The organism is Paracoccus sp. AK26, from assembly GCF_011801365.1.
Lineage (GTDB): Bacteria > Pseudomonadota > Alphaproteobacteria > Rhodobacterales > Rhodobacteraceae > Paracoccus > Paracoccus aerius.
This window is the reverse complement of sequence record NZ_CP041041.1, coordinates 979,399-1,423,498: the sequence shown is the minus strand read 5'-3', so window position 1 is coordinate 1,423,498 and position 444,100 is coordinate 979,399. Positions and strand designations below refer to the sequence as shown.

Sequence of the window (444,100 nt, the reverse complement as noted above, 5' to 3'; positions counted from 1 at the left end):
TGCAGCGGCGGTTCCTTGCACGCCCATCCTCCAGCGGATGCGCCTTGAAGACGAGGTGGTGATGCTGCGGCGCCGAACGGGCAAAGGCCTCGACGACCTGATCGACAAACTCGCGGTTCGACCGGAACGGCGAATGCCCCAGCATGTTCGAATCGTGTTCCAGTTGCATGGGCACAAGCACGTAGGGATCGCCGGACAACCGGAAATGGCGCCACTGGACAAGGCGGGTGGCTGAATGAATTGGCATCAGCAGCAGCCGGCGCAGGTTCAGGCGAAATTCGTCAAAGATAGGCAGGGCGCGGTGGCTGGCAAACTGGCGATAGCGGCGGTTCGCGACGAGCACCAGGAAATGATAGAAGGCCCCATAGGCCTTGTGCTGGCGCATGTCGCCCCAATGGGCAGGGGGGCGGCGGACCTCGACCAGGGTCTGGTGCAGTGTCGCCTGCATCTCGGCAAGGGAAATGTCCAGAAGGGCGGAATGCCCGTTCGATCCGCCACGTTCGTAGCTGATCCAGTAGGGGCGCAGGTAGCCTTCCTCGAAGACGTGCAGCCGCAGGCCGCGGTCTTGCGAAGCCCGGCGCGCAGCTGCATGGATCGGGCGGACGTCGCCGTAAAGGACGATGTCGGTCACCCGTTTGTCGGCGACGCTCCGGGCGAGGTGGGCGGGCCACTCGGCGCTGCTGCCGGTATGGCGCAGCAGGTGCGCCGGATCCGACCAGAAGAACTCGTCCCCCGCGTTGAACGCGCATCGCCAGACTTCCGCACCGGCCCGCCGCAGCAGCTTGCCCAGCCGGTCGAAGAAGGGTCCATGCGGCCCCTGCAACAGCAGAAAGACCCGCTTGTCCGGACCAGGCATGTCTGCCAGCGTGGAAGTCTTCCGATCCTGTAGCACCATACCATCCTGCTAACGGCGGGGCGTTTTCCTTTGGGTACTTGCTACAAGGGGGGAACAGACGGCATGACACCGTGCGATGCTTGCGCTGCACCACGCTATCGCCTAGGTCTGGGCCGAAGAAAAGGGGTTTTTGCGTGTTCACAGGCATCATCACCGATATCGGCACCGTCACAGCGGTCGAGTTGCGCGGCGACATGCGCGCCCGGATCGCCTGCGGCTATGACATGGCGACCGTGGACATGGGCGCCTCGATCGCCTGCGACGGCGTCTGCCTGACCGTGGTGGACAAGGCGCCGGGCTGGTTTGCCGTCGATATCTCGGCCGAAACACTGTCAAAGACCAATATCGGCACGGGCGGCTGGCAGGTCGGCCGCAGGCTGAACCTGGAACGGGCCTTGCGCGTGGGGGACGAACTGGGCGGCCATATCGTCAGCGGCCATGTCGATGGCGTGGCCCAGGTGGTCGAGATGCATGACGAAGGCGACAGCCTGCGCCTGACATTCGAGGCCCCGCCCGCGCTTGCGCGCTTCATCGCCCCCAAGGGATCTATCGCGCTGAACGGCACCTCGCTGACGGTGAACGAGGTGGCGGGCAACCGCTTTGGCATCAACCTGATCCCGCACACGCGTCATTTCACCACCTGGGGAACCGTCGCCCAGGGCGACTCCGTCAATCTGGAAGTCGATACGATGGCCCGCTATGTCGCGCGCCTGGCCGAGGCGATGGGCGCGCCCACGACTGCCGGGGCTTGACGCGGGCCGGCTTTCGCGACATTGCAGCCGGTCTCTTTGCAAGGGCTGATCCATGAACCCCAACGACGACAAGCCGAACGACAAGCGCGCCGATCGCCGCGCGCTCAGCAGCGGGGCGCGCCTTTATGCGGTTCAGGCCCTGTATCAGATGGAGGCCGCGGGCCAGTCGGCCGAGCGGGTCACGCGCGAGTTCGAGCTGTTTCGCCTGGGCGCCGATGACGAGGACGGCCAGTCGCTTCCTGCCGACGAGACGCTGTTCAACCGCGTCGTCGACGGGGCGGTGACCTGGCAGTCGCGGATCGACCAGGCCACGGATCGCGGATTGGTCGCGAAATGGCCCATCGACAGGATCGACCCGGTGCTGCGGGCGCTGTTCCGCGCCGCTGGCGCCGAACTGGTGACCCCGCAGACGCCGCCGAAGGTCGTCATCACCGAATATGTCCGCTTGGCCGAAGCCTTCTTCCCGGATGGGCGCGAGCCGAAATTCGTGAACGCCGTTCTCGACCATGTGGCGCGGGAGCTTCGTCCCGAGGCGTTCTGACGGCACGGGACCCGGCAGTGGACATGGGATCGCGGCGCTGTTGCGCCTTCTACTGCCGCAAGGCGATCAATTCGTGGCGGCGGCATCATGTTGGTGTCGCGAGCTTGGCGTTTTTCCTGGTCAGCGCCACCGCATCTGTTGGCCTTTCAGACAGATGTCTTGCACCTGCAACCAGTCTATGATTGCCGCGACGACTGCATGGGAACGCGAAGAAACGCGAGGTTCCGACGCGTCCGCTGAAGTCCGAACGCGCCACCACGGCACACCGCTCAAGAACGCAAATGCTGACGCAGGCTAAGATTGCCTTGGCAAGCGTGTCGAATGTGCAACATCTTCGGCTCCAAAGGCACAGGGCTGACCTGCCTATCAGTTGGGCAATCACGGACATGTTTCAGCGCTCGGATTCCTGTCCAGGGCAGAAAGATTAACATTTTTTAACGAATAGCATAATTACGCCAATTGCTTCCCTCCGGGCGAATTTGGTTCCACAGGAAAAGATCAAGACCCTATTTCAGCAGGTTTTCGCTCAATGCGCCCTGTTCATTGTTGGCTCACATTTTCGCGCATTCCTCACGTTTTTCGCGGCCCTATGAACCCGGGCGATGCGGGATTACTTCATCTTTCGCAGAGATGCTCTGGCGTCCTTTCAAGCGTCCAGAACAACGAAACTCAGCTCGTGAGGATGAGATGAAGAAAATTACGCTGCTGACCGGCTCCGCTGCGCTGATGGCCGCCCTTTCGGCACCGGCATTCGCCCAGACCGAGATCGCCGCTGGCGCCGATGCTACCGGGATTTCGGGCATCAACGACCGGATCATCGATGTCGAGGACGCTGTCCAGGACGACTTCGATCGTGACAACGACGCCGCGCGCTTTGGCAACCCGGACCGCCGCGAAGGCCTGTTCGGTTCGGTTGCGCTGACCTATGCCGGCAGCACCGGCAATGAGGAAAGCCAGGACTTCTCGCTGGCGGGCCGCGTGTCCAACAACGCAGGTCCCTGGCAGCAGTCGGTCGGGATGCTGATCGAATTCGGCGAAGACCAGCAGGGCAACAAGGACAAGGAAGAAGTGTCGACCATCTATGATGGCGCCTACTACTTCAACGACCGCTTCTACGCCTTCGTTCTGGGTCGCTTCAGCATCGACGGACTTGCCAACGGCGATCCGGACTATGATGGCCAACCCGACAGCGAGATTGCCGAAAAGCTGGGCGACTTCGCCCGTGACGGCTTCATCGGCGTGGGCCCGGGCTACCGCGTGATCAACACCGAGCAAACCGCGTGGCGCGTCCAGGCCGGTATCGGTTACCGCTACACCCAGACCGGTGCCCAGAAGTCGGGCTTTGACCTGGTGGATCCGGATGGCGACGGCGTCTTCGTTCGCGAAGAAGTCACGGACTCCTCGGACAGCGGCGTCGGCTACATCGTGTCGTCGCGCCTGTACCACCGCTTCAACGACATGGTGTTCATCACCAACGACACCGACTACCTGTCGTCGGAAGACTCGGACGACGTGATCACCAACCAGTTCGGCGTGAACTTCCAGATGTCGGATCAACTGGCGACCCGCGTCAGCTACACCACCGAATACCAGGAAAACCGTCCGATCCGCACGGACAACACCCTGGGCGTGTCGGTCGTCTACGGCTTCTAAGTCAAGCGACAGATCACCGAACGAAGGGCGGCCCGCAAGGCCGCCCTTTTCGCATGGAAAAACCGCCGCTGCGGTGCAGGGCGGTTGAAGGTGGCGGGAACCGCAGCAACCGCGGCAGCACGAGATTTCCCGAAAGCCTGGATTACCAGGTGGGCGCCGGGTAACGAGACCAGGGTCACGCCAGAGCCAGCCCCCTCGGAAAGATTATAGGCCAGTGGAAAAATGGCCGCTCGCGAGAAGAGCAGAAACCCGCCACAGCGCAAGATAGGGGCGGGGCAGGGGCAGTTCAAGCAGGTTGCGGGATGTTGCCTCTTCGTTCTATAAGCGCAGCATGACACAACTGGAACCGTCCCTTCCCGCCATGCCGGGCCAGCGCCTTGCCCGCGGCGTCGGGCGACTGTTGCGCAGCATGGACCATGCCGTCCTGACCGAGTTCACGCCCCACCGGGGCCTGCGTGTCGATGTGATCAGCCTGGGTCCGAAGGGCGAGTTCTGGATCGTCGAATGCAAAAGCTGCCGCGCCGATTTCATGCAGGACCGGAAGTGGCAGGGCTATGTCGAATGGTGCGATCGTTACTTCTGGGCAGTCGACTGCGACTTCCCGTCCGAGCTTCTGCCCGCTGATACCGGCCTGATCTGCGCCGATGCCTATGGCGGCGAGATCCAGCGGATGGCGCCGGAAACCCGGCTGGCGGGCGCCCGGCGCAGCAAGGTCATGCGCGATTTTGCCCGTGCCTCGGCCCTGCGGCTGCAGGGCTTGACCGATCCTGACGCCTTCAGCGCCGCGGCTTTTTAGGCTTGCCGCCGCCGGTGCCCATCTGACGGGCGGCTTCGACCGCGGCCATCAGTTCCTCGGCAATCTCGGTCGCTTCCTCGGGATCGAAGTCCAGGGGAAGGTCAATCCCCTCGGCCTCGACATAGATCCGGACCATGCCGCGGTCGGTCGGTCCGATCTGCAGGTTGGCCGCAATGTCGCTTTGGCTGTTAATGCTCATGCCCGTGATCCTTCTGTGACAGGTTTTCTGTATCTTGCATGGAAATTACCGGCAAGACGGGCTTGCAACCGAAAGGAACCGGCGTTAGAGAACGCATCCGTGCCGCCTTAGCTCAGTTGGTTAGAGCGCTAGATTGTGGATCTAGAGGTCCCCCGTTCAAGCCGGGGAGGCGGTACCATCCTCCTAAGCCACTCTTGTCACATTATTCTTTCGCTTTGCGGAACCAGCCCGTTTGCGCCGGGGTTTAGGCCGTGAAGGTGACAATCACACCGGAGGACATAAAGATGGCTGAACAGAATCCGACCCTGAACGACATGAAGAAAGACGCGACGGCTGCTGGCCAGCAGGCCAAGAACGACCTGCGCGACGGTGCCAAGAAGACCGGCGAGGATCTGCGCGACGCGGCCGGGAAGGCGTCCCAGAGCACCGGCGGGGACAACCTCAAGGATCGTGGCGCGGACATGGCGCAGAATGCGCGCGACACTGCCCAAGAATATGTCGAGCGTGCGCGCGAGGTCGGCGGCGAATATGCCGGCCGCGCCAAAGCCGAGGCCGAGCGCCTGTATCAGACAGGCCAGCAGAAGGCCACCGAAGTCGCCCATTATGCCGAAGAACGCTATGACGAAGTCTCGCAGATGGTGCGCCGCAACCCCGCCCAGGCCCTGGGTATTGCTGCTGGCATCGGCTTCCTTGTCGGCCTGATCCTGGCCCGTCGCTGAGGACGTTTCCCATGTTCGACTATGCGCAGCGTCTTCAACTGGCTCTCAAGGACACGGCGCGTAGGTCGGCCATGAAGGCGGTGGCCGGGCTTGTCCTGGCCGTCGCCGCGGGCTTTCTGATCGCGGCCCTCTGGTCGTTCCTGGCTCATAACCTTGACTGGGGTCCTGCCTTGGCCTCGCTCGCAATTGCGATCCTGTTCGTGGTGGTCGCGCTGATCCTTTTGGGGATGTCCAAGCGTACCCAGCACGAGATGCCGACCACGACGGACCTGAAGAACGAGGTCGAGGCAAGGGTGACCCTTGCAGCGGATGCCGCAGTCGAGAAGGCCCGGGCCGAAGCCGAACGCGTCATGGACATGGCGGGCAACAAGGTTTCGTCGTTGATGGACGAGGCCAGCCACCGCGCCACCAAGCTTGCCGACGATACCGAACGCCGCGTCTTCGGTGTGGCACGCAATGCCGCGCAGGCGGTGGGCTTCAGTTCGTCGAACATGGAGGCTGTGCGCTCAAGGGTCGAAGATGCGACCGACACGTTGTCGCGCGCTAACAGCAGCAATGCTGCAAGCATGGCCAAGTTGTTGGGCGCTTTTGCGATCGGGGTGACATTGGCAGCAAAGCTGCGCGAACAGCAGGACGATGACGACGGCTATGATTATCGCGACGATATCCTGTAAAAGAAGCGGGCCGCAGATGCGGCCCGTTTCTTGTCCAGCAAGGCTGGTAGATCAGGCGTTCGCTTCGCGGATCTTGTCGGCAGCCTCTTTGTCGTAAGCGACGCCTTTCTGGTCGAACAACTGGTCAAGTTCGCCCGACAACGTCATCTCAGTCACGATATCGCAGCCGCCAACAAACTCGCCCTTCACGTAGAGCTGCGGAATGGTCGGCCAGTCCGAAAAATCCTTAATGCCCTGGCGGATGTCATCATCACTAAGGACGTTCACGTCGCGATAATCGACGCCCATATAGTTCAGCACGCCGGCGACCCGGCTGGAAAATCCGCATTGCGGCATTTCCTTGGTGCCTTTCATGAACAGGACCACGGGGGCGGCGGCCACAATTTCCTGGATCTTGTCAGTAACTTCGGTCATGTCTTTCATCCTGTGTCTGATGGTCTGGCCAAGGGGCAGGGGCCTCAGTCAGGCGCTTTCGTGGTCAATGCCAAGGCGTGAAGCGCACCCGACTTGCCGGCCATCTTGTCCTGAAGGGCGGCATAGACGGCACGCTGCTGCTGGACACGGTTCTGGCCCCGGAAACTCTCGTCGATCACTTCGGCCGCATAGTGGTTTCCGTCGCCCGCAAGATCGGTGATCGTGATCCGAGCATGGGGAAATGCCACACGGATAAGGGCTTCAATCTCATGGGCTTCCATGGCCATGGGGCTGTCCTTCTGCCTTTGCCTCTCAGATGTAGGGGAAGCAGGAAGGGCCCGCAAGGCCAACAAGAAACGGCCGCGTGTTCCGCGGCCGTTCACAGTGACTTGAAGCTCATTTCAGTTTGCAGTGGCAGCGCCGACTGTTCCACCCACAATGGCGCCTGCAGGACCCGCAACAACCGCGCCGCCCAGTCCGCCCGTTGCTGCACGTTCCGTCGCATTGTCGCCGCAAGCTGCCAGGGCAATAAGAAGGCCGCCGCAGAAAGTTGCTGTGATCGCTCGCATATGATTGTCCTTTCTGGTTCCCGTTTACGTTACTGATTGGACAAGCAATTGCAGGCCCAAAAGTTCCGTGGAGGTGGGGAAGCAGCGATGCGTCGTGTTGCAACCAAGTTGAAATGTCCTTGGCTGCGCAAAGTAGGAATGTCTCACCGAGGGTGGGCAAGCATGGCCGGGCAGGGCGGAGACATCCGCCATCGCAGCCCTGACCGGCCATGCGGTCAGAGCCGCAGCTTTCGACGTTCCTTTGGCGAGTAGAAGGCGCGCACGCCCTTCGTTTCGACCCGCTTCTCGAAATCCCGCCAGGCAAGACCATCGACAAGATAGGGCGGGTTATCCGAAATCGTCAGGGTGCCGAACCTGTTCATGACCGACAGCACCCAGCCAGGGGAGATCGATGTCCGGTAGATCTCGACAGAGAACCGGTGGCCATCGATCAGCACGTCCTGTGTCAGATCCGAGAAGATGATCTCCGGCTCTGCGCTGTCTGCCATGTTCTTGCCCTGCGTGCTCGATCAAAGCACAGGGTATCACCGCAACTGGGCCAGGGAAGCGTCATTCCAGGGGTGGAGCGGCATGCGCCTTTGCCTTGCGGGCTGCCGAGGAGTTCCAGCCGTTGTTGCGGCGTCCCGTGGGCGTGTAGCGGGTCCGTTGCTTGCCGACCCGGTGCACCTTCGGCGGAGCCTTGTCCTGCTCGGCCTTGATGTATTCCAGGACCGCGCTCAGATGCTTGTTCTCGGTAATGGCCGCATGGGTCACCCGCTGATCCTTGTCGAACACGGAGTAGGGCAGCGAGACACCCTTCCAGCGGAACTCCAGCCGGCCGTCCGCGAACTCATAGCTGTCCACGTATTTGCCCGGCAGATCGCGGGTGATCTCGTTCTCGGCCAGGATGATCCGCAGCCGGTCGTAGGAAAAGGCCAGCTGGCTGCTGACATAGCGTTCGTCGCGATAGCACAGAATGTCACGCAGCCGATCCGGTTCGACATTCAGTGGCCGATGCAGGTTGTCCGCACGGCGTGGCACCTTGGCAAACTGCGCGTTGTAGCGCGCCATGAAGCCGGGAAGAAAGGCATTGGCAGTCTCCATGTCGGAGATGCCGGCCAGCCGCAGTTCCTTGACCAGACGGTCCTGCAGGGTGCGGTTGGCGCGCTCGACGCGACCTTTTGCTTGCGAGGAGTTGGCGCACAGGATCTCGATGTTCAGTTCGTTCAAGGCCCGGCCGAACTGGGTCATCCCATAGCCTGTCCTGGCACCTTGCTTTGGCACCCGGAACACTGTGTGCTTGTCGGAGTAAAAGGCAACGGGCCGGCCATGCAGCGTCAGATACCGCTCCAGGGCTCCAAAATAGCTGAAGGTGCTCTCGGAGCTGACGAATTCCAGGTGCATCAGGGTGCTGGTGGCGTCATCGATGAACACCAGCAAGGTGCAGGCCGGCCCGCGATCCTCGAACCAGCGATGATCCGAGCCGTCGATCTGGATCAGCTCGCCAAGGCACTCCCGGCGCAGGCGCGGCTGGTGGAATGTTCGGCGCTGCTTGCGCGACAGCCACAAACCCGCATCCTGCATCCACTTGCGCAAGGTCTCGCGCGACACTGTCAGCCCGTGACACTCCGCCAGCTTCTCGGCCGCCAAGGTCGGGCCAAAGTCGGCATAGCGGTCCCGAACGAGCGACATGGCAGCCTCCCGGATCGTCGGGTCGATCCGGTTGTTCGATGCCCGTCCACGTGCCTGGTGCCGGATCGCCGCCGCGCCGTCAGCCCCGAACCGCTTCAGCAGCCGGTGAACCTGTCTGCGGCTCAGGTCCAGAACATCGGCCGCGGTCACGGCTGACATCCCACCTTGCAGCACCTGGCTCAGAACCTTGACCCGGTTCAGTTCCCGTTCACTCATCATCACCCATCCCATGTCTCGGCTCCCAAGGATCGACACGATGCTCATCCAGGGGAGTGTGACATTCCTGAATTGCAGAGGTGAGACATTTTAACTTTGCGGTGTGAACTCACGCCGAAGCGCAAATCGTTGTTTTTCTTCTACTCCAGTCTGTTTCTGAGAGCCATCAGGTTGCTTTCAAAGACCTCTGCGGGTGTTCGGTAGCCCAGACACTTGCGCGGTGTGGAATTGAGGCTCTGACAAATCGACCTCAAGTATCGATTTGTCAGAGCCGTCGGTTCGGTCGAGCGGGGCAGGTGCTTTCTCAGTCTGCCATTCGTGTTCTCGACCGTTCCTTTTTGCCACGGCGCCTGTGGATCGCAGAACCAGCTCGCAGCGCCGATCCCGTCCTTCAGCCGTCGCCATGCCGAGAACTCGGTGCCACGATCAAAGGTGATTGACTGGCGTGCTTCGGCGGGCAAGGGGGCAAGCCCCGCGATCAGTGCTTCCATGATCGGCTCGGAGTGGCGATCCTCATTGCGCATGACAACCGTAAACCGGCTGACCCGCTCGACCAGGGAGGTGACATTCACCTTGCCGTTTTCCTTGCGGAACATCATCAGATCGCACTCCCAGTGGCCGAACTCCTGACGCTCGGCAACGGCCGAGGGCCGGTGACACAAGCTCTGGCTGTCCTGGATGTGACTACGCTGATGTCGTCGGTGGTTTCGCGGCCTGCGACGTCTGCGATGCTCGGGCAGATGACGATAGAAGGCTTCCGCGAGGCCAAGCTTTGAATAGGCGAAGCGGTAGATCGTTTCATGGCTGACGCAGATGCGGTGCTGCTCAAGCCGCATCCGGCCGGCGATCTGTTCCGGAGACCAGCCCGCCTTGAGCGCATCCTCGACCGCTGCCTTCACCTCCGGGTAGGCGACCAGCTTTCGATGAACCGCGCGGCGGCGCTCGTACTTGTCCTGGGCCGTCACCGCATAGTAGCCGCTATACTGCGGAAGCTCGGTGTCCAGAAACGTATTGCGCTTCAGCTCCCGATAGATTGTCGAGGCTGGGCGCGAGAGCCGATCTGCGATTTCCGGCACCGGCATCTTGCCTTCACGCCATTGGGCAATCTTCCGGCGTTCTTCAAAGCTCAGGTGCTGGTAGTGGGAAGCCATTCGTAAACCTCATGCAAATACCTGTATTATCTTGGCATTTGCACTTCGTTTGTGAATCCACCCGGCTATACGTCGTGTTGCAACCAAGTTGAAATGTCCTTGGCTGCGCAAAGTAGGAATGTCTCACCGAGGGTGGGCAAGCATGGCCGGGCAGGGCGGAGACATCCGCCATCGCAGCCCTGACCGGCCATGCGGTCAGAGCCGCAGCTTTCGACGTTCCTTTGGCGAGTAGAAGGCGCGCACGCCCTTCGTTTCGACCCGCTTCTCGAAATCCCGCCAGGCAAGACCATCGACAAGATAGGGCGGGTTATCCGAAATCGTCAGGGTGCCGAACCTGTTCATGACCGACAGCACCCAGCCAGGGGAGATCGATGTCCGGTAGATCTCGACAGAGAACCGGTGGCCATCGATCAGCACGTCCTGTGTCAGATCCGAGAAGATGATCTCCGGCTCTGCGCTGTCTGCCATGTTCTTGCCCTGCGTGCTCGATCAAAGCACAGGGTATCACCGCAACTGGGCCAGGGAAGCGTCATTCCAGGGGTGGAGCGGCATGCGCCTTTGCCTTGCGGGCTGCCGAGGAGTTCCAGCCGTTGTTGCGGCGTCCCGTGGGCGTGTAGCGGGTCCGTTGCTTGCCGACCCGGTGCACCTTCGGCGGAGCCTTGTCCTGCTCGGCCTTGATGTATTCCAGGACCGCGCTCAGATGCTTGTTCTCGGTAATGGCCGCATGGGTCACCCGCTGATCCTTGTCGAACACGGAGTAGGGCAGCGAGACACCCTTCCAGCGGAACTCCAGCCGGCCGTCCGCGAACTCATAGCTGTCCACGTATTTGCCCGGCAGATCGCGGGTGATCTCGTTCTCGGCCAGGATGATCCGCAGCCGGTCGTAGGAAAAGGCCAGCTGGCTGCTGACATAGCGTTCGTCGCGATAGCACAGAATGTCACGCAGCCGATCCGGTTCGACATTCAGTGGCCGATGCAGGTTGTCCGCACGGCGTGGCACCTTGGCAAACTGCGCGTTGTAGCGCGCCATGAAGCCGGGAAGAAAGGCATTGGCAGTCTCCATGTCGGAGATGCCGGCCAGCCGCAGTTCCTTGACCAGACGGTCCTGCAGGGTGCGGTTGGCGCGCTCGACGCGACCTTTTGCTTGCGAGGAGTTGGCGCACAGGATCTCGATGTTCAGTTCGTTCAAGGCCCGGCCGAACTGGGTCATCCCATAGCCTGTCCTGGCACCTTGCTTTGGCACCCGGAACACTGTGTGCTTGTCGGAGTAAAAGGCAACGGGCCGGCCATGCAGCGTCAGATACCGCTCCAGGGCTCCAAAATAGCTGAAGGTGCTCTCGGAGCTGACGAATTCCAGGTGCATCAGGGTGCTGGTGGCGTCATCGATGAACACCAGCAAGGTGCAGGCCGGCCCGCGATCCTCGAACCAGCGATGATCCGAGCCGTCGATCTGGATCAGCTCGCCAAGGCACTCCCGGCGCAGGCGCGGCTGGTGGAATGTTCGGCGCTGCTTGCGCGACAGCCACAAACCCGCATCCTGCATCCACTTGCGCAAGGTCTCGCGCGACACTGTCAGCCCGTGACACTCCGCCAGCTTCTCGGCCGCCAAGGTCGGGCCAAAGTCGGCATAGCGGTCCCGAACGAGCGACATGGCAGCCTCCCGGATCGTCGGGTCGATCCGGTTGTTCGATGCCCGTCCACGTGCCTGGTGCCGGATCGCCGCCGCGCCGTCAGCCCCGAACCGCTTCAGCAGCCGGTGAACCTGTCTGCGGCTCAGGTCCAGAACATCGGCCGCGGTCACGGCTGACATCCCACCTTGCAGCACCTGGCTCAGAACCTTGACCCGGTTCAGTTCCCGTTCACTCATCATCACCCATCCCATGTCTCGGCTCCCAAGGATCGACACGATGCTCATCCAGGGGAGTGTGACATTCCTGAATTGCAGAGGTGAGACATTTTAACTTTGCGGTGTGAACTCACGCCGAAGCGCAAATCGTTGTTTTTCTTCTACTCCAGTCTGTTTCTGAGAGCCATCAGGTTGCTTTCAAAGACCTCTGCGGGTGTTCGGTAGCCCAGACACTTGCGCGGTGTGGAATTGAGGCTCTGACAAATCGACCTCAAGTATCGATTTGTCAGAGCCGTCGGTTCGGTCGAGCGGGGCAGGTGCTTTCTCAGTCTGCCATTCGTGTTCTCGACCGTTCCTTTTTGCCACGGCGCCTGTGGATCGCAGAACCAGCTCGCAGCGCCGATCCCGTCCTTCAGCCGTCGCCATGCCGAGAACTCGGTGCCACGATCAAAGGTGATTGACTGGCGTGCTTCGGCGGGCAAGGGGGCAAGCCCCGCGATCAGTGCTTCCATGATCGGCTCGGAGTGGCGATCCTCATTGCGCATGACAACCGTAAACCGGCTGACCCGCTCGACCAGGGAGGTGACATTCACCTTGCCGTTTTCCTTGCGGAACATCATCAGATCGCACTCCCAGTGGCCGAACTCCTGACGCTCGGCAACGGCCGAGGGCCGGTGACACAAGCTCTGGCTGTCCTGGATGTGACTACGCTGATGTCGTCGGTGGTTTCGCGGCCTGCGACGTCTGCGATGCTCGGGCAGATGACGATAGAAGGCTTCCGCGAGGCCAAGCTTTGAATAGGCGAAGCGGTAGATCGTTTCATGGCTGACGCAGATGCGGTGCTGCTCAAGCCGCATCCGGCCGGCGATCTGTTCCGGAGACCAGCCCGCCTTGAGCGCATCCTCGACCGCTGCCTTCACCTCCGGGTAGGCGACCAGCTTTCGATGAACCGCGCGGCGGCGCTCGTACTTGTCCTGGGCCGTCACCGCATAGTAGCCGCTATACTGCGGAAGCTCGGTGTCCAGAAACGTATTGCGCTTCAGCTCCCGATAGATTGTCGAGGCTGGGCGCGAGAGCCGATCTGCGATTTCCGGCACCGGCATCTTGCCTTCACGCCATTGGGCAATCTTCCGGCGTTCTTCAAAGCTCAGGTGCTGGTAGTGGGAAGCCATTCGTAAACCTCATGCAAATACCTGTATTATCTTGGCATTTGCACTTCGTTTGTGAATCCACCCGGCTATACGTCGTATAGTGATAATCTGTATTATGGAACGGTAGCAGGTTTGACTGTTCCTCGGGTTGTCATTCCACCTCTGCTTTCACAACATCGCGTCACCATCAGGAGGCTGCAATGCCAGTCTCACCACCTGTGTGCGATGTTGGTGCGTCGCAGGATGATTTTGCGCTGCCGGGTGCCGAAGGCTGCAACTGTCGTCTGGCAGATGTTACTGCGCATTGGCGTCATGGCTTTACCTTTCCCTGTCTTTATGACGAGCCTCAGGCCGATGCGCTGGCACACGGACAGCAGGCCCAGCCGAGACACGGCACCAATTGCTGCAGATCGCCAGCACTGGACATGGCGCCAAAAACCGGCTTCATCAACGGGTTGTTCAATGAAATGGAAAACGGCATGAATGTCTGCATGGCGCCCTGGCCGGTTGTCTTTGACCTTGACGGCACCCTGATCGACAGCGCGCCGGACATCCATGCTTGCGTGAATAGCGTTCTGACGCAGCATGACTCGCCTCTGCTGACCCTGAATCAAGTCAGAAGCTTCATTGGTGGTGGCGTTGATGTCTTGTGGCAAAAGATCATGGCGGCACAGCAATTGCCCCAGGATCGCAAGGCCGACTATGTCGCGGCATTCATGATCTGCTATCAGGACGCGACGCAACTGACGCGCCTGTTCCCGAACGTGGTCCATGCACTTGGGGTCCTGGCGGATCGCGGGCATCCGCTGGGGATCTGCACGAACAAGCCCTTGGCCGTGACGCAGGCAATCCTTGCCCATCTGGACATTGCGCATCTCTTTGGCTGCGTGATCGGCGGGGATTCGGTGGCCCAACGCAAGCCGCATCCGGCGCCGCTGCAGGCCACCCTGGCCGGCCTCGGGGCAGATCCTGCGGACCCCCGGGCGATCTATGTGGGCGACAGCGAATTTGATGCCGCCTGTGCTGCGGCCGTCCCCGTGCCGTTCCTGATCTATTCGGGCGGCTATCGCCAGACCCCGATCGAGCAGCTGCCTCACCTTGCCCAGTTCGACGACTTCGCATCCCTCCCTGATTTGGTCGAGAGGCACGCCACCGCCTGACACTGTTGCACGCCCCTGCCCCTCTGCTTGACATTTCAGGCGCGGATGCGCCAATCCGTGTCTGTATCACTGAAAGGCCCCCAATGGATCTGCGTCAGCTTACCCCGAACCTCGCGGTTTCGCCGCAGATTGAACTGTCGGACGTGGCCTTGCTTGCCCGGTCGGGCTTCAAGACCCTGGTCAACAACCGCCCGGACGAGGAAGACGGGGCCATCGATCACGAGGTGATGGCCAAGGCCGCCGCCGATGCGGGGATGGAGTATCATTATCTGCCATTCCGACCCGGCCAGATCACGCCGGACCTGATCCAGGGGTTTTCGGCCGCGCTGGAGGGGCCAAAGCCCGCGATCGCCTTCTGCCGGTCTGGCAACCGCTCGACCGTTCTCTGGGCGCTTGGGCAGGCAGGCAAGATGTCCGAGGCCGAGGTGCTGAACACCGCGGCCGAGGCTGGCTATGACCTTTCCGGCGTCGTTCCCCTGATGCGTTCGCTGGCAGGCGCCAGCCGCTAGGGCCTAGGCGGGGACGCCCAAGGCGCGCTTGACGTTGGCGGTCCATCCCAACAGGCGCAGATCGTCTGCCATGATGGCTGGGCGCTTCATCACACTGGGCTTTGCGCCCATCATCGCTGCCGGATCGGCCGCGCGCTCGTTCTCGGACATGCCGCGCCAAGTCAGGCTGGCCCGGTTGACGATCTTGTCGCCGAACTCGCGCACGATCTGTGCGCGTTCCTCATCCGACAGCGGTTGCTGCTGAACATCGCGAAAATCGACGGACCAGCCATGCTGTTCAAGATCGGCCTGCGCCTTCTGGCAGGTCGAGCAATGGGCCAGGCCGTAAAGGGTCAGCTTCTTCATGAAACGCTCCGATCAGACAAAGGGGACCAGCGGGACTCCGCATGCGGACAGGACCAGAAGGGCGGCAAGGGCAATGAATGGCTTCACGATAGGCTCCGGCAGGACGGGTTCGGCATGGTTATTCCCCTGCCGCAGGCGGGCGGCAAGTTAGAAATCGCCCCCCGGGCCATGCTTGTGCAGACTGCGGCGGACCTGCCGCATGGCCCACCAGACGACCAGCACGGCGACCGGCGTCACGCCCGCGATCAGATAGGCCTTGTCGATCTTCAGCGCCGAAGCCAGCGGGTAAAGCGCATAGGACAACAGCCCGACGGCGTAATAGCTGATCGCCACCACCGACAGCCCCTCGACCGTGTGCTGCAGGCGCAGTTGCAGGTCGGCACGGCGGTCCATCCGTTCCAGCAAAGCCTGGTTCTGCGCAGACCGTTCGACATCCACGCGCGTCCGCAGCAGGTCGGCGGCGCGGCGGGTCCGTTCGACCATGGTGCGCAGCCTTTCCTCGGCCGAGGCGACGGTCCGCATCGCCGGACGATATCGGCGGCGCATGAACTCGTTCAGCATCTGCCGCCCCATGAAGCGGCTTTCGCGCAGTGCGGAAACCCGGTCCATCACGATCGCCTCATAGGCCTTGGTGGCGCCGAAGCGGAAGAAATGCTGAACCGCCTGCGCTTCCAGTTCTGCCGATACCTCGAGCAGTTCGTGCAGCACGACTTCGGCAGGCCGGGCGTTGTCATGCATCCCCTCGACGATGGCCGACAACCGCGGCTCCAGTTCGTTCAGGCGGCGCGACAGGCTGCGCGACCGGCCCAGGCCCAGCATGGACATCGCGCGATAGGTTTCCAGTTCCACCAGCCGGTGGACGATGCGGCCGATCCGCCCTTCCCCCACGTCGGGACCGACAAACACCGCAAAGCGCATCCAGCCGTCCGGGTCGATGCGGAAATCCCCCGCGATCATTGCGGCTTCCTCCAGCACCCAGACGGCGGTCAGGCTGTCGCGCGCGAACCAGGTGCTGATGCGGTCAAGAGCCTCGGCGGGATCGTCGGGCAGCCGGTCGATCTGGACCATCACGGCCGCCACCCGCCGCCCGGGTGCCTGGGCCTGCCAGTCGGTCGGAAAGATCGCGGCGGCGCTTGGATCGAAAGGCCGGATCGGCAAGCCCGGCGTTGTCGCCATGTAGGTCACGAACTCGGTGTGGCTTTCCCACTTGAGGTCGTGGCGCCCCAGCTTGCCCTGGTAATGGCTGTCCTCGGGGTCGGGCCGGGGCCCGCCGTGGCGCGAAGTCAGTGCGGCCAAATGGTCGAAATCTTTGCGCCGGTCGCGATTGGCCGCGTCGCGAGGTTCCTTGAAGGCCACGAAGGTGCATGTCGCAGGCGCGGACAGGCGGGGCGAGGGCCGGGCATGCAGTTCGTTGACAAGATCGTACCGCAGCGCATGTTCGATGTCCGGCCCCACGCCTGTTCCCTTCAATTCCTGCGCATGAACAGGATGTAAAACACCCCGCCCAGCACTGCCCCGATCAGCCAGCCGAAGCCCGCAAGGGCCTGCAGCGCCGGCAGCCATACCGTCCCGACCGAGAAGACGGCCGCGATTCCCACTGCCATGATCGCGCGCTGGTTCCAACCGCCCTGATAGTAGTAGCGTCCCGTGGGTTGGGCAGTGAACATCTGGTCGATATCCAACTGCCGCTTCTTGATGACGTAATAGTCGGCGATCAGAATCCCGTAGAGCGGCGCAAGGATCGCCCCAAGCGTATCGACAAAGCCAGCGATCCCGATGGCCGAGATCACCGATACCCACAAGGCGCCGATGATGAAGGCCAGGGCCGCCGTGATCAGCCCCCCGGTCCGCGCGCTGATGGTCGAAGGTGACAGGTTCGCGATGTCATAGGCGGCGGGCACGAAGTTCGCGACCAGGTTGATCCCGACCGTGGCCGCAAAGAAGGTGACGGCCGCGATCAGCGTCAGCGCCAGGCTGTCCACGCGCTCGACAATGGCGGTGGGGTCGGTCAGCCGTTCGCCGAACAGCACCACCGCGCCCGCGGTGATGAACAGCGCGATGAACGAAAAGAAGGCCATCGACACCGGCAGGCCCCAGAAGTTGCCGGTCCGCATCTGCCCCTCGGTCTTCACGAAGCGCGAGAAGTCGCCGAAGTTGATCACCACGGCCGCGAAATAGGCGACCATCGTGCCGACGACTGCGATGAAGCCGGATACTGTGCCGTATTCGCTGTCGCCGCCCTGGAAGATGACCCCGATCTCGGACCAGATGCCGTTGCCCGCCTGATACCAGATCATCAGCGCCAGCACGATCATCACCACGTAGACGAACGGCCCGGCCCAGTTGAGGAACTTGCCGACCCACTCCATGCCCATCAGGAACAATCCGATCTGGAAGCCCGCCACGATGATATAGGCGATCCAGTCCACGCCGTTCAGGCCCAGGAAGCCGCCGCCCGTGTCCTCGATCCCGAACAGGGCGTGGATCGCAAGCGCGACGGCGGTCGAGGCGAAGTAGGTCTGGACGCCATACCAGAAGATCGCGACCACGCCCCGGATCAGTGCCGGAAACCGCGCGCCCTTCACCCCCATCGAGGATCGCGCCATCACCGCATAGGGAATGCCATAGCGGACCGATGGGCGACCCGACAGGTTCACCAGCCACATCACGATCAGGCCGGACACGACGATCGCCGTGAAGGTCAGCCAGCCGTTGAGGCCGTAGGACAGGAACAGCGAGGCAGCCAGCGTATAGCCGAACAGGCTCTGGATGTCGTTGTTCCAGACGTTGAAGATCTCGAAGGCGCCCCAGTGGCGGCGCTCATGCGGGACCGGGGCGAGGTCCTCGTTGTACAACGATGGATCGCCGCCTGCGATGTGGATATAGTCCGGGTGGTTCATGATGCTGTCCCTGCGATTATGGTTGTTTCTGAACAGCATCACATCCGAAAGTTCACGCTGCGCCAAGCACGACGAGTCAAAGGCAAGCCTTGGATGCGTGAATTCAATGTTGCGGGAAAATGCATTTACAGATTGCCCGGTTCATGGGCGATCCACGGACGAATCAGAAAGGGGGAACAGCGACCTGTTCCCCCTTCCCTTTCACTCGATCATCGGCAGCAGCTTGTTCAGGCTGTCCTTGGCGTCGCCATAGAACATCCGGGTGTTCTCCTTGAAGAACAGCGGATTTTCGATACCGGAATAGCCGGTGCCCTGCCCCCGCTTGCTGACGAACACCTGCTTGGCCTTCCAGACCTCCAGCACCGGCATCCCGGCGATGGGGCTGTTGGGGTCGTCCTGCGCCGCCGGGTTCACGATGTCGTTCGAGCCGATGACGATCACCACGTCGGTCGAGGGGAAGTCTTCGTTGATCTCGTCCATCTCCAGCACGATGTCATATGGCACCTTGGCTTCGGCCAGCAGGACGTTCATGTGGCCGGGCAGACGGCCTGCGACGGGGTGGATGGCGAAACGCACCGTCTTGCCCGCCGCCCGCAGCTTGCGGGTCAGTTCGCTGACGGCGGCCTGGGCCTGCGCAACGGCCATGCCGTAGCCCGGCACGATGATGACGCTGTCGGCGTCGTTCAGCGCGGCGGCCACGCCTTCGGCGTCGATGGCGATCTGCTCGCCCTCGATCTCGGCCGCGGGGCCGGCCTCGCCGCCAAAGCCGCCCAGGATCACGCTGACGAAGTTGCGGTTCATGGCCTTGCACATGATGTAGGACAGGATCGCGCCGCTTGAGCCTACAAGCGCGCCCACCACGATCAGCAGGTCGTTGCCCAGCGTAAAGCCGATGGCGGCGGCGGCCCAGCCCGAATAGCTGTTCAGCATCGACACCACGACGGGCATGTCGGCCCCGCCGATGCCCATGATCAGGTGGTAGCCGATGAAGAACGCCAAAAGCGTGATCAGGATCAGCCAGAAGATCGCAGGCCCGACGCCCGTGAAATAAAGAATGCCCAGCAGCACCGACAGCGCAAGCGCGCCGGCATTCAGCATGTGTCCGCCCGGCAGCTTTTTCGGCTTGCCGTCCACGCGCCCCGCCAGCTTGCCAAAGGCCACAACCGACCCGGTGAAGGTGACGGCGCCGATGAAGATGCCCAGGAACACCTCGATCTTCAGCATGGCGATCTCGGCCGGGGTCTTGTCGGCCAGGACGGCCGCGAAACCTTGGAAGACATGAACCCCGCCCTCGGCCTTGGCGCGCAGCACGCGGGCCAGCTCGATCTGCGCGTTGAAGCCGACAAAGACCGCCGCAAGGCCCACCAGCGAATGCATGGCGGCGACAAGCTGGGGCATCTCGGTCATCTGGACGCGCTTGGCCACGACCCAGCCGACGGCGCCGCCGATCGCGATCATCACCAGCGACAACAGCCAGTTCCCCGCGCCCGGCCCAAACAGCGTCGCCAGCACGGCCAAGGCCATGCCCGCGATGCCGTACCAGATCGCGCGCTTGGCGCTTTCCTGTCCCGACAGGCCGCCCAAGGACAGGATGAACAGGACAGCGGCAATCACATAGGCCGCAGTGGTAAATCCGTATTCCATTCCTGCGATCCCTTACGACTTCTGGAACATGGCGAGCATGCGCCGGGTGACCATGAAGCCACCGAAAATGTTGACCCCCGCCATCAGCACCGCCAAGGCACCCAGCAGGACGACCCACCAGGACCCGGACCCGATCTGCATCAGCGCGCCCAGGATGATGATGGAACTGATCGCGTTGGTGATCGCCATCAACGGCGTGTGCAGCGAATGCGCGACGTTCCAGATCACCCGGAAGCCGATAAAGCAGGCCAGCACGAAGACGATGAAATGCTGCATGAAGCTGAAGGGCGCGAACAGCCCGATAAGCAAAAGGACCGCTGCCCCGACGACCAGCAGCGTGACCTGCGACCGGGTCTCGGCCTTGAAGGCCGCGACTTCGGCGGCGCGACGTTCCTCGACCGTCAGCTCGCGCTTTTTCTCCTTGGGCTTCTGTGCCGCGATGGCCGCGATCTTCGGCGGCGGCGGCGGCCATGTGATGTCGTGATCGCGCGTCACCGTGGCCCCGCGGATCACGTCATCCTCCATGTTGTGGAAGACGACGCCGTCCTTCTTGGGTGTCAGGTCGGCCACGAAGTGACGGACATTGTTGCCGTAAAGCTCGGACGCCTGGGCGCCCATGCGCGACGGGAAGTCGGTATAGCCGATGATCGTCACGCCGTTTTCTGTCACGTGCCGTTCGTCGGGGATGGTCAGCTCGCAGTTGCCGCCGCGTTCGGCCGCAAGGTCCACGATGACGCTGCCGGGCTTCATCGCCTCAACCATGTCGCGGGTCCACAGTTTCGGCGCATCGCGGCCGGGGATCAGCGCGGTGGTGATGACCACGTCCATCTGCGGCGCAAGCTCTCGGAACTTGGCAAGCTGCTTTTCGCGGAATTCGGGCGACGAGGGCGCGGCATATCCGCCGGTTGCGGCGCCGTCCTGCGCTTCCTCGAAATCGAGGTAGACGAACTCGGCGCCCATCGACTCGATCTGCTCGGCGACCTCGGGGCGAACGTCGAAAGCATAGACCTGCGCGCCCAAGCTGACGGCCGTGCCGATGGACGCCAGGCCCGCCACCCCTGCCCCCACGACCAATACCTTGGCCGGCGGCACCTTGCCGGCCGCAGTCACCTGGCCGGTGAAGAAGCGGCCGAAGTTGTTTGCAGCCTCGATCACAGCGCGATAGCCCGCGATATTGGCCATGGACGACAGCGCGTCCATCTTCTGCGCCCGGCTGATCCGCGGCACCATGTCCATGGCGATGGCGGTGATGCCCTGTTCCTTGGCCAGGGCCAGCATTTCGGCATTCTGGGACGGATAGAAGAACGAGATCAGCGTCTGGCCTTCCCGCATCTGGCCGATCTCGCCCTCGGACGGCTGGCGCACCTTTGCCACGACATCGACCGACGCGATCAGATCGGCGGCCGTCGGGACCACGGTGATTCCGACCGCGCGATAGCTGTCATCCGAGAACCCGGCCCGCGCCCCTGCGCCGCTTTCGACGAAGACCTGGTGCCCCAGCTTCATGAGATGCCCGGCAGAAGAGGGCGTGATCGCGACGCGCGCCTCTCCCTCGAAACTTTCCTTCAACGCGCCAATCTTCATGGCTGTGTTGTCCCCCGTTCGCTCGGTTCCCGTTTGGCTGACAGATAGCATCGCGAAAGAAAGTTTCACAAGTGCGTGTGTAGCCTTTGCAGGACGAAGGTCGAAGGAAGGCTTGCGCGACAAAAGAAAACGCCCGGGATCGATCGACCCCGGGCGGCATCTGGTGCTGGAAAGCGGCGATCAGTTCGCCGGAGCCGTCGTCGCAGGCGGAGTGGTCGTCGTAGCCGGCGCCGGGGTTGTGGTCGCGGGCGCAGGGGTCTCGTCAACGGTTACCGCGTCATCCACGGCCGCGCCGGCATCGCTGGCCGCATCAGCCGCGGTTTCCGCAGCGGCGTCGGCCGCGTCGGCGGCTGCACCGGCAGCGTTCTCCAGGGCAGTCCCGGTGGCCTCGGCAGCGTTGTCGGCAGCCGAAGCTGCGCTTTCGGCAGCATTCTCGGCGGCGGCAGCGGCATCCTCGGCTGCATCTTCGGTTCCGGCAGCGGCGCTTTCAGCGGCCGTTTCCGCTTCATCCGCTGCGGCCTCGGCATCGGCCGCAGCGCTGCTGGCGGCATCGCCGGCCTCGGGCGCTTCGGTCGTGGTGGTCACGGTGGTGGTATCGCCTTCCGTGACAACCGTGTCATCGCCGGTAAAGCGCTGAAGCACGAAATATGCCAAGGCCAGGGCCAGAAGAACGCCGATGATCAGCGGCAGGGGCGACGAGCGACGCTCGACCGGTTCGACATACGTCTCGTTCCGGATGGTCGGGTCGGCAGGACGGGCGGGATCAATAGGCCGGGTGCGGTTGGGGTCGTTCGGATCATGGGTCATTTCTGGCCTCCAGAGTTCTGTGTTGATACGCCGGTCTCAGCGTCGCCCCCGATCTGTTCCGCCCCCCCGGCGCCTGTCAATTCGACCGGGCCGGGCATGGGCGAGATCAGCCGACTTGCGACCCGGCTTTCATGCGACTAACACATTGGCCGTGAACAGGTTCCGCGAGCCGGAGCAGCTTTCTTCATGCCGAGGATGCGATGACCAAAACTCACGGGCAGAATGTGCATAAACTTGCCGATTACCGCCCCTATCCCTTTGTCCTGTCGGCGACGCGGATGCGGTTCCGGCTTTCGCCCGGAAACACGCGGGTCCACGCAGAACTGTCCCTGGCGCCACGCGATGCGCAACAGGCGGCCGACCTTGTCCTGGACGGCGGCAAGGCTGTTAGGCTGCTGGCCCTGACCATCGACGGCCAGCCCCTGGACCCCGCCCATGTGACGCGGCAGGAGGAGACGCTGACGATCACCGCAGGCGCCCTACCCCGCCACCCCTTCCTGCTGGAAACCGAGGTCGAGATCGACCCTTCGGCCAACACCGCCTGCGAGGGTCTATATATCTCGAACGGGATGTTCTGCACCCAGTGCGAGGCCGAGGGCTTTCGCCACATCACCTTCTATCCTGACCGGCCCGACGTGATGGCAACCTTCCACGTCACCATCGACAGCGACCTGCCGGTCCTGCTGTCGAACGGCAACCCGGTCGGCCAGTCGCAGGGCCGCGCCGAATGGCACGACCCCTGGCCCAAGCCGTCCTACCTGTTCGCACTTGTCGCGGGCGATCTGGTGGCCGTCAGCGACAGCTTCACCACACGGTCGGGCCGCAAGGTTGCGCTGAACGTGTGGGTCCGGCCGGGCGATCAGGACCGCGCGGGCTTTGCGATGGAATCCCTTATCAAGTCAATGAAATGGGACGAGGATGTCTATGGCCGCGAATACGACCTGGACGTCTTCAACATCGTGGCGGTCGACGACTTCAACATGGGGGCCATGGAAAACAAGGGGTTGAACATCTTCAACTCGAAACTGGTTCTGGCCAGCCCGGAAACCGCGACCGACACCGATTACGAGCGGATCGAGGCCGTTATCGCCCATGAATACTTCCACAACTGGACCGGCAACCGGATTACCTGCCGCGACTGGTTCCAGCTTTGCCTCAAGGAAGGGCTGACGGTCTTCCGCGACCAGCAGTTCACGTCCGACATGCGGTCGGCGGCTGTCAAGCGGATCGAGGATGTGCAGGCGCTGCGCGCCCGCCAGTTCCGCGAGGACCAAGGCCCGCTTGCCCATCCCCCGCGCCCGGACCGCTATGAAGAGATCAACAACTTCTACACAGCGACCGTCTATGAAAAGGGCGCCGAGGTGATCGGGATGCTGAAAAGGCTGGTCGGGGGCGACGGTTATCGCCGGGCGCTGGACCTGTATTTCGACCGTCACGACGGCGACGCCGCCACCATCGAGGATTGGCTGAAGGTCTTCGAAGATGCGACCGGCCGCGACCTGGCGCAGTTCAAGCGGTGGTATACGGACGCAGGTACCCCGCGCCTGACCATGATCGAGGATTGGCAGGATGGCACCCTTGCGCTGACCTTCACGCAAGAAACGCCTCCCACGCCGGGGCAGGCCCAGAAACTGCCACGCGTGATCCCCGTTGCCGTGGGCCTGATCGGTCCGAACGGCGACGAGGTGACGCCGACCCAGGTGCTGGAGGTGACCGAGGCCAGCCAGACCTTCACCTTTGCAGGTCTCGGCGCGCGTCCAGTGGTGTCTGCGCTGCGCGGCTTCTCGGCCCCGGTGATGCTGTCGCGCGACCTGGACGATGCCACGCGCGCCTTCCTGCTTGCCCACGACACCGACCCCTTCGCCCGATGGGAGGCAGGCCGGGAATTGGCCCTGTCCGCGCTGATCGCGGCCTCGCAGGGCAAGACCGTCACCGGCGACTATGTCGATGCGATCGGTCGCCTGATCGCCGACGATGCCGCCGATCCCGCCTTCCGCGCACTCTGCCTCAACCTGCCCGGAGAGGAGGAGATCGCCACCCGCCTGTCCAGTGAGGGCCTGACGCCCGATCCCGATGCCATCCACGCCGCGCGGGAGTTGCTGGCCCGCCAGATCGCTGAAACGCATCTGGATCTGCTGTCGCAGCTTTACGAGGATATGAAGGTCGAGGGCCCTTATATCCCCGACGCGGCGGGAACCGCCCAGCGGTCCCTTCGCAACGCTGTTCTCGCGCTGCTGACCCGCATCGACGGCGGCGAGCGGGCTGAGATCCTGTTCGGCATCGCCAGCAACATGACCGAACGCATGGCCGCCCTGACCTGCCTGCTGCGGCGCGGACGCGGGCAGGCGGAACTGGCGGCGCTGCAGGATCAGTTCGCCGGCAACCGGCTGGTGATGGACAAGTGGTTCGCCGTCCAGCCCATGGCGGCCCCGCCCCTGCAGGCGGCCGCCGTCGCGCGCGACCTGTCGCAGCGCAAGGACTTCGACTGGAAGAACCCCAACCGCTTCCGTGCCCTGCTGGGGGGGCTTGCGGCGAACCATGCGGGTTTCCATGCCGCCGACGGGTCGGGCTACGACTTCACGGCCGACTGGCTTTTGCGCATGGACGCGCTGAACCCGCAGATGGCAGCGCGCCTGTCCACGGCCTTCGAGACCTGGACCCGCTATGACCCCGGCCGCCGCGCCAAGGCCTTGGCGGCATTGGAACGAATCGCCGCGTCCGAGGGTTTGAGCAAGAATACCCGCGAGATGGTGTCGCGGATGATCGCCGCAGGTCGATGATCGCGGTTGCGGGCGCCCCGGCAGCGGGGCAGAAAGGCCGGGATGACTGACCGTTACGCCGATCCCAGGGCCGAGATGCAGGCCCGACTGGACCCGCTGATTGCAGAACGGGCGCCGTGGCTTTATTCGGGCAAGGCGCATCATCGCGTCGCGAGATGGGCGATGATGGGCCTGCTGCGCTATCCGACGACCATCCGCCTGGGATCCGAGTTCCGCGACCTGCCCACGGCCGAGATCATGCGCCGCATGACCGACCTGATCGTCCGCGATGTCCGGGTCGAGGGGATGGAGCATATTCCCGCCACCGGCCCCGCGCTGATTGTCGCGAACCATCCGACCGGCATCGCCGACGGCATCGTGGTCCATGCTCTGGTCTCGCATCTGCGCGACGACCTGTTCATCTATGCCAACCATGACATGATCCGCGTCTTGCCGCAGGTGGCCGACCTGATCGCGGGCGTGGAATGGCGCATCGAGAAACGCAGCCACGCCAAGACCAAGGCCACGATGGATTACACGCGCGAGGCTTTGTCGGCGGGCCGGATCGGGCTGATCTTTCCTTCGGGCCGGCTGGCGAAACGCCAAGGGCTGACGCTGCACGAACGTCCCTGGATGGCAAGCGCGGCCATGATCGCGCGCAAGTTCGGCGTGCCGATCATCCCCTTGAATATCCGGGCGCGCAATTCGGCGCTGTTCTACCTGCTGGACGCGATCCACCCGACGCTGCGCGACGTGACCTTGTTCAACGAGGTGCTGAACAAGCGCAGCCAGCCCTATCGCGTGACCGCAGGGGCGCCCATCGATCCCGCGACCCTGCCCAAGGGCGAGGATGCGATCAACGTCCTGCGCGACGCGGTGCTGTCCCTGCCCGCGCCCGGCCCCGACGCTGCGCGCCTGATGCAGGACCGGGGCGGGGCAAGGCTGGTGCGCGGGTCGGAAGGCCTGGCATGACGCGGCCCGCTCACCCGCTTCATCTTCTGTAAGGAAATATCCACGGGGTACCGGGGGCAGTCGGCCCCCGGCCTTCGCCTCCCCGCAAGGACAGGCAATCCAGTTCAGACCGCTGCCTTGCGGCTTTCCTCCAGATAAATCTCGCGCAGGCGGGTCGCGACGGGGCCCACCTGCCCCGTGCCCACGGCCGCGCCGTCGATTTCCACCACCGGCATCACGAAGGCGCTGGCCGAGGTGATGAAGGCCTCGTCCGCCGATTGGGCTTCGGCGATGGTGAAGCTGCGCTCCTCGACCTGCATCTGCGCTTCGGCGGCAAAGCGAAGAACGGCGGCGCGGGTGATGCCGTGCAGGATGTCGTTCGACAGTGCGCGGGTCACGATGGTTCCGTTCTTGACGATATAGGCGTTGTTGCTGGTGCCCTCGGTCACCATGCCGTCCTCGACCATCCAGGCGTCGTCCACGCCGCGGGCCTTGGCCTCCATCTTGGCCATCGACGGGAAAAGCAACTGCACCGTCTTGATGTCGCGGCGGGCCCAACGCGCATCCTCGATGCTGATGACCTTCCAGCCGGTTTTCGCTGCGGGTGCATCCGCTAGGCCAGGCTTTGACTGCGTGAACATCACGACCGTGGGCCGCGTGCCCGCCGGGGGATAGGCAAAATCGCGATCGCCCGGATTGCCCCGCGTGACCTGCAGATAGACCAGTCCGTCCGTGATGTCGTTCTTGTCAACCAGGGCGCGAAAAGCCGACAGGTATTCCTCATCCGAAAGCGGGTTGTCCATCGCAAGTTCGCCCAACGACCGCTTCAGACGGACCAGATGGCCTTCGAAATCAAGCAGTTTGCCGTCGAGGACGCTGACGACCTCGTAGACGCCGTCGGCCATCAGGAACCCCCGGTCGAAGATCGAGATGGTGGCCTGATCCTCGGGCAGGTAATCGCCGTTTACAAAGACCGTGCGCGTCATGATGTCCCCCTTGTCCGCATTTGTCGGCGTGGTCCTGCGCCCAAAGCGCCGCGTCGTCAAGACAAACCAAGGTCCGGGCTTGATGCTGCGGGTGCGAAACAATATTGCTCTATGGGACGCAAATCTTTACGGACCTGACCCATGAGCTTCCGCACCCAGCCCCTGCCCCCCGCCCGCCTGAACCGCTGCCAGCTTTTTGGCCCGGGTTCCCGCGAAAGCCTGTTCGAGAAGATGGCAAAGTCCGCCGCCGATGTGATCAACCTGGATCTGGAGGATTCGGTCGCCCCCGCCGACAAGGACCGGGCACGGGCCAACATCATCCAGGCCATCGGCGACATCGACTGGGGCGACAAGACGCTTTCTGTCAGGATCAACGGCCTGGACACGCCCTTCTGGTATCGCGACGTGGTGGACCTGCTGGAACAGGCGGGGGACAGGCTGGACCAGATCATGATCCCCAAGGCCGGGAACGCCAGCGACATCTATGCCGTGGACGCCTTGGTGACGGCCGTTGAGCGCGCCAAGGGCCGCAGCAAGCGCATCAATTTCGAGGTCATCATCGAAAGCGCGGCAGGTATCTGCCATGTTGAGGAGATCGCGGCCTCATCTCCCCGGATGCAGGCCATCAGTCTGGGCGCTGCGGATTTCGCGGCCTCGATGGGCATGGCCACGACCGGCATCGGCGGGACGCAGGAGAATTATTACATGATCCGCGAGGGGCAGAAATACTGGCCCGATCCCTGGCACTGGGCGCAGACCGCCATCGTTGCGGCCTGCCGCGCCCACGGGCTGCTGCCTGTGGACGGACCCTTCGGCGATTTCAGCGACCAGGACGGCTTTGTGGCGCAGGCGCGGCGGTCGGCGACGCTGGGCATGGTCGGCAAATGGGCGATCCACCCCAGCCAGATAGCCCTGGCGAACGAGGTATTCTCTCCCAGCGAAGCGGCCGTCGCCGAGGCGCGCGAGATCCTCGCCGCCATGGAAAAGGCCAAGGCCGAGGGCGCGGGCGCGACCGTCTACAAGGGCCGGCTGGTCGACATCGCCTCGATCAAGCAGGCCGAGGTGATCGTGCGCCAGGCCGAACTGATCGCTGGCTGAAACCCGAGGGGGCGGCCGACAGCCGCCCCTATCCACCGGCCTGCCAAGTCTTGACCGCCTCCAGGGGCCACAGCAGCATCAGCACGTTCAGGGCCAGGCCGTCGCGGATCAGCCAGATGGTCAGCGCCTCGAAGCCCAGGACGATCGCGACCGACAGCCAGACCGGCAGCCAGCGGGCCAGGTAAAAGCCCACGATCATCGCCCCGATGTCGGCGACAGAATTGACAACGCTGTCGCCATAGTAGTCCAGCGAGATGGTCACGCTGCGATAGCGTTCGATGATGGCGTCAGAGTTCTCGACAAGCTCCCACGCCGCCTCGACCAGGGTGGCGATCAGCAGGCGCCAGCCAAAGGGCAGCCGGCGCGCCACCAGCCAAAGCAGACCATAGAACAAGATCCCGTGCAGCAGATGCGAGGGGGTATACCAGTCCATCAGGTGCTGCGAGTTTTCGGAACTGTTCGTCTGGCCGTGCCACAGCTTCACGTAGCCGCATTCGCAGATGGGCACGCGGCCCGCCCACAGAAGGATGGCCGCCGCCACCAGCACCAGGGCAATGACGCCCCAATACGGGGTCCGGTTGCTGCGGGTCATCAGGGGGGATCCTTCGCTAGGGCCGTCGCAGTTTCTGGAACGCAGCAGAAGCGCCCCAGCCCGCCGCGACAGCGACAAGCAGCGACATCAGGCCGTACAGAAACGGCTGGTCGAAGGCCAGGCGGTAAAGCCAGCGTTCCAACCCCACCTTGCGGACATTGATCGGGGCGACGAAGACGTCGATCACCTGCCCGTCGCGCAACAGGAAGATCCGCGTCTTGTAGGCGCCCTCGACCAGGTTAGCGGGCAGGCTGACATCTGCGCGGAACAGGGTCTGGTCGATCAGCGACACGCTGCCCTCGTCCAGGCGATACAGCCCCTCGTCCTCGCGGATGCGGATCAGGGCCTCGGTGAACGGAACGGCGCTTTCCACGGCGACCTGACCCGCAAAGGCCCGCATCGCCAGGGGAAGCGAAATCCGGTAGCGGTTGTCCCATTCGGGCAGCAGGATGTCGTCCAGATCGGCCGTCGTTGCCACGGCATAGAAGCCGGGGGCCGCGCCGATCCTGACCGATTGGGCATTGACCCAGATCCCCGCCTTGCGTTCCTTGCGCCAAACGGTGACGCCGCTGGACGGGGCCTCGACGGTCACGATCACCTGCAGGGGCGGGCCTTCGGGAATGGGGCTTTCGCGCTTGATCGCGCCATAGATCAGGATGTCCGACCCGTCGAAGCTGGCCGTGATCGCCACGCTGTCGCTAGACAGGCCCGCGACCACGGATTCCGCGGGCGGCTGAAACTCGTCAGGTGGCGCGGCCTCGATCGGCAAGGCATCGGCATTGCCCGGCGGGACGGTGGATTGCGCGCTTGCCGTGCAGGACAGCGCCAGCAGCATCAAGGCGGCCGCCAGTTTCCGCATCAGCCGATCCCCGGCTGGATGGCATAGAAGTCGTCGGGCGTCAGGAACAGGTCAAGCGCCAGCTTTCCGCAAACCGCAAGCACCAGCAGCGCCAGCAGGATGCGCAACTGTTCGGCCCGCAGTTTTGCGCCCAGAGTGGTGCCGATCTGGGCACCGACCACGCCCCCCACGATCAGCAGCACCGCCAGCATGATGTCCACGGTATTGTAGCTAACGGCGTGCATCAGCGTGGTGAAGGCCGTGACAAAGGTGATCTGGAACAGAGAGGTTCCGACGACCACCCTTGTCGGCATCCCCAGCAGATAGATCATCGCGGGCACCATGATGAAGCCGCCGCCCACCCCCATGATCGCCGCCAGCACACCCACCGCGACGCCCACCAGCAGCGGGGGAATGACACTGATGTAAAGCCCGGATGCGCGGAACTTGACCTTTCCCGGCCAGCGATGGACCCAGTTGTGCTGGTGCAGCCGCTTGCGGTTCCCCGGCTTCCTTGACCGGCGCAGGGCGCGGATGCTTTCCTGCAGCATCATCATGCCGATCAGGCCAAGAAAGACGACATAGCAAAGCTGCACGACCAGATCGACCTGGCCCAGTTCCTGCAGCAGCGTGAAGACCCAGACACCCATCCAGGATCCTACAAGGCCCCCCGCCAACAGGACGCCCCCCATTCTGAAGTCCACGCTCTTGCGCTTGACATGTGCCAGGACGCCCGACACGGACGAGGCGACGACCTGGTTGGCGCCGGTGGCCACGGCGATGGCGGGCGGGATGCCGATGAAGAACAGCAGAGGGGTGATCAGGAAGCCTCCTCCCACGCCGAAAAGCCCGCTCATCACGCCGACAAGGCCGCCAAGCCCGATCAGCGTGAAGGCATTGACGGATACTTCTGCGATGGGAAGATAGATCTGCATGGTCCGCGCGCCGCTTGCGTCAGGGGCAAGGATGCAACGGCCCGGCAGGCAGGTCAAACCGCTTTCCTTGGCCCGGCCGCCCTCGGGATGCTGGCGCTTGAAGCGGGACCATCGCCCGGCTAAGCAGGAACGAAGACGTGAACAGGCGCTGTCTCAGGCGCCGCAGGACGGTGCGGGCCCAGGCAATGCGAATACTGATCACCAACGACGACGGCATCAACGCACCGGGGCTTGAAGTCCTGGCCGAGATCGCGGCGACGCTGGCAGGTCCGTCGGGTCAGGTCTGGACCGTCGCCCCAGCCTTCGAGCAGTCGGGCGTGGCCCATTGCATCAGCTATTCGCATCCGACGATGGTCGCGCGTCTGGACGAACGCCGCTACGCGACCGAGGGAAGTCCTGCGGACTGCGTCCTGGCCGCCATTTGCGACATCATGGCCGACGCGCCGCCCGACCTGGTGCTGTCGGGGGTCAACCGGGGCAACAACTCGGGTGAAAACGCCATGTATTCGGGCACCATCGGCGGCGCGATGGAGGCCGCCCTGCAGGGCCTGCCCGCCATCGCGCTGTCGCAGTATCTGGGACCGAAGACGGCGGGCCTCGCCGATCCCTTCGAAGGCGCCCGCCAGCACGGCGCGGCCGTGATCCGGCGGCTGCTGGATCATGGCGACTGGACCTCGGACGCGGATTTCCGGCTGTTCTACAACATCAACTTTCCGCCTGTCCCCGCGACCGCGGTCCGCGGCACCCGTATGGTCCCGCAGGGGCGTCGGCAGGGCACGAACTTCAGCGTCGTTCCCTATACCGCGCCGAACGGGCGCCGCTTCATGTGGGCGGCGGGCGGCGCGCAGAACGCCCCTGCCCGACCCGGCACCGATGTCGCGGTGAACATGGACGGCTTCATCTCGGTCACGCCGATGCGGGCGGACCTGACCTGCCACGCCTCGCTGCAGGACATGGCGGGGCTTTTCGACGACGACACCCCTAAGGCGGAGATTTCATGACCGTCGATCACCACGACGACGAGGAAGACCCGGCCGAGCGCAAGATGCGCTTTCTTTTCCAACTGCGCTCGCGCGGCGTGACCGATCCCCGCGTGCTGGCCGTGATGGAGCGGATCGACCGCGGCCTGTTCGTGCGGGGCCAGTTCGCGGACCGTGCATACGAGGATACGCCCCTGCCCATCCCCTGCGGCCAGACGATCAGCCAGCCCTCGGTCGTGGGGCTGATGACCCAGTCGCTGAACCCCGGCCCGCGCGACACCGTGCTGGAGATCGGCACCGGCTCGGGCTACCAGGCGGCAATCCTGTCGGGGCTGTGCCGCCGGGTCTATACGGTGGACCGGCACCGCCGCCTGGTGCAGGAAGCCGAGGCGATCTTCCGCCAGCTTGGCCTGCACAACATCACGGCGCAGGTGGCCGACGGATCGCGCGGTCTGCCCGACCAGGCACCCTTTGATCGCATCCTTGTCACCGCCGCGGCCGAGGATCCGCCGGGGTCACTGTTGGCACAGTTGAAGATCGGCGGTATCATGGTGGTGCCGGTGGGACAGTCCGATGCAGTCCAGACCCTGATCCGCGTGACCCGGACCGACGCCGGCTATGATTATGACGAATTGCGACAGGTGCGATTTGTGCCGCTGGTCGAAGGGTTGGGACCGACATGACCCGGATCTGCGGCAAGGCAGGTTAAGGACGACGGGAATGAGCAGGACAACGAAACGGCTTGCCAGCATGGGGGCCGCAGCCCTTCTTCTGGCGTCTTGCGGGGCGACGGGATTTGATCCGGACCTGCGGGGCTGGATGCCGGGGGCACTCAGCACGGCCGATGCGGCAGCCCGCGCCGCGCCGCGGCCGCAGCCCGACCGCCGGGGCGTCATCACCTTTCCGAACTATCAGGTCGCGGTGGCCCGCAGTGGCGACACGGTGGGCAGCGTCGCGGCCCGGCTGGGCATCGACGCGGCGCGGCTGGCCCAGCACAACGCCCTGCCGGCCAATGCCCCGCTGGCCGCAGGCCAGACGCTGGTCCTGTCGCAACGTGTCGCTGCCGGCACCGGCCTGCCCGGCTCCGCCACTTCCCCCGGTGCCGTGGTCGATCCCTTCGCGGGACAGGCCGGTCGCCCGGCGGCCCCTGCCCCTGCCCCCGCCGCGCCACAGGCCTCCGCTCCGGCGGCAAGTCCAGCCAACCCGGCGCAGCATGTCGTGGCCTCGGGAGAGACGGCCTGGTCGATTGCCCGCAAATATGACGTCACTGTTCAGGACCTGGCCGCCTGGAACGGCTTGCCCCAGTCCATGACGCTGCGGGTCGGCCAGCGGCTGATCGTGCCGGTCAAGGGCCAGGAGGCCCCCAGTGCCGTAGCCGTGACCACCGCCCCGGGCACCGGCAGCCCGACGCCACGCCCGCCATCAGCCGCCCAGCCCCTGCCGGCCGAGGATACGGCCCCCGCAGCAGAACCGGGCCCCGCAGCGCCGGCCACGGATCTGGGCGCGACGCGGACCGCGGCCTCGGCCGGGGGGCGGTTCCAGATGCCCGTGTCGGGGTCGATCATCCGCGTCTATGAAAAGGGCAAGAACGACGGCATCGACATCTCGGCCACGGCGGGAACGGCGGTCAAGGCTGCGGGCAGCGGCACGGTCGCGGCCGTCACCCAGGACACCGCCGGAACGCCCATCGTGGTGGTGCGCCATGACGGAAACCTGATGACAGTCTATACCGGGCTGGACGGCCTGGACGTGGCCAAGGGCGACCGGGTGTCGGGCGGCCAGTCCATCGGCACAGCCGGCCGCGGCGGCTTTGTCCATTTCGAGGTGCGCCAGGGCTTCGACAGCGTCGATCCGGAAAAATACATCAACTGACCCTGCGGAACGCGGCGCGATCCGGCACGTTGGTTTGCGATAGCAAGGCTAACGGAGGATAAGGCATGGATCATTCCGAACATCCCCGGCTTCTGCCGGACGAACTGACCGACGCGGTGTTGACGGGCGCGACCATCTATGGCCCCGGCGATGAAACCGTGGGAACCGTATCCCATGTCCATGGATCGGGAAGCAGCGCGCAGGTGGTGATCGATGTGGGCGGGTTTCTGGGCATCGGGTCCAAGCCGGTTCTGGTGCCTGCCTCGGACCTCGACCTGATGCGCGACGGCGACGGGGTCGTTCACGGCGTATCCCGCTGGTCGAAAGAGGACCTGAAGGCCCTGCCCGAACATCACGACTGACAGCAGAAGGCGGCGGCCGGTCCGCCGCCTTTCTGTGCAGACACACGTAAAACTACCATCGTGTTCAGCGTATACGCGGCTGCCTCTCTTCAGACGGCGGACGAAGTTGCCATTCGACACGCATAAAACTGCCATCGAAAGTTCAAGAAAAATGGCCGCCTGAGGCGGCCATTCCCGAATTTTTTCGGATCCTTGGCCAGTTATGAGGCCACGAGGCGAATGTTCTCGATGCTGATTCGCAACGAGTTGAACCCGAGTTCTCCTTGCGCGCGTCCGATCTGCCGAAGTTTACCCGAAAGGATCATCTGCAGCAGATCGCGCATCGGGATGCGCGCACGCTTCGAACACTGGTTCAGCGATACCCATTCCGCTGGCACATCCGACATCTCCGGCACCATGACATGGATCTGCTCCAAAGCTTGCTCTACTTCCAGGGCGTCGAAACCGCACTTGTCTCGGGTGTTCTCTCCCTGGCTTCGGGTCAGCGGCGTGAGGACGCCGAGGTCGATCAGGCAGCTGGCGATCGGTCGAGTTGCTCCTAGCAGCGCAGGCAGCTGCACGAACGGGACCGAACGGCTCAGCGAAGCCGCCGCTTGGCGACCTTCTTCTGCATCAACCAGCAGGATGGAGGCAGGCTTGTCTGCATTCTCCGCCCCGATCAATCGGCGCTCGACCAAGACTTTGCCGAGGGTCTGCGGATGCAAACCGGACTGCAGGGCAAGCGATTGCACCGAGTATTTCCGACGGCGTTCGATGCGTTCACCCAACAGATCGCGCCCAACGCAGACATCCATGTTCTGCACGATGTAGTTGCGCAACAACTGCTTGATCGGGCCATGATCCGGGCGATTTCCGGGCTCGAGCAGCCAACGATAGAGCTGGCCGAGCACGGTGAAGTAGTTCTGCCCGCCCTGCCCCCGCTCAAAGGCTGCAGCCTGGAGCTCTGCAAAGGCGGCGTGCAGGCCGTGCTCGCCTGCTGCCACCCATCTCCACCCCATGCGGCCCGCCAGGTCCCAGCCGTCTCGGTCGACAGACCCCAGGTTGATCGTGGTGCCAAAGGCCATGACGACACCGAGCATCTGTGTTGTCCTGACCGCCTGTTCGAGGGTTTGTCCATCCAGCCACTGAGGCCCTGACCGGCCTTCGAGGCGGCCCAGCACGTAGGTTTGTAGGGGTGATGGCTCACGACGCATCCCGTTTTCCGCCAAGGCGACAAGGGTGGCGCCCCGTTCCGGAACATGTTCGATCAGCTTGCGCTGCATCTTGTCCCGGTGATCCCGGCCCCTATAGATCAGGGCGATGCCGTGCTCCGGGCAAGTTGTCACGACACGAAGGCTCCAAGCCAACCGGTCACGTCGGCAGATCCCCGGATCGCCACCAAGAAGGTCGTCTTGATGCAGGCAAAGGGGGCAGAACCGCGTTTCCTCCCGCACCATCATGGACGCCGGAAAAGGTTCGGACCGGAGGGTGAAGTTCTGATTGCCCACGGACACAGCAGTGTTGTGCCAGACTGGCGCGGCGTCCTGCCCCGCAACCTCGCAGAGGCGATCAATGACGCTGCGGCGCCCGTGCAGAAAGTCCGGAGAAGCGATGCTCTGATCAGACAGGAACGTCCTGAGGGTCGAGCAGCCATGGAGCACCGAAAGGCGAGCGGCCCAGGATGCCGGCGTCTCGTCAGGCTGGAACGGCAGGTGCGGAAACAACTGCGGCATGATCAGTTCCTCCGTCCGCGCTGCCGAACCGTATGCTCATTGTCATCACCGTCAGGGTCGATGCTGCTCCAGTCATCAGCCAGGAAGACGTTGCGGCCAGGTGCACAGCCCTCCAGCATGGCCCAAGCCAGGGCGAAATGGTCGTTGGTCAGACTCGCGTCACCACGACCCAACGCCGCCTCAATGGCGTTCAGTGCTGTTTCGATGCTGCGGCCAAAGCGATGGCGCGATGCGTGGAACAGCCTTGCGACGAGATCAGCGGACAGGTGGGACTTCAGGTCTGCCTGAGCACAATAGGCCTCGATCAGATCGTGAAAGTCCTCCCCGTCGGTTGCGGCGCAGACCGGCCGCAACTGCATGGTGGAAAACCGCCGTTGGACCTGCGGATCGCTTCGGATGATCTCGTGCAGCTGCTCAGTGCCGGACAAGATCACGATCACCGCCTCATCGCCTTGCATCAGCGACTTGAGGGCCCGCAGGATCATGGCCCTGTCTTTGCAGAACAGGTCGTGGGCCTCGTCGATCCAGAGCACGCATACCCCGAGCATCTTCAGGCGCGACCTGATCTGATCCCAGATGCTCCATACCTCCCGCCTGTCCGAAAGGTTCGGATAGCCACTGTGCCGAAGGATCTCGCAGCCCATGCTCTTGAGCGTTGCCGGGCTGGGCACGCTTACCCGCAGCCAGGCTGGAGTCCCTTGAGACCCGACCTGCAAAGCCGGAAGGGTCGCAAGCTGATGGGCGACAGTTGTGGACTTCCCGCCGCCCGGGCCGTCCACCACGAGAATACCACGGGTTTCACCGGTGGCCGAATACCTGACCGCCTCAGCGGCCAGGTTTCCGGCGTCATCGCGACGCAGAAGGCGTTCGAGGTGGGACCGGAATTCGGCGTCCCGAGGCCCCGTGACATGGCGGGTGCGCAGCGACAGCATGATGCGCGCGTTCTTGGCGTGATCGATCATGCTCAGTCCTCCAGCTTGAACTTGCCGCTGCGCGCGGGCTTGGCCGTCGGAGCACTAGGTTTCTGCACCGGGATGCTTTCATCGGAAACGGCAGCGGTGTCGATGGACCGGCCGATGCCGCCATTACGGGGTGCGGAAGGCTTATTTGGGCCGACATCGAAGCCGATCATCAGCTTCTGCTCTTCGCGGCGCAGACGATCATCAGACCAGTCATCCACAATCAGACCGTTGGCCGCTTGCGCGTCTTCGGAGCGGCCCCGAATGTCGCGCAACGCTGCACGGATGACCGCGTCGTCATGGCGTTTCCGGTCGGGGTCTGTAGCCCTGACCTCGCGCACGGCCGACATCCAGAGCTGCGCACTGAGACCGTGCAGGTCCTCCAGGACAGCAGGCACGGTGATCCAGTCGTGATCGATACGAACCTCGATGGCGCCGATGTCGCTGGGCAGCCAGCGGATCTCGAGTTCGCGATTGCGCCGGCTCATGAAGTGGGCTGCCAACCCGGGAGAGTGATACTGGGCACCGAGAACCCTGATGCCGCTCTTGTCCAAGGTCCGGCGGATTTTCTGGCCAAAGATGAGGCGGCTGGTGCGGGTGTCGGGTGGTGGCGTCACGCCGAACTGAGCCGTCAGGCGCTCCCAGCATTGCGCAGGCGTTTCGCCACCAAGGCCCTCATGTTCGGTGTTGTGATAGATATCGACAACCCAGCGGACCAGCACGAAGGCCAGATCGTTTACTGTCAGACAAGCCCGATCCGACGGGTTGCTGTCGCCTTTCTCTGCGATGCCGGAGAAAGTGCGGCCAGCGAGTTCAGGAAGGAGATTGATGGACATCGTCCGGAACAGGCGCTCGACCCGGCCGCGCAGTTCCGGCACCCCGGCGACGGCCCGCGTAGCGGAGACACCCAGATCCGCACAGACTGTCTGAAACTCCTGAGAGCGAAACGCCGGCCCGCAATCGGTGACGAACTCTTCCGGCAACCCATGCATATACCACTGGCCATGAGCCTTGACTGCGGTGGACAGTGCCCCCTTGTCAGACAGCACCATCTTGACCGCCTGGATGGCTGCGCTGGCCTTCGCAGAGGGTGTCATGACCAAGGCGAGAATACACCTGGTTGTTGCACACATCGCCCCAGTCACCGTCCACCGGAAAGACTCACGATCCAACCCAAGTGCCATACGCTCATCTGACGTGAACCAGTCAAGCAACCCGGCTTCGGCCAGCTTTACGATGATATCGATGTTCCATTCGTCCATCTCGACACGTTGCAAGGGCCGGCTCAGCGACAGCCCCTTGCCGACCGGCGCAAACTTCTTGCGGGCGGCGGCTGCCCCCATCCGGCGGAGTTCGACATGATACGGATCGAGCCCACGAATGGCTCGGCGCACGGTTTCGCGACTCGGAGTGACGAGAACAGGTAAGCCTTGGGCAGCAAGTTCGGCATTCTTCTTCTCGAAAGCGCCCTGAACACGCTCGACGATCACTTGGATTGTAGGCCTATCGGGGTGCATGTATCCTCGCGCTTCGGACATCATAAGCCCGATAGCGCTGGGACATAATGAGGAACTGCGGTTTCCACGAAATCGCGCGCGATCAACAAGCCCTGCCAAGCCTTCGGCCTCATAGGCCTTCAGCCATTTCCGCAGCGTTCTTGAGCTCGGGCGCTTTCTGAACTGGAACCCGGCAGATGCATGGGAGGCACTCGGTCCTTTCAGATGTTCTGCATGATCAAGAGCAATACCTCTGAGTTCACCCATGTTGGTTTCGATCGAAAGATCCGTTCGACAGATTTTTCTCTTCCGTTCCAATTCAAAAAATGACTTCACCCAGATCTCGCGAGCAAAGACGTCATCTTGCTGCTTGTCGGTCAGCAGAGAGATCAACGTGTCCGTCTCGTCTGAGCGACGCTGCGCTGACTTAGCTGTGAAGTAGTTGCGCTCGGTCTGGATCCGACCGGATGCGCCTAGCTGGCTCAGCTCGGCGTGGGTGAACTGAACAGCGATGCCACCCTCCTCCGGACGCCTCATGACCCAGCCGACCTCGTTGCTGCTGACGGGGCGCCAGGCCTGATTGTCGATCATGACACGGTCATAGAAGCCAAACGCATAGTGGTGACGCTTCGTGTCGAACTGGATGTTCATGCCGGTTCTCCTACATGGAAGACTTCGGTGTCGTGGGTCAGTCGTTCATGACGAACGGAACGAAGGCGGCCTTTCCGAACCAACCGGATCAAGGCTCGATACCCCCTTGCCCCGAGGCCAATGCGGGCCGTCAGTTCGCCGAGCGAAGCGACCCCTGCGCTTACACCGAGAACATCGACGGCTGCCGCGTCGGCTTCCGCGTCCGGCTTGCGCATGCCGTAAGTCAGCCGGGCATTTGACAGCTCAGTCGGATCCAGATCGACATCCGTCAGCAGCCGCACATCATCGACAAACCCGGACATCTTGGCCTGTTGGGCAACCTGGGCGATTTCCCCCATGAACTTCGGGGTAAGGCGCGCCTTGGGCTTGACGGGATAGGCGATCCGTCGGCCATCGACCTGCTCCACCAGAAGGTCGAAGTAGTGCGTCCGGAATTTGCGCGGTGCTGCCTGCCATTCGAAAGCGACCTGTTCGCGGAGGACCTTCGTCATGGGATGGGCATCAAGGCAGTGGGCCCAGTTCTGCTCCAGCAGGCTTTCCGTGTAGAGCAACCGCCCGGGCCACTCGCCCACCATCAGGTGACCGGTGAAGTGACCCTTCGAGGCGGTGGCTGGACGGCGGTTGCCCAGGCTGGGCTCGTGCAGGACGGCGAAGCCGTTTTCATCAACAAGCATATCTGTCTCTCGACAATAGTTTCCCGTCCTCGCCCGGAAGTGGACGAGGAAAATGGCGTTGCCTTGCGCGGAGGGTGTCGAAGCTTGCCCCGCAACTGCGGGTTCGCTCGCCTCTGCACAGGGGCCTTCTGGTTTTCGAGAGGACAGTCCGAAGGCTTGCATTCCCGAGCGGGAAATGCTAAGCGGAAACCACATGACTGGCGGATTTCGGTCTGCCTCTAAAGACGCTCGATCTGTTGGCGCAGGTCGGGCGTCCTTGTTTTCAGGTCCTCATCATCGTGCCTCCCTGGGATGCTGTTCATTGGCAATGCATAGCACGTTTCAGGCCATCTTCACAGAAACTGTTCCAAATCAATCAGTTGAAGCGAAAATAAAGCACAGCGTCTATTTTTCAGGTGTCGTAACTCTGGCCCACACAATAGCGATGGTTCGCCAAGGCTGGCCAACCACAAATGCCTGTGCGGCCGCGTTTCGGCACCCGCCGTCAGACGAATGCGAAAGCAGCCGAGAAGATTATATTATCTGGGACTGAACTTCTTGCCGCACACGGATCGACAAAGCGATGCCGCCGGCAAAATGATGCTGACCGGCCATCTCTTTCGCGCTGATTCGGCGGCTCAGAGTTGGTTCACCACAAACACTGGCATCCGCTACAAGTGGGGCAGTGGTCAGATTGGTGGGCGAGGTCAGGTTCATGTATAGAGTATAGGAAGTTTGGTAAGCCGATGACAAGGCCGAAAATTCGCAGACAGTTCCGGCTTCGATCAACACTGCGGGGCCGTAGCTCCTGTCTGCGCCCCTGGAATAGGATTGGGCGTCACATGGACGCTCAGAGACTGCGAGCCAGCAGCCATGACGACGGATCCGCTGTTCGGGTCCATCACCCGGCGCAAATCTTCCGTGGGTGCTGACGCAACAAGTTTGGCGACGAGCTTCATGTCGGGTTCGGCGTTGGAGGGGAGTCTGGCAAGTTTCGTCAGACGCCGACGGAAACACCAGCACCGAAAGCGACAGCCAGAAGGGAAGCACCGCCTCAATGGTCGTCACCTTGATCTCCCTTCTTCAGCACGTTCCTGAGCTTTGTAAAATTTTCTGAGCTCCTTGGATGATTTCAATCAGCGAAGACCGTCACGCGCCAAGGCTTCCAGCCCTGTGACAATCAATCACAGACTTACTCCGTTTTTGGATAACTTGGAGTAACTTACTCCACTGCTGGATAAGATGGAGTAAGTGCGCGGCAACCAGACTAATCTTGCACGGCGATGTCTGCACCGGTGCAGTTGTTGGAAGCTCCTGCCGTTGAGAGTCGGCCTGCTGCCAATACAACGTCAGGCCGCTTCCAGCGATTATCCCGCGCACCACCCGCCGGTCATCGAGGGGTAGTTAGCGCTGACTATTGGAGAAGAAGGACCGCAAGCGATCCATCTGCGCGTTGGGGAGCCAGAAAGGTCCTCCTCATTCAACGTTCTTGCAAAGGAACTCATTACTTGCACTCGCCGACCCGAACTCACCCGAGTGTTTCTCGTGCTCGCCGGACCAGGCCCTTCAGATCGTCCAGGCTATATTTTCCAAAGGCACCCTCGTCGCCCGCGATGAAGGAGGGCGTGCCCATCAGACCTATGTGTTCCGCCAGGAGGAAGCTGTAGGTGATATGGCGCTCCACGCGTTCGGACTGGATGTCCTGCTCCAGGCGGGTCCAGTCAACGCCAGCCTTTGCGGCAGCCTGCCGGGCAGTATCGGCATTGGCCTTGCCCTTGATCGAGAACAGGGCCTTGTGCATCTGCCAGTAACGGCCTTGGGAAAGCGAGGCGAGGGACACCCGAGCAGCGTCCTCTGAGTCCGGCCCGAACACCGGCCATTCGCGGAAGACCACCCGCAGGTTCGGATCGGACAGGATCAGGCGATGGATCGGGTCGACCATCTCGCGGCAGAAGGGGCAGTTGTAGTCGAAGAACTCGGTCAGCGTCACGTCGCCGTTGGGATTGCCGAGGACGGGTGCCGTGGGATCACGCTCTAGCGCCTTTCGCAGCTCCTCCGGCATGGGATTGTTCCGTTGCGCAAGCGCGACGGTGGGCAAGACCAGCAAACCGGTGCTGGCGACGAGGAAGTTTCGACGGTGCATGCATCATCCTTGAACCAAACGGCGCCATGTGCTGCGCCACGTCATGGAAGGTTGATGGGTCACCAAGCTTAAGGGGAACTTAAGAACAGGACCTTTCGTCAAGATCCGACAGCGGGAGGGCGATCGACATCTGCTGCCCTCCTGTTCCTTCACCCACCTCCAGCCGTCCGCCCATGCGCTGAACGGCGGCGACAACGATGGCAAGTCCCAGGCCGCTGCCATGAACCTCGCGGCCCGGACCGCGCCAGAACCGGTCGGTGACGCGGTCGCGGTCCTCGGGCCGGATGCCGGCTCCTTGGTCGCGAACCTGGACGGTCACAGATGATCCGTTGCAGGTCGCGATCAGGCGGACGACCCCACCCGCGGGGGAATGCTGGATCGCGTTCTCGACCAGATTGCGCAGGGCGCTGTGAACCAGGATCCGCGGCGCATAAAGCGGGGGAAGATCGTCAGCCTCGATCAGCAGGCGCACCTGGCGGGCATCGGCCTGATCCTTGGCTTGATCGGCAACATCGGCAAGCAACTCCGCCACGTCCAGCCGGTTGACCGACGTCGCGTCCTGATCAATGGCCGTCAGGTCCAGAAGCTGGCGCACCATCCGGTCAGTTCGGTCGACCGAGGTGGCGATGGAAGCCAGGGCGCGGTCGCGCACCGCCGGATCGGCGGCCATTCGGGCAATTTGCGCATGAGTGCGCAACCCGGCCAAAGGGGTCTTCAGCTCATGGGCCGCAAAGGCGGTGAAGTCACGTTCAGAGCGCCGGACATCCTCAAGCCGCTGAAAGAGGCTGTTCAGCGCTTGGCGGACGGGGCGGATCTCGCGCGGGTCCCGGCTGTCCGGCAAGGGCTGCAAGTCGTCGGGCTTGCGTTGGCGCAGGGCGCTTTCCAGATGCACCAGGGGTGCAAGGCCACCCCCGACGCTGATCCAGATCAGCAGGGCGAGTGCGGGAAAGATCACCGCCAGCGGCCAGAGAAGGCCTTGCACCACGTCGCTTACCAGACGATCGCGCACCTCCATCCGGTCGCCAACCATGACGCGGACCCCGACATCTGGGTTGATGACGGTGAAGACGCGCCACGGTTCCCCGTCGATCTGCGTCGTCGCAAAGCCTTCGCTGTCCGACAGCTTTGCATCTGGCGCCCCCGACGACGCGCCCAGCAAGTCGCCTTGCAGCGACCAGATTTGGCAGGACAGCTGGCGCGAGTATCCGCTCTCGCTCGGCAGGGCGATCGTGGCCTGCGCGGCGGCGTCATTCAGCGCGATCCGGCGGTCGCCCATGAGCGAGCTGACCATGTTGGCCGCCTCGGACAGGCGGGCGTCCAGCACCCGCTCGACCTGAGCGCGGGTCGAGATGTTGATCCAGAGGACCGCCGACAGCCAGACCGCAGTGGTGGCCAGCGTCAGGATGAGAATGAGGCGAAGACGGATCGACATCAGCCCGCCGTCGCGCCGGACACAGGCATGCAATAGCCCAGGCCGCGCACCGTCTCGATCACCTCTCGACCCAGCTTGGCGCGCAGGTGGTGGATGTGGACCTCGACCGTGTTGCTCTCCACATCCTCCTGCCAGCCGTAAAGGCGTTCTTCGAGCTGCGTGCGAGACAGAATGCGCCCTGGGCGCTCTGCCAGGGCATGCAGGATGGCGAACTCGCGTCGCGACAGGCGCAGGAGCTGGCCATCTCGTGTCGCCGTCATCGCTGCTGGGTCCAGTTCCAGCCCGTTCCAGTTGAGGACGGGCGTGGCGCGGCCACCCTGCCGGCGCAGCATGGCGCGGATCCGTGCGGCCAGTTCATCGAGATCGAAGGGCTTGCCCAGGTAGTCGTCAGCACCCGTGTCCAACCCGGCGACTCGGTCGCGGACCTGGTCTCGCGCCGTCAGCAGCAACACCGGCAACGTGTTCCCGCCCGCCCGCATCTCGGCCAAGAGGTCGGTGCCTAGGCCATCGGGCAGCATGATGTCGAGCACCATGCCGCCGAACTCGCTATGGGCCAGGGCTTCCCGGGCATCGGCAAGTGTCGCGACAGCATCCACGGTAAAACCCGCCAGGCCGAGACCAACCACCAGGCCCTCGGACAGCACCGGGTCATCTTCCACGATCAAGAGCCGCATGGGCATCCTTTCCTGTTCCCCGAGGCCGGATGTGTCGGGCCAAGCTTAAGACTGGCTTAAGCTGACCTCCTTAGCCGCAACACCATGATGATACGAATCCTCTTGGCGGCACTCACCGCATGGACCATGGCGACAGGCATGGCGCTTGCGCAACCCGGCCCGCCGCTCGACCCCGCCGAAGCCTTTGTCCTCACGATCACGCCCGCTCCCTCGGGCGATCTGCAAGTCTCTTGGGACGTGCAGCCGGGCTATTATCTCTATCGCAGCAAGATCGAGGCACAGCGACCTGATGGTTCGTTCCTGCCTCTTACCCTGCCCGACGGGGAGGTCTACGACGATCCCTGGATGGGTCGTGACGAGATTTACCGGGCACTGGTTGCGATCACCATTGCCGATCCGCAGGGGCCAACGGTGTTGCACTGGCAGGGCTGCCAGCAGGACGGCATCTGCTATGCGCCCCAGCAAGCGGTGCTGGAAGCCGACGGCACGATCCGGCCAGAGGAGGCCGTTGAAGACGATCCTTTTGGCGCTTGGCAGGCCGATGTTGATGCTGTCCAAGCGTCCGGTTCGTCGGCTGATGACCCCAACACATCCCCGCATGCAGGACTTACCCTTGCGGAGGACCGTGGCCTTGTCGCGGATCTCGCAGGCCGCGGTGGCGTTCTGTTGGTCCTCGCAGGCTTCTTCGGCTTTGGCCTGCTGCTGTCGCTGACGCCCTGTGTGCTGCCGATGGTGCCGATTGTCGCCGGGATGCTGACCCGGCAGGGACAGGGGCTGACCGCAGGGCGCGGACTGGCCCTCACGGGTGCCTATGTCTTCGCAATGGCCACGGCCTTTGGCCTGTTGGGCATCGTGGCGGCCTGGTCGGGCGCAAACCTGCAGGCGGTGCTGCAATCGCCGGCGGCAATCGGCGTCATCGCGGCAATCTTCGTCATTCTGGCAATGTCGATGTTCGGTCTCTTCGAACTGCAGTTGCCCGCTGCCTGGCAGGCGCGGTTGTCACGGGGAACAGGCGCCACTGGATCACTGGGTGGAGCGGCGGTTCTGGGTTTCGGCTCGGCACTGATCATGGGACCGTGCGTGACCGCCCCACTGGCGGGAGCGCTCATCTATATTGCCCAGACAGGGGATGTCGCCCTGGGCGGGGCCGCGCTGTTCGCCCTGGGCCTGGGCCAAGGAGTGCCGCTGCTGGCCGTTGGCGCCTTCGGCCCGCAGATCCTGCCGCGCCGTGGCGCCTGGATGGAGCGGGTGAAGACGGCCTTCGGTGTCATCTTTCTGGCCATGGCGATCTGGCTGGCAGGGCGCATCCTGCCTGGACCGGTCATCCTGCTCCTCTGGTCGATGCTGCTCATTGGCTGCGGCGTGGCCATGGGTGGCCTGGACCGTCTGATGCCGGAAGCGCCGCCGACGGCGCGCGTCGCTGCGGGAACAGGCCTGCTTCTGGTCTTCGCCGGCCTGATCCAGGGCATCGGCGCCGCCTTGGGTGCCGATGATCCGACCCGTCCCTTGGCACCCCTGGCTGGACGCACGACCCAAGCACTCGCCGAACCCGTGCCGTTCCAGACCGTGACGAGCCGGACGACCCTGGCAACTGCTCTGAACGGAACACAGCCCGCCCTGATCTACGTCACCGCCGACTGGTGCGTGACCTGCCGCGCGATCGAGAGCGGGCCCATGTCGGACCGTGAGGTGGCAGCCGCGCTCAGCGATCTTGCCCGCATCAAGGTCGATGTGAGCGACTTCAATGCCGAGGCGCAGGCGCTGATGACGACCCTCGCCGCTGCTGGTCCCCCCACCATGATCTTCGTCGATGCAGGCGGGACCGAGCCGCAAGGCAGCCGCCTGATCGGCGATGTGGATACCTCGGATCTGCTGGCCTCCATCGCGCAGGTGACCCGATGAACGCGGTCTCCCTTGGACCTTTCGTTTTCGACGCCTCGCGCCTGGCGGCAGTCGCGGCTGTCCTGTTGTTCCTGACCGCGAGCAGGATCGCGGCCCGCACCAAGCGCCACGCTGGTCATGCCGGGGCTGTCGAGGCCTGGGCCGGCTGGGCCGTGCTGGCCTGGATCCTCGGCGCGCGCCTGGGCTTCGTTCTCGCGCATGCGGATAACTTCACGGCAGCGCCCTTGGATGCACTGAAGCTGTGGCAGGGCGGTTTTTCTGCTCGCGCCGGCTGGATTGCGGCGGGCGCGGCCTTGGGTGTTGCGGCCCTGAAAGGGCGTGGCGCGGTTCTTCGGCCCTTGCTGATCGCCGCCGCCATTACTGCCGTTGCTCATCAGACCATCACCGCGGCTCTGCCGCGCCCGCAGATGCGCCTGCCGGTGATGGAGCTTCTGGCTCTGGACGGCAGCCCTGTCCAGCTGGCGGGACAGGACCGGGTGACGGTGGTCAATCTCTGGGCGACATGGTGCCCGCCCTGCCGCCGCGAGATGCCGATGATGACAGCCCTGGCCGCCGAAATGCCTGAAGTGTCCTTCGTCTTCGCCAACCAGGGCGAAAGCGCGGGTCGCATCCTCGCTTTCCTAGCGGCCGAGGGCTTGCCTTCGGACGGGATGCTGCGCGACCCGCGCGGGCAACTGATGGGCCGGTTACGCGCGGTGGGCCTGCCCTCGACCCTCGTCTTAGATGCGACTGGTGACCTCGTCGCTGCACAAACCGGCGAAATCTCAGGCGCCGCGCTGCGCGACCTGATCGAGACCGCAAAGGAACAAGGATGACCCATCTGCTAAGGACACTTCTGGCCGGCTCTGCCCTGCTGGCACTTTCGGCTTGCGAGACCTCGCCACAGGCGGTGTCCGCGCCACCACCTGCGCCGGCGCTGGCCCCGGTCAGCGCGGAGACCGCAGCCCTTTATGCCGCCCGACCCGATGGGGAACTGACCGTCCCCGCCATCCCCGCGCATCTGCTGACCGAAGACAAGGCCCGGCAGATTGTGGATTACTGGACCGATGAGCCGGCCGGCACGATCATTGTCGATCCTCATGCCAAGCGGCTCTACCAGGTCCGGCCCGGCAACAGGGCCATGCGCTATACTGTGGGCGTGGGGGCGGCCGGCTACGGCTTTACCGGAGAGGCGCATATTCCCTATCAGCGCGACTGGCCCCGCTGGACCCCCACCGACAGCATGCTGGCCGAGAACCCCGAACACTACGGTCCCTCGAAAGATGGTGTGGATGGCGGGCTCGAAAACCCGATGGGTGCCCGCGCGCTCTACATCCACAACAGCGGCGGCGACACCTTCTACCGCATCCATGGCACGCCCGATCCCCAGTCAATCGGCACCGCCAGCTCGGCCGGCTGCATCCGCCTCTTCAACCAGGACATCATCCACCTGGCCGAGAACACCCACAGCATGACCAGGGTCGTGGTCCTGACCCAGGCACAGTCGGGACAGGGCACCACGCAGCCCCCGGTAGATAAGGCCAAACAGACCTCCAGAGACCCCGCATGATCCTTCACCGCAGAGCCCTTCTGGCCTCCGCCGGCCTCGGCGCCGTTCTGACAACCCTTGGCGGCCTGACCTGGACCCTGTTGCGCCAGCCAGCCGATGGCACCGAACTGACCCTCAATGACGTCCTTTACGATCCCGATCAGCCGGTGCTGGGCAATCCGGCAGGCGACGTGACCGTTGTCGAGTTCTTCGACTACCAGTGTCCCTTCTGCAAGCGCGGCCATGCCGACCTGATGGCCGAGGTGGAGGCCGACGGCAATCTCCGTTTGGTGATGAAGGATTGGCCGATCTTTGGCGGGGCTTCGGTCCTCGCCTCCCAGCTGGTTCTGGGCGCGGTGGAGGAAGGAGCCTACGCTGCGGCGCAGGCGGCCCTGATGGCCACGCCCGCGCGGTTTTCCGAAGACGAGGTCCGCGACACCCTGACAGCCGCGGGGCTGGATCCCGCAGGAATGCTGGCCGCCTACCGGCAGGACCGCGAGAGATGGGACGGGTTGATGGCCCGCAACGGCCGACAGGCCGCAGCAATCGGCCTGCAAGGCACGCCGGCCTTCATCATCGGCCAGAACCTTCTGCCCGGCGCTCTCGATCGCGACCGCCTGCGCGCAACCATTGCTGCAGCGCGCGGCAGAGCCTGATCCGCCGTTCACAACCAAGAAGGAGCAGACCATGACCACCATATCCCGCCGCACCCTCGGCCTGATCGCTCTCGGAGGGCTTGCCGCCCCCAGCTTGGCAAGGGCGCAAGCCGGGCCGGCCCGAAACATGAGCAGCTTCGCCATGCAGCACTGGCAGGATCACTTCGAGGAGCTGGGCCTGGGCGCCATCGTCGCCGACACCACATCGCGCGCGCTGCATTTCTGGTCGGGCGATGGACAGACCTACCGGACCTATCCGACCTCGGTGCCTATTTCCGAGGAACTGACCAAGCGCGGCTACACCGAGATCGTGCGCAAGAAGGAGGGACCGAGCTGGACCCCTACGGCCTCCATGATGGAACGCTTTCCCCATTATCGCCCGGTGGGCCCTGGTCCGGACAATCCTTTGGGCACGCACGCCATGTATCTGTCCTGGCCGGCCTACCTGATCCACGGCACCCATGACACACGCAAGATCGGGCGCCTGTCCTCGGACGGCTGCATTGGTCTTTACAACGAGAAGATCGAGGAACTCTTCGGCCTGTGTCCGGTCGGCACCCAGGTGCGGATCATCTGAACGCCCGACAGGCGGGGCCGAAAGGCCCAGACCGCATTACAGGTCCTTGCAGAAGGCCTCATAAAGAGCGGCCATCAGCACCTCCAGATCGGGATCGCTGATGCGGTAGAAGATGGTTTGGCTTTCGCGGCGAGTGTCGACCATCTCGGCCTCGCGCAGCTTGGCCAGGTGCTGGCTCAGCGCCGACTGGCTCAGGCCGACGGCCTCCTGGAGCGCACCGACCGAGCGTTCGCCCTTGGTCAGTTCGCACAGGATCAGCAGGCGCTTGGCATTGGCGACCAGGGCCAGCCGCCCGGCCACGTGATCGGCGCGCTCCTGCAGGGCACGGGTCGCTTTATGAAGATCCATTATATTAGCATTGACTGATTTAGACATGGATAATATATAAGCTATAACGGCGGCTGGGGCAAGCTGCTTTGAGGAAGGAGAACACCAATGGAGATTGGGATCGAAACCGCCTTCACGCCCTGGGCATCCTTGCTGGGCGGGATGCTGATCGGGATGAGCGCGGTGATGGTGATGGGGCTCTTCGGCCGCATCGCGGGGATCGCGGGCATCACCCAGGGCGCCTTGGCGCTGCCCGGCGCGGCGAAGGACCGTGACTGGCGATGGGCCTTTCTCGCGGGCCTGGTTCTGGCGCCGCTGGCGGTGATGGTTCTGAATGGGACTGTTGCGCAGACGGTGCCGGAGAACCTACCCGGCATGGCCGTGGCGGGGCTTCTGGTGGGCATGGGCACGGCACTTGGCTCGGGCTGCACCTCGGGGCACGGGGTCTGCGGGCTGGCGCGGCTGTGGGGTCGGTCCCTGGCGGCGGTCGTGACCTTCATGGCAGCGGGCTTTGCCACCGTCTTCGTGCTGCGCCATATTCTGGGGGGTGCGTGATGCGGGTGCTGTGGGGCTTTCTGTCGGGTCTGGTCTTCGGTCTGGGGCTGGTGATCTCGGGCATGGCCAACCCGGCCAAGGTGCTGAACTTCCTGGACCTGGCCGGGACCTGGGATCCCAGCCTGGCCTTCGTGATGGGCGGGGCCACCCTGACCGCCTTCGTGGGTTACCGTCTGGTCTGGCGGCGCAAGGCGCCGGTGCTTGACCGGACCTTCGACATCCCGAAGAACCGCGCCATCGACCGGCCGCTGCTGGTGGGGGCAACGCTGTTCGGCATCGGCTGGGGGATCGGCGGCTTCTGCCCCGGCCCGGCCTTCACCGCCCTGCCCCTGCTGGCGCCGGGCACGCTGATCTTTCTGCCCGCGATGCTGGCAGGCCTGTGGCTGGGCGCCCGGATCAAGGCAGGCAGTTCACCGCAAAGAAAAGGAGCGACGTCATGAGCAATTCCAAGCTGAAGGAACGGGTCGTCCGCCATTCGCCCTCCACCGGTGCGGGCAGCCCCGATGTCTGGGGCATCTACGAGCCCGACACCGGATCGATCCAGTATGTCTGCGCCGATCCTGCAACGAAGAAGGCCGCGCTGATCGATGTGGTCTGGAACCTCGATCCCAAGAACTATCGCTTCTCGACCGAGAGCATGGATCAGGTGCTGGAGTTGGTGCGGCAGAACGGACTGACGGTCGAATGGGTGCTGGACACGCATCCCCACGCCGACCACGTGATGGCTTCGGCGCATCTGAAGAAGCGCACCGGCGCCCCCGCCGCCATTGGCGACAAGATCCATGACATCGCCAGGCTCTGGGCCGAGCTCTACAACCTGCCAGGCGCCTTCGACCCCGCGCGGGACTTTGACCGCCTGTTCGCCCCTGGCGAGATCTTCCGCATCGGTGAGCTGGAGGCGCGGGTGATGCTGTCGCCCGGCCACACGCTGGGCTCGATCACCTATGTCTGCGGCGACGCGGCCTTCACTCATGACACGCTGATGCAGCCCGATGTCGGCACCTCGCGCGCGGACTTCCCCGGCGGCGATACCGAACAACTGTGGGACACGATACAGGCGATCCTGGCCCTGCCAAAGGACACGCGCCTGTTTGTCGGCCACGATTATGGCACTGATGACCGCGACGAGCCCGAATGGGAGGCGACTGTGGCCCTGCATCGTGCAGGCAACAAGCACGTCAAGGACGGCACCCGGCGCGAGGACTGGATCCGCACCCGCGACACCCGCGATGCCACCCTCGCCCTGCCTGACCGGATCCTGGCCGCGCTCCAGATCAACCTGCGCGGCGGCCGCCTGCCCGCCCCCGAGGATGATGGCAACAGCTACCTCAAGATCCCCGTGAACCGCTTTCCCGCACCGCAGAAGAAGGCCAAGACCATGAAGGATCTGGTTGCCGAGGCGAAAGGCCGCGTGGCAACTGTTTCGCCCGAGCATGCCGCCACGAGCGAGGGCTCAGCCACACTGGTCCTTGACGTGCGCGAGCCGGGTGAACTCGAGACCCATGGGCGGGTGCCGGACGCCCTGCATGTTCCGCGCGGTTTGGTGGAAAGCCGCGCGGACGCCACCGCGCAGACGGCGGAAGCGCGGCTGACCGACCTGCGCGAGACGGGCTGCGTCCATGTCCTGTGCGGCTCAGGCGCCCGAGCGGCCCTGGCGGCAGACACCCTGCGCGCCATGGGCTACCAAGCCAGCGTGATCGAGGGCGGGTTCGAGGCCTGGAAGGCCAAGGGCCTTCCGGTCGAGACCTGAGCCATGGACAAGCTGGGCCGCTTCTTGCCAGTCCTGCAATGGGGTCGAACCTATGACCGGCACGCCCTGACCAGCGACGCGGTGGCGGCGGTGATCGTGACGATCATGCTGATCCCGCAGTCGCTGGCCTATGCCATGCTGGCTGGCCTGCCGCCGGTGATAGGGCTTTACGCCTCCATCCTGCCGCTAATGGTCTATGCGCTGTTCGGCAGCAGCCGCACCCTGTCGGTTGGCCCGGTGGCGGTCGTATCGCTGCTGACCGCCGCCGCCGCGTCCGGCGTGGCGGTGCCCGGCAGCCCGGAATATGTCGCGGCAGCTCTGCTTCTGGCGCTGCTGTCGGGGTTGATCCTAGTCGGCATCGGCAGCTTCCGAATGGGCTTTGTGGCGAACCTGCTGTCGCACCCGGTCATCTCGGGCTTTATCACAGCCTCCAGCCTGCTGATCGCCACCGGACAGCTGAAGCACATTGCAGGCATCAAGGCCGAGGGCGCCACCCTGCCCGAGATGCTGGCCTCGCTATTCGAGAACCTGCCTGCAACCCATTGGCCCACGCTGGTGATCGGAGCTTTGGCGATAGCATTCCTGTTCTGGTCGCGCCGTTCTCTAAAGCCAATGCTGATCCGGCTGGGCGTGCCTCCGTCTGCGGCCGCCCTGCTTGCACGCACCGGGCCGATCCTAGTGGTTGCGGCCTCTATTGCCGCTGTCATCCTGCTGGAACCGGGGGTTGCCGTCGTGGGGCAAGTGCCACAGGGGCTGCCGCCCCTGTCGATGCCGGTGATCGATCCGGCGCTGTGGACCGCGCTGTTGCCCTCGGCTTTTCTGATTGCCCTGATCGGCTTCGTGGAGTCGGTATCGGTGGCGCAGACGCTGGCCGCGAAACGCCGCCAGTCGATCAACCCCGACCAGGAACTGATAGGCCTCGGCATGGCCAACCTCGCTGCGGCCTTTTCCTCAGGCTATCCCGTCACCGGTGGTTTTGCACGGTCGGTTGTAAATTTCGACGCGGGCGCACAGACCCCTGCCGCCGGGGCCTTCACCGCCATCGGCATCGCCCTTGCCTCGCTGTTCCTGACGCCGCTTCTTTATCACCTGCCCATCGCTGTCCTGGCAGCCACCATCATCGTGGCCGTGCTGAGCCTGGCGGACGTTGGTGCCTTGCGGCGAACCTGGAAATACTCCCGCTCGGACTTCTGGGCCCTTGCCGCCACGCTTGGGGTGACATTGCTGGACGGGGTCGAAACCGGGATCATGGCGGGGGTCGCCGTGTCGGTCCTTCTGCACCTGTGGGCCAGCTCTCGTCCTCATGTCGCTGTGATCGGCCAGGTGCCCGGAACGCAGCATTTCCGCAACGTGCTGCGCCACCGCGTGATCTGCACACCCGAGGTGCTTGGCCTGCGCATCGACGAAAGCCTGTTCTTCGCCAATGCCCGCGCCATCGAGACCATCATCCAGCAAGAGGTCGCCGCCCGCCCACAACTGCGCCACGTCGTCCTGAACTGTGCCGCCGTCAACAGCATCGACGCAAGCGCACTTGAAAGCCTGGAACTGGTGATGCACCGCCTGTCCGACGCAGGCATCGCGCTGCACCTGTCCGAAGTCAAGGTCCCGGTCATGGATCGTCTGGAACGCAGCGACTTCCTGCAACACCTGACAGGCCAGGTTCACCTGTGGCATTTTCATGCGGTCGAAACACTTGCCCCGCAGGATACCCAGAGGACGAACCAGACAAGCCTGCGGGACGCTTTGGGATAAACTCGCTTGCGGTCCATACCGGACGGTCGAGTTCTTCGCGTGCAGCACTGCAGCTTTTCCGAAGCAACCGTTCACAGCCGAAATCGAGCACATCCTTCCCGCAGAATTTGCTCACGGGGACCGTTATGGCGATCATCAAATGGCCTTCGTGTAGCGTTAATGCTGAAAGCCGCGCTGTTAGTGCCAATATGCGCCATGCGAACGGCCAGCACGGTGGAGCATCAAAAATTTTGCAACGGCAGCAGGAGGCTTAGCCTAGCGAGCGTCTTCGACCGGTGAGACAAGCTCTCGACAGAGCAATTGCCAAGAGGAAGTTGATCAGCGCCAGTGCTGCAATGATAACGAGCGTTCTTCCGGGTCCGAACACGCTTACGAGCGCTCCACCGAGCACCGGTGCCCCAGCCTGAGCCAGAAGCGCAGGACGCGCCAATCGACCCATCAAGGCCGGGTATCGCTCCGGGCCGAACAGCGCCAAGGGCAATGCCCCGCGCGCGATCGAGAAGACACCGTTGCCGGCACCGTAAAGCAGCATGGCCAATGCGGGCACCTGCAGGTCGAGCGCCAGCACGATCAGGCCAGCCGCCACGCTGCCGCAGGCAAAGAGCAGGGACCAGCTCGGGTGATGACGGCCCCGTCCCGCCATCTCGACCATGCGTGCCACAACCTGGGCCGGTCCGAACAACGACCCGATTGCCACAGCATCGGTGAGCGATAGCCCCTGCGCCTGCAGCAAGGTCAGCAGATGCACTGAAACCATAGTGACGGCCAGACCAGAGGTGACGAGAATGGCCGCCATGATCAGAAAGGCCGCTTGCTCGGAGCCTTTGAGTTGCATGCCGTCCTGGACCCCGCGACCTGCTTTGACAGGAGCCCGGGGCTCCTTGGGAACCAGGCACAGGATTAGCGGCAAGCTGATCAGCAGATGCAGAACCGCATAGGCTGCAACCGTTCCACGCCAGTCGAACTGCCCGAGCAGCCAGGTTGCAAGCGGCCAGCTGACGGTGCTGGCAAAGCCGCCCCACAGGGTCAGTGCGGTGATCGCGCTTCGGGTCTGTTCCTTGTAGAGTCGGCCGAGCGTTGCAAACGCGGGATCGTAAAGCCCGGCACTCATGCCGAGGCCGATGACGCACCAGCCCAGATAAAAGCCAGGAAGATGAGGGGCGGCGGCGCAGATCAGGAGACCAGCGGCCAGAAGCGCACAGCCTGCCGCCAGAACAGGACGTCCGCCATGGTCCGCGATCATGCGACCGACAAAGGGAGACACCATTCCCGCACAGGCAAGCGCTGCCGAGACGGCCCCCACCACCCAGGGCAAGGGCCAGCCGGTATCAGTGACAATCGGCTTCGCCAGCACCGCCATGAGATAATAGCTGCTGCCCCAGGCCAGGATCTGGACGATGCCGAGGCTTGAGACGACCGGCCAGCGGCGGGTGGCGCTCATCAGGTGGCGGCTTTCAAGCTCACTCGGGCTTCCAGCTTTGCCGCCGTTTCCTTCCGTTCGCTGTAGCGGTCGGTCAGGAAGCCTGAGAGGTCGCGGGTCAGCAGCGTGAACTTCACCAGCTCTTCCATCACATCGACAATGCGGTCGTAATAGCTCGACGGCCGCATCCGCCCGGCCTCGTCGAACTCGTCATAGGCCTTGGCGACTGAGGACTGGTTCGGGATCGTGACCATCCGCATCCAGCGGCCAAGGACGCGCATCTGGTTCACGGCGTTGAAGCTTTGCGAGCCGCCTGAGACCTGCATCAGCGCCAGGGTGCGGCCTTGGGTAGGCCGGATGGCTCCCATAGAGAGCGGGATCCAGTCGATCTGGGACTTCATCACGCCGGTCATGGCGCCGTGCCGCTCGGGGCTGGTCCAGACCTGGCCTTCGGACCAGAGGCACAGCTCGCGCAGCTCCTGCACCTTGGGATGGGATGCCTCGGCATCGTCCGGCAGCGGCAGGCCATTGGCATGGAAGACCCGGGTCTCGCAGCCGAAGTGACGCAAAAGGCGCTCGGCTTCCAGCGTGGCGAAGCGGCTGTAGGAGCGTTCGCGCAGTGAGCCATAGAGCAGCAGGATGCGCGGCGGGTGGCCCGTGCGCGGCACCAGGGGCAGGCTCGGCTGGCGGAGAGCGACGGCCGAGAGGTTCGGCAGGTCCGCGATCATGCGCGGGCCTCATTGTGCAGGGCAGTGTCAGAAAACCAGCGGCTGCCAAGCCGCAGGGCGACGTTGACCAGCAGGATCAGCACCGGCACCTCGACCAGCGGGCCGATCACGGCGGCGAAGGCCACGGGCGAGGCCAGGCCGTAGGCGGCAATGGCCACGGCAATCGCCAGCTCGAAGTTGTTGCCGGCCGCGGTGAAGGCGATGGCCGTGGTGCGCGGGTAGTCCCGGGCGATCATCCGGCCCATGGCGAAGCTCACCAGGAACTGGATGGCGAAATAGAGCACCAGCGGGATGGCGATCCGCACCACATCCAGCGGCAGGCGCAGCACGTCCCCGCCCTTGAGGCTGAACATCGCAACAATGGTAAAAAGCAGCGCGACTAGCGTGATCGGGCTGATCTTTGGCAGAAACACATTCTGATACCAGTCCGCCCCCTTCCGGGCGATCAGGGTGCGCCGGGTCAGGAAGCCCGAAACAAACGGCACGCCCAGATAGACCAGCACGGCCTCGGTGACGGTCCAGAAGCCCACGTCGATGACGCTGCCCTCAAGCCCGAAGAGAGGCGGCAGCACGGTCAGGAACAGCCAGGCGTAGGTGGAGAAGAACAGGATCTGGAAGATCGAGTTGAAGGCCACCAGACCGGCGACATACTGGTTGTCGCCGCGCGCAAGCTGGTTCCAGACCAGCACCATGGCGATGCAGCGGGCGAGGCCGATCAGGATCAGGCCGGTCATGTATTCCGGCTGGTCGCGCAGGAAGATGACGGCCAGGGCGAACATCAGCACCGGCCCGATGATCCAGTTCTGCACCAGCGACAGCACCAGAACCCGCTTGTCGGCAAAGACCTGGTGCAGCTCCTCGTAGCGCACTTTCGCCAGCGGCGGATACATCATCAGGATCAGGCCAATGGCGATCGGGATGTTGGTCGATCCGACCGACATGGCATTCAAGGCATCCGGCAGTCCGGTGAAGATCGTGCCAAGCACAATGCCAAGCGCCATGGCCGCGAAGATCCAGAGCGTCAGGTAGCGGTCGAGAAAGGAAAGCCGGCTCGCCGGACGCGGAAAGGTCATTGCAAATATCCTTTGCTCAGGCGGAGCGGGTGCGGTTGCCTTGGGCATCCACGAGCTGTTCACCGTCTTCCTTGCTGATGGCGATTTTCTGGGGGCGGCAGCAGATCAAGCACCTGCTCCGAAGGACGGCAGAGCCGCACCCCTTTGGGGCTGACCACAATGGGCCTGTTGATCAGGATGGAATGCGCCATCATTGCGTCGAGCAGCGCGGCATCGGACAGGGACGGATCGCCCAGGCCAAGTTCGCCGTAGGGCGTGCCCTTCTCTCGCAGCAGGTCGCGCGGCGCGATCCCCATGCGGGCGATCAACTGTTCCAGCATGGCGCGCGAGGGTGGGCACTTCAGATACTCGATGACATGCGGCTCTATGCCGGCGTTGCGGATCATCGCCAGCGTGTTGCGCGACGTTCCGCAGTCCGGGTTGTGGTAGATGACGACATCCATGGGTCATGCGCTTTCGGTCAGGTCAGGGTCGCAGCCGGAGGCACAGGTCAGTGCCTCGACAGCAGGGGCGCAGATCTCGGGATGGCCCTGACAGCAATCCTTCAAGAGAAAGCCGACCAGACCGGCCAAGGCGGAATAGACAGCACTGTAGATGATGTAGCGCCCGTCGCGACGGGACTGGATCAGCCCGGCATGTTCGAGATGGGTCAGGTGAAAGGACAGGCGCGAGGTCGTCGCGCCGCCAAGGGCCTCCCCGATTGCCCCCGCGGCCATGCCGTCCGGCCCCGCCTGCACCAGCAGCCGCACCACGCGCAGCCGGGTCTCCTGGGACAAGGCCGCAAAAGCCGCAAGAGCCTGATGCTCGTTCATCGAATCAACTCCTCAATGAATGATGAGATTTTGAGGCAAAACTTAGGGAGGGTCAATCAGCTTCCGGAGCATTCCTTCGTAGAGGCAGCGAGTGGCGGGCTCGTCCACATTTGTCCTGCTTGCGTTGCCGTTGCGCAGATGAACAGGCTGTCCGGCACCGATTGAGACCGCTATTTCGCCTTGGTGGAGATGCAGTCGACGCCATTGAGCGCCCTAGGGCGGAGAAGCCATGGGTGCTGGAGACGACACTGCTGCATTCCGCAGAAGATGGCTGGCCAGACATAACTCTCCAAGGATTGGAGCGACCCGAAGGAAATCTGGCCAGCCATGAACCACATGCGCGACGCCAAGCTTCAGCGTTGTCACCGCGGACGTTGATCCGCCATCTATGTTCCAGTCAAACAACAGCTTGGTTGGGGCTGATCATCAAAGCATCAGCACCGCCGCCCAAGCAAACAGCACCATGCCGAAGTTCGCATGGATGAAGGTCGGGATCACGCTGTCCTTGATGTGGTCGTGCTGGCCATCCGCGTTCAGGCCTGCCGTTGCGCCCAGCGTGATGGTGGACGCGGGCGATCCTGCATCGCCCAGAGCCGCCGCTGCACCGAGAAGGGCGACTGTCGCCAGCGGCGAGAAGCCAAGCGCGAGGGCCAGGGGCACATAGACAGGCGCGAGGATCGGGACGGAGGCGAAAGAGTCGCCGAAGCCGATCGTGATGAACAGGCCAACAAGCAACATGATCGCCGCGCCAAGAGCCTTGTTCTCGCCGATGAACGCTGCCGATGCAGCGACCAGCGGCTGAACTTCTCCGGTGGCGGAAAGCACACCCGCGAAACCCGAAGCAATAGTGATGATTACCGCGACTTGCGCCATCATCCGCAGGCCTTCGGTAAAGACGTCGTCCTGATCCCGCCAGCGGAAGATGCCCGCAAAGCTGAGGATAACGAAGCCGACCATGGCCCCGATCAGGAGCGAGTCGAACTTGATCTGGCACACCAAAGCCACCAGCAGCGCAGCGATCGTTGCCAGCAGCTGCGTGAGGTCAAGGGTGACAGGGACCTTGGCGGCAGCCGGTGCCTCATTCTCGATCGTGTGATAGTCGCGCGGCTTGCGGTAGGTGATGAAGACGGCGACGAACATCCCGGCCAGGATCCCCATCACCGGCAGAAACATTGCCTTAGGCGCCATATCGGCTGTAACAACCAGGCCAAGGTCTGCGCCAACATTGTTCAAGTTGGTCAGAAGGATGTCGTTCAGGAAGATTGCCCCGAAGCCTGTCGGCAAAAGCAGGTAGCTGGAACTGATCGCGCAGGCCAGCACGCAGGCGACGGCCCTGCGGTCCATGCGAAGCCGGTTCATGATGCCCAGGAGTGGCGGGATCAGCACCGGGATGAAGGCGATATGAACAGGGATGAGGTTCTGCGACATGACAGAGGCGGCGCAGAGGATCAGCAGCAAGGTCCACTTGATGCTCTTGCCAGTGGCGGCCTCACCCGTCCCCAGCCGTCCCGAGATCTTCGCGGCCAGCAGTTCCAGCAGGCCGCTGCGCGCCAGCGCTACGGCGAAGGCGCCGATCATGATGTAGGTCATGCCGACTTGTGAGCCGATGAGCAGGTTCTCGTTCAGCGCAGTGATCGTCTCGGTCATCGACAGGCCTGCTTGCAAGCCGCCCAGCACGGCCGCCGAGACCAAGGCGATGGCAACGGGCAGCCGCAGCAGGCAGAGCGTCATCATCACAGCGATCGACAGGACGACGGCGTTGATGTGTAGGCCCGCCGCGAGCGAGCCTCCGTAGATCGCTGCAGACAGGCCAAACACGGGGAGCACGCGCTTGCGAAGGAACTCTCCGTCGGAAGGAAAGCTCATGGGCAGATCAGTCATGGTCATTCTCTTGAAGGGTCCGGGCCCAAAGCCCGGCACGCACGGCGATACGTCGCACGGGGACAGAGATTCAACCGGATTGTCTGTGCTACCTCTTCGGATGGGTCTTGAAATCACTGTCGAGGTCAAGCGGTGTTACGACCCACCTCACGGCGGACACTTGCATGAAGTGAGCTTGGCGGGAGGCACTCACAGCCCCTGAAGGTAGATGACAGAGACCAGTCGCAGTTCGACCTACCTACCGCCAGTTCTTATAATAATCGTGGACCACATCGATTGCCGCATCCGCCAGCTCTGCCATTTCTTCGTCTAGGGCTGTCCGTGGCCGGCTCTGCCACTTTTTCAGACGATCCAGTTCAGCCTTGCGGTCGACGTTCACGAAGGTTCCATCGGCATAGACTGTGCGCCCTGCAACCATGACCTGAGCGACAGCCTCTGCTTTGGCACGCCGCACAAGCACGTCGGCAAAGCCGTTTCGTGAATCCTGCCATGGATAAGTCACCCGATCCCAATCGAGCACAACAAGATCCGCCGCCTGTCCTTTCGCAAGCCCACCAATCCGCTCGCGGAACGGCGTCGTGGCGGCCCCGTGGCGGGTGGCCATTTGTAGAACCTGTGCCGCCGTTGGTGCGGGTGAGTGATGTCCTGATGGACGGTGCAAGGTCAGAGCCATGCGCATCTCTTGCAGCATGTCACGGTCGTCGTTGATCCCCGCCTCATCAATCCCCAAGGCTATGGGAAGGCCGGTTGCCAAGAAGGCATTCAGGTCAGCCGTTCCGCTTTTCAGCCTCAGGTTTGAGGAGCAGTTGTGGCAGATGCAGACGCCGTTTTCCTTACACAAAGCTAGATCGTCCCGGCTAAGCCAGACCCCGTGGCCGATGGTCAGGTCAGGCCCCAGCAAGCCAAACCGTTGTATCTGCTCGACCGCGCTTCCTTGGCCGCGTCGGGCTGCATATTCTCGTTGGTAAGGTGTCTCTAGCAGGTGCATGTGCATCGGCGCCCCGGTTGCGTCATGCAGACGGGCAGCCATTTCCAGACCTGCGTTAGAGAGCCAGTGCAAGTTGGCAGGGGCGATCTGGATCGCGATCCGTTCTTTGCCGCTATGTTGATTGCGCAACTCGTAAAAGACTTGCGCTTGTTCGTCGAGGCTCAGCCCGAAGCCAGCGAGATAGCGTGCCGCGACTGGCCTCATCGCAGCTGGCAGAAGCTCCAAGAACACTTGGTCGTCGTCATAGAGGACCCGGTTCTGGTCGCGCATCGCAAAGGAGTAGCTGACCCGCATACCCAGTCGGTCATAGGCGCCGATGATGCGGTTGGCGCGATCCAGGACGGCAGTTACATCCCCTGGCGCTCGGCTGTGCAGATGCTGGACGGTTGTAACGCCGGAGGCAACCATCTCGAATGCCGAATAGAGCGTATCGAGGTCTGGCGGCACATCGCGCATGCGGAGGCGTTCGGCAAACCACAACTCCAACGGATGATCCTGTGCGCCCATCTGGAAGGGTGTGACCCCGACATGATGATGGGCATTGATCAGGCCTGGGATGACTGCCTTGCCTCGACCCCCCATGGCTTCAACCTCGGGATGTCTGCGCCGCATTGTGTCCGCAGTGCCTGCATCGGCGATCCGCCCGTCACGGATCAGCAATGCGGCCTGTTCTAGCAGGATCGGCGTCCCGTCCGGGTCGAAGCCGGTCAGGATGGTATCGGCGAAAATCAGCAGGGGCGCGCTCATGTGTGGAGGTCCTGGGTCGAAAGGCCAAGCTGCACAAGACGCAGCGCGGCAGGAATGGGCTGGACGATCGGCACCGGAACCTGAGCTGCCAAAGCTTTGGCGGCCTCTGCCAAGGGACCGCCGCCGATGATGACCGCCTCAATGGCAGGATCATCGGACAGAGCCGCGACGGTCGCATCATGCAAAGCTGCCAACAGGCGATCCGGATCAGTCGTCAGGGCAACCGGATCTCCTGGGGTGATCCATGTGCCTGCGAAGGCGGACCCGTGGCCAAGTTCGCTGGCACGCTGCGCTATTCGGGCAACCAGCCCGGGTGTCGTCGTGACAACGCAGAAGCGGGATGCGATGGCGGACGCCTCACTCATAGCCGCTTGGGCAATGCCCACCACCGGCATGCTTAAGGCTCTGGCAAGTGCTTCTTGCCCTGGATCTCCGAACGCAGAGACCACGACCGCTTGATAGCCCTCGAGCTGCGGCTGCAGGGCCAAGACCGCCTTTCCGGCCGTGTTCAGCGCATCTTCTGTGGTGATCAGAGCCGATCCGAAGCCGGCAGTCAGCCCGTCTATCTGGCCGGCAAAGTGAGGAGCGGCAATCCGGACCATACGCATAGTCGTGTCTGCGTTGGTGTTGGGATTGATCAAGGCGATCTTCACGCTGGCACCTGTTCGGCGAATGTCTTGGCAATCTGGGCTCGGGTGCCGATGAAGAGTTGATCGCGCCTGCGAGCCAACTCGTCCAGCACCCCGGTGAAAGCCGGAAAGCGCCCTGGGCGGCCGCAGATCCGCAGGTGGAAGCCGATGTTCAGTAGACGAGACCGACCAGCACGGCTCTCCGCTAATAACACATCCAGCGCATCGCCGACGTAATCCACCATGTCTTTGGCACGAACAAAGCCGTTGGGATGGAAGAACTTCATGTCGTTGCTGTCCAACGCATAAGGCACCACGATCAGGCCGCCAGGAGCCGCATCCCAATAGGGCAGATCGTCGTCGAAACCGTTGGAGGCATAGAGGTATCCTCTCTGCGTCAGCAGATCTCGCGTCCAGGGACTTTCAGCTCCACGACAGAAGAAACCCACGGGACGCTGCCCAGTGGCGGCATGGATGGCCTCCTCGGTGCGCACTAATGCAGCTTCTTCATCCTCGGGACTGTCAAAATCGGCATGAGGGCGCCAAAGCCAGCCGTGCGAGGCAATTTCGTGTCCGTCCTGGGCCAACCGCGCAAGACCGCGGGGCGCGCGCGCGGCAGCCCTGCCGCAGGCAAAGATGGTCGCTGGCATGGCATGATCACGCAGTGCCGCAGCCATCCGCCACAAACCCGCCCGCGGACCGTAGGCAAAGATTTGTTCCTGGCCGGGATCAGGGCGGCCCTTTGGAACAACACTCAGAACCTCGCCCATCGGCTCGGACCAGGGGTCGCCATCGCCGACTTGCATTTCCGCGCCCTCTTCATAGTTCAGCACAACCGACACCGCGCATCGGTGTCCCCCCGGCCACACGATGTCTGGCCAAATGCCGCCATACCCTTCAAGATCGCGGCTCATACCCTGGGTTTCCAATCCGCCAGTCCGTTCAGAGCACGCCAATGATGGGCAATCTGGTCGCGGCGCGCGAACCAGACGCCTTTCTTGGACAGCGCATGATCCAGAAACTGCTCAAGCCCGGCTATGCGCGCTGGGCGCCCGATGATACGCGTATGAAGTCCAATCGACAGCATGCGCGGGGCATGGGCTGATTCCGCCAGCAGACGGTCAAAGGCCGTGATGCAATAGTGGGAGAAATCCTCGGCGAAGACGAAGCCGCCCCGGTTGAAGAAGCGCATGTCGTTTGTGTCAAAGGCATAAGGCAGCACGACATGTTCGCCTTCCAGAAAGGGTATGTCGTCGTTGTAGGCATTGGAGTCATACAGGAACCCGCCCTGCTCCTGGAGAAGCGCGCGGGTGTGCGGCGAGGTGGCGGAACGGGTGTGCCAACCCACTGGCGGTGCTCCTGCAGCCTGCGTGATCGCGGTGACGGTCTTGGCAATGAGCGCCGCCTCGTCATCGCGGTTCATGCCGACGTGACGTTCCCAGCGCCAGCCATGTGCCGAGACCTCGTGACCATCTGCTATCGCCTCGGTGGCGATCCACGGGGTGCGCGCGATGGCGCGCCCGCAGGCATTCAGCGTCGCTGGCACATTGCGCTTGGCCAGCACTGAACGGATACGAGGCCAGCCTGCGCGCGGTCCGTATTCGAAATGGCTTTCCATGCAGAGGTCGACGGCGCCACGGACCTCTTCAACCGCTTCATAGATATACTCGTTCACCTCATCGCCGTCGCCCAGGCTTAGTTCAGCGCCCTCCTCAACGTTCACAACCACCGACACAGCCAGCCCGGCACCCCCGGGCCAGCGCCAGTCTGATGAATGGCCCGGGGGTGCGAAATCGCGTCGATTGATCATGCAGGCGCTCTTTCCCGAACGGTGTCCATCAGGCGGCCGACCAGATCGCGATCCCAACGCGCCGACAGTCCGCCTTGGCGGGACATCAGGGACGTCGAAACAATGGCCCCGTCGGCGGCGGCCAAGGCCTGCACGATGTTGTCCTGGTCTACGCTGCCGCCGATCAGGATCGGGCGTGTGACACCGGCTTGGCGTGCCGCGGCTACCCGGGCCAAGCTGTCCCCGAAGCTTGATCCGGTCAGCACCAGCGCGTCGGCACCATATTTCTGGGCAGCCACTGCAGCCTCGGCCGGGGGCACATCGATCATCGGGCGCGAAGTTCGATCGAACACGTCCGCCATGATCGCAATGTCTGCCGCACGCAGGTGATGGCGATAGGTAACAGCACGGACTGCAAGCGGGTCGCGCGCTCCCTCGAATGTCATTGCTGCACCGACAAAGACCTTCAGGCGCACAAAATCGGCACCCGCTGCCTGCGCTATGGCCAAAGGTGCCTCGGCATCATGCGCCTGGACGATGATGCCCAGCGACATCTGAGGAAAGGCGCGCTTGAGGCTGCGGCCTATGGCGGCGGTCAGGGCAATCGTTTCCGGCACGGCGGGCCCAAATTGTCGTGTCTGGTCCTGCAGCATGATGCGCCGCATGCCGCCTGCGAGGAATGCCTCGGCATTCGACAGTGCGAAATCCTCCAGCTGGGACAGGGTCAGGTCTCGGTTCACCGAGAGATCGGGCAAATGCAGGGCACCGACGATCAGCGGATCTTCTGCGGAATGGGCAAGGGTCGGATGGGTCATGAAGATCTCATTTTGGTCTGGGATGAAGAATGCCGCCCTACCAGTGCCATCAGGTTGGCCAGGCGGTCGTCGCGCTGCTCGCGTGGCGCAGCCAGTAGGCTGGAGGGGCCGAAGTTCTCGACAGCAAACGAGGCGGCCACGGTGCCCATGCAGGCTGCCGTGACCGGATCGCGGCCCAGCAGCAGGCCTGCAAGGAAACCCCCGCAAAAGCTGTCACCGGCTCCTGTGGGGTCTAGCGCAGAGACGGGAATGGCGGGAATTTCGGTCAGTAGTCCGTCTGGATGCCGCAGAAGGACGCCTTCGCTACCCCGCTTGACCAGTGCCAGTGGCGCGCCCCGCTGGTGAAGATGGAAAAGTCCGGCCTGAGGTGCCTGATCCGGGACCAACAGCTGTAGCTCCTTGAGACTCGGGATCACCGCCGTGACGGCAGCCAGCACCTTTGGTTGATCAGGATAGGCCGCCAGATCAGCCGCGCGCGCCCCCGGATCCAAGGTGATGGAAGCACCCCTGAATGTGGCTGCAAGATCCCGCGTTGCGACGGGATCATTGCCTGTCAGATGTATTCCCCTGATGTCCCGCCACACGACGGGAATGTCGTCAGGGCGGACGGGATGTGCTCGGCGAAATGCCGGGAAGTCCATCTCTGCATCCCCGTCTGCGGGCGAGGATATCTCATCCCGGCGCGACCCGTCCGGCGCATAATAGAACCACTCGGGTCCCCGCACCGAGACCCCTGACCGATGGATGCCATCGGTCAGGATGCCCGCGTTCTGCAGCTGGCATAGCAGGTCGTCGGGATAGTTGACGGGGATGTGGCCCACGATCCCGACCTGCCCTGCCCCCAACCACAGGCGAAGGCCAGCGGCGGAATAGACGGCATTGCCGCCCAAGGCCTTCTCATTCACACGGCCGCAGGCTGTCACCACACTGTCGATCAGGATGCCGCCGCAAGTGATGGCCTTCGGAGCAGTCATGAAACCGGCACCAGGTTGACGGGCGCACCCAGACCCAGCTCGGCGCGAATAACCGCGAGATGGTAGGCCAGCAGATGCAGAGGCGCGATCGCCACGAGTGCTTCGAACCCTGCTGGCACCTCAGGGATATGAAGAACCTCTGCACGGGCTTCGATTTGGGATGCCGGGCGCGACAATAGTGCGACGACCGGAGCCCCGGCATCCTCGGCTACCAGGACCGTGTCGAGCGCGCGTTCTTCTGCGATGGGATCCGTGGCGATCAGGACCACCGGATCGCCACGCTTGAACGAGCGATAGTGATGCACCTCTTCAAGCGGCAAGGCGAAGGCATGAATGGGCGAAAGCTCGCGGATCTTTGCGGCGCCAATCCCGGCGGCTGCAAAGTTTGGTCCAAGTCCCGTGGTCAGGACCAAACTGGCAGGAGCGATGCCACCCGCCAGAACCCGACACCGTTCGTCCAACCCGACGATCTGCTCATCGATGATAGAAGCCAGATCCCCGAGAAGCCCCGCGCTGCTGATGCCCCGTCCTTCGTCGCCGATCCGGGAGGCGATCTCCACAAGCAGCGCCATCGTCGCCGAGGTTGCCTGCGTGGGCCAGCCGCGCCGTGTGGCTTGGACCATCAGCGACATGTCGCATGCGGCGGTAATCGGACTGCCTTGGGTATTGGTCAGCCCCACTGTCACCGCTCCTTGCCGCGCAGCGGCGGCGAGGGCCTGCATCACGGCGGGTGTATTCCCGCCCGAACTAATACCGATGGCCAATGTGCCCGCACCGACCGCCACAGACGGGTAATGTGCATGCTCCAGGGCCTGCACAGCAAGAACGGGCACGCCCGACGCAGCCTCCATGGCATGGCGCATGGCCATGCCGGCAAACCAGCTGTCGCCGCAGCCGAATACCGCAATCTGCCGGAAGGGCGTCCGGGCTGCGGCAGAGGCCAGCTTCTCAAGTCCTTCGGCCGCACTTGCCAGCGTGTCGCGGATGGCCTTGCCCTGCCCCCCCATCTCGTCGCGCGTGCGCTGGACGCGGCCAAGCCGCGCCTCGTTACGCGCATCATCGCGTGAGGGTTCCGAAGTCAGCGCCCGAAGACGCGCCGAGAAATCGATCATTGTATTGTCCATGTTTTTTATCGTCCGATCCGGTCCAGCCCAATGGAGCGGGCAAGAATGACCAGGACGACCAGTGAAAACCCGATCTGGAGCGCAGATATTGCCGCGATCATCGGGGTGCTTTCGAACTGCACGAGGTAATACAGCTCGACCGGAAGGGGGCGTGCCCTCACATCAGAAGTAAACAATGCCACGGTGACGTTGTCGAAGGCTTCAATGAAGGTGAAAGCTGCCGCAGCTATTGCAGAAGGCGCGAGTTGCGGCAACGTGATCCGGAAGAACGTCTCTGACCGATTTGCACCAAGATTGGCGCTGGCCTCGTCCAGACCGGGATCAAGGGCGGCCAGCCGGGCCATTACGATCCGCACCACGAAGGGCAGGCAGAAGACCGACAGGCTGACGACCAGCATCAGGTCGGACTGCCGCCATGCGAAATACGCCCCGAAGAACAAAGTTGCGATACCGATGACCATCCCTGGCATCATCTGGGGCGAAAGAAGGAACGCATTCAGCGCGCTCTTGCCGCCGAACCGTCCCCGTATCGCGGCAAAGGCCGCCGGAATGCCCAGAACCAGGCAGACCAGCATCACCAGCCCCGCCACGCGCAGCGAGGTCATCAGCGCATCCATCAACTGCCGGTTCTGGAACACTTCGCCATACCAGCGAAGCGAGAAGCCGGAGGGCGGGAAGGCGATGTAACCGCGTGGCTCGAACGAGATGGCGATTACGATCAGGCTTGGCCCGACCAGCAGGAGGATCGAGAGGCTTGCCAGCCCGATCAGGACTGCCTTGCCGATGCGATCAGCCAAGGAATGCGTCATTTGGGAACCTCGCTCCACCGGGTCAGGCGTGCGCCGGCCGCGGTGATCAACAGGATCAGGAGGAAGCAGCTACCTAGCAGCAGGGTTGCAAGCGCGGCCCCGCGCGACCAGTCCAGCACCACGATCGTCTGTTCATAGACCTGCACTGCCAGGGTCGAGTAGTTGCCCCCGCCCAGAAGCTGCGGAATGATGAAGTTCGTGTAGGATACCGCGAACACCAGTGCGAAGCCGGCGACGATGCCCGGCAAGCTCATGGGAACGACAACTTTGAAAAATGTGGCTACCTGACCCGCGCCTAGGTTCAGGGATGCTTCCTCGTAGCGGCGGTCTCGTTCGGCTAGAACCGCCAGCAGCGGCAGGATCATGAAGGGAAGGTGGATCTGCGTCATGCCGATCAGCACTGCTGTTGAGGTGTTCAAGATCTGCAGCGGCTGTTCGATGAGCCCTGTTGACAGCAACGTTTGGTTGAGTAGCCCTCGCCGCCCTCCCAGGATCACGATCCACGCGTAGGCCCGGACCAATGCAGAAGTCAGCAGCGGAGAGATGATCGCCACCAGCAGCAGCGTCCTCCAGATGCCGTGCACATGGCTGAAGGCGTAGGCAACCGGATAGGCCAGGATCAGCGTCAGAGTCGTGGCCACGGCCGCAACCCAGAAGCTGCGCCAGGTCAATTGCCAGACCAGCGGATCGGTGAGCACGCCCGTCATATGCTGCAAGGTGAAGCTGTTGTCTGCAACCTGTCCTCGGTCGAGGGTGACAAAGCCGAACCCCAGCAGCGTCACGATGGGCGCGACCAAGAACACTGCAAGATAGACCAGCGCCGGAACTGCAGGCCAGATGCCGCCCCCTTCAAGGATCCGCCGGCGCCAGGAGGGGCGGCGGGCGGGCAAGGCGCCCAAGGTTGCGTCAGACATGTGCACCCTCCCTACCCAGCACGATTGCGCCTTCAGGGGATCGCACGCGCAGGGTCACATTCGTCCCTGGGGCCAGCGGGCCTGCACCCGGGGCACGTGCCATCGAAACCCTCAAGGCCTCGGGCATGCCGCAGTCCACCTCGTATTCGATTGTTGCGCCCAAGGCGGTGGCAAATCCGATGCGTCCGGGCCAACCAGTGGAAGTGCCTGGCACCACTTCGAAGTTTTCGGGGCGCACAATCATCACGGCCGGCCCATCAGGGCGCTGGGTAGCGACCGGCTGCGGAGTATCGGTGCACCCGCCCCGGACCTGCACCGGCATGACATTTGCGCGGCCGATGAAATCTGCGACGAACGGGGTAGAGGGTTGATCATAGATCGACAGCGGAGCTGCCAATTGTTCAATCCGGCCGCCGTGCATGACGGCGACTTTATCGGAGAGGATCATTGCTTCGGCTTGATCATGGGTGACAAAGATCGAGGTGATACCAATCCTGTCGATCAGCTTGCGAAGCTCGACCTGCATGGTGAGGCGCAGCTGCGCGTCCAGAGCATTGAAGGGTTCGTCCAGAAGAAGGACCTGCGGTTCCAGCACCAGCGCCCGGGCAATTGCTACCCGCTGCTGCTGGCCGCCCGACATCTGCTTGGGATAGCGGCCGCCGAAATCGGCCAAGGCAACGAGGCCCAAGGCCTCATCCACGCGCCGGGCGATCTCGGCCTTGGGGCGGCGGCGGATTGTCAGGCCATAGGCCACGTTCTGCGCCACCGTCAGATGCGGGAAGAGCGCGTAATTCTGAAAAACATACGCCACATCGCGCCGGTTCGGCGGCAGCATCGAGATGTCGCGGCCGCCTACCATCACCCGACCTGCGTCAGGATCAACAAATCCCGCGATGCTGCGCAGCAAGGTCGTCTTGCCACAGCCGCTAGGGCCCAGAAGTGTTACGACCGAACCCCCTTCGGCCACCAGATTGCACTCAGTCAGAACCTGCAGCTTGCCATAACTTTTGGACAGGCGGTCGATTTCCAGATCGCTCATAGGATCTCCTCAGGAATGGTTTGCGCAGGCACGGACAGACCAAGTCCAACGGGACCCATATCCGAAACCGCGTGGGCTCCGGTGGTCAGGGCAGCCTGCGCGGCAAAAAGGGGCGTCAGCCCCAGAGCAAGGCCTGCGGCAATGGCCCCTACAACCGCGTCTCCGGCGCCTGTAGGATCCACGACCCGAGCGGGATGGGCGGAAAGTCGATGCAGCATAGTTCCCTGCACCACCACGAGCCCCTGCGCACCGCGCTTCTGCACGATGCACGGGCCAGACGCCGCCAGCGCCAGTGCGGCCTCATCGTCGCCCAAGCCTGGGCAGAGAAGCCGGGTTTCCTCGCAACTCGGCGCAAAAATGGTCAGCCCCCCCAGAATGGCCAGCAATTCGTCAGCCTCATTTGCCGACACCCATTCAGATGTGTCGGCAACAACAGGACGGTCACCTGCCGCGTTCAGCACAGCCGTCAAACCTGAAACCGGCATGGGGGCCGCAACCAACACCTTGCCGACAGCGCCTGCGGGATTGGGCTGATGGGCCATTGTGGCAGCGATCCATTCTGATCTTTGGAAGTGAGGCGATTTCCGTGTTCCCTGTCCGTGCAGGATCTGGGTTCGGCGGGTGAGTTCTGGGCGACGTGTCACGCCACCGGTGACAATGCCGCACTCCGACAGAGCACGGGTCCAGCCCTCAGGCCAATCGGGACCCACACTTGCCACGATCTCTGGGGCCGCTCCTGCGTGCCGTGCGCCAAGAGCCGCATAGAGCGCCGCACCGCCGGGCTGCTGCCCTGCGGCAAGGCCGTCATGCGACAGGCTGTCGATCGACAAGTAGCCCAGGACGCTCACATGGGTCATGCGCCGGTTCCCAACAGGGATCGGCGGGTCAGCAGGCGGCTGGTGCGGAAGCGCGCCTCGTCGGCCTTGAGGTGCAGGCGGCGGTTCGGGTCGAGGCCGTCGGCAACGCCGACCGCGTAGGCCAGATGCTGGAGACCCGGCAGATGACACAAGCCAGCCGGTCCGACCCGCGGGACTGTGAGGCGTAACGATGCGCGCAGGACGGGCGCGTCATCGCTGTCCAGAACCAGTGTCTGCGTCCCCATCTGGGCCAGCGCGTCCGCCGAAGCGTCGGCATAGGCTGCCTGTGCCGGCGAAGTAACGATCAGCACCACCAGATCACCCGGGGGCATGGTCCAGAACTGGCTGTGAGCAAATTCCTCGATCTCAGCGGCCCAAACAGGCCGGGCGGCAACCTCAACACATTTCGCCGCGCCATAGCGGGCCAGACCGATCCCGGCTCCGGCGCCCAAGAACCGCAGGCCGGTCACGCCGCCCAAGTCGAGATCGCCCAACTTAGCACCAGCTGTCCGGTCAGCCTCGGCAAGGATCCCTGCACTTTCCTCGAGATCGAGGCCGGGTCTGCCCGACAGTCCCGAAATCAGGGCAAGAAGCGCGGCAATGGTTGCCGCGAAACTCGACGTTCCGCAAAGGAAAGGCGCCAGATCGGCTACATCCATGGACCAGCGGTCGCGCACCAACTGCCCCAGGCGGCCGCCCGTCCCGTTCACGATAGCCAGCAGGCGCAGCCCGCGATCGTGAACCAATTGGGCCGCCTCGACAGTGCGATCCACGTTGCCCGACATCGACAATAGAACCGCGACATCGCCTGCGCAGATGCGCTCTGGCTCTACAAGCAAATCCATCGGGCCGACGGCCTGCCAATCCAGACCCGCTTGGCGAGCCGCCTGACTGACAGTTTCGGCCGCAAATAGACCGTCACCGCAGCCGATGACCCACACACGACCCAACGGATTTTGGGAGGCAATTCCGGCTGCATGATCTCGGAGAACCACCAACCTCGGAGCGAGATCGCGTAGAACATCGGGCTGGCGCCCGATGTCGTCTTTCATGAACAAGCGGTCAGCCAGCATCAGGAATAGGTCCTGTCAAAGCGGTCGACGATTTCACCACGCTGCGGCGCGATGACAGACCAGTCCACAGTTTGCAGTTTGGCCATCGCCTCGGGTGTGGTCGGTGTGTATTCGGCGGCTGCGCTAGGAACCTCTACCCCAGTAACCGTGGGTCCGAAGAAGTAAGGGGCATCGGCAGCGCGGGCCTGATATTCGGGCGACAGAAGGCGGTTCATCCACTCGTGAACCAGATCAGGATGCTGCGTGCCCTTGATCTGGGACGTCATCGACAGCACCACAATCGGACCTGGATCAGGCATCACGAACCGGATCGGCAGCCCCTTACCCGCTGCCCCCGCAGCATCGTTGTTCCAGATCGGCGCCATGGCAATTTCCTCACGCTCCAGCATCTGGATCAATTGCGAGGGAGACCGGCCGATCACGGGCTGCAACTCCTCCAACGCGGCCCAACCTGGTTCCAAATCGGACTCCGATCCGCCGCGCAGTCGTGCCATCGCAACCAAGGCTCCGAGGCCTAGGTTGGAGGAGGCACGGGGAAAGCCGACCTTACCTTTGAGCTCGGGCGCGAAAAGGTCCTCCCAGGAGGTCGGCGGCGTGTCGACCATTGCTTCGTTGTAAGCGATCCCGATCAACGAATAGCTGGTCGGCACGCCGAACCCGTTTGCAAGTTCCATGAACTTCGGATCGACATTGGCCGCATTTGGAACCGCTGCGGCATCTAGCGGCACGATATAGCCCTCCGTTTGGGCGATCAAATGCGGAGGCTCGCCATTGGGCATCACGTCATAGGGCGAGAAACCTTGCGCCGCCTTGATCTGCGCCACGATGTCCTGACTCTCGCTTGGCACCAGACGAACAGTGAGGCCGGATATGTCCGCCTCCATCTGGTCAGCCAGCCAACGGTGCGGTTCCTGCAGTTGTCCGGCGAAACTGACGACGATCAGTTCGCGCGAACCCTGGGCACGGAGGATGCCGGGCATGGCAAAGGTCGCGGCGCCAAGAGCCGCACCGGTTCCGAGGAAGTGACGACGGGAAAGGGTCATGTGTTTTGTCCTGTTCATGAAGGATCAGACGGAGAATTCACGATCGAAGCGGTCGACGAGCTCGGACCGCTGCGGCACGATCCGGGTCCAGTCGATCGTCTGCAGCGCGGCAATTTCTTCAGCTGAACTGGGAGTGAACGGCGCCGCCTCAGGAGGAACCTCCACTCCGGTGACCGTAGGCCCGAAGTAGTAGGGTGCGCCGGCTGCATGGGACTGATATTCTTTCGACAAGATCCCATTCAGCCACTCCGCCACAAGCTCAGGGTGAGCCGAATTAGCGAACCCCGAAAAGAAGGACAGGATTGCGACCGGCCCGTCAGCAGGTTTTACGAAGGAGATCGGCAAGCCCATCTGGGCCAAACCGGCCGTGTTGTTGTTCCAAAGCGGGGCAATGGCGATCTCTTCGCGCTCCAGCATCTGTGTCAGCGCCGCAGGTGACCTGGCGGCGCGTGGCTGCAGTTCCTTCAGCTTCTGCCAGCCGATCTCGAGATCATCCTCGGAGCCCCCGAAAGTCTTGGCGGCCTGCACGAGAGTAGCCAAGCCCAAATTTGATGACGTCCGTGCGATGCCGACTTGTCCTGCGAAACGTGGAGCCCAGAGATCGGCCCAAGTCTGCGGAAGTTCCGACACAACGTTGGTATTCACTGCAAGTCCGACCAGCGAATACGTCGCAGGCACGCCGGCGCCTTGGCTTTTTGCCACGAAATCCGGCAGGGCATTCGCAAGATTGGGAATTTGTCCGTCATCTCGCGCAGCCAGGTAGCCTTCGGACAGACCGATCAGATGAGGTGGCTCATCATTTGGTCCCGCGTCGTAGGGAACGTAGCCTTGGGCAGCCTTTATCTGTGCCACGATGTCCTGACTGTCCGATGGAACCAGCCGGATCCGCAGGCCTGGGTGCTTGGCTTCGATCTGGTCTGCCAGCCAACGGTGAGGACCTGACAGCGCCCCCGGATAGGTTACGATGACAAGCTCACGGCTTCCTTGGGCCAAGGTCGGAAACGCCCCCGACGCGGCCAACACGATGCCAGAGCCGAACATGCCAAGCATGCTTCGACGATCCAGGTCCATACCTGAAACTCCCTGTTGAGGATGATGAAGTCGAAAAGCGGAACCCTGGAGCCGCGCAGCGGCACGTCCGTTCAGGATCTATTATGTAAGAAGATTCCGCAGGTCGGAACGAGACCGCTCAGGGTCTGTCGTTGCCGATTGTATGAAGCAACGTCACATAAAGGCGGCAAGACCGTGATTTCCAGCTGGTGAGGCGGCGCCGAGATTTGCAGGCAGTTGTAGGAGAGCTGCAAGAGCCCCCTAGCAATGCGATTCTCATGGCGACGGAACGGTCCATATCCGAAGTGAAGCAAAGAAAAGCCGTTCGAGCAAGCTTTCATCCCGTCCTTCCGTCATTTTGCCCTTCGAACATCGTCCGCTGCAAATTGGAACGGCAGTGCAAGAGGCATCCTTGCTAACGAGCTTCCTTCCTCAGGCGCTGACTTGCTTCGATCTTGCGCGGGGATGGAGCTCAGTTCAATTGTCACCGTTGTAACAATCGATCACGCACTTACCTCTCTTCCGCAGAATCTGGAGGTAACTTACCTCCTCTTGAGATAAGCTGGTGGTAACTTTGACGATGGTTCTGTTCACCTGCTTAAAGATCATTAAGCCGGCAAATGCGGCAACTGGTGAATGGTAAAGCGCCTATTGGTAATCCTCCCCGTTAAACGGGGAGGATTACCGTCGGGCTGGATCTGGCCAAGAACGTGTTCCAGGTTCATGCCGTTGATGAGAACGGTGCTGTCCTCGTGCGGCGGCAGGTCAGGCGGGCACAGGTCCCCTGCTGTTCTTCTCACGCTTGCACCCTTGTCTCATTGGCATTGAAGCCTGCGCGGGAGCTCATTACTGGACCCGGGAACTGGCAAAGCTTGGCCACGAGGTGCGATTGATCCCGCCCTCCTATGTCAAACCTTTTGTTAAGCGGGGCAAGACTGATGCGGCCGATACAGAGGCCATCTGCGAAGCCGTCACTCGCCCCAACATGCGCTTTGTGCCGGTCAAGACCGAGAGGCGGCAGGCGGTCATGATGCAGCACCGGACGCGTGACTTTCTTGTCCGTCAGCTGACACAACTCGCCAACGCAATCCGGGCGCATTTGGGCGAGTTCGGCATTGTCGTTCCGAAGGGTGTTCATAACATGGGTCGCCTCATTGCCGAGGCTGAGACAGTTGATCTGCCGCTGGAGGCACGGATGCCGCTCGACCTCCTCGCCGGCCAGTTCCGCGACACCAAGCAGCGCATCGATGTCATGACGGCCCAGATCAAAGCCGATGCGGAAGTGGACGAGACAGCCCGTCGGCTCCAGACAATGCTTGGCATCGGGCCCATTACCGCCAGCGTTCTGGCGGCAACGCTGCCCGATGTGTCGAGCTTCCGGTCAGCCCGTGATTTGCCTGCCTGGCTGGGGCTCACGCCCAAGCCCAATCAAATGGCGGCAAAGAAAGGCTGGGCTCCATTTCCAAGATGGGCAACCGATACATCCGACGGCTGCTCTATCTTGGCGCCATGGGCGTGATCTCCGCGCACAGGCTTTCTGAACCCGGCACTGATTGGCTGGGGCGCCTGGTCGCGACAAAGCCGCTCAAGGTTGCAGCCATCGCTTTGGCCAATCGCATGGCGCGGGCGATCTGGGCCATGCTGAAAACGGGCGAAGCTTAGAGACCGGCTTGAGCAGATAGGATTGCAGGCCGCTGCTGGCCTGAACAACGTGGCGATGGCAGAGTGAGATGATGGCACACTGACGGACATGAGGCAGGGACACCCCGTTCGAACCGGAGCGCCTCGAGCGCGTGCCATTGATGGGGACCCGGGCCTCAGGCGGACCTCTCACTCAGGGCGCGCGGTATCACCGCAGCTCAGACGCCGAATACATGGCCGCACCCGACCAGTTTCCGAACATCACAAGCCTCTTGCCACGCGGGAACCATCCATACACGGTTCGAGGCGCGGCCCGAACGCCATGAAGCAGAATATCGGCAGTTCGCCCTTTTCGCCACTGCCTGATGCAAGCGGGTATGATCCGATCGAGGATCGCCTGCGGGCGAATGTCCGAGTCACCATTGTGGCCATGTTTGAAGAGGAACTGGCCGACTTTCTCGGACGCCTGCGTTACGGCCGCGGCAAAGAGCGGGTCAATGGCTACCGCCACGGGCATCGCGACCGACAACTGACCGGCACATTCGGCACCAAGACGGTGCGCGTTCCTCGTGCCTGGATCAAGAACGAGGCCGGAAAGATCACCGAATGGCGTTCGAAAGCGCTGCCCCGCTACAGGCGGTCGACAAAGAAGGCCGAGGCACTGATCGCGGCAGTTTATTACCCTCAGGGTGCGGCCTTCAGAAAGTGCTCGAAGAGGGAAACGAGGTGATGCTCACCCTTCCCAGATGGCGTGACGAGAAACCTAAACTCCACTTCGTAATACTTGATCAGGTCTTGCACCGTGGCACCATTTCGATTGGTGACTAGCACCGACTTCTTGGCGAGATCACACTCTGCGGCCAATCCAACCACCGCTCGCCCGAGCGGCAGAGGAAGATTGCCACCATAGAATTTCGCCTCGGCATGCGCAATCACGCTGCCATGAACTGGGTCAGTGCCGAGTAGGCGACATGTGTCCGCGGCGGCTGAGGATAGAACCAGCAGGTCAAACTCATGCAGAACGTTTGCTGGCTTCTTTTTTAGAGTGAAGACATGCGGTGCCTTGCCAATTACCTTCACGCCGATGTGTGCCTCAAGGTCCGCCTTGCCGGACTTGGTAAGATGGACGTGCGTGAAGTTCACCGAAGGCAGCCGACCGGGTCCAAGGCGAAAGACAACACGACTTGTCGGATTTCCCATTCCGTCTCGAAGTTTGTGCGCCCAGCCTTCTTTCGCCGCGGCACGTAGGAACAAGGTCAGAACGTAGCCCTCATAGATATCATGAGAGGCAGTGTTGCTATTGTATCCGAGCGTGACCGCGCTTCCGAAAGCCGCTTGAACTGTCGCCAGTAGGCTAGTCGATACTACCAAGCTGTTCCCTCAGCATCTGAAAAGCATAACGCTTACTGGCAAGCTCCTGTATTGTCTTACGCCGCAAAGCACCGCGCGGTTGGTCGATCATTTCACTGGCCGACCCACGCTCAGCGGCGACAACAATCGCGCCATCGACGTCTACACTGCCATCGGGCTCGAAGTCGACCTCGTCGGTGCCTAACGTTTCTAGCATTGCGAGTTCTGCTTGAGCCAGATCGACAGTTACGCTCTCGGCCGCATCGAGAAGCGCACGAGCCAGCCAGCGGCGTTGCCAGCCTGGATCCAAGGCCGCCTCGGCCTGCTCCCGAGCCCAGCCGAACCCGTTATCGTCCAGCAGGGTGCGCAGCCCGACGATCAGGTTTTCGATCTCATCGTCTTCCATAGCTTCTGTTCAATCCTGACTTCAAATGCTGATCTCTCATCTTCGGTCTAAGCTGTGGAAACGCTGGAGGCTGCCGTATGACCGTAGCTGGCGCATCGGTGAAAGCACATTCTCGAAGCTACAGAGCGAATAGTTTGCTGTTCGCGACTGCCTCGGGCCACGCTCGACGGCATCCGCAAACATCCTGAAAAATGTCCGCATCACGATGCATCCGCAGCAGCGACATCAGTGACACGCTGCCAAGCCGACTGATAGTCGGGTCCGAGTGAACTGGGGCGCTGCGCCGGCGGTGGTGCTGTCATCTGCACTGGCATGGGAGCTGGCAGCTCCGGCCCGACGATGATCGCCTCTCCCTGAGACAGCGCCGGAATGAACGCCGTTGCACTTCGATCCATTTCACCGCAGGCCTTTTCGATGGTGTCGCGATCCGCCTCATTAGTGAGCCGGTGAACGATGAGGGTGCCGAGCTGGCTCAGCACGTCCTGCGGAACGTCCCGTGGCCGCTGTGTGGCGAGGGTGAGAGTCAGCCCATACTTCCGACCCTCCTTGGCGATTAGCCCGAAGGAATCCAGCGTCACGCGGTTCGCCTCGTCACCGATCGAACGTCCGATGAATTGGTGGGCTTCATCGAGGAAGCAGACCACCGGCGTGTTCCTAAATGCGTCCGAACGGGCGCGCCGCAGCAGGTATCGCCCAATCGCGTTCAACAGAAGCTCCCGGGTGTTATACTTAAAACTGACATCCTTGAATGACAGGACGAGCGCCCCAGCCGAAGGGTCGGTGATGAAAGCCTCGATGGCTGCGCAGACATCATCCCCGTCATCTTGGAAGATGCAGGCGAGTTCCGGCGCATTGAGGTATGTTTCCAATCGGATGATCAGCGAGCTGCAAAAAGTGAACTGCCGCTGGTCATGAGGGCCGAATGATCGATCGTCATCCCGATTGAACAGGTCGACACATTCGTGCCGGATCTGGCTCGCCAAGAGGTGAATATCGAAATTGCAGATTTCGGAGCCGACAATGTCTCCGAGCTGCAGTTCAGCCATGCCGTAAGCAACCCGGGACTTGCCTGCCTTAAGGATAGTTCCACGTTGTTCGACATGAATGTCGCCCACGATTCGTTGACCGTTCATGACCTGAAAGGTCCAGTGGGTGCCGTGATCGGTCAACTCGTAGGGGGGCGCATCCGGATCCAAGAGTTTCTCGACCATCCGCAGGCTTTTCACGGCGTTCCGCAACATGGGAAGCTGAGCCTGCGCAGTCGGGGTCAGGAGGGCTCGAAGATCCTCCTCGGCCAGCGACCGATACGGAAAACGACCGAGGCGTTGCGCTCCTGTCGCTCGCGAGAAGGCGAACTCTCTGGCGTTTGGGATCCTGCCGGCGAACTCTCCTGTCGGATCAAAGAGGATGCACTTTCCGCCGGATCGCGCTACCTCACCCACCAGCCGGGATAGAGTCCAACTCTTGCCGCCGCCCGTCGCGCCGAAGATGCCGCAGTGTCGACCAAAGAGCTTCTCTGGCGGTATGCTGATCCGCGCATTCTCCAAGCCAGAGATCGTTCCAAGATCAATCATGGTCGGATCGGCAAGGCCCCCAGTCAACGCGTCCTGCAGGGTCTTCGCGAGAGTTTCGCCATCGGCGAGATACACGGCATCGCCGATCCTCGGCTGACAGTTGATGCCGCGTGCGACCTTCTGGCTGGTCTTGTCGATTGACGCCAACATCTGGATCCGCCCCGACGGAAATGTCGTCGCGGTGACCTCCATCTGACGATCTAGGTCAGCGCGGTCCGTCTGCCTGATACCCGTTTCCACGATCCGGCCCAGAACTGCCTGCTGGTCGCAGTCCAAGATCACGAAGTCCCCCACAGTCCCTTTCGCAAGTCCGCGCCTTCCCGCTGCAGCAAGGGCATTCGGCATCGTGATCTCAGCCATGGCCGCTGTGAGGCGGATCACCGTGCCGATGCGGCGGTCGGCATCCGTCAGTGCAGCGGCTTCTGTCATTCGGTGGCCGCCTCGTTGACCTTGGCGAGCAGCGCCTCAAGCCTCTGACGATCGGTCATCCCCTCGAGCTGGGGGATGGCCGCCACCAAGTCATCGAAGCGTCCGTTCAGGACGGTCACACGACGGTCGCTATGCAGCGCGAGCTGCAGAATCCGCTTCTGGTGGAGATTGCGCTTCGTCATGTCGTTCGGGATTTCGTGCTGCCCGGCCTCGAGCAGATCCTCAGGCACGAAGCAGACATCGCACAGGATGAGGTTCAGGCTCAGGTTCGACTGCAGTGCGCTCCAGATCGGGGAGCTGATATGATCATCCGCGAAACCGAACCCCGATATGATGAGCATCGTGTCGGGCTCTCTCAGGGCAGCCTGCAGGGCCGCGAACATGTCAAGGTAAGGGGCGTCGAAGGCCTCCTGATACTTCGTGGACCGGGGGTAGATCAGCACTGGTTCCCCGCGTGAACGGTCCATTTCAAGGCTGCGGAACACCTCGTCGCCTGACCGCCTCCAATCAACAGATCCATGAAGCTTGTAGAGCTGGAACACGCCGTCGACGAAGTCTGCCCTCGCGGTGCCCACGCGACGGCGGACAATATCATGATCGAAGTTGTCCCGGTTATATCGTTGCCGCGCACTATGCGAAAAGCCGTCTATGAGAACCGCGTTAAGCCGCAAGGCCGCCTCTTCGACGCACAGGTCGTAGTTGGTCGTGAAGATCCTGACCCGTGGCTTCTCAGGACTCCTGCGGCCGAACTTCGCAAGCAGATCGGCATGCGCGGACAACTCCGTTGTGGCGTTCACGAATCCGACCTTGCCAAGGATCGTCTCCTCCGCAAGCTCCACGAAGTCCGAGAGCCTTTCCATCTCCGCTGCTGTAGCCACCTCCTCGGGACCAAGCTGCGGAGCAGCCCCCGGCGCATTCTTCAGCGTCTCCTTCATCACTGAAAGAAGCTCCAAGCGCATTTTGCAGAGGCTGAGTAGCCGCTCAATATTACCCGCTTTCGGACCGCCTTCCGGGTCTTCTCCAGGAACGGTCCCCACCAAGGATTTGACTGTCGCGTCAAAGGACCCGGCTTGGCTCTCTTCGCATGCTGTCCTGACGGCCATCCAAAGGTCCTTCATCCCAGGTGCGCTCGGGCCGAAGGTGTTCCGCGCGCAAAATGAGGCCCCGGACCCGAGAAGGATGATAACGTTCGTCGCGTGTAGGGAGTCCTGAAGCGCTTGGGTTATTGTGGCGCGACACCCTCGGGATGGATGATCAGACGTCACGACGGTCGGATCGTCCGAGTCGCCCCAAGCCTTCCAGGTTCCACCTGGTGTCAGCAGCCGGAGATTGTCAGCTCGAGCAGGCCGGTCGCTCCAGTAAGACGTCATTGCTATCCCTGTCAGTGCCTTAAAGGCTAACTACAGCAAAGCCGGCGCCAGATCGCAATCAACTATTCGAATGCTGCCCATTGAGAACTGAACAGTTTAAAACTGGAATTTTCGGTTAAGCTTTTCTGGCTGGCGAAGGAGCTGAGAACAGCGAAGGCATCAAAGCTCATCCGCTGCTTCGCAACTTCGCTGACCGCTTCACACAGGGCAGGTTCTTGATTAACTGTGGCCCACCCATGTTGCCCCTCCTTTTCGGAAAATAGCGCGGAAATACGGTTGGAGGACGCCCTAGGCCGAGAGCGGCAGGGCGTTCAGGTCTGTGCGGATCTGCCGCCACGTCGGCATGTATCGATCAAGGACGCTCAAGAAGACCTCGTCGTGTCGCGGAGACACAAAATGCGCCACTTCGTGGAGAATGACATAGTCGAGGGCTGCCAGCGGTTTCTTTGCTAGGTCAAGGTTCAACCAAACGATCCCCCGGTCAGGATTGCAGCTGCCCCATTTCGTTTTCATCAGGCGAATGCCCCATTTGGGCACACTGACTTCCAGGCGTTCCGACCACTTCAAGATCCGGGATGCCGCGCGCTCCCGAAGTTGCCCCCGATACCATTCCGACATCCAGCGCGCTTTCTGGTCTGTCGTCGAGCCCTCAGGCACCCTCATCGTCAGGCGATCGGCGGCGTCTGACTGGATCACGCAATGGTTCTTGCTGTTCGTCTGGACCAGCAGCCGAAGCGGCTTTCCGAAGACGAAATGGGTTTCTCCAGAGACATATAGGCGTTGGGCTTGCCGCGCCTGACCTTCGAACTCGCGCTGCTTCTTCCTGATCCAGCCAAGCCGGGTCAAGACTGCCACGCGGATCGCGTCCTCGCTGATTGCCGGAGGCGCTGCAACGCGCACACGACCGGCCGGAGGATAGACCCCAATATGCAGGTTCTTGATCGGTTTGCGGACCAGCTCTACCGAAAGCCCGGCGATTTCGATCAGCTCAGTATTCATCATGCGACCGGATGATTTCGATGGTGCGGTCAACGGCGTCCTCTGTCTCGAGAAGCTCAAGCAGCTTTCGGCGCAGCATCCGTTCCTTCATTCTGTTCCCGCGCCAACCGGTCTGCGCCGTGCTGCAGATCGCCTCATCGACAGCCATGGCCTTGGCTTCGTCCCGCCCGAGATTGTCATAGAGAGCTTTTCTTCCCGGCGTGATCATGCCTGACGGGTATTCGCCGCCGTGTCCTGCCTTTGCCGACCTGATCAGGTCCGCTATCTCCGCTAGATACTCCGCGTAAGCGATCGCGTCGTCTTTCCGCTTCTTGACGAGGTCTCTGAGCAACTCGGACATGCGCTCGTAAAATGATGGGTTGATCGGCGTTTCGCTGGTGATCAGGCGGCGCAGGTTGTTCTCGATGGCTTCCGCCACGTTCTCGCGTTTCTTCTTGAGGGTCTTCGGCAGCGCCTCTTCTGCCGCTGCCCCTTTGCTGGCCACGAGGTCGATCAGGCTGATGTCGTCCAGGTGTGAGATGATCTCGGTCTCGTCGGCCTTGATGTAAGTGTCGATCAGGTGTCGCATCGCAGGCTCGAACTGCTTCAGGTCAACAGCATCGCCGCTATGCAGTCGCACGGCGTCGCGCAACGCAACCGCACGCTCCACCTCGTTGCGAAATCGAGCCAGTTCCAGATCGTTGACGCCTGACGCGGCAGGGTTGTCTGCCACGGCCGCAAAGGCGCGGGCAAAGGCACCCGCCAGCTTGTAGAGCGCCTGGCGACGCCTAGCTTTCTCATCGGCCTCAGGATCGCTTTCCCAGCCTCCGGGGCTGGAGAAATACTCAAGGACCTGCTCGTCCCCTTTGGGTTGCTCAACGGGATCAAGTAGCCCGAACCATGCATCGCGGGCGGTCATAAGGTCTTCATTCGCCTTCTCGGCCCGCGAGGAGATCAGCCCCGCGACATCAGCCGCCTCGAACGCATCGAAAGCGCCCGAGGTATAGTCTTCGACAGCCGTCTCGATGTTCTTGAACAGGTCCTTGTAGTCGACGACATAGCCATAATCCTTGTCGTCCCCATCTAGGCGATTCACCCGGCAGATTGCCTGGAACAGCCCGTGATCCCGCATCTGCTTGTCGATGTAGATGTAGGTCGCCGTGGGGGCATCGAACCCGGTCAGCAGGCGGCTGACCACGATCAGCAGCTTCATCTGCGCAGGCTCCTTGCGGAATTTCCACAAGGCTTCGGCTTCATAAGCTTCCTCGTCCGTGCCCAGGTCGGCCATCAGCCGGTCATAGACGCGATAGACGTATTGCTTTTCGGTCTCGCCCATCCCGGCTTCCTCGCCGGTCAGCTCCGAGGCGTTACGCGTGTAGGACGTGACGATCGCGCATTTTCCTGCGAGGTCCGAGCCGGAATTGCGGAAAATCTCGAACAGTCGGCAGGCCTCGGGGATCGAGCCGGCAACCAGCATGGCGTTGCCCCGGCCTGCTTTCAGGCGCGGCTTTTTTGCCATGTCGAAAATGATGTCGGCGGCGATCTGTCCCAGCCGGTCTTTGGAGGACAGCACGCGCTGCAATGTGCCCCAGCGCTGTTTCAGCGTTGCCTTTGCCACCGGGGTCAGACCCCTCGTCTGTTCCTCGAACCAGTCGTCGATCTTTTTAGGCGAGGAAATCCGTTGATCAATGTCTCGGGCCTCATAGCGCAGATCCAGGACCACCCCGTCCTCGACAGCTTCGTTGAAGCGGTAGGGTGTGCCGATATAGGGGCCGAACACCTCCAGCGACGTCTGCTTGTCGGATCGCAACAAAGGTGTGCCGGTGAAGCCGAAGAACACCGCGTCCGGCAGGATCATCCGCATAGTCCTGGCGAGCTTACCTGACTGCGTCCGGTGCGCCTCGTCGATGAAGACGAAAAAATCGCCCACAGGGGCACCGATCTGCCCGCGTTGGATTTCGGTGATCATGCTGCCCACCTCGTCCTCTTCCCGCCGTCCGAACTTGTGGACAAGCGAGGACACAACGCGGTCCTTGGGATCGGTCAGTGCCGCCAGCAGGTCGGCGCCCGATTTGGCGCGGCGGACCTTGTCGCCGGTATTGCCGAACACCGCTTCGATCTGATCGTCCAGTTCCTTGCGGTCGGTTACGACCAGGACGCGTGCATCGGGCCGGGCCTCTCGAATCCAGCGGGCCAGCATCACCATGATCAGGCTTTTGCCCGAGCCTTGGGTCTGCCAGATGATCCCGCCCTTCCGGGCTGCGACCGCATCCTGCGCGGCCTTGACCGCAAAATACTGATTGGGACGCGTGACCTTCTTCATACCCCCGTCGAACAGGATGAAGTCGTTGATCAGCTCCAGGAACCGCGCAGGCGCCATCATCTGCGAGACGTCGCGCTCCAGCGGCAGGGTGATCGGGCTTTCCTCCTTCCAGGCCAGCCAGTAGGGCTGGGGTGTCTGGATCGCGGCATAGCGCAGACCCTGCATGTCATTGCCCGCGAAGGTGATCTGCACCGTGGTGAAGAAGTGCCGGATGAATTCGGGGCGCTGGTTGTCCAGCGTCTGACGGATGCCTTCTGCCAGATCGACGGTGGATTTCTTCAGCTCGACCAGGCCCATGGCGATGCCGTTCACATAGAGGACCAGATCCGGGCGCTTGTTGTAGGCCTTGGCGTTCTTGGCGCTGACGGCCACCTCTTCGGCGATGCCGAGGTCGTTTGCGGTGGGGGCGTCCCAATCGATGAAGCGCACGGTGACCGGGGCCTCGCCGGGGCCGGGGGTGACCTGCACGCCATAGCGCAGCATGTCATAGGTGGCGCGGTTCGCCTCATAGAGCTTCAGCCCGTCCATCCGGGCGGCGCGCTGCAATTCGGCGATGGCCTTTGTTGCCACCTCGGGGTCATGACCGCGGGAGAGCAGCCAGGGGCGCAACAGGGAGGGTTCGATGTTGGCATTGCCCTCACGCTTCTGCCAGTCGCCGAGGTATCGCCAGCCAAGGCCTCCGATCTGCCCGGAGGTATCGCCGCACAGCTGCGCGATCATGCGGTTCTGCGTGGCGCGTTCCGGATCGCCGATGGCCATGGAAATACCCCCTAAAATACTCGTGCCTTAGTCAGACCAGCCTGACCCGCCCTGTCAAAAGATTCTGCATCATCCCCTCCTTGACCGCCCGCGCCTTGGCGAGGCGAGCTTCGAGGGTCTGGATTTCAGCGTCCATGTCGTCCAGCACTTGAGCGACGGCGTTCCTTTCCGCCGTGTCTGCGGGGAAAAACACCTCGAAGGCCCGGATCTCTGCTCCATTGACTGAGTCGAAGGTGGAGCCTTTCGAGAGTTTGGCCCATTCCGGCTCTTTCGATACCATGATATGGTAGACAATCCGCTGATCGGTTCGCAAAGCGCAAACGCCCCGGCCAAGACATACGTCCATGTCAGTCGTGGCAATCTCTCCGACCGGAGCACGCACGGTCATTAGATAGTCGCCGGCCCTCCCCATTTTTGTGACTTGGCGCGTGAACACCCTTGTGATTGCTTTTCGGTCTTTGATGTCCGCGTTTCCTTGGATTAGCGGCAAACCATCTCCCGCTGAGTTATAGGCAGTCGAGCTGGGAGACTGGCCCATGATTATTGTCACCAGCTCGCCCAACTTCTTCACCTCCCAATCCCCCGAGAACCCCGGGAGGCGGCGGCGGGCGGTAAGGAGGTCTTGCATCGCCCCCTGCTTGATCAGGCGCTTCTTGGCGATCACCCGCTCCAACCCTGCCACCACTCCATCCGCATCCGACAACGCGGCGGCGATGGCTTGTTGTTCGGCAATAACTGGCAGTGGAAGGCTAAGGCCTGCAATCCTATCGGTGTTCAGGTTGGGCTGCTCGTTGCCTGCAGCGGCCTGAGACCGAAGCCGTTCGGTTTGCGAGTTGATCCAGTAGGTTAAGAATAAAGGATCGGCTGCCGTGAGACTTTCGAGTGCAGCGATGCCGTCGTTTCCGCAACATTCAAAGCCAAGAACCTTTGCAACTCCACATTTCCAGCCACTATTCGCAATAACGACCATACCTGGCTGGAAATGACGACTGTGCCGCGATCCTTCTTCGGTCAAGAAGCCGACGGTTTCAGTGATCACGATTTGGGATGGACTGACGTTTGTGATTGCGGCCACTGTCAGCCAGGGAATGAAATCTCCACCGAAATAGCGAGGATCACCGGCAGGCCGAGGCGAACTTCCGCGAACGACCTTGCAGACATCGCCCAGTCGGACTTCGGGCCAAGGCAAAACTTCAGGCATCGGCAAACCCCATCGCCGAGAGATGCCCGGCGACTCGCGCCTCTAGCCCGGCCAGATCATCCATGATCTGCGGCAGGGTCTGGCCATAGCGTTCGGTCAGCACCCGCACGCGGGCGGTCAGGGTCTCGGTGCGCGCCTCGACCTCGGCCCCAATGGCCGCGGTGATGTCGGCCAGCCACTTGTCATACACTACCAGAAGGCAGATCTCTTCATCCGTCAGGGTCGGATATTGCTTCAGCACCGCCTCGTTCAACCGCGCCTCGGCATCCTTCGCAGCTTTCTTCGCCGCAGCCTCGGCGGTGATCAGGCGCGCGGCCTGTTTCAGCAGCGGCCTTTCGTCGGCCTCGGCCTCGCTCGAGGCCTGGCGCACCTTGACCGAGGCGGCGGTCAGCTTGCCGGTATCGGTCATGGCAAATTCCAGCAGCCCGCCCTCGGCCCCGTGTTCCTCGGCCAGTTCCTCGATCTCGCGGCCCAGTTCCTCGGCCCGGGCGGTGGCATCATCCAGTTCCTGCTTGAGGTCGGGGAAGAAGCGCGCAGTGATCAGGCGCGGCGGGATCACATCGGCCACAAGGCGCACCTTATTCACCATCAGGTCGCCATCTTCCAGCCATTTGACCTTGCCGTCCGCGCCGGTTTCCTTGCGCGCCTCGCGCAGCTCGCGCGCCGCCAGCCAGCCACCGCCCGAGATGATGAACGCATCGTCCTGCATGCTGGTGGCCCAATAGGACATCAGGCGCTGATAGGCCTCGTATTTGTCCACCAGTGGCGCGGCGTCGAAGCGGGTCAGCATGTCCTCGGCGATGCTGTGGATCAGGTCGCGGGGATGATCGCCCTGCCGGATGTTCGTCAGCAGCCGTTCGTTCGCCGTGATCCAACGGTCGAGGATGCTTGTGACCTGCGTCCGGAAGGCCGCAAAATCTGGATGGTTGCGGATGGTCGCGCGCACCTGGTCGGGGGCGACCAGCGGGTCGGCATAGCCCTGGCGCGGGTTCGGCCCGAAGAGCGTCGCGCGTAGGTTGGGCATGACCTCCCAGAACTCGCTCAGGGCGTCGATGTCACGCTCTGGCACCCCGCCGTGCAGGTGGGCGGTGATGTCTTGCAGATCCTCGGGCTCGGAGCCGTCGATATAGCGCGGGATGTTCAGGTTGAAGTCGTTGCGGGTGATCTCGTCGAAGGGCACGAGGCGGGAATAGCCGGGGATCGTCTGCTGCCGTGTGAAGGCATCAACGATCTTGTGGATGTCACGCTCGCGCAGGCGGTTCTTGTTGCCGTCCTTGATGAAACCACGCGAGGCGTCGATCATGAAAACGGGACGCTCGGCGGTCGCTTCGGACTTGTCCAAGACGATGATGGAGGCCGGGATGCCGGTGCCGTAGAACAGGTTGGCAGGCAGGCCGATGATTCCCTTGATGTAGCCGCGTTTCAGGATCCGCTCGCGCAGCTTCGCCTCGGCATTGCCGCGGAAGAGGACGCCGTGGGGCAGGATGACGGCGCCCGAACCGGTGGCCTTCATGGAGGCGAGGATGTGCAGCAGAAACGCAAAGTCGCCGTTCTTGGCTGGCGGCTCGCCATCGTCGAAGCGGCCGTAACGTGTTTCGGCTGTCAGGCCTGATGCCCAGGCCTTGGCGGAAAACGGCGGGTTGGCGACGACGAAGTCGAAGGTTTCGAGGCTCTGCGCGTCAGCCAGGAAGGCAGGCTCTGCAATGACGTCGCCTTGCGCGATTTCCGCTGTGGCCCGGTTGTGCATGATCATGTTCATGCGCGCGAGGCCGCGGGTGGCGATGTCCATCTCTTGCCCGTAGATGCCGATGGGCACGCGGGCTGTTTCGGCGGCCTTCAGCAGAAGGGAGCCGGATCCGCATGTAGGATCATAGACCGACTGTCTGGGGCTTGTAGCTCTGCTGACGCCAGCCACGGCGGCGACGACACGCGACACCTCGGCAGGAGTGTAGAACTGACCCTTGGACTTGCCCGCCTCGGTCGCGAAGTTGCGCATCAAGTATTCGTAGGCGTCCCCCAGGATATCGTCGCCATCGGCACGGTTCTTGGTGAAGTTCAGCTCTTCTCGGCTGAAGATGTTGATCAGCGCCGTCAAGGTGTTGATCATCTTCTGGCCGCGGCCGAACTTCTCGGGGTCGTTGAAGAAAGCCCTGTCAATGACGCCGCTGAGGTCGTTCTCCTCGGCAATGTGCGCGATGATCTTGTCCATCCCTTCGCCGATGTCCTTCGATCCACGCAGGGCCTTCATGTCGGCAAATGACGCGCCAGTCGGCACTTCGATCAGTGCATCAACCTGGCCAGCGCGGTCGGAGACGTATTTCACGAAGAGAAGGGTGAGAATGTAATCTTTGTAGAGTGAGGCATCCATCCCGCCCCTCAGCTGATCGCAGCTCTCCCAGAGGGACCTGTAGATGTCACTTTTCTTGATGGCCATGGATCTATCTAGCTCGTATTCGTTCTTGCTGCCCGATGCGCAGAGTGCGCCGCTCCCTACCACAGCCACAGCCTGTGGCTATGTCGAAGCAGACCTAATCTCTGCGCGACAAAGAGACCAAATGGGAAGCGCAAACAGGATCAGCTACTGTTCGAATCAAGCAGCGTCCGGTTATGCCCTTACGTCAGGCACGCAGCTACCCTTAACCGGCCGCTAGAAGAAATCGCAGCGAAAGTTCGCATTCCACGCTGAACTTCGCCATCTGTTCCAGCGCTCAACCGACCGCTATCAATCCCGAGGGCAAACGTTGTGCAGGAGGGCCGTCCGGGGGCAGGTCAGCTGTCCTTTCCGGCCACTGGCTTTCTCTTGCTTAACCGAACCAGCTTTGACCCTTTCATCAGCCCATAGCCGCCATTGCGAATGTTGAGCTCCTCGCGGGTGATACGCCCGGACCGCAGATCGTCGTCATCAGCGGCGCGCGAAGCTGCCTTCTGTCGAGCACGCTCCTCTGGATCAAAGAATGACACTCGCATGCTAAACTCCTGCTGCTGGAAAGAAGATTGCGCCAAACTTGACCGGTAAACAAGGCAGGCTTGACGTCATTGTCTTGCCAGAACGGCGGTGGGCATGATGGTTGCAAGATCGCTTAAGGCACCTCTTCGGCAGGCGCTGTAGAACACTGAGGAGCGGCGGATGACCCTGCAACCGCTCGTCATGTCATGACCGACTTGTTCTCCAGGTCCGCTGCACGTTCGAGCATCCGCAGAACCGTGCGCAGGCTCGGGCGGGAAGGTGCAGCGGGTGCAACCCTGGAAAGCGCCTCAGTCACGGACCAGATTGACGTCTCAGACAGACCGCGCCCTTGTCCCTCACGCTGGGCGAAGGAGATCAGGTCCGGCAGGCCGATTTCCTGGAGACGGAGGATCATGCAGCGACTGAGCAGCGGTTCCGGAAGCGGCGACAGACTGTTGGTCAGCAAGATCCAGCTCACAAAAGACATGTCAAAGCGCACGCGGTAGTAAGGGCAACTCCAGTCAGCGGCGGTGCTGGGTTCAAGAAGCGGTAACAGCGCCTCCGCAAGGCCGAAGGATTGGTCTCGTCCGGACTTGACGCTACCCGCCTTCTCCAACTCGTCGATCATGACGATGGGGTTTCCGGTCAGTTTAGCCATGATGCACTCAAGGACCCTCCCCGGCCGGGCACTCGACCAGCCACGCTGACAGCCGACGACACCGAAAGAGGCGTTCTCGCCCGTCGCATCCACGTCCACCTTAGCGGTGCCGATCAGCGCTCCTAATCGACGCACCCAATAAGTCTTCCCGATGCCCGGCGGTCCGTCGAGGATCACTGGCGGCATGCGGAAGCCCGCCCAACCTTCGCGCACCGATCGACGCATGGCATGCCAAGCGTGCTCGGTCGCAGGCGCCATCCAAGGCATCTCGCCGTGTAGGCGTGCGGCCAGTTCGTCAGCATGATCCAAGCTGGAGATGCGAGCCAAGGCGACACCGTTCTTCAAGGACGAGAGGTTCTGGCGATCCTCCCGATTCAAGTGGCTTAGGCCCGTTCTGCGCAGGACCCCGTCATGCAGGCGCACCGCATGTCGATCCACGCGCTTCATGTCGTCTAGGGACAGCCTAATCCTCTCGCTCTCCTCGCCTTCGATCGGCCAGTGCCGCTCCTCTTTCGACAAATCGACACCCGCACGTCGGGCGCGCAACCACTTCAGGTGCCTGGCCAGGTGAGAGCTGATCTGTCGCGGATTGAGCGAGGGATCGGGAAACGTGGCCTTCATGATCGGAAAGCGTGACATCGGGGTTCCTCAACTGATCGCTCCGCCGCATGGCGGACGAGCCTCCCGCCAGATCATGCGGCGCGGATGCTGAATTTCAGGAAGGACCCGGGTCTGTCAGGAAGTCATGCAAGCGGCCAGAGCAGCCGTCAAGCCGGGGCGCCAGATGAACAAGAACCACGAGGGCGATAACCCGGCTCAGACGCCAATGAGGGCAACTCTTTGACTTTTCTCGGAAACTGATTGCATAGCCTAGGCGGTGGAAGTTTTATGGTTGTCAAAAAGGAAGCGGATCCGGCCGAAAGGAAGTTTTATGCCAGCCGGAACACTTTCCTACACGGTGTCGAGGTAAAGCTCGACCGTTTCCTCGTCCGACAGTTCCGCCATGTAGTGCAGTTCCTGCCGCTTGGTCATCACGAAGTTCTCGATCAGGTGGCCGGGGAATATCCGGCGCATCTCGGGGCATTGGTGGAAGGCTTCGATGGCCTCGCCCCAGGTGCCGGGCAGTTGCGCCAGCTTCTGGTCATAGGCATTGCCGCGGAAGGGGTCGGGCGCTTCCAGCTTTTCCAGCAGGCCGTTCAGCGCCGCCCCCAGGATCGCCGCCACCGTCAGGTAGGGGTTCACGTCGCCGCCGGCGACCCGATGCTCGATCCGCCGCGCCTTCGGGCCTGACGACGGGATGCGGATCGCGGCAGTCCGGTTCTCGTAGGCCCAGCCGATGCCGGTGGGCGCATGGGCGTTCGGGACAAGGCGGTCATAGCTGTTCTCGTGCGGGGCGAACAACAGCGTGGAGCCCGGCATGGCGCGCAGGCAGCCTGCGACCGCGTGGCGCAGTTCCGCTGTCCCTTCGTCCCCACCATTGTCGAAGATGTTGCGCCCTTCCTTGTCGAGGATCGAGAAATGCATGTGCATCCCGTTCCCCGAGAATGTCTCGTAGGGCTTGGCCATGAAGCTGCCCGCAAAGCCGTACTGGCGGGCAATCCCCTTGACCAGCATCTTGAACAGCCAGGTGTCGTCCGCCGCCTTCATCGGGTCGGGCTGGTGCATCAAGTTGATCTCGAACTGCCCCGGCCCTGCCTCCGAGATGGCCGTGTCGGCCGGAATATCCATCGCCTCGCAGGCGTCATACAACGTGGTGAAAAACTGGTCGAAGGCATCAAGGGCGCGCAGGCTCAAGACCTCGCCGCCCGTCCGGCGCTTGCCTGACCGGGGGCTGGGCGGGACGCGCAACTGGCGGCCGGAATCGTCGATCAGGAAGAACTCCAACTCGGTCGCGACGACCGGCGTCAGGCCCGCCTGCTTGTAGCGTTCGACCACGACGGCAAGTGCCTGCCGGGGATCCCCTTCATAGGGTCGTCCGTCCAGGTGAAACATCCACAGTGGCAGCAGCGCGGTCGGTGCGTCCAGCCAGGGCATCGGCAGGAAGCCGCGTTCGGTGGGCAGCAGCAGCCCGTCGGGATCGCCGATCTCGAAGACCAGGGGGCTGTCCTCGACATCCTCGCCCCAGATGTCCAGGTTCAGGACGGAAAAGGGAAACTTGGTTCCTTCCTCCAGCAGCTTGCCCGCATAGCGGGCAGGGACGCGCTTGCCGCGGGCGACCCCGTTCAGGTCCGATGCGGCCACGCGGATGGTCTTGACCTCGGGATGTTCTTTCAGCCAGTCCATGACTCACCGGATCACTTGCGGACGATACTTGAGGCGCCGGGCCGCACCGGGCAGATGACGGTTCAGGCGCCGGTTCACGATGCCGAACAAGCCGATCAGCGCAAGGGTCGCCAGCACGAAGTAACCCGCCACGATCGGATAGGCGACAAAGGGGTTGAAGGTCTGGCCCGCGAAATAGCTGGCGTAATACAGGCTGTCGCCGCGCTGCTGGAAGGCCGGGAAGCCCGAGAAGAAGACCAGCGTGGTCGCGTGGAAAAGGAAGATCGCCTCGTTCGTGTAGGACGGCCAGGCCAGGCGCAGCATGGTGGGCCAAAGGACGCGGCGGAACTTGGTCCAGCCGGTCATGCCATAGGCTTCGGCGGCCTCGATGTCGCCCTTGGGCACCGACATCAGCGCGCCGTGGAAGATCTGCGCGGAATAGGCGGCGGTGTTCAGCGTCAGCACGATCAGCGCGCCGGCCCAGGCCTTGGTCAGCCAGCTTGTCGCAACGGTGAAGCCGAAGACCTCGATCCCTGCGCGGGGCAGCATTACCAGGGCCTCGTAGGCCAGGAAGAACTGGATGAACAGGGGGCTGCCGCGGAACAGGAAGATGAAGCCCTCGGCCGGCTTGCGCAGCCAGGGGTTCGTGCTGGTCTTGGCAAGGGCTAGCCCGGTCGCCAGGAAGAAGCCGAACAGCAGCGCGAAAAAGGCAAAATACAGGTTCCAGATCAGGCCCGATCCGATCAGCGTGACCTGCTGGCACAGCGTGAAGTCGCTTCGCGGCAGCAGCCGTTCGCCGAAGCCAAGCGACCGCAGGCCATAGTCCATGATCGTCTGTGCGCAAGTCATAGCGCACCTGCCTTGCGCTGCGCCTCGCCTGCCATTGTTGCCTGGCCCGCCGACAGGCGGCGGATCACCCGGTCAAGCACGCGTTCGGAAACCCAGGTCATCAGCAGATAGAAAACCAGCACCGCCAGGAAATAATACAGCCGCCAATCGGGATGCGGATAGGCAAAGGACGACGTCTTGGCCCCGCCCAGTTCGCGCGCCCAATAGACGATGTCCTCGATCCCCAGCAGGAACAGCAGCGGCGTCGCCTTGATGAGGATCATCCACAGGTTCGACAGGCCGGGCAGCGCATAGGTCCACATCTGCGGCACCAGGATCCGGCGGGACACCTGGCGGGGGGTCATGCCATAGGCCTCGGCCGTTTCCAGTTGCGCGCGGGGCACGGCCTGCATCGCGCCATACAGCACATTGGCCGCGAAGGCGCCGAAGACGACCGAGAAGGCGATGACGGCCAGCGTCATGGCATAGATGTCATGGACCCATTCCGGGCTGGTGGACAGCGGCAGCTTGGCCGCCGCGCAAACGACGAAATCGTTGCCCTGGCGCACCGGCGCGTCGCTGTCGCACAGCGCCTGGTGACGCAGCCATTCCAGTCCCTGGTCCAGGGCGATCGGCACGAACAGGAAGAACACGATGTCGGGTACGCTCCGCACCATCGAGGTATAGACCTTGCCGAACCACCGCAGCGGCGCGATCCGCGACCGCGAGGCCATTGCGCCGCCATAGCCGAACAGCAAAGCAATGGGCGCGGTGATCGCCAGCAACAGCAGGACCACCCCGAAGCTGGCATAGAACAGCATATGCGTGCCTGTCGTCAGATAGCACGACAGCCAGGCAAGCCCGTCCAGCACCGAAGGGTCGCTGCAAAAGGAAAACATCATCCGTCCCGGTAAGGGCCGCGGGTCGCCCCGCAGCCCGTCAGATCATTCGTAGGTCTGCGCGTCGTCGCCGAAGTGCTTCTTGATCAGCGCGTTCAGGCTGCCGTCTTCCTTCATGGCGGTGATGGCCGTGTCCAGCTTTTCCCGCAGTTCGGTATCCGACTGGCGCACACCGACGCCGATGCCTTCGTCCAGGTTCACCTGTTCGCCCACGAAGACCAGATCGTTGCTTTCCTCGACGAAGGGGCGCATCACCTCGTGGTCTCCAAAGCCTGCGTCAGCCTCTCCGTTGCGGACGGCGGCAAAGACCTGGTCGATGTTCGGAAACTCCAGCATCGTCGCGCCGGTTTCCGCGATGTGCGAGGCCTGCACCGTGCCGGTCTGCACGGCGATCACCCCGCCTTCCAGATCGACGCCGTCCTGCAACGCGACATAGGACGAAGGCGCGGGCGGCAGGTAATCCTGCGTGAAACCGATGACGGCCTTGCGTTCCTCGTTGATGCTCATGGCGGCCATGATGGTGTCATAGTTCGACGACACCAGGTTCGGGATGATCGAATCCCAGTCGTTCTTGACCCAGGTGCATTCCAGTTCCGCGCGCCGGCACAGTTCGTCGCCCAGTTCCCGCTCGAAGCCCGCGACCTCGCCCGCCTCGTTGATGAAGTTGTAGGGGGGGTATGCACCCTCGGTCCCCATCCGGATGGCCTGGGCGGTACCCATTCCAGCGGTCAGGGCCAATGCGGTCGCGGCAAGCAGCAGTTTCTTCATTCTTACGTCTCCTGTTGGTCGTCTTTTTCAGTGCGCCATCGAGGCACTGAGGAACTGGCGCAGCCGGTCTGTTGTCGGCGCGCCGAAAAGCTGGTCGGGAGGGCCTTCCTCGGCGATCAGGCCCTGGTGCAGGAACACGACATGGTCGCTGACATCGGCGGCCAGCCGCATGTCATGGGTCACGATGATCATGGTGCGGTGTTCGGCCGCCAGATCCTTGATGACCCGCACGACCTCTTGCTGCAGTTCGGGGTCAAGCGCGCTTGTCGGTTCGTCGAACAGCAGCGCCTTGGGCTGCATGCACAGGGCGCGGGCGATGGCGGCGCGCTGTTGCTGGCCCCCGGAAAGCTGCGCGGGCGAGGCGTCGGCCTTGTCACCGATGCCAACCTTGTCCAGTAGCATCCGGGCACGGGCCTCGACCGCCGCGCGTTCTTCGCGCAGGACGGTAACGGGGGCCTCCATGACGTTCTGAAGGATGGTCATGTGGGACCACAGGTTGAACTGCTGGAAGACCATCGACAGGTTGGTGCGAAACCGCATCACCTGGGCCCGATCGGCAGGCACGCGGGCCATGCCCTGCCCCTTCCAGCGGACGGGTTCGCCTTCGAAGCTGATCTCGCCGGCCTGGCTGTTTTCCAGCAGGTTGCAGCAGCGCAGCAGCGTGGACTTGCCGGATCCCGAGGATCCGATCAGGCTGACGACATGGCCGCGCGGGGCCGCCAGGGACACGCCCTTCAACACCTCGATCTGGCCATAGGCCTTGTGCAGCCCCTCGATCCGGATGACAGGGGCCGTGTCGGGTGCGGCAGCGTTCTGTGCGGCTTTATTGTTCATCATCGGCGCATTGGGCGATAATCCCGGCGCTTTTGCAACGGGGTCTGCGGGGCAACCTGACGATAAACGCAGGTTGCCGCTGCGTCAGACGATCTCGACCGAGTATTTCTCGATCACGGTATTGGCCAGCAGCCCCTCGCACATCCGCGCGACCTCGACCTTGGCGGTTTCGGGATCGGTGGCCTCGAGGTCCAGCTCGATCAGCTTGCCCTGGCGCACGCCCGCGACGCCCTGATGGCCCAGCCCGCCAAGCGCGTGGCGGATCGCCTCGCCCTGCGGGTCGAGAACGCCGTCCTTCAACATGATCGTCACACGGGCTTTCATCGGGCAGTCCTTCTCAGTTGATCGCGGTCGGTTTCAGGCTGGTCGTGTTCGCGGGCATCAGGCCCAGGCGGCGCGCAACCTCGGTATAGGCGTCGGTCAGGTTGCCCAGGTCGCGGCGGAACACGTCCTTGTCCAGCTTCTGGCCGGTCTTCATGTCCCACAACCGGCAGCTGTCGGGGCTGATCTCGTCCGCGACGATCAGGCGCATGAAGTCGTTGTCCCAGACGCGGCCGATCTCGATCTTGAAGTCGATCAGCTTGATGCCGACGCCGTAGAACACGCCTGACAGGAAGTCGTTCACGCGCAGCGCCAGCGACACGATGTCGTCCAGGTCCTGCTGGGTCGCCCAGCCAAAGGCGATGATGTACTCCTCGGACACCATCGGGTCGCCCAGTTCGTCGTTCTTGAAGCTGTATTCGACGATGGGGCGGGGCAGCAGCGTCCCTTCCTCAAGCCCCAGGCGCTTGGAGATCGAGCCTGCGGCGAAATTGCGCACGATCACTTCCAAGGGCACGATCTCGACCTGGCGGATCAGCTGTTCGCGCATGTTGATGCGGCGGATGAAATGGTTGGGGACGCCGATATTCGTCAGGCCGTTCATGAAGAACTCGGACAGGCGGTTGTTCAGGACGCCCTTGCCTTCGATGACGGCCTTCTTCTGCGCGTTGAAGGCGGTCGCGTCGTCCTTGAAATACTGGACCAGCGTGCCGGGTTCGGTGCCTTCGTACAGGATCTTCGCCTTGCCTTCGTAGACTTTCTTCCGGCGCGGTGCCATGACGGGCGTCCTTTCGCATGTCCCTTATCCCATGCGCCTTACCCCACAAGCGGCCCCGGGGGCAATACGAGAGGCTTGCAAGCGGCCGTGCGCGGACTAACATCGGTCCCAAGACAACACGGAGGCCATGATGACCACCTTCGACGAGCGCGAGCGCGGTTACGAGAACAAGTTTGCCCATGACGCCAACCTGCGCTTCAAGGCCGATGCGCGGCGCAACCGCCTTCTGGGCGAATGGGCCGCGGGGCTTCTGGGCAAGACCGGCGACGATGCGCGTGCCTATGCGCTGACCGTTGTCACTTCGGACTTCGAGGAGCCGGGCGATGATGACGTCTTCCGCAAGCTGGCGGTCGACCTGGAAGGCAAGGCGGGCGAATCGGAAATCCGCACCAAGATGGCAGAGTTGAACGAAGTCGCGCGAAAGCAGATCGTCGACGAAGGCCAGTGACCGGACGCTGATCGCAGCAGAAAGGGGGCCGGGCGGTCCCCTTTTTCATGCCGGCATGGCGGCGGTTTCGGCGCGCGGATAGCGAAGGGCCATGGTGATGCCGCGCGACAGGTTCAGGGCCATGAGCGCGGCCCACAGCCCATGGTTTCCCCAGATCGGCGGCAGCAGCAGGACGGCCGCCAGGAAGACCAGCGTGGACCAGATCATGGCCACCCGCATGTCGCGGGTCAGCGTCGCGCCGATGAAGATGCCGTCAAGCATCCAGGCCGCGACCCCGATCAGCGGTGCAAGGCCCACCCAGACCAGATAAACCCGCGCCTCGGCCCGCACGGCGGGCGAGGTGGTCAGCAGGTCGATGATCGCCCCGCCTCCCAGCCAGAAGACGACCGCCAGCGTCACCGCCCCGCCGATTCCCCAGGCCGAAGTCAGGCGCGACGCGCGGCGCACCCCGTCGGGGCGCCGGGCGCCCACGGCCTGCCCGACCAGGCTTTCGGCGGCAAAGGCGAAGCCGTCCAGGGCATAGGCGATGATCGACAGGAACTGCAGCAGCACCTGGTTCGCGGCCAGGGTCACGTCGCCCTGGCCCGCCCCCAGGAAGACAAAGCTGGTAAAGCTGGCCTGCAGCAGGACCGACCGGATCATGATGTCGCTGTTGACCCGCGCCAGGCGGACCAGCCGGTCGCGCCCGAACAGGCCCGCCGCCCGCAGCCCCTGCCCGATGGCCCGGCGCGCCATCCACAGTCCGATCCCCAGCCCGCACCATTCGGACAGAAGCGTCGCCCAGGCCACGCCGGGCACGCCCAGGTCCAGTCCAAGGACGAACCATACCGACAGGATCACGTTCATCCCGTTCTGGACCAGTTGCAGCAGCAGGACGGCCCTTGCCCGCTCGACCGCGATCAGCCAGCCGGTGATCGCGTAAAGCGCGATGGTGGCCGGTGCCCCCCAGATGCGGATGCCCAGATAGTCGCGCGCCAATCCTTCGACGGCGGCCGAGGTGGGGGCGATCCGGAAGGCCGCGCCGAAGACCAGGCCTTGCAGCAGGATGAAGACCACCCCCGCCACAGCGGCAATCGCCAGCCCGCGCAGCAGGTGGGCGCCCGTTTCGGCCGCATCCCCTGCCCCATGACTTTGGGCGACCAGGCCCGAGGTTCCCATGCGCAGGAACCCGAAGATCCAGTAGATCGAGGTCAGGATCACGGCGCCGATGGCCACAGCGCCGATCGGCTCGGGCCGGCCAAGCTGTCCCACGACGCCGGTGTCGACCAGCCCCAGCAATGGCACGGTCGCGTTCGACAGGACGATCGGCAGGGCGATCGCCAGCACCCGCCGGTGCGTCAGCGCCGCCGTCTGGACATCCGCCATCTCAGCCCTGTGGCATCAGGAAATGGCCCGTCGCCTGCGCCAGAAGGCGGGCGCGGTTGTCCTGCCAGGCCTCGACCTGGACGCTGGCATAGCGACGGCCGGACCGCACGACCCTCGCGCGGGCATAGGCATCGCGCGGCAGGCCGCTGCGCAGGTAGTCGACGGTGAAGTCGATGGTCTTGGGCAGGCGCGGCAGGCTGTCCGTGACGGCTGCATCCGGCACGATGCGACCGGATTCCAGATCCTCCCACATAGCGGTCCAGGCCAGTTCGATGATTGCCGCGGTCTCCAGGAAGGCCGCCGTGACGCCACCGTGGATGGCGGGCAGCAGCGGGTTGCCGATCAGCTTCTCGTCATAGGGCAGGATCGCGGTCAATTCGTCCCCGCGCCGGTCGAAGCGGATGCCCATCCAGGTCAGGTAGGGCACGCCCGACACAAGGGCCGACAGCGCCGAATCGCGGCGGCTCTTGATCTGGTCCAGCGGCTCTCGGCGGTCCATCATGGCGATCACCTTTCCACCGTGAAGGCGCCGGTCGCGGCGGCGACGGGGTTTTCCTCGTCCTCGTCCAGGGCAACGGCGCGGACAAAGGCGACAGTGCGGGTGATGTGGTAGCAACGGGCCTTGGCGGTGATCCGCTGCCCCTTGTTGGCCGACCGCATGTAGTCGATGCGCAGGTCGATCGTCGCGGTGGAACCCGGCCCCGACGGATGGGCCATGACCGCAGCCCCGCAGCAGGTGTCCATCAGGGCCGAGACGACACCGCCGTGCACGACCCCGCTGCGCGGATCGCCGACCAGATGTGCAGCCCAGGGCATGCTGATGGTCGCCGCACCCTCGCCCAGTTCGTCCACCCGCATCCCCAGGGCGCGGGCATGGGGGATCGCCTCGATGAACTGCTGTGCGATCCGGGTCTGGTCGGTCTGGCTCATGTCGGACATCCTGTTCGCCCCGTTTCTGTCGGGACACGCTATCCGCGACCCGGCAGCCCACTCAACCCCCATCCCTTGCGCAAGGATGCGCCGAACGGCTAGCCTTGCGTCAAGATGAGGACGGAGGGGCAGATGCCGGGCGAGCAGACGATCAGCTTCAAGGAGATGTGCGCGCGCTTCGACGTCACGCCCCGGACGCTGCGCTATTACGAATACATCGAGCTTCTGGATCCCCGGAAGGAAGGCCGCGCGCGCTTCTATGGACCCCGAGAGATTGCCCGCATGACGCTGATCCTGCGCGGCCGCCGCTTCGGCTTCAGCCTCGAGGAGATTCGCCAGTGGCTCCTGATCTACGAACAGAAAGGGTCGCGCGAACAGTATCAGGTCTGGCTGGATCTGGCCGACCGGCAGCTGAAGGTTCTGGACGGGCAGATCGCCGATCTTCAGGCCGCGCGCGACGACCTGAAGGCCCTGCGCGAAACGGCGGCGCAGGAATTGAGCAACATGGGTTGACCCTGCGTCACGGTTGCCCTTGACTTCGCCTGTGACGCGGCGTCCTGCTTACGTTCGCGTCAACTTGCCCCTATAGTGTGGTCAAGGACGGCAGACGGTGAATGAGGAGGAACCGCGATCCATGTCCGACGAGCTGATGACGATTCGCCATATGTGCGATGCGTTCGGCGTAACCCCCCGCACGCTGCGCTTCTACGAGGCGCGCGAGCTGATCTTCCCGGAACGCCGCGGGCAGCACCGCCTGTATGACCGCCGGGACAGGGCACGCCTGACGCTGATCCTGCGCGGCAAGCGGTTCGGCTTCAGCCTCGAGGAGATCCGCCAGTTGCTCGAGCTTTACGAGCCGGGCGGCACCAACAAGGCGCAGATCGCCGCGACCATCTCGGTCGGGCGCCAACGCCTTGGCGACATGGAACGACAGTACGCTGAATTGAGCGAGGCGATCGCCGAGCTCAAGTCCCAGCTTTCCGATGCAGAGATCCGACTTGCCGCCGCGTCCAACGACACGAGCACAGGGTAAAGCCATGACGATCTATCTTCCGCCTGTCCGCGACATGCAGTTTGCGCTGCATGACGTGCTGAAGCTGTCGCAATCGGGCCTGCCGGGCCACGAGGATCTGGATCCCGATTTCACGGAAGCCATTCTTGACGCTGCCGGCAAGCTGGCGGCCGAGGTTCTGGCCCCGCTGAACGCGGTGGGCGACAAGCAGGGCTGCCGGCTGGAGAATGGCGTGGTCCGCACCCCCGACGGCTTCGACAAGGCCTTCCAGGCGATGAAGGACGGCGGCTGGACCGCGCTTGACTGTGATCCCGAATATGGCGGCCAGGGGATGCCCTATGTGATGGGCGTGGCAACGGGCGAGATGTTCGTGTCGGCCAACATGGCCTTCAACATGTACCAGGGCCTGACCCACGGCGCCTATTCCGCGATCCACGCCCACGGCACGGACGAACAGAAGCAGACCTATCTGCCGAAGATGGTCAGCTGCGACTGGACCGGCACCATGAACCTGACCGAGCCGCATTGCGGGACCGACCTGGGGATGCTGCGCACCAAGGCCGAACCGCAGGACGACGGCAGCTATCTGATCACGGGGCAGAAGATCTTCATCTCGGCCGGCGATCATGACCTGGCGGAAAACGTGATCCACCTGGTGCTGGCCAAGGCCCCCGGCGGGGGCGAGGGTACGAAGGGCATCAGCCTGTTCATCGTGCCGAAGTTCCTGGTCAATGCCGACGGCTCGCTGGGCGAACGCAATGGCGTGTCGGTTGGGGCCCTGGAAGAAAAGATGGGGATCCACGGCAACTCCACCTGCGTCATGAACTATGACGGCGCCAGGGGCTGGCTGCTGGGCGATCTGCACAAGGGGATGCGGGCCATGTTCACGATGATGAACGAAGCCCGCCTGGGCGTCGGCCTGCAAGGCTACGCCTGCGCAGTGCCCGCCTATCAGAACGCTGTTGCCTACGCGACGGACCGCCTGCAGGGCCGCGCCGTGACGGGGGCCGCCAATCCCCAGGGCCCGGCCGATCCCCTGATCGTCCATCCCGACATCCGCCGCAGCCTGATGGACCAGAAGTCCTTCCTGGAAGGGGCGCGGATGCTGGCGCTCTGGGGGGCGCATCTGATCGACAAGGGCCACAATGGCGACGCCGATGCCGAAGGCCTCGTGTCCCTGCTGACCCCGGTGATCAAGGGCTTCCTGACCGACAAGGGGTTCGAGACGGCCGTGCTGGCCCAGCAGGTCTATGGCGGCCACGGTTACATCGAGGAATGGGGCATGTCGCAGTTCGTCCGCGACGCTCGCATCACCATGATCTATGAAGGCGCCAACGGCGTTCAGGCCCTGGATCTGGTGGGTCGCAAGCTTGCCCAGGATGGCGGCAAGCATGTGATGGCCTTCTTCGAGATCGTGAAGTCCTTCTGCAAGCAGCATGGCGAAAGCCCGCTGGCAGCCGATTTCGTCGCGCGGCTGAAGGCGGCCTCGAAGGATCTGCAGACGGCGGCGATGTTCTTCATGGAACGCGGCATGAAGAACCCGAACGACGCGCTGTCGGGCAGCTATGACTTCATGCACCTGTTCGGACATGTCGCGCTTGGCTTCATGTGGGCGCAGATGGCCGTGGCGGCGCAAGAAGCGCTTGATGCGGGCAAGGGTGACGCGGCGTTCCTGAAGACCAAGCTTGCGACCGGGCGTTACTACATGAAGCGGCAACTGCCGATGACCGCCACGCATCTGGCGCGCATACAGTCCGGCGCCGCGCCGGTGATGGAGCTTGAGGCAGAGGCATTCTGAAGCGGGGTGTGAGAAGGCAGGGTCGGAGTGGGTATTTGCACAACGAAGAAGCGGATGCGTCCCGGCCCCTCCTTCCTTCCGGTCGGTGCGGCATATCCCAGCCAAGAACCGGGACGACTTCTCCGTTGACGGTCATCGGCTCCCCAGCCTGTACCGTGAGGCCATGATAAGCGCCTATATATTGAAGAAGGGTTAATCCGCGCCTTCTTCGTTGCAGAAATACCCCGCGGGGGTCCGGGGGCGCGAAGCCCCCGGCGGTGGAGGAACAGGATGACCGCGCAACTCTGGTGCTTTGGCGAATCTGGCAACGCCTACAAGGCGGCCCTGACCATGGAACTGGCGGGCTATGACTGGACGCCCGTTTACGTGGACTTCTTCAACGGAGAGGCGCGCAGCCCCGCCTTTCGGGCCATCAACCCCATGGGCGAGGTTCCGGTCTTTCGCGAAGGCGACCTGACCCTGTCGCAGTCGGCGGTCATCCAGCTTCACGTCGCGGAACGGACCGAACAGTTCCTGGGATCGGACCGCAACGAAACCCTCCGCTGGCTGATGTTCGACAACCACAAGCTGTCTGGCCAGGCCGGTCCCGTACGGTTCCTGTTGAACTTCCTGCCTGCGGACAAACGCCCTGAAGGCGCCGTGGAATACCTGCAAGGCCGCCTGAAAGCCGCCTACAAGGTTCTGAACGACCACCTGTCCACCCGCGACTGGGTTGCGGACAGCGCCCCCACCATCGCCGACTTTGCCTGCTGCGGATACCTTTACTACCCCGAACTCTTCGGCTTCGACCGCAAGGACTGGCCCAATATCGACCGCTGGCTGGACGCGATCGCTGCCCTGCCCGGCTGGAAACACCCCTATGACCTGATGCCCGGCAATCCATCCGACCGGGCACCGAAGGAGGATACATGACCGACGCCTTTATCTATGACGCCGCCCGCACGCCGCGGGGCAAGGGGCGCCCCGATGGCAGCCTGCATGAAGTCACCTCGCTCGCGCTGTCTGCCCGGCTGCTGAATGCCGTCAAGGACCGCAACGGCCTGGAAGGCAACGCCGTCGAGGACGTGATCTGGGGCAATGTCACCCAGGTCAAGGAACAGGGCGGCTGCCTGGCGCGGTCGGCGGTGCTGGCCTCGGATCTGGACGAACGCATTCCCGGCCTGTCGATCAACCGCTTCTGCGCCAGCGGCATGGAGGCCGTGAACCTGGCCGCGAACCAGGTCAAGGCGGGCGCGGGCAGCGGCTATATCGCCGGCGGCGTCGAGATGATGAGCCGCGTTCCGATGGGCAGCGACGGGGCGGCCATTGCCGTCGATCCGTCGCTGGCGATGAAGACCTATTTCGTGCCGCAAGGCATCAGCGCCGACATCATCGCCACCGAATACGGCTTTACCCGTGAAGACGCCGACAAGCTGGCCCTTGAAAGCCAGCAGCGCGCCGCCCGCGCGTGGCAGGAAGGGCGCTTCTCGCGGTCGATCGTGCCGGTCAAGGACCAGAACGGGCTGACCATCCTTGACCGCGACGAATACATGCGCCCCGGCACCACGATGGAGGATCTGGCTATGCTTAAGCCTGCCTTTAAGGACATGGGCGAGATGATGCCCGGCTTCGACAAGGTCGCAATGCTGAAATATCCGCATCTGGACCGGATCGAGCATATCCACCATGCCGGCAACAGCAGCGGCATCGTCGATGGCGCCGCCGCCGTGCTGATCGGGAACGAGGAATTCGGCAATGCCCACGGCCTGAAGCCCCGCGCACGGATCCGCGCGACCGCCAAGATCGGCACCGATCCCACCATCATGCTGACCGGCCCGGTCCCGGTGACCGAGAAGATCCTGGCAGACAGCGGCATGTCCATCAACGACATCGACCTGTTCGAGGTGAACGAGGCCTTCGCCGCCGTCGTCCTGCGCTTCATGCAGGCCTTCCAGGTCGATCCCGGCAAGGTCAACGTGAACGGCGGGGCGATGGCGCTTGGCCACCCGCTGGGCGCGACCGGCGCGATCATCATCGGCACGCTGCTGGACGAACTGGAACGGCAGGACAAGACCTTGGGCCTCGCCACCCTGTGCATCGCGTCCGGCATGGGCGCGGCCACCATCATCGAGCGCGTCTGATGATCATCCGCAAGGACAGCGTGCCGCCGACCGAAGGCGTCTCGGGCTATCCCGAGCCGTTCAATCTGGGTCGCGGCTTCCTGTCCTATCGGCACCTGACCGAGGCGGGCCGGCTGACCCAGTTCGGGATCGCGCTCGAGACCCTGCATCCAGGCAGGCAGTCCAGCCAACCGCACTGGGAGGAGCATGAGGACGAGTTCCTCTACATGCTGGAGGGCGCGTTGACGGTCGTCGAGGATGGGGTCGAAACGATCATCCATCCCGGCGACGCCTGCTGCTGGAAGGCGGGCAGGCCCGTTGCCCATACCCTGAAGAACCATACGGGACAGCCCGCCGTCTATTTGATCGCGGGCAGCCGCAACCCCGACAACATCTGCCATTATCCGGGCATCGACCTGTTGTCGACGCCCCGGGGGTACACGCATCTTGACGGCACCCCCTACCCGACCGAGGGAGAGAACGAATGACCGATTTCACAATGCAGAAGGACGGCGATGGCGTCGCCGTCATCACCTGGGACGTCCCGGGCAAGTCCATGAACGTCCTGTCGCTTGAAGGTGCAGCGCAGCTGGACGCCCTGATCGACGACGCGCTGTCCGACGAGGCCGTCAAGGGCATCGTCATCACCAGCGGCAAGAAGGACTTCGCCGCCGGGATGGACCTGAATGTCATCGCGCAGATGAAGCAGGGGGGCGCCCAGCAGGTCTTCGACGGGATCATGACCCTGCACCACGCCCTTCGCAAGATCGAGCGCGCGGGCATGGATCCCAAGACCCTCAAGGGCGGCAAGCCCGTCGCGGCGGCCCTGCCCGGCACCGCGCTTGGCATCGGGCTGGAACTGCCGCTGGCGACGCACCGCATCTTCGCGGCGGACAATCCCAAGGCCAAGATCGGCCTGCCCGAGATCATGGTCGGCATCTTCCCCGGCGGCGGCGGCACGATCCGCTTGTCGCGCAAGCTGGGTGCCATGGCCGCAGCACCCTTCCTGCTGGAAGGCAAGCTGTCGGACCCGAAGAAAGCCAAGGCTGCGGGCCTGGTGGACGAGGTGGTGGCCGATCCGGTTTCTGCCGCGCGCGAATGGGTTCTGAACGCCCAGGATGCGGATCTGGTCAAACCTTGGGACCAGAAGGGCTACAAGATGCCGGGCGGAGAGCCCTATCACCCGGCGGGGTTCATGACCTTCGTCGGCGCGTCTGCAATGGTCAACGGCAAGACGATGGGCGTCTATCCGGCCGCCAAGGCGCTGCTGTCCGCCGTTTATGAAGGGGCCCAGGTGCCTTTCGATACCGCCCTGAAGATCGAGGCGCGGTGGTTCACCAACGTGCTGATGAACCCGTCATCGACCGCGATGATCCGCAGCCTGTTCATCAACAAGGAAGCCCTGGAAAAGGGCGCCAACCGCCCCGAGGCGCCGGACCAGTCGGTCAGGAAAGTCGGCATCCTGGGCGCGGGCATGATGGGCGCGGGCATCGCCTATGTCAGCGCCATGGCGGGCATCCAGGTCGTGCTGATCGACGCCAAGCAGGAAGCTGCCGACAAGGGCAAGGCCTATTCGGAAGGCCTGCTGGACAAGGCGATCAGCCGCAAGAAGTCGACCGAGGACAAGAAGGCCGAAGTTCTGGGCCGCATCACCGCGACGACCGATTATGCCGCGCTTGATGGTTGCGACCTGGTGGTCGAGGCCGTGTTCGAAGACCCGTCCGTCAAGGCCGAGGTCACGAAGAAGGCCGAGGCCGCGATCCCGGCGGACGCGATCTTCGCCACCAATACCTCGACCCTGCCGATCGGCGACCTGGCGAAAGCCAGCAGCCGCCCGGACCAGTTCATCGGCATCCACTTCTTCAGCCCCGTGGACAAGATGATGCTGGTCGAGATCATCAAGGGCCAGCAGACCGGCGCCCGCGCGGTGGCAAAGGCGCTGGACTTCGTGCGCCAGATCCGCAAGACGCCGATTGTGGTGAACGATGCTCGGTTCTTCTATGCCAACCGCTGCATCATCCCCTATATCAACGAAGGCATCCGCCTTGTGGCCGAGGGGGTGAACCCTGTCCTGGTCGAAAACGCGGCCAAGATGGTGGGGATGCCGCTGGGGCCGCTGCAACTGGTGGACGAAACCAGCATCGACCTGGGCGTGAAGATCGCCAAGGCCACCCGCGCGGCCATGGGCGACGCCTATCCCGACGGCAACGTTGACGAGGTGCTGTTCTGGATGGCCGACCAGGGCCGCCTGGGCCGCAAGTCGAACGCGGGCTTCTATGCCTATGCCGAGGATGGCAAGCGGCAGGGTCTCTGGGACGGGCTGGCCGCGCGCTATCCCCATGCGGACGACCAGCCGGACGTGACCACCGTGCAGCACCGCCTGATGTTCGCGCAGACACTGGAGGCTGTGCGCGCGTTCGAACAAGGCGTGCTGGAGGATATCCGCGAAGGCGACGTAGGCGCGATCCTGGGTTGGGGCTTTGCGCCATGGTCGGGCGGTCCCTTCGCCTGGCTGGACATGCTGGGCGCCGCGCGGGCCGTGCAGATCTGCGACCGCCTGACGGCCGAGCATGGCGACCGCTTCGCCGCGCCGCAGATGCTGCGTGACATGGCCGAAAGCGGCCAGACCTTCTACGACCGCTTCGGCAGCGGCAAGAAGGCCGCCTGACACGACCGAAACGCCCCGGCCCTGATGGCCGGGGCGTGCCTGATCCTGCCCCTACGTTGTTATTGTTGGTCTTGTTCCAGATCAGTCGTCGTCCCACCGGTCGTCGTCATCATCGTAATCGTCATCGTCGTCGTCCCAGCGATCATCATCGTCATCATCGTCATCGTGACGGATGCGATAGCTGTATTCCCAGCGGCGGTGGTCATCGTCACGATCCCAGAAGGGTCCGTGGTAGTGCGGGGCAATGAAGCCGCGCAGGACGCGGCTGACGCCGTCGTCATCGTCATCTGCCAGGGCCGCGCCCGGCAGGGCGAGGCTGGCTGTGGCCGCAAGGGCAAGCAGGAAACCGTGTCGTGTCATGGCTGCGTTCCTTCATCTGTCGCAGGCCAACCTGCCTGCGGGATGATGACGCATCAGCCTGGCGATTATTCCCAGCGCTTCGAGAAAAGTTTGCGGGCCCTACAAGGCCATGTCGTCGCGATGAACCAAAGCCGCGCGGCCGGTATAGCCCAGGATCGCCTCGATCCGGTCGGAACGGTGTCCGGCGATGCGCCGCGCCTCGTCTGCGGTATAGCGGGTCAGTCCGTTCGCCAGCGTCTCGCCCGAGGGGCCGGTGATCGCAACCGGATCGCCCCGACCGAAATCGCCCACGATGGTCCGCACGCCCGCAGGCAGCAGCGACTTGCCCCGGCGCAGAGCCTGAACCGCGCCTTCGTCCACGACAAGCGCGCCCTTGGGCTTCATCGCGGCGATCCAGCGCTTGCGGGCAAGCTGGGGATCGCTTTCGGGCAGGAACCAGCTGCACCGCGCGCCATTTGCAACCGCCGACAGCGGGCGCATCACCGACCCTTCGGCAATCGCCATGGCGCAGCCCCCGGCAATGGCGGTGCGGGCGGCCATCAGCTTGGTCTTCATGCCGCCCTTTGACAGGCCCGACACAGGATCGCCGCCCATGGCCTCGATCTCGGGCGTCAGGGCCTCGATCACCGGCAGGTGGCGGGCGGTGGGGTCGGTCTTGGGATTGGCGGTGTAGAGTCCGTCCACGTCCGACAAGAGCAGCAACTGGTCCGCGCCGCAGGTCACGGCGATCTGGGCGGCAAGACGGTCGTTGTCGCCAAAGCGGATTTCGTCCGTCGCCACTGTATCGTTTTCGTTCACGATGGGCACGACGCCCAGGCCCAGCAGCGTCTGCATGGTCGCCCGGCTGTTCAGATAGCGGCGGCGGTCCGCACTGTCCTCCAGCGTCAGCAGCACCTGCGCGGTGGTCACGCCATGGGGCGCAAGCGCCTCCTCATATGCGCGGGCCAGACGGATCTGGCCCACGGCGGCGGCAGCCTGCGCCTGTTCCAGCGGCAGCGCGCCTGCTTGCAGGCCCAGCGTCCGCCGCCCAAGCGCAATCGACCCCGAGGATACCAGAACCACGTCGCAGCCCCGCTGCCGCCATTGGGCCACATCGTCGCACAAGCCGCGCAGCCAGTCGCCGCGCAGCCCGCGTTCGTCCACCAGCAGGGCCGAGCCGATCTTGACGACCAGCCGGCGTGCGCCGGTCAGCGACGGGCCTAGGGCTGCCATGGCGCCTCGGGCTCGTCCTTGGCCATGCGGCGTGTCGGCTCGATCTGCGTCCACAGCGCCCGCAGCACCTCGGTCACGCCCACCTTGGCCACGCCCGACATCAGCAGCACCGGCCCGCCGATCTCGGCCTCCAGCGCAGCCCGACGTTCGGCGATGGTGTCGTCGTCCAGGGCGTCGATCTTGTTCAGCGCCGTCACGCGTGGCTTGTCCATCAGCACCGGGGAATAGGCCTCAAGCTCGGTCAGGATGGTGCGGGCGTCGGCCGCCACATCTTCCGAGGTTCCGTCCACCAGATGCAGCAGCACGTTGCTGCGTTCGACATGGCCCAGGAACTGGTCGCCTAGGCCCCTGCCCTCGCTGGCGCCCTCGATCAGGCCGGGAATGTCGGCCATGACGAATTCGTAGCCGTCGATGCCCACGACGCCCAGGTTCGGGTGCAGCGTGGTGAAGGGATAATCCGCGATCTTGGGGCGGGCGTTCGACACCGCCGCCAGGAAGGTGCTTTTCCCGGCATTCGGCAACCCCACCAGCCCGGCATCCGCGATCAGCTTCAGCCGCAGCCAGACGGTGCGTTCGATCCCCGCCTGCCCCGGATTGGCATTGCGCGGACTGCGGTTGGTCGAGGTCTTGAAGTGCAGGTTCCCCCAGCCCCCGTTGCCGCCCTTGGCCAGCAGCACACGCTGGCCGGGTTCGGTCAGGTCGGCGATGACGGTTTCCTCGTCCTCCTCCAGGATCTCGGTCCCCACCGGCACCTTGAGGGTGATGTCGTCGCCCGACTTGCCGGTCATCTGGCTGCCCATGCCGTGCTGGCCGGACTTGGCGAAGAAGTGCTGCTGATAGCGGAAATCGATCAGGGTGTTCAGCCCCTCGACCGCCTCGGCCCAGACATCGCCGCCGTTGCCGCCGTCGCCGCCGTCGGGACCGCCATATTCGATGAACTTCTCGCGCCGGAAGGACACGCAGCCCGCACCGCCCCCGCCCGAGCGGATGTAGACTTTGGCGAGGTCAAGAAATTTCATGGGGCAGGCTCCTGTTCAAGGGGATGCGATACGCCCACTGGGCCCATCGTTCAAGAGGCGCAAGATTCTTGCCAGAAGGCCGGACGGTCCGCAAACTGAACCAATCGGTTCAGAAAGACCCGATTCTGTGTGGAGCGTGATCATGTCCAGCAAGGCCCTGGCCGAGTTCATCGGCATCTTCATCCTTGTGTTCTTCGGCGTCGGTTCGGCGGTCCTGATGGGGGCCGAGATCGGCTTTCACGGCATCGCCATGGCCTTCGGCCTGTCCATCGTCGCGGCGGCCTATGGCCTTGGCGCCATATCGGGCGCGCAGCTTAACCCGGCGGTGTCGCTGGGCTTCCTGGCGTCGGGACGGATGGGCGCGGGCGATTTCGTCACCTATTGCATCGCGCAGATCCTGGGGGCGGTGGCGGCTGCGGCGGTCGTCTATCTGATCGCCTCGGGCAAGGCCGACTATTCCATCGCCCAGAACGGCCTGGGGCAGAACGGCTGGGGCGAGGGATACAACGGCGGCTACACCCTGATGTCAGCCATGCTGTTCGAATTCGTGGCGACCTTCCTGTTCGTCACCGTGATCCTTGGCGCGACCCAGACAGACGCGCCGGCGGGCTTTGCGGGGCTGGCCATCGGACTGACGCTGGCGGGTATCCATCTGGTCGGGATCGACGTGACGGGCGTGTCGGTGAACCCCGCGCGGTCCATCGGCCCTGCGATCTTTGCGGGCGGTCAGGCGCTGTCGCAACTGTGGCTGTTCATCCTGGCGCCCCTGGCGGGCGGTGCCTTGGCAGGGGCGCTGCACGGCGCGGGCATCACCCGCTCGCCCCACGTCAAGCCGCGCGGCTGAGGCACCGCCCCTTTTTCCGCGAGCTTCCTGACCCTAGATGAAAGGGACAGGAGGCCCCGATGATCCATTTCGACAACAGCTATGCCCGAATGCCGCAGGGCTTCTTTGCCCGCGTGTTGCCCACGCCCGTGGCGGAACCCAGCCTCATGGCCCTGAACGAAGGGCTGGCACGGCGGCTGGGGCTTGATGCGGCATGGCTGGCGAGCCCCGAGGGCGTGGCAATGCTTGCCGGCAACGCCGTGCCGGCGGGGGCCGAGCCGATCGCGCAGGCCTATGCGGGTCATCAGTTCGGCGGCTTCGTGCCCCAGTTGGGCGACGGCCGCGCGGTGCTGCTGGGCGAGGTCGTGGCCCCCGACGGCGTGCGCTTCGACATCCAGCTGAAGGGCAGCGGGCCGACGCCCTTTTCCCGGCGCGGCGATGGACGGGCCTGGGTCGGCCCGGTGCTGCGCGAATACATCGTCAGCGAATTCATGCACGCGATGGGCGTTCCCACCACCCGCGCCCTTGCAGCCGTCGCGACCGGCGAGACGGTGTGGCGCGAACAGGGCCTGCCCGGTGCGGTCCTGACACGGGTGGCTTCCAGCCATATCCGCGTCGGCACCTTTGAATATTTCGCCGTCCGGGGTCAGGAAGACGCCCTTGCCGCCCTGACGGATCATGTCGTGGCGCGTCATTATCCGGCCGCGAACGGGCCGCTGTCGCTGCTGGACCACGTGATCGCCCGGCAGGCCGAGACAATCGCCCATTGGATGGCGCTTGGGTTCATCCACGGGGTGATGAACACCGACAACATGTCGGTGTCGGGCGAAACCATCGACTATGGTCCCTGCGCCTTCATGGACGTGTATCACCCGGACACCGTCTTTTCCTCGATCGACCGGGGCGGGCGCTATGCCTGGTCGCAGCAGCCGCAGATCGCGGTGTGGAACCTTGCCCAGCTTGCCACCTGCCTCGTGCCCCTGATGGGCGAGCGCGAGGCGGCGATCGAGGCCGCGACGAAGTCGGTCCATTCCTTTGCGCCCCTATATCAGGCGGCCTGGACACGGCGCTTTGGCGAAAAGCTGGGCTTGACGGAAGCCTCGGACGCGCAGCCCCTGGCCGAACGCCTGCTGACGCTGATGGCACAGCAGCGGGCGGATTTCACGCGCGTCTTCGCGGGCCTGGCCGACGGCAGCGCGCGCGACGAGTTCCTGGACCGCGACGCCTTCGACGCCTGGCACGCCGACTGGCAGGCCCGGAACCCGGACGCGGACCTGATGCGCCACGCGAACCCCCTGCGCATCCCGCGCAACCACCGGGTCGAGGAAGCCATCGCCGCCGCCGTGGCGGGCGACATGGCTCCGTTCCGGACGCTGTTCGACGCTGTGACGCATCCACGCGAGGCCCGGCCGGAATGGGTCCGCCTAGCGGACGCGCCGCTGGACGAACAGGTCGTGCGCCAGACCTTCTGCGGCACCTGATCAAAACGCAGGCACCGCCGGGCCTTGCGCAGATGGTCCCTTGCGGCCCGAAGGGCGCCGGCTATCCTGCGCCGTGAACTCAAGGGCGATATGTCATTGCTGAGACTGGCAAGTTACAACCTGCACAAGTGCCGTGGGCTGACCGGCCCGCACGCACCGGAACGCAACCTTGCCGTCATCGCCGCGCTGAAGCCCGACATCATCGCCTTGCAAGAGGTCGATTTCCGCCACGGCGCCCGCCCCGAGGCCCTGCCCCGCCGCATGATCCGCGACGCCACCGGCCTGGTTCCGGCCAACATGACCACGACGGGTGAAAACTCGCTCGGCTGGCACGGCCAGACGATCCTGATGCGCCCCGAACTGGCCGAACAGGCGGTCCTGCGCCGCCTGCCCCTGCCGGGGATCGAGCCGCGCGGTGCGGTGGTGCTGCGCCTGCCCCGGCTGACCGTGATCGGCGTACATCTGGGCCTTGCCCGGTCGTCGCGACGGGCGCAACTGGCGCGGATCACGGCGCAGGCGGCGCGGATCGCGGACGACAACATCGTCCTGATGGGCGACTTCAACGAATGGCATGACAGCCGCGGCCTGGAATCATTGGCGGGGTTTCGCATCGTGGCGCCGGGGCCGTCCTATCCCGCGCCCCTGCCCCAGTTCCGGCTGGACCGCATCGCCATGTCGCACCACCTGACGCTGCTGCGGCACGGGGTCTTTACCGGTGCGCAGGCCCGCGACGCCTCGGACCACCTGCCCATCTGGGCCGAGATCGAGCAGCCCTGAAATTGCCGCTTTCGGCCTGCCCCTGCGGCAGCTATGAAGGCGCCGACATCAGGCAACGGAGGGGCACCCATGACCGCCATCATCGACATCTACGCGCGAGAGATCCTGGACAGCCGCGGCAACCCGACCGTCGAGGTCGACGTGACGCTGGAAGACGGCACGATGGGCCGGGCGGCGGTGCCCTCGGGCGCATCCACGGGCGCGCATGAGGCGGTCGAGAAGCGCGATGGCGACAAGGCGCGCTACATGGGCAAGGGCGTGCTGGAGGCCGTGGCCTCCGTCAACGGCGAGATCGCCGAGAACCTGATCGGCGAGGACGCGACTGAACAGCGCGCCATCGACGCGATGATGTGCGAACTGGACGGCACGCCCAACAAGGGTCGCCTGGGCGCGAACGCCATCCTGGGCGTGTCGCTGGCGGTGGCCAAGGCCGCGGCGGATGCGACGAACCAGCCGCTGTATCGCTATGTGGGCGGCACCGCCGCGCGGATCCTTCCGGTGCCGATGATGAACATCATCAATGGCGGCGAACATGCCGACAACCCCATCGACATCCAGGAATTCATGATCATGCCGGTCAGCGCGGAAAACATCCGCGACGCCGTGCGCATGGGGTCCGAGGTGTTCCACACGCTGAAGAAGGAACTGTCGACGGCGGGCCTGTCGACCGGGATCGGCGACGAGGGCGGCTTTGCGCCGAACCTGTCCTCGGCCCGCGACGCGCTGGACTTCATCCTGCGCGCGGTCGAAAAAGCCGGCTACAAGCCCGGCGACGACATCATGCTGGCGCTGGACTGCGCCTCGACCGAATACTTCAAGAACGGCAAGTACGAGATGAAGGGCGAGGGCAAGTCACTGACCTCGGCCGAGAATGTTGACTATCTGGCCGCGCTCTGCGCTGATTATCCGATCCTGTCGATCGAGGACGGCTGCGCCGAGGACGATTGGGATGGCTGGAAGCTGCTGACCGACCGGCTGGGTGGTTCCGTGCAGTTGGTTGGCGACGACCTGTTCGTGACCAACCCCACCCGCCTGGCCGAAGGGATCGAGCGCGGCTGCGGCAATTCTCTGCTGGTCAAGGTGAACCAGATCGGCACGCTGTCGGAAACGCTGGACGCCGTGCGCCTGGCCGACCGCAACGGCTATACCAGCGTCATGTCCCACCGGTCGGGCGAGACCGAGGACGCGACCATTGCCGATCTGGCGGTCGCTACCAACTGCGGCCAGATCAAGACCGGCAGCCTTGCCCGGTCCGACCGGCTGGCAAAATACAACCAGCTGATCCGCATCGAGGAGATGCTGGGCGCCACCGCCGAATATGCCGGCCGCAGCATCCTGCGCTGATCCCTGCCGCCAACCGTGCCAAGGCCGCCCCGCGTCACGCAGGGCGGCCTTATTTTTTGCCTGTCAGGGTCGCAGACTACTCGACAGACGGCAGACAAGCACTAAACTGCACCCCATTCGGGCCGGGAACCCGTGGGAGGCCATCCCGACAGCCCTATCGGAGGAGAGTTCATGAAAGATTCCAAGACGCTGCACCGCAGGTCGTTCCTGACAACGGCTTCGGTCGGCGGTGTCGCCGCCGCAGCCGGCGCCACGCTGGCAGCGCCCGCCATCGCCCAGGAAGCACCCACCATCAACTGGCGCGTGGCGTCGTCCTTCCCGAAATCGCTGGACACCATCTATGGCGGCGGGGAAGAGATCTCGGTCCGCCTGAAGGAAGCGACCGACGGCAAGTTCAACCTGCAGGTCTTCGCAGCGGGCGAGATCGTGCCGGGGCTGGACGCCATCAACGCTGCCGGCGACGGCACCGTGGAATGCGCCCATTCGGTGGGCTACTACAATTGGGGCAAGGATCCGGCCTTTGCCTGCGGCGCCGACCTGCCCTTCACCTTCAGCGCACGCGCCAAGGCTGCCTATAACTACCACGGCGGCGGCATCGACCAGTACAACCAGTTCCTGGAAACGGTCGGCCTTGTGGCCTTCCCCGCGGGCAATACCGGCGTCCAGATGGGCGGCTGGTATCGCAAGGAGGTGAACACGATCGCCGACATGCAGGGCCTGAAGATGCGCATCTCTGGCCTGGCCGGGCGCGTGGTCGAGAAGCTGGGCGTCGTCCCGCAGCAGATCGCGGGCGGCGACATCTATCCGTCGCTCGAAAAGGGCACCATCGACGCGGCCGAATGGGTCGGCCCCTATGACGACAACAAGCTGGGCTTCCAGAAGGTCGCGCCCTACTACTATTACCCGGGCTTCTGGGAAGGCGGGCCGACGGTCAGCTTCTTCATCAACAAGGGCAAGTACGACGAGCTGCCCGAGCATTACAAGGCGCTGCTGCGGACCTGCTGCCAGGCCTCCGACCAGAACATGCTGGCCAAGTACGACTATCGCAACCCGACCGCGTTGAAGGAACTGGCCGCGTCGGGCGCGCAACTGCGGTCCTTCAGCGAAGAGATCATGAACGCCGCCTTCACCGCCGCGAACGAGGTCTATGCCGAACTGTCCGCCCAGAACGAGCACTTCAAGCGGCAGTACGAGGCGCAGCTGCAATTCCGCGACGACTGGTACCTGTACAACCAGACCGCGGAATACACCTTCGACACCTTCATGATGATCCAGCAGCGCAACGGCAAGCTGGCCCCCACCCAGGGCTGAGATCGTTCTGACGGAACAGAACCGCCGCGGATGATCCGCGGCGGTTTTTTCATTGGCGCATTTCGGCGGCTGTGAAGAAATGAAAAAGGCCGGGTCAAACCCGGCCTTTCGTCGTCAGTTGCTGCCGCCAAGACCCGGCGGCGGGCCGCCCAGGCCCAGCCCACCCTGTGCGGGTGCAGGCTGAGCCGGGGCCGCGCCCTCGGCAGGGGCCGGCGCCGGTGCCGGTGCGCCAAGGCCCGGAGGAGGCGCGCCGAGACCCGGGGGCGTGCCGCCCAGGCCACCCGACGGGGCCGTCGTGCCGCCGTCGACCGGGGCTTGCTGGCCGAAGGGCGCGCCCAAGCCACCCAGCGACCCGAAGCCGCCGCCGGTGCCGCCGCCCATCCCGCCCGCCGGGATTTCCAGCCGGACGTTCGAGGTATCCACCGGCGCGCCCTTGTAATGCATGACCATTCCCGGGAAGGCGATCACCACGCCGATCATCACCAACTGGATGCAGACAAAGGGCACCGCACCCCAGTAGATCTGCCCGGTCCTGACGGGCGCCATGCGCTTCTTCGTGACCTTGTCGATGTATTCGCCCTTGGGCGCCACCGACCGCAGGTAGAACAGCGCAAAGCCGAAGGGCGGGTGCATGAAGGCGGTCTGCATGTTCACGCCCAGGATCACGCCGAACCAGATCAGGTCGATGCCCAATGCCTCGGCCGCGGGGGCCAGAAGGGGCACGATGATAAAGGCCAGTTCGAAGAAGTCCAGGAAGAAGGCCAGCAGGAACACCATGATCGACACGACGATCAGGAAGCCGTATTCGCCCCCCGGCAACGAGGTCAGCAGGTGTTCGACCCACAGATGCCCGTTCACGCCATAGAAGGTCAGCGAGAAGACCCGCGCCCCGATCAGGATGAACATCACGAAGGCCGACAGCCGCGTCGTGGCGTAAAGCGCCTGGCGGATCACGTCCATCGACAGACGCTTCTTGATGCCCGCCATGAACAGCGCGCCGACCGCACCCATCGCGCCCCCCTCGGTCGGGGTGGCGATGCCCAGGAAGATCGTGCCCAGCACCAGGAAGATCAGCGCCAGGGGCGGGATCAGCACGATGATGACCTGCTGGGCCAGCCGCGACATCATGTTGATGCCCGTGGCCTTGTCGATCAGCGCCACGACATAGATCACCGACACCGCGATCACGAGGCCCCAGATCGGCGCGTCGGCCGCGTGGTCGGGCCCCAGCCAGCGGGTCGTCAGCCAGAAGATGACGCCCGCCCCCGCAAGGGCCACGACCAGCGACGTGACGCCCGAACCCAGGGTCCGCGCCTCTTTCGGCAGGGCCGGCAGGTATTGCGGGCGGATCATCGACACCACGAAGATGTAGAGCATGTAGAAGCCCGTCAGCACCAGGCCGGGGATCATCGCGCCCTTGTACATGTCGCCCACTGACCGGCCCAACTGATCGGCCAGCACGATCAGCACCAGCGACGGCGGAATGATCTGCGCCAGCGTCCCCGAGGCCGCGATCACGCCCGATGCGACGCGCCGGTCATAGCCATAGCGCAGCATGATCGGCAGCGAGATCAGGCCCATCGCGATCACGGAAGCCGCGACCACGCCGGTGGTCGCCGCCAGAAGCGCGCCCACGATGATGACCGCATAGGCAAGGCCGCCCCGGATCGGGCCGAACAACTGGCCGATCGTGTCCAGCAGATCCTCGGCCATGCCGGATTTTTCCAGCACGATCCCCATGAAGGTGAAGAAGGGGATGGCCAGCAATGTCTCGTTGGCGACGACCCCCCGAAGAAGCGGTCGGGCAGCGCGCCCAGAAGCGGCCAGGAAAGGTTGATCGACCCGCCCGACAGCGGCGCGAGTTCGACCCCGATGATGAAGAACAAAAGCCCGTTGGCGGCCAGGGCGAAGGCGACGGGATAGCCGATCAGCAGAAAGACGATCAGCGAAACGAACATGATCGGCGCCATGTTCTGCGCGATGAGTTCCATCATTTGCGGGCATCCTCACGCGTCTTGTCGACGGGAATGTCGGTCAGCGGGTGGTCGGGATCGGCAAAGCCCGCCTGTTTCAGCAGATCCTCGTCCAGATCCAGGGGCGCATGATGACCCAACGGTGCGTTGTAGTCAGGAATCAGCCCACGCATCACCGCGATCTTCTTGATGATCTCGGAAATGCCCTGCAGCAGCAGCAGCAGGAAGCCCGTGAACAGCAGCGCCTTGGCCGGCCACAGCATCAGGCCGCCCGCGTTCATCGACATCTCTCCGGTGCGATAGGACCGGGCCAGCCAGGGCCAGGTCAGCCACAGCGTCAGCAGGACCATCGGCATCAGGAAGAAGATGTGGCCCAGAAGCTCGATCCAGTGCTGGACCCGGCGCGACAGGGCGCCGAACAGGATGTCGATCCGGATATGCTCGTTTTCCAGCAGCGTATAGGCCGCGGCCAGCAGAAAGGCCGCGCCGTAAAGATACCACTGCAGTTCAAGCCATGCGTTCGAGGACATGCTGAACGCCTTGCGGATCACGGCGTTGATCGCGCTGACGAAGATCGCCAGCAGGATCAGCCAGGACACGTTCCTGCCGATCACGGTGTTGACGCGGTCGATGCCGCGCGAAAGGGCCAAAAGGCCGTTCATGAAGAAAACTCCCCCAAGGGTCGGCCTTTTTGGCCTTTTGACCGTTTGTTCGTTCCTGTGGCGGTATGCGCGATGCGGAAAAACCGGTCAAGAATTTCGGCGGCCGACGTGACATATCTGCACAAGTCGTCTTGCCGTGCGGGCTGCTTCCATGCGTCAGGCCACGCTTTGGGTGCTTCATATTCCACTTGCGATTGATTGTGACGCCACGTCGCGATCATCGACGGCGGCGAATCAAAGGTCAGGATTTATGACCGTTTTTCAGGCGGAAACATCTTGCCGCCTTCCCTTGGGCCGCTGTTCCCTTCACGCAGATGCAACCATTCCGGGCGTCATCCGCCTTTACCCGCGAAGAGGTTTGGATAGTCTGAATGCCTTGCGCGCAAGCCAAAGCCTTCATCGACAAGGGGAGACGCCGATGTCAAAGCTGTTCACGACCACCGCCCTTCTGGCCGCCCTGGCCCTGCCCGCCCAAGCCGTCCAGCCCGCCGAGGGCGAGACGCTGGCCGACAGCCAGACCTATACCTATTGGCTGCTGGATGCGATCAAGTCGCTGGATCCTGCGAAGAACACCGATGTCGAAGGTTCGGACGTGCTGCGCCAGTTGTTCGAAGGCCTGATGAACGAAGACGCGGCGGGCGCGATGATCCCGGGCGTTGCGGAAAGACACCAGGAAAGCGAAGACGGGCTGACCCACACCTTCACGCTGCGCGACGCCAAGTGGTCGAACGGCGACCCGGTCACGGCGCAGGACTTCGTCTTTGCATGGCAACGGGTGGTGAACCCGGAGACGGCGTCCGAATACGCCTGGTTCCTGGAACTGATGAACATCCAGAACGCCACGCAGATCATCGCGGGCGAGATGGCGCCCGACCAGCTTGGCGTCCGTGCGGTGGACGACAAGACGCTGGAGGTCACGTTGACCACCCGCACCCCCTATTTCCTGAAGACGCTGTCCCACGCCACCACGTTCCCGGTTCCGCAAAAGGTCGTCGAACAGCATGGAGACGCTTGGACGCAGCCCGGCAACCTGGTCGGCAACGGTGCCTTCATGCTGGAAAGCCACAACCTGGGCGTCGACATCACGATGGTGAAGAACCCGAACTATTGGGACGCCGAGAATGTGGTGATGGAAACCGTGCGCGGCGTCACCGTGAATGACAACAACATCGGCCTGACCCGTTACCTGGCGGGAGAACTGGACCGCGTGCAGATCCCGGCGGGCCAATATCCGCGCCTGTCGCAGGAATACCCGGACCAGGCGATCTCGATCCCGTATTCCTGTTCCTACGCCTATGTCTTCAACGTGTCCGACAAGGGCCCCGAGGCGCTGAAGGACGTGCGCGTGCGCCAGGCGCTGTCGCTGGGTCTGAACCGCGACATCATCGTGAACCAGGTGCTGCAGGGCGGCCAGAAGCCGGCCTATAGCTGGACCCACTGGGCCATCGAGGGCTTCCAGGCCCCTGATGCCGAGATCGCCACCATGACTCAGGAGGAACGGACCGAGAAGGCCCGCGCCCTGCTGACCGAGGCAGGCTATGGTCCCGACAATCCCCTGTCGCTTTCGCTGCAATACAACACCGACGAGAACCACAAGAAGCTGGCCATCGCCGCGCAGCAGTTCTGGAAGCCCTTGGGCGTGAACATCACGCTGAACAATGTCGAATGGAAGGTGCATACCGACCGGATGCAGAACCAGGATTTCGACATGGCCCGCTATGCCTGGTGCGCCGACTATAACGAGGCGACGACCTTCCTGGATTGGTTCCGCACCGACGGCTACAACTCGGGCAAGTGGTCGAATGCGGAATACGACAAGCTGATGGCGGAGTCGAAAACGGCCGAGGATACCGCGCCGCTCTACAAGCGGGCCGAGGAGATCCTGGCCGAGGAAGTGCCCGCGGCCTTCGTCTATCACTATTCCAAGGTCGACATGATCAACCCTGCGATCAAGGGCCTTCCGACCCAGAATGTGACGAACGCCTGGTATGCCAAGGACCTGTATCGGGTGGCCGAGTAAGGTTCGCCACCGATGTTCGCCTTCATCCTGCGACGGCTGGCAATAGCGGTTCCCACGCTGCTGCTGCTGATCGTGCTGTCCTTCGTGCTGATGCATCTGGCGCCCGGCGGGCCGTTCACCCAGGAACGTGCCCTGCCGCCGCAGGTGCTGGCGAACCTCAATGCGAAATACGGGCTGGACGACCCGCTGTGGCGCCAGATCTGGAACTATGTTTACGGCATCCTGGTCCATTTCGACTTCGGCCCCAGCTTCGTCTATCCAGACCGCACCGTGAACCAGTTGATCGCGGACGGCTTCCCGGTGACGCTGACCTATGGCACGCTGTCCTTCCTTGCGGCGGTCCTTGTCGGCGTCACGCTGGGCACGCTGGCCGCGATCCGGCAGAACGGGTGGCTGGACTATCTGGCGGTCGGCATCTCGATCGGCGCGCAGGTGCTGCCGAACTTCGTGATGGCACCGCTGCTGGTGCTGGTCCTGACCCTGTGGCTGGGCTGGCTGCCCGGCGGCGGGTGGAGCTTTTCGGATCCCTCGTTCTGGATCATGCCGGTGATCGCGCTGTCCACCAGCTACATGGCCTCCATCGCGCGGATCACACGGTCCTCTATGCTGGAAGTGCTAGGGTCGAACCACATCCGCACGGCGCGCGCCAAGGGAATGCCCGAACGCCGCGTCATCCTGCGCCACGCGCTGCGCCCGGCGATGCTGCCGGTCGTCAGCTACCTGGGGCCGGTCTTCGTGTCGATGATCACCGGATCGGTCGTGATCGACATCTATTTCTCCACCGGCGGGATCGGCAAGGCCTTCGTGGATTCGGCGCTGAACCGCGATTACGCGGTGATGATGGGCGTCACCATCCTGGTTGGCGCGCTGACCATCCTGTTCAACCTGGTCGTCGATATCCTTTACGCCTGGATCGACCCGAAGATCCGGTATTAACCCCATGGTGATCGAACACGACAAGATGCGCTCGCTTGCCGCGCGGATGGCCCAGCCCGAGGTTCGGGGACGGTCCCCCTGGGCCGACGCCCGCCGCCGCTTCCTGCGCAACAAGGCGGCGATGGCGGGCCTTGTGATCCTGCTGCTGGTCGCGCTGTTCGCGATCTTCGGGGGCCAGATCGCCATCTGGTCGAACGAGGAACTGGACTTCAGCGTCATGGGCCAGGTCGCGACGATGGGCCAGCCTTCGCTGGAAAACGGGCATTACTTCGGCACCGACGACCTGGGCCGCGACCTGTTCGCGCGCACCGTCCAGGGAACCCAGATCAGCCTGCTGGTCGGCATCGTGGGCGCGGGCATCGCGGTGATCGTCGGCACGCTTTACGGCGCGGTGGCGGGTTATGTCGGCGGGCGCACCGACCAGATCATGATGCGGACGGTCGATATCCTGATGTCGATCCCCTATATGTTCGTGCTGATCCTGCTGTTGGTGATGTTCGGACGGTCGATGACCATGCTGTTTTTGGGCATCGGCCTGATTTCCTGGCTGGACATGGCGCGCATCGTGCGCGGCCAGACCCTGTCCCTGAAGAACCGCGAGTTCATCGAGGCCGCCCGCGCCACCGGCGTGTCCACTTGGCGGATCATCATCCGCCACATCGTGCCGAACCTGCTGGGCGTGGTCGCGGTCTATGCCACGCTGCTGGTGCCGCTGATGATCCTGACCGAAAGCTTCATCAGCTTCCTGGGCCTTGGCGTGCAGGAACCGCTGACCTCGTGGGGGGCGCTGATTTCCGAGGGCGCGGGCACCATGAGCTATGGCACGCTGTGGCAACTGGCCTTCCCGCTGTTCTTCTTCGTCATCACCCTGTTCGGCTTCTTCTTCGTGGGCGACGGGCTGCGCGACGCGCTTGACCCCAAGGAACGGTGACATGGCACTTCTGGACATCCGCGACCTGTCGGTCCGCTTCCACACCCACGACGCCGAGGTTCACGCCGTCAGCGATGTCAGCCTGACCCTCCAGCCGGGCGAGACGCTGGGCATCGTCGGCGAATCCGGGTCGGGCAAGTCGCAGCTTGCCTTCGCGGTCATGGGCCTTCTGGCGCGCAACGGCCAGGCTTCGGGCAGCGTTCGGCTGGACGGGCAGGAAATCCTGAACGCCCCGCCCAAGGTCATCAACCGGGTCCGGGCCGAGAAGGTCGCGATGATCTTTCAGGATCCGATGACCTCGCTGAATCCCTACATGCGCGTCTCGGACCAGATGGCCGAGGTGCTGGTCCTGCACAAGGGCCTGTCCAAGCACGCGGCCGTGGCCGAATCCGTGCGAATGCTGGATGCGGTGCGCATCCCCGACGCCAAGGGTCGGGTGCGGCTTTATCCGCATGAATTCAGCGGCGGGATGCGGCAGCGGGTGATGATCGCGATGGCGCTGCTGTGCCGGCCCAAGCTGCTGATCGCGGACGAACCCACCACCGCCCTGGACGTGACGGTGCAGGCGCAGATCATGACGCTGCTGTCGGACCTGCAACGCGACTTCGGCATGGCGATGATGCTGATCACCCACGACCTGGGCGTCGTCGCCGGATCCTGTTCGCGCGTCGCGGTGATGTATGGCGGGCGCATCCGAGAGCTGGGGCCGGTGGGTCCGCTCTTCGGCGATCCCGCCCATCCTTATACCCAGGGGCTGCTGTCGGCGATCCCGCGGATCGACACGGACGAGGGCGAACTGGCCGTCATTCCGGGCCAGCCGCCCGACATGTCCCGCCCGCCGCAGGGCTGCGCCTTCGGGCCGCGCTGCGCTTATCGCCGCGGCGACTGCGACCACCGCCCGCCGCTGGCCTCCTTCGCCCCCGACCGCTGGCGGGCCTGCTTCGCCCCCTTGGCGGAACTGCGCGCCGGAACGGAGACACGCCCATGACGAAGCCGCTTCTCGACGTGCGCGATCTTCGCGTCAGCTTTTCCGTCCGGCAGGCTGGCGCGATGCCTTGGTCCCGCCCCCGCAACCTTCAGGCCGTCGGCGGCGTCAGCTTCACCCTGCAACCGGGCGAGACGCTGGGCGTGGTTGGCGAATCCGGCTGCGGGAAATCCACGCTGGCCCGCGCGTTGATCGGCCTGGTCCCCGCAACGGGGCGCGCTGAATGGCAGGACGGCGCCGACCTGATCGGTCTGTCGGCGCGGCAGATGATGGCCTATCGCAGCCAGATCCAGATGATCTTCCAGGATCCGCTTGCCAGCCTGGATCCGCGTATGACCGTGGGCCAGATCATCGCGGAACCGCTGGTCACCCACCAGCCCGCTCTGCCCCGGTCCCAGGTTCGCGACCGCGTCAAGGCGATGATGGACCGGGTGGGCCTGCTGCCCAGCCAGATCAACCGCTATCCCCACGAATTCAGCGGCGGGCAATGCCAAAGGATCGGCATCGCCCGCGCGCTGATCGTGGAACCCCGGCTGATCATCTGCGACGAACCCGTCAGCGCGCTCGACGTCTCGATCCAGGCGCAGGTCATCAACCTGCTGATGCGACTGCAGGCCGATCTGGGCCTGTCGCTGATCTTCATCGCCCATGACCTGTCGGTGGTCCGCCACATCAGCGACCGTGTGATGGTCCTCTACCTGGGCAAGGTGATGGAGATCGCGCCCGCGCGAGACCTTTATGCCGATCCGCAGCACCCCTATACGCAGGCGCTGCTGTCAGCCGTCCCGGTGCCGGATCCCGCGCATGATCCCGCCGCGACCGTGGTGCCGCTGAAAGGCGACCTGCCCTCGCCCATGAATCCACCCTCGGGCTGCGTCTTCCGCACCCGCTGCCCGCGTGCGGCACCCCACTGCGCGGCCGAGGTGCCGGTCCTTGCCGGAGATCGCCACCAGACCGCCTGCCATTTCCCCGGCCCCTTCACGCCACAGGAAATCGCCCGCGCCCGCGCCACCGAAGCGGCCTGACCCGCCGCTTCTTTTTCATCCAAGTGTCCCCGCCGGAGGCATGGCGAGCTTGCCTGCCAAGTCAGCCGACGACGATGTGCCCCGGCCCCTCGAAGGCGCGACCGATCACGGCGGCCTCGGCAAAGTCGTGGTCGGCAAAGATCGCCAGGGCGGCCTCGGCCTCAGCCTCGGCGCAGGCCACCAGCAGGCCGCCGCTGGTCTGCGGATCGGTCAGCAGGGCACGATGGGTATCGGCAAAGCCCTGGGGCAGCACGACATCCGCGCCATAGCTGGCCCAGTTCCGCCCGGAAGCGCCGGTGACGTAGCCGGCGACAGCCAGATTGCCCACCCCCGGCAGCAGCGGCACGGCTGCCCAGTCCAGCCGCAACGCGCAACCCGATCCCCGCGCCATCTCAAGCGCGTGGCCTGCCAAGCCAAAGCCCGTCACGTCGGTCATCGCATGGACTCCTGGCAGCCGCGCCAGTTCCGGGCCAGGGGTGTTCAGCTTCGTCGTGGCCCCGACCATCGCACGATATCCATCATCCGACAGCGCGCCCTTCTTCAGCGCCGCGGACATCACGCCGACGCCCAGCGGCTTGCCCAGGATCAGCACGTCGCCCGGCCGCGCGCCGCTGTTGCGCTTTACATGGGCCGGATCGACCAGCCCAAGCGCCACCAGGCCATAGATCGCCTCGACTGAGTCGATGGTATGGCCGCCGCCGATGGGGATGCCCGCCTCGCGGCAGGCCATCGCCCCGCCTTCCAGGATGCGGGCGATGGTTTCCCCCGACAGGGTGTTGATCGGCATTCCCACCAGCGACAGCGCCATGATCGGCGTGCCGCCCATTGCATAAACGTCGCTGATCGCATTTGTCGCGGCGATGCGCCCGAAATCCAGCGGATCATCGACGATGGGCATGAAGAAATCCGTCGTCGCCACAAGCGCCTGCCGGTCGTTCAACAGGTAAACCGCCGCGTCGTCCGACGTCTCGATCCCGACCAGCAGCGCCTCGGGCACCGGCAGCATCGCCGTGCCGCGCAGCAGCCCCGTCAGCACGCCGGGCGCGATCTTGCAGCCGCAGCCGCCCCCGTGGGACAGGGATGTCAGGCGGGGTTCGGTCTTTTGCTGGTCGTCCATCGGGGTCTCCTTCGGTTGGTGCCACGCTATCACCCCAAAATCGCATCTTCAACGAAGGGCGGTTTGCGCTTAGGACGGTCGGCGCAAGGAGAAGCCCATGCTCAAGACCCGCATCATCCCCTGCCTGGACGTGGCCGACGGCCGCGTCGTGAAGGGCGTCAACTTCGTGGACCTGATCGACGCCGGCGACCCCGTCGAGGCCGCCCGCGCCTATGACGCCGCAGGCGCGGACGAGATCTGTTTCCTGGACATCCATGCCACGCATGAAAACCGGGGCACGATGTTCGACCTGGTGACGCGGACGGCGGAACAATGCTTCGTGCCCCTGACCGTGGGCGGCGGTGTCAGGACGCATGAGGATGTGCGCGCGCTGCTGCTTGCGGGGGCCGACAAGGTCAGCTTCAACTCGGCCGCCGTGGCCGATCCCGACGTGGTGGCCCATGCCGCCGACCGCTTCGGCAGCCAGTGCATCGTCGTGGCCATCGACGCCAAGACCGTCGCGGATGGCCGCTGGGAAATCTTCACCCATGGCGGGCGCAAGCCCACCGGCATCGACGCCGTCGCGTTCGCCCGCACGGTCGAGGCGAAGGGCGCCGGGGAAATCCTGCTGACCAGCATGGACCGCGACGGGACGCGCGCGGGCTTCAACATCCCCCTGACCCGCGCCATCGCGGATGCGGTGAACATCCCGGTCATCGCCTCGGGCGGGGTCGGCACGCTGGACCACCTTGTCGAGGGGGTGACCGAAGGCCATGCAAGCGCCGTCCTTGCTGCCTCGATCTTCCATTTCGGCACCTTCACCGTGGCCGAGGCCAAGGCCCACATGGCCGCCGCCGGCATCCCGATGAGGCTCGCATGAGCGCGCTTCACGACCTTGCCGCCACCATCGCCGCCCGCAAGGCTGCCGATCCCGACAGCAGCTGGACGGCGAAACTGCTGGCGAAGGGCCCCGAGAAATGCGCCGAGAAGTTCGGCGAGGAAGCGGTCGAAGCGATCATCGAGGCGGTCAAGGGCGACCGGGACCGCCTGACCAGCGAGGCGGCGGACGTCATCTTTCACCTGCTGGTGATGCTGGCTGCGCGGGACGTGACGCTGGCCGATGTCGAGACGGAACTGGAACGGCGGGCCGGGACCTCGGGACTGGTGGAAAAGGCGTCGCGTCCGTAATCGCTGGGCCTTGTGTCGCTTGCCCTTTTCCTTGGGGTGCCTTGGGGTCTATAAGCGGGCAAATTGTTGCGGCAGGGCCGCAACCGAATAAACATGGCAGAGGACCGCATGAGCAACGATTCCCAAAACGGCAAGCATCACGAAGGCGACGTGGCTTTCATCCAGTCGCTTGCGGAACTGTTGAATGCCAGCGACCTGTCGGAACTGTCGGTCAAGCGGGAATATGGCGAACATGACCGGCTGACGGTCAGCCTGTCCAAGCAGGGCAAGCAGATCGCCTATGCCGCAGCCCCCGTCGCCGCGGCCCCTGCACCCGCTGCAGCGCCCTCCGCACCGGCCGCGCAATTGCCTGTCGTCAGCGAAGACCCGGCCAGCCTGCCGGGCGTCGTTACCTCGCCCATGGTGGGCACCGCCTACCTGTCCGCCGAACCAGGAGCCACGCCTTTCGTCCAGATCGGGCAAGCGGTTGCCGAAGGCGACACGCTGCTGATCGTCGAGGCGATGAAGACCATGAACCACATCCCCTCGCCCCGCGCAGGAACCGTCAAGCGCATCCTGATCGACGACGGCACCCCGGTCGAATTCGGCGCCCCCCTGATGGTCGTCGAGTGAGGCGGGGATGTTTGACAAGATCCTGATCGCCAACCGGGGCGAAATTGCCCTGCGCGTGATTCGCGCCTGCCGCGAGATGGGCATCGCCTCGGTCGCGGTTCATTCCACCGCCGACGCCGATGCGATGCACGTCCGCATGGCCGACGAATCGGTCTGCATCGGCCCGGCGCCGTCATCGGCCAGCTACCTTTCCATGCCCGCCATCATTTCCGCCTGCGAGATCACGGGGGCGCAGGCGATCCATCCGGGCTATGGCTTCCTGTCCGAAAACGCGGCCTTTGTGCAAATGGTCGAAGACCACGGCATCACCTTCATCGGGCCGCGCGCGGAACATATCCGCATCATGGGCGACAAGATCACCGCCAAGGACACGATGAAGAACCTGGGCGTGCCCTGCGTTCCGGGCAGCGACGGTGGCGTCGATGACGTGGACCAGGCCAAGCGCGTGGCGGCGCATATCGGCTATCCAGTCATCATCAAGGCCACGGCGGGCGGCGGCGGACGCGGCATGAAGGTGGCCCAGGACGAAGCAGGCCTGGAGGTCGCGTTCCGCACCGCGCGGGCCGAGGCCAAGGCGGCCTTCGGCAATCCCGACGTCTATATCGAGAAATACCTCCAGAAGCCGCGCCACATCGAGATCCAGGTCTTCGGCGACGGCAAGGGCCGTGCTGTCCATCTGGGCGAACGCGACTGTTCCCTGCAACGTCGCCACCAGAAGGTGCTGGAGGAAGCCCCCGGCCCCGCCATCAGCACCGAGGAACGCGCCCGCATCGGCAAGGTCTGCGCCGATGCCGTGGCCCGTATCGGCTATGCAGGCGCCGGCACGATCGAGTTCCTGTATGAGGACGGCGAGTTCTACTTCATCGAGATGAACACCCGCCTGCAGGTCGAACATCCCGTGACCGAGGCGATCTTCGGCGTGGATCTGGTCCGCCAGCAGATCCTGGTCGCCGCCGGTCAGGAGATGGAGTTCCGGCAAGAGGATCTCTCGATCCGCGGCCATTCGATCGAGGTCCGGATCAACGCCGAAAAGGTGCCGGGCTTTTCGCCCTGCCCCGGCCGGATCACCCAGTATCACGCGCCGGGCGGCTTGGGCGTTCGGATCGACAGCGCGCTTTACGACGGCTATTCCATTCCTCCCTATTACGACAGCCTGATCGGCAAGCTGATCGTGCATGGCCGCGACCGGTCCGAAGCCCTGGCGCGGCTTGAGCGTGCCTTGGGCGAATTGATCGTGGACGGGATCGATACCACGGTTCCGCTGTTCACGGCCCTGCTGCAGGAACCCGATATCCGGTCGGGCAACTATTCGATCCACTGGCTGGAACGCTGGCTGGATCAGAAGTTCGGCTGAGGCCGGATCGTGCTGACGCCCGCGCAACTGCTGAAAGGCTATGCGCAGGGCGTCTTTCCCATGGCCGAAAGCGCCTATGACACGCGGCTGCACTGGTTTGATCCGCCGTTGCGGGGGATCCTGCCTGTTGGCGGCGTCCATGCCTCGCGGTCGCTGTTGCGCGATCTGCGAAGGGGTGGATGGACAGCGCATCTGGACGGCGACTTCGAGGCCGTGGTGGCTGCCTGCGCGGACCGGGACACGACCTGGATCAATGAGCCGCTGGCCCGTCTTTATTCCCAGTTGCACCGGGCGGGCCGCGCCCATGCGCTTGAGATCCGCCATGATGGCAGGTTTGCGGGCGGCATATTCGGGGTAACGATCGGGGCGGCCTTCTTCGGGGAGTCCATGGCCTCGGCCCGGACGAACGGGTCCAAGATGGCGCTTCTGTGGATGTCCAGCCAACTTGCGCGCTGCGGCTTTACCCTGTTCGACACGCAGTTCCTGACGCCGCATCTGGAACGCATGGGCGGGCGGGAAATACCGCGCGCGCAATATCGCGCCCTGCTGGCCGAGGCCCTGCCCCGGCAGGCCGACCTGCTGTCAGCTCCGTTGCCGGGTGCGGATCAGCTTTGGCAGGAAATCACCCAGACGTCATAACGCCGGTCGTCAAGCGCCGACAGCGCGGGGGACGACGCGATCATCCAGCCGCTGAACAGGGTCACGTTCTGCGCCGTATCCGTGATCGTCAGCTGGGCATAGGCGTCCGAGCTGGGATCGCCGGCCGGATAGCGGCATTCGCCCAGACGGACCTGCAGCCTGCCATAGTTTACCGCCTGCCCCACCTCGACCGGAAGATCCGTGGTGCGGCCCGAAATCTTGTCCAATCCGCGCAGCAGGGCGCCGTCGGCTCGTGCAACCTCTTGCGCTGCGGCAGGCGCGGCCAAGGCCAGCATGACCAGCAGGGACCGGATCACGAGTTTTCCTCGTCCTGCGACTGGCTGTCCACGAACTTCATCATCAACTGCAGCAGGCTGACAGCACCCTGCACATCCTCGATCTCGTCGCCGGGGGAAAGATTGTCGGGGCTGCCGCCCGGCTGGATGAGGATATAGGCCCCGCCCAGCAGGCCATCCGACTGGATCAGGGCGGCACTGTCGGAAGGAAGCGCGATATTGGCAGGAAGCGTCAGCCGCGCATCGGCCATGTAGGTGTCGGGATTAAGCGCCACGTCCGAGACGCGGCCCACCGGAACCCCGGCCAGCCGGACCTCGGTCCCGACCGAAACCCCATCGACGTCGGGAAAGGATGCGCGGACCTCGTAACCCGCTTCGCGCGAAAAGTCCGTGCCGAACCCCCAGGCCAGAAATCCCGCGGCAACGACCAGAACCGCGGTTCCGGCCAGAAGCTCTGCCCGGTGCTCTGCCCCTGCCGACATCTATTCGGGCTGCCAGGCGTCGTAATCACTGCGCGCGGGTTGTTCCGCACGGTAAAGCGATCCTTCCGGGTAATAGGCGCCCACAGTTCCGGTCGGGTTCTCTCGATGCGGCTTTTCCCAGGACTTGCGGGCCAGCGGGGCCTTGGTCGGCGGTTCGTCCCAGGTGTGGTGCAGCCAGCCATGCCATTCCGGACTGACCCGGCTTGCCTGGGATTCGCCGCTAAAGATCACCCAGCGGCGCGATCCGTCCTTGTTCTGGTAGAAGACGTTGCCCTCGGCATCCTCGCCAACCTTTATCCCGTTCCGCCAGGTCCAGAACTGGGTGTTGACGGTCTGGCTGTTCCACCAGGTCAGGGCGCGGAGCAAGAAAGACATGGGGCTGGAACCTCTTATTCGTGGCTGCCGCAGATATGGCCCAAACTGCGTCCAAGATCCAGCCTGCCCGACTGGCAAGCCGCAGATAAACTTGCCCGCCGCGCTTAGTGGAGAGGTCAGGTAAACCCTTCAACCGCGGCACCAACCGGCAAGAAGGGCGCAGGGAACATGGGCAGACACCCCCTGCGCGCCCAGTTGTTTCAGCTTGCCGAGGCGGCTTCCTTCTTGGGGTCGGCGTGGATCAGCAAGGGCTTCGCGACGGCGTTGTCCACCGCTTCCTCGTTCACCACGACCTCTTCGACGCTGTCCATCCCCGGCAGTTCAAACATGGTATCCAGCAGGATGTCCTCCATGATCGACCGCAGCCCCCGTGCGCCGGTCTTGCGCTTGATGGCGCGCTTGGCGATGGCCTGCAGGGCGTCATCGGTGAAGGTCAGTTGCACGCCTTCCAGATCGAACAGGCGCTGATACTGCTTGACCAAGGCGTTCTTCGGCTTGGTCAGGATGATGATCAGCGCTTCCTCGTCCAGGTCGGTCAGGGTCGCGATCACGGGCAGGCGGCCCACGAATTCCGGGATCAGGCCGAACTTCAGCAGATCCTCCGGCTCCAGTTCCTTGAACAGCTCGCCCACGCCGCGATCGTCGTTTTCCTTGACGCTGGCGCCGAAGCCCATCGCAGTGCCCTTGTTGCGCTGCGCGATGATCCGGTCAAGGCCCGCAAAGGCACCGCCGCAGATGAACAGGATGTTGGTCGTGTCCACCTGCAGAAATTCCTGCTGCGGATGCTTGCGGCCGCCCTGCGGGGGAACGCTTGCGACCGTGCCCTCCATGATCTTCAGAAGCGCCTGCTGCACCCCCTCGCCCGAGACGTCGCGCGTGATCGAGGGGTTGTCGGACTTGCGGGTGATCTTGTCCACCTCGTCGATATAGACGATGCCGCGCTGCGCACGCTCGACATTGTATTCCGACGCCTGGAGGAGCTTGAGGATGATGTTCTCGACATCCTCGCCCACATAGCCAGCCTCGGTCAGCGTGGTCGCGTCGGCCATGGTAAACGGAACGTCGAGGATTCTGGCCAGGGTCTGGGCCAGAAGCGTCTTTCCGCAGCCGGTCGGACCAATCAGCAGGATGTTCGACTTGGCAAGCTCGATCTCGCCCTTGCCGCCGTGGTTCAGCCGCTTGTAGTGGTTGTGGACGGCCACGGACAGCACGCGCTTGGCATGTTCCTGGCCGATCACGTAATCATCGAGAACCGCGCAGATCTCCTTGGGCGTCGGCACGCCGTCGCCCGACTTCAACCCCGAGGATTTCGTTTCCTCGCGGATGATGTCCATGCACAGTTCGACGCATTCATCGCAGATGAAGACCGTTGGTCCTGCGATCAGCTTGCGCACCTCATGCTGGCTCTTGCCGCAAAAGCTGCAATAGAGCGTGTTCTTGCTGTCACTGCCGGACTGGTTTGCCATCGTCCAAGATCCTTGATTGCCGCAGGTCTGCCAACCGCGGGCGGCCCGGCGCCGGGGGCCGCAACTGAATTGTCCAGCGGCGAAAGGATCGCCGCAGGCCTGTGTTCCTTATGTTAAGGATGACGCAGGCGCGTCACAATCCCCAACAAGTCTATTTCTTCTCGGGTTCCGCCTTGCCGCGCGGGGCAACCACTTCGTCGATCAGACCCCAGTCCCTTGCCTCTTCGGGCGACATGAAGCGGTCACGCTCCAACGCCTGCTCGACTTCCTCAAGGCTGCGGCCGGTATGGGCCACGTAAATCTCGTTCAGGCGGCGCTTCAGCTTCTCGGTCTCGCGTGCGTGGATCAGGATGTCGGTGGCCTGTCCCTGGAACCCGCCAGAGGGCTGGTGGACCATCACACGGCTGTTGGGCAGCGAATAGCGCAGCCCCGGTTCGCCCGCCGCCAGCAGCAGCGAGCCCATCGAGGCGGCCTGCCCGACCACCAGCGTCGAGACGCGCGGGCGGATGTATTGCATCGTGTCATAGATCGACAGGCCCGAGGTCACGACGCCGCCGGGGCTGTTGATGTACATGCTGATATCCTTGTTGGGATTTTCAGCTTCCAGAAACAGCAATTGCGCGCAGATCAGGGTGGACATGCCGTCATGCACGGGACCCGAGACGAAGATGATCCGTTCCTTGAGCAGGCGCGAGAAGATGTCATAGGCCCGTTCCCCGCGAGAGGTCTGTTCGACCACCATGGGGACAAGGGTGTTCATGTAGAATTCTGCCGGATCGGTCATCGTCTGTCCTTGCCTTGTGTCCCTGTTCCCGCGATTCGCCAGGGCGCTGATCCCACCGATAGCCGCGAAAGGTTGACAGAGTCTTAGTAACGGGCAAGGTCCGCTGCAAGGCATGGAACGAAGTTCGGCCCGTCCCCGACGGCGCCGCCAGCAGGAGATGGACGTGAAACTGATCGTGGGTCTGGGCAATCCCGGCGCCAAATATGCCGCAAACCGCCACAATATCGGCTTCATGGCCGTGGACCGGATCGCCCAGGATCACGGCTTTTCCCCATGGAAGGCGCGCTTCCAGGGTCTTGTATCCGAAGGCCGGCTGGGGGCCATGCGGATCACCCTGCTGAAGCCGCAGGGCTTCATGAACCTGTCAGGGCAATCGGTGGGCGAAGCGATGCGATACCTAAAGCTGAACCCGGAAGACGTGATCGTCCTGCATGACGAACTGGATCTGGCGCCCGCCAAGTGCCGGGTCAAGCAGGGCGGCGGCCATGCGGGTCATAACGGGCTTCGGTCGATCCACCAGCATATCGGCCCGGATTATGGCCGCGTCCGGCTGGGGATCGGCCATCCGGGCCACAAGGACCGGGTCGCGGGATATGTCCTGTCGGACTTCGCGAAGGCCGACCAGGACTGGCTGGACGACCTGCTGCGCGGCATCTCGGACGGGGCCGAGGCTTTGGCCGAAGGCGATGGCGCGCGGTTCCAGAACCTTGTGGCGGCCCGAACCCAGCCCGCGCGAAACAGCGGGAAGGGGCCCGCCCTGGCCACGCCCGCGCCCGTCAAGGACTCCCCCCCATCCCTCGCTCCGGCAGAGCCCGACAAGCCCGCGACCCTGACGGACAAGCTGCGGCAACTGACCGACCGCTTCCGCTGATCCGGGGTTGGCCTCGCCCGTCCCTGGCGCTAGCCTGACCCTTGGGAGGATCGGACATGGAACCGTCGCTGAACGTCCTTGGAACACGGCTCGAGCCTTGCTCGATGAAGCCGCTGACGGGGTTTTACCGCAACGGCTGCTGCGACACGGGACCAGAGGATGCCGGCAGCCACACCGTCTGCGTGGTGGTCGACGCCGAGTTCCTGGCGCTGTCGAAATATCTGGGCAACGACCTGAGCACGCCGCGCCCCGAATACCGTTTCGAAGGGCTGAAGCCTGGAGACCGCTGGTGCCTCTGCGCGGCGCGTTTCCTCCAGGCCGCGCAAGAGTTCGGGGCGCCGAAGGTCGTGCTGGAATCGACCCATGCTCGGGCGCTTGACATCATCCCGATCGAGCTGCTGCGGGCCCATGCCGTCAATGCGCAAAGCTAAGCATCTGGCACTTGCGCTGAGCGTGCTGCCCCTGCAAGTCCTGGCGCAGGATCTGCCCAGCGACATGCCGATCAGGCCTGCGGACCGGGAACGGCTTGCCGGCTATCATGCCGCGGCCGGGGATGCGCTGCTTCAGGCCCTGTCCGAGGGCGGAGGGGCGGATCTGGACATGATGATCGAGGCGTTGTCCGGGAAGGCCCTGCCGGCGGACCAGGCCGTCTCGATCCTGGCCGGGGACTGGTCCTGTCGGATGATCAAGGTGGGCGGCCTTTTGCCGGTGACAGCCTATAGCCCATTCAGCTGCAGGATGACGACCGATGGTGGCTTCGAAAAGCTGACTGGCTCGCAGCGGACCAAAGGGCAGATCTATCGTGATGGCGACCGGCTGGTCTATCTGGGAACGGGCTTCGTTGCGGGCGATAGGCCGCCCGCCTACGCGGAACTGCCCGAACAAGCCGACATTCAGGCCGACCCGCAAAGACTGCCCGAAGTGGGTGTTGTGGAAATGGTCTCGCAGACCAAAGGGCGAATCCTGTTCCCCAGCCCGCAGCTGGAATCGCGCTTCAACATCCTGCTGCTGACGCGTTGAAACGCCGGGCCAAAAGGCCCGGTGTCCTGGTGTTACCCGTTGCTGCCGGACCCACCCGAACCGCCATCGGACCCACCATCCGATCCGCCATCGGACCCGCCGTCCGATCTGCCGTCGGAACCGCTGGCACCGTCCGATCCTGCGCCACCGCCATCGGAACCACCGTCAGAGCCGCCTGCCCCAGCCTCGCCACCCGTGCCAGTCCCGCCGTCGCTGCCTGTGCCAGCTCCGGCGTCCGCACCTGTATCGCCGTCTTCCGCGCCGTCATCGGCATCGGTGGTGCCGCCGCTATTGTTGCCACCAAGCACGTCCCGGGCCACGTCGCCTCCGCTGCTGGTGTCCGGGCCTGCGCGCATCTCGACGCCATCAACCGAGACAAGGCTGCCATTCGCAATGCTGTAGACCAGTTCGGTCGGCTGCCCGTTGCGCTGCGCGTTCACCGTCATCAGCGCGCCTTCGCGCAGGATGTGGATGTCGGTGAAGCCCTGGGACAGCAGCGTCTCGATCACGACCTGGTCGTTCTGGATCTGCTCGGGCAAGGGGAAGGCCGGAACGGCGACTGCGCCGACCGGGGGCTGCGGCTGCAAAGCGGGATCGACGATGACGGCGGTATTGCCGCCGGGCGTCTCGACCACCGTCTGGGCCAGGGCCGGCGTGGCCAGAAAGCCCCCGGTCGCGCCGATCAGCGCGAGGGCCAGGGATGTCTTCTGCGATGTCTTGAGCATGGTGTCCTCCGTCATGCGGTCGGGCCTCAACCCGCGGCGCATGACAGAGGTTCCAGCGCCTTACGTCTTGATATCAAAGCCCAGATGCTTGGCGACGGTGAAGATGTCCTTGTCGCCGCGCCCGCACATGTTCATCACGATAAGATGGTCGCGCGGCAGGCTCGGCGCAATCTTGATGACATGGGCCAGGGCATGGCTGGGCTCCAGTGCCGGGATGATCCCTTCCTGCGCGCAGCATAACTGGAACGCGGCCAAGGCCTCGTCGTCTGTGATGCTGACATATTCGGCGCGGCCGGTATCGTTCAGCCAGGCATGTTCCGGGCCAATGCCCGGATAGTCCAGGCCCGCGCTGATCGAATGGCCTTCCAGGATCTGGCCGTCGTCGTCCTGCAGCAGATAGGTGCGGTTGCCGTGCAAGACGCCCGCGCGCCCGCCCGACAGGCTGGCGCAATGCTCCATCCGGTCGTCCACGCCCCTGCCGCCGGCCTCGACACCGATGATGCGGACTTCCTTGTCGTCGAGGAAGGGGTAGAACAGGCCCATCGCATTCGAGCCGCCGCCGATCGCGGCGATGATGGTGTCGGGCAGCCGGCCTTCGCGCGGCAGGATCTGTTCCTTGACCTCTTTGCCGATGATCGACTGGAAGTCGCGGACCATGGCCGGATAGGGGTGCGGGCCCGCCACGGTGCCGATGCAATAGAAGGTGTCGCGCACATTCGTCACCCAATCCCGCAGCGCGTCGTTCATGGCGTCCTTCAGCGTGCCGCGACCGCTGGTGACGGGCACGACCTCGGCCCCCAGCAGACGCATCCGGAACACGTTCGGCGCCTGGCGTTCCACGTCATGCGCGCCCATGTAGACCACGCATTTCAGGCCAAAGCGCGCGCAGACCGTCGCGGTCGCCACGCCGTGCTGGCCCGCGCCGGTTTCGGCGATGATCCGGGTCTTGCCCATGCGGCGCGCCAGCAGGATCTGGCCCAGCACGTTGTTGATCTTGTGCGCGCCGGTGTGATTCAGTTCATCCCGCTTCATGTAGATCTTGGCGCCGCCCAGGTGTTCCGTCAGCCGTTCCGCGAAATACAAGGGCGAGGGCCGCCCGACATAGTGGGTCCAGAGGTCGTCCATCTGGGCCCAGAATTCAGGGTCCGTCTTGGCGCGTTCGTATTCGGCTTCCAGGTCCAGGATCAGCGGCATCAGGGTCTCGCTGACGAAGCGGCCCCCATAGATGCCGAACCGGCCCTGCTCATCGGGGCCGGTCTTGTAGCTGTTCACCAGATCATCGGCCATGGGATCGCCTTCACGGTTGGAATGGGTATTTGGGCAACGAAGAAGCCTCAGAGCGTCTTCTTATAGCCGATATGGCTGGGGGTGAAGCCCAGGCGGTCATAGAAGCGATGCGCGTCCATGCGGGTCCGGTTGGTGGTCAGCTGCATCTGCCCGCAGCCGGCGGCGCGGGCCCGCGCTTCGGCATCGGCCACCAGCAGCGCGCCGATCCCCCGGCCCCGCAGGTCAGAGGCGACGCGCACCCCCTCGATCTGCGCGCGAAGCGTCGCCTTGGCCGAGAGGCCGGGAATGAAGATCAATTGATAGCAGGCCACCAATCGGTCGCCGGACAGGCCGACGATCAGGTGGTTTTCGCGCTGGCGCTGCATTGCGTCAAAGGCGGAAAGATAGGGCGCGGGATCGGTCGTTTCGCGCGCCTGCCCCAGGATGTCGTCGGCCAGGAGAGCCACGACCGCCGGAACCTCGTCGCGCGCGGCAGGACGGAACAGGACGGTCATGACGCGGCTGCGATAAAGGCGCGGATCAGCCCCTCGTCCTTCAGGCCCGGCTCGGCCTCCACGCCCGAGGACACGTCCACGGCGGGCGCGCCGGTCAGGCGGATGGCCTCGGCCACGTTCTGGGCCGTCAGCCCGCCCGCCAGCATCCAGGGGCGCAGCCACTTGCGACCGACCAGCAGGCGCCAGTCAAAGGACAGGCCGTTACCACCCGGAAGGTCGGCGTCGCGCGGCGGCTTGGCATCGACCAGCAGCATGTCCGCCACCAGCCCGTAATCCGTCAGCGCCGGCAGGTCCGAGGCGTCGGAAAGACCCACCGCCTTCATCACCGGCAGGCCGGTCAGCGCCTTGACCGCAGCCACCCGATCCGGGCTTTCGCTGCCGTGAAGCTGGATCACGTCAAGCGGCACACGGGCCAGAACCTCGTCCAGCAGGGCATCGTCCGGATCGACGAACAGCCCGACACGCGCCACCCCGACCGGCACCAGGGGTGCCAGCATTGCAGCCTCGTCAACGGATACCGCGCGGGGCGATTTCGGAAAGAACACCAGGCCCACGTAGCGCGCCCCGGCCTCGGCTGCCGCAGAGATGTGCTCGGGCCGGTGCAGGCCGCAGATCTTGACCTGCGACATGCCTCAGGTCCGGGCGGGCAGCGTGGTGCCTGCCGCCGGTTCCGCCGAAGCCGCCGGCAGCGTCGGCTGCTGCCCGGTCCGCGGGCTGTCGAGGATCGCCAGAACCTCGTCCTTGGGGGCGGCGTGGCGGCTGCGCAGGTGGCCGACTTCGCTTTCCAGCTTGGCCGCGCGGCTTGCCTGTGCCTTGGCTTCGCGGCGGATCTGGGACTCGCGCAGCCATTCCCAGACCAGGCCGGCGATCATGCCAAGGGCGAAGGCCAGGAAGATCACAAGGAACAGGGGCAGATCGACGGCCCAGCGGCCGCCGAGGAACTGCCCGAAATTGGCCGGAAAGGCCGACAGGGTCACCGTCTCGCGATTGGCCAAGGCCACGGCAATCAGGATGACCGCCAGCAGGACCACGAAGATCAGTCGAAGAAAGCGCATGGAATGTCCTTGGTTGCGGCCGCCGGTCACGGCACGATGCTGTGCAACCTAATAAGCCCTTCAGGCGTCCCCGTTCAACCGATCACGCAACAGTTTGCCGGTCTTGAAGAAGGGAACGGACTTCTGGTCCACATCCACGGCCTCGCCCGTGCGGGGATTGCGGCCGGTGCGGGCGTCGCGCTTCTTGACCGAGAAGGCCCCGAAGCCGCGAAGTTCGACCCTGTCGCCGCGTGCCATGGCGTTGATGATTTCCTCGAACACGGTGTTCACGATCCGCTCGACATCGCGCCGGAACAGATGCGGGTTTTCGTCAGCGATAAGCTGGATCAATTCGGACCGGATCATCATCCCCCCAGGTGGCGTAACGGCTGCAAGATGTCGTCCGCAGGACTTGTGACAAAAGGCAACGCAGGAAAAGGTTCCCAGTTTCCATAGCGATGCCAGTTTTGCCTCGATCACGCAAGAGAGGTGGAGATTCCCTGCCCGTTCGCCAGGCAGCAAGAAGCCCGCCCCGCATCTGCGGAGCGGGCAATATCATGCCGCCTGGGCCGCGATCAGTTGCCGCGGTTCAGGGCAGCGCCCAGGATGTCGCCCAGCGACGCGCCCGAATCCGAACTGCCGTACTGGTCGATGGCTTCCTTTTCCTCGGCGATCTCGCGTGCCTTGATCGACAGGCCCAGACGACGGGTCTTGGTGTCGATGTTGGTGACGCGGGCATCGACCTTGTCGCCGACCTGGAAGCGTTCGGGACGCTGGTCCTGACGGTCGCGGGCCAGATCGCTGCGGCGGATGAACGACTTGACGCCGTTGTATTCCACCTCGACGCCACCATCCTCGATCGCGGTGACCTCGACGGTCACGACCGAGCCACGCTTCACGCCGTCAACGGCTTCGGCCATGTGCTCGTTTTCCAGCGACTTGATCGACAGGCTGATGCGTTCCTTCTCGACATCCACGTCCTGGACGACGGCTTTCACCACGTCGCCCTTGCGGAAGTCCTGGATCGCGTCTTCGCCGCGGGCATCCCACGAGATGTCCGACAGGTGGACCATGCCGTCGATATCGCCTTCCAGGCCCACGAACAGACCGAATTCGGTGATGTTCTTGACCTCGCCCTCGATGACGGTGCCGGTCGGATGCGTTTCGGCAAACACTTCCCACGGGTTGCGCTGCGTCTGCTTCAGGCCCAGCGACACGCGGCGCTTGGCTTCGTCGATCTCCAGCACCATCACTTCGACTTCCTGAGAGGTCGAGACGATCTTGCCCGGATGGACGTTCTTCTTGGTCCAGCTCATTTCCGAGACATGGACCAGACCCTCGACACCGGCTTCCAGTTCGACGAACGCGCCGTAGTCGGTGATGTTGGTCACGCGGCCCTGATGAACCGAGCCGATCGGGAACTTGTCGCCCACCGTATCCCACGGATCGGCCTGCAGCTGCTTCATGCCCAGGCTGATGCGGTGGCTGTCCTTGTTGATCTTGATGACCTGGACCTTCAGGGTCTCGCCGATCGACAGGATCTCGGACGGGTGGTTGACGCGGCGCCAGGCCATGTCGGTGACGTGCAGCAGGCCGTCAACACCGCCCAGGTCGACGAACGCACCGTATTCGGTGATGTTCTTGACGACGCCGTCCACGGTCTGGCCTTCGGTCAGGTTGGCGATCACCTCGGCGCGCTGTTCGGCGCGGCTTTCTTCCAGGATGGCGCGGCGCGACACGACGATGTTGCCACGGCGGCGGTCCATCTTGAGGATCTGGAACGGCTGCTTCAGACCCATCAGCGGGCCGGCGTCGCGCACGGGGCGCACATCGACCTGCGAACCGGGCAGGAAGGCGACAGCGCCGCCCAGGTCGACCGTGAAGCCGCCCTTGACGCGGCCGAAGATGGCGCCTTCGACGCGCTCTTCATCGGCATAGGCTTTTTCCAGACGGTCCCAGGCCTCCTCGCGGCGGGCTTTCTCGCGCGAGATGCTGGCTTCGCCGCGGGCGTTCTCGACGCGGTCCAGATAGACCTCGACCTCGTCGCCGACCTTGATGCTAGGCTCTTCGCCCGGATTTGCGAATTCCTTCAGATCGACGCGGCCTTCCATCTTGTAGCCGACGTCGATGATGGCCTGTCCCGCCTCGATGGCGATGACGCGGCCCTTGACGACCGAACCTTCGTCCGGGGTGTCAATGTCGAAGCTTTCGTTCAGGAGGGCTTCGAATTCCTCCATGGTCGCTTTAGCGCACATATATGATCGGTTTCCTTTACGACGATTTTACTGGCCATGCGGTTGGCTCCGCCGGTCTTTATGACGCCTTTCGGGAACGACAAAGGGTCGCGGCGTGACGCCCGACCCGTTCCGTTGCGGTCTGTTCTGACCATCTCGCCCTAAGACTGGCGTGCATATAGAGGTGTTTTGCCCATAACTCAATGCAAAAGTGCCGCTTGTGCGGGTCACGCCGTGCTGAGAACGGTTTCCGTCGCCCCCGGAACGATCGGTTCCTCCGCCGGCTGATGCGCCACCCAGACACCGCTTTCACGAGAGAAATACTCGTGCTCGGGTGGCCGGAAAGCTGCTTGGCCCATCGGCGCGATGTGCCGTTCGATGGACAAAAATGGGCCGTCGATCTGCAGGACCGCGAATTCGTTCTGCCTGTCGGACAGCCGCCCGCACAGTGCCGTGCCTGCCTGCACCTGCAAAAGGCCGGGATGCGCCGTCTGGTCCAGCATGGCCCCGGTCGCCCAGACATGCAGGTGCCCTGACAGGGCGATCTGCGCGCCTGCGCGGTCCAGCCGGGCCAATGCCTCGGGCGCGCGGCGCGACAGCTCCTTGTCGACCTGTGCCAGATGTTCAAGGGGATGGTGCACGGCCACGATGTTCATCGCCTCCGGGTCAAGGCTATGTTCCAGCCGAGCGATCTCTCCGTCGCGGATGATGCCGCGCTGCACCGCCGAGGGATCGACGCTGTTCAGCCCCATGACGCGGACCCGGCCAATCTGGCGGCAGGGCGTCAGTTGAGGGCCAATGGCGCGGCGAAACCCCCGCCACGGCATCAGGAACCGGACCGGCAGGTTGTAAAGCGGCACGTCGTGGTTGCCGGGGATCACCATCACCGGCGCTTCGATCCGCGACAGGAACGCAGCCGCCTGGGAATACTGGGCGGGGCGGGCACGGTGCGTCACGTCGCCCGTCACCACGACAAGATCGGCCCGGGCGGCATTGACCCGGTCCAGCAGGGGCTCCACCAGTTCGGACCGGTGGAAGCCGAAATGCAGGTCGGACAGATGGGCGATCCGCGTCACGCCCCCGCGTCCTGCGTCTTGTTGCTGCCATCGGCGGGAACCAGAACCTTCAGCGCACCATGCATCACCTGGACGTGGAAGGGGCTTTTCATCCGTGTCTTCTCGCCGTCATGGGCGATCAGTTGCTGGGCCTTGTCGGTCTCGATCTGCAGGCTTTCGGTGACGATCAGGTCGAAGTCGCTGTCCTTGGCACTGAAGCCAAGGGCCAGCCTGACGGCCGAACGCATCAGCGGCAGCGGCTTGCGCGCCTTGGCGATCAGCACCGCAAGGTTCCCGGCACGGATCGCATCGGCCCCATCCAATCCGAAGGAATCAAGCTGGTAGGCGCTGCGGGCCACGAAGACCAGGGCCGTGGTGTATCGCTGCTCCTCTCCCTCGACCGTGGCGGTCAGGCGCATGGGGTGGCGCAGCCGCCGAAGCGCGACCATCACCGACCAATAGGCCGCAAGCCGCGAACGGCCCCAGCGTTTGTAGATCCCCTCGCGCGTCTTGAGGATATGCGGATAGGCGCCAAGGCTGACGTTGTTCAGGAAGACAAGCCCGTCGATCTGGCCCACATCTACGGCGCGCGGCCGGGCGTCCAGCAGCGTTTCAAGGGCGTCCTCGATCGTCTCGCCCACGCCCAGGTCGCGCGCGAAATAGTTGAAGGTGCCGCCCGGAAGCACGCCCATCAGCGTGTCCGTTCCGGCAAGCGCGCCCGCAATGGCCGATTGCGTCCCGTCGCCGCCCGCGGCCACGACGACATCGAAACCGTCCCTGACCGCCTGCCGGGCAAGGTCCTGCAACTGATCGCCCCGGCTGGTTTCCCGCAGCGCAAATTCGGCCACCCGCCCTTGCAGCGCCTCTCGGATGGTCTTGGCCTGGGCTTCGGCATCCTGCTTGCCCGACCCGCGGTTGCGGATCACGCACAGCCTGCAGGCGGAAAGATCGACCTTGTCGGCGGTGTCACGCATCGGGGTCCCCATGTCGGTTGCCCTCATCAACACCCGGACCGCCGGGCAGTTTCACCGCATCCGCATCAAAGGCTGAGGGCTGCCTCTTGGACCGAGGGGCGCAGGCCCGCGCCGCCCGAAGCGATGTAGGATTTCAACTGCTCGCGCATGCGGGGTTCCCAGTAATCCTTCAGATGCGCCGCGATCTTGTCGGGCGCGTGGCCCGGCTGGGTGTCGAAGAACGTGGCGATCTGGTTGGCCATGGTGACCATCTTTTCAGGCGACATCGTAAACCTTTGCCCGCAGGCGTTCGGGGTGGCAGAACAGATCGAAGCCTTCGCCACGCGCAAAGGCGGCAAGGGTCAGGCCCGCCCCTTCGGCCAGGCGCAGGGCGTGCAGCGTGGGGGCGGATACGGCGATCAGGACGGCGCAGCCCGCCATCACGCATTTCTGCACCATCTCGGTGGACACGCGGCTGGTCAGCACGATTGCACCCTGCGAGGGGTTGATCCCCTGCCGCGCCATCGCGCCGATCAGCTTGTCCAGCGCATTGTGGCGGCCCACATCCTCGCGCGCCAGGACGACCCCCTGCCCCGGCAGCAGGAAACCTGCCGCATGGACGGCGCGGGTCCGATCATGCAGCGGCTGCCAGCCGCGCAGGGAGTCGGTTGCGGCGGCAATCTCCTGAACCGACAGGGTCGGACCCATCCCGGAAAGGCTGGGCAGCGACCGGACCGCAGCCTCGATGCTGTCGATGCCGCAAAGGCCGCAGCCCACGGGACCGGCCAACGACCGGCGGCGGGCGGCAAGGGCTGCGCCGCGATCCTCGGCCAGCCACATCTGCGCCTCGATCCCCTTGTCATGGGCGATCACATCGCAACTGGCGATCTGGGCGGTGCCGGTCACGATCCCTTCGGTCAGGGAAAAGCCCATCGCGAAATCTTCGACATCCGCAGGGGTTGCCATCATCACGGCATGGGTCGATCCGTCATAGACCATGGCGATGGCCGTTTCCTCGGGCAGCGCGCGGGTCACCGCGACGCTGCTGCCGGGGCGGTAATGGGTCGCATCCGTGGCCCCGAAGGGCTGTGGCAGGTCCATGTCCTACTCCGCGGCGGTCAGGATCCGCCGCGACCGTTCGGCCTGTTCGTTATAGCTTTCCTGCCATTCGGAGGGACCGTTCGAGGGGCTGACCTGCACCGCCGTCACCTTGAATTCAGGGCAATTCGTCGCCCAGTCCGAGAAGTCGGTGGTAACCACGTTAGCCTGCGTCGTCGGGTGATGGAAGGTCGTATAAACCACGCCCGCCGCCACGCGGTCCGTCAGAACCGCCCGCAGCGTGGTTTCCCCCGCGCGGGACGCCAGCCGCACCCAATCGCCGTCCTTGATGCCGCGCTGTTCTGCGTCGTGGGGGTTGATCTCCAGCACATCCTCGGCGTGCCAGACGACGTTCTCGGTCCGCCGGGTCTGCGCGCCGACGTTGTACTGCGACAGGATCCGCCCCGTGGTCAGCAGCAGGGGGAAGCGCGGGCCGGTGCGTTCGTCGGTCGCGACGTATTCCGTGACCATGAAATGCCCCTTGCCGGAGACGAACCCATCGACATGCATCAAGGGCGTGCCGTCCGGCACCTTCTCGTTGCAGGGCCACTGGACGGAACCCTTCTCCTCCAGCAGCTCATAGGTGACGCCGGCGAAGCTGGGTGTGGTGGCGGCGATCTCCTCCATGATCTGGCGGGGATGGGTGTAATGCCAGTTGGCGCCCATGGCATTGGCCAGAAGCTGCGTGACTTCCCAGTCCTCGTATCCATTGCGGGGGGCCATCACCTTGCGGACACGGTTGATGCGGCGTTCGGCATTGGTGAAGGTGCCGTCCTTTTCCAGGAAGGTCGAACCCGGCAGGAAGACATGGGCGTAGTTCGCGGTCTCGTTCAGGAACAGGTCGTGGACGATCACGCATTCCATCGCGGCAAGGCCCGCCGCGACATGCTTGGTGTCGGGATCGGATTGCAGGATATCCTCGCCCTGGCAGTAAAGGCCCTTGAAGGTGCCCTCGACCGCCGCGTCCAGCATGTTCGGGATGCGCAGGCCGGGTTCGGGGTCGATCTCGCAGCCCCAGGCCTGCTCGAAGATCGCGCGGACATCGGGCAGCTTGACGTGGCGATAGCCGGGCAGTTCATGCGGAAAGCTGCCCATGTCGCAGGAACCCTGCACGTTGTTCTGGCCGCGCAGCGGGTTCACGCCGACGCCGGGACGGCCAATATTGCCGGTCAGCATGGCAAGGTTGGCGATCCCCATCACGGTGGTCGAGCCCTGCGAATGTTCCGTCACGCCCAGGCCGTAATAGATCGCGCCATTGCCGCCGGTCGCATACAGACGCGCCGCCGCGCGCAGGTCGGCCGCGGGAACGCCCGTCAGCATCTCTACATTTTCGGGCGCGTGGCGCGGGTCGCTGACGAAATCGACATAGAACTGGAATTCATCCCAATCGCAGCGGGTGCGGATGAAATCCTGGTCGAACAGCCCCTCAGTCACGATGACATGGGCCATCGCGGTGACGACCGCCACATTGGTGCCGGGCTTCAGCGGCAGGTGATGGGCCGCCTGGATATGGGGCGAGCGCACGATGTCGGTGCGGCGCGGATCGACCACGATCAGCTTGGCACCCTGGCGCAGGCGCTTTTTCAGGCGGCTGGCGAAGACCGGGTGCCCGTCGGTCGGGTTCGCGCCGATCACCATCACCACATCGGCCTGTTCGACACTGTCGAAATCCTGCGTCCCGGCGGATGTGCCATAGGTCTTGCCCAACCCGTAGCCGGTCGGCGAATGGCAGACGCGGGCGCAGGTGTCGGTGTTGTTGTTGCCGAAGACCGCGCGGGTCAGCTTCTGCACCAGATAGGTTTCCTCGTTGGTGCAGCGGCTGGAGGTGATGACACCGACCGACTTGCGGCCATACTTGTCCTGGATCCCCTTCATCTTCGAAGCGGCGAAGGCCATCGCCTCGGCCCATTCGACCTCCCGCCAGGGTTGGTCGATGGTCTCGCGGATCATGGGCTTCAGGATGCGGTCCTTGTGCTGGGCATAGCCATAGGCGAAGCGACCCTTGACGCAGCTATGGCCGCGATTGGCCTTGCCGTGCTTGTAGGGGACCATGCGCACAAGCTGGTCGCCGTTCAGTTCGGCCTTGAAGGAACAGCCCACACCGCAATAGGCGCAGGTGGTGATGACGGACCGTTCGGGCGTACCCAGTTCGATCACCGACTTTTCCTGCAGGGTCGCGGTCGGGCAGGCCTGCACGCAGGCGCCGCAGGACACGCAATCCGAAGTCAGGAAGTCGTCGCCAATCGCCCCCGCCTTCACGCGGCTGTCAAAGCCCCGGCCTTCGATGGTCAGCGCAAAGGTGCCCTGCACTTCCTCGCAGGCGCGGACGCAGCGGGAACAGACAATACACTTGGCCGGGTCATAGGTGAAATACGGGTTGCTTTCGTCCTTGGGCGTATAATGCGCGTTTACCCCCACGCCGTCGCGGGGCGCGAAGTGGTTAAGCAGCGACCGTTCCTCGGGCGCCTTGTAGCGCACGTCGCGCAGGCCGACCGCACCGGCCATGTCCTGCAATTCGCAATCGCCATTGGCCGAACAAGTCAGGCAGTCCAGCGGGTGGTCGCTGATGTAAAGCTCCATCACGCCCTTGCGCATCCGGCGCAGCTTGTCGGACTGGGTGCGGACGACCATGCCTTCGGTGACAGGCGTCGTGCAGGACGCAGGCGTGCCCCGACGGCCCTCGATCTCGACCACGCACAGGCGGCAGGAACCGAAAGCCTCCATGTTGTCGCTGGCACACAGCTTCGGGACCATGATCCCGGCCTCGGCTGCGGCACGCATGACGGACGTGCCTTCGGGGACGGTGATCGCAAAGCCGTCCACGGTCAGCGTGACCGGGGCCCCCTGCTTGGCGGGCGTGCCCATGTCGCGGTCGTCGCCCGGCGGGTATTGTGGGATGATGAAGTCTCTCATTCGGCTGCCTCCTGCAAGGTGGCGAAATCGTCGGGGAAATGGGTCAGGGCGGACATGACCGGGAAGGGCGTGAAGCCGCCAAGCGCGCAAAGCGAGCCATCCTTCATCGTCTCGCACAGGTCGGTCAGCAGCGGGATCGCGGCGGCGTCCCCCTGGGCGATGCGGTCGATGGTCTCGACGCCACGCACCGCGCCGATCCGGCAGGGAGTGCATTTGCCGCAGGATTCGACGGCGCAGAACTCCATGGCAAAGCGGGCCATGCGCAGCATGTCGGCGCTGTCGTCGAAGACCACCAGTCCGGCATGACCGATCAGCCCGCCCTGGCGGTCGAACTCCTCATATCCCATGGGCGTGTCGAACTTGGACACCGGCATGTAGGCGCCCAGGGGGCCGCCGACCTGCACCGCCTTGACCGGCCGCCCGCTGGCCGTGCCGCCGCCGATGTCGTTCACGACCTCGCCCAGGGTCATGCCAAAGGCGGTTTCGAACAAGCCGCCGCGCTTGACGTTGCCCGCGATCTGCAGGGTCACGGTGCCGCGAGACCGGCCCAGGCCGAAATCGGCGTAGTGCTGAGCGCCCTTTTCGAAGATCACCGGGATCGTCGCCAGCGAGATCACGTTGTTCACGACCGTGGGCCGACCCAGGAAGCCCTGCAGCGCAGGCAGAGGCGGCTTGGCGCGCACGGTCCCGCGCTTGCCTTCCAGGCTGTTCAGCAGGCTGGTTTCCTCGCCGCAGACATAGGCGCCGGCGCCGGTGCGGACCTCCATGTCGAAGGCGCGGCCCGATCCCAGCACGTCGGGCCCAAGCAATCCCCGCTGCCGGGCGATCTTCACGGCCTGCGTCAGGATATGGATCGCATCGGGGTATTCCGACCGCAGATAAACATAACCGCGCGTGGCGCCCACACCCAAGCCTGCGATCGCCATGCCCTCGATCAGCGAGAAAGGATCGCCCTCGATGATCATGCGGTCGGCGAAGGTGCCGCTGTCGCCTTCGTCGGCGTTGCAGACGATGTATTTCTGCGGGGCTTCCGCCTCGGCCACGGTCTTCCACTTGATGCCGGTGGGGAAGCCCGCGCCACCGCGTCCACGCAATCCGCTGTCGGTGACCTCCTGCACGATCTGTGGCCCGGTCATCCCAACCGCCCGTCGCAGACCGACCAGGCCGCCATTGGCTGCGTAGTCATCCAGATCCAGCGGGTCGATCACGCCGCAGCGGGCAAAGGTCAGGCGGGTCTGACGGGCGAACCAGTCGATATCCTCGACCCGTCCAAGGCCGTTCAGCTTGCCGTCCAGCAGATCCCCCACCTGGTCCGGGGTCACGTTTCCGTAACCGATCCGGCCTTCGGGCGTCTCTACCTCGACCAGCGGCTCCAGCCAGACCATGCCGCGCGTGCCGTTGCGGACAAGCTGCACGTCCAGGCCACGCGCCTGCGCTTCACGCGCAACTGCCTCGGCCACCTCATCGGCGCCAAGCGCCTTGGCGGCGCTGTCCAGCGGAACAAAGATCTTCATGCGCCCACCTCGGCCAGGATGCGGTCCATGCGGGCGTCATCGACACGGCCCAGCACGCGACCATCCACCATCGCGGCAGGCGCGCAGGCGCAGAGGCCGAGGCAATAGACAGGCTCGACCGTCACGGCACCATTGGCGGTCGTGCCGTGCCAGCCTATCCCCAGCTTCTGCAAGGTCGATTCAGCCAAGGCATTGGCCCCCATCGACTGGCAGGCCTCGGCCCGGCAGATCTTCAGGACATGGCGTCCGGCAGGCTGACTGCGGAAATCATGATAGAAGCTGATGACGCCATGCACCTCGGCCCGCCCCAGGTTCAGGACATCCGCCAGCACCGGCACGGCGGCCTGCGGCACAAAGCCCCATGTTTCCTGCAAGGCGTGCAGCATCGGCAGAAGTGGCCCTTCCAGCGAGGAAAGCGGCGCGACGACCTCGCGGATTTCCTCCTCGGACGGGGCTGGCGCATCAAGATGCATAGGCTGGCCTTTCAACTGTCTTGCTGAACCAGCAGACATCCCGGCCATACCAAAATCAATATCGTTCTTCCGTCAGGCGATAGAGTTCATCTATCGTTGGCCATGCGACGCGCCTCGGACAGCAGCGCCTCGAGCACGGGGGTATGCGGCTCGCGCCACGGGGCGACAAGGCCCACGGCATGGCTGGCCCCGTCCCCGTCCAGCGGGATCATCCGCAGCGGCTTGCCTTCGGTGAGGAAGCCGGCGATGTCCTCGGGCAGGATGGTGATCCAGCCGCCTTCCAGCACATGCGCGACCAGCACCACGGTGGAACTGGATTCGACGGGCGCCTGCGGGACGACGCCTGCCTCGATCAGGTTGCGGTTGATGATGCGGCGGTTCTGCATGTCGCTGGTCAGCAGGCACATCCGGTGCCCCGCCAGATCGCCCCAAGTCACCCGGTCGCGCCGCGCCAAGGGCGAGTCCATCCCACAGACCAGCATATAGCGTTCGTCATAAAGGCGGACCGTGCTGACCCGGCCCAGCGGCTCGTTGTCCAGATACGAGATCCCTGCATCGACTTGCAGATCGTCGATCATCTGCAAGATCTCGACCGAGGTGCGCGACAGGATGGTCATGCCCACATTCGGATGGGCCGCGCCGAAACGCGCGCTGATCCGCGCGGCCCAGGTCAGCGCAGTGGGAATGACGGCGATGCGCAACTGGCCCGACAGGCCATGGCGGGTGGCCCGCATCTCCTCTCGCAACTGGCGGGTGTCGCCCACGATGCGGCGGGCCCATACAAGCGCCGACTGCCCCTCGGGCGTCAGGCCGCCATAGCGCGAGCCGCGAAAGATCAGCAGGACGCCAAGCTGTTCCTCAAGCTGCTTGATGCCCGCCGACAGGGTGGGCTGAGTGATCCCCAGGCTTTCGGCGGCGCGGCCGAAATGGCGTTCCTTGGCGACGGCCAGGAACATCTCCAGCTTGTCGATCATGCCGCCCCCCTTGCGGGATCACTGTGCAGGCGCGGCCTGCGCTTCGTCAAACTTGTCCTTGCGGCCCAGCAGACGACGCATCAGCACATAGAACAGCGGCGCGAACAGGATGCCCATAATGGTCGAGGCAATGGTCCCGCCGATCACCGTGGCCCCGATGGCGTTGCGGCCATTGGCCCCTGCGCCCGTCGACAAAAGCAAGGGCAGCACGCCCAGCGTGAAGGCGATCGAGGTCATGATGATCGGGCGGAACCGCTGACGCGCGGCCTCGACCACGGCCTTGAACAAGGGCACGCCGGCTTCGGACTGCTCGCGGGCGAACTCGACGATCAGGATCGCGTTCTTGCCGGTCAGGCCGATCACGGTCAGCAGGCCCACCTGGAAGAAGACGCCGTTGTCGAAGCCGCCAAGGTAGGCGCCGACAAGGGCGCCCAGCACGCCGATCGGCATGACCAGGATCACCGCCAGCGGGATCGACCAGCTTTCGTAAAGCGCGGCCAGGCACAGGAAGACCGCGGCCAGCGACAGCGCGTAAAGCAGCGTCGTCTGGTCGCCGGATTCCCGTTCCTCCAGCGACAGGCCGGTCCAGGCCACGGCAAATCCGGGCATCTGGGCCACAAGCCGCTCGACCTCGGCCATGGCGTCGCCTGAACTGACGCCAGGGGCCGGGCTGCCTTGGATCTGCATCGAGGGGATGCCGTTATACCGGTTCAGGCCCTGCGGCCCGAAGGTCCAGTCCCCGGTCGAGAAGTTCGAGAAAGGCACAAGCCCGCCCATCGCGTTCCTGACCCGCCACTTGTCGAAATCGGCCGGGGTCGACCGCGATGTCGCCTCGCCCTGCACATAGACGCGCTTGATGCGGCCGCGATCCACGAAGTCGTTTACATAGCGGCCCGTCCAGGCGATCTGCAGCAGGTTCGCCACATCGGTCGCCGTCACGCCCATCGCGCCCGCCTTGCGCCAGTCGATGTCCAGCCGGAACTGCGCAGCATCCTCCAGCCCCGAAGGACGGGCCTGGGCGATCAGGGGGCTTTGCGCCGCCATCCCCAGGAACTGGTTCCGGGCCTCGAGCAGCTGCTCGTTCGACTGCCCGCCCCGCGCCTGCAGATAGAAGTCGAAGCCCGAGACGTTGCCGAGTTCGATCACCGAAGGCGGCACGATCGGAAAGACCATCGCGTCCTGGATCTGGCTTAGCGCGCCGAAGGCCCGGCCTGCCACGGCCTGCACCGATTGCGCGGGATCGGGCCGGTCCTTCCAGTCCTTCATCCGCACGAAGGCGATGCCGACGTTCTGGCCCTGCCCCGCGAAGCTGAAGCCCACCACGCCGAACATCGAATCGACCGAGTCCTTTTCCTGGTTCAGGAAGTAGTCCTGCACCTGATCGATGACTGCAGCCGTCCGTTCCGCCGTGGCACCGGTCGGACCCTGGATCAGGACGAACATGATCCCCTGGTCCTCGTCGGGCAGGAAGCCTTCGGGCGTGCGCAGGAACAGCAGCACCATCGCCGCGCCAATGGCCGAATAGACCAGCAGCACCCGCAGCGGGCGGCGCACGATCCAGCCCACCGCGCCGGTATAGCCGTTGGTGGTGCGGTCGAAGTTGCGGTTGAACCAGCCAAACAGGCCGCGCTTGGTGTGATGGTCCTTGGACCGCAGCAGCGTTGCGCAAAGGGCGGGCGTCAGCGTCAGCGCCACCAGCACCGACAGCGCCATGGCCGAGACGATGGTGATCGCGAATTGCTGATAGATCACCCCGGTCGAGCCGGGGAAGAAGGCCATCGGAACAAAGACCGCCGACAGCACCAGGGCGATGCCGACCAGTGCGCCGGTGATCTGGCCCATCGACTTGCGGGTGGCCTCTCGCGGGGGAAGGCCTTCCTCCTCCATGATCCGCTCGACGTTTTCCACCACAACGATGGCGTCGTCCACCAGCAGGCCGATCGCCAGCACCATGGCAAGCATGGTCAGCGTGTTGATGGTGAAGCCGAAGGCCGCCATGATGCCGAAGGTGCCCAGCAGCACGATGGGCACGGCCAGCGTCGGGATCAGCGTCGCCCGCCAGTTCTGCAGGAAGACATACATGACGACGAAGACCAGCACGATCGCTTCGATCAGGGTCTTCACCACTTCCTCGATCGAGATCTCGACAAAGGGCGAGGTGTCGAAGGGGATCACGTAGTCCACGCCTTCGGGGAAGAACTCGGCGAATTCCTCCATGCGTTCCTTGACACGTTCGGCCGTATCGAGGGCATTGGCGCCCGGCGCCAGGGACAGTGCCATGCCCGCCGCGGGGCGGCCGTTGAAGGTCGCCTCGGTCGCATAGCTTTCAGCGCCGATCTCGACCCGGGCAACGTCGCGCAGCAGCACCAGGCCGCCATTCTCCTCGGCCCGCAGGACGATCTGGCGGAAATCCTCGGGCGTGGACAGCAGCGACTGCGCGGTCACCGTGGCGTTCAGTTGCTGCCCCTCGACGGTGGGCAGGTCGCCGAAGGCCCCGGCCGAGATTTGCGTGTTCTGCGCCGACACCGCCGCCACCACGTCCGAGGGCGCGATTTCATAGGCGGCCAGCTTGTCGGGATCCAGCCAGATGCGCATGGCATAGGGCGCGCCGAAGACCTGCACGCTGCCTACGCCCTCAACCCGCGACAGGTCGTCCACCAGGTTCGAGAACATGTAGTCCGACAGGTCGGTCTGGTCGTAGTTGTCGTCGCCGATCAGGCCGATCACCATCAGGAAGCCGGCGGTCGATTTCTCGACCACCACGCCCTGCCGCTGCACGGGTTCGGGCAGCAGCGGCGTGGCCTGGGACAGCTTGTTCTGAACCTGGACCTGGGCGATATCGACGTCGGTCCCCGTCTCGAATGTCAGCGTGGTCGAGGACGATCCCGCCGAGGTCGAGCCGGACGAGATATAGCGCAAACCGTCAAGGCCGGTCATCTGCTGCTCGATCACCTGCGTCACGGTATTCGAGATGGTTTCGGCCGAGGCGCCGGGATAGGTCGCCCGGATCGTCACCGAGGGCGGCGCGATCTGCGGATATTGCGCCACCGGCAGGGTCAGGATCGACAGGATGCCGATGCCCATGATGATGATCGAGATCACCCAGGCGAATACCGGACGGTCGATGAAGAAACGGGCCATGATCTGTCGCGCCTTTGTGCTGGGGGCGTCAGTTGGTGGACGCGGCGTCGGCCGGCGGAGCGGCCTGATCGGCCGAGGCGGTCGCGGCCGGTTCGCTGCCTCGTTCCTGCGGCGTCACGGGCGCACCGGGCGCCACGCGCTGCAGGCCGGACACGATCAGCCGGTCGCCGCTGGCAAGACCCTTTGTCACGACCCACTGGTTGCCCTGGTCCTGGGCGATTTCAAGAGCGCGTTCCTCGACGATGTTGTCGCTGTTGACGATCATCGCGATGGGACGGCCGCGGCGGTCGCGGCTTACGCCTTCCTGCGGGGCAAGGATTGCGTTCTTCAATTTGGCTTGCGGGATGTCGGCCTGCACGAACATGCCGGGCAGCAGCAGGTTGTCGGGGTTCGCGAACTCCATCCGCAGGGTGATCACGCCGGTCATCTCATCGACGTAGGGTTCGGCGGCGGTCATCGATCCGGTATGTTCATAGGTGCTGCCATCGGCCAGGCGCAGCGAAACGGTGCGGTCGGCCCCCGTGGGCAGCGCGGCTTCGGGGCCCATCCGCTGCCAGCGGACGATCTCGGCCGCGGATTGGGTCACGTCCACGCGCACCGGGTCGATGCGGCGGATGACGGCAAGGGGATTGGCCTGCCCCGCCGTCACAAGGGCGCCGGGGCTGGCCTGCGCCAGGCCGATCACCCCGTCGATGGGGGCGGTGATGGTGGTGCGGTCCAGGTCGATCTGGGTGGCCAGCAACTGAGCCTCGGCCGCCTTGACGGCCGCTTCGGCGGCGTCGCGGGCGGCGATGGCGCTGTCCTGGTTCTGTTCGCTGGCAACGCGACGGTCGCGCAGGGCAACCACGCGTTCCGCATCGCGCCGGGCCGCGTCGGCCTGGGCCTGGGCCTGCGCCAGGGACGCCACAGCCTGGGCTTGCGCGGCCTCATAGGTGCGGGGGTCGATCCGATACAGGGGATCGCCCTCGGCCACCACGCTGCCTTCCTCGAACAGGCGCTCGACGATCAGGCCGCCGACCTGGGGGCGCAGCTCGGCCTCGGCCGAGGCGACGACGCGGCCCGGCAAGGTCGCCGTCAGCGTCACGTCCTGGGCCTGGACCGTCACCACCGTAACCGCAGGGGGCGGCATGTCGCCGCCTGGCGCCTGCGCCAGAACAGCAGCCGGACCCGTTGCCGCAACCATGCCGGCAAGAACAAAGAATCGTGTCAGCCTGGCCATGCTGTCCGTCCGTCTGAAGGTTTTCCGATGCCGGCGCCTGCCCCTTCGCGAAGGGCAGTTCGTCGCCGCCGCTCACGCTATCGTCAAGCGGTGCAAAGGACAACGGGTCTGATGCGATTTCGCGGCGCTGTTGCGGCGGCGCACTTGCCTCATGCACAGCCCGCAGGCAGTCTCATTCGCGCAGATGAACGGTGGAGGATCCGATGACTGCCTATCTGATTGCTGACGTGACGGTGACCGACGATTCCTGGGTGCCCGAATATGCGGCCCGCGTGCACGAAATCGCGGCACGCCATGGCGGGCGATACCTCTCGCGGTCGGGCAACATCGACACGCTGGAGGGCAAGCCGCTGGGCAGCACCCTTGTCGCGCTGATCGAGTTCCCATCCAAGGACGCGGCCCGCGCCTTTGCCAGCGATCCTGAATATGTCCCCCTCGGGCAGGCACGCAAGGCCGGCAGCATCAGCAACTTCCACCTGATCGACGACACCGACTTGGCCGGAGGCATCCCCTATCTGCCGAAGGGGTGAACTGTCCGATTGCATGGCCTGCGCAAAAGCGGCAAGGAAACGGCATTGGGCCGGACCAGGCCCTTGGCAGGACAGGTCGCGATGCAATTTACCTATGGATCCTCGGTGGTCAGGATCAACATGCCCGATCACCCCAGTCTTCGGGCCGAACTGACCCGCCGCTTTCGCGCGGGCGAAGGCTTCGCCCTGGCGACGATCAACCTGGACCACCTGGTCAAGCTGCGGCAGGATCCCGGGTTTCGCGCCGCCTATGCCCAGCATGACCTGATCGTGGCCGACGGCAATCCGATCGTCTGGCTTTCCCGGCTGGCCGGGCATTCGGTTCAACTGGTCGCGGGATCGGATCTGGTCATTCCCCTGACCCAGCTTGCCGCGGCCGAGGATGTCGGCGTGGCCCTTGTCGGCACGACGGAGGCGGCGCTGACCGCCGCAGCCGACGAAATCGCCCGCCGCGCCCCCGGATGCCGGATCGTGGCCCGCATCGCCCCGCCCATGGGTTTTGATCCCGACAGCGAGGCTGCCCGAGATCTACTGCTGCAAGTCCGCGACAGCGGGGCGCGGCTGTGCCTTCTGGCGCTTGGCGCGCCCAAGCAGGAACGGCTGGCAGCACGCGGCCGGTCCGTGGCGCCCGAAGTGGGCTTCGCCTCGATCGGCGCGGGCCTGGATTTCCTGGCTGGCAATCAGACCCGTGCGCCGCGATGGGTCCGGCGGATCGCGATGGAATGGGCATGGAGGATGGGGTCGGCACCCAAGCGCCTTGTCCCCCGCTATGCGAAATGCGCCGCCATCCTCCCGTCCGAGGCGATGGCGGCGTTCAGGCAGCGTCGCTGATCAGCAGCCCGTCCGCCCCAGGACAACCGACACTGTGCGGACCAGGATCGACAGGTCGCTTGCGAAGGACAGGCCGCGTTCGTAGCGGTCGTCATACCAGGCGCGGGCGGCGAAGGTGGTCTTGTTGCGACCCGCCGTCTGCCAGAAGCCGGTGATGCCGGGACGGAGGCGGTAATATCCCTCGCCCGAATACAGGACTTCCTGGTCCGGCATCATGGGACGCGGGCCGACCAGGCTCATGTCGCCGGAAACGACGTTCCACAGTTGCGGCAGTTCGTCCAGGGAACTGGCGCGCAGCATCTTGCCAAAGGCCGTGACGCGGGGATCGTCGCGCAGTTTCTGGGTTTCGTCCCATTCCTTGCGGGCCTGGGGGTTCTCGGACAGATAGGCTTCCAGGCGCTGATCTGCGCCCTGGACCATGCTGCGCAGCTTCCACATCCGGAAAACCCGGCCGTTCCTGCCGATCCGCTGTTGCGAATAGAAGGGATTCTTCCCGTCCATCATGACGATCAATGCCAAAAGCAGCACCAGCGGAAGAACCACCGGCGAACTAAGCAGGACGACAATCACGTCCAGCGGGCGCTTGACCAGGCTGCGATACAGCCAGGGACGCGAATTTTCAATGGAGGGGGCAGCCGCAACATGGGCCAGGGCAACAGACTGAGTCTTAACCTGCATCACTACCTGCACTAACACTTTTTAAAAATGCCCCCGAAAACACCAAGGGCGGCCACTGATAACGAGATCGACACTAGCATCCCTGCAACCGGATGGACATGCATAAAGTTTGATTTAACTGGGTTAATGACCTGACATTTTAGATAGGATGGACATGACAAGGCCAATTTCGCCCGGCTTCGGCGACCAGATGCAGGGGAAGATTCGGGCCAGGAACCGGCCATGCGGGCTGGCTGCACGGCGCTTTGCTATTTCTCCTGCTGTTTGGTTGAACTGCGCCGCGTTCAGCCTATGCTGCGCTGCAACATGCCTGCCCAAGCCGGGACAAGGAAGGAAACGCCATGACCGATGAAACACGCCGCCGTGCCGAAGACATCCGCAGCGAAATCGAGAAGGTGACTTCTGCGGTCCTGCCACAACCCCAGCCCGAACCCGTATTGGCCCGCGCCGCCGATCCCCAGCTTCAGGCCGAGATCAGGCGCCGCATGGACGAGATCGACCTGGGCGATTCCGGCTCGATCGTCCGTTTCGGCACCCGCGCCCAGGCCGGATTGCAGGAAATCAGCCAGAAGATGCTGGCGGATGTCAAAAGCAAGGACGTGGGACCGGCGGGCGAAAGCCTGCGCGGCATCGTCACGACGATCCGCGGCTTCTCGACTTCCGAACTGGACATGCGGCGCACCCGAAGCTGGTGGGAAAAGCTGCTGGGCCGGTCCGCCCCCTTCGCGAAGTTCGTGGCAAACTACGAACAGGTCCAGACCCAGATCGACCGCATCACCGTCGAGCTTGAGCGGCACGAACAGACGCTGCTGAAGGACATCAAGGCGTTGGACCAGCTTTATGACCACACGCTGAACTTCTATGACGAACTTGCCCTCTACATCGCCGCGGGCGAGGAAAAGCTGCAGGAACTGGACAGCAAGGCCATTCCCGAACTGGAGGCGACCGTCGGCGCCGCGCCGGAGGACGACCAGGTGATGAAGGCCCAGGCCCTGCGCGACCTGCGGGCCGTTCGCGACGACCTGGAACGCCGGGTCCATGACCTGAAACTGACGCGGCAGGTGACGATGCAGTCCCTGCCCTCGATCCGGCTGGTGCAGGAAAACGACAAGTCGCTGGTCACCAAGATCAACTCGACCCTGGTGAACACCGTGCCGCTTTGGGAAACCCAGCTTGCCCAGGCGGTCACCATCCAGCGCAGCGCCGAGGCTGCCCGCGCCGTCAAGGAAGCCAGCGACCTGACCAATGATCTGCTGACGCGCAATGCCGACAACCTGCGGCAGGCCAACGTGCAGATCCGCACCCAGACGGAACGCGGCGTCTTCGACATCAACTCGGTCAAGGCGGCCAACGCCCAGTTGATCGCCACGATCGAGGACAGCCTGCGCATCGCCGACGAAGGCCGCGCCCGCCGCGCCGCCGCCGAAAGCGAGTTGACGAAGATGGAGGCCGACCTGCGCGACACCCTGGCCCGCGCGACTGCGCAGCGGCAGGAAGGACCCGCCCGGCGATGATGGCTGCACCGACGATGACCGGCTTCTGGCGCAGCTTGCCGCTGCTGGGCCTCTTGACCCTGGCCGCCTGCCAGGCGCCCGCGCCCGCTCCGCAGGCAACGCCCTCGCCCCGGCCGCAGCCCCGCCCCGAGGAGGCGGGCGCCAGCCAGGCCGAACTGCGCAAGGCCCGCGCGGAACGCAATCGCGCCGCCAATGCCGCCGCGGCCGAGGCGCTGACAAAGGCCAGTCTTGCCAGCAATGCCCAACGCGACTTCTATGCCCGGGCCGAGCTTGCCTTGCGCGACCGGGGCCGCCTTCGCCGCGACCGCGTGCCCCAGGACGCGCCGATCGACGTGGAAACCCTGACCCGCAACTTCGTGGCCATCGCGCTGCGCGACGAATACGGATCGGGCGGGATGCGCGCGACAGGCGGCGGCGGTCCCGCGCCCTTGCGGCGTTGGGGCGAACCCGTGCGCCTGCAGATGGAGTTCGGCACGGTCGTCGATGTGGCCGCGCGCCGCGCCTATCGGGTCGAGGTCAGCCAGTTCGCAGCCCGCCTTGCCGGGGCCACCGGCCATCCCGTCTCGCTGGCGGAAGGCAACGGCAACTTCGTGGTGATGGTCCTGTCCGATGACGAACGCCGCGCCATCGGGCCCAGGCTGGCGCAGTTGGTGCCGGGCATTCCCCCGCAGGACATCGCGGTGATGCAGGGGCTGGATCCCGACAATTTCTGCACGGTTTTCGCCTATTCGCGGGGGGCCGAGCCGGTCTATTCCAACGCCGTCGCCCTGATCCGGGCGGAACTTCCGCCCCTGCTTCAGACCTCTTGCATCCACGAGGAACTGGCCCAGGGCATGGGACTGGCCAATGACAGCCCGGCCGCGCGCCCCTCGGTCTTCAATGACGACGAGGAATTTGCCCTGCTGACGCGGCATGACGAACTGCTGCTGCAGATCCTTTACGACCCGCGCCTGCGCCCCGGCATGACGCAGGCCGAGGCCGAGCCGATCGTGCGCCAGATCGCCGGAGAGCTTCTGGCGCAAAGCATCTGACTTGCGCCCCGCCCGGCCTTGGCCGCATACATGACTGACATCCTGCGGAGGCGATCATGGCGATCTTCGACATTCTCGGCGGCGAATTCATCGAAGTCATCGAATGGACCGATGACACGCGCGACACGATGGTCTGGCGCTATCCCACCGTCGGCAACGCGATCAAATACGGCGCCAAACTGACCGTCCGCGAAGGCCAGTCGGCCGTCTTCGTCCATGAAGGCCAGCTTGCGGACACCTTCGGCCCTGGCCTGTACATGCTGGAAACGAACAACCTGCCGATCCTGACGCGGCTTCAGCACTGGGACCACGGCTTCCGCAGCCCCTTCAAGTCCGAGGTCTATTTCGTCAGCACGACGCGTTTCAACGACCTGAAATGGGGCACCCGCAATCCGATCATGGCCCGCGACCCCGAGTTCGGGCCGGTCCGCCTGCGGGCCTTCGGCACCTATTCTATGCGTGTGAGCGACCCCGCCCGCTTCATGACCGAGATCGTGGGCACCGACGGCGAGTTCACCCGCGACGAGATCGCCTTCCAGATCCGCAACGTGATCGTGCAGGAGTTTTCCCGCGTGATCGCCGGCTCGGGGATCCCCGTCCTCGACATGGCGGCCAATACCGGCGACCTGGGGAAGCTGGTTTCCCAGGCCATCGAACCCACCATCGCCGCCTATGGCATCTCGATCCCCGAGTTCTACATCGAGAATATCAGCCTGCCCCAGGAGGTCGAGAAGATGCTGGACAAGCGGACCTCGATGGGAATCCTGGGCGATCTCGACCGCTTCGGCAAATATGCGGCAAGCGAGGCGATGGTGAACGCAAGCCAGAACCCCGGCGGCGCGGGTGCCGGCATGGGGGCCGCAATGGGCGCGGCGCTTGGCGCGGGGATGGCAAGCCGTCCCGTATCCGGGCCTTGGGGCAGCATTCCGCAAGCTGGCGCAACGCCGCCCCCCTTGACGCAGGCCGATGCTGCCTGGCACGTGGCGCTGAACGGCAAGGCCGAGGGACCGTTCGACCGCGCGGGCCTAGAACGGCTGGCGTCCGAGGGACGGTTCGGCGCCGAGACCTTGGTCTGGACGGCAGGCCAGGATGGCTGGCGCAAGGCTGGCGACATTCCGGATCTTGCGCGCCTGTTTCCCCCGATGCCGCCGCCCCTGCCCGGATAGGCGATGCCCACGCCCCAGGCCGAACACCGCTATCCCTGCGAACAATGCGGGGCCAGCCTGCGCTTCCAGCCGGGCCAGCAGGTGCTGGTCTGCGACTGGTGCGGGCACCGTCAAGCCATCGGCGACGGCCCAACCCGCGCCCCTGCGCGTCAGCCTCATGGCGGGGCCGAGGCGGCGGATGCGATCCTGGCCGATCCCGAGACGGGCCGGGCGCTGCAATGGGATGCGGGGCACAAGTCGCCCGACCTGGCCGAGATCCCTTTGGAACATGGCCTGCGGCTGGACGCGGGGTCCGACCTGGCGCAGACGGTCCGTCTGCTGTCCTGTCCGAACTGCGGCGCGCAGATCGAACGTGACGGCGCAACCCATTCAAGCGCCTGCCCCTTCTGCGCAACGCCCGTCGTCACCGACACCGGCACAAGCCGCAAGATCAAGCCGCAGGGCGTCCTTCCCTTCCTCCTGACCGAGGATCAGGCCCACCGCGCCATGCAGGACTGGCTGGGAAGCCTGTGGTTCGCGCCGTCCGGCCTAACGGCCTATGCCAGGCGCGGGCGCAAGATGCGCGGCGTCTATTCGCCATACTGGACCTTCGATGCCCGCACGCGGTCCAGCTATGTCGGGCAGCGCGGCGATCACTACTATGAAACGGTCTGGGTCACGCAGCAGATCAACGGCCGCAGCCAGAGGGTGGCCCAGCAGGTCCGCCGCACCCGCTGGCGAGCCGCCTCGGGACAGGTCGCACGGGATTTCAACGATGTGCTGGTGCTGGCCTCAGCCTCGCTGCCGCGAAGGTTCGTGGACGCGCTGACCCCCTGGGACCTGTCGCACCTGCGTCCCTATCGCCCCGATTACCTGGCGGGCCTGGAGTCCGAGGCCTATACGATTCCCCTGGCGCAGGGCCACCAAACAGCCCGGGAACAGATGGCCGGGGTAATCCTGAACGATGCGCGCCGCGACATCGGCGGCGATGAACAGCGCGTCGACCATCTCCAGACGCAACACAGCGACGAGACGTTCAAGCACATCCTGCTGCCGATCTGGACCGCCGCCTATCGTTACAACGGCAAGGGCTACCGCTTTGTCGTGAATGGCCAGTCCGGCCGGGTCATGGGCGAACGGCCTTGGTCCGCCTGGAAGATCGCCGTGGCCGTCATTGCCGCTCTGGTAGCGATAACGGCTTTCATGTATTTGGCCGAGGCAGGCGGCTATGTCGACCTGCAATTGGGGGATGTGGTCCAAGGTTACTAGGAGGGAATGATGATCCTGTGCGCGGGCGAATCGCTGATCGACATGGTGCCGGAAGACGGCGCGTTCCGCCCGCTGGCCGGCGGATCGGTCTATAACACCGCCATCGCCCTTGGCCGGTTGGGCGAGGATGTCGCCTATCTCTGGCCGATCAGCCGCGACCCCTTCGGCGACGTCCTGCTGCGCCCCTTGTCGGAAGCAGGCGTTAACACCGACCTTTGCCCGCGAACCGACCGTCTGACCACGCTGGCCCTTGTGACGCTGATCGGTGGCGAGGCGCGGTATTCGTTCTATGACGAAGGCTCGGCCGGGCGGATGCTGACGCCCCAGGACATTCCTGCCCTGCCGTCCAGCATCGAGGCCTTGTTCGCAGGCGGCATCAGCCTTGTCCCCGATCCCTGCGGCGCCGCGATCGAGTCGCTGATCGCGCGTGACGGCGACCGCCTGCCGGTGATGCTGGACCCGAACATCCGCCCGTTCTTCATAGCCGATCCGGCCTCGTACCGGGCGCGCCTGTCCCGGCTGATCGCAAGGGCCGATATCGTCAAGTTGTCGGGCGACGACCTGGAATGGATGTATCCGGACATGGCCCCTGCGGACGCGGCGCGGCAGGTGCTGGCCGAAGGGCCGCGCCTGGTCCTGCAAACGGGCGGGGCAGAAGGCGCGCGTGCGCACTGGGCAGGCGAAATGATCCAGGTGCCCGCGATCCGCACCACGGTGGCCGACACGATCGGGGCGGGCGACACGTTCAACGCCGGCGTCCTTGCCAGCCTGCGCCGCCAGGGCGTGTTGTCCAAGGCCGGACTTGCCTCGATTAACGGCGCTCAAATCGTCGCTGCCCTGACGCTGGGCGCCCAGGCTGCCGCGATCACCGTGTCACGGCCCGGTGCCAATCCGCCCTGGTCACACGAAATGCCGGGTTGAACGCACTTCCCCAACCGTTCCCACGGCGCTAGAACCCTCGCATGGATATTCTGGACAAGATCAAGGCCTACAAGCTGGACGAAGTCGCCGCCGCCAAGGCTGCCCGTCCACTGGCCGATGTCGAGGCTGCGGCACGCGCTGCCTCCGCCCCCCGCGGCTTTGCACGCGCCCTGACGGCAAAGGCCGAGACCGGTCCCGCATTGATTGCCGAGATCAAGAAGGCCAGTCCCTCCAAGGGCCTGATCCGTCCGGACTTCGACCCGCCTGCCTTGGCGCGGGCCTATCAGGCGGGCGGCGCCGCTTGCCTGTCGGTCCTGACGGACGGTCCCAGTTTCCAAGGCTCGCCCGATTTCCTGACTGCGGCGCGCGAAGCTTGCGATCTGCCTGTCCTGCGCAAGGATTTCCTTTACGACACCTACCAGGTCGCCGAGGCGCGAGGCTTGGGCGCGGACTGCATCCTGATCATCATGGCTTCGGTCGAGGATGGCCTTGCCGCCGAGCTTGAAGACGCTGCGTTTCACTGGGGCATGGACGCCTTGCTAGAGGTCCATGACGCGCATGAACTTGACCGGGCGCTGCTTCTGAAATCGCCTCTTATTGGAATAAACAATCGTAATCTCAAGACCTTCGACCTTAGTCTTGATGTGACGCGTGAACTTGCGCCTCGCATTCCTGCGGGCCGTGACATTGTCTGCGAAAGCGGCCTGTTCACCAGCCGGGACGTGGCGTCGATGATGGCGGTCGGCGCGCGCCGGTTCCTGATCGGCGAAAGCCTGATGCGCCAAGCCGACGTGACGGCGGCGACGCGCCAGATCCTGGAGTTGGCAGCATGAGCCTGACGCATTTCGACGCCAGCGGACAGGCGCATATGGTCGATGTCTCGGGCAAGGACGTCACGGCGCGCGAGGCGGTGGCCGAAGGCTGCGTGATGATGTCGAACGAAGCCTTAAACCTTGCCCAAGGTGGCGCCGCCAAGGGCGACGTGACGGGCGTCGCTCGACTGGCCGGGATCATGGCGGCCAAGCGAACATCCGACCTTATCCCGCTTTGCCACCCCCTGCCGATCAGCAAGGTATCGCTGGACCTTGTGCCCGACCCGGCCCTGCCCGGCCTGCGGGTCAGCGCAACCGTTCGAACAACCGGCCAGACCGGCGTCGAGATGGAGGCACTGACGGCAGTCTCGGTCGCCTGCCTTACCATCTATGACATGCTGAAGGCGGTCGAGAAATCGATGGTCATCACCAATATCCGCCTCCGCAGCAAGAGCGGCGGAAAGTCGGGCGACTACGAGGCAGGCGAGTGATCTCGGTCGAGGAGGCGCTTGCCAAGGTCCTGGCGCTGGCCCCCGACCCGCAGCCCGAGGAGGTGCCTCTGGCAGAAGCCTGGGACCGCGTGCTGCTCAAGCCCGCGGTGTCGCGCATGACGCAACCGCCCTTCGACGCCTCGGCCATGGACGGCTACGCGATCCGGAACGAGGACATTGGCCGGACCTTGACGGTCGTCGGCGAGGCTGCGGCAGGCCATCCCTATTCCGGAACCGCCTCACCCGGCACGGCGGTTCGCATCTTCACCGGCGCCCCCGTTCCCCCGGGTTTCGACCGCGTTATCATGCAGGAAAACGTCGTCCGGAACAATGACGGCATCACCATTGCCGATCCGTCGGGCGGCAACAATATCCGGCCCGCGGGCGACGACTTCCGCGATGGCACGACCCTTGCGCCCGGCCGTCGTCTGCGCGCGGCCGACATCGGCCTTCTGGCCGCGATGAACGTGCCAAAGGTTACCTTGGCCAAGCGTCCGCGCGTCGCGATCCTGGCGGGGGGCGATGAATTGGTCCCGCCCGGCGCGATGCCCGGTCCGGGCCAGATCATCAGCTCGAACGACCTGGCAATCGCAGGTCTGGTCCGGCAGGTTGGCGGTGATCCAGTGATTCTGCCCATTGCCCGCGACACCGAGGAGAGCATCCGGCAGGCGCTTCAAGGCGCGCAGGACGCTGATCTTCTGGTGACCATCGGCGGAGCATCGGTCGGAGATCACGATCTGATCGGAAAGGTGGCGGACGGTTTGGGCATGCAGCAGGCCTTCTACAAGGTCGCAATGCGTCCGGGCAAGCCGTTGATGGCCGGAATGCTGGCCCAAACGCCAATGATCGGATTGCCGGGAAACCCCGTTTCGGCAATGGTTTGCGGCATCATCTTCATGCAGCCTCTCATCATGCGAATGCAGGGCTTGCGCCACAGGCCTGGCTTATTCCACGCCCGCCTCGCCACCGACCTGCCTGCCGAAGGGCCGCGCCAGCACTACCTTCGCGCCACGATTGAAGATGGTGATGGGCTTCCCCTGATCCGGCCGTTTTCCAGTCAGGATTCGGCGCGCCTGTCCCTTATGGCCGATGCCGACGCCTTGCTTGTCCGCAAGCCAGGCGAGGCGGCGCGAAAGGCCGGAGACATCGTCGAGTTCCTGCCGCTGCGCGGTTGAGGGATTAACGAAATTTTCAGTTCCCCATGGTCTGTTCATTGACGCGATTCTGCTTGTGCGATAGAACATACACGGAACAATACGATGTCGGGGATGAACCAGATGCTGACCAAGAAGCAAATCCAGTTGCTGGATTTCATCCAGAAGCGTCTGGCACGCGACGGGGTGCCGCCCTCCTTCGATGAAATGAAGGAAGCACTGGACCTGCGGTCGAAGTCCGGCATCCATCGCCTTGTGACTGCGCTTGAGGAGCGGGGCTTCATCCGCCGCCTGCCGCACCGTGCCCGCGCGCTGGAGATCGTGCGGCTGCCTGATGCCTTGCTTGCCGAAACGAAGACCGAAGGCACATCGGCGGCGCAGGGCGGCTTCACCCCGCGTGTCATTGCCAACCCCAAGCCCGCTCGTCCACGCGGTGCGATCTCGATTGTCGACAGCCCTGCCGTCGAGTTGCCGCTGATGGGGCGGATCGCGGCGGGTGTGCCCATCGAGGCGATTTCGGAAGTGTCCCACCATGTCGCCGTTCCCGGCACGATGCTTTCGGGGCGCGAACACCACTATGCGCTCGAGGTGCAGGGGGATTCGATGATCGAAGCCGGGATCAACGACGGCGACGTCGTCGTGATCCGGGAACAGGACACCGCCGATAATGGCGACATCATCGTGGCCCTTGTGGACGGGTCGGAGGCGACGCTGAAACGCTATCGCCGCCGGGGCGGGATGATCGCGCTTGAAGCTGCCAATCCCGCCTATGAACCGCGCATCCTGCCCGAGGATCGGGTGCGCATCCAGGGCCGTCTGGTGGGGCTGATCCGCAGCTATTGAGGATCGGGGCGGGGATCAAAGGTGATCGAAGAACCCCGCGCCTGCCCTTCCCAGAAGTTCTTCGGCCAGATCGGCACCCATCTGCGGGCCGTCCTGCAACGTGCCTTCGCGATGTCCACTGATCGCGGCCGATCCATCCGGACGAAGGATCTCGCCCCGCAGCAGCAGCGTGCCATCCCTGATTTCGGCAAGCCCAGCAATCGGCGTCTGGCAGGATCCGTCCAGGCGGGTCAGGAAAGCGCGCTCTGCAGCAATGCGATCCCCGGTTGGTTGGTGATGAATGGGGGCCAGAAGGGCAGCCGCCGAGTCGTCATGCGCCCGACGCTCGATCCCGATGGCGCCTTGGGCGACAGCAGGCAGCATCTCGGCGGGATCGATGGGACTGCGGGCAACGTGCAGCATGTCCAGCCGGGATAGGCCTGCCATCGCAAGGAAGCTGGCCGTGGCCACGCCTTCCTCCAGCTTTCTCAGACGGGTCTGCACATTGCCGCGAAATTCGACCAACTGCAGGTCGGGTCTCCGATGCGCAAGCTGTGCCCTGCGGCGCAGGCTGGAACTGCCCACGACCGCGCCTGCCGGAAGCTCTGCAATCGACGCATGGATCGGGCTGACAAAGGCGTCGCGCACGTCCTCTCGCGGCAGCAGGCAGTCGATCAACAATCCGGTGGGCTGAAGGGTCGGCATGTCCTTCATCGAATGGACAGCGATGTCGATATCGCCCGACACAAGCGCATCCTCGATCTCGCGGGTGAACAGGCCCTTCCCCCCGATCTCCTTAAGGGGGCGGTCGGTGATCCGGTCGCCGGTCGTCTTGATGACCACGATCTCGAAAGCCCCGGGTGGCAGGCCGTGGGCTGCGGCCAGGCGGTCGCGGGTCTCGTGCGCCTGGGCAAGCGCAAGCATCGAGCCGCGCGTTCCGATCTTGAGGGGGCGAGTGGGGTCGGGCATCCGTATCATGGCTCCGGCATAGCGACAGGCAGGCAGCTTGACAACGCCCCCCGCCTCGCCTTGAACGGGCCGCAGGAGGCCCCATGACCAAACTTCTATTGCGCGCCCTGGCGGGTGAAAGCCTGCCCACCCCACCGATCTGGATGATGCGCCAGGCCGGCCGCTATCTTCCCGAATACCGGGCGACGCGGGCGCAGGCGGGGGATTTCCTGTCGCTCTGCTACAATCCCGATCTTGCGGCCGAGGTCACGCTGCAGCCGATCCGGCGCTTTGGCTTCGATGCGGCGATCCTGTTTGCAGATATCCTGCTGGTCCCGCAGGCGCTAGGCGCGGACCTTTGGTTCGTGACGGGTGAGGGTCCACGGCTGTCGACTGTGACGGGCCCCGAGGGCATGGCACGCCTGAAACCCGCCGATCAGATCCACGAACGCCTTGCACCGGTCTACGAGACCGTTCGGATCCTGGCGCGAGAGCTGCCGGGCGAGACGACCCTGATCGGGTTCGCGGGTGCGCCCTGGACGGTTGCGACCTACATGATTGCAGGGCGCGGGACGCCCGACCAAGGCCCCGCGCACAAGCTGAAGGACCAGGACCGGGCGACGTTCACCGCGCTGATCGACCGCATCACCGAGGCCACGATCCTTTATCTTTCCGCGCAGATCGAGGCGGGGGCCGAGGCCGTCAAGCTGTTCGACAGCTGGGCTGGCAGCCTGAAAGGCGCGGATTTCGACGATTTCGCGGTGACCCCCACCCGGCGCATCATCGCAGCCCTGAAGGAACGCCATCCTACCATCCCGATCATCGCCTTCCCGCGAGAGGCTGGCGAACGCTATATCGGCTTCGCCCGCGCCACGGGGGCGGATTGCGTCGCGATCGACAATTCGGTCAGCGCGGAATGGGCGGCGCAGCATGTCCAACCTGACGGATGCGTGCAGGGCAACATGGACCCGCGTCACATGGTCACGGGTGGCCCCGCCCTTGTGGCCGAGGCGCAGCGGATCACCCGCGCGCTGCGCGGCGGCCCGCATATCTTCAACCTGGGCCACGGCATCACCCCGGACGCCGATCCTGCCAATGTCGCCGCCATGATCGAGGCTGTTCGCACCGCATGATCTGGGTCGCGGCAACGCTGATCGCGGCCACCGCGCAGACCGCGCGCAATGCCGCACAGGCGGGTCTGACGCGGCAGGTCGGCACGATGGGCGCGACGGCCGTGCGTTTTGTCTTCGGCTTTCCTTTCGCGGCCGCCGCGCTTGGCCTTGCTGCGATCTGGCTGCCGATTCCTCGCCCCGACCTTTCCGTGCTGGGCTGGGCCACCCTTGGCGCCCTGGCCCAGATCGCGGCGACAGTCTTCATGCTGGTCACCATGCGCGGGCAGGGCTTCGGCGTCGCGACGGCCTTGATGAAAACCGAGCCGGTGACGCTGGCGGTCATCGGCGCCGTTGTGCTGGCCGAGCCGCTGGGCGCCGCCCGGATGGGCGCGATCGGCCTGGCGACGCTGGGCGTCGTCCTGGCATCCGGCGTAAGCTGGGGCCGCGCGGGCTGGGGATCGGTGGCGACGGGGGTTCTTGCCGGGGCGCTGTTCGGACTGTCGGCTATCGGCTTTCGCGGCGCGCTTCTGGCGCTGCCGGATGGGGGCTATGTCCTGCGCGCCGTGACGATCCTTGCGATCACGCTGGGGATCCAGTCGGCCGTGATGATGGCCTGGCTGGCCCTTCGCGACCGCCGCGGCCTGTCGGGGATCATGCGGGAATGGCGGGTCTCGCTGGGGGCAGGCTTCCTGGGGGCCTTTGCCTCGCTGTTCTGGTTCATCGGCTTTGCGCTGACGCCCGCCGCCAATGTCCGGACCCTGGCCCTGGTCGAGGTGGTGATGGCGCAAGTTCTGTCAGGCAGGCTGTTCCGCCAAAGGGCCGCACCCCTGCAACTGCTGGGAATGGGCCTGATCCTGGCCGGAGTAGGCTGGCTGCTGGCGGTGGCCGCCGCCTAAGGGCCGTCAAACCCATTTCGCCAGCGGCGGCAGGCTCATCAGCACGGCATCGGCGTTGTGGCCTGTCTCAAGGCCGAACTTGGTGCCGCGGTCATAGACCAGGTTGTATTCGGCATAAAGCCCGCGATGGATCAGCTGCGTGTCGCGGTCGGCGTCTGTGAAGGGCGTCGTCATCCGCGCCTCTGCCAAGGGCAGGAAAGCGGGCATGAAAGCCTCGCCCACGGCGCGGGTAAAGGCGAAATCGTCTTGCCAAGCGCCGGTGTTCAGGTCGTCGAAGAAAATGCCGCCCACGCCCCGGGCACGGCCGCGGTGAGGGATGAAGAAATACTCGTCCGCCCAGGCCTTGAAGCGGTCGTAATAGGTCGCGTCATGGGCATCGCAGGCCTCGCGCAGGGTGGCGTGGAAATGCGCCGTGTCATCGGCATATTCGATGCAGGGGTTCAGGTCCGCCCCGCCACCGAACCACCAGGCGCCGGGGGTCCAAAACATCCGCGTGTTCATGTGCACCGCCGGGGCGTGGGGATTCTGCATATGCGCGACCAGGCTGATGCCGCTGGCCCAGAAGCGCGGGTCGCCGTCGATCCCCGGCACCCCGCGCGAGGCCATGGCCGCCTGCGCGCGCGGGGCCAGCGTGCCATGAACCTCGGACCAGTTGACGCCGACCTTTTCGAAGACGCGGCCGCCCCGCATCACCGACATCAGGCCGCCACCGCCGTCCTGGTCGCGCAGGGTCGGCGTCACCTCGAACCGGCCCGCAGATGCAGGGCCCTGCCCCCGGTCCTCGAGCTCTTCGAAAGCCGCGACGATCCGGTCGCGCAGGCTGCGGAACCATGCGGCGGCGGTGCTGCGTTCCTGTTCCATCGACGTTCCCCAAACTTGATTTGCCAGCCGTCGGGCGCGGCGCTAGCATCCACCACCCGCTGTAATGAGACAGGCCATGACCCGCAACACCGCCCTTGCCGCGACCCTTTCCCTGCCGCTTCTGATTGCGGCCTGCGGCACCCCCCAGGAACGCTGCATCAGCAACAATACCAGCGAATACCGGACGGTCAGCCGCCTTCTGGCCGAGGTCGAGGGGAACCTGGCGCGGGGTTATGCGTGGGAGGAGCGGCAGGTCGTGCGGGACCGGCTGACCCAGTGCCGGCGCGTCTGGCGCGACCGCGACGGGCGCGCGGTCGTGGGATACGAGCCGTGCTGGCAGGACTATGTCGAGACCGAACGATACCGGGTGCCGATCGACCCGGCTTCCGAGCAGCGCAAGCGCGACAACCTGGCAGGGCGGCAGGCCCAGTTGGCCGACCGGGCCGCATCGGTTGTCCAGGCCTGCAAGGCAGCCTTTCCCGAACAGAAGGGTTAGGCCGTCTGCACCGCCACGCGGTCGGCGAGGCTGCGCCCGCCATCGACGGTCACGATCTGGCCCGTGACGAAGCGCGCGGCATCGCTGACCAGGTAAAGCACCGTATCCACCAGTTCGTCCGCAGGGGCGATGCGGCCCATCGGCGTGGCCGCGATGATGCGGTCGCGCAGTTCGGGCTTGTCGCGCAGCGAATCCTTCAGTTCGTGCGACATGACGCTGCCGAAGCGGATGCCGTTCACGCGGATCCTATGGGGCGCAAGCGCCAGGGCCATGCCGCGAGTCGCCTGTTCCTGCGCGGCATAGGCGATGGAATAGCCCAGCATCGTCGGCACCGGATGCAGCGCAGCCAAGGTCGAGATGTTGACGATGGCGCCTGCCGTGCCCGAATCCGGCTCGGCCTCGGCCTGCTTGATCATTCGCTTGGCCACGATCTGCGTCATCCGCAAGCCGGCCATCATGTTCTGGCGAAGAAGCTGCTCCAGCACCTCGAGGTCGGTATCAAGGGGGTCAGACGCCTTTACCAGCCGGTGCGCGTTCACCAGGATGTCCACCCGCTCAAAGGCATCCAGCGTCGCCGACAGCAGATTCGCCGTGGCCAGCTTTTCCGTCATCCGTCCCGCGAAGCAGCGGACATGGGGATCACGCTCGTCATAATCCGACATAGCGGCGGCCAGGGCGGTCTCATCCGTGTCCGCAAACATGACATTGGCGCCGCGTTCGACGAAATAGCGCGCCACGGCCAGGCCAATGCCGCGCCCGGCCCCGGTGACGATGGCGGTCTTGCCCTGGATCGACAGGCCCATCAGCGGCGGCCCTTGCGCGCGGCGCCCCGGCCCGCGCCCGTTGCCTCGATCACCTTGAAGCGGTTGTCGCCCCGCAACTCGGTCACTTGCGAGAAATGCTGGGCCAGGACGGTTTCGTAAGGAAGATGTCGGTTGGCCACCATCCACAGCCGCCCCGCACCCGTCAGCAATCGGGCAGCAGCCGCGATGAAGTCGCCCCCGATCCGGGGATCCGCCACGCGGCCGTCGTGAAAGGGCGGGTTCATGATGACGCCGTTCACGGGATCGGGCAATGTGAAGTCGCGCGCATCGGCCCAGTGGAAGACCGCACGCGGATCCGTGATGTTGTCCTTGGCGGATTCGAGGGCGGCATGGTCGGCCTCGACCAGGTGGATCACTTCGATACCGGGGCGGGCAAGCGCCTGCGCCGACAACCAGCCCCAGCCCGCGCCCAGATCGACGATGCGGGTGGGCAGCCGGTCGGGCAGCGCGGCCGCAAGCATGGCCGATCCGGGATCGATGCCGTCGGCGGAAAAGACCCCGGGCCGGGTGACGAAGCCCGGCACCACCTCATGCGCCGCGCTGGCCCAGCCAGGTGGAAGCCAATCGCCCGACGGAATGGTCACGCGAAAGATCTTGCCGTGGGCCTTGCTGTAAACTTCGTCCACGGGGGCGAGCCTGCGCAATTCCTTCAGGACCGAATCGACGCCGTCCGTCTTTTGCCCGTCGATCCACAGGGGCGCATCGGGTGAAAGGCGCGCGGCGGCATCGGCGATCCGGGCATGAGCCTCGGCCTTGGCGCGGGGCAGGATCACAAGGGCCGCGTCGAACCGCCCCTCGACCACAGGCGCCACCTGATAGCCGCGCGCGGCCAAGGCGCGATGATCGGGAAAATGGCCCTGCTGGACGCGGGTTCGCGCAGGATCCAGGGGCGAAAGATCATCGGACCCCTTGGCGCCGATCACGAGAAATTCCCCTTCGGGCGCGTTCCCCGAAAGGGCAAGGTCCAGGCGTGTCGTTGTCACTGTTATTCTTTTTCCATGGTGCATTGCAGCGGATGTTGCTGCCGCCGCGCCAGTTCCATCACCTGCGCGACCTTGGTTTCCGCGACCTCGTGCGAAAAGACGCCGACAACCGCCACACCCTTTCGATGGACGGTCAGCATGATCTCGATCGCCTGGGCATGCGTCATGTTGAACAGGCGTTCAAGGACATGGACCACGAACTCCATCGGCGTGAAGTCGTCGTTCAGCATCAGCACCTTGTACATCGGGGGGCGCTGCGTGCGCGTGCGCGGTTTGACAACCAGTTCAATCTGATCATCGGGTCCGTCGCCGTCTGTCATCCACTGCGCCATAGGTCCAGTCTGGTCATGCTGATCACGTTACGGACACAATATAATCCATTTCACCGCTGATGAAACCCCGCCCAAGGGCGAGCAGGGCATGCAAAATATACCAAATCAGCGGTTACATGGCCGTGAATGTCATGCTATTATCCGAATATTAAGCAAGGGCATGCAACAAACGACATGCCGTCCCGAGGCAGAGAGACCGCGACAGTGATCCCAATTTCCCTGACAGCCCGGCTGTGGGCTTTTCTCTTGCTGGCCATCCTGGCCCCGGCCACAGTTACGGCGGCGCCCTTTGCCGCCTATGTGATCGACGCCCGCACAGGCCAGCCCATCTACAAGCAGAACGAGGATACGCGGCTGCATCCCGCGTCCCTCACGAAGATGATGACGCTCTACATGGCCTTCACAGCGATCGAGCGTGGACAGGTCCGGCTGGATTCCCAGTTCCCGGTCTCGACCAATGCCGCGTCCGAGCCTCCGTCGAAGCTGGGCCTGAAGGCGGGCCAGCGAATCGAGCTTCGCTATCTGATCCGCGCCGCCGCGATCAAATCGGCCAACGACGCCGCCACCGCCATTGGCGAGGGTCTGGCAGGGTCCGAGGAGGCCTTTGCCCAGCAGATGACCCAGATGGCGCGCGCCCTTGGGATGCGGAACAGCAATTTCCGTAACGCGCATGGCCTGACCCAGGAAGGGCACTATTCCTCGGCCCATGACATGACGATCCTGGGGCGGCGGCTGTTCTATGATTTCCCGCAATATTACAACATCTTCTCCCGCCGTTCGGCGGATGCGGGGATTGCGCAGGTATCGTCGACCAACAAGCGGTTCCTGGACGCCTACGAAGGCGCGGACGGGATCAAGACGGGCTATACCCGTGCGGCAGGCTTCAACCTGACGGCTTCGGCGCAGCGCGGCAACAAGCGGCTGGTGGCCACGGTCTTCGGCGGCACCTCGACGGCGCATCGCAACCAGGTGATGGCGCAGTTGCTGGATTCAGGCTTTACCCGGGTGCCGAACCGCGTCCGCGAAGTCCGGCCCGAAGCGCCGCGCCTGCTGGCGCAGCGCGTGGTCCGTCGTGCCCAGGTCGAACCCACCGCCGCCGCGACGGCGCCGCAGACGCAGCGGCTGGTGCTGTCGGCATCGGCCCCCCCGGCACGGGTCAGCCGTCCGGCCCAGGCCTCGACCGCAGCAGTCGCCCAGGTCCCGCAAGCGGCGCCCGAGGCTGTGGCCGTCGGCGGGTTGACCCTTGCCGCCAGTGCGCGACCTGTCAGCAGGCGCGCGGCACCGGCAGTTGCCGAAGCCGCCGCCCCCGAGGCAGCCCAACCGCAATCGGCAAGCCTTGCCGCGCCGGTCCTTGCTGCGTCGGCCCGCCCTGCCCCGGCGCCGCGTTCGCGCACGGCCAGCATCGCCGCCGTGGCCGAGGCGTCCGAGGCAGGCAATCCCGGCGCCGATCCGGAAGCGATCGCGCGCGCCGTGGCTGAGGCTGTGCCGCAGGCCGGGGGCGCCTCGATGTCGCTGCTGGCCTCGCCCGCGCCGAAGCCGCGGTCGGAAACGGTCATCTTGGCCGCGATGGGCGAAGGCGACCGTTCGAACCCCGAAGAGCTCGAGATCGTTTCGCGCCCCGCCAACAGCGGCCGCAGCTGGGGCGTGACGCTGGGCATGTTCTCGTCCAAGGCCGAAGCCGAAAAGCTGCTGCTGCGCAGCGCGCTGCAAGACGGCGCGATCCTGGGCGGTGCACAGCGCCATGTCGCGGACACGAAGCGCGGCTTTCAGCCCAGCTTCGCGAACCTGACCAAGGGCAATGCCGAACTGATCTGCGAACGCTTCCTCAGCCGGTCCCAGGAATGCCAGGTGGTCGGCCGCTGACCTTTCGGGAAAAGCAGAACAGGACAAAGGGGCGGGTAAGTTTCCGCCCCTTTTGCTTGCAAGATGTCGGTCAGTCGGGCTTCGGCCGGTCGTCCCACTTGTCGCTGAGGATCCGTTCGGCATCGCCTTTCGGATCCTCGAACTGCCGCGAGCGTAGGGCCCAGATGAACGCGACAAGGCCCGCCGCGCCAAGGCCCAGCGAAACCGGGATGAGGATCGAGAGCATCTCCATGGGGCCGTCCTTTCAATCGCGCAGCCGCAGCGCGTTCAGCGTCACCGTGATCGAGCTTAGCGACATCGCCAGCGCTGCGATCAGCGGCGTCACCATCCCTACCACGGCCAGCGGCACCGCCACGATGTTATAGGCGATCGAGATCGCAAAGTTCTGCCGGATCCGTCGCGTCGCCAGCCGGGCCAAGGCGACCGCCTCGGCCACGGGCACCAGGTCGCTGCCGGTCAGCACCATGTCGCTGGCAACCCGCGCCGCATCCAGGGCACTTGCCGGAGAGATCGAGGCATGGGCCCGGGCAAGCGCCGCCGTATCGTTCAGACCGTCCCCCACCATCAGGACATGCGCGCCCTGTGCCGCAAGATCGGCCACCATCGCTTCTTTTCCCTTGGGATCGACCGCGGCGCGGTGGTCGTCGATGCCCAGCCGGGCGGCCAGATCGGCAACCGCCGCCGGCCGGTCGCCCGAGATCAGCAGCACCCGCAGTCCCGCCTTGCGAAGGCGCGCCACGCAATCGGCAGCGCCGGGGCGCAGCTCGTCGGTGAATTCCAGCCGCACCGGGGCCTGTCCCTCGACCGCAAGCCAGGTCGCGCTTGTGGGGCGATCCTCGTGATCCGACACGCCCAGCCAATCGGCACGGCCCAGCCGGACCGGACGCCCCCCCCAGCGGGCCGAGACGCCGAAGCCCGGATGCTCGGTCACCTCCGACAGCTCGGCCGGTTCATCCGTCAGCGCCGCGGCAAGCGCGACCGACAGGGGATGGGCCGAGGCCTGCGCCAGGGCGCGCGCCACCGGGCGCAGATCGGCAGGCAGCGGATCGTCGCTGACCAGCGTTGGCCGGCCAAGGGTCAGGGTGCCCGTCTTGTCGAAGACGACGGTGTCGACCTCGGCCAGCCGCTCAAGCGCCGTGCCGTCCTTGATCAGCAGCCCGCGCCGGAACAGCCGTCCCGACGCCGCCGTCGCCACTGCTGGAACCGCCAGGCCAAGCGCGCAGGGGCAGGTCACGATCAGCACCGCCGCCGCGATGTTCACCGCCAGGCGCAAGTCGCCCGTCACCCACATCCAACCCGCAAAGCTGCACAACGCCATCAGGTGAACGCTGGGCGAATAAAGCCGCGACGCCCGTTCCGCCAGCGAGGTATAGCGTCCGCGCGCGGCCTCGGCAGCCTCGACCAGGGCGGTCAGGCGGGCCAGCGACGAATCCCGCCCCGCCGCCGTCACCCTCAGGGTCAGGGGGCCGGTCAGGTTCACCTCGCCTGCCGACAGCCTCTGGCCGGGCTGGGCCAGCACGGGCAGCGTTTCGCCAGTCAACAGGGCGCGGTCGATCTCGGACCGGCCCTCGACGATCTCGCCATCGGCGGGAATGCGCGCGCCGGGGCGGACCCGGATCAGGTCTCCGGGGCGCAGGCTGGCAACGGGAACGGTCTGTTCGGCCCCGTCCACCAGCAGCGCGGCGCGCGGAACCTCCAGCGCGGTCAGTTCGGCCGCGGCGGATCTGGCGATCGCGCGCGTGCGGTGGTCCAGATAGCGCCCGATCAGCAGGAAGAAGCACAGCATCGCCGCCGCGTCGAAATAGGCGTGGTGGCCCGATTCCATCGTTTCATAGACCGAGATCGCACTGGCCAGGATCAGCGCCAGCGAGATCGGCACGTCCATGCCCAGCCGTCCAACCCGGATCGCAGCCCATGCGCTGCGGAAGAAGGGCTGCCCTGCAAAGAATACGGTGGGCAGAGCGATGGCGCCGCTGATCCAGTGGAACAGGTCACGCGTCGCGGATTCGGCCCCCGACCAGACGGCCACAGACAGGATCATGATGTTCATCATCGCGAATCCTGACACGCCGATCCGCATCAGCAGGTCGCGCCCCTGACGGTCGGCCGTGGTGGCCGACAGGGCGTCGGGATCCAGTTCATGCGCCTCGTATCCCACCCTTGCGAGAACGGGGATCAGGTCGTCGGCGGCAAGACCCGGCGCGTCCACCGTGACGCGGCGCAGGGTCAGGTTGACGCGGGCGTTGCGAACGCCCGGATGAGCGGTCAGCGCGGTTTCGACATCGGTGATGCAAGTCGCGCAATGGGCGGTCGGCAGGGACAGGATCACCGTTCCCTGCGCCACTTCGGCCCGGTCCGCCAGACGTTGCGCCAAGGGCGCCGCGTCGCAGGCGGGACAGGCGCTGAAGCCCGAAGCGGTCAGGTCGGCCATGTCAGTTCACCATCGCACCGGCATAATGATCCAGCCGCTGGCGGAACGTGGTTCCATCCGGCGCGACTGCCTGGACGTTGATGTTCCAGACCCCCGGCTCCAGCACCAGGGGGGCGCGGTAGATGCCGCCGCCTGCAACTTCGAAATGCGGCGTCACATCCGCGCGCTTGTGCGTGGGGCGCCCGATGGTGGCCGTGAAATCCCGCAGGACAGGATGGGTGCCCTGCCCATCCACGATCTCGATCGTGATGCGGGTGCCGTCATAGCTGGCCCTGGCCGTCCAGCCCAGGCTCTCCTGCGCCTGCCGGTCCCGGTCGAAGTGCTGCGAGGCGACATAGCTGTTCTTCACCTCGAGCCCCGGGAAGCTGCCCACGGCCAGGAAAGCCATGACCAGGTTGACGGCGATGATGACGCCAAAGGCCGCCAGCGTGATCGCCAGGACATGGCGTCCGGTCAGTTCCCGTGTCATCCTATTCATCCTTTCCGTGGAAGATCGTGCCGACCGATGCGGTCATTCCGTCGACTTCGTCACGCACGACCAAATTCAGGGGCGTCGTGGCCCTTGCGGCAAGATCGGATCCCGCCGGTGCAGTCACATAAAGCCTGCTGCCGAGGGTCTCGTCCGCGGGCACCCGGACGATCCCCGCAGCCGCGCCCTCGACCGCGACGGTCAGGCCGTCCGCCCCTTCAACCGCAAAGCTGAAGTCGCGGTCATCATGCTGCTTGTTGCGCAGCCGCACCTCGTAGGTGTTGCGGATTGCCCCGTCCGACATGGTCACGAACAGCGGGTTGCGCACCGGCGAGACGTTCAGGTCGAAGGGGGACCGCATGAACAGCGCGACGATCAGCGCCACCCCGATCCCGGACCACAGCGTGAAATACAGGATCGTCCGTGGCCGGAAGATGTGCCGCCAGACCGACTTGGGCTGGGCGCCCGCGCGTTCGGCAGTCTCGTCCTTCAGCGCCATGTAGTCGATCAGCCCGCGCGGCTTGCCGATCTTGTCCATGATCTCGTCGCAGGCGTCGATGCACAGCGCGCAGGTGATGCATTCCATCTGCTGGCCCTCGCGGATGTCGATGCCCATCGGGCAGACATTCACGCAGGCCAGGCAGTCGATGCAGTCCCCGCCGGACGTGGCGGGGATCGGTCCGCCGACGCCGGCAGGCAGGCCCGGATAAGGCGTGGCCGGATAGGTGGCGCCTGCCGCCGGCCCCGCGGCCCGGCTGGTAACCTCGACCGCAGCAGCGACAGCCGCCGGCCGGTGGCGGACGTTGGTCTTGCCGCGCGGCTCGCCCCGCCATTCGCGATAGGCGACGGTCAACGTGTCCTCGTCCATCATGGCGGCCTGGATGCGCGGCCAGGGGCAGGCATAGATGCAGATCTGTTCGCGGGCAAAGCCGCCGAAGAGGAAGGTCGTCGCGGTCAGGATCGTCATTGTGATGTAGGCGACTGGATGAGCCTGCCCCGCCAGCAGGTGTCCCAGCAGCGTCGGCGCGTCGGTGAAATAGAAGATCCAGGCGCCCCCCGTCAGCAGCGCGATCACCAGCCAGGCCGCCCATTTCAGCGCCCGCAGCCGGATCTTCTGCGCGTCCCAGTGCTGGCGGTGCAGGCGGATGCGGGCGTTGCGGTCACCCTCGATCCAGCGTTCCACCAGGATGAACAGGTCGGTCCAGACCGTCTGCGGGCAGGCATAGCCGCACCACACGCGTCCCAAGGCACTGGTGAACAGGAACAGGCCCAGTCCGGCCATCACCAGAAGGCCCGCCACGAAATAGAACTCGTGGGGCCAGATCTCGATCCAGAAGAAGAAGAACCTCCGGTTGGCCAGATCGACCAGGACGGCCTGGTCCGGCATGGTCGGGCCGCGGTCCCACCGGATCCAGGGCAGGATGTAATAGATCGCCAGGCTTATGCCCATGACGATCCACTTGAGGGTCCTGAACCGCCCGGCGACACGCTTGGGGAAGATCGGCTCCCGCTTGGCGTAAAGGCTGGGATGGTCCAATTCGGGATTGGACATCTTAAGAATCGCTCCTGTTTCGCGGGTCCGGTCTAGACCCGGCGGCAGCGGGATTCCTTGACCTGCATCAAATGCGGCCGCCCGTCCCCGTCCCTCGCTTGCGTCACATCTGATGATCCGGCATTCCTGTCGCAGGAAGGTCGCATCCCGTCCGACCGGCAAAGGAGCTTCACATGCTGACCATCCACGGCGTCACCCGATCGCGCGCGTCCCGCATCATCTGGCTTTGCCACGAGATTGGGCTGGAGTTCCGCCAGAAGCCCGTGATCCAGGCCTATCGGCTGGCCGATCCCGATGCGCCCGACGCCCCGCTGAACACCCATTCCCCGGCCTTCCTGGCCCTGTCGCCCGCCGGCACCATTCCCGTAATCGAGGATGACGGTCTGGTCCTGGGCGAGTCCCTGGCAGCGACCTTGTATCTGGCGCGCAAATACGGTGGCGATCTTGGCCCCGCCGATCTGGCCGAAGATGCCCAGATGATGCAGTGGAGCTTCTATGCCGCCACCAGCGTCGAACCCGACGCGCTGACGATTCTGTTCCTGCACGCGCCGTCCCGCCTCCAGCCCGGAGACGACCAGGCCATTGTCGCCAATTCCGCCGAACGGCTGGTCCGGCCCCTCAAGGTGATCGAGGGGCATCTTTCCACCCATGAACATCTGGTCGGGGGCCGCTTCACCGTGGCCGACCTCAACCTGGCCGAGATCCTGCGCTATGCCCAGGGCTACGGTGAGCTGATGGGGCAGTTTCCGGCGGTCATGGCATGGCTTGAACGCTGCCAGGCCCGCCCGGCCTTCCGCAAGATGTGGGACGCGCGCCTGGCCGAACCGGAATAGCCCCGGTCCCGGGACGACCGGCCGAATTGGCCGGCGGGGTTGGCAAAAGCCTTCGCCGCATGAGATAACCGCCGCATCCGCACCAAGAACAAGAGCAGAACCGATGGCCGACGACCTTCTTTCCGCAGTCGATGCGACCGACAGCTATTCCGCCGCCTCGATCGAGGTGCTGGAGGGGCTGGAGCCCGTGCGCAAGCGACCCGGCATGTATATCGGCGGCACGGACGAACGCGCGCTGCATCACCTGGTGGCGGAAATCCTCGACAACTCGATGGACGAGGCGGTGGCGGGCCATGCGACGCGGATCGAGGTAGAGCTTCTGGCCGACTACAGCGTCAGCGTCCGCGACAATGGCCGCGGCATCCCCATCGACCCGCACCCCAAGTTTCCGGGCAAGTCCGCGCTCGAGGTGATCCTGTGCACGCTGCACGCGGGGGGCAAGTTTTCAGGTGATACCTACCAGACCTCGGGCGGGTTGCACGGGGTCGGCGCCTCGGTCGTGAACGCGCTGTCGGACATCATGGTCGTGCAGGTCGCCCGCAACAAGGAACTGTTCGAGCAGCGGTTCTCGCGCGGGGTGCCGCAGGGGCCGGTGGCCAGGATCGGCGCGGCCCCGAACCGGCGCGGCACGACCGTGGTCTTCCACGCGGATGAAGACATCTTCGGCCATCACCGCTTCAAGCCGGCGCGGCTTCTGAAGATGGTCAAGTCCAAGGCCTATCTGTTCAGCGGTGTCGAAATCCGCTGGAAATCGGAAATAGACGACGGCGAAACCCCGCGAGAGGCCACTTTCCATTTCCCCGGCGGTCTGGCGGATTACCTTGCCGAGACCCTGACAGGCGCCAGCACCTATGCCGACCGGCCCTTCGCGGGCAGCGTCGATTTCCGCCGCCAGGGCGCGCCGGGCAAAGTCGACTGGGCGATCAACTGGACCCCGTCGCGCGACGGATTCATCCAGTCCTATTGCAACACGGTCCCCACGCCCGAGGGCGGCACCCACGAAGCGGGCTTCTGGTCCGCCATCCTCAAGGGCGTGCGGGCCTATGGCGAGCGGATCAACAACAAGAAGGCCGCGCAGATCACCCGGGAAGACCTGCTGACCGGCGGCTGCGCGCTTGTGTCCTGCTTCATCCGAGAGCCGGAATTCGTGGGCCAGACCAAGGACCGCCTCGCCACGACCGAGGCCGCCCGCCTGGTCGAGAACGCCGTGCGCGACCACTTCGACACCTGGCTCGCGGCCGACACGAAATCGGCGGGCGCGATCCTGGACTTCCTGATCCTGCGGGCGGATGAACGCCTGCGCCGCAAGCAGGAAAAGGAAACCGCCCGCAAGACGGCGACGAAAAAGCTGCGCCTGCCCGGCAAGCTGGTCGATTGCAGCGCCACCAGCCGGGACGGCACCGAACTGTTCATCGTCGAAGGCGACAGCGCTGGCGGGTCGGCCAAGATGGCGCGCGACCGCACCAACCAGGCTTTGCTGCCGCTGCGGGGCAAGATCCTGAACGTGCTGGGCGCGGCCTCGACCAAGATGGGGGCCAACCAGGAAATCAGCAATCTTTGTCAGGCCCTTGGCGTCGGAATGGGATCCAAGTTCAAGGTCGATGACCTTCGCTATGACAAGGTCATCATCATGACCGATGCCGACGTGGACGGGGCGCATATCGCCAGCCTGCTGATGACCTTCTTCTTCACGCAGATGCGGCCGATGATCGACAAGGGCCACCTGTATCTGGCCTGCCCGCCGCTGTATCGCCTGACCCAAGGGGCGCACCGGGTCTATGTCGCGGATGACGCCGAGAAGGAACGGATGCTGGCCAAGGGCCTGGGCGGGCGCGGCAAGATCGACGTGCAACGCTTCAAGGGTCTGGGCGAAATGGACGCCAAGGACCTCAAGGACACGACCATGAACCCCAAGACGCGCAAGCTGATCCGGGTCAGCATCGACGACGACGAAGGGGGCGAGACCGGCGACCTGGTCGAACGCCTGATGGGCAAGAAGCCCGAACTGCGCTTCGAATACATCCAGGAAAACGCCCGCTTCGCAGAAGAGCTGGACGTCTGAGATGCGGCAGTATCACGACGCCCTGCGCACGGTTCTGGAACAGGGCCAGGAAAGCACCGACCGGACCGGAACCGGCACGATCAGCCATTTCGGGCTGCAGTGCCGCTATCCGCTGGCCGACGGCTTTCCGCTGGTCACGACCAAGAAGCTGCACCTGAAGTCGATCATCCACGAGCTTTTGTGGTTCCTGTCGGGCGATACCAACATTCGCTATCTGCAGGAAAACGGCGTCTCGATCTGGGACGAATGGGCGGACGAGAATGGCGACCTTGGCCCTGTCTATGGCCGGCAATGGCGCCACTTTCCCAAGCTGGTGCCCAGCGGCCTGGACGCCGAGGGGCGCCCGCTGTTCTTTGCGGGCCATGTCGATCAGATCGCCGATCTGGTGGATGCGATCCGCAGGACGCCGGACTCTCGGCGCCTGATCGTGTCCGCGTGGAACCCCGGCGATGTGCCGGAGATGGCGCTGCCGCCCTGCCATACGCTGTGGCAGGTGCGGATCCTGGGGGGCAAGCTGCATCTGCAGCTTTACCAGCGGTCGGCGGACATGTTCCTGGGCGTTCCGTTCAACATTGCTTCCTATGCGCTGCTGCAGGTGATGCTGGCCCATGTGACGGGCTATCAGCCGGGCGATTTCGTCCATTCCATCGGTGATGCACATATCTATTCGAACCATCTGGATCAGGTGCGCACGCAGCTTGCGCGTGACCCGAAACCCCTGCCCCAGTTGCGGCTGCGCCGCGAGGTCGGGTCGATCTTCGATTTCCGCTTCGAAGACTTCGAGGTGCTGAACTATGACCCTGACCCGGCCATCAAGGCCCCGGTGGCGGTCTAGACCATGCTGACATTGATCGCAGCACGCGACCGCGACGGCGCCATCGGCAAGAACAACACGATCCCCTGGCACGCGCCCGAGGATCTGGCCTTCTTCCAACGGGAAACCACCGGCGGCGCGGTGATCATGGGCCGCCGGACCTGGGAAAGCCTGCCGTTCAAGCCGCTGAAGAACCGCCTGAACCTGGTGGTGTCCTCGGATCCCTCCGTGGCCGAACATGTCCATTCCACGCCAGAGGCAGCAGTCGAACACGCCCATCGCGCAGGCCACCGCCGCATCTATGGCATCGGGGGTTCCGCCGTCTACCAGGCGATGATGCCCCTGGCCGACCGGCTGCTGTTGACCGAGGTGGATCTGGCCGTCGAAGGTGCTGACGCCTTCTTCCCCCGGTTCGACGAGACAAGCTGGGATCGCCTCGGCCCAATCCTTCTGCGCGGCAATGAACCGCGCTGCACAGTCTTCGAATACCTGCGCCGCCGATAGATCATGACAGGAGGATCTTCATGAACATACGTTACCTGCACACGATGGTCCGGGTTGCCGACCTGGAAAAGACGATGGCCTTCTTCAAGCTGCTGGGGCTGGAGGAAACGCGCCGCATCGACAACGACAAGGGCCGCTTCACGCTGGTCTTCATGGCCCCTCCGAGCCAGCCGGAATGCCCTGTCGAACTGACCTACAACTGGGACGGCGACGAAGGCCTGCCGTCGGACAGCCGGCATTTCGGCCATCTCGCCTATCGCGTCGGCAACATCTATGACCTCTGCCAGAAGCTGATGGACGCGGGCGTCACGATCAACCGTCCGCCGCGGGATGGGCATATGGCCTTCGTGCGCAGCCCGGACAATGTGTCGATCGAGCTTTTGCAGGAAGGAGATCACCTGCCCCCGGCGGAACCCTGGGCCAGCATGGAAAATACCGGCCACTGGTAAACGTCCAGCCGTCAGTAGATGTAGCGGATCTGTTCAAGCCAGAACCGCTCGATCCGGCGGCTTTGCAGGTTGACCTGCTCAAGGGGCGGGTCTTCCAGCACGCCGGACATGGCCAGACCCTCGGCATGGCGCAGGAACAGGCGGTGGACCATGTCGCGGACCGCCTGTCCTTCCTCGGACAGCTTCACCCGGACCGAGCGGCGGTCCATGTCGCTGCGCTCGTGGTGGACATAGCCCATCGTCACCAGCTTTTTCAGGTTATAGCTGACATTCGATCCCTGATACATGCCGCGGGACCGTAGTTCGCCCGCCGACACCTCGGCCCCGCCGAGGTTATAGAGAATCATCGCCTGGACCGGGGTCAGGTCATGCCGGCCAAGGCGTTCGAATTCATCCTTGACCAGATCCAGCATCAGCCGGTGCAGCCGTTCCAAAAGCTGCAGGGATTCTAGATAGGCTTCCGTCGTGTCTGCCAGATCCGGCAGAGCCTGAACATCGGCCTGGGGGCGCATATCGCGCGGCGCGGGGGAAATCATGGCGTCTCGCGGTCCTGATTTGTTCGTCATGACCCGACATTGCCGCAAAATCCAAAATCTTCAGTTAATGCGACGCAACTTCCGCAAGAGATTGGGGAAAATTTTAGCGAACCGGCTTCAGGCGTTCGGCAGCATGATCCGCGATCCGGTCAAGGACCATGCCAAGGTCGTCGGGACCGCGATTGGTCCCGCCATTGACCCGCGCGGTCACCCACAGATACAGATCCTGATCGTTCTCGTTCAACATGGCCTCATAGGCGTCAAGATCGGCACCATCCAGCAGAGCCAGCGGACCATCGGCGAAATGGCCCAGGATCAGGTCCATCTCCTTCATGCCTCTGCGCCAGCTGCGAATCCTGAGGCGGCGCAAACGGGTTTCGGCGGCTTCGGTCATTCTGTCATCCTTCTGGCACGCTTGCCGATCTTTGGGCCGCAGACTAAGCCATGCAGGCACGACGTTCAAACCATGAAGGGCCGCCATGGACCTGTTGTCAGACCGCCTGAACCGCATCAAGCCATCGCCCACGATCGCCATGACGACCCGCGCGGCGGAACTGCGCGCCCAGGGCCGCGACATCATCAGCCTTTCGGCAGGCGAACCCGACTTCGATACGCCGGTCAATATCCGCGAGGCCGCAAAGGCCGCGATCGATGGGGGCCACACGCGCTATACGGCCGTTGACGGGACCCCTTCGCTGAAGCGGGCGATCTGCGACAAGTTCTCGCGCGAGAACGGACTGGATTATGCGCCCTCGCAGGTCACCGTGGGCACCGGCGGCAAGCAGATCCTGTTCAACGCGCTGATGGCCACGCTGAACGACGGGGACGAGGTCATCATTCCGGCCCCCTACTGGGTCAGCTATCCCGACATGGTGCTGCTGGCGGGCGGCACGCCGGTGATCGTGGAATGCGGGCTGGAGCAGGGCTTCCGCCTGATGCCCGATGCGCTCGAGGCGGCGATCACGCCGCAGACGAAGTGGCTGATCCTCAATTCGCCCTCCAATCCCTCGGGGGCAGGCTATGACCGCGCGGCGATGAAGGCGCTAACCGATGTGCTGATGCGCCATCCGCAAGTCTGGGTGCTGTCCGACGACATCTACGAACACCTCGTGTTCGACGGCTTCGAGTTCGTCACCCCCGCCCAGGTCGAACCCGCGCTGAAGGATCGGACCCTGACCATGAACGGCGTCAGCAAGGCCTATGCCATGACCGGCTGGCGGATCGGCTATGGCGCGGCCCCCGAAAGCCTTATCAAGGCGATGGCCAAGCTGCAGTCGCAATCGACGTCGAACCCGTCATCGATCAGCCAGTTCGCGGCCGAAGCGGCGTTGACGGGTCCGCAGGACTATATCAGCGAAAGCCGCGCGGTCTTTCAACGCCGGCGCGACCTGGTCGTGGCCGGGCTGAACACCTGCCCGGGCATCGACTGCCCCGTCCCGCAGGGTGCCTTCTATGTCTATCCGTCGATCAAGGGGCTGATCGGCAAGACCTCGGCCGCAGGCGCCACGATCACGGATGACCAGGCCTTTGCCAACGCCCTGCTGGATGAAACCGGAGTGGCGGTGGTGTTTGGCGCGGCCTTTGGCCTGTCGCCACATTTCCGCATCTCCTATGCCACCAGCGACGACCGGCTGGTCACGGCGATCGACCGCATCAGGCGTTTCTGCGAAAGCTGCAACTGACCTCTTCGACCACGCGTTCAAAGGCAGCACCGAAACAGGAGACAGGAATGCTGCCCCAAAACGCACTGGTCGTGGTCGCCGACAGCCATTCGGCTAGACTGTTCCGGAACAAGGCACAGTATGGGCTGGAACTGAAGGAAAGCGAACAGGTTACGCCGGAAATCTTGAATCAGCGTCAACCGGGCGAGGCCGCGGCCGAGATCCTTCCGGGCGGAGAGGATCCGCTGGCCTTCGTGGCCCAGCTTGCGGATTACCTGAACGCCATGGTCCTGAAGAACAAGGTCGACGACATTGCCGTGATCGCCGATCCCTCGACCCTGGGGATCCTGCGCAAGCGGTATCACAAGGAGTTGCAGTTCCGCCTGCGCAAGGAGATCGACAAGAACCTGACCAACTCGGACCTGCGCGCCATCGAGGACGCCTTGTCCTGACTGGCCGGGGCTGGGCGGTGCTTACAGGGCGGTCCAGCCTCCGTCGACGCTGATCGCCGTGCCGGTAATCTGTGCTGCCGCATCGCTGCACAGGAAGACCGTGGTATCGCCCAGTTGCTCGACCGTGACGAAGTCCTTGGACGGCTGTCGTTCCAGCATCACCTTCTGGATTACTTCTTCCCGCGACAGGCCGTATTCCTTCATCGTGTCGGGTATCTGCGCCTCGACCAAGGGGGTCAGGACATAGCCGGGGCAGACAGCGTTGCAGGTGATCGGCTCTTTCGCGGTCTCAAGCGCGGTGACCTTGGAAAAGCCGACGATTCCATGCTTGGCCGCGACATAGGCCGACTTGTAGGCGCTTGCCGTCAAGCCGTGGGCGGATGCCACGTTGATGATCCGCCCCCAGCCGGCCCCCCGCATCAGCGGCAGGGCCGCAGCCGTCGTGTGGAAGGCCGAAGTCAGGTTGATCGCAATGATGGCGTCCCATTTCTCGACCGGGAAGTCCTGGATGGCGGCGACATGCTGGATGCCGGCATTGTTGACCAGGATGTCGCAGCGGCCTGCCTGCGTGATCAACGCGCGACATTCCTGGCCCTTGGACATGTCCGCCTTGATGTAGCGTGCGGTGACGCCGTGTTCACGCGACAGCGTGTCGGCAAGCGCGTGATCCTCGTCCCGGTCGGTGAAGCTGTTCAGGACGACATCGGCCCCGGCAGCGGCAAGGCGGTGCGCGATCCCCAGCCCGATGCCCGAGTTAGAACCCGTCACGACTGCGGTTTTACCGGCTAGAAACTTCTGGAACATCGCCCCCCTCCTGACTGACGGCTTTAACCGGCCAATGTTGTTTCGCGGCCGTTTGCAGCTGCAGCATGATGAAAAAAAAACGCCCGCACAAGGCGGGCGCAAGTCATGAGGCAGGTTTCATACAGGCAAGAAACCTATCGAGCAGTAAGTCATTTATACGCCAACCCCCGCCCGAGTCCAACCGAGAAGTTTGTCCTGCCATTGACGATCCCGATCCAAGTCAGTTGAATCTGAATCGAAAAGAAGAAAAGCAGGCAGGCGGACGATGAAAATCTTAAGAAACCTTAACGAAATGGCATGTATCCGCCCCTTGTGCCTGATTTTGGCTGGTTTTCTGGGTGTTGCATCAATGTCGCTTCCCGTTGGTGCCGAACCGGCCCATGCCATGGCCATGTATGGGGAGCCCGCTCTACCCCAGCGATTTTCCGCCTTGCCATACGTCAACCCTGACGCGCCAAAGGGCGGAATGATTCGTTTGGCCGAGCCGGGCGGCTTCGACTCGCTCAAGCCCTGGGTGCTCAAGGGCAATGCAGCATGGGGCGTGGGCACCCATGTCGTCGAAACGCTGATGTACCGAACCCTGGACGAGCCCTTTACCCTCTACGGTCTTCTGGCCGAAAGCATGGAAACCAGCCCCGACCGCCGATGGGTCGAATTCACGCTTCGACCCGAGGCGCGCTTTTCGGATGGCACCCCCGTCACCATCGAGGACGTGATGTGGTCCTATGAGGTGCTGGGGACGCAGGGCCATCCGCGCTATCACGGGGCATGGGCCAAGGTCACGAAGATGGAGCAGACCGGCGAACGCAGCATCCGCTTCACCTTCGCCGAGGACGACCGCGAATTGGCGATGCTGATGGGCCTGCGCCCGATCCTGAAAAAGGCCCAATGGGAAGGACAAGACTTCTCGGCCTCGGGCCTCGAGGCGCCGATCGGGTCCGGTCCCTATGTCGTGGACCAGGTCGATCCGGGCCGCATGATCACCTTCCGCCGCAACCCGGACTACTGGGGAAAGGACCTGCCGGTCAATCGCGGGCGCAACAACCTGGACGTCATACGCTATGACTATTTCGGCGATGCCAATGCCATGTTCGAGGCCTTCAAGGCAGGCCAGGTGACCGTCTGGCGCGAGCTGTCGGCGCATAAGTGGGACGGGGAATACGATTTCCCCCTGATGACGCGCGGCGATGCGGTCAAGGCCGAGATCCCCAATGGCCGGCCCTCGGGGATCATGGGGCTGGTGATGAACACCCGCAACCCGCTGTTCGCCGACTGGCGGGTCAGGCAGGCGATGATCGAGGCCTTCAATTTCCGCTTCATCAACGCCACCCTGAACGGGGGCAAGGATCGGCGCATTACCTCCTATTTTGCCAATTCTGGCCTTGCCATGCAGCCCGGCCCTGCGGCAGGCAAGGTTGCCGACCTGCTGGAACCCTTCGCGGCGGACCTGCCGCCGGGAACGCTTGAAGGATACACGCTGCCCGAAGGATCGGACCGCGTGCTGGACCGGACCGGGCTGCGCCGGGCCATCGCGCTGCTGTCAGAGGCGGGCTGGACGGTGCAGGAGGGCGTCTTGAAAAATGCCGAGGGCCGCCCCTTCGCCTTCGAGATCCTGCTGAACCAGTCGGGCACGTCGATGCGCACGGCATCGGAAACCCAGCAGATCGCCGACATCTATGTCCAGGCGCTGCGCAACCTTGGAATGCAGGTCCGCATCACGCTGCTGGACGCCGCGCAATTCGTGCAGCGCACCAACGAATTCCAGTTCGACATGACCTGGTATGAACGCGCGCTGTCGCTGTCGCCGGGCAACGAACAGTTGCTCTACTGGGGATCGGATGCCGCCGACCAGCCGGGCAGCCGCAACTGGATGGGCATGAAAAGCCCGGCAGCCGAAGCGGTGATCGCCGCAATGGTCAATGCGCGATCGGAAGCGGATTTCACGGCGGCCGTGCAGGCCTTGGATCGAATTCTGACCGCGGGGCGTTACGTGATACCGGCAGGGTTCTCGCCGGTCTCGCGGCTGGCCCATGCTGCGGACCTGCGGTATCCTGCCGAAACAACGCCGCTTTACGGAGATTGGCCGGGCTTCATGCCCGAGCTGTGGTGGCAGGAGGCAGAGGAATGAGAGCAGTGATAGGCACATTGCTGGCCTGCATGGTGCTGGCTGGCTGCAACACGGTCGCCGGCGTGGGCGAAGACATAACGGGCATTGCCACTTGGGCACAGTCGTCGATGGGAGGCGGATACTGATGAAATGGAGCCATGTGCAGCAGAACTGGGCCGCATTCTACGATGCAATCGTGGAAAAATGGCCCGAGGTCGACGAGGCCGACCTGGACGAGATCGACGGCGACCAGCGTGCCTTCGTGTCCTATCTGGCCGAGGCGACCGGACAAGAACCGTCCGAGATCCGAGAGGAACTGCGCGAATGGCTTGCGGGCGAAATCCCGTCGGACGTCGTCATGGACCCCACGCATGACAACCACTCGATCGCGCTGAGCGCGAAGTATGTGGGCGAAGGCGAGGACGAATATTCGGACGATGCCCGGTTCGGTGACGACGACGAACACGAAAACGAAGGCGACCGATAATCGTTTGCAAATCAGGCGGCGCGCGGTCCCCACAGGATGATGGCCGCGCCCGCCAGGCAGACCAACGCGCCAATTGCGTCCCATTGATCGGGCCGCCGCCCCTCGGCCAGCCACATCCAGAACAGCGAGGCGGTGATGTAGATCCCGCCATAAGCGGCATAGGCGCGCCCCGCATGATCCGCCGGGCTTTGCGCCAGAAGCCATGCAAACAGCGCCAGCAGACCCAGTCCGGGCAGCACCCAGAAAGCCGATCGGTCTAGGCGGAGCCAGGCCCAGAAGGCAAAGCAGCCTGCAATTTCGGCGAATGCGGCGAACAGGTAGATGGCAAGGCTCTGCATCCCGCCTCGATACCCAAGCCGGCAGCCGCGGTCCACAGCGCCTTTCCAGTTGCAACTGGAAGGGGATTCTGTCAGACGACGCCCGACGGGAGCCCATGACGCAAAAGGACCGTCGCGATGAACCGCACCATCAAGATCGCACTGGGCAGCATCGTGATCGGGATCATCGTCCTTGGCCTAAAGACGGTGGCTTGGCAGATCACCGGGTCCGTTGCGCTTTTGTCCGATGCCTTGGAAAGCACTGTCAATGTCGCCACCGCGGTGGCCGCGCTGATCGCCATCCGCATCGCGCAACGCCCTGCCGACCGCAGCCACCCTTACGGCCACCACAAGGCCGAGTTCCTGTCGGCCGTGCTTGAAGGCGTGATGATCATCGTCGCAGCGCTGCTGATCCTTGAAGAAGCCTATCAGGGCATCCGCAACCCGCAGCCGCTGGATGCCCCGGTCAGCGGGCTGCTGCTGAATGGCTTTGCGGGCTGCATCAATGCGGTCTGGTGCATGGTCCTGATCCGGCAGGGCCGTCGCCTGAAATCCCCGGCCCTTGTGGCCGACGGTCAGCACCTGCTGTCCGACGTCATCACCTCGGCGGGCGTGATCCTGGGGGTCGTGCTAGCCATTGCCGCGGACCGTCCGATCCTGGACCCGATCCTGGCCGGTTTGGTTGCGGTCAATATCCTGTGGTCGGGCTGGAAGGTGATGTCGGCATCCCTGGGCGGGCTGATGGACAAGGCGGTGTCCGACGACCTGCTGCGCGACATCCGTTCGACCATCTCGGACCACGCGGATGGCGCGATCGAGGCGCATGACCTGCGCACCCGCCACGCGGGCCGCATGACCTTTATCGACTTTCACCTTGTCGTGGACGGGGATACGCCCGTGGCCCAGGCCCATGCGATCTGCGACCGGATCGAGGCCGCGCTGAAGAAGCGGCTGGACGACGCGCAGATCACGATCCATGTCGAACCCGAACACAAGGCCAAGCATTCGGGCGTGCTGGTGCTTTAGGCGGCCAGCCGCACCCACACGGGCACGTGGTCGCTGGGCTTTTCGGCGGCGCGGGCCTCCTTGTCGATGCCAGTTTCCAACAGAAGGTCGGCGGCCTGCGGCGACAACAGCAGGTGGTCGATGCGGATCCCGTCATCGCGCGACCAGGAACCGGCCTGATAATCCCAGAAGGTGAACGGCCCGCGCGTGGCCCAAGGGTCGCGGATCCGAACCGCATCGGTCCAGCCCTGGTTCACGATCCGCCGGAACGCCTCGCGGCTTTGGGGCAAGAACAGCGCGTCATCGACCCAGGCTTGCGGCCGGGCGGCGTCGCGGGGTTCGGGAATGATGTTGAAATCGCCCAGCATCACAACCGGAAGCTCGCTTTCCATCAGCTCTGCGGCACGCAGGCGCAGGCGTTCCATCCAGGCCAGCTTGTAGTCGTATTTCGGCCCCGGCGCCGGGTTGCCGTTGGGCAGGTAAAGCCCCGCGATGCGCACCGCCGTGGAACCCACCACCGTCGCCTCGATATAGCGGGCCTGTTCGTCCGAATCGTCGCCGGGCAGTCCGCGCTGCACATCCTCCAGCGGCAGCTTGGACAGGATCGCCACACCGTTGAAGCCCTTCTGGCCGTGCGTTTCGACGGTCCAGCCCAGATCCTCGAAATGGGCGTGGGGAAAGCCCTCGTCCACGGATTTGATTTCCTGCAGGACGACCAGATCCGCCCCCGATCCGGCCAACCAATCGGTCAGCGCCTGGATCCGGGCCTTGACGCCGTTGATGTTGAATGTCGCGATTTTCATGGGCCGCATCTTTATCCGCCGCCCCGCGATTGGCAACCGGGGGCGGGGCAGATACGTTCTTCCCCCATGCGTCGCCTGATCGCCATTCTGCTGATGATGACCCTGGCCCTGCCCGCGCTGGCGCAGGATCGGCCGCGCGCGGGCCTGATGTGGAACCGCAGCGGGCTGCCTGCGACCCTTCCCCTTGTCGTCCAGACCCTGCCGGGGCGGGACTATGCGGTCTTCCTGTCGCCGGAAACAGGGGGCGATCCGGTGATGGCGGGCTATATCCATGGCGGGCAGTTCTTCCGCCTGCTGGTGCCGCCGGGAACATGGGTCGTCCGCTTTGCCCACGGCACCGACTGGCAGGGAGAGGATGCGCTGTTCGGTCCCGACACCAAATGGACCGAGGTCGAGGAGCCGATGACCTTCGGCGCCTCGGTCGCGCGCAAGCACGGCTACATCATCCGCCTGATCGAGACCGAGGGGAAGGTCCGCGTCGCCACGGCGGGTTCCCTGGACATCTGCCAGGGCCTGACCGTGACGACCGAGCTTGAGGAGCGCGACGAGAACGACCGCCAGGCGCTGAACCTTCTTCCCGCGCCGGGCCTTCAGGACCTGCGCGACGACTTCGACACCTTTCCCCGCAGCGACTTCAACCGCCTGCCGACCCCTGGCCTGCGCAGGCTGGATATCGACCTGGACACCCGCAGCCGGGTTTGCGGCTAGATCGAGAAGGAGGTGCCGCAGCCGCAACTGGACGAGGCATTGGGATTCTCGATCACGAAGCGCGCGCCGATCAGTTCATCTGCAAAATCAATCGTGGCCCCCGCCAGATAGGGCAGCGAAACCGGATCGACCACGACCTTCTGGCCCCCGCCCTCCAGCACAAGGTCATCCGCCTCGGCCTGGTCCAGGCGGATGTCGTATTGGAAGCCTGAACAACCCCCGCCTGCGACCGCGACGCGCAGCGGGCGGGTTTCACCCGAATCGTTGATCTCGGCCAGGCGGGCGAAGGCGCGTTCGGTGACTTTGGGCGGCAGGTTCATGGGGCGTTCCCGTTTTCGTCTTGAGTGCCTAAATATAAGGTCCACCGCACCTGTTGCAAGGAAGGCCCTGCCCCCTGATGTCCAGTGCGATCGCGCCCTATGCCTGCCACCCCGAAGACAGCCGCGGGCGGCTGCACCCGGAACGCATGTCCACCTTCCGCAGCCCCTGGCAGCGCGACCGGGACCGGATCATCCATTCCTCGGCCTTCCGGCGCCTGAAGCACAAGACCCAGGTCTTCGTCGAACATGACGGAGAGGCCTATCGCGGCGATTATTTCCGCACCCGCCTGACCCACACGGTCGAGGTCGCGCAGGTTGCGCGGACCATCGCCGGCGCGCTTGGCCTGAACACGGATCTGGCGGAAACGGTGGCGCTTGCCCATGACCTGGGCCATCCGCCCTTCGGCCATACGGGCGAGGATGCCCTGGCGGCGCTGATGCAGCCCTATGGCGGCTTCGACCACAATGCCCAGGCCCTGCGGATCGTGACCCGGCTGGAACGGCATTATGCCGACTTCGACGGCCTGAACCTGACATGGGAGGCGTTAGAGGGCATTGCCAAGCACAACGGCCCCGTGACCGGCTCCCTGCCCTATGCCCTGGCCGAGGTGAATGCCGACTGGGATCTGGAACTGCACACCAATGCCAGTGCCGAGGCCCAGGTGGCCGCCGTTGCGGATGACGTGGCCTACAACCATCACGACCTGCACGACGGGCTGCGGGCTGACCTGTTCACGGAAGATGAACTGGCCGAACTGCCGGTCGTGGGCCCCGCCTTTGCCGAGGTCGACCATCTTTACCCCGATCTGGACCCGACCCGCCGCCGTTACGAGGCGCTGCGCCGCGTCTTCGGCGTCATGGTCGAGGACGTGATCGCCGTGGCCCAGAACCGGCTGGCCGGGTTGCAGCCGCAATCGGCGCAGGAAATCCGCGACATGGACGGGCCGATCATCAGGTTTTCCAAGCCGCTTTACCAGAACATCAAGGCGATCAAGTCCTTCCTGTTCACGCGCATGTATCGCGCGCCCGCGGTCGTGGTTGAACGCACCAAGGTCACGGCAATGCTGAACGACCTGTTCCCGCTGTTCCTGCACGACCCGGGCCGGATGCCCGATCATTGGAGCGACCTGGCCCGCAAGGCGGGCGACGAGACCGCCTGCGCGCGGATCGTTCTTGATTACGTCGCAGGCATGACCGACCGCTTTGCCATCGCCGAACACCAGCGGCTGTTTCCGCGCCGCTGATATTTCCGCAGGCCGCGAACCTCTCTGCGTTCCATGCGTTCCGCTCGCCGAAGGATGAACGCAGAAAGGACAATCGATGTTCACACGCAGCGGATCGGCCACCTGGCAGGGCGGGCTGAAGGACGGTAATGGCACGGTCTCGACCCAGTCGGGCGCCTTGAACGAACTTTCCTATGGCTTCAACAAGCGGTTCGGCGAAGAGCCCGGCACCAACCCCGAGGAACTGGTCGGCGCGGCCCATGCTGCCTGCTTCAGCATGGCGCTGTCGAACATGCTGTCCGGGGCAGGCATCGGCAATATCGACATCAAGACCACGTCCAAGATCACGCTGGAGAAGGACGGTGACGGTTTTACCGTGACCAAGGCGCATCTGGTGACCCAGATCTCGGCTGACGGCGACAAGGCGCAGATCGAGGAACTGGCGCAGAAGGCCAAGGCCGGCTGCCCGATCTCGAAGCTGCTGAACGCCGAGGTCACGATGGACGCAACGGTCGCCTGATGCGGATCCGGATCGGGCACGAGATGACGATCGAGGTGCCGCAGGACACGCCCCTGATCACCCTCACGACACCGGAAGAAGCGCGGCACCGCGACTTTGTCTTCCCTGAGGATGCGAAAACCATCCCCTCGGTCCCGGTCCAGAGCTATGTCGACCGTTTCGGCAACATCTGCCGGCGCATGGTTGCGCCGGCAGGCATCTTCACCATCTTCAGCGACATCACCCTGAACGATCCCGGCACTTGGGACGAGTCCGATGTCAACGCCGCCGAATGGCCCGTCGAGGCGCTGCCCCCCGAGGTTCTGGGCTACCTGACCGCCTCGCGCTATGTCGAGGTGGATCTGGTCAGCAACGAAGCCTGGCAGTTGTTCGGCCATGTCGCGCCCGGATGGAACCGTGTGCAGCATATCGTGGATCACGTGCACGGCAGCATGGTCTTCGACTACAAACTGGCCTCGCAGTTCCGCACGGCGGCAAGCGCCCGGCAGGACGGCGTGGCGGTCTGCCGCGATTTTGCCCATCTGGCGCTGGCCTATCTGCGGGCGCTGAACATCCCCGCCCGCTATGTCAACGGCTATGTTGGCGACATCGGCGTGCCTGCGGTCGCCGCGCCTATGGATTTCGCCGCCTGGATCGAGGTTTTCCTGGGCGGCAGGTGGTGGACCTTCGATCCGCGCAACAACCAGCGGCGGATCGGCCGGGTCGTCGTTGCGCGTGGCTTGGACGCGGCCGACGTGCCCCTGATCAACACCTTCGGCACCCATACGTTGACGGGCTTCCGTGTCTGGTGCCATGCCGTCGACGACTTCGGCAACGAACTGGACGGGATGCTGTTTGCCTGATCTTGCAACGGCTTGCCATCTGTGACCTCCTGCCCTTCATCAGGGCAGGATCGCATCATGACCGTCTTCAAGGGCCTTTCCGCATTCCCCATCACGCCCGCCGACGCCGAGGGCCGGGTCATCCTGCCGGACCTGTGGCGGATCCTGCAGCGTGTCGCGGACGGCCAGCCAGACTCGATCTGCGTGCTGGGCAGCACGGGGGCCTATGCCTATCTGGACCCCGACCAGCGTCGCGCGGTGGCCGAGGCGGCGATGGCCCAGGTTGGCAGCCGCGTTCCGGTCATCGTAGGCGTGGGTGCGCTGCGCACCGACATGGCGGTGGACCTGGCCCGCCACGCCGCCCGGATCGGCGCCGCAGGGCTGCTGGTCGCGCCCATGTCCTATACCCCGCTGACCGAGGACGAGGTCTTTCACCACTTCGCAGCCATCGCCGCGGCCAGCGACCTGCCGATCTGCATCTACAACAACCCCGGCACGACGCATTTCACCTTCTCCACTGCGCTGCTGGCCCGGCTGGCGACGCTGCCGACCGTTAGGGCCGTCAAGATGCCGCTGGTGGCGTCGGGCGACTTCGCAGGCCAGATCGCCGAACTGCGCGCCGCCCTGCCCGATGGCTTCTCAATAGGCTACAGCGCCGACTGGGGCTGCGCCCCCGCGATGCTGGCAGGGGCGGATGCCTTCTACAGCGTCGCGGCCGGGCTGTGGCCCTATCCGATGCTGCGGATGGTCCGCGCGGCGCAGCGTAGCGACGCGGCAGAGGTCGGCCGGATCGACGCGGCTCTTGCGCCCCTTTGGGCCCTGTTCAAGACGCGCAGCAGCTTTCGCACCGTCCATCGCGCGGCGAACCTGCTGGACCTGACCACGGCACAGCCCCCGCGCCCCGTCCTGCCCCTGCCGGAAGCCGAAGACGACGCACTGCGCGCGGCTATCGCCACCCTGGACGCCCATCAGCATTAGCATACCGTTGCATACCGATTGCCTATCGGCCCCGCGCCGGATAGAACCGCGCGAAATTGCGAGGGAGCCTTTCGATGACCAAGACCCGCACCGAAACCGACAGCTTCGGCCCGCTAGAGGTTGACGCCAGCAAATACTGGGGCGCGCAGACGCAGCGTTCGATCCAGAACTTTCCCATTGGCTGGGAACGCCAACCGGTCGCGATCATCCGCGCCCTTGGCGCCATCAAGCTGGCGGCGGCGCGCGTGAACCAGGCCAATGGCGATCTGGACCCGGCCATCGGCAAGGCGATGGAACAGGCCGCGACCGAGGTTTTCGAAGGCAAGTTCGACGACAACTTCCCGCTGGTCGTCTGGCAGACGGGGTCCGGCACCCAGTCCAACATGAACGCGAACGAAGTCATCTCGAACCGCGCCATCGAGATCCTGGGCGGCGAACTGGGCTCGAAGAAGCCGGTCCATCCGAACGACCATGTCAACATGGGCCAGTCGTCGAACGACACCTTCCCGACCGCGATGCATGTCGCCATCGGCATGGTGGCCCGCGACACGCTGATCCCCGGCCTGGAAAAGCTGCACAAGGCGCTGCTGGTCAAGTCCGAGGAATTCAAGGACATCATCAAGATCGGCCGGACCCACACGCAGGACGCCACCCCCCTGACCCTGGGCCAGGAGTTCGGCGGCTATGCCCATCAGGTCCAGAAAGGCATCGAGCGGGTCAAGCTGGCGCTGACCGACATCTACGAACTAGCACAGGGCGGCACGGCGGTTGGCACCGGGCTGAACACCAAGAAGGGCTGGGACACGGCCATTGCTGCCGAGATTGCCAAGATCACCGACCTGCCCTTCGTGACCGCCCCCAACAAGTTCGAGGCCCTGGCCGCGCATGACGCGATGGTCTTCTTCTCGGGCGCGCTGAAGACGGTCGCGGCATCCCTGTTCAAGATCGCCAATGACATGCGCCTGCTGGGATCGGGCCCCCGGTCCGGCCTGGGCGAGCTGATCCTGCCGGAAAACGAGCCGGGGTCGTCCATCATGCCGGGCAAGGTCAACCCGACCCAGGCCGAGGCGCTGACCATGGTCTGCGCGCATGTCATGGGCAATGACGCGGCCATCGGCTTTGCAGGGTCGCAGGGGCATTTCGAGTTGAACGTCTATAACCCGATGATGTCCTATAACGTGCTGCAATCCATGCAGCTTCTGGGGGACGCGGCGGGCAGCTTCACCGACAACATGGTCGTGGGCACCCAGGCCAATATCCCGCGGATCGAGAAGCTGATGAAGGAATCGCTGATGCTGGTGACGGCCTTGGCGCCCACCATCGGCTATGACAACGCCACCAAGGTCGCCAAGACCGCGCACAAGAACGGCACCACCCTGCGCGAGGAAGCGATCGCCCTGGGCTTCGTGGATGGCGAGACTTTCGACCGCGTCGTCCGCCCCGAGGACATGATCAGCCCCAAGGGCTGATCGGGCTTGACCTGCCACGGCCGGGGCGCGTTATGCTGACGCGTCCCGGTTTTTCATTGGATCCATGACCAAGATCATCAACCTGCGGCAGGCCCGCAAGCAGCGCGCCCGCGACGACAAGCGCGCGTCAGGCGACGCGAACGCCGCCAGGTTCGGCGAGGCGAAGCCCCTGCGCGATGCCCGCCAGGCCGAGGCTGATCGCGCAAACCGCATCCATGACGCGCACCGGCTGGACGATCCGCAAGGCGATGATTGACCTGCCGCCGATGACGCCCCCGGCCAAGCGGTCGGTGACCATCGACGGGCACCGCACGTCGGTCTCGCTGGAGGACGCGTTCTGGCGCGGCATCGCGGATGCCGCCCGCGCGCGCGGCATGACCCGGGCACAACTGATCGGCCAGATCGACCATACCCGTCCGCCCGAAGTGGGGCTGGCGACGGCGCTGCGCCTGTTCGTGATCGCCGAGTTGCGGCGATAGCCCGGGGACTGTCTGCCCCCCTCGGACCTGCCGGCCCCTTCCTCCCTGAAGAAGGTCCACTGGACCTTTTTCCGGGCGTTCGGAAGCCCCGAGGATATTTTCGACCAAAGTGAAGGATCAGGCGCGGAGCGTGCCGCCGGTCGCCTTCTGGACCTTGTCGATGATCTTCTGGCTGACGGCCTCGATCTCGGCATCCGTCAGGGTCTTGTCGCGCGGTTGCAGGCGGGCCGTGATCGCGATGGACTTCCGGCCGCCTTCAAGGCCCGTGAACTGGTCGAAGACGGTGACGCTGTCGATCAGCGCCTTGTCCGCGCCGGCGGCGGCATTGACCAGGGTCAGCGCCTCGACCTGCGGGTCAACCACGAAGGCGAAGTCGCGTTCGACCGCCTGCAGTTCGGAAACCGCAAGCGCGGGGCGGGTCGCGGTTTTCGCCTTGGGGAACGGCACATTGGCAATACGGACGGTAAAGGCCACGGCAGCGCCCTTGATGTCGAAGGCGCGCAGGATGCGGGGATGGATTTCCCCGAAGGTCGCCAGCACGTTCGGGCCAAGGGCGATGTTGCCCGCGCGGCCCGGATGCCACCAGGGGTCCAGCTTTCGGTTGACCTGCACCTTGGCGGGCGCGCCGATGGCGGCCAGCACGGCCTCGGCATCCGCCTTGGCATCGTAAAGGTCCACCTTGCGGCGGCTGCCAAAGGGGTCGCGCGGCGCTGTGTTGCCGATCATCAGCCCGGACAGTTGTGTCGCCTGTTCGCCCGGCTCGCCGCCCGGGAAGACCGGGCCCAGTTCAAACAGCGCCAGGTCGGCAAATCCGCGCGACTGGTTGCGCGCCGCGGCGGCCAGAAGGCCGGGCAGCAAGTCGGGGCGCAGATGGGTCATTTCGCTGCTGATGGGGTTTTCGACCCGGACTGCATCCGTGCCGCCGCCGAACAACGCGGCCGCCGCGCTGTCGATGAAGCTGTAGGTCACGCATTCGTTGTAGCCAAGCGCCGCAGTCTGCCGCCGTGCCGTCTTTTCGCGCACCTGCAGTGGCGTCAGCACCGGCTTCGGCACGCCGGGCTTCGGACGCGGCAGGGGCTGGCCCTGCAGCTTGGTCAGGCTGGCGATGCGGGCGATTTCCTCGACAAGATCGGCCTCGCCCAGCACGTCGGGGCGCCACGACGGGACATGGGCCATGTCGCCCTCCATCCGGAAGCCGAGCGCGGTCAGGGTCGCGCGCTGTTCCTCGGCCGGGATGTCCAGGCCAACCAGGCTGGCGGTGCGGGCGGTGTCCAGGCGATAGGCGCGGGCGGTATCGGGAACGGCACCGGCCTCGACCACCTCGGACGGCTCTCCTCCGCACAGATCCAGAATCATCTGCGTGGCAAGTTCCAGCCCCTGGCGGGTGAAGGCCGGGTCCACGCCGCGTTCGAAGCGATAGCGGGCGTCGCTGTTGATCCTAAGCGTGCGGCCGGTGGCCGCGATGGCGATGGGATCCCAATAGGCGCTTTCCAGGAAGACGTCGGTCGTGTCTTCGTCGCAGCCGGAATGTTCGCCGCCCATGATCCCGGCGATGCTTTCCGGGCCATTCGCGTCAACGATTACCATTGCGCCTTGGGGCAGCGCATAGGTCTTGCCGTCGAGTGCCAGGATCTCCTCGCCCGCCTTGGCGGGACGAACCGAAAGATCGCCAGAAATCTTGGCGATGTCAAAGACATGCAACGGCCTGTTCAGGTCATAGGTGAACAGGTTGGTGATATCGACCAGGGTGTTGATCGGGCGCAGTCCGATCGCGCGCAGGCGCTGTTGCAGCCATTCGGGCGCGGGGCCATTCCTGACGCCCCGGATCACCCGGCCTGCGAAATAAGGCGCCTTGTCGGCAATGGCCGGATCGATGGTCACACCGACAGGACTGAGGAAGCGCCCCGGAACCACGGTATCCGCCACGGGCTTCAGCACGCCCAGGCCACGCGCGGCCAGATCGCGGGCGATGCCATGGACGCCAAGCGCGTCGGGGCGGTTGGGGGTGATCTTGATGTGGATCATCGGATCGACCTTGTCCGGCGCGTTCTGCGCCAGCCAGTCCACGAACCGCTGGCCCACCTCGCCCGAGGGCAGTTCGATGATGCCGTTGTGTTCGTCCGAAAGTTCCAGCTCGCGCTCGGACGCCATCATGCCGTGGCTCTCGACGCCGCGGATCTTGCCTACCCCCAGCGTCACGTCGATGCCGGGCACATAGTCGCCGGGCTTGGCCAGCACCACCGTGATCCCTTCGCGCGCGTTGGGGGCGCCGCAGACGATCTGCTTCTCGCCCTCGTCCGTCAGCACACGGCAGACGCGCAGGCGGTCGGCATCGGGATGCTGTTCCGCCTGCAGGATACGGGCCAGGGTGAAGCTGCGCAGCTTGGCCGCGGGATCGCGCACCTCCTCGACCTCGAGTCCCAGGTCGGTCAGCGCCTCGGCGATCTGATCCAGGGTCGCGTTCGTATCGAGATGCTCTTTGAGCCAGGAGAGGGTGAACTTCATGATCTCGCTTTCCGGTTTCGCCAGCACGGACGTTTGCCTGCGTTGAACCCATCCCGGGCCGGATGGTCAAGCGGCAAGCCGTTCCTGGGGCGCAAGGAAAACCGAAAATATCCCGCAGCCGATTGTCCAGGCCCGCCGCAAGTGCCAGAACTTGCGCGGATCCGGCACATTCGCCGCAGAAGGAGTGGATCATGCCCCATCGCCACCGCCCCGCGCGGGCCAGCCTGACCATCACTGCCGCCTTGGCTCTGGCCCTGCCGGCGATGGCCCAGGACCAGGCGCCGTCATCGGCGCAGGACAACAGCCGGATCTGCGGCGGAACGGTTGAATGGCTTGGCGGAGAGGCCGGGGCAGAGATTTCGGCGGGTTCGCTTCCCTTGTCGGCGCAAGCGCAGGTCACTGGACCCGCGCGGTCGCTGTTCGCCTTCCGCGTCGCCGCCGACAGCCAGGCCATCCGGGCCGAAGCACGGGCGGACGAAGGCGATCCGGCCATCGCGCTGCTGACCGAGGAAGGCGACGTGATCGCCGAAAACGACGACACGCCGACCTCGCTCAATTCCTCGGTTGAGACAAACGTGGGTCCGGGCACCTATTGCCTTGCCCTGTCGTCGGTCGGAGAAGGGGCGATGGCCGCTACCGTCCAGGTCTCTCGTCCCGACCAGCCTGCCCTGCTGGCAGCCGAGGGCGAGGGCAGTTCAGGGATCGAGGCGATCACCCCGTGCACCCCGGACACCCCGGCTGCTGCCCTTGCAGAAGGTTCGCTGGACGACCGGTTGGAACAAGGTCCGGTAAATGCCCGGCAGGACGCGACGCAGACGGGATATGTCCGCTTTTCGCTGGCTCAGCCGACGTCGCTGACCCTGCGCGCGACCAGCCCTTCGCTGGATCCGGCGATGCGACTTTTCGATGCCCAGGGCGGGCTCTTGGCGGAAAATGACGATGCGGACGGGCTGAACGCCCGGCTCGACTTCGCCACGGCGCTTGCGCCCGGGGACTATTGCATCGGAGTCGGGGCGCTTGCACCGCAGCCGGGCGAACTGACCATTTCGGCCGAAAGACTGGATCCGCAGACCTTCCTGCGCAACGCCTATCGGAAGGGAGAGTTGAACCCACCGTCCGACGGCAGCTATCCGGTCCAGGATCTGGACCTGGCGACGCAGAAGCAGACGGTTGTCCTGCATGACGGCGCCGCGCAATGGGTGGGCTTTGACCTTGACCAGCCGACCGTGGTCATCATCAGCGCCTATGGCGGGCTGGTGGGCGCCGATCCGAAGCTGGTGCTGTTTGCCCCGAACGGAGCCCTTGCGGGCGAGAATGACGACAGCGATGGCGGAACAGATGCTCGCCTAGGTCCGATCCTGCTGCAGCCGGGCCGCCACCAGTTGGGCGTGATCGACGTGAACCGGAACGACGGCAGCACCGGCCCGATCCGTCCCATCGGCCTGATCTTCGAGCGCTTCCTGCGGGCCGAGTGAAAACGTCAGATCCTTGCACCGCGTCCAGGCCTTCCTATCTATCATCCGAACGGGCGGCCCCGCCGCCCCCCAGATGGAGAGGCCAGTGTCCGACAACGTCCAGCAACAGCTGCTGATCGAGCAACGCGTTGCGAATGAATCGAAATCCCAGTTGGTCGCCTATTTGCTGGCGATCCTGTTGTGGGGCTTCGGCGTGCATCGCATGTATCTGGGACGCTGGGCCAGCGGCATCATCATGCTGCTGATGTGGACCTTGGGGTGGCTGACCGCGCCGATCCTGATCGGCTGGGTTCCCATCGCCCTGGTCTGTGCCTGGGCCTTCATCGACCTGTTCCTGATCCCCGGCATGATCCGCAACGACCAGGCGGTCATCCGGCAGAGGCTGATGACCGGCCGCTGGTAAACTGGCTGCACGACAACAAAAAAAGGGCTGTGCAGGCGATCCTGCGCAGCCCTTTCAATGTCGGAAGGACAAAAAACTATTTCGGGGCGATCATCATGACCATCTGCCGGCCTTCCAGCTTGGGCATCGATTCGACCTTGCCGGCCTCGCCCACGTCGTCGCGGACGCGGTTCAGCAGTTCCAGCCCCAGATCCTGGTGCGCCATCTCGCGGCCGCGGAAGCGCAGGGTGACCTTGACCTTGTCGCCCTCGCCCAGGAACTTCATGACCGAGCGCATCTTCACATCATAGTCATGGGTATCGGTTCCTGGACGGAACTTGATCTCCTTGATCTCGATGATCTTCTGCTTCTTGCGGGCCTCGGCCTCGCGCTTTTGCTGTTCGTACTTGAACTTGCCCAGGTCCATGACCTTGCAGACAGGCGGGACGGCGTTGGGCGAGATTTCGACCAGATCAAGCCCGGCTTCCTGCGCCATCTGCAGCCCGACCGAGGGCGGGACCACGCCCACATTCTCTCCGTCGGCGCCGATCAGGCGGATTTCGGATACGCGGATGCGTTCGTTGACGCGGGGGCCGGTATCACGGGTGGGCGGTGCGTTATGCGGTCGGCGGGCTATGGCTGTGCTCCTTTGATAGCCAAATCGGAATAGACGGAAAATAAGCGTGAAGGCCGGGGAATTCAACCGGATTTGATATCCGCAACCGCCTTGTTCCGGCAATCCGTCCGCCCGATCCTGCGCCCATGCCTTTTCCGCGCCCGGCCCCTGTGCCATAGCTTTGCGGAAACATCTTCAAGGAAAGTCGTCATGCGCGTTGTTCTGGCCCTGGTTGTCGTCCTTACCCTCGGCCTTGGGGGGTGGTGGGTCTGGCAAGACCGCCAGGCCGGGCAGGACAGCCTGCCCCCGGCGCCCTCCGCCGAACTTGCCCCGGACGAAGCCCCTGCCCCGCAAGAACAACCCTCGACCGCGCCGGCCGCCACCGAGCCTGCCGAGGATGCGAGTGCCGCGACCCAGGCCACGGAAGCCGCCGCCGACGCGGCAGCGGATGCGGCGGCCATTGCAGCCGACGTCGCCGCCGAAGCCGTCGAGGCGTCCGAGCAGACGGACCTTGCCCCCGTCAGCGATGCCGCGGCCGAGGCCGAGGCTGCCGCCGAGGCCGCGCTTGACGCCGCCGACCGCGCAGCGGATGCCGCGGCCCTTGCCACCAGCGGCGCCACCGCCCCCGTGGCGGAAGCCGCCGCCAATGCCGCGGAAGCCGCAAACGAGGCTGCCGCCGCCACCGACCAGGCCGCATCCGCCGCCGTCGCCGCGACCCGCATCCAGACGCTGCTGACGCCCGAGGGCTTCGACGCGGCCGAAGTGAACCGGATCATCGACGGCGCGGCCATTGGTGATACGCAAAAGGCCACCCTCAAGCGCCTTGTCGAGACGGCAGGGACGAATCCCGACCTGCTGCGCCAGGCCCTTGACCAGGTGAAGGCCGTGATGCCTTGACCTCGCATCCGTCGCTGACCGACTTCCTGGCAGGCCGCCCTGCGGTGCTGGCCCGCGGGCCGCTGGCGCTCATCCTGGTGGAAGACGACGCGGCGGTCCTTGAGACCCTGCGCCATCACCTGGACATCGGTTTCAGGCACATCCTGGCCCTGTCGCCCGACCCGATCCCCGTTGCGCCCGAGGACGCGCCGCGCGTCACGAACCTGCACTGGCGGACGCGCGACCCGCTGGCCCATCAGGGCGCCGTGAACGCGGTCATGACGGCGGTGCCTGCCGGGACCTGGCTCTATTATTGCTACAACGCCGAATTCCTGTTCTTCCCCTTTTCGGAAACCCGCAGCGTCGGAGAGCTTCTGGCCTTCCACGCCGAGGAACGGCGCGAGGCGATGCTGACCTATGTCATCGATCTCTATTCGCCGGATCTGACGCGGGATCCGAATGCCGTCAGCCTTTCCGACGCGATGTTCGACCGGGCCGGGTATTACGCCCTTGGCAGGCGCGGCACGGACGGCCAGCCGCTGGAGCGCCAGCTTGATTTCCACGGAGGCCTTCGCTGGCGGTTCGAGGAACATGTCGCCCCTGCCCGCCGCCGCATCGACCGGATCGGCCTGTTCCGCACAGCCCCCGGCCTTCGCCTGGAACCGGACCACCAGTTGAACGTGCCGGAATACAACACCTATGCCTGCCCGTGGCACCACAACCTGACCGCCACGATCACCTCGTTCAGGGCGGCGAAGGCCTTGGCCACCAATCCCGGTTCCCGGGAAGCAATCGGCAGCTTCCGGTGGAGGAACTCGGAGCCCTTCCAGTGGCGCGCGCAGCAACTGATGGACCTGGGATTGATGGAGCCGGGGCAGTGGTTCTAGCCAGAGGCGTCGTGGCCGACCTAGCCCCTGCCAACTAACCCGCGGGCGGCAGCACGCCCTCGCTGAAATTTGCAGTTTTTCAATTTTCTGCCGTCTCATCGCGCCCCGTTTGCAAATTTTCTCGTTTCTGCTTCCCCGGCTGGCAGCGCGTGGCTAGGCTGCGGCAAATGATCGGGGAAGGCCGCGATGAAGGACATTCTTCAGGAACTGGAAGACCGCCGGACGCAGGCTCGGCTGGGTGGTGGTCAGCGCCGGATCGATGCGCAACACGCGCGGGGCAAGCTGACGGCTCGCGAACGGATCGAGCTGCTGCTGGACGAGGGCAGCTTCGAGGAATTCGACATGTTCGTCACCCACCGCTCGACCGATTTCGGGATCGAGGCGGACCGCCCCTATGGCGACGGCGTCGTGACCGGCTGGGGCACGATCAACGGCCGCATGGTCTATGTCTTTTCGCAGGACTTCACCGTCTTTGGCGGATCGCTGTCGGAAACCCATGCCCAGAAGATCTGCAAGATCATGGACATGGCGATGCAGAACGGCGCCCCGGTGATCGGGCTGAACGATTCGGGCGGCGCGCGGATCCAGGAAGGCGTGGCCAGCCTTGCGGGCTATGCAGACGTGTTCCAGCGCAACATCATGGCGTCCGGCGTGGTGCCCCAGATCAGCGTCATCATGGGCCCCTGCGCGGGCGGCGCGGTCTATTCGCCCGCGATGACCGACTTCATCTTCATGGTGAAGGACACGTCCTACATGTTCGTGACCGGCCCTGATGTGGTCAAGACGGTGACAAACGAGGTGGTGACGGCCGAGCAGCTTGGCGGCGCATCCACCCACACGAAGAAATCCTCGGTCGCGGATGGCGCATTCGAGGACGACGTCGAGGCACTGTCCGAGATCCGCCGCCTGTTCGACTTCCTGCCGCTGAACAACCGCGACAAGGCGCCGGTGCGCCCCTTCTTCGACGATCCTGCCCGGATCGAGGAAAGCCTGGACACGCTGATCCCCGACAACCCGAACCAGCCCTATGACATGAAGGAGCTGATCGTGAAGGTCGCGGACGAAGGCGACTTCTACGAGATCCAGAAGGACTTCGCGGGCAACATCATCACCGGCTTCATCCGCATCGAGGGCCGCACGGTTGGCGTGGTCGCCAACCAGCCGATGGTGCTGGCAGGCTGCCTCGACATCGACAGTTCCCGCAAGGCCGCGCGCTTTGTCCGCTTCTGCGACGCCTTCGAGATCCCGATCCTGACCTTCGTGGACGTGCCTGGCTTCCCGCCGGGCACGGGACAGGAATATGGCGGCGTCATCAAGCACGGGGCAAAGCTGCTGTTCGCCTATGGCGAGGCGACGGTGCCGAAGGTCACGGTCATCACCCGCAAGGCCTATGGCGGGGCTTATGACGTGATGGCGTCGAAACACCTGCGCGGCGATTTCAACTATGCCTGGCCCACGGCGGAAATCGCGGTGATGGGCGCCAAGGGCGCGGTCGAGATCCTGTATCGCAGCGAACTGGGCGATGCCGAAAAGATCGCGGCCCGCACCAAGGATTACGAGGACCGCTTCGCCAATCCCTTCGTCGCGGCGCAGAAGGGCTTCATCGACGAGGTGATCCAGCCCCATTCGACCCGCAAGCGCGTTGCCCGGGCCTTTGCCAGCCTGCGCGGCAAGCAGCTGTCGAACCCCTGGAAGAAGCACGACAACATTCCCTTGTAAGGCGCGGGATTTCCATGCTGTTGCACAAACGCGTGAATGATGCAGGCCAGCCACAGGGCGCGGGACATTTGCCCCGCCCGGCGCGGCCCGCCTGTCTGCGCGACGATGGCGCGGCTATCATGCCCGCCGGGGCGGTGCAGCAAGACATCCCCCTGAACCCGAGCAGACGGGCGCAGCCGCGCCCGCGTTACAGGAGCGTGACTACATGTCGAAGAAAATCATCCTCAGCCTCGTGCTGGTCTCGGCCTTCGCTGCGTGCCAGCGTCAGGCAGCCGAACCCGAAGTCTTTGTGCCCGCCCCGAACCCGGTCACGACCGAGCCGGTCTACCAGGGCAAATACGGCGCCAACTAAGCCGAACCGACTGACTTTGCGTGGGCGGTTCGGCTGCCCGCGCCTTCCCGGCCAGGTCCAGCCACGCCCCCGTCAACCTGACGCATCACGGGGCACATCATGCTGAAGCACCGAGGCTTTCCGGGCCGCCTTCCGGGCACCGACTTCCAGTTCGTCATCCGGCGCGAGAATCGCAAGAAGGGCGCGACGCCCATCACGCGGCGCGAACGCTTCCGCGACCGCAAGCCAGCCGACCGCCGCGCCGACGCGGGCTTCCTGGCCGCGCTGATCCAGCATTTCGGGGACGAGCCCTTCGTCCGCGGCAACCTGGACGCAGGCCGACTGGGCTGGCTGATCGGGCGCGAGGTCAAGCCCGTCGGCGCCTTCGATCCCGCCGATTACGAACAGTTGCTGCAGGTCGACATGGCCGCGGCAGAAGCCTCGTTCCCCGAGCTTTTCGCCACCGACAGCCCGCCCGATTTCGGCTGGGAAGACGACGGCTGGGATGAGGGCGAGGACGAGGACGAGGCGGACCGCTGAAGATGCGCAATTTGCTGCCTAGGGCCTTGAAGTCACACCCATGTCAGTTTGACCTGGCCCTTGGCTATGCGATAGTCCGTCACCATCCATCACCGGCCGTTCACGCGGCCCACTATACAGGCAATCCCTTATGCAGACTTCGCTGTTCACCCGCGTCGCAGCCGGCGCTTTCGTTCTTCTCGGCCTGGCCGCCTGTGACCAAGGCTATGGTGCCGGCGGCATTTCGCCTGACGCGCAGCGTGCAGCGGGCGGCGCCGTCGCGGGTGCCGTCATCGCCAAGGCCCTGGACGAGGATCTGGCCACTGGCGCGGCCATCGGTGCCGTCGGCGGCGCGCTGTGCGACGACGCCGGCGTCTGCCAGCGTCGCTACTGATCGTTTCGGTTTATCCGAACCTGACCGGCTGGATCGGCGTTCCGGTCCAGCCTTTCACTTCATAGGAAGACAAGAATGTCCAAATTCCTTGCCATTGCCGCGCTTGTCGGCACCACGGCCATCGCGGGCTGCACCCAGGGCATCAACCCGACCGACACCGACCGCGCGCTTATCGGCGCGGGCGTCGGCGCGACCGTTGCCAGCGTCAGCGGCGAAAACGTCCTCAAGGGTGCGGCCATCGGCGGCGCTGCCGGCGCGCTGTGCAACGACGTGCGTCTCTGCCAGTAACGACCTGATTTCGGCGCGCCCGTCGCGCCGCGTCACCTTTATCGCCGCCCGGGGCCTGCGCCCCTGGGCGGTTTTTTCATGACCGGCCGGGGGGGCCCATGTTCAAGAAGATCCTGATCGCAAACCGGGGCGAGATCGCCTGCCGCGTCATCAAGACCGCCCGCAAGATGGGGATCGCGACCGTCGCCGTCTATTCCGACGCCGACCGCAACGCGCTGCATGTGAAGATGGCCGACGAGGCCGTCCATATTGGCCCGCCCCCCGCGAACCAGTCCTATATCGTGATCGACAAGATCATGGACGCGATCCGCCAGACCGGCGCCGAGGCCGTCCATCCCGGATACGGCTTCCTTTCCGAGAACATGAAGTTCGCCGAGGCCTTGGAGCGTGAGGGCGTCATCTTCGTGGGGCCCCCATCCCCCGCGATCGAGGCGATGGGCGACAAGATCACCTCGAAGAAGATCGCGCAGGAGGCGGGCGTCAGCACCGTTCCGGGCTACATGGGCCTGATCGCGGATGCCGAGGAAGCCGCGCGCATCAGCGACCAGATCGGCTATCCCGTGATGATCAAGGCCTCCGCAGGCGGCGGCGGCAAGGGGATGCGCATCGCCTGGAACGCCGTGGAGGCGCGCGAAGGCTTCCAGTCATCGAAGAACGAGGCCGCCAGCAGCTTCGGCGACGACCGCATCTTCATCGAGAAATTCGTGACCCAGCCCCGCCACATCGAGATCCAGGTGCTGGGGGACAAGCATGGCAATGCTGTCTATCTGCACGAACGCGAATGCTCGATCCAACGGCGCAACCAGAAGGTCATCGAGGAAGCGCCCTCGCCCTTCCTTGACCCGGAAACCCGGCGCGCCATGGGGGAACAGGCGGTCGCGCTTGCCAAGGCCGTGGGCTATACCAGTGCGGGCACGGTCGAATTCATCGTGGACGGGCAGAAGAACTTCTACTTCCTGGAGATGAACACCCGCCTGCAGGTGGAACATCCGGTAACCGAACTGATCACCGGCATTGATCTGGTGGAACAGATGATCCGCGTGGCGGCCGGCGAACCCCTGCCCTTTGCCCAGGGCGATCTGAAGATCAACGGCTGGGCCATGGAAAGCCGCCTTTACGCCGAGGATCCCTATCGCAACTTCCTGCCCTCGATCGGGCGGCTGACCCGCTATCGCCCCCCGGCCGAAGTGGCCACGGCCGACCATGTGGTCCGCAACGACACCGGCGTCTTCGAGGGGGGCGAGATCAGCATGTTCTATGACCCGATGATCGCCAAGCTGTGCACCTGGGCGCCCACGCGCCAGGGGGCGATCGAGGGGATGCGCGTGGCCCTTGACGAATTCGAGGTCGAAGGGATCGGCCACAACCTGCCCTTCCTGTCGGCGGTCATGGATCATCCGAAATTCGTGTCGGGCGACATCACCACGGCCTTCATCGCCGAGGAATATCCCGAGGGTTTCGGGGGCGCGACCCTGCCGGACGACGAACTGGCCCGCGTGGCCGCCGCGGCATCCGCCATGCACCGCGTCGCGGAAATCCGCCGCACCCGGATCAGCGGTCGGTTGGACAATCACGAACGGCGCGTGGGCGAGAACTGGGTGGTGTTCATCGGCAGCCGCGAAATCCCGGTCCGGATCCGGGCCGATCGCGACGGGGCCACGGTGACCGTGAACGGCCGCGACCTGCGCGTCGAAAGCGGCTGGAAGCCCGGCCAGTCGCTGGCGCATCTGATGGTCGACGGCCGCCCGCTGGTGCTGAAGGTCGACAAGATCCCCGCGGGCTTCCGCCTGCGCAGCCGGGGCGCCGACCTCAAGGTCCATGTCCGCCGCCCCCGCACCGCCGAACTGGCGCGCCTGATGCCGGAAAAGCTGCCGCCCGACACGTCCAGGTTCCTGCTGTGCCCGATGCCCGGGCTTGTCGTGAAGATCGCCGTGGCCCCCGGCGACGAGGTTCAGGAAGGCCAGGCCCTTGCCACCGTCGAGGCCATGAAGATGGAAAACATCCTGCGCGCCGAACGCAAGGCCGTGGTCAAGTCGGTCAATGCCGAGGCCGGACAAAGCCTCAAGGTCGATGACGTGATCCTGGAGTTCGAATGACCTTCGCCACCGCCCTGACCGACCCGCGCGTCGTGGCCGCCATGATCGGGGGCGCGGTGGTGGCGGGTGGCTGGGTGGTGACGCATCTTCTCAGCGCGCGGCGCGACCGGGCGGCGCGGGCCGAACGGGTCCGCGACGTGCAGGGCGCGCTTTATGCCGAAATCCGGGTCCATGTCGCCACGCTGAAGGGCCAGAACCTGCCCCGCTATGGCGCCGAGGTCGAGGCCCTGATCCTCAAGGACGACGGCTTCTTCCCGGTCATCCCGACCGAACACAACGACCGCCTGTTCAGCGCGATTGTCGAGGATATTCATGTCCTGCCCTTTCGCGTGGTCGATCCGGTGGTGCAATACTACAACCAGTTGTCCACGATCGGCGCGATGATCGCGGACCTGCGGGCGCTGAGGCTGGACAGCATGGGCGCGGTCCGCGCCGCGCGCATGTATCGCCATTACATCGAGATGAAGATCGAGGCGATCGCCCTGGGCGAGGAAGCGATGGCCTTTCTGGTGACCCATCTGACCGGGGGGCGCGCGGCTGTCACGGCTTTGAGCGATTCGCTGCAAAAAGCCCGCCTTGCGGAAACCAAAGCGGGCGTCACATCATGGATCGAGGCTGAAAAAACGCGGCTTAGCGCAGGGAATAGCCCGGCATCGGGCCGGTTCGGCCAGTGATCGGGCGGGGGTTGTAGGATGTCGTGCTCATGTCGAACCTCCTTGTCCTTCGTCCTGAATATAGTCGGGTGCGCGGCCGTTTTCAATGCTCATGGCAAAAGCCCCGCCCGGCCGATCTCCTGGCGCCGCAGGGGCAGCCTGTCGATGGCGCGGCTGATCTCGCGCACGTCCCAGGGCAGCGGGCGGCGTTGCTTGACCTGTCCGTCCTTGTCGATGATGACCAGCGAAAAGCCGCGCGGATGCAGCTGCTGCCGCCAGGAACTGGCCGATTGGGGATCGCTGTCGGTGATGACCACCACGTCCCGTTCCGCCAAGGCTTCGTTCCGCGCCGAAAGCACCTGCATCTGTTCGCGAAAGGCCGGATCGTCGGGCGTGTCGGCAAAGACGACAACCGGGCGGGCGTTCCACAGGAAATCGGCCGGGTCGGTTTCTGCCGCAGGCAGGATGCGCAACTCCGGGCGCGCGGGCTGGGGCCCAGGCTGGGGGTCTGCTACCTCTTCGGGGCTGGCGGGCTGCGGTTCGACCGCCGGGGGCGTCTCGTCCACAACGGGGGGCGGCGCCTCGCGCGCGGGGCCCATGGCGGCGACCAGCATCGCAACTATCAGCAATTTCAACTTCATCGGCACCCCTTCCTGCCTTGAATATAGGGCAGCCCGCGCCGTGCGAAAGGATGGATCATGACCAAACCTACACTGGACGACTGGCAGAAGCTGGCGGCAAAGGAACTGAAGGGTGCCGATCCTGACAGCCTGACCTGGAACACGCTGGAAGGCATCCCGGTCAAGCCGCTCTATACCGAGGCCGACTTGGAGGGCCTGGACCACCTGGGCAGCCTGCCCGGCATCGCGCCCTTTACCCGTGGCCCGCGCGCCACGATGTATGCGGGGCGTCCCTGGACCATCCGCCAATATGCGGGCTTTTCCACCGCCGAGGAGTCGAATGCCTTTTACCGCAAGGCGCTTGCCGCCGGGCAGCAGGGCGTGTCCGTCGCCTTCGACCTGGCGACGCACCGGGGCTATGACAGCGACCATCCGCGCGTGGTGGGCGATGTCGGCAAGGCCGGCGTCGCCATCGATTCGGTCGAGGACATGAAGATCCTGTTCGACGGCATCCCGCTGGACAAGGTGTCCGTATCCATGACCATGAACGGCGCGGTGATCCCGATCCTGGCCAACTTCATCGTGACCGGAGAGGAACAGGGCCATTCGCGCGCAGTCCTGTCGGGCACGATCCAGAACGACATCCTCAAGGAGTTCATGGTCCGCAACACCTATATCTATCCGCCCGAGCCTTCGATGCGCATCATCGCGGACATCATCGAATACACCTCGAACGAGATGCCCAAGTTCAACTCGATCTCGATTTCCGGCTATCACATGCAGGAAGCGGGCGCGAACCTGGTGCAGGAGCTGGCCTATACCCTGGCCGACGGGCGCGAATATGTCCGCGCGGCGCTGTCTGCGGGCATGGATGTGGACCAGTTCGCGGGGCGGCTGTCATTCTTCTTCGCCATCGGCATGAACTTCTTCATGGAGATCGCCAAGCTGCGCGCCGCGCGGCTGCTGTGGCACCGGATCATGTCGGAGTTCAACCCGAAGAAGGCGTCGTCGCTGATGTTGCGCACGCATTGCCAGACCTCGGGCGTCAGCTTGCAGGAACAGGATCCCTACAACAACGTGGTTCGCACGGCTTACGAGGCGATGTCGGCGGCGCTTGGCGGCACGCAGTCGCTGCACACCAACGCCCTGGACGAGGCCATCGCCCTGCCGACCGAGTTTTCGGCGCGCATCGCCCGGAACACCCAGCTGATCCTGCAGGAGGAAACCGGCATCACCCATGTCGTCGATCCCTTGGCCGGGTCGTATTACATCGAGAGCCTGACCGCCGAGCTGGCCGAGAAGGCGTGGGCCTTGATCGAGGAGGTCGAGGCAATGGGCGGCATGACCAAGGCTGTCGCCTCGGGGATGCCCAAGCTGCGGATCGAGGAAACCGCCGCCCGCAGGCAGGCCCAGATCGACCGGGGCGAGGAGGTGATCGTCGGCGTCAACAAGTACCGCAAGGACAAGGAAGACCCGATCGACATTCTGGACATCGACAACATGAAGGTGCGCGACGCCCAGATCGCGCGGCTGGAGCGTATCCGCGCCACCCGTGACCAGGCGGCCTGCGACGCGGCGCTGCTGGAACTGGGGCGGCGCACGGTCGAGGGCGGCAACCTGCTGGAAGCCGCGATTGAATGCGCCCGTGCCCGCGCCAGCGTCGGAGAGATCAGCCTGGCGATGGAAGGCACGTTCGGGCGCCACAGGGCAGAGGTGAGGACATTGGCCGGAGTCTACGGGGCCGCCTACGAGGGCGACGAAGGATTTGCCGCGATTCAGCGCGACATCGAGGATTTCGCGACCGAGGAAGGCCGCCGTCCCCGGATGCTGGTCGTCAAGATGGGCCAGGACGGCCACGACCGCGGCGCCAAGGTCATTGCCACGGCCTTTGCCGATATCGGCTTCGACGTGGATGTCGGTCCGCTGTTCCAGACGCCCGAGGAGGCGGCCCAGGACGCGGTGGACAACGATGTCCACGTCGTCGGCATCAGTTCCCAGGCGGCAGGCCACAAGACGCTTGCCCCGAAGCTGATCGAGGCGCTGAAGGCCCAGGGGGCCGGGGATATCCTGGTGATCTGCGGCGGCGTCATTCCGCAGCAGGATTACGATTACCTGAAGAACGCCGGCGTGAAGGCGATCTTTGGGCCGGGCACCAACATCCCCTCGGCCGCAGCCGACATCCTGCGGCTGATCCGGGAAAACCGCGCGGCCTGAACCTTGCGTCCCGCGGCCACAGGGGGGCGTCCGCCCCCCAGCCTGCCGCATGACGACAGGCATTCGCCGCTGACAAAGGTCCACCGGCCCTTTTTCCGGGCGCGCCTCGCCCCCAAGGATATTTGACCCAAGGCGAATGACATTGCCTTGGCTTTTCCGCTGTGAAACGGTGCGGCAAGCAAAGGGGAAGGCTGATGGACGCGCCGGACATCAAGCAGATCATCTGCATCAAGTGGGGCACGAAGTTCGGGCCGGAATATGTCAACCGCCTGCACGGCATGATCGCGCGCAACATCACGCCCCCTTTCCGGCTGTTCTGCTTCACCGACGACGGCAGCGGCCTGCATCCGGATGTCGCTGTCCGTCCGCTGCCAGAGTTCACTTATCAGGCGCCTGTCGGGACCAAGGGCAAATGGCCCAAGTCGCGGCTGTGGGGGGATCTGGGCGACGTGACGGGGGTGGTGCTGTTTCTCGATCTGGACGTGATCGTGACTGGCAACCTGGATCCGTTCTTCACCTTCGGCGATCCAGACGACACGATCCTGGGCCGCAACCCGAACACCCCTTTCGAAAAGCTGGGCCAGACCTCCGTCTATCGGATGCGCGTGGGCAAGCTGAAGCCGCTGCAGGACATCTTTCGTGCCGATCCCCAGGCCGTGGCGGACCGGTACAAATACGAACAGCGTTTCGTCACCCGCAACGCGCCCGGCGGCGTCAGGTTCTGGCCGCGCGGCTGGCTTGCGCATTTCCGGATGCACTCGGTCCCGCCCTTCCCGCTGAACTACATCCGCGAACCGAAGGTGCCGAAGAACAGCCGCATCGTGATCTTCGCGGGCAACCTTAACCCGCCGGACGCAATCGCCGGACGCTGGACCGAGGACGAGCAGCACCGCCCGCCGCTGGATCACCTGCGGGCGACATTTGGCGGGCGGCGCGAAAGCCTGTCCAAGCATCTGCGCCACTACCTGCTGCCTGCCTCATGGGTCAGGGATCTGTGGCGGGAATAGCATGGCTGGGCCCGACGACCCGGAACGCCTGCCGGATGACATGGCGGCAGCCATCGGCCATGCCGTTTCCGCCTTCGGCTTTCTGGAAGAAGCCCTGAAGCGGGCGATCTTCTCGCTGACCCGCAAGCAGCTGGGCGAGGACGCGAACGAGCGGGACCTGCAGGCCTGGCTGCGCCGGATCGAGGACATTGCCGACGACACGCTGGGAACGCTGATCGACAGCTTCGCCGCCGCCATGCGCCAGGAACGGACCCCGGGACGCGAAGCGCTTGCAGCCGACCTGCGCGCCATACGGCTGATGCGGAATCTTCTGTGCCATGCCTCGTGGCGGCCAGGCAGCCAGCCTGGCTTCTGGCACCCGACCTTCATCAATACCCGGGGCGAACGATACCCGGATGACATGAACCCTGCCGCCGTTCAGGCCGTCCATGCCGACACGATGCGGGCAGCGCGCCAGGTCCTGTCGATCATGCGCGGCACTGGCATCGACGGCGAATGGATCGGCCGGGACGGATGATGCCGCCGGCGCAGGGCACGTCCGGCGGGTGGCCCGCCCGATGCGGGGGATCGATGCGTCGCCCATGCCGCGGCCTTTGCCGCACGGGCTTTTCGCGCGTTGCATGACGGCGCGGCCCGCGCTAACAGCAGGCGACCTTAGGACAAGAGGATTTCATGTCGTCCCTCCTTCGCCCCGATCCCCTGAGACTTGGCATCGCCGGGCTTGGCACCGTCGGGATCGGTGTCGTCAAGATCGTCCAGAAGCACGCAGACCTTCTGTCGCGCCGCACGGGCCGCCCCGTGGCCATCACCGCCATCTGCGCCCGCGACCGCATGAAGAACCGCGACGCCGACCTGTCGGCCTATCGTTGGGAAGACGATGCGATGGCGGTGGCCACCGCCAGGGACGTGGACGTGTTTGTGGAACTGGTGGGCGGCGACAGCGGGATCGCCAAGGACAGCATCGAGGCAGCGTTGCGGTCGGGCAAGGATGTCGTGACCGCCAACAAGGCGCTGCTGGCCGTCCACGGCCAGGCGCTTGCCGAACTGGCCGAAGGACTGGGCCGCACCCTGCGCTTCGAGGCGGCGGTGGCGGGCGGCATCCCCGTCATCAAGGCGATGACGGAATCGCTGGCCGGCAACGAGATCCGCCGGGTCATGGGCGTGATGAACGGCACCTGCAACTATATCCTGACGCGCATGGAAAGCGCGGGCCTGCCCTATGAGGCCGTGTTCGAGGAAGCCCGGCAACTGGGTTACCTCGAGGCCGATCCGACGCTGGACGTGGGCGGCATCGACGCGGGCCACAAGCTGTCGATCCTGTCCTCGATCGCCTTTGGCACTCAGGTGAACTTCAACGCGGTCGAGATCGAGGGGATCGAGCGCGTCAGCATCGACGACATCCGCCGCGCCGCCGACATGGGCTACAAGATCAAGCTGCTGGGCGTGGCGCAGATGACCCCGCGCGGCCTGGAACAGCGCATGTCGCCCTGCCTGGTGCCCGCCGACAGCCCGCTGGGCCAACTGGTCGGCGGCACGAACATGGTGGTGGTCGAAGGCGACAGCGTGGGCCAGATCGTGCTGCGCGGCGCAGGTGCGGGCGAGGGTCCGACCGCAAGCGCCGTCCTGTCCGACATCGTAGAGGTCGCCCGCGGCGTCCGCCTGCCGGTCTTCGGCCAGCCCGCGACATCCTTGAAGGCTGCCCAGCCTGCCCGGACGGCCGTTCCCGCGGCCTATTACCTGCGCCTGGAATTGCAGGACAAACCTGGTGCGCTTGCCAAGGTGGCGACGGTGCTGGGCGATGCGGGGATTTCCATCGACCGGATGCGCCAATACGGCCAGCACAGCCCCGAAAGCGTCCCGGTCCTGGTCGTGACCCACAAGACCACGCCCGAAGCCATCGACTTCGCCATCGAGGCCCTGCCCCGCACCGGCGTCCTGGCGGGCGATCCGGTCGAGCTGAGGATCGAGGAGGTGTAAGAAAGAAAGGGGGCGCTCGCGCCCCCTCTTTCCCTCGATCCCCAAAGCACTTCACCCCCGAGGATATCTTCACACAGAAGATGAAGCGTCAGCCCCCCGCGATGATCCGCACATAGTTTCGCGTTTCGCGGTAAGGCGGGATGCCCTTGTATTTCTGCACGGCACCGGGCCCGGCATTATAGGCGGCAAGGGCAAGGCGCCAGTTGCCGAACTGGTTGTACATCATCCGCAGATAGCGCGCGCCGCCATGCAGGTTCTGCACCGGGTCATGCGGGTTCACCCCCAGCTTGGCGGCGGTCCCCGGCATCAACTGTGCCAGGCCCGTGGCGCCCTTGTGCGACCGCGCGCGGGGGTTCCAGCCCGATTCCTGCTGAACCAGGCGCAGGAACAGATCCTCGGGGATGCCATAGCGGCGGGCGGCCTCTCGCGCGTGGGGGATGAAGTCGCTGCGCTTGCCGCGATAGGCGGGGATGTTGGCGGAAAGCTGGATATCGACAGAATTGTCGCCGCCGCTGCGGGCATTTGGCCGCAGGCGTGCCGATTGCTGATACTGGCCGGCCAGGCGCGAATCCATCAGCCGGGTCTGGCGGGCGAACTGCTCGGCCCGGGATTTGGACGAACTGCCCGACAGGCGAAGCCCTTCGGCCGCGGCAGGCAATGCAAGGCCTGCGATCACCATCGCGCACAGACCCGCCTTGATGGTAGGGATGATCTTCATTTTCCCTGTCCCTCGTTGTTGTGGGTTTTGACGGGACTATACAGAAAAGCCTGTCCGTCGCCAGTCTCGCTTTTCGGGCAGGTCGCACGTGGCGGCAAAGCGCCCACCGGCGGCGCAGATTCCCTTTTGCATCGCCGGGGACCCTGCTAGACCATTGGTCAAAGACACATTTGCAGGAAAACGTCATGGCAGGCAGCGTCAACAAGGTCATCCTGATCGGCAATCTGGGCCGCGACCCCGAAATCCGCACCTTCCAGAACGGAGGCAAGGTCGCCAACCTGCGGATCGCAACCTCGGAACAGTGGAAGGACCGCAACACGGGCGAACGCAAGGAACGGACCGAATGGCACAGCGTCGCCATCATGTCCGAGGGCCTGGTCAACGTGGTCGAGCGGTTCCTGAAGAAGGGCAGCAAGGTCTATGTCGAAGGCCAACTGGAAACCCGCAAATGGCAGGACCAGTCCGGCCAGGAACGCTACACGACCGAAGTCGTGCTGCGCGGCTTCAACGGCACGCTGCAGATGCTGGACGGCCGCGAAGGCGGCGCGGGTGGCGGCGGCCGCGACAGCGGCGGCGGCTTCGGCGGCGGCTATGACGATTACGAACGGGGCGGTTCGTCCTCGGGCGGCGGCAGCCAGGGCGGCGGCAGCCGCAGCGACTACGACGACGAAATCCCGTTCTGATCAGTCGTGGGGCGCCCTAGCGGGCGTCCCGCAGCACGGCGGCCAGCATACCGGTCTGCACATCGTCGCTGACGAAAGCCTCTCCGATGCCGCGCGCGAGCACGAAGCGCAGGCGGCCGTCGACCACCTTCTTGTCCTGCCCCATCAGCGCGATCAGCGCGGCATCGTCCGGCAAGGCGCCCGGAACGTCGCGCAGCGCGGCAGGCATTCCCATGTCACGCAGATGCGCCAGCACGCGCGAAGGCGCCTCTTGGCTGCAAAGTCCCATGCGGGCAGACAGGTCGAAGGCAAGCGCGCAGCCGATCGCCACGCCTTCGCCATGCAGCAGCCGGTCGGAATAACCGGTCGCCGACTCGAGCGCGTGGCCGAAGGTATGGCCCAGGTTCAGAAGCGCCCGTTCACCCTGTTCGGTCTCGTCTCGGGTGACGATCCCCGCCTTCATTGCTACGGAATGGGCCACGGCGTGCTGGCGCAGCGCCATGTCATCGCGCAGGCGGGGGGCGTTTTCCTCCAGCCATTCGAAGAAATCCGCGTCGCCCAGAAGGCCATATTTCGCGACCTCTCCGTAACCCGCCAGGAAGTCGCGCGGGCTCAGCGTGTCCAGCACCGCGATGTCGGCCAGCACCAGCGAAGGCTGGTGGAAGGCGCCGATCAGGTTCTTGCCATGCGGGCTGTTGATGCCAGTCTTGCCGCCAACGCTGCTGTCCACCTGCGCCAGAAGCGTGGTCGGGATCTGCACGAAGCGGACGCCCCGCCGCAGGATCGCCGCCGCAAAGCCCACAAGATCGCCGATCACCCCGCCGCCAAGGGCCACCACGACGTCACGCCGCTCGATGCGCTGTTCCAGCAACCATTCGACCGTGCGCGTCATGTGGGGCCAGCTTTTCGTGGCCTCGCCCGCCGGCAGGACCAGGGCTTCGGACTGAATACCCTCGGCCAACAGGGCCGCCTGCAGGCGGGGCAGGTGCAGGCGCGCCACGGTGTCATCGGTCACGATGGCCAGGCGCGAGCGGTGCAGCAGGGGCGCGATCTCGGTCCCTGCCCGATCGATCAGGCCAGGGCCGATGCGCACGTCATAGGCGCGATCGCCCAGGGGAACATGGACGGTGACGGGGTTGGCTTGGCTGGTCATGGCGTCTAGATCACAAGCTGCGGATCGGCCGCACGGATGGCGGCCAGAAGGCGGGTGGTGGCTGCATCGACGCTGTCGCCCGCGCGGGCGGGGAATGCCAATTCGGCCGTTGCATAGGTCGGGTTCCGTTCCGACAGAAGGCGGGCCAGCGTGCCTTTGGGATCTGCGGTCTTCAAAAGCGGCCGGGTGCTGCGCTGCCGGACACGATGCCACAGCGTTTCCAGATCGCAATCCAGCCAGACCGACAAGCCGGACGCCCTGATCGCCGAGCGGTTGCGGTCCTGCATCCAGGCCCCCCCGCCGGTCGAGATGACGCGCGGCGTATCCTTGAGGATGCGCGCGATCACTTGCGCTTCGCGGTCGCGGAAGAAGGCCTCGCCGTCGCGGGCGAAGATCTCGGAAATGGACATGGCGGCCGCTGTCTCGATCTCGACATCCGAATCGGTGAAGGGGACATGAAGGCGGCGGGCCAGTTCCGACCCAAGCGCGGTCTTGCCCGCCCCCATCATTCCGATCAGCACGATATGGCGCCGCAGGCGCTGCCGCATGTCCGTCCCCCGATTTGTGGCCGACTGAATGGCGTGATCTTTCGGAAAATGCCATATATATTCCGGCCAGGCCGGCGAAAGACCGGCCGAACGACACGAACAACGAAGAAAACGAGGCGATTCGATGCGGCTGCTCAAGGTTCTGGTGGTGCTGATTCTGGCGGCTTTGATCGGCTTGGCGGGCTATGCCTATTTCGGCGACATGCAGCCTGTCCGGTCCGAGGTGCGCAGCCCCGTCAGTGGCACGCCCGCGCCCGCCGAACCCGCCCCGGCCGAGGCCGCCGAACCCCAGGCCGAGGCACAGTGATCGGCCCGCGCCTGCTTTCCGTTGCCGTCGCGCTTGCCCTGGGCCTGCCCGCCCAGGCCCAACAGCCGCTGTCGGCCAGCGACTGGCTGTCGGGCAGCGTTCGGGGGCCCGACCGCGAAAGCTCTGCCTGGCGGCCCGGCGACAAGCCGCCTCCCGGCGTTCCTGGCACAGGCCCCAAGCCCGTCGCGGAAAGCGGAGAGGTGGGTTCCGTCCAGGTGACGCGGCTGGGCAACGGCAACCCCGACTCGGTCGGGCTGGTGACGCCGCGCAAGGCAGGCCTGCCCGCCAGCCTGTGGGAAGGCAGCGACAGCGCCACCCTGGCCGACCTGATCCTGCGGACCCCGGCACGCCTGCCCGCGATGAACGCGTTGCTGGACCGGGTCCTGACCACGCAGCTTCGCCCGCCCGCCAGCGGTGCGCCGCAAGGACAACTGTTCCTGGCCCGGGCCGACCGGCTGCTGGACGGGGGCGCGGTGGACCGGGCACAAGCGCTGCTGACCACGGCAGGCCCCAGCAACCCCGAGATCTTCCGCCGCCTGTTCGACATCGCCCTGCTGGAAGGCGACGAGGGGCGGGCCTGCGACATCATGAACAACACGCCCGGCATCGCGCCCAGCTTTGCCGCGCGCATCTTCTGCCTGGCGCAGACGGGGGACTGGGCGGCAGCGGCAATCAGTCTGCACGGGGCCGAAAGCCTGGGCTTGCTGGACCAGCACCAGGCGGTGCTGCTGACGCATTTCCTGGACGACGCTTATGTGGACAGCGACCAGATGCTGCCCGCCGCGGACCGCATGACGCCGCTGGACTTCCGCATCCACGAGGCGATCGGCCAGCCGCTGCCCACCGCGTCGCTGCCCATTGCCTTCGCCCATTCCGACCTGCGGCCCAACAACGGCTGGAAGGCCCGTCTGGAAGCGGCCGAGCGGCTGGCAAGGGCCGGCGCCCTTCCCCCTGCCACGCTGCGCGCGCTTTACAGCGAGCAGAAGCCTGCGGCCTCGGGCGGGGTCTGGGAACGCGCGGGCGCTATGCGGACCCTCGAAGCGGCCCTTGCCGGCGGTGACCCCTCGCCCGCCCTGCCCCATGCTTTCGACCAGTTCCGGGGTGCCGGCATGGCCGACGTTCTGGCCGCGATGGTTGCCGCCGACCTGACGCAAACGGGCGAAGGCCGGTCGGGCGAGATCACGACATGGCTGCGCCAGTGGCAGGGCCTGCCAACGCCCACGCCGCTGAAGCTGGACCCCGCCCTGAAGGCCGATCCGGTCGAAGCCCCCGCCAGCCAGCAGGGCGAGGCGCTGTTGACCGCGATGGCCGATATAGACGCGGGCCTTGACGGCGACCTGCCCCGCGCCGGACGCGGTCTTGCCATGCTGCGCGCGCTTGGCCTGACGGCCGAGGCCGACCTGGCCGCCGCGCAGCTTTCGCTGCTGCCGGTGATGCGGGCGGAGCCGTGATCGCGGATCACCGTGCCATATCGGCCTTTCTGGATGCAAAGGCCGCCGAATCCGGGTCCGCCCGCAACACCGTGCTTGCCTATGGCCGCGACCTGCGCGACCTGTCGGACTGGCTGTCCGGGCGCAGGCTGGCCCTGACAGACCTGACGCGTGAACTGGTCGAGGATTACCTGGCCCATTGCGACGCGCAGGGCCTGTCGCGCGCGACGCGGGCGCGGCGGCTGTCCTCGATCCGGCAGTTCACGCGCTTTGCGCTCGAGGAAGGTTGGCGCGACAATGACCCGGCGATCCGCATCAGCGGGCCGGGCCGGTCCAAGCGCCTGCCCAAGACGCTGGACCGGGCCGAGATCGACGCGCTGCTGGCTTCGGCTTCCATGATCGGCCGGACGGATGCGGACCGGGCCCGCAACCTTTGCCTGATCGAGCTGCTTTACGCCACGGGAATGCGCGTCAGCGAACTGGTCTCGCTGCCTGCGGCCGCCTGCCGGGGCGACCCGCGCGTGCTGCTGATCCGGGGCAAGGGCGACAAGGAACGCATGGTTCCCCTGACGCCGCCCGCGCGCCGCGCACTGTCCAACTGGCTGGCGATCCGCGACACCGCGCACAAGGACAGCGCGCTTGGCCGCCTGGTCGCCGGCAAGGGTGCGCGGTGGCTGTTTCCCGCGCCGGGCGCTGCGGGCCACATGCCGCGCCAGACCTTTGGCCGGCTTCTGAACGACATGGCGGTCGCGGCCGGTGTATCCCCGTCACGCGTGACGCCCCATGTCATCCGCCATGCCTTTGCCACGCATCTGCTGGAAGGCGGCGCCGACCTGCGCTCCATCCAGACGCTGCTGGGCCATGCCGACCTAGGCACGACCGAGATCTATACCCATGTGCTTGACGACCGGATGCGCGACCTCGTCCTGACGCATCACCCGCTGGCCCGGAAGGGCTGAGGGGGGCTTGGCCCCGGCCGCTCCTGCCACTAGAGGTTGCGGGAACGGGAATGCGGGGAAGCAAATGACCGACCAGACAGCCTTGCGCCCGCCGGCCAATGCCCAGACGGCAGGCATCATGCTGCTGCTGGCCGCGATCCTGGGCTTCACGATGATGGACGCCACGGCCAAGCACCTGACGCAGACCTATCACCCTGCGCAGGTCGTCTGGGCGCGGTTCGTCGGCAACCTGGCGATCTTCGCGCTGATCTTCCGGGGCGGGATGTTCCCGCTGCTGCGCACCCGCCGCCCCGGCCTGCAGTTCGCGCGGGCCTTGATGCAATTGGCGTCGGTGGGGCTGTTCTTCACCTCGCTTCAAGTGATCGGGCTGGCCGAGGCAACCGCGATCATGGACCTGAACCCCGTCCTCATCACCCTTGGCGCGGCGCTGTTTCTCGGGGAACCCATCGGCCCGCGCCGGCTGGCCGGCATCGGCGTCGCGCTGATCGGCGCGCTGATCATCATACGGCCTGGCCTTGGTGTCTTCCAGCCAGCCGCGCTTTTGCCGTTGGCCGGGGCCTTCACCTATGCCGCAGGCGCGCTGCTGACGCGGATGGCGCGGTCGGATTCGGTCGCGACTTCGGTCATGTGGTCGGCGGTGGTGGGAACGGTCCTGGCTTCGGCCGTGGTGCCGTTCTTCTGGCAGCCCATCGCCCCTGGCGATCTGTGGGCCTTTGCGCTGCTGGGCGTCTTCGGCACGCTGAGCCAGTATCTGCTGGTCCGCGCCTTTTCGGTGGCCGAGGCGGGGGTGCTGGCGCCTTTCGGCTATACCGGGCTGATCTGGGCGGGCTTGTGGGGCTGGCTGCTCTTCGGCCAGCTGCCTGATCTGTTTACGGTTGCGGGCGCTGCGCTTATCGTGGCCGCGGGGCTTTACGTCTGGTCCCGAGAAGCCCGCGCGGCCCGAAGGACCTGATGAGCCAACCTGATACCCCGCCCCTGTCCGATCGCATCGCCAATGCGGCCTTCCTTTCGGTCATCGGCCTTGCGCGGCTGCTGCCCTATGAAAGGCGCGTCCCGGCAGTGGGCTGGCTGTTCGGCCACGTCCTTGGTCCGTTGGCCGGCTGGCGGCGGCGGATCCGCGAAAACCTGGCCCTGGCCCGGCCCGACCTGACGGCGGACGAGGTGAAGGCCCTGACCCGCGCCGTCCCCAACAATGCGGGCCGTTCCGTGGCCGAGATCTATTCGGGCGAGGAGTTCACCAGCCGCATCCGCGACGCCGATCCGCTGGAAGGCCCCGGCCTGCCAGCCCTGGAAGCCGCCTTCGACGCCCACCGCCCGGTCATCATCGCCTGCGCGCATTTCGGCAACTACGACGCCATGCGCACCGCACTTGCCGCACGAGGCTGGCCCGTCGGCGCCCTTTACCGCCCGATGAACAACGAAGCCTTCAACCGCCACTACATCCCCGCCATTACCGCCATCGCGGAACCGCTGTTCCCGCGCGGCCGGTCGGGCCTGACCTCGATGCTGCGTTTCCTGAAGGGCGGCGGGTGGCTGGCGCTTGGCTTTGACCAGTATGACCGCCACGCGCCGGAACTGCGCTTCTTCGACCTTCCCAGCCGCACCGTCCTGACGCCAGCCGAACTGGCGATACGCTATGACGCGGCTTTGGTGCCGGTCCACGGCATCCGCTGCCCCGACGGGCTGCGCTTCCGTGTCCATGTGGGCGAGCCCGTCGAACACAGCGATCCGGCCACGATGATGCAGGCGCTGAACGACGACCTGGAAATGCTTGTGCGCCGCCACATGGACCAGTGGTTCTGGGTGCATCGCCGCTGGAAATAAACAGCCCGCTGTTTGTCCGCGCACAGGGCCTGCGCGCGGGCGATCCTTGCCTGACCGTGCGGCAAGACCCTATGTCCCTTGCAACGCGTCTGGCGCAGCAAAGGGATAACCATGAAGAAGATCGGCTTTCTGTCCTTCGGCCACTGGTCGCCGGAACCGGGGTCTCAGGTCCGCACGGCGCAGGACGTGCTGCTGCAATCCATCGACCTGGCCATAGCTGCCGAGGAACTGGGCGCGGATGGCGCCTATTTCCGCGTCCATCACTTCGCCCGCCAGCTTGCCTCGCCCTTCCCGCTGCTGGCCGCCGTCGGCGCAAGGACCAGCCGGATCGAGATCGGCACCGGCGTCATCGACATGCGCTATGAAAACCCCCTGTATATGGTCGAGGATGCGGGCGCGGCCGACCTGATCTCGGGCGGGCGCCTCCAATTGGGCATCAGCCGGGGCAGCCCGGAGCAGGTCGTCCATGGCTGGCGCTATTTCGGCTATCAACCGGCCGAGGGAGAGAGTGACCAGGACATGGCCCGCCGCCATACCGAGGTCTTCCTGCAGCAGCTTGAAGGCCGAGGCTTCGCCCGCCCGAACCCCCGCCCGATGTTCCCGAACCCGCCGGGCCTGTTGCGGCTGGAACCCCATTCCGAAGGGCTGCGCAACCGCATCTGGTGGGGTTCGGCCTCGAATGGCACGGCGGAATGGGCGGCGCAGATGGGCATGAACCTGCAAAGCTCGACCCTGAAGGTGGACGAAACGGGCGAGCCGTTCCACGTCCAGCAGGCCCGCCAGATCCGGACCTATCGCGAGGCATGGGCGGCGGCGGGGCACTCGCACGCGCCGCGCGTGTCCGTCAGCCGGTCGATCTTCGCGCTGACCTCGGACATGGACCGCCGCTTCTTCGGGCGCGGCGGCAAGGACAGCGACCAGATCGGCAACATCGACAATTATCGCGCCGTCTTCGGCCGCAGCTATGCCGACGAACCCGACCGCCTGATCGAGCAGTTGCGCGAGGACGAGGCCATTGCCGAGGCCGACACCTTGCTGCTGACGGTGCCGAACATGCTGGGCGTGGACTACAACGTCCACGTCCTCGACAACATCCTGCGCCACGTGGCCCCGGCGCTTGGCTGGCGCTAGCCCAGCCCGGTTTCGCGCAGGTAAAGCCTGACCGCATCCGCCACATGGCGGAAGCGGTCGCCGCCCAGTTGCTTGCCGCCATACCAGCGGGTCACGACCACCACGTGGTCGCGCAGCCCTGCACGCTCCAGCATCTGAAGGATCAGCGCGCCGGCGCCTGCCTCGCCATCGTCGTCCTTGACCGGCTCGCCCGACAGGATCGCGGCCCAGCTGTTGTGGGTGGCCTTCGCAAACCGCTTGTTGCGCTTCAATCCGGCCAGCAGCGCCGCTGCCTCGGCGCGCGTCGCGGCAGGCCCGCCGGCCACGGCATAGCGCGATCCGCGATCCGAGATGATCTTGTCAAAGACCTGCATTGCGGGTCAGGCGCCCCGCCGCCGCACATACAGTTCCAGCCGATGGTGGACGATCTCGTATCCCATCTCGGCCGCGATCTCGGCCTGCAACCGCTCGATCCGGTCGTTGATGAACTCGACCACCTCGCCCGTGTCCACGTCGATCATGTGGTCGTGGTGGCGCTGATCCGCTGCCTCCCACCGGGCAGGCTCGCCCTGAAACTCCAGCTTGTCGATCACGCCTTGGGTCTGCAGCGTGGTCAGCGTGCGATACACCGTGGCCAGCGACACGCCGGCACCCGCAGCCTCGGCCCGGCGGTGCAGTTCCGCCGCGTCGGGATGATCCTCGCTGCCAGCGATCACCCGCAGCAGGGCCGCGCGCTGGCGCGTCACCCGCACTCCGGCATCCCGCAGGGCCTGCTCCAACTGAAGGGCACGATTATCCACGCAACCTTGATGCCCCACCGGACGTTCAGTTGCAACTAGTTCTCAACTATTGACAGTTGAGAACGGTTCGCGCACTGATCATCCATCGACGGATGCTGGAAATCGGAACCGATGAAACTGCCTTTGGTCGCCACCCTTGCCGCCCTTCTTGCCCTGCCTGCCCAGGCCGAACAGTTGAAGGTCGCCACGACCTTCACGATCATCGCGGACATGGCACGCAACGTCGCGGGCGAGGCCGCCACGGTGGAATCCATCACCAAGCCGGGGGCCGAGATCCACAACTACCAGCCAACATCGGGCGACCTGATCCGCGCGGCGGATGCGGACCTGATCCTGGTGAACGGCCTGAACCTGGAAAGCTGGTTCCAGCAGTTCATCGACCAATTGGGCGATGTTCCGGTCGCGGTGGTCAGCGACGGGATTCAGCCGATGTCGATCACCGGCGGCGATTACGACGGCAAGCCCAATCCCCATGCCTGGATGGCCCTGGACAGCGCCCTGGTCTATGTGCACAACATCGCCACTGCCATGGCCACGGCCGACCCGGACAATGCCGCGACCTACCTGGCCAATGCCGATGCCTACAAGGCGCAGATCACGCAGACCATCGCCCCCCTGCGCGATGCTGCCCGCGCCCTGCCCCCTGACCGCCGCTGGCTGGTCACATCCGAAGGGGCGTTCTCCTATCTCGCCCGTGACTTCGGCTTGCAAGAGCTCTACCTCTGGCCGATCAATGCCGATGCGCAGGGCACCCCGCAGCAGGTGCGCCACGTGATCGACGTGATGCGGCAGAACGACATCGGCGTAGTATTCTCGGAATCCACCGTTTCAGACCGCCCCGCCCGCCGCATCGCGTCCGAGACCGGCGCCGCCTATGGCGGCGTCCTTTACGTGGACAGCCTGTCCGAGGCTGACGGCCCCGTCCCGACCTACCTTGACCTGCTGCGCGTCACCTCGGAAACCATCGTGAACGGGCTTGGGGGATGAGCGAGGGGATCGACGTCCGGAACCTGACCGTTGCCTATCGCAACGGCGTCACCGCGCTGCGGGATGCCAGCTTCACTGTCCCGCAAGGATCCGTCACCGCCCTGGTCGGCGTGAACGGTGCAGGCAAGTCGACGCTGTTCAAGGCGCTGATGGGTTTGTTGCCCCATGCCTCGGGGCAGGTCCGCATCATGGGCGGCACGGTGGACGAGGCCCTGTCCCGCAACCTTGTCGCCTATGTCCCCCAGGCCGAGGAGGTGGACTGGACCTTCCCCGTCCTGGTCGAGGACGTCGTGATGATGGGCCGATACGGCCACATGGGCTTCTTCCGCCGCGCCCGCGCGACCGACCGGCAGGCGGTTGAATCGGCCTTGGCGCGCGTCGGCATGACCGACTTCCGCCGTCGGCAGATCGGCGAACTGTCGGGCGGCCAGAAGAAGCGCGTCTTTCTGGCCCGCGCCATCGCCCAGGAAGCCCAGGTCATCCTGCTGGACGAACCCTTCACCGGCGTGGACGTGCAGACGGAACAGGCGATCATCGCCCTGCTCAAGGCAATGCGGGACGAAGGGCGGGTCATGCTGGTTTCCACCCACGACCTGGGCTCGGTCCCGGAATACTGCGACCGGGTCGTGATGGTGAAGGGCACCGTCTTGGCCCACGGCCCCACCGAGACGACCTTCACCCCGGAAAACCTGCGCCACGCCTTCGGCGGCGTCCTGCGCCACTTCGTCCTGGGGGGCGCGGCACTGCACGATGATGCCGACCAGCGCAGCCTGGATGTCTTCACCGACGACGAACGCCCCCTGGTGTTCTACGACCAGCGCGCCCGCAGGAAGGACGAATGACCAAGGCCCCTTCATCTTGGCGAAAATATCCCGGGGGGTCCGGGGGGCTGGCCCCCCGGCCGTCGCGGGACGCAAGGGGCAGCGCCTGATGTTGGACACCTTGCTGGTCCCCTTCACCTATGGCTACATGACGAACGCCATCTGGGTTTCGGCCCTCGTGGGTGGAGTCTGCGCCTTCCTGTCGGCCTATCTGATGCTGAAAGGCTGGAGCCTGATCGGCGACGCCTTGTCCCATTCCATAGTGCCCGGTGTCGCGGGGGCCTATATGCTGGGCCTGCCCTTTGCACTTGGCGCCTTCCTGTCGGGCGGACTGGCCGCGCTGACCATGCTGTTCCTGAACAGCCGCACGGGGCTAAAGGAGGACGCGATCATCGGCCTGATCTTCACCGGCTTCTTCGGGATCGGCCTGTTCATGATCTCGCTGAACCCGGTCTCGGTCGATCTTCAGGCGATCACGATGGGCAACATCCTGGCGATTTCGCCCGGCGATACGCTGCAACTGGCGATCATCGGCGGCGTGTCGCTGGTGATCCTGCTGGCAAAGTGGCGCGACCTTATGGTGGTCTTCTTCGACGAAAGCCATGCCCGCACCATCGGCCTGCATCCGGGGCGGCTTCGTATCCTGTTCTTCACGCTTCTGGCCGGATCCACGGTGGCCGCCATGCAGACCGTCGGCGCCTTCCTTGTCATCGCCATGGTGGTGACGCCAGGCGCCACCGCCTATCTGCTGACCGACCGCTTTCCCCGGCTGATCGCGCTCTCGGTCGCCATCGGCAGCCTGACCTCGGCGACCGGGGCCTATGTCAGCTTCTTCCTGGACGGCGCGACAGGCGGCATCATCGTCGTGTTGCAGACGCTGATCTTCCTTGCCGCCTTTGTCCTGGCCCCGCGCCACGGTATTCTGGCCAGCCGCCGCCGGGTCCGCGAGGCGACCGAATGACCTGGATCACCGCCCCCTTCGCCTTTCCCTTCATGGTCGAGGCCGCGCTGATCGCCGTCATCGTCGCGGTCCCCGCCGCCCTGCTTAGCTGCTTCCTGGTTCTGCGAGGCTGGGCGCTGATGGGCGACGGGATCAGCCATGCGGTGCTGCCGGGGATCGTGCTGGCCTATCTGGCTGGCATCCCGCTGCTGATAGGTGCCTTTGCCGCAGGCATGGTCTGCGCCCTGTCGGCGGGCTGGCTGGACGCCAACAGCCGCGTCAAGCCGGACACGGCCCTGGGCGTGGTCATGGCGGGCATGTTCGGGCTGGGCCTTGTCATCTACACGCAATTCCCGACCGACGTGCACCTCGACCATATTCTGTTCGGCAATATCCTGGGGATCGGTCGCGACGACTTCATCTCGGCCGGGTCGATCTCGGCCGTGGTGGGGCTGGTGCTGATCCTGAAATGGCGCGACTTCGCGCTGCTGGTCTTCGACCCGGTGCAGGCGCGGGTGGCGGGCCTCTCGATCCGCTGGCTGCATTACGGGATGCTGGCGATGATCTCGGCCGTGGTCGTGGCGATGCTGTCGGCGGTGGGGATCATCCTGTCGGTCGCGCTGCTGATTGCGCCGGGGGCCATTGCCTTCCTTGTCACCACGCGCTTGCAGGCAATGCTGGCCCTGTCGGTCCTGATTGCCACCGCATCAAGCCTTCTGGGCATCTGGATCAGTTTCTGGCTGGACAGCGCCCCCGCGCCCACCATCGTGGTGGTGATGACCGCGCTGTTCACGCTGGTCTTCTTCTGGCGGCAGACGGTTACCCGCAACGCCGCAACCTGAGCAGAACCGCAACGCCAGCCGCTGCGAGCCTCGATGAGTCAGCCGCCGCCGATCCCTGTCGTGACCTTGCCAGTGCCGCCGCATTCGGGACATTCCTTGCCTTCGACCCGGCCGCTGCCCTCGCATTTGCGGCAGATGTTTTCGCCTGCGCCGGTTGTGCCGGGCGGAACGGCGTCGGGGTTTTCCTTGTCGGTCATGGCGTCCTCCTGGGCTTGGATGATCCAATCCAACCCGATGCCGTCGCGCATGTTCCATAGACATTCCCCATGCCCGTCGGTTGCGCCGTCCCCGGCCAGCGGCTATCTGAAAGGCCAGAAGCAAAGCCTGGGGCCTTCATGATCGTCATCGCCGCCGCCATCATCGGTGCATTCCTGGGCTGGCGCCGGGCCGGCAAGCTGGGCGGCACGCGGCGCGACCGCGCTCAATACGCGGCGGGCTTCGGCATCGCCTTTGCCCTGCTGGGCCTGTTCGCCACCGTCATCCTTGACCGGACGATGTGATGTTCATCCCGTTCCTGGACAGCTTGCGCCGGCAGGGGGTTCCGGTCTCGCTGCGGGAATGGCTGGACCTGATGGGCGGGATGCAGGCGGGCCTTGCCGACTGGTCCGTTGACGGCTTCTATCACCTGTCCCGGCTGGTGCTGGTCAAGGACGAACGCCACATCGATCGTTTCGACCGTGCCTTCGCCGAGGCATTCAGCGGCATGGAACAAATCCCCCTAGAGGCGCTTGTCACCGAACAGGCCATCCCTCGCGAATGGCTGGAAAAGCTGGCCGAGAAACTGCTGACCGAGGCCGAGAAGGCCGAACTTCAGGGCAGCGGCAGCTTTGACGAGTTGATGAAGAAGCTGCGCGAAAGGCTGGCCGAACAGCAAGGGCGCCACCAGGGCGGCAGCAAGTGGATCGGCACGGCCGGAACATCGCCCTTCGGCGCCTATGGCTTCAACCCCGAAGGCGTCAGGATCGGCCAGGACGAATCCCGCCACCGCCGCGCGGTCAAGGTCTGGGACAAGCGCGAATTCCGCGATTTCGACGACAATGTCGAACTGGGCACCCGCAACATCAAGGTCGCGCTGAAGCGCCTGCGCCAATGGGCGCGGCATGGGGCGGCGGACGAACTGGACCTGCCCGCCACGATCCGCGCCACGGCCGATCACGGCTATATCGACGTGCAGACCCGGCCGGAACGGCGCAATGCCGTCAAGGTGCTGCTGTTTCTGGACGTGGGCGGGTCGATGGACGACCATATCCGCGTCGTGGACGAGCTGTTCTCGGCCGCGCGGGCCGAGTTCAAGCACATGGAGCATTTCTACTTCCACAACTGCCTTTACGAAGGTGTCTGGACGGACAACCGCCGCCGCTGGACGGAACAGACGCCCACCTGGGACGTGCTGCACCGCTTCGGGCGCGACTACAAATGCATCTTCGTAGGCGATGCGTCGATGTCGCCCTATGAGATCGCGGTGCCGGGCGGGGCCAACGAACACTGGAACCCCGAGGCAGGTGATGTCTGGCTGCGCCGCGCGGTGGAAACCTGGCCCGATCACATCTGGCTGAACCCCGTCCCGCAGGCGCATTGGGGATACACCCAGTCCATCGCGATGATCGGGAATATCTTCGAAAACCGCATGATGCCCATGACGCTGGACGGGTTGACGCAGGCGATGCGGATCCTTGGCTGACCTCTGGCGCGGGGGCCTGGGCGGGGCCATATTGGTGCCATGAAATACCTGCCGATCATCCTGCTGGTTCTGTATCTGGCCGCCATGTGGTTCTTTTCGCTGTGGCGGCTGCGGCAGGAACTGAACCAGAAATCGACCCCGCTGAACCACCCCCGCCTGACGCCCATGCTGGAACGGCTGGGTCGGGCCATGGACCTGCCCCCGGTTAGCGCCCATGTCTATGAGGTGGACCCCGTCAACGGCCTTGCCGCCCCCGACGGGCGCATCTTCCTGACCCGCGGCTTCATCCGCAAGCTGGACGCGGGCGAGGTCACGCCCGAGGAACTGGCCAGCGTCATTGCCCATGAACTGGGCCATGTGGCCCACGGCCATGCCCGGCGGCGGATGATCGACTTTGCGGGGCAGAACGCGATCCGCATGGCGCTTGCCGGGATTTTGGGCCGGATCATCCCGGGGCTTGGCGCCTGGATCGCCGGGCTGATCGCCACCGCCGTCGCCGCCCGCTTGTCGCGCGACGACGAATTCGAGGCGGACCGCTTCGCCAGTGCCCTGATGATCCGGGCGGGATTGGGGACCGCTCCGCAGATCTCGCTGTTCCGCAAGCTTGAACGGCTGACAGGCAGCCGCTCTGGATCCGCCCCCGCCTGGCTTCTGTCGCATCCCCCCGTCGACCGCCGGATTGCGGCGATCGAGGCGCTGCAGAACCGCTGGCAGGGCTGAATCGCCTTGCGGGCTCGGCAGGCCTGCCTATTCTGGTCCGGCGCTTGACGGATTGCCCATGACACGACCCTTCCGCCGCCTGGTCCTGTATGTTCCGGGCTTCGACCCCATGCCCCCGCGCCGCTACCGAGAGTTGTATCGGCGCGAATCGTGCAAGCAGGCCGCGATCTGCGGCTATGATCTGGCGATGGAGCGGCATGGCGGCGCGGCGGGCTTCGGCTGGGCCACCCGCGCCTGCTTTCCCGAAGGCGAGGCGCAGTCGCAGGTCGAGGTTCTGGTCTGGTCCGATCTGGTCCAGGCCTCGATGCGGGCCGGGATCGGGGGCACCTACGGGCAGATGCTGCGGGTGGCCTGGGTCTATATCTGCTCGGGCGCGCTGCGGCGGCTGATGCGGCTGCGGCGGGGGCCGGTTCTGGCGGCGCTTTATCCGCTGGCGATGCTGCTGACGCAGCTTCTGTGCGCGCTGACTGTGGCGGGGCTGGCAGGCTGGGCTGTCGCCGTCATGACAGGGATCTTCTGGCTGGGCCTGCTGACCGCCGCCGGCTTGGCTTGGGGCGTTCTTGCCTTTGCCCGGTCCCAGGACCACCGCCTGTTCGCTTATTACCTGATGCACGACTATGCCTTCACTGCCAGCATGAAGGGTGCCTACCCGGCCGGGCTGGAAGAAAGGCTGAAGCGTTTCACGGACCGGCTGGCCCAAGCCGTGGACGACGAGCTGGACGAGGTCCTGCTGGTCGGCCATTCCTCGGGCGCCTATCTGGCCGTGTCGATGCTGGCCGACCTGCTGCGCCGGGGCCGGAGGCCGAACGGCCCCGCCCTGTCGCTGATGACGCTGGGCCATGTCGTGCCGATGGCGGCCTTCCTGCCGCGCGCGCAGCGGCTGCGGGCTGACCTGGCCTATCTCTCCGAACAGACGGACATCTTCTGGGTGGACGTGACGGCGCCCGGCGATCCCTGCAGCTTCGCCTTGTGCGATCCCGTGGCGGTCACGGGCGTGGCGGGTGTGGATCAACGCTGGCCGCTGGTCCTGTCCGCGGCCTTCACGCATACGCTGTCGCCGCAGCAGCAGCGCGACATGCGGTGGCGGTGGTTCCGGCTGCACCTCCAATATCTCTGCGCCTTCGACCGGCCGGGCGACTATGACTATTTCGCCATCACCGCCGGGCCGCAGACGCTGGCTGACCGTTTCGCGGGCCGCAAGCATTCGCCCGGACGCATCGCCACCCCTGCCGGACCGGGCCTGCCATGATCCCGCCGCGCCCCCAGGCGACCGAGGGACGCGGCAGCGTCCTGCGCTTCGCCCGCGCATTCCGCCGCGACCTGCTGTCAGCCCTGCCCGACCGCCTGTACCGCGCATGGATGGCCGAGTTTCGCAGCCCGCTGGTCCACAGCTTCTTTTGCAACGATCCCGCGCTGATCCGGCTGATCCTGAAGGACCGCCCTGGCGAGTTCCCGAAATCGAACCGGCTCCGCGCGGGACTGGCGCCGCTGCTGGGAAATTCGGTCTTCGTGACCAACGGGCCGGAATGGGCCGCGCAGCGCCGGATCATCGACCCGGCATTCGAGGGCGGCAGGCTGCACGAAACCCTGCCCGCCATCTTCGGCGCGGCCGATGCCATGGTCGCGCGCCTGAAGCCCGGCCTCCAGGACATCGAGCCACCGGCCAGCCATGCCGCCGCCGACGTGATCTTCCGCGCGCTCTTCTCGATGCCCATCGAACACGAGACGGCGACGCAGGTCTTTGCCGCCTTCCGCGCCCATCAGGAGGCACAGCCCGTCGTCAATCTGGCCGGCCTTCTGCCCTGGCCCCGCTGGCTGCCGCAGCCCCATTCCCGCCGCACCCGCCAGACGGCCACCCAGATCCGCGGGCTGATCACCGATCTGGTCGCGGCCCGGATGCAGGCGATCCGCCGGGGCGATGCGCCGGACGATCTTGCCACGCGCATCATGACCACCCCCGACCCGCAGACAGGGCAATGCTTTTCGGAACCCCAGATGGTGGACCAGGTAGCGATCTTCTTCCTGGCGGGCCACGAAACAAGCGCATCCGCCCTGTCCTGGGCCCTGTGGCTGCTGGCCGCCAATCCCCAATGGCAGGAAGCCGTCGCGGCCGAGGCGGCGGCCCTGACCCCAAACATGGCCGGCGTCAATGCCCTGCGTGTCACGCGGGCGGTGTTTCGCGAAGCCCTGCGACTCTACCCCCCGGTCCCCATGATGGTGCGCGAGGCCGCCCGCCCGCAGAAGATGCGCGGTCGCCCTATCCCGAAAGGTGCGCAAATGGTCCTGTCGCCCTGGCATCTGCACCGCCACAGGCGCCTGTGGGATGATCCCGACCGCTTCGACCCCGCCCGCTGGTCCTGCCCCGAAAGCCGGCCCAGCATCCGCGACGCGTTCATCCCCTTCTCGGCCGGGGAACGCGCCTGCCCCGGCGCGGGCCTTGCGATGATCGAAGGGGTGGTGATGCTGGCCCGCGTCCTGGACGCCTTCCGCCTGCGCCCTGGTCCCGTGCCACCCATTCCAGTCGCGCGCCTGACCGTCCGTGCCCGCGACGGCATCGCCATCCACCTGACCCCGCGCAAGGCTGCATCATCCGCTTGACATTCCCCCGCTGGCCGGGAAAAAGGACGCCAGTGGGGCCGTAGCTCAGTTGGTAGAGCGCGTCGTTCGCAATGACGAGGCCAGGGGTTCGATTCCCCTCGGCTCCACCAGTTTCACCACAGGATCATCGTTGGCCGGCACATTTTGCGCCATGCCGGCTTATTTGAACCAACATCCGGCAATGCCTTGCAGAGCGGGCGTGTCCTGAACGCGAAAGCCTCCGCTGAAGAAAGCAGCCGCCCGATATGGGCGGCTGCGGGTCGTCGGTTCAGACTGCCATGGCGTCCGGGGCCTGGACCGAAGCCTCGCGCCGGTTGCGCAGTTCCTCGGCCACCAGGAAGGCCAGTTCCAGCGACTGGCTGGCGTTCAGGCGCGGGTCGCAGGCGGTGTGATAGCGGTCGGACAGATCCTCGTCCGTGACGGCGCGGACGCCGCCCGTGCATTCCGTCACGTCCTGGCCGGTCATCTCGAAATGCACGCCACCGGGGATCGTGCCCTCGGACTTGTGGACTGCAAAGAACTCCCGCACCTCGCGCAGGATCGAATCGAAGGCCCGCGTCTTGTATCCGGTCGAGGACTTGATGACGTTGCCGTGCATCGGGTCGCAGGACCAGACGACATTGGCGCCCTCGGCCCGGACGGTCTGGATCAGGCGCGGCAGGTGGTCGCCCACCTTGCCCGCCCCGAAGCGCGCGATCAGGGTCAGCCGGCCCGGTTCGTTTTCCGGGTTCAGCTTGGCCATCAGGACCTTCAGATCCTCGGCCGTGGTGGTCGGGCCGCATTTCAGGCCGATGGGGTTCTGGACGCCACGGCAGAATTCGACATGGGCGCCGTCTACTTGCCGGGTGCGGTCGCCGATCCAGATCATGTGGCCCGATCCCGCCACCGGCAGGCCGGTCGTCGAATCGACGCGCGCCAGGGCTTCTTCGTATTCCAGCAGAAGGGCTTCGTGGCTGGTGTAGAAATCGACCTTGGACAACTGGTGCGCGGTGTCCGAATTGACGCCCGCCGCCTGCATGAAGGCCATCGCATCGCTGATCCGGCCGGCGATGTCGCGGTATTTCGCGGCCTCTGGCCCGCCCACGAAATCCGCGATCCAGCTTTGGACGCGGTGCATGTCCGCGAATCCGCCGGTCGAGAAGGCCCGGAGCAGATTCAGCGAAGCGGCTGCCTGGGTATAGGCCGCCAGCATCCGCTGGGGATCGGGGATCCGCGCCTCGGCCGTAAAGTCGAAGCCGTTGATGATGTCGCCGCGATAGCTGGGCAACTCGACCCCGTTCAGGACCTCGGTGGGCGCGCTGCGAGGCTTGGCGAACTGGCCTGCCATCCGGCCGACCTTGATGACCGGAAGCTGCGCCCCCCAGGTCAGGACCACCGCCATCTGCAGCAGCACCTTGAAGGTGTCGCGGATGTTGTCTGCGCTGAACTCGGCAAAGCTTTCGGCGCAGTCGCCGCCCTGCAGCAGGAAGGCGCGGCCTGCCGCCGCCTCGGCCAGATGGGCCTTCAGGCGGCGCGCTTCGCCCGCGAAGACCAGGGGCGGATAGCGGCGCAGCTGCGCCTCGACCCCTGCAAGCGCGGTCTGGTCCAGATAGTCCGGCATCTGCACACGGGGATAGGCGCGCCAGCCGGCCTTGTCCCAGGCTTGGGTGGCGGTCTTGCGGTTCTCCTGCGTCATGGCACGGACTCCTTGGAAAAATGGTCGGGCAGATATAGACGGGAATGGCGCCGGGGGGAAGGTGGCGGATCCCCTTGCGGCAGCCGTTATTTCCTGATGATGTCGCCCGATCTCGCGCGAAGACTGCCCTCATGACATCCGACAAGCCCCGCCGCTTCACGTTCCTGCTGCTGGACCGTTTCACCATGCTGCCCTTTACCGCGGCGATCGAGCCGCTGCGGCTGGCCAACCGCGCCGCCGGGCGGCAGCTTTATTCCTGGCGGTTGGTCGGACCGGGCAAGGAATGGGCCGCCTGTTCCAACGGCACGCGCGTGGCCCTGGATGCGGGACTCGATGCCGATCCGGCCCCCGAGCGGGAAGACGTGATCATCGTCTGCGGCGGCACCGACATCGCGCGCGAGGCATCGAAGCCTGTCCTGAACTGGCTGCGCAAGCAGGCCCGCAGCGGCCCGACCCTGGGTGCCGTCTGCACCGGCACCTGGATCCTGGCCGAGGCCGGTCTTCTGGATGGCCGCAAGGCCACGATCCACTGGGAAAACCACGACGGCTTCGCCGAGGCCTTTCCCCAGGTGGATCTTTATCGGTCGGTCTTCGTCAATGACGGCAACCGGCTGACCGCGGCGGGGGGCACCTCGTCCATCGACATGATGCTGAACCTGATTGCCGAGGCGCAGGGAGACGCCATCGCGACCGAGGTCGCCGACCAGATGCTGCACACCACGATCCGCACCAACCAGGACCGTCAGCGCCTGTCGATCCCCACGCGGATCGGCGTCCGTCACCCGCGCTTGGCCGCGATCATCGCACGGATGGAGGGCAACCTGGAGGATCCGATCAGTCCCGCCCGCCTGGCAGAAGACGCCGGCATGTCGACCCGCCAGCTTGAACGGCTGTTCCGCCGCTATCTGAACCGCAGCCCCAAGCGGTATTACATGGAAACCCGGCTAGCACGCGCGCGCAACCTGCTGATGCAGACCGAGATGTCGATCATCGAGATCGCGCTCGCCTCGGGGTTTTCCAGCCCTTCGCATTTCTCGAAATGCTACCGGGCGCTCTACGGCAGCACGCCCTATCGCGAACGGGGCACCGGACGGCCCCCCCAGGCATAGAAAAACCCCGGTGCGACTGTCGCACCGGGGCAATTCTTGCGCTGACGCCGTTCTCAGCTGGGAACGGTGGACTGGTTCGGATCAAGGCCGATATGGGTGCCCATGGCCTCCATGTCGGCCAGCAGCTTGGTGGCCGCTGTGACAATGTCATCGCCAACCGTGTCGCGCTTGGCTTCCGCACTGCGGCGGCGGCGATGAGCCTCGGCCATCATGTCGTTGAAGACGTCCTGGGTCATCTCGTCGCGCGCATGGCCGCGTTCGGCCAGCAGGCTGACCGAATCGGGGCCGATCTCGACAAAGCCGCCGGTGACGGCGAACTCGGTCTGCGATCCGTCGGCCGCCACCACCGTGACCAGACCGGGCCGCAGCGTGACGATGGTCGGCGCGTGGCCGGGCATGGCGGTCAGGTCGCCATCCGTGCCCGGCAGGCGAACCTCGCGCACGGGAACGGAGGCGAGGCTCCGTTCCGGCGACACGAGGTCGAACTGCATGGTATCGGCCATCTCGCCCCCTTACGCGGCTTCTGCCGCGAGACGCTGGGCTTTCGCCTTCACGTCCTCGATGTCGCCAACCATGTAGAAGGCGGCTTCCGGCAGGTGGTCGTATTCACCCGCGACCACGGCCTTGAAGGACGCGATGGTTTTTTCCAGCGGCACCTGGACGCCATCGGAACCGGTGAACACCTTCGCCACGTCGAAGGGCTGGGACAGGAAACGCTGGATCTTCCGGGCGCGGGCCACGGTCAGCTTGTCCTCCTCGGACAGTTCGTCCATGCCCAGAATGGCGATGATGTCCTGCAGCGACTTGTACTTCTGCAGGATGCCCTGAACGTCGCGGGCGACCTGATAGTGCTCCTCGCCAACGACAGCCGGGTCGAGGATACGGCTGTTCGAGTCGAGCGGGTCCACGGCCGGATAGATCCCCAGTTCCGAGATCGCGCGCGACAGAACGGTCGTGGCGTCCAGATGGGCGAAGGTCGTGGCGGGCGCCGGGTCGGTCAGGTCGTCGGCCGGAACATAGACGGCTTGGATCGAGGTGATCGAGCCGTTCTTGGTCGAGGTGATGCGTTCCTGCATCGCGCCCATGTCGGTGGCCAGCGTCGGCTGGTAGCCCACGGCAGACGGGATGCGGCCCAGCAGCGCCGACACTTCCGAACCGGCCTGCGTGAAGCGGAAGATGTTGTCCACGAAGAACAGGACGTCGGTGCCGGTGGCGTCGCGGAACTGCTCGGCCACGGTCAGGCCGGTCAAGGCGACGCGCATCCGCGCCCCGGGAGGCTCGTTCATCTGGCCGTAAACCAGGGCCACTTGGCTTTCCGCCAAGTTGTCCGGCTTGATGACGCCCGATTCCACCATCTCGTGATACAGGTCGTTGCCCTCGCGGGTGCGTTCACCCACGCCGGCGAACACGGAATAGCCCGAGTGCACCTTGGCGATGTTGTTGATCAGTTCCATGATCAGAACGGTCTTGCCGACGCCTGCGCCGCCGAACAGGCCGATCTTGCCGCCCTTGGAGTACGGGGCCAGCAGGTCGATGACCTTGATGCCGGTGACCAGGATTTCGGACGAGGTCGCCTGCTGCGAGAACTCGGGCGCGGGCTGGTGGATCGCGCGGCGCTCGGACACAGCCAGCGGCTCGCCTTCGTCCACGGGCTCGCCCACGACGTTCAGGATGCGGCCCAGCGTCACGTCGCCGACCGGAACGGTGATCGGGCCGCCGGTGTCGGTCACACGCTCGCCGCGGACCAGACCTTCGGTCGAATCCATGGCGATGGTGCGGACGGTGTTCTCGCCAAGATGCTGGGCCACTTCCAGGACCAGCTTCTTGCCGTTGTTGGTGGTTTCAAGCGCGTTCAGAATCGCGGGCAGGTGATTGTCGAACTGCACGTCAACGACGGCGCCGATCACCTGCGTGATTTTACCATTGGCCTCTGCCATGTCTCTACCCCTACGTGTCAGAGCGCCTCGGCGCCCGAGATGATTTCGATGAGTTCCTTGGTGATCGCAGCCTGGCGCGAGCGGTTGTACTCGGTCGTCAGTCGGTCGATCATGTCGCCTGCGTTGCGCGTGGCGTTGTCCATGGCCGTCATCCGCGCCCCCTGTTCGGAAGCCGCATTTTCCAGAAGCGCCGCGAAAATTTGCGTCGCGACCGAACGCGGCAGCAGGTCGGCCAGGATGGCCTCTTCGCCGGGTTCGTATTCATAGAGGTCGGACCCGCCGCCAGCCGCTTCGCCTTCGGGCACTTCGGCCGGGATGATCTGGCGCGCGGTCGGAACCTGGCTGATCACCGATTCGAAGCGGTTGTAGAAGATCGTTGCCACATCGAAATCGCCGGCCTCGAAGCGGTCCAGCACGTCCTCGGCAATGGCGCGGGCATTGTCATAGCCCACGCGCTTGACCTCGGACATGTCGACATGGCTGACGAACAGGCTGCCGTATTCACGCTTCAGCTGTTCGCGGCCCTTCTTGCCGACGGTCAGGATCGCGACTTCCTTGCCCTCGCCGCGCAGGCGGTCGGCGTGCAGCCGCGCCAGCTTGACGATGGAGCTGTTGAAGCCGCCGGCCAGCCCGCGCTCCGAGGTCATGACGACCAGCAGGTGCTTGCGGTCGGCGCCCGTCCCGGCCAGCAGGCGCGGCGCCGAGGACGAACCGGCCGCATTCGCGGTCAGTCCGGCCATCACCGCCGCCATCCGGTCGGCATAGGGGCGCGCGGCTTCCGCCGCGTCCTGCGCACGGCGCAGCTTCGCGGCGGCGACCATCTGCATCGCCTTCGTGATCTTCCGCGTGTTCTTGACGCTTCCGATCCGGTTCTTGAGGTCCTTGAGACTGGGCATCTATTCCCCCTCTCAGGCGCGGGTCTTGTTGTATGCGTCCAGAGCGGCCTTGATCGCGTCTTCCAGATCGCCCGAAACCTTGCGGTCGTTGCGGGTCATGTCGTCCAGCAGGTCGGCCTTCTGGTTGCGCAGGAACTGGATCAGCCCGTCTTCCCAGGCAACGACGTCGCGCACCGGCACGTTGTCGATATAACCCTTGGTGCCGGCATAGATCACGATCACGATCTCGGCGTTCGTCAGCGGACGATACTGCGGCTGCTTCATCAGTTCCGTCAGGCGCGAACCGCGGTTCAGCAGGCGCTGCGTCGCCGCGTCGAGGTCGGACCCGAACTGGGCGAAGGCCGCCATCTCGCGGTACTGGGCCAGTTCCAGCTTGACCGGACCCGCGACCGACTTCATCGCCTTGGTCTGAGCGGCAGAACCCACGCGGGACACGGACAGACCGGTGTTCACGGCAGGGCGGATGCCCTGGAAGAACAGTTCGGTTTCCAGGAAGATCTGGCCGTCGGTGATCGAGATCACGTTGGTCGGGATATAGGCCGACACGTCGCCCGCCTGCGTCTCGATGATCGGCAGAGCGGTCAGCGAGCCTGCGCCATTGGCCTCGTTCAGCTTGGCCGAACGCTCCAGCAGGCGCGAGTGCAGGTAGAACACGTCGCCGGGATAGGCTTCACGGCCGGGCGGACGGCGCAGCAGCAGCGACATCTGGCGGTAAGCCACGGCCTGCTTGGACAGGTCGTCATAGATGATCAGCGCGTCCATGCCGTTGTCGCGGAAGTATTCGCCGATCGCGGTGCCCGAATAGGGCGCCAGGAACTGCATCGGCGCGGGGTCGGAGGCGGTCGCGGCGACGACAGTCGTGTAGGCCATGGCGCCGGTTTCTTCCAGCTTCTTGACCAGCTGGGCCACCGTCGAACGCTTCTGGCCCACAGCGACATAGATGCAGTGCAGGGTCTTCATGCCCTCGGCCTCGCGGCCGTTGTAGTTCTGCTGGTTCAGGATCGTGTCCAGAACGATCGCGGTCTTGCCGGTCTGGCGGTCGCCGATGATCAGTTCGCGCTGGCCACGGCCGACCGGGATCATGGCGTCGACGGACTTGAGGCCGGTCGCCATCGGCTCGTGCACCGACTTGCGCGGCATGATGCCGGGGGCTTTCACGTCGGCGATGCGGCGCTCGGTGTACTCGATCGGGCCCTTGCCGTCGATCGGGTTGCCAAGCGCGTCCACGACGCGGCCCAGCAGGCCCTTGCCGACCGGCACGTCCACGATGGAGCGGGTGCGCTTGACGGTGTCGCCTTCCTTGATGTCGCGGTCGTCGCCGAAGATCACGATGCCGACGTTGTCGGTTTCGAGGTTCAGCACCATGCCCCGGACGCCGCCCGGAAACTCGACCATCTCGCCGGCCTGCACCTTGTCGAGGCCGTAGACGCGGGCAATGCCGTCACCGACGGACAGCACCTGGCCCACTTCGGCCACTTCGGCTTCCTGACCGAAATTCCTGATCTGATCCTTGAGGATGGCCGAAATCTCGGCTGCCTGGATTCCCATTATCCGACCTCTTTCATAGCATTCTGGAGGGAAGCGAGCTTCGAGCGGATCGAACTGTCGATCATCTGCGAACCCAGCTTGACAATCATGCCGCCGATAAGAGCCTCATCGACGCGGGTGTTCAGTTTCACTTTCTTGCCCGACTTCTGCGCCAGGGTGTCGCGCAGGCGGGTCTGCTGGTCGTCGGTCAGGGCCACGGCGCTTGTCACCTCGGCGGTGACTTCGCCCCGCTCCTCGGCGATCAGCGCCTGCAACTGGCGCGCCAGTTGCGGCAGCACGAACAGGCGGCGGTTACGGGCCATCAACTGAAGCGTGTTGGCCAGCACCGGCGACAGGCCCATCCGCTGCGACAACGCTGCGATCGCGCGCGACTGGTCGTCACGGGTATAGATGGGAGAGCTGATCAAGGCGCGCAAGTCAGCGCTGTCCTTCAGCGCCGATCCCAGATCCTCGGTCTGCTGAGCCAGGGCGTCCAGGCCCCCGTCTTCCTTGACGATGTCGAAGACGGCCTGCGCATAGCGCCCGGCGATGCTCTGGGACATGGAAACAGAGTTGGCCACGGTCATCCTTTACGGTTTGCGCAAACCCCACTGGCGGGCCGGTTTGCTGCCGGTCTGTCGCGGGGTGCGGGTCGCATTCGCACGGCTTATGGAGGGCCGTTCGGAAATCTGCGGCGTCTCTAGCAGGTGAATGCGGGCCGGGCAACCGGATAGCGCACGGAAATGAGAGGGTTGCGACCTTCGGATCCGGCCCCGGCCGATCGCCGCGCATGGCAGGCCCGGCAGGGTGCGACAGGCTGTCGCAGCGCACCCCGGCCAGCCCCTTCCGGACCATGCTGAACGCAGCGCAGACGGGCGCCACGGGGCTTTGCAATTACATGAAAACCGCCCGGCGCAGGGACCAGCCAAAGACTGCCCCCATGCGCCGGGCGCAACTGGGAACGATACTTGGACGACTTTCCGCCACGCCGATAGGGAACGGAGGGCGGAGCGACACAAAAAGCAGCGAACTCGTTACCCCTACGGCTATAGGCCAGATGGGCGCCCTCCGTCAGTTCACCTTATGGACAGGTGGACACGATTCGAGACGGGTCCTGCTTTCCGTCCCGCAGATGCTGCACGTTCCGCCCAAAGGGGGCACGCGCCGGGCGCGGGCCGACGACGCCGTCCAGGATCTCGCGCGGGCTGGGGACGTGGACGCGCATCTCGGGGCCGATGGGGGCGCGGACCTGCTTGGACAGTTCGATCAGGACCACGCCCGCGATCAGGACGCGGCTGATGCGCTTTCCCGTCCGTTCCCACATCTGGGCGCTGCCCAGCCAGAAGCGGCGGTCGGACGGCGGGATGTAGACGGCCGATCCGTGCCATTCGGGGACAAAGCCCGCCCGCCGGGCCTGGGTCTCGATCTGGCCGGCGGTATAGCTGCGGCCAAGGCCGAAGGGCGTGCGGTCGGACGCAGCCCAAAGCCCCGCCCTGTTCGGGACCATCACGATCATCCGCCCGCCCGGCCCTAGCACACGCCAGGCCTCGGCCAGAAGGGCCTTGGGATCGTCGCTGGTCTCAAGGCCGTGGAGGATGACAAGCCGGTCCACGCTGCCGGCTTCCAGCGGCCATGCGGTCTCGTCGCACAGGACGCTGTGGTTGGGCATCCCGGCGGGCCAGGCCATGACCCCCTGGGGGCCGGGCATCAGCGCCGTGACCCGCCGCGCCGTCGTCAGATAGGGGCGCAGCATCGGCGCTGCAAAGCCGAATCCCGCCACCGTCATGCCGGTGCAGCCACCCGGCGGCCAGCGGGTGACAAGCCGGTCGCGCAGGATCCGCTGAACCACGCGGCCCAGGGACCGCTGGTAATAGAACTGGCGAAGGTCGGTGATATCGTGGTGCATTGCGCCCCGGCCCGGGTTTTGACAGGCTCGACCACATCACAGGAAAGGGACTTTGCCAATGCCGCTGGAACTGGTCACGCTGCGCTGCCTGAAGGACAACTATGCCTATCTGCTGCACGGCGAGGAAGGCACTGTCCTGATCGACGCCCCCGAGCCGATGCCAATCCTGCGCGAACTGGCCGCCCGCGACTGGGGCCTGTCCGCGATCCTGCTGACGCATCACCATTCGGACCATGTGGACGGCGTGGCCGAGATCGTGGCCGGAACCGGGGCCATGGTGATAGGCGCCGCCGCCGACGCGCACCGCCTGCCACCGCTGGACCTGCGCGTGGCCCCCGGCGAGCCGCTGGAGGTGCTGGGCGAGCCGGTCGAGATCATCGACGTGTCCGGCCACACCGTCGGCCATGTCGCCTTCCACTTTCCTCAGTCCGGCTTTGCCTTCACCGCCGACAGCCTGATGGCCTTGGGCTGCGGCCGGCTGTTCGAAGGCACGCCGCAAATGATGTGGGCCAGCCTGTCGCGCCTGAACGCCCTGCCCCCGGAGACGCTGATCTGCTCGGGCCACGACTATTGCGCGGGCAACGGAGCCTTCGCCCTGTCGGTCGATCCCGACAACCAGGCGCTGCGGGACCGGCTCGGGGCCGTGCAGATGAAGGAACAGCCCTGCGCCCCCGCGCCCCTTTCGCTGGAACGCGAAACGAATCCCTTCCTGCGCGTCAGCCATCTCCGCGCCAGCCTGGGCATGGAAGATGCGCCCGATGCCGAGGTCTTTGCCCGCCTTCGCGCGATGAAGGACAGCTTCTGAAGGCAAGCGAAATCGTCGCCCCCATCGCCGCGCTTGAAATCCGCACGGCGAGGCATCACATCTGCCTCAACCGTGGGAAAAACGCGGCATGTGGACGAAAAACCACTTGATGCCAGCCGAAATCCACCAAATCTTAACTGTATCGTGACAGTCTGGGCAGGTGGGCACAAGATATGCCCATACCGCCAGTCGACTGACAGGAGACGACCGTGCCAAGCTTCTCGACCTCACTGGAACAGGCCATTCACCAGGCGCTTGCCCTGGCGAACGAACATCGACACGAGCTTGCCACGCTCGAACACCTTCTGCTGGCCCTGACCGAGGAACCGGACGCGGTCAAGGTGATGCGGGCCTGCAATGTCGACCTGGACGAACTGCGCAAGCTGCTGATCGACTTCATCGAGGACGATCTTTCGACGCTGATCACCGACGTGGAAGGGTCCGAGGCCGTGCCGACCGCCGCCTTCCAGCGGGTGATCCAGCGTGCCGCCATCCATGTCCAAAGCTCGGGCCGGCAAGAGGTCACGGGCGCCAATGTGTTGGTCGCGATCTTTGCCGAACGCGAATCCAACGCGGCCTTCTTCCTGCAGGAAATGGACATGACCCGTTACGACGCGGTCAACTTCATCGCACATGGCGTGGCGAAGAACCCATCCTTCAACGAGAACCGCAAGGTTGTGGGGTCGGACGAGCCCGAACAGAAGCAGGCCGAGGCCGCGCCCGAAGCCAAGGATGAAACCGCCCTTGGCAAGTACTGCGTGGACCTGAATGCCAAGTCCAAGAAAGGCGACATCGACCCGCTGATCGGGCGCGAGGCCGAGGTGGAACGTGCGATCCAGGTCCTGTGCCGCCGCCGCAAGAACAACCCGCTTCTGGTGGGCGATCCCGGCGTGGGCAAGACCGCCATCGCCGAAGGTCTTGCGCTGAAGATCACGCGTGGGGAAACCCCCGACGTGCTGGCCGGTGCCACGATCTTCTCGCTCGACATGGGCGCGCTGCTGGCAGGCACCCGCTATCGCGGCGATTTCGAGGAACGGCTGAAAGCCGTCGTGAAGGAGTTGGAGAACCACCCGGACGCGATCCTGTTCATTGACGAGATCCACACCGTCATCGGTGCGGGCGCGACCTCGGGCGGGGCGATGGATGCGTCGAACCTGCTGAAGCCCGCGCTGTCTGGCGGCAAGCTGCGCTGCATGGGCTCGACGACGTATAAAGAGTTCCGCCAGCATTTTGAAAAGGACCGCGCCCTGTCGCGCCGGTTCCAGAAGATCGACGTGAACGAGCCCACCGTGGCCGACACCATCAAGATCCTGATGGGGCTGAAGCCGTCTTTCGAAAAGCATCACGACCTGCGCTACACCAATGACGCGATCAAGTCGGCGGTGGAACTGGCCAGCCGCTATATCAACGACCGCAAGCTGCCCGACAGCGCCATCGACGTCATCGACGAGGCGGGTGCGGCCCAGCACCTGGTCAGCGAAAGCAAGCGGCGCAAGACGATCAGCCCCAAGGAGATCGAGGCCGTTGTGGCCAAGATCGCCCGCATCCCGCCGAAGAACGTCAGCAAGGACGACGCCGAGGTTCTGCGCGACCTGGAGACGACCCTCAAGCGCGTGGTCTTCGGCCAGGACGCGGCGATCACCGCCCTGTCCTCGGCCATCAAGCTGGCCCGGGCGGGTCTGCGCGAACCCGAAAAGCCCATCGGCAACTATCTGTTCGCCGGGCCCACGGGCGTCGGCAAGACCGAGGTTGCCAAGCAGTTGGCCTCGACCCTGGGCGTCGAGCTGCTGCGCTTCGACATGTCGGAATACATGGAGAAGCACGCGGTTTCCCGCCTGATCGGCGCGCCTCCGGGCTATGTCGGTTTCGACCAGGGCGGGATGCTCACCGACGGCGTGGACCAGCACCCGCATTGCGTGCTGCTGCTGGACGAGATCGAGAAGGCGCACCCGGATGTCTACAACATCCTGCTGCAGGTGATGGACCACGGCAAGCTGACCGACCACAACGGCCGGCAGGTGGATTTCCGCAACGTGATCCTGATCATGACCTCGAACGCCGGCGCGTCGGACATGCAGAAGGCCGCGATCGGTTTCGGCCGCGACAAGCGCGAAGGCGAGGATACCGCCGCCATCGAGCGGACCTTCACGCCCGAGTTCCGCAACCGCCTGGACGCGATCATCAGCTTTGCCGCGCTGTCGCGCGACGTGGTGGTCCATGTGGTCGAGAAGTTCGTGCTGCAACTGGAAGCGCAGCTCATGGACCGCAACGTCCATATCGAGCTGACCCCCGAAGCCGCCGACTGGTTGGCCGAAAAGGGTTACGACGACAAGATGGGCGCCCGTCCCCTGGGCCGCGTGATCCAGGAGCACATCAAGAAGCCGCTGGCCGAGGAACTGCTGTTCGGCCGGCTGACCAAGGGCGGCGTGGTCCGCGTCAAGATCGAGGACGACAAGCCCGCCTTCGACATCACCGGCCCCGATGCCCCGCGGATCGGCAAGTCCAAGACACCGCTTCTGACCGCCGACTGATCGGTCTACAAGAACAAGGCCCCGCCCGACCCAGTCGCGGCGGGGCTTTCCTTTTGCGGCGGGCGGCAAGCCGAAGGCTTGGTGTTTCCGGCCCCCTCGACGGGGGCGTGAAACGCTGGCCCTAAAGCAGCCGCGCCGGGATCAGCCCGCGCAGGGCATTGCCCATCAGGATCTCTCCGTCGCGCAGATCGTCGGGCATCAGCCGCGCCTCCTCGGCCCGGCCCGCTTCGAGCAGCGACCGGCGCAAAACGCCGGGCAGCAGCCCGCAGGACAGCGGCGGTGTCAGCAGGCGGTCGCCGCGCCGGAGGAACAGGCTGGTGATCGTGCCCTCGCAGACCTCCCCGCCTTCGTTCATCAGGATCGCCTCGTCCACCCCTGCGGGAAGGGCCACACGGGCGCGCTCATAGACCGGCCGGTGCGATGTCTTGACCCGCAGCCAGGGATCCGCGCTGTCCAGCCGGTGATCCGAGACGATGACCTGCCAGACCGCGGGGTTCGGCGGCAATGGCTGATAAGTCAGCGCGACCTGGCCCGCCGCATCCACCGCCAGCCGCGCCCGCAGCACCCGGCCGCGCGGCAGCCCGGCCAGGACCGCCATCACCCGCGCGTCGTCAAGGGCCAAGCCCACCGCCGCGCAGCCCGCCCGCAGCCGGTCCAGATGCAGCGGCCACAGCGCGATGCGCCCGTCGGGTTCGGCGCGCATGGTTTCGAAGACGGTCAGGCCTTCGGGGACAGGTCCAGGAATGCGGCCTTGCACAATGCTTCCTCCCATTCGGAACCGGCACGGCTGTCGTGGGTAATGCCGCCGCCGACATTCAGCCGCAGCCGGTCCGGCGCCTCCAGCACCGGCGAGCGGATCGCGACCGAAAAGCGCATGGGCCCCGCCGGGTCCATCCAGCCGATTGCGCCGCAATAGACGCCGCGTGGCGCCCCTTCCAGTTCGGCGATGATCTCCATCGCGCGGATCTTGGGCGCCCCGGTGATCGAGCCACAGGGAAAGATCGCACGCAGGATGTCTGCAAAGCCGGCACCAGGCGCAAGCTGCCCCGTCACGGTCGAGATCATCTGGTGAACCGTGGCATAAGTTTCGACGTGAAACAGTTTCGGCACGCGGACGCTGCCCGGCAGGCAGATGCGCGACAGGTCGTTGCGCAGAAGGTCCACGATCATCAGGTTCTCGGCCCGGTTCTTTTCCGAGGCCGGCAGGCTGCGGGCATTGCCCTCGTCCTCGGCGGGATCGGGGGACCGCGCGGCGGTGCCCTTCATCGGGCGCGTCTCGATCATGCGTTCGGCATCGACGGCGAAGAACAGTTCCGGGCTGCGCGACAGCACGACCGGCCCGCCCAGATCGACAAAGGCGCCCTCGCCTACTGGCTGTCGCGCGGCAAGGGCCGCATAGATCGCCAGCGGATCGCCCGCGACCTCGGCCAGCATCGGAAAGGTCAGGTTGATCTGGTAACAGTCGCCCGCCGCGATACAGGCCCGCACCGCGTCAATGGCCGCGTCATAGCGCGCCCGCGACCACAGCGGCCGGGCCGGTCCTATCCGCACGCCGGCCGGTTCGGGCAAGGCGGGCGCGGGGAGCGGGCGGTCGAAGACGCCCATCAGGATCAGCGGGCAGCCCCGCTGGGCAGGCATCAGGGGGGCAAGCTTCGGCGTCAGCGCGTGGCCCAGTTCATAGGACAGGTATCCCGCGACCCACAGGCCCTGCGCCCGCGCGGCCTCGATCGCCAGCAGCGCCGGCCCGACGCCCACAGGGCTGTCCGCGCGGATCACCATGCGGGGGGCGGCAAACAGCGTCCCGCCCGGCAGCGGCCCCCGATCGAACCGGACCTGTTCCGTCACCTTGCGGCCTTGGCCTTGGCGGCCAGATCGCGGGCGACGGCGAAGGCGCCCTTGATCCGGTCCGTGTCGGACTTCCAGTCCTCCGCGACAAAGATCTTGTTGCCGGTGATCTTCGCCCGCGAGCGATTGTCGTTCATGAACTCGACCAGGCCCGCGGGGTTCGGGAACTTGTCCATGTGGAACTGCACCGTGGCACCCTTCGGCCCGGCATCCAGGCGCGAGATGTTGGCCCGCTTGGCCATCGCCTTGATGCGGATCACCAGCAGCAGGGTGTTCACCTCTCGCGGAAGCGCCCCGAAACGGTCGATCAGCTCGGCCGCAAAGCCCTCAAGCTCGACCTTGGTGGTCAAGCCGGACAGGCGGCGGTAAAGGCCAAGCCGCACGTCCAAGTCGGGGATATAGCTTTCGGGGATGGTGACCGGGACGCCCAGGTTCAGTTGCGGTGCCCATTCGTCCTCGGGCGTGCCCTCGATCTCGCCGGATTTCAGCTTGGCGATGGTTTCCTCCAGCATCTGCTGGTAAAGTTCGAAGCCCACCTCCTTGATATGGCCCGATTGTTCCTCGCCCAGCAGGTTGCCCGCGCCGCGCAGGTCCAAGTCCTGCGAGGCAAGATTGAAGCCTGCACCCAGGCCGTCGATGCTGCCCAGGAACTTCAGCCGCCGCATGGCCTGGGGGGTCAGCGGCTGGCGGGGCTTGGTTGTCAGATAGCAATAGGCGCGGGTCTTCGACCGGCCCACGCGGCCCCGGATCTGATAAAGCTGCGCCAGGCCGAACATGTCGGCGCGCCAGACGATCATGGTGTTGGCGGTCGGGATGTCCAACCCGCTTTCCACGATGGTCGTCGCCAGCAGAACGTCGTGGCTGCCGTCGTAGAAGGCGTTCATCCGGCTGTCGAGATCGCCCGCCGCAAGCTGGCCGTGGGCGACGAGGTAGTTCAGTTCCGGCATGTTCTCCTTCAGCCAGTGTTCCACATCGGGCAGATCTGCCAGACGCGGGACGACGAAGAAGCTTTGCCCGCCACGGTATTTCTCGCGCAGCAGGGCTTCGCGCACGGTGACGCTGTCGAATTCGCTGACATAGGTGCGGATCGACAGGCGGTCCACCGGCGGGGTTCCGATTACTGACAGGTCGCGCACGCCGGTCAGCGACAGTTGCAGCGTGCGCGGGATGGGCGTCGCGGTCAGCGTCAGGACGTGGATGTCGCTGCGCAGTTCCTTCAGCCGTTCCTTGTGGGCCACGCCGAAATGCTGTTCCTCGTCGATAATCAGCAGGCCGAGGTTCTTGAAGCGCACGCCCTTGGCCAGCACCGCATGGGTGCCCACGACGATGTCCACCGAGCCATCAGACAGCCCCTCGCGGGTCTTGGCGGCGTCCTTGGCCGACACGAAGCGCGACAAGGGGCGCACGCAGATCGCGGTGCCGCGGAAGCGTTCGGCAAAAGTCTTGAAGTGCTGGCGCGCCAGCAGCGTGGTCGGCGCCACGACCGCCACCTGCATCCCCTGGCTGGCGGCGATGAAGGCCGCGCGCATGGCGACCTCGGTCTTGCCGAAGCCCACATCGCCCACGATCAGGCGGTCCATCGGGCGCCCTGCCGCCAGATCCTCGGCCACGTCCTCGATGGCGGACATCTGGTCCTCGGTCTCGGAATAAGGGAAGCGGGCTGCGAAGGCCTGCCAGTCGTGATCCTCTGGCTCCAACACGGGGGCGGGGCGCAGCAGGCGTTCGGCGGCGACGCGCATCAGCTTGTCGGCGATCAGCTTGATGCGTTCCTTGAGCCGCGCCTTCCGCGCCTGCCAAGCCCCCCCACCCAGCCGGTCCAGCAAGCCTTCCTCGTGCCCGTAACGGGACAGCAGTTCGATGTTCTCGACCGGCAGGTACAGCCGGTCGCCGCCCGCATATTCCAAGGCCACGCAGTCGTGCGGCACGCCCATGGCCTTGATCGTCTCAAGCCCCGTGTAACGGCCGACGCCGTGTTCGACATGGACCACCAGATCGCCCGGCGTCAGGCTGGTGGTATCCTTCAGGAAGTTGTCGGCCTTTCGGCGCTTCTTAGCGCCCCGGATCAGCCGGTCGCCCAGCACGTCCTGTTCGGAAATCACCGCCAGCTTGCCAAGCGCCTGCCCGTCTGCCACGAAACCTTCGTCCAGCGGCCAGACGGCCAAGCCTACAGTGCCGGGCTTGTCGGACAGGTCGCGCAGATCGCCGATCGGTTTCGCGCCCGCCAGGCCCTCGTCGGCCAGAAGACCCGAAAGACGCTCCCGCGCACCGTCCGAGAAGCTGGCGACGACCACCCGGTGGTCCTTCGACAGCACCTTCACATGATCGGCCAACGCCCTGAACAGGTTGACGCTTTCGGACTGACGCTCGGGCGCGAAGTTGCGGCCCACGCGCCCGCCCGCATCCAGCACGCCCGGCCCCGGAGGCTGCGGCAGCACCGCTAGCCGCAGCACCCGATGCGCCGCCACCCAGGAAGCCCATTCCCCTTCCGTGGGGAACATCGCGTCTGGCGGCACGGGCTTGTAGACCGTGTCGCTGCGACCCTTGGCGGCCATCGCGGCCCTTCGGGCCTCGAACTGTTCGCGGATCATGCCGCGGCGGGCGTCGATTACCTGCCCGATGTGGTCGTCCAGCACGACCGAGGCGCCGGGCAGATAGTCGAACAGGCTTTCCATACGGTCGTGGAACCAGGGCAGCCAATGCTCCATCCCCGCCGTCTTGCGGCCCGCGCTGACGCTTTCATACAGCGGATCGTTGGTCCCGCCGCCATATTCCGTGCGGTAATTCTGGCGGAAGCGGGTGATCGCGTCCTGATCCAGGATCACCTCGGACATGGGGGCAAGCTCGATCCGCGACAGCTTCTCGGTGGTGCGCTGCGTCTCGGCATCGAAGCGGCGGGCGCCGTCCAGCACGTCGCCGAACAAGTCCAGCCGGATCGGGCCGGATTCGCCGGGCGGGAAGATGTCGATGATGCCGCCGCGCACGGCGTAGTCGCCGGGTTCCGTCACAGTGGGCGACTGGGTAAAGCCCATGCGCACCAGAAAATCGCGCAAGGCACCCTCGTCGATGCGGTCGCCTACGCGGGCCGTGAAGCTGGCCGCGGCCACCAGATTGCGCGGGGGCACCCGCTGCATCACCGCGTTCAGCGTGGTCAGCAGCACGAAGGGCCCCTTGACCGCCCCCTGCGCCAGCCCGGCCAGCGTCGCCATCCGCGCCGCCTGGATATCGGGCGAGGGCGAGATGCGGTCGTAGGGCGTCGTGTCCCAGGCCGGGAAATCCAGCACCGCAAGGCATGGCGCCAGAAAGGCCAGGGCCGCGCGCATCGCCGCCATGCGCCGGTCGTCGCGGGCGATGTGGATCACGGGCTTGGCGTTGTTTTCGGGACGCGCAGCCTCGCGCGCGATCAGGGCGGCGTCATAGCCCTCGGGCGCGCCGGAAAGGATCAGGTGTTCGGCCATGGGGGTGAGGTAAAGCGCCGCGCGGCGGTGTCAAGGTCAGAAGCCATAGGGATGGATCACCGACCACAGCGCCCCCCATATCGCGGTGATGGCCACGGCCAGCATCGACAGCAGCGTGACCAGCCGACGGTGGATCACCATGCGGCGCACGGCCTCGGCGGCGGCTTCGGGGACCGGGCGGGTGCCCTGTTCGGCGGCGGCCAGCAGGGGCATCAGGCGGCGGGCCAGCAGCACCCGCATCCAGAACAGGATCGCCAGGGGAAGCAGCAGCAGGAAGGCCGCAAGCGCCAGTTCCAGCCCATAGCCGATCCCCATGATGGCAAGCGAGGTCAGCCCGAAGCCCGTCACGGCCAGAAGCACCGCGCCCTCGCGACCCCCAAGCTGCCAGCGGGGCAGCACAAGCGACAGCCAGTCCAGCAGGTGCAGCACGACCGGCGCGTCGGCCTTGTCCTCGGCCAGGGCGGTGCGCGCGCGGCCCAGGACCTCGACCGGGACGCCGATGATGGCGCGGCCGGTAAAGGACCACAGGCCGATCACCACCAGCCAATACCAGACCGTGCCAAAGGACCGGCTGTCCAGAAAGCCCACCAGGCTATCGAATTGCGGCACGAGGGCTTCCTTGTCCTTGATCGCGCGCGACCTTAGAACGGCTGTTGCCGAAGGAAAAGCCGCCCCGAAAAGGAAGCCCGCCATGCCGACGCCGATCATCGCCCCCTTTCCCGCCGCACGCCTGCGCCGGTTGCGCCGGACGCCCGCGATCCGCGCGATGGTGTCGGAATGCGACGTCACGCCCGCGAACCTGATCTGGCCGATCTTCGTGACCGAGGTTCCGGGGGCCGAAGGGGAGATCGCCTCCATGCCCGGCGTGGAACGGCTTACGCTGGACGGGGCCAAGCGGGCGGCCGAACTGGCGGCCCGGCTGAACATCCCGGCCATCTGCATCTTTCCCCATTCCGACCAGGATCTTAAGACGGAAACCTGCGAACGCGCATGGGATCCCGACAATATCGGCAACCGCGCCATCCGCGCCGTCAAGGAGGTCGCGCCGGACCTGGCGGTGATGACCGACATCGCGCTGGATCCCTATAACGCCAACGGCCATGACGGCATCGTCGTGAACGGCGAAATCCTGAATGACGAAACGGTCGAGGCCCTTGTCCGCATGGCCCTGGCCCAGGCGGAAAGCGGCGCCGACATCCTGGGGCCGTCTGACATGATGGACGGCCGCATCGGCGCGCTGCGGTCGGCCCTTGAACAGGCGGGCCACAAGCACACGGCGATCCTGTCCTATGCGGCCAAGTTCGCCTCCAGCTTCTATGGGCCGTTCCGGGACGCGGTGGGTGCCTCGGGTCGGCTGGTGGGCGACAAGAAGACCTATCAGGTCAATCCCGCCAACCGGGGCGAGGCAATCCGCTGCGTGGCCCGCGACCTGGCCGAGGGCGCGGACATGGTCATGGTCAAGCCCGGCTTGCCCTATCTGGACATCTGCCGCGCCGTGAAGGACCAGTTTGGCGCGCCCACCTTCGCCTATCAGGTCAGCGGCGAATACGCGATGCTGGAAGGCGCGATCCGCAACGGCTGGCTGTCGCGCGATGCGATGTTCGAAAGCCTTCTGTGCTTCCGTCGGGCAGGCTGCGACGGCATCCTGACCTATTTCGCGCCGCTTGTGGCCGAGGCGATCGCGGCCCGCGCCTGAGCGCAGGCGATCCGTCGCCCGGCCCCATCGGGGCGGGTGACAGGACGCGTCATATCCCCTACATTCGCCGAAAAATGCCGGGCATCCGGCGCGACACGTGGGGACAAGTGATGAGCAGCCTTTTCCAGACCAGGATCGACCGACGCTTGCTGTTGAAGGGCGCGGCCGGCACCGCCGCCCTGGCGCTTGCCGGGTGCAGCAACGCGGTCGGAACCAACGCAGGGGCGCAACTGGATGCGCGGGTGGATGAGACGCACAACTACCTGATTCAGAACTATCCTTCCGCACAAGCTTTGGTGCAGAACGCGCGCGGCGTCCTGTACATGCCCCTGATGACCGAGGCCGCGCTTGGCGTGGGCGGCGCCTATGGCCAAGGCGCGCTGCGGATCGGCGGGGCGACGGTGGATTACTATTCCGCCACCCGCGCGACGGTGGGCTTTCAGGCGGGGGCCCAGCAATATGCGCATGTGCTGATCTTCCAGACCGACGGGGCGCTTGCATCCTTCCGTGCCTCGCCCGGCTGGCTAGCGGGGGCCAACGCCTTCTACGCGATCCCGCAGGGCGGCATGGCGCTTGGCGCGGACACGATCACCGCACAGCTTCCGGTCGTGGCGATGATCTTCGGCCAGGCGGGCCTGATGGCCGGCGCGTCGATCGAGGGCACAAAATACACCCGCATCATCCCGTCCGAGATCCCGACGCTGGGCTTTGGCGGGTTGGGCCTGCCGCAGATGCCGCAGATGCAGATGCCCCAGATGGGCCGCAGCTAGCCCCGATCCTAACCAGAAGTCAGGTGCCGCAGACCGTGCGTGACATCGGCGCGCACGGCCAGCCGCAGGGCGGGTTCGTCGCCCGCCCGCAGCGCCGCCAGGATCATGCGGTGGTGACGCGGAGGCTCGTTCCGCTTCACCCGCCCATAAAGGGCGCGCATCGTCGGCCCCAGTTGCAGCCAGATCGTTTCCAGCATCGCCAGCATCGCCGGCGCCTGCGCCCGCAGATACAGCATCCGGTGAAAGTCCAGGTTGCAGCGGATATAGCCCACGGCGTCGTGGTTTTCCACGGCATCGGCGATGCGGGCGTTCATCTGCGCCAGCCGGTCGATCAGCGCGAAATGCGCGCGCGGCAGGGCGCGGGCGGCCAGTTCGGGCTCGATCAGGGCGCGCAGGGCGGCCAGTTCCTCTATCCTCTCGTCCGATAGGGCGGGCGTGGTCACCCGGCCCGATGCCGACAGGGTCAGCGCGCCTTCGGCCACAAGGCGGCGCACGGCCTCTCGCGCGGGGGTCATGGACAGGTGGTATTCGCGGGCGATGCCGCGCAGTGTCAGCGGCTTGCCGGGCGGAAGCTCGCCCAGCATGATCCGGCTGCGCAGGTTGCGATACAGCTTTTCATGGGCCGAAGGATCGGTGGATCGGGCGGGGGCGTTCATGGAGCGGTTGTGATCACAAATCCTGTCCTCGTCAATCCCCGGCAGGCTCACGGAACTGCCAGGCCATCAGATCCGCCCCATGCCGCTTCAGCCAGTCGCGGTGCCGTGCGTAATCCGGCATCAGCCTGGCCACCGCTGCCCAGAAGCGCGGGGAATGATCCATATGCAGCAGATGTGCGACCTCATGCGCGGCGACATAGTCCAGCACCGCAGGCGGCGCCATCGCCAGCCGCCAGGAAAACATCAGCCGCCCGTCCGAGGTGCAGCTTCCCCATCGAGACCGCGTATCGCGCAGCACGATGGCATGATAGGGACGGCCAAGCGCCTTGGCATGGCGGTCGCAGGCGGCGCGCAGGTCGGCCAGCGCCCGGTGCTTCAGGTAAGCCTGAACGACAGGCCCTGTCGGCCGGCTGGCGGGCAGAAGCAGGGCCTCGCCCTCGATCGACGCGGCGCGCACCGCGCCAGGGGTCAGGACCAGCGGCACCCCGGCGACCGGCAGGACCGCGCCGTGTCGAACGATGCTGGGCGCAGGGCGCCGCTGGGTCGCCTGCATCAGCCAGGCCGATTTCGCCTCGGCGAAGGCCGCGCCATCGGACAGCGCGACATGGGCAGGCAGCGTCAGCACCACCGGCCCGCCGTCGCGCGGCACCCGCAGCACCATGCGCCGCGCCCGGGCCGACCGGCGCAGCGTGATCCGCAACCCATTGGCGATGGTGAACGCCTCGGCCATCCGCCTGCCCTTGCCCTGCCCCGCCGTCCCTGTCAGAAAAGCCTTTGACACCCCCCCGCGCCTGTGGCAGGGGGACCACCGATTTCCCTAAACGCGGCGGAAGGAGAAAGCCATGCCCAAAGAGGAATGGGGCACGAAACGCCTGTGCCCGCACTGCGCGACGCGCTTCTATGACCTGCGCGCCAATCCGATGACCTGCCCCGCCTGCGGGAACACGTTCACGCTGGAAAGCCTGACCGATAGCCGCGGCAAGACGCTGGTCACCGAAAAGACCGCCGTTCGCGACGACGAGGATCTGGTCGACGATGACGAGGATCTGGGCGATGATGCGGGCGAACTGGACGACGACCTGCTGGAAGAAGACGATGACGACGGCGACGTGTCGCTGGACGACATCGCGGACGTCGCCGACAACGACGAGGAATAAGAAGAAAGGCCGGTCAAGCGACCGGCCTTTTCCATATCGTCAGCCCATCCTGTAATTCGGGCTTTCCCGCGTGATCTGCACGTCGTGGACGTGGCTTTCCTTCAGCCCCGCGCCGGTGATGCGCACGAACTGGCAGTTCCGGCGCATCTCCTCGACCGTGGCGCAGCCGGTATAGCCCATGGCCGCGCGCAAGCCGCCCACCAGCTGGTGGATGACGGCATTGGCCGTGCCCTTGTAGGGCACCTGCCCCTCGATTCCTTCGGGGACCAGCTTGTCGGTCGCGGCGTCCTTCTGGAAATAGCGGTCGGCCGAACCGCGCGCCATGGCGCCAAGGCTGCCCATGCCGCGATAGGACTTGAAGCTGCGGCCCTGGTACAGGATCACCTCGCCCGGCGATTCATCCGTGCCGGCGATGGCGCTGCCCACCATGGCGCAGCTTGCGCCTGCAGCGATGGCCTTGGCGAAATCGCCCGAGAACTTGATCCCGCCATCCGCGATGATCGGCACCTCGCCCGCGGCCGATGCTGCATCCATGATCGCCGTCAGCTGCGGCACGCCGACGCCCGCGACGATCCGTGTGGTGCAGATCGACCCCGGCCCGATGCCCACCTTGACCGCGTCGGCGCCCGCGTCGATCAGCGCCCGCGTGGCCTCGGCCGTGGCGACGTTGCCCGCGACCACCTGCACCTCGTTCGAGAACATCTTGACGCGTTCCACCGCCTTGGCGACGCCGGCCGAATGGCCATGGGCGGTGTCGATCACCACCATGTCCACACCAGCCTCGATCAAGGCCTGGCTGCGCTCGAACCCCTCGTCGCCGACGGTGGATGCGGCGGCGACCCGCAGACGCCCCAGGTCGTCCTTGCAGGCCAGCGGGTTCAGGACCGATTTCTCGGTATCCTTCAGGGTCAGCAGGCCGGTCAGCTTGCCATGGCCGTCGGTGATCAGCAGCTTCTCGATCCGGCGTTCCTTCATCAGGCCGATGGCCTGCTGGCGGTCGGCGGGTTCGGTCAGCATGGCCAGGTTGTCGGCGGTCATGACGGCCCGCACCGGGGTGCGGTCGTCGCTGGCAAAGCGCATGTCGCGGTTCGTCACGATGCCCACGACGCGGCCCTGTTCGTCCACGACCGGAAAGCCCGTGACATTGAAGCGTTCCTGGAAGGCCCGCGCATCGCCGACGGTCTGATCGGCCCGCAGCGTGATCGGGTTATAGACGATGCCGGATTCGAAGCGCTTGACGCGGCGGACCTCGTCGGCCTGCTGATCTGCGGTCAGGTTGCGGTGGATCACGCCCATGCCGCCCGCCTGCGCCATCGCGATCGCCATGCGGCTTTCGGTGACCGTGTCCATGGCCGAGGACAGAAGCGGGATGTTCATCGCGATGGCGCGGGTCACCCGCGTCGTCACATCGGCGGTCGAGGGCATGACCGTGGATGCGGCGGGAACCAGAAGCACATCGTCGAAAGTAAGCGCCTCACGAATCTGCATGGGAGGTATCCTTGCGTCAATTTCGTTTGGCAGTTTCCCCTTTCACGCGCCGGGCGGCTTGTCCAGTACGGGCCGGTGAAAATCTTCGCTGCCGCGTCGATTGCCCGCAACCGAAAGTTGCCGCAATGCCACTAGCGCACGCCGCATGAGGTCCGGACGCCGCGTCATATTGCACCCTCAATTGATTCGAAGAACATCGGCGGTAAGCTCGAATCCAGCGGTCGAATGGCTGCCAAGGGAGGAACCTATGAAAAAAATAATGTCCGGCAGCGCGGTTCTGCTGATCACCGCATCCCCGCTGGTCGCCGGCGGCATCGAACGCGCGCCCCAGTCGCTGGCCGTGCTGTTCGAGCAGGGGAATTATGCGGAATTGAGCTTTGGCGGTGCTGATCCAACGGTCGAGGGGACTGACAGGCCGATTGAAGGCTTTTACCCAGGGGGGACGCCAACAGGGGATGTGGCACAGGGCTATGGCTTCGTCGGACTGGCTTACAAGCATCAGTTCACGGACAACCTGTCGGGCGCTTTCATTGTCGAACAGCCGTTCGGGGCGGATATCCTCTATCCGTCAGTGGCAGAAGGTGGTTCGCCCCTTCTTGGCGGGACGCGGGCGACCGTCGACTCCACGACATTCACCGCATTGGGACGTTATCGCTTCGACAACAACTTTTCGGTGCATGGCGGTATTCGCGGGTCCAAGGCAAGCGGGTTGGTCAGTCTGAACGGTCTGGCCTATGGCGGCCCGCCTCCGAATGGCGTGTCGGGCTATGAAGTCACCCTGGATGATGCCTGGGGGGTCGGCTATGTTCTGGGCGCTGCCTATGAGATGCCGGAAATCGCAGCACGCGTCTCGCTGACCTACAATTCGTCAGTGGAACACGATTTCGACACATCCGAGAACATCGCCCCGGGTCTAGAAAGCACGACCACCGTCAAGACTCCTCAATCGGTAACGCTTGAAGGACAGACCGGCATTGCCGCCGATACGCTGTTGTTCGGATCGATCCGCTGGGTAAAATGGTCGGAGTTTCGGGTGGATCCCCAGGTCTTCACCGCCGTCACTGGCGCGGGACTAGTCGATCTAGAAAATACCACGACCTACACAATCGGCATCGGGCGCAAATTCACAGAAAACTGGTCCGGTTCGGCCTCCTTCGTCTACGAACCTACGGGGGATGATCTGGTGTCCCCTTTGGCGCCGACCAACGGTCGCAAGGGGATCACGCTGGCCGCGATCTATACCATGGACAACATCAAGATCACGACGGGCATCAACTATTCCAAGCTGGGCGATGCTCGTCCCGAGACTGGTACGCCCGACGAGGCACGCGCCATCATGGAAGACAACGATCTTTGGGGCGTCGGCGTCCGCATCGGCTACAGCTTCTGACGCCGCATCTATCATGACAACAGGGCCTCGCTTCGGCGGGGCCTTTGCTTTTCACGGACCCCGCATTACCTATGCGCCCGAAACGAGGGAACATCCGATGATCTATCGCAGCGGCAGCGACTGGCTGGGGGCAAGCGCCAAGCGCGTCGTGCTGTTCGGGATGTCGGGCCTGGGCAAGACCTTTCTGGCCAACATGCTGCGCGAGGCGGGCGACTGGTTCCACTACAGCGTCGATTACCGCATCGGCACCCGCTACATGGGCGAGTTCATCGCCGACAACTTCAAGCGCGAGGCGATGAAGGTCCCCTTCCTGCGCGAGCTTCTGCTGTCCGACAGCGTCTATATTGCCTCGAACATCACCTTCGACAACCTGGCGCCCTTGTCCACCTATCTGGGCAAGCCCGGCAGCCCGTCGCGCGGGGGCCTGCCTTTTGACGAATACTGCCTGCGCCAGAACCAGCACCGGCGGGCGGAAATGGCGGCGCTGCTGGACACGCGGCACTTCATGGACCGCGCCCGCGACATCTACGCCATCCCGCATTTCGTCTGCGATTCAGGCGGGTCCATCTGCGAGGTCGTGGACCCCGACGATCCCGCCGATCCGGTGCTGTCCGCGCTTGAACGCGACCTGCTGATGGTCTGGATCAAGGGGTCGGACGCCCATACCGCCGAACTGGTGCGCCGCTTCGACCGGGCGCCCAAGCCCATGTATTACCAGCCCCAGTTCCTGGAAAAGGCCTGGATCGCCTATCGGGTCGAAAAGGGCCTGGACGGGGACGAGGTCAATCCCGACGACTTCATCCGCTGGACCTATGCGCGCGCCCTGGCCCATCGCCAGCCGCGCTATCAGGCGATGGCGCGGCGCGGCGTCACCGTCCTGGCCGAGGAGGTGGCCGAAGTCCGCAGTCCGGCGGATTTCGACGCCCTGATCGCCCGCGCCATAGACCGCAAGGAATAAGCAGATGCCCATCACCCTGAACGAGAACCTGCCCGCCTATCGCATCCTGTCGGACGAAGGCGTGATGGTGATGTCTCCGGGCCGGGCCGCGACGCAGGACATCCGGCCGCTGCGGATCGGGCTTCTGAACCTGATGCCCAAGAAGATCCAGACGGAAAACCAGTTTGCCCGGCTGATCGGGGCCACGCCCCTGCAGATCGATTTCCAGTTGATCCGCATGTCCGACCACGAAAGCCGCAACACGGCGGCCGACCACATGGAAAGCTTCTATCGCCCCTTCCGCGAGGTCGAGGCCACGGGCGAAAAGTTCGACGGCCTTGTCATCACCGGCGCCCCGGTGGAACTGCTGCCCTTCGAGGATGTGACTTATTGGGACGAACTGACCCGCGTCTTCGACTGGACGCAAAGCCATGTCCATTCGACCTTCGGCGTCTGCTGGGGGGGCATGGCGATGGCCTGGCATTTCCACCGGCTGGAAAAGCACCCACTGGAGCACAAGGCCTTCGGCTGCTTCCGCCACCGCAACCTGGCCCCGGCCTCGCCCTATCTGCGGGGCTTTTCCGACGACGTGCTGGTGCCCGTCAGCCGCTGGACCGAGATCCGGCAGGCCGACGTTGACGCCCGCCCCGCCCTGCGCACGCTGCTGGCCAGCGACCAGTGCGGCCCCTGCCTGCTGGAGGATCCGGGCCATCGCGCACTGTATATCTTCAACCATTTCGAATATGACAGCACGACCCTCAAGGAGGAATACGATCGCGACGTCGAGGCCGGAAAGCCGATCAACGTGCCCTTGAACTATTACCCCGACGACGATCCGGCGCGGGCGCCTTCGAACCGCTGGCGCAGCCATGCGCATCTGCTTTACGGTAACTGGATCAACGAGATCTATCAGACGACCGAATACGACCTGTCCCGCATCGGCGAAGGATAAAACATGACGGAGATCCCGGACCTGCCCCTGGTCGGCAAGATCACCGAGGCGCTGAAGGCCGCGCCCAAGGATATCAGGAAAGCCCTGGAGAATGCCGCCAAGGATCAGGTCCTGGACCCGACCTATCCTTATCGCACCGAGATGGACAAGAAGTCCTACGAGGCGCAGATGGACCGGCTGCAATTGCAACTGGTGCGCCTGATGCATGACGTGGCGGCGACCGGCAAGCGGCTGGTCGTCCTGTTCGAGGGGCGCGACGCCGCCGGCAAGGGCGGCACGATCGAACGCACGCGAGAAAACCTGAACCCGCGTTCTGCCGCCATTGTCGCCCTGCCCACCCCAACGGAACGCGAAGCAGGGCAATGGTATTTCCAGCGTTACGTGGACTGGCTGCCCGCGCAGGGCGAAATCGCGCTGTTCGACCGCAGCTGGTACAACCGCGGCATCGTCGAGCGCGTCTTCGGATTTTCCACCGAACATCAGCGCAATGCCTTCTTCCGCCAGCTACCCGATTTCGAACAGATGCTGGTCGATGACGGCATCATCCTGGTCAAGCTGTGGCTGGACGTGGGCCGCGCCGAACAGCTGCGCCGCTTCCTGGACCGAGAGGCCGACCCGCTGAAACAGTGGAAGCTGTCCCGGATCGACGTGGACGGCCTGGCGAAATGGGACGACTATACCCATGCCATTCGCGACACGCTGAACCGGTCCCATTCGCCCATCGCGCCCTGGATGGTCATCCTGTCCGACGACAAGCGCCGGGCGCGGCTTGCCGCGATCCAGACGATCCTGAACGCGGTCGATTTCGCGGGCAAGGACGCCGACGCCATCGGCATCCCAGACCCGGCGATCACCGGCGGGCCGGAATTGCTGGACAGGTAGGGAGGGATCATGGACCTGGGAAACAGCCGCGCAATTGTCACCGGCGGCGCATCGGGCCTGGGCGCTGCCACGGTCGACTGGTTCCGCAGCCAGGGCGCGACGGTGGTGGTGCTGGACCGCGAGGCGGGCACCGGCGCGCATCATGTGCAGGCGGATGTGACCTCGGCCGACAGCACGGCTGCGGCCATCGCGCAGGCAGTTGGGATCATGGGCGGGATCGACATCTGCGTGAACTGCGCGGGCGTCGTGACCGGCGAAAGGACCGTTGGACGGAACGGCCCGCACGACCTTGACGCCTTTCGCCGCGTGATCGAGGTGAACCTGGTTGGCAGCTTCAACGTGCTGCGGCTGGCGGCAGCCGAAATGGCCCGGAACGGACGCGCGGAAAACGGCGTGATCGTGAACACGGCCTCGATAGCGGCCTTCGACGGGCAGAAGGGCCAGGCGGCCTATGCCGCGTCCAAGGCGGGGATTGCGGGCATGACGCTGCCCCTTGCACGTGATCTGGCCGGGCTGAACATCCGCGTCTGCGCCATCGCGCCGGGCATCTTCGCCACGCCCATGCTGCGCGGGTTGCCGCAGGACGTGCAGGACAGCCTTGCGGCTGAGGTGACCTTTCCGGCCCGCCTCGGCGATCCGCAGGAATTCGCCCGCATGGCCGCCCATATCGTCGAGAATGCCTATCTGAACGGCGAGGTGATCCGGCTGGACGGCGCGTTGCGGATGCGCTGATCAGCGGTCCTTGACCGGCGCGCGATGCCCTTGCGCGATGGTTATGCCGCCGCTAGCGTTCGGATCAAACCGCCCAACAGGAAGGCCCGAAATCATGCGCTTGCTGATCACCACCGCCCTTGCTTCCTCTGTCGCACTGCCCGCTATGGCGGCGGACCCGGAACTGACCGTCTTCGACTGGGCGGGGTTCGAGGAACCGTCGATCTTCCAGGCCTATATCGACAAGCACGGCGACAGCCCGACCTATGCCTTCTATGGCGACGATGACGAGGCGTTCCAGAAGATCGCCTCGGGCTTCAAGGCCGACGTGGCCCATCCCTGCAGCCAGATGGTCAGCAAGTATCGCGACGCAGGCTTGATCGAACCGTGGGACACGTCGAAGATCCCGAACTTTGACAAAATCGACCCGCAGTTCCTCGCCTCCGAGGTGTTCAAGGACGACGAGGGTGTCTGGTACATCCCGACCGACTGGGGCGCGACGGCCATCGCCTATAATCCCGAAACGGTTCCGGCCGAGGACGTGTCCACGCTGCAGGTCTTCGTCGATCCGAAGTACCAGGGCCGCACCTCGCTGCCGGATTCCTCGGATGATGTCTGGGCGCTTGGCTATCTGGCAACCGGGACGACCGACTGGACCAATGTGACCGACGAACAGTTCCAGGCCGCCGCCGACTGGCTGCGCCAGGCGCATCAGAACGTCGCCGCCTACTGGGCGGATCCGTCGGAACAGGCGCAATTGATGGCGTCCGGCGCGGTGGACATCGCCTGGTCGTGGAACGACGGCGTGGTCTATCTGCAGAACGACAACTATCCCGTCGCCTTCCAGCGGGCGCCCAAGGAAGGGTCGTCCACCTTCTTCTGCGGATACATCAACCTGAAGGACGGGCCGGGCAACGAGGAAAAGGCCTATGACTTCATCAACGCCTGGCTGGAGCCTTCGGCGGGCAAGGCGCTGCTGGACACGATCGGCTATGGCCACACCTCGACCGAGGCGATGGCGACCATTGCCGAGGAACCTGCGGTGAAAGAGGGTCTGGGCGAGGTCGATGCCCCGATCCTGGCCCAGACGCCGAACGATCCGGCGCAGCGCGAAAAGCAACTGGCCGAGTTCGAGAAGATCAAGGCCGGGTTCTGAGACGAAGAAGCGGGGGACCAGTCCCCCGGGCCCCCTGGGGTATTTCGGCAACGAAGAAGGGACGAGGCTTACGCGGCCTCGTCCTTCTTGCGTGGCGTATAGTTGAGGATCGGGGCCAGCCAGCGTTCGACCTCGGCCAGATCCATGCCCTTGCGCGCGGCATAGTCGCGGGCCTGGTCTTCCTCGATCTTCGCGACGCCGAAGTAATAGCTGTCGGGATGGCCGATATAGAGGCCGGAGACCGATGACCCCGGCCACATCGCCATGCTTTCCGTCAACGTGACGCCGGTAGCGTTTTCCGCGTCCAGCAGGCGGAACAGCGTCAGCTTTTCCGTGTGGTCCGGCTGCGCGGGATATCCCGGCGCGGGGCGGATGCCCTTGTAGGGTTCGCCGATCAGGTCCTGCGGGCTGAAGGTTTCATCGGCGCCGTATCCCCATAGTTCCTTGCGGACGCGTTCGTGCAGCATCTCGGCCATGGCCTCGGCGATGCGGTCGGCAAGTGCCTTGACCATGATCGCGGCATAATCGTCGTTCGCGCGTTCATAGCGGGCGGCGATCTCGGATTCCTCGGGACCGGCGGTGACGACGAAGCCGCCGACGTAATCGGGCCGTCCTTCGGGCGCCACGAAATCGGACAAAGCCACGTTCGGGCGGTCGCCGCGTTTCGTCACCTGCTGGCGCAGGGTGTGCAGCGTGGCAAGCGGCTGTTGCCGATCCTCTCCGGTGAACAGGCGGATGTCGTCGCCCACCGCATTGGCGGGCCAGAAACCCACCACGGCGCGAGGGTTGAACCACCTGCCCTCGATGATCCGGCCCAGCATCTCCTGCGCCTCGGCGAACAGGGCGCGGGCAGCCTCGCCCTGCTTCTCATCCTCGAGGATGCGGGGATAGACGCCCTTCAACTCCCAGGTCTGGAAGAACGGCGTCCAGTCGATGTATCGCGCGATTTCCGCCAGATCCCAGTCCTCGATGATCCGGGTGCCGGTGAACTGCGGCGCCGTGGCCCGATAGGCGGACCAGTCCACCTTCAGCGCATTGGCCCGCGCGGCAGCCAGGGGCAGGCGCTGCTTGGCGGCCTCGGCGCGTTCGTGGCGTTCGGCCACGTCCAGGTATTCGGCGCGGATCGCATCGACGTAATCCGCCTGCTGCGAGGGCGACAGCAGCGACGACACCACCCCCACCGCGCGGCTGGCATCGGTCACATAGACCGCCGGACCTTGGTGATAGCGCGGCGCGATCTTGACCGCCGTGTGGATCTTCGAGGTCGTGGCCCCGCCGATCAGCAGCGGCACGTGGAAGCCCTCGCGCTCCATCTCGGATGCGACATGGACCATCTCGTCCAGGGACGGGGTGATCAGGCCCGACAGCCCGATCACATCGACGTTCTGTTCACGCGCGACCTGCAGGATCTTCTGCGCGGGCACCATGACGCCCAGGTCGATGACCTCGTAGTTGTTGCAGGCCAGCACGACGCCGACGATGTTCTTGCCGATGTCATGGACGTCGCCCTTGACCGTCGCCATCAGGATCTTGCCCGCAGCCTGGCGTTCGCCGCTGCCGCCGTTCGCGGCCTTTTCGGCCTCCATATGGGGCAGCAGCACGGCCACGGCCTGCTTCATCACGCGGGCGGATTTCACGACCTGCGGCAGGAACATCTTGCCCGCGCCGAACAGGTCGCCCACCACGTTCATCCCCGCCATCAGCGGGCCTTCGATGACGTGCAGCGGACGTTCGGCTGCAAGGCGGGCTTCCTCGGTATCGGCCTCGATATATTCGGTGATGCCGTTCACCAGCGCATGTTCCAGCCGCTTCTCGACCGGCCATTCGCGCCAGGACAGGTCCTTCTCGCGCGCCTTGGCCCCGCCCTCGCCCTTGAAGCGCTCGGCGATGTCCAGCAGCCGTTCCGTCGCGTCGTCGCGGCGGTTCAGGACAACATCCTCGCAGGCTTCGCGCAGGTCGGGGTCGATCCCGTCATAGACGGCAAGCTGGCCCGCATTGACGATGCCCATGTCCATGCCCGCCTGGATGGCGTGATACAGGAACACGGCGTGCATCGCCTCTCGCACGGGCTCGTTGCCGCGGAAGCTGAAGGACAGGTTCGACACCCCGCCCGAGACATGGGCATGGGGCAGGTTCTGGCGGATCCAGCGCGTCGCCTCGATGAAGTCGACGCCATAGTTGTTGTGCTCCTCGATCCCCGTCGCGACGGCGAAGATGTTGGGGTCGAAGATGATGTCCTCGGGCGGGAAGCCGACTTCCTCGGTCAGGATCTTGTAGGCACGGGCGCAGATCTCGATCTTGCGGTCGCAGGTGTCGGCCTGGCCCTGTTCGTCGAAGGCCATGACCACGACCGCCGCGCCATAGGCCAGGCACAGGCGGGCCTGCTGGCGGAACTGCTCCTCTCCCTCCTTCATGGAGATCGAGTTCACGACCGGCTTGCCTTGGACGCATTGCAGGCCCGCCTCGATCACCTCCCACTTGGAACTGTCGATCATCACCGGGACGCGCGCGATATCGGGTTCGGCCGCCAGCAGGTTCAGAAACTCGACCATCGCGGCCTTCGAATCGATCAGGCCTTCGTCCATGTTGATGTCGATGATTTGCGCGCCGTTTTCCACCTGATCGCGCGCGACTTCGAGGGCGGCCGCGTAATCGCGGTTGGTGATCAGCTTGCGGAAGCGGGCGGACCCGGTGACGTTCGTGCGCTCGCCGATGTTCACAAAGGGGATGTCGGGCGTCAGGACAAAGGGTTCCAGCCCCGACAGGCGCAAGTGACGGTCAAGCATATTCGGGCACCTTTCGGGGGGTGAATTGCGCCACCGCCTCGGCAATGGCGCGGATATGGTCGGGCGTGGTGCCGCAACAGCCGCCGACGACGTTGACCAGGCCCTCGCGGGCGAATTCGGCGACCTGCACGGCAGTGTCGTCGGGGCCTTCGTCATATTGGCCGAAGGCATTGGGCAGCCCGGCGTTCGGATAGGCGCAGATGTTGGTTTCGGCCACGCCCGACAGTTCCGCCAGATGCGGGCGCATGGCGGATGCGCCAAGCGCGCAGTTCAGCCCCACCGACCAGGGCCGGGCATGGCGGACCGAATGCCAGAAGGCGGTCGGCGTCTGGCCGGACAGCGTGCGCCCCGAAGCATCGGTGATCGTGCCCGAGATCATCAGCGGCAGCGCCTGCCCATGGGCCTCCATCGCCTGGATGCAGGCGAAGATCGCGGCCTTGGCATTCAGCGTGTCGAAGATCGTCTCGATCAGCAGGATGTCGGCCCCGCCCTCGATCAGGCCGCGCGCCTGCTGCAGATAGGCGATGCGCAAGTCGTCGAAGGTCACGGCGCGATAGCCTGGATTGTTCACGTCGGGGCTGATGGACGCGGTGCGGTTCGTTGGTCCGATGGCGCCCGCGACGAAACGGGGCCGCCCATCCTGCGCGGTGGCGCGGTCCAGCGCGCGGCGCACGATCCGCGCGCCCTCGACGTTCAGGTCATGGACGGCGTCCTGCATCCCGTAATCGGCTTGGGCGATGGTCGTGGCGGAAAAGGTGTTCGTTTCCACGATATCCGCGCCCGCCATGGCATAGCGGTAATGGATGTCCTCGACCGCCTCGGGCTGGGTCAGGATCAGAAGGTCGTTGTTGCCTTGCTGCGGGTGGTCGGAATGGTGGCGGCATGCATGGCCCGACCCGCGGCCAGTATAGTCGTCCTCGCCCAGGCGGAGCTGCTGGATCTGGGTGCCCATCGCCCCGTCGAGGATCAGGATCCGTTCGGCCGCCGCAGCGTCAAGCGCCGCAAATGCGGGGGATGGGGATAGTCTGCCGGTCATCATGTCACCCTTGCCAGGAAGCGGCAGATATAAGGACGCAGGCCCCCAACGGCAAATTCATAATCCTATAGAAGATTATGAACGGGGGGCATATCCCTTCACCTTGGCGCAAATATCCTCGGGGGGTCCGGGGGGCGAAGCGCCCCCGGGCTGAATGATCAGTCCGTGCTGCTGCGGGCGTAGACATCCTCATAGCGGATGATGTCATCCTCGCCCAGATAGCTGCCGGTTTGCACCTCGATCAAGACCATCGGCACCTTGCCAGGGTTCTCCATTCGGTGGCGGGCACCCAGGGGCACATAGATCGACTGGTTTTCCGTCACCAGCGTCACCTTGTCGTCCACCGTGACACGCGCCGTGCCGCTGACGACGATCCAGTGTTCGGACCGATGCACATGGCTTTGCAGGGACAAGGCTGCGCCTGGCTTCACGACGATGCGCTTGACCTGGAAGCGGTCGGCCAGGGCCAGCGTCTCGAACCAGCCCCAGGGACGATGGTCGCGGGGAAAGGCGGTGGCCTGCTTGCGGCCCCTGGCCTTCAGCGCGCCAACCGCATGGCGGACATCCTGTGCGCGGCTTTTGTCCGCGACCAGCACCGCGTCCGAGGTTGCGACGACCATCACGTCGGTCAGGCCGATGCCCACGACCTGCAGGTCGTCGCTGTCGGACCGCAGCAGCACGTCATGACAGTCGATCGCGGTCGAGTTGCCGTCGGCCGCCACGCCGTTCTCGGACGGCGCCTCAAGCAGCGCCTCGCGCCAAACGGCGTCCCAGCCCCCCAGGTCCGACCAGCGGTCGGAAAAACGCACGACCGCAAGGTTGTGAGCCTTTTCCATCACGGCATAGTCGATCGACTGGTCTGGCAGGCTGTCCCAGGGCCCCCGCGCCAGGCGCAGGAAGCCGATATCGTCCTTGGCCTCGTCCAGGGCGGCAAGGACCGGCGACAGGTATTCCGGCGCATGGGCGCGGAAGGCGTCGATCATCGTGTCGGCGCGGAACAGGAAGATGCCGGCGTTCCACAGGAAATTGCCCTGCGCCAGCATCTGGGCCGCCAAGTCCGCATCCGGCTTTTCCACGAAACGCGCAAGGGGTTGCGGCCCCTCGCCCTCGCCCGCCAGTTCCAGATAGCCGTAGCCCGTCTCGGGGCGGTCGGGGGTGACGCCGAACGTCACGATCCGGTCCTCGGATGCCGGGCCCACGCCCTGTCGCACCGCACGCGCAAATGCCGCGCTGTCCGGAATCACGTGATCCGAGGGCGCCACCAGCAGCAACCCCTCGGGATCCTTGGCGGCCACCATCAGGGCAGCGACCAGGATCGCGGGCGCGGTGTTGCGGCCGGAAGGCTCGATCACAATGGCGCCGGGATGGATGCCCGCCTGTTCCAGCTGCTCGGCCACGATGAAGCGGAAGTCCGAATTGGTCATGACCAGCGGTTCGGAAAAATCCGGGCCGGACAGCCTGCGGGCCGAGGCCTGGAACAGCGTCTCATCCCCCATCAGAGGGGCGAACTGCTTGGGAAAGCTTTGCCGCGACACGGGCCAAAGCCGGGTTCCCGATCCGCCTGCCATCAGGACGGGGGTGATCTTGGTCATGAAGCTGTCCCTTGCGATCCGCCTTGTTTCGCAAAGGATAACCTGCCGCAACGCGGCAGAAAAGCCCGCACATAAGAGGGGTTGCACCGAAAAAGGCCGACCCTAAGGCCGGCCTTTCACCGAAAGTGTCAGCCGGCGCTTATTCGTAGATATAGACGATCTCGCGGCTTTCAGGGTTCACCACCACGGGGCGGTCATTCACATAGACATACTGCACGTTCGAGTTCGGGACCGTCTGGATCGTGGCGGTTTCCGGCACGACCGTCCCGACCGCCAGGTCGCTGTCAAGCACCACGGACTCGGTCCGGTTCTCCATGATATAGGTGCGGGTTTCCGGGGTCATCGCGTCTTCGCTGACATCGCCCACGATCGCGCCGGCCGCGCCGCCGATGGCCGCACCCACGGGGCCACCGATGGCAGCACCGGCCACCGCGCCCGTGGTCGCGCCGCCAAGCGCGCCGCCGCCGGTCGTGTTCGGGTCGCTTTCGACTTGCGTCACCGTGGTCGAAGGCTGGGTCTGGATGATCGTGGTCTCGGCCAGGCCGGCACCGGCTGCAAGGCAGGTGGCGGCAGTCAGGGTCAGAAGGGTCTTCATCGTGATCTCCGTTTCCTTGTCTGCGGGAAAATCCGGAAGGTATGGAAGAAGTTCCCGAAGATCACGATTTCGTGGGTTGACCCGCCAGATTTAACCCAGTGCCTTCATCGGCTTGCCCGCAACATAGGTCTGGCGGATGCTGCGGTCGTCGCCCATGATCTGAAGGACGAACAGTTCCTGTTCGAGCGTTTCGGCCCGGTCCATGCGCAGCGCCATCGCGGGTGTCGCGCGGGCGTCCAGCACCACCAGATCCGCCATGCTGCCGGGGTCAAGCGTGCCGATCTGGTCCGCCATCCCCAGGGCCATCGCATTGCCGCGCGTGATCCAATGGAAGGCCGACAGCGGAGTCAGCTTCTGCCCGCGCAGTTGCAGGATCTTGTAGCCCTCGTTCAGGGTCTGCAGCATGGAATAGCTGGTGCCGCCGCCAACATCGGTGGCGATGCCGCTGACCACGCCTGCCTCGCGCAGGCCCGCCTCGTCGAACAGGCCCGAGCCCAGGAAAAGGTTCGAGGTCGGGCAGAACACTGCCCGGCTGCCGGTCTCGGCCATGCGCGCGATCTCTCGCGGGCGCAGGTGGATCGAATGGCCCAGCAGCAGCTTGTCCGACAGCAGGCCGTAGGTCTCGTAGATGTCCAGATAGTCGCGCGCCTGGGGATAAAGGCTCAGCGTGAAGTCGATCTCGTCCCTGTTTTCCGACAGGTGGGTCTGGATGTGGCAGTCGGGATGTTCGCGGACCAGCGTCCCCGCCATTTCCATCTGCTCGGGCGTCGAGGTGATCGCGAAGCGCGGCGTGATCGCGTAACGCAGGCGGCCGGTGCCGTGCCAGCGGTCGATCAGCGCCTTGCTGTCGTCGTATCCCTGCTGCGGTGTGTCCAGCACCTCGGGTGGGGCGTTGCGGTCCATCATCACCTTGCCGGCGACCATGGCCATGTTCCGGGCATGGGCGGCAGAGAACAGCGCCTCGGCGGATTCCTTGTGGACGGAACAGAAGGCGACGGCGGTGGTGGTGCCGTGATCGGTCAGCAGGTTCAGGAAAGCGTCGGCCATGGCGGGTGCGTGGCCCTGCTGGGCGAAGCGTGCTTCCTCGGGGAAGGTATAGGTGTTCAGCCAGTCAAGAAGCTGCGCGCCCCAGCTTGCGATCACCTGCACCTGCGGGAAATGGATATGCGTGTCGATGAAGCCCGGCATGATCAGGTGCGGGCGGTGGTCGATCTCGGCCAGGCCGTCGCGGGCAAGCTCGGCGTAATCGCCCACGGCCAGGATGCGGCCGTCCTCGACCAGGATGGCGCTGTCCTCGATGTAGCGGTGGTTGTCCTGGGTGTCGTGGGGGTCGGCATGGAAGCCAAGGACGCGGCCCCGGATCAGTTGTTGCATGGGTATTTTTTCAACGAAGAAGCTGCGGTCAGCCGCGCGATCAGTTCGGCGGCGGTGAAGGCGGCGATGACCGCCGGGCGCTTGTCATGGGTGAAGCCCGCGCCGATCGGGCAGACCAGCGGCGCAGGGTCGAGGCCCCGTTCGCGGGCGAAGCGGCTGAACTGCGCGCGCTTGGTGGCGCTGCCGATCATGCCGACATAGGACAGGTCGTCGCGCGACAGCGCCTCGGCGGCCAGGAGGAAGTCGAGCGCGTGGTCGTGGGTCAGGATCACCACGGCGCTGCCGGGGCGGGCCGCGCGGATCTCGGCCTCGGGCAGCGGGGTCAGGCGGGTCTCGATGCCAGGGGCGGCCTGGGCCAGTTCCTCGGGGCGGCTGTCGATCAGGGTCACGTTGACCGGCAGGGGCTGCATGGCCTGGGCCAGCGCACGGCCGACATGGCCCGCGCCGAAGACCAGCACGTCCGGGTGATCCTCGGGCGTGGGGCCTTCGCGGTCGAGATGCAGGACCACCCTGCCCCCGCAGCATTGCCCAATCTCGGGGCCCAGGGGGATGTCCATGCGCGCCTCGGCCTCGCCCGATGACAGCATGGCGCGGGCGCGGTCGATGGCCATGTATTCCAACTGCCCGCCGCCGATGGTGCCCTCGACCGATGCGGGGCCGACGAACATCTCGGCCCCGGCATCGCGCGGCGTGGACCCCAAGGCCTGGATGACCCGGACGCGGATCATCCCCGCAGCTTCTCGATCGCCATCAGCACGCGCTCGGGCGTGGCGGGGGCGTCAAGGCGGGCCGGTTCTCGATAGTCGCTGAACGATGCGACGGCCATGTTGATCGCCTCGAAGACGCTGATGCCCAGCATGAAGGGCGGCTCGCCCACGGCCTTGGACCGCTTGATGGTGCGCTCGGACGCCTCGGACCAGTCGGCCAGCTTGACGTTGAAGACGCGCGGCCTGTCAGACGCCAGCGGCACCTTGTAGGTCGACGGCGCATGGGTCCGCAGGCGCCCCTTGTCGTCCCACCACAGTTCTTCCGTGGTCAGCCAGCCCGCGCCCTGAACAAAGGCGCCTTCGACCTGGCCCTTGTCCAAGGCCGGGTTCAGCGAGCGTCCCACGTCGTGGATCACGTCGGCGCGGTCGATCACGTATTCCCCGGTCAGCGTATCCACCGAAACCTCGGACACCGCTGCGCCATAGGCGTAGTAATAGAAGGGCCGCCCCCGACCCGTCGAACGGTCCCAGTGGATCTTGGGCGTCTTGTAGAAGCCTGCCGCCGACAGGTGGATGCGCGCCATGTAGGCCGCCGCGATCACTTCCCTGAAGGGGATCATGTGATCGCCCGCGCGGATATGGCCGGGAACGAAGCGCACCTCATCCTTGGGCTGCTGCCAGCGTTCGGACACGAATTCGACCAGCCGGGCCTTGATCTGTTCGGCCGCGTCAAGCGCGGCCATGCCGTTGAGATCCGTCCCTGACGACGCCGCCGTGGCCGAGGTATTGGGCACCTTTTCCGTCGTCGTGCGGGTGATCTTGATGTTGCCGATGTCGCACTGGAATGCTTCGGCCACGACCTGCGCGACCTTGGTGTTCAGGCCCTGCCCCATCTCGCAGCCGCCGTGGTTCAGCGCGATCGAGCCGTCGTTATAGACATGGATCAACGCGCCCGCCTGGTTGAACCAGGTCGCGGTGAAGCTGATGCCGAACTTGACCGGGGTCAGCGCGATGCCCTTGCGGATCACGCCGCCCTTGGCGTTCCAGTCCAGCACGGCCTGGCGGCGGGCCTGATAGTCGCTGGATGCCTCCAGATCCTCGAAGATGCGCGGCAGGATCTGGTCGGTGACCTCCTGATGATAGGGGGTCAGCTGGCCGTTCTGGTAAAGGTTCGCCTTGCGGATTTCCAGCGGGTCGCGGCCCAGGGCATAGGCGATCTCCTCGATCATCCGTTCGGCCACGATCACGCCCTGCGGGCCGCCAAAGCCCCGGAAGGCGGTGTTGCTGACCGTGTTGGTCTTCATGGGATGGCTGCTGACGCGCACGTCAGGATAGTAATAGGCGTTGTCGCAATGGAACAACGCGCGGTCGGTGACCGGGCCGGACAGGTCGGCCGAGAAGCCGCAGCGGGCATACCAGTCGCCCTGCACGGCGCGGATGCGGCCGTCGTCGTCGAAGCCAACCTCGTAGTCCACGACGAAATCGTGGCGCTTGCCGGTGGCGGTCATGTCGTCGTCGCGGTCGGGGCGAATCTTGACGGCGCGGTTCCAGCGTTTCGCGGCGATGGCCGCGACGCAGGAAAACAGGTTCATCTGCGTTTCCTTGCCGCCGAAGCCGCCGCCCATGCGCCGCACGTTCACCACGACCGCGTTGTTCTGGCAGCCCAGGACATGGGCCACCATGTGCTGCACCTCGGACGGGTGCTGGGTCGAGACGTTGATCGTGACGTCCTCGTCCTCGCCCGGAACGGCCATGGCGATCTGGCCTTCAAGATAGAAATGGTCCTGCCCGCCGATGTTGAAGCGGCCCTTGATGCGGCGGGGTGCGGCGGCCATGCCCGCGTCGGCATCGCCCCGGCGCAGCGTCAGGGGATCGGTGACATAGCCCATGCCCGCGTCCTTCGCAGCCATCGGATCAAGCGCATGGGGCAGCACGTCATAGGTGATGCGCGCCTTGTGCGCCGCGCGCCGCGCTTGGTCGCGGGTTTCCGCGATCACGGCAAAGATCGGCTGGCCCCAGAACAGGACCTCTTCCTCGGCGAAGATCGGGTCGTCGTTCTTGCCGTTGGGGGACACGTCGTTGACGCCGGGAATGTCCTTGGCGGTCAGCACGCCCACCACGCCGGGATGCGCCAGCGTTTCGGAAAAATCCATGCCGGTGATCTTGCCATGCGCGCAATGCGACAGGCCCAGATAGGCGTGCAGAAGCCCATGGGGTTCGGCCAGGTCGTCGGTGTAATCCGCGCGGCCGGTGACATGCTTGATGGCGCTGTCGTGGATCGTGTCCTGGTGCGCCTGGCCGCGAATGATGAGATCGTCTTTCATGTCATGCTCCAACGGCTTCATGCAGGCGCACCGGCAGGCCGGTCTCGGTCTGCTCCAGCCAGAAGCGGCGGAACAGGTTGGCGGCGACCGCGCGACGATAATCGGCGCTGGCGCGCCAGTCGGACAGGGGCTGGAAATCGTCGGCCACGGCGCGGGCGGCTGCCTCGAAGGTGTCGCGGGCGAAGGGCTGGCCCTTCAGCGCGGCCTCGGCCCCTGCGGCGCGCTTGGGGATGCCCGCCATGCCGCCAAAGCAGATACGGGCGTCGGTGATGGTGCCATTCTCAACGGTCAGGCAGAAACCGGCGGCCACGGCGGTGATGTCGCTGTCGCGGCGCTTGCTGACCTTGTAGGCGGCGATCCGGGCCTGCGGCTTGGTCGGGATGATGACCTCCTCGACAAACTCGCCAACGCTCCGGTCCTGCCTGCCGTATTCGATGAAGAAATCCTCCAGCGGCAGTTCGCGCCGCGCGGCGCCCTTGCGCAGCACGATCCGCGCGCCAAGCGCGATGAGCAGGGGCGGCGTGTCGCCGATGGGCGAACCGTTGGCGATGTTGGCCCCAATCGTGCCCATGTTGCGCACCTGCCAGCCGCCGATCCGCAGCCAATAGTCATGGGCGGCGGGGATGTGCTGGCGGATCAGGGGCGCGGCTTCGGAATAAGTGACGCCCGCACCCAGGCGGATCTCCTCGCCCTCCACACGCTTGGACTTCATCAGGTGGCCGATGAACACCGCCGGAGAGATGTCGCGCATGAATTTCGTGACCCACAGGCCCACATCGGTCGCGCCCGCGATGATCGTGGCCTTCGGCTCGGCTTCCAGCACGGCGGCAAGGTCATCCACATCGGCGGGGATGATGGCACGCTCGCCACCCTTCGACAGCTCGACCCTCTCGCCCCGCATCTCGCGCAGCTTCGCGGTCACCAGTTCCCGTTCCACCGCCAGGGCGTCGGATGCCTGTCCGCCCGCCCGTCCGGCTGCAAGCGCGGCCTTGATGATCGGCTCGTATCCCGTGCAGCGGCAGATATTGCCCTGCAGCGCGACTTCGATATCGGTGGCCGTGGCGCCCGGATTGGTCATCCACAAGCCATACAGCGCAATCACGATGCCCGGCGTGCAGAAGCCGCACTGGCTGCCGTGATGTTCCACCATCGCGGCCTGGATCGGGTGCAGACCGCCGTCCGGCCCGCGCAGATGCTCGATCGTGACGATATGGCAGCCATGGCAGGATGCCAGGAAGCGGATGCAGGCGTTCACGGGTTCATAGATCAGCCCGTCGTCGGTCAGGCGGCCCACCAGCACAGTGCAGGCGCCGCAGTCCCCCTCGGCGCAGCCTTCCTTGGTCCCGGTCAGACGCCGGTTGATGCGCAGGAAATCCAGCAGCGTGTCCGAGGCACCGACCTCGGTCAGTTCAACCTGCTGACCGTTCAGCAGAAAGCGCAGGGCGGGTGTCATGGCATTCCTTCGTGGCTGTGGACCCGTCATCAAGCTAGGCCGAAAAAAACGGTTGCGAAATTGGTGCCGACCCGGAAGACTTTACACGAATCCTTGAAAACGGCCTATCATCCATGTCCTATCTTGAAAGCCTGCGCGTCTTTGTCCGTGTGGTCGAACTGGGCTCGATCACGTCCGGCGGGCGGGATCTGCGGCTTTCACCGGCAGTTGCCTCGAATCGCATCAAGGATCTTGAAAACCGCTTCGGCGTCAGGCTTCTGAACCGCACCACCCGCAAGCTGACCCCGACCGAGATCGGCCGCGCCTTTTATGACAATGCCCGTCGCGTGATCGACACCCTGGACGAGGCCGAGGCCTTGGTCAGCAGCTTCTCGGGCCGCCCGCAGGGGGTGATCCGCTTGACCGCGCCCTTGGGCCTGGGACGACGGCTGATCGCCCCGCTGATCCCGCCCTTCTGCAAGGAAAACCCTGGTGTCGAGTTCCGGCTGAGGCTGTCGGACCGGAACGTCAACATCGTCGAGGACGCCATCGACCTGGCCTTCTTCCTGGGCGAACCTGCCGATTCGGCGCTGAAATGGCGCAAGATCGCGGATTGTCCGCGCGTGCTGGTCGCCTCGCCCGACTACCTGTCGCGGCACGGCGCGCCCAAGGCGCCCGAGGATCTGGTCGACCATAACTGCCTGCTGCTGCGCTATCCCCGCAGCCCCGAGTTCTACTGGGTTCTGCAGACCGATGACGGCCCGCAAAAGATGATGGTCTCGGGGCGTTTCGACACCGATGACGGCGACGTCCTGACAACCTGGGCGCTTGGCGGCGAAGGCATCGCCAACCGGCCTCTCTACGAGGTCGCGGCAGATATCAAGGCCGGGCGCCTGGTCGAGGTCCTGCCGCAGAACCGCCCCCTGCCTGCGCAGTTCGGCGCCCTGACGCCGCATCGGCGGTTGCAGGACCCGAAGGTGCGGATGTTCGCGGACTTCGCGGTGCGAGAATTGAAGAAGGTCTTCGACCGCTAGGCAGGACGGGTCTTGAAAAGGCGGATATTTCCGTTGCCCAGATCGATCTCGCTGCCCCAGCCGAGATGGCGGTAAACGGCAGCGGCGCGGGTGCCGCGTCCGGTTTCAAGCCAGATGACAGGGTGGCGCTGAAACAGCGCGGCCTCGGCCCTGGCGACAAGCGCGCCCCCGATGCCGCGCCCTTCGCATTCAGGCCGCACAAAGGCCGCGAACAGGGTTCCCGCGTTGTCGTCGATCATGGAAAAGCCGGCGATCCGGTCGTCCTCGACGGCGACCCAACAGCAAGGGGCCGCCCCGATCATCGCCGAAACGCTTTCGGGCGTGATGCCCAGTCCGGCCAGTTCCCCGACCCCTTGGTGGTTTTCCCGGACCGAGGTCCGCACCTCGAACAGGGACGCCGTATCCTCGGGCCGTGCGGGCCGGATACGGAACACGGCCTACATCCCCGCCAGGCTTGCCCCGCCCGCCGCACGGAACCAGCGGATGATCTGCTCGCGCTCCTGCGGCTCCATGTAGGTGACGTTGGCGGGCGGCATCGCGTCGGTCAAGCCAGCCTGGACATAGATCTCTCGGGCGTGCTTCGCGATATCGCCGGGGGTTTCCAGGAAGACCCCCTTCGGCGCATGATGGATGCCTTCGTATCCCGGCTCACGCGCGTGGCACATGGAACAGCGGCCCAGCACGGCGTCGCTGACCTGCCCGAATCCCTCGGCCTCGGCGAAGCGGGCCTCGACCGGGGTCAGGGGCCGGGCCTCGGCCTGTTCCAGCGTGTCCTGGTTCAGGCCTGCGGAGGACAGCCACATCACCATGATGAACAGCACCACCGTCACCGCCCAGGTCCACCACTGGTATCCCTTGCGGGCGTGCATGGTGTTGAAGAAATGCCGGATGGTCACGCCCATCAGGAAGATCAGCGCCGCGATCAGCCAGTTGTACTGGCTGGCGAAGGCCAGCGGATAGTGGTTCGACAGCATCAGGAAGATGACCGGCAGCGTCAGATAGTTGTTGTGGGTGGAACGCAGCTTGGCGATCTTGCCGTATTTCGGATCGGGCGCCCGCCCGGCCTTGAGGTCCACCACCACGATCCGCTGGTTCGGCATGATGATGAAGAACACGTTGGCCGTCATGATCGTGGCGGTGAAGGCGCCCAGGTGCAGCAGCGCCGCGCGGCCCGTGAAGACCTGCGTATAGCCCCAGCCCATCACGACAAGCGCCACGAACAGCAGCAGCATCAGGATCGTCGGCGTCTCGCCCAGCCTGGACTTGCACAGCGTGTCATAGATCAGCCAGCCAAGCGCCAGCGACCCGCCCGAGATCAGGATCGCCTGCCAGGTCGCAAGGTCGGCCTTGGCCGTGTCGATCAGATACAGGTTCGCGCCCGCCCAGTAGGTGACCATCAACAGCGCAGCGCCCGACAGCCAGGTGGAATAGCTTTCCCATTTGAACCAGGTCAGGTGGTCCGGCATCTGCTCAGGTGCGACCAGGTACTTGTTGATGTGGTAAAAGCCGCCGCCGTGGACCTGCCATTCCTCGCCATGCGCACCTTTCGGCAGGTGCGGCGCCTTTTGCAGCCCAAGATCCAGGGCGATGAAATAGAAGGAGGATCCGATCCAGGCGATGGCGGTGATGACATGGGTCCAGCGGATCGCGAATGCCAGCCATTCCCAGAGGACTATTTGGTCGGGGACAAGATGCAGCATGGATCAGCTTCCCCGATAGGTGGAATAGCCGAAGGGCGAGACCAGCAGCGGAACGTGGTAGTGATCGTGCTGCGACATCCCGAAGCGGATCGGGATCACGTCCAGGAAACGCGGGCTTTCGGGATCAACGCCGGTGGCGTCCATCCAGGCGCCCGCGTGGAATTCCAGTTCATACTGGCCGGTCGCGAAATCGGCAGCAGGCAGGATCTGGCTGTCGGTGCGGCCGTCGTGGTTGGTCTTCAATCGTGCAATTTCGGTCCGCTGGCCGTTTTCAAGACGGAACAGCACCACCTCCATCCCCTCGGCCGGACGGCCGCGCGCCGTGTCCAGCACATGGGTGGTCAGGTATCCAGGCATCGTCGCCCTCCCTCATTATCGCTGTTTTCTTGAATAACCGATCCCTTCGCATCCGCACGAGAGGGACCATAAGCAAGGTAGTCTTAAGATTTCGTAGAAAATCCGCCGTTCACTTTGGCGCAAGTATCCTCGGGGGGAGCGCGAAGCGCGTGGGGGGCAGACAGCCCCCCAGCCTACTCCGCCAGGCGCGCCACGGCCCTTTCGGCACGCGCCCGTAGATCGCGCGGATCAGCGGTCAGCAAACGGTGATCATCGACGACCGCCCTGCCCCCGACATAGACCGCCCTGGGCCGGATCGGCGCGCAGAAAACCAGCGCCGCCACCGGATCCCACTGCCCCGCCAGCGGCAGATCCGACACGTCCCACAACACCAGATCCGCCTGCGTCCCCGGCTTCAGCGCCCCGATGTCACTGCGCCCCAGCACCCGCGCGCCGCCAAGGGTCGCGATCTCCAATGCCTCGCGCGCGCCCATGGCGGCGGGGCCATCCTTCAGCCGCGCGACCAGCATCGCCTGCCGCGCCTCCAGCCCCAGATGGCTGCAATCGTTGCTGGCCGAACCATCGACGCCAAGCCCCACCGGAACGCCCGCGTCGCGCATGGCCCGGACGGGCGCGATGCCGCTGGCCAGCCGCGCGTTGGAACAGGGGCAATGCGCGACCCCCGTGCCGGTGCGGGCGTACAGGTCGATTTCCGGCGCGGACAGCTTGACGCAATGGGCGTGCCAGACATCGTCGCCGGTCCAGCCCAGGCTTTCGGCGTAATCGCCCGGCAGCATTCCGAAATTGTCCAGCGAATAGCAGACATCCTCGTCATTTTCGGCCAGGTGGGTGTGCAGGCGCACGCCCTTTTCGCGCGCCAGGATCGCGGCATCCCGCATCAGTTCCCGGCTGACGGAAAAGGGCGAACAGGGCGCAAGCGCCACCTGCACCATCGCGCCCTCGCCCGCGTCGTGGAAGGCATCCACCACGCGTTCGCTGTCGCGCAGGATCGCGGCTTCGTCCTCGACCAGGGCATCGGGCGGCAGGCCGCCCTTGCTTTCGCCGATGGACATGGCCCCGCGCGTGGCGGTGAAGCGGATGCCGATCTTCCCGGCTGCCTCGATGCTGTCGTCCAGGCGCGAGCCGTTCGGGAACAGGTAAAGGTGGTCGGACGAACAGGTGCAGCCCGACAGCGCCAGTTCCGCAAGCCCGACCTCGGCCGACAGGCCGATGTCGTCGGGCGTCATGCGCGACCAGATGGGATAAAGCGTGCGCAGCCAACCGAACAGCGCGGCATCCTGCGCGGCGGGCACTGCGCGGGTTAGGGTCTGGAACAGGTGGTGATGGGTGTTGACCAGGCCCGGCGTGACGACGCAGCCGGCAGCGTTGATGATTTCAGCGCCATCGCGCGGCAGGTTTTCACCCGCCGCGACGATCTTTCCGTTCTCTACCAGGACATCGCCGCCCCGGATCTCACGCCTGGCGTCGTCCATTGTGACGACGACCTCGGCGCCCCGGAACAGCGTCCTAGTGGTCCGCGACATGACCCGCCGCCCGCAGCTCTTCCTCGTCCACATGGGCCGCGCCGTTGTAGAACCAGTTCAGCAGAACCGCCGTGATCGCCGCCAGCAGGATGCCGGAATGGATCAGCGGATGGATCGCGTGCGGCATCCACTGGTTGAAGTTCGGCGCGACCAGCGGGATCATCCCCATCCCGACCGAGATCGCGACGATGAACAGGTTGTGCCGGTTGTTCGCAAAATCGACCCGGGCCAGGATCCGCACGCCGGTCGCAGCCACCATGCCGAACATGACCAGGCCCGCGCCGCCCAGAACGGTCGTCGGCAGGCTTTCGACAAGCGCGCCCATCTTCGGGATCAGGCCCAGCACGATCATGATCGCGCCGCCTGCCACGCAAACGAAGCGCGACCGGATGCCGGTGACGCCCACCAGACCGACGTTCTGCGAGAACGAGGTATAGGGGAAAGTGTTGAAGATGCCGCCGATGGTCGTTCCCAAGCCGTCGGCGCGCAGTCCTGCGGCCAGGGCTTTCTGGTCCAGCGGCTTCTTGCAGATGTCCGACAGGGCCAGGAACATGCCGGTGGATTCGATCAGCGTGACCAGCATGACCAGCACCATGGTGGCGATCATGATCGGGTCGAAGGTCGGCATCCCGAAATGGAAGGGCTTGATCACCGCGAACCATTCCGCCGCGCCGACCTTGTCGAAGTTCATCATGCCCATCATGGCCGCGACGATGCCGCCCACGACGATGCCGACCAGCACCGCGATATTCGACAGGAAGCCGCGGGCGAATTTCGACACCAGCAGGATCGTGCCCAGCACCAGCACCGCGATCAGGATGTTCTGCCCCGCCGCATAAAGCGGGTTCTGCACCGTGGGCGCCAGCGTCACGCTGGCGGGGACGTTGCCTGCCGCGCGCGCGGCCTCCAGCCAGGCAGCGGCCTCGGGGTCGACAATCTTGGGCGCGGTGGGGCCGACTTGCAGGCCGAAGATCCAGTTGATGCCGATAGGCATCAGGCTGATGCCGATGGTCAGGATCAGGGTGCCTGTGACCACGGGCGGGAAAAAGCGCAGCATCTTCGAAATGAAGGGCGCGATGAAGATGCCGATGATGCCCGCCGCGATGATCGCGCCGAACAGGGCGCGCGCGCCTTCATGGCCGGGCAGGGATGTCGCGACCGCGACCATCGGGCCTACGGATGCAAAGGTCACGCCCATCATCACCGGCAGCTTGATGCCGAAATACTGGGTCGCGCCAAGGCTCTGGATGATGGACACCACGCCGCAGACGAACAGGTCGGCGGAAATCAGGAACGCCACCTCCTCGGGCGGCAGGTTCAGCGCGCGGCCGACGATCAGCGGGACCGCGATGGCCCCCGCATACATGACCAGCACATGCTGGAAGCCAAGCGTGAACAGCTTGGGGGCGGGCAGCACTTCATCGACCGGATGCGTGCTGCCTTGGTAAGTTGCGTCAGACATGGCGGACCTCCCTTTCCACGGATGCCTTGTTTCGTTCAGATCTCGACCCTGGTGGCCTTTCCCTGCTGCTTGGCCAGTTCCACCACGGCGCTTGCGACTGCGAGATCCTGCAGCCCCACGCCTGTTCCGTCGAAGATGGTGACTTCCGCATCGCCGCGTCCCGGATGATTGCCGATGATGACCTGGCCTATCGCGGTGACGTCCTCTGCGGATATGGTTTTCTGCGCCGCGGCGTGCTGGAACTCACCGATGCTGAGGGATTGGGCAACCTCGTCGGTAAACAGGCGCGCCCGGGCGACAAGCGCGGGATCCAGTTCCTGCTTGCCCTTGGTGTCCGTGCCCATCGCGGCGATATGGGTGGGACCCTGGACATGGCCGTCCATCAGCAGCGGCTCGAAGGCCGAGGTGATCGAGATGATCACGTCGGCCTCGGCACCAAGCTGCGGCAGGTCCACGGCCTCGAAGGGCAGGCCCAGTTCAGCGGCGGTGTCGGCCAGCCGGGACAGCATCTCGGGATGCGGGTTCCAGCCGATCACCTTCTCGAAGTTGCCGAAGCGGATGGCGGCGCGCATCTGGAAGGCGGACTGGTGGCCCGCCCCGATCATGCCCAGCACCTTGGCGCCCTTGGGGGCCAGGTATTTGCTGGACACGGCGCTTGCCGCAGCCGTGCGCAGCGCAGTCAGCAGGTTACCCCCGACCGCTGCCGACACGCGCCCTGTGTCGGGATCGAACAGGAACACGGTGGACTGGTGGTTGATCAGCCCGTGCTTCTGGTTGTTCGGCCAATATCCCCCAGCCTTCAGGCCCAGGGTCAAGCCGCTGGCATCAAACCCGCCCTTGAAGCCATAGAGCGCATCCTCGTGCCCGATGGCCTCCCGCACGACGGGGAAGTTGCGGGCCTCCCCGCGCGCCATGGCGGCGAAGACTGCCTCGACCGCGTCGAACGCGGCCTCGGGGGTCATCAGGCCGGCGATCTCGCTTTCAGGAACGACCCACATCAATAGGCCTTCCCGCGCGCCGAGACCGGCCACAGCGTTTCCACCTTGCCGTTCCGGACGCCCACATACCAGTCATGGACGTTGCAGGTCGGGTCGCAATGGCCCGGCACCAGCCGCAGCTTGTCGTTGACCTTGAGGACGCCGTTGTCGTCCTGGACCACGCCATGTTCGTCGCTGCACTTGATGTACTTGACGTCGTCGCGGCCATAGATGAAGGGCAGCCCGCTGTCGACCGACTGCGCCTTGAGGCCCGCGTCCACCACCGCCAGATGCGGCTTGGCGTGGGACATGACGGAGGTCAGGATGAACAGCGCGTTTTCCCATTCGCCCTGGTCGATGCGCTTGCCGTCCTTGTCCTGGATGCGGCCATAATCCGCATCCATGAAGGCGTAGGAGCCGCACTGCAATTCGTTGTAAACGCCCGAGTTGCTTTCGAAGTAATAGCTGCCGGTGCCGCCGCCGGACACCAGTTCCGGTTCCAGCCCACAGGCCTTCAGCGCCTCGACCGCGTCCGTCACCTGGGCGATGGCGGCGTCCAGCTTGGCCTTGCGGTCCTCGTAGCTGTCCATGTGCTGCATGGCGCCCTGATAGGCCTGGATGCCGGTGAACTTCAGCCCCGGTGCCGCGTCGATGGCCTTGGCGATCTCCACCACCTCGGGCGTGGTCTTGACGCCGCAGCGGCCCGCGCCGCAGTCGATCTCGACAAAGCACTCGATGGTCGTGCCATGCTTTTGCGCCGCCGCCGAGAGATCCGCCACGTTCGCGACGTCGTCCACGCAGACGATGATCCGGCTGCCCAGCTTGGGCAGGCGGGCCAGGCGGTCGATCTTCAGCGGGTCGCGCACCTGGTTGCTGACCAGCACGTCCTTGATGCCGCCGCGCACGAAGACCTCGGCCTCGGAGACCTTCTGGCAGCAGACGCCGACCGCGCCGCCAAGACTTTCCTGCAGCTTCAGTACGTCAACAGACTTGTGCATCTTGCCGTGGGCGCGGTGGCGCATCCCGTGCGCCTTGGCGTAATCGCCCATCTTCCGGATGTTCCGCTCCAGCGCGTCCAGGTCCAGGATCAGGCAGGGCGTCTGGATGTCCTTTTCATCCATGCCCGGCAATGCGGGCACGTCGAAGCCGACCTCCAGGTTGTCGAAGTTCACGGGTGCGTTCATGATGCCTCTCCCTCAGATCCAGGGCAGCTTGTCGAGATCGACATTGCCGCCGGTGATGATGATGCCGACGCGCTTGCCGGCGAATGCGTCGCGGTTCTTCAGGACGGTGGCCAGCGGCACCGCGCTGCTGGGTTCCATCACGACGCGCAGGTGCTTCCAGATCAGCTTCATCGCCTCGACGATCTCGGCGTCGGACGCCGTGTAGATCTCGGACACATGGTTGCTGACGAAGTGCCAGGTCAGGTCCTTCAAGGGCACCAGCAGGCCATCGGCGATGGTTTTGGGCGCGTCGTCGGCGATGATGTGGCCCGCCTTGAAGCTGCGATAGGCGTCGTCGGCCTGCTCGGGCTCGGCCGCGATGACCTTCGTTTCCGGGGCCAGCGTCGCAAGCGCCAGGCAGGTGCCCGAGATCATGCCGCCCCCGCCGATGGGCGCCACCACCATGTCCAGCCCGTCGGTCTGCTCCATGAACTCCTTGGAACAGGTGCCCTGCCCCGCGATCACGCGCGGGTCGTTGTAGGGGTGGACGAAATCGCCCCCGGTCCGCGCCTGAACCTCGGCGAAGGTCGCCTCGCGCGAGGAGGTGGAGGGTTCGCATTCGGTGATGACGCCGCCGTAACGGCGCACCGTGTCCTTCTTGGCCTGCGGCGCGGTGCGCGGCATCACCACGTTGCAGGGAATGCCCCTCCGCATTGCAGCATAGGACAGGCAGGAGGCGTGGTTGCCGCTGGAATGCGTCGCCACCCCCCTGGCAGCCTGCGCCTCGTCCAGGCCGAAGACGGCGTTGGCGGCGCCGCGGACCTTGAAGGCGCCCGGCTCCTGGAAGTTCTCGCATTTGAAGAACAGCTGCGCGCCGGTCAGGTCGTTCAGGTAGTCCGAGACACGGACCGGCGTGCGGCGGATGTAAGGCTGGATGCGCTCGTGCGCGTCCAGCATGTCCTGATAGGTCGGGATCTGCATGGCGTCCTTCATCACGCGGCAGCCTTCATTGCGGTGGCGCTGTGCCGGTAATGGTCCTGCGCGGCGGCGACGCCCTTGCCCAGCGTCACCGGCAGTCCCAGGTCGGCCATGACCATCTCGGCTGTGGCGATGCCCGACAGCGCCATCACGTCGGTCAGGCTGCCCAGGTGGCCGATGCGGAAGACCTTGCCCGCCACATCGCCAAGCCCGGTCCCGAAGGCCACGCCATACGCGTTCAGCGCGTGGCTGACGATCTTGTTGGCATCAAAGCCTTCCGGCACGCGGATCGCGCTGACGCTGTCGGAATAAAGTTCGGGCCGCTTGGCGCAAAGCTGCATCCCCCAGGCACCGACCGCGCGGCGCACCCCCTCGGCGATGCGGTGGTGGCGGGCGAAGACGTTTTCCAGCCCCTCGTCCAGCAGCATGTCGCAGGCGACGTTCAGGCCATTCAGCAGCCCGACCGGCGGCGTGTAGGGATAGCCGTTGTTGGCATAGCCTTTCGCCATGTCACGGATGTCGAAGAAGGTGCGCTGCAGCTTCGCGGTCTCGACCGCCGCCATCGCCTTGGGCGAGAAGCCGACGATGGCAAGGCCAGGGGGCAGCATGAAGCCCTTCTGGCTGCCGGTCACGGCAATATCGACGCCCCATTCGTCCATGCGGAAATCATAGCACGCGATGGAAGAAACCCCGTCCACGAACAGCAACGCCGGATGGCCGGCATTGTCCAGGGCGCGGCGGACGGCCGCGATGTCGCTGCGCACGCCGGTGGCGGTTTCGTTATGCGTCGCCAGGACGACCTTGATCTGGTGGCCCTTGTCGGCGGTCAGGATCTCCTCGAATCGGTCCGCCGGGACACCCTCGCCCCATTCCTGCGTGACGACCTGCACCTCCAGCCCGTGACGCTGGCACATGTCGATCCAACGGTGACTGAACATGCCGTTGCGGGTGGCCAGGAGCTTGTCGCCGGGCGACAGCGTGTTGGTGATCGCGGTCTCCCACCCGCCGGTCCCGGTCGAGGGGAAGACGAAGACCTGGCCCTGCGTGGTCTTCAGCACCTTCTTCACCCCTTCAAGCGCAGGATGCAGGATCCGGCCGAAGACAGGGCTGCGATGGTCGATCGTGGGCATGTCCACGGCCTTGCGCAGCACTTCCGGAATGTTGGTGGGGCCTGGAATGAACACGGGATTCTGGCTGGTCATGGCTCTTCCTCCTCTGATACGTCCAGCATACCCCCTGCGACCAGATGCCACAATTTTTCTGGAAATGTTTTCCATTATGGGCCAGAAAGCGGAATTGAGCCGCTTGATCATCATCTTGGCATTTTTCAGGCCATGTTTCTGATTATTGCGGTTTTCGTTATGTATTCTTAAGAAAAGGGCGAAAATGACCGAACCTACCCGCCGCCGCGGTCGTCCTCGCAGCACCAAGGACGCGGCCGGGACCGTGCAGGTGCTGGACCGGGCGCTTGACATGCTGGACCTGCTGGCGGCCCATCCGGGCCTGACCTTGTCCGAAGTGGCAGAGCGCATCGACCAGCCGCCTTCGACGGTGCATCGCCTGCTGCATTCCATGGCCGCGCGCGGGATCGTGGAAAGCGACCCGGCCACGCAGGCCTGGAATATCGGCCCTGCGACCTTCCGGCTGGGTTCGGCCTTCATGCGCCGGTCCGGCATCGTGGAGCGCGCCCGGCCCATCCTGCAGGCGCTGATGAAACACACGGGCGAGACCGCGAACCTGGGGATCCTGAACGGCGATGCGGTGCTGTTCGTCAGCCAGGCCGAAACGCAGGAAACCATCCGCGCCTTCTTCCCGCCGGGCACGCGCTCGCCCCTGCACGCATCGGGTATCGGCAAGGCGCTGCTGGCCTTTGGCAGGCCCGAGACGTTGCAGGCCTATCTGGACGGTGCAAGCCTTGTCCGCTTCACCGAAAGGACGCTGGCCACGCCCGACGCCCTGACGGCAGACATGGCCCGCATCCGGTCGCGCGGCTTTTCCTTCGACGACGAGGAACGGACCCGCGGGATGCGCTGCATCGCCGCCCCCGTCTTCGACCTGACGGGCGAGGCGATTGCCGGCGTCAGCGTCAGCGGCCCCACGCACCGGATCGGGCACGAGCATGTCAAGACGCTGGGCGCGGTCGTGGCGGCCGCGGCCGCGGAACTGAGCCATGCGATGGGCGGATAAAAAAGGGCTTCGCGATCGCTCGCGAAGCCTTGGGTTGCGCCCGGGCTTCGGGATCAGTGGCCGCCGAAGAAGGCGAACTTGATCACGAACAGCGCGGCCACGATCCAGGTCGCCGCATGGACTTGGCTGGCCTTGCCCGTCAGCAGCTTGATGACCGCATAGCTGATGAAGCCGAAGGCCAGACCGTTGGCGATGGAATAGGTGAAGGGCATCACCAGGGCGGTCAGGACGGCGGGGGCGGATTCGGTCACGTCCTCCCATTCGATTTCGGACAGTTCGCGCACCATCAGCGTCGCCACATACAGCAGCGCCGGCGCGGTGGCATAGGCCGGCACCGACCCGGCCAGCGGCGCGAAGAACATCGCCAGCAGGAACAGCAGCGCCACGACAAGCGCGGTCAGCCCCGTCCGCCCCCCCGCCTGCACGCCCGAGGCGCTTTCCACATAGGCGGTGGTCGAGGACGTGCCCAGCATGGACCCCACGGTGATCGCGGTCGAATCCGCCATCAGCGCGCGCGACAGGCCGGGATTGGTGTGAACCGGACCTTCCTTCAGCAGCCCTGCCCGCTTGGCGACCCCGATCAGGGTGCCGGTGGCGTCGAAGACCTCGACCAGGACCATGACCAGGATGACGTGGAAGATGCCAAAGCCAAGCGCGCCCCAGACATCAAGCTGCATCAGCGTCGGCGCGATCGACGGCGGCATCGACATGACGCCGCCGAACTGGCTGACGCCCAGCAGGATCGCGGCCACCGTGATGACCAGGATGCCGATAAGGATCGCGCCCGTTACCCGCATCGCATCCAAGGCCACGATGATGAAGAAGCCCGCGATGGTCAGCAGCGTGCCGGAGTTGGTCAGGTCACCCAGTGTGACCAGTGTGGCCGGGCTGTCCACCACGATGCCCGACGATTGCAGGGCGATGATCCCCAGGAACATCCCGATCCCTGCCGCCACCCCGCTGCGCATCGACACGGGGATCCCCGCCACCAGCCAGCGGCGGATGCCGGTCGCCGACAGGAACAGGAAGATCAGGCCGCTGATGAAGACGGCGCCAAGCGCTTGTTGCCACGTGAAGCCCATCGCGCCCACGACGGTAAAGGCGAAAAAGGCGTTCAGCCCCATGCCGGGCGCCATGCCGATGGGCCAGTTGGCCCATAGCCCCATCACGGCCGATCCGATGGCGGCGGCCAGGCAGGTGGCGACAAAGACCGCGTTGCGGTCCATGCCCGTCGTTGACAGGATGTCGGGGTTGACGAAGATGATATAGGCCATGGTCAGGAAGGTGGTGATGCCTGCGATCACCTCGGTCCTGACCGTGCTGCCGTGTTGCGACAGCTTGAAGTAGCGTTCCATGGGTTTCCCTCCCGCGCGGCTCATGTCGGCCGCCATGCGCGCAGCTTATGGGGGCCTTGTTCGGCCCAACAATCATCGCCAGCCCGCAAGTCTTTCAACAGCGAATTGAAACAGCAGCGATCTTTTCCGATTCGTTGATACAGAATTACGCCTCTGCCCGCTTGCCGTGCAGGCCGGCACGCGGTTTGCTGTGACCACGCTGCCACAGAAAGGATGTCCGATGCGCTACAGCCGCGACCTGCGAGGATATGGCGAGACCACCCCCGACCCGCAATGGCCCGGCGGCGCAAGGATCGCGGTCCAGATCGTCCTCAACTACGAGGAAGGCGGCGAGAACAGCATCGAGCACGGCGACGCCGCCTCCGAGGCCTTCCTGTCCGAGATCATCGGCGCCCAGCCATGGCCCGGCAAGCGGCACTGGAACATGGAATCGATCTATGACTATGGCGCGCGGTCGGGCTTCTGGCGCCTGCACCGGATGCTGCGCGACATTCCCGTGACGGTCTATGGCGTGGCGACGGCGCTTGAGCGCAGCCCCGAACTGGTGGCCGCGATGAAGGCGGCGGGATGGGAGATCGCGACCCACGGGTTGAAGTGGATCGACTATCGGGACATCCCGCGAGAGGTCGAGGCTGACCACATCGCCCAGGCGGTCGAGTTGCACACCCGCGTCACCGGGGAACGCCCGCGTGGCTTCTACCAGGGCCGCTGTTCGATGAACACCGTGGCGCTTGGCTGCGAGGAAGGCGGGTTCGAATACCTGGCCGACACGATCGCGGACGAACTGCCCTATTGGCATGTCCACAACGGCAAGCCGCAGTTGATGGTGCCCTATACGATGGATGCCAACGACATGCGCTTTTCGTCGGGCCAGGGCTTCGGGACGGGCACGGATTTCTTCGACTATCTGCGCGACAGCTTCGACATCCTGTATGCCGAAGGCGCGGCGGGCGCGCCCAAGATGATGTCGATCGGGCTGCATTGCCGCCTGGCCGGGCGTCCGGGCCGGGCCATGGCGATCCAGCGGTTCCTGGACCATTGTCGCCAGCACGAGGGCGTCTGGTTCGCCAGCCGCCTCGACATCGCGCGCCACTGGGCCGAGCTGCATCCCTATCAGCCGCGCCAGCGTCCGTCGCAGATGGATCGCAACAGCTTCGTCCAGGCCTTCGGCAGCATCTACGAACATTCCCCCTTCATTGCAGAACGGGTCTGGGACGCCGAGATGGGCGCGGTCCATGACAGCGCGTCCGGCCTGGCCGCGCGGATGGCGCAGGTCTTCCGCAGTGCCTCCGACGAGGAACGACTGGGCGTTCTGAACGCGCACCCCGATCTGGCGGGCAAGCTGGCGCAGGCGAAACGGCTGACGGCCGACAGCACCGCCGAACAGGCAAGCGCGGGATTGGACAGCCTGACCGATGACGAACGCGCGACCTTCACGCGCCTTAACGACGCTTATGTCGCCAAGCACGGCTTTCCCTTCATCATCGCCGTGCGCGACCACGACAAGCCGGGCATCATGGCCGCCATGCAGGCCCGCATCGACAACGACACCCCGACCGAGCGCGCCGAGGCCGAACGCCAGGTCATGCGCATCGGCGAACTACGCCTGAAAGAGGCCCTGAAATGACCGACATGACCCCAGACCTTCCCCCCGCCGGCGCGCCGACGGGCGACGTGGCCGAAGTCCCGCGGGCCGATCCGCAGCGCATCCCCTATGCCGGCCCGGTGGCGGGCCTGCCGCCGCAGACCGGCATGACCACCGACACGGCCGTCTTCACCGAGGCCTATGCCGTCATCCCCCGCACCGTGATGCGCGACATCGTCACCTCCTACCTGCCCGGCTGGACCGGCATGCGGATGTGGATGATCGCCCGGCCCTTGTCGGGATTCGCGGAAACCTTCAGCCAGTACATCGTCGAACTGGCCGAGGGCGGCGGCTCGGACAACCCCGACGACGACCCCGAGATCCAGCACGCCCTGTTCGTCACCGGCGGGTCCATGTCCGTGACCATCGGCGGCACCGAACATCTGCTGACCCCCGGCGGCTTCGCCTATGTGCCCCCCGGCACCCCCTGGTCGGTCAGGAACACCACGCCCGGCAACACCGGCTTTCACTGGTGGCGCAAGCGCTGGCAGCCCTGCAATGGTGTGGACCGGCCCGATCCGATCATCGCCCAGGAACAGGACATCGCGCCCTCGATGATGCCCGACACGGACGGGGCCTGGGGCACCACCCGCTTCATGGACCCGGCCGACCTGCGCCACGACATGCACATCACCGTGGTGACCTTCAAGCCGGGCGGATCAATCCCCTTCGCCGAGACGCATGTGATGGAGCATGGCCTGTTCGTGCTGGAGGGCAAGGCCGTCTATCGCCTGAACCGCGATTGGGTCGAGGTGGGGCCCGGCGACTACATGTGGCTGCGCGCCTTCTGCCCGCAGGCCTGCTATGCGGGCGGGCCGGGGCCGTTCCGATACCTGCTCTACAAGGACGTGAACCGCCACGCGCCCTTGTGGCCCAACAGGTAAGTGAAAGGCCGGGCAGATCGCCCGGCCGTTTCCGTTACAGCCCGTAGATTTGGCCGAACTTCGCCTCCAGATAAGACAGCAGCGGCTCGGGCGAGACGTCGGCGCCCGTCGCCTCCTCGATCAGCGCGCGCGGGCGCTTCAACCCGCCATGACGCTGCACGTTCTCGCGCAGCCATTCCACGGCGGGCGCGGCGTCGCCCGCGGCCAGCAAGGCGTCCAGGTCAGGCACGGCATCGCGCATCGCCTGGTTCAGGCAGCCCGCGAAGACGTTGCCCAGGGCATAGGTGGGGAAATAACCGAACAGGCCCACCGCCCAATGCACGTCCTGCAAGACGCCATTCGCGGGCCGGTCCACCACCACGCCGAAGTCGCGCCGGAAGCGGTCGTTCCAGGCCTCGACCAGGTCGTCGGTGGACAGCCGACCCGCGATCAGGTCGCGTTCAAGATCGAAGCGCATCATGATGTGCAGGTTGTACTGAACCTCGTCGGCCTCGGTTCGGATGAAGCCGGGGGTGACGCGGTTCACGGTGGCATAGAAGGCATCCGCGTCGGTGATGTTCAGCCCGTCGAAGGCGTCCGACATGCGGCCAAACAGCCAGCCGGTAAAGGCCCGGCCCCGGCCCATCTGGTTTTCGTAGATGCGGCTCTGGCTTTCGTGGACGCCCATCGACACGCCCCGCCCCAAGGGCGTGAAGGCATAGTCGGGGTCGATGCCCAGTTCATAGCTGGAATGACCGACCTCGTGGATGGTGGAATAGATGCAGTTGAAGGGGTCGGTTTCCACGACGCGCGTCGTGATGCGGCTGTCCTGCCACCGGCCGCTGCTGAAGGGATGGACCGCAATGTCCATTCGCCCGCGCGTCCAGTCATACCCGAAGGCGGTGGCGCAGATGCGGGCCAGCCGGATCTGGGTTTCCTGCGGGAAATGGCCGGAAAGCGGCTTGGGCTGGAAATCGGCCCCCAGCACTTCCTCGCGCAGGGCGACAAGGCGCGGGCGCATGGAATCGAACAAGGCCGCGATCTCGGCCCCCGTCATCCCCTGTTCGTAATCGTCCAAGAGCGCGTCATAGGGATCGCCGCCATCGGCCAGGGCCGCGGCCTCGTCCCGCTTCAGGACCAGGACCTGATCCAGCGTGGGCAGAAAATCCTCGGGCGCGTCCTTGGCGCGTGCCTCGGCCCAGATGCCCTGGGACAAGGATGTCAGCCGCGCCAGTTCCTGCGCCAGCTTGGCGGGGATGCGGTTCGCGCGGCTGAAATCGCGCGCGATCAGTTCGACCGACCGGGCCTCGGCCTCGGTCCGGGGTTCGGCCAGGTCCAGCCATTCGCCGATGCGGGGATCGGTGCGGCGTTCGTGCAGCACGGATTCCATTGCGGCCATCTCCTCGGCCCGCTGCTCGACCGCGCCGCGCGGCATCACGGTTTCCTGGTCCCAGCCAAGCCGCTCGGCGACCGAGGACAGCGCCTCGGTCTGGCGCTGGAAGGCAAGCAGGTCGTTGATCGCCGTCATCGGATGGTCCCCCTGACCGAAGTTTCATGCGGAAAGCGCGCGTGGTGGCGCGCCCGGATGATCAGCGCGAACAGGACGACCGCGCCCAACTGGTGCGTCAGCGCCAGACCCAGGGGCGAGGCATGGATCACGTTCATGATGCCAAGCGCCACCTGAACGGCCACCGCCACGATCATCGCCGTGAAGGCGCCTCGCGTGACCGGATGGGGCGAACGCCGCGCGCGCAGCCAGACCACGACCGCGAAGATCGCCAGCAGATAGCCCACCATCCGGTGGACGAATTGCACAAGGGCGGGATTTTCGAAGAAGTTGCGCCAGCCAAGCACCGGATCCCAGATCAGCGCGGGTATCCATTCGCCGCCCATGGTCGGCCAGCCGGTATAGGTGCGGCCCGCGTCGATGCCCGCGACCAAGGCGCCGATCAGGATCTGCACGAAGGCCAGGTGCATCAGGCCGGTTGACATGGAAAACAACTTGGGTTCCCCCGCGCGGCGGGCGCGCAGCAGATCGGCCTCGGACCGGCCCAGCAGCAGGACATACCAGGTGATCAGGCCCAGGATCACGAAGGCCAGGCCCAGATGGGTCGCCAGCCGATAGGATGCCACGCGGGTCATCCCCTCGACCAGGCCGGAACTGACCATCCACCAGCCGATGGCGCCCTGCAGCCCGCCAAGAGCGCCCAGGCCCAGCAGGCGCGGCGTCCAGCCGACGGGGATGCGCCGGGTCGCAAGGAAGAAGACAAAGCCCGCCGCCCAGACCAGCCCGATCAGCCGGCCCAGCAAGCGGTGCGCCCATTCCCAAAGATAGATTTCCTTGAAGCCTGCCAGATCCATGTCCGGGTTGACCTGGGAATATTGGGGGATCTGCTTGTAGGCCTCGAATTCTGCCTGCCAGTCCGCCTCGTTCAGGGGCGGGATCGTGCCGGTGACGGGCGCCCATTCGGTGATGGACAGGCCCGATCCGGTCAGGCGCGTGGCGCCGCCAAGCGCGATCATCGCCAGGACCATCACGAACAGGATCATCAGCCAGACCCGGATCGCCCGCCGCGCGCCGCGGGGGGCCGCGTCGATCATGCCGGTCGTTGTCACGGGGCGGCTGCTGGCGTGGGGGTCAAGGACTTCCTCGAAGACGGGGCGCTTGGCCATCGCTTGCTCCTTCAGGTGGGGCGGAGGGTAGGTTGGGGTCAGCGCCGGGTCAACTGCCGCAGGATCCCGTGCAGGACACGCACGTCGCCCCGGGTCAGCGCCAGCCGCGACCACATGTTGCGCAGGTTCAGCCGCATGGACGCGGCCTTGGTGTCGGGAAAGAAGAAGCCCGCCTCGGTCAGCCTCTCCTCGAAGTGATCGCCCAGCTTCTCGATCTCGAGGCGGTCGGCGGGCTGGATCGCCTCGGGGCGGCCGTGATGGGGGGAAGGCTCGGCGGGCAGCAGCTCGCGCCCGTATTCATAGCCCATCAGCAAGACGGCCTGGGCCAGGTTCAGCGACGGAAAGTCGGGGTTCACCGGCACCGTCACGATGGCGTTGGCGCGGGCAACGTCGTCGTTTTCCAGCCCAGTGCGCTCGGGCCCGAAGATGATCGCGCAGCGCCCTTCATGGGCGCGCGCCATCTCCATCGCCGTTGCCGGAGAATGCACGGGCTTGGACAGTTCGCGGCCCCGTGCGGTCGTGGCAAAGGCGAAATCCACGCCTTCCATCGCCTCGGCCAGGGTCGGATAGATCCGGGCGCGGTCCAGCACCTGCCCCGCCGCACCGGATGCCATGGCAACGGCGCGGGGGTTGGGCCAGCCGTCGCGAGGATCGACGATGCGCATCTCGGTCAGACCGAAATTGAGCATGGCGCGGGCGGCGGCGCCGATATTCTCGCCCATCTGCGGGCGGACCAGGATGATGACGGGCAGGCGTTCGGTTTGCATGGGGCGCAGATAGTCCGTATGGCGGCGGGCGGCAAGCTGCGCTATCTGCGACATAAAGGAGTTCCGCCATGCCCGACGCCACCCCCGACGCCCCGCAGCTTTACCTGATGACGCCCGCCGGTGCGCAGGCGTCGACACTGGGCCCGCAACTGGCGGCGGTCATGGATGCCTTTCCGGTGGCCTGCCTGCGCATCCGCGCCGGGGCCGAGGAGGACGAGTTGGGCCGCCTTGCCGATCTGGCGCGCGAAATCGCCCATGCGCGCGACGTGGCGGTGGTGATCGACGATCATGTGGCCCTGGCCCAGCGGCACGGGCTGGACGGGGTGCATCTGACCGACGGTGCGAAGGCCGTTCGCTATGCCCGCAAGGAACTGGGCGCGGATGCCATCGTCGGCTGCTTCTGCGGCAATTCGCGCCACGAGGGGATGAACGCAGGCGAGGCCGGCGCGGATTACGTCAGCTTCGGCCCAGTCGGTGCCTCGGCGTTGTATCGGGGCGAGCCGGTGGAACTGGAGCTGCTCCAGTGGTGGTCCGAGATGATCGAGGTGCCGGTCGTGTCCGAAGGCGCGATCACGCGCGAATTGCTGGAGCAATTGTCGCCCGTCAGCGACTTCATCGCCATCGGACCCGAGATCTGGACGGCCGAGGATCCCGTGGCGGCGCTGACCGCGCTTTGGGGCTAGATGTCGAAGCGTTCGCGCGCGCCGGACGCGAAGCGGCGCAGGATCAGCGGGTAAAGCTGGTGTTCGCGTTCAAGGACGCGTGCCGCCAGCTTTTCCGGCGTGTCGCCGGGTTCGACAGCCACGCGAGCCTGGCCTAGGATCGGGCCCGCGTCCAGATCGCCAGTGACTTCGTGCACCGTGCAGCCTGCCTCGGCATCCCCTGCCTCGATGGCGCGCTTGTGGGTGTGCAGGCCTGGGTATTTGGGCAACAGAGAAGGATGGATGTTGATCATCCGCCCCTCGAAACGGTCAATGAAGGCGGGCGTCAGGATGCGCATGAAGCCCGCAAGGCAGATGATGTCGGGGCGCGCATCCAGCAGTGGTTCCAGCAGCGCGGCTTCAAAGGCGGCGCGGTCGCCCGGATATGCGCGGTGATCTACGGCGGCAGTCGGAACGCCCAGGGCCGCGGCCTTGGCAAGACCACCGGCCGCCGGATCGTTCGACGCGACAAGGACCGGCTGCGCCGGATGGTCGCCCGCCCCCATGTCCTGAACCAGGCGGACCATGTTCGACCCGCCGCCCGAGATCAGAATGGCAACGCGTTTCACGCAAGCTGCCCGCTGTAGCGAACGCCCGGCCCTGCCGTCACGCGGCCAAGGCGATGAACCGTTTCGCCATGCCCGGACAGCAGGCCGGCCAGCGCGTCGGCGCGGTCGGCCGCGACCGACAGGATCATGCCGATGCCGCTGTTGAAGGTCTTGAGCATTTCCGCCTGGTCGATCCCGCCGGCCTGGGCCAGCCAGCGAAAGACCGGCGGCAGGGTCCAGGACGACAGGTCGATGTCCGCGCCCAGATCCTTGGGCAGAACGCGCGGCAGGTTTTCCGTGATGCCGCCGCCGGTGATATGGGCCAGGGCATGGACGCCCCCCGCCCGGATCGCCGCAAGCGCGGACTTGACGTAAAGCCGCGTGGGCACCAGCAGCGCCGCGCCCAGGGTGCCGTCACCAAAAGGCGAGGCCGCGTCCCAGCCGAGGCCCGCGTGATCCGCGACCTTGCGGACAAGCGAATAGCCGTTGGAATGCACCCCGTCCGAGGCCAGGCCCAGCAGCACATCCCCTTCCATCACGCCCGCAGGCAGGGCAGTGCCGCGCTGCATGGCGCCGACCGCGAAGCCGGCCAGGTCGAAGTCGCCGTCGTGATACATGCCCGGCATCTCGGCCGTCTCGCCCCCGACCAGGGCGCAGCCCGCGGCCTTGCAGCCCCGTGCGATGCTTTCCACCACGCGGGCGCCTTCGTCCACCGAAAGCTTGCCGGTCGCGAAATAGTCCAGGAAGAACAGGGGCTCGGCCCCTTGGCAGACCAGGTCATTGACGCACATCGCGACCAGATCCTGGCCGATGCCGTCCAGGTGGCCGGTGTCGATGGCGATGCGCAGCTTGGTGCCGACGCCGTCCGTGGCCGCGACCAGAACCGGGTCGTCATAGCCCGCCGCGCGAAGGTCGAACAGCGCGCCGAACCCGCCAAGCGCGTCCATCACGCCGGGACGCGCAGTCGCTGCGGCAGCGGGCTTGATGCGTTCCACAAGCGCATTGCCCGCGTCGATGTCGACGCCCGCATCGCGATAGCTGATCCCGTTCTTCGTCATGGCGACCCCCGGCTGAATGCTGCTGCCCCGATAGCGCAGCCCGCCCACCGGGGCAACGGTGATCGGCGCTTGACCGACGGCCGGCCTGCGATTAACCCGGACAGGCTGCTGGGCCTGTAGCTCAATGGTTAGAGCAGGGCGCTCATAACGCCTTGGTTGGGGGTTCGAGTCCCTCCGGGCCTACCACCGCAGCCGGACGATCCTGCCTTGCAATGGCTGCCTCATGGGCCAGTCCCCTGCCCCGGTGGCAAGGCCAGCCCCATATCCTCTGGCGCGACGGCAACGGCCTTGAGGATCGCGTGACACGGTTGACCCGGAGCCAAGGACATATGCGTGGCCGAGCGGCGGGTGATGCGGGCTGTCAGGCGATCCGGACCCAGGGCCAGCGATACCTGGACGTTCGGGCCGTCCTCGGGCGCGATATTCACGATATGGCCTTGCAGGACATTCAGGGCCGAGATTCCTTCGGGGCGGGTGCGCGACAGGATCACGTCGCGCGACCCGACCCGCAGGCGCAGCCTTGTGCCGGCCAGGGCGTCCAGGCGGGCCACGAAAACCGCCCCGCCCGCGGTCTCCAGCCGCGTCAGGCCGTCGTCGTCATGCGCGGCCACCCTTGCCGACAGGACCGAGGCCGTCTCGGACCCCATGGCCCCCGCATCGCGCAGCACCTGCCCGGGCGGACCGACCGCGACCACCCGGCCCGCGCGCAGGGCGACGACCGTCGTGGCAAGGCGCGCGACCTCGGTCGTGGCATGGCTGACATAAAGGATCGGCACGCCCCCTTCATCGCGCAGGCGCTCGAAATAGGGCAGGATCTCGGCCTTGCGGGCTTCGTCCAGGGCGGCCAGTGGCTCGTCGGCCAGGATCAGGCGCGGCGCGGCCAGAAGGGCGCGGCCAATGGCGACGCGGCTCTTCTCTCCCCCCGACAGGGCGCCGGGGCGGCGGTCCAGAAGCGGGCCGATGCCCAGCAGATCGACCACGCGGGACAGGTCGGGACCGGACGCGCCGCGCGGGGCGAACCAGCGGCCGTAAAGCAGGTTCTGGCGCACCGAAAGGTGGGGAAACAGCCGCCCTTCCTGGAAGACATAACCCAGGCGGCGGCGGTGTGGCGGCAAGGCATGGCGGGCGGCGCTGTCCAGCAGCAGCCAGTCCCCCACCGCGATCCGCCCGCTGTCGGGACGCAGCAAGCCCGCCACGGCGTTGACGACAGTGGTCTTGCCCGATCCCGACGGGCCGAACAGCACCGTCAGCCCCGGCGGCGCCTGGAAGTCAACATCCAGGGCAAAGCCGGCAAACCGGTGCGACAGACGGACTTGCAGCGTCATGCGCCCGACATCCGCCGCGCCACCCGCCGCGCCACGTATTCCGACAGCAGCAGCGCCGCCATGGCGATGCCGATCGAGATCATGACCAGCCGCGCCGCCGCCCCCTCGCCCCCCGGCACCTGAAGAAAGGCGTAGATGGCCGAGGGCAGCGTCTGCGTCTGGCCCGGGATGTTCGACACGAAGGTGATCGTCGCGCCGAACTCTCCGATGGCCTTTGCAAAGGCAAGGATCGCACCGGCGACGACGCCCGGCAGGATCAGCGGGAAAGTGACGGTCAGGAAGACCATGACAGGGTTGGCGCCAAGTGTCGCGGCGGCCTGTTCCAGCTTGGGATCCACTGCCTCGACGGCAAGGCGGATGGCGCGCACCATCAGCGGAAAGGCCATGATCGCGGCCGCCAGGGCGGCGCCGGTCCAGCGGAAGGACAGCACGATCCCGAACCACTGGTCCAGGAACTGCCCCACCGGCCCGCGCCGCCCGAAGAACACCAGCAGCAGATAGCCCGTCACGACCGGAGGCAGGATCAGCGGCAGGTGCACGATCCCGTTCAGCATCTGCCTGCCCGGGAAGGACCAGCGGGCCAGGGCATAGGCGACGAGGATGCCCAGCGGCAGGCTGCCAAGCGTCGCGACCAGCCCGACCTGCAGGGACAGCCGCACCGCCTGCCATTCGGCGGGCCCGAGGGAGGTCGCCAAGCCCTCGATCACTCGGGCACGGTGAAGCCGAAGTCGCGCCAGATCGCCTGCGCGGGGGCCGAGGACAGGTAGTCCAGGAAAGCCTCCGCCTGATCGCTGTCCGATTGCGCCGTGATCGCGGCCGGATAGATGATGGGGTCGTGGCTGCCTGCGGGAAAGGTGCCAATGACGGTCACGTTCTCCTGGGCAGCCGCATCGGTTGCATAGACGATCCCCAACGGCGCCTCGTTCCGCGCGACGAAGGCCAGGGCGGTGCGCACGTTGTCCGACTGCGCGACCATCGGCGCGACCTTGTCCCACAGGCCCAGTTGGATCAGCGCCGCCTTGCCATAGATGCCCGCAGGAACGCTGTCGACCATGGCCATGGACAGCTTTCCGCCCTGCAGCATCGCGGGCAGGTCAAGCGTCTTGTCCACCGTCACCGGCCTGGCTGCTCCGTGCGCGATCAGCACCAGGCTGTTGCCCAGCAGGTCGCGACGGGTGTCGGGCCGGATGTCGCCCGAGGCATCGAGTTCGTCCATCCAGTCTGGACTGGCCGAGATGAAGATGTCGGCAGGGGCGCCTTCCCCGATCTGCTTGGCCAAGACCGGCGAGCCTGCATAGGAGATGACGGCCGTCTGCCCCGTCTCGGCGGACCATTCCCGAGCCACGCGGTCAAGGGCATCGGTCAGGCTGGCGGCGGCGAAGACCGTCACATCGTCGGCAATGGCCGGAAGCGGCGAAACCGCCAGGGCAAGGCAGGTGACCAATGTCGCGTGCAAGGACGGCATGGCGAACTCCGACGGTTATGTCCTTTCGGATATAACGGTTGAAATACTGCCAAGGGCAAGCAGTTTTTCCCGCTGGCATCCGTTGCCAGCCAAGGGGCGGACGCAAAGGAAATGCCCGCCGGGTGACCGACGGGCATTCGGCTTCACGGAGCGGAAGCCTTCCGGGTGCCTCAGGCGTCCAGGTGCTCGACCTTGGCCGCGGATTTCGCGATCTCGATCCGGCGGGGCTTCAGCGCCTCGGGGATCTCGCGGACCAGGTCGATATGCAGCATCCCGTCGACATGGCTGGCGCCGTCTACGCGCACGTGATCGGCAAGGGTAAATTTGCGTTCGAACGCGCGGGTCGCGATGCCGCGATGCAGGTAGGTGCGGCCGTCGTCTTCCTCGGCCTTGCGGGCCGAGACGATCACGGCGCCGTCACGAACCTCGACGTTCAGGTCGTCGGCGGCAAAGCCGGCCACGGCGATCGAGATGCGATAAGCGTCGTCGCCGGTCTTCTCGATGTTGTAGGGCGGATAGGTCGGCGCCGAGACATCGGACGACAGGGCGCGGTCCATCACGTCGGCCAGACGGTCAAAGCCGACCGAGGCACGATAAAGGGGGGTCAGGTCAAAGTTGCGCATTGGTCACATCCTTCACAAGCGATGCAGTCTGTGCCCCCCGGTAACCGGGCGGGCGGTCCGCCGACGCCTGTCTGGCCGTCGGCAAGGTTGATTTAGGGCCGCAACAGGGCCGTTCAAGACCCCTGCCCCGGCCTTTTCAACCACCTGTGATCGGGGCTAGAACAGGGCATGGATCTGCTTTTGTCCCTGCCCGCCTCGCTGTCGCTGCCCGATCTTGCGGCGCTTGTCCTGCTGTTCGCAATCTGGTTCGGGATCGGCTGGTTCACCGAGCGTCCGCCAGCAGGAAAGCCGTCCGTCTCGGTGCTGATGATGCGGTTCCGCCGGGAATGGATGCTGCATTTCATCACCCGCGATCCGCGCATCTTCGACGGCAACATCCTTGCCAGCCTGCGCGAAGGGACGGCCTTCTTCGCATCGGCCTGCATGATCGCCACCGGCGGCATCCTTGCCCTGATCGGCAACACGGATCAGTTGCGCGGCTTGGCCGAGGAGCTGGCCCTGGAGGGCGCGGGCGGCATCCTGTGGGAATTGAAGCTGCTGGTGACGATGTTCTTCGTCGTAAACGCCTTCCTGAAATTCGTCTGGGCGCATCGCCTGTTCGGGTATTGCGCGATCATGATGGCGGCGGTGCCGAACGATCCGGGGGACCCAATGACTCGCGACCGGGCCATGCAGGCGGCGGATCTGAACATCACCGCCGCGCGCAGCTTCAACGCGGGCCTGCGCAGCGTTTACTTCGCGCTTGGATCGCTGACCTGGCTGGCCGGATCATGGGCGCTGATGCTGGGAACGGCGGTCGTGCTGTTCGTGACCTGGCGGCGCGAGTTCGCCTCGACCTCGCGCCAGGTGATCATGCGCAGTCTGCCACCGCCGCGCTTGCCCGATCATGCCAGACTGCCAGCGTCAGCACCACCGCCCCCGCAGCCGTAAGCCCGATGCCGACATAGCCGCTGGAGGCCCAGCCCCAACCCGCCGTCAGCGCCATCCCGGCCAGGAACGGCCCAAGCGCATTGGCTGCGTTGAAGGCCGCATGGTTCATGGCCGCGGCCATGTTCTGCGCCCGGCCCGCGACATCCATCAGCCGCGTCTGCAACGGGATCACCAGCCCCGCGCCCGCCGCCAGCAGGAACGAGGACAGCACCATCAGCTGCCAATTCCCGACGGCCAGGGACGCAAAGCCCTGGGTGACGGCCATCGCCGCCAGGCTGACATAGGCTGCGCGGATCTGGCCCAGCCGTTCGGTCATGCGGCCCGCGACCCATGTGCCAAGCGTGCCGCCAACGCCAAAGACGCAAAGCGCCAGGGGGATCGCATAGGAAGGGGCCTGGGTGGTGGCAATCATCGCGGCGGTCAGGAAGGCATAAACGGCGAAGAAACCGCCAAAGCCGATCGCGCCCACGGCCAGCAGCCACAAGACGCGCGGGTTGCGCAGGGCTTGAAGCTCGTCCCAGGGCCGCGCATTCGGGTCGCCACCGACACGGGGCGCGACCTTCAGGATCAGCCAGGCCGACAACAGCGCGATCACGCCCGGCAGGGCGAAGCCCCAACGCCAGCCGATGCTTTGGCCCATCCAGCCAGCCAGTGGGACGCCCACCACATTGGCGATGGTCAGGCCCATTGCCACCTGCGCTGCCCCCCGCGCCCGATGTTCGCGCGGCAGCGCATCGGCGGCATAGAGCATCGCCACGCCCAGGAACCCGCCATGCGGAAGGCCTGCCAGAAAGCGCATCCCCGTCAGCGCGACAAGGCCCGGCAGGACCGCCGCCAGCAGGTTCATCACGCCGTAGAAGGCCATAAGCGCAGCAAGATACCGGCGGCGCGGCAGCCGCGCGCCCATGACCGACGTCAACGGCGCACCGATCACGACACCCAGGGCATAGGCGCTGATCACATGGCCCGCCTGGGGTTCGGTAATGCCCAGATCGCCCGCGAAATAGGGCAAGAGACCCATCGCCGCGAACTCGGAGGTGCCGATGGCGAAGGCACCAAGCGCCAGGGCCAGAACGGCATAGCGGAGATTTCCGTTCTGTGTCATACGCGCTTTCTCCTGGATGTTGGCCCTAACATTATGCTGCGTTGCAGCAAATGCAAGCCCGGTGCGCGCAACCCTCGGTTGCACAAAATGCAATGCTTATAGGTATCCGCGACGCAGCATGATCCAGATCACGGCCGCGGCCAGCACCAGAAGCCCGAAGGCGACCGAGGCCGCAAAGCCAAGAGCGCGGCCCTGCCAGCGGGAAAACTCTCCCAATGGCTGAAGATGGGCGATGAGCGCCTGATGGGCGCGCGACAAGCGGGCCAGGTCAAGCTGGCGGGCGATCTTGGGCTGGGCGGATTGCTGGTCGGCCTGGGCCAGCATCCAGGCCTGCTTGCGCAACCGGCGCGGCAGCGCCCCGCCCCGGCGGCGCAGCATCACGCCGAGCGGAGGCCGTTCGCCCCGGCGGGCCCCGCCAAAGCGGGCGGCGATCAGGCGGGCGACCTCGTCGGCCATGTCGCGGATGTCGTCGGGGCTTGTGGCTTGTCGCGTCATGGCGCCACTCTAGCCGCACTGGCAGGGGCGCACCAGACGATCTAGGATCGCCCGCATGAGACTGAATCACACCATCACCGGGCCGCAGGTCGGCCTGCCCATCCTGCTGGCCCATGGCCTGTTCGGCCAGGGGCGCAACCTGGGCGCCCTGGCCCGCAGGCTGTCCGATGCCCGCCCCGTCGTCACCGTGGACATGCGCAATCACGGCGACAGCTTCCACGATGCCGTCCACGATTATGTGGCGATGGCGGGCGACCTGGCCGATGTCATCGCCGATCTGGGGGGACAGGCCGATGTCGTGGGCCATTCGATGGGCGGCAAGGCCGCGATGGCGTTGGCGTTGACCCGGCCCGAATTGGTGCGCAAGCTGGCGATCATGGACATCGCGCCGGTCGCCTATGGCCATACGCAGGAACATCTGATTGACGCGATGGAATCGCTGGATCTGGGTGCCGTCGATCGTCGCAGCACGGCCGATGCGATGCTGGCCGAACGGGTGGACGATCCGGGCGTGCGGGCTTTCCTGCTGCAGTCGCTGGACCTCAAGTCGGACCCCAAGGCCTGGAGGCTGAACCTGCCCGCGCTGCGCGACCAGATGGGGCAGATCCTGGGCTGGCCCGAGGATCTGCCGAAAGCCGGATTCGGCGGACCCGTGCTGGAAATCGCGGGCGAGCGGTCGGATTACCTGTCCGAGGCCGGTCAAGCTGCACTGCGCGAGCATTTTCCCCAAGCGCGTGTGATCCGCGTGAAGGACGCGGGCCACTGGCTGCACGCCGACGCGCCGGAAGCGGTCGCCCAGATCCTGGTCAGCTTCCTGGGCGAGGGCTGAGGACGTTCCAGCAATCCAGGTCGAACCGCGCGACGCCAGTATCGCCAGGCGCCAGTGCCTTTCCGCTGAAGGCGATCACCTCGCAGCCTGTTGTCCGGGCAGCTGCCTCGGCCATCAGTGCGGGAATGTTGCGCGTCTTCGGGCGGGGCACGAAAGTCATGCGGATCACCTCGGCCCGGTCTTCCTTGTGGAAGATGACGAAGTCGATCCCTTGCAGGCGGATGTGATGGCGCACCGCCCCCGCCATCTGGGGCGAGGGGCTGGCGCAGGCGGCAAGGATCAGCAGAAGGACAAGGCATCGCATGGCGCGATCCTGCCATGCCGGTCTTTAAGAAGCAGTTAACGGCCGGCCTGCTCTTCCAGGCGGTCGGCCAATGATTCGGCGCGCGCCGCCAGTTCGGCCATCGCCTCCTTGAGGTCCGAGGGAATCACCGGAACCTCGACCCGCGTGGGATTGGCTTGCAGGCGGTTCAGGTGACGCTCGGCCTTTTCGGCCCGCTCCTCCAGTGTGGCGACCTTGTCGGCCAGCATCAGCCCGGCCAGCAGCAGCAGGCGCGGCTCGGGCGTGCGGCCCGCCTGCGCCAGGATGTGCTGGGCCTCGGCGTCCAGAAGGGCGGCGGCGCGTTGCAGCAGCCTTTCCTCGCCGTCCTGTGCGGCCAGACGGTATTCCTTGTGCCCGATGGTAAAATCGACCTCGGCCATCAGCGGTTCTCCTCGGTCATGTGGCCGTCCCGGGTTTCCGGCACGCCTCCGGCATCGCCCGCGATCTCGGGGGTGGTGACGGTGGGGCTGGTGGCCAAGTCTCCGCCCAGCAAGCGCTCGACCTCGGCCATCAGGGCACCAAGCTGGGCAGCCTCGGCGGCGCGGGCGGCGCGCAGGGCCTCGATCTCGGCCTCCAGCGCCTGGCTCACGGCCTCGACCGCATTGTTGCCTTCGGCCGCGGCTTCGATCAGCGCGCGGTTGGCGGCCGCAAGCTCGTCATTGGCCGCGGCAAGGCGGACGGCCTGATCGGCCATGTCATCCTGTCCCAGACGCTCGGTCAGCGCATCGATCTGCGCCTGCGCCGCCTCAAGCTCGGCCCGGAGATCCGAGCCAGAGCCGGCGGTGACCACGCCGCCGCGGTCAAGGAACTGGTCTATGCGGTCCAGGGCGGCACTGAGGCGGCGTTCGCTGACAGAGATATCGCTCATCGGCGGTCCTTTCGTGGCGTCCCCTTGGTTGTGGCATTGCGCCTGCCTCATGACAAGCCTGCCGACTTGGCGCGCCGCACGCCGCGCCCTATAAGGCGGGCGACGAAAGGATCCCCCATGCGCGAAGCCACCATCACCCGCACCACCGCCGAGACGCAGATCGAGGTCGCGCTGAACCTTGACGGCACCGGCGTCTACGACAACCAGACGGGCGTTGGCTTCTTCGACCACATGCTGGACCAGTTGTCGCGGCATTCGCTGATCGACCTGACGATCCGCGCCAAGGGCGACCTGCACGTGGACGATCACCACACGGTCGAAGATACGGGCATCGCCATCGGCCAGGCCCTGGTCCGCGCGCTTGGCGACAAGAAGGGCATCCGGCGTTATGGCAGCTTCCTGCTGGCGATGGACGATTCGCTGGTCCGGGCGGCGCTTGACCTGTCGGCGCGGCCCTTCCTGGTCTGGAACGTCGATTTCTCGACCGAGAAGATCGGCAGCTTCGACACCCAGTTGGTGCGAGAGTTCTTCCAAGCCCTGTCCACGCATGGCGGGATCACGCTGCATGTGGACCGCATCCACGGCATCAACAGCCACCACATCGCCGAGGCCGCCTTCAAGGCCGTCGCCCGCGCCCTGCGCGAGGCGGTCGAGCCCGATCCGCGCATGGCGGGCGTCCTGCCATCGACCAAGGGGGCTTTGTGATGCGGGTCGCGCTGATCGACTATGACAGCGGGAACCTGCATTCCGCCGAAAAGGCCTTCCAGCTGATGGGGCGTGACGTGGGGGCCGAGATCGTCGTGACGGCGGACCCGCAGGTCGCGGCCCGCGCCGACCGCATCGTCCTGCCGGGCGACGGCGCCTTCCCCGCCTGCCGCACCGCGCTTGGAGAGGTGGACGGCATGGCCGAGGCGCTGCGCGAGGCCGTGCTTGGGCGCGGCGTGCCCTTCATGGGCATTTGCGTGGGAATGCAGATGCTGGCGACGACCGGGCACGAATACCGCGAGACCGCCGGACTGGACTGGATCAAGGGAGAGGTCCAGGCCATCGCCTCGCCCGGCCTGAAGGTGCCTCATATGGGCTGGAACGACCTGGTGATCGACAGGCCGCACCCCCTGCTTGCAGGGATCGCGACGGGGGATCACGCCTATTTCGTGCATAGCTGGCAGTTCAAGGTGGCGGACCCCGCGCATCTGCTGGCGCATGTGGATTACGGCGGGCCCGTCACCGCAGTCATCGGGCGCGACAACATCGTTGGGACGCAGTTCCACCCCGAGAAATCGCAGGTCGTCGGACTGCGGTTGATCGCGAATTTCCTGACCTGGCAACCCTGAAAAGCCCGCAACACTTGTTAACGCTTCGTTAACCATCGGCCGCTATGCCTTTGGGGACGGCTGTCTTTCCGGTCGTCCAAAGCCCGGAACGACGGGCTGTCATCAAGCCAGGGCGACGGGCGTATGGATTACCAGTTTACGGTGCTGACACTTGCGCAGCGCATTCCCTCGGTTTCTTCAGGCGCGAACGAACAGGCGCCATGGTCCAACCTGCTAGGCAAGGCCATCCCGCTTCCCGGCGCGACGCTGTCCAAGATCACGATCAGCGACGATGACGATCGTTTCGAAAGCGGGCGCTATACGCCGGGCGAAACCGGCCAGGCCCTGACGGCCGCCTTCACATTCGGGAACGATCCGCAACCGACGCCGGCAGGAACGCAGCTTGCCTTCCATCTTGGTACCCTCATCCAAAGCCAGACCAGGAACCCAGATGGCACCTTTGACCAGTTCCGGGTCCTTTTCCCCCGCAAGCTCGTCTCGGGCGGGTTCGGAGCCGAAATGGGAGGCCGCTATTCCGTCCTGCTGATGCCCGTGCCACGGGCTGACGGGACCTCTCCCAGCTTCAGCCTGTCCAATTCCTACCAGGCGGTGAGCGTCCCGTCCTTCGGAAGCAGCTATCCTTCGATCGCCTATCCCAAGGTTGCCTGCTTTGTCCTGGGCTCGCTGATCGAGACGGACACCGGCCCGCGCCCCGTCGAGACGCTTCGCCCGGAGGACCGGATCCTGACACGAGACCACGGCTTCCAGTCTTTGCGATGGCAAGGGGGGGCATATATAACCGACGAGGGGTTGGAAATGCGGCCAAACCTGCGGCCCATCCTGATCCGCGCCGGCGCGCTTGGCGAGGGATGTCCCTGCCGCGACCTGGCCGTATCGCCGCAGCATCGCATTCTGGTCCGCTCGCGCATTGCCCACCGATTGTTCGATGACGGCGAGATCCTGGTCGCCGCGAAGCACCTGGTGGGCCTGCCCGGGATCGAGGTGACGGTGCCGCCCGGCGGCGTCACCTATTTCCATCTGCTGTTCGATCGGCACGAGATCGTCATGTCCGACGGCGCCTGGACCGAAAGCCTGTTTACCGGCCCCCAAGCTTTGGATGCGGTCAGCGACGCGGCCCGGCGCGAGATCTTTGCACTGTTCCCGAAACTTGCCTCCGGGGCAGCCACGCCCCCTGCCCGCCGATTCCTTAGCGGGCGAGAGGCGCGGCAATTGGCCGACCGGCAGCGTCGCAACCTGGGCAAGCGGCGCCTGGTCGAGCCGCTCTGACAGCGGCAGCCATTCCAGCCTTCCTGCTCACTTGACGGTAATGCGCCCATCAAGTGCAGGTTCGTATGCGCCGTCTTGGGCACCCAGATAGCCGGCGACGACCTCGGCCAGGTCAGGCCCGAAGTCATAAGCATTCTGGGCGTTCGTCGCGAACACGTCATATCCGTCGCCGCCCGAACGCATGTAGTTGTTCGACACGACGCCGTAGGTGGCCGCCGGATCGATTGGCTGCCACTCGCCATCGGCCATCACCATCACGTCGCTGATGCGGCTGCCCGCCTCGGCAGCGGGATCGACGGTGTATTTCAGGCCCGATACCTGCGCAAAGCGACCTGCCGCTTCCTCGTATTGGCTGGCCCCGTTCTCAAGCGCGGCGATGACGTCAGCACCCTTCAGCTGGAAGGTTGCCAGCGTGTTCTGGAACGGAAGGACGGTATAAACTTCGCCCATCGTCACCGGCCCCTGATCGATCGAGGCGCGCAGGCCGCCGCCATTGGCGATGGCGATGGTGACGCCCTGGTCCTTTACGCGGTCCAGCATGGCATCGGCCACCAAGTTGCCCATCTCGCATTCGCGGGCGCGGCAGCTGTTGCGGTCCCCGTCGATGGGGGCCGAGGTTTCGGCCACGACCTGTTGGCGCAGTTCCTCGATGGGGGCGGCCATTTCCTTGACGCGAGCCGCGATGGCCTCATCCTCGGGGACCGAGTTGTCCAGCAGGATCGGCTGGCCTTCGGCCTTGATCAGCTTGCCTTCGTCATCAAAGGTCAGCGTAAGATGGCCCAGATATTTCGAATAGGCATAGGCAGTTGCAACCGGAACCTCGGTCCCGTCCGGCCCGGCGATCATTGTGGGATAGGGACCTTCGGCATCCTCCATGTCACCAAGAAGCGTATGGGAATGCCCGCCGATGATCGCGTCCAGACCCGGCACCTCGCGGGCGAAGTCCTGGTCGCGCAGATAGCCGACATGAGTCAGGGCGATGATCTTGTTCACGCCTTGGTCGGTCAGTTCCTGCACATCGGCCTTCAGGCTCTCGATGTCGTCCTGGAAGATCACGTTGGGGCCGGGCGAGGCGGTTTCCGGCGTGTCCATTGCAAGGGCCGAGACGATGCCAATCTTCTCGCCGCCGATGTCCAACGTGAGGACATCGTCCACCTTGCCGTTGAGCACATTAGACTGCGACAAGTCGAGGTTGCCGGACAGGACCGGGAAATCCGCCCCATCCGCAAGGATCGCCAGCCCCTCGGGACCGTCGTCGAATTCGTGGTTGCCGACCGCCATCGCGTCATAACCGATTGCGGTCATGAACTCGACCACGTCCTTGCCCTTGTAGGTCGTATAGAACAGCGACCCCTGGTACTGGTCGCCCGCATCCAGGACGATCACGTTGCCGCCCTCGGCGGTGATCCTGTCGCGCAGTTCCTTGACCTTGGCCGCGACCCGGGCCACGCCGCCAAAGCACTCGCCAGCGGCGATGGCCTCGGCATCGCAGGTGCTGTCAAAGGCGTTGATCGCCTCGATCCGGCTGTGCAGGTCGTTGGTGTGCAGGATATGCAGCACCGTTTCGGCCTGCGCTGCACCCGCGAACAGTGCCGCTACCGAAACGGCGGTCAGAAAACGACAAGACATCGGTGATTCCTTTCTTCCCCGGGGTCGGACGAGGGGAAGATTGGCCGAAGCTTCCGCAGGGGTCAAATGACGATGCCGCCGCTTGACCCGGAACCCGGTCCCGCTGCAAATGCGCGCATGATGATCTACAAGGTTCTCCGCCCGGCGGAATGGGACGATCTGCAAGCCGCCGGTGCGACGGCGGGCGCGCCGGTCGATTTGGCCGACGGCTTCGTGCATTTTTCGACCGCCACGCAGCTTGGCACGACGCTCTCCAAGCACTTCGCGTGCGAGGGCGATCTAATGCTGCTGGCCTGCGATGCTTCAGCTTTTGGCGACGATCTTCGCTGGGAACCGTCGCGCGGCGGCGACCTGTTCCCGCATCTTTACCGCCAGCTTGCCATGCAGGAGATCACTTGGTGGCGGATCATCCGCCGTGGTGCGAACGGGCATGAGACGGGACTACTGGAATGAAACTAGTCGAGAGATTTGGTCTGGCCGCCCTGCATCGCCTGGATCCCGAACGCGCGCATGACCTGTCGATCCGTGCGCTTTCGGCGGGACTTGTGCCCCTGCCGGGGCAGCCGGTGACCTCGGAAAGGCTGCGGACGAGGCTGGCGGGACTTGAACTGGCCAATCCGATCGGGCTGGCCGCCGGGTATGACAAGAATGGTAAGGCCGTTGCGCCCCTGATGCGCGCAGGTTTCGGCTTCATCGAACTGGGCGCCGCGACCCCGCGTCCCCAGCCCGGCAACCCCCGGCCGCGCCTGTTCCGCCTGACGCCGGACGGGGCGATCATCAATCGCTTCGGCTTCAACAACGATGGCGCGCAGGCGGTCGCCGCCCGGCTGGCCGGGCGACCCCGGGGCATTCCCGTGGGACTGAACATCGGGGCGAACAAGGACAGCGCGGACCGGGCGGCAGATTTCGCGGCCGTTGTGGACGTCGCCGGAGCCTCGGCCGATTTCCTGACCGTCAACGTGTCATCGCCGAATACCGAGCGGCTGCGCGACCTTCAGGGGGCCGATGCCCTGACTGCCCTTCTGCGCGGCGTCGTCGAGGCGCGGGACAGGTTGCCGTCTCACCGTCCGGTCTTCCTGAAGATCGCGCCAGACCTGTCCGACGCCGAGATTGGCGACATTGCCAAGGTCGCAAGCGACTGCCGCGTTGACGGCATCATCGCGACGAACACGACCCTCTCGCGCGAAGGACTTGCCGGTCCCCATGCGGGCCAAGCCGGCGGATTGTCCGGCCGCCCGCTGTTCGAACGCTCGACCATCGTCCTGGCAAAGCTGTACCGCGCCACGGATGCCACCGTGCCGATCATCGGGGTCGGGGGGGTATCCTCGGTGGATGACGCGTGGGAGAAGATCCGCGCCGGCGCCAGCGCCGTCCAAATCTACTCCGCCCTCATCTACCAGGGCTTCTCGCTGGTGGGCAGGATCGCGAGGGGCCTTGATGAACGCCTGCGCGAAACGGGAACGACGTTGGACGGCCTGCGCGGCACTGGCGCGGCCGATTGGGCTCAGAGATAATCTTCCCCCAGGCCCAGCAACTGGTTCATGCTCTGCGACGGTTCGGGGCAGCCCGCGTCGCCGATTACACGGGCAGGAACCCCGGCAACGGTCTTGCATGACGGAACCTCGTGCAGCACGACGGAACCCGCCGCAATGCGCGAATGGTGACCGACGCGGATATTGCCAAGTACTTTCGCGCCTGCTCCGATCATCACGCCGTCCCCGATCTTCGGATGACGATCCCCGTCTTCCTTGCCTGTCCCGCCAAGGGTAACGGAATGCAGCATCGACACGTCATTGCCGACAGTCGCTGTTTCCCCGATCACGATGGAATGGGCATGGTCGATCATCACCCCGGTTCCAATGATTGCCGCCGGATGGATGTCCACGCCAAAGCATTCCGAACAGCGCATCTGGACGAAATAGGCCATGTCGCATCGCCCCTGCTGCCACAGCCAATGCGCCATGCGATAGGCCTGCAAGGCTTGGAACCCCTTGAAGAACAGGATCGGCTGAAGCAACCGATGTGTGGCCGGGTCGCGGTCATAGACCGCCATCAGATCGGCGCGCGCGGCATCCCCCAGTTCGGGCGAAGTCCGGTAAGCCTGGTCCGCGATCTCGCGCAGGATCTGCTCGCTCATCTCGCCGCTGGCGAGCTTGAGCGAAAAGCGATAGGCCAAGGCGCCTTCCAGGCTGTGGTGATGCAAAAGGCCCGCATGGATCAGCGCGCCCAGCAACGGCTCGTCCTGAACCGCCGACCGGGCCTCGTCCCGCAGCTGCGACCAAATCGCGTCGCGATCCAGTCCCAGGTTCTTGTTGCCGCTGCTTTGCATGTTCATGTCACAGATCCAGATCAGTCTCGGGATCTTCTTAGCGCGAATGGTCGGCAGGTGAAAGGATGCCGCTCAGTCCGGCAGGCGAAGCTGCAGCCAATGGACGGCCAGCTTGACCTTGCCGCCGGTGAAGCCGCCCCCCTCGCCGGTCATCAGCAGGTTCGCGCTGTCATAATAGGTCATCGGCGCGCCCAGCATCCCGCGTGCCCAGGATCCGGCCCCTTTGCCAAGGCCCTGGCCAAAGCGGTTCGTCGAATCAGCCGTGCCAAGCCGCCAGGTCGCCAGGGTCCCGGTCAGCGCCTGCGTGACACGCGCCACGGCCCCGATGACCATGGAGCCGGCGGGAATGGCGATCCCGGTGTTGAAGCTTGCGCCTGTTGCGACCGTCACCTCGCCCTCGGCCATGCCGAAGGAAAGGCCCGACCCCATCGGGCCAAAGCTGGCCGCGCCCATGAACCAACCCTGCCCGTCAAAGATCGCCTCGACCCCGCGATCAGCCACAAAGGCCCGCATCCCGCGAGCCGGGGCGACGTAAACCCAGCCGCCGTTCGATCCGACTGCAATTCGCCCCCCCTTGCCGGACCAGGCGCCGGTCGCCCCTTGCGGCACCCACCAGCATTGGCCATCGATCACGGCCGCTGGCGGTGACGCGACAACCGTGCTTTCCAGAACCGCATTGGTCAGGCCATCAAGGCGCATCAGCGCCTCGTTCACCGTGACATGCTTCTGGGCCTGTGCAGGCTGAAGCAAAGGCAACTGAAGGCGCATGGTTTCATTGGTCATTGAAAATCCTCCTGGCAAAGGGGCCGGGCCCGAACTGGTCGGACAGCTGCGCTACGGCCACAGTGAAAGTGCCACCCGCAAGGGCATCGGCCCAAACCTGCTCGGGCAGTGTATAGTCGGGCCGCCCGACCTCGGCCTCGTGCCGGATGATGCCGCCTTGCAGGATGCGGATCCGGTAACGCTCCTGAACCTCGCCCAGAGGGATATCGGCCCCGTCCCAGCCGTCGCCATCGATGCGGCTGCGCCGGATCCAGCTGACCACCCGACCGTCGAGCCGCAGGTGACAGGGCGCATAAGGCCTCAACCCGATGCCCCGCACCCGCGTCGTCTTCGCGCGATAGCTGGGATCGTCGAAGGGCCGACGCGCAGGTCCGATCCGCCAGAAGCGGTCTTGCCCCCTAGCCGATGGCGGCAGGGTCACCTGCTGCGCGGCTCCGTCGAGCAAGACGACGATGCTGCCTTCCGGCCAGACGTCCGGCATGGTTCCGTCCGTCCCAGCCTGGCCACGCAACCTGTCGCTGATCTCCCACAGGTTTCTCTCGACCGGGACGGCCTTGGCGAACTGGATGACTTCCCAATTCTCCAGCGATCCGTCGCCGATGGCCAAGGCGTTTCCTCCTGCCAGCAAAGCCTTCAGACCGACCGACCGCAGGGCGCCGTCCTTCAGGCGGATGCGCAAGGGCTCTCCTCGGTCAAGTACGCCAGCGCGGGCACGACGCAGAACCGTTTCGGTCCGGCCGATAAAGGCGCGGCGCCGCAAGGTGGTGTTCAGTTCGAACCCTCCCTCGTCCTCGACCGAGGAATAGGCGACGACCGATCCCGGCCAAGGCTTTGCCGTTGCCGCCAGATAGGGGGCATGGGGCTGCTCATCCCCTTTCAGAAGCGGAAGGTCCAGGAACAGCGACCAGACCGGCAGCGGTGGACTGTAGCGCGTGACAATGGCGTCATCCTCGTTCGCAGCGGACTGGCGATAGACCCCGGGCTCGACACGGACGGCATCAACCGTAATGGCGCCCGCCCTTTCCGCCCGATCGATCCGCCACCGCTTCGGTTCGGCCCGGCCGTCATCCATCAGGACAACGTCGCCGGGCCCAAGATCGGCCTGGGACGGCGGCAGGACGAAGCGCGCCGTGTCACGCGACACGACTGACTCGGCCAACCAGCGCTCGGCGATGGCACGGCCTTCAGCCCGGGTCAGCGACATCGGAAACTCGCTGTCGCTGACGGTTTCTCCCCGGGCGTCGGCCAGGCTGGCTTCGGCTGTGGCAGCGGCATAATCGCCGCCCGATTCGACATGCGTCAGCCGAAGCCGCCCCGACAATTCCGCCTGCGCGGCCCGGACGGTTTCAAGACCGCGAACCTCGTCTGCAACCGCCAGATGCTCGCGCCCCAAGGCACGCTTCACCGTCCCGTCGCGCGGGATGAAGCACAGGCAGCCGTCGCGTTCGACCGCATCAATGCCATGCGCCAGCAGGATCGGTTGCAGCGCGGCCCGGCCGGTTTCACCCCCGTTGACATGGAAGCCGCGAACAACGCCGGTGACGGCGCTTACGTCGAAGTTGGAAACGCCTGCCTCACGGCAGATATCTGCTATGACCGCGGCCAGCATGACCGATCCGGCCCGCCCGTTCAGCCAGTGACCCCTCTGCCAGGCCGGACCGTCCGACCAAAGGTCGGGCCTGCCCGGAAAGGCCGGATAAGGACGTGCGTCCCAGCACCAGACATGCGCCCGGTCCAGCACAACCATCCGGCCGCCAGCCGCCCGTGCGGGATTGTTGGCGGGCTTGGACCAGTAAGAGGTCACCGCCTGGATGTAGGCCGCCTGGATCGCATCGTCCCGCTGCCCATTGGAGTAATGGGGCAGCGTGCTTTCCGAACTCATTGCGTCCAGGAACTTGTTCGGCTGGTTCGTGGCCTTGTCCAATGCGGCGCAGCCATATTCGGTGAACCAGATCGGCTTCGACCCAGGCACCCACCCCGTCGCTTCGCGAGAGCGGACGCCTTTCGGACGGTTATAATGCAGGTTCTGCCACCACCCGGCCAGGTCCTTGTAGCGCCAGACCCAGGCCTCGTCATAGCCGCCGTCGGTAATCGGCGTCCTGATCTGCGCGTCCCGATCCGCATCGCTGGCGTAATACCAGTCATAGCCCTCGCCGCCGCAGACGTTCCCCGCCAGGTATTCGGGGTTGCTGATGCGACCCCACTTCGCGTCCAGATGATCCTCTCCGTCGCGCCAGTCGGACAGCGGCATGTAGTTGTCGATGCCGATGAAATCGATGTCCGGATGCGACCAAAGCGGATCGAGGTGGAAGAACAGCTCTCCGCCGCCGGGGTGGTGGCCAAAGTACTCGGACCAGTCGGCGGCATAGCCGATCTTGACCGAAGGCCCCAGGATCGCGCGCACATCTTCGGCCAGGCGGCACAGTTGCTGAACGGCAGGATAGCTGTTCCCTGCGCCCCGGATCTGGGTCATGCCAACCATTTCGGACCCGATCAGGAAGGCGTCGATGCCTCCAGCCGCCGCACAAAGATGGGCGTAATGCAGGATGAAGCGGCGATAGGACCACTGATCGGGGCCATGATACGAGACCTTGTCACCCTCTCGCCGGAAGTCGCTGATCGCCGCCGTTCCGAAGAACGCCTCTACCTCCGCCTGGGCAGCGGCCGTCCCGTCGACGGATCCAGGCTGACCCGGCGCACGCGACGTGGTGACCCGGCCGCGCCAGGGCATGACCGGCTGTTCTTGCGCGCCATAGGGATCGGCCAGGCCATTGCCCGCCAGTTGCTCCATCAGGATGAAAGGATAGAACACCGCCTTGCGCCCCGATGCGGCGATGGACCGCAAGGCCTCGACGACCGATAGGTCAGCAGGCGTCCCGCCATAGATCGGCCGGTCGTTCACCCGCGCGACCTGGGCTGCGGCCTGTCGGTCGATCCCGGCGACGGACCAGGGCATCTCGGACCCGTCGATCTCCTTCTGCTCGACCTTCGGCTGGACCGTGCAGCGGTTGATCCGCAAGTCGCTTCCGAACCAGGACACAACAAGCGACACCGAACCGACATTGGGCAGTTCGCGCCCCAGGATGTTCATCGAGGCCGTGAAGTCCGTGCCGCCCATCGGCGTGTTGACGTTCGTCGTGCGCAACTCGCCCAGGCCCAGGTCCTGATTGACCGCGGTGGTGGCCAAGGAATACTCGCCGGTGCCCGGAATCAGCGCGACCGCCCGCACATCGCGGCACAGACCGCTTCCGTCCTGCGCAGGCGACGTGACCTCAAAACTTAGCTGCGGCATGCGGTTGCCCCAAGCCTCGAGGTTCAGGTCTTCCAGCACGACATAGGCCAGCCCGCGATAGGCCGGCGCCATATCGCCCTCATGCGCTTCGACTGCAGGGTCAGGGCGCTGATCCTCGTCGCCGTTGTAGACGCGCATGTTCAGGTCATCGGCCGAGATTTCCTCACCATCCGCCCAGACGCGGCCGACCCCCAGGATCCGGCCCTCGCACAGTGCAAGGGCCACTGACAGGCGATAGCTGATCTGGGTGACGGTGGACCGCGGCGTTCCCTTGCCACCGCCCGCGTCCTCGGACCGCGCGATCTCCTCAAGCGGCGAGGTCCAGATGACGTGCCCCGGCAGCCGCATCTGGCCCCAGATGCGAGGAATGGGCGCACCCTCGCCCGCAGTCTGCAGGCGCAGCCGGTCGATCCGGCCGGTTTCAACGGCCTTCGAGCCGCTGCCCAGCAGCCGCTGGTCGATGACCCGCCCAACGGTCGCACCAACCGCGCGGCCGATCACGGCACCCGACAGGCCCAGAACCGCGCCGCCGAAGCTTCCGCCAATCGACGCGCCTACGGCGGACAGCACGATGGTCGCCATGATGGCCTCCTAAGGTCAGAATTCAGGGAAAACGGAACCGGCCAGCGATCCGGTTCTGCCAGGGCGTCGTCAACGGGCTGTCGATGACGCCATGGGCGTTATAGGCATGGATGAACCTCGGCGCCTCGCCCGCCTCGCACAGGATGCCAAGGTGCTTGGCAACCGCTCCGGCGCGCATCCGGAACAGCAGCACGTCCCCAGGCCGCATCGCATCTTCGCGCGCCACGGGAACAAGATGGCGCAGCGCGGCCTCCATCAGGACTTCATGTGCGCCGCCCTCGCCCCAATCAGGCGTATAGGGTGGCGGCGCCTCCGGTTCGGCGCCGTATCGTTCACGCCAGATGCCGCGGATCAGGCCCAGGCAGTCGCAAGCGACGCCCTTGGTGCTGGCCTGGTGCTGATAGGGCGTGCCGATCCACCCGCGCGCGAAGCGGACCACATCCTCAACCACGACGATACCCCGCTTGCGGCGCCATGATCCAATCCTCGGACGGAAGATGCGGAAAGCCGCGAAAGTTGACAAAATTGTCGAACTTCTCGCGGCAAGTCGCGGCACGCTTGTCGCAGCCCGCCACAAGCCGCACCCGGTCCGCTGCCGCCGGCGTGATGCTCAGGCCCTGCCACAACTCGATCTCGCGCAGCCCGCCCGGCAATGCTGTATCGTTCTTGATCGTGGCTCTCAGCCCCTCGGCTTCGCCGCTCAGGACATTCAGGCTGCCCCTTTCGAACCAGCCGGCCTCGTATACCGGAAAATTGGCAAAGCGCAGGATGCGCCCGTCCTCGATGGTTGTGATCCGGGCCTCGGCCACGAATGTCTCACCCGTCAGCGCCAGCTTGCAGCGGCCGTCGCCCAAACGGGCCGAGCAGCGCGGATGGAAAACACGCCCGCGCGCCATGTTCAGCGGCTCGGACAGACCGCGAAGTTCGGCGCGGAAGGCGCCCTGCGAGCGAGCAATCTCGCCCAGGCTGCCGGCGAAGACTAGGCGGCGGCGGGCGACATCTTCCCAGTCGACCTCCCACATCTTGACCTCGGCACCATCCCACCGGCCTGCAAGGACATCTTTCTCCGTGATGGCATCATCAGACAGCGCGCCTTCGGCCTCGGAATTGTCGACCGACAGTCCCGTCGCCTGAACCAGGGCGCGGGCCGACATGCCGTGATCGGGCCGGAAGGTTATCCCGCCAAAGGTCAGCGCGGCGTCATGATCGGTAAATCCCAGAACCATCTCGTCGCCACGGCGCACCATCCAGGCGCGTGCGATTGTCGTGACCGTCATACCCGCACCTCGATCACCGGGATCGCAGGCATCTCGCCTGCCTGGAAGGACGCAACCGAGACGGCGATCCGGTCGGTATCGAAGCGGACAGGAACGTCGAATTCATAGCCGGCTGTTACCTCGGCTCCTGGATCGGGGGCGTCGCTGAAGGTGATCAGCCCCTTGGCGTGATCGACCTGATAGTGGGCGCCGGGGAACACTTCGCTGCCACCGATTCCCGCGCGGACGCTGTCCTTGACCGGCTTGTTGATCGGCCGGGTATAGTGGCCAGGTCCGGATGAATAGGTCTTGGTCAGCTGAAAGACTTTCGTCACGCCGTCACCCTTCGCAATGACCTGATCGCTGAAGGACGGCGCACGCGACGGAAGGCAGCTTTTGTAGTCGGACCAATCCTTCCAGCGGAACCCATGCAGCTGCCCCGCCCGCGCCTCGAAGAATGCAACCAAGGCCGACAGGTCGTCCAGCGACCGCAGGCCCATCCCGGCGTCATAGCGGCGCCGTGCATGGGCCCACGGCGTGTTGCGTTCCTCGAACCCGCTGGCAAGCGCGACGATCTCGGTCCGCCGTTCCGGCCCGCCCACCGATCCGAAGGACAGGTTTGCGGGAAATCTTACCTCGTGAAATGCCATTGCCGTCCCTGTTTCAGCTGTTGCGTTCGCCGCGGGCCAGAACCCGGCCCAGTTGCGCCGCGATCTGCGACTGGCTGCGTTGGAAGCCCGCGACATCGGGGGTCGAGACGTTGACCGTCACGTTGACCGCCCGCGACCCGCCACCTGCGGCCGCCACGCCCAGCCGACCGTCCGCGCCGCGGCGCAGCGGCATGATCGCCTCGGGGCCAGCCTCGCCCATCAGGCCGGTGGCGCCGCGCATCGGGAAATGCGTAGGCTGGCTGACGACCCCGCCCTTGGCAAAGGGCATGACGCGCCCCTGCACGAAGGCCCCGCCATCGGCGAAGGGCACCGCGCCCGACAGCATTCCCCCGATCCCCTGGGCCAACGAACCGGCAAGCGCATTCTCGACCGGCTTCATCGCCATGGAAAAGACCGTGTCCGAGATCGACCGCCCGATGCCCTTCAGCGCGTCCGACAGCTTCTCGCCGTCGAAGATCAGGTTGTCGAAGGCCCGTCGCAGCCCCCCCTCGATGCCGGAACTGAGCGAGCCGACCTCGCGGGCAGTGACCGTCATGGATTGCCGCAGCCGCTCCAATTCTGCCTCGAATGCGGCAGTCATGCGGCTGGTCTGGCCGAAGCCTTGGTCAAGCTCGTCCAATGTCGTGGTGAAACCGTCCTTGTTGGCCATAAGCCTTGCCCCTTATCCAGAAGTGTCACGCGGGCGGTCGGGAAAGCGCGCGGCCAGTTCCGCCAGCCGGTCGCGTGTCATGGCGGGCGGCCCCGCCTCGACGCCCAGCATCAGCGCCAGTTCGGCAGGGGTCAGCGCCCAGAACTGGTCCGGGCGCAGCCCCAGCCCGCGCATCCCGGCCCGCATCAGGCCGGGCCAGTCCAGGCCCCCGCTCATGCCGCGATCCGGAACGCCCGCGCCAGAAGCTCGGCCGCGGCACGGCCCGCCGCGACCGGACCGCCGCCGATCTCGACAGTGAGAAGGTCCGCCGCCGCGCCGCGCCAGCCGCCGCCGCGAAGGCCCGCCACCAGCACCGCCAGCACGTCGCGGCTGCTGAAGCGGCCTGCCTCGAAGCGCGCGGCAATGGCCATCAGACTGTCTGCGCCCAGGTCGTGTTCCAGTTCGGCCAAGGCGCCCAATGTCAGCCGTGCGACATAAGGCGTGCCGTCCAGCACAACCTCGACCTCACCGCGCAACGGGTTCGTCATGGCAGCGCCACGAAGGCCAAGGCCCCGGCCGAGGCCATCGTCACCTCATATGTCGCCTCGCCGTTATAGCTGCCGGCATATTCCAGCGCAGTGATCTGGAACGGGCCTTCCACCGTGCCGAAGTCCGGGATCACCACCTGGAAGCGCGGCACTTCTCCGTCAAAGAAGATCTGGCGCGCCCGCCCGTCGGTATTGGCGTCGCGGAAAACGCCCGATCCCGAGATTGATGCGCTGCGGACCCCGGCCCCGCCCAGAAGCTCGCGCCAGCCGCCTTCGCTTTCCAGGCTGGTCACATCGACCGTCTCGGCGTTGAACGACAGGCGCGAGGCGCGCAGCCCGGCAATCGTCTCGAACGCCCCGTCGCCGGTCATGTCCATCTTGATCAGAAGATCGCGTCCATTCTGTGCCGCCATTGGCTCTACTCCTCAGCCCAGATCTATCCGCGCCCGGAAGGTCAGATCGACCCGCCGCGCAGCACCGTTTTCCACCCGACGCGCCCTTGCGCGTTGGAACCACAAACCCGTCAGCCGCCCCCGGCTCAGCGCCAGGGGGGCCTGGTCCAAGGCATCGGCCACCGCCACGGCTGCCGCCTTGACCGCCGCAAAGCCCGCGCCGAGGTCCGCGCCCGACAGGACCGACACGACGAAATCGTGCTGCGACGCCGCCGCCGTCATGTCCCCGGCATCCCGCACATCCTCGGGACCAAGCGAGACAAAGACGCCCGAAGGCGCATCGACAGGCATCGCGTCGAAGATCGCATCGCCTACCAGGTCGCTCAGCGCCGCATCGGCGCGCAGATGCTGATACACCGCCCCCTGCAGGGCGACGCTTGCTGCATAACTCATGCCTGGGCCTCCTCTCGGGCAAAGCAGGTCAGCCAATGGCCCGCCCCATCACGCTCGGCCACGGCCTCGATGACGAACAGGCGCTGTCCCATCCGCATCCTCTGGCCAGCCGCAGGACGCCGAGGATCGCCTGCCCTGGCGCCCCGTACCGTGATCCGCCAGGACACCACGCTTTCCGGTGCGACCTCGGCCCCGCGTTCCTGGCCGGCGCCGGCCTTCATCTCGGCCCACAGGGTTCCCATCCGCTGCCAGACGGTGCGATAGCCGCCCATTCCGTCCCCCTGGCGAACCGAGCCTTCCAGTTCCAGCCGGACATTCAGGTTCGGCACGCTCATCGCCGCGCCTCGCGGCTGCCGCGCCCGGCCAGCGTCCGGACCTGACGCCAGCGCTCGATCAGCGCGCTGACCCCGAAGGGCATCCCGCCCTTCGTGCCGTCATGTCCGCGATCCTCGTAATAACGCGCGGCCAGCATCAGAACCGCCTGCGCCAGATCCGCCGGAACCTGCGACCAGCTATCGCCGAAGCCCGCGACAAAGGTCACGCTGACTGTCCCACGCCGGGGAACATGCGGCAGGATCACCCCGGTCGGCAGGATCATCGGCCGCTGCCCGTGCGGCAGAAGGCGCCAGTTCTCCTGCGGAACCTCAGTCACTGTGCCCATGCCGTCGTCGATCTCGACCTTCTCGACCTGCGTCACGGGCGCCAGGGGCAGCGTCTGGCCCAGCCGGTCGCGCCAGTCGTCCAGTTGCATCGTGAAGCGCCGCGTCAGCAGGACCTTTCCGGTCCGCGCCTCGATCGTCGCGATCGCGGCCCGCAGGAACCCTGCCAGGGCCATGTCTTCCGCCGTGTCGTCTGCAATCTCGAACCCTGTTCCAAGCCGCAGATGCTCGCGCAGCGCCGCGACAGGCAGCGCCTCGGCTGCCGGCGCCGTTTCCTCGATCAGCATCATCTCGCGAACCTCCCGTCCTGCTGTCCGCTTGTCATCCACCGGGACAAGGCCGCCCTTGGGCCTTGCCGTCGCATCAAGTCGGGAAAGACCGCGCCCGCGCGCCGGCCATAAGCGCGCGCGGACAGTTGCAAAGCCGGAATGGCCAGCGACCCGCGCGCGGTCTTTCCCTCACCTGGTCCCGCGATCCGGGATCAGGCGAACTGCAGCAGCTTGATGGCGCGGAAATCCGTCACGCCGCCGCCGACGCGCTTGGTCGCGTAGAACAGCACATGCGGCTTGGCGCTGAACGGGTCACGCAGGACGCGCAGGTCGGGACGTTCGACAATCGTATAGGCGGCGCGGAAGTCGCCAAAGGCGACGGCCTTGGCGTCCGTCCCGATGTCGGGCATGTCCTCGCTGATCAGGACAGGATAGCCCAGCAGCTGCGGGGTCTGCCCTGCGGCAAGCGCATCGGTCCACAGGAAGCGCCCGTCGGCATCCTTCATCTTGCGGATGGCGGCGGCGGTCTTCGAGTTCATGACGAAGCTGGCATTGACCCGATATTCGGCCCCCAGGGCATAGATCAGGTCGATCAGCGCATCCGCAGGGGCCCCCGTGTCGAACCCGCCCATCGTGCCGGTCTCGATCACGCCGATCTTGCCATCTCCTGCCGAGGCGTTGGGCGCGGTCGGATAGGCCATGATCCCCTTGGGCTTGGCCACGCCGTCGCCGGTGATGAAGGCCGCGGCTTCGGACCGGGCAAACTTGTCGGCGATACGCTCGGCCAGCCAGGCCTCGACATCGAAAGCCGCGTCGTCCAGCAGACGCTGGCTGGCCTTGGGCATGGCCGAAAGCTCGTGCAGCGGGATCGAGATGCGCTCGATCTGGCCGGATGCCGTCTCGGGCGCACCGGTTTCGGTGGCCCAGCCCGCGGCGGTCTCGCCCTTCTCGACCAGCACCTCATAGCTGGCGGATTCGATCGTCACCACGTTTGCCAACTTGCGCAGCGACGCACCCGACCGCAGCACGTTCTGCACCGTTTCCGCAACCTGCGGCGCCGCCAGGAAGCCGCCGTCGCTGGCAACCGTCAGGCCCTTCTCCTCGATGACAAGGCCGCGCAGGCCGTCATCGTCGCCGCTGCGAAGATAGGCGTTGAACGCCTTCTGGTGGGGCACCTCGACCTCGGCGGTGGCGGACAGAGGGGTGCGGCCACGGATGGCGGTCTTGCGATCAAGCATGTTCATGCGCTCTTCCTGTGCAGTGAATTTCTTCTGAATGTCATCACGAAAGCCTTTGAGTTCGCTGACGAACCCAAGCATGGCCCCCTTCAGGTCGGCAGCCGTGCCGCCACCCTCCGCGGCTTTCACCTCGGTCATGATCTTCTCCTCATCACGATGATCGGGGTCGCCGCCCGTTCTGGCCGCCCCTGCCTTCGGACCGCCTTGGCAGTCCAAACCCTGGGATGCGTGCCTGCACGCACCCGCCGATCTCAATTCCGCAAGGCTTCCGCTGCCGCCGTGAACAGCGCCGCCACCTCGCGCAGGTCGTCCGCCTCCTTGCGACCGACCTTGGCCTCGGGCAGCATCGGGAAGGTGACCAGGGACACCTCCCACAACTCGACCTCGGCCAGCACCCGGCGACCTTGCTTGTCACGTTCAGCGCGGATCGTGCGATAGCCGATCGACAACCCGTCGATGGCCCCCGCCTGGATCAGTGCCGCGGCTTCGCGGGCCTGGGCCACCTCGGGCAGAAGCCTGCCCTTGACCCACAGGCCCTTCTCGTCCTCGCGGATCTCGTCCCAGACGCCAATGGGCTTGGCGGGGTCGTGCTGCCACAACATCCGCACCTTGTCGCCCTTGGCCGCCAGCCGCGCCAGCGACGCCTGGAACGCCCCGGGCGCCACCGCGTCGCCGCCCTGGTCGGTCAGGCCAAACAGGCTGGCATAGCCTTCGATCACCTGCCCGTCCGACAGCACGGGCGCACCGCCCGCGAATTTCACCTCAAGTCCCGGAACCATCCATCAGCCTCCTTTGGGCGCAAATTCCAGAATGCCCTGCACCGCCTGCGTCAGGATCACCGCGACGACGCCATAGACGGTCATCCACAGCCGCCGCTCCAGCCCCTCGATCAGCGCCTCGATCCGCTCCAGCCGCTTCTCCATGGTGCCGAACTGCAGCGCCATGATCCGCTCCTGGACCTCGAACCGCTGGTCATGCCAGCCAAAGCCGTCCTTGACGAAACGCGACCCTTCCATAAGGTCACGCCCCGGCCAGGGGCGGCAGGCCCAGAAGCGCCCGCTTTTCCGCATCCGTCAGGAACAGCGCCTCGCCGATCCGCTTCCATTGCTGGTCGCGCTCCTCGGCAAGCGCCGGGATGCGGTCGGGGTCGGGGCGCAGATCGACCTCGGCACCCAGATGCTCGGACAGCCACCAGGCAACAGATGCCGCGACCCGCGTGGCCAGCGGCAGCACCGTCAACCGATAGAACGCCCGGTGCGCCTCGGCATAATTGGCATAGGTCGCGTCGCCGGGGATCCCCAGCAGCATCGGCGGCACGCCGAAGGCCAAGGCGATCTCCCGCGCCGCCGACAGCTTGGTCTCGTGAAACTCCATGTCGCTGGGGCTGAACCCCATCGGCTTCCAGTCGAGTCCGCCTTCCAGCAGCATCGGGCGGCCCGCGTTGCGCGCGCCCTGGTGGTTCATCTCGATTTCACTTACCAGCCGGTCGTATTGCTCGGGCGACAGGACGCCCTGCCCGTCAACGCCCTTGTAGACAATGGCCCCGGAAGGCCGCGCCGCATTGTCCAGCAGCGCCTTGGACCAGGCCGACGCGCTGTTATGCACATCCAGCGCCACCGCCGCCGCCTGCATGGGCGACAGACCGTAATGGTCATCCTGAGGGTGGAAGGACTTGATATGGCAGATCGGATCGGGACTTCCGGTCATGTCAAAACGATGCTTGCGCCCTCCGACCGAATAGTCATAGGCCACGGGCCAACCATCCGCGCCGGGAACGATGCTCATCCGGTCCGACCGCAGGACGTGCAGTTCCTCGGGCAGACCCTGCGCCCCAAGTCCCGCAGCCTCGACATAGCCGTTGCCCGACAGCAGCATCTGCCCGAACAGCGCCTCGAACAGTTCCGCCCGGCCCTGCCCCGGATTGGGTCGCCGCAGCAGATCCAGCACCGGATGCACGTCATAGCGCCGCTCGCGATCCTCGCAGACCAAAGGCACCGCCGCCGCCGCCTCGGCGATCAGCTTGACGCAGCGAAAGCCTACCGGATTGCCGACAAAGCCGCCGCGCGTCAGGCTGGCCGTGTCGCGCGACGACCAGACGGTCCTGCCGCCGCTGGCAAAGGCCACGACCCGGCCCGTCGCACTGGCCTTTCTTTCCGGCACGGGGGCCTGCTTCTCCTCCCGCGAAAACAATCGAAACGCCATCATTTGCCTCCTTGCCAACGAAAAAGGGCCGCCAGACGGCGGCCCTTTCATCTTGGTCCAAATATCCCGCAGGGGTCTGGGGGCGCGAGGCCCCCAGCCTTGCCTCACAGCCGCCGCATCTGCGGCCGCCGCCAGCTTGCCCCCGGCTCGATCACCAGTTCGTGGATCGCCCAGACCAACGCATCCAGCCGGTCAGGCGACCCGCGCCCCTCAAAGCCGCGCACCGTCATCTGGCACATCTGATCCTCCAGCGCGCCCAGCCCGCGCAGGTGCTTGACCCGCCCCTGCTCGTACAGCGCTGCCACAGGCTCGGCCCGCAGCCCCTTGCCCCGGCCCGCCCGCAAGGCGCGGAACGGGACCAGGGGATCCACCTGCCGGATCACGCTTTCCACTAGGTCACCGCCCTGGTTCACCTCGGCCACCAGTCGCTCGGCGCCGTGGCGGTCCATCGCGGCAATGGCGGCCCGCGCCCAATCCAGCGGCCCGCCCTTCACCGTGGCATCCTCCAGCACATAGGCGGTCCAGCTTCCCGGCTCGCCCTCGGCCACGACACCCGCGACCACGATCCCGCATTCGTCGCTGGCCTTGCCCGCCGTCACCGCCGGATCGACCGCCACGACCACGCGCGACAGCTTCGGCGCGCGTTCCACCCGGGCGCCTTCCAGCATCGCCGTGGTCCACAGCGCGCCCTCGACATCGTCCAGCAGCACCCCGTCCAGCTCCTGCCGCCCCAGCCGCGTCCCGCCATAGCGTGACGCCACCTCGGCCAGAAAGCTCTCCGCCAGATAGGCGCGGTTCGCATCCGTGGGCGCATGGGTCGTGACCGTCGAGGCGTTACCCAGGATCCGCTTCAGCACGCCCACATTTCGCGGGGTGGTGGTCACGACCTGCTGGGGATGCTCGCCCAGCCGCAGCGCGAATTGCAGCATGTCCCAGACATCCTCGGACTTCTTCCACTTGGCAAGCTCGTCCGCCCAGGCCGCGTCGAACTGCGGCCCGCGCAGCGCCTCGGGCTCATGCGCGGAATAAACCGTGGCGGTCGCGCCATTGGCCCACACCAGCCGCCTGCGCCCGGCTTCCCAGACGGGCCGCCGGTCGGGGGGCGAACAGGCAAGGATCCCGCTTTCGCCGAACACCATCACCTCGCGCACCTGGTCAAAGGTTTCGCCCACCAGCGCCACGCGATGGCATTTCCCCGGTGCGGCGGCGGTCGGCCCCTCGACCATCCGCCGCACCCATTCGGACCCGGCACGGGTCTTGCCCGCGCCGCGCCCGCCCATGATCACCCAGGTCTTCCAGTCACCCTCGGGGGGCAACTGGTGCGGCAGGGCCCAGAACTCGAACAGCCAGGGCAGCGCCATCAGTGCGTTCTCCGACAGCCCGCCCAGGAATGCGTCAACGTCCTCCGGCGCTGCGGAGGCAAGCCAGGCGGCGCCCGATCTCATCTCGTGCCTGGCCAAGGTCGAGGCTTCCGCACCCGACCCCTCCGGCGATATCCTTGCGTAACTTGTCAACCCTGTTCCTTTCCGCCATGAGAAGGCCGACCGCCTCGCGGACGACCTTCGCGGTTTGCATGGCTTCCTTCAGCTCGGCCGGGTCCACGGCCCCGCTCTGCCGGGCCTCCAATGCGGCCTCGTGACGCTTGAGATCCTTGACATAGGACCAGAACAACCCTTCAGCGACGGCGATGGCCTCATGTGGATCCATCGCTGCCTCCGCACTCGCAACCGGCTTCACGCCCCCCCGCGGCAGGGCTTCCCCGGCCGCGAACGGTCCTTCGGGATCAGCGATCCCGCGCCATTCCATATCGTTCATGCAAACTGTCCCGCCTCGTGTCCTGTCCGCACGAGCCGAAAACTGAAAAAGCGGCCCTAGAGGTCGCCCCCCGGCCGCTTGCCCACTTTTCCCAGCATGTAAATGTTCTACTTCAGGGCGTTCGGTAAGTCAATCGCTAAACCCAAGGGCGCACGCAACAGGGACGTTTAACGATCCCGAACAAAGGGTTGACCGATGCAACACCCCCTGCAACACCTCGACATCAGGCCCCGTCGTCTGGCCCAACGAAGGGGCGGGATCGGTGCAACAGGATTCGCCTCTCAGGCGTCGCGGCTGCCTTTTCCCTTGCTCTTGCCCCGGGCTTCCGTGGCGGCGGCGATGGCATTGGCGGCCTCGTCCTGCATCTTCTGGGCAAAGCCCACCATCTGCGCGGCATAGGCCTCGGCCCATTCCGGCAGGTTGCCCGATTTCATCGCAGCGGCGCGCATCTCCTCGCCCTTTTCGCGCATCTTCTGGAACTGGTCTTCCCATGCGGATTGCATCGCCTGCCACTGGTTGCGGACATTCTCGCCCGCTTCCTCGAAGTAGCCGCGCATCTGCCGGTTCATCTCGTCCTGGCGCTGCATGGCCGTTTCCTGCCACTTGCGGGCGCTGTTCATCATCTCGTCATTGCGCGAGGTCATCTCGTCCTGCCATTCCGCCACGCGCTTTTCATAGGTGCGGGCATTCTCCGCCAGGGTCGAGAACATGTCGGACAGTTTCATGGCACAATCTCCTGAAAGGCGACGGCCGGCGCGGGATCACGCCATGGAAAAAGCCCGCCCCTTGCGATCAGCCTGCGCAAGGGGACGGGCTTTGTCAAACCCTTTGAACGGCTTGCGACTCAGCCGTCGCCCTGGACCGGGCTGGTCACGTCGCCGCCTTGCTGGCGCTCGATCTCGCGCCAGCGGGCCACGGCCGCATTATGCTCGGCCAGGGTCCGAGAGAAGGTGTGCCCGCCCGTCCCGTCGGCCACGAAGAACAGGTAATCGGTCGTGTCCGGGTTCAGCGCCGCCCTGATCGCGGCCCGGCCCGGATTGGCGATCGGAGTGGGCGGCAGCCCGTCGACGCGATAGGTGTTATAGGGCGTCGTCGCGGCCAGTTCCGACCGCCGCAGCCCCCGGTCCAGCACCCCTTCGCCATTGGTGATGCCATAGATCACCGTCGGGTCGGTTTCCAGCCGCATCCCCTGTTCCAGCCGGTTGACGAAGACGCTGGCGACCTGCGGACGCTCATCCGCCACGCCCGTCTCCTTCTCGACGATCGAGGCCATGATCAGCGCCTCCTCGGGCGTCTCATAGGGCAGGCCGAAGGGCCGCGCCTCCCATTCGGCGGCAAGGATCGCGGATTGCCGCTGCGCCATCTCGGCCAGCAGCGCGCTGCGGCTGGCGCCCTTCTCGACCTCATAGGTGTCGGGGGCCAGGCTGCCCTCGGCCGGCACTTCCTCGACCTCACCGGTCATGAAGGTCGCGGCCTTAAGCGCCTCGACCACCTGCCAGCTTGTCACCCCCTCGGCCATCGCGACGCGCAGCCGCGCACCGGGCTTGTCGACAGCGGCGATGATTGCCTCGGGGGCGGTCTCGGTGGCGGGGTTGAAGCGCGCCATCTCCTCGAAGGCGCCGGTATCGGGGTTCATGTCGCGCAGCAGCACGGTGTTTTCCCGCACGCCCACGCGCACGATCACCTCGGTCCCGCAGGTGGAAGGCCCGCCCGCCGTGATGACGCCGACGATCTCCTCCATGCTGGCGCCCGGCGGCACCAGATAGCTGCCGAACTTCAGGTCGCGCGCTTTGTCCATGTAATCGGCGCCTGCGCGGAAGACATAGGAATTGCTGATCGCCCCCTGCTCGGCCAGTTGCTGGCTGACGGCGTTCAGGCTAGCGCCCGGCGTCACCTGCACGCATTGCGCCACCGCACTTGGCCCCGGCCCGGTGAACTGGTGCTTGCCCCAGGCCACCGCCGCCGCCGCCGCGATCAAAAGCACGATCAGCAGCGTCAGGAAGTTCGAGGCGATGTTGCGCCAGATCATTCCTTGACCGCCCGCAGCACAAGGCTGGCATTGGTGCCGCCAAAGCCGAAGCTGTTGGACAAGGCCACATCCACCTTGCGCCGAACGGCCGCGTTGGCAGCCAGGTCAAGCCTCGGCTGGACCGCCGGATTGTCCAGGTTGATGGTTGGCGGGCAGATGCCGTCGCGGATCGCCAGCACGCAGAAGATCGCCTCGACCGCGCCGGCGGCTCCCAGCAGATGCCCGATGCTGGATTTCGTCGATGACATCACCACATTCGGCGCGTGATCGCCCAGCAGGCGTTCGACCGCGCCCAGTTCGATCGTGTCGGCCATCGTGCTGGTGCCGTGCGCGTTGATATAGTCGATGTCCGACGCCTCAAGCCCGGCATTCTTCAGTGCGTTCCGCATCGCCCGGAAGCCGCCGTCGCCATCCTCGCTGGGCGCCGTGATGTGATACGCGTCGCCCGACAGGCCATATCCCAGCACCTCGGCATAGATCTTCGCACCCCGCGCCTTTGCGTGCTCGTATTCCTCCAGCACCAGGCAACCCGCGCCCTCGCCCATGACAAAGCCGTCGCGGTCGACGTCGTAAGGGCGGCTGGCCGATTGCGGGTCGTTGTCGCGCTTGGTGGACAGGGCCTTGCAGGCGTTGAAACCCGCGATCCCGATCTCGCTGATGGGGCTTTCCGCGCCGCCCGCGACCATCACATCCGCATCGCCCAGCATGATCAGCCGCGCCGCATCGCCGATCGCATGCGCGCCCGTGGAACAGGCCGTCACCACCGCATGGTTCGGCCCCTTGTAGCCAAAGCGAATGGACACCTGCCCGGACACCAGGTTGATCAGCGCGCCGGGAATGAAGAAGGGTGATACCCGCTTCGGCCCGCGTTCCTTGATCAGCACCGCCGTTTCCGCGATCGAGGTCAGCCCGCCGATCCCCGACCCGATCATGACGCCGGTCCGTTCGCGATCCTCCTCGGTCTGCGGCTCCCAGCCGGAATCCTTCACCGCCTGCTCGGCCGCGGCCATGCCATACAGGATGAAGTCATCGACCTTGCGCCGATCCTTCGGCTCCATCCAGTCATCGGGGTTGAACGTTCCGTCGCTGCCGTCGCCGAAGGGGATTTCGCAGGCGTATTTCGTCACGACATCCTTTGGATCGAACCGCGTGATCCGCCCGGCGCCGGACTGCCCGGCCAGCAAACGCTCCCACGTCGCCTCGACACCGCAGGCCAGCGGCGTGACCATGCCCATTCCGGTGACTACAACCCTGCGCATCCGCGATGTCCTTCAAGCTGCAAATTCGTTGCGGCCCTGATACACGCGCCAGCAGATCCGCGCAACGCCGGGGCTTTCACACCGGCGCCATTCATCTTGGGAAAATATCCCACAGGGGGTCCGGGGGACGTGAAGTCCCCCGGCCGCCGCGGGACGCAAAGCCTCAGATCAGCCCCTCGGCCCGGAAATCCGCCCGCAGGTCACGCTCGGGGCGCGGGCCGACATGGCCGATCACCTCGGCCGCAGCAACGCAGCCCATCCGGCCCGCCACCGCCAGCGGCGCGCCAACGGCAAGGCCATACAACAGCCCCGCCGCGAACTGGTCCCCCGCGCCCGTCGCGTCGACCGGAACAAGGCGGTGGACGGGCGCCGTCACGCGCTCCCCGTCGCGGATCAGGATCGCATCCTCGCCCGACCGCGTGCAGATCACCGTGCCGCAATCGGCCTGGGCCAGCCGCAAGGCCTCCTCCAGATCCGTGACCTGATAAAGCGAAGTCCATTCGTGGACGTTCCCGATCACGTAATCCATCGGCCCTGCCACAAGCCGCCGGAAATCCTCGCGGTGACGGTCCACGCAGAACGGGTCCGACAGCGCGATCCCCGCCTGCCCGCCCGCATCGTGGCAGGATTTCGCGGCCTTCAGGAAAGCCTCTTTCCCCTTGGGCTTGTCGAAGAGGTATCCTTCCAGGAACAGCCAGCCGGCACCCTGGAAAACCGACGGGTTCACGTCCTCCGGCCCAAGTTCGGCCGAGATCCCCAGATAGGTGTTCATCGACCGCTCGCCGTCGGGCGTCACCAGGATGATGCTGCGGGACGTCGGCAACTGGTCCCCCACGACCGGCGGGTTGACGAAGACCGTCCCCGCTGCCTCGGTCTGCTCGGCATAGGACAGGCCCAGCGGATCGTCCGCAACGCGCCCGATGAAGGCCGTGCGCAGGCCCAGCATCCCGATCCCCGCCAGCGTGTTCGCGACCGACCCGCCCGGCACCAGCTTTGACTGCGCGCGCCCCGGCCCGTGATCGTCCGCCTGCGCGGCCATCAGGTATTCCGACCGCTCGCGCTCGATCAGCTGCATGATCCCCTTCTGCACGCCAAGCGCCGCCAGCCGGTCCTCGGCCACCGGCGAGATCACGTCCATCACCGCATTTCCGATGCCGATCACATAGGGGGTGGTCATGCGGTCTTCTCCTCGTATGGGCACAGGTCGTAGATGGGGCAGACCGCGCAGCGCGGGCGGCGGGCCTGGCAGATGTATCGGCCGTGCAGGATCAGCCAGTGATGGGCGTTGTCCTGGAACCGGGCGGGCACGTTGTCCTCGATGGCGCGCTCGACCTCGTCCACGTCGCGGCCGGGCGCGATGAGGGTGCGGTTGCCGACGCGGAAGATATGGGTATCGACCGCCTGCGCCGGATGGCCGAAGGCGCTGTTCAGCACCACATTCGCGGTCTTGCGGCCCACGCCGGGCAGGCGCATCAGGGCAGCGCGGCTGTCGGGCACGTCGCCGCCGAATTCCTCGACCAGGATGCGCGACAGGGCAATGACGTTCTTGGCCTTCTGGCGGAACAACCCGATGGTCTTGATATGCTCGGTCAGACCCTCGACCCCAAGATCCAGCATCTTCTGCGGCGTGTCGGCGATGGCGAACAGCCCGCGCGTGGCCTTGTTCACGCCCACATCGGTCGCCTGCGCCGACAGGGCGACGGCCACGACCAGCGTGAAGGGATTGGAAAACTCCAGCTCGGTCACCGGCTGCGGATTGGCGCTTGCCAGGCGCGAGAAGATCGCGACCTGCTGGGCAAAGGGCAAGGGCTGGGCAAGACGGCGGGGCTGGACCATGACGCCCCGCTTTTGACTGCGCCCGCCCGCCAATGCAAGCCCGCTGCAATGCAAGGCGATTGTCCCGCCGGTCCAGCAGCTTCCACGCAGCCGTGACTTTCCTTTCCGGCGGAACTGGGCCAGCTTCGGCGCGTTGAGCGGCAACCGAGAATCTGCCGCGATATCAATGTCGCAAGACCAGGAAAGGGAAACCCATGAACCTTCGCGTCACAACCATTCTTGCCGTGTCGGGCCTTGTCGCCCTCGGCGCCTGCGCGCCCACCGACGGCACCGGCATGGGTTCCGGCATGAGCCGCACCCAGCAGGGCGCGCTTGCAGGCGCTGCCGTGGGCGCCGTCTTGGGCGCGACGCGCGACAGCGACAGCAACAACGAAGGCCGGGACGCCGCGCGCGGCGCGATCCTGGGCGCGGCGGCGGGCGCCGTCGCGGGCAATATCCTGGACCGCCAGGCCCAGGCGCTGCAGCAGTCGCTGTCGAACCCGAACATCCAGGTCATCAACCGCGGCTCCTACCTGCAGGTCGTGATGCCCGAGGGGATCCTCTTCGCCACCGGCTCGGCTGCCGTCTCGGGCGCCGCGCAGAACGACCTTTACGCGGTCGCGCGCAACCTGAACCAGTATCCGAACAGCCGGGTCGAGGTCGTGGGCCATACCGACAACACTGGCAGCGCCGCATTGAACATGGACCTGTCGCAGCGCCGCGCGCAGTCGGTCGCGGGCATCCTGTCTGCCGCCGGCGTCTCGTCCTCGCGCTTGGTCGCGACGGGCGCGGGCTTCAACCAGCCGGTTGCCTCGAACGACACCGCCGCCGGCCGCGCGCAGAACCGCCGGGTCGAGATCCTGATCCGCCCGACCAACTGAACCGCCCAACGCCAAGGAAAAACCCCCGCCGCTTCACGCGACGGGGGCTTTTCTATCACTGTCCGATGATGTGGCCGCGTCCTTGAAGACGCGCCCCTGTCAGTTCAACCGGCGCGCCACTTCGTCGATGGCTTCGTCGATCCCGGCAGAACGCTGGCCCGCACCCACCTGCTGCGCCAGCAGCGCAGATGCCGCAGCAACGGCCGCCTGCACCGCGCGGTCGCGGACGGCCCGCACCGCGTCGTTTTCGGCACTGGCGATCTGGTCCTCGGCGGCCTTCAGGCGACGCTCGATCGACGACTTCAGGTCGGCCTTGGATTTTGCCGCTTGGGCTTCGGCCTCGCGCTTGGCATTGGCGACGATCTGGTCAGCCTGGGTCGCCACGTCGCGCTGACGGCGTTCATAGCTGGCATAGATCTCCTGCGCTTCCTCGCGCAGGCGCTTGGCCTCGTCCAGGTCGCGGCGGATGCCCGCGGCCCGCTGGTCCAGCAGGGCGCCGATCTTGGCCGGAACCTTGAAGTAGACCAGGACGCCGACAAAGACCAGGAACGCGATCAGAACGATGAAGTTCGTGTTCCGAAGCGAAAAGAACGACCCCGTGGCGGCGGCGGCAGGACCGGCAGCCAGGGCGGCGGCCGCAGCAATGACGGCAAGACGTTTCATTTCAAGGCCCCTTTCATGCGGCTGTCCACGGCCTGATCGACCGCAGCCTGATCGACGGTCCCGCCAAAGCTGCGGACCAGTTCGGCCGTGACGTCGCGGGCGACCTCACGGGCGTTGGCGTCGGCTGAATCGCGGATCTCGCGGATGCGCTTTTCCGATTCGGCGGTGCGCGCCGCGATCTCGGCATCTGCATGGGCGATGGCCGCGTCCAGTTCCTTCTGGATCTCGGCGCGGTTCGCCGCGACGATCTTGCCCGCCTCGGACCGGGCATCCGCCAGGGCCTTGTCATAGGCAGCCTCGGCTTCCTTGGCCTTCAGCTTGAATTCCTCGGCGGCCATCAGGTCGCCCGTCATCGCGCCCTGGCGGTCCGACAGGACCGAGCCGATGCGCGGAAGGGCGATCTTGGCCACGACCCAATACAGCACCAGCAAGGTGATGATGAGCCAGAAAATCTGGTTCGCGAAAGTCGTGACGTCCAGCTGGGGCAGGCCCGTCGCCGTCTCGACCTCGCCATGCGCGACGGAACTCGCCACGCTTTCGGTATGTTCGTCGGCCGCGATGGTGACGGCCTCTTGCAACAGGCTGATCATGTCCTACCCCTTGGCCTTGTCAGGTCACGAAGGGATGGGGCCGAAGCCCCACCCCGCCGCAAGGATGAAAGGGATCAGACTGCGAACATCAGCAGAAGCGCGACCAGGAACGAGAAGATCCCCAGGGCTTCGGCAAAAGCCATGCCGATGAACAGCGTGGCGGTCTGGCCGGCGGCGGCCGACGGGTTGCGCAGGGCGCCCGACAGGAAGTTGCCGGCGACGTTGCCCACACCAAGGGCGGCGAAGCCCATGCCGAATGCGGTCAGGCCGACGCCGATGTACTGGCCCAGTTCTCCGATATTGCCTTCCATGATGATGCTCCTTGCGGTTGGAAGTTTGGAATTCGGGTTGAAAGACGGCGGCGCATGAACACGCGCCGCCCCAGGCTGCGCGCCGCCTAGTGCGACGGGTGCAGCGCATCCTTGAGATAGACGCAGGTCAGGATGGTGAACACATAGGCCTGCACGAAGGCGACCAGCACCTCGAAGGCGTACATGCCGACCACGGCGACGACGGCGACGGGCGCGACCGCCGCGATGGCCGCGAAACCGGCGAAGACCTTGATGACCGCGTGACCGGCGATCATGTTGCCGGCCAGTCGGATGGACAGGCTCAGCGGGCGCACGAAATAGCTGATGACCTCGATCACGGCCAGGATCGGACGGACGGCCAAGGGGGCCGAGCGGATCCAGAACAGGTCAAGGAAATGCACGCCGTTCTTGACGAAGCCGATCACGGTGACGCCGATGATGACGGCCGCGGCCAGAACGCCCGTCACCGCGATATGCGAGGTCACGGTGAAGGCCAGAGGCAGCAGGCCCAGCAGGTTTGCAAAGACGATGAACATGAACAGCGTCATGACATAGGGGAAGTACTTCAGCCCGTCCTTGCCCGCGATGTCGGCGATCATCTTGTGGACCATGCCATAGGCCAGTTCCGCGACGGACTGGCCGCGCGTCGGCACGATCGCCCGGCCGCGCGATCCCATCACCAGCAGCGCCAGGGTGGCGGCGACGATCAGGAACATCCACAGGGTGACGTTGGTGGGGGTGTACCAGTGGACCTCTCCGTCGCCGAACAGCGGGCGGACGATGAACTGGTCCATCGGGTGGAAAGACAGGCCGGTTGCTTCGCCATGCGCTTCGGTCGCCACGATCAGTCCCTCTTGTCGCTCTCTGGCGGCGTGCCAGAGCTTCGGTTAAGCTCGCCCGCGGTGCGCATCATCGTCTTGATGCCGGCCGCCAGGCCAAAGAAGATGAACAGGACCATCAGGACCGGCGTCGTGCCGAACAGATAGTCCAGTCCGTATCCGATCCCGAAACCCAGCCCCAGGCCGGACACGAGCTCGATCACCATGCGCCAGGCAAGGTTTGCCTGTTCATACTTGCCCATCGGTCCGGGACCATCGGGCCTGGGGGTCTTCTCCGCCAGCCGCCGCTCCAGGTCGCGCAAACGGGCGGCATCCGCCTCTCTGTTCGCGTCGCTCCGGGGCTCCTCGGCCATGTTTCACGCCCCCGTCATCGGTTGGCGGCTGTCTAGGGTGGTTCACCCCCCAAGTCAAGCAACTGTCCCGCCCTCCCAACCAACTGATAATCTTTCATAATCCGATTTCCCCATTTTCGGGTTGCGGGTTGTGCTCGCAGTTCCGACGCGACATTATTCAACCGCACAGTTGACCATTGCGGCCCCTTCCCCAGCCTGGATACCCGATGAACGCCCCCTTGCCCGACCGGCTGGACCTGATCTTCGCGGCCCTGGCCGACCCGACGCGGCGCCGGGTCCTGTCGATGCTGCTCGAGGACGACATGGCCGTCAGCGACGTCGCCGCGCCCTTCGACATGAGCCTTGCCGCCGTCTCCAAGCATCTGTCGGTGCTTGCGGCGGCGGGCCTGATCCGGCAGGAACGGCGCGGCCGGATCACCTGGTGCAAGCTGGATCCGGACGGGATGCGCGCGGCCTCGGTCTGGATGCAGGGCTTCGGGCAGTTCGACCCGATCGACCTCGACGACTTCGAACGCTTCCTGGAAGCCGAGATGCAGGACTGGACCAAGGAATGACCACCGTGCCGGATACCCCGCGCCCCGACATCCTGTGCATCGGCGCGATGCTGTGGGACGTGATCGGCCGTGCGCCCCGCCGCATGGCGCCGGGCGCCGACGTGCCCGGCCGCATCCGCCACATTCCCGGCGGCGTGGCGCTGAACGTCGCGGTGGCCCTGGCCCGCTGGGGCCTGCGCCCTGCCGTCCTGTCCGCCGTCGGCCGCGACCCCGAGGGCGAGGCCCTGGTGGCCCAGGCCCGCCGGCTGGGCGTGCTGACCGACCACCTAGCCCGCGACACCGGCCTGCCCACCGACACCTATATGGGGATCGAGGACAGCGAGGGGCTGATCGCCGCCATCGCCGATGTCCACAGCCTGGAGGACGCCGGCACCGCGATCCTCGCCCCGCTGGACGGCGCGCTGTCCGGTTGGACCGCGCCGGTCGTGCTGGACGGGAACCTGACCGAGGATCTGCTGGCCTTCGTCGCCCGCGACCCCCGCCTGGCCGCCGCCGACCTGCGCGTCGTCCCCGCCAGCCCCGGCAAGGCCGAGCGGCTGGAGCCCCTGATCGCCGCCCGGCGCGGCTGCTTCTACCTGAACCGCCTCGAGGCCGAGATCCTGGCCGGCCGCGCCTGCCCCGACGCCGCGACCGCCGCGCAGGCCGTGGTCGCGCGCGGCGCGGCCCGCGTGCTGGTGACCGATGGTCCCCATGCCGTGGCCGAGGCGATGGCGGGGGCACCCACCCTGACGGTCACGCCCCCCGCCGTTACCGTGGCCCGCGTCACCGGCGCGGGCGACTGCTTCCTTGCGGCGCATCTTGCCGCCGAACTGAACCACCTGCCGCGCGACGCGGCCCTGCGGCAGGCGGTGGACGCCGCCGCCGCGCATGTTTCTGGAAAGGACGTCCCATGACACCGGCCATGACCGCACCCCTCACCTTCTCGCCCGAAGTCGAAGCCGCTCTTGCGGCGGGCCGCCCCGTGGTCGCGCTTGAATCGACGATCATCACCCACGGGATGCCCTATCCGCAGAACCTCGAGATGGCGCGGCAGGTGGAACAGGTGATCCGCGACAACGGCGCGGTGCCTGCCACGATTGCGGTGATGGGCGGTCAGATCCATGTGGGCCTGACGGACCAGGCGCTTGAAATCTTGGCGCAGACGCCCTCGGACCAGGCGATGAAGCTGTCGCGCGCGGACCTGGCCGTCTGCCTGGCCAATGGCCGCACCGGCGCCACCACCGTCGCCGCCACCATGATCTGCGCGCATCTGGCCGGCATCCGGGTCTTTGCCACCGGCGGAATCGGCGGCGTGCATCGCGGTGCGGAAAGCAGCTTCGACATCTCGGCCGACCTGCAGGAACTGGCGCAGACCCCGGTGACGGTGGTGGCCGCCGGGGCCAAGGCGATCCTGGACCTGCCCAAGACCTGGGAGGTGCTTGAAACCCTGGGCGTGCCCGTCATCGCCTACGGCCAGGACGAACTGCCCGCCTTCTGGTCACGGTCCAGCGGCATCAAGGCGCCCCTGCGCATGGACAGCGCGGAACAGATCGCCGCCGCAGCCGCCATGCGCGCGCGTCTTGGCCTGAAGGGCGGCCAGCTTGTCGCCAACCCGATCCCGCCCGAGGCCGAGATCGCCCGCGAGGAAATCACCCCCGTGATCGAGCAGGCCCTGGCCGAGTCCGAGGCCCGGCAGATCGCCGCCAAGCAGGTCACGCCCTTCCTTTTGCAGCGCATCTTCGAGATCACCGAAGGGCGCTCGCTGGCATCCAACATCGAACTGGTGCTGAACAACGCCCGCCTGGCGGCGCAGATCGCGATTGCGATGACCCGTTGACCACCCCGCCCGTCCTGCCGTAAGGCTTGCGGCGTGCGCGGCTGGCGGAATTGGTAGACGCAGTTGGTTTAGGTCCAACCGCTTCGGCGTGGGGGTTCGAGTCCCTCGCCGCGCACCAGAATGGCATCGGACCACGAGACGTTCGCGCTGCGGCCTGTTCCGCAGCCTCAGCGGCAGTCCAGAGTCACCTCGACCGGGTTGGGCACCAGATCCAGCATCGCGCCGCTGCCCGCATCGACGCCCGCACCGATGATCCCGCCGACGAAGACGTTTCCGGCCATGGCCGCACTTCCGCCGGGCGCGACCTTGTTGGTCACGCGGATCTGCTGATGCTTGCAGCCCTGCTTGGTGATCAAGACGTTAAGTTCGGACTTGCGAGGCACCTTGAAGGTACAGGGCGTGTTGTTGCATGTCTGCCCGTCGCTCATCTTCACCTGGGCACCGGAAGGTGTGGAATTCACCACCAGTGTGTCGTTTGATCCACGGGTAATCGTCGCGCATCCTGCGACCGACAAGATGGCGCAGGCTAGGAAAGTCGGCTTGAACATCACGTCCCTCATTATGAAAGTGATCGTTCAGTCGCATAAAGGTTGTAAGCGCTCAAGCACGACATAATTATGTTTTTAAAGGATAATTTTACCTTGCTTTAACTTCCGTCTACAATGGTGGCGTCTGGCGGGAACACCTGCCCACCTTGACTTTTGACCGCCCGGTCAGCAAACTCCGCTCGTACCTATCTTATTCATGACAGGCAGCAGGAGGGGTCTTATGAACATCGACCTTTCGCGCCGCGGCTTCCTACGGCTTGCGGGTGCGGGGGTTGCGGCAACGTCGCTTGGGGCCATGGGCTTCGGCGGGGCCGAGGCGGCGGAACAGGCGCATGTGCGCCCCTTCAAGCTGGCCACGACCACGGAAACACGCAACACCTGCCCCTATTGCTCGGTCGCCTGCGGGATCATCATGTATTCCAAGGGCGATGTGAAAGCCGGCGAGACCGCCGAGCTTCTGCATATCGAGGGCGACGCGGACCATCCGACGAACCGCGGAACGCTGTGCCCCAAGGGCGCCGCGCTGAAGGACTTCGTCCATGCGCCCACCCGCCTGACCAAGCCGCGCTATCGCGCAGCCGGTGCCAGCGACTTCCAGGACATCACCTGGGAAGAGGCGCTGGACAAGATCGCCCGCGCGATGAAGGACGACCGCGACGCCAACTTCATCCAGGCGAACGAGGCCGGCGTGCCGGTCAACCGCTGGACGACGACCGGCTTCCTGGCGGCATCGGCAACCACAAACGAAACCGCATGGCTGACCTACAAGACGGTCCGGTCCATGGGGATCGTCGGATTCGATAACCAGGCGCGCGTCTGACACGGCCCCACGGTGTCCAGTTTGGGCCCGACATTTGGCCGTGGAGCGATGACCAACTCCTGGACCGACATCAAGAATACCGACCTTGTCATCGTCATGGGCGGCAATGCCGCCGAAGCGCATCCCTGCGGCTTCAAATGGGTGACCGAGGCCAAGCACCATCGCGGCGCCAAGCTGATCGTGGTCGATCCGCGTTATACCCGCACGGCCTCCGTGTCGGATTACTATGCGCCGATCCGTCCGGGCAGCGACATCGTGTTCCTGATGGGCATGATCCGCTGGATGATCGAGAACGACAAGGTTCAGTGGGATTACGTCCGCAACTACACCAACGCCTCTTTCCTGGTGAAGGACGAGTTCGGCTGGTCCGACGGGCTTTTCACCGGCTATGACGAGGAAAAGCGCGACTACGACAAGTCGTCCTGGGACTACAAGATGGGCGAGGACGGCTTTGTCCAGACCGACCCCACGCTGCAGGACCCGCGTTGCGTCTGGAACCTGCTGAAAGCCCATGTGGACGCCTACACGCCCGAGATGGTGGAACGCGTCTGCGGCACGCCCAAGGACAAGTTCCTCCACATCGCCGAGATGATCGGCGAATGCTCGTCGCCGACCAAGACCATGACCTCGATGTATGCGCTTGGCTGGACGCAGCATTCCAAGGGCGCGCAGAACATCCGCGGCATGGCGATGCTGCAGCTGATCCTGGGCAACATCGGCGTCCGGGGCGGCGGCATGAACGCGTTGCGCGGCCATTCCAACATCCAGGGCCTGACCGATATCGGCCTGATGTCGAACCTGATCCCGGGATACCTCAACATCCCGACGGAAAAGGAAGCGGACTGGGCGACCTACATGTCCACCCGCGGCTTCAAGCCGATCGTGCCGAACCAGGTCAGCTATTGGCAGAACTATCCCAAGTTCATGGTCAGCTTCATGAAGGCCATGTGGGGCGATGCCGCGACGGCCGAAAACGACTGGGCCTATCACTATCTGCCGAAGCTCGACGTGCCCGCCTATGACGGGATGCGGATGTTCGAGCTGATGAACCACGGCAAGGTGAACCTGTACTTCTGCCAGGGCTTCAACCCGATCCTGTCCTTCCCGAACCGCGGCAAGATGACCGAGGCGTTTTCCAAGCTGAAGATGCTGGTGGTCATGGACCCGCTGACGACGGAAACCTCGCATTTCTGGCAGAACCACGGGATCCACAACGACGTGGACAGCGCGGCGATCCAGACCGAGGTGCTGGAACTGCCCACCACCTGCTTCGCCGAGGACGAAGGCGCCCTGGTGAACTCGGGGCGGTGGCTGCAATGGCACTGGCCGGGGGCGACCCCGCCGGGCGAGGCCAAGCACGACACATGGATCATGGCGCAGATCTTCCTGCGCGTGAAAAAGCTCTATCAGGACGAAGGCGGGGTCTTCCCCGACCCGATCCTGAACCTGACCTGGGATTACCGCGACCCCAACGATCCCAAGGCAGACGAGCTTGCGCGCGAGATGAACGGCCGCGCCCTTGCGACCGTCTATGATGCCGCCGATCCCACCAAGGTCGTGGCCGAGGCCGGGCAGCAACTGTCCAGCTTCGGGCATTACCGCGACGACGGCTCGACCATGGGCGGCTGCTGGATCTATGCCGGCAGTTGGACCGAGGCCGGGAACATGATGGCGCGGCGGGACAACACCGATCCCGACGACACCGGCATGTTCCTGAACTGGGCCTTCGCATGGCCGGCGAACCGCCGGATCCTGTATAACGCCGCCTCCTGCGACCCGCAGGGCAAGCCGTGGGATCCGTCGCGCAAGATCATCGAATGGACCGGCGAGAAGTGGGAAGGCTATGACGTGCCCGACATGCCGGTCACGGCCAGGCCGGGCGAGGTTCGCCCCTTCATCATGAACCCGGAAGGCGCCTCGCGCCTGTTCAGCCGGGGCATGATGCGGGACGGTCCCTTCCCCACCCATATGGAGCCGTTCGAGGCGCCCATCGCCAACGTGTTCAACCCGCGCATGCGGGGCAACCCGGTGGCGCGGGTCTTTGAAAGCGATGCCGACCAGTTCGCCGCCATCGGGGACCCCGAGTTCCCGTTCGTGGCGACATCCTATCGCCTGACCGAGCATTTCCACTATTGGACCAAGCACAACCCGGTGAACGCCGCGTTGCAGCCCGAGTTCTTCGTGGAGATCAGCGAGGAACTGGCGGCCGAGCGCGGCATTGCGCGCGGTGGGAGCGTCCGCGTCTGGTCCAAGCGGGGCGAGGTCTGGGCCAAGGCTGTGGTGACCAAGCGGCTGCGGCCGATGCAGATCGACGGCAAGACCGTCCATGTGATCGGCATTCCGCTGCACTGGGGCTTCGTGGGGGCCGCCAAGAAGGGCTTCGGGCCGAACAGCCTGACGTCCCAGGTGGGCGACGCCAACGTGGAAACGCCTGAATTCAAGGCCTTCATGGTCAATATCGAACCTTCGGCAGAGGAGCCGGTGGCATGAGCGAAACCGCGCCCCAACCCAAGACCGCGGCCTCGAACCCCCCGGTCCAGCCCATTGCGTCGAACCTGCTGCCGTCCGACGTGGTCCGAATCTCGGCCACGCCGAACGTGCCGCAGCCCACGCGGCAACTGGAAAAGGTCGCCAAGCTGATCGACGTCAGCAAGTGCATCGGCTGCAAGGCCTGCCAGTCCGCCTGCATCGAGTGGAACGACACCAAGCCCGAGGTCGAGACCAACGTGGGGGTTTACGAAAACCCCCACGACCTGACGCCCAACATGTTCACCCTGATGCGTTTCACGGAATGGGTGAACCCGGAAACCGACAACCTGGAATGGCTGATCCGCAAGGACGGCTGCATGCATTGCGAGGATCCGGGCTGCCTCAAGGCCTGCCCGGCGCCTGGCGCCATCGTGCAGTATTCCAACGGCATCGTCGATTTCATCCACGAGAACTGCATCGGTTGCGGCTATTGCGTGACCGGCTGCCCCTTCGACATCCCGCGCATCAGCAAGGTCGATCACAAGAGCTATAAATGCACCCTGTGTTCCGACCGCGTGGCCGTGGGCCAGGGCCCGGCCTGCGCCAAGGCCTGCCCGACGCAGGCGATCGTCTTCGGCACCAAGGACGACATGATCGCCCATGCCAACGAACGGGTCGAGGATCTGAAGTCGCGCGGCTATGAAAACGCCGGGATCTATGATCCGGCGGGGGTCGGCGGCACGCATGTCTTCTATGTGCTGCATCACGCGGACAAGCCATCGATCTATGACAAGCTGCCGGAGAACCCGCGCATCTCGCCCGTGGTCGAAGGCTGGAAGGGCGTGACCAAGACCGCCGGTCTGGCCGTCATGGGCGTGGCCGCCGTCGGCGCCGCGATCCACGGCATCTTCGCCCGCGCCAACAAGGTCGACGAGCACGAGGAGAAGGAAGCCGAGAAGCTGGTCGTTTCCGGCGGTTCGGATGACAGGGGGTCTGTCTGATGCCGCGCCCTCTTTATTCCGAACCGGGCGACCGGATCGAATCGACCCGCCCGGTGACGGTCAGCCGTTACCGGGGGTTCATTCGCGCAAACCACTGGATCACGGCCCTGTCCCTGATCCTGCTGCTGGTCTCGGGCTTGGCCTTCTTCCACCCCTCGCTGTATTTCCTGACCGGGTTGTTCGGCGGCGGGCAGACGGCGCGGTGGCTGCATCCGATCATCGGCGTGGTGTTGTTCGTCAGCTTCATGGTCATGTTCATCCAGCTGTGGCGGCTGAACCTGCCCACGCCGGATGACAGGAAATGGCTGAACCAGATCGGCGACGTGGTGAAGGGCAACGAGGAGAACCTGCCGGAACTTGGCAAATACAATGCCGGGCAGAAGTTCATCTTCTGGGGCATGACGCTGCTGATCGTGGTGCTGATCGTGTCCGGGATCATGATCTGGGAACAGTTCTTCGGCGAGCTTGTCTCGATCCCCACGCGCCGTTGGGCCGTGCTGACTCATGCGCTTGCGGCGGTGGCGATCATCCTGGTCTTCATCCTTCACGTCTACGCGGCCTTCTGGACGCGCGGCACGTTGCGGGCGATGACGCGGGGCACCGTGACCGGTGGCTGGGCCTATCGCCACCACCGCAAGTGGCTGCGCGAGTTGGCTGGACGCCGCCAGAACGGCCCGGCAGAATAACGCAAAGGCAAGTGGCCGGACCTAAAGGCCGTCCGGCCCGGAGAGACGATGAACAACAGTCTGAAACCCGACCCTTCGGTCATTGGCGGCGTCCCTGTGGCGCCGCTGGCCTTTCTGCCCGATGCCGCCGCCGTCTTCGACAAGCGGGCCGGCCGGTTCGCCTTCCTGGCGGATCACGGCGGCAATCTGGCGCCCTATATGCGCTTTCTGGCAGACCTGACCGCTTCGCAGGCGCGGCTGGCCCGCGAACTGCCGTCCCCGGTTCCGATCCCATCGGACCGGGTGGAACTGGCCCGCGCCAGCCGGATGCCCCCTATCGACCGAATGGCGCTTGCCACGGACGAAGGAATGCACGCCACGCTGGACCGCTTCCTGGCCGAGGTCGCGGCCGTGGAGATGCCGGAACAGGCCCGCCTTGCGCTGTCCGCCGTGACGGCGTCGGGGATCGCCGACCGGCACTGGCTGCTGGAAAACATCCTGTCAGACCGCATCCCGGAAGACAGCGCGGCCCCGCATCTGTTTGTCGGCGCGGCGGTGCAACTGCACCTGGCGCGGCTGGCGGGAACGCTGGATGCGGCGAAGCTGGTCAAGATCAGGACCGGCACCTGCCCCACCTGCGGCGGCAAGCCCGCCACCTCATCGGTGATGGGACAGGCGGGGATCGAAAGCACGCGATACGCCACCTGCGGCTGCTGCGCGACGCAGTGGAACGAGGTGCGGGTCGTCTGCCTTTGCTGCGGATCGAACGCCGCGATCAGCTATCGCAGCGCCGAAACCGGCGAGGCGACGGTCAAGGCGGAGGTTTGCGGCGACTGCAAGGGCTGGGTCAAGATCCTGTATCAGGTCAAGAACGCGAGCCTGGATCCCATCGCCGACGACGTGTCCAGCCTGGGCCTAGACATGCTGATGAAGGACACCGACTTCCGGCGCGGCGGCTTCAACCCCTTCATCGCGGGATACTGATGGCGGGGTTCCGGGCCCTGCCCTCGGTCGATCAGTTCCTGTTGTCCCCGATGGGCCAAACGCTGATCGACGGCCACGGCCGCGCGGCGGTGACGGCGGGCCTGCGCGCCCGTCTGGACGCCGCCCGCGCCGCGATCCGCGACGGCGCCGACGGCGATGGCGAGGCCGCGCGCCTGCCGCATCTGCTGGCCGCCGACCTGGCCGCCGCCGCGCAGTCCAACCTGCGGCCGATGCTGAACCTGACCGGCACCGTCCTGCACACCAATCTGGGCCGCGCGATCCTGGCCGATGAGGCCATCGCGGCCGCAAGTGCAGCCATGTCTGCGCCCCTGGCGCTGGAATTCGACCTGGGCAGCGGCGGACGCGGGCAGCGCGACGACCACCTGCGCGGGCTTCTGTGCGAGCTGACCGGGGCCGAGGACGCCACCGTCGTCAACAACAATGCCTCCGCCGTCCTGATCGCGCTGAACACCTTCGGCCAAGGGCGGCAGGCCATCGTGTCGCGCGGGGAACTGATCGAGATCGGCGGCGCCTTTCGGATGCCCGACATCATGGCCCGTGCCGGCGCGCATCTGGTCGAGGTTGGCACCACCAACCGCACCCATCCCCGCGATTACCAGGACGCGATCACGCCGGACACGGGCCTGATCCTCAAGGTCCATACCTCGAACTATCGCATCGAGGGCTTCACGGCCGAGGTGCCCGCCCCGCACCTGGCGCAGATCGCGCGAAAGGCCGGCGTGGTGCTTCTCAATGACCTGGGCGCGGGGTCGCTGGTCGATCTGGCCGCCTGGGGGCTGCGCCGCGAACCCACCGTGGCCGAGGCCGTGGGCGAAGGCGCGGATCTGGTCACCTTTTCCGGCGACAAGCTGCTGGGCGGGCCGCAGGCGGGTTTCATCGTCGGCCGGCGCGACCTGATCGCCCAGATCAACGGGAACCCGCTGAAACGCGCCGTCCGCCTGGACAAGATCCGCATCGCGGCGCTTGAAGCCACCTTGCGCCTTTACCGCGACCCGGACCGGCTGGCCGAACGCCTGCCCACCTTGCGATACCTGTCGCGCCCGCAAGCCGACATCGCCGCGCAGGCCGCCCGCCTTGCCCCGCAAGTGGGTACGCTGCTGCCAGACTACACTGTGACCACGACGGATTGCGCCAGCCAGATCGGCTCGGGCGCGCTGCCCACCGACACCATCCCCTCGGCCGGGCTGCGGATCACGGGTGCGGGGGGCAACGCGCCCGACCGGCTGGCCGCGCGGTTCCGCGCCCTGCCCCGCCCGGTCATCGGCCACATCCGCGACGGCGCCTTGATCCTGGACCTGCGCTGCCTTGACCGGGACGAGGATCTGCTGGGGGCCTTGTCGGCATGATCGTCGGCACCGCGGGGCATATCGACCACGGCAAGACCGCCCTGGTGAAGGCGCTGACCGGCACCGATGGCGACCGCCTGGCCGAGGAGAAGGCGCGCGGCATCACCATCGACCTGGGCTTTGCCTATGCCGACCTGGGTGGCGGCACCATCACCGGCTTCGTCGATGTGCCGGGGCACGAACGGCTGATCCACACCATGCTGGCAGGCGCTGGCGGCATCGACATGGCGCTGCTGGTGGTGGCCGCAGACGACGGCGTGATGCCGCAGACGCGGGAACATGTGGCGATCCTGGACCTGCTGGGCATCGGGCGCGGCATTGTCGCGCTGACCAAGGCCGACCTGGCGGACGAAGCGCGGCGCACCGAAGCCGCGGCCGAAATCCGCGAGGCCCTTGCAGGGACCGCCCTGGCCGATGCGCCGATCCTGCCCGTATCATCCCTGACCGGCGAAGGGATCGACGCCCTGCGGGCGTCGCTGATCGCCGCTGAATCCGAAACGACCAACCGCCATGCCGATGGCCCGATGCGCCTGGCGGTGGATCGCAGCTTTACCCTGTCCGGCGCGGGGACGGTCGTGACCGGCACGATGCTGACTGGCCGAGTCGCCGTGGGCGATCAGGTCATCGTCAGCCCGCGCGGCCTGCCCGCCCGCATCCGCGCCATCCACGCGCAGAACCGCCCGGCAACCGAAGGCCTGGCGGGACAGCGATGCGCGCTGAACCTGGCGGGCGAGGCGATCAGCAAGGACGCCATCCATCGCGGCGATGTGGTGCTGTCGCCCGCGCTGCACGCGCCGACCGACCGGATCGACGCCTGGCTGACGGTGCTGCCGTCCGAACCCAAGCCCATCGGCACCTGGTTCCCCGCCCGCCTGCACAGCCATGCGGTCGAAACCGGCGCGCGCATCGTGCCCTTGAGCGATCCGATCCAGCCGGGCCAAGGCGGCCCGGTGCAGATCGTGCTGGATCGGCCCATTGCCGCGGCGGTGCATGACCGCTTCATCCTGCGCGACGTGTCGGCCAGCCGAACCATCGGCGGCGGGCGCTTCCTGGACCTGCGCGCCCCGGCCCGCAAGCGCCGCACGCCCGAACGGCTGGCGCTGCTGGACGCCGCCCGCGCCGAGGATCCGGCGGCAGCCCTTGCCGCGATGCTGGCCGTGGCGCCGGTCGATCTGCCCGCCTTTGCCCGCGACCGCAGCCTGTCGCCCGCCGGTCTGGCCGATGCGCTGCGCCGCGCGGATGGGGCGACCATCGGCGACTTGGCGCTTGGCCGTCCGGTGCTGGACGCGCTGCAAGCCCAGTTGACGGACACCCTGACGCAGTTCCACGAAGGCAATCCCGACCTGGCGGGGCTGGGCCGCGAACGCCTGCGCCTGCAACTGCACCCGCGCCTGCCGAAGGACGCCTTCCTGGCCTTCCTGCGGGCCGAGGCTGATGCGGGACGCGCGGTCCTGGACGGCGCCTTTGTCCGCCTGCCCGGCCACGAGGTCCGCCTGACGCCGGATGACGAGGCGCTGTGGGACCGCATCGCCCCCGCCCTTGGGGGCGAGACCCGCTTTCGCCCGCCGCGCGTGCGCGACTTCGCGACCGAATTCGGCATCGACGAAAAGGACGTGCGCCGCGTCCTGCGCCTGACGCAGAAACTGGGCCGCACCGACCAGATCGCCCATGACCATTTCTTCGCGCGCGAGGTGACGCGAGAGATGGTGGCGATCATCCACGATGTCGCGGCGCGGGCCCCTGATGGTTGGTTCACCGCGCCCGCATTTCGCGACCGCGTGCAGAACGGCCGCAAGGTCGCCATCGAGATCCTGGACTTCTTCGACCGCCTTGGGCTGACCTTGCGCCGGGGCGATTTACGTCGCATCAACCCTCATCGCGCCGACCTGTTCGGCGATCCTGGAAGGGAATCGTCCCCGGTGGGGCGGCCGGACTTCAACTCCGGTTGGGGCAGCGAGACTGTCCCGGGTGGGTTCGACTCCCATTCCCTTCCGCCATCATCCCAAGGCCGGCCATGAACGAAACCGATTTCGACGACTGGGTGCAGCAGACTTATGCCGAAACCCAAGGCTTCACGATGCTGATCGTGCTTCTGGGCTTGGGCGGCGGGCGCGTCGATCTGCTGCGGTCGGCCTATCTGCACGTGATCGGGGACGAGATCCGCTGGCCCGACATGACGGGCTATCTGGACGGATCGGGTGTGGCCTGGGACGCGGTGGTCCTGTTCCGCGCCGGCCGCGAGGGGTTGGTCAAGGACGACATCGCCCGCGACCGGCTGGACCAGCTTGTCCGTGCGATGAACGGCGATCGCACCCTCATCCGCGACGGAGAGTTCCTGAACCGCGACGGGCTGAGGCTGCGGCTGGACGATGCGGAACCGCAGCCGCCGATGCTGAACTGATCAGCAGGCGGCGGGCTGCGCCGCCACCGGCTCGGCCCGTCCGGCCAGGTCCAGGCCGCGTGCGGTGGGCGGCTGCCAGGTCGGAGAAGCGTTCACCGCGCCCTGCGCATTCGTCCCCAGATGCGATCCGCCAAGGCCGCCGCTCCACCCGCTGGTGCCGGCGTTGTTGGCCTCGGTGCTGTCGGAACCGGGCTGGGGCTGGGTGGCGGGCTGGGCCACCGTGTCGGGCGCCGGGCAGTTGCCTTCGCCCGATTGGCCCTGCACCTGCGTTTGGGCCGCCGGCGCGGGGGTTGCGGCGCGGGGCTGGGCCATGTCAGGCGCGGCGGGCGTGGGCGCGGCCTGCGGCCATGCGGCGCTTGCGGCCAGAAGGCTGGTGGCAATGATGACGCTGAAGCGGGTCATGGCGGGCCTTTCCAGGATGGGGACAGCGGAAAACGCCCGGCCCGCTGCGCGGGTTCCGCTTGCAGAGAACCGCCCCCCCGACTAGAAGGGCGGGAATTTTTTCGGGCCGCCACGCTTTGGCGGCCATCATGGCATGAGGACGATGATGCAGGTCACGGAAACGCAGAACGAAGGTCTCAAGCGGGGCTATCAGTTCACCCTGCCGGCAGCTGATCTGGCCGCGACGGTCGATGCGAAGCTGAAGGAAGCGCAGCCCGAAGTCGAGATGAAGGGCTTTCGCAAGGGCAAGGTCCCGATGGCCATGCTGAAGAAGCAGTTCGGCCAGCGTATCCTGGGCGACGCCATGCAGGAAGCCATCGACGGCGCGCTGAAGAACCACCTGGAAACGTCCGGCGACCGTCCCGCGACCCAGCCCAAGGTGGAAATGCAGAACGGCGAGACCTGGAAGGAAGGCGACGACGTTGTAGTCAACGTCTCCTACGAGGCGCTGCCCGCGATCCCCGAGGTTGACCTGACCAGCCTGACTCTGGAAAAGCTGACCGTCCCGGCCGAGGAAGCCGCCATCAACGAGGCGCTGGAAAACCTGGCGAAGTCGGCCCAGTCCTTCGAAGACCGCAAGAAGGGCAGCAAGGCCAAGGACGGCGACCAGGTCGTGATCGACTTCAAGGGCTTTGTGGATGGCGAGGCCTTCGAGGGCGGCGCGGGCGAGGATTACCCGCTGGTGCTGGGTTCCAACAGCTTCATCCCCGGTTTCGAGGACCAGTTGGTCGGCGCCAAGGCCGATGACGACGTGACCGTCACCGTGACCTTCCCGACCGAATACGGCGCGCCCCACCTGGCGGGCAAGGAAGCCACCTTCGAATGCAAGGTGAAGGCCGTGAAGGCGCCCAAGGCGGCCGAACTGGACGACGAGCTGGCCAAGAAGTTCGGCGCCGAGGATCTGGAGGGCCTGAAGAAGCAGATCGCCGGCCGGCTGGAGCAGGAATATGCCGGCGCCGCCCGCGCGATCCTGAAGCGCTCGCTGCTGGACCAGCTGGACGAGAAGGTGAAGTTCGACCTGCCCGAATCGCTTGTCGAGGCCGAGGCGCACCAGATCGCCCACCAGCTGTGGCACGAGGAAAACCCTGAGGTTCACGACCACAACCACGGCAGCATCGAGCCCACGGACGAGCACAAGAAGCTGGCCGAGCGTCGCGTCCGCCTGGGACTGCTGCTGGCTGAGATCGGCCAGAAGGCCGAGGTGACCGTCACCGACCAGGAGATGACCCAGGCCGTGCTGCGCGCCGCCCGTCAGTATCCCGGCCAGGAACGCGCCTTCTTCGAGTTCGTCCAGCAGAACCAGGCCGTCCAGCAGCAACTGCGCGCGCCCATCTTCGAAGACAAGGTCGTCGACCACATCGCCGAGCAGGCGCAGTTGAGCGAAAAGACCGTGACCAAGGAAGAACTGGAAAAGGCTGTCGAGGCCCTGGACGAACTCTGATCGTCTTCTGACGCCATTCCGAAAGGCCGCGCCACCCGCGCGGCCTTTTCATTTGCGGATCTTGTGACCGCTTTTCCCTCCCCCTATCTTGTGGCCATGTCAGCACAACTCCACCTCATGAAGCTTTGCGTCGGCGCCGAAGGCCCTGACGAACTGGTCCAGTGGCAGCGCCGCTTTGGCGACGGCCATGCCATCCATGTCACCCGGATGTGGCCCAAGCGCGAGGAAGAATTGCTGGCCGGGGGCTCGATCTTCTGGGTGTTCAAGGGGGTCATGCTGGCCCGCCAGCGGATCGTGCGGCTGGACGAACATCATCGTGACGACGGCATCCGCCGATGTGCGCTGATCCTTGACCGCGACATCGTGCCGGTGACCGCCGTGCCCCGCCGCCCCTTCCAGGGCTGGCGCTATCTGCCCGCCCAGGACGCCCCCGCCGACATGCCGCGCGGCCGGGAAGGCGACACCGCCCTGCCCCCCCAAATGGCCGCGGCACTTGCCGAAATGGGCCTTGTCTGATGCTTGACGAGGCCCGCGCCTTCGTTTAGCCAAGGCGCCACGCGGGTGTAGCTCAATGGTAGAGCAGCAGCTTCCCAAGCTGAATACGAGGGTTCGATTCCCTTCACCCGCTCCAATCCCCAAAACGTGACAAACGATCCTGCTGCCGCTGCGCATGAAAAAAAGCCGCGGTGGTGAACCGCGGCCCAGGTTTGTCCTTGCGGCTTGGGATCAGAACCCGAAGCTGAACTTCCGCACGATGCCCAGCTTCAGCGCGGGCTGGTATTCGTCCTGCACGACCGGCGAATCCGCCGCGTCACCGATCAGCTTGCCGTATTCGACCTCGCCCAGGACGGCCAGATTATCGGTCAGGGTGACGCGCGCCTCGAAGGTGATCGCGGCCTTGTTGAAGCCGCCGCCGATGTCATAGGCAGGGCGCCCGGGCCGCGCTTCGTCGGCATCCACGCCGAAATACGTGTCGTTGTAGTCGCCATTGCCATAGCCCAGCGACAGGCCAGACCACAGCGTCACGCGTTCGGACAGGTCGGTGCGATACTTGGCGCCCACTTCCCCCGTCAGGCCCTCGTGGCCGTCAAAGCCCCGGCGGACCGAACCAAATGTCATCAGCGGGCCCATGCCGTAGCTGGCGCGCAGGCCCAGTTCATAGGCCGCGTCGATGTCGCGCATTCCGGCCAGATCGTCGTTGTCCGACGCCTCGCGCTCGCCCTCGACGTTGAAGGACGGAGAGATCGCAAAGCCTTCGCGCAGGTCGCTGCCCGGCTGGGTGAAGCCCGCGTTGCGCCAGATCAGCCAGGTTCCCGCCTTGGCGTCGTCGGAACCGGGATATTCCGGCCCGACATCCACGCCGACCCCAAGATCGACCGAGAATTCGCGGCCAGCAAAGCCAAGATCCTGCGCCTGTGCACCCGTGGCAGCGGATGCGGCAAGAACGGCCAGGGCCAGCAGATGTTTCATGGTCGGGTCCTTCGGAGGGGTCGGCGGGATGTAGATGCTACCTAGGGTCGAATCGCGATGTCGCACAAGGCACGCCGCGCCTGCCTGCGACGATCATCGAGGAGGCGGCGCATTTGGGCAACAGCCTAGGCCTGCCCCGCGCCCCGTTCCGCCCCGTCCAGGCTTTCCAGCGCGGACATCCACAAATCCTCGGCCCGCGCCATGGCCTGCACGGCCTCGGACCGCTTGGAGGACCAGCGTTTCGCCTCGTGCGGGTCGTTATACAGCGCAGGATCGGCCAGCTTGACGTCCAGCTTTTCAAGCATCTCGGTCAGCTTCTGGACGCGTTCCTCGGCCCGGCGGACCTCGGCGCGCAAGGCAAGGATTTCATCACGAGGCGCGCGCTTGGGGGCGGGTTTCGGCTTTTCCTCGACGACCTTGGGTTCGTCCCCGCCCAGCAGGAAGCGGCGGTAATCGTCCAGGTCGCCTTCATAAGGGGCGACCGCGCCATCCTTGACCAGCCACAGCCGGTCCGCCACCAGACCCAGCAGGTGCATGTCGTGGCTGACCAGCACGACGGCGCCGGTATAGTCGTTCAGCGCCTCGGTCAGCGCCTCGCGGGATTCGATGTCCAGGTGGTTGGTCGGCTCGTCCAGGATCAGCAGATGCGGCGCGTCGATGGTCGCGATCAGCAGCGACAGCCGCGCCTTCTGGCCGCCCGACAACTGGCCAACCTTGGTCTCGGCCTGCGCCTCCATCAGGCCAAAGCCTGCCAACCGCGCGCGCAGCCGTGCCGGCGCCTCGGCCGGGCGGAGGCGGCGGATATGATCCAGCGGCGTCTCGGCCAGGTCCAGTTCATCGACCTGATGCTGCGCAAAATAGCCGATGCGCAGCTTGGACGACCGGGTCAGCTTGCCTTCCATCGGTGCCAGACGCTCGGCCAGCAGCTTCGACAGCGTCGACTTGCCCTGCCCGTTGCGGCCCAGAAGCGCGATGCGGTCGTCCTGGTCGATGCGCAGGGTCAGCTTGCGCAGCACTGCGCGGTCGTCATAGCCGACGCTGGTCCCTTCCATCGCGACGATGGGGGGAGACAGTTCCTCGGGCTGGGGAAAGCCGAAGCGGTGGAACTTGGCTTCCTCGGGGGCGGTGATCGGCTCCATCTTGGCCAGCATCTTGACGCGGGCCTGGGCCTGGCGGGCCTTGCTGGCCTTGGCGCCGAAGCGGTCCACGAAGCTTTGCAGATGGGCGCGGCGGGCCTGCTGCTTCTTCGCCTCGGCCGCCTGCAGGGCGCGGCGTTCCGCCCGCAACCGGGCGAAGTCGTCATAGCCGCCGGTGTATAGCGTCAGCTTGCGGTTCTCGAGATGCAGGATATGGCCCACGGCGCGGTTCAAGAGGTCGCGGTCGTGGCTGATGATGATGACCGTATGCGGATAGCGGGCCAGATAGGTTTCCAGCCACAGCGCGCCTTCCAGGTCAAGATAGTTGGTCGGTTCGTCCAGCAGCAGCAGGTCGGGCTGCGCGAACAGCACGCCCGCCAGCGCCACCCGCATCCGCCAGCCGCCGGAAAAGTCGCTGGTGGGCCGGGCCTGGTCGGCGGTTGAAAAGCCCAGGCCGTCCAGGATGGACGCTGCCCGCGCCTCGGCCGACCAGGCGTCGATATCCGCCAGCCGGGTCTGGATGTCCGCGATGCGATGCGCGTCGGTGGCGGTATGGCTTTCCGCCAGAAGGGCCGCGCGTTCCTTGTCCTCGGCCAGAACGGTTTCCAGGACCGAGGTTGCCGTGCCTGCCGCTTCTTGCGCGACGCCTCCGATGCGGGCGCGGCTAGGCAGGCTGATGTCGCCGCCGTCGAGGCTGAGTTCGCCCCGGATCAGGCGGAACAGGGTGGTCTTGCCAGCACCGTTGGGACCGACAAGGCCCACCTTGTGGCCTTCGGGAATGGTGGCCGTGGCCCCTTCGAACAAGGGGCGGCCCTGGATGGAATAGGATATGTCATCGATGCGCAGCATGGGCGGGGCATGGCCGATGCGGGGCCTGCCGTCAAGCGGCGACCGCCCCACATGGCCCCGTCCGTGCCACGCCTAGTTGGCGGGCGCCGTTGTTCCGCCGATCGGGTCCTGCGTCTCCTGCGTCCCCGGCGCGCCGTCCACGGGCGCGGGCACGGTTTCGTTTGTCTCGACCGCTGCCTCGCCCGCCGTCTCGGCCGAGTCGCGGCCCGACAGCACCATCCATGCCACCAGCAGCACGAAGCCCAGCGGGATCAGCGCATACAGCAGCGACCGCGGCATTCCGCGCTTGGGTTCAGGTTCTCTGGCCATTCCGATGTTCCTTTTCAATGTCCCAGGGGTAACAGCGAAGGAGGGGAGAAGTTGCAATCGGCCCGCCCCGCTGTCGCGGCGGAAGGCCCATCGGTCGCCGATCTGTCACCGGCCTGTCGCCCCACCGTCATTCAACCATTGTCAATAATGGTTAACGAGCCGCACACTGCGACAGGATCCCGCCTGAGCCGCCGGATTGCCGGAAGAAGGCCAGGCTGGTCCGGGCAGGCCCAGAAACCGCCCGCGGCGCGTCCTCTCGTGCCGTGGGCAAGGCCGGGCGTGGCGGATGAAACCGTCGCCACCCCGGCGTCCCCGAAAAAGCGGTTCATCGTCATCAGTTAAGTTGAGGAGCAAACCCAATGCTACGCTTCGTTCTCGGCACCGCGCTTCTGGCTGTTGCGGCCACGCCGCTTGCGGCGCAGAACAGGATTGACGGGCAGGCACCGAACGCCCCCGCCCTTTCGGCCTATGGCAGCTATGCCGTGGGCGTCAGGCAGTTCGATCTTGTGAACAGGAACCAGATCGACGTCGCGGCCATCGACCCCACGGGCACCGGCGAATTGCCGCGATACGACCGCCCGCTGACGGTCGAGATGTGGTATCCCGCAGCCACGGATTCCATCGGTGCCACGTCGTTCAACACCTATCTGCGCGACGGCGTGACCGAGGTGACGCTGGAAGGCCGCGCCATCCGCAACGCGGCGCCTCCGAAGGAATCGAACCCTTTCCCGCTGGTCGTGGTCAGCCACGGCTATCCGGGCAACCGGTTCCTGCTGTCCCACCTGGCCGAGAACCTTGCCTCCAAGGGCTATGTGGTCGCATCCATCGACCATACGGACTCGACCTATCGTGATCAGCGGGCCTTCGCCTCGACCCTGGTCAACCGACCTCTGGACCAGCGGTTCGTGCTGGACGAGATGGCCCGGCTGAACGCGGATGCGGGTTCGGATTTCGCCGGGCTGATCGACACCGACAACACCGGCCTGATCGGCTATTCGATGGGCGGATACGGCGCCATCGTCTCGGCCGGCGGCGGGCTGAGCGAAAGCGCCATGCGCCTTGGTCCCCGCGATACGCTGGCGATCCATCGCGAGGGCAGCGAAACCCATGACGCCCTGCCCGATCCGCGCATCAAGACCGCGGTCGCGATCGGCCCCTGGGGGATGAATGTGGGCCTGTGGGATGCCGAAGGCCTGGCGGGGATCGAGATCCCGATGCTGTTCATCGCCGGATCGAATGACCGCACCTCGGGTTACGACAACGGCATCCGCAAGATCTGGGAAGGCGCGACCGGCGTCGACCGCGCCCTGCTGACCTTCGAGGGCGGCGGCCACAACACGGTGGGTCCCATCCCTGCCCCCGTCGAAAGCTATGCGGCAGGTGTCTCGGGCCATTACACCGACCCGGTCTGGGACACGGTCTTCATGAACAATGTCGGCCAGCATTTCGTGACTGCCTGGATGGATCTTGAGCTGAAGGGCGATTCGACCATGCAGCGATACCTGGACCTGCAGCAGAACGGCAGCGATGGCGTCTGGTCGGTGGACGAAAACGGCGCCTTCAGGGATGACCACACCTACTGGCTGGGCTTCCCCGAAGGGGCGGCCGAGGGGCTGAGCTACGAGGTGCTGGATGCCCAGGTGGCGCCGGTGCCGCTGCCGGCCTCGGTCTGGCTGCTGGGGCTGTCGGTCGCGGGGCTCGGCGCGCTTCGCAGCCGGCGCAAGGGGAAAGCCTGACAGCCGTCCGTCCTGGCAGGGGGCCGATACCTCATGCCAGGTTGCGCTGCCGGTTCGGACCTTCGGTATCGGATTGGTCGGTGCCGTCGCTTGGGCCGGTGTCGGGGCCGGTATGGTCGCTTGATCTTTGAGATGCGTCGTCGGGGCGCCTGACGATCACGACGCCTATCCTACGCCGGTCGCACAGGTCTTCGGCCAGGTTGGGGCGCAGCCGTGCCGCCCAACCGTCGCGGCCTTCGGATCCGGCGACAACAAGCGTGTCCTCCGGCAGATTGGCCACTGCCGCGTCAAGGACCGGTCCCTGCACATGCGCAAGGCGGCGCCATGCCAGATCGGGGGGCAGCCTCGCCACCAGCCTGGCAAAGTAGGACTGGGCGATCCAGGCCGCCCTGCGCCTTCTTTCGGTGATCTCCTGCTCGGGCATCCTGATCCTGCGGGATCGCAAAAGCCCTTCCTCGAGGAAATACCAGACATTCAGGATATCCAGCGGAACATCCAGGGCCCGCGCCAGGGTGAACGAGACACGCAGTATCTCGGCCGCCAGGGCGGGGTCTGTGCTGTCGTCCCGGTCCGGGTCGATCAGCGCGGTCACCGATGCCGGGGGGCCGGTATGGCCGTTCATGATCCAGACCGGCCTGGCCGAGTGCCGCGACAGATCGCGCCGCAAGTCCTGTTCCCGCCTTCTTGGACCGCCGATCGCCGGGTCGCACTGGACGATGACCAGTTCGGCGTCCAGGTCGTGCAGGCAGTCGGCGGTGACCGAAGCCACGGCCGATGTCGTGGCCCCCGTCGCGGCCAAGCCTTCCATCAGGCGCATCTGGCTGTCGGTCAGCCCCGGCTCCAACGAAAACAGCCCCAGCCGAAGGGGTCCGCGGCGCGACAGCCGTTCCATGACCTGCCAAAGCCCGGCCGCATCGCAATCCCTCGTGGTGACCAGGGCGATCCGCTTCATGGCCCGGGCTTTCCCCGGTCGGACGGGCGGATCAGCAGATCGGGCTTCTGGCCCGACCGCCAGGCCGCGGCCCGGCCCAGAAGATGCGCCCCGATCGGCGCGGTCATCAGCAGGAACAGGATGGCGATCAGCGCCCGGCTGGCCGCGCTGACGCCGCCGATATCGACCGCCGCAGCCAGCAGGGCCAGCGACCCCGCCAGACTGCCCACCTTGGACGAGGCATGCATCCGCGTCAGCGCGTCCGGAAAGCGCAGGATGCCGATGGCCGCGACCAGGGCAAAGCCTCCGGCCAGAAGCGCAAGTATCGCGGTCAGGATCTCAGTCATCGCTGTCGCTCCTGCGGGCAAGCCTTTCGGCGTAGCGGGCAAGGGCCACCACCGACAGGAAGCTGACAAGGGCCAGGGCCACCGCGATGTCCAGGAAAGCCTCGGATTCCGTGCGCACGGCGTAAAGGCCGCAGACGCCGATCACGGCGGTCGTCATCATGTCCAGTGCGACGACCCGGTCTGCCAGGCTTGGTCCCTTGGCCAGCCGCACGAAGCCGATGCTGATGGCGATCCCGACCATGACAAGGGCCAGGGTGATGCTTGCCTGCATGATGTCGAAGGGGGTCATGGGCGGAAAACCTTTCCGATGCGACGTTCCATCCCGGACTTCAGGTCGGCGACCAGGGCGGCTTCGTCGGTGGCGTAGATCGAGTGGACCAGAAGAGCGCTGCGGTCCTCGGCCACATCCAGCGTGAGGGTGCCGGGCGTCAGGGTGATCAGGCTGGCCAGCAGGAAGATTTCGGCATCCGACTGGCCGTCGAGCGGCATCCGCACGATGGCCGGGTGCAGGTTCGGGCGCGGGGCGATGCAGTCGCGCGCCACCATGATCGAGGACTTGACCAGTTCCTTGATGAAATAGGCGATCAGCACCAGGGTCTGCGGCAGGGCGCGGAAATACCGCCGCTCGTCCCCCTGGGCGATCAGGTCGCGGGCGAACCACAGCGCGCAATAGCCGATGACAAAGCCCGCCAGAAGGTTCGGCAGCGAGAACCCGTTCCACAGCGCCGACCATGCGAGCGCCAGAAAGACGTTGATGGAAAGAAGCTTCATCGGCGCGCCTCGCCCAGAACGGCCGCGACATAGGCGGCGGGATCAAGAAGCTGCTCGGCCCCCTTTGTCGCAAAGTCGAGGAAGGCCGAGGGGAAGGCGCCGATGGCGACCGTCATCACCGCCAGGGCGATGATCGGCACCATCATCTGCCACCGCGCGGACAGGGGCAGATCGGCCAGGGCGGGCTGGCGTCCTTTGGGATGGGCCTTCCAGAAGGCCTCGGCCCAGATCTTGGTCATCGAGAAGATCGTCAGCAGCCCGACCAGCAGCGCGACCCCCGCCACCAGCCATTCGCCCAGGTCCAGCGATGCGCGGACGATGACGAACTTGGCCCAGAAGCCCGACAGCGGCGGGAAGCCGGCCAGCGAGAAGGCCGGGATGATGAACAGGGCCGCCAGCAGCGGCGCGGAGCGGTAAAGGCCGCCGATGGCGTAGAGATCCGACGACCCGGTCAGGCGGCGCGACACGCCGGCGATCAGGAACAGGTTGGTCTTCACGATGATGTGGTGCAGCAGATAGAAGACCGCGCCCATCACGGCCAGGGGCGTCATCAGCGCCAGGCCCAGCACCATATAGCCGATCTGGCTGATGATGTGGAAGGACAGGATCTTGCGGAAATCGCTTTGCGCGGCCGCCCCCAGCACGCCCGTCAGCATCGTCAGCAGCGACACCCACAGCAGGATCTCGTGCGTGTAGCCGATGTCGCCCACGAAGATCAGCGTGAAGACGCGCATCAGGGCATAGACGCCCACCTTGGTCAGCAGCCCCGCAAACACCGCCGAGACCGCGTAATGGGGGGTATGATAGGACGCGGGCAGCCAGAAGAACAGCGGAAAGACCGCCGCCTTCATCCCGAAGGCCACCATCAGCATCATCGCGATCAGCGTCATCAGACCCTGGTCGGGCGAGGCCGCGACGGCCCCGCGCAGATCCGCCATGTTCAGCGTGCCGGTCGCGCCGTAAAGCAGGCCCGCGCCCGCCAGGAACAGCACCGTGGCGATCAGGTTCAGCGTGACGTATTTCACCGCCCCGTCGATCGCCTGCTTCCTGCCCCCGATCACCAACAGCCCGAAGGACGAGATCAGCAGCACCTCGAACCAGACATAAAGGTTGAACAGGTCGCCGGTCAGGAAGGCGCCGGTGACGCCGCCCAGCAGCGACTGGAACAGGGCGTGGTATCCCAGCCGGGAGGATTCCGGCCCGATCTCGGCCAGGGACCAGACGGCTACGGCAAGCCCGATGATCGCGGTGATCAGCACCATCGCCGCCGACAGATGGTCGGCCACCAAGGTGATGCCATAGGGGGCCTGCCAGCCACCCACCTGCCCTGCGACCACCCCCCGGTCCAGGACTACGCCCACCAGCAGCACGGCCACGCCGAGCGAGGCGACCGCGCCGGCGACGGAAGCAAGATCCCCCATCCGCGAGCCGCGCAACAGGAAGGCCAGGACCGCAGTCACGAATGGAACCAGGATCGGAAGCGCAAGAACCCAGCTCATCGGCGGTCCTCGGCCGGTTCGGCACTGCGCATCCTGTCAACCTCAAGGTGGCCGAAGCTGCGATAGGCCCGGATGGTCAGGGCCAGGGCAAAGGCGAACAGTCCGAAGCCGATCACGATGGCCGTCAGCAGCAGCGCCTGCGGCAGCGCGTTGGCCATGGTGTCGGGCGGCAACGCGCCTGACGCACCCAGCAGCGGCGGCGCGCCGGGGGTCAGGCGGCCCGCAGCCAGGATCGCCAGGTTCACGCCGTTGGACAGCAGCAGCAGGCCGAACAGAAAGCGCATCAGGTTGCCCGACAGCATCAACCAGATCGCCATGCTGACCAGAAAGCCCGCAAGGCAGGCGACAAGGGTTTCCATCAGACGGTCTCCTCGAGCGCGAAGACCAGCGTCAGGATCGCCCCGAAGACGGCCAGGTAGACGCCGATGTCGAAAACCAGCACGGTGGACAGGGCAAGATCCTCAAGGATCAGCCAAAGCCCCGTGAACGGATCCAGGCTTGCCAGGGCCGAGGCCAGACCGGACAGCACCGCAATCGCCATGCCCCAGACGCCGATGGCGCGCGGATCGACGCGCAGGGCCCGGCGGGCGTCCTCGACCCCCGCCGCGAAGCTGTAAAGGACAAAGCCCGCGGCGCCGATCAGCCCGCCGATGAAGCCGCCGCCCGGGCTGTTATGGCCGCGCAGCAGCACGAACAGCGAAAACAGCAGGAACAGACCCGTCAGGAACCGCGCGCCGACCGAAAGGATCAGTGAGTTCATGGCCCTGCCTTCCGCTTGCGCTTCAGGACGGCATAAGCGCCAAAGGATGCCAGCAGCACCACGATCAGTTCGCCGAAGGTGTCGAAGGCGCGGAAATCGACAAGAACAACGTTCACGATGTTGAGCCCATGTGCCAAGGCATAAGAGTTCTCCTCGAAGTAACTGGTGATGCTGCGGTCAAGGGGCGATGCCGTGACCGACAGGATGATCGCGGTAACGCAGAGTCCCGTGGTCACGGCCACCACCCCATGGGCCATCTGGCGACGGGGGCTTCGACGCTCGGTGATGCCCGGCAGGCGCAGGGCGGCGATGGCGAACATGACGGCCGACAGCGTCTCGACCATCAACTGCGTCGTGGCGACATCGGGGGCGCCGGCATAGATGAAGATCACGGCGACGCCGATGCCGACGGTTCCGATCCCCGCAATCGCCGCAATCCGGGAATGGGTGTTCAGCGCCAGCACCGCGCCCGCCGCGGTAAAGATCGCCGTCAGCCACAGGAAGGCCGAGCGCGGCAGTTCCACCGCGATCTCGGGCCGGCCGCGGATGATGGTCAGCCCAAGCGCCAGGGCAACCACGGCAAAGACCGCCATCAGATAGGCCGTCAGCCTGCCTGTCTGCAGCATCCGGGTCTGCCAGGCGGCCAGGACGCGCAACCCGTCAAGCACCCTGTCCCATCCGTCGTCCAGCGAGGGAAGGCGCCGCAGGACCGGATCCACCAGGGCGGCAAAGCGCGCGCGCATCAGATACAGCATGATCCCCAGCGTGAAGGTCAGCAGGCTGAGGACAAAGGCCCGGTTGAACCCGGCCCACAGGTGCAGCCCGGCGGCGCGGTCCTGCAAAAGGCTTCCCGTCAGGGCGCTGCCGATGACCGACCCCAGCAAGGGCTGCGCCAGCACCCCGACGACCAGCCCGCCAAGGGCCAGGATGACCGGCCCCGCCAGCATCTGCCACGGCGCCTCGTGCGGGTGATGGGGCGTGGTGATGGGCGCGCCGAAGAACGGGCGCAGCGCGATGATCCCCGCCACGGCGAACATCAGGGCATTGGCCGCAACGGCGGCGGCGGCGACAAGGGGAGCGCCCGTCATGGTCTCCGCACCCGCGTAGATCAGCTCCTTTCCGATCCAGCCGATCATGGGCGGCAGGCCCGCCATCGAGGCGCAGGCAAGAACCGCCGCCAGCGCCGTCAGCGGCATGGCCCGCCCCAGCCCGCCCAGTTGCGCCACCTCGCGCGTGCCGGTGCCGTGGTCGACGGCGCCCACGACCATGAACAGGCTGGCCTTGTAGAGCGAATGGACGATCAGAAAGGTCACCGCCGCCGTCAGTGCGTAGGGATGGGCCCCGGCCAGCAGCATCGTGATCGTGCCCAGGGCCATCAGCGTGGTATAGGCAAGCGCCTGCTTCAGGTCGCTTTGCCGCATCGCCAGGACCGAGGCCAGCACCGCCGTGATGGCCCCTGCGGTTGTCAGCGCCACGCTCCAGGCCAGGGTGCCGCCCAGGGCGGGATGCAGGCGGGCCAGCAGATAGACCCCGGCCTTTACCATCGTGGCCGAATGAAGGTAGGCCGATACCGGGGTCGGCGCCGCCATCGCGTTCGGAAGCCAGAAATGGAACGGGAATTGGGCCGACTTGGTGAATGCGCCCAGCAGCACCAGCACCAGGATCGGCCCGTACAGGCTGCTGTCCTGAAGCCCCGGACCCGTCAGGATCTGCGCCAGGTCGTATCCGCCCGCCGCAGTGCCGATCAGGATGAAGCCCGCCAGCAGCGCCAATCCCCCGCCCGCCGTGACCAGCATCGCCTGCAAGGCGTTGCGGCGGGCGCGGGGATTGTCGTGATCAAAGCCGATCAGCAGATATGACGTGATGCTGGTCAGTTCCCAGAACAGGAACAGCGTGATCAAATCGCGGGCCAGCACCAGCCCCAGCATCGACACCATGAAGGCGAACAGGAACAGGACGAACCGCCCGAACTGGGGGTGATCGCCCATGTAGCCGGTGGCATAAAGAAAGATCAGCGACCCGATCCCGCTGATCAGAAGCCCGAAGATCAGCGACAGCCCGTCCACCATGAAGGCCAGCGAGATCCCCAGCGAGGGGGCCCAGTCCAGAGCGAACAGGACAGGGCGGTCATCGACGACCGCAGGCGCCATCAGCGCCATGCCGACAAGGATCAGGGCGGCAAGAATCGACGCTGCATAACCCAGCATCCGGCCCGCGCCGTCAGACGCGCCGTCGAGCATGGCAATTCCTTAAAGCTATCTCTTGTTCGCCAGATTTTAATCACGGTATCGGCAAGGTATGGAAATTGATAATCAGACGATGTTCGATAGCCGTTCTCTATAAGGGATGCCGATGCCGACGCTCCAGCAGCTTCGATACCTTCTTGCAATCGCAGATACGCTGAACTTCAGCCGTGCCGCCGAACAATGCCATGTGACGCAGCCCACGCTCAGCATCCAGGTCAAGGAACTGGAAGCCAGGCTGGGCACGAAGCTGGTCGAACGCAGCCGGACCCGCGTGCTTCTGACCCCCGTCGGCGCCGAGATCGCAAGGCGGGCGCGCATCATCGTGGCCGAGATCGACGACATCCGCGACATCGCCCGGCGCGAGGATCCCCATGCCATGCAAAGCCTGCTGCGCATGGGCGTCGTCCACACCGTCGGCGCCTATGTCCTGTCCATCGCCATGCCGACGCTTCGCCAGTCCTACCAGCAAACCCGCATCCATGTCCGCGAGGAACGGTCCGAGGAACTGCAGGGGAACCTTGCCGACGGCCAATACGACGTGATCCTGCTGCCCGAGATCCCCGTGCGCGAGGATTTCGCCTTCCACGTCCTGGTGACCGAGCCGCTGCACCTGGTGGTGCCGCAGGATCACCGCCTGGCCGGCCACAAGCACGTGCAAGCCGCCGATCTGGCCGGCGAGACGATCTTGACGATGGAACGGCGCGAAGGGGCGACCGACGACGTGGCCCGCCTTTGCCGCGACGTGGGCGCGATCCAGGCCAGCGACTATGTCGGCACCACCCTAGACACCCTGCGCCAGATGGTCGCCGCAGGAATGGGCATCGCCCTGCTGCCCGCGCTTTATGTCCGGTCCGAGGTCATGCGCGAGGAACTGGTGGTCGCCATCCCGCTAAATCCACCGGCCCCGACCCGCAGCATCTGCATGGCCTGGCGGAGATCGTCCCAGCGTGCCGACACTTATACCGACTTCGCCGAAACGATCAGCGTTTGTCTTAGGCCATGGGACGTGGACGCAGGCAGATAGGCCGGGCTGGGCTTCGCGGATTTCCAGATCGGCACCCGGCCGGGATCATCGGTTCCGGCATGGGAAGCGGGACCAACCGCCAGCGCGGTGATGCATGAGCGAAAAAGGCCCCACGAGAAACCTATTTTTGGGTTTGCAATGTGCAAGTGGCGGAGGAAAGGGGTCTGCTGTCCAACCTTCTCCAATTCTGACCCCCGCATACTGATGCGGTCTGGTAAAAATCTCCGGCACTTCGTCAAACGCCCGGGTCTCCTTCACCTTTATTGTGCAACTCTCGATCTGCCCTCAGTGGCTGCTGAAAATCAAGGCACGCCCCGCCCCTCATCCTCTTTGCTGATTGACAGGTCAGTTCCTGCGACCCTAGCTTGAAACCTGTGCTAGGCAACTGAGCCGTCACGCACATATCTGACGACATCGACATAATGGCAATTCCGCCCTGGGCACTCGCTGCCTCAGGGCTGTTTTCACGTGGACATGAACTTGGAACGCACTTCACTCCAGATCGGCCTGCTGTTCTCAACCGAAGGGCCCTATGCCACGGTTGCTCAAGCACTTCTGAATGGGGCGATGCTGGCGTGCCAGGAAGTGAACGAGGATCCATCCGCGCACCTGCAGCTAGAACCATTGCACGTGAACCCTCGCGGACAGCTGGTCAACTACCGGGACGGGGTCCAGTCGATGCTGGAGCAAGGCATTGTCCATATCTGCGGCTGCTATACCTCCTCCAGCCGCAAGGAGGTGCTTCCGATCATCGAAAAGCACGATGCGCTGCTGTGGTATCCCAGCCATTACGAAGGCTTCGAAACCTCACAGAACGTGATCTACACTGGGTCCTCTCCAAACCAGCATCTAACGCCGCTTATTGGGTTCCTGTTCAAGGAATACGGCAATACGGCCTATTGCATCGGGTCGAATTACATCTGGGCCTGGGAAAGCAACCGCGTCTTCCGCGAAGGCATCACGCGCCTGGGAGGACAGATCGCAGCCGAACGCTATGTGCCCATCGGGGAAACTGACCTGGACCAGTATGTCACCGAGATCCTAGACCTTCGGCCCGACTACATCTTCAATTCCCTGATCGGGTCATCGTCCTATGAGTTCCTGCGGCGCTTGCGCCGAGCCAGCGCTGCTGCTGGAATTGACCAGCCCCGAAGCATGCCGGTGGCAAGCTGCACCTTGTCCGAACCAGAACTGCACGCCATCGGTGCCGAGGCGGCGGATGGACAGATCACCTCCAGCGTCTATTTCTCTTCGATCCCGACGGAACGCAATGCTGACTTTGTCGCAGCATATCGCCGTGCTTTTCCGAATGGACCAGCTGCCTGCGCCGACGCAGAGTCCAGCTATATTGCCATCCACCTACTGGCCCGCGCCGTTGCACGGGCAGGTGGCGAAGACATTGCACAGGTTCGTACCGCTGTAACTACCTGCCGCTTCGATGCGCCGCAGGGACCGGTGATGATCGATCCGGCGACAATGCACGCCTACCTGACGCCGCATATCGGTATTTCCCGGGCAGATTTCGAATTCGACGTGTTGATCGAAAGCCCGGGGCCGGTGCAGCCGGACCCATACCTGGTGCAATGGTCGCGCACCACAGAGCCGTCTTCCCTGCCCTCGCAACTGAGGATTGTGAAATGAAACAGCCCCGCGTGACGCAGAACTTCCGCGATTTCCGAGCTTCGATCATCACATCCGACAGCCGCAGCACGAACACACTGCAGATCGTTCTGCCGCGCCTTGGATTGACGGTCGATGCAATCCACCAGACCTTCATGTTTGAGCCATCGGCTGGACCACGCGTGGCCTTCGTTGACGGCGACATGGCTCTGCCTGCGGCGGGCGAGGAACCTGACGTGCCGGCTGATTGCGCCATTGTCGGGCTGGTCGGATCCGAAGCACCCAGCCGACTGCGCGGGCTGGTCAACCTTGGCGCGCAGGCCTTCTTGACCAAGCCCGTCCACGGCGGATCGGTCTATTCCGCTCTCTTCCTAGCGGTCAATTCCCTTACCCGCAGCATGGCGATGCAGGCCCAGATCGAGGAACTGAAGCAGCGGCGAAAAGGCCGTGTTCATGTCCTGCGCGCGGTGACTGACATGGTGCTTCGTGAGGGCATCGGCCCTGACCAAGCCTACGATCGCCTGCGTCGCAGTGCCATGCACGCCCGCCAGAGCGTCGAGGACTTCTGCGAGGGCCTGCGAGCTTCAAGATTTAACGAGGACGAAGAAGCCTCGGCGACTGATGAAAGGCGACGCTGGGCCTGATTCCCACGTCGAGAACCAACAAGGAGTTGTCAATGTTGATCAAATCGAAAAGCGCCGCTTCGGCGCTCGGAGTTCTGTTGCTTGCTGGTGCCGCGTTCGGACAGGATGCCGAACCGATCAAGCTGGGTGTTCTGGAAGACCAGTCCGGCGATTTTGCCCTCGCCACAATCGGCAAGGTCCACGCGATCCAGCTTGCGGCAGAAGAAATCAATGCCGCTGGCGGCATCGACGGCCGCCCGCTGGAACTGGTCGAATACGACACCCAGTCCGACAATACCCGCTTTCAGGAGTTCATGCGCCGGGTGCTGCAGCGCGACAAGGTGGATGCTGTCTTCGCGGGATTTTCCTCGGCCTCGCGCGAGGCTTATCGGCCCATCGTCAACCAGTTCGACGGGCTGGCCTTCTATAACAACCAGTATGAAGGCGGAGTTTGCGACGCGAACATGATCGTGACCGGCGCCGTCCCGGAACAGCAGTTCTCGACCCTACTGCCCTATATGATCGAGAACTATGGGCCTAACGTCTATACGATTGCGGCCGACTACAACTTCGGCCAGATTTCGGCGGAATGGGTGCGCAACATCGTCGCTGAAAATGGCGGCACCATGGTGGGGGAGGAATTCATCCCCCTGGGCGTGTCGCAGTTCTCTCAGACCATCCAGAACATCCAGGCAGCAAAGCCCGATTTCGTGGTGACGCTGCTGGTTGGTACGGCGCAGGCGTCCTACTACGAACAGGCGGGCGCCGCGAACCTAGCCCTGCCGATGGCATCCTCGGTAAACGTGGGCCAAGGCTATGAACACAAGCGCTTCACGCCCCCCAGCCTCAAGGACATGTACGCGACGGTGAACTATGTCGAGGAAATCGACACCCCCGCCAGCAAGGAATTCGTCGAGAAATTCCGCGCCAAGTTCCCGAACGAACCCTATATCAACCAGGAGGCCAGCAACTCCTACGCCGCTGTCTATCTCTACAAGCAATTGGTCGAGCGCGCGAAGTCGACTGAACTGGCCGATATCCGTAAGGTCATCGCCGAAGGGGATGTCTGCGTTGATGGACCCGGCGGCCAGATGTGCATCGACCCGAAAAGCCAGCATGTCTCGCACACCATCCACTTGGCGCATGTGACCGAGGACCATTCGGTCGAGTTTCCCACCAAGTGGGAGGCGATCCAGCCCTATTGGCTGGGCCAGGCAGGCTGTGACCTGACTGTCAGCGACCCCAGCGAACAGTACACGCCGTCGAACCCGCCCCCGGCCAACGGCTGATCCCTGATTTGTCCGGGCGGCCTGCCCGCCCGGACGCCACCAGACCAAAGGGGCCGCCTTGTGGACATCTTTAATCTGATCTTCAGCTTTCTCTACCAGTTCGGCGATGCCTTTGCCTTTCTGGTCCTCAGCGCCTGCGGGCTGGCCGTCATCTTCGGCATGATGGGCGTCATCAACCTTGCCCATGGCGAATTCATCATGTGTGGGGCTTATGTCTCGACCAGCGCGGTCCATGCGGGCCTGCCCCTGCCGCTTGCAATCATCGCAGGCGCCGTTGCTGCAGGCATTGCCGGCATGATCGTGGAACTGTTGGTGATCCGACCCCTGTATCAGCGCCCCCTGGACACTATCGTGGCGACCTGGGGGATCTCCATGATCGTGACCCAGGGAACGCTGATCGTCCTTGGCCCCAGCATGCAGGGTGTGGGCACACCCTTTGGCAGCTTCGCGCTGGGCGGCTATTCCTATTCCCTCTATCGCGTTATCCTGATGATTGCCGCGATCGGCACGCTGGCCCTGTTGTGGCTGATGTTCACGCGAACGCGCTTTGGCCTCTTGTCGCGCGCGACGATCCAGGTTCCCCATGTGGCCGAGGCCATGGGTGTCAACACCAACCTGATCTACAGCCTGACCTTCGGCCTGGGAGCCGGACTGGCAGGGCTGGCAGGCGGGCTTTATGCGCCGACCATGACGCTGGTTCCCACCATGGGGGCGTCGTTCATGGTCGAAGCCTTTGTCACCGTCGTCGTCGGCGGGGCGGACATCTTCCTGGGAACGGCCCCTGCCGCCGCCATCCTCGGCATAATCAAGGCTGCGTTGACGGGCTGGCAGGGCCAGCTTGCCGGGCAGATCGGCCTGTTGATCGCCGTTATCGTCGTCATCCGCATCCTGCCCCGCGGGATCAGCGGCAAGATCCTGAAAGAAAGGGCCTGACAATGGCCGAGACATCCCGGCTGCGCAGCATCATGCGCTTGGTCGAGGGGCCGCAGACTATTGGCCGAGGGCCCAGGTTCTGGGCGGGCTTCGCCATCGTACTTTCCTGTGCCTGCGCCTATCCGATGTTTGCTGACAGTTATGACGTTGGCAACAACGTCTACTTCTTCAACTGGCTGTTCATGGCCATGGGGCTTTCGCTGATCTGGGGCTATGGCGGATCGCTGAGCTTCGGGCAGACCGCCTTCTTCGGCATCGCGGGCTATTGCTACGGCGTGCTGACAATCAACCTGGGCGATGCTTACGGACTGACGCTGCTGTCGCTTGTATTGGCCGTCGGCTTCAGCGCGTTCTTCGCGGCGGTCCTGGGTTATTTCCTGTTCTTCGGCCGCATCAATGGTGTGTTTCTTGGCATCGTGTCGCTGTCGGTGACCCTGGTGCTGGAGCGCTTCATGGCGCAGACCGCAGGACCGCAGTGGGCGATTGGCTCGGCGCGGCTGAACGGGTTCAACGGCATGGGCAGCATGCCATCCCTGACAATCCCGTGGCCCGGTGGAAGCATCGTCCTGTTCCCTGACCTGCCGCTGTATTACCTGACGCTTGCGCTGCTGGTGGTCGTCTATCTGGCATTGCGAATGCTGGTGAATTCGCGCTTCGGCAACGTGCTAGTCGCGATCCGCGAAAACCCCCAGCGCGCCGAGATGCTGGGGTATGACATCCGCAAGTTCCAGTTGGGCATGTTTGTCATCGGCTCCTCGCTCGCCGGACTTTCGGGAGTGCTTTACACCTCGTGGGGCAACTACATCACCCCCGCGTCGATGGGGATGACGGCCGCTGCCTTGCCCATTGTCTGGGTGGCGGTCGGCGGGCGCAGCGACCTGACCACCACGCTCGTGGGCACCTTGGCCGTGCTGATCGTGTTCCAGATGCTGACGATCTATGGAAGCCAGTATGCCTTGATCGTCATGGGTGTTCTGCTTGTCGTCACTGTGCTTGTTGCTCCGCGAGGCATTGTGCTGGGCATTGTGGACGTCTCACACCGCCTTTTCCGCCAGAAGGAGGCCCGCTGATGTCCCTCTTGGAAACCCGCAAGTTGAACAAGCATTTTGGCGGCCTGCATGTCACGGGAAACGTGGATTTCATCCTCCAACCTGGCGAGATGCATTGCCTGATCGGCCCGAACGGCGCGGGCAAGAGCACCTTCTTCCGCCTGATCCTGGGCGAACATCAACCTGACAGCGGCCAGATCCTTTTTGCGGACGAGGATATCACCCGCGCCAAGTCGTTTCAGCGCATCCGCAAGGGCATCAGCGTCAAGTTCCAGGTTCCCGGCATCTTCAAGGAACTCAGCACCCGCCAGAACCTCGTCATCGCCCTACAGCACCATGTTCCTGCCGTCCATCTGACTGAGGAAGTTGATCGGCTGCTGGAGTTCCTGAAGCTGTCGCAGGATCACACCCAGCTTGCCGGCAACCTTAGCCATGGCCAGAAGCAATGGCTGGAAATCGGAATGGCAATCGCGTTGAAGCCCCGCCTTCTGCTGCTTGACGAACCCACGGCCGGAATGACGCCCGACGAGACTCACGCCACAGGCGAGATGCTGCACCGGCTGAACGCCGAGGGCATGACCGTGCTGGCGGTAGAACACGACATGGCCTTCGTGCGCCAGATCGCCCATCGGGTAACCGTGCTGCATCTGGGCAAGGTTTTCGCCCAAGGCAGCATCAACGAGATCACAGCCGATCCACGGGTCGCCAAGATCTATCTGGGAGAGGTCCATGCCTGAACCGCTTCTGCAAACATCTGCACTGAACGGCGGATATGGCGGCAAGCCAGTTCTGCAGGGCGTCGATATTGACGTGAGGGAAGGCGAGATCGTCGCCATCATCGGTCGCAATGGCGTGGGCAAGTCCACCCTGATGAAAACGCTGATCGGGCTTCTGCCAAGCCAGTGTGGAGAGATCCGGGTGAAGGGCCGGCAGGTAGACGGCCTGTCGGCACATCGTCGCGCCCGTCTTGGCATCGGCTATGTCCCCCAGGGCCGCGACGTGTTCCCGCGCATGACCGTGCTGGAAAACCTGATGGTTGGCCAGTCGATTTCCGGCCGCAAGCTGGATGGCAAGCTTGAGGAAGTCTATCACTACTTCCCCATTCTGCAGGAACGCGCCCAACAGCGCGCAGGCACGATGTCAGGCGGCCAGCAGCAGCAGCTTGCCATCGGGCGTGTGCTGATGGGCGGGCCGTCCCTGGTCCTTCTGGACGAACCCTCGGAAGGCATCCAGCCCAACATCGTCCAGTCGATCGCCCGGATCATGGTGGAACTAAACGCGAAGTCCGGCCTCAGCGTCGTCTTTGTCGAACAGAATATCGACATGATCCGCGCCATGGCACAGCGCTGCTATGTCATGGACAAGGGGCGCATCACTGCCGCGCTGACCCGTGCCGACCTGGACGATCAGGACCTCATCCGCAGCTATTTGTCCGTCTGACCCATCCAAGAAAGGTATTCCCATGAGCTGGTTCGAAGACTCCATCATGGCCCGCAAGGGCGTCGCAAAGGGCGAAGTGCGGGCCGAAGCATCGCTGACCGAGGCGCAGCAGGGCAATTATCACTACGTCTACAGCGCGGCGATCCCGCCGGTCCTGAAGATTGACCCTGGCACGGTCCTGACCTGCGAAACCCATGACGCCTTCGAGGGGGCGATCACCTCTGAATCCGACAAGCCTACCGAAAAGCTGAACTTCCCGTTCCTCAATCCGCAGAACGGACCGGTCTGGATCAACGGCGCGGAAAAGGGCGATACGATTGCTGTTCACATCGACAGCATCGTCCCACGTGGTCCCCAGCCACGCGGCACCACCGTCATCATGCCCGAATTCGGCGGCTTGGTGCCCACGGCGGACACGGCCTTGCTTACGGCGCCCTTGCCCGAACGCGTGCGCAAGCTGCATGTCACCGCCGAAGAAGGAACAGTCTGGAACGATCGCATCATCCTGCCCTATGAGCCCTTCATCGGCACCATCGGCACTGCTCCCCAGATCGAGGCTATCTCCTCGCTAGTGCCTGACTATTACGGCGGCAACATGGACCTGCCGGACGTAGCTCCTGGCGCGGTCGTCTACTTGCCCGTCCAGACCGAGGGCGGGTTCCTGTTCCTGGGAGACTGCCATGCCGCCCAAGGCGACGGAGAGTTGTGCGGTGTCGCGATCGAACATCCGACCGTCACCACCGTCCGCGTCGATTTGATCAAGGGCTGGACCATCAAGACCCCGCGGCTCGAGAACGACAAATTCTACATGACCATCGGCTCCTCGCGCCCGATGGAGGACGCCGCCCGCGGCGCCTATCGCGAGCTGATCCGCTGGATGGCCGCCGACTTCGGCTTTGACGAGATCGACGCCTATATGCTTCTGACGCAGTGCGGCCGCATCCGGCTGGGCAACATGGTGGATCCGAAATACACGGTCGGCGCGTCAGTCCTGAAATCGATCATTGGAATTGCCCGATGAAGGACATGCTTCCCTCCCTGGGCGAGTTGACGGTGGCCAGCATACGCGAGGGCCTGGCCAGCGGCGCCTTCACCGCCGAAGCGGTGACATCGGCCGCAATTGCGCAGATGCAGGCGACGAACGGCACCTATAACGCGGTGATCTTCGAAAACGACGCGGCGCTGGAGGTAGCCCGCGACATCGACCGCCGCATTGCCGCAGGCGAGAAAGTGGGATCCTTGGCCGGTGTGCCCATCGTGGTCAAGGATCCCATGGACATGGTCGGTTTTCCGTCGACTGCAGGCTGGCGGCTGCTTTATTCCGGTGCCGGCGGCATCGATCTTATGCCCGAGCGCGACAGTCCGGTGGTGGCCCGCATGCGTGCCGCCGATGCCGTCATCATCGGCAAGACCAATGTCCCGATCCTCAGCTGGACCGGGACCCATGCCAATGACAGTTGGGCCGGACCGACGATTAATCCCGCTGCACCCGACCGCGTGCCGGGGGGATCCAGCGCCGGCTCGGCTGCTGCAGTCGCCGCCCATATGGCTGTGATCGGGCTGGCGGAGGAGACGGGCGGATCGATCCAGAACCCCGCCTCGGCACAGGATCTGGTGGGCATCAAACCTACCATCGGGCTGGTGCCAAACGCTGGCGTCGTGCCGCTCTCTTCCAATCGCGACGTGGTGGGGCCAATTGCACGCACAGTAGCAGATGCCGCCGAATGTCTAACGGCACTGGCCGGCTTCACAACAGAGGACCCAAAAACATTGGCCGCCGTAGGAAAAATTCCCACAGGTGGCTACTCTGCACGGTTGTCAGTCGACGGGCTGCGGGGAAAACGGCTTGGGCTTTATGGCCCCGGCTGGCGACCAGACGCTCTCTCGCACGAGGCTGTTCAGCTTTATGACCGTGCGAAGCGGGAACTCACGGCGGCGGGCGCTATTCTTGTTGAGGATCCCTTTGCTGGAACCGACTTCGCCCGTCTACGCCAGATTACACCTGGAACACCCTTCTTCGACGGACGCGGCTTGGAATCGCTGCCCTATGATGTGACCTGTTACCTGCGTCGCCTTGGACCTGACGCCGCGCTGAGATCTTGGAAAGATTTCATTGCTGCCACTGCGTCCGAGAACGTCCTTGGGAAGGGCGCAATCCTTGGCTATCTGCAAGAACTTCCGGACTTTGCACCATGTCTTGCTAACCCCGAAACGCCTCCTGCCCTGCCCGCCTTCACCGAGCTAAAACGACAGTATCTAGAGCTGCTGGACCGTGTATTCGACGCGCATGATCTAGACAGCTTAGTTTATCCGCAGATGCTGAATGAACTTCCTGAATTGCATTCCGGAGTGGCAATCCATGAAACCACTGTTGGCGAACTGAATATTGCCGGGATCCCAGGTATCACCGTTCCTGCTGGTTATTACGCATCAGGAGCGCCTTTCGGTCTCATCTTCCTTGGTCTGCAATGGTCGGAAGCTGAATTGCTGAACCAGGCATATGCCTATGAGCAGCTAACGAAGCATCGCAAACCCGCAATTTGATCCCAAAAACCACCTTTGGTGCCGTGAGTAGTTTATCCTTCGCAGAGCAATCTTGTTGAGAGAAGCGTTGCGGGCTTGTCTCACCCTGATGCACACGTAGGTATCATTCCCCGCCCTCCTTCCCATCACCATTGCCGCCTCCGTTCCCGTTGCCTCCATGGTTGCCGTTGCCGCCACTGTTGCCTCCCGCAGCACCGCCACCGCTTCCACTGCCACTACTTCCGCCGCTGCTGCCACCGCTTCCGTTGCTGCCGCAGCAGGTTTTGATTTTAAATGACAGTTACAGCTGCCTGCTCGAAGCTGCGCGACACATTCGAACAGGGGCCTGACAGCGACGCTCCAAGGACACCCTAGCCATTGACCACTACGACAAGTAGGAGTGGATCTCACCTCGGAGAGGCGGTTCTCCGGCAATGAGGGAGGCGCCTATGCTGAAAGATGTTGCGCCGGCGGAACTGAGAGTCTCGGCCAATCTGGCGGAGGAGTATGAACGCGCCCGGGTAGCGTGGTACTACTTCGTCGGCGGGCTCACCCAGCAGGAGATCGCGTCGCGGATGAGCATGACCCGCCTCAGGGTCAACAAGCTGATCGGCCAAGTCCGAGAGGACGGCGCAGTCCATATCGACGTGACCCTGCCGCTGACCGACTGTGTCGCATTGGCAGAAACCCTGTCGGACAGGTATAGCCTAGTCGATGCCGCCGTGGTGCCCGACGTGCCGGACCATCTGGAGCAGAAGCGCGTGATAGGCGAAGCTGCCGGGATGATGATCGGAGCATTAATCGAGGGGCGTGACCTCGGGATCGGGATCGCCACCGGCCGGACGCTGAGCTTTGCAGTGCGTGCCCTGCAAGAGCGGCCTCACCCGGACAGCTGGGTCGTAGGACTGACCGGCGGCGTCACCCGATCGTCCGGCACCAATACTTTTGAAGTTGCAACGAGCTTTGCGCGCAAGCTGGGCGTCGAGTGTCATTATCTGACCGCTCCCCTATATTGTGCTTCGCCGGAAGGTCGCGAGACGCTGCTGCTGATCGATGAGCTGGCAGACGTTCTTGCAAGGACTGAAATTGCAGACCTTGGCGTCACCTCATGCGGATCTCTGGCCGAGGATACAACGCTGACACAGATCCGGGCCGTCAAGGATCACCTGGATGACGTGCAGAGACTGGGTGCAGTAGGTGAGCTTCTAGGCTGCTTTCTGGATGCCCAGGGCCAGCCGGTTGATCACTTCCTGAACGATTCGTTGATGGCGCTTAGCCCTGCCAAGTTGAAACTGAAGCCGATGTCCGTGCTGGTGTCGGGCGGGATCGACAAGATCCAGATCATCCGCGCGATCCTCCGCGCAGGCTACGTGAACCGTCTGGTGACGAATGAAGGCGTGGCCCGTGCCTTGCTTGCCGGGCCACGCTAGGTCAGGGTCGCATCTGATCCAGCGTCAGGGCCATCCCCCGGAGCATCAGGAATGTCGACGCGGCACCGGGATCGATATGACCCTTGGAGCGGGTACCAAGTTTTGCTGACCGACCGCGGCGCGATTCAAGCTCCGCCGTGGCTTTCATCCCCGCTTCGGCGCCGTCCCTGGCGGCGCTCATCACCGCGAGCTCATCTCCCGATCCCGAAAAGGCCAGCGCTGCCTCGACTGCCGGAGACCACGCGTCAACCATCGTCTTGTCACCCGGCTCGGCCCTGCCCCGGTCCCGTATCCCTTGCATAGCCCCGGCAAGCCATGCCGCAAGCGCGCCCGCGTCCAGGTTCCGCCGGTCAGCCACTGCCGCTCCGGCGCGGAGGAAGGCGGTCGCATAGAGCGGACCAGACGATGCGCCGACCGCATCGAGAAAGGCTTTGGCCATCCGCTTGCAACTCGCCTCGATGGTTTCCGTCTCAGCCGCACCGCTAAGAGCAGCCAGCACGGCTTTCCAGCCGATCTCCATGGTGACGCCATGGTCACCGTCGCCGATCACACCGTCCAGCTCTGACAGCCAGTCGCGCTGCGCGATGATTTCGGCACCCGCGCTGCGCATCATTTCCCGGAATATCTTGGGCGTGATGGCGCCTTCGTCGATCAGCCCCTCCATCAGAGCGGCATCGTTTTTCTGCATCGGTGTTGGCGTTGTTCGCCGCGTAGACCGAGGAGACCGGGTCATGCTCGCCTCTACCGCCCCCACAGTCAGCGCGGGAGATCGGCAAGGATGGTCCAGCAGCGACGCCAGTTCGTCATCCAAGCGCATCAGCGTGATCGAGGCTCCGGCCATCTCGAGAGATGTCGCGTATTCCCCGACCCACGACCGGTGGATGACCATGCCCTGGCCGTCCAGGAGTTGTTTCAGGCGATCGAAGATGATGTAGAGTTCGACGAGGGATGTCGCACCCAATCCATTTACCAGCACCGCTACACGATCGCCCGGTTGCGCCGACAGTTCCGCTAGGATGGCCTGCGTCAGCTCGTCCGTGACCTCGTCAGCAGTTGCCAACTTGGTGCGACGGATGCCGGGCTCGCCATGCAGGCCCATGCCGATTTCCATCTCGTCGTCGCCGATTTCGAAGTTCGGCTTGCCGGTCTGGGGAAGTGAGCAAGCTCCCAATGCCACGCCCATCGACAGCGTCGCGTCATTGGCCTTCTGCGCCAGCGCATAGACGCGGGCCAGTGGCTCGCCTAGGTCGGCGGCGGCACCAGCGATCTTGAAGACGAAGAAATCGCCGGCGATTCCGCGCCGCTCGGACCGCCTTTCCGAGGGTGCCGAGGCCACGTCGTCGGACACTGCCACCTGCGCGACGCGAACGCCCGATGCCTGAAGTTCCTCAGCCGCCATCGTGAAGTTCATGACGTCGCCTGTATAGTTTCCGTAGAGAAAGCAGACGCCGGCCCCGCCATCGGCCGCCCGTGCGGCGTCCAAGATCTGTTCGGGCGAGGGTGAAGCAAAAATATTTCCCACGGCCGCGGCGTCGGCCAGTCCTCGGCCGACATAGCCTGCAAAGGCAGGCTCGTGGCCAGATCCGCCGCCAACGACGATGCCCACCTTGCCGTCACGCGGACCATCGACCGCCACAATAGCCCGGCCCGTTGCTCCCTCGACGGTCAGTAGGTGGGGATGAGCCGCCACCATTCCCGAGATGACCTGGGGAATGATGTCTTCCGGCGCGTTGATCAGTTTCTTGGTTCGGGTCATGTCTGTTCCGGAAATTTGAGTTCACGCAGCGCGGCGGATGTAGCGGCGGGACAAGGCGTCAAACGAGATCGCAAGCACCACGATGACGCCTGAGACGACGCCCTGCCAATAGGGCGAGACGCCAAAGAGGACGATGATGTTTTCGATGATGGCGATGATGCCAGCCCCAAAGATGGCGCCGAGCGGAGAGCCAACGCCACCAGTCGTGGCCACGCCGCCGATGACCGATGCCGCGATTGGTGCCAGCACCCAGGCTTGCCCGATCGACGGCTGCGCGGTCCCGAGGCGTGCGACCATCAGGAGGCCCGCGAGAGCTGACAGCATGCCTGCGAAAGTGAAGACCAGTAGCCGGATGCGATCCACGCGGATCCCCAGCATCCGCGCGGCGGCAGCGTTATTGCCGATCGCGTACATATACCGGCCCATCGGCGTACGGGTCGTCAGAAACAGCGCGATCGCCAGGATCAGCAGCATAATGACGAACGGCACCGGTACGCCGAGGACGTCACCGCGGCCCAGGAACTGGATCCCCTCCGGGATACCGGTGATGGCGACCCCCTTGGTCAGGACCAGTATGGCGCCGCCATAGATTCCGGCGGTGCCGATGGTCAGCACCAGCGAATGCAGCCCTAGGGCCGTGACGAGGAAGCCGTTTAGCAACCCCAATGCCATGCCAAGTACCAGCGCCAGGACCAACGCCACCCCCCAGGGCAGCCCGGCCTGCACCATCAGCATCCCCGACACGACGCCGCAAAGTCCGCCTATCGTGCCGAGCGACAAGTCGAGCTCTCCCAGGATCATCAGGGAAGCCTGCGCGATGGTGACGAGACCCACGAAGGCCAGACCGCGCGCGATGACGGACAAGTTGTAGGCCGTCAGGAAATAGGGCGAGATGAGCGCCGAGACCACAAAGATCGCCAGGAGTGCGACAAAGACCCCGGCAAGTGGGTTGCGGATCAGGATAGACAGGACCGAGGGCTGTCGCGCCCCTACGGTGGCGTCAGTGGACATGGGCAGTCTCCGGTTCAAGTGGCGCGCCGTCGCTGCCGGTCGCGAAGATCGCGCCAACCAGCGTCTCGGCGGCGGTGGTGGCGGCGTCGAAATCGCCGGTGATCCGGCCGCTGTGCATGGTAACGATGCGGCTGGCGCACCGGCGCAGCTCTGTCATCTCGGAGGAGATGAGGATGATGCCCACTCCGTCCTCAGCCAGCGACTTCATGATACGGTAGATCTCGGTCTTGGTGCGAATGTCGATACCCTTCGTCGGCTCGTCGAAGATCAGGATCCGCGGCGTCGTGGCCATAGCCCGGCCGATGATGGCCTTCTGCTGGTTGCCGCCAGAAAGCGTCGACATGCGCTGACCCGGACCCGAGGCTCGGATGCCGTAGTCGTCGATGACCCGCCGGACAAGAGAGCGTTCCTTGGCGAAGTCGATGCCCGCCGCCCCGGAGGTCAGTGACAGCACTGACACGCCGATATTGTCGCGAAGGGACAAAAGCGGGAAGATGCCGTGATGCTTGCGCTCCTCGGACAGGTAGAGCATCCCGCCGGCCACGGAACTGGCCGTATCGCCAAGCCGCCAGTCGCGCCCCCCGACGCGAACACGGCCGGCACTGGCCTTGCGGAAGCCAAAGATGGTCTGCATCAGCTCGGACCGTCCCGCACCGACCAGCCCGGCGAAACCCAGAATCTCGCCCTGACGCAGCGCAAAGCTGACATCGTCGAACATCGTTCCGCTGAGGCCCTCGACCTCCAGCAGGGTCTCGCCTGCGGTCACATTGGGGCGGAAGTGATCGTCGATGGCGACCTCGCGCCCAGACATAGCACGGATCAGGCCCGGCTCATCGATGTCGGAGACCACGCCCGAGGCAACCTTTTCGCCGTTGCGAAGGACGGTATAGTCGTCGCCGATCTCGAACACCTCCTCCATCTTGTGAGAGATGAAGACGATCGCGTGGTCGCGGTCCAGAAAGCCTCGAATGACGTTGAAAACGCGCTCGACCTCGCGTGCGGTCAGTGCTGATGTGGGCTCGTCGAGGATCAGCACCTTCATGTCGCGGTTGGTCGACGCCCGCGCAATCTGCAGCAATTGCTGGTCGGGAACCGAGATATGGCGGACAAGGTCAGAGGGACGAGCCTCTATCCCGAAGCGGTCCAGGTAGATTCGGGCCTCGGCCTCCATCCGCTTGCGGTTCACCAGCCCGCCATGACCTGTGCGGTCGAAGGGCATGAACAGGTTTTCAGCAACGCTGACGTCCGGGAACAGCGAAAGTTCTTGCGGCACATAGGCGATCTTGCGGAACATCTCGGGATGTTCGACCGGGTCCATGCCATCAATCAGGATCGACCCGCGCGATGCGCGGTCCGAACCTGTCAGGATCTTGACCAACGTCGATTTCCCCGCGCCGTTCTCGCCGGCCAGGATGTGCGTGCGGCCCAGCTCGATATCGAGATCGACCCCATCCAGCGCCGTGACGCCAGGAAAATCGCGGCCCAGGCCGCGTGCCTCCAGATAGGCCATGTTGTTCCTCCGGGGGAGTGCTCCTGCGGCCAGTTCGATGGCGGCCGCAGGAGGCGGATGCGTCAGCCGTCGAGGTTGTCCTTGGTCAGGAACGCGTTTCCGGTGTCCAGGTAATCCGGAACCGGCGCGCCCGTCGCCTGCGCCCAGAGCAGCATGACCGACCAGTACCCCTGCAGTTCAGGCTGCGACGCGGACGAACTGTCGGCCACGCCCGACCGGATCATTTCAAGCATCTCGGGCAGGTTGTCGAGGCCCACCAGGGTAACCTGGTCCTGCTTGCCAGCTTCGATGATGGCCTGGCCGATGCCGATGGGACCGGCCGCGTCGGATGCGACCCAGCCCGCGAGATTGGGATGGGCCTGCATGATCGCAGCTGCCTGCTGCTGCGCGGTTTCGATGCTGTCGTTATCTATGCCTTCGGCAACGACGGTGATGCCCTCATGCTCGGCAAAAACCTCGCGATGGCATTCGGCACGGATCGAATGGTTCGGGGCAGTGGGAACACCCATCATGATCGCCACCTCGCCCTCGCCGCCCAGAACCTCGACCAGCCGGCGAGATGCCATCTTGGCCTGCTCGCAGAAGTCGGACCCGATATAGGGGATGTCCATTCCCTCAGGCGGAACCGAGTCGAAGATCACCAAAGGGATGTCTTGCGATTGCGCTGCCTCGAGTGAAGCACGATTGCCCGATGGATCCAGCAGATCAATGGCGATCCCGTCGGGGCGCGTCGAGATAGCGCTTTCGACGATCTGCACCTGCTGCACGACGTCTGCCGTCTGTGGTGCGGAATAGACGATCTCGATGTTTGCGCCGGTCTGCGCCTCAAGCGCGGCCGCCGCCATTTCTGCCCCTTCGTTGACCTTGTCAAACCACGGATGGACCACCTTTGGCACAATCAGGAAGCGATAGCTGTCTTTCGTGCTGGTTCCGGGGCCATCCTGCGCGACGGCAGCAAAGGGCATCGCCAATGCTATCCCTGCCAAGCCCATGGCAAATTTGTTCATGAAGTCTCCTCCCAAAATCGCTCGCCGCGCGAATGCACCCTCCACCGGAATGACGAATCGTGCCGAGCGCCAATCACGCTAACAACTGTATCAGGACCGATACAAGAGTTTTATCCCTTGCTGACTGGGTGGGGAGATCGGTAGCAGAGCAGATCTGCACCGAGGCCTCCTGTCCGGTCTGGCGGCTCATGGAGAGATCGTGCGCGGTCAGGGCCGTGTCCGCCCGCAAAACCTAAAGCCTCCTGTTCAAGATGCGTCAGGTTACCGCGTCGCGATTGGTCAGGGTCGCCTACAATGAGGAGGTTTCAATGGTGCGAGTTTTGGGGTCAGTCTCGGCCACCCTTCCCACCACCATTGCCGCCTCCCCCGCCATTGCCACCGCCGCCATTACCATTGCCACCGCCGTGACCGTTTCCACCACCGTTTCCGCCACCTCCTCCGTTGCCATTGCCACCACCGTTTCCGTTTCCGCCGCCGTTACCGTTTCCACCACCGCTTCCGCCACCTCCTCCGTTTCCGTTTCCGCCGCCGTTACCGTTTCCACCACCGCTTCCGCCACCTCCTCCGTTGCCATTGCCGCCGCCGTTTCCGTTACCGCCGCCGCTTCCGCCACCTCCTCCGTCGCCATTGCCGCCGCCGTTTCCGTTGCCGCCGCCGTTGCCGCCGTTCCCGTGGCCACCGCCGTTGCCGTGGCCACCGCCGTTGCCGTGGCCACCGCTGTTGCCACCGCCGTTTCCGCCGTTCCCGTGGCCACCGCTGTTGCCGTGGCCGCCACCGTTTCCGCCACTGTTCCCATTGCCTTCGCCGCGGCCACCGCCACCGTTCCCGCCCGCGCTGCCGCCGTTGCCGCCGCTGCTCCCACTGCTGCTGCCATTGCCGCCTGCGCTGCCGCCGCTGCCCGAGCTGCCGCCTGCACTCCCGCTGCTGCCGCTATCGCCTCCATGGTTGCTGGCTCCACCCTCGCTAACGCCTCCCTTGCTGCTCCCGCTGTTGCCTTCGGTGCTATTCCTTATGCCGGCCAGATTGCGGCTGTTCGAGGTTCGCAGCCATTCGTTGTTATCTCCGCCTGAGGCCGCCCTTCTGCGGACACCAGAGGTCATTCGCGGCACCTCGCTGCCGCGCCCTGCCCCACTGGCCTGGACGGGTGCCGGCGCTTCTGTCCTCGTAGCGACAGGCTTGGGCTTGGGGGGCGCTCCTTGGCCGCCCAACCACAGCTCCAGGTAGCCCTCCTCCGGAGATGGGGTAAAGCTGACGAAGTCTCGCGCCTCGGTGTTCAGCGAAGCTGCCAGTTCCTCGGCTGCTGCCCGATCCTGCGGGTGGTAATACCGAACATGCGTCTCGCTGATCGTGAATGGCGTCGATGCCTCCTCGGGCGACCATCCTGTTTCCGAAAGCTGCGTCATGGTCTGATATCGACGTTCGGCCGCAAGCCGCTCGGGGACATAGACGGCCAAGCGCATGTTTGGCTTTTCCGCATTCGACAACAGTTGCTGAGGGCTGGCATCCGCCGCCGGCACCGGGGGACGGGCAAGCTGCAGCCGTGACACAGAGGGTGCCTGCTGGACCTCCCGGGAGCCTAAGCTGAGTGCCACTCTGGCCGTGTCGGGGCTCGTCCCCGAGCCGGGCTGTTCGGAAGCGACAGGTAGTGCGGCAATCGCTGGCATGCTGGGGGCAGCAGCCGCTGTTGCTAAAGCAGGCAGCTCCAGTCCACGAGCTGACGGGGCAGACAACACATCGAGTGATGCAAAGGCAGTCTCTTGTGCATCGGCAGTCGGTACAACGCCAAGGCCCAGAGGCGATGTCACCAGAGGTGGCCCCGCGACCGGTGTCGCATAGGAAGGCGCAGCATCCACAGAAGGACTAGCCGAGACAACAGGCGGGGCACTCTCGTTCTGAGGATCAATGCCGCCGGGGCGGGTTGCGCCAAGGCTGACAAGGGAGGCCCCTGCCAGGGCGCTAATCACCAGCCCGAACAGCATCGGAGGCACACGGCCACCAAAGGAGGTCTTGCCCTTTATCTGCGCCCAGGAAGCTAGAGCCTGACGCGGACTGTTGAAATAGGGTATAGTGCCTGCGGCTTTAGGCTGCTCGTCTTTCACAGTGCTTATGAGTGCCGGCACGCCTAGGAGCGGCATCATCACAGGCGGATTGGTGCGTCCGGAAAGCCCGACGCTTCCGCGTTCGGCCGCCTGCTGCTCTTCCGCACGCTGCCGCAGCACTTCCTCTCGCTGCGCGCGCGCAGCCGCTACCCGCTGTTTCCATTCTTCAGGATTATAGGGCAGCGTGCTGGCAGCCGGAGCGTCAGCAGCAGACTGGTGCTGCGGTTCTCGCGCACGCTGAACCATAACTGTACCACCTAAATGCGCGCCGTTCTGACGCGGTCGCATGCAACAGTACCACGCGCGCCTCCGATCTACAAAGCCGCGAAGAGCTGACGGTTGAGGGCCGGCGATTGTCCGCAGGGCAGTTTCAAAGCCAGTGGAGCCAGCCACTAAATGGGCCTGTAGCATATGCTGAAAAATAGAATGGGTTGCGCATCAGAAGGTTCTGAAAGGCGTTCTGATTATTGTAGGCGCTGGTCAAAGTGCATCTTTTTGTTAGGTTCAAGTTAAACAGCATTAAAGATGATCCAGACGACTGACCTCCCGAAATCTGCTAAACTACCGCTGTCGGCGCGTGTTGTACCGAAAGTGGAGGGTTGAGCGTGTTAAGAGTTTTGTTGCTCGGCGGAGTCGGGATCATCCCCATGCTCTGCGCAAATACTGTTGTTGCGGCCCCTTCAGTTGAGCGTGGGGAATACCTCGTCGAAGGTCCTGCAGGGTGCGGAAACTGCCATACGCCGCTTGGCGCCGAGGGGCCGGATTTCTTGAAATCGCTTGGTGGGCGCCTAGTCGATGAGAACCCTGCTTTCACGGCCTATGCACCCAACATCACCCCAGGATCGCGGGTGGCGGATTGGACGGACGAGGAGCTTGTCCGGGCGATCCGCGAAGGGCTGCGGCCTGATGGAACGCTGATCGGACCGCCGATGCCGTTCGCACTTTATCGCGGTCTGTCCGACGATGACGTGCAATCGATCGTGGCCTATCTCAGGACCGTCCCGGCCGTGGACAGCCAGCAGCCCGAGAGCGTTTACAACATCCCCCTTCCGCATGCCTATGGCCCCCCGGTGGAAAGCGTAGCCCACCCTCAGGGGGGCGTAACCGTGGAGTATGGCGCCTATCTTGCAGGTCCGGTTGCCCATTGCATGGAGTGCCACACACCGCATGGGCCACAAGGGCCGATGCTGGATACCCACGCGGGCGCTGGCGGCTTCGAATTCCGTGGGCCTTGGGGCGTCTCGGTCGCACCCAACCTAACGCCTCATTCAGAAGACGGCATTGCGAGATATAGCCACGAGGAACTGAAGGCGATGATCACGCAAGGCGTTCATCCAGACGGAAAACAGATGATGCCCCCGATGCCCTATGCTTACTTGGCCAAGATAACGCCTGAGGATCTTGATGCCATTATCCTCTACTTGCGAAGCTTGAAACCGCTTCCATTTTACGAATAGACGCATCCAGGCATTCGCATTGGGTCCTTCCGGCGCCGTTTGCTATGCGGTGGGCGTTGTCGCGGCAGATCTCCAGTTGGGTACCAAAAATCGGGGTTCGCACCCCAGGTACCCGGGTTCGCATTGTGGCCGGTTCAGCGGCTGTCGTGGCTCCAATTTCTGCCGCGACCACCTTACTATCCCTGAAGATTCTGGCCTCAGCAGCGGCGTCAGGCTTGATCGGCTCAACAGTAGTTCATCTCAACCAATCCGCGTCATCTCCTGGGTACATTGTCTTGCGGTGCATAGATTGTCTGATGCCATCGGCTACTGAACTTGGCATGCCGCACACTGCTCAAGCCTCTCAGATCTTGAGGAACTGCTATTTCCGAAAAGCTACGTTTCGTCTAAATCAATTGTTCGCATTTTGCCGGCGAAGCAAAGCGTCAATCTCACCCTCGGACAGGCCAACCTCCGTCAGAACCTCGCGGGTTCCGCCGCCCAGTCGTGGCACAGGCCGGCGGATGGTGCAGGGAGTGCTGCCCAGCTTGATCGGAAAACCTACCGTTCTGAGGGATGGTCCATCCTGAAAAGGCACCTCTAGGACCATCTGCTGCGCCATGACCTGAGGATCGGTGAAGACCTGATGCAGGTCTTGAACGACGCCACAGGGAACGCCGGCTGCATTCAAGACGTCGAGCCAGTGCTGCTGGCTCTGACCAGCCATGCGGGCATTGATCATCTCGCGCAGTTCCTCTCGGGCAGTCATGCGCTTGGGATTGCTGTCATAGCGCGGATCCGACATGATCCAGCCCAGATCTAGTGTGTCCAGGAAGCGGCGCAGGATTTGATCGTGCGAATTGGCCACTGCGATCTGTCCATCCGAGCATGTGAACAACCCATAAGGGTAGACGAGAGGATGGTCATTGCCGGTCCGTTCGGGGACCTTGTTCGTAGCGAAGTATTCGGACGACAGATAGGCCATCAGGCTGATCAGTCCATTGACCATCGCGACCTCGACCGTCTGGCCCTGGCCTGACTTCTCGCGTCCCAGCACGGCAGCAAGGATCCCCAACGCCGCGTAGATCCCAGCGACCAAATCGCTCACCGGGGCGGCGGCGCGCATCGGTGGGCCGTTTGGTTCCCCGTTGACGCCCATAAAGCCGCTCATCGCTTGAGCAATGAAGTCGAAAGCCGGCCGATCGACATAGGGACCGACGTTGCCATAGCCATTGATGCTGCCGACGATCAGCCGCGGGTTCAGTTCCTTCAGTGCTGCTTCACCCAGACCCAGCTTGTCCAGTGTCCCGGGGCGGAAATTCTCGACCAGCACATCAGCATCGGCCAGCAGGCGGCGCAACACTGCTTTGCCGTCGTCGGTATAGAGATCCAGTACGACAGAGCGCTTGTTGCGGTTGAAGCCTGCGAAATAGCCTGAATGTCCTTCTGTCATCGTACCCTGGGCACGCACAGGATCACCCTTCGGCGGCTCGATCTTGACAACGTCCGCCCCCAAATCGCCAAGGATCATGGTGCAGAAAGGCCCCGACAGAACTCGGGTCAGGTCGATGACGCGAAGCCCGGCCAAAGGACCATGCGATGTTTCAGCCATTGGCAGTCCTTACACTGTCCATGGGAGCGGTCGCTAGGCGCGGTCCCGCCTTCATCACCTGGCCCGGCAATTCGCGGCCTACGATCCGTTCCGCCAGTTTGGCGGCCTCGATCAGCCGGTCCAGACTAGTGCCGGTCGAGACGCCGCTTTCCTCCATAAGATAAACCAGATCCTCAGTCGCAATGTTGCCAGTCGCCCGAGGCACGAAGGGGCAGCCGCCGAGGCCGCCGATGCTAGACTCGTAATGTGTGACCCCTTGGCTGAGGCCGGCATAGGCGCAGGCCAAGCCGACGCCGCGGGTATTGTGAAAATGCAGTGCCAACGCGGCTTCGCCCAACACAGGACTCAACGCCTGCACGCGCTGGATCACCAGCGCTGGTGTCGCCATGCCGGTGGTGTCGCCAAGGGTGATATAGTCAATACCCAGATCAACATAGGCGCGGGCCTGATCGACAACCGCCTGAACATCGACCTCACCTTCGAAGGGACAGCCAAAGGCAGTTGCAATGGCGCCCTGCAGCTTGACGCCTGTGCCTTCAGCCAGTTTGGCAATTTCGGCAAAGCCCTGCAGGGACTGGGCGCGGCTGCGGTTCACGTTCTTGAGGTTGTGGCTCTCCGATGCAGAAGCAAATAGCACCATTGCATCAACACCAGCTTTGATCGCCGCCTCGGCGCCACGAATGTTTGGCACCAGCGCCGTTAGATGAGCATCCTTCCTATCGCGAAAGGCAGATAGAACCTCGGCTGCATCACGCATCTGCGGAACCGCGCGCGGTGACACGAAGGAGGTGATCTCGAAATGACGCAGACCAGCATCCAACAGCGACTGGATCAACGCGATTTTGTCCGATGTCGGGACAAAGACTGATTCGGACTGCAGCCCATCGCGGGGACCGACTTCCGTAACGACAGCGTAGTCGGGAAAGCCCGGAATCAAGGTGCTCATTATGCCCTCCCCCTCTGGCGACAAACGGCTTCTCTTCTGGATGCCAACTTGGTATACCAACGGCAAGGGAGGCGTCAATGACGGCCACTGCAACTGTCCCGGAGCATCAGGAAGGCAGGAATCTTCTGTCCCGGCTGCGGTTTTCGATCTTGTCGCTGGAGCTTGTTCCTGGCGAGCCAGTCAGCGAGCGTTCGTTGGAGACGCAGTTCAAGATGTCGCGGACCCCGATCCGAGAAGCATTATTCCATCTGGTTCGCGACGGCCTGGTGATCCGCGAAGGGCGCGGCTATGCGGTAGCCCCCTTCGACATGGAAGAGATCGACGAGGTCTTCGCCTTCCGCGATATTGTCGAACCGGCAGCGGTCAGGCTGGCGGCGCGGTTGGCCACGGCCGCTGAAACCGACGCGATCCGGCGCAGCATCACCCTGGGGTATCAGGAGTTCACGCCCGAGCGGTGGCTGGAACTAGGATTGGATTTCCATGTGCGCTGTGCCGCGCTGTCTCGCAATCGTTGCATGACTGCGGCGATGCAGGACGTGACCCTTCGCACCGTGCGGGCGCGCTGGCTGTCATTTGCCTCGAAAGAGGGGCAGTCCAGGACGCATCGCGAACACAACGAGATCCTGGACCTGATCTGCGCCCGCGACGAGGACGGTGCGGCTCGTGCGGTTCTTGCCCATTCAGCGGCGGTGCGCCAAGAAGTTCGGGAGGCGATCAACAAAGCACGGCGCTTTATGGGACGGCGGGGCGTCGTTGGGGGATAAGAACAACCATCATCTAGGGAGGAACGGATGATCTGGAGACTGAATGGCTTGCGTGCTGCAAGCGTGACCTTGGCAGTCATGGTGGGAGGGCCGGCGCTGGCGGCGGAATGCATCGCCCCTGCCGATCCCGGCGGTGGATGGGACTTCACCTGCCGTGAAGTTGGGCGCCTGCTGGCGGAGCAAGGGCTGGTCGAGGGTAATGTTCAGGTGACGAACATGCCGGGCGGTGTCGGTGCGGTGGCCTTTGCCAATGTCGCCGGCAAGCGCGCCGATGACGGTGACCTGCTGGTCGCGACTTCGACCGTAGGCGTTACGCAGATTGCGCAGGGCAAATATCCGGGCGGCATCGACCAGATGCGCTGGTTGGGGATGCTGGGCGCTGATGTGGGTGTGATCGCCGTCGCGAAGGACAGCGACATGCAGTCCTTGGACGATTTGTTGACCAAGCTCAAAGAAGACCCAACCTCGGTTGTCACTTCCGGCTCGTCCGGTGCCGGTGGTTGGGATCACATTCGGCTGTTGATGCTGGCCCAGGCAGCAGGCGTCGATGCCATCGAAAAGATCCGCTGGGTCCAGTTCGACGGTGGCAGTCCCGCGGTGACACAAATGATGGGCGGACAGGTGGGTGTCGTTTCCACAGATCTGGGTGAAATCAAGGGATTTGTCGAGTCCGGCGACATTCGCATTCTGGCAGTGTTGGCGGATGAACCAATTTCCGCATTCCCCGACCTGCCAACGGCGAAATCACAAGGCTATGACGTTACCGGCTATAACTGGCGCGGCTTTTACACCGGCGGCCAGGTCAGCGACGAAGACTATGCCGAATGGGTCGAAAAGCTGAAAGCGCTGTACGACTCTGCCGCGTGGCACGAAGCGGCCAAGGCCAGCGGCTTGGAGCCCGTCTGGCGCGGCGGTGAGGACTTTGCCGCCTATGTGGCCGAGCAAGAGCAACAAATGGCCGAGATTTCGCGTCAGATCGGGGTCATTCAGTGACCGACCGGCTGGCCGGTATCTGCTTCTTCCTGCTGGCAGCCGGATATGTCTGGCTATCTGCAGGATATACCGCAGGCTTCGGCGATCCGCTGGGGCCTGCGATTTTTCCGCGCGTGATCGGCATCCCGGCGATCCTTCTAGGGCTGTCCTTAATGATCTGGCCGCGCCACAACGCAATTTGGGCAGGGCCGGCGGGCCTGCTCCGGCAGGCTGCGGCGCTTGGCCTGCTTCTAGGCTATGCACTGCTGCTGGAGCCTGTAGGCTTCGTTCCATCTACGTTCGCCGCGGTCCTGGGGCTGGGCCTGCTTATGGGCGCGCCTCCGGTCCGTGGGTTGCTCACGGCCGGTATCGCCGCGCCAGGACTTTATCTTTTGTTCGACCGGCTGATGGGCTTGCCCCTGCCAATGATCGGGACATGGTTTGGCTGACATGGATATTCTCACCTCCCTTTGGGACGGTTTTGCCGTTGCTGCCCTTCCGATCAATCTCGCGCTGATCGTTGCGGGCTGTTTTGCAGGGACGCTGATCGGCGCCCTGCCGGGCCTCGGCCCGGTCAACGGCGTGGCCATCCTGATCCCGCTGACCTTCGCCTTCGGACTTAATCCCACATCTTCAATGATCCTGCTGTCGGCCGTTTACTACGGCTGCATGTATGGCGGTCGGATCTCTTCCATCCTGCTGAACATCCCCGGAGACGAGCCGGCCATTATGACAACCCTTGATGGGTATCCAATGGCCCGAAAGGGGCAGGCAGCGGATGCGCTTGCAATATCGGGCGTGGCCTCGTTCATCGGCGCAACATTTGCAACCGTGGGATTAACCCTGTTCGCGCCGCTGCTGGCTAAGGCTGCAATCTATTTTGGTCCTGCGGATTACTTCGCGCTCTACGTGATGGCCTTTGCCACGATAGGGGGGATTTCGGGCACCGATCCGCGGAAAACGCTATTGGCGGCCTTGCTCGGATTGATGCTGGGGACGGTCGGCCTCGATCCTTCGACAGGCGTGGCGCGCTATACCTTTGGCAGCTTCAATCTCTACGACGGCTTCGACCCCATCGTGGCACTGGTCGGGCTGTTCGCGATTTCCGAGATCCTGTTCTTCCTGGAACAGAAGGTGGCGGATGCCAAGCTGGTGCCGCCCGGCAGCGTATTTCCTCGCTTGTCACGTGTGAAAGAAGGGCTCGGCGCCTCTCTGCGCGGCTCGGTGATCGGCTTCATTGCAGGCATCCTGCCCGGGGCGGGCGCTTCGTTGGGTGCTGTCATGGCCTATAGTTTCGAGAAGCGCCTGAACGACAAGGGCACCTTTGGCACTGGCGATCCCCGCGGCGTCGCAGCGCCCGAGGCAGGCAACAATGCCGCCAGTGGCGGGGCGCTTATCCCGATGCTCACGCTCGGGGTGCCGGGGTCGGGCACGACCGCAGTCATGTTGGCAATGCTGATCTCTCTCAATATCCAGCCTGGGCCGCTGCTATTCGAGCGAAGCCCTGATCTGGTCTGGGGCTTGGTGGCCGCGCTCTATCTGGCCAATTTCGTTCTGCTGATCCTCAACCTGCCGCTGATCGGGATCTTCACCCGCGTGCTCGGTTTGCCTGCCTGGGGCCTGATGCCGTTGGTCGTCGCGATCAGTTATCTGGGCGTCTACGCCATCACCCACGCAGCCTTCGACCTGATGATCATGGTAGGCTTCGGAGTACTGGGCTTCATCCTGCGGAAGCTAGACTTCTCGCTGGTTCCTGTGGTTCTAGGCCTACTTCTGGGCATGGACATGGAAAACAATCTGCGTCGGGCCTTGTCGATCTCGGGGGGCGATTTCCTGGTGCTGTTCCAGAGCCCGATCGCGCTGGTGATCTATGGCATCACAGTTGCTTTTCTGGCGCTTTCGCTGTGGCTATCGCGGCGTAGTGGGTCAGCGGTTCATGTAGGTATCGAAGAGTAGACGAGGCCTGCAGAGAGCGCCTGGTTTAGGTTGGCCGCCTTCTAGGGCGCGCCAGCCTAGGACTATAACCATAGCTTCCCGGTCTCCGTGACAACCTAAGCAAATTTGCAATGCCTCACAGCTGCTGTGACCGACAGCAACAAGTCGACAAGCCTGTTCGCATGGAAATGGAAAAAGACTCATCACCGGCAGTGTCGCCTAAGACTGCAACGCCTTCGCGTCTCCGCGCTTCATCAAGGCATAGCCTAGCAGCGCTACCGTGGCGATGACAAAGCCGCAGGCAATCGGGCGCTCGAGGAAGGTCATGGCATCGCCGCGCGAGACGAGCAATGCGCGCCGGAGATTAGTTTCAATCAATGGGCCCAGCACAAATCCAAGCAGCAGATGCGCCGGGTTGAAGGCTGCCTGCGACAGCGCATACCCGATGCCGCCAATCGCCGCGACCAGAACGATGTCGAAGGTCGAGCCGCGCACGGAATAGACGCCCAGGCAGACGAAGATGATGATCGCGGGGTATAGCAAACGAAACGGAATACGCAGCATCGACACCCAAATCCCGATCAGCGGCAGGTTCAGGATCAGAAGGAACAGGTTGCCGATCCCGAAGCTGACGACCAGTCCCCAGAACATGTCTGGATGTGCATCGAGCATCATTGGACCGGGTTGAATGCCGTGGATGACCAGCGCCCCCAGCATCAGCGCCATGATCGGATCGCCAGGGATACCGAGGGTCAAGGTCGGAACGAAGGCTGTGATGGAGGCCGAGTTATTGGCCGCCTCAGGCCCTGCAATGCCTTCGATCGCCCCCTTGCCGAAACGCTCTGGCTGGCGGGCAACGCGCCGCTCCAGCGCATAGCTGAGAAAAGACGAGATCGTCGATCCGGTGCCTGGCAGCGCCCCGAAGAAGCCCCCCAAGAGGGTACCGCGTGTGATAGGAGCGACGACTACACGCAGGTCCTGACGCGTGGGCACGAGTTGGCGCAGGCTGACCCGCTCTGGCGTGCCGTTCAACTCGGCTTTGCGGATATTGCCGATGATCTCTGCTACGCCGAAAAGACCCATCGCCAGCGCGACAAGGTTGATCCCGTCGAGAAGCTGGACCTGTCCAAAGGTAAAGCGCTGCGTTCCTGAATTGACGTCCGTACCAACGCAACCCAGGATGACGCCGACGACCACCATGGCAAGGCTCTTCGCCGGCCGTCCCTCGCCAATGGTCGAGGCTGCCACAAGTCCCATTACCATCATGGCTGCATAATCGGCCGCGCCAAAGCTGGTGGCCAAACGGCCTAGCCATCCGGCCAGCAAAACCAAGATCACGATCCCCAGCATTGACCCCGCAAAGGACGACACCATCGCGGTAAACAGCGCGACCCCCGCCCTGCCCTGCTGCGCCATCGGATAGCCATCCAGCGTGGTGACCACCGACTGCGGCGTGCCTGGTAGGCGCAAGAGGATCGAGGCCACTGCCCCGCCGTATTGGGCGCCGTAATAGACAGCGGCCAACATCACCAGCGCCGCCTCTGCCGAGATGTAGTAGGTGATCGGAAGCAATAGGGTGATCGCAGCCATCGCGCCGATGCCCGGCAACACGCCTACCAGCGTGCCCAGTACGGCACCCAAGAGGCTGTAGATCAGGATGGACGGCTGCAGGGCGACGGCAAGCCCGTGTCCAAGACCTTCCAGCGCGGTCATCTTACCCCCTCAGGCCAGATCGGCAGCGACATGTTCAGCCCGCGCACAAAGACCAGCCATACCAGCCCCGTGACCGCAACGGTCAGCGCCAGCCGCCAGACAATGCCTTGGCGGGGCGCGACCGCACTGGAGATCAGGACCGTCAGCGCGCTTGTCAGCAGGATACCCAGCCTGTCCAGAAGCAGCCCAAATGCCAGAAGCGCGCCGATGACGCCGCTGGCTTGAACCCAGGCAAAGGGAGTTGGCTGCCCCGGACGCCGTGCGGATGGAATGACGATCAATGCCCCAAGAGCCGCCAGCAAAAGGCCGAGCGCGACGGGAAAGAAGCCCGGACCCATCCGGCGAATGCTGCCGAGGTCATAGTTGATCCAGGCATAGCCCGCGACCGCCAGCCCAGCCAGCACCAGGACGCCGCCCCAAGTCATGTCGTGGTAATCGCGGCGCATGGAGCTGCCAGACTTCCTCAATCTGCCGCCTGTGTGGCGTCAATTACCCCGCCCCAGAGTGCCGTATCTTCCCCGATCCGCTGCGCCAAATCGCCCGGCGTGCCTGCCTGTGCCTGCCATCCCATTGCCAACAGCCGTTCGCGCACTTCGTCATCCTTCAGGATCTGGTTCAACTCGGTGTTCAGCCGGTCGAGAATGGCAGGATCAGTTCCAGCAGGGGCGATGAAGGCATTCCACAGCTCGGCCCGGAAATCCTCCGGCAGTCCTGCCTGCCCGGCCATCACCGGCACGTCCGGGACCTGCGCGAACGGCTCGGCCGAGGTGACGCCAAGCATCTTCATCGTGCCTGCCTCGACCTGCGGCAGCGCGGCGGAAGGCGCCATGAACCCGCTGTCGATCTCTCCGCCGAGGATCGAGGTCGTCACTTCGGCATAGCTCTGGAACGGAATGTGGAAAAGCTCGACCCCGGCAGCATCGGCAAAAAGCTCGGCCGTCAGATGGGCGCCTGACCCTTCTCCGACCGAGCCATAGCTTATTGCCTCGGGCTCGGCGCGTGCAGCGTCGATGAAGGCTGCAAGATCGTCCGCCGGAAACTCGGCAGCGACGGCTAGCACAAGCGGGCTGGTCGCGATGAGCCCAACCGGGGCGATATCGGTGACCGGATCATAACCTAGATCCGGGATCAGCCGCTGCGCGGTCGTTAGCGGGCCGTTGATGTTAATACCAAAACTGTCGCCAGCGCTCCCGCGCGCCAGCATCTGCTGCACGGCGATCACGCCTCCTGCTCCCGGCCGGTTCTCAACCACAACGGGCTGACCAAGCGCCTTAGCCAGCGGCTCGGCCACCAGCCGCGCGATCGTATCGGGGGATGACCCTGCGGGAAAGCCCACAAAGATATGCACGGGTCCCGTTGGCCATTCCTGCGCCACTACGGCGGAGGACAATAGGCATCCGGCAATGACAGCGGCGATGGCGGCGCGGCAGCTATGGCGATTCATCATGACATGCATTCCCCGGTAAACATGATAGCCCGTTTCTTGACCGTGAGACCATTGAGGTCAATGCACGATGAACAGGCAGTTTTATACCTTGCAACGTGCGGCCCACACGCGTCTGCTGACGCAACGCATCACGAAAATGCCGCTCGAGTATTTGTCGACGAAGCAAATGCCACTCTAGGCTAGTCGCTTTCATACCCTGGGTCCTTCTAGGGCAGCTCCCTATGCGGTGGGCTTTGTCCCGTACATTTTCTAGTTGCACCTCCAAAATCGGGGTTCGCACCCGAGGTTCGCAGGTTCGCACCTGACCGGGATGACAGCGCAAAGGCAGAACCTCATGTGAACCTGGCCGTCTCCGGTAAGCAATCTGGTTTAATCAGGGTTGCGCTTCTACTGCTGCTGGGAGGACGATCAAAAAATACTGTTCAGGCGCATTTCTTTGATTCGATTAAAGCAAAGCATTCTCTTCGGACTTTTAGTCAATCCGTTCGGAAGAGCACCTCGAGCGATTGATCTAACGTCCGACACGCTGCTGATCACGAGGCATGCTAGCAGCACCACGGTTGATCTGGGTCAAATGATCCGTGAGGCTGAACTGAGAAAAAGCGTTTTAGGAACGTCGCTCCGCATTCCGTTGGAAGAAAACGGAAGCGTCGTTCTCAGGGCAACAAGGCCCTCAGATGCTGAAATGTTCTCGAACCAGCTCAACAAGGCTTGGGCTACCTTCAATCTGACCGCGCTCGAGAAAGAAGCCGCGCGTTTTTATCGGCTGCACGGGGCGATTGCTGGACTGCAGCACCCTGATCAATATCCTGCCGCTTGCCTGATGACCCCTGTCCTGCAGGACGCGACATCTCTCTACTCGACCGTGCTCTCCAAGCTTCAGCCTGCAGCAATCGGACCGGAGAGGATGAAGCGCATCTCGGCTGTCAGGACATTTGTCGACGATGCAAAAGGGGCAAGGCATCGTGCCATCTCCGCCTTTGTGGATGCCGAACTGGAGCGCTGGAAGGGGTTCTTCGATACCATCGAAAGCAAGCCCCTGACGGCAGAGCAGCGTTTGTCTGTTGTCGTGGATGAAGACGCGACGCTGGTGCTGGCTGGCGCGGGCTCCGGCAAGACCAGCGTGATTACCGCCAAGGCCGCTTATCTAGTCAAGGTAGGCATCCGCCAGCCTGAGGAAATCCTTCTGCTGGCGTTTGCCAAAAATGCCGCCAAAGAGATGTCGGAGCGTGTGGAGGCACGTTCTGGCGTGCCTATCGCAGCGCAGACGTTTCACGCCCTTGCCTATGATATTATCGGGGCGGTGGAGGGCTCAAAGCCGGCGCTGGCCGATCATGCGACTGACGATGCGGCCTTCACAGCAATGATCAAGCAGATCCTGAAGGATCTCGTCGAAGCTTTGTCGGATGTGTCCAACGCCATCGTTCAGTGGTTCGCACATTTCTTGGTCGAGCCGAAGACCGAGTGGGATTTTGAAAGCAAACACGCCTTCTACACCCATATGGAGTCACAAGACCTCCGCACGCTGCAGGGCGAAAAGGTCAAGAGCTACGAAGAGCTGCAGATCGCCAACTGGCTTTATGAAAACGGCGTCGAGTACGAATACGAGCCTGACTACGAGCACAAGCTGCGCAATACCGGGCGGCGGGATTATCAGCCTGATTTCCGACTGACCGAGAGCGGCATCTACCTCGAGCATTTCGGGGTGCGGCGCGAGAAGATGTCCGATGGCACGGAGCGGCTAACCGCCGCACCCTTCGTGGACCGCGATGACTATCTCGCAGGCATGGCCTGGAAGCGCGAGGTTCATGCTGCCCATGAAACCACGCTGATCGAGACCTACAGCTATGAGCGGCAAGAAGGACGACTGCTGACCAGCCTTGCCGAGAAGCTGGCGCCTCATGTGACCCTGAGGCCCCGCCCGGTCGACACGATCTACGATCGTATCATCGAGATGAAACAGGTCGACGCATTCTCGCAGCTGCTGGGAACGTTCCTGCGCAAGTTCAAAGGCGGCGGCTACAGCTTCGCCGACTGCGAGGGCAAGTCCCAGCGCATGAAACTTGGCAAACGGGCCACTGCTTTCCTTGCCGTGTTCCGGCCTGTCTTCGAGGAGTACCAGAAGCGTCTGGGCCGACGAATTGACTTCGAGGACATGATCCTGAGGGCGGCGCAGTATGTCGAAACCGGCCGCTATGTAAGCCCCTTCCGTCATATCCTCGTAGACGAGTTCCAGGATATCTCACAAAGCCGCGCCCGGTTGGTGAAGGCCCTAAAAGCCCACCATCCTGATGCCCGCCTCTTTGCCGTGGGCGATGACTGGCAATCGATCTTCCGCTTCGCCGGTTCAGACATACACTTGATGCGGCATTTCGGCGAGGAGTTCGGTGGCAGCTTTGATGGCGAGGCCGGCATTCACAGGGTGGTCGATCTCGGCCGCACGTTCCGCTCTGTCGACCAGATCGCCTTCGCGGCCAGAACCTTTGTCCTTAGAAACCCAGCCCAGATCCAGAAGCAGATTGTTCCGGCCGGGTTCGCGACAGAACCCGCCATCAGGCTCTTGTCGACTGCCAAGGGGGAAGAGGAGAAGACACTGCTTGAGGTCCTTTCTGCATTCTCTGCCGCGCTGGTCGACGAGACACAAAAAGCCGGCGTTCTGCTGCTCGGGCGGTACCGGTACCTCGAACCTGACATGCAGCAGTTGAGGCGACGGTTTCCGAAGCTGCTGATCAGCTTCAAGACCATCCATGCCTCGAAGGGCTTGGAAGCAGATCACGTGATCCTGCTGAATGCTGACAGCGGCCGAACTGGTTTTCCGTCAGAGATTGTGGATGATCCCCTGCTGGCGCTTGTTTCGCCTGAAGAAGAGGCATTCGAGAACGCTGAAGAGCGCCGGGTCATGTACGTGGCAATGACGCGAGCTCGGCATACTCTAACAATTTTGGCATCGAACGCGCGTCCCTCCTCTTTTGTCACCGAGCTCCGGACCGATCCTGCGTATGGCATAGTCACCGCGGCCAGCACCGATGAGAAGACTCATGTATGCGGCGAATGCGGGGGGCGGCTCCTAGACGTGCGGGGCAAAGATGGGCGCATCTGGTATCGCTGCGAGCATGTTCAGCACTGCGGCAATTTTCTGCCAGTCTGCCCCTCCTGCAGTTCGTCCCTTCCGCGACGCACCGACGTGGCGGGGCGGCTCCAGTGTCAGTGCTCCGCGACCTACCCCGGTTGTCCAGTCTGCCAGGATGGCTGGCTCGTCGAACGGGAAGGCTCCTTTGGCGCGTTTCTCGGATGCGTTCGCTACCCTGCCTGTACGGGCAAGGCTCAGGTCCCGAAGCAAAGCCGCCGAGACGGAAACGCGCGGTGAGCACTTTTGCAACAGCCGTGACTAAGCACTTTGTCACGAGGAGCGGTTGATGAGCGGTGAAGGTTCCCTGAAACTTAGTTTGGGTACTCTGCTTAAACAGATAACGCGAAAGCATCGTTAGCGATCTATGCGGGTGTCCTCCGCGCTGGTCGGCCTGCCACTTCGCCAAGGGTGGTTCTTAAACCAGCTTGGTCATCTCTTTTCCGGCCAAAGCCGTTCGCAAGATGACGATCTCAACAGTCGCTTCCAACTTCTGTAGCTGGTAGTGGGAAATAGTGTCTCAAGGCCTCGAGGGATGCCGCTGCCAGACGCAAGTTCTCGAACATCGACTGCAACGACCTCAAGTATCGGCCGCTCTTCGGTTAGGAGCACGAACTCGGTGATCTTTCCTGGCGCATACCAGCTGGAGGCGGGGTAGACGAGCGCGAGTCGTTTACAGCTGTAGCGGCTGGCATAGGCATTCATCTGATAAGCATCGCCACTCAAGACGCCTGAGTTCGGTTCGCCCAGATCGAGGCGCTTCCATTTTGCATCGAGGATGGCGATGCTCTCATCTGCGCTCTGAATGGTGATGTCAGGCCGCAGCTGGAAGCCCGCCCTGGCGAGGTTCTTCATCGGACCCTGCAGTCCGACAGAGAGGCCACTTCCGAGCAGCTGACAGGCATGCCGGATGCGCAGTCCGAGCACCGTCTCGAAGAGCTTTTCCATGTTGAACAGCAGGGCCGAACCAGCTGCGTCGCCGATGCGAACATCCGGATAGAGGCCTGACAGCAGCCATCGGGCCCGCGCAAATACAGGCTCCCAGTGCCTGATAGTTCGGTCAAGGCGGAGACCGTCAATGTCGCGAGCCGTTACCCTACGATCGCTCACCTCGTCAAAGCGATGGAGGAACGCCGCCACCATCGCTCGGGTCCTCGGGCTCAATGCGAACCCACGCAGGATCCGAAGGACGCTTTTAAGCGCTTGATTGTAAGAATTGTCGATGCTGCGCTCGTCGAAGCGACAGAGCAGACGAGAACGGTCGAACGCGTTCGCGCGCACATGCTCGGTCAGCTCGAGCCGTCCACGGATGGCGTTGAGGTTCGCCGTCCTCTCCGAGTATTGGGCGATGGCCCCGCCTCGGAGCGCGGATTTCACCTCGCTACAGAAATCTTCGATGAAGATGTCTAGGAGGTGGCGGTGCTGCTGCCCGAGGCCAGCATCCCCTACCCGCTTCGATCCAAGCTGCCCTGCGCGCGCAAGCATGGTCACCAGAAGGCCCCGCATGTCTTCGCTGCTATCGCTGCCATGGTCGACCTTGGGAAGTACCTCGATGGCCAGTTGCTCGGTCTGCAGCACCCCACAGAACGGGCCGAACTTCAACGTTCGGTGACCCCATGAGATGGCGCCGGCAGGGAGGCGCCCGGCGAGTTTTGCTATGCCTTCGGCCTCAAGCTCGCTAATCGCGCCTGCATGGCCGATGCTGACTCCCTCCCTCTCGCGGAAGGTCAGTCTTCTCATTCCGGTGGCTCGTAGATCTTGCGGATCGCGTCGGCGGTAATGTCGTCTTCCCGACTGATCTCGAACGCCTCACCGTCCCCGATTTCGGCCGGGTCCGCCTTGGGAAAGAGCACAGCGGCACTTTGCGTCCGCGCCCGGACCAGTTGCAGCTCCTCCACCACGGCCTGGTCGGCAAGAACGTATCGGATCTGACGCCAGTCGTCGTAGAAAGCCTCTTGCAGGAACGGCAGGATCTCCCTGGCAAACACACGGCGTAGCTCGTCAAACGACTTCACGTGGTAGAAGTAGCTGTGTCCGAGGGTCTGGTCGCGGTGCAGCAGGCGGGACAGGCGCGCATTCATGGCCTGCAACAGTTGGCGCAGGTCGATCGCGTTGCCCTGGCCGTCGTCGATAGATTCAAGCAGTTCTGGCTTCGGCGTGAGTTCTTCGAAACGGAACCGGCGCCGTAAGGCGCTGTCGAGCAGAGCAATCGAGCGGTCGGCGGTGTTCATGGTGCCGATCACGTCGACATTCGCGGGCACGCCAAAACGCTGACCAGAGTATGGGAGCGTCACTTCCAGGCCCTTGCAGCTCGCCAATCGATTTCCCGAGGGGTCAGTGCGGATCCGCTTGTCCACCTCGACCAGCGTGATCAGCTCGCCAAAGACCTTGGCGACGTTTCCACGATTGATCTCGTCGATGAAGAGCGCGAACCGCTTGTCCGGCGCGCGCCGGGCTCGATCACATAGCCGCTTCAGCACCCCGGGCCGCACCTCGTAGGTAACGGTGCCGTTCTCCGCGACAGGACGGATCCCCTCGACGAAGTCCTCGTACGCGTAGCTCTGATGAAACGTCACGAACTCGAATCGACCTCCAGCCTCGTCGTAGTAGCGCGGCAGGTAATCGTTCTTAAGACGATAAGTCTTTCCGGTGCCCGGAGGGCCGTAGAGAATGAGGTTCAGTGGTGGCGCGAATTGCTTCGCGGACGCCTCTCCAGATGCCGGACCGCCTTCCAACGCGGTGGCGCCCGCCACGATCGGCGGCAGCGCCTTCCAGAGACGCTCCAGCGTCCGAGCGGCCTTGTCTTTGACTTCGATCCCGGAAGACTGCGGGTTCCATTCCTGTCCGGGTTCTCGGCTCTGCAGGTCTGTCAGAGGGATGATCTCATCCGACGTTGCATCACGCACGGAATCAAACGCCACGTCAACGAAACGCATCGTCTCTCCGGCGTCGGCCCGGGCCTGTTCCCAGTGCTCAACTTCGTAGGGCGCGCGCGTGACCTTTCCAACCGCAACGACGCCTTTCGGAGGGCTGCCGGTGCGGATCAGAAAGACGCGGTCACCCTCGCGCGGTTTGCTCGAGCTGCAGCGCCATCGGTTGTCGGCCTTCTCCCCGCTGATCGTCCGGGCGCGGTCGGCCGCGAGTGTGTCCCAGGTCCATCTGGAGGGGTTCCAGCTAAGGAGCCAGTTCTTCGTCTGGTTCTTCCACTGAGACTCGAACTCTTCTTGGTAGAAATCGATGTCCGCGCCATGCTCTTCTTCAAGTCGGCGGCGCAGCTCGAGCAAGGCGCGGTCGATCTCGACAGTGCTCCACTTCTTGATCTCCTTCTCTGTCGTGTCGCCGAAGCCGGCGAGGATCAGGCGTTTGTCGCCCTCGGAACTGATCCGCTCGAACGTGTCGGGAAACAAAAGGTGTGGAAGGATGTGGATCAGCTGCCTATGCCGCGCCTCCGGGAGGCCGCTCAGCCAGCCAGAGAATGCCCACGGGTCCAACGCGATCTGCTCACGGTCGGCGGCATCGCGAGCCTTGAAATCGCGCAAGGCGCCGATGAGAAACACCAGCTCGCGCCAACGGTGCGTGTTGTAGGCGGTCCCGGCGGAGCCGATGCCTTCAAGAACAGAGTCTTCCAGAAGAGGGTGGGTCGCGCTCAGGTCCTCTCCCGACCAAGACCAGATCTCCAGCACGTTTTCGCGCTTCTTGGCGGCGCCGACGTTCGACGGGAACAGCAGCGTAAGCCACAGGCTCTCAGCCATCAGCTGGCGGCAATCTGGGGAGCCCTCCGAAAGCTGCACCTTCAATTTCGAGAGGAAATCCCCTCCGCCGGCGTCTAGATTCTTTACGAAGCGCTGGTCGAGCTCGCCAAGCAGGGTGTTCGTCCAAAGGTTTCCGCCTTGCGCCAATGCCGATCCATCGGCGAGAAGACAGCTCTCCTTCCATGCCGCAGCAGCGTCATAGATCGGAAGAACATTGTGACTTGGATTGAAGCGAGACAAGTTTGCTTTCCTACGGTGTCGAACCTGCACAGGTTTTGTTCGACTCAATGACTTACGTTAGGCAGCACGACGTTCGAACGCTACGCCTAATCGGCTACCAATCGCCCTGGCTCACCCGCGCGACGTCGCAGACTACCTGGTGGTTAGTGGGCAGGTTATACAGGTTGCAAATGGGACGACCTTCCTAAGCGTTCATCGCGTCGAGGACTGTCGCGAGACCTGGCCAGCGTCGGCCCACAAGGCGCAGCGTTTCCGCTGAAACAGGGGCGCGGGGATGAGGCGCGGCATGGAAGCGCGGCAGGCGATCCGTGGGAGGTCGCACCTGTCAGCCCATGGCCGCGGGAGATCTACATGCGTGATCTGCATCACAATGCGATCCGGGTGAAGGGGCGGGATTTTCGATAGCACCAACGTTGCGGCAATGCCTCGCTGTCGAAGCCAACTGTCAATCCTCAGGACTGCATGCAAATGCCCAGAGAGCAAATGCGTTGACCAGGTACATTTCGGCACCCACCCCGCGGCGGCACGGTGAAGGAGAACCTGAACGTCGGTCGATACCCTCACTGCGGGAGAGACGCCATCGGGCTTCACACAAGCTGGAATCAATGTGCTGCCCAGCTTTATCTGCCGAGGTCGGATGACACGGCCTGATAGCTTGGACCGCTTCACTCCGCTGGCTTCAACGACCTAACTGCTGTCCAGCTGACCAGATTCGTGTCATTAATGTCACACAGCCTCAGATTGCAGAAACCGGCGCCGGGCGTAGCTCATATGTGGTCCGACCGACATGACACGTGGTCAAACCGGCTCTGCACGTGGTCCGACAGGCTTAAGGGCCGGAGCCGCATGTAGCCTACAAGCATTTGATATTATACGTTTTCATACCAAGTCATTGACGATATCGGCCCATCGAATGCTTAGCTCCCCTGCACATCAGTCATGCACGGAGAGATGCAAGAATGCACAACGATATCCTGCGGCTTCCGGCCGTCCTGGCCACAACGGGAATGAGCCGCAGTTGGCTTTATTCAGAGGTGGCCGCTGGTCGCTTCCCTGCCCCTCTGAAGCTCGGCCTACGCGCCGTTGGCTGGAAGCATGGAGATGTTCAGGCCTGGCTCGATAGCCGCCACGGGAGGGCACTGTGATGACATCCTATGCCTTTATGAGCGAACAGCGCCGCCCTCTCTTCGTCAGGCTGGCCCCCCTACGCTGGGCAGAAACGATCGAGGGAATTGATGGCGGCCCGATGGATCTTCTTCTGCTGCTGGCACGTCGCAGCGACGATTACGGTTGCTGCAACTATTCTCAGGCAACCCTTGCAAAGCAGCTACGGCGTTCAAAACGGACCATAACCAACTACCTTCGGGAGTTGAAACATTACGGTCTGGTCCGGACTATTGGTCGCGTGAAAGGGTTTAAGAGGACAAGTAGCGTCTACCATCTGGTTGCATGGTGGCCCCGAAAACTTCTGCCGCCAACCGGCCACGATGTCTACGGACGCTTTGTCAAAGAGCCAAATGAGAATGTACAGCGGCAACTTGCGATAGGGCAAACCCTGCTGCGTGATAAGGCAAGAATTGCGTCGCATAATAAAGATCACCAATTAAGTAACATAACGGCTGAGGAAGAAATTCTAGAGACATGCATCGTTGCGCTCGGTGACTGGGCAAGTGATGATGATCGCGAGATGCTGAGGGGAGCTTGGCCGACGCTGTTCGAGCTGCTTGGGGAGGGGTATTCACTTCAAGCCCATGTGCTTCCCGTCCTTGGGGAAAAGGCTGCGTCCCGCTACAAGCCGAAGCGCATTCGAAGCTGGCACTATTTTGCAGAAGCATTAGCCCACTATGCTGATCGCCATCCAGTCGTTATCGACGAAGTGCCCGTGCCTGCAACGACAGCGGAGCCAGTTTTAGCCAGTCCCATGAAGGCTGAAGAGCCGAATTCCCTCGATGAGGCGCTTGCCGATCTCGAGCGTAGCAGGCAGCGAGCAGCAGGTACGACAGGGGAAGCCGAATGATGTTTGGCAGTCGCTATGAGTCGAACCTTCTTGTGTATAAGACAAGCCAAGCGGAGGTCTTGGGTCCCTCCGGCGCCCTTTCGCATGCGGTGGGCATTGTCCCGTACATTTTCCAGTTGCAGGCAAAAGATCGGGGTTTCCACCTGGAAAGCTCGGTTTCCGCTCCGCAGGTTTCCACACGGGATAAGGCTTTCCAGGCCGGTTTCCGGCCCCACCCTTTGCGCCATCACCCTGTCCGCCAGTGCCAGCAGCAGGTTCGCCACAACCTGAACGGAGCGCTGTAAGATGACTCGCGGCTCCAATCCCTTGCCCGCCGGCCGAATGACCGCAACCGAGCGCCGCCAGGAGCTCTGCGCCCTTCTCGGGCTGGGCCTTGTCCGGCTCCGGGTGCGCAACAGCGACTTTACGGAGACAGTTCGCTTCCGTGGAGATCGCATGGCTACACATCCGGTCCGGACAGAGCGGTAGTGCTGGACGACGGAAGCAGAGAAGATGTCCATGACCCACGTTGATCCCATCCCGGCACGGCTGGCGGCACTAAAGACCGCGCCGGCGCCCGAACTGAAGAAGCAGTGGCGCGAGCTCTTCGACAGCGCCCCGCCGCCCTTCAACCGCCGCTATCTGGAAAGCCGCCTTGCCTACCGCATCCAGGAACTGGCCTATGGCGGCTTGAAGCCTGACACCATCCGCCGCCTGGAGCGGCTCGGCGAGGAACTGGACGGCGGCGACCGCACCAGGAGCCGCATCCGCGCCGATCTGATGCCCATCACGGGCACGCGCCTCATCCGCGAGTACCAGGGCGTCGAGCATGTGGTGACCGTCACCACCGACGGCTTCGAGTGGCAGGAACGGCCCTACAGGTCTCTGTCGGCCATTGCCCGCGCCATCACCGGTACGCGCTGGAACGGTTGGGTGTTCTTTGGCCTCAAGAACCACAGGAGCCGGACATGACGCGCGCTCCGGATAAGATGAACACGAAGCCCCATGTCCGCAAACTGCGGTGCGCGGTCTACACCCGCAAATCCTCTGAGGAGGGTTTGGAACAGGAGTTCAACTCGCTCCATGCCCAGCGCGAAGCCTGCGAAGCTTATATCGCCTCCCAGCGCTCCGAGGGCTGGGTGCTGGTGCGTGATCAGTATGACGACGGTGGCATCTCCGGCGGCACGCTAGAGCGCCCTTCCCTGCAGCGGCTGCTCGTCGACATCGAGGATGGGCTGGTCGATGTGGTGGTGGTCTACAAGATTGACCGGCTGTCCCGGTCGCTGATGGACTTCTCGAAGCTGGTGGAGGTCTTCGACCGGAACGGCGTCACCTTTGTCTCTGTTACGCAGTCCTTCAACACCACGACCTCCATGGGGCGGCTGACGCTGAACATCCTGCTGTCCTTCGCCCAGTTCGAGCGCGAAGTCACAGCCGAGCGTATCCGCGACAAGGTGCGGGCCTCCCGCATGAAGGGCATCTGGATGGGTGGTCCGGCGCCCTTCGGCTACGCGGTCAAGGACCGCAAGCTGGTAATCCAGGAGGAGAACGCAAAGCACCTCCGCTGGATGTTCGCCCGCTTTCTCGAGCTCGGCTCCTGCACCGAACTGGCCCGGGACGTAGCCAAGCAGGGCATCCGCACCAAGCGGGGCAACCGGATCGACAAGAAGGCGCTCTACCGAATGCTGAACAACCGCGTTTATATCGGTGAGGCGGTGCACAAGGGTGAGAGCTACTCGGGCGAACACGAGGCCATCATCGACCGCGGCACCTGGGACAAGGTCCATGCCATTCTGACCGACAGCCCGCGCACCCGGGCTGCCCGCACCCGGGCGCAGACCCCTGCCCTCCTCAAGGGGCTGATCTATGGTCCCGATGGCGCTGCCTTCTCGCCCAGCCACACCCGGAAAGGCGGCAAGCTCTATCGCTACTACGTCAGCCAGACCGTGCTGAAGCATGGTGCGGGGGCCTGTCCCGTCGGCCGCGTCTCGGCCGGCGAGATCGAGGCTGCCGTCATCGACCAGTTGCGCGCGGTGTTCCGGCAGCCGGAGATCGTCGCGGGGACGTGGAAGGCGGCGCAGGTGGAAGCACAGGCAAGCCAGGGTGCCATCACTGAAGCCGACGTTCGCGACGCGCTGGGCCAGCTCGATCCGCTCTGGGACGAGCTCTTCCCGGCCGAACAGGCGCGTATTGCGGCACTGCTGATCGAACGGGTCGATGTGGGCCCGGGCGGGCTGTCAGTGCGGCTGCGCATCGATGGGCTGAGCGGCTTGGCGCAGGAAATGCTGGTCCAGGACGTGGAGCGTGCGGCATGATCCACGCATCCCTTGTCCCGGCGACCATGACCCTGCACGTCCCCTTTCGCGTCGTGAAGCGCGGCGGGCGCAAGGAGCTCCAGCTGCCGGAACGCGCGCCGCAGACCCGCCGGAGCGACAACACCCTCGTCAAAGCGCTGGGCAGGGCCTTCCGCTGGAAGCGCATGCTGGAGAGCGGCGAGTTCGCAACCATCAGCGAACTGGCCGAGCACGAGGCCATCACGCATTCCTACATGACCCGGGTTCTGCGTCTGACACTACTCGCACCCGACATTATCGAGGACGTTCTCGATGGCCGGCACGGACCCGAGCTGACACTGCCCCGCCTGCTGGAGCCGTTTCCATCCGGGTGGACTGCCCAACGCTCGGTTTGCTTTAATGCTTCAATCTAGCAGACCTTAGGCTGTCCGCCTCCATGACCAACGTCCTGACCGCCTCTCGTCTTGCTCAGCCAAGCCGTGCTTCCCTTGGAGAAGATCAGCACTGCCGCCGAGCCGGAGAACGCAGGTCAGCATCCGACACGATCACCCCAAAAATCAGTTCCACATCAATCAGGAGCATGACTATGAGTAAAGTTGAGCCTATTGCCCAGGCAACAAAGGATGTTGTCGAAGAATTCCTCCGTACCCCAGATCCCGCGTTGTTGGGTTCCCTGATGAAACTGGCAGATTTTGCCGAAGCGAACGGTGAAATTTCCCATGACTACGCCATCCATATTCTCGCGGCCCCCAGAGGCATGAATGAGAGGAAGGCGAGACCAGTCCTATCTCAGCTTATCGAAGCGGGCTGGCTCATCGAGAAAGAGGACATGCTCGCCATCAAAGGGTGGGGAACCCGCATCACTCGCAACTAGGCTCCGGACCCCAATCTGACCCGAGACTGGGCACGCTTTGCAGGTTGGTGGCACGAGTTTGGCTGCCAGTTAGATAAAGCCACGCCTCAGGGTGTGGCTTTACTCCAGCCTCTGCAGGCTCCTTCATATGAAGGCGATGGAACGAACGCAGCTGCCGGTGGCCGACGACGCCGCAATCGTCCATTCTGGCACTATGAGTCACCTTCTCGCTTTTTCTGACCTCAAGAATTTCATCCGTTATCAGATGCGGATGTCGCACATCTACCAGCCCGTCATGCTGCACATCCTTCTGGCGCAGGGTGGCCAAGCCGCGATCGAGGATATTGCGAAAGCTCTTCTCGGGTATGATCGCTCCCAGGTTGAGTACTACGAGCTACGCACCAGAACCATGGTGGGCAGGATCCTCACCCAAAGCGGCATTGTAGAACCCGTGAGAGATGGACGGCGGATCAGTGGTTACAGGCTGAGAAGCGATCGCCTGACCGATGAGCAGACTGCCGCGCTCCTCGAGCTCTGCGACCAGCGCCTGGCGGAGTATCTGCAAAGGCGCGGCAATGCCATCTGGCAGCATCGGGAGAACGCAGACGGGTATGTACCGGGCTCGGTACGCTACGAGGTTCTCAAGCGGGCACGATACCGCTGTGAACTGTGTGGCGCCCATGAAGGCCAGGCTGCCCTGCACATTGACCACATCGTTCCGAGAGCCAAGGGCGGCAGCGACGAGATCAGCAACTTTCAGGCGCTCTGTGTCACTTGCAACACCAACAAGCGCGACAGGGACGATACGGATTTCCGCGGCGTCCTGGCTTCATATCAGGACCGTGCTGATGATTGCCTTTTCTGCCCCATGGCACCCTCGCGCATCGTGGCCGAGAGCGAGCTCTGTTATGCCATTCGTGACGGCTTTCCCGTGACGCCCCTACATACGCTTGTCATCCCCAAGCGCCATGTCGCCGACTACTTCGACCTCTATCAGCCAGAGTTAAACGCGATCGCCCAAATGCTGCGCGAACAGCGCGCCGATATCCTGCGGCAGGACACGTCCGTGACCGGCTTCAACATCGGGGTCAATGCGGGCACAGATGCCGGTCAGACGATCTTCCACGTTCATGTGCATCTTATCCCGAGGCGCAATGGCGACGTCAGTGACCCCCATGGCGGTGTGCGCGGGGTAATCCCGGCAAAGCAGAGGTACTGAATGTCTTTTATCCATACCGTCCATACTCTCCCTATCGCGGACAAAACTGCCGTACGTCACACGTTTAGTCCCGGCAAAGGGTGCAGATGCTAAAGATGTTTGTGCCTATCGGTGTCAAATAATGAGGGCGGTTTTTCGGTAGGCCGTGCAAATCATGGTGTCCCGAGTTGTCCGCGAGACGCTGAACGCAGACGGCCAACACCCACTACCGCTGTGATCGCTAAAGCCGTCAGCGTCAGGAGCACGGTGGCTCCCCTGAACAAACCCCAGTAGCCAAAAGCCGAGATCGCTGGCGTGCTGATCAAGGGAGAGCAGAACTGCCCGATAAAGACCGAAGCCGTCAGGATGCCGCCCCCAACCCCTCGCCGTGAGCGGGGCAACAACTCGAGCGCAAGGGCCACGAAAGTCGGCGACACCAAGGCATAACCTGCACCGATCAATGCCGCTCCGGCCAAGCAGGCCGGCATCGCCGTATGCACTGCCAGTGCGAAGAAGCCTGCCGCCATGCACCCGTAACCTGTCGCGAAAACCCCGGCATAGCCAACAACAGGTCGGATACGTGAATAAAGCAGGGCAACGCAGCCCCCGCTCAGCATCAGCACGCCGAGGGCAGTTCCCGTCATGATGGAACTGTCTTGCCCTTCGACGGCGAAAAAGAACGGCAGTTGCGTCGGCATGATGAAGAACAGCATGTTGGTCAGCGCCTGGAGGAACGCCACGGCGGAGAAGAGCATAATCCAAGAATGGCATTTTTCGGGGGCTGCCATCTGTTCTGTTCCGGGCCGCGAGGAAGGTCGCGGGTGGTCGGTGATGACCTTCCATGCCAGCGGCAGCAGAAGAATGGCCAAGCCATAGATTGCGAATGGCAGTCGCGGCGACAGGGATGCGGCCCAACCTGCCAGCGTGATGAAAAGGAGGCCTCCGAAGTTTCGGGCGGAGATCTGCAATCCCATCAGCTTACTTCGATCGGCTCCCGAACGGTAATCTGCCACCAGCGCTGTTTGCGCCGTCATGATCAGGGCGACGGCAATGCCCAAAACCAGACGGCTGGCGAGGATGGTCGGAAGGCTCGGAAGAACAACCCCGCCACACCCGGCGATCACGAAAAGGATGATTCCAATCAGCAGTGGCTGGCGCCGCCCGATCCGATCCATAGCCAGTCCCGCAAGAGGGGCAAAGATTGCAACGCTGAGGGACGGGGCAGTGACAAGCAGCCGTATCAGCAGCGCGGCATCCGGGTCTTGCGCAAACAAACGCTCGAGCCCGGGGAGGGCTGGGCTGATGGTGGCATTTGCCATGGTCGTCAGCATCGCTGCCATGAGGAGCACGACCGCGCGATTGTCCTGCCCAAGCAGTCTGCCTGCATCTCGTCTTGCGTCTTCCATGACTATCCCCTTGTTCGAATCATCGCCTTTGGAGATCGTGCCACTTCAAGCCAGCTTGAGGTCAAGCATGATCATTCTTGATATCGGAAAGGTTGCCGAACGCTCGGGTGTTCCTCCTTCCACGCTGCGCTACTACGAGGAAATTGGGTTGATCCGCTCCGTAGGGCGCCGTGGCCTGCGCCGGCAGTATGACACGGACGTTCTGATGACGCTGTCGCTCATCACGATGGGGCAGTCCGCGGGCTTTACGCTGGCCGAGATTGCACGGATGTTCGGACGGGACGGCCGCCCCGACATCCCCCGTGCCGATCTGCACGCCAAGGCAGACGCCTTGCAGCGGCAGATCGCGGAGCTGCGCTTGCTGAGTGATCTGATCCGACACGTGGCCAACTGTCCGGCGCCGTCGCATCTGGAATGTCCAACGTTTCGCAAGCTTATGAAAGCAGCATCGGACCGGCAGATCACGAACCGGCAAGCTCGAAAACCGTAAAGCCCCACCACAGCACCGTGTAAGTAGGTTGCAACATCTTGGAAGAACTGCCTCGGCATGTAGGATGCCAGACCTGCAAGGACACACAAAATCCGCTCTCGCGCTGGTTGACAGAGTTGAGCGCGATCTCCGGATAGAGCGCTGATCAACTAGCCTCAGCTAGGAAGCGACTCCACGCTCTGCGGAACGATGCGGTCGCCTATTCGGCGTCTGAGTTGGATCACAGGATCGGACAAGAATAGTTTCGCCTGGTCTGTTATTCAGCCTGTCAGGTATGACCTACATTGCGGCACGGCGTCGGCCACAGCCCCAAGCGATGAAACCTGCGCCATTCCTTTCCAGGGTCACCCGTCCCGCGATAATGTGTGTCAATCGTGCTTATCTCGGTGGCGGACCGACATTGCCTTGAACTAAAGCGGACGCAATGGATCGAGAGACGGACAGTAAAATGACATCTGCCGCCGCAAAGCGCATCGCCTCCCTCGACCCCGTCACGGATTGCCAGGAGATCGCGCGTCTCCTAATGACCTGCGAATTCTCCTGGGACATCGAACGGGCCTTGGAGTTCGCGCTTTTCCGCACCTATGCCGTGCCCTCGATCTCGGGCCTCCTCGCGCGGACCGGCGAGTTCGAGTGCCGCCCCCGCAAACGCTATGACGACACCGAGCTTATCCTCTCTGAAATGATCGAGAACGGCTTTGACTCTGCCCCAGCACGCTGCGCCCTGGCGCGCATGAACGACATGCATAGCCGCTACAGAATTGCGAACGAGGACATGCTCTATGTGCTGTCAACCTTCGTGATTGAGCCGATCCGCTAGGTCGAGCGGTTCGGACGCCGGCCGATGACCGAACACAAAATGACCGCGTGGTTTCACTACCATCGCGAACTCGGGCTCCGGATGGGCATTTCGGGCATACCCGCAGATCGCGCCGCGCTCGAGGTCATCAATTAGGCATGCGGAGGAAGTGCGTTTCAAAAATGCCGAAAGCAACCGCAAGATCGGCTCGAAGACACGGGACCTCTTGCTGAGTTTCTATCTGCCCCGGTGGCTGTTCTGGGCCGGACGTCCTATGGCGTATGCCTTCATGGATGCGTCCTTGCTGCGAGGGATGGAATTTCCGGCCCCTTCGGCTTCGCTGCGGTACACGGTGATGATGGCAATGCGGCTTCGTCAAGCGATGCTTCGCGTTCTGCCGGCAAGACGGCAACCCCGCCTGCTTACGAAGGTGAGGCGCCGGACTTATCCCGAAGGATACCGGGTGGAGGAGCTCGGAACATTTCGTGCTGGAGGTGGCCTACGCCGTAACGAGATGCTGTAATGGCCCTTTGCCGACGGACGGCCTGCGCTGCGTTAGCTGCCGCATTGCAGCTTCCCCATACCAGGCAATGACGCTGAGGCTCTTAACAACATGATTGCGAAGGTTTACAAGATCAGCGCAGCAGAAGCTTTGCTCATTGATGGTGCGGCGTAAAGCGATCTGCCCGGTGCATAGTAACCGGCCGATTGTTACCGCGGCGGTTGAGCCTTGAAGCGTTGCGCGAGTTCAGGATCGCTAACGAAGTCGTCGAGGAACTGGTGCCAGGTTTCTGCTGTGAGGCGCGCGTCTCTGAGCATGTCCGTAAGTTCGTCGATGCCGTCGTCGGTCAGGGCCGTGATGGCCTCGTCCGGCCCGGTGTAGACGCTGATGATGGAGCCATAGGTCAGATTGTCATCGTTGTAGACAATGGCTTCCAGAAGCTCCGGATCTTCGCCCAGCATCTTGGCGACGTAGTCGAGGGTGCAGATGTGAGTGACGGTTGCCATCAGGCGGCCTCGGCCTGCGGGGCGGCCCGCGATGACCAGTTCCATGGCAGCAGGTCGTCAAGCCGATTGATCTTGTGGTCGTGGATGCGGCCCAGGATGTCGGCCAGATAGGTCTGCGGGTCGAGGCCGTTCATCTTGGCGGTTTCAATGAGCGTCATGGCGCGGGCCAGTGTTTCGGCGCCGGTATCGGCCCCCGCGAAGAGCCAATTTTTTCTTCCGAGTCCAATCGGGCGCAGGGCTCGCTCGGCCGGATTGTTGTCGATCGCCACCCGGCCGTCTTCGAGAAACAGGCAGAATGAGCGCCAGCGGCTGAGAGCATAGCGGAAGGCCTTGGCCAAGTCGCTCTTGCCGGGAATGCGGGTCAGTTGCTGCTCGGCCCAGACCCGGAACGCCTCGACCTTTGGCCTGGTGTGAGCCCGGCGTGCGGCCAGACGAACATCGGCCGACTGGCCCGATATGTTGCGCTCGATGTCGTAAAGCGCACCGATCCGGTCAAGCGCTTCTCGCGCAATCTCGGATTTGGTCAGGGTCCAGGCATCATGGAAGTCTCGCCGCAGATGAGCCCAGCATGCGGCTTCGCGGAAGCGGGCCGCGCCGTCTGCTCCGGGATCGTAGAGCTTGGCATAGCCCTTGTAGGCATCAGCCTGCAGGATGCCGCTGGATTGGCCGAGGTGTTTGAGAACATGTCCTTCCTTCCAATCTGGAGCAAACCGGTAGGTCACGCCTGGCGGGGCGGCCCCCGCCCAAGGGCGCTGATCCCGCACATAGGCCCAGATCCGGCCCTTCTTCACGCCCTTGCCCAGACCCTTGTCGCGAAGTGAACGATCCAGAACTCGGATCGAGGTGTCATCCGCATGCAAAAGGTCGCTGGCCATCACCACGGCATCGATCCGATCGATGAGAGGCTGCAGCACCTTCATGGCGCGGCCGCACCAGTCGACCAGCGTGCTGTCGGGAATGTCCGCACCCATCCGAGCGAAGATCTCGTTCTGGCGATAAAGCGGAAGATGGTCGTCAAATTTGGCGACAAGGATGTGGGCCAGCAGGCCAGCACCGGCCATGCTGCCCGGGATCGGTCGGCTGGGCGCGGGCAACTGCACCATTCGTTCGCAGCGGCGGCAGGACTTCTTGAGCCGGGCGATCTGCACGACCTTCAACTGCGCCGAGATCAGATCCAGCATCTCGCTGACATCTTCGCCCACCACGTGCAGATCACCACCGCAATCGGGACAGCAACTGCCGGGATCAAGCTCCTGCCGCTCGCGTGGCGTGCCGTCTGAGACCCGGGGCCGACGGCGTGACGGGCGATCAGCGGCATCACCGCCGGCAGAGGGTTCGGACACGTTGTCGTCTTGACCATCATCCGCCGCACCGGTCTCGCTTTCGGCGGTCGCGATCAGCAAATCCTCGAGGGCCAGTTCCAGCTGTTCGATCTCGCGCTCGATCTTTTCCGAAGACTGGCCGAACACCTGCTTCTTCAGCTTGGCGATGCGCAGTCGAAGCGTTTGGATCAGTTGGTCGTGGGCCCGCAGCGTGGCTGAGATCTTCGCGTTCTCTGCCTGCAAAGCAGCGATTAGCGCCTTCAAAAGCGCAGGATCATCAGGAAGAGGCTCGGTCAAATCCGACATGAACCCGACTACCACAAGTCAGGCCTAGACACTACAAAAACAAAGGTATTCAAGCGGCTAATTCACCCTACGCGGGCTGGCGGCACACCCCAATCGGGCCGCCTCCAGTCGATTCCCTCCCACAGCATGGCCAACTGTGCCGAGGTTAAACGAACCGCGCCATCGCCGCCCGCCGGCCAGGGAAAGCGGCCGCGTTCCAGCACTTTGTAGTAAAGGCAGAAGCCCTGACCGTCCCAATACAAAAGCTTCAATCTGTCGCCACGCCGACCGCGGAATGCAAACACCGCACCGCCTGCCGGCTTCTGGCGCAACTGATCCTGCGCAAGCGCCGCCAAACCCTCGATGCCCTTGCGGTTATGTGGTGCACCACATAACAGGAACTATGCGGCGACCATAATTATGCGGAGTTGGCGTTGCCGATCTATAGATTAGGTTGTTTTTATAGATGCCTAGGTAGCCAGAGAGCAGGCTTTTACTCCGCATAATTATGTTCCCTTGCGATGGTTCATCATCGTGAGGAGAGCAAAGATGGATGCCAATAGTCGTAATCACTGGTTCCTCGATCCGGGACCGTTGTCGTCGTGGATCGATCAGTTCGCGGCCGAGCTTGCCGCTCAGAGATATACGCCGCTGACGATTGAAGGCTACACGGCCTCGGCGCGTCATTTTGCGGCTTGGCTTGGTAGCGCAGGTATCGCGATCGATGACATTGGTGACGATGTCGTTCGTCGCTTTGCCGAACATCGGTGTGGATGTCCTGGTGGGCGGCGATGGCTGCGGGTTTCATCAAAATATTCGCGCCGAGCCGGGCGGTTCGTTGTTTTCCTGCAAAGGAAAGGTGTCGCGCACCCATCCGTGAAGGTCGCCTCGACCTATCCTCTGCTTGACGATTATCGGAACTGGCTGCGTGTCCACCGGGGACTGTCGGAACGGACGATCGCCCGCCATCTTTGCCACCTGCATAAGTTGTTGTCGGAACTTGGCACGGCGACCCACGACTATGATGCCGCCCTAGTCCGTAATGTTGTCCGCGAGTGGCGCGAGCGAACCGGGCCGGCGAACCTGCGGACCGTAACGAGCACCTTGCGCAGCTATCTTCGTTTCCTCGCGGGTGCCGGCCTCTGTCGCCCCAACCTTGATCACGCCATCCCGCCGGTCGTGCAATGGCGCCTTTCGTCTTTGCCACGGTATCTTGCTGCCGCCGATCTCGAACGCGTCGTTGCATCCTGCGATCAACTTACCAGGGGGCGCCTACGGGACCGTGCGATCCTGCTCCTGCTCGCACGTCTGGGGCTGCGGGCCGGGGATGTCGCTGGACTCAGACTCAGCGATCTCGATTGGACGTCTGGCATGCTGCGCTTGAGTGGCAAAGCGCGCCGGCAGGTTCGGCTGCCGCTCCCGCAGGACGTCGGCGATGCGATCCTCGCCTACATCGAGCAGGAACGGCCGCGCGTGGATCAAGAGGCGGTCTTTCTCATGATGGTCGCACCCTACCGATCATTCTCGCAGTCCAGCCACATCTCCACGATCGTAGCACTAGCGCTGAAGCGGGCGGGCATTTCCGATGCTCCATCGACCGGAGCCAGCCTGCTGCGTCACTCTGCGGCGACCTCGATGCTGCGCTCGGGCGCCACGCTCGAGGCTGTCGGCACGGTGCTGCGTCATCGTTCGCTCGATATGACCGCGCATTACGCCAAGGTCGACATTGCGATGCTGGAACAGATTGCCCAGCCCTGGCCGGGGGAGCTGGCATGCTGAGTCAACTCCTCGCCGATCATGCAGCGCTGCACCGTGCACTGGGATTCAAGTTCCGGACCCCGGGCATCCTGCTGCGCAACTTTGTCGCCTTCGCCGAGCATCGCGGGGAGCGTGTCGTCACGACGGCGACCGTGCGCGAGTGGGCACTGCAGGCACCATCGCCCGAGCAACGACGCAACCGTCTGCTGACGGTGCGCCGCTTCGCGCTCGCGCTGCATGCCGAAGATCCGAGCCATGAGGTGCCCTCGGCTGACCTCTTCGGTCGCGCCAGTCACCGGCGCCGCACACCCTATGTCTACGATCCCCGCGACATCCGACGGCTGATCGATGCCGCGCATCGCCTTGGTCCCGACGGTTCGATCCGACCGATCACCTACGCCACGATGTTCGGGCTGATCGCGGCGACCGGCATGCGCGTTTCGGAGGCGCTCGCCATTCGGCTGCCGGACGTGACCGACGATGGGCTAATCATTGCCCAGACCAAGTTCAAAAAGAGCCGGTTGCTGCCGCTCCATTCAACGACCCGGCGCGCCTTGGACGGATACCTCGCCATTCGCCTGAAGGCCTCGAGCCAGAGCGATGCACTCTTCATTTCGCATCAGGGAACGCCGCCCCTCTATCCGACCGTGATAACTGTCTTCCTGCAAATCATTCGATCGATCGGCTTGCGCGGCACTCCAGGATCGCAAGGACCACGGATCCACGATCTTCGTCACACATTCGCCGTTCGCTCTCTCGAACGCTGTGCGCACGATGCCCAGGCGGTAGCCCGGCATATCACCGCCCTGAGCACCTATCTGGGGCACGCCCATGTGACCGATACTTACTGGTATCTTGAGGCGACGCCCGAGCTGATGGCGCACATGGCGGCGGCCGGCGAGGCCTTGCATCGGAGAGTGCCGGCATGACCCAGCTCGCCCCGCACCTCACCGCGTTCCTTCGCGAGCACCTTCCCCGCGAACGACGCGCCAGCGTGCATACCTGCGATGCCTATGCCTATAGCTTCCAGCTGCTGGTGACGTTCGCCGCGCGACGATTGCGCAAGAGGCCTTGCCTGCTGCAGATCGAGGACCTCGACGTGCCGATGATCCTTGCCTTTCTCGAACATGTCGAGGAGGCGCGCGGCAACAAGGCCCGTTCGCGCAACGCAAGGCTGGCGGCCGTGAAGTCCTTCTTCCGCTATCTCGAGCACCGCGTCCCCGCGGTTCTCGATCAGGCCCTTCGGGTGCACGCCATTCCAATGAAGAAGGTCGACGAGGCGCTGATCGCTTCCCTTTCGCGCGCCGAAGTTCAAGCGCTGCTCGACGCACCGGATCGGAGGACATCATCGGGCATTCGCGATCGCGCCATGCTGCATCTCGCCTTCGCCGGCGGGCTGCGCGTTTCCGAACTGGTGGGTCTCGCCCTCGACCAGTTCGAGGGACGGTCGCCGGCCAGCATCCATATTATCGGGAAGGGACGGCGGGAGCGCGTGCTGCCACTCTGGCAGGAGACCGCCGGCGCGATCCGGGCCTGGGTCGCGGTCAGACCCAAGGATGGCGACACCGCGCTCTTCCTCAACAAGGCCGGCCGGGCGATGACGCGCGCCGGCTTCGAATATATCCTGGCAAAGCACACCGCGGTAGCTGCGAACGTCGTGCCCTCGCTTACCGCCAAGTCAATATCGCCTCATGTTCTGCGGCATAGCTGCGCGATGCACATGCTTCAGGCCACCCGGGATATCCGCAAGGTAGCACTGTGGCTTGGTCATGCCACTCTCCAGAGCACCGAGATCTACTTGCGCGCTGATCCGGCCGAAAAACTCGAGATGCTCGACGCTTTGGCGCCGCTCGGCATCAAGCCAGGCAAATTCCGCCCGCCGGACAAATTGATCGCAATGCTCGCTGCGCGATAGCCTAGTTATGTGGAGTCGACAGATGTCGTGAGACCCGGAAATGCGCACGTCAACGTCCTCGACTCCGCATAATTATGGTCGCCGCATAGTTGCGCATGTCGGTCACCCCGCAGGCCAGATAAACCCGGACACCGGTGCCGGGCCCGATCATGCCGCCTCCACCACCCGGATCAACCGCGTCAGCGTGGTCGTGTCCAGCATCGGGTCAAAGCGCAGGCACCGGCCATTGGCCAGCTGAAGCTCAATCAGGGCGGGGCGTTGCGGCGTCAAATCTTCAGCCAAGGAAGGCACCGCCAATTCGGCGGGCGCGCTCAACTCCACAGGCAAGAACACAGTCTCCGGAAGCGGGGAAAGCAGCCCCTTCTTCTTCAGCTCATGCCGCCAGGCATAAAGCTGCTGTCGGGTTACCTCGTGGCGCTGCGCCACCTGCGTCACCGTCGCGCCCGCCACCCCCACCGACAGCACGATCCCGAGCTTCTCCTCGTCGCTCCAGCGACGACGCCGTTCCAGACCCAGAATGTCACCACGCATCGAAAGCCCCGCATAAGATACGTCGTTAACGACGTCGCTATGCACGTGTCTTAGCCGATCACCCCACGCTCAGGCAGGCGGTGGCAACCGGGCGGTTACGGTGCATAAGCAGAAGAGGTACCGCAAACAAAACGGACTAAACTGCGTATGCGGCTGGCCTCCCTCCTTGCAAGTGATGCGCAGGAGCGTGCCTCGCTACTGGCGGCAGCGTGGCCTTATGTACTAATTTTTGTGCCGGGAAGTCAGACACACCCACTTATCAGAGCAGCAGCGCTTTCTCTGTGAAGACATCTTCATTTGGGAACAGTCCGGAACTTCGGACCTGGCGCTCCGCCGTTTCGGGATCATCAGTGAAGTAAACCACGACCAGATCCTTCAGCGCTCGTGTGCAGCAGACATAGAAAAGGCGCCTTGTCCGATCTACCGCTGTCTGTTTGCCCTCAGCAATGTTCTCCTGATCGCGCTTGGATAACGGTTTTACACCGAAGTATTTGTCATAGGAAAACTGTACATGGGTACCCTCGTCATCGTCGAGCACAACCAGTACGCGTTGAAATTCGGCACCCTTGATACCTTGTTGTGTCGAGAAAGGTGACGACTGCCGGATATATGAGTGGTACCCGAAGAATTGGTTCGCCGGGCACGCAAGAAAACGGTCCATGGCGTCCACTTCCAGGGACACCTCCTCTTGATTGGCATTCTCGATTTCCTCTGCACCCTCGCCGTCCGCTGCCGCTGCCTCCTTCGTTTCCGGGAGAGGCTGTCCGACGAATGCAGCGACCTTTGGGTCCAGCGACATCAATTGACTCTCAGCGATGTGGAGCAGCACGTCCCGCACCGTGGCCTTCTCATCCGACATCATTTTTACCAAGATGAGGACGGCAGCCCTCAAAGAGGCAAGCAGATGGGCAGCTCCCGACTTCCGGACCACATCCGGATGCAAGTTGGGACACGACTTGCGCAACAGCGACATCGCCGTAAACTCGTCCCCCGTTTCCATCGCCTCGACAATGGGCAGGATAAAAGAGATGAAGGGCTTGAGCGGCCAGGACGTCGCCTCGAGGAAGCCGTCACTGAAAGCGCTCGGCGCCTTATCGTTCATGGCGGCATATAACTCCCCGAAACCTAACCTTTTCGCGGCCATTCGATGGACGATCACTAAAAGCTTGTAATCGGCTTCCGCTCCGTCAGCCCATTTGGGATCCCCGACCTGTTCGGATACCAGGTGCCGTACTGCAGCTAATCTCTCGTCACGCCTGTCGTCTCCGGGAAGGACGAAGATCTTTGCCGAGCCTTCAACCAGTTGCGGCGTGCCGGTGACCGGGTCCGGCATGACGCGCCCCCCGGTCTGAACAAGGTCGTCGCCGTCGCGCCGGATAGCGTTGGCGACGGAAAGCACCTTTGCAGAGCACCTGAAATTCTCTTTCTTAGCTATCTCCTCCCAGCCCACCTCCGCCGGTATATCGCCTATCCCTGTGGCATAGATGCGCTGCATGGGATCGCCGAAGAAACCTAGGCAGAAGTCGGGCCCTGCCTGGTCGGCAACGGCCTTGAGAGCCTCCACGACAAGAGGTTGTGTATCCTGACTTTCATCCACAAAAACAATTGGGAACTGCTGTGCGATGAGTGTCCGAAAGAGTGGGCGGACCGACATGAAGTAGGTGGCCATACGGATAATATCGTCATGGCCCAGTACACCCCGAGGGTAGTCGCTTCCGGTACCGTAACGGAAAGTTGTTACTTTTTCGACGGCAGGAATATCGGCCCGATACCTGTCGATGTCGCTCTGGTTTTTTACTCGTGTCCGTTGTTGGACACGGGGGCCGAAGCTGGCCGCCGTCTCTTCCAGTTCTAGGATCCGTTCCGCGATCCGCTGCAGCACCCAAGCCTTTATGTCCGCTTGGAACGACCGGGTGATTGACCACAGGAAACTGTGGATTGTAGAGACATGCAGGAGAGGGTTGTTGCCGACATCAGCCCAGATCTCGCCAGCCGCGATCTCGGTATAAGTGATACATGCGATCCTCCTGCGGCGGCGCTTAAGTTCCTGCCCATGCACTTGGATTGCAGTTGCTAGAGCTTTCACCAACGAAGTGGTCTTGCCCGATCCAGCTCCGGCCACCATGATGAAGCTACGCTTTGCCTCGCCGGTGAGACACTTCTTGAGAAGCTTGTCCGCTTCCGTGTCGGGTTTGTCGATACGGCCGCCACTCATTCTGCGGCAGCCTCGATGATATCGACGGCATCGGCCGCCCCAGCCACCGCCTCCGTTTCCTGCACGACCTCCAATGCGACCTGACCCGCAAGCCAGACCAATCCCTCTCTGATGTATCTGGGAGTAACCCACCCTCCGACGCCGGAGGCCATGACCTCCAGCGCGAATTTGGTCTTGTCGAAGTGCTTTCCCCCCACCCGCTTGTGCAGCCCACTCGCCAGAGCCGCGACGTCCGATGGAGCGTTCCTGAGCTTCAGACCGACACTCTTGTGGTCTTCCGACTGACACCATTCGGCGTTTTCTAGACCGAAAGCCTCTTCCAACGTCCGCCCGCAGACGGAGGACGTGGCTCCGGCCCAGCTGACGTTGGTGGCAACTTGATAGGCTACAAATACCTTCGCCGGTTCAGAGCCCACGATGTCTGCCGCTTTGTCCGCATCTTCGGCAACCAGCAGCTCGGCGATAAGCCGCTTCCTGGGCAGCCACGTTATCAAGGTTTGGTTGGACGTTTCCGCGCCATCGACCGAAGGCAGGCATGCCTTGCCGTAACGTTTCTTGGCAGGTTCATCTGCAGCGTCGCCCGGGATCTCAAATTCCAGCTCTTCCTCTTCGGAGTCTTTATTTTCCGGCTCCGGGGTCGGCTTTGCAGTGACGCTGTCGATGTCAGTGACTATCAAGGTCGTGATGCCGAGAAATTCGATCAGCTCCTTAAAGCGATGGCCGAAGGCACCGCTGACTTCTAGAATACACAAGCAGGCGGATCGCAGAGTAGGCGCTTCACGCTCGATCATAAGAGGTAGCAGGAGCCGTTCGACGTTGCCTTCGACAAGGATTGCAGCGTCGGCGAAGAACAGGTCGCAATGCGTGAGCTTGAGATATCTCTGCAGGAAGTCCCTGTCCTTTGGCGCGTCGCCTGCTTGAAACGAAGAGAGGTTTAACACCTGCGTAGTTTGCTCGCTCTCGGCATGCCGACGAAAGTAACGGATTGGAGCAAAACCCCGCTCATATAGGATGTGCGGGGAGTGTGTCGTTACGACAATTTGGCTCGCAAACGCAGTCTCGCCTTTCTCCTCCACCAGACTGAGGACGTTCCGAATAAACACCTGTTGCAATTGCGCGTGCAGGTGAGCTTCCGGTTCCTCTATGAAGATTAAATGCAAGGGTGCCCGCTTTTCCTCCTCGGCTTTCCACTTCTCGTGAAGGTCCAGAATTTCGACCACCATGTAGATCAAGTTCTTAAAGCCTAGCCCGTTGTAGCTGTCCGGTAATCGGCTAGCGTCGTCGCCATCGCCAAGGATGTAGTGTATCTTGGCGTCTTGGCTCATTATGGAAGCAGGGTTAAGCGCCGACTTGATCTCGAGACGAGGATTATTTAGGCCCGGGTAACCGAGGGTCGCGATCCGCTCCAACGTTCCTTTGAATACATCCTTGAGATGGTCATTAAGGCCGACCTCGGAATTGAAAAGAGCCCTGAGTGCAGTGTGGTCCTCCTCTCTCTGATCCAAGTTGCGCTGGTAAAACCGGCTTAGTCTCCGAGAGAGATCTTCTGAACGTCCCGCCCCACCTTCCGAATGGGAGGCAGGATCGGCCAAATGCCTCTGGGCGTTCAGGCAGTCGACGCGAATGAGTGATCGCAAAACCGCCGCCCCGCTCGACTCCGCGGCTAACGCAGCAGGCTCGTATCCTGCTTCCTCTATTAGCGTTGGACCAAATCTGGTCCTGTCCAAGACGGAGTAGCGAAACTCGTACTCATTGTGTAACTCCTTCTCGAGGTAGTCGGTGAGCGACTTTGGCCAGGGCTTGTAGTCGCCCGGACCGTTTGGCAGCGCATTAGCCTTTTCCACGGCCGCTGCCTTCCGTTGTCGGAACCGCTGCAGGAGCTCCGAGGGCGACCGTGCCGCCAACTCTATGCGCATCCCTACCATGTTGCCTTCCCAAGCTGAGCTTGGAAGGATTGGCATAACCAAATACAGGTCCGCCGCCTCCACCTCGAACCAAAGATCCAGGCTGATCTTCGGCAGTTCTGCCAACGTGTCCTCGGCAGGATCAGCCGCCTCGAGCTCGTTGAGCTGCTTCCAAGTATAAGAGCTGAAATCGAACAGCGTGAATTTGTCCTTCGCGCCTGACAGGAACATGATGATCGCCTGCGTGGCAGAGGTCTTCCCGCTGTTATTGGACCCAACGAAGATCGAAATATCGGATGCTAGTTCGATACTTACGTCCCGAAGGCGACGATAATTTTTTAGGCGATACGAATGGAGATGCATCAGATCAACTCGAGAAAGTATGCTTGCAGTAGAAGCTAGACCACCGGAGCTAGATTTGTCCCGCACTACTCATGGCTCAAAGAGAAAAATTTTCCGCAGGTTTTTTCAACAAACCGAGCGTGACGACGTATCGCGCTGCGAATGAACGACCGGTTTCTTGGTTATGAGGCGCGCGCTATGCTGCGCTGCCGTCAGTCTGCTTTCCGCCTTCGCGTCGCTGCCGGTTTGCTGCCCGTTTTCCGCATCAGATATTGGCCGGAAGTCCAGCGGGACATAGGGACGTGAGGTTGATGTCACGTTTGCCTAGAAGCGTGCATCCACGCGATCTGCCGAAGGCGTGCTGTGGTAGATAGATATGGTTCGATTACAGATCCTTCAGCCTCAGAAGCCCTTCAGATCCAACGGCACGTAGAGCTCCTATAGTATTGTACTATTTCAAGGGCTTGAAAGCTGTTCACCGTTTCCGCGCAGTCATCAGCTGCGGAGAAACATGGGCGCTAGAGAGCAATTCGAGGCTAACCTGCGCCGTGACTAGTGAACTGGCCCACTTGCATAACCCTCGAGACACACGGAAAAATCCGGCTGGTACAGGCTCTGGAGACAAGTTTGTTCAGGAAAAATGGCGGAGTGGAAGGGATTCGAACCCTCGAGACGGTTTCCCGCCTGCACCCTTAGCAGGGGTGTGCCTTCGACCACTCGGCCACCACTCCGCTGGCCGGTATAGGGATGGGCCAGGGTGGTGACAAGGGGCTTTTTTGGCCCTGTCACCCTCGCCCTCAGCCCTTGCGGCGGAAGGTGGCGTAGTGCGGCACGCGGCCCTCGCGCAGGGCCTTCTGTTCATAGCGCGTGCTAAGCCAGTCGTCCCAGGCGACCGGGCTGTCGCCCACAAGGTCGAAGCCCGCCTGCGGCACCTCCTCGAGCGTCTGGCGCATGTAGTCGGGAATGTCGGTGGCAACCCGGAGCTCGGCCCCAGGCTTCATGACGCGGGCCAGCGGGATCAGGTGTTCGGGCGTGACGAAGCGGCGGCGGTGATGGCGCGCCTTGGGCCAGGGATCGGGATAGTTCAGGAAGGCCCTGCTGATCGAGGCATCCGGCAGCACGTCCATCAGGTCGCGCGCATCGCCGGGATGCACGCTGACATTGGTCACGCCCGCGCCCCGGATCTTGCCCAGCAGCATGGCGACGCCGTTGATGAAGGGCTCACAGCCGATGATGCCGATATCGGGGTATCGAGCGGCCATGTGGACCATGTGCTCGCCACCGCCGAAGCCGACCTCCAGCCAGATCGGGCGGTCGTCCCCGAAGATGGCGGCCGGGTCGATCGGCGTGCGGTCGGGATTGTCGCCCACGGTGATGCCGCGCGGGCGCAACTCGCCCAGATCTTCGGACAGATAGCCCTTCTGGCTTTGGCGCAGGGTCTTTCCGTGCCGCCGGCCATAGAAGTTGCGGCGCGGCGGGTTCGGGTCGAAGGCGGTTTTCGGTGTGTCGGACATGGCCGGGGGATTGCACCGCAAGTCGCGGCGGGTCAAGCCCCCTGCCCGCTGCCCTATTCGCCCATCAGCCGGCTGATGATGACCGTGACCTCGGGCTTCTTGCCGATCTCCTCCATCGCGACCTGGCGGGTGATCTTGCGGATCGCCTCGTCCATCTTGGCGTCGTCGCGCACCACGCGGGCATCGGCGCCCTCCAGGAACTCGGACAACTCGCCTTCTATATGGGCGCCCAGATCCTCGCCGCCCCGGGTGCGGCCGGGAAGGCCCATCAGTTCCACCCAGGCGTCGGGCAGGACGTTGTCATCCTCGTCCACGATCACGCTGACAAGCGCGTGCCCGTTCAGCGCCATGCGGATGCGGTCGCGGACCACGCCGTCCATGGCGCCGATCAGCACGGTGCCGTCCAGGTACAGCCGGCCGGTTTCCACCTGGTCCACAACGCGAGGGGTATCGCCCGTCAGGTCCAGCATCGTGCCGTTGGTGACGATTTCGGCCGCGATGCCCTTGGCGCGGGCCATCATCACATGTTCCCGCAGATGCAGGTGCTCGCCATGCATCGGGATCACGATCTGCGGCTTCAGCAGTTCGTGCAGCGCCTCGATGTCGGGGCGGTTCGCGTGGCCCGAGACGTGGTAGAGGCCGTCATCGGCGTCAAAGACCTCGACCCCCAACTCGCTCAGCGAGTTCATGATGCGGCCCACGGACTTCTCATTGCCGGGGATGGTCTTGGAACTGAACAGGAAACTGTCGCCTTCCTTCAGCATCAGCCCCAGGTAACGGCCGCGCGACAGTTGCGCACTGGCGGCGCGGCGTTCGCCCTGGCTGCCGGTCGCCAGCAGCATGACCTGGTTGCGCGGCAGGCTTGCGGCTTCCTCGGGGCCGATGGTGTCGGGGAAATCGGTGAGGACGCCGGTTTCCAGGCCCACGGCGACCATCTTGCGCATGGCCCGGCCCAGCAGGCAGACCTTGCGGTTCGCGGCAATGGCGGCATCCGAAAGGGTCTTCAGCCGCGCGATGTTGCTGGCGAAGGTGGTGGCGACAACCATGTTCTTCTGGGCCACGACCCATTCAAGGATCGGATTGGCCAGCATCGCCTCGGACCGGCCGGGATGGGTCGAGAAGATGTTGGTGCTGTCGCAGGCCAGGACCTTGATGCCCCGCCCTTCGGCGGAAATGTCGTGCCAGGCGATCGGGTCGAAGGGATCGCCCACGACAGGGGTTCCGTCCAGCTTGAAGTCGCCCGTGTGGACGACGCGGCCCGCAGGCGTGTCGATGATCAGGGCCGAGCTTTCGGGAATCGAGTGGCTGACCGGCACGAACTGTACGGTGAAGGGGCCGACCTGCGTCACCTCGGGGCGCGGCCCGGTGATGTTGACGACCGAGGGCGAATGGCCCGCATCCTCCAGCTTCAGCCGGACCAGGGCGCCGGTGAACTGGCGGGCATAGATCGGGACATCCAGCCGCCCGTAGAGATGACCCAGGGCGCCCAGGTGATCCTCGTGCCCGTGGGTGATGAAGATCGCGTCCAGCCGGTCGCGGTTCTTTTGCAGCCAGGTCAGGTCCGGCATGATCAGGTCAATGCCGGGGCTGCTGTCCATGTCGCCGAAGCTGACGCCCAGGTCGACCAGGATCAGGCGTTCGCGTCCGGGCTGGCCATAGCCATAGACATAGGCGTTCATGCCGATTTCGCCCGCGCCGCCCAGCGGCAGATAAATCAGGCGCTCAGCCATTGCCCATCTCCTTGTTGTAATCGTGAATGAGCCGCAGCCCGTGCATCGTCAGATCGTCTTCGATTGCCTCGAACAGGTCAAACCCCTGATCGAACAGCGGCGCAAGCCCTCCGGTTGCAATCACCTTCATCGGGCGGCCCCTTTCCGCGCGAATCTGGCGGACCACGCCGTCCACAAGGCCGATATAGCCCCAGAAGATCCCCGACTGGATGCAGGCGACCGTGTTGGTGCCGATCACCTTGGCCGGCATGGTCACGTCCACATGCGGCAGACTGGCCGCGCCCATGTGGAGCGCTTCCAGCGACAGGTTCACGCCGGGCGCGATCGCGCCGCCGATATAGGCGCCGTCCATGTCCACCACGTCAAAGGTCGTCGCGGTGCCGAAATCCACGACGATCAGATCCGGCCCGTGCCGGTCGAAAGCCGCAACCGTGTTCACCAGCCGGTCCGGCCCGACGACGGTGCCTTCGTCCACGCGAGGGGCGACGGGCAGCAGGCAATCAGGCTTTCCCACCACCAGCGGGCGGGTGTCGAAATAGCGGTTGCACAGGACGCGCAGGTTGAAGACCACGCGCGGCGCGGTCGAGCTGATGATGCAGGCGTCGATGTCGAGCGCGAACTTCTGCCCATCGATCAGCGTGGACAGCCAGACGAAGTATTCGTCGGCCGTCCGCCGATGGTCCGTGGCGATGCGCCAATGGGCCAGGAACCGTTCGCCGTTCCAGATGGAAAACACGGTGTTGGTGTTGCCGGTGTCGATGCACAAGAGCACGGGTCATACCCCCGCAAAATAGATGTCGGCCGCCGGGATCGCCTGCCTGCCGCGCGGACCGGACAGGATCAGCGCGCCGGTTTCGTCGATCCCGTCAAAGCGGCCGGTCGTCTCGGTCGTGCCGGTGCGGGCGGTGATCGTCTCGCCCAGGCGGGTGGCGCGGGCCAGCCATGCCTCGCGGATGGGGCCGAAGCCATAGGCCCGCATCTGCCGGTGCCGGTCGTCGAAGGTCAGGGCAAGGGCGGACAGGAAGTCGTCGGGGCTGACCGTCAGGCCGGTCTCGCCCAGCAGGCTGACCGGGCGGGTCGCGCCCAGTTCCAGCAGACCTGCATCCGGCGCGGCGGCCAGGTTGACGCCGATGCCGATGGCCAAGGCCTGGATGGTTCCGCCGGATCCGATGCTTTCCAGCAGGATGCCGGACAGCTTGCCGCCGTTCAGCAGCACGTCGTTCGGCCATTTCAGCGCCACGTTCAACTGCGGCCCGCAAAGCTGGCGCAGCGCGTCATGCACGGCCAGCGCCGCGACAAAGGACAAGCGCGCGGCATCCGCCGGGCCGCCTTCGGGACGCAGGACCAGGGTTGCCGCGAAATTGCCGGGGGGGTCGGTCCAGGTCCTGCCCCTTCGGCCGCGGCCCGCCGTCTGGCGGCGCGCCATGATCCAGGTCGGCCCGGACAGCGCGGGCGCCATCCGCATTGCCTCGGCATTCGTGCTGTCAACCTGATCCAGGACGTGGCGCGCCACGCCCTCGGGCCAGGCTGTCAGCGGCGCCCCATTACTCAACGGCAGGGGTCTCGGCCGAGATATCGGGCAGAAGCGCGGCCTCGGCAGGCACAAGGGTCGTGCCGACCAGCGATTCCGCAGCGGTCGCCGCGGCGGAGTCGATGCCCCACATGGAAACCGCGCCGATCAGCAGCATGGCGGCCGGAACGACCAGGGCCAGATACTGGACCGCGCCCATCCGGCTTTGAACGCCCTCGTTCTCGGCCCCGAAGAACATGTAGTAGACGATGCGCAGATAGTAGAAGGCACCGATGACCGAGGCGATGACGCCCAGGATCGCCAGCCATGACATGCCCGCCTGAACGGCAGCCGTCAGCACGCCATATTTCGCGAAGAAGCCCAGGAAGGGCGGCACGCCGGCCAGGCTGAACATCAGGAACAGGACAGCAAAGCCCTTGATGGGTTCTGCCTGGGCAAAGCGGTTCAGGCTTTCCAGGTCGGTGATCGGGCGGCCGTCGCGTTCCATCGACAGGATGAAGGCGAAGGAGCCCACGTTCATCACCGCATAGATCGCCATGTAGAGCAGCATCGACTGCACGCCGAAGGCCGTCCCCGCCGCAAGTCCAACAAGGGCAAAGCCCATATGTGCAATGGACGAATACGCCATCAGCCGCTTGATGTTTCGCTGACCGATGCCGGCGATGGAGCCCAGGAACATCGACAGGACCGCAAGCGCCGCGATGATCTGGCCCCAGTCACCCGGCACGTTGCCGAAGGCGTCGAACATCAGCCGCGCGATCAGCGCCATGGCGGCGACCTTGGGCGCGGTGGCGAAGAAGGCCGTCACCGGCGTCGGCGCGCCTTCGTAAACGTCGGGCGTCCACATGTGGAAGGGCACGGCCGAGACCTTGAAGGCAAGGCCCACCAGCAGGAAGACCAGGCCGAACAGCAGGCCCACCGAAAGCTGCCCGCCCACGACGGTCTGCACGATCCCTGCAAAGCTGGTCGTCCCCGAGAAGCCGTAGACCAGCGAGGCACCGTAAAGCAGCATCCCCGAGGACAGCGAGCCGAGGACGAAATACTTCAGCCCCGCCTCGGACGACTTCACGCTGTCGCGGCGCATGGCGGCGGCGACGTAGAGCGCCAGGGATTGCAGTTCCAGTCCCATATACAGCGACAGCAGGTCGCTGGCCGACACCATCAGCATCATGCCGATGGACGCCAGCGTCAGAAGGATCGGGTATTCGAAGCGCAGCAGGTTGTGCCGCTCCATGTAATCCGCGCTCATCGCCAGGACGGCGGCCGCGGAGACGAGGATCGTCACCTTGGCGAAGCGGGCAAAGGCATCGTCGGTGAACATCCCGTGGAAGGCCACCTGGGCCGGGCGGTCGGCAAAGCCAACGTAAAGCCCGATCACCAGCAGCGCCGCCACGGTCGTCCACAGGACCGGACGCGCAATGGCGTCCTTGCCAAGGTAGGCCCCTGCCATCAGCGCGCCAAGCGCATAGATCGCCAGCACAAGTTCCGGCAGGATGGTCGAAAGATCGAGCGCGGTCATCGTGCTTTCCTCAATGGCTGGCGTCGGCCGCTTCCGCCTGGGCGGTCACGGCCAGCCCGTCGCGTCCGTCATGCGGCAGGGCATCGTGATAATTGACCAGCAGCGCTTGGACGGCGGGGCCGGTGATGTCTGTGACGGCGCGCGGATAAACGCCCAGGAACAGCGTCATCACGATCAGCGGGACGAAGATCCACTTCTCGCGCGGGGTCATGTCAGTGATCGTCCGCAGGCTCTCGCGGACCAGGGCGCCCAGCGTCACGCGGCGGTAAAGCCACAGCGCATAGCCCGCCGACAGGATCACGCCGGTCGCCGCGACAAAGGCCACCCAGGTATTGGCCTTGAAGGTTCCCATCAGGGTCAGGAACTCGCCCACGAAGCCCGAGGTGCCGGGAAGGCCCACATTCGCCATCGTGAAGAACAGGAAGACCAGGGCATAGACCGGCATCCGGTTGACCAGGCCGCCATAGGCGTCGATTTCCCGCGTGTACATCCGGTCGTAGATCACGCCCACCAGCAGGAACAGCGCGCCCGAGATGAAGCCGTGCGACACCATCTGGAAGATCGCCCCGTCCAGGCCCTGCTGGTTTGCGGCAAACACCCCCATCGTGACGAAGCCCATGTGGGCAACCGACGAATAGGCGATCAGCTTCTTCATGTCGGATTGCACCAGAGCCACCAGCGAGGTGTAGACGATGGCGATGGCCGACATCCAGAAGACCAGCGGCTGCAGCATGTCGCTGGCCACCGGGAACATCGGCAGGCTGAAGCGCAGGAAGCCGTATCCGCCCATCTTCAGCAGCACCGCCGCCAGCACGACCGACCCTGCGGTCGGCGCCTGGACGTGCGCGTCGGGCAGCCAGGTATGGACCGGCCACATCGGCATCTTGACCGCGAAGCTGGCGAAGAAGGCCAGGAACAGCAGCGTCTGCATTCCGCCGACCACCGTGAAGCCCAGGACGCGCATCGTCTCGGACGGGAAGTCGAAGGCCAGCAGTTGCGCGATGTCGGTCGTTCCGGCGGTGCGCGCCATGGCGATCATCGCCACCAGCATCAGGACGGATCCGAGGAAGGTGTAAAGGAAGAACTTGAACGTCGCGTAGATGCGGTTCGCGCCCCCCCAGATGCCGATGATCAGGAACATCGGGATCAGGCCCGCCTCGAAGAACAGGTAGAACAGGATCAGGTCAAGCGCGGTGAAGACGCCGATCATCAGGCCTTCCAGCACCAGGAAGGCGATCATGTATTCCTTGACGCGGGTCTTCACGTCCCAGGTGGACAGGATTGTCAGCGGCATCAGGAAGGTCGTCAGCATGACGAACAGGACCGAGATGCCGTCCACCCCCATCCGGTAGCGCAGTCCCATGATCCAGGGGTGGTCCTCGACGAACTGGAAGCCGGTGTCGGCCGGGTCGAAGCCCGCCAGCACGAACAGCGAGATCAGGAAGGTAGCCGAGGTGGCGATAAGCGCCAGCCACTTGGCATTGCGCTGCGCGGCCTCGTCCTCGCCCCGCAGGAACAGGGCCAGGATCCCCGCTGCCACGATCGGCAGGAAGGTGATGATCGAAAGAAGGTTCGTCATGTCAGTGCGCGCCCCGCATCATCACCCAGATCAGCAAGCCCACGATGCCCACGACCATCGCGAAGGCATAGTGGAACACATAGCCCGACTGCACGCGACCGGCGAAGCGCGTCAGGCGCGGGATGATTCCCATGGCCACCCCGTTGATGGCGCCGTCGATAACCGCTGTGTCGCCGCCCGTCCACAGCTTGCGGCCGATCCACAGCGCGGGCCGGACGAAGACGAAGTGATAGATTTCATCGAAATACCACTTGTTCAGCAGGAACCGGTACAATCCAGGTTGCTGCGCGGCCAGCTTCGCCGGCGCATCGGGATAGCGAATGTACATCAGCCAGGACAAGCCCAGGCCGATCAGCATCGCGACAAAGGGCGACAGCTTCACCCAAGTCGGCACGTAATGCGCGTCATGCATCACGTGGTTGTCCGACCGCATGAAGATCGCGCCCCGTTCGAAGCCTGCAAGGGCCGCGTGGCCGTCGGCGGCGGTTTCCTCGGCCGGGTCGCTGGCGGCGCCGGCGGCGGCATGGGTTGCGGAACCCGCAGGCTCGCCATGCGGCGCCTCGGCCACGGCACCGTCAAGCGCCTCGCCGTGGCCGCCCTCGGCCTGTTCGTGGGCGGCTTCGGGCAGGCCGAAGAAGCGCTGCACGTCGTCGCCGAAGAAGCTGCCGTACCAGATCATGCCGGCGAAGACCGCGCCGATCGCCAGGATGCCCAGCGGCACCGTCATCACGGGCGGACTTTCATGGGCATGGTGATGCGCGTGCAGCGGGTCGTGATGCCCGTGCGCGTCATGGCCGTGGCCGTGTCCATGCGCGTCGTGGCCATGGCCATGCGCGGCCGAGGGCTGGACCTCTTCCTCGGTCTTGATCTCGGCGTCCCAGACCTTTTGCGGGCGCGGCGCGCCCCAGAAGGTCAGGAACATCAGCCGCCAGGAATAGAAGCTGGTCATCAGCGCCGCGATCACCAGCAGCCAGAAGGCATAGCTGACGCCAGAGGCATAGGCGCTTTCTATCACGGCGTCCTTGGACAGGAAGCCCGCAAAGCCGATATGGGTCAGCGGGATGCCGACGCCGGTGATGGCCAGCGTGCCGATCAGCATGGCCCAGAAGGTCAAGGGGATCTTCTTTCTCAGCCCGCCATAGTTCCGCATGTCCTGTTCGTGGTGCATCGCGTGGATCACGGAACCCGCGCCCAGGAACAGCATGGCCTTGAAGAAGGCATGCGTGAACAGGTGGAACATCGCGACCGAATAGACGCCCACGCCTGCCGCCACGAACATGTAGCCCAGCTGCGAACAGGTCGAATAGGCAATCACGCGCTTGATGTCGTTCTGCACGAGTCCCACCGTCGCCGCAAAGAAGGCGGTCGAGGCGCCGATGATCGTGATGAACATCTTGGTTTCCGGCGCGAATTCGAACAGCGGGGACATGCGGCAGACCAGGAAGACGCCGGCGGTGACCATGGTTGCGGCGTGGATCAGCGCCGACACCGGGGTGGGGCCCTCCATTGCGTCCGGCAGCCAGGTGTGCAGGAACAGTTGCGCCGACTTGCCCATCGCGCCGACGAACAGCAGGAAGGCCAGCAGGTTCGCCGCGTTCCATTCGGTCCACAGGAAGCGCATCTGGACATTCGCCAGATCGGCCACCTGCGCGAAGATCGCGTCGAACTGGATGGAACCCGTCATCCACCACAGGCCGAAGATGCCCATCAGGAAGCCGAAGTCGCCGACTCGGTTGACGATGAAGGCCTTCATGGCGGCGGCGTTGGCGGAAGGCTTGCGGTAATAGAAACCGATCAGCAGATAGGATGCGACGCCCACGCCTTCCCAGCCGAAGAACATCTGCAGCAGGTTGTCGGCAGTCACCAGCATCAGCATGGCGAAGGTGAAGAACGACAGATAGGCGAAGAAGCGCGCCTTGTAGTGTTCGTGATGGGTCCAGTTGTCGTCATGGGCCATGTAGCCCATCGAATAAAGATGCACGAGCGCCGAGACCGAGGTCACCACGATCAGCATGATCGCCGTCAGCCGGTCCAGCCGGATCGCCCATTCGGCGCTGAAATCGCCCGAAACGATCCAGTCCATGACCGGGATGTGCTGCGTCTGGCCGTCAAAGCCCAGAAAGACGATCCAGGAAAACAGCGCGGCCACGAACAGGATGCCCGTCGTCAGCATCATCGCGGCCTTCTCGCCGATGATGCGCCAGCCGAAACCGGCGATCAGCGCTCCCAGAAGGGGCGCGAACAGGATGAATTGCGCCATGTGTCCCTAGCCCTTCATCACGTTGACGTCGTCCACCGCGATCGAGCCGCGGTTGCGGAAGAACACGACCAGGATCGCCAGGCCGATGGCGGCCTCGGCCGCGGCGACGGTCAGGATGAACATGGTGAAGACCTGTCCCCCCAGATCGCCCAGATGGGCCGAGAAGGCGACAAAGTTGATGTTCACGGACAGCAGGATCAGTTCGATCGACATCAGGATGACGATGACGTTCTTGCGGTTCACGAAGATGCCGAAAATGCCGGCGACGAACAATATCGCCCCCACGACAAGATAATGTGTCAATCCGATCATCGTCTTTCGTCCCTCCGGGTCTTTTACCCGTCAAATATCAGCAGGCAGCGTCGGGCGGGGCCCTACAGCCCCTGCCCCGGCTTCACGTCGCGCAGTTCCATGGTCTTGGCCGGGTCCCGATACATCTGCTCCAGCACGTCCTGACGCTTGACGTCGCGACGGTGGCGCATGGTCAGGGTGATGGCGCCAATCATCGCGACCAGCAGGATCAGCCCGGACACTTGGAAGGGCAGGATATAGCGGTCATACAGGATCGTGCCGATGGCATTGGTGTTCTGCGTCTGCACCACCACGGGTGCCGCGCGCAGGTCGACCGCCTGGTTCGACATCTCCCACCCGCCGAAGGCGATCACCAGCAGCGCCAGCAGCACAAGGCCGATCAGACCCGCCAGCGGCAGGTAGCCGGCCAGTTCGCCGCGAAGCTGGGCAAAGTCCACGTCCAGCATCATCACGACGAACAGGAACAGCACTGCCACCGCGCCGACATAGACAATCACCAGGAGCATCGCCACGAACTCGGCGCCCTGCAGAACGAACAGCCCGGCCGAGGCGATAAAGGCCAGGATCAGCCACAGCACCGAATGGACGGGGTTGCGGGACAGCACCACCATGAAGCCCGCCGTGCAGACCGAGATGGCGAACAGATAAAAGGCGAAGGTGATCATTCGGCCTGTTTCCCTTCATGTTCGGTGAATACGCCCTGGGCAATCTCCAAGGCCTTCTGCATCGCCGGAATGCCGCCGAACATCCCCATCTGGTAGATGACCTCGGCCACCTCGCGCGCCGTTGCCCCGGCCTCGATCGCGTGACGGATGGTCAGGCGCAGCTGCGGTTCGGCATGCGCCCCCTGCACGGTCAGCGCGGCGATCGTCACCAGCAGACGGGTCTTGGCGTCCAGCCCGTCGCGGTTGAAGGTGCGCCCGAACCACATTTCCAGCATGTCCGCCGGCATGGTCGGGATCATCTTCTCGAAGGCGCGCGGGTCGAAGGTTTCCAATGCAGGATTGAAGGCCCGGGCCATTTCCTGCCCGGACTGCATCATCTGCTGGAACAGCTTGGTGAAGGCGTCGCTCATCTGTAGGGCGCGTCGATGGCAAGGTTGCGGGCGATCTCGGCTTCCCAGCGGGCGCCGTTGTCCAGAAGCTTCTGCTTGTCGTAGAAAAGCTCCTCGCGCGTTTCGGTCGCGAACTCGAAGTTCGGGCCTTCGACGATGGCATCGACCGGGCAGGCTTCCTGGCAGAAGCCGCAATAGATGCACTTGGTCATGTCGATGTCATAGCGCGTGGTGCGGCGGCTGCCATCCTCGCGCGGTTCGGAGTCGATGGTGATCGCTTGGGCGGGGCAGATCGCCTCGCATAGTTTGCAGGCGATGCAGCGTTCCTCGCCGTTGGGATAGCGGCGCAGCGCGTGTTCGCCCCGGAAGCGCGGCGACAACGGGCCCTTTTCATGCGGATAGTTGATCGTCGGCTTCGGCGCGAAGAAATATTTCACGCCCAGCCCGAAGCCCTTCAGGAAATCGAAGAGCAGGAAATACTTGGTGGCGCGGGCGATGTCGAATGCCATCAGAAATCTTCCCCTTGCTTGGGAGCGGCGAAGCGGTCGAAGGCCGCGACATAGTCGCGGATCCTTGCGCCGTCACGGGACTGCTCGGCGCTGTCCAGGTTGTTTGCCAGGAAATGCGCGAACTCGGCCTTGTCGGTTTCCGAGGCGTTCGCCAGCATTTCAGCGATCTTGTTCGAATAAGCCATGGTTTATGCCCCTGCCCAGCGGGCCCAGAAGGAACCAAACACTTCGTAGCGGGCAAGGAAGGCAACCAGCACGACCCAGCCCAGCGACAGCGGCAGGAACACTTTCCAGCCGATGCGCATCAGTTGGTCATAGCGGTACCGCGGGACAATGGCCTTCACCATCGCGAACATCCAGAACCAGAAGACCATCTTCAGGAACATCCAGATCGCGCCGTCGGGAATGCCCGGGATGGGCGACAGCCAGCCGCCGAAGAACAGCAGCGAGATCAGGGCGCACATCAGCCAGATCGCGATATACTCGCCCGCCATGAACAGCAGATAGGGCGTCGAGGAATATTCCACCATGAAGCCCGCGACCAGTTCGGATTCGGCCTCGGCTAGGTCGAAGGGCGGGCGGTTGGTTTCGGCCAGGGCGCTGATGAAGAACAGGATCAGCATCGGGAAATGGGGGAGCCAGTACCAGGACAGCAGGCCCGCGCCCGACTGCGCCTCGACAATGGCCGAGATGTTCATCGAGCCGGTCGAGATGATGACCCCGATGATGATCAGGCCCAGGCTGACCTCGTACGAGATCATCTGCGCCGCCGCGCGCAGCGACGACAGGAACGGGTATTTGGAGTTCGAGGCCCAGCCACCCATGATCACGCCATACACCTCGAGCGAGGAAACGGCGAAGATGAACAGGATGCCCACGTTGATGTCGGCCATCACCCAGCCGGGCGCGAAGGGGATCGCGACAAAGGCCAGCAGCGCCAGCGTCATCGACAGGAAGGGCGCCAGGAAGAAGACGAACTTGTCCGCACCTGCCGGGATGACGATTTCCTTCAGCACGTATTTCAGCGCGTCGGCGAAGGTCTGCAGCAGGCCCCAGGGACCGACCACGTTCGGGCCGCGCCGCATCTGCACCGCAGCCCAGATCTTGCGGTCGCCATAGACCAGAAAGATCAGCGACAGCATGACAAAGGCAATGACTGCCAGACCCTGCGCCAGCAGGATGACCGTCATGCCCAGAGAGGATGCCCAAAATTCAGCCATGCGCCCGTCCCTATCCTATCACAGCGCGGGAATGCCGCGTGCCTTGCATTCACGCAAGGTGTCTTCCGTTTCCATCACCCGCAGACCCATCGGCTTCTGATCCGACAGCGTGAATGCGGCTCCGATCATCAGCTTGCCGTCGCGGGTATCTTGCAGCGTGCGCACATGGCGGCCATAGGGCTCGCCGTTCTGCCGGGCCCAACCGGCCAATGCGCAGGTGGCATACGAGAAGGCGATATCGGCGTCTACCCCCTCGCGCAAATTCGCTGTCACCTCGACCAGATCCGATGATCCGTTCGGCCCCAGAGAGGCCACGCGCGCGCCCATGAAATCCTGGGGATCGACCTCTGTCCCCTCGGCCCAGGTGGGCAGGGCGGGTTGCGTTCGCGCCGCAAAGGCCTCGAGCGCCTTTTCCTGGGCCGTCTGCCGGGGCGGCAGGTCAGCCGCCACCATCCCGCCCAGGTCCAGATCCAGATTGGCGTTCAGCGCCATCAGGTCCGCCTCGGTCACGGCAAAGGCGTCCTGCCCTTCCGGGCTGTCCAATGCCATGGTCGTCACCTGTCCGTCCGGTTCCAGGATCAGGATCTCGCCCGACTTGGTCGAGATGCGGGCCAGCGTCAGCGGCGCCTCTCCGGCAGCGGCGCCGGGGGTTGCAACGCGTGCGGTCATTGTCTCGGGCTTGGGCCGAGGCCGTCCGTCCCGGCCAGCATCATCCGCGCAGCCGGACAGGATCACCGCCCCGGCAAGGGCAGAGATCAGGATCCGGGGCTTGCGAAACGCTGGCCGCATCGATGTCACTCGGCCGCAAGGGCGGGCGCCTTGCGCGCCGCCGCCATTCGCGACAACTCGCCCATCAGCGGAGATGACCGCGCGATCGGGTTCGTCAGGTAGAAGTCCTTGACCGAGTTGCGGAAGCTCGCCCGGCCCAGGTCCAGCCGCTGCAGGGGCTGCCAGTCGTTTTCGACAACCTCGTCGATCCGGGCCAGGTGCGGCACGGCCTGGATCAGCGCGCGGCGCAGTTGCGCCAGGCTGTCCCAGGGCAGCGTCGCGCCCAGTTCGGCGGACAGGGCCCGCAGGATCGCCCAATTCTCCTTGGCATCGCCAGGCGCGAAGTTCGCGCGGATGCCAAGCTGCGGCCGGCCTTCCGTGTTCACGAACAGGCCGTTTTCCTCGGTATAGCAGGCGGCGGGCAGGACGATGTCGGCCCGATGCGCACCGCGGTCGCCGTGGCTGCCCTGGTAGATCACGAAGGCGCCGGGGGCGATGTCGACCTCGTCCGCGCCCAGGTTGAAGATCACCTCGGCCCCGTCGATGGCCGCGGTCAGGCCGCCCTCGGTCACGGCGCCCACGTCCATCGCACCCACGCGGGACGCTGCGGTGTGCAGGACCAGCAGCTTGCAGTCGTCCAGTTCGCAGATGCGCATGGCATTGGCCAGCACGGCCTCGCCATCGGCCTCGGTCAGGGCGCCCTGGCCCACGATCACGATGCCCGGCGTGCCCTGGCTCGACTGGAAGTCGCCCTTGACCAGTTCGGAGAGCGCCGCGCGATCGGCGCCGTGATGGTGATAGTCATAGGTCAGGTCCACGGCCTCGCCGATCAGCGCAACCTGTGCGCCATGCGCCCACGCCTTGCGGATGCGGGCGTTCAGGACCGGCGCCTCGTCGCGCGGATTGGTGCCGATCAGCAGGATCCGCTTGGCATTGTCGATATCGGCAATCGTGGCGTTGCCGACATAGGCACCACGATTCCCCGCAGGAAGGCGTGCGCCATCGGTGCGGCATTCGACGTTCCCGCCAAGGCTTTCCATCAACTGCTTCAGGCTGAACGCGGCCTCGACCGAGGCAAGGTCGCCCACCAGGCCTGCAACCTTGCGGCCCTTCATCGCGGTGGCCGCAACCGACAGGGCTTCAGCCCAGGTCGACGGGCGCAGCCTGCCATTCTCGCGGATATAGGGCTTGTCCAGCCGCTGGCGGCGCAACCCGTCCCAGACGAAGCGGGTCTTGTCGCTGATCCATTCCTCGTTCACGCCGTCATGGTTGCGCGGCAGGATGCGCATCACTTCGCGGCCCTTCACGTCCACACGGATGTTGCTGCCAAGCGCGTCCATCACGTCGATGGTTTCCGTCTTGCGCAATTCCCAGGGGCGCGCCTTGAAGGCATAGGGGCGGCTGACCAATGCGCCGACCGGGCACAGGTCAATGATGTTGCCCTGCAGGTTCGATGCGAGCGTCTCGTTCAGGTAGCTGGTGATCTCGCTGTCCTCGCCGCGCCCGGTCTGGCCCATCTGGCTGATGCCCGCGACCTCGCTGGTGAAGCGCACGCAGCGGGTGCAGCTGATGCAGCGGGTCATGTGGGTCTCGACCAACGGGCCCAGGTTCAATTCCTCGGCCGCACGCTTAGGCTCTCGATACCGGCTGAAGTCCACGCCGTAAGCCATTGCCTGGTCTTGCAGATCGCATTCACCGCCCTGGTCGCAGATGGGGCAGTCCAGCGGGTGGTTGATCAGCAGGAACTCCATCACGCCCTCGCGGGCCTTCTTGACCATCGGGCTGTTGGTGCGGATTTCCGAAGGCGCGCCATCGGGACCGGGGCGCAGATCCTTGACCTGCATGGCGCAGGACGCGGCAGGCTTGGGCGGGCCGCCCACGACCTCGACCAGACACATCCGGCAGTTGCCGGCGATGGACAGGCGTTCGTGATAGCAGAAGCGCGGGATCTCGATCCCGGCCAGTTCGCAGGCCTGGATCAGGGTCAGGTTGGGATCGACCGCGATCTCGGTCCCGTCAATCTTGATTGTCCGCAAATCGGCCATCGGTTTCTTCCTTACCTGGCAACCAGAAGCGATCCGGCGATCGTCTTCCGCTCAATCTCTTGCTGCCCCAGACGGCAGAATGTCTCGGGCTGGCCACTCACCACCCCATTGGCGACCATGTAGCGGTCGGCCTCGGCATAGATGCGGCGACGTTCTTCCCGGCTGTCGAGAAAGGCGTCGATCTGCGCATCGCTGTATCCCTGGTCAAGCGCGTAACGCTTGAGCTTGCGGGCCTCGGAGAAGGCCCGGATCAACCGCGCGTCCAAGGTCGGGCACCCCTTCCGCAGCATGTCGGCCACACGGGCCTGCACAAGGCTGTCGTTGATATGGCGTTCCTGCGACAAGGGCGGAAGGGCGGCGGCTGGCCCGGACAAGGCGGCAAGGGCGGCAATCGCGGCAAGGGTCTGGCGGATCATGGCAGATTTCTCCGATGGCTGATGTCGGATGACATAACCACCGGCCCGGCCCTTTGCCCGACACACGACCCCGCGACAGCGGCGTGATATGCCGCCCGCCCGATCATTCCGCGGCCATTGCCCCCATGCGTCCGGTCCGCTTGGCCTTGATGCGGTCCTCGATCTCCTCGCGGAAATTGCGGATCAGGCCCTGGATGGGCCATGCGGCGGCGTCGCCCAGGGCGCAGATGGTGTGGCCCTCGACCTGCTTGGTCACGTCCAGCAGCATGTCGATTTCCTCGACCTCGGCATCGCCGCGCACCAGGCGTTCCATCACGCGCATCATCCAGCCGGTGCCTTCGCGGCAGGGCGTGCATTGCCCGCAGCTTTCGTGCTTGAAGAACTTGGACAGCCGCCAGATCGCCTTGATGACATCGGTCTGCTGGTCCATCACGATCATGCAGGCCGTGCCGAAGGACGACCGCAATTCGCGCATCCCGTCATAGTCCATGATCGCGTTTTCGCACTGCTCGGCCGTCAGGACCGGACAGGACGCGCCGCCGGGAATCACGGCCTTGAGGTTCTTCCAGCCGCCGCGCACGCCGCCGCCGTGCTTTTCGATCAGCTCCTTCATGGGGATCGACATGGCTTCCTCGACCACGCAGGGCGTGTTGAGGTGGCCGGTCAGGCCGAACAGCTTGACGCCCGCGTTGTTCGGGCGGCCGAAGCCCGCGAACCATTCCGGCCCGCGCCGCAGGATCGTCGGCGTCACGGCGATGGATTCGACGTTGTTCACCGTGGTCGGGCAGCCATAAAGACCCGCGCCGGCCGGGAACGGCGGCTTCATGCGGGGCATCCCCTTCTTGCCTTCCAGGCTTTCCAGCAGCGCCGTTTCCTCGCCGCAGATATAGGCGCCGGCGCCGTGGTGCAGGTAGATGTCGAAGTCCCAGCCAGACCCGGCGGCATTCGCGCCCAGAAGGCCCGCGTCATAGCATTCGTCGATGGCGGTCTGCAGCGACTCTTTCTCGCGGATGAACTCGCCCCGGATATAGATATAGGCCGCGTGCGCGCCCATCGCGAAGCTGGCGATCAGCGCGCCTTCGATCAGCGTATGCGGATCGTGGCGCATGATCTCGCGGTCCTTGCAGGTCGCGGGCTCGGATTCGTCGGCATTGATGACCAGGTAGGACGGGCGGCCGTCCGATTCCTTGGGCATGAAGGACCACTTCAGGCCGGTCGGGAAACCTGCCCCGCCCCGCCCGCGCAGGCCCGAGGCCTTGATCTGTTCCACGATCTTGTCGCGCCCGCGCGAGATGATCTCGGCCGTGCCGTCCCAATGGCCGCGCTTCTTCGCGCCGGACAGGCTACGGTCGCCCATCCCGTAGATGTTGGTGAAAATGCGATCCTGATCTTTCAGCATCCTGTTCTCAATCCTCTCATCCGGGCGTCACGCGTTCCTGCGCCGCCAGATACGCCAGGTCACGATCAGCGACCAGACAAAAGCACCAATGGCGGCCAGATCCGCCAGATAAGCCCATCTGCCAGCCCAGCCGTAATGCTGGCCCAGCCATTGCACCAGCAACCAGGCCGCCATGGCCCCGGCAATCACGGCACCGGCCAGACGCATCTGGCGCGCGTCGCGGTCGCCGCCCTGCCGCGTCATCGCCAGGCCCGTACGGGGCAGGCGATGCTGTCGGTCAGGATCATCATGCGCATGGCCTTTTCCCGTCGCTGGACCGCATCAGCGGTCGGTTGCATCGTCCTTCTGTTCCGACCGCTCGACAGCGCGCGCGCCTGCGGGTTCGCGATCCGACTGCGGACGCGCGGCCGAGGCGGCCTGCGCCTCCTGCTCGGTCACGCCGGTCGCATCGGCAGGCTTGCCTGCCGAGGGACGCGGCTCGCGTTCGGGGGCGGTATCCACGCCGGTGCGGTCGTCCACGGCGGCCTCGGGCTTGCGCAGCCACTTGGCCAGGGTCGGCACCTCGGTCCCGTCGATGCGCTTGACGGTCTCGCCAATGTCGCGGGCCAGAGCGGCGCTTGCATTCAGCGGATCGCCCTGCCCTTGCAGATCCGCAAGCGCGACCGGGCCGCCCAGGGGTTCGGAGGAGAAGCGGCCGTTCTGCGGCCCCGGCAAGGGCACCTGGCCCGCCGAGAAGGCGTCGATCAGTTCTTCCAGCTTCGCGGGCGTCAGATCCTCGTAATAGTCCTTGCCGATCTGGGCCATCGGCGCATTGGTGCAGGCGCCCAGGCATTCGACCTCTTCCCAGCTGAACTTGCCGTCGGCTGACAGGGTATGGGGCGTGGGCGCGATCTTGCGCTTGCAGACCGCGATCAGATCCTCGGCGCCGCAGATCATGCAGGTCGTGGTCCCGCAAATCTGGATATTGGCAATCGAGCCAACCGGTTGAAGCTGGAACATGAAGTAGAATGTCGCCACCTCGAGAGCCCGGATATAGGGCATCCCCAGCAGGTTCGCGCAATATTCGATGGCAGGCCGCGACAGCCAGCCTTCCTGTTCCTGGGCACGCCACAGGACCGGGATGATCGCCGACTGCTGGCGACCTTCCGGATACTTGGACATCTGGACTTGCGCCCATTCCAGGTTGGCGGGGGTGAACGCGAAGCTGTCCGGCTGGACGGGCGAAAGACGGCGGAGCATCAGCGGTCAACCTCTCCGAACACGACGTCGATGGTGGCGATCAGGGCGGGCACGTCGGCAAGCAGATGCCCCCGCGCCAGATAGTCGATGGCCTGCAGGTGCTGGAAGCCGGGCGCCTTCAGCTTGGCTCGGTAGGGTTTGTTCGTGCCGTCGCTGACCAGATAGACGCCGAATTCGCCCTTGGGGGCCTCGACGGCGGCATAAACCTCGCCTGCGGGGACGCGGAAGCCCTCGGTGTAAAGCTTGAAGTGGTGAATCAGGCTTTCCATGTCGCGCTTCATGTCGCCCCTCTTGGGCGGGGTCAGCTTGCCGCGCGCCAAGACATCGCCCGGACCTTCGGCTCGCAGCTTCTGGATCGCCTGCTTCATGATGCTGGTCGATTCCCGCATTTCCTGCATCCGGATCAGGAAGCGGTCATAGCTGTCGCCATTCTTCCCGATCGGGATCTTGAAGTCGAATTCGCTGTAGCATTCGTAGGGCTGCGACCGGCGAAGGTCCCAGGCAAGGCCCGAGGCGCGCGCCATGACTCCGGTGAAGCCCCAGTCAAGCGCATCCTGTTCGGTGGCGACGCCGATGCCCACCAGCCGCTGCTTGAAAATCCGGTTTTCGGTCAACAGGGTGTCCAGGTCGTCCACGACCTTGGGGAAGGTTTCGCACCAGGCCTCAATATCGTCCAGCAAATCTGGCGGCAGATCCTGGTGAACGCCGCCGGGCCGGAAATAGGCCGCGTGAAGGCGCGCGCCGCTGGCACGTTCATAGAAGATCATCAATTGTTCGCGCGCCTCGAAACCCCACAGCGGCGGGGTCAGCGCGCCGACATCCATCGCACCTGTGGTCAGGCCCAGCAGGTGGTTCAGGATGCGGCTGATTTCCGAATACAGGACACGGATCAGGCTGGCGCGGCGCGGCACCACCGTGCCCGTCAGCCGTTCGATCGCCAGGCACCACGCATGTTCCTGGTTCATCGGCGAGACATAGTCCAGCCGGTCAAAATAAGGCAGGTTCTGCAGGTATGTCCTGCTTTCCATCAGCTTTTCGGTGCCGCGATGAAGCAGGCCGATATGCGGATCCGCACGTTCGACGATCTCGCCGTCCAGTTCCAGCACCATGCGCAGCACGCCGTGGGCCGCCGGGTGCTGGGGTCCGAAGTTGATGTTGAAGTTGCGGATCTTCTGTTCGCCGACCAGCATGTCGGACGATCCGTCGTCATAGTTGTTGGTGCGGATATCGCCGTCCATGGCCTTACCCCTTGGTCTTTTCGTCGCCGGGCAGGACATATTGCGTCCCTTCCCAAGGCGAGAGGAAGTCGAACTGGCGGTATTCCTGCGTCAGCCGCACAGGTTCATAGACCACCCGCTTCTCGGATTCGTCATAGCGAAGCTCGACATAGCCGGTCGTCGGGAAGTCCTTGCGCAGCGGAAAGCCTGTGAAGCCGTAATCCGTCAGGATCCGGCGCAGGTCCGGGTGCCCCGAGAAGAGGATCCCGAACATGTCGAAGACCTCGCGCTCGAACCAGTTGGCGCAGGGATAGATCCGCACAAGCGACGGCACGATCTCGTCATCCCGGATCGCGACCTTCAGCCGGACGCGGTGGTTCTGGTACATCGACAGCAGGTGCCAGACCACGTCGAACCGCTGCGCGCGTTCGGGATAGTCCACCGCCGTCATGTCGATCAGGGTCGTGAAACGGCAGCTGCTGTCGCTGCGCAGGAACTCCACCAGGTCCAGAAGGCTGGACAGGTCGGTGGTCACCGTCAGCTCGCCAAAGGCGATCTGGGTGTCCAGGATTTCATCACCGCGCCGCAGCTTGATATGCTCGGCCAGTTGCTCCAACGCGTCGAGATCGGGATAGACGGACATCGGGTTACCTCACCAGCGTGCCGGTGCGCCGGATGCGGCGCTGAAGTTGCAGGATGCCGTACAGCAGCGCCTCGGCCGTGGGGGGGCAGCCGGGAACATAGATGTCCACGGGCAGGATGCGGTCGACGCCGCGCAGCACCGAATAGCTGTAGTGGTAATAGCCGCCGCCATTGGCGCAGCTTCCCATGCTGATGACATAGCGCGGCTCGGGCATCTGGTCATAAACCTTGCGCACGGCCGGGGCCATCTTGTTGGTCACGGTGCCCGCGACGATCATCAGGTCCGACTGGCGGGGGGAGGCGCGCGGCGCGGTCCCGAACCGTTCGATATCATAGCGCGGCATGGAAGCCTGCATCATTTCAACCGCGCAGCAGGCCAGGCCGAAGGTCATCCAGTGCAGCGAGCCGTTGCGCGCCCAGTTGATAATGTCTTCGGTCGTGGTCAGCAGGAAACCCTTGTCCTGCAACTCGCGGTTCAGGCTGGCGGTCGCGACCTCGCGGTCGGGACCAGCGGTATTCGCTCCGGTCATCACGCCCATTCAAGCGCACCTTTCTTCCATTCATAGGCAAAGCCCACGGTCAGCACGCCAAGGAACACCATCATGGACCAGAAGGCCACGTCCGACAGGCCGGCAAAACTGACCGCCCAGGGGAACAGGAAGGCGACTTCCAGGTCGAAGATGATGAACAGGATCGACACCAGGTAGAATCGCACGTCGAACTTCATCCGCGCATCGTCGAAGGCATTGAAGCCGCATTCATAGGCGCTGACCTTTTCCGGGTCCGGGTTGCGCACGGCAACCACAACGGCCGCAAGGATCAGGATCAAGGCCAGGGCAGAGGCCATTCCTGCGAAGACGAGGATCGGCAGATAGTCCTGAAGCAAGGTTTCCACGGGCAAGTTCCCCTTGTCGGCCGCGGAAAAGCTGTGGCTGCCCGCGACGGGTTAGCTGAGCGTCCGTTTAGACCTGTGGGCAAGCGGGGTCAACGGGCGCAAAGCCACAGGCACGGGCGCAATTCGCGGCGTCTTGGCAGTGCGGTAAGACGTGGCGGTCAGGCAAGGCCCGGCCGTCACAGGCATCAGATGGGCCCCGGGGGCCGGGTCTTCAAGGCGCGCATGACGCGACGGCCGGGGGTGGAGAAAATGTCGCAGGCTCCGCGCCGCAACAAAGAAAAGGCAGCCCGATGGCTGCCTTTCTGGATCATCCGGCAATGCCGATATTCAGCGTGGCTTTTACAGGCCAGCCGCCTGGCAGTCGGCCAGGGTGATGATCTCCATGTTGATCGTGCCCGAGAACTGGTCGGCGTCCTGGTTGCCTTCCAGGCCGGTCGTGGCCGTCGCGGAATTGTCGCTGGCCATGGCAGCCGCCGCCGGATCGCGCGAGTCGTCGTCCTGGTTGCCTTCGTTCCCCGTCGTGGGCTGGGCTGCGTCCATGGTGCCCGCATCGGTGTCCGGCATCGTGCCCGAAACCGAGTCGTTGTCGGCATTGCCGGAATTGCCAGCCTCGCCGCCGGGATCGGTCGCGCTTGTAGCCTGGTCATCCGACCCGGCGGCCAGGGTGCGGCAATGTTCCGTCACGGCAGCCAGATCGGCGGCGCTGATTTCCTGCGTGCCGACCATGGTCTGGGCGAATGCGGTCGAGCCGAAGCCCAGGGCGGCAGCCAGGGCGACAGGGGCGGTAAGCGACTTGAAAGACATCTGGTATTCCTCCATCATGTGTTCATGGTCTGATTGACGGACTAACCCCTTGAGCCGACAGTGGTTCCACGCATCGGAAGACACGAGTTTGTTGGCCTTTCCGGCGGAACCGCGCGGCCTTCCTTGCATTCCGTTAGTTGCTGCCGGATCCCGCATCGCGCCCCTCCGTTGCGTTCGGCGGCCGGAAGGGCTATTTCAGTCGGAACCGCGACCGAAAGGACATGGCCTTGCGCGATCTTCGGATTCCCGACCAGCGACACCCGGAAAAGGCCCATCGGCCGGATCAGGACCAGCCCAAGAAGCCGTCCTGGATACGCGTCAAGGCGCCCACGTCGGAAGGCTACAAGCGCACCCGCGACATCATGAAGGACAACCGCCTGTCCACCGTCTGCGAGGAGGCGGGCTGCCCGAACGTCGGCGAGTGCTGGTCGCAGGGCCATGCCACCATGATGATCATGGGCGAGATCTGCACGCGCGGCTGCACCTTCTGCAACGTCGCCACCGGCAAGCCCAACGCGCTTGACGTGTTCGAGCCCGGCCGCGTCGCCCACGCCGTCCAGAAGCTGGGGCTGAAGCACGTGGTCATCACCTCGGTGGACCGCGACGACCTGGACGACGGCGGCGCGGACCATTTCGCCCAGACGATCCGCGCCATCCGCCACCGCAGCCCCGATTCCACCATCGAGGTGCTGGTGCCCGATTTCCTGAAGTCGAAGCCCGGCTCGGTCGAGATCGTGGTCGAGGCGCGGCCGGACGTGTTCAACCACAACCTTGAAACCGTCCCGGCGCTGTATCCCACCGTCCGCCCCGGCGCGCGCTATTTCCATTCCCTGCGCCTTCTGCAGAAGGTCAAGGAACTGGATCCGTCGATGTTCACCAAGTCGGGAATCATGGTAGGCCTGGGCGAGGATCGCAGCAGCGTGTTGCAGGTCATGGACGACATGCGCGCGGCCGACATCGACTTCATGACCATCGGCCAGTATCTGCAGCCGACGCCCAAGCATCACCGCGTTGACCGCTTCGTCACGCCCGACGAATTCGCGGGCTATGAAAAGGCGGCCTTCGGCAAGGGCTTCCTAATGGTCTCGGCCACGCCGTTGACCCGGTCGTCCTATCACGCGGGCGACGACTTCGCGCGGCTGCGCCAAGCCCGCCTGCACAAGCTGGGCCGCGCCTGACCCCTCTTGCAAAGACGCCTGCCCCGCGCTAGGGCAGGCACCAGAGAGGCCCGAGTGACGGAATGGTAGACGTAGCGGATTCAAAATCCGCCGCCGCAAGGCATGTCGGTTCGAGTCCGACCTCGGGTACCAGCCTTTCCTGACATGATCCCCAAGGACGATGGCCAGCCCCTAGCGGGAACTGGCCTTTTCGCGGACGCGGGCGTTGCGGGCCCACATGTTCAGCCCCTCGACAATGGCCGAGAAGGCCATGGCGGCATAGATATAGCCCTTCGGGACATGGACGCCGAAGCCTTCCGCGATCAGCGTGGTGCCGATCAGCAGCAGGAAGGACAGCGCAAGCATCACGATCGTGGGGTTCTTGCCGATGAACTCGGCCAGCGGGTTGGCGGCAAGAAGCATCACGGTGACGGCCGTCACCACGGCGACCACCATGATCTCGACATGGGGGGTCATGCCGACGGCCGTGATGATGCTGTCGATCGAGAAGACCAGGTCCAGCATCAGGATCTGCGCGATCGCGCTGCCGAAGGTGATGCCGGCCTTGCCGATCATCGTGTCCTCGTGATCGACGGGATCGACGTGGTGGTGAATTTCCTTCGTGGCCTTCCAGACCAGGAACAGGCCGCCGACGATCAGGATGATGTCCTTCCAGGAAAACTCGTTGCCCCAGACGGCGAATACGGGCTGGGTCAACTGCACGATCCAGGCAATCGTCGCCAGAAGGCCAAGCCGCATGATCAGCGCCAGGCCGATGCCGATCTTGCGGGCGCGTTCGCGCTGATCCTCGGGCAGCTTGTTCGACAGGATCGAGATGAACAGAAGGTTGTCGATGCCAAGCACGACCTCCATCACGACAAGGGTGCCAAGCGCGACCCAGGCCTCGGGTTGCTGCATAAGGGCCAGAATGTCCTGCATGAAGTTTTCTTCCTGATGTGATGGCGTTGCCTAGCAAGGCGGCTGCGGCACCTTGGGTTCCGCGCCGTCCCCCTTTGTCGCCGCACCTGCCGCAATGCCGCGACACCTGTCAAGCCGCGGGAGGATGGGGAAAAGCCGGCGAGGCGGGCATGAGGGCGCGCCCCGCCGTCCGCATCGATTCGGCCAGTTCGTCGAACCAGCCGCCGGCCGGGGTCGTGGCGCGCCGCAACAGCAGGATGTCGCGGCACGGCTGCGGGTCGGGAAACTCGACCACGGACAAGCCGGGCGCTGCCGCGCATTCCTGCCTTGCGGCAAGCTGCGGCAGGAAGGTCAGCCCCATGCCCTGCGCGGCCAGCCTGCACAGCGTGGACAGCGAGGCCGCGCCCAGGTCAAGCCGGGCGGTGCGGCGGCCCAGGCCGCAGACCTCGAGCGCCTGGTCCCCCAGGCAATGACCCTCATCCAGCAAAAGCAGGTGGCCGGGATCGAGGTCGCGCGGTTCGGGCCGGGCCGTGCCAAGGCCCGCGATGCGGTCCCTGCTTCCGGCCAGCAGGAAATGATCCCTGAACAGCAGCTCTGCCACCAGCCCGTCGGTATCCGGCGGGGTGGCGACGACTGCCGCGTCCAGCCGCCCCTGGGACAGTTCGTCGATCAGCCGGTCGGTCTGCGCCTCTCGCAGGTGCAGGTCGCGGCTGAGATCGCGTGCCCGCAGGATCGGCAAGGCCTCGGGCAGCAGATAAGGCGCGACCGTGGGAATCATCCCCAGCATCAGCCGCCCCCCCTGCCCCGGCTGCCGCATCGCCTGCTCCAGCCCCGCCATCGAGGTCATGACCTGCCGGGCATGGGCTTCCATGGCGCGGCCTTGCGGGGTCAGGACAACGCCTTGGGGCGTCCGTTCCACAAGGGGGCTGCCCACCTCCACCTCGAGCGCGCGGATCTGCATCGACAAGGCAGGTTGGGTGACATGCGCGGCCTCGGCGGCGCGGGTGAAATGGCCTTCCCGCGCCAAGGCCAGGAAATAGCGCAACTGGCGAAGGGTTATGTTCATCAGGAATCCTTATCGCCGCGATCTAAATATCCAATTTCCGTTTATCCAGATCCGGTGTCAGATACAACAAAAGCTAAGTGAAGGACTGCCAGATGACCCAGGATCCCACCCGCCCGCGCATGACCACGACGGCAGGCGCGCCCATCGCCTCGAACCAGCATACCGAGACTGCGGGCGATCGCGGTCCGGTGCTGATGCAGGACTATCAGCTTCTGGAAAAGCTGGCCCATCAGAACCGCGAGCGAATCCCGGAACGCGTGGTCCACGCCAAGGGCTGGGGCGCCTTCGGCAGCTTCACCGTGACCCATGACATCACGCAATACAGCTGCGCCTCGATCTTCGGACAGGTGGGCAAGACCACGCCGATGCTGGCGCGATTCTCGACCGTTGCGGGTGAGATGGGCGCGGCCGACCACGAACGCGACGTGCGGGGCTTCGCGCTGAAGTTCTATACCGACGAGGGCAACTGGGATCTGGTGGGCAACAACACCCCCGTCTTCTTCGTCCGCGATCCGCTGAAGTTCCCTGACTTCATCCATACGCAGAAGCGCCATCCGCGCACCAACCTGCGCAGCCCGACCGCGATGTGGGATTTCTGGGGCCAGGTTCCCGAAGCGCTGCACCAGGTGACGATCCTGATGTCGGATCGCGGCCTGCCGCAGGACCCGACCTTCATGGACGGTTTCGGCAGCCACACCTATTCCTTCTGGAACAAGGACGGCGAGCGGTTCTGGGTCAAGTTCCACTTCAAGACCCAGCAAGGCCACCGCTTCTACACCAACGGCGAGGCCGCCGAGATCATCGGCCACACCCGCGAGGGCTATCAAGAGGCGCTGTTCGGCAAGATCGAGCGGGGCGAGTTCCCCCGCTGGACGATGTATGTCCAGATCATGCCGGAACTGGATGCGGAAAAGACCCCTTACGATCCCTTCGACCTCACCAAGGTCTGGCCGCATGGGGATTATCCGCTGATCGAGGTCGGCCAGTTCGAGCTGAACCGCAACGCCGACAACTATTTCGCGCAGATCGAACAGGCGGCCTTCAGCCCGTCGAACAAGGTGCGCGGCATCGGCTACAGCCCCGACAAGATGCTGCAGGCCCGCGTCTTCAGCTATGCCGACGCGCATCGCTATCGCCTTGGCACACATTACGAACATCTGCCGGTAAACGCACCGAAATGCCTCGTCCATCATTATCACAAGGACGGGCAGATGAACTTCTTCGGTCAGGTGACCGGCAGCACGGATGCCTATTACGAACCCAACAGCCGCGGCGGCGCGACCGAGGATCCGTCCTTTGCCGAACCCCCGCTGCGCCTGCAGGGCGTGGCCGCGCGCCAGCCGCATCGCCAGCTGATCGACGATTACGAACAGCCGCGCGCGCTGCATGACCGCGTCCTGAACGACGAGGAACGGGCGCGGCTTTACAAGAACATCGCCGCGGCGCTGGAAGGCGCGGACGAGGATGTGCTGGAACGCGTGCTGGTTCATTTCGACCGGATCAGCCCGGCCTATGGCGCAGGCATCCGGGCGGCTCGGGCAGAAAAGGCCGATCAGTCGATCGCGGCCGAATAGCGGGGTTCTGCCAAGGGATCCACGACTTTGCTTGTGACCCTTTTAACGAGTCCCCCTGTTATCCGGGTAACCAGTGATTTGTTAACCGTATTAACCAGTTGGTTGTTGCGGACAGGGGCGCCCAGGCGGCGCCCCTTCCTGCATTCTGCCCCTCAGCCGATCAGCCGCGACCCGCTGCCATAGGTTTCCTGATAATGCCGTTCCAGCCGCATCAGGGCCAGGCGCAGCACGATCTTGCCCGACCGGGCCGACCAGCCCAGGCGACGCTCGGTCAACTCGATCCCTTCCAGGAAGCAGCAGACGCGCAGGACGATGTCGCCCATGCCCGGCCCCAGGTCGCGCAGCGCCATCGCCACCCGATCACGCGCGGATTCGGACCCTCCACGATATCCGCCGCCGCTGCGGCTGACATCGATTCCCGACGTCATGAAGCCTGTCCAGTTCTGCGTCACGCGCGGTCCCATCTGGGCCAGTTCGAAATCCTCGCGCAGGCGTTCGCCCGCGGCCACCATGCCGGAGGAAAGGAAGGGCTTGCCCGCGCCGTCCCGCCTGCGCGCCAGCAGCAGCAGGGGGCTTTCCGCGATGTTCACCCTGGTCCGGCGGCGGCGGCCGTCCTCGGGGTCCTGGATCACGCGCTTTTCCCAGACGCGGTGGCGGTCGGCGTGATCGAAACCGGCGGCTGCCTCGGCCATGCCGGACGCAGTGTCGGGGGCTGTATCGGGGGCAACGGGACTGGCTTCGGTGAAGTCGGCCGGTCCCGGCACGGCCTTGCGCTGGCGGGGCGATTGCAGCATCGCCCGCAGCGCGTCGCGGCCCGCAGGCGCAATGGCATAACGCTGCATCCGCCCCGGCGCGGCAGAGGGCACGACCCAGCCCTTCAGCGCCATCACCTCGGCTGTCCATCGGTCCAGGACGGCGGTCCTGATGTCGTCGCGGCTGACGATGGCCTTGTCCATCCCGTCGGCAGTGACCAGCACCGCCCCCGGTTCGGCAAGCCGCCGCAGGATCCGCAGGACCTGGCGGTCGTCCAACTGGCGCGGCCGTTCCGCGGCCTCGGTCAGGGCGCCATCGACAAGGGGGTCGTCGCGCCGCGCCTCGAACCGGCGGATGCGGCGCAGGATGGTCGAGGCGTGACATCCCTCGGACCGCGCAAGGGCGCGGATCGACTGGCCTTCCTCGACATGGCGAAGGTAAAGGCGGGCGTCATCGGGAAGCTCGCTGGCGGGCAGGCTGGCGGTCCCGGTCGGCGAACGGTGCTCCGCAGCAAGAGGATCGATGGCGAAATCACCGGTCAAAAGCGTCATGTCTTGTCCCTTGTCATCCTAGGCAGCAGGGGGCGGAACTGAACTACC

The 444,100-nt window shown here is 64.6% G+C and carries 437 protein-coding genes, 8 tRNA genes and 6 pseudogenes (1 of these 451 cut by a window edge); 195 read left to right on the top strand and 256 right to left on the bottom strand.

The genetic code is table 11. The features are described 5' to 3' along the window. Window positions 1-856: the 5' portion of a capsule biosynthesis protein gene (locus FIU66_RS07015; RefSeq protein ID WP_167622029.1), read on the bottom strand. It extends 434 nt beyond the left edge of the window; 856 of the gene's 1,290 nt are visible here — the first part of the coding sequence; its start codon is at window positions 854-856; its stop codon lies beyond the left edge, outside the window. Window positions 857-1,029: 173 nt separating this feature from the next. On the opposite strand from FIU66_RS07015, the gene FIU66_RS07010 reads away from it, so the two are divergent. The 4 genes from FIU66_RS07010 (at window position 1,030) to FIU66_RS06995 (ending at window position 4,637) form a co-directional block, all read left to right on the top strand. Continuing rightward, the gene (locus FIU66_RS07010) at window positions 1,030-1,647 is read left to right on the top strand and encodes a riboflavin synthase (RefSeq protein ID WP_167622028.1); all 618 of its coding nucleotides are present in this window, start codon (window positions 1,030-1,032) and stop codon (window positions 1,645-1,647) included. 52 nt (window positions 1,648-1,699) lie between these two features. Then, window positions 1,700-2,188, top strand: a complete 489-nt coding sequence (gene nusB, locus FIU66_RS07005; protein WP_167622027.1) for a transcription antitermination factor NusB — start codon at window positions 1,700-1,702, stop codon at window positions 2,186-2,188. 687 nt (window positions 2,189-2,875) lie between these two features. Continuing rightward, entirely contained in the window at window positions 2,876-3,841 is a 966-nt protein-coding gene (locus tag FIU66_RS07000) for a YdiY family protein (protein WP_167622026.1), read from the top strand. Window positions 3,842-4,172: 331 nt separating this feature from the next. Next, entirely contained in the window at window positions 4,173-4,637 is a 465-nt protein-coding gene (locus FIU66_RS06995; RefSeq protein ID WP_167622025.1) for an MmcB family DNA repair protein, read from the top strand. Here FIU66_RS06995 and FIU66_RS06990 read toward each other — a convergent pair. Next, entirely contained in the window at window positions 4,618-4,836 is a 219-nt protein-coding gene (locus FIU66_RS06990; protein WP_167622024.1) for a DUF6324 family protein, read from the bottom strand. The two genes, FIU66_RS06995 and FIU66_RS06990, sit on opposite strands and share 20 nt — an antisense overlap. 101 nt (window positions 4,837-4,937) lie before the next feature. Here FIU66_RS06990 and FIU66_RS06985 point away from each other — a divergent pair. From FIU66_RS06985 to FIU66_RS06975, 3 genes are all read left to right on the top strand, one after another. After that, window positions 4,938-5,014 (top strand) — tRNA-His (locus tag FIU66_RS06985). Window positions 5,015-5,120: 106 nt separating this feature from the next. Further along, window positions 5,121-5,555 (top strand): YqjD family protein, encoded by a 435-nt coding sequence (locus tag FIU66_RS06980; protein WP_167622023.1) that lies wholly within the window; start codon window positions 5,121-5,123, stop codon window positions 5,553-5,555. A gap of 11 nt (window positions 5,556-5,566) precedes the next feature. Further along, window positions 5,567-6,229: a phage holin family protein gene (locus FIU66_RS06975; protein WP_167622022.1), complete on the top strand. Its 663-nt coding sequence runs from the start codon at window positions 5,567-5,569 to the stop codon at window positions 6,227-6,229. A 51-nt stretch (window positions 6,230-6,280) separates the two neighbouring features. On the opposite strand, the gene grxD is transcribed toward FIU66_RS06975, so the two are convergent. From grxD to FIU66_RS06935, 8 genes are all read right to left on the bottom strand, one after another. Beyond that, complete coding sequence (gene grxD, locus FIU66_RS06970; RefSeq protein WP_167622021.1) at window positions 6,281-6,643, bottom strand: Grx4 family monothiol glutaredoxin; 363 nt, start codon at window positions 6,641-6,643, stop codon at window positions 6,281-6,283. A gap of 44 nt (window positions 6,644-6,687) precedes the next feature. Next, complete coding sequence (locus FIU66_RS06965; protein WP_167622020.1) at window positions 6,688-6,930, bottom strand: BolA/IbaG family iron-sulfur metabolism protein; 243 nt, start codon at window positions 6,928-6,930, stop codon at window positions 6,688-6,690. Window positions 6,931-7,427: 497 nt separating this feature from the next. Then, window positions 7,428-7,700 (bottom strand): hypothetical protein, encoded by a 273-nt coding sequence (locus FIU66_RS06960; RefSeq protein ID WP_167622019.1) that lies wholly within the window; start codon window positions 7,698-7,700, stop codon window positions 7,428-7,430. A gap of 61 nt (window positions 7,701-7,761) precedes the next feature. Next, window positions 7,762-9,114, bottom strand: coding sequence for an ISNCY family transposase (locus FIU66_RS06955; protein ID WP_167623423.1), 1,353 nt, complete (start codon window positions 9,112-9,114; stop codon window positions 7,762-7,764). Between the two features lie 125 nt (window positions 9,115-9,239). Beyond that, a complete protein-coding gene (locus FIU66_RS06950) occupies window positions 9,240-10,250 on the bottom strand; it encodes an IS30 family transposase (RefSeq protein WP_167622018.1) in 1,011 nt (336 codons plus the stop codon). A 195-nt stretch (window positions 10,251-10,445) separates the two neighbouring features. Continuing rightward, window positions 10,446-10,718 carry a hypothetical protein gene (locus FIU66_RS06945; RefSeq protein ID WP_167622019.1) on the bottom strand — a complete coding sequence of 91 codons (273 nt, stop codon included), beginning with the start codon at window positions 10,716-10,718 and terminating at the stop codon, window positions 10,446-10,448. Window positions 10,719-10,779: 61 nt separating this feature from the next. Next, on the bottom strand, window positions 10,780-12,132 hold the full coding sequence (locus FIU66_RS06940; RefSeq protein WP_167623423.1) for an ISNCY family transposase: 1,353 nt from the start codon (window positions 12,130-12,132) through the stop codon (window positions 10,780-10,782). A 125-nt stretch (window positions 12,133-12,257) separates the two neighbouring features. Next, the gene (locus tag FIU66_RS06935; protein WP_167622018.1) at window positions 12,258-13,268 is read right to left on the bottom strand and encodes an IS30 family transposase; all 1,011 of its coding nucleotides are present in this window, start codon (window positions 13,266-13,268) and stop codon (window positions 12,258-12,260) included. A 197-nt stretch (window positions 13,269-13,465) separates the two neighbouring features. Between FIU66_RS06935 and gph the strand changes: the two genes are divergently transcribed. After that, window positions 13,466-14,407 carry a phosphoglycolate phosphatase gene (gene gph / locus FIU66_RS06930; RefSeq protein WP_240544630.1) on the top strand — a complete coding sequence of 314 codons (942 nt, stop codon included), beginning with the start codon at window positions 13,466-13,468 and terminating at the stop codon, window positions 14,405-14,407. A gap of 83 nt (window positions 14,408-14,490) precedes the next feature. Beyond that, a complete protein-coding gene (locus FIU66_RS06925) occupies window positions 14,491-14,916 on the top strand; it encodes a TIGR01244 family sulfur transferase (protein WP_167622017.1) in 426 nt (141 codons plus the stop codon). Window positions 14,917-14,919: 3 nt separating this feature from the next. Here FIU66_RS06925 and FIU66_RS06920 read toward each other — a convergent pair whose 3' ends face one another. The 6 genes from FIU66_RS06920 to FIU66_RS06895 form a co-directional block, all read right to left on the bottom strand. After that, on the bottom strand, window positions 14,920-15,261 hold the full coding sequence (locus FIU66_RS06920; protein ID WP_201281055.1) for an arsenate reductase family protein: 342 nt from the start codon (window positions 15,259-15,261) through the stop codon (window positions 14,920-14,922). A 147-nt stretch (window positions 15,262-15,408) separates the two neighbouring features. Next, a complete protein-coding gene (locus FIU66_RS06915; RefSeq protein WP_167622016.1) occupies window positions 15,409-16,716 on the bottom strand; it encodes a DUF3422 family protein in 1,308 nt (435 codons plus the stop codon). Between the two features lie 11 nt (window positions 16,717-16,727). Then, the gene (locus tag FIU66_RS06910; RefSeq protein WP_167622015.1) at window positions 16,728-18,161 is read right to left on the bottom strand and encodes an NCS1 family nucleobase:cation symporter-1; all 1,434 of its coding nucleotides are present in this window, start codon (window positions 18,159-18,161) and stop codon (window positions 16,728-16,730) included. A gap of 201 nt (window positions 18,162-18,362) precedes the next feature. Continuing rightward, window positions 18,363-19,805 carry an NAD(P)(+) transhydrogenase (Re/Si-specific) subunit beta gene (locus tag FIU66_RS06905; RefSeq protein ID WP_167622014.1) on the bottom strand — a complete coding sequence of 481 codons (1,443 nt, stop codon included), beginning with the start codon at window positions 19,803-19,805 and terminating at the stop codon, window positions 18,363-18,365. A 12-nt stretch (window positions 19,806-19,817) separates the two neighbouring features. Further along, window positions 19,818-21,389, bottom strand: a complete 1,572-nt coding sequence (locus tag FIU66_RS06900) for a Re/Si-specific NAD(P)(+) transhydrogenase subunit alpha (RefSeq protein ID WP_167622013.1) — start codon at window positions 21,387-21,389, stop codon at window positions 19,818-19,820. A gap of 180 nt (window positions 21,390-21,569) precedes the next feature. Beyond that, a complete protein-coding gene (locus FIU66_RS06895; protein WP_167622012.1) occupies window positions 21,570-22,196 on the bottom strand; it encodes a hypothetical protein in 627 nt (208 codons plus the stop codon). 200 nt (window positions 22,197-22,396) lie between these two features. On the opposite strand from FIU66_RS06895, the gene pepN reads away from it, so the two are divergent. Together pepN and FIU66_RS06885 are read left to right on the top strand one after the other, a co-directional pair. After that, window positions 22,397-24,976 (top strand): aminopeptidase N, encoded by a 2,580-nt coding sequence (gene pepN / locus FIU66_RS06890; RefSeq protein WP_167622011.1) that lies wholly within the window; start codon window positions 22,397-22,399, stop codon window positions 24,974-24,976. Between the two features lie 42 nt (window positions 24,977-25,018). Further along, complete coding sequence (locus FIU66_RS06885; RefSeq protein ID WP_240544629.1) at window positions 25,019-25,927, top strand: 1-acyl-sn-glycerol-3-phosphate acyltransferase; 909 nt, start codon at window positions 25,019-25,021, stop codon at window positions 25,925-25,927. A 104-nt stretch (window positions 25,928-26,031) separates the two neighbouring features. Here FIU66_RS06885 and FIU66_RS06880 read toward each other — a convergent pair whose 3' ends face one another. Continuing rightward, window positions 26,032-26,892: a D-amino-acid transaminase gene (locus FIU66_RS06880; RefSeq protein ID WP_167622010.1), complete on the bottom strand. Its 861-nt coding sequence runs from the start codon at window positions 26,890-26,892 to the stop codon at window positions 26,032-26,034. A gap of 141 nt (window positions 26,893-27,033) precedes the next feature. Between FIU66_RS06880 and FIU66_RS06875 the strand changes: the two genes are divergently transcribed. Further along, window positions 27,034-27,990: an L-malyl-CoA/beta-methylmalyl-CoA lyase gene (locus FIU66_RS06875; RefSeq protein WP_167622009.1), complete on the top strand. Its 957-nt coding sequence runs from the start codon at window positions 27,034-27,036 to the stop codon at window positions 27,988-27,990. Window positions 27,991-28,018: 28 nt separating this feature from the next. Here the strand turns inward: FIU66_RS06875 and FIU66_RS06870 are convergent, their stop codons facing one another. From FIU66_RS06870 to FIU66_RS06860, 3 genes are read right to left on the bottom strand one after another with little or no spacing between them, the layout of a single operon-like run. Beyond that, window positions 28,019-28,582 carry a DUF2585 domain-containing protein gene (locus FIU66_RS06870; RefSeq protein WP_167622008.1) on the bottom strand — a complete coding sequence of 188 codons (564 nt, stop codon included), beginning with the start codon at window positions 28,580-28,582 and terminating at the stop codon, window positions 28,019-28,021. A 16-nt stretch (window positions 28,583-28,598) separates the two neighbouring features. Then, window positions 28,599-29,441: a TIGR02186 family protein gene (locus FIU66_RS06865; RefSeq protein ID WP_167622007.1), complete on the bottom strand. Its 843-nt coding sequence runs from the start codon at window positions 29,439-29,441 to the stop codon at window positions 28,599-28,601. Beyond that, window positions 29,441-30,355 (bottom strand): sulfite exporter TauE/SafE family protein, encoded by a 915-nt coding sequence (locus tag FIU66_RS06860; protein WP_167622006.1) that lies wholly within the window; start codon window positions 30,353-30,355, stop codon window positions 29,441-29,443. The genes FIU66_RS06865 and FIU66_RS06860 overlap by 1 nt, the downstream gene beginning before the upstream one ends. A gap of 185 nt (window positions 30,356-30,540) precedes the next feature. Here FIU66_RS06860 and surE point away from each other — a divergent pair, with 185 nt between their 5' ends. The 4 genes from surE (at window position 30,541) to FIU66_RS06840 (ending at window position 33,569) form a co-directional block, all read left to right on the top strand. Beyond that, window positions 30,541-31,356 (top strand): 5'/3'-nucleotidase SurE, encoded by an 816-nt coding sequence (surE, locus tag FIU66_RS06855; protein ID WP_167622005.1) that lies wholly within the window; start codon window positions 30,541-30,543, stop codon window positions 31,354-31,356. Then, window positions 31,353-32,018, top strand: a complete 666-nt coding sequence (locus FIU66_RS06850; protein WP_167622004.1) for a protein-L-isoaspartate(D-aspartate) O-methyltransferase — start codon at window positions 31,353-31,355, stop codon at window positions 32,016-32,018. Before surE ends, FIU66_RS06850 begins: the two co-directional genes overlap by 4 nt. 37 nt (window positions 32,019-32,055) lie before the next feature. Further along, window positions 32,056-33,207 (top strand): M23 family metallopeptidase, encoded by a 1,152-nt coding sequence (locus FIU66_RS06845; protein ID WP_167622003.1) that lies wholly within the window; start codon window positions 32,056-32,058, stop codon window positions 33,205-33,207. A 65-nt stretch (window positions 33,208-33,272) separates the two neighbouring features. Further along, window positions 33,273-33,569 (top strand): PRC-barrel domain-containing protein, encoded by a 297-nt coding sequence (locus FIU66_RS06840; protein WP_167622002.1) that lies wholly within the window; start codon window positions 33,273-33,275, stop codon window positions 33,567-33,569. A 200-nt stretch (window positions 33,570-33,769) separates the two neighbouring features. On the opposite strand, the gene FIU66_RS06835 is transcribed toward FIU66_RS06840, so the two are convergent. The 8 genes from FIU66_RS06835 to FIU66_RS06805 all read right to left on the bottom strand — a co-directional run bounded on the left by FIU66_RS06835 (window position 33,770) and on the right by FIU66_RS06805 (window position 43,289). Beyond that, window positions 33,770-35,281, bottom strand: coding sequence for a TniQ family protein (locus FIU66_RS06835; RefSeq protein WP_167622001.1), 1,512 nt, complete (start codon window positions 35,279-35,281; stop codon window positions 33,770-33,772). A gap of 2 nt (window positions 35,282-35,283) precedes the next feature. Further along, a complete protein-coding gene (locus FIU66_RS06830; protein ID WP_167622000.1) occupies window positions 35,284-36,243 on the bottom strand; it encodes a TniB family NTP-binding protein in 960 nt (319 codons plus the stop codon). A gap of 2 nt (window positions 36,244-36,245) precedes the next feature. Beyond that, window positions 36,246-38,387, bottom strand: a complete 2,142-nt coding sequence (locus FIU66_RS06825) for a Mu transposase C-terminal domain-containing protein (RefSeq protein WP_167621999.1) — start codon at window positions 38,385-38,387, stop codon at window positions 36,246-36,248. Further along, window positions 38,384-39,061 (bottom strand): hypothetical protein, encoded by a 678-nt coding sequence (locus FIU66_RS06820; RefSeq protein ID WP_167621998.1) that lies wholly within the window; start codon window positions 39,059-39,061, stop codon window positions 38,384-38,386. Before FIU66_RS06820 ends, FIU66_RS06825 begins: the two co-directional genes overlap by 4 nt. A 513-nt stretch (window positions 39,062-39,574) precedes the next feature. Further along, the gene (locus FIU66_RS18050) at window positions 39,575-39,757 is read right to left on the bottom strand and encodes a hypothetical protein (protein ID WP_158247931.1); all 183 of its coding nucleotides are present in this window, start codon (window positions 39,755-39,757) and stop codon (window positions 39,575-39,577) included. Between the two features lie 811 nt (window positions 39,758-40,568). Next, window positions 40,569-41,183 carry a DsbA family protein gene (locus FIU66_RS06815; protein ID WP_167621997.1) on the bottom strand — a complete coding sequence of 205 codons (615 nt, stop codon included), beginning with the start codon at window positions 41,181-41,183 and terminating at the stop codon, window positions 40,569-40,571. A 79-nt stretch (window positions 41,184-41,262) separates the two neighbouring features. Next, window positions 41,263-42,615, bottom strand: a complete 1,353-nt coding sequence (locus FIU66_RS06810; RefSeq protein WP_240544759.1) for a sensor histidine kinase — start codon at window positions 42,613-42,615, stop codon at window positions 41,263-41,265. Then, window positions 42,615-43,289 carry a response regulator transcription factor gene (locus FIU66_RS06805; protein WP_167621996.1) on the bottom strand — a complete coding sequence of 225 codons (675 nt, stop codon included), beginning with the start codon at window positions 43,287-43,289 and terminating at the stop codon, window positions 42,615-42,617. Before FIU66_RS06805 ends, FIU66_RS06810 begins: the two co-directional genes overlap by 1 nt. 84 nt (window positions 43,290-43,373) lie before the next feature. On the opposite strand from FIU66_RS06805, the gene dsbD reads away from it, so the two are divergent. From dsbD to FIU66_RS06780, 5 genes are read left to right on the top strand one after another with little or no spacing between them, the layout of a single operon-like run. Continuing rightward, window positions 43,374-45,191, top strand: coding sequence for a protein-disulfide reductase DsbD (gene dsbD, locus FIU66_RS06800; protein ID WP_240544758.1), 1,818 nt, complete (start codon window positions 43,374-43,376; stop codon window positions 45,189-45,191). Continuing rightward, the gene (locus tag FIU66_RS06795) at window positions 45,188-46,006 is read left to right on the top strand and encodes a TlpA disulfide reductase family protein (RefSeq protein ID WP_167621995.1); all 819 of its coding nucleotides are present in this window, start codon (window positions 45,188-45,190) and stop codon (window positions 46,004-46,006) included. The genes dsbD and FIU66_RS06795 overlap by 4 nt, the downstream gene beginning before the upstream one ends. Continuing rightward, window positions 46,003-46,740 (top strand): L,D-transpeptidase, encoded by a 738-nt coding sequence (locus FIU66_RS06790; RefSeq protein WP_167621994.1) that lies wholly within the window; start codon window positions 46,003-46,005, stop codon window positions 46,738-46,740. Before FIU66_RS06795 ends, FIU66_RS06790 begins: the two co-directional genes overlap by 4 nt. Continuing rightward, window positions 46,737-47,375, top strand: coding sequence for a DsbA family protein (locus FIU66_RS06785; protein WP_167621993.1), 639 nt, complete (start codon window positions 46,737-46,739; stop codon window positions 47,373-47,375). Before FIU66_RS06790 ends, FIU66_RS06785 begins: the two co-directional genes overlap by 4 nt. Before the next feature lie 31 nt (window positions 47,376-47,406). Further along, window positions 47,407-47,952, top strand: coding sequence for a L,D-transpeptidase family protein (locus FIU66_RS06780; protein ID WP_167621992.1), 546 nt, complete (start codon window positions 47,407-47,409; stop codon window positions 47,950-47,952). A 36-nt stretch (window positions 47,953-47,988) separates the two neighbouring features. Here the strand turns inward: FIU66_RS06780 and FIU66_RS06775 are convergent, their stop codons facing one another. Next, a complete protein-coding gene (locus FIU66_RS06775; protein ID WP_167621991.1) occupies window positions 47,989-48,300 on the bottom strand; it encodes a metalloregulator ArsR/SmtB family transcription factor in 312 nt (103 codons plus the stop codon). Between the two features lie 87 nt (window positions 48,301-48,387). Here FIU66_RS06775 and FIU66_RS06770 point away from each other — a divergent pair, with 87 nt between their 5' ends. The 5 genes and pseudogenes from FIU66_RS06770 (at window position 48,388) to FIU66_RS06755 (ending at window position 52,336) form a co-directional block, all read left to right on the top strand. Then, window positions 48,388-48,834, top strand: coding sequence for a YeeE/YedE family protein (locus FIU66_RS06770; RefSeq protein WP_167621990.1), 447 nt, complete (start codon window positions 48,388-48,390; stop codon window positions 48,832-48,834). Next, the gene (locus FIU66_RS06765; protein ID WP_167621989.1) at window positions 48,834-49,274 is read left to right on the top strand and encodes a DUF6691 family protein; all 441 of its coding nucleotides are present in this window, start codon (window positions 48,834-48,836) and stop codon (window positions 49,272-49,274) included. The genes FIU66_RS06770 and FIU66_RS06765 overlap by 1 nt, the downstream gene beginning before the upstream one ends. Next, window positions 49,271-50,185, top strand: a pseudogene (locus tag FIU66_RS06760) (MBL fold metallo-hydrolase); the annotation flags it as partial. The gene FIU66_RS06765 and the pseudogene FIU66_RS06760, both read left to right, overlap by 4 nt. A gap of 27 nt (window positions 50,186-50,212) precedes the next feature. Continuing rightward, window positions 50,213-50,584 carry a rhodanese-like domain-containing protein gene (locus FIU66_RS18125; RefSeq protein ID WP_240544774.1) on the top strand — a complete coding sequence of 124 codons (372 nt, stop codon included), beginning with the start codon at window positions 50,213-50,215 and terminating at the stop codon, window positions 50,582-50,584. A 3-nt stretch (window positions 50,585-50,587) separates the two neighbouring features. Further along, window positions 50,588-52,336, top strand: coding sequence for a SulP family inorganic anion transporter (locus FIU66_RS06755; RefSeq protein ID WP_167621987.1), 1,749 nt, complete (start codon window positions 50,588-50,590; stop codon window positions 52,334-52,336). 250 nt (window positions 52,337-52,586) lie between these two features. Here the strand turns inward: FIU66_RS06755 and FIU66_RS06750 are convergent, their stop codons facing one another. The 20 genes and pseudogenes from FIU66_RS06750 to FIU66_RS06655 form a co-directional block, all read right to left on the bottom strand. Beyond that, window positions 52,587-53,777 carry an MFS transporter gene (locus tag FIU66_RS06750; protein WP_167621986.1) on the bottom strand — a complete coding sequence of 397 codons (1,191 nt, stop codon included), beginning with the start codon at window positions 53,775-53,777 and terminating at the stop codon, window positions 52,587-52,589. Next, window positions 53,777-54,484, bottom strand: coding sequence for an arsenical resistance protein ArsH (gene arsH, locus FIU66_RS06745; protein WP_167621985.1), 708 nt, complete (start codon window positions 54,482-54,484; stop codon window positions 53,777-53,779). The genes FIU66_RS06750 and arsH overlap by 1 nt, the downstream gene beginning before the upstream one ends. After that, window positions 54,481-55,557 (bottom strand): ACR3 family arsenite efflux transporter, encoded by a 1,077-nt coding sequence (gene arsB / locus FIU66_RS06740; protein WP_167621984.1) that lies wholly within the window; start codon window positions 55,555-55,557, stop codon window positions 54,481-54,483. The genes arsH and arsB overlap by 4 nt, the downstream gene beginning before the upstream one ends. Before the next feature lie 16 nt (window positions 55,558-55,573). Next, window positions 55,574-56,000 (bottom strand): annotated as a pseudogene (arsC, locus tag FIU66_RS06735) (arsenate reductase (glutaredoxin)). Window positions 56,001-56,003: 3 nt separating this feature from the next. Further along, entirely contained in the window at window positions 56,004-56,369 is a 366-nt protein-coding gene (locus FIU66_RS06730; protein ID WP_167621983.1) for a helix-turn-helix transcriptional regulator, read from the bottom strand. 426 nt (window positions 56,370-56,795) lie between these two features. Further along, window positions 56,796-58,256, bottom strand: a complete 1,461-nt coding sequence (locus FIU66_RS06725; RefSeq protein ID WP_201281094.1) for a Na+/H+ antiporter family protein — start codon at window positions 58,254-58,256, stop codon at window positions 56,796-56,798. A 232-nt stretch (window positions 58,257-58,488) separates the two neighbouring features. Then, on the bottom strand, window positions 58,489-59,985 hold the full coding sequence (locus tag FIU66_RS06720) for an amidohydrolase family protein (RefSeq protein ID WP_167621982.1): 1,497 nt from the start codon (window positions 59,983-59,985) through the stop codon (window positions 58,489-58,491). After that, window positions 59,982-60,638 (bottom strand): aspartate/glutamate racemase family protein, encoded by a 657-nt coding sequence (locus tag FIU66_RS06715; protein WP_240544757.1) that lies wholly within the window; start codon window positions 60,636-60,638, stop codon window positions 59,982-59,984. The genes FIU66_RS06720 and FIU66_RS06715 overlap by 4 nt, the downstream gene beginning before the upstream one ends. Continuing rightward, entirely contained in the window at window positions 60,635-61,528 is an 894-nt protein-coding gene (locus FIU66_RS06710; RefSeq protein WP_167621981.1) for a polysaccharide deacetylase family protein, read from the bottom strand. Before FIU66_RS06710 ends, FIU66_RS06715 begins: the two co-directional genes overlap by 4 nt. Further along, the gene (locus tag FIU66_RS06705) at window positions 61,525-62,424 is read right to left on the bottom strand and encodes a polysaccharide deacetylase family protein (RefSeq protein WP_167621980.1); all 900 of its coding nucleotides are present in this window, start codon (window positions 62,422-62,424) and stop codon (window positions 61,525-61,527) included. The genes FIU66_RS06710 and FIU66_RS06705 overlap by 4 nt, the downstream gene beginning before the upstream one ends. Continuing rightward, a complete protein-coding gene (locus FIU66_RS06700; protein WP_167621979.1) occupies window positions 62,421-63,218 on the bottom strand; it encodes a BtpA/SgcQ family protein in 798 nt (265 codons plus the stop codon). The genes FIU66_RS06705 and FIU66_RS06700 overlap by 4 nt, the downstream gene beginning before the upstream one ends. Then, complete coding sequence (locus FIU66_RS06695; RefSeq protein ID WP_167621978.1) at window positions 63,215-64,108, bottom strand: carbohydrate kinase family protein; 894 nt, start codon at window positions 64,106-64,108, stop codon at window positions 63,215-63,217. Before FIU66_RS06695 ends, FIU66_RS06700 begins: the two co-directional genes overlap by 4 nt. A gap of 80 nt (window positions 64,109-64,188) precedes the next feature. Then, window positions 64,189-65,304 carry an SIS domain-containing protein gene (locus FIU66_RS06690; RefSeq protein ID WP_167621977.1) on the bottom strand — a complete coding sequence of 372 codons (1,116 nt, stop codon included), beginning with the start codon at window positions 65,302-65,304 and terminating at the stop codon, window positions 64,189-64,191. Between the two features lie 17 nt (window positions 65,305-65,321). After that, window positions 65,322-66,113: an ABC transporter permease gene (locus tag FIU66_RS06685; protein ID WP_167621976.1), complete on the bottom strand. Its 792-nt coding sequence runs from the start codon at window positions 66,111-66,113 to the stop codon at window positions 65,322-65,324. 8 nt (window positions 66,114-66,121) lie between these two features. Beyond that, complete coding sequence (locus tag FIU66_RS06680) at window positions 66,122-67,039, bottom strand: ABC transporter permease (protein WP_167621975.1); 918 nt, start codon at window positions 67,037-67,039, stop codon at window positions 66,122-66,124. Next, entirely contained in the window at window positions 67,032-68,078 is a 1,047-nt protein-coding gene (locus FIU66_RS06675; RefSeq protein ID WP_167621974.1) for an ABC transporter ATP-binding protein, read from the bottom strand. The genes FIU66_RS06680 and FIU66_RS06675 overlap by 8 nt, the downstream gene beginning before the upstream one ends. Further along, entirely contained in the window at window positions 68,075-68,935 is an 861-nt protein-coding gene (locus tag FIU66_RS06670) for a carbohydrate kinase family protein (RefSeq protein WP_167621973.1), read from the bottom strand. Before FIU66_RS06670 ends, FIU66_RS06675 begins: the two co-directional genes overlap by 4 nt. Continuing rightward, window positions 68,932-70,008, bottom strand: a complete 1,077-nt coding sequence (locus tag FIU66_RS06665) for an SIS domain-containing protein (protein WP_167621972.1) — start codon at window positions 70,006-70,008, stop codon at window positions 68,932-68,934. The genes FIU66_RS06670 and FIU66_RS06665 overlap by 4 nt, the downstream gene beginning before the upstream one ends. Then, window positions 70,008-71,051 (bottom strand): PotD/PotF family extracellular solute-binding protein, encoded by a 1,044-nt coding sequence (locus FIU66_RS06660; protein WP_167621971.1) that lies wholly within the window; start codon window positions 71,049-71,051, stop codon window positions 70,008-70,010. Before FIU66_RS06660 ends, FIU66_RS06665 begins: the two co-directional genes overlap by 1 nt. A 24-nt stretch (window positions 71,052-71,075) precedes the next feature. Next, window positions 71,076-72,122: a PotD/PotF family extracellular solute-binding protein gene (locus tag FIU66_RS06655; protein ID WP_167621970.1), complete on the bottom strand. Its 1,047-nt coding sequence runs from the start codon at window positions 72,120-72,122 to the stop codon at window positions 71,076-71,078. Between the two features lie 781 nt (window positions 72,123-72,903). Here FIU66_RS06655 and FIU66_RS06650 point away from each other — a divergent pair. The 3 genes and pseudogenes from FIU66_RS06650 to FIU66_RS06645 form a co-directional block, all read left to right on the top strand. Continuing rightward, a pseudogene (locus tag FIU66_RS06650) lies at window positions 72,904-73,571 on the top strand (IS110 family transposase); the annotation flags it as partial. Window positions 73,572-73,610: 39 nt separating this feature from the next. Next, complete coding sequence (locus FIU66_RS18320) at window positions 73,611-73,763, top strand: hypothetical protein (protein WP_370528961.1); 153 nt, start codon at window positions 73,611-73,613, stop codon at window positions 73,761-73,763. Between the two features lie 301 nt (window positions 73,764-74,064). Next, window positions 74,065-74,421, top strand: a pseudogene (locus FIU66_RS06645) (transposase); the annotation flags it as partial. 5 nt (window positions 74,422-74,426) lie between these two features. Here FIU66_RS06645 and FIU66_RS06640 read toward each other — a convergent pair. From FIU66_RS06640 to purC, 16 genes are all read right to left on the bottom strand, one after another. Next, the gene (locus FIU66_RS06640; protein WP_167621969.1) at window positions 74,427-74,885 is read right to left on the bottom strand and encodes a hypothetical protein; all 459 of its coding nucleotides are present in this window, start codon (window positions 74,883-74,885) and stop codon (window positions 74,427-74,429) included. A gap of 211 nt (window positions 74,886-75,096) precedes the next feature. After that, window positions 75,097-75,498, bottom strand: coding sequence for a hypothetical protein (locus FIU66_RS06635; protein WP_167621968.1), 402 nt, complete (start codon window positions 75,496-75,498; stop codon window positions 75,097-75,099). Window positions 75,499-75,698: 200 nt separating this feature from the next. After that, window positions 75,699-77,501, bottom strand: coding sequence for an ATP-binding protein (locus FIU66_RS06630; protein ID WP_167621967.1), 1,803 nt, complete (start codon window positions 77,499-77,501; stop codon window positions 75,699-75,701). After that, window positions 77,498-78,604 (bottom strand): SIR2 family protein, encoded by a 1,107-nt coding sequence (locus FIU66_RS06625; RefSeq protein ID WP_240544756.1) that lies wholly within the window; start codon window positions 78,602-78,604, stop codon window positions 77,498-77,500. Before FIU66_RS06625 ends, FIU66_RS06630 begins: the two co-directional genes overlap by 4 nt. Before the next feature lie 555 nt (window positions 78,605-79,159). Continuing rightward, complete coding sequence (locus FIU66_RS06620; protein WP_167621965.1) at window positions 79,160-79,873, bottom strand: M48 family metallopeptidase; 714 nt, start codon at window positions 79,871-79,873, stop codon at window positions 79,160-79,162. Then, window positions 79,860-82,931 (bottom strand): type I restriction endonuclease subunit R, encoded by a 3,072-nt coding sequence (locus FIU66_RS06615; protein WP_167621964.1) that lies wholly within the window; start codon window positions 82,929-82,931, stop codon window positions 79,860-79,862. The genes FIU66_RS06620 and FIU66_RS06615 overlap by 14 nt, the downstream gene beginning before the upstream one ends. A gap of 31 nt (window positions 82,932-82,962) precedes the next feature. Continuing rightward, window positions 82,963-84,132: a restriction endonuclease subunit S gene (locus FIU66_RS06610; RefSeq protein ID WP_167621963.1), complete on the bottom strand. Its 1,170-nt coding sequence runs from the start codon at window positions 84,130-84,132 to the stop codon at window positions 82,963-82,965. Further along, entirely contained in the window at window positions 84,125-86,629 is a 2,505-nt protein-coding gene (locus FIU66_RS06605; RefSeq protein ID WP_240544755.1) for a class I SAM-dependent DNA methyltransferase, read from the bottom strand. Before FIU66_RS06605 ends, FIU66_RS06610 begins: the two co-directional genes overlap by 8 nt. Before the next feature lie 649 nt (window positions 86,630-87,278). Beyond that, a complete protein-coding gene (locus tag FIU66_RS06600; RefSeq protein ID WP_167621962.1) occupies window positions 87,279-88,376 on the bottom strand; it encodes an AAA family ATPase in 1,098 nt (365 codons plus the stop codon). 312 nt (window positions 88,377-88,688) lie between these two features. Continuing rightward, a complete protein-coding gene (locus tag FIU66_RS06595; RefSeq protein WP_167621961.1) occupies window positions 88,689-90,020 on the bottom strand; it encodes a glutamine synthetase family protein in 1,332 nt (443 codons plus the stop codon). 3 nt (window positions 90,021-90,023) lie between these two features. Continuing rightward, window positions 90,024-90,848 (bottom strand): ABC transporter permease, encoded by an 825-nt coding sequence (locus tag FIU66_RS06590; protein ID WP_167621960.1) that lies wholly within the window; start codon window positions 90,846-90,848, stop codon window positions 90,024-90,026. Beyond that, on the bottom strand, window positions 90,845-91,726 hold the full coding sequence (locus FIU66_RS06585; protein ID WP_167623414.1) for an ABC transporter permease: 882 nt from the start codon (window positions 91,724-91,726) through the stop codon (window positions 90,845-90,847). Before FIU66_RS06585 ends, FIU66_RS06590 begins: the two co-directional genes overlap by 4 nt. Before the next feature lie 45 nt (window positions 91,727-91,771). After that, a complete protein-coding gene (locus FIU66_RS06580; protein WP_167621959.1) occupies window positions 91,772-92,494 on the bottom strand; it encodes a transporter substrate-binding domain-containing protein in 723 nt (240 codons plus the stop codon). A gap of 27 nt (window positions 92,495-92,521) precedes the next feature. Then, on the bottom strand, window positions 92,522-93,331 hold the full coding sequence (locus FIU66_RS06575; protein WP_370528951.1) for an ABC transporter ATP-binding protein: 810 nt from the start codon (window positions 93,329-93,331) through the stop codon (window positions 92,522-92,524). Between the two features lie 81 nt (window positions 93,332-93,412). Next, window positions 93,413-93,652 carry a phosphoribosylformylglycinamidine synthase subunit PurS gene (purS, locus tag FIU66_RS06570; protein WP_167621958.1) on the bottom strand — a complete coding sequence of 80 codons (240 nt, stop codon included), beginning with the start codon at window positions 93,650-93,652 and terminating at the stop codon, window positions 93,413-93,415. Between the two features lie 13 nt (window positions 93,653-93,665). Continuing rightward, a complete protein-coding gene (gene purC / locus FIU66_RS06565) occupies window positions 93,666-94,427 on the bottom strand; it encodes a phosphoribosylaminoimidazolesuccinocarboxamide synthase (RefSeq protein WP_126155922.1) in 762 nt (253 codons plus the stop codon). Between the two features lie 127 nt (window positions 94,428-94,554). Here purC and FIU66_RS06560 point away from each other — a divergent pair, with 127 nt between their 5' ends. Beyond that, entirely contained in the window at window positions 94,555-94,875 is a 321-nt protein-coding gene (locus FIU66_RS06560; RefSeq protein WP_370528950.1) for a DUF1476 domain-containing protein, read from the top strand. A gap of 45 nt (window positions 94,876-94,920) precedes the next feature. Here FIU66_RS06560 and FIU66_RS06555 read toward each other — a convergent pair whose 3' ends face one another. The 3 genes from FIU66_RS06555 to FIU66_RS06545 are packed head-to-tail and all read right to left on the bottom strand — an operon-like array spanning window position 94,921 to window position 97,170. After that, window positions 94,921-96,240, bottom strand: coding sequence for an MATE family efflux transporter (locus tag FIU66_RS06555; protein WP_167621957.1), 1,320 nt, complete (start codon window positions 96,238-96,240; stop codon window positions 94,921-94,923). 1 nt (window position 96,241) lies between these two features. Beyond that, window positions 96,242-96,742 carry a PaaI family thioesterase gene (locus FIU66_RS06550; protein ID WP_167621956.1) on the bottom strand — a complete coding sequence of 167 codons (501 nt, stop codon included), beginning with the start codon at window positions 96,740-96,742 and terminating at the stop codon, window positions 96,242-96,244. 5 nt (window positions 96,743-96,747) lie between these two features. Next, on the bottom strand, window positions 96,748-97,170 hold the full coding sequence (locus FIU66_RS06545) for a PaaI family thioesterase (RefSeq protein ID WP_167621955.1): 423 nt from the start codon (window positions 97,168-97,170) through the stop codon (window positions 96,748-96,750). Between the two features lie 132 nt (window positions 97,171-97,302). Between FIU66_RS06545 and FIU66_RS06540 the strand changes: the two genes are divergently transcribed. The 7 genes from FIU66_RS06540 to FIU66_RS06510 all read left to right on the top strand — a co-directional run bounded on the left by FIU66_RS06540 (window position 97,303) and on the right by FIU66_RS06510 (window position 104,747). Next, window positions 97,303-97,683: a MerR family DNA-binding transcriptional regulator gene (locus FIU66_RS06540; protein ID WP_167621954.1), complete on the top strand. Its 381-nt coding sequence runs from the start codon at window positions 97,303-97,305 to the stop codon at window positions 97,681-97,683. Window positions 97,684-97,804: 121 nt separating this feature from the next. Then, window positions 97,805-98,203: a MerR family DNA-binding transcriptional regulator gene (locus tag FIU66_RS06535; protein WP_167621953.1), complete on the top strand. Its 399-nt coding sequence runs from the start codon at window positions 97,805-97,807 to the stop codon at window positions 98,201-98,203. A 4-nt stretch (window positions 98,204-98,207) separates the two neighbouring features. Beyond that, window positions 98,208-99,980, top strand: a complete 1,773-nt coding sequence (locus tag FIU66_RS06530) for an acyl-CoA dehydrogenase C-terminal domain-containing protein (protein ID WP_167621952.1) — start codon at window positions 98,208-98,210, stop codon at window positions 99,978-99,980. A 270-nt stretch (window positions 99,981-100,250) separates the two neighbouring features. Next, window positions 100,251-100,892, top strand: coding sequence for a glutathione S-transferase family protein (locus tag FIU66_RS06525; protein WP_167621951.1), 642 nt, complete (start codon window positions 100,251-100,253; stop codon window positions 100,890-100,892). Continuing rightward, entirely contained in the window at window positions 100,889-102,100 is a 1,212-nt protein-coding gene (locus FIU66_RS06520; RefSeq protein ID WP_167621950.1) for an acetyl-CoA C-acetyltransferase, read from the top strand. Before FIU66_RS06525 ends, FIU66_RS06520 begins: the two co-directional genes overlap by 4 nt. Beyond that, window positions 102,100-102,567, top strand: coding sequence for a cupin domain-containing protein (locus FIU66_RS06515; RefSeq protein WP_167621949.1), 468 nt, complete (start codon window positions 102,100-102,102; stop codon window positions 102,565-102,567). The genes FIU66_RS06520 and FIU66_RS06515 overlap by 1 nt, the downstream gene beginning before the upstream one ends. Continuing rightward, on the top strand, window positions 102,564-104,747 hold the full coding sequence (locus tag FIU66_RS06510; RefSeq protein ID WP_167621948.1) for a 3-hydroxyacyl-CoA dehydrogenase NAD-binding domain-containing protein: 2,184 nt from the start codon (window positions 102,564-102,566) through the stop codon (window positions 104,745-104,747). The genes FIU66_RS06515 and FIU66_RS06510 overlap by 4 nt, the downstream gene beginning before the upstream one ends. Before the next feature lie 81 nt (window positions 104,748-104,828). Here FIU66_RS06510 and FIU66_RS06505 read toward each other — a convergent pair whose 3' ends face one another. From FIU66_RS06505 to obgE, 3 genes are all read right to left on the bottom strand, one after another. Further along, window positions 104,829-105,107: a hypothetical protein gene (locus tag FIU66_RS06505; protein WP_167620777.1), complete on the bottom strand. Its 279-nt coding sequence runs from the start codon at window positions 105,105-105,107 to the stop codon at window positions 104,829-104,831. A 99-nt stretch (window positions 105,108-105,206) separates the two neighbouring features. Next, on the bottom strand, window positions 105,207-106,319 hold the full coding sequence (proB, locus tag FIU66_RS06500) for a glutamate 5-kinase (protein ID WP_167621947.1): 1,113 nt from the start codon (window positions 106,317-106,319) through the stop codon (window positions 105,207-105,209). Further along, window positions 106,307-107,338 (bottom strand): GTPase ObgE, encoded by a 1,032-nt coding sequence (gene obgE, locus FIU66_RS06495; protein WP_167621946.1) that lies wholly within the window; start codon window positions 107,336-107,338, stop codon window positions 106,307-106,309. Before obgE ends, proB begins: the two co-directional genes overlap by 13 nt. A gap of 142 nt (window positions 107,339-107,480) precedes the next feature. Between obgE and FIU66_RS06490 the strand changes: the two genes are divergently transcribed. The 5 genes from FIU66_RS06490 to FIU66_RS06470 all read left to right on the top strand — a co-directional run bounded on the left by FIU66_RS06490 (window position 107,481) and on the right by FIU66_RS06470 (window position 113,074). Continuing rightward, on the top strand, window positions 107,481-108,182 hold the full coding sequence (locus tag FIU66_RS06490) for an aquaporin (RefSeq protein WP_167621945.1): 702 nt from the start codon (window positions 107,481-107,483) through the stop codon (window positions 108,180-108,182). 59 nt (window positions 108,183-108,241) lie between these two features. After that, entirely contained in the window at window positions 108,242-109,642 is a 1,401-nt protein-coding gene (locus tag FIU66_RS06485; protein WP_167621944.1) for a YdiU family protein, read from the top strand. Window positions 109,643-109,732: 90 nt separating this feature from the next. Then, a complete protein-coding gene (locus FIU66_RS06480; protein WP_167621943.1) occupies window positions 109,733-110,419 on the top strand; it encodes an endonuclease/exonuclease/phosphatase family protein in 687 nt (228 codons plus the stop codon). A gap of 69 nt (window positions 110,420-110,488) precedes the next feature. Beyond that, window positions 110,489-111,763, top strand: a complete 1,275-nt coding sequence (gene eno / locus FIU66_RS06475) for a phosphopyruvate hydratase (RefSeq protein ID WP_167621942.1) — start codon at window positions 110,489-110,491, stop codon at window positions 111,761-111,763. 189 nt (window positions 111,764-111,952) lie between these two features. Next, window positions 111,953-113,074 (top strand): TRAP transporter substrate-binding protein, encoded by a 1,122-nt coding sequence (locus FIU66_RS06470; RefSeq protein ID WP_167623411.1) that lies wholly within the window; start codon window positions 111,953-111,955, stop codon window positions 113,072-113,074. Window positions 113,075-113,188: 114 nt separating this feature from the next. Here the strand turns inward: FIU66_RS06470 and FIU66_RS06465 are convergent. Both FIU66_RS06465 and FIU66_RS06460 read right to left on the bottom strand, forming a co-directional pair. Further along, window positions 113,189-115,068 (bottom strand): annotated as a pseudogene (locus FIU66_RS06465) (TRAP transporter large permease subunit). After that, window positions 115,065-115,709 carry a TRAP transporter small permease subunit gene (locus tag FIU66_RS06460; protein WP_167621941.1) on the bottom strand — a complete coding sequence of 215 codons (645 nt, stop codon included), beginning with the start codon at window positions 115,707-115,709 and terminating at the stop codon, window positions 115,065-115,067. Before FIU66_RS06460 ends, FIU66_RS06465 begins: the two are co-directional and overlap by 4 nt. A gap of 418 nt (window positions 115,710-116,127) precedes the next feature. Between FIU66_RS06460 and FIU66_RS06455 the strand changes: the two genes are divergently transcribed. The 5 genes from FIU66_RS06455 to FIU66_RS06435 are packed head-to-tail and all read left to right on the top strand — an operon-like array spanning window position 116,128 to window position 121,606. Further along, window positions 116,128-117,729, top strand: a complete 1,602-nt coding sequence (locus FIU66_RS06455) for a peptide ABC transporter substrate-binding protein (RefSeq protein WP_167621940.1) — start codon at window positions 116,128-116,130, stop codon at window positions 117,727-117,729. Between the two features lie 12 nt (window positions 117,730-117,741). Continuing rightward, window positions 117,742-118,665: an oligopeptide ABC transporter permease OppB gene (oppB, locus tag FIU66_RS06450; protein ID WP_167621939.1), complete on the top strand. Its 924-nt coding sequence runs from the start codon at window positions 117,742-117,744 to the stop codon at window positions 118,663-118,665. 4 nt (window positions 118,666-118,669) lie between these two features. Then, window positions 118,670-119,596 carry an ABC transporter permease subunit gene (locus FIU66_RS06445; RefSeq protein WP_167621938.1) on the top strand — a complete coding sequence of 309 codons (927 nt, stop codon included), beginning with the start codon at window positions 118,670-118,672 and terminating at the stop codon, window positions 119,594-119,596. Between the two features lies 1 nt (window position 119,597). Continuing rightward, window positions 119,598-120,584 carry an oligopeptide/dipeptide ABC transporter ATP-binding protein gene (locus FIU66_RS06440; RefSeq protein ID WP_167621937.1) on the top strand — a complete coding sequence of 329 codons (987 nt, stop codon included), beginning with the start codon at window positions 119,598-119,600 and terminating at the stop codon, window positions 120,582-120,584. Further along, on the top strand, window positions 120,581-121,606 hold the full coding sequence (locus FIU66_RS06435; RefSeq protein WP_167621936.1) for an oligopeptide/dipeptide ABC transporter ATP-binding protein: 1,026 nt from the start codon (window positions 120,581-120,583) through the stop codon (window positions 121,604-121,606). Before FIU66_RS06440 ends, FIU66_RS06435 begins: the two co-directional genes overlap by 4 nt. A 61-nt stretch (window positions 121,607-121,667) precedes the next feature. Here FIU66_RS06435 and selD read toward each other — a convergent pair whose 3' ends face one another. Beyond that, a complete protein-coding gene (selD, locus tag FIU66_RS06430; protein WP_167621935.1) occupies window positions 121,668-122,723 on the bottom strand; it encodes a selenide, water dikinase SelD in 1,056 nt (351 codons plus the stop codon). A gap of 97 nt (window positions 122,724-122,820) precedes the next feature. Between selD and hisF the strand changes: the two genes are divergently transcribed. The 5 genes from hisF (at window position 122,821) to aat (ending at window position 126,495) form a co-directional block, all read left to right on the top strand. Continuing rightward, window positions 122,821-123,582 (top strand): imidazole glycerol phosphate synthase subunit HisF, encoded by a 762-nt coding sequence (gene hisF, locus FIU66_RS06425; protein WP_167621934.1) that lies wholly within the window; start codon window positions 122,821-122,823, stop codon window positions 123,580-123,582. After that, complete coding sequence (locus FIU66_RS06420) at window positions 123,579-123,890, top strand: phosphoribosyl-ATP diphosphatase (protein WP_167621933.1); 312 nt, start codon at window positions 123,579-123,581, stop codon at window positions 123,888-123,890. The genes hisF and FIU66_RS06420 overlap by 4 nt, the downstream gene beginning before the upstream one ends. Before the next feature lie 108 nt (window positions 123,891-123,998). Further along, window positions 123,999-124,502, top strand: a complete 504-nt coding sequence (gene accB, locus FIU66_RS06415; RefSeq protein ID WP_167621932.1) for an acetyl-CoA carboxylase biotin carboxyl carrier protein — start codon at window positions 123,999-124,001, stop codon at window positions 124,500-124,502. A 7-nt stretch (window positions 124,503-124,509) separates the two neighbouring features. Beyond that, window positions 124,510-125,856, top strand: a complete 1,347-nt coding sequence (gene accC / locus FIU66_RS06410) for an acetyl-CoA carboxylase biotin carboxylase subunit (RefSeq protein ID WP_167621931.1) — start codon at window positions 124,510-124,512, stop codon at window positions 125,854-125,856. Between the two features lie 9 nt (window positions 125,857-125,865). Further along, window positions 125,866-126,495: a leucyl/phenylalanyl-tRNA--protein transferase gene (aat, locus tag FIU66_RS06405; RefSeq protein ID WP_240544754.1), complete on the top strand. Its 630-nt coding sequence runs from the start codon at window positions 125,866-125,868 to the stop codon at window positions 126,493-126,495. Here the strand turns inward: aat and FIU66_RS06400 are convergent. The 5 genes from FIU66_RS06400 to FIU66_RS06380 all read right to left on the bottom strand — a co-directional run bounded on the left by FIU66_RS06400 (window position 126,462) and on the right by FIU66_RS06380 (window position 129,898). Further along, a complete protein-coding gene (locus FIU66_RS06400; protein ID WP_370528949.1) occupies window positions 126,462-126,812 on the bottom strand; it encodes a DUF2155 domain-containing protein in 351 nt (116 codons plus the stop codon). The genes aat and FIU66_RS06400 overlap by 34 nt on opposite strands. Further along, window positions 126,809-127,273, bottom strand: a complete 465-nt coding sequence (locus tag FIU66_RS06395; RefSeq protein WP_167621930.1) for an outer membrane lipid asymmetry maintenance protein MlaD — start codon at window positions 127,271-127,273, stop codon at window positions 126,809-126,811. Before FIU66_RS06395 ends, FIU66_RS06400 begins: the two co-directional genes overlap by 4 nt. Next, window positions 127,274-127,648 carry an NADH:ubiquinone oxidoreductase subunit NDUFA12 gene (locus FIU66_RS06390; protein WP_167621929.1) on the bottom strand — a complete coding sequence of 125 codons (375 nt, stop codon included), beginning with the start codon at window positions 127,646-127,648 and terminating at the stop codon, window positions 127,274-127,276. It lies immediately after the preceding gene. 200 nt (window positions 127,649-127,848) lie between these two features. Then, window positions 127,849-129,114 (bottom strand): ATP-dependent Clp protease ATP-binding subunit ClpX, encoded by a 1,266-nt coding sequence (gene clpX, locus FIU66_RS06385; protein WP_167621928.1) that lies wholly within the window; start codon window positions 129,112-129,114, stop codon window positions 127,849-127,851. A 151-nt stretch (window positions 129,115-129,265) separates the two neighbouring features. After that, window positions 129,266-129,898 carry an ATP-dependent Clp protease proteolytic subunit gene (locus tag FIU66_RS06380; protein WP_167621927.1) on the bottom strand — a complete coding sequence of 211 codons (633 nt, stop codon included), beginning with the start codon at window positions 129,896-129,898 and terminating at the stop codon, window positions 129,266-129,268. Between the two features lie 163 nt (window positions 129,899-130,061). Here FIU66_RS06380 and pth point away from each other — a divergent pair, with 163 nt between their 5' ends. Genes pth through FIU66_RS06365 form a run of 3 tightly spaced genes read left to right on the top strand, consistent with a single transcriptional unit; the run spans window position 130,062 to window position 131,789 of the window. Beyond that, window positions 130,062-130,769 carry an aminoacyl-tRNA hydrolase gene (gene pth, locus FIU66_RS06375; RefSeq protein WP_167621926.1) on the top strand — a complete coding sequence of 236 codons (708 nt, stop codon included), beginning with the start codon at window positions 130,062-130,064 and terminating at the stop codon, window positions 130,767-130,769. Window positions 130,770-130,825: 56 nt separating this feature from the next. Continuing rightward, on the top strand, window positions 130,826-131,200 hold the full coding sequence (locus tag FIU66_RS06370; RefSeq protein WP_167621925.1) for a DUF2237 family protein: 375 nt from the start codon (window positions 130,826-130,828) through the stop codon (window positions 131,198-131,200). Beyond that, window positions 131,187-131,789: a DUF4893 domain-containing protein gene (locus FIU66_RS06365; protein WP_240544753.1), complete on the top strand. Its 603-nt coding sequence runs from the start codon at window positions 131,187-131,189 to the stop codon at window positions 131,787-131,789. Before FIU66_RS06370 ends, FIU66_RS06365 begins: the two co-directional genes overlap by 14 nt. 32 nt (window positions 131,790-131,821) lie before the next feature. On the opposite strand, the gene FIU66_RS06360 is transcribed toward FIU66_RS06365, so the two are convergent. From FIU66_RS06360 to FIU66_RS06280, 17 genes are all read right to left on the bottom strand, one after another. Beyond that, window positions 131,822-132,529 carry a hypothetical protein gene (locus FIU66_RS06360; protein WP_167621924.1) on the bottom strand — a complete coding sequence of 236 codons (708 nt, stop codon included), beginning with the start codon at window positions 132,527-132,529 and terminating at the stop codon, window positions 131,822-131,824. Window positions 132,530-132,574: 45 nt separating this feature from the next. Beyond that, window positions 132,575-133,801, bottom strand: coding sequence for a tryptophan synthase subunit beta (trpB, locus tag FIU66_RS06355; RefSeq protein WP_167621923.1), 1,227 nt, complete (start codon window positions 133,799-133,801; stop codon window positions 132,575-132,577). Window positions 133,802-133,848: 47 nt separating this feature from the next. After that, the gene (locus FIU66_RS06350) at window positions 133,849-134,295 is read right to left on the bottom strand and encodes a GNAT family N-acetyltransferase (protein WP_167621922.1); all 447 of its coding nucleotides are present in this window, start codon (window positions 134,293-134,295) and stop codon (window positions 133,849-133,851) included. After that, window positions 134,292-134,924 (bottom strand): phosphoribosylanthranilate isomerase, encoded by a 633-nt coding sequence (locus FIU66_RS06345; protein ID WP_167621921.1) that lies wholly within the window; start codon window positions 134,922-134,924, stop codon window positions 134,292-134,294. The genes FIU66_RS06350 and FIU66_RS06345 overlap by 4 nt, the downstream gene beginning before the upstream one ends. A 3-nt stretch (window positions 134,925-134,927) precedes the next feature. Next, the gene (locus FIU66_RS06340) at window positions 134,928-135,350 is read right to left on the bottom strand and encodes a lipopolysaccharide assembly LapA domain-containing protein (RefSeq protein ID WP_167621920.1); all 423 of its coding nucleotides are present in this window, start codon (window positions 135,348-135,350) and stop codon (window positions 134,928-134,930) included. 60 nt (window positions 135,351-135,410) lie between these two features. Next, window positions 135,411-135,695 carry an integration host factor subunit beta gene (ihfB, locus tag FIU66_RS06335; RefSeq protein WP_167623407.1) on the bottom strand — a complete coding sequence of 95 codons (285 nt, stop codon included), beginning with the start codon at window positions 135,693-135,695 and terminating at the stop codon, window positions 135,411-135,413. Window positions 135,696-135,904: 209 nt separating this feature from the next. Then, window positions 135,905-137,584, bottom strand: coding sequence for a 30S ribosomal protein S1 (gene rpsA, locus FIU66_RS06330; RefSeq protein WP_167621919.1), 1,680 nt, complete (start codon window positions 137,582-137,584; stop codon window positions 135,905-135,907). Window positions 137,585-137,790: 206 nt separating this feature from the next. Further along, window positions 137,791-138,639: a metallophosphoesterase gene (locus FIU66_RS06325; RefSeq protein WP_167621918.1), complete on the bottom strand. Its 849-nt coding sequence runs from the start codon at window positions 138,637-138,639 to the stop codon at window positions 137,791-137,793. Further along, window positions 138,636-139,592: a diacylglycerol kinase family protein gene (locus FIU66_RS06320; protein ID WP_229849183.1), complete on the bottom strand. Its 957-nt coding sequence runs from the start codon at window positions 139,590-139,592 to the stop codon at window positions 138,636-138,638. The genes FIU66_RS06325 and FIU66_RS06320 overlap by 4 nt, the downstream gene beginning before the upstream one ends. A 65-nt stretch (window positions 139,593-139,657) precedes the next feature. Then, window positions 139,658-139,858: a formate dehydrogenase subunit delta gene (locus tag FIU66_RS06315; protein ID WP_167621916.1), complete on the bottom strand. Its 201-nt coding sequence runs from the start codon at window positions 139,856-139,858 to the stop codon at window positions 139,658-139,660. Next, window positions 139,848-140,672 carry a formate dehydrogenase accessory sulfurtransferase FdhD gene (gene fdhD / locus FIU66_RS06310; RefSeq protein ID WP_167621915.1) on the bottom strand — a complete coding sequence of 275 codons (825 nt, stop codon included), beginning with the start codon at window positions 140,670-140,672 and terminating at the stop codon, window positions 139,848-139,850. Before fdhD ends, FIU66_RS06315 begins: the two co-directional genes overlap by 11 nt. Window positions 140,673-140,675: 3 nt before the next feature. Next, complete coding sequence (gene fdhF, locus FIU66_RS06305; RefSeq protein WP_167621914.1) at window positions 140,676-143,582, bottom strand: formate dehydrogenase subunit alpha; 2,907 nt, start codon at window positions 143,580-143,582, stop codon at window positions 140,676-140,678. Beyond that, a complete protein-coding gene (locus FIU66_RS06300) occupies window positions 143,579-145,096 on the bottom strand; it encodes an NADH-quinone oxidoreductase subunit NuoF (RefSeq protein ID WP_167621913.1) in 1,518 nt (505 codons plus the stop codon). The genes fdhF and FIU66_RS06300 overlap by 4 nt, the downstream gene beginning before the upstream one ends. Continuing rightward, window positions 145,093-145,569 (bottom strand): formate dehydrogenase subunit gamma, encoded by a 477-nt coding sequence (locus tag FIU66_RS06295; RefSeq protein ID WP_167621912.1) that lies wholly within the window; start codon window positions 145,567-145,569, stop codon window positions 145,093-145,095. Before FIU66_RS06295 ends, FIU66_RS06300 begins: the two co-directional genes overlap by 4 nt. An 86-nt stretch (window positions 145,570-145,655) precedes the next feature. Beyond that, a complete protein-coding gene (locus tag FIU66_RS06290) occupies window positions 145,656-146,543 on the bottom strand; it encodes a LysR family transcriptional regulator (RefSeq protein ID WP_167621911.1) in 888 nt (295 codons plus the stop codon). An 18-nt stretch (window positions 146,544-146,561) separates the two neighbouring features. Further along, on the bottom strand, window positions 146,562-149,684 hold the full coding sequence (locus FIU66_RS06285) for an efflux RND transporter permease subunit (protein WP_167621910.1): 3,123 nt from the start codon (window positions 149,682-149,684) through the stop codon (window positions 146,562-146,564). Window positions 149,685-149,712: 28 nt separating this feature from the next. Continuing rightward, a complete protein-coding gene (locus FIU66_RS06280; protein ID WP_240544752.1) occupies window positions 149,713-150,867 on the bottom strand; it encodes an efflux RND transporter periplasmic adaptor subunit in 1,155 nt (384 codons plus the stop codon). 239 nt (window positions 150,868-151,106) lie between these two features. Here FIU66_RS06280 and FIU66_RS06275 point away from each other — a divergent pair, with 239 nt between their 5' ends. Together FIU66_RS06275 and FIU66_RS06270 are read left to right on the top strand one after the other, a co-directional pair. Then, on the top strand, window positions 151,107-151,433 hold the full coding sequence (locus FIU66_RS06275; RefSeq protein WP_167621908.1) for a DUF1330 domain-containing protein: 327 nt from the start codon (window positions 151,107-151,109) through the stop codon (window positions 151,431-151,433). A gap of 81 nt (window positions 151,434-151,514) precedes the next feature. Further along, a complete protein-coding gene (locus FIU66_RS06270) occupies window positions 151,515-152,264 on the top strand; it encodes a WecB/TagA/CpsF family glycosyltransferase (protein WP_167621907.1) in 750 nt (249 codons plus the stop codon). Here the strand turns inward: FIU66_RS06270 and FIU66_RS06265 are convergent, their stop codons facing one another. Next, entirely contained in the window at window positions 152,265-152,942 is a 678-nt protein-coding gene (locus tag FIU66_RS06265) for a sugar transferase (protein WP_167621906.1), read from the bottom strand. 341 nt (window positions 152,943-153,283) lie between these two features. On the opposite strand from FIU66_RS06265, the gene FIU66_RS06260 reads away from it, so the two are divergent. The 9 genes from FIU66_RS06260 to lexA all read left to right on the top strand — a co-directional run bounded on the left by FIU66_RS06260 (window position 153,284) and on the right by lexA (window position 162,122). After that, a complete protein-coding gene (locus FIU66_RS06260; RefSeq protein ID WP_167621905.1) occupies window positions 153,284-154,456 on the top strand; it encodes a toxic anion resistance protein in 1,173 nt (390 codons plus the stop codon). Beyond that, window positions 154,453-155,487 (top strand): DUF2927 domain-containing protein, encoded by a 1,035-nt coding sequence (locus FIU66_RS06255; RefSeq protein ID WP_240544751.1) that lies wholly within the window; start codon window positions 154,453-154,455, stop codon window positions 155,485-155,487. The genes FIU66_RS06260 and FIU66_RS06255 overlap by 4 nt, the downstream gene beginning before the upstream one ends. A gap of 56 nt (window positions 155,488-155,543) precedes the next feature. Then, window positions 155,544-156,653, top strand: a complete 1,110-nt coding sequence (locus tag FIU66_RS06250) for an SPFH domain-containing protein (protein WP_167621904.1) — start codon at window positions 155,544-155,546, stop codon at window positions 156,651-156,653. 3 nt (window positions 156,654-156,656) lie between these two features. Continuing rightward, entirely contained in the window at window positions 156,657-157,901 is a 1,245-nt protein-coding gene (locus FIU66_RS06245) for a zinc ribbon domain-containing protein (RefSeq protein ID WP_167621903.1), read from the top strand. Between the two features lie 9 nt (window positions 157,902-157,910). After that, on the top strand, window positions 157,911-158,822 hold the full coding sequence (locus FIU66_RS06240) for a carbohydrate kinase (RefSeq protein ID WP_167623405.1): 912 nt from the start codon (window positions 157,911-157,913) through the stop codon (window positions 158,820-158,822). A 41-nt stretch (window positions 158,823-158,863) separates the two neighbouring features. Then, a complete protein-coding gene (gene trpC / locus FIU66_RS06235; RefSeq protein ID WP_167621902.1) occupies window positions 158,864-159,655 on the top strand; it encodes an indole-3-glycerol phosphate synthase TrpC in 792 nt (263 codons plus the stop codon). Further along, complete coding sequence (gene moaC / locus FIU66_RS06230; RefSeq protein ID WP_167621901.1) at window positions 159,652-160,125, top strand: cyclic pyranopterin monophosphate synthase MoaC; 474 nt, start codon at window positions 159,652-159,654, stop codon at window positions 160,123-160,125. Before trpC ends, moaC begins: the two co-directional genes overlap by 4 nt. Further along, the gene (gene glp / locus FIU66_RS06225; protein ID WP_167621900.1) at window positions 160,122-161,300 is read left to right on the top strand and encodes a gephyrin-like molybdotransferase Glp; all 1,179 of its coding nucleotides are present in this window, start codon (window positions 160,122-160,124) and stop codon (window positions 161,298-161,300) included. The genes moaC and glp overlap by 4 nt, the downstream gene beginning before the upstream one ends. A gap of 102 nt (window positions 161,301-161,402) precedes the next feature. Then, window positions 161,403-162,122 (top strand): transcriptional repressor LexA, encoded by a 720-nt coding sequence (gene lexA, locus FIU66_RS06220; protein ID WP_167621899.1) that lies wholly within the window; start codon window positions 161,403-161,405, stop codon window positions 162,120-162,122. Between the two features lie 15 nt (window positions 162,123-162,137). On the opposite strand, the gene hemC is transcribed toward lexA, so the two are convergent. Continuing rightward, window positions 162,138-163,079, bottom strand: coding sequence for a hydroxymethylbilane synthase (gene hemC, locus FIU66_RS06215; RefSeq protein WP_370528948.1), 942 nt, complete (start codon window positions 163,077-163,079; stop codon window positions 162,138-162,140). A gap of 74 nt (window positions 163,080-163,153) precedes the next feature. On the opposite strand from hemC, the gene hemE reads away from it, so the two are divergent. Both hemE and FIU66_RS06205 read left to right on the top strand, forming a co-directional pair. Then, on the top strand, window positions 163,154-164,182 hold the full coding sequence (gene hemE, locus FIU66_RS06210) for a uroporphyrinogen decarboxylase (RefSeq protein WP_167621897.1): 1,029 nt from the start codon (window positions 163,154-163,156) through the stop codon (window positions 164,180-164,182). Continuing rightward, the gene (locus tag FIU66_RS06205) at window positions 164,179-165,057 is read left to right on the top strand and encodes a DMT family transporter (protein ID WP_167621896.1); all 879 of its coding nucleotides are present in this window, start codon (window positions 164,179-164,181) and stop codon (window positions 165,055-165,057) included. The genes hemE and FIU66_RS06205 overlap by 4 nt, the downstream gene beginning before the upstream one ends. A gap of 6 nt (window positions 165,058-165,063) precedes the next feature. Here FIU66_RS06205 and hemF read toward each other — a convergent pair whose 3' ends face one another. Beyond that, on the bottom strand, window positions 165,064-165,918 hold the full coding sequence (hemF, locus tag FIU66_RS06200) for an oxygen-dependent coproporphyrinogen oxidase (RefSeq protein WP_167621895.1): 855 nt from the start codon (window positions 165,916-165,918) through the stop codon (window positions 165,064-165,066). Window positions 165,919-165,994: 76 nt separating this feature from the next. On the opposite strand from hemF, the gene FIU66_RS06195 reads away from it, so the two are divergent. Next, the gene (locus FIU66_RS06195; RefSeq protein WP_167621894.1) at window positions 165,995-166,414 is read left to right on the top strand and encodes a hypothetical protein; all 420 of its coding nucleotides are present in this window, start codon (window positions 165,995-165,997) and stop codon (window positions 166,412-166,414) included. Here the strand turns inward: FIU66_RS06195 and FIU66_RS06190 are convergent. The 3 genes from FIU66_RS06190 to clpS are packed head-to-tail and all read right to left on the bottom strand — an operon-like array spanning window position 166,411 to window position 168,541. Then, on the bottom strand, window positions 166,411-167,217 hold the full coding sequence (locus FIU66_RS06190; protein ID WP_167621893.1) for an SDR family NAD(P)-dependent oxidoreductase: 807 nt from the start codon (window positions 167,215-167,217) through the stop codon (window positions 166,411-166,413). The two genes, FIU66_RS06195 and FIU66_RS06190, sit on opposite strands and share 4 nt — an antisense overlap. Beyond that, on the bottom strand, window positions 167,217-168,221 hold the full coding sequence (locus FIU66_RS06185; protein WP_167621892.1) for a class I SAM-dependent methyltransferase: 1,005 nt from the start codon (window positions 168,219-168,221) through the stop codon (window positions 167,217-167,219). The genes FIU66_RS06190 and FIU66_RS06185 overlap by 1 nt, the downstream gene beginning before the upstream one ends. A gap of 2 nt (window positions 168,222-168,223) precedes the next feature. Beyond that, complete coding sequence (gene clpS / locus FIU66_RS06180; protein ID WP_167621891.1) at window positions 168,224-168,541, bottom strand: ATP-dependent Clp protease adapter ClpS; 318 nt, start codon at window positions 168,539-168,541, stop codon at window positions 168,224-168,226. A gap of 216 nt (window positions 168,542-168,757) precedes the next feature. Between clpS and FIU66_RS06175 the strand changes: the two genes are divergently transcribed. Further along, on the top strand, window positions 168,758-170,416 hold the full coding sequence (locus FIU66_RS06175; protein WP_240544750.1) for a serine hydrolase: 1,659 nt from the start codon (window positions 168,758-168,760) through the stop codon (window positions 170,414-170,416). Between the two features lie 70 nt (window positions 170,417-170,486). Here the strand turns inward: FIU66_RS06175 and ccoS are convergent, their stop codons facing one another. The 4 genes from ccoS to FIU66_RS06155 are packed head-to-tail and all read right to left on the bottom strand — an operon-like array spanning window position 170,487 to window position 174,868. Next, window positions 170,487-170,648: a cbb3-type cytochrome oxidase assembly protein CcoS gene (gene ccoS, locus FIU66_RS06170; RefSeq protein WP_167621889.1), complete on the bottom strand. Its 162-nt coding sequence runs from the start codon at window positions 170,646-170,648 to the stop codon at window positions 170,487-170,489. 12 nt (window positions 170,649-170,660) lie between these two features. Beyond that, entirely contained in the window at window positions 170,661-172,847 is a 2,187-nt protein-coding gene (locus FIU66_RS06165; protein WP_167621888.1) for a heavy metal translocating P-type ATPase, read from the bottom strand. 1 nt (window position 172,848) lies between these two features. Next, window positions 172,849-173,316: a FixH family protein gene (locus FIU66_RS06160; protein ID WP_167621887.1), complete on the bottom strand. Its 468-nt coding sequence runs from the start codon at window positions 173,314-173,316 to the stop codon at window positions 172,849-172,851. Window position 173,317: 1 nt separating this feature from the next. Next, window positions 173,318-174,868 carry a cytochrome c oxidase accessory protein CcoG gene (locus tag FIU66_RS06155; RefSeq protein ID WP_167621886.1) on the bottom strand — a complete coding sequence of 517 codons (1,551 nt, stop codon included), beginning with the start codon at window positions 174,866-174,868 and terminating at the stop codon, window positions 173,318-173,320. Window positions 174,869-175,041: 173 nt separating this feature from the next. Here FIU66_RS06155 and FIU66_RS06150 point away from each other — a divergent pair, with 173 nt between their 5' ends. The 5 genes from FIU66_RS06150 (at window position 175,042) to FIU66_RS06130 (ending at window position 179,530) form a co-directional block, all read left to right on the top strand. After that, complete coding sequence (locus FIU66_RS06150; RefSeq protein WP_167621885.1) at window positions 175,042-175,701, top strand: glutathione S-transferase family protein; 660 nt, start codon at window positions 175,042-175,044, stop codon at window positions 175,699-175,701. A 103-nt stretch (window positions 175,702-175,804) separates the two neighbouring features. Further along, window positions 175,805-177,763 carry a DNA topoisomerase IV subunit B gene (parE, locus tag FIU66_RS06145; RefSeq protein ID WP_167621884.1) on the top strand — a complete coding sequence of 653 codons (1,959 nt, stop codon included), beginning with the start codon at window positions 175,805-175,807 and terminating at the stop codon, window positions 177,761-177,763. Between the two features lies 1 nt (window position 177,764). Beyond that, the gene (locus tag FIU66_RS06140) at window positions 177,765-178,598 is read left to right on the top strand and encodes a thymidylate synthase (RefSeq protein WP_167621883.1); all 834 of its coding nucleotides are present in this window, start codon (window positions 177,765-177,767) and stop codon (window positions 178,596-178,598) included. Between the two features lie 3 nt (window positions 178,599-178,601). Then, complete coding sequence (locus tag FIU66_RS06135) at window positions 178,602-179,081, top strand: dihydrofolate reductase (RefSeq protein WP_167621882.1); 480 nt, start codon at window positions 178,602-178,604, stop codon at window positions 179,079-179,081. Window positions 179,082-179,101: 20 nt separating this feature from the next. Beyond that, window positions 179,102-179,530, top strand: coding sequence for a VOC family protein (locus FIU66_RS06130; protein ID WP_167621881.1), 429 nt, complete (start codon window positions 179,102-179,104; stop codon window positions 179,528-179,530). Between the two features lie 11 nt (window positions 179,531-179,541). Here the strand turns inward: FIU66_RS06130 and FIU66_RS06125 are convergent, their stop codons facing one another. Together FIU66_RS06125 and FIU66_RS06120 are read right to left on the bottom strand one after the other, a co-directional pair. Further along, window positions 179,542-180,042, bottom strand: coding sequence for a MarR family winged helix-turn-helix transcriptional regulator (locus FIU66_RS06125; protein WP_167623404.1), 501 nt, complete (start codon window positions 180,040-180,042; stop codon window positions 179,542-179,544). A 127-nt stretch (window positions 180,043-180,169) separates the two neighbouring features. Then, window positions 180,170-180,460, bottom strand: coding sequence for a succinate dehydrogenase assembly factor 2 (locus FIU66_RS06120; RefSeq protein ID WP_167621880.1), 291 nt, complete (start codon window positions 180,458-180,460; stop codon window positions 180,170-180,172). A gap of 85 nt (window positions 180,461-180,545) precedes the next feature. Between FIU66_RS06120 and FIU66_RS06115 the strand changes: the two genes are divergently transcribed. Together FIU66_RS06115 and FIU66_RS06110 are read left to right on the top strand one after the other, a co-directional pair. Beyond that, window positions 180,546-181,748: a pyridoxal phosphate-dependent aminotransferase gene (locus FIU66_RS06115; RefSeq protein ID WP_167621879.1), complete on the top strand. Its 1,203-nt coding sequence runs from the start codon at window positions 180,546-180,548 to the stop codon at window positions 181,746-181,748. Between the two features lie 47 nt (window positions 181,749-181,795). Then, a complete protein-coding gene (locus tag FIU66_RS06110; RefSeq protein WP_167621878.1) occupies window positions 181,796-182,179 on the top strand; it encodes a host attachment protein in 384 nt (127 codons plus the stop codon). A 21-nt stretch (window positions 182,180-182,200) separates the two neighbouring features. On the opposite strand, the gene FIU66_RS06105 is transcribed toward FIU66_RS06110, so the two are convergent. Continuing rightward, window positions 182,201-182,983 carry a 3-hydroxybutyrate dehydrogenase gene (locus tag FIU66_RS06105; protein ID WP_167621877.1) on the bottom strand — a complete coding sequence of 261 codons (783 nt, stop codon included), beginning with the start codon at window positions 182,981-182,983 and terminating at the stop codon, window positions 182,201-182,203. A 292-nt stretch (window positions 182,984-183,275) separates the two neighbouring features. Between FIU66_RS06105 and FIU66_RS06100 the strand changes: the two genes are divergently transcribed. Together FIU66_RS06100 and FIU66_RS06095 are read left to right on the top strand one after the other, a co-directional pair. Beyond that, window positions 183,276-185,111, top strand: a complete 1,836-nt coding sequence (locus FIU66_RS06100; RefSeq protein WP_167621876.1) for an extracellular solute-binding protein — start codon at window positions 183,276-183,278, stop codon at window positions 185,109-185,111. A gap of 124 nt (window positions 185,112-185,235) precedes the next feature. After that, window positions 185,236-185,577: a hypothetical protein gene (locus tag FIU66_RS06095; RefSeq protein ID WP_167621875.1), complete on the top strand. Its 342-nt coding sequence runs from the start codon at window positions 185,236-185,238 to the stop codon at window positions 185,575-185,577. Window positions 185,578-185,588: 11 nt separating this feature from the next. Here FIU66_RS06095 and FIU66_RS06090 read toward each other — a convergent pair whose 3' ends face one another. Continuing rightward, on the bottom strand, window positions 185,589-185,915 hold the full coding sequence (locus tag FIU66_RS06090; protein ID WP_167621874.1) for a YnfA family protein: 327 nt from the start codon (window positions 185,913-185,915) through the stop codon (window positions 185,589-185,591). A 117-nt stretch (window positions 185,916-186,032) separates the two neighbouring features. Here FIU66_RS06090 and FIU66_RS06085 point away from each other — a divergent pair, with 117 nt between their 5' ends. Further along, the gene (locus FIU66_RS06085) at window positions 186,033-186,920 is read left to right on the top strand and encodes a cation diffusion facilitator family transporter (protein WP_167621873.1); all 888 of its coding nucleotides are present in this window, start codon (window positions 186,033-186,035) and stop codon (window positions 186,918-186,920) included. Here the strand turns inward: FIU66_RS06085 and xth are convergent. Next, window positions 186,917-187,702: an exodeoxyribonuclease III gene (gene xth / locus FIU66_RS06080; RefSeq protein WP_167621872.1), complete on the bottom strand. Its 786-nt coding sequence runs from the start codon at window positions 187,700-187,702 to the stop codon at window positions 186,917-186,919. The genes FIU66_RS06085 and xth overlap by 4 nt on opposite strands. A 66-nt stretch (window positions 187,703-187,768) precedes the next feature. On the opposite strand from xth, the gene FIU66_RS06075 reads away from it, so the two are divergent. After that, entirely contained in the window at window positions 187,769-188,410 is a 642-nt protein-coding gene (locus tag FIU66_RS06075; protein ID WP_167621871.1) for a hypothetical protein, read from the top strand. Here FIU66_RS06075 and FIU66_RS06070 read toward each other — a convergent pair. Next, complete coding sequence (locus FIU66_RS06070; protein ID WP_167621870.1) at window positions 188,407-188,730, bottom strand: iron-sulfur cluster assembly accessory protein; 324 nt, start codon at window positions 188,728-188,730, stop codon at window positions 188,407-188,409. The two genes, FIU66_RS06075 and FIU66_RS06070, sit on opposite strands and share 4 nt — an antisense overlap. A gap of 77 nt (window positions 188,731-188,807) precedes the next feature. On the opposite strand from FIU66_RS06070, the gene FIU66_RS06065 reads away from it, so the two are divergent. The 7 genes from FIU66_RS06065 to FIU66_RS06035 all read left to right on the top strand — a co-directional run bounded on the left by FIU66_RS06065 (window position 188,808) and on the right by FIU66_RS06035 (window position 194,220). Then, entirely contained in the window at window positions 188,808-189,974 is a 1,167-nt protein-coding gene (locus FIU66_RS06065) for a deoxyguanosinetriphosphate triphosphohydrolase (protein ID WP_167621869.1), read from the top strand. Window positions 189,975-190,050: 76 nt separating this feature from the next. Further along, window positions 190,051-190,473, top strand: coding sequence for an OsmC family protein (locus tag FIU66_RS06060; RefSeq protein ID WP_167621868.1), 423 nt, complete (start codon window positions 190,051-190,053; stop codon window positions 190,471-190,473). Further along, window positions 190,473-191,315 carry a transglutaminase family protein gene (locus tag FIU66_RS06055; protein WP_167621867.1) on the top strand — a complete coding sequence of 281 codons (843 nt, stop codon included), beginning with the start codon at window positions 190,473-190,475 and terminating at the stop codon, window positions 191,313-191,315. The genes FIU66_RS06060 and FIU66_RS06055 overlap by 1 nt, the downstream gene beginning before the upstream one ends. Window positions 191,316-191,372: 57 nt before the next feature. Next, window positions 191,373-192,272 carry a dihydrodipicolinate synthase family protein gene (locus FIU66_RS06050; protein ID WP_167621866.1) on the top strand — a complete coding sequence of 300 codons (900 nt, stop codon included), beginning with the start codon at window positions 191,373-191,375 and terminating at the stop codon, window positions 192,270-192,272. Window positions 192,273-192,346: 74 nt separating this feature from the next. Beyond that, window positions 192,347-193,741: a class II fumarate hydratase gene (gene fumC, locus FIU66_RS06045; protein ID WP_167621865.1), complete on the top strand. Its 1,395-nt coding sequence runs from the start codon at window positions 192,347-192,349 to the stop codon at window positions 193,739-193,741. Between the two features lie 64 nt (window positions 193,742-193,805). Beyond that, window positions 193,806-193,997: a DUF4169 family protein gene (locus FIU66_RS06040; RefSeq protein ID WP_167621864.1), complete on the top strand. Its 192-nt coding sequence runs from the start codon at window positions 193,806-193,808 to the stop codon at window positions 193,995-193,997. Continuing rightward, a complete protein-coding gene (locus FIU66_RS06035; RefSeq protein ID WP_240544749.1) occupies window positions 193,957-194,220 on the top strand; it encodes a ribbon-helix-helix domain-containing protein in 264 nt (87 codons plus the stop codon). The genes FIU66_RS06040 and FIU66_RS06035 overlap by 41 nt, the downstream gene beginning before the upstream one ends. Before the next feature lie 117 nt (window positions 194,221-194,337). Here FIU66_RS06035 and pheT read toward each other — a convergent pair whose 3' ends face one another. Continuing rightward, a complete protein-coding gene (gene pheT, locus FIU66_RS06030; protein ID WP_167623402.1) occupies window positions 194,338-196,725 on the bottom strand; it encodes a phenylalanine--tRNA ligase subunit beta in 2,388 nt (795 codons plus the stop codon). A 191-nt stretch (window positions 196,726-196,916) separates the two neighbouring features. Here pheT and FIU66_RS06025 point away from each other — a divergent pair, with 191 nt between their 5' ends. Further along, entirely contained in the window at window positions 196,917-198,200 is a 1,284-nt protein-coding gene (locus FIU66_RS06025; RefSeq protein WP_167621863.1) for a hypothetical protein, read from the top strand. Window positions 198,201-198,285: 85 nt separating this feature from the next. Then, entirely contained in the window at window positions 198,286-198,603 is a 318-nt protein-coding gene (locus tag FIU66_RS06020; protein ID WP_240544748.1) for a TM2 domain-containing protein, read from the top strand. A 76-nt stretch (window positions 198,604-198,679) separates the two neighbouring features. Here FIU66_RS06020 and infC read toward each other — a convergent pair whose 3' ends face one another. After that, window positions 198,680-199,219 carry a translation initiation factor IF-3 gene (infC, locus tag FIU66_RS06015; protein ID WP_210254097.1) on the bottom strand — a complete coding sequence of 180 codons (540 nt, stop codon included), beginning with the start codon at window positions 199,217-199,219 and terminating at the stop codon, window positions 198,680-198,682. 189 nt (window positions 199,220-199,408) lie between these two features. On the opposite strand from infC, the gene FIU66_RS06010 reads away from it, so the two are divergent. From FIU66_RS06010 to FIU66_RS05970, 9 genes are all read left to right on the top strand, one after another. Next, window positions 199,409-200,095: a hypothetical protein gene (locus FIU66_RS06010; protein ID WP_167621860.1), complete on the top strand. Its 687-nt coding sequence runs from the start codon at window positions 199,409-199,411 to the stop codon at window positions 200,093-200,095. Then, on the top strand, window positions 200,092-200,961 hold the full coding sequence (locus FIU66_RS06005) for a glycosyltransferase family 2 protein (RefSeq protein ID WP_240544747.1): 870 nt from the start codon (window positions 200,092-200,094) through the stop codon (window positions 200,959-200,961). The genes FIU66_RS06010 and FIU66_RS06005 overlap by 4 nt, the downstream gene beginning before the upstream one ends. A gap of 186 nt (window positions 200,962-201,147) precedes the next feature. Continuing rightward, entirely contained in the window at window positions 201,148-202,680 is a 1,533-nt protein-coding gene (locus FIU66_RS06000; protein ID WP_167621859.1) for an acyl-CoA carboxylase subunit beta, read from the top strand. Between the two features lie 205 nt (window positions 202,681-202,885). Beyond that, window positions 202,886-203,032, top strand: a complete 147-nt coding sequence (locus FIU66_RS05995; protein WP_167621858.1) for a hypothetical protein — start codon at window positions 202,886-202,888, stop codon at window positions 203,030-203,032. 99 nt (window positions 203,033-203,131) lie between these two features. Then, the gene (locus FIU66_RS05990) at window positions 203,132-203,551 is read left to right on the top strand and encodes a hypothetical protein (protein ID WP_167621857.1); all 420 of its coding nucleotides are present in this window, start codon (window positions 203,132-203,134) and stop codon (window positions 203,549-203,551) included. A 130-nt stretch (window positions 203,552-203,681) separates the two neighbouring features. Further along, complete coding sequence (locus tag FIU66_RS05985) at window positions 203,682-203,924, top strand: hypothetical protein (RefSeq protein WP_167621856.1); 243 nt, start codon at window positions 203,682-203,684, stop codon at window positions 203,922-203,924. Between the two features lie 75 nt (window positions 203,925-203,999). Continuing rightward, window positions 204,000-204,212, top strand: a complete 213-nt coding sequence (locus tag FIU66_RS05980) for a hypothetical protein (RefSeq protein ID WP_167621855.1) — start codon at window positions 204,000-204,002, stop codon at window positions 204,210-204,212. 98 nt (window positions 204,213-204,310) lie between these two features. Then, the gene (locus FIU66_RS05975) at window positions 204,311-206,308 is read left to right on the top strand and encodes an acetyl/propionyl/methylcrotonyl-CoA carboxylase subunit alpha (protein ID WP_167621854.1); all 1,998 of its coding nucleotides are present in this window, start codon (window positions 204,311-204,313) and stop codon (window positions 206,306-206,308) included. Continuing rightward, window positions 206,305-206,982, top strand: a complete 678-nt coding sequence (locus tag FIU66_RS05970; RefSeq protein ID WP_167621853.1) for a hypothetical protein — start codon at window positions 206,305-206,307, stop codon at window positions 206,980-206,982. The genes FIU66_RS05975 and FIU66_RS05970 overlap by 4 nt, the downstream gene beginning before the upstream one ends. An 89-nt stretch (window positions 206,983-207,071) precedes the next feature. Here the strand turns inward: FIU66_RS05970 and FIU66_RS05965 are convergent, their stop codons facing one another. Further along, on the bottom strand, window positions 207,072-207,602 hold the full coding sequence (locus FIU66_RS05965) for a DUF4174 domain-containing protein (RefSeq protein ID WP_167621852.1): 531 nt from the start codon (window positions 207,600-207,602) through the stop codon (window positions 207,072-207,074). 57 nt (window positions 207,603-207,659) lie between these two features. Between FIU66_RS05965 and scpA the strand changes: the two genes are divergently transcribed. From scpA to FIU66_RS05945, 4 genes are all read left to right on the top strand, one after another. Next, window positions 207,660-209,795: a methylmalonyl-CoA mutase gene (scpA, locus tag FIU66_RS05960; RefSeq protein ID WP_167621851.1), complete on the top strand. Its 2,136-nt coding sequence runs from the start codon at window positions 207,660-207,662 to the stop codon at window positions 209,793-209,795. 194 nt (window positions 209,796-209,989) lie between these two features. Next, window positions 209,990-210,802: a glycosyl transferase gene (locus FIU66_RS05955; RefSeq protein ID WP_167621850.1), complete on the top strand. Its 813-nt coding sequence runs from the start codon at window positions 209,990-209,992 to the stop codon at window positions 210,800-210,802. A 1-nt stretch (window position 210,803) separates the two neighbouring features. Further along, window positions 210,804-211,319, top strand: coding sequence for a hypothetical protein (locus FIU66_RS05950; RefSeq protein WP_167621849.1), 516 nt, complete (start codon window positions 210,804-210,806; stop codon window positions 211,317-211,319). 155 nt (window positions 211,320-211,474) lie between these two features. Continuing rightward, window positions 211,475-212,779, top strand: coding sequence for a homoserine dehydrogenase (locus FIU66_RS05945; RefSeq protein ID WP_167621848.1), 1,305 nt, complete (start codon window positions 211,475-211,477; stop codon window positions 212,777-212,779). 88 nt (window positions 212,780-212,867) lie between these two features. On the opposite strand, the gene FIU66_RS05940 is transcribed toward FIU66_RS05945, so the two are convergent. After that, window positions 212,868-213,497 carry a lytic transglycosylase domain-containing protein gene (locus FIU66_RS05940; protein ID WP_167621847.1) on the bottom strand — a complete coding sequence of 210 codons (630 nt, stop codon included), beginning with the start codon at window positions 213,495-213,497 and terminating at the stop codon, window positions 212,868-212,870. Window positions 213,498-213,682: 185 nt separating this feature from the next. Between FIU66_RS05940 and ssb the strand changes: the two genes are divergently transcribed. Beyond that, window positions 213,683-214,180: a single-stranded DNA-binding protein gene (ssb, locus tag FIU66_RS05935; protein WP_167621846.1), complete on the top strand. Its 498-nt coding sequence runs from the start codon at window positions 213,683-213,685 to the stop codon at window positions 214,178-214,180. A 16-nt stretch (window positions 214,181-214,196) separates the two neighbouring features. Here the strand turns inward: ssb and aroB are convergent, their stop codons facing one another. Together aroB and FIU66_RS05925 are read right to left on the bottom strand one after the other, a co-directional pair. Then, on the bottom strand, window positions 214,197-215,312 hold the full coding sequence (aroB, locus tag FIU66_RS05930) for a 3-dehydroquinate synthase (RefSeq protein ID WP_167621845.1): 1,116 nt from the start codon (window positions 215,310-215,312) through the stop codon (window positions 214,197-214,199). Window positions 215,313-215,317: 5 nt separating this feature from the next. After that, on the bottom strand, window positions 215,318-215,860 hold the full coding sequence (locus tag FIU66_RS05925) for a shikimate kinase (protein ID WP_167621844.1): 543 nt from the start codon (window positions 215,858-215,860) through the stop codon (window positions 215,318-215,320). Window positions 215,861-215,984: 124 nt separating this feature from the next. Between FIU66_RS05925 and FIU66_RS05920 the strand changes: the two genes are divergently transcribed. From FIU66_RS05920 to FIU66_RS05895, 6 genes are all read left to right on the top strand, one after another. Continuing rightward, window positions 215,985-216,167: a hypothetical protein gene (locus FIU66_RS05920; protein WP_167620776.1), complete on the top strand. Its 183-nt coding sequence runs from the start codon at window positions 215,985-215,987 to the stop codon at window positions 216,165-216,167. Beyond that, a complete protein-coding gene (locus tag FIU66_RS05915; RefSeq protein WP_167621843.1) occupies window positions 216,164-217,618 on the top strand; it encodes a hypothetical protein in 1,455 nt (484 codons plus the stop codon). The genes FIU66_RS05920 and FIU66_RS05915 overlap by 4 nt, the downstream gene beginning before the upstream one ends. Next, the gene (locus FIU66_RS05910; RefSeq protein ID WP_167621842.1) at window positions 217,615-218,556 is read left to right on the top strand and encodes a site-specific tyrosine recombinase XerD; all 942 of its coding nucleotides are present in this window, start codon (window positions 217,615-217,617) and stop codon (window positions 218,554-218,556) included. The genes FIU66_RS05915 and FIU66_RS05910 overlap by 4 nt, the downstream gene beginning before the upstream one ends. A gap of 64 nt (window positions 218,557-218,620) precedes the next feature. After that, a complete protein-coding gene (locus tag FIU66_RS05905; protein ID WP_167621841.1) occupies window positions 218,621-219,508 on the top strand; it encodes a DMT family transporter in 888 nt (295 codons plus the stop codon). Continuing rightward, the gene (locus FIU66_RS05900) at window positions 219,508-220,380 is read left to right on the top strand and encodes a lysophospholipid acyltransferase family protein (RefSeq protein ID WP_167621840.1); all 873 of its coding nucleotides are present in this window, start codon (window positions 219,508-219,510) and stop codon (window positions 220,378-220,380) included. The genes FIU66_RS05905 and FIU66_RS05900 overlap by 1 nt, the downstream gene beginning before the upstream one ends. Window positions 220,381-220,491: 111 nt before the next feature. Then, window positions 220,492-221,511 (top strand): LLM class flavin-dependent oxidoreductase, encoded by a 1,020-nt coding sequence (locus FIU66_RS05895; protein ID WP_167621839.1) that lies wholly within the window; start codon window positions 220,492-220,494, stop codon window positions 221,509-221,511. Here the strand turns inward: FIU66_RS05895 and FIU66_RS05890 are convergent. After that, entirely contained in the window at window positions 221,508-221,864 is a 357-nt protein-coding gene (locus FIU66_RS05890) for a YigZ family protein (protein WP_167621838.1), read from the bottom strand. The two genes, FIU66_RS05895 and FIU66_RS05890, sit on opposite strands and share 4 nt — an antisense overlap. A gap of 6 nt (window positions 221,865-221,870) precedes the next feature. Next, window positions 221,871-222,290: a Fur family transcriptional regulator gene (locus FIU66_RS05885; protein ID WP_167621837.1), complete on the bottom strand. Its 420-nt coding sequence runs from the start codon at window positions 222,288-222,290 to the stop codon at window positions 221,871-221,873. Between the two features lie 111 nt (window positions 222,291-222,401). On the opposite strand from FIU66_RS05885, the gene FIU66_RS05880 reads away from it, so the two are divergent. The 4 genes from FIU66_RS05880 to FIU66_RS05865 all read left to right on the top strand — a co-directional run bounded on the left by FIU66_RS05880 (window position 222,402) and on the right by FIU66_RS05865 (window position 225,880). Beyond that, window positions 222,402-223,277: a metal ABC transporter substrate-binding protein gene (locus FIU66_RS05880; RefSeq protein ID WP_167621836.1), complete on the top strand. Its 876-nt coding sequence runs from the start codon at window positions 222,402-222,404 to the stop codon at window positions 223,275-223,277. Then, a complete protein-coding gene (locus FIU66_RS05875) occupies window positions 223,274-224,119 on the top strand; it encodes a manganese/iron ABC transporter ATP-binding protein (protein WP_167621835.1) in 846 nt (281 codons plus the stop codon). The genes FIU66_RS05880 and FIU66_RS05875 overlap by 4 nt, the downstream gene beginning before the upstream one ends. Before the next feature lie 88 nt (window positions 224,120-224,207). Beyond that, entirely contained in the window at window positions 224,208-225,059 is an 852-nt protein-coding gene (locus tag FIU66_RS05870; protein ID WP_167621834.1) for a metal ABC transporter permease, read from the top strand. Beyond that, entirely contained in the window at window positions 225,056-225,880 is an 825-nt protein-coding gene (locus FIU66_RS05865) for a metal ABC transporter permease (protein ID WP_167621833.1), read from the top strand. Before FIU66_RS05870 ends, FIU66_RS05865 begins: the two co-directional genes overlap by 4 nt. Window positions 225,881-225,918: 38 nt before the next feature. On the opposite strand, the gene FIU66_RS05860 is transcribed toward FIU66_RS05865, so the two are convergent. Beyond that, the gene (locus tag FIU66_RS05860; protein WP_210254095.1) at window positions 225,919-226,077 is read right to left on the bottom strand and encodes a hypothetical protein; all 159 of its coding nucleotides are present in this window, start codon (window positions 226,075-226,077) and stop codon (window positions 225,919-225,921) included. A gap of 138 nt (window positions 226,078-226,215) precedes the next feature. Here FIU66_RS05860 and FIU66_RS05855 point away from each other — a divergent pair, with 138 nt between their 5' ends. The 6 genes from FIU66_RS05855 (at window position 226,216) to FIU66_RS05830 (ending at window position 230,989) form a co-directional block, all read left to right on the top strand. Then, window positions 226,216-226,380: a hypothetical protein gene (locus tag FIU66_RS05855; RefSeq protein ID WP_167621832.1), complete on the top strand. Its 165-nt coding sequence runs from the start codon at window positions 226,216-226,218 to the stop codon at window positions 226,378-226,380. Further along, window positions 226,380-227,561 (top strand): VWA domain-containing protein, encoded by a 1,182-nt coding sequence (locus FIU66_RS05850; protein WP_167621831.1) that lies wholly within the window; start codon window positions 226,380-226,382, stop codon window positions 227,559-227,561. The genes FIU66_RS05855 and FIU66_RS05850 overlap by 1 nt, the downstream gene beginning before the upstream one ends. 39 nt (window positions 227,562-227,600) lie before the next feature. Continuing rightward, complete coding sequence (locus FIU66_RS05845; RefSeq protein ID WP_167621830.1) at window positions 227,601-228,281, top strand: M48 family metallopeptidase; 681 nt, start codon at window positions 227,601-227,603, stop codon at window positions 228,279-228,281. Between the two features lie 58 nt (window positions 228,282-228,339). Beyond that, on the top strand, window positions 228,340-229,530 hold the full coding sequence (locus tag FIU66_RS05840) for a hypothetical protein (RefSeq protein WP_167621829.1): 1,191 nt from the start codon (window positions 228,340-228,342) through the stop codon (window positions 229,528-229,530). Then, entirely contained in the window at window positions 229,527-230,879 is a 1,353-nt protein-coding gene (locus FIU66_RS05835) for a cytochrome P450 (protein WP_167621828.1), read from the top strand. Before FIU66_RS05840 ends, FIU66_RS05835 begins: the two co-directional genes overlap by 4 nt. A 34-nt stretch (window positions 230,880-230,913) precedes the next feature. Continuing rightward, window positions 230,914-230,989: transfer RNA gene (locus FIU66_RS05830), tRNA-Ala, on the top strand. 158 nt (window positions 230,990-231,147) lie between these two features. Here the strand turns inward: FIU66_RS05830 and FIU66_RS05825 are convergent. Continuing rightward, window positions 231,148-232,554, bottom strand: a complete 1,407-nt coding sequence (locus FIU66_RS05825) for a class II 3-deoxy-7-phosphoheptulonate synthase (protein ID WP_167621827.1) — start codon at window positions 232,552-232,554, stop codon at window positions 231,148-231,150. Between the two features lie 131 nt (window positions 232,555-232,685). Between FIU66_RS05825 and FIU66_RS05820 the strand changes: the two genes are divergently transcribed. Next, window positions 232,686-233,663, top strand: a complete 978-nt coding sequence (locus tag FIU66_RS05820; RefSeq protein ID WP_167621826.1) for a GlxA family transcriptional regulator — start codon at window positions 232,686-232,688, stop codon at window positions 233,661-233,663. A 53-nt stretch (window positions 233,664-233,716) separates the two neighbouring features. Here FIU66_RS05820 and FIU66_RS05815 read toward each other — a convergent pair whose 3' ends face one another. The 6 genes from FIU66_RS05815 to FIU66_RS05790 form a co-directional block, all read right to left on the bottom strand. Beyond that, window positions 233,717-234,166, bottom strand: a complete 450-nt coding sequence (locus tag FIU66_RS05815) for a F0F1 ATP synthase subunit epsilon (RefSeq protein ID WP_167621825.1) — start codon at window positions 234,164-234,166, stop codon at window positions 233,717-233,719. A gap of 9 nt (window positions 234,167-234,175) precedes the next feature. Further along, the gene (gene atpD, locus FIU66_RS05810; RefSeq protein ID WP_167621824.1) at window positions 234,176-235,600 is read right to left on the bottom strand and encodes a F0F1 ATP synthase subunit beta; all 1,425 of its coding nucleotides are present in this window, start codon (window positions 235,598-235,600) and stop codon (window positions 234,176-234,178) included. A 17-nt stretch (window positions 235,601-235,617) separates the two neighbouring features. Further along, the gene (locus FIU66_RS05805) at window positions 235,618-236,496 is read right to left on the bottom strand and encodes a F0F1 ATP synthase subunit gamma (RefSeq protein WP_167621823.1); all 879 of its coding nucleotides are present in this window, start codon (window positions 236,494-236,496) and stop codon (window positions 235,618-235,620) included. 12 nt (window positions 236,497-236,508) lie between these two features. Next, complete coding sequence (gene atpA / locus FIU66_RS05800) at window positions 236,509-238,044, bottom strand: F0F1 ATP synthase subunit alpha (RefSeq protein WP_167621822.1); 1,536 nt, start codon at window positions 238,042-238,044, stop codon at window positions 236,509-236,511. After that, the gene (locus FIU66_RS05795; RefSeq protein WP_167621821.1) at window positions 238,044-238,610 is read right to left on the bottom strand and encodes a F0F1 ATP synthase subunit delta; all 567 of its coding nucleotides are present in this window, start codon (window positions 238,608-238,610) and stop codon (window positions 238,044-238,046) included. The genes atpA and FIU66_RS05795 overlap by 1 nt, the downstream gene beginning before the upstream one ends. Window positions 238,611-239,104: 494 nt before the next feature. Next, a complete protein-coding gene (locus FIU66_RS05790; protein WP_167621820.1) occupies window positions 239,105-239,929 on the bottom strand; it encodes a methyltransferase domain-containing protein in 825 nt (274 codons plus the stop codon). Window positions 239,930-239,987: 58 nt separating this feature from the next. Between FIU66_RS05790 and gloB the strand changes: the two genes are divergently transcribed. Next, window positions 239,988-240,734, top strand: coding sequence for a hydroxyacylglutathione hydrolase (gloB, locus tag FIU66_RS05785; protein WP_167621819.1), 747 nt, complete (start codon window positions 239,988-239,990; stop codon window positions 240,732-240,734). Between the two features lie 209 nt (window positions 240,735-240,943). Beyond that, a complete protein-coding gene (gene clpA, locus FIU66_RS05780) occupies window positions 240,944-243,265 on the top strand; it encodes an ATP-dependent Clp protease ATP-binding subunit ClpA (protein WP_167621818.1) in 2,322 nt (773 codons plus the stop codon). 121 nt (window positions 243,266-243,386) lie between these two features. Here clpA and FIU66_RS05775 read toward each other — a convergent pair whose 3' ends face one another. Genes FIU66_RS05775 through FIU66_RS05760 form a run of 4 tightly spaced genes read right to left on the bottom strand, consistent with a single transcriptional unit; the run spans window position 243,387 to window position 249,174 of the window. Further along, entirely contained in the window at window positions 243,387-244,037 is a 651-nt protein-coding gene (locus FIU66_RS05775) for an aminotransferase class IV family protein (protein ID WP_370528947.1), read from the bottom strand. Beyond that, window positions 243,983-245,110 carry an aminodeoxychorismate synthase component I gene (locus FIU66_RS05770; protein ID WP_167621816.1) on the bottom strand — a complete coding sequence of 376 codons (1,128 nt, stop codon included), beginning with the start codon at window positions 245,108-245,110 and terminating at the stop codon, window positions 243,983-243,985. The genes FIU66_RS05775 and FIU66_RS05770 overlap by 55 nt, the downstream gene beginning before the upstream one ends. Continuing rightward, window positions 245,107-248,565: a transcription-repair coupling factor gene (mfd, locus tag FIU66_RS05765; protein WP_167621815.1), complete on the bottom strand. Its 3,459-nt coding sequence runs from the start codon at window positions 248,563-248,565 to the stop codon at window positions 245,107-245,109. Before mfd ends, FIU66_RS05770 begins: the two co-directional genes overlap by 4 nt. A 36-nt stretch (window positions 248,566-248,601) precedes the next feature. Then, entirely contained in the window at window positions 248,602-249,174 is a 573-nt protein-coding gene (locus tag FIU66_RS05760) for a hypothetical protein (protein ID WP_167621814.1), read from the bottom strand. An 82-nt stretch (window positions 249,175-249,256) separates the two neighbouring features. On the opposite strand from FIU66_RS05760, the gene hemB reads away from it, so the two are divergent. Both hemB and FIU66_RS05750 read left to right on the top strand, forming a co-directional pair. Then, window positions 249,257-250,261 (top strand): porphobilinogen synthase, encoded by a 1,005-nt coding sequence (hemB, locus tag FIU66_RS05755; RefSeq protein WP_167621813.1) that lies wholly within the window; start codon window positions 249,257-249,259, stop codon window positions 250,259-250,261. Window positions 250,262-250,371: 110 nt separating this feature from the next. After that, the gene (locus FIU66_RS05750; protein ID WP_167621812.1) at window positions 250,372-251,031 is read left to right on the top strand and encodes a YSC84-related protein; all 660 of its coding nucleotides are present in this window, start codon (window positions 250,372-250,374) and stop codon (window positions 251,029-251,031) included. A gap of 8 nt (window positions 251,032-251,039) precedes the next feature. On the opposite strand, the gene FIU66_RS05745 is transcribed toward FIU66_RS05750, so the two are convergent. Then, window positions 251,040-251,687: a GntR family transcriptional regulator gene (locus tag FIU66_RS05745; RefSeq protein ID WP_167621811.1), complete on the bottom strand. Its 648-nt coding sequence runs from the start codon at window positions 251,685-251,687 to the stop codon at window positions 251,040-251,042. 31 nt (window positions 251,688-251,718) lie between these two features. Beyond that, complete coding sequence (locus FIU66_RS05740; protein WP_167621810.1) at window positions 251,719-252,417, bottom strand: M48 family metallopeptidase; 699 nt, start codon at window positions 252,415-252,417, stop codon at window positions 251,719-251,721. Between the two features lie 112 nt (window positions 252,418-252,529). On the opposite strand from FIU66_RS05740, the gene FIU66_RS05735 reads away from it, so the two are divergent. Continuing rightward, window positions 252,530-252,844, top strand: coding sequence for an FYDLN acid domain-containing protein (locus tag FIU66_RS05735; RefSeq protein ID WP_167621809.1), 315 nt, complete (start codon window positions 252,530-252,532; stop codon window positions 252,842-252,844). A 39-nt stretch (window positions 252,845-252,883) separates the two neighbouring features. On the opposite strand, the gene guaB is transcribed toward FIU66_RS05735, so the two are convergent. Continuing rightward, window positions 252,884-254,332, bottom strand: a complete 1,449-nt coding sequence (guaB, locus tag FIU66_RS05730; RefSeq protein WP_167621808.1) for an IMP dehydrogenase — start codon at window positions 254,330-254,332, stop codon at window positions 252,884-252,886. Window positions 254,333-254,579: 247 nt separating this feature from the next. Between guaB and FIU66_RS05725 the strand changes: the two genes are divergently transcribed. From FIU66_RS05725 to FIU66_RS05700, 6 genes are all read left to right on the top strand, one after another. Further along, complete coding sequence (locus FIU66_RS05725; RefSeq protein ID WP_167621807.1) at window positions 254,580-255,722, top strand: OmpP1/FadL family transporter; 1,143 nt, start codon at window positions 254,580-254,582, stop codon at window positions 255,720-255,722. 97 nt (window positions 255,723-255,819) lie between these two features. Further along, complete coding sequence (locus tag FIU66_RS05720; RefSeq protein ID WP_167621806.1) at window positions 255,820-256,680, top strand: ATPase; 861 nt, start codon at window positions 255,820-255,822, stop codon at window positions 256,678-256,680. A gap of 4 nt (window positions 256,681-256,684) precedes the next feature. Next, window positions 256,685-257,611 (top strand): homoserine O-succinyltransferase, encoded by a 927-nt coding sequence (metA, locus tag FIU66_RS05715; RefSeq protein WP_167621805.1) that lies wholly within the window; start codon window positions 256,685-256,687, stop codon window positions 257,609-257,611. Between the two features lie 3 nt (window positions 257,612-257,614). Further along, window positions 257,615-258,493 (top strand): polyphosphate kinase 2, encoded by an 879-nt coding sequence (gene ppk2, locus FIU66_RS05710; protein WP_167621804.1) that lies wholly within the window; start codon window positions 257,615-257,617, stop codon window positions 258,491-258,493. A 9-nt stretch (window positions 258,494-258,502) separates the two neighbouring features. After that, window positions 258,503-259,225 (top strand): SDR family NAD(P)-dependent oxidoreductase, encoded by a 723-nt coding sequence (locus FIU66_RS05705; protein ID WP_167621803.1) that lies wholly within the window; start codon window positions 258,503-258,505, stop codon window positions 259,223-259,225. A gap of 94 nt (window positions 259,226-259,319) precedes the next feature. Further along, window positions 259,320-260,360, top strand: coding sequence for a PotD/PotF family extracellular solute-binding protein (locus FIU66_RS05700; RefSeq protein ID WP_167621802.1), 1,041 nt, complete (start codon window positions 259,320-259,322; stop codon window positions 260,358-260,360). A gap of 68 nt (window positions 260,361-260,428) precedes the next feature. Here FIU66_RS05700 and metH read toward each other — a convergent pair whose 3' ends face one another. The 8 genes from metH to xdhA form a co-directional block, all read right to left on the bottom strand. Beyond that, window positions 260,429-263,146, bottom strand: coding sequence for a methionine synthase (gene metH / locus FIU66_RS05695; RefSeq protein WP_167621801.1), 2,718 nt, complete (start codon window positions 263,144-263,146; stop codon window positions 260,429-260,431). Next, window positions 263,139-264,185, bottom strand: coding sequence for a homocysteine S-methyltransferase family protein (locus FIU66_RS05690; protein WP_167621800.1), 1,047 nt, complete (start codon window positions 264,183-264,185; stop codon window positions 263,139-263,141). Before FIU66_RS05690 ends, metH begins: the two co-directional genes overlap by 8 nt. A gap of 155 nt (window positions 264,186-264,340) precedes the next feature. Next, window positions 264,341-265,774, bottom strand: a complete 1,434-nt coding sequence (locus FIU66_RS05685) for a mannose-1-phosphate guanylyltransferase/mannose-6-phosphate isomerase (protein WP_167621799.1) — start codon at window positions 265,772-265,774, stop codon at window positions 264,341-264,343. A gap of 139 nt (window positions 265,775-265,913) precedes the next feature. Further along, window positions 265,914-266,369, bottom strand: coding sequence for a DUF1236 domain-containing protein (locus tag FIU66_RS05680; protein WP_167621798.1), 456 nt, complete (start codon window positions 266,367-266,369; stop codon window positions 265,914-265,916). Window positions 266,370-266,459: 90 nt separating this feature from the next. Then, the gene (gene guaD / locus FIU66_RS05675; RefSeq protein WP_167621797.1) at window positions 266,460-267,743 is read right to left on the bottom strand and encodes a guanine deaminase; all 1,284 of its coding nucleotides are present in this window, start codon (window positions 267,741-267,743) and stop codon (window positions 266,460-266,462) included. Then, entirely contained in the window at window positions 267,731-268,471 is a 741-nt protein-coding gene (xdhC, locus tag FIU66_RS05670; protein WP_167621796.1) for a xanthine dehydrogenase accessory protein XdhC, read from the bottom strand. Before xdhC ends, guaD begins: the two co-directional genes overlap by 13 nt. Further along, window positions 268,468-270,774, bottom strand: a complete 2,307-nt coding sequence (gene xdhB, locus FIU66_RS05665) for a xanthine dehydrogenase molybdopterin binding subunit (protein ID WP_167621795.1) — start codon at window positions 270,772-270,774, stop codon at window positions 268,468-268,470. Before xdhB ends, xdhC begins: the two co-directional genes overlap by 4 nt. 1 nt (window position 270,775) lies before the next feature. After that, a complete protein-coding gene (gene xdhA / locus FIU66_RS05660) occupies window positions 270,776-272,227 on the bottom strand; it encodes a xanthine dehydrogenase small subunit (RefSeq protein ID WP_167621794.1) in 1,452 nt (483 codons plus the stop codon). Between the two features lie 113 nt (window positions 272,228-272,340). On the opposite strand from xdhA, the gene FIU66_RS05655 reads away from it, so the two are divergent. Further along, the gene (locus FIU66_RS05655; protein WP_167621793.1) at window positions 272,341-273,240 is read left to right on the top strand and encodes a LysR family transcriptional regulator; all 900 of its coding nucleotides are present in this window, start codon (window positions 272,341-272,343) and stop codon (window positions 273,238-273,240) included. Here the strand turns inward: FIU66_RS05655 and FIU66_RS05650 are convergent. The 9 genes from FIU66_RS05650 to bhcA all read right to left on the bottom strand — a co-directional run bounded on the left by FIU66_RS05650 (window position 273,237) and on the right by bhcA (window position 282,602). Beyond that, window positions 273,237-273,674: a GNAT family N-acetyltransferase gene (locus FIU66_RS05650; RefSeq protein WP_167621792.1), complete on the bottom strand. Its 438-nt coding sequence runs from the start codon at window positions 273,672-273,674 to the stop codon at window positions 273,237-273,239. The two genes, FIU66_RS05655 and FIU66_RS05650, sit on opposite strands and share 4 nt — an antisense overlap. A 3-nt stretch (window positions 273,675-273,677) precedes the next feature. Continuing rightward, window positions 273,678-274,940, bottom strand: coding sequence for a urate hydroxylase PuuD (locus FIU66_RS05645; protein ID WP_167621791.1), 1,263 nt, complete (start codon window positions 274,938-274,940; stop codon window positions 273,678-273,680). A gap of 3 nt (window positions 274,941-274,943) precedes the next feature. After that, a complete protein-coding gene (gene uraH, locus FIU66_RS05640) occupies window positions 274,944-275,297 on the bottom strand; it encodes a hydroxyisourate hydrolase (protein WP_167621790.1) in 354 nt (117 codons plus the stop codon). Between the two features lie 173 nt (window positions 275,298-275,470). Further along, window positions 275,471-276,820 carry an 8-oxoguanine deaminase gene (locus tag FIU66_RS05635; RefSeq protein WP_167621789.1) on the bottom strand — a complete coding sequence of 450 codons (1,350 nt, stop codon included), beginning with the start codon at window positions 276,818-276,820 and terminating at the stop codon, window positions 275,471-275,473. After that, a complete protein-coding gene (locus tag FIU66_RS05630) occupies window positions 276,804-278,282 on the bottom strand; it encodes a nucleobase:cation symporter-2 family protein (RefSeq protein WP_167621788.1) in 1,479 nt (492 codons plus the stop codon). The genes FIU66_RS05635 and FIU66_RS05630 overlap by 17 nt, the downstream gene beginning before the upstream one ends. Window positions 278,283-278,317: 35 nt before the next feature. Next, entirely contained in the window at window positions 278,318-279,280 is a 963-nt protein-coding gene (gene bhcD / locus FIU66_RS05625; protein ID WP_167621787.1) for an iminosuccinate reductase BhcD, read from the bottom strand. Beyond that, window positions 279,280-280,443, bottom strand: coding sequence for a 3-hydroxy-D-aspartate aldolase BhcC (gene bhcC, locus FIU66_RS05620; protein WP_167621786.1), 1,164 nt, complete (start codon window positions 280,441-280,443; stop codon window positions 279,280-279,282). The genes bhcD and bhcC overlap by 1 nt, the downstream gene beginning before the upstream one ends. Before the next feature lie 12 nt (window positions 280,444-280,455). Beyond that, the gene (bhcB, locus tag FIU66_RS05615) at window positions 280,456-281,415 is read right to left on the bottom strand and encodes a beta-hydroxyaspartate dehydratase BhcB (RefSeq protein ID WP_167621785.1); all 960 of its coding nucleotides are present in this window, start codon (window positions 281,413-281,415) and stop codon (window positions 280,456-280,458) included. Further along, the gene (bhcA, locus tag FIU66_RS05610; RefSeq protein WP_167621784.1) at window positions 281,415-282,602 is read right to left on the bottom strand and encodes an L-aspartate--glyoxylate aminotransferase BhcA; all 1,188 of its coding nucleotides are present in this window, start codon (window positions 282,600-282,602) and stop codon (window positions 281,415-281,417) included. The genes bhcB and bhcA overlap by 1 nt, the downstream gene beginning before the upstream one ends. Window positions 282,603-282,786: 184 nt before the next feature. Between bhcA and bhcR the strand changes: the two genes are divergently transcribed. Then, window positions 282,787-283,587 carry an HTH-type transcriptional regulator BhcR gene (bhcR, locus tag FIU66_RS05605; protein ID WP_167621783.1) on the top strand — a complete coding sequence of 267 codons (801 nt, stop codon included), beginning with the start codon at window positions 282,787-282,789 and terminating at the stop codon, window positions 283,585-283,587. 53 nt (window positions 283,588-283,640) lie between these two features. Here bhcR and FIU66_RS05600 read toward each other — a convergent pair whose 3' ends face one another. Beyond that, on the bottom strand, window positions 283,641-284,942 hold the full coding sequence (locus FIU66_RS05600; RefSeq protein WP_167621782.1) for an NCS2 family permease: 1,302 nt from the start codon (window positions 284,940-284,942) through the stop codon (window positions 283,641-283,643). A gap of 220 nt (window positions 284,943-285,162) precedes the next feature. Between FIU66_RS05600 and puuE the strand changes: the two genes are divergently transcribed. Together puuE and FIU66_RS05590 are read left to right on the top strand one after the other, a co-directional pair. Then, window positions 285,163-286,569, top strand: a complete 1,407-nt coding sequence (gene puuE, locus FIU66_RS05595; protein WP_167621781.1) for an allantoinase PuuE — start codon at window positions 285,163-285,165, stop codon at window positions 286,567-286,569. 5 nt (window positions 286,570-286,574) lie between these two features. After that, the gene (locus FIU66_RS05590; RefSeq protein WP_167621780.1) at window positions 286,575-287,471 is read left to right on the top strand and encodes a bifunctional allantoicase/(S)-ureidoglycine aminohydrolase; all 897 of its coding nucleotides are present in this window, start codon (window positions 286,575-286,577) and stop codon (window positions 287,469-287,471) included. Window positions 287,472-287,505: 34 nt separating this feature from the next. Here FIU66_RS05590 and FIU66_RS05585 read toward each other — a convergent pair whose 3' ends face one another. The 3 genes from FIU66_RS05585 to FIU66_RS05575 are packed head-to-tail and all read right to left on the bottom strand — an operon-like array spanning window position 287,506 to window position 290,890. Then, window positions 287,506-288,978: a carboxypeptidase M32 gene (locus FIU66_RS05585; protein ID WP_167621779.1), complete on the bottom strand. Its 1,473-nt coding sequence runs from the start codon at window positions 288,976-288,978 to the stop codon at window positions 287,506-287,508. Then, a complete protein-coding gene (gene ctaA / locus FIU66_RS05580) occupies window positions 288,975-290,123 on the bottom strand; it encodes a heme A synthase (RefSeq protein WP_167621778.1) in 1,149 nt (382 codons plus the stop codon). Before ctaA ends, FIU66_RS05585 begins: the two co-directional genes overlap by 4 nt. 38 nt (window positions 290,124-290,161) lie before the next feature. Next, the gene (locus FIU66_RS05575) at window positions 290,162-290,890 is read right to left on the bottom strand and encodes an RNA methyltransferase (RefSeq protein ID WP_167623400.1); all 729 of its coding nucleotides are present in this window, start codon (window positions 290,888-290,890) and stop codon (window positions 290,162-290,164) included. Between the two features lie 68 nt (window positions 290,891-290,958). On the opposite strand from FIU66_RS05575, the gene FIU66_RS05570 reads away from it, so the two are divergent. Beyond that, on the top strand, window positions 290,959-291,573 hold the full coding sequence (locus FIU66_RS05570) for a thiamine phosphate synthase (protein ID WP_167621777.1): 615 nt from the start codon (window positions 290,959-290,961) through the stop codon (window positions 291,571-291,573). On the opposite strand, the gene purN is transcribed toward FIU66_RS05570, so the two are convergent. Both purN and purM read right to left on the bottom strand, forming a co-directional pair. Continuing rightward, complete coding sequence (gene purN, locus FIU66_RS05565) at window positions 291,570-292,160, bottom strand: phosphoribosylglycinamide formyltransferase (protein ID WP_167621776.1); 591 nt, start codon at window positions 292,158-292,160, stop codon at window positions 291,570-291,572. The genes FIU66_RS05570 and purN overlap by 4 nt on opposite strands. Then, a complete protein-coding gene (purM, locus tag FIU66_RS05560; protein ID WP_167621775.1) occupies window positions 292,157-293,197 on the bottom strand; it encodes a phosphoribosylformylglycinamidine cyclo-ligase in 1,041 nt (346 codons plus the stop codon). The genes purN and purM overlap by 4 nt, the downstream gene beginning before the upstream one ends. 110 nt (window positions 293,198-293,307) lie before the next feature. Here purM and FIU66_RS05555 point away from each other — a divergent pair. Next, window positions 293,308-293,383, top strand: a tRNA-Ile gene (locus FIU66_RS05555). 35 nt (window positions 293,384-293,418) lie between these two features. On the opposite strand, the gene modC is transcribed toward FIU66_RS05555, so the two are convergent. From modC to FIU66_RS05535, 4 genes are all read right to left on the bottom strand, one after another. Beyond that, complete coding sequence (modC, locus tag FIU66_RS05550) at window positions 293,419-294,522, bottom strand: molybdenum ABC transporter ATP-binding protein (protein ID WP_167621774.1); 1,104 nt, start codon at window positions 294,520-294,522, stop codon at window positions 293,419-293,421. Next, window positions 294,519-295,229, bottom strand: coding sequence for a molybdate ABC transporter permease subunit (modB, locus tag FIU66_RS05545; protein ID WP_370528946.1), 711 nt, complete (start codon window positions 295,227-295,229; stop codon window positions 294,519-294,521). The genes modC and modB overlap by 4 nt, the downstream gene beginning before the upstream one ends. Further along, on the bottom strand, window positions 295,226-295,987 hold the full coding sequence (gene modA / locus FIU66_RS05540) for a molybdate ABC transporter substrate-binding protein (RefSeq protein ID WP_167621772.1): 762 nt from the start codon (window positions 295,985-295,987) through the stop codon (window positions 295,226-295,228). The genes modB and modA overlap by 4 nt, the downstream gene beginning before the upstream one ends. Window positions 295,988-296,157: 170 nt before the next feature. Further along, window positions 296,158-296,610: an Hsp20 family protein gene (locus FIU66_RS05535; RefSeq protein ID WP_167621771.1), complete on the bottom strand. Its 453-nt coding sequence runs from the start codon at window positions 296,608-296,610 to the stop codon at window positions 296,158-296,160. A gap of 168 nt (window positions 296,611-296,778) precedes the next feature. Here FIU66_RS05535 and FIU66_RS05530 point away from each other — a divergent pair, with 168 nt between their 5' ends. After that, window positions 296,779-297,540: a DUF599 domain-containing protein gene (locus tag FIU66_RS05530; RefSeq protein WP_167621770.1), complete on the top strand. Its 762-nt coding sequence runs from the start codon at window positions 296,779-296,781 to the stop codon at window positions 297,538-297,540. Here the strand turns inward: FIU66_RS05530 and FIU66_RS05525 are convergent. Then, the gene (locus tag FIU66_RS05525; protein WP_167621769.1) at window positions 297,461-298,645 is read right to left on the bottom strand and encodes an MFS transporter; all 1,185 of its coding nucleotides are present in this window, start codon (window positions 298,643-298,645) and stop codon (window positions 297,461-297,463) included. The two genes, FIU66_RS05530 and FIU66_RS05525, sit on opposite strands and share 80 nt — an antisense overlap. Before the next feature lie 96 nt (window positions 298,646-298,741). Continuing rightward, window positions 298,742-299,140, bottom strand: coding sequence for a hypothetical protein (locus FIU66_RS05520; protein WP_167621768.1), 399 nt, complete (start codon window positions 299,138-299,140; stop codon window positions 298,742-298,744). A 55-nt stretch (window positions 299,141-299,195) separates the two neighbouring features. Here FIU66_RS05520 and FIU66_RS05515 point away from each other — a divergent pair, with 55 nt between their 5' ends. Continuing rightward, complete coding sequence (locus tag FIU66_RS05515) at window positions 299,196-299,969, top strand: alpha/beta fold hydrolase (protein ID WP_167621767.1); 774 nt, start codon at window positions 299,196-299,198, stop codon at window positions 299,967-299,969. On the opposite strand, the gene FIU66_RS05510 is transcribed toward FIU66_RS05515, so the two are convergent. From FIU66_RS05510 to FIU66_RS05500, 3 genes are read right to left on the bottom strand one after another with little or no spacing between them, the layout of a single operon-like run. Beyond that, window positions 299,947-300,273 carry a hypothetical protein gene (locus FIU66_RS05510; protein WP_167621766.1) on the bottom strand — a complete coding sequence of 109 codons (327 nt, stop codon included), beginning with the start codon at window positions 300,271-300,273 and terminating at the stop codon, window positions 299,947-299,949. The two genes, FIU66_RS05515 and FIU66_RS05510, sit on opposite strands and share 23 nt — an antisense overlap. 35 nt (window positions 300,274-300,308) lie before the next feature. After that, entirely contained in the window at window positions 300,309-300,671 is a 363-nt protein-coding gene (locus FIU66_RS05505; protein WP_167621765.1) for a cell division protein ZapA, read from the bottom strand. Beyond that, on the bottom strand, window positions 300,671-301,159 hold the full coding sequence (locus FIU66_RS05500) for a hypothetical protein (protein WP_201281091.1): 489 nt from the start codon (window positions 301,157-301,159) through the stop codon (window positions 300,671-300,673). Before FIU66_RS05500 ends, FIU66_RS05505 begins: the two co-directional genes overlap by 1 nt. Before the next feature lie 117 nt (window positions 301,160-301,276). On the opposite strand from FIU66_RS05500, the gene hisB reads away from it, so the two are divergent. From hisB to FIU66_RS05485, 3 genes are all read left to right on the top strand, one after another. After that, window positions 301,277-301,864: an imidazoleglycerol-phosphate dehydratase HisB gene (hisB, locus tag FIU66_RS05495; RefSeq protein WP_167621764.1), complete on the top strand. Its 588-nt coding sequence runs from the start codon at window positions 301,277-301,279 to the stop codon at window positions 301,862-301,864. Further along, complete coding sequence (gene hisH / locus FIU66_RS05490) at window positions 301,864-302,493, top strand: imidazole glycerol phosphate synthase subunit HisH (protein WP_167621763.1); 630 nt, start codon at window positions 301,864-301,866, stop codon at window positions 302,491-302,493. The genes hisB and hisH overlap by 1 nt, the downstream gene beginning before the upstream one ends. 123 nt (window positions 302,494-302,616) lie before the next feature. Further along, entirely contained in the window at window positions 302,617-303,759 is a 1,143-nt protein-coding gene (locus tag FIU66_RS05485) for a Hint domain-containing protein (RefSeq protein ID WP_167621762.1), read from the top strand. 27 nt (window positions 303,760-303,786) lie between these two features. Here FIU66_RS05485 and FIU66_RS05480 read toward each other — a convergent pair whose 3' ends face one another. Further along, a complete protein-coding gene (locus tag FIU66_RS05480) occupies window positions 303,787-305,388 on the bottom strand; it encodes a bifunctional UDP-sugar hydrolase/5'-nucleotidase (RefSeq protein ID WP_167621761.1) in 1,602 nt (533 codons plus the stop codon). A gap of 117 nt (window positions 305,389-305,505) precedes the next feature. On the opposite strand from FIU66_RS05480, the gene FIU66_RS05475 reads away from it, so the two are divergent. Then, window positions 305,506-305,841: a DUF952 domain-containing protein gene (locus FIU66_RS05475; protein WP_167621760.1), complete on the top strand. Its 336-nt coding sequence runs from the start codon at window positions 305,506-305,508 to the stop codon at window positions 305,839-305,841. Next, window positions 305,838-306,902, top strand: coding sequence for a quinone-dependent dihydroorotate dehydrogenase (locus tag FIU66_RS05470; protein WP_167621759.1), 1,065 nt, complete (start codon window positions 305,838-305,840; stop codon window positions 306,900-306,902). Before FIU66_RS05475 ends, FIU66_RS05470 begins: the two co-directional genes overlap by 4 nt. Here the strand turns inward: FIU66_RS05470 and cysE are convergent. The 24 genes from cysE to nth form a co-directional block, all read right to left on the bottom strand. Next, entirely contained in the window at window positions 306,893-307,723 is an 831-nt protein-coding gene (gene cysE / locus FIU66_RS05465) for a serine O-acetyltransferase (RefSeq protein WP_167621758.1), read from the bottom strand. The two genes, FIU66_RS05470 and cysE, sit on opposite strands and share 10 nt — an antisense overlap. 66 nt (window positions 307,724-307,789) lie before the next feature. Beyond that, window positions 307,790-308,500 (bottom strand): DUF2793 domain-containing protein, encoded by a 711-nt coding sequence (locus FIU66_RS05460; RefSeq protein WP_167621757.1) that lies wholly within the window; start codon window positions 308,498-308,500, stop codon window positions 307,790-307,792. Continuing rightward, window positions 308,490-312,374, bottom strand: a complete 3,885-nt coding sequence (locus FIU66_RS05455) for a glycoside hydrolase/phage tail family protein (protein WP_167621756.1) — start codon at window positions 312,372-312,374, stop codon at window positions 308,490-308,492. The genes FIU66_RS05460 and FIU66_RS05455 overlap by 11 nt, the downstream gene beginning before the upstream one ends. Before the next feature lie 22 nt (window positions 312,375-312,396). Then, window positions 312,397-312,825, bottom strand: coding sequence for an NlpC/P60 family protein (locus tag FIU66_RS05450; protein WP_167621755.1), 429 nt, complete (start codon window positions 312,823-312,825; stop codon window positions 312,397-312,399). Next, window positions 312,818-313,651 (bottom strand): DUF2163 domain-containing protein, encoded by an 834-nt coding sequence (locus FIU66_RS05445; protein ID WP_167621754.1) that lies wholly within the window; start codon window positions 313,649-313,651, stop codon window positions 312,818-312,820. The genes FIU66_RS05450 and FIU66_RS05445 overlap by 8 nt, the downstream gene beginning before the upstream one ends. Then, window positions 313,648-314,280, bottom strand: coding sequence for a DUF2460 domain-containing protein (locus FIU66_RS05440; RefSeq protein ID WP_167621753.1), 633 nt, complete (start codon window positions 314,278-314,280; stop codon window positions 313,648-313,650). Before FIU66_RS05440 ends, FIU66_RS05445 begins: the two co-directional genes overlap by 4 nt. A gap of 13 nt (window positions 314,281-314,293) precedes the next feature. Further along, entirely contained in the window at window positions 314,294-314,881 is a 588-nt protein-coding gene (locus FIU66_RS05435; RefSeq protein ID WP_370528956.1) for a phage tail tape measure protein, read from the bottom strand. Between the two features lie 81 nt (window positions 314,882-314,962). After that, window positions 314,963-315,166 carry a rcc01693 family protein gene (locus FIU66_RS05430; protein ID WP_167621751.1) on the bottom strand — a complete coding sequence of 68 codons (204 nt, stop codon included), beginning with the start codon at window positions 315,164-315,166 and terminating at the stop codon, window positions 314,963-314,965. After that, window positions 315,163-315,477 (bottom strand): gene transfer agent family protein, encoded by a 315-nt coding sequence (locus FIU66_RS05425; protein WP_167621750.1) that lies wholly within the window; start codon window positions 315,475-315,477, stop codon window positions 315,163-315,165. The genes FIU66_RS05430 and FIU66_RS05425 overlap by 4 nt, the downstream gene beginning before the upstream one ends. Continuing rightward, window positions 315,474-315,890 (bottom strand): phage major tail protein, TP901-1 family, encoded by a 417-nt coding sequence (locus FIU66_RS05420; RefSeq protein WP_167621749.1) that lies wholly within the window; start codon window positions 315,888-315,890, stop codon window positions 315,474-315,476. The genes FIU66_RS05425 and FIU66_RS05420 overlap by 4 nt, the downstream gene beginning before the upstream one ends. A gap of 12 nt (window positions 315,891-315,902) precedes the next feature. Continuing rightward, complete coding sequence (locus tag FIU66_RS05415; RefSeq protein WP_167621748.1) at window positions 315,903-316,322, bottom strand: DUF3168 domain-containing protein; 420 nt, start codon at window positions 316,320-316,322, stop codon at window positions 315,903-315,905. Further along, window positions 316,319-316,657, bottom strand: coding sequence for a head-tail adaptor protein (locus FIU66_RS05410; RefSeq protein ID WP_167621747.1), 339 nt, complete (start codon window positions 316,655-316,657; stop codon window positions 316,319-316,321). The genes FIU66_RS05415 and FIU66_RS05410 overlap by 4 nt, the downstream gene beginning before the upstream one ends. Next, window positions 316,654-317,271 carry a hypothetical protein gene (locus FIU66_RS05405; RefSeq protein WP_167621746.1) on the bottom strand — a complete coding sequence of 206 codons (618 nt, stop codon included), beginning with the start codon at window positions 317,269-317,271 and terminating at the stop codon, window positions 316,654-316,656. The genes FIU66_RS05410 and FIU66_RS05405 overlap by 4 nt, the downstream gene beginning before the upstream one ends. Window positions 317,272-317,462: 191 nt before the next feature. Continuing rightward, window positions 317,463-318,626: a phage major capsid protein gene (locus FIU66_RS05400; RefSeq protein ID WP_167621745.1), complete on the bottom strand. Its 1,164-nt coding sequence runs from the start codon at window positions 318,624-318,626 to the stop codon at window positions 317,463-317,465. A gap of 113 nt (window positions 318,627-318,739) precedes the next feature. After that, window positions 318,740-319,267 (bottom strand): HK97 family phage prohead protease, encoded by a 528-nt coding sequence (locus tag FIU66_RS05395; protein ID WP_167621744.1) that lies wholly within the window; start codon window positions 319,265-319,267, stop codon window positions 318,740-318,742. 3 nt (window positions 319,268-319,270) lie between these two features. Continuing rightward, window positions 319,271-319,504, bottom strand: coding sequence for a hypothetical protein (locus tag FIU66_RS05390; protein WP_167621743.1), 234 nt, complete (start codon window positions 319,502-319,504; stop codon window positions 319,271-319,273). A gap of 4 nt (window positions 319,505-319,508) precedes the next feature. Next, complete coding sequence (locus tag FIU66_RS05385) at window positions 319,509-320,693, bottom strand: phage portal protein (RefSeq protein ID WP_201281090.1); 1,185 nt, start codon at window positions 320,691-320,693, stop codon at window positions 319,509-319,511. 101 nt (window positions 320,694-320,794) lie between these two features. Beyond that, the gene (locus tag FIU66_RS05380; protein ID WP_167621742.1) at window positions 320,795-322,135 is read right to left on the bottom strand and encodes a DNA-packaging protein; all 1,341 of its coding nucleotides are present in this window, start codon (window positions 322,133-322,135) and stop codon (window positions 320,795-320,797) included. Beyond that, the gene (locus tag FIU66_RS05375; RefSeq protein WP_167621741.1) at window positions 322,086-322,505 is read right to left on the bottom strand and encodes a permease; all 420 of its coding nucleotides are present in this window, start codon (window positions 322,503-322,505) and stop codon (window positions 322,086-322,088) included. The genes FIU66_RS05380 and FIU66_RS05375 overlap by 50 nt, the downstream gene beginning before the upstream one ends. A 281-nt stretch (window positions 322,506-322,786) precedes the next feature. Continuing rightward, window positions 322,787-323,230, bottom strand: a complete 444-nt coding sequence (locus tag FIU66_RS05370) for a hypothetical protein (protein WP_167621740.1) — start codon at window positions 323,228-323,230, stop codon at window positions 322,787-322,789. Window positions 323,231-323,349: 119 nt separating this feature from the next. After that, window positions 323,350-324,534 (bottom strand): endolytic transglycosylase MltG, encoded by a 1,185-nt coding sequence (gene mltG, locus FIU66_RS05365; RefSeq protein WP_167621739.1) that lies wholly within the window; start codon window positions 324,532-324,534, stop codon window positions 323,350-323,352. Then, window positions 324,531-325,793 carry a beta-ketoacyl-ACP synthase II gene (gene fabF / locus FIU66_RS05360; protein WP_167621738.1) on the bottom strand — a complete coding sequence of 421 codons (1,263 nt, stop codon included), beginning with the start codon at window positions 325,791-325,793 and terminating at the stop codon, window positions 324,531-324,533. Before fabF ends, mltG begins: the two co-directional genes overlap by 4 nt. A 163-nt stretch (window positions 325,794-325,956) precedes the next feature. Then, entirely contained in the window at window positions 325,957-326,970 is a 1,014-nt protein-coding gene (locus tag FIU66_RS05355) for an adenosine kinase (RefSeq protein WP_167621737.1), read from the bottom strand. Beyond that, complete coding sequence (nth, locus tag FIU66_RS05350; RefSeq protein WP_167621736.1) at window positions 326,967-327,629, bottom strand: endonuclease III; 663 nt, start codon at window positions 327,627-327,629, stop codon at window positions 326,967-326,969. Before nth ends, FIU66_RS05355 begins: the two co-directional genes overlap by 4 nt. Before the next feature lie 194 nt (window positions 327,630-327,823). Between nth and FIU66_RS05345 the strand changes: the two genes are divergently transcribed. Then, window positions 327,824-328,489: an OmpA family protein gene (locus tag FIU66_RS05345; RefSeq protein ID WP_167621735.1), complete on the top strand. Its 666-nt coding sequence runs from the start codon at window positions 327,824-327,826 to the stop codon at window positions 328,487-328,489. Window positions 328,490-328,588: 99 nt separating this feature from the next. Here FIU66_RS05345 and FIU66_RS05340 read toward each other — a convergent pair whose 3' ends face one another. The 5 genes from FIU66_RS05340 to FIU66_RS05320 all read right to left on the bottom strand — a co-directional run bounded on the left by FIU66_RS05340 (window position 328,589) and on the right by FIU66_RS05320 (window position 331,245). After that, window positions 328,589-329,152 carry a F0F1 ATP synthase subunit B gene (locus FIU66_RS05340; RefSeq protein ID WP_167621734.1) on the bottom strand — a complete coding sequence of 188 codons (564 nt, stop codon included), beginning with the start codon at window positions 329,150-329,152 and terminating at the stop codon, window positions 328,589-328,591. Then, window positions 329,149-329,742, bottom strand: coding sequence for a F0F1 ATP synthase subunit B' (locus FIU66_RS05335; protein ID WP_167621733.1), 594 nt, complete (start codon window positions 329,740-329,742; stop codon window positions 329,149-329,151). Before FIU66_RS05335 ends, FIU66_RS05340 begins: the two co-directional genes overlap by 4 nt. A 74-nt stretch (window positions 329,743-329,816) precedes the next feature. Beyond that, the gene (locus FIU66_RS05330) at window positions 329,817-330,053 is read right to left on the bottom strand and encodes a F0F1 ATP synthase subunit C (RefSeq protein ID WP_167621732.1); all 237 of its coding nucleotides are present in this window, start codon (window positions 330,051-330,053) and stop codon (window positions 329,817-329,819) included. 86 nt (window positions 330,054-330,139) lie between these two features. Next, window positions 330,140-330,895, bottom strand: coding sequence for a F0F1 ATP synthase subunit A (locus FIU66_RS05325; protein WP_167621731.1), 756 nt, complete (start codon window positions 330,893-330,895; stop codon window positions 330,140-330,142). 2 nt (window positions 330,896-330,897) lie between these two features. Continuing rightward, on the bottom strand, window positions 330,898-331,245 hold the full coding sequence (locus FIU66_RS05320) for an AtpZ/AtpI family protein (RefSeq protein ID WP_167621730.1): 348 nt from the start codon (window positions 331,243-331,245) through the stop codon (window positions 330,898-330,900). A 206-nt stretch (window positions 331,246-331,451) separates the two neighbouring features. Here FIU66_RS05320 and FIU66_RS05315 point away from each other — a divergent pair, with 206 nt between their 5' ends. From FIU66_RS05315 to FIU66_RS05300, 4 genes are all read left to right on the top strand, one after another. Beyond that, window positions 331,452-331,799 (top strand): helix-turn-helix transcriptional regulator, encoded by a 348-nt coding sequence (locus FIU66_RS05315; RefSeq protein ID WP_229849397.1) that lies wholly within the window; start codon window positions 331,452-331,454, stop codon window positions 331,797-331,799. Then, window positions 331,796-332,692 (top strand): PfkB family carbohydrate kinase, encoded by an 897-nt coding sequence (locus tag FIU66_RS05310; RefSeq protein WP_167621729.1) that lies wholly within the window; start codon window positions 331,796-331,798, stop codon window positions 332,690-332,692. Before FIU66_RS05315 ends, FIU66_RS05310 begins: the two co-directional genes overlap by 4 nt. A gap of 8 nt (window positions 332,693-332,700) precedes the next feature. Further along, window positions 332,701-333,615, top strand: a complete 915-nt coding sequence (locus FIU66_RS05305; RefSeq protein ID WP_167623397.1) for a pseudouridine-5'-phosphate glycosidase — start codon at window positions 332,701-332,703, stop codon at window positions 333,613-333,615. Between the two features lie 35 nt (window positions 333,616-333,650). Beyond that, a tRNA-Leu gene (locus FIU66_RS05300) sits at window positions 333,651-333,733 on the top strand. A 49-nt stretch (window positions 333,734-333,782) separates the two neighbouring features. Here FIU66_RS05300 and FIU66_RS05295 read toward each other — a convergent pair. Continuing rightward, window positions 333,783-334,163 (bottom strand): translation initiation factor 2, encoded by a 381-nt coding sequence (locus FIU66_RS05295; RefSeq protein ID WP_167621728.1) that lies wholly within the window; start codon window positions 334,161-334,163, stop codon window positions 333,783-333,785. Between the two features lie 220 nt (window positions 334,164-334,383). On the opposite strand from FIU66_RS05295, the gene fdnG reads away from it, so the two are divergent. The 8 genes and pseudogenes from fdnG to FIU66_RS05255 all read left to right on the top strand — a co-directional run bounded on the left by fdnG (window position 334,384) and on the right by FIU66_RS05255 (window position 343,870). Beyond that, on the top strand, window positions 334,384-337,473 hold the full coding sequence (fdnG, locus tag FIU66_RS05290; RefSeq protein WP_167621727.1) for a formate dehydrogenase-N subunit alpha: 3,090 nt from the start codon (window positions 334,384-334,386) through the stop codon (window positions 337,471-337,473). Continuing rightward, window positions 337,470-338,453, top strand: coding sequence for a formate dehydrogenase subunit beta (gene fdxH / locus FIU66_RS05285; protein WP_167621726.1), 984 nt, complete (start codon window positions 337,470-337,472; stop codon window positions 338,451-338,453). Before fdnG ends, fdxH begins: the two co-directional genes overlap by 4 nt. Next, on the top strand, window positions 338,453-339,139 hold the full coding sequence (locus FIU66_RS05280) for a formate dehydrogenase subunit gamma (protein WP_167621725.1): 687 nt from the start codon (window positions 338,453-338,455) through the stop codon (window positions 339,137-339,139). Before fdxH ends, FIU66_RS05280 begins: the two co-directional genes overlap by 1 nt. Before the next feature lie 48 nt (window positions 339,140-339,187). After that, window positions 339,188-340,102 carry a formate dehydrogenase accessory protein FdhE gene (gene fdhE, locus FIU66_RS05275; RefSeq protein WP_167621724.1) on the top strand — a complete coding sequence of 305 codons (915 nt, stop codon included), beginning with the start codon at window positions 339,188-339,190 and terminating at the stop codon, window positions 340,100-340,102. After that, complete coding sequence (gene selA, locus FIU66_RS05270; protein ID WP_167621723.1) at window positions 340,102-341,469, top strand: L-seryl-tRNA(Sec) selenium transferase; 1,368 nt, start codon at window positions 340,102-340,104, stop codon at window positions 341,467-341,469. The genes fdhE and selA overlap by 1 nt, the downstream gene beginning before the upstream one ends. Further along, window positions 341,466-343,322: pseudogene (gene selB, locus FIU66_RS05265) on the top strand (selenocysteine-specific translation elongation factor); the annotation flags it as partial. The gene selA and the pseudogene selB, both read left to right, overlap by 4 nt. Window positions 343,323-343,370: 48 nt before the next feature. Continuing rightward, window positions 343,371-343,466 (top strand) — tRNA-Sec (locus tag FIU66_RS05260). A gap of 17 nt (window positions 343,467-343,483) precedes the next feature. Next, entirely contained in the window at window positions 343,484-343,870 is a 387-nt protein-coding gene (locus tag FIU66_RS05255) for a hypothetical protein (RefSeq protein ID WP_167621722.1), read from the top strand. On the opposite strand, the gene FIU66_RS05250 is transcribed toward FIU66_RS05255, so the two are convergent. Continuing rightward, window positions 343,871-344,272: a hypothetical protein gene (locus FIU66_RS05250; RefSeq protein ID WP_167621721.1), complete on the bottom strand. Its 402-nt coding sequence runs from the start codon at window positions 344,270-344,272 to the stop codon at window positions 343,871-343,873. A 145-nt stretch (window positions 344,273-344,417) separates the two neighbouring features. Between FIU66_RS05250 and tig the strand changes: the two genes are divergently transcribed. The 3 genes from tig to FIU66_RS05235 all read left to right on the top strand — a co-directional run bounded on the left by tig (window position 344,418) and on the right by FIU66_RS05235 (window position 346,383). Then, entirely contained in the window at window positions 344,418-345,752 is a 1,335-nt protein-coding gene (tig, locus tag FIU66_RS05245) for a trigger factor (RefSeq protein WP_167623396.1), read from the top strand. Window positions 345,753-345,848: 96 nt separating this feature from the next. Beyond that, window positions 345,849-346,268, top strand: coding sequence for a DUF1489 family protein (locus FIU66_RS05240; RefSeq protein ID WP_167621720.1), 420 nt, complete (start codon window positions 345,849-345,851; stop codon window positions 346,266-346,268). A gap of 41 nt (window positions 346,269-346,309) precedes the next feature. Beyond that, window positions 346,310-346,383: transfer RNA gene (locus tag FIU66_RS05235), tRNA-Gly, on the top strand. Window positions 346,384-346,478: 95 nt separating this feature from the next. On the opposite strand, the gene FIU66_RS05230 is transcribed toward FIU66_RS05235, so the two are convergent. The 3 genes from FIU66_RS05230 to FIU66_RS05220 form a co-directional block, all read right to left on the bottom strand. Further along, window positions 346,479-347,222, bottom strand: coding sequence for a MipA/OmpV family protein (locus tag FIU66_RS05230; protein WP_167621719.1), 744 nt, complete (start codon window positions 347,220-347,222; stop codon window positions 346,479-346,481). A gap of 125 nt (window positions 347,223-347,347) precedes the next feature. Further along, window positions 347,348-349,207, bottom strand: a complete 1,860-nt coding sequence (locus tag FIU66_RS05225; RefSeq protein ID WP_167621718.1) for an ABC-F family ATP-binding cassette domain-containing protein — start codon at window positions 349,205-349,207, stop codon at window positions 347,348-347,350. Between the two features lie 72 nt (window positions 349,208-349,279). Then, on the bottom strand, window positions 349,280-349,516 hold the full coding sequence (locus tag FIU66_RS05220) for a hypothetical protein (protein WP_167621717.1): 237 nt from the start codon (window positions 349,514-349,516) through the stop codon (window positions 349,280-349,282). 359 nt (window positions 349,517-349,875) lie between these two features. Between FIU66_RS05220 and FIU66_RS05215 the strand changes: the two genes are divergently transcribed. Beyond that, window positions 349,876-351,252, top strand: coding sequence for a VPLPA-CTERM sorting domain-containing protein (locus FIU66_RS05215; RefSeq protein WP_167621716.1), 1,377 nt, complete (start codon window positions 349,876-349,878; stop codon window positions 351,250-351,252). 31 nt (window positions 351,253-351,283) lie between these two features. Here the strand turns inward: FIU66_RS05215 and FIU66_RS05210 are convergent, their stop codons facing one another. The 8 genes from FIU66_RS05210 to mbhE are packed head-to-tail and all read right to left on the bottom strand — an operon-like array spanning window position 351,284 to window position 357,800. Continuing rightward, complete coding sequence (locus FIU66_RS05210) at window positions 351,284-352,204, bottom strand: hypothetical protein (protein ID WP_167621715.1); 921 nt, start codon at window positions 352,202-352,204, stop codon at window positions 351,284-351,286. Then, the gene (mnhG, locus tag FIU66_RS05205) at window positions 352,201-352,530 is read right to left on the bottom strand and encodes a monovalent cation/H(+) antiporter subunit G (protein WP_167621714.1); all 330 of its coding nucleotides are present in this window, start codon (window positions 352,528-352,530) and stop codon (window positions 352,201-352,203) included. The genes FIU66_RS05210 and mnhG overlap by 4 nt, the downstream gene beginning before the upstream one ends. Next, window positions 352,523-352,819, bottom strand: a complete 297-nt coding sequence (locus FIU66_RS05200; protein ID WP_167621713.1) for a monovalent cation/H+ antiporter complex subunit F — start codon at window positions 352,817-352,819, stop codon at window positions 352,523-352,525. The genes mnhG and FIU66_RS05200 overlap by 8 nt, the downstream gene beginning before the upstream one ends. Continuing rightward, on the bottom strand, window positions 352,816-353,301 hold the full coding sequence (locus FIU66_RS05195) for a Na+/H+ antiporter subunit E (protein WP_167621712.1): 486 nt from the start codon (window positions 353,299-353,301) through the stop codon (window positions 352,816-352,818). The genes FIU66_RS05200 and FIU66_RS05195 overlap by 4 nt, the downstream gene beginning before the upstream one ends. Beyond that, complete coding sequence (locus FIU66_RS05190; protein ID WP_167621711.1) at window positions 353,298-354,800, bottom strand: Na+/H+ antiporter subunit D; 1,503 nt, start codon at window positions 354,798-354,800, stop codon at window positions 353,298-353,300. Before FIU66_RS05190 ends, FIU66_RS05195 begins: the two co-directional genes overlap by 4 nt. Next, the gene (locus FIU66_RS05185) at window positions 354,797-355,159 is read right to left on the bottom strand and encodes a Na+/H+ antiporter subunit C (protein WP_167621710.1); all 363 of its coding nucleotides are present in this window, start codon (window positions 355,157-355,159) and stop codon (window positions 354,797-354,799) included. The genes FIU66_RS05190 and FIU66_RS05185 overlap by 4 nt, the downstream gene beginning before the upstream one ends. After that, entirely contained in the window at window positions 355,159-355,560 is a 402-nt protein-coding gene (locus FIU66_RS05180) for an MnhB domain-containing protein (RefSeq protein WP_167621709.1), read from the bottom strand. The genes FIU66_RS05185 and FIU66_RS05180 overlap by 1 nt, the downstream gene beginning before the upstream one ends. Further along, window positions 355,557-357,800 (bottom strand): hydrogen gas-evolving membrane-bound hydrogenase subunit E, encoded by a 2,244-nt coding sequence (mbhE, locus tag FIU66_RS05175; protein ID WP_167621708.1) that lies wholly within the window; start codon window positions 357,798-357,800, stop codon window positions 355,557-355,559. The genes FIU66_RS05180 and mbhE overlap by 4 nt, the downstream gene beginning before the upstream one ends. A 112-nt stretch (window positions 357,801-357,912) precedes the next feature. Between mbhE and FIU66_RS05170 the strand changes: the two genes are divergently transcribed. The 11 genes from FIU66_RS05170 to FIU66_RS05120 all read left to right on the top strand — a co-directional run bounded on the left by FIU66_RS05170 (window position 357,913) and on the right by FIU66_RS05120 (window position 369,737). Beyond that, window positions 357,913-358,830: a LysR family transcriptional regulator gene (locus FIU66_RS05170; protein ID WP_167621707.1), complete on the top strand. Its 918-nt coding sequence runs from the start codon at window positions 357,913-357,915 to the stop codon at window positions 358,828-358,830. 474 nt (window positions 358,831-359,304) lie between these two features. Beyond that, window positions 359,305-360,471: a transporter substrate-binding domain-containing protein gene (locus FIU66_RS05165; protein ID WP_201281087.1), complete on the top strand. Its 1,167-nt coding sequence runs from the start codon at window positions 359,305-359,307 to the stop codon at window positions 360,469-360,471. Then, window positions 360,468-361,094 carry an ANTAR domain-containing response regulator gene (locus FIU66_RS05160; protein WP_167621706.1) on the top strand — a complete coding sequence of 209 codons (627 nt, stop codon included), beginning with the start codon at window positions 360,468-360,470 and terminating at the stop codon, window positions 361,092-361,094. Before FIU66_RS05165 ends, FIU66_RS05160 begins: the two co-directional genes overlap by 4 nt. Window positions 361,095-361,126: 32 nt before the next feature. Further along, window positions 361,127-362,362 carry an urea ABC transporter substrate-binding protein gene (locus FIU66_RS05155; RefSeq protein ID WP_167621705.1) on the top strand — a complete coding sequence of 412 codons (1,236 nt, stop codon included), beginning with the start codon at window positions 361,127-361,129 and terminating at the stop codon, window positions 362,360-362,362. Between the two features lie 60 nt (window positions 362,363-362,422). Further along, window positions 362,423-363,295, top strand: coding sequence for a branched-chain amino acid ABC transporter permease (locus FIU66_RS05150; RefSeq protein WP_167621704.1), 873 nt, complete (start codon window positions 362,423-362,425; stop codon window positions 363,293-363,295). 2 nt (window positions 363,296-363,297) lie between these two features. Beyond that, window positions 363,298-364,365 carry an ABC transporter permease gene (locus FIU66_RS05145; RefSeq protein WP_167621703.1) on the top strand — a complete coding sequence of 356 codons (1,068 nt, stop codon included), beginning with the start codon at window positions 363,298-363,300 and terminating at the stop codon, window positions 364,363-364,365. Continuing rightward, window positions 364,365-365,081: an ABC transporter ATP-binding protein gene (locus FIU66_RS05140; RefSeq protein WP_167621702.1), complete on the top strand. Its 717-nt coding sequence runs from the start codon at window positions 364,365-364,367 to the stop codon at window positions 365,079-365,081. Before FIU66_RS05145 ends, FIU66_RS05140 begins: the two co-directional genes overlap by 1 nt. Further along, window positions 365,074-365,784 (top strand): ABC transporter ATP-binding protein, encoded by a 711-nt coding sequence (locus FIU66_RS05135; RefSeq protein ID WP_167621701.1) that lies wholly within the window; start codon window positions 365,074-365,076, stop codon window positions 365,782-365,784. The genes FIU66_RS05140 and FIU66_RS05135 overlap by 8 nt, the downstream gene beginning before the upstream one ends. Window positions 365,785-365,806: 22 nt before the next feature. Continuing rightward, window positions 365,807-366,805 carry an acetamidase/formamidase family protein gene (locus FIU66_RS05130; protein ID WP_167621700.1) on the top strand — a complete coding sequence of 333 codons (999 nt, stop codon included), beginning with the start codon at window positions 365,807-365,809 and terminating at the stop codon, window positions 366,803-366,805. After that, the gene (locus tag FIU66_RS05125; protein ID WP_167621699.1) at window positions 366,802-368,328 is read left to right on the top strand and encodes an amidase; all 1,527 of its coding nucleotides are present in this window, start codon (window positions 366,802-366,804) and stop codon (window positions 368,326-368,328) included. Before FIU66_RS05130 ends, FIU66_RS05125 begins: the two co-directional genes overlap by 4 nt. A gap of 428 nt (window positions 368,329-368,756) precedes the next feature. Next, entirely contained in the window at window positions 368,757-369,737 is a 981-nt protein-coding gene (locus FIU66_RS05120; RefSeq protein ID WP_167621698.1) for a sugar-binding transcriptional regulator, read from the top strand. Between the two features lies 1 nt (window position 369,738). On the opposite strand, the gene dhaL is transcribed toward FIU66_RS05120, so the two are convergent. The 4 genes from dhaL to FIU66_RS05100 form a co-directional block, all read right to left on the bottom strand. Further along, window positions 369,739-371,493 carry a dihydroxyacetone kinase subunit DhaL gene (gene dhaL, locus FIU66_RS05115; RefSeq protein WP_167621697.1) on the bottom strand — a complete coding sequence of 585 codons (1,755 nt, stop codon included), beginning with the start codon at window positions 371,491-371,493 and terminating at the stop codon, window positions 369,739-369,741. A 21-nt stretch (window positions 371,494-371,514) separates the two neighbouring features. After that, entirely contained in the window at window positions 371,515-372,504 is a 990-nt protein-coding gene (locus FIU66_RS05110) for an ABC transporter permease (protein WP_167621696.1), read from the bottom strand. Beyond that, window positions 372,494-374,014 carry a sugar ABC transporter ATP-binding protein gene (locus FIU66_RS05105; RefSeq protein WP_167621695.1) on the bottom strand — a complete coding sequence of 507 codons (1,521 nt, stop codon included), beginning with the start codon at window positions 374,012-374,014 and terminating at the stop codon, window positions 372,494-372,496. Before FIU66_RS05105 ends, FIU66_RS05110 begins: the two co-directional genes overlap by 11 nt. Before the next feature lie 62 nt (window positions 374,015-374,076). After that, window positions 374,077-375,021, bottom strand: coding sequence for a substrate-binding domain-containing protein (locus tag FIU66_RS05100; RefSeq protein WP_167621694.1), 945 nt, complete (start codon window positions 375,019-375,021; stop codon window positions 374,077-374,079). Between the two features lie 251 nt (window positions 375,022-375,272). Between FIU66_RS05100 and FIU66_RS05095 the strand changes: the two genes are divergently transcribed. Continuing rightward, on the top strand, window positions 375,273-376,091 hold the full coding sequence (locus FIU66_RS05095) for a hypothetical protein (RefSeq protein WP_167621693.1): 819 nt from the start codon (window positions 375,273-375,275) through the stop codon (window positions 376,089-376,091). 1,676 nt (window positions 376,092-377,767) lie between these two features. Continuing rightward, entirely contained in the window at window positions 377,768-378,577 is an 810-nt protein-coding gene (locus FIU66_RS05090; protein ID WP_167621692.1) for a c-type cytochrome, read from the top strand. Window positions 378,578-378,968: 391 nt separating this feature from the next. On the opposite strand, the gene FIU66_RS05085 is transcribed toward FIU66_RS05090, so the two are convergent. Continuing rightward, on the bottom strand, window positions 378,969-380,168 hold the full coding sequence (locus FIU66_RS05085) for a CaiB/BaiF CoA-transferase family protein (RefSeq protein ID WP_167621691.1): 1,200 nt from the start codon (window positions 380,166-380,168) through the stop codon (window positions 378,969-378,971). Continuing rightward, on the bottom strand, window positions 380,161-381,114 hold the full coding sequence (locus FIU66_RS05080) for a hydroxymethylglutaryl-CoA lyase (protein ID WP_167621690.1): 954 nt from the start codon (window positions 381,112-381,114) through the stop codon (window positions 380,161-380,163). Before FIU66_RS05080 ends, FIU66_RS05085 begins: the two co-directional genes overlap by 8 nt. A gap of 77 nt (window positions 381,115-381,191) precedes the next feature. Between FIU66_RS05080 and FIU66_RS05075 the strand changes: the two genes are divergently transcribed. The 4 genes from FIU66_RS05075 to FIU66_RS05060 are packed head-to-tail and all read left to right on the top strand — an operon-like array spanning window position 381,192 to window position 384,806. Beyond that, window positions 381,192-381,878: a GntR family transcriptional regulator gene (locus tag FIU66_RS05075; RefSeq protein ID WP_167621689.1), complete on the top strand. Its 687-nt coding sequence runs from the start codon at window positions 381,192-381,194 to the stop codon at window positions 381,876-381,878. A 27-nt stretch (window positions 381,879-381,905) separates the two neighbouring features. Next, a complete protein-coding gene (locus FIU66_RS05070; RefSeq protein WP_167621688.1) occupies window positions 381,906-382,871 on the top strand; it encodes a tripartite tricarboxylate transporter substrate binding protein in 966 nt (321 codons plus the stop codon). Next, complete coding sequence (locus FIU66_RS05065) at window positions 382,868-383,299, top strand: tripartite tricarboxylate transporter TctB family protein (protein ID WP_167621687.1); 432 nt, start codon at window positions 382,868-382,870, stop codon at window positions 383,297-383,299. The genes FIU66_RS05070 and FIU66_RS05065 overlap by 4 nt, the downstream gene beginning before the upstream one ends. Before the next feature lies 1 nt (window position 383,300). Continuing rightward, the gene (locus tag FIU66_RS05060; protein ID WP_167621686.1) at window positions 383,301-384,806 is read left to right on the top strand and encodes a tripartite tricarboxylate transporter permease; all 1,506 of its coding nucleotides are present in this window, start codon (window positions 383,301-383,303) and stop codon (window positions 384,804-384,806) included. A 198-nt stretch (window positions 384,807-385,004) separates the two neighbouring features. Here FIU66_RS05060 and FIU66_RS05055 read toward each other — a convergent pair whose 3' ends face one another. The 3 genes from FIU66_RS05055 to FIU66_RS05045 are packed head-to-tail and all read right to left on the bottom strand — an operon-like array spanning window position 385,005 to window position 387,846. Next, window positions 385,005-386,498: a tripartite tricarboxylate transporter permease gene (locus FIU66_RS05055; protein WP_167621685.1), complete on the bottom strand. Its 1,494-nt coding sequence runs from the start codon at window positions 386,496-386,498 to the stop codon at window positions 385,005-385,007. Continuing rightward, the gene (locus FIU66_RS05050; protein ID WP_167621684.1) at window positions 386,495-386,944 is read right to left on the bottom strand and encodes a tripartite tricarboxylate transporter TctB family protein; all 450 of its coding nucleotides are present in this window, start codon (window positions 386,942-386,944) and stop codon (window positions 386,495-386,497) included. Before FIU66_RS05050 ends, FIU66_RS05055 begins: the two co-directional genes overlap by 4 nt. Window positions 386,945-386,961: 17 nt before the next feature. After that, the gene (locus FIU66_RS05045) at window positions 386,962-387,846 is read right to left on the bottom strand and encodes a tripartite tricarboxylate transporter substrate binding protein (protein ID WP_167621683.1); all 885 of its coding nucleotides are present in this window, start codon (window positions 387,844-387,846) and stop codon (window positions 386,962-386,964) included. A 673-nt stretch (window positions 387,847-388,519) separates the two neighbouring features. Here FIU66_RS05045 and FIU66_RS05040 point away from each other — a divergent pair. Then, on the top strand, window positions 388,520-391,312 hold the full coding sequence (locus tag FIU66_RS05040; protein ID WP_167621682.1) for a UvrD-helicase domain-containing protein: 2,793 nt from the start codon (window positions 388,520-388,522) through the stop codon (window positions 391,310-391,312). 192 nt (window positions 391,313-391,504) lie between these two features. On the opposite strand, the gene FIU66_RS05035 is transcribed toward FIU66_RS05040, so the two are convergent. Together FIU66_RS05035 and FIU66_RS05030 are read right to left on the bottom strand one after the other, a co-directional pair. After that, window positions 391,505-392,812, bottom strand: coding sequence for an McrC family protein (locus FIU66_RS05035; protein ID WP_167621681.1), 1,308 nt, complete (start codon window positions 392,810-392,812; stop codon window positions 391,505-391,507). After that, window positions 392,809-395,064: an McrB family protein gene (locus tag FIU66_RS05030; RefSeq protein WP_167621680.1), complete on the bottom strand. Its 2,256-nt coding sequence runs from the start codon at window positions 395,062-395,064 to the stop codon at window positions 392,809-392,811. Before FIU66_RS05030 ends, FIU66_RS05035 begins: the two co-directional genes overlap by 4 nt. A 959-nt stretch (window positions 395,065-396,023) precedes the next feature. Here FIU66_RS05030 and FIU66_RS05025 point away from each other — a divergent pair. From FIU66_RS05025 to FIU66_RS04995, 7 genes are all read left to right on the top strand, one after another. After that, window positions 396,024-396,209 carry an AlpA family transcriptional regulator gene (locus FIU66_RS05025; RefSeq protein ID WP_167621679.1) on the top strand — a complete coding sequence of 62 codons (186 nt, stop codon included), beginning with the start codon at window positions 396,024-396,026 and terminating at the stop codon, window positions 396,207-396,209. Continuing rightward, window positions 396,209-397,081, top strand: a complete 873-nt coding sequence (locus FIU66_RS05020) for a helix-turn-helix domain-containing protein (RefSeq protein ID WP_167621678.1) — start codon at window positions 396,209-396,211, stop codon at window positions 397,079-397,081. The genes FIU66_RS05025 and FIU66_RS05020 overlap by 1 nt, the downstream gene beginning before the upstream one ends. A 498-nt stretch (window positions 397,082-397,579) precedes the next feature. Then, window positions 397,580-398,032 (top strand): DUF2924 domain-containing protein, encoded by a 453-nt coding sequence (locus FIU66_RS05015; protein ID WP_167621677.1) that lies wholly within the window; start codon window positions 397,580-397,582, stop codon window positions 398,030-398,032. Then, a complete protein-coding gene (locus tag FIU66_RS05010; protein ID WP_167621676.1) occupies window positions 398,029-399,375 on the top strand; it encodes a recombinase family protein in 1,347 nt (448 codons plus the stop codon). The genes FIU66_RS05015 and FIU66_RS05010 overlap by 4 nt, the downstream gene beginning before the upstream one ends. 26 nt (window positions 399,376-399,401) lie before the next feature. After that, a complete protein-coding gene (locus tag FIU66_RS05005) occupies window positions 399,402-399,767 on the top strand; it encodes a hypothetical protein (protein WP_370528943.1) in 366 nt (121 codons plus the stop codon). Between the two features lie 23 nt (window positions 399,768-399,790). Then, window positions 399,791-400,228: a hypothetical protein gene (locus FIU66_RS05000; RefSeq protein ID WP_167621674.1), complete on the top strand. Its 438-nt coding sequence runs from the start codon at window positions 399,791-399,793 to the stop codon at window positions 400,226-400,228. Between the two features lie 136 nt (window positions 400,229-400,364). Next, window positions 400,365-401,426, top strand: coding sequence for an HIT family protein (locus FIU66_RS04995; RefSeq protein ID WP_240544745.1), 1,062 nt, complete (start codon window positions 400,365-400,367; stop codon window positions 401,424-401,426). Window positions 401,427-401,578: 152 nt separating this feature from the next. On the opposite strand, the gene FIU66_RS04990 is transcribed toward FIU66_RS04995, so the two are convergent. Continuing rightward, the gene (locus FIU66_RS04990) at window positions 401,579-402,811 is read right to left on the bottom strand and encodes an MFS transporter (protein WP_167621673.1); all 1,233 of its coding nucleotides are present in this window, start codon (window positions 402,809-402,811) and stop codon (window positions 401,579-401,581) included. 67 nt (window positions 402,812-402,878) lie between these two features. On the opposite strand from FIU66_RS04990, the gene FIU66_RS04985 reads away from it, so the two are divergent. After that, entirely contained in the window at window positions 402,879-403,301 is a 423-nt protein-coding gene (locus tag FIU66_RS04985; RefSeq protein WP_167621672.1) for a helix-turn-helix domain-containing protein, read from the top strand. Between the two features lie 448 nt (window positions 403,302-403,749). Further along, the gene (locus tag FIU66_RS18120; protein ID WP_240544744.1) at window positions 403,750-404,121 is read left to right on the top strand and encodes a hypothetical protein; all 372 of its coding nucleotides are present in this window, start codon (window positions 403,750-403,752) and stop codon (window positions 404,119-404,121) included. A gap of 690 nt (window positions 404,122-404,811) precedes the next feature. On the opposite strand, the gene FIU66_RS04975 is transcribed toward FIU66_RS18120, so the two are convergent. The 3 genes from FIU66_RS04975 to tnpB form a co-directional block, all read right to left on the bottom strand. Beyond that, the gene (locus FIU66_RS04975) at window positions 404,812-405,153 is read right to left on the bottom strand and encodes a hypothetical protein (RefSeq protein ID WP_240544743.1); all 342 of its coding nucleotides are present in this window, start codon (window positions 405,151-405,153) and stop codon (window positions 404,812-404,814) included. Then, window positions 405,108-406,736 (bottom strand): IS66 family transposase, encoded by a 1,629-nt coding sequence (locus FIU66_RS04970; protein WP_167621671.1) that lies wholly within the window; start codon window positions 406,734-406,736, stop codon window positions 405,108-405,110. The genes FIU66_RS04975 and FIU66_RS04970 overlap by 46 nt, the downstream gene beginning before the upstream one ends. A gap of 62 nt (window positions 406,737-406,798) precedes the next feature. Continuing rightward, entirely contained in the window at window positions 406,799-407,113 is a 315-nt protein-coding gene (gene tnpB, locus FIU66_RS04965) for an IS66 family insertion sequence element accessory protein TnpB (protein WP_167623393.1), read from the bottom strand. 151 nt (window positions 407,114-407,264) lie between these two features. Between tnpB and FIU66_RS18115 the strand changes: the two genes are divergently transcribed. Genes FIU66_RS18115 through FIU66_RS04950 form a run of 3 tightly spaced genes read left to right on the top strand, consistent with a single transcriptional unit; the run spans window position 407,265 to window position 410,388 of the window. Beyond that, the gene (locus FIU66_RS18115; RefSeq protein ID WP_167621670.1) at window positions 407,265-408,494 is read left to right on the top strand and encodes a tyrosine-type recombinase/integrase; all 1,230 of its coding nucleotides are present in this window, start codon (window positions 407,265-407,267) and stop codon (window positions 408,492-408,494) included. Further along, complete coding sequence (locus FIU66_RS04955; protein WP_167621669.1) at window positions 408,488-409,402, top strand: tyrosine-type recombinase/integrase; 915 nt, start codon at window positions 408,488-408,490, stop codon at window positions 409,400-409,402. Before FIU66_RS18115 ends, FIU66_RS04955 begins: the two co-directional genes overlap by 7 nt. After that, window positions 409,399-410,388, top strand: coding sequence for a tyrosine-type recombinase/integrase (locus FIU66_RS04950; protein WP_167621668.1), 990 nt, complete (start codon window positions 409,399-409,401; stop codon window positions 410,386-410,388). Before FIU66_RS04955 ends, FIU66_RS04950 begins: the two co-directional genes overlap by 4 nt. 147 nt (window positions 410,389-410,535) lie before the next feature. Here FIU66_RS04950 and FIU66_RS04945 read toward each other — a convergent pair whose 3' ends face one another. From FIU66_RS04945 to FIU66_RS04810, 28 genes are all read right to left on the bottom strand, one after another. Further along, window positions 410,536-410,919: a transposase gene (locus tag FIU66_RS04945; RefSeq protein ID WP_126152565.1), complete on the bottom strand. Its 384-nt coding sequence runs from the start codon at window positions 410,917-410,919 to the stop codon at window positions 410,536-410,538. Window positions 410,920-411,178: 259 nt separating this feature from the next. Continuing rightward, window positions 411,179-413,134: a UvrD-helicase domain-containing protein gene (locus FIU66_RS04940; protein ID WP_167621667.1), complete on the bottom strand. Its 1,956-nt coding sequence runs from the start codon at window positions 413,132-413,134 to the stop codon at window positions 411,179-411,181. Then, window positions 413,131-415,401, bottom strand: a complete 2,271-nt coding sequence (locus FIU66_RS04935) for an ATP-dependent endonuclease (protein ID WP_167621666.1) — start codon at window positions 415,399-415,401, stop codon at window positions 413,131-413,133. Before FIU66_RS04935 ends, FIU66_RS04940 begins: the two co-directional genes overlap by 4 nt. Window positions 415,402-416,021: 620 nt before the next feature. Then, window positions 416,022-416,111: transfer RNA gene (locus tag FIU66_RS04930), tRNA-Ser, on the bottom strand. A 66-nt stretch (window positions 416,112-416,177) separates the two neighbouring features. Next, complete coding sequence (locus tag FIU66_RS04925) at window positions 416,178-416,894, bottom strand: tRNA (guanosine(46)-N(7))-methyltransferase TrmB (protein WP_167621665.1); 717 nt, start codon at window positions 416,892-416,894, stop codon at window positions 416,178-416,180. Between the two features lie 53 nt (window positions 416,895-416,947). Beyond that, window positions 416,948-418,624: a ribonuclease J gene (locus FIU66_RS04920; RefSeq protein ID WP_167621664.1), complete on the bottom strand. Its 1,677-nt coding sequence runs from the start codon at window positions 418,622-418,624 to the stop codon at window positions 416,948-416,950. Further along, complete coding sequence (locus tag FIU66_RS04915) at window positions 418,617-419,396, bottom strand: type III pantothenate kinase (protein ID WP_167621663.1); 780 nt, start codon at window positions 419,394-419,396, stop codon at window positions 418,617-418,619. The genes FIU66_RS04920 and FIU66_RS04915 overlap by 8 nt, the downstream gene beginning before the upstream one ends. 3 nt (window positions 419,397-419,399) lie before the next feature. Then, entirely contained in the window at window positions 419,400-420,158 is a 759-nt protein-coding gene (locus tag FIU66_RS04910; protein WP_167623392.1) for a biotin--[acetyl-CoA-carboxylase] ligase, read from the bottom strand. A gap of 10 nt (window positions 420,159-420,168) precedes the next feature. Next, window positions 420,169-421,674, bottom strand: a complete 1,506-nt coding sequence (gene nuoN / locus FIU66_RS04905) for an NADH-quinone oxidoreductase subunit NuoN (protein WP_167621662.1) — start codon at window positions 421,672-421,674, stop codon at window positions 420,169-420,171. A gap of 10 nt (window positions 421,675-421,684) precedes the next feature. Continuing rightward, window positions 421,685-423,253 carry an NADH-quinone oxidoreductase subunit M gene (locus FIU66_RS04900; RefSeq protein ID WP_167621661.1) on the bottom strand — a complete coding sequence of 523 codons (1,569 nt, stop codon included), beginning with the start codon at window positions 423,251-423,253 and terminating at the stop codon, window positions 421,685-421,687. A 1-nt stretch (window position 423,254) separates the two neighbouring features. Beyond that, window positions 423,255-425,513: an NADH-quinone oxidoreductase subunit L gene (gene nuoL, locus FIU66_RS04895; RefSeq protein WP_167621660.1), complete on the bottom strand. Its 2,259-nt coding sequence runs from the start codon at window positions 425,511-425,513 to the stop codon at window positions 423,255-423,257. Window positions 425,514-425,519: 6 nt separating this feature from the next. Next, complete coding sequence (gene nuoK, locus FIU66_RS04890; RefSeq protein ID WP_167621659.1) at window positions 425,520-425,825, bottom strand: NADH-quinone oxidoreductase subunit NuoK; 306 nt, start codon at window positions 425,823-425,825, stop codon at window positions 425,520-425,522. A 62-nt stretch (window positions 425,826-425,887) separates the two neighbouring features. After that, window positions 425,888-426,490 (bottom strand): NADH-quinone oxidoreductase subunit J, encoded by a 603-nt coding sequence (locus tag FIU66_RS04885; protein WP_167621658.1) that lies wholly within the window; start codon window positions 426,488-426,490, stop codon window positions 425,888-425,890. After that, window positions 426,487-426,900 (bottom strand): carboxymuconolactone decarboxylase family protein, encoded by a 414-nt coding sequence (locus tag FIU66_RS04880; RefSeq protein ID WP_167621657.1) that lies wholly within the window; start codon window positions 426,898-426,900, stop codon window positions 426,487-426,489. Before FIU66_RS04880 ends, FIU66_RS04885 begins: the two co-directional genes overlap by 4 nt. Further along, on the bottom strand, window positions 426,897-427,388 hold the full coding sequence (nuoI, locus tag FIU66_RS04875; RefSeq protein ID WP_167621656.1) for an NADH-quinone oxidoreductase subunit NuoI: 492 nt from the start codon (window positions 427,386-427,388) through the stop codon (window positions 426,897-426,899). Before nuoI ends, FIU66_RS04880 begins: the two co-directional genes overlap by 4 nt. Next, window positions 427,388-427,573 carry a hypothetical protein gene (locus FIU66_RS04870; RefSeq protein ID WP_167621655.1) on the bottom strand — a complete coding sequence of 62 codons (186 nt, stop codon included), beginning with the start codon at window positions 427,571-427,573 and terminating at the stop codon, window positions 427,388-427,390. The genes nuoI and FIU66_RS04870 overlap by 1 nt, the downstream gene beginning before the upstream one ends. A gap of 3 nt (window positions 427,574-427,576) precedes the next feature. Beyond that, window positions 427,577-428,608, bottom strand: coding sequence for an NADH-quinone oxidoreductase subunit NuoH (gene nuoH, locus FIU66_RS04865; protein ID WP_167621654.1), 1,032 nt, complete (start codon window positions 428,606-428,608; stop codon window positions 427,577-427,579). A gap of 18 nt (window positions 428,609-428,626) precedes the next feature. Beyond that, window positions 428,627-429,397 carry a hypothetical protein gene (locus FIU66_RS04860; RefSeq protein WP_167621653.1) on the bottom strand — a complete coding sequence of 257 codons (771 nt, stop codon included), beginning with the start codon at window positions 429,395-429,397 and terminating at the stop codon, window positions 428,627-428,629. A gap of 5 nt (window positions 429,398-429,402) precedes the next feature. After that, on the bottom strand, window positions 429,403-431,421 hold the full coding sequence (nuoG, locus tag FIU66_RS04855) for an NADH-quinone oxidoreductase subunit NuoG (RefSeq protein WP_167621652.1): 2,019 nt from the start codon (window positions 431,419-431,421) through the stop codon (window positions 429,403-429,405). A gap of 11 nt (window positions 431,422-431,432) precedes the next feature. Continuing rightward, window positions 431,433-431,837 carry a DUF5333 domain-containing protein gene (locus tag FIU66_RS04850; protein WP_167621651.1) on the bottom strand — a complete coding sequence of 135 codons (405 nt, stop codon included), beginning with the start codon at window positions 431,835-431,837 and terminating at the stop codon, window positions 431,433-431,435. A gap of 103 nt (window positions 431,838-431,940) precedes the next feature. Then, window positions 431,941-433,236 carry an NADH-quinone oxidoreductase subunit NuoF gene (gene nuoF, locus FIU66_RS04845; RefSeq protein ID WP_167621650.1) on the bottom strand — a complete coding sequence of 432 codons (1,296 nt, stop codon included), beginning with the start codon at window positions 433,234-433,236 and terminating at the stop codon, window positions 431,941-431,943. Between the two features lie 27 nt (window positions 433,237-433,263). Further along, on the bottom strand, window positions 433,264-433,479 hold the full coding sequence (locus FIU66_RS04840) for a DUF5337 domain-containing protein (protein ID WP_167621649.1): 216 nt from the start codon (window positions 433,477-433,479) through the stop codon (window positions 433,264-433,266). Window positions 433,480-433,557: 78 nt separating this feature from the next. Then, window positions 433,558-434,475 (bottom strand): NADH-quinone oxidoreductase subunit NuoE, encoded by a 918-nt coding sequence (gene nuoE / locus FIU66_RS04835; protein WP_167621648.1) that lies wholly within the window; start codon window positions 434,473-434,475, stop codon window positions 433,558-433,560. Continuing rightward, on the bottom strand, window positions 434,475-435,713 hold the full coding sequence (locus FIU66_RS04830) for an NADH-quinone oxidoreductase subunit D (protein WP_167621647.1): 1,239 nt from the start codon (window positions 435,711-435,713) through the stop codon (window positions 434,475-434,477). The genes nuoE and FIU66_RS04830 overlap by 1 nt, the downstream gene beginning before the upstream one ends. A 4-nt stretch (window positions 435,714-435,717) precedes the next feature. Continuing rightward, window positions 435,718-436,335 carry an NADH-quinone oxidoreductase subunit C gene (locus FIU66_RS04825; RefSeq protein WP_167621646.1) on the bottom strand — a complete coding sequence of 206 codons (618 nt, stop codon included), beginning with the start codon at window positions 436,333-436,335 and terminating at the stop codon, window positions 435,718-435,720. Between the two features lie 4 nt (window positions 436,336-436,339). Then, window positions 436,340-436,873 (bottom strand): NADH-quinone oxidoreductase subunit B family protein, encoded by a 534-nt coding sequence (locus FIU66_RS04820; protein WP_167621645.1) that lies wholly within the window; start codon window positions 436,871-436,873, stop codon window positions 436,340-436,342. After that, window positions 436,864-437,229, bottom strand: a complete 366-nt coding sequence (locus FIU66_RS04815) for an NADH-quinone oxidoreductase subunit A (RefSeq protein WP_167621644.1) — start codon at window positions 437,227-437,229, stop codon at window positions 436,864-436,866. Before FIU66_RS04815 ends, FIU66_RS04820 begins: the two co-directional genes overlap by 10 nt. Before the next feature lie 339 nt (window positions 437,230-437,568). Further along, a complete protein-coding gene (locus FIU66_RS04810) occupies window positions 437,569-438,033 on the bottom strand; it encodes a hypothetical protein (RefSeq protein ID WP_167621643.1) in 465 nt (154 codons plus the stop codon). Between the two features lie 221 nt (window positions 438,034-438,254). Here FIU66_RS04810 and lipA point away from each other — a divergent pair, with 221 nt between their 5' ends. After that, window positions 438,255-439,211 (top strand): lipoyl synthase, encoded by a 957-nt coding sequence (gene lipA / locus FIU66_RS04805; protein WP_167621642.1) that lies wholly within the window; start codon window positions 438,255-438,257, stop codon window positions 439,209-439,211. A 48-nt stretch (window positions 439,212-439,259) separates the two neighbouring features. After that, a tRNA-Leu gene (locus FIU66_RS04800) sits at window positions 439,260-439,343 on the top strand. 39 nt (window positions 439,344-439,382) lie between these two features. Here FIU66_RS04800 and FIU66_RS04795 read toward each other — a convergent pair. After that, entirely contained in the window at window positions 439,383-440,129 is a 747-nt protein-coding gene (locus tag FIU66_RS04795; protein ID WP_167621641.1) for a TerC family protein, read from the bottom strand. Window positions 440,130-440,238: 109 nt separating this feature from the next. Next, a complete protein-coding gene (locus FIU66_RS04790) occupies window positions 440,239-441,174 on the bottom strand; it encodes a hydrogen peroxide-inducible genes activator (RefSeq protein ID WP_167621640.1) in 936 nt (311 codons plus the stop codon). A gap of 92 nt (window positions 441,175-441,266) precedes the next feature. Between FIU66_RS04790 and FIU66_RS04785 the strand changes: the two genes are divergently transcribed. Then, entirely contained in the window at window positions 441,267-442,748 is a 1,482-nt protein-coding gene (locus FIU66_RS04785; protein ID WP_167621639.1) for a catalase, read from the top strand. A 152-nt stretch (window positions 442,749-442,900) separates the two neighbouring features. Here FIU66_RS04785 and FIU66_RS04780 read toward each other — a convergent pair whose 3' ends face one another. Further along, entirely contained in the window at window positions 442,901-444,052 is a 1,152-nt protein-coding gene (locus FIU66_RS04780) for a DUF6456 domain-containing protein (protein WP_167621638.1), read from the bottom strand. Between the last annotated feature and the right edge of the window lie 48 nt (window positions 444,053-444,100).

What these genes read in the sequence shown, in the direction of transcription:
- FIU66_RS06560 (WP_370528950.1), top strand. Translation starts at nt 94,555, where the DNA reads ATGATGACCACCTTCGACGAGCGCGAGCGCGGTTACGAGAACAAGTTT.
- FIU66_RS05400 (WP_167621745.1), bottom strand. Translation starts at nt 318,626, where the DNA reads ATGACCGAGGTGAAAGCCGCGGAGGGTGGCGGCACGGCTGCCGACCTG.
- FIU66_RS05805 (WP_167621823.1), bottom strand. Translation starts at nt 236,496, where the DNA reads ATGCCCAGTCTCAAGGACCTCAAGAACCGGATCGGAAGCGTCAAGAAC.
- FIU66_RS06490 (WP_167621945.1), top strand. Translation starts at nt 107,481, where the DNA reads ATGTCCAGCAAGGCCCTGGCCGAGTTCATCGGCATCTTCATCCTTGTG.
- FIU66_RS05035 (WP_167621681.1), bottom strand. Translation starts at nt 392,812, where the DNA reads ATGAGAAGACTGACCTTCCGCGAGAGGGAGGGAGTCAGCATCGGCCAT.
- FIU66_RS05170 (WP_167621707.1), top strand. Translation starts at nt 357,913, where the DNA reads ATGCCGACGCTCCAGCAGCTTCGATACCTTCTTGCAATCGCAGATACG.
- arsH (WP_167621985.1), bottom strand. Translation starts at nt 54,484, where the DNA reads ATGATCGCGGACCTGCCGAACCTCTCGGCCGTCGCTCTCCGCCAGCCG.
- nuoH (WP_167621654.1), bottom strand. Translation starts at nt 428,608, where the DNA reads ATGGCTGAATTTTGGGCATCCTCTCTGGGCATGACGGTCATCCTGCTG.
- FIU66_RS05295 (WP_167621728.1), bottom strand. Translation starts at nt 334,163, where the DNA reads ATGTTCAAGCCGACTTTCCTAGCCTGCGCCATCTTGTCGGTCGCAGGA.
- FIU66_RS06485 (WP_167621944.1), top strand. Translation starts at nt 108,242, where the DNA reads ATGATCCATTTCGACAACAGCTATGCCCGAATGCCGCAGGGCTTCTTT.
- FIU66_RS06075 (WP_167621871.1), top strand. Translation starts at nt 187,769, where the DNA reads ATGCGTCGCCTGATCGCCATTCTGCTGATGATGACCCTGGCCCTGCCC.
- FIU66_RS05630 (WP_167621788.1), bottom strand. Translation starts at nt 278,282, where the DNA reads ATGTCTGACGCAACTTACCAAGGCAGCACGCATCCGGTCGATGAAGTG.
- FIU66_RS06010 (WP_167621860.1), top strand. Translation starts at nt 199,409, where the DNA reads ATGCGCGTTGTTCTGGCCCTGGTTGTCGTCCTTACCCTCGGCCTTGGG.
- FIU66_RS05370 (WP_167621740.1), bottom strand. Translation starts at nt 323,230, where the DNA reads ATGAAACTGTCCGACATGTTCTCGACCCTGGCGGAGAATGCCCGCACC.
- fabF (WP_167621738.1), bottom strand. Translation starts at nt 325,793, where the DNA reads ATGCGCAGGGTTGTAGTCACCGGAATGGGCATGGTCACGCCGCTGGCC.
- FIU66_RS06245 (WP_167621903.1), top strand. Translation starts at nt 156,657, where the DNA reads ATGCCCACGCCCCAGGCCGAACACCGCTATCCCTGCGAACAATGCGGG.
- FIU66_RS05005 (WP_370528943.1), top strand. Translation starts at nt 399,402, where the DNA reads ATGACCCTGCACGTCCCCTTTCGCGTCGTGAAGCGCGGCGGGCGCAAG.
- FIU66_RS06320 (WP_229849183.1), bottom strand. Translation starts at nt 139,592, where the DNA reads ATGCGTGACACCGCCGACAAGGTCGATCTTTCCGCCTGCAGGCTGTGC.
- FIU66_RS06275 (WP_167621908.1), top strand. Translation starts at nt 151,107, where the DNA reads ATGACTGCCTATCTGATTGCTGACGTGACGGTGACCGACGATTCCTGG.
- FIU66_RS05430 (WP_167621751.1), bottom strand. Translation starts at nt 315,166, where the DNA reads ATGAGCGGGGGCCTGGACTGGCCCGGCCTGATGCGGGCCGGGATGCGC.
- FIU66_RS05075 (WP_167621689.1), top strand. Translation starts at nt 381,192, where the DNA reads ATGACGGCCACTGCAACTGTCCCGGAGCATCAGGAAGGCAGGAATCTT.
- surE (WP_167622005.1), top strand. Translation starts at nt 30,541, where the DNA reads ATGCGAATACTGATCACCAACGACGACGGCATCAACGCACCGGGGCTT.
- FIU66_RS05745 (WP_167621811.1), bottom strand. Translation starts at nt 251,687, where the DNA reads ATGAACGCCCCCGCCCGATCCACCGATCCTTCGGCCCATGAAAAGCTG.
- FIU66_RS06830 (WP_167622000.1), bottom strand. Translation starts at nt 36,243, where the DNA reads ATGATCGATCACGCCAAGAACGCGCGCATCATGCTGTCGCTGCGCACC.
- FIU66_RS05095 (WP_167621693.1), top strand. Translation starts at nt 375,273, where the DNA reads ATGCGTCAGGTTACCGCGTCGCGATTGGTCAGGGTCGCCTACAATGAG.
- FIU66_RS05125 (WP_167621699.1), top strand. Translation starts at nt 366,802, where the DNA reads ATGAAGGACATGCTTCCCTCCCTGGGCGAGTTGACGGTGGCCAGCATA.
- FIU66_RS05085 (WP_167621691.1), bottom strand. Translation starts at nt 380,168, where the DNA reads ATGGCTGAAACATCGCATGGTCCTTTGGCCGGGCTTCGCGTCATCGAC.
- FIU66_RS05210 (WP_167621715.1), bottom strand. Translation starts at nt 352,204, where the DNA reads ATGAAGCGGATCGCCCTGGTCACCACGAGGGATTGCGATGCGGCCGGG.
- FIU66_RS04795 (WP_167621641.1), bottom strand. Translation starts at nt 440,129, where the DNA reads ATGCAGGACATTCTGGCCCTTATGCAGCAACCCGAGGCCTGGGTCGCG.
- FIU66_RS06455 (WP_167621940.1), top strand. Translation starts at nt 116,128, where the DNA reads ATGTCAAAGCTGTTCACGACCACCGCCCTTCTGGCCGCCCTGGCCCTG.
- FIU66_RS04935 (WP_167621666.1), bottom strand. Translation starts at nt 415,401, where the DNA reads ATGCATCTCCATTCGTATCGCCTAAAAAATTATCGTCGCCTTCGGGAC.
- FIU66_RS06440 (WP_167621937.1), top strand. Translation starts at nt 119,598, where the DNA reads ATGGCACTTCTGGACATCCGCGACCTGTCGGTCCGCTTCCACACCCAC.
- FIU66_RS05060 (WP_167621686.1), top strand. Translation starts at nt 383,301, where the DNA reads ATGGATATTCTCACCTCCCTTTGGGACGGTTTTGCCGTTGCTGCCCTT.
- FIU66_RS06865 (WP_167622007.1), bottom strand. Translation starts at nt 29,441, where the DNA reads ATGCGGAAACTGGCGGCCGCCTTGATGCTGCTGGCGCTGTCCTGCACG.
- bhcC (WP_167621786.1), bottom strand. Translation starts at nt 280,443, where the DNA reads ATGAACGCACCCGTGAACTTCGACAACCTGGAGGTCGGCTTCGACGTG.
- FIU66_RS06265 (WP_167621906.1), bottom strand. Translation starts at nt 152,942, where the DNA reads ATGCAGGTTAAGACTCAGTCTGTTGCCCTGGCCCATGTTGCGGCTGCC.
- FIU66_RS06625 (WP_240544756.1), bottom strand. Translation starts at nt 78,604, where the DNA reads ATGGCCGTCAGGACAGCATGCGAAGAGAGCCAAGCCGGGTCCTTTGAC.
- FIU66_RS06635 (WP_167621968.1), bottom strand. Translation starts at nt 75,498, where the DNA reads ATGGAAGACGATGAGATCGAAAACCTGATCGTCGGGCTGCGCACCCTG.
- FIU66_RS04825 (WP_167621646.1), bottom strand. Translation starts at nt 436,335, where the DNA reads ATGTCCGTCTATCCCGATCTCGACGCGTTGGAGCAACTGGCCGAGCAT.
- xdhB (WP_167621795.1), bottom strand. Translation starts at nt 270,774, where the DNA reads ATGAAAGACGATCTCATCATTCGCGGCCAGGCGCACCAGGACACGATC.
- trpC (WP_167621902.1), top strand. Translation starts at nt 158,864, where the DNA reads ATGGATATTCTGGACAAGATCAAGGCCTACAAGCTGGACGAAGTCGCC.
- FIU66_RS06965 (WP_167622020.1), bottom strand. Translation starts at nt 6,930, where the DNA reads ATGGCCATGGAAGCCCATGAGATTGAAGCCCTTATCCGTGTGGCATTT.
- FIU66_RS05055 (WP_167621685.1), bottom strand. Translation starts at nt 386,498, where the DNA reads ATGACCGCGCTGGAAGGTCTTGGACACGGGCTTGCCGTCGCCCTGCAG.
- FIU66_RS06795 (WP_167621995.1), top strand. Translation starts at nt 45,188, where the DNA reads ATGAACGCGGTCTCCCTTGGACCTTTCGTTTTCGACGCCTCGCGCCTG.
- FIU66_RS05740 (WP_167621810.1), bottom strand. Translation starts at nt 252,417, where the DNA reads ATGGCCGAGGCGTTCACCATCGCCAATGGGTTGCGGATCACGCTGCGC.
- FIU66_RS05515 (WP_167621767.1), top strand. Translation starts at nt 299,196, where the DNA reads ATGAGACTGAATCACACCATCACCGGGCCGCAGGTCGGCCTGCCCATC.
- FIU66_RS06460 (WP_167621941.1), bottom strand. Translation starts at nt 115,709, where the DNA reads ATGAACGGCCTTTTGGCCCTTTCGCGCGGCATCGACCGCGTCAACACC.
- FIU66_RS05975 (WP_167621854.1), top strand. Translation starts at nt 204,311, where the DNA reads ATGTTCAAGAAGATCCTGATCGCAAACCGGGGCGAGATCGCCTGCCGC.
- FIU66_RS06545 (WP_167621955.1), bottom strand. Translation starts at nt 97,170, where the DNA reads ATGAGCCAGACCGACCAGACCCGGATCGCACAGCAGTTCATCGAGGCG.
- FIU66_RS06035 (WP_240544749.1), top strand. Translation starts at nt 193,957, where the DNA reads ATGACGCGCACCGGCTGGACGATCCGCAAGGCGATGATTGACCTGCCG.
- FIU66_RS06670 (WP_167621973.1), bottom strand. Translation starts at nt 68,935, where the DNA reads ATGACCCATGTGAGCGTCCTGGGCTACTTGTCGATCGACAGCCTGTCG.
- nuoI (WP_167621656.1), bottom strand. Translation starts at nt 427,388, where the DNA reads ATGGCATTCGACATCGCCCGCGCCACCAAGTATTTCCTGCTCTTCGAT.
- FIU66_RS04820 (WP_167621645.1), bottom strand. Translation starts at nt 436,873, where the DNA reads ATGGGCGTGATGACCGGAGCGAATACCGCTGGTCCCGACCGCGAGGTC.
- FIU66_RS06940 (WP_167623423.1), bottom strand. Translation starts at nt 12,132, where the DNA reads ATGGGATGGGTGATGATGAGTGAACGGGAACTGAACCGGGTCAAGGTT.
- FIU66_RS05000 (WP_167621674.1), top strand. Translation starts at nt 399,791, where the DNA reads ATGACCAACGTCCTGACCGCCTCTCGTCTTGCTCAGCCAAGCCGTGCT.
- FIU66_RS06680 (WP_167621975.1), bottom strand. Translation starts at nt 67,039, where the DNA reads ATGTCTGACGCAACCTTGGGCGCCTTGCCCGCCCGCCGCCCCTCCTGG.
- FIU66_RS06100 (WP_167621876.1), top strand. Translation starts at nt 183,276, where the DNA reads ATGGCATGTATCCGCCCCTTGTGCCTGATTTTGGCTGGTTTTCTGGGT.
- FIU66_RS06360 (WP_167621924.1), bottom strand. Translation starts at nt 132,529, where the DNA reads ATGACGGAGGACACCATGCTCAAGACATCGCAGAAGACATCCCTGGCC.
- FIU66_RS05570 (WP_167621777.1), top strand. Translation starts at nt 290,959, where the DNA reads ATGCCCGACGCCACCCCCGACGCCCCGCAGCTTTACCTGATGACGCCC.
- FIU66_RS05230 (WP_167621719.1), bottom strand. Translation starts at nt 347,222, where the DNA reads ATGAAACATCTGCTGGCCCTGGCCGTTCTTGCCGCATCCGCTGCCACG.
- FIU66_RS06255 (WP_240544751.1), top strand. Translation starts at nt 154,453, where the DNA reads ATGATGGCTGCACCGACGATGACCGGCTTCTGGCGCAGCTTGCCGCTG.
- FIU66_RS05315 (WP_229849397.1), top strand. Translation starts at nt 331,452, where the DNA reads ATGAACGCCCCCTTGCCCGACCGGCTGGACCTGATCTTCGCGGCCCTG.
- FIU66_RS06530 (WP_167621952.1), top strand. Translation starts at nt 98,208, where the DNA reads ATGACGATCTATCTTCCGCCTGTCCGCGACATGCAGTTTGCGCTGCAT.
- FIU66_RS06140 (WP_167621883.1), top strand. Translation starts at nt 177,765, where the DNA reads ATGCGGCAGTATCACGACGCCCTGCGCACGGTTCTGGAACAGGGCCAG.
- FIU66_RS04850 (WP_167621651.1), bottom strand. Translation starts at nt 431,837, where the DNA reads ATGATCCGCCAGACCCTTGCCGCGATTGCCGCCCTTGCCGCCTTGTCC.
- FIU66_RS05585 (WP_167621779.1), bottom strand. Translation starts at nt 288,978, where the DNA reads ATGACGGCGATCAACGACCTGCTTGCCTTCCAGCGCCAGACCGAGGCG.
- FIU66_RS06160 (WP_167621887.1), bottom strand. Translation starts at nt 173,316, where the DNA reads ATGACACGGGAACTGACCGGACGCCATGTCCTGGCGATCACGCTGGCG.
- guaB (WP_167621808.1), bottom strand. Translation starts at nt 254,332, where the DNA reads ATGCAGATTCGTGAGGCGCTTACTTTCGACGATGTGCTTCTGGTTCCC.
- puuE (WP_167621781.1), top strand. Translation starts at nt 285,163, where the DNA reads ATGCGCTACAGCCGCGACCTGCGAGGATATGGCGAGACCACCCCCGAC.
- purM (WP_167621775.1), bottom strand. Translation starts at nt 293,197, where the DNA reads ATGACGAAGAACGGGATCAGCTATCGCGATGCGGGCGTCGACATCGAC.
- FIU66_RS06060 (WP_167621868.1), top strand. Translation starts at nt 190,051, where the DNA reads ATGTTCACACGCAGCGGATCGGCCACCTGGCAGGGCGGGCTGAAGGAC.
- FIU66_RS06810 (WP_240544759.1), bottom strand. Translation starts at nt 42,615, where the DNA reads ATGTCGATCCGTCTTCGCCTCATTCTCATCCTGACGCTGGCCACCACT.
- FIU66_RS05190 (WP_167621711.1), bottom strand. Translation starts at nt 354,800, where the DNA reads ATGAGCTGGGTTCTTGCGCTTCCGATCCTGGTTCCATTCGTGACTGCG.
- FIU66_RS04900 (WP_167621661.1), bottom strand. Translation starts at nt 423,253, where the DNA reads ATGACGAACCTTCTTTCGATCATCACCTTCCTGCCGATCGTGGCAGCG.
- arsB (WP_167621984.1), bottom strand. Translation starts at nt 55,557, where the DNA reads ATGACCTTTCCGCGTCCGGCGAGCCGGCTTTCCTTTCTCGACCGCTAC.
- FIU66_RS06510 (WP_167621948.1), top strand. Translation starts at nt 102,564, where the DNA reads ATGACCGATTTCACAATGCAGAAGGACGGCGATGGCGTCGCCGTCATC.
- FIU66_RS06885 (WP_240544629.1), top strand. Translation starts at nt 25,019, where the DNA reads ATGACTGACCGTTACGCCGATCCCAGGGCCGAGATGCAGGCCCGACTG.
- FIU66_RS05435 (WP_370528956.1), bottom strand. Translation starts at nt 314,881, where the DNA reads ATGACTGCCGCATTCGAGGCAGAATTGGAGCGGCTGCGGCAATCCATG.
- FIU66_RS06055 (WP_167621867.1), top strand. Translation starts at nt 190,473, where the DNA reads ATGCGGATCCGGATCGGGCACGAGATGACGATCGAGGTGCCGCAGGAC.
- FIU66_RS05220 (WP_167621717.1), bottom strand. Translation starts at nt 349,516, where the DNA reads ATGGCCAGAGAACCTGAACCCAAGCGCGGAATGCCGCGGTCGCTGCTG.
- FIU66_RS05995 (WP_167621858.1), top strand. Translation starts at nt 202,886, where the DNA reads ATGTCGAAGAAAATCATCCTCAGCCTCGTGCTGGTCTCGGCCTTCGCT.
- hemE (WP_167621897.1), top strand. Translation starts at nt 163,154, where the DNA reads ATGACCAAACTTCTATTGCGCGCCCTGGCGGGTGAAAGCCTGCCCACC.
- FIU66_RS05105 (WP_167621695.1), bottom strand. Translation starts at nt 374,014, where the DNA reads ATGGCCTATCTGGAGGCACGCGGCCTGGGCCGCGATTTTCCTGGCGTC.
- FIU66_RS06725 (WP_201281094.1), bottom strand. Translation starts at nt 58,256, where the DNA reads ATGACCATGACTGATCTGCCCATGAGCTTTCCTTCCGACGGAGAGTTC.
- fumC (WP_167621865.1), top strand. Translation starts at nt 192,347, where the DNA reads ATGACCAAGACCCGCACCGAAACCGACAGCTTCGGCCCGCTAGAGGTT.
- FIU66_RS05475 (WP_167621760.1), top strand. Translation starts at nt 305,506, where the DNA reads ATGATGATCTACAAGGTTCTCCGCCCGGCGGAATGGGACGATCTGCAA.
- cysE (WP_167621758.1), bottom strand. Translation starts at nt 307,723, where the DNA reads ATGAACATGCAAAGCAGCGGCAACAAGAACCTGGGACTGGATCGCGAC.
- FIU66_RS05685 (WP_167621799.1), bottom strand. Translation starts at nt 265,774, where the DNA reads ATGACCAAGATCACCCCCGTCCTGATGGCAGGCGGATCGGGAACCCGG.
- FIU66_RS18115 (WP_167621670.1), top strand. Translation starts at nt 407,265, where the DNA reads ATGGATGCCAATAGTCGTAATCACTGGTTCCTCGATCCGGGACCGTTG.
- FIU66_RS05520 (WP_167621768.1), bottom strand. Translation starts at nt 299,140, where the DNA reads ATGACGCGACAAGCCACAAGCCCCGACGACATCCGCGACATGGCCGAC.
- trpB (WP_167621923.1), bottom strand. Translation starts at nt 133,801, where the DNA reads ATGGCCGATGATCTGGTGAACAGCTACAAGACCGGCCCCGATGAGCAG.
- FIU66_RS06445 (WP_167621938.1), top strand. Translation starts at nt 118,670, where the DNA reads ATGGTGATCGAACACGACAAGATGCGCTCGCTTGCCGCGCGGATGGCC.
- FIU66_RS04955 (WP_167621669.1), top strand. Translation starts at nt 408,488, where the DNA reads ATGCTGAGTCAACTCCTCGCCGATCATGCAGCGCTGCACCGTGCACTG.
- FIU66_RS05535 (WP_167621771.1), bottom strand. Translation starts at nt 296,610, where the DNA reads ATGCGCAACTTTGACCTGACCCCCCTTTATCGTGCCTCGGTCGGCTTT.
- FIU66_RS06420 (WP_167621933.1), top strand. Translation starts at nt 123,579, where the DNA reads ATGAGCGCGCTTCACGACCTTGCCGCCACCATCGCCGCCCGCAAGGCT.
- FIU66_RS06555 (WP_167621957.1), bottom strand. Translation starts at nt 96,240, where the DNA reads ATGGCGGATGTCCAGACGGCGGCGCTGACGCACCGGCGGGTGCTGGCG.
- FIU66_RS06675 (WP_167621974.1), bottom strand. Translation starts at nt 68,078, where the DNA reads ATGAGCGATCTGGAAATCGACCGCCTGTCCAAAAGTTATGGCAAGCTG.
- FIU66_RS05985 (WP_167621856.1), top strand. Translation starts at nt 203,682, where the DNA reads ATGCAGACTTCGCTGTTCACCCGCGTCGCAGCCGGCGCTTTCGTTCTT.
- FIU66_RS05905 (WP_167621841.1), top strand. Translation starts at nt 218,621, where the DNA reads ATGACCGACCAGACAGCCTTGCGCCCGCCGGCCAATGCCCAGACGGCA.
- FIU66_RS05510 (WP_167621766.1), bottom strand. Translation starts at nt 300,273, where the DNA reads ATGCGATGCCTTGTCCTTCTGCTGATCCTTGCCGCCTGCGCCAGCCCC.
- FIU66_RS06895 (WP_167622012.1), bottom strand. Translation starts at nt 22,196, where the DNA reads ATGACCCATGATCCGAACGACCCCAACCGCACCCGGCCTATTGATCCC.
- accB (WP_167621932.1), top strand. Translation starts at nt 123,999, where the DNA reads ATGAGCAACGATTCCCAAAACGGCAAGCATCACGAAGGCGACGTGGCT.
- FIU66_RS04785 (WP_167621639.1), top strand. Translation starts at nt 441,267, where the DNA reads ATGACCCAGGATCCCACCCGCCCGCGCATGACCACGACGGCAGGCGCG.
- nuoK (WP_167621659.1), bottom strand. Translation starts at nt 425,825, where the DNA reads ATGATCGGATTGACACATTATCTTGTCGTGGGGGCGATATTGTTCGTC.
- FIU66_RS05655 (WP_167621793.1), top strand. Translation starts at nt 272,341, where the DNA reads ATGTCCTATCTTGAAAGCCTGCGCGTCTTTGTCCGTGTGGTCGAACTG.
- FIU66_RS06290 (WP_167621911.1), bottom strand. Translation starts at nt 146,543, where the DNA reads ATGATCGACAAGCTGGAGATGTTCCTGGCCGTCGCCAAGGAACGCCAT.
- eno (WP_167621942.1), top strand. Translation starts at nt 110,489, where the DNA reads ATGACCGCCATCATCGACATCTACGCGCGAGAGATCCTGGACAGCCGC.
- moaC (WP_167621901.1), top strand. Translation starts at nt 159,652, where the DNA reads ATGAGCCTGACGCATTTCGACGCCAGCGGACAGGCGCATATGGTCGAT.
- FIU66_RS06700 (WP_167621979.1), bottom strand. Translation starts at nt 63,218, where the DNA reads ATGACCCATCCGACCCTTGCCCATTCCGCAGAAGATCCGCTGATCGTC.
- bhcR (WP_167621783.1), top strand. Translation starts at nt 282,787, where the DNA reads ATGACCGAACCTACCCGCCGCCGCGGTCGTCCTCGCAGCACCAAGGAC.
- FIU66_RS06575 (WP_370528951.1), bottom strand. Translation starts at nt 93,331, where the DNA reads ATGATGAACAATAAAGCCGCACAGAACGCTGCCGCACCCGACACGGCC.
- FIU66_RS04940 (WP_167621667.1), bottom strand. Translation starts at nt 413,134, where the DNA reads ATGAGTGGCGGCCGTATCGACAAACCCGACACGGAAGCGGACAAGCTT.
- FIU66_RS05195 (WP_167621712.1), bottom strand. Translation starts at nt 353,301, where the DNA reads ATGAAGCTTCTTTCCATCAACGTCTTTCTGGCGCTCGCATGGTCGGCG.
- nuoL (WP_167621660.1), bottom strand. Translation starts at nt 425,513, where the DNA reads ATGGCGCAATTCATCCTGTTCGCGCCCCTTCTGGGAGCGCTGATCGCC.
- FIU66_RS05750 (WP_167621812.1), top strand. Translation starts at nt 250,372, where the DNA reads ATGAGCAGCCTTTTCCAGACCAGGATCGACCGACGCTTGCTGTTGAAG.
- FIU66_RS05680 (WP_167621798.1), bottom strand. Translation starts at nt 266,369, where the DNA reads ATGAAGACCCTTCTGACCCTGACTGCCGCCACCTGCCTTGCAGCCGGT.
- FIU66_RS06950 (WP_167622018.1), bottom strand. Translation starts at nt 10,250, where the DNA reads ATGGCTTCCCACTACCAGCACCTGAGCTTTGAAGAACGCCGGAAGATT.
- fdxH (WP_167621726.1), top strand. Translation starts at nt 337,470, where the DNA reads ATGAGCGAAACCGCGCCCCAACCCAAGACCGCGGCCTCGAACCCCCCG.
- FIU66_RS05160 (WP_167621706.1), top strand. Translation starts at nt 360,468, where the DNA reads ATGAAACAGCCCCGCGTGACGCAGAACTTCCGCGATTTCCGAGCTTCG.
- mbhE (WP_167621708.1), bottom strand. Translation starts at nt 357,800, where the DNA reads ATGCTCGACGGCGCGTCTGACGGCGCGGGCCGGATGCTGGGTTATGCA.
- FIU66_RS06875 (WP_167622009.1), top strand. Translation starts at nt 27,034, where the DNA reads ATGAGCTTCCGCACCCAGCCCCTGCCCCCCGCCCGCCTGAACCGCTGC.
- FIU66_RS05015 (WP_167621677.1), top strand. Translation starts at nt 397,580, where the DNA reads ATGACCCACGTTGATCCCATCCCGGCACGGCTGGCGGCACTAAAGACC.
- FIU66_RS06250 (WP_167621904.1), top strand. Translation starts at nt 155,544, where the DNA reads ATGGCGATCTTCGACATTCTCGGCGGCGAATTCATCGAAGTCATCGAA.
- FIU66_RS05820 (WP_167621826.1), top strand. Translation starts at nt 232,686, where the DNA reads ATGACATCCGACAAGCCCCGCCGCTTCACGTTCCTGCTGCTGGACCGT.
- FIU66_RS06515 (WP_167621949.1), top strand. Translation starts at nt 102,100, where the DNA reads ATGATCATCCGCAAGGACAGCGTGCCGCCGACCGAAGGCGTCTCGGGC.
- FIU66_RS06270 (WP_167621907.1), top strand. Translation starts at nt 151,515, where the DNA reads ATGCAATTTACCTATGGATCCTCGGTGGTCAGGATCAACATGCCCGAT.
- FIU66_RS05460 (WP_167621757.1), bottom strand. Translation starts at nt 308,500, where the DNA reads ATGACCAATGAAACCATGCGCCTTCAGTTGCCTTTGCTTCAGCCTGCA.
- FIU66_RS18050 (WP_158247931.1), bottom strand. Translation starts at nt 39,757, where the DNA reads ATGAACCTGACCTCGCCCACCAATCTGACCACTGCCCCACTTGTAGCG.
- oppB (WP_167621939.1), top strand. Translation starts at nt 117,742, where the DNA reads ATGTTCGCCTTCATCCTGCGACGGCTGGCAATAGCGGTTCCCACGCTG.
- FIU66_RS06025 (WP_167621863.1), top strand. Translation starts at nt 196,917, where the DNA reads ATGCCCCATCGCCACCGCCCCGCGCGGGCCAGCCTGACCATCACTGCC.
- nuoN (WP_167621662.1), bottom strand. Translation starts at nt 421,674, where the DNA reads ATGACCGCGCTCGATCTTTCGACCATCCTGCCGGAACTTGTGCTGGCG.
- modC (WP_167621774.1), bottom strand. Translation starts at nt 294,522, where the DNA reads ATGACGCTGCAAGTCCGTCTGTCGCACCGGTTTGCCGGCTTTGCCCTG.
- FIU66_RS06135 (WP_167621882.1), top strand. Translation starts at nt 178,602, where the DNA reads ATGCTGACATTGATCGCAGCACGCGACCGCGACGGCGCCATCGGCAAG.
- FIU66_RS04880 (WP_167621657.1), bottom strand. Translation starts at nt 426,900, where the DNA reads ATGAGCGACGCCTTCACCAAGCTGTTCCAGCAGATGATGCAGTCCGGG.
- clpX (WP_167621928.1), bottom strand. Translation starts at nt 129,114, where the DNA reads ATGGCAAACCAGTCCGGCAGTGACAGCAAGAACACGCTCTATTGCAGC.
- FIU66_RS06815 (WP_167621997.1), bottom strand. Translation starts at nt 41,183, where the DNA reads ATGCACCGTCGAAACTTCCTCGTCGCCAGCACCGGTTTGCTGGTCTTG.
- FIU66_RS05335 (WP_167621733.1), bottom strand. Translation starts at nt 329,742, where the DNA reads ATGATCAGCCTGTTGCAAGAGGCCGTCACCATCGCGGCCGACGAACAT.
- FIU66_RS05445 (WP_167621754.1), bottom strand. Translation starts at nt 313,651, where the DNA reads ATGACGGTCACGACAATCGCACGCGCCTGGATGGTGCGCCGTGGCGAC.
- FIU66_RS07000 (WP_167622026.1), top strand. Translation starts at nt 2,876, where the DNA reads ATGAAGAAAATTACGCTGCTGACCGGCTCCGCTGCGCTGATGGCCGCC.
- FIU66_RS06505 (WP_167620777.1), bottom strand. Translation starts at nt 105,107, where the DNA reads ATGACACGACACGGTTTCCTGCTTGCCCTTGCGGCCACAGCCAGCCTC.
- FIU66_RS06975 (WP_167622022.1), top strand. Translation starts at nt 5,567, where the DNA reads ATGTTCGACTATGCGCAGCGTCTTCAACTGGCTCTCAAGGACACGGCG.
- FIU66_RS05225 (WP_167621718.1), bottom strand. Translation starts at nt 349,207, where the DNA reads ATGCTGCGCATCGATGACATATCCTATTCCATCCAGGGCCGCCCCTTG.
- FIU66_RS05165 (WP_201281087.1), top strand. Translation starts at nt 359,305, where the DNA reads ATGAACTTGGAACGCACTTCACTCCAGATCGGCCTGCTGTTCTCAACC.
- nuoG (WP_167621652.1), bottom strand. Translation starts at nt 431,421, where the DNA reads ATGGCCGATTTGCGGACAATCAAGATTGACGGGACCGAGATCGCGGTC.
- dsbD (WP_240544758.1), top strand. Translation starts at nt 43,374, where the DNA reads ATGATGATACGAATCCTCTTGGCGGCACTCACCGCATGGACCATGGCG.
- rpsA (WP_167621919.1), bottom strand. Translation starts at nt 137,584, where the DNA reads ATGTGCGCTAAAGCGACCATGGAGGAATTCGAAGCCCTCCTGAACGAA.
- FIU66_RS06040 (WP_167621864.1), top strand. Translation starts at nt 193,806, where the DNA reads ATGACCAAGATCATCAACCTGCGGCAGGCCCGCAAGCAGCGCGCCCGC.
- FIU66_RS05420 (WP_167621749.1), bottom strand. Translation starts at nt 315,890, where the DNA reads ATGGCGGCACAGAATGGACGCGATCTTCTGATCAAGATGGACATGACC.
- FIU66_RS06910 (WP_167622015.1), bottom strand. Translation starts at nt 18,161, where the DNA reads ATGAACCACCCGGACTATATCCACATCGCAGGCGGCGATCCATCGTTG.
- FIU66_RS04790 (WP_167621640.1), bottom strand. Translation starts at nt 441,174, where the DNA reads ATGAACATAACCCTTCGCCAGTTGCGCTATTTCCTGGCCTTGGCGCGG.
- FIU66_RS05850 (WP_167621831.1), top strand. Translation starts at nt 226,380, where the DNA reads ATGTTCATCCCGTTCCTGGACAGCTTGCGCCGGCAGGGGGTTCCGGTC.
- FIU66_RS05870 (WP_167621834.1), top strand. Translation starts at nt 224,208, where the DNA reads ATGTTGGACACCTTGCTGGTCCCCTTCACCTATGGCTACATGACGAAC.
- FIU66_RS05485 (WP_167621762.1), top strand. Translation starts at nt 302,617, where the DNA reads ATGGATTACCAGTTTACGGTGCTGACACTTGCGCAGCGCATTCCCTCG.
- FIU66_RS05185 (WP_167621710.1), bottom strand. Translation starts at nt 355,159, where the DNA reads ATGGAAACCCTTGTCGCCTGCCTTGCGGGCTTTCTGGTCAGCATGGCG.
- FIU66_RS05050 (WP_167621684.1), bottom strand. Translation starts at nt 386,944, where the DNA reads ATGCGCCGCGATTACCACGACATGACTTGGGGCGGCGTCCTGGTGCTG.
- FIU66_RS05215 (WP_167621716.1), top strand. Translation starts at nt 349,876, where the DNA reads ATGCTACGCTTCGTTCTCGGCACCGCGCTTCTGGCTGTTGCGGCCACG.
- FIU66_RS05635 (WP_167621789.1), bottom strand. Translation starts at nt 276,820, where the DNA reads ATGTCGCGGACCACTAGGACGCTGTTCCGGGGCGCCGAGGTCGTCGTC.
- FIU66_RS06775 (WP_167621991.1), bottom strand. Translation starts at nt 48,300, where the DNA reads ATGGATCTTCATAAAGCGACCCGTGCCCTGCAGGAGCGCGCCGATCAC.
- FIU66_RS06980 (WP_167622023.1), top strand. Translation starts at nt 5,121, where the DNA reads ATGGCTGAACAGAATCCGACCCTGAACGACATGAAGAAAGACGCGACG.
- FIU66_RS05480 (WP_167621761.1), bottom strand. Translation starts at nt 305,388, where the DNA reads ATGTCTTGTCGTTTTCTGACCGCCGTTTCGGTAGCGGCACTGTTCGCG.
- FIU66_RS06610 (WP_167621963.1), bottom strand. Translation starts at nt 84,132, where the DNA reads ATGCCTGAAGTTTTGCCTTGGCCCGAAGTCCGACTGGGCGATGTCTGC.
- FIU66_RS05130 (WP_167621700.1), top strand. Translation starts at nt 365,807, where the DNA reads ATGAGCTGGTTCGAAGACTCCATCATGGCCCGCAAGGGCGTCGCAAAG.
- FIU66_RS05725 (WP_167621807.1), top strand. Translation starts at nt 254,580, where the DNA reads ATGAAAAAAATAATGTCCGGCAGCGCGGTTCTGCTGATCACCGCATCC.
- fdhD (WP_167621915.1), bottom strand. Translation starts at nt 140,672, where the DNA reads ATGGACCTGCCACAGCCCTTCGGGGCCACGGATGCGACCCATTACCGC.
- FIU66_RS06070 (WP_167621870.1), bottom strand. Translation starts at nt 188,730, where the DNA reads ATGAACCTGCCGCCCAAAGTCACCGAACGCGCCTTCGCCCGCCTGGCC.
- FIU66_RS06380 (WP_167621927.1), bottom strand. Translation starts at nt 129,898, where the DNA reads ATGACCGATCCGGCAGAATTCTACATGAACACCCTTGTCCCCATGGTG.
- hemB (WP_167621813.1), top strand. Translation starts at nt 249,257, where the DNA reads ATGCCGACGCCGATCATCGCCCCCTTTCCCGCCGCACGCCTGCGCCGG.
- FIU66_RS05140 (WP_167621702.1), top strand. Translation starts at nt 364,365, where the DNA reads ATGTCCCTCTTGGAAACCCGCAAGTTGAACAAGCATTTTGGCGGCCTG.
- FIU66_RS06525 (WP_167621951.1), top strand. Translation starts at nt 100,251, where the DNA reads ATGACCGCGCAACTCTGGTGCTTTGGCGAATCTGGCAACGCCTACAAG.
- xdhC (WP_167621796.1), bottom strand. Translation starts at nt 268,471, where the DNA reads ATGATCCGCGTCCGGGTCATCCAGGCCTTGGGGTCCACGCCGCGCGAT.
- FIU66_RS06825 (WP_167621999.1), bottom strand. Translation starts at nt 38,387, where the DNA reads ATGAACATCCAGTTCGACACGAAGCGTCACCACTATGCGTTTGGCTTC.
- FIU66_RS05940 (WP_167621847.1), bottom strand. Translation starts at nt 213,497, where the DNA reads ATGAAGATCATCCCTACCATCAAGGCGGGTCTGTGCGCGATGGTGATC.
- FIU66_RS06095 (WP_167621875.1), top strand. Translation starts at nt 185,236, where the DNA reads ATGAAATGGAGCCATGTGCAGCAGAACTGGGCCGCATTCTACGATGCA.
- FIU66_RS05860 (WP_210254095.1), bottom strand. Translation starts at nt 226,077, where the DNA reads ATGACCGACAAGGAAAACCCCGACGCCGTTCCGCCCGGCACAACCGGC.
- ssb (WP_167621846.1), top strand. Translation starts at nt 213,683, where the DNA reads ATGGCAGGCAGCGTCAACAAGGTCATCCTGATCGGCAATCTGGGCCGC.
- FIU66_RS06580 (WP_167621959.1), bottom strand. Translation starts at nt 92,494, where the DNA reads ATGAAGAAACTGCTGCTTGCCGCGACCGCATTGGCCCTGACCGCTGGA.
- FIU66_RS06195 (WP_167621894.1), top strand. Translation starts at nt 165,995, where the DNA reads ATGACCCGCAACACCGCCCTTGCCGCGACCCTTTCCCTGCCGCTTCTG.
- FIU66_RS06900 (WP_167622013.1), bottom strand. Translation starts at nt 21,389, where the DNA reads ATGAAGATTGGCGCGTTGAAGGAAAGTTTCGAGGGAGAGGCGCGCGTC.
- FIU66_RS06705 (WP_167621980.1), bottom strand. Translation starts at nt 62,424, where the DNA reads ATGATCAATCGACGCGATTTCGCACCCCCGGGCCATTCATCAGACTGG.
- FIU66_RS06780 (WP_167621992.1), top strand. Translation starts at nt 47,407, where the DNA reads ATGACCACCATATCCCGCCGCACCCTCGGCCTGATCGCTCTCGGAGGG.
- FIU66_RS06480 (WP_167621943.1), top strand. Translation starts at nt 109,733, where the DNA reads ATGTCATTGCTGAGACTGGCAAGTTACAACCTGCACAAGTGCCGTGGG.
- FIU66_RS06300 (WP_167621913.1), bottom strand. Translation starts at nt 145,096, where the DNA reads ATGAAGATCTTTGTTCCGCTGGACAGCGCCGCCAAGGCGCTTGGCGCC.
- FIU66_RS05645 (WP_167621791.1), bottom strand. Translation starts at nt 274,940, where the DNA reads ATGCTGCATCTTGTCCCCGACCAAATAGTCCTCTGGGAATGGCTGGCA.
- FIU66_RS18320 (WP_370528961.1), top strand. Translation starts at nt 73,611, where the DNA reads ATGGGCGTGATCTCCGCGCACAGGCTTTCTGAACCCGGCACTGATTGG.
- FIU66_RS05390 (WP_167621743.1), bottom strand. Translation starts at nt 319,504, where the DNA reads ATGGAAGGGTCGCGTTTCGTCAAGGACGGCTTTGGCTGGCATGACCAG.
- FIU66_RS05180 (WP_167621709.1), bottom strand. Translation starts at nt 355,560, where the DNA reads ATGAACTCACTGATCCTTTCGGTCGGCGCGCGGTTCCTGACGGGTCTG.
- scpA (WP_167621851.1), top strand. Translation starts at nt 207,660, where the DNA reads ATGACCAAACCTACACTGGACGACTGGCAGAAGCTGGCGGCAAAGGAA.
- FIU66_RS05525 (WP_167621769.1), bottom strand. Translation starts at nt 298,645, where the DNA reads ATGACACAGAACGGAAATCTCCGCTATGCCGTTCTGGCCCTGGCGCTT.
- FIU66_RS05320 (WP_167621730.1), bottom strand. Translation starts at nt 331,245, where the DNA reads ATGGCCGAGGAGCCCCGGAGCGACGCGAACAGAGAGGCGGATGCCGCC.
- FIU66_RS05980 (WP_167621855.1), top strand. Translation starts at nt 204,000, where the DNA reads ATGTCCAAATTCCTTGCCATTGCCGCGCTTGTCGGCACCACGGCCATC.
- FIU66_RS06345 (WP_167621921.1), bottom strand. Translation starts at nt 134,924, where the DNA reads ATGTCGCAGGTCAAGATCTGCGGCCTGCACCGGCCCGAGCACATCTCT.
- tig (WP_167623396.1), top strand. Translation starts at nt 344,418, where the DNA reads ATGCAGGTCACGGAAACGCAGAACGAAGGTCTCAAGCGGGGCTATCAG.
- nusB (WP_167622027.1), top strand. Translation starts at nt 1,700, where the DNA reads ATGAACCCCAACGACGACAAGCCGAACGACAAGCGCGCCGATCGCCGC.
- FIU66_RS05100 (WP_167621694.1), bottom strand. Translation starts at nt 375,021, where the DNA reads ATGAACAAATTTGCCATGGGCTTGGCAGGGATAGCATTGGCGATGCCC.
- FIU66_RS06085 (WP_167621873.1), top strand. Translation starts at nt 186,033, where the DNA reads ATGAACCGCACCATCAAGATCGCACTGGGCAGCATCGTGATCGGGATC.
- proB (WP_167621947.1), bottom strand. Translation starts at nt 106,319, where the DNA reads ATGGCAGCCCTAGGCCCGTCGCTGACCGGCGCACGCCGGCTGGTCGTC.
- FIU66_RS06240 (WP_167623405.1), top strand. Translation starts at nt 157,911, where the DNA reads ATGATCCTGTGCGCGGGCGAATCGCTGATCGACATGGTGCCGGAAGAC.
- FIU66_RS05900 (WP_167621840.1), top strand. Translation starts at nt 219,508, where the DNA reads ATGAGCCAACCTGATACCCCGCCCCTGTCCGATCGCATCGCCAATGCG.
- FIU66_RS06925 (WP_167622017.1), top strand. Translation starts at nt 14,491, where the DNA reads ATGGATCTGCGTCAGCTTACCCCGAACCTCGCGGTTTCGCCGCAGATT.
- FIU66_RS05470 (WP_167621759.1), top strand. Translation starts at nt 305,838, where the DNA reads ATGAAACTAGTCGAGAGATTTGGTCTGGCCGCCCTGCATCGCCTGGAT.
- dhaL (WP_167621697.1), bottom strand. Translation starts at nt 371,493, where the DNA reads ATGACCCGAACCAAGAAACTGATCAACGCGCCGGAAGACATCATTCCC.
- FIU66_RS05845 (WP_167621830.1), top strand. Translation starts at nt 227,601, where the DNA reads ATGAAATACCTGCCGATCATCCTGCTGGTTCTGTATCTGGCCGCCATG.
- FIU66_RS06905 (WP_167622014.1), bottom strand. Translation starts at nt 19,805, where the DNA reads ATGGAATACGGATTTACCACTGCGGCCTATGTGATTGCCGCTGTCCTG.
- FIU66_RS05825 (WP_167621827.1), bottom strand. Translation starts at nt 232,554, where the DNA reads ATGACGCAGGAGAACCGCAAGACCGCCACCCAAGCCTGGGACAAGGCC.
- FIU66_RS06260 (WP_167621905.1), top strand. Translation starts at nt 153,284, where the DNA reads ATGACCGATGAAACACGCCGCCGTGCCGAAGACATCCGCAGCGAAATC.
- lexA (WP_167621899.1), top strand. Translation starts at nt 161,403, where the DNA reads ATGCTGACCAAGAAGCAAATCCAGTTGCTGGATTTCATCCAGAAGCGT.
- FIU66_RS05955 (WP_167621850.1), top strand. Translation starts at nt 209,990, where the DNA reads ATGGACGCGCCGGACATCAAGCAGATCATCTGCATCAAGTGGGGCACG.
- metA (WP_167621805.1), top strand. Translation starts at nt 256,685, where the DNA reads ATGCCCATCACCCTGAACGAGAACCTGCCCGCCTATCGCATCCTGTCG.
- FIU66_RS06955 (WP_167623423.1), bottom strand. Translation starts at nt 9,114, where the DNA reads ATGGGATGGGTGATGATGAGTGAACGGGAACTGAACCGGGTCAAGGTT.
- FIU66_RS05025 (WP_167621679.1), top strand. Translation starts at nt 396,024, where the DNA reads ATGCACAACGATATCCTGCGGCTTCCGGCCGTCCTGGCCACAACGGGA.
- FIU66_RS04920 (WP_167621664.1), bottom strand. Translation starts at nt 418,624, where the DNA reads ATGGCTGAGCGCCTGATTTATCTGCCGCTGGGCGGCGCGGGCGAAATC.
- nth (WP_167621736.1), bottom strand. Translation starts at nt 327,629, where the DNA reads ATGGTCCAGCCCCGCCGTCTTGCCCAGCCCTTGCCCTTTGCCCAGCAG.
- FIU66_RS05280 (WP_167621725.1), top strand. Translation starts at nt 338,453, where the DNA reads ATGCCGCGCCCTCTTTATTCCGAACCGGGCGACCGGATCGAATCGACC.
- FIU66_RS05815 (WP_167621825.1), bottom strand. Translation starts at nt 234,166, where the DNA reads ATGGCCGATACCATGCAGTTCGACCTCGTGTCGCCGGAACGGAGCCTC.
- FIU66_RS05305 (WP_167623397.1), top strand. Translation starts at nt 332,701, where the DNA reads ATGACCGCACCCCTCACCTTCTCGCCCGAAGTCGAAGCCGCTCTTGCG.
- FIU66_RS06590 (WP_167621960.1), bottom strand. Translation starts at nt 90,848, where the DNA reads ATGACTTGCGCACAGACGATCATGGACTATGGCCTGCGGTCGCTTGGC.
- FIU66_RS05705 (WP_167621803.1), top strand. Translation starts at nt 258,503, where the DNA reads ATGGACCTGGGAAACAGCCGCGCAATTGTCACCGGCGGCGCATCGGGC.
- atpD (WP_167621824.1), bottom strand. Translation starts at nt 235,600, where the DNA reads ATGGCAGAGGCCAATGGTAAAATCACGCAGGTGATCGGCGCCGTCGTT.
- FIU66_RS06315 (WP_167621916.1), bottom strand. Translation starts at nt 139,858, where the DNA reads ATGTCGCCTGAAAAGATGGTCACCATGGCCAACCAGATCGCCACGTTC.
- FIU66_RS04780 (WP_167621638.1), bottom strand. Translation starts at nt 444,052, where the DNA reads ATGACGCTTTTGACCGGTGATTTCGCCATCGATCCTCTTGCTGCGGAG.
- FIU66_RS06295 (WP_167621912.1), bottom strand. Translation starts at nt 145,569, where the DNA reads ATGCATCTTGATGCGCCAGCCCCGTCCGAGGAGGAAATCCGCGAGGTC.
- FIU66_RS05890 (WP_167621838.1), bottom strand. Translation starts at nt 221,864, where the DNA reads ATGCAGGTCTTTGACAAGATCATCTCGGATCGCGGATCGCGCTATGCC.
- selA (WP_167621723.1), top strand. Translation starts at nt 340,102, where the DNA reads ATGGCGGGGTTCCGGGCCCTGCCCTCGGTCGATCAGTTCCTGTTGTCC.
- FIU66_RS06750 (WP_167621986.1), bottom strand. Translation starts at nt 53,777, where the DNA reads ATGAGCGCCACCCGCCGCTGGCCGGTCGTCTCAAGCCTCGGCATCGTC.
- FIU66_RS05505 (WP_167621765.1), bottom strand. Translation starts at nt 300,671, where the DNA reads ATGGCCGAGGTCGATTTTACCATCGGGCACAAGGAATACCGTCTGGCC.
- FIU66_RS05330 (WP_167621732.1), bottom strand. Translation starts at nt 330,053, where the DNA reads ATGGAAGGCAATATCGGAGAACTGGGCCAGTACATCGGCGTCGGCCTG.
- FIU66_RS05415 (WP_167621748.1), bottom strand. Translation starts at nt 316,322, where the DNA reads ATGAGTTATGCAGCAAGCGTCGCCCTGCAGGGGGCGGTGTATCAGCAT.
- FIU66_RS05720 (WP_167621806.1), top strand. Translation starts at nt 255,820, where the DNA reads ATGATCTATCGCAGCGGCAGCGACTGGCTGGGGGCAAGCGCCAAGCGC.
- FIU66_RS06655 (WP_167621970.1), bottom strand. Translation starts at nt 72,122, where the DNA reads ATGGACCTGGATCGTCGAAGCATGCTTGGCATGTTCGGCTCTGGCATC.
- FIU66_RS06765 (WP_167621989.1), top strand. Translation starts at nt 48,834, where the DNA reads ATGCGGGTGCTGTGGGGCTTTCTGTCGGGTCTGGTCTTCGGTCTGGGG.
- FIU66_RS06990 (WP_167622024.1), bottom strand. Translation starts at nt 4,836, where the DNA reads ATGAGCATTAACAGCCAAAGCGACATTGCGGCCAACCTGCAGATCGGA.
- xth (WP_167621872.1), bottom strand. Translation starts at nt 187,702, where the DNA reads ATGAAAATCGCGACATTCAACATCAACGGCGTCAAGGCCCGGATCCAG.
- FIU66_RS05690 (WP_167621800.1), bottom strand. Translation starts at nt 264,185, where the DNA reads ATGATGACCGGCAGACTATCCCCATCCCCCGCATTTGCGGCGCTTGAC.
- FIU66_RS05145 (WP_167621703.1), top strand. Translation starts at nt 363,298, where the DNA reads ATGGCCGAGACATCCCGGCTGCGCAGCATCATGCGCTTGGTCGAGGGG.
- FIU66_RS06920 (WP_201281055.1), bottom strand. Translation starts at nt 15,261, where the DNA reads ATGAAGAAGCTGACCCTTTACGGCCTGGCCCATTGCTCGACCTGCCAG.
- hemF (WP_167621895.1), bottom strand. Translation starts at nt 165,918, where the DNA reads ATGGAACAGGAACGCAGCACCGCCGCCGCATGGTTCCGCAGCCTGCGC.
- atpA (WP_167621822.1), bottom strand. Translation starts at nt 238,044, where the DNA reads ATGGGAATCCAGGCAGCCGAGATTTCGGCCATCCTCAAGGATCAGATC.
- FIU66_RS06540 (WP_167621954.1), top strand. Translation starts at nt 97,303, where the DNA reads ATGCCGGGCGAGCAGACGATCAGCTTCAAGGAGATGTGCGCGCGCTTC.
- FIU66_RS05250 (WP_167621721.1), bottom strand. Translation starts at nt 344,272, where the DNA reads ATGACCCGCTTCAGCGTCATCATTGCCACCAGCCTTCTGGCCGCAAGC.
- FIU66_RS06150 (WP_167621885.1), top strand. Translation starts at nt 175,042, where the DNA reads ATGCTGACCATCCACGGCGTCACCCGATCGCGCGCGTCCCGCATCATC.
- FIU66_RS05880 (WP_167621836.1), top strand. Translation starts at nt 222,402, where the DNA reads ATGAAACTGCCTTTGGTCGCCACCCTTGCCGCCCTTCTTGCCCTGCCT.
- FIU66_RS06600 (WP_167621962.1), bottom strand. Translation starts at nt 88,376, where the DNA reads ATGTCACGCTTTCCGATCATGAAGGCCACGTTTCCCGATCCCTCGCTC.
- FIU66_RS05875 (WP_167621835.1), top strand. Translation starts at nt 223,274, where the DNA reads ATGAGCGAGGGGATCGACGTCCGGAACCTGACCGTTGCCTATCGCAAC.
- FIU66_RS06620 (WP_167621965.1), bottom strand. Translation starts at nt 79,873, where the DNA reads ATGATGAATACTGAGCTGATCGAAATCGCCGGGCTTTCGGTAGAGCTG.
- FIU66_RS05700 (WP_167621802.1), top strand. Translation starts at nt 259,320, where the DNA reads ATGCGCTTGCTGATCACCACCGCCCTTGCTTCCTCTGTCGCACTGCCC.
- ctaA (WP_167621778.1), bottom strand. Translation starts at nt 290,123, where the DNA reads ATGGCCAAGCGCCCCGTCTTCGAGGAAGTCCTTGACCCCCACGCCAGC.
- FIU66_RS05840 (WP_167621829.1), top strand. Translation starts at nt 228,340, where the DNA reads ATGACACGACCCTTCCGCCGCCTGGTCCTGTATGTTCCGGGCTTCGAC.
- purS (WP_167621958.1), bottom strand. Translation starts at nt 93,652, where the DNA reads ATGAAAGCCCGTGTGACGATCATGTTGAAGGACGGCGTTCTCGACCCG.
- FIU66_RS06535 (WP_167621953.1), top strand. Translation starts at nt 97,805, where the DNA reads ATGTCCGACGAGCTGATGACGATTCGCCATATGTGCGATGCGTTCGGC.
- FIU66_RS06840 (WP_167622002.1), top strand. Translation starts at nt 33,273, where the DNA reads ATGGATCATTCCGAACATCCCCGGCTTCTGCCGGACGAACTGACCGAC.
- FIU66_RS04995 (WP_240544745.1), top strand. Translation starts at nt 400,365, where the DNA reads ATGGAACGAACGCAGCTGCCGGTGGCCGACGACGCCGCAATCGTCCAT.
- clpS (WP_167621891.1), bottom strand. Translation starts at nt 168,541, where the DNA reads ATGACAGACGGCGACGGACCCGATGATCAGATTGAACTGGTTGTCAAA.
- fdhE (WP_167621724.1), top strand. Translation starts at nt 339,188, where the DNA reads ATGAACAACAGTCTGAAACCCGACCCTTCGGTCATTGGCGGCGTCCCT.
- FIU66_RS06165 (WP_167621888.1), bottom strand. Translation starts at nt 172,847, where the DNA reads ATGGCCGACCTGACCGCTTCGGGCTTCAGCGCCTGTCCCGCCTGCGAC.
- FIU66_RS05950 (WP_167621849.1), top strand. Translation starts at nt 210,804, where the DNA reads ATGGCTGGGCCCGACGACCCGGAACGCCTGCCGGATGACATGGCGGCA.
- FIU66_RS06850 (WP_167622004.1), top strand. Translation starts at nt 31,353, where the DNA reads ATGACCGTCGATCACCACGACGACGAGGAAGACCCGGCCGAGCGCAAG.
- FIU66_RS06595 (WP_167621961.1), bottom strand. Translation starts at nt 90,020, where the DNA reads ATGGACTGGCTGAAAGAACATCCCGAGGTCAAGACCATCCGCGTGGCC.
- FIU66_RS06960 (WP_167622019.1), bottom strand. Translation starts at nt 7,700, where the DNA reads ATGGCAGACAGCGCAGAGCCGGAGATCATCTTCTCGGATCTGACACAG.
- FIU66_RS06550 (WP_167621956.1), bottom strand. Translation starts at nt 96,742, where the DNA reads ATGATGGACCGCCGAGAGCCGCTGGACCAGATCAAGAGCCGCCGCGAT.
- parE (WP_167621884.1), top strand. Translation starts at nt 175,805, where the DNA reads ATGGCCGACGACCTTCTTTCCGCAGTCGATGCGACCGACAGCTATTCC.
- FIU66_RS06125 (WP_167623404.1), bottom strand. Translation starts at nt 180,042, where the DNA reads ATGCGCCCCCAGGCCGATGTTCAGGCTCTGCCGGATCTGGCAGACACG.
- FIU66_RS06935 (WP_167622018.1), bottom strand. Translation starts at nt 13,268, where the DNA reads ATGGCTTCCCACTACCAGCACCTGAGCTTTGAAGAACGCCGGAAGATT.
- FIU66_RS06690 (WP_167621977.1), bottom strand. Translation starts at nt 65,304, where the DNA reads ATGATCGATTTCTCGGCGCGTCTTCGGGCGCTGACTTCGGAACCCTCA.
- FIU66_RS05775 (WP_370528947.1), bottom strand. Translation starts at nt 244,037, where the DNA reads ATGGGAGGAAGCATTGTGCAAGGCCGCATTCCTGGACCTGTCCCCGAA.
- FIU66_RS06880 (WP_167622010.1), bottom strand. Translation starts at nt 26,892, where the DNA reads ATGACGCGCACGGTCTTTGTAAACGGCGATTACCTGCCCGAGGATCAG.
- FIU66_RS05500 (WP_201281091.1), bottom strand. Translation starts at nt 301,159, where the DNA reads ATGAGCGATATCTCTGTCAGCGAACGCCGCCTCAGTGCCGCCCTGGAC.
- FIU66_RS05355 (WP_167621737.1), bottom strand. Translation starts at nt 326,970, where the DNA reads ATGACCACCCCCTATGTGATCGGCATCGGAAATGCGGTGATGGACGTG.
- FIU66_RS05590 (WP_167621780.1), top strand. Translation starts at nt 286,575, where the DNA reads ATGACCCCAGACCTTCCCCCCGCCGGCGCGCCGACGGGCGACGTGGCC.
- modA (WP_167621772.1), bottom strand. Translation starts at nt 295,987, where the DNA reads ATGCCGTCCTTGCACGCGACATTGGTCACCTGCCTTGCCCTGGCGGTT.
- FIU66_RS04990 (WP_167621673.1), bottom strand. Translation starts at nt 402,811, where the DNA reads ATGGAAGACGCAAGACGAGATGCAGGCAGACTGCTTGGGCAGGACAAT.
- FIU66_RS05080 (WP_167621690.1), bottom strand. Translation starts at nt 381,114, where the DNA reads ATGAGCACCTTGATTCCGGGCTTTCCCGACTACGCTGTCGTTACGGAA.
- FIU66_RS05340 (WP_167621734.1), bottom strand. Translation starts at nt 329,152, where the DNA reads ATGAAACGTCTTGCCGTCATTGCTGCGGCCGCCGCCCTGGCTGCCGGT.
- FIU66_RS05010 (WP_167621676.1), top strand. Translation starts at nt 398,029, where the DNA reads ATGACGCGCGCTCCGGATAAGATGAACACGAAGCCCCATGTCCGCAAA.
- FIU66_RS05040 (WP_167621682.1), top strand. Translation starts at nt 388,520, where the DNA reads ATGATCCGTGAGGCTGAACTGAGAAAAAGCGTTTTAGGAACGTCGCTC.
- FIU66_RS05835 (WP_167621828.1), top strand. Translation starts at nt 229,527, where the DNA reads ATGATCCCGCCGCGCCCCCAGGCGACCGAGGGACGCGGCAGCGTCCTG.
- FIU66_RS05455 (WP_167621756.1), bottom strand. Translation starts at nt 312,374, where the DNA reads ATGGCGACCATCGTGCTGTCCGCCGTAGGCGCGTCGATTGGCGGAAGC.
- mfd (WP_167621815.1), bottom strand. Translation starts at nt 248,565, where the DNA reads ATGGCCGAACACCTGATCCTTTCCGGCGCGCCCGAGGGCTATGACGCC.
- FIU66_RS05380 (WP_167621742.1), bottom strand. Translation starts at nt 322,135, where the DNA reads ATGAGATCGGGCGCCGCCTGGCTTGCCTCCGCAGCGCCGGAGGACGTT.
- FIU66_RS04925 (WP_167621665.1), bottom strand. Translation starts at nt 416,894, where the DNA reads ATGTCCGACACACCGAAAACCGCCTTCGACCCGAACCCGCCGCGCCGC.
- FIU66_RS06755 (WP_167621987.1), top strand. Translation starts at nt 50,588, where the DNA reads ATGGACAAGCTGGGCCGCTTCTTGCCAGTCCTGCAATGGGGTCGAACC.
- FIU66_RS06710 (WP_167621981.1), bottom strand. Translation starts at nt 61,528, where the DNA reads ATGAGCCGCGATCTTGAAGGGTATGGCGGCATTTGGCCAGACATCGTG.
- FIU66_RS06790 (WP_167621994.1), top strand. Translation starts at nt 46,003, where the DNA reads ATGACCCATCTGCTAAGGACACTTCTGGCCGGCTCTGCCCTGCTGGCA.
- FIU66_RS04885 (WP_167621658.1), bottom strand. Translation starts at nt 426,490, where the DNA reads ATGATCACCTTCGCCTTTTATCTGTTCGCCATCTCGGTCTGCACGGCG.
- obgE (WP_167621946.1), bottom strand. Translation starts at nt 107,338, where the DNA reads ATGAAATTTCTTGACCTCGCCAAAGTCTACATCCGCTCGGGCGGGGGC.
- accC (WP_167621931.1), top strand. Translation starts at nt 124,510, where the DNA reads ATGTTTGACAAGATCCTGATCGCCAACCGGGGCGAAATTGCCCTGCGC.
- FIU66_RS05255 (WP_167621722.1), top strand. Translation starts at nt 343,484, where the DNA reads ATGAACGAAACCGATTTCGACGACTGGGTGCAGCAGACTTATGCCGAA.
- FIU66_RS06630 (WP_167621967.1), bottom strand. Translation starts at nt 77,501, where the DNA reads ATGACAGAAGCCGCTGCACTGACGGATGCCGACCGCCGCATCGGCACG.
- hemC (WP_370528948.1), bottom strand. Translation starts at nt 163,079, where the DNA reads ATGATACGGATGCCCGACCCCACTCGCCCCCTCAAGATCGGAACGCGC.
- FIU66_RS05020 (WP_167621678.1), top strand. Translation starts at nt 396,209, where the DNA reads ATGACATCCTATGCCTTTATGAGCGAACAGCGCCGCCCTCTCTTCGTC.
- FIU66_RS06770 (WP_167621990.1), top strand. Translation starts at nt 48,388, where the DNA reads ATGGAGATTGGGATCGAAACCGCCTTCACGCCCTGGGCATCCTTGCTG.
- FIU66_RS05440 (WP_167621753.1), bottom strand. Translation starts at nt 314,280, where the DNA reads ATGGCATTTCACGAGGTAAGATTTCCCGCAAACCTGTCCTTCGGATCG.
- FIU66_RS06520 (WP_167621950.1), top strand. Translation starts at nt 100,889, where the DNA reads ATGACCGACGCCTTTATCTATGACGCCGCCCGCACGCCGCGGGGCAAG.
- FIU66_RS05135 (WP_167621701.1), top strand. Translation starts at nt 365,074, where the DNA reads ATGCCTGAACCGCTTCTGCAAACATCTGCACTGAACGGCGGATATGGC.
- FIU66_RS06370 (WP_167621925.1), top strand. Translation starts at nt 130,826, where the DNA reads ATGGAACCGTCGCTGAACGTCCTTGGAACACGGCTCGAGCCTTGCTCG.
- FIU66_RS05310 (WP_167621729.1), top strand. Translation starts at nt 331,796, where the DNA reads ATGACCACCGTGCCGGATACCCCGCGCCCCGACATCCTGTGCATCGGC.
- FIU66_RS05735 (WP_167621809.1), top strand. Translation starts at nt 252,530, where the DNA reads ATGCCCAAAGAGGAATGGGGCACGAAACGCCTGTGCCCGCACTGCGCG.
- guaD (WP_167621797.1), bottom strand. Translation starts at nt 267,743, where the DNA reads ATGCAACAACTGATCCGGGGCCGCGTCCTTGGCTTCCATGCCGACCCC.
- hisB (WP_167621764.1), top strand. Translation starts at nt 301,277, where the DNA reads ATGCGCGAAGCCACCATCACCCGCACCACCGCCGAGACGCAGATCGAG.
- FIU66_RS04830 (WP_167621647.1), bottom strand. Translation starts at nt 435,713, where the DNA reads ATGGACGGCGATATCCGCACCAACAACTATGACGACGGATCGTCCGAC.
- selD (WP_167621935.1), bottom strand. Translation starts at nt 122,723, where the DNA reads ATGGACGACCAGCAAAAGACCGAACCCCGCCTGACATCCCTGTCCCAC.
- FIU66_RS05090 (WP_167621692.1), top strand. Translation starts at nt 377,768, where the DNA reads ATGCTCTGCGCAAATACTGTTGTTGCGGCCCCTTCAGTTGAGCGTGGG.
- FIU66_RS06835 (WP_167622001.1), bottom strand. Translation starts at nt 35,281, where the DNA reads ATGCCGCAGTTGTTTCCGCACCTGCCGTTCCAGCCTGACGAGACGCCG.
- FIU66_RS05120 (WP_167621698.1), top strand. Translation starts at nt 368,757, where the DNA reads ATGCTGAAAGATGTTGCGCCGGCGGAACTGAGAGTCTCGGCCAATCTG.
- FIU66_RS06115 (WP_167621879.1), top strand. Translation starts at nt 180,546, where the DNA reads ATGGACCTGTTGTCAGACCGCCTGAACCGCATCAAGCCATCGCCCACG.
- uraH (WP_167621790.1), bottom strand. Translation starts at nt 275,297, where the DNA reads ATGCCTGGATACCTGACCACCCATGTGCTGGACACGGCGCGCGGCCGT.
- FIU66_RS04860 (WP_167621653.1), bottom strand. Translation starts at nt 429,397, where the DNA reads ATGCGGCCAGCGTTTCGCAAGCCCCGGATCCTGATCTCTGCCCTTGCC.
- FIU66_RS06995 (WP_167622025.1), top strand. Translation starts at nt 4,173, where the DNA reads ATGACACAACTGGAACCGTCCCTTCCCGCCATGCCGGGCCAGCGCCTT.
- hisH (WP_167621763.1), top strand. Translation starts at nt 301,864, where the DNA reads ATGCGGGTCGCGCTGATCGACTATGACAGCGGGAACCTGCATTCCGCC.
- xdhA (WP_167621794.1), bottom strand. Translation starts at nt 272,227, where the DNA reads ATGACACCCGCCCTGCGCTTTCTGCTGAACGGTCAGCAGGTTGAACTG.
- bhcB (WP_167621785.1), bottom strand. Translation starts at nt 281,415, where the DNA reads ATGAAGGACGCCATGCAGATCCCGACCTATCAGGACATGCTGGACGCG.
- FIU66_RS05925 (WP_167621844.1), bottom strand. Translation starts at nt 215,860, where the DNA reads ATGCGGCAGCGCCTGCGGCGCCATATCGTGCTGATCGGAATGATGGGG.
- ihfB (WP_167623407.1), bottom strand. Translation starts at nt 135,695, where the DNA reads ATGATCCGGTCCGAATTGATCCAGCTTATCGCTGACGAAAACCCGCAT.
- FIU66_RS06105 (WP_167621877.1), bottom strand. Translation starts at nt 182,983, where the DNA reads ATGTTCCAGAAGTTTCTAGCCGGTAAAACCGCAGTCGTGACGGGTTCT.
- FIU66_RS06395 (WP_167621930.1), bottom strand. Translation starts at nt 127,273, where the DNA reads ATGTCGGCAGGGGCAGAGCACCGGGCAGAGCTTCTGGCCGGAACCGCG.
- FIU66_RS06805 (WP_167621996.1), bottom strand. Translation starts at nt 43,289, where the DNA reads ATGCGGCTCTTGATCGTGGAAGATGACCCGGTGCTGTCCGAGGGCCTG.
- FIU66_RS18125 (WP_240544774.1), top strand. Translation starts at nt 50,213, where the DNA reads ATGAAGGATCTGGTTGCCGAGGCGAAAGGCCGCGTGGCAACTGTTTCG.
- FIU66_RS06435 (WP_167621936.1), top strand. Translation starts at nt 120,581, where the DNA reads ATGACGAAGCCGCTTCTCGACGTGCGCGATCTTCGCGTCAGCTTTTCC.
- FIU66_RS05395 (WP_167621744.1), bottom strand. Translation starts at nt 319,267, where the DNA reads ATGGTTCCGGGACTTGAGGTGAAATTCGCGGGCGGTGCGCCCGTGCTG.
- FIU66_RS06720 (WP_167621982.1), bottom strand. Translation starts at nt 59,985, where the DNA reads ATGAGCGCGCCCCTGCTGATTTTCGCCGATACCATCCTGACCGGCTTC.
- FIU66_RS06155 (WP_167621886.1), bottom strand. Translation starts at nt 174,868, where the DNA reads ATGTCCAATCCCGAATTGGACCATCCCAGCCTTTACGCCAAGCGGGAG.
- FIU66_RS06390 (WP_167621929.1), bottom strand. Translation starts at nt 127,648, where the DNA reads ATGTCTTTCTTGCTCCGCGCCCTGACCTGGTGGAACAGCCAGACCGTC.
- FIU66_RS06340 (WP_167621920.1), bottom strand. Translation starts at nt 135,350, where the DNA reads ATGCGCTTTCTTCGACTGATCTTCGTGGTCCTGCTGGCGGTCATCCTG.
- nuoE (WP_167621648.1), bottom strand. Translation starts at nt 434,475, where the DNA reads ATGCTCCGCCGTCTTTCGCCCGTCCAGCCGGACAGCTTCGCGTTCACC.
- FIU66_RS05070 (WP_167621688.1), top strand. Translation starts at nt 381,906, where the DNA reads ATGATCTGGAGACTGAATGGCTTGCGTGCTGCAAGCGTGACCTTGGCA.
- FIU66_RS05575 (WP_167623400.1), bottom strand. Translation starts at nt 290,890, where the DNA reads ATGCAAACCGAACGCCTGCCCGTCATCATCCTGGTCCGCCCGCAGATG.
- FIU66_RS05895 (WP_167621839.1), top strand. Translation starts at nt 220,492, where the DNA reads ATGAAGAAGATCGGCTTTCTGTCCTTCGGCCACTGGTCGCCGGAACCG.
- FIU66_RS06350 (WP_167621922.1), bottom strand. Translation starts at nt 134,295, where the DNA reads ATGACCGTCCTGTTCCGTCCTGCCGCGCGCGACGAGGTTCCGGCGGTC.
- FIU66_RS05855 (WP_167621832.1), top strand. Translation starts at nt 226,216, where the DNA reads ATGATCGTCATCGCCGCCGCCATCATCGGTGCATTCCTGGGCTGGCGC.
- mltG (WP_167621739.1), bottom strand. Translation starts at nt 324,534, where the DNA reads ATGATCTGGCGCAACATCGCCTCGAACTTCCTGACGCTGCTGATCGTG.
- FIU66_RS05865 (WP_167621833.1), top strand. Translation starts at nt 225,056, where the DNA reads ATGACCTGGATCACCGCCCCCTTCGCCTTTCCCTTCATGGTCGAGGCC.
- ppk2 (WP_167621804.1), top strand. Translation starts at nt 257,615, where the DNA reads ATGACGGAGATCCCGGACCTGCCCCTGGTCGGCAAGATCACCGAGGCG.
- FIU66_RS06730 (WP_167621983.1), bottom strand. Translation starts at nt 56,369, where the DNA reads ATGAACGAGCATCAGGCTCTTGCGGCTTTTGCGGCCTTGTCCCAGGAG.
- FIU66_RS06280 (WP_240544752.1), bottom strand. Translation starts at nt 150,867, where the DNA reads ATGGTTGCGGCAACGGGTCCGGCTGCTGTTCTGGCGCAGGCGCCAGGC.
- FIU66_RS05410 (WP_167621747.1), bottom strand. Translation starts at nt 316,657, where the DNA reads ATGAGCGTGCCGAACCTGAATGTCCGGCTGGAACTGGAAGGCTCGGTT.
- hisF (WP_167621934.1), top strand. Translation starts at nt 122,821, where the DNA reads ATGCTCAAGACCCGCATCATCCCCTGCCTGGACGTGGCCGACGGCCGC.
- FIU66_RS05970 (WP_167621853.1), top strand. Translation starts at nt 206,305, where the DNA reads ATGACCTTCGCCACCGCCCTGACCGACCCGCGCGTCGTGGCCGCCATG.
- FIU66_RS05405 (WP_167621746.1), bottom strand. Translation starts at nt 317,271, where the DNA reads ATGATGCTGATCGAGGAAACGGCGCCGGCAGCCGAGGCGCTGCCTGTC.
- FIU66_RS05200 (WP_167621713.1), bottom strand. Translation starts at nt 352,819, where the DNA reads ATGACCCCCTTCGACATCATGCAGGCAAGCATCACCCTGGCCCTTGTC.
- FIU66_RS04985 (WP_167621672.1), top strand. Translation starts at nt 402,879, where the DNA reads ATGATCATTCTTGATATCGGAAAGGTTGCCGAACGCTCGGGTGTTCCT.
- FIU66_RS06860 (WP_167622006.1), bottom strand. Translation starts at nt 30,355, where the DNA reads ATGCAGATCTATCTTCCCATCGCAGAAGTATCCGTCAATGCCTTCACG.
- FIU66_RS06615 (WP_167621964.1), bottom strand. Translation starts at nt 82,931, where the DNA reads ATGGCCATCGGCGATCCGGAACGCGCCACGCAGAACCGCATGATCGCG.
- gloB (WP_167621819.1), top strand. Translation starts at nt 239,988, where the DNA reads ATGCCGCTGGAACTGGTCACGCTGCGCTGCCTGAAGGACAACTATGCC.
- FIU66_RS05110 (WP_167621696.1), bottom strand. Translation starts at nt 372,504, where the DNA reads ATGTCCACTGACGCCACCGTAGGGGCGCGACAGCCCTCGGTCCTGTCT.
- FIU66_RS06065 (WP_167621869.1), top strand. Translation starts at nt 188,808, where the DNA reads ATGTCCAGTGCGATCGCGCCCTATGCCTGCCACCCCGAAGACAGCCGC.
- lipA (WP_167621642.1), top strand. Translation starts at nt 438,255, where the DNA reads ATGGCCTTGCGCGATCTTCGGATTCCCGACCAGCGACACCCGGAAAAG.
- FIU66_RS06205 (WP_167621896.1), top strand. Translation starts at nt 164,179, where the DNA reads ATGATCTGGGTCGCGGCAACGCTGATCGCGGCCACCGCGCAGACCGCG.
- FIU66_RS04840 (WP_167621649.1), bottom strand. Translation starts at nt 433,479, where the DNA reads ATGACGCGGCAGGGCGGCGACCGCGACGCGCGCCAGATGCGTCTGGCC.
- nuoF (WP_167621650.1), bottom strand. Translation starts at nt 433,236, where the DNA reads ATGCTGAAAGATCAGGATCGCATTTTCACCAACATCTACGGGATGGGC.
- FIU66_RS04945 (WP_126152565.1), bottom strand. Translation starts at nt 410,919, where the DNA reads ATGCGTGGTGACATTCTGGGTCTGGAACGGCGTCGTCGCTGGAGCGAC.
- FIU66_RS06870 (WP_167622008.1), bottom strand. Translation starts at nt 28,582, where the DNA reads ATGACCCGCAGCAACCGGACCCCGTATTGGGGCGTCATTGCCCTGGTG.
- FIU66_RS05425 (WP_167621750.1), bottom strand. Translation starts at nt 315,477, where the DNA reads ATGACGAACCCGTTGCGCGGTGAGGTCGAGGTTGTGCTGGACGGCACG.
- FIU66_RS06365 (WP_240544753.1), top strand. Translation starts at nt 131,187, where the DNA reads ATGCGCAAAGCTAAGCATCTGGCACTTGCGCTGAGCGTGCTGCCCCTG.
- FIU66_RS05920 (WP_167620776.1), top strand. Translation starts at nt 215,985, where the DNA reads ATGCGGCTGCTCAAGGTTCTGGTGGTGCTGATTCTGGCGGCTTTGATC.
- grxD (WP_167622021.1), bottom strand. Translation starts at nt 6,643, where the DNA reads ATGACCGAAGTTACTGACAAGATCCAGGAAATTGTGGCCGCCGCCCCC.
- FIU66_RS06660 (WP_167621971.1), bottom strand. Translation starts at nt 71,051, where the DNA reads ATGACCCTTTCCCGTCGTCACTTCCTCGGAACCGGTGCGGCTCTTGGC.
- FIU66_RS05530 (WP_167621770.1), top strand. Translation starts at nt 296,779, where the DNA reads ATGGATCTGCTTTTGTCCCTGCCCGCCTCGCTGTCGCTGCCCGATCTT.
- FIU66_RS05795 (WP_167621821.1), bottom strand. Translation starts at nt 238,610, where the DNA reads ATGACCGTGGCCAACTCTGTTTCCATGTCCCAGAGCATCGCCGGGCGC.
- FIU66_RS06665 (WP_167621972.1), bottom strand. Translation starts at nt 70,008, where the DNA reads ATGCTGGCTGACCGCTTGTTCATGAAAGACGACATCGGGCGCCAGCCC.
- FIU66_RS04810 (WP_167621643.1), bottom strand. Translation starts at nt 438,033, where the DNA reads ATGTCTTTCAAGTCGCTTACCGCCCCTGTCGCCCTGGCTGCCGCCCTG.
- metH (WP_167621801.1), bottom strand. Translation starts at nt 263,146, where the DNA reads ATGCTTGACCGTCACTTGCGCCTGTCGGGGCTGGAACCCTTTGTCCTG.
- FIU66_RS05375 (WP_167621741.1), bottom strand. Translation starts at nt 322,505, where the DNA reads ATGAACGATATGGAATGGCGCGGGATCGCTGATCCCGAAGGACCGTTC.
- FIU66_RS06050 (WP_167621866.1), top strand. Translation starts at nt 191,373, where the DNA reads ATGACCGTCTTCAAGGGCCTTTCCGCATTCCCCATCACGCCCGCCGAC.
- pheT (WP_167623402.1), bottom strand. Translation starts at nt 196,725, where the DNA reads ATGAAGTTCACCCTCTCCTGGCTCAAAGAGCATCTCGATACGAACGCG.
- FIU66_RS04950 (WP_167621668.1), top strand. Translation starts at nt 409,399, where the DNA reads ATGACCCAGCTCGCCCCGCACCTCACCGCGTTCCTTCGCGAGCACCTT.
- ccoS (WP_167621889.1), bottom strand. Translation starts at nt 170,648, where the DNA reads ATGGAGATGCTCTCGATCCTCATCCCGGTTTCGCTGGGCCTTGGCGCG.
- FIU66_RS05945 (WP_167621848.1), top strand. Translation starts at nt 211,475, where the DNA reads ATGTCGTCCCTCCTTCGCCCCGATCCCCTGAGACTTGGCATCGCCGGG.
- FIU66_RS06945 (WP_167622019.1), bottom strand. Translation starts at nt 10,718, where the DNA reads ATGGCAGACAGCGCAGAGCCGGAGATCATCTTCTCGGATCTGACACAG.
- FIU66_RS06110 (WP_167621878.1), top strand. Translation starts at nt 181,796, where the DNA reads ATGCTGCCCCAAAACGCACTGGTCGTGGTCGCCGACAGCCATTCGGCT.
- FIU66_RS05240 (WP_167621720.1), top strand. Translation starts at nt 345,849, where the DNA reads ATGTCAGCACAACTCCACCTCATGAAGCTTTGCGTCGGCGCCGAAGGC.
- FIU66_RS04970 (WP_167621671.1), bottom strand. Translation starts at nt 406,736, where the DNA reads ATGTCGGATTTGACCGAGCCTCTTCCTGATGATCCTGCGCTTTTGAAG.
- FIU66_RS05345 (WP_167621735.1), top strand. Translation starts at nt 327,824, where the DNA reads ATGAACCTTCGCGTCACAACCATTCTTGCCGTGTCGGGCCTTGTCGCC.
- aroB (WP_167621845.1), bottom strand. Translation starts at nt 215,312, where the DNA reads ATGACCAGCCAAGCCAACCCCGTCACCGTCCATGTTCCCCTGGGCGAT.
- pepN (WP_167622011.1), top strand. Translation starts at nt 22,397, where the DNA reads ATGACCAAAACTCACGGGCAGAATGTGCATAAACTTGCCGATTACCGC.
- FIU66_RS05990 (WP_167621857.1), top strand. Translation starts at nt 203,132, where the DNA reads ATGCTGAAGCACCGAGGCTTTCCGGGCCGCCTTCCGGGCACCGACTTC.
- FIU66_RS04975 (WP_240544743.1), bottom strand. Translation starts at nt 405,153, where the DNA reads ATGGAACTGGTCATCGCGGGCCGCCCCGCAGGCCGAGGCCGCCTGATG.
- FIU66_RS06845 (WP_167622003.1), top strand. Translation starts at nt 32,056, where the DNA reads ATGAGCAGGACAACGAAACGGCTTGCCAGCATGGGGGCCGCAGCCCTT.
- bhcD (WP_167621787.1), bottom strand. Translation starts at nt 279,280, where the DNA reads ATGTGGGTCGTTCCTGAAAGCGAGATCGCCGGCCTGATGACCCCCGAG.
- FIU66_RS05600 (WP_167621782.1), bottom strand. Translation starts at nt 284,942, where the DNA reads ATGGAACGCTACTTCAAGCTGTCGCAACACGGCAGCACGGTCAGGACC.
- bhcA (WP_167621784.1), bottom strand. Translation starts at nt 282,602, where the DNA reads ATGACCAGCCAGAATCCCGTGTTCATTCCAGGCCCCACCAACATTCCG.
- fdhF (WP_167621914.1), bottom strand. Translation starts at nt 143,582, where the DNA reads ATGAGAGACTTCATCATCCCACAATACCCGCCGGGCGACGACCGCGAC.
- FIU66_RS06120 (WP_167621880.1), bottom strand. Translation starts at nt 180,460, where the DNA reads ATGACCGAAGCCGCCGAAACCCGTTTGCGCCGCCTCAGGATTCGCAGC.
- FIU66_RS06285 (WP_167621910.1), bottom strand. Translation starts at nt 149,684, where the DNA reads ATGGCCCGTTTCTTCATCGACCGTCCGGTATTCGCCTGGGTGATCTCG.
- FIU66_RS06130 (WP_167621881.1), top strand. Translation starts at nt 179,102, where the DNA reads ATGAACATACGTTACCTGCACACGATGGTCCGGGTTGCCGACCTGGAA.
- FIU66_RS06585 (WP_167623414.1), bottom strand. Translation starts at nt 91,726, where the DNA reads ATGTTTTCCTTTTGCAGCGACCCTTCGGTGCTGGACGGGCTTGCCTGG.
- FIU66_RS05385 (WP_201281090.1), bottom strand. Translation starts at nt 320,693, where the DNA reads ATGATGGCGTTTCGATTGTTTTCGCGGGAGGAGAAGCAGGCCCCCGTG.
- FIU66_RS06190 (WP_167621893.1), bottom strand. Translation starts at nt 167,217, where the DNA reads ATGGGCCTGTCGATCCAGGGCAAGACCGCCATCGTCACCGGGGCCGGG.
- FIU66_RS04870 (WP_167621655.1), bottom strand. Translation starts at nt 427,573, where the DNA reads ATGGCTTATTCGAACAAGATCGCTGAAATGCTGGCGAACGCCTCGGAA.
- FIU66_RS06090 (WP_167621874.1), bottom strand. Translation starts at nt 185,915, where the DNA reads ATGCAGAGCCTTGCCATCTACCTGTTCGCCGCATTCGCCGAAATTGCA.
- FIU66_RS05155 (WP_167621705.1), top strand. Translation starts at nt 361,127, where the DNA reads ATGTTGATCAAATCGAAAAGCGCCGCTTCGGCGCTCGGAGTTCTGTTG.
- FIU66_RS05790 (WP_167621820.1), bottom strand. Translation starts at nt 239,929, where the DNA reads ATGCACCACGATATCACCGACCTTCGCCAGTTCTATTACCAGCGGTCC.
- purC (WP_126155922.1), bottom strand. Translation starts at nt 94,427, where the DNA reads ATGGCACCGCGCCGGAAGAAAGTCTACGAAGGCAAGGCGAAGATCCTG.
- mnhG (WP_167621714.1), bottom strand. Translation starts at nt 352,530, where the DNA reads ATGACTGAGATCCTGACCGCGATACTTGCGCTTCTGGCCGGAGGCTTT.
- FIU66_RS06785 (WP_167621993.1), top strand. Translation starts at nt 46,737, where the DNA reads ATGATCCTTCACCGCAGAGCCCTTCTGGCCTCCGCCGGCCTCGGCGCC.
- FIU66_RS06820 (WP_167621998.1), bottom strand. Translation starts at nt 39,061, where the DNA reads ATGCTTGTTGATGAAAACGGCTTCGCCGTCCTGCACGAGCCCAGCCTG.
- FIU66_RS06000 (WP_167621859.1), top strand. Translation starts at nt 201,148, where the DNA reads ATGAAGGACATTCTTCAGGAACTGGAAGACCGCCGGACGCAGGCTCGG.
- FIU66_RS18120 (WP_240544744.1), top strand. Translation starts at nt 403,750, where the DNA reads ATGACATCTGCCGCCGCAAAGCGCATCGCCTCCCTCGACCCCGTCACG.
- FIU66_RS05965 (WP_167621852.1), bottom strand. Translation starts at nt 207,602, where the DNA reads ATGAAGTTGAAATTGCTGATAGTTGCGATGCTGGTCGCCGCCATGGGC.